435 protein-coding genes and 3 pseudogenes (2 of these 438 cut by a window edge) are annotated in these 459,695 nt (G+C 69.7%); 241 read left to right on the top strand and 197 right to left on the bottom strand.

The window, feature by feature from the left end; genetic code table 11:
* Positions 1-130, top strand: partial view of a PHP domain-containing protein gene (locus tag G361_RS0125930; RefSeq protein WP_019930036.1) — the 3' portion only. 905 nt of this gene lie to the left of the window's left edge; 130 of the gene's 1,035 nt are visible here — the last part of the coding sequence; its start codon lies off the left edge, out of view; it ends in the stop codon at positions 128-130.
* Here the strand turns inward: G361_RS0125930 and G361_RS0125925 are convergent.
* From G361_RS0125925 to G361_RS44920, 7 genes are all read right to left on the bottom strand, one after another.
* Positions 127-576 carry a DUF350 domain-containing protein gene (locus tag G361_RS0125925; RefSeq protein ID WP_026343518.1) on the bottom strand — a complete coding sequence of 150 codons (450 nt, stop codon included), beginning with the start codon at positions 574-576 and terminating at the stop codon, positions 127-129. The two genes, G361_RS0125930 and G361_RS0125925, sit on opposite strands and share 4 nt — an antisense overlap.
* A 56-nt stretch (positions 577-632) precedes the next feature.
* Positions 633-1,808, bottom strand: coding sequence for a glutathionylspermidine synthase family protein (locus tag G361_RS0125920; RefSeq protein WP_026343517.1), 1,176 nt, complete (start codon positions 1,806-1,808; stop codon positions 633-635).
* Positions 1,808-2,836 (bottom strand): hypothetical protein, encoded by a 1,029-nt coding sequence (locus tag G361_RS51180; RefSeq protein ID WP_019930033.1) that lies wholly within the window; start codon positions 2,834-2,836, stop codon positions 1,808-1,810. Before G361_RS51180 ends, G361_RS0125920 begins: the two co-directional genes overlap by 1 nt.
* A gap of 24 nt (positions 2,837-2,860) precedes the next feature.
* Positions 2,861-3,142, bottom strand: a complete 282-nt coding sequence (locus G361_RS0125910) for an acylphosphatase (RefSeq protein ID WP_019930032.1) — start codon at positions 3,140-3,142, stop codon at positions 2,861-2,863.
* A 91-nt stretch (positions 3,143-3,233) separates the two neighbouring features.
* Positions 3,234-3,698 carry an OsmC family protein gene (locus tag G361_RS0125905; protein ID WP_019930031.1) on the bottom strand — a complete coding sequence of 155 codons (465 nt, stop codon included), beginning with the start codon at positions 3,696-3,698 and terminating at the stop codon, positions 3,234-3,236.
* A 147-nt stretch (positions 3,699-3,845) separates the two neighbouring features.
* Entirely contained in the window at positions 3,846-4,562 is a 717-nt protein-coding gene (locus G361_RS0125900) for a response regulator (RefSeq protein WP_019930030.1), read from the bottom strand.
* A complete protein-coding gene (locus G361_RS44920; RefSeq protein ID WP_081635581.1) occupies positions 4,559-7,234 on the bottom strand; it encodes a sensor histidine kinase KdpD in 2,676 nt (891 codons plus the stop codon). Before G361_RS44920 ends, G361_RS0125900 begins: the two co-directional genes overlap by 4 nt.
* A gap of 221 nt (positions 7,235-7,455) precedes the next feature.
* Here G361_RS44920 and G361_RS51505 point away from each other — a divergent pair, with 221 nt between their 5' ends.
* From G361_RS51505 to G361_RS0125870, 5 genes are read left to right on the top strand one after another with little or no spacing between them, the layout of a single operon-like run.
* Complete coding sequence (locus G361_RS51505) at positions 7,456-7,587, top strand: hypothetical protein (protein WP_019930028.1); 132 nt, start codon at positions 7,456-7,458, stop codon at positions 7,585-7,587.
* The gene (gene kdpF / locus G361_RS51500) at positions 7,584-7,670 is read left to right on the top strand and encodes a K(+)-transporting ATPase subunit F (RefSeq protein WP_036495528.1); all 87 of its coding nucleotides are present in this window, start codon (positions 7,584-7,586) and stop codon (positions 7,668-7,670) included. Before G361_RS51505 ends, kdpF begins: the two co-directional genes overlap by 4 nt.
* The gene (gene kdpA / locus G361_RS0125880) at positions 7,671-9,344 is read left to right on the top strand and encodes a potassium-transporting ATPase subunit KdpA (RefSeq protein WP_019930027.1); all 1,674 of its coding nucleotides are present in this window, start codon (positions 7,671-7,673) and stop codon (positions 9,342-9,344) included. It begins immediately after the preceding gene.
* Positions 9,344-11,497: a potassium-transporting ATPase subunit KdpB gene (gene kdpB, locus G361_RS0125875; RefSeq protein ID WP_019930026.1), complete on the top strand. Its 2,154-nt coding sequence runs from the start codon at positions 9,344-9,346 to the stop codon at positions 11,495-11,497. Before kdpA ends, kdpB begins: the two co-directional genes overlap by 1 nt.
* Positions 11,497-12,414 (top strand): potassium-transporting ATPase subunit C, encoded by a 918-nt coding sequence (locus tag G361_RS0125870; RefSeq protein ID WP_019930025.1) that lies wholly within the window; start codon positions 11,497-11,499, stop codon positions 12,412-12,414. Before kdpB ends, G361_RS0125870 begins: the two co-directional genes overlap by 1 nt.
* Before the next feature lie 72 nt (positions 12,415-12,486).
* Here the strand turns inward: G361_RS0125870 and G361_RS47800 are convergent, their stop codons facing one another.
* Positions 12,487-12,633 (bottom strand): DUF1059 domain-containing protein, encoded by a 147-nt coding sequence (locus G361_RS47800; protein ID WP_019930024.1) that lies wholly within the window; start codon positions 12,631-12,633, stop codon positions 12,487-12,489.
* Between the two features lie 90 nt (positions 12,634-12,723).
* The gene (locus tag G361_RS0125860; RefSeq protein ID WP_019930023.1) at positions 12,724-13,161 is read right to left on the bottom strand and encodes a DUF1707 domain-containing protein; all 438 of its coding nucleotides are present in this window, start codon (positions 13,159-13,161) and stop codon (positions 12,724-12,726) included.
* A gap of 171 nt (positions 13,162-13,332) precedes the next feature.
* On the opposite strand from G361_RS0125860, the gene G361_RS0125855 reads away from it, so the two are divergent.
* A complete protein-coding gene (locus G361_RS0125855) occupies positions 13,333-14,562 on the top strand; it encodes an acyl-CoA dehydrogenase family protein (RefSeq protein WP_019930022.1) in 1,230 nt (409 codons plus the stop codon).
* Positions 14,563-15,690: an acyl-CoA dehydrogenase family protein gene (locus G361_RS0125850; protein WP_019930021.1), complete on the top strand. Its 1,128-nt coding sequence runs from the start codon at positions 14,563-14,565 to the stop codon at positions 15,688-15,690.
* A 145-nt stretch (positions 15,691-15,835) separates the two neighbouring features.
* Here the strand turns inward: G361_RS0125850 and thpD are convergent, their stop codons facing one another.
* The 6 genes from thpD to G361_RS0125820 are packed head-to-tail and all read right to left on the bottom strand — an operon-like array spanning position 15,836 to position 20,641.
* On the bottom strand, positions 15,836-16,795 hold the full coding sequence (gene thpD / locus G361_RS0125845) for an ectoine hydroxylase (protein ID WP_019930020.1): 960 nt from the start codon (positions 16,793-16,795) through the stop codon (positions 15,836-15,838).
* Positions 16,796-16,806: 11 nt separating this feature from the next.
* Positions 16,807-17,199, bottom strand: coding sequence for an ectoine synthase (locus G361_RS0125840; RefSeq protein ID WP_019930019.1), 393 nt, complete (start codon positions 17,197-17,199; stop codon positions 16,807-16,809).
* A 1-nt stretch (position 17,200) separates the two neighbouring features.
* Positions 17,201-18,460 (bottom strand): diaminobutyrate--2-oxoglutarate transaminase, encoded by a 1,260-nt coding sequence (ectB, locus tag G361_RS0125835; protein ID WP_019930018.1) that lies wholly within the window; start codon positions 18,458-18,460, stop codon positions 17,201-17,203.
* Positions 18,447-19,001: a diaminobutyrate acetyltransferase gene (gene ectA, locus G361_RS44910; protein WP_019930017.1), complete on the bottom strand. Its 555-nt coding sequence runs from the start codon at positions 18,999-19,001 to the stop codon at positions 18,447-18,449. Before ectA ends, ectB begins: the two co-directional genes overlap by 14 nt.
* Positions 19,002-19,047: 46 nt before the next feature.
* Positions 19,048-19,941: a sensor histidine kinase KdpD gene (locus G361_RS44905; RefSeq protein WP_019930016.1), complete on the bottom strand. Its 894-nt coding sequence runs from the start codon at positions 19,939-19,941 to the stop codon at positions 19,048-19,050.
* Positions 19,928-20,641 (bottom strand): response regulator transcription factor, encoded by a 714-nt coding sequence (locus G361_RS0125820; RefSeq protein WP_026343514.1) that lies wholly within the window; start codon positions 20,639-20,641, stop codon positions 19,928-19,930. Before G361_RS0125820 ends, G361_RS44905 begins: the two co-directional genes overlap by 14 nt.
* A 290-nt stretch (positions 20,642-20,931) precedes the next feature.
* Between G361_RS0125820 and G361_RS0125815 the strand changes: the two genes are divergently transcribed.
* Positions 20,932-22,122 carry an Ig-like domain-containing protein gene (locus tag G361_RS0125815; RefSeq protein WP_019930014.1) on the top strand — a complete coding sequence of 397 codons (1,191 nt, stop codon included), beginning with the start codon at positions 20,932-20,934 and terminating at the stop codon, positions 22,120-22,122.
* A gap of 49 nt (positions 22,123-22,171) precedes the next feature.
* Here the strand turns inward: G361_RS0125815 and G361_RS0125810 are convergent, their stop codons facing one another.
* Positions 22,172-22,489: a DUF4333 domain-containing protein gene (locus G361_RS0125810; protein ID WP_019930013.1), complete on the bottom strand. Its 318-nt coding sequence runs from the start codon at positions 22,487-22,489 to the stop codon at positions 22,172-22,174.
* Positions 22,490-22,628: 139 nt separating this feature from the next.
* Positions 22,629-25,727: a BTAD domain-containing putative transcriptional regulator gene (locus G361_RS44900; protein WP_019930012.1), complete on the bottom strand. Its 3,099-nt coding sequence runs from the start codon at positions 25,725-25,727 to the stop codon at positions 22,629-22,631.
* Between the two features lie 199 nt (positions 25,728-25,926).
* Between G361_RS44900 and G361_RS0125800 the strand changes: the two genes are divergently transcribed.
* The 3 genes from G361_RS0125800 to G361_RS0125790 all read left to right on the top strand — a co-directional run bounded on the left by G361_RS0125800 (position 25,927) and on the right by G361_RS0125790 (position 30,632).
* A complete protein-coding gene (locus G361_RS0125800) occupies positions 25,927-26,373 on the top strand; it encodes a hypothetical protein (RefSeq protein ID WP_196814633.1) in 447 nt (148 codons plus the stop codon).
* A 79-nt stretch (positions 26,374-26,452) separates the two neighbouring features.
* Positions 26,453-30,127 (top strand): chromosome segregation protein SMC, encoded by a 3,675-nt coding sequence (gene smc / locus G361_RS0125795; RefSeq protein ID WP_019930010.1) that lies wholly within the window; start codon positions 26,453-26,455, stop codon positions 30,125-30,127.
* Positions 30,128-30,263: 136 nt separating this feature from the next.
* On the top strand, positions 30,264-30,632 hold the full coding sequence (locus G361_RS0125790) for a TM2 domain-containing protein (RefSeq protein WP_019930009.1): 369 nt from the start codon (positions 30,264-30,266) through the stop codon (positions 30,630-30,632).
* Between the two features lie 23 nt (positions 30,633-30,655).
* Here G361_RS0125790 and G361_RS0125785 read toward each other — a convergent pair whose 3' ends face one another.
* Positions 30,656-31,594, bottom strand: coding sequence for an aldo/keto reductase (locus G361_RS0125785; RefSeq protein WP_019930008.1), 939 nt, complete (start codon positions 31,592-31,594; stop codon positions 30,656-30,658).
* Between the two features lie 107 nt (positions 31,595-31,701).
* Here G361_RS0125785 and G361_RS0125780 point away from each other — a divergent pair, with 107 nt between their 5' ends.
* Positions 31,702-32,256 (top strand): TetR/AcrR family transcriptional regulator, encoded by a 555-nt coding sequence (locus G361_RS0125780; protein ID WP_231387098.1) that lies wholly within the window; start codon positions 31,702-31,704, stop codon positions 32,254-32,256.
* 43 nt (positions 32,257-32,299) lie between these two features.
* On the opposite strand, the gene G361_RS0125775 is transcribed toward G361_RS0125780, so the two are convergent.
* A complete protein-coding gene (locus G361_RS0125775; RefSeq protein WP_155981782.1) occupies positions 32,300-33,199 on the bottom strand; it encodes an NmrA family NAD(P)-binding protein in 900 nt (299 codons plus the stop codon).
* Positions 33,200-33,306: 107 nt separating this feature from the next.
* On the opposite strand from G361_RS0125775, the gene G361_RS0125770 reads away from it, so the two are divergent.
* On the top strand, positions 33,307-34,107 hold the full coding sequence (locus G361_RS0125770; RefSeq protein ID WP_019930005.1) for a TetR/AcrR family transcriptional regulator: 801 nt from the start codon (positions 33,307-33,309) through the stop codon (positions 34,105-34,107).
* Here G361_RS0125770 and G361_RS0125765 read toward each other — a convergent pair.
* From G361_RS0125765 to G361_RS0125755, 3 genes are all read right to left on the bottom strand, one after another.
* Positions 34,090-34,356, bottom strand: coding sequence for a hypothetical protein (locus G361_RS0125765; RefSeq protein ID WP_019930004.1), 267 nt, complete (start codon positions 34,354-34,356; stop codon positions 34,090-34,092). The two genes, G361_RS0125770 and G361_RS0125765, sit on opposite strands and share 18 nt — an antisense overlap.
* Positions 34,357-34,393: 37 nt before the next feature.
* Positions 34,394-34,783 carry a DUF2237 family protein gene (locus G361_RS0125760; RefSeq protein ID WP_019930003.1) on the bottom strand — a complete coding sequence of 130 codons (390 nt, stop codon included), beginning with the start codon at positions 34,781-34,783 and terminating at the stop codon, positions 34,394-34,396.
* Positions 34,784-34,854: 71 nt separating this feature from the next.
* Complete coding sequence (locus tag G361_RS0125755; RefSeq protein WP_026343513.1) at positions 34,855-35,262, bottom strand: RpiB/LacA/LacB family sugar-phosphate isomerase; 408 nt, start codon at positions 35,260-35,262, stop codon at positions 34,855-34,857.
* Positions 35,263-35,364: 102 nt separating this feature from the next.
* Between G361_RS0125755 and ftsY the strand changes: the two genes are divergently transcribed.
* The 6 genes from ftsY (at position 35,365) to ffh (ending at position 43,897) form a co-directional block, all read left to right on the top strand.
* Complete coding sequence (gene ftsY / locus G361_RS0125750; protein ID WP_019930001.1) at positions 35,365-37,131, top strand: signal recognition particle-docking protein FtsY; 1,767 nt, start codon at positions 35,365-35,367, stop codon at positions 37,129-37,131.
* 368 nt (positions 37,132-37,499) lie between these two features.
* The gene (locus G361_RS0125745; protein ID WP_231387148.1) at positions 37,500-38,861 is read left to right on the top strand and encodes an ammonium transporter; all 1,362 of its coding nucleotides are present in this window, start codon (positions 37,500-37,502) and stop codon (positions 38,859-38,861) included.
* 2 nt (positions 38,862-38,863) lie between these two features.
* Entirely contained in the window at positions 38,864-39,202 is a 339-nt protein-coding gene (locus G361_RS0125740) for a P-II family nitrogen regulator (RefSeq protein WP_019929999.1), read from the top strand.
* Between the two features lie 137 nt (positions 39,203-39,339).
* Entirely contained in the window at positions 39,340-41,772 is a 2,433-nt protein-coding gene (locus G361_RS0125735) for a [protein-PII] uridylyltransferase (protein ID WP_019929998.1), read from the top strand.
* Positions 41,773-41,920: 148 nt separating this feature from the next.
* Positions 41,921-42,229, top strand: coding sequence for a hypothetical protein (locus G361_RS0125730; protein ID WP_026343512.1), 309 nt, complete (start codon positions 41,921-41,923; stop codon positions 42,227-42,229).
* Between the two features lie 84 nt (positions 42,230-42,313).
* A complete protein-coding gene (gene ffh, locus G361_RS0125725) occupies positions 42,314-43,897 on the top strand; it encodes a signal recognition particle protein (protein WP_019929996.1) in 1,584 nt (527 codons plus the stop codon).
* Between the two features lie 112 nt (positions 43,898-44,009).
* On the opposite strand, the gene G361_RS0125720 is transcribed toward ffh, so the two are convergent.
* The gene (locus G361_RS0125720) at positions 44,010-44,948 is read right to left on the bottom strand and encodes a hypothetical protein (RefSeq protein ID WP_155981780.1); all 939 of its coding nucleotides are present in this window, start codon (positions 44,946-44,948) and stop codon (positions 44,010-44,012) included.
* Between the two features lie 77 nt (positions 44,949-45,025).
* On the bottom strand, positions 45,026-45,739 hold the full coding sequence (locus G361_RS44895; protein WP_231387097.1) for a GntR family transcriptional regulator: 714 nt from the start codon (positions 45,737-45,739) through the stop codon (positions 45,026-45,028).
* A gap of 115 nt (positions 45,740-45,854) precedes the next feature.
* Between G361_RS44895 and G361_RS51170 the strand changes: the two genes are divergently transcribed.
* From G361_RS51170 to trmD, 11 genes are all read left to right on the top strand, one after another.
* Positions 45,855-47,756, top strand: coding sequence for an ABC transporter ATP-binding protein (locus G361_RS51170; protein ID WP_019929993.1), 1,902 nt, complete (start codon positions 45,855-45,857; stop codon positions 47,754-47,756).
* A 287-nt stretch (positions 47,757-48,043) separates the two neighbouring features.
* Positions 48,044-49,102 carry an ABC transporter permease gene (locus tag G361_RS0125705; RefSeq protein ID WP_019929992.1) on the top strand — a complete coding sequence of 353 codons (1,059 nt, stop codon included), beginning with the start codon at positions 48,044-48,046 and terminating at the stop codon, positions 49,100-49,102.
* Entirely contained in the window at positions 49,099-50,022 is a 924-nt protein-coding gene (locus G361_RS0125700; protein ID WP_019929991.1) for an ABC transporter permease, read from the top strand. Before G361_RS0125705 ends, G361_RS0125700 begins: the two co-directional genes overlap by 4 nt.
* Positions 50,019-50,990, top strand: coding sequence for an ornithine cyclodeaminase family protein (locus G361_RS0125695; protein ID WP_019929990.1), 972 nt, complete (start codon positions 50,019-50,021; stop codon positions 50,988-50,990). The genes G361_RS0125700 and G361_RS0125695 overlap by 4 nt, the downstream gene beginning before the upstream one ends.
* On the top strand, positions 50,987-52,180 hold the full coding sequence (locus tag G361_RS0125690; protein ID WP_019929989.1) for an amidohydrolase: 1,194 nt from the start codon (positions 50,987-50,989) through the stop codon (positions 52,178-52,180). The genes G361_RS0125695 and G361_RS0125690 overlap by 4 nt, the downstream gene beginning before the upstream one ends.
* 76 nt (positions 52,181-52,256) lie before the next feature.
* A complete protein-coding gene (locus tag G361_RS0125685; RefSeq protein ID WP_019929988.1) occupies positions 52,257-53,243 on the top strand; it encodes a BMP family protein in 987 nt (328 codons plus the stop codon).
* 79 nt (positions 53,244-53,322) lie between these two features.
* Positions 53,323-54,423, top strand: a complete 1,101-nt coding sequence (locus G361_RS0125680; protein WP_019929987.1) for an amidohydrolase family protein — start codon at positions 53,323-53,325, stop codon at positions 54,421-54,423.
* A 219-nt stretch (positions 54,424-54,642) separates the two neighbouring features.
* Positions 54,643-55,080 (top strand): 30S ribosomal protein S16, encoded by a 438-nt coding sequence (gene rpsP / locus G361_RS0125675; protein WP_019929986.1) that lies wholly within the window; start codon positions 54,643-54,645, stop codon positions 55,078-55,080.
* Positions 55,080-55,322 carry an RNA-binding protein gene (locus tag G361_RS0125670; protein WP_019929985.1) on the top strand — a complete coding sequence of 81 codons (243 nt, stop codon included), beginning with the start codon at positions 55,080-55,082 and terminating at the stop codon, positions 55,320-55,322. The genes rpsP and G361_RS0125670 overlap by 1 nt, the downstream gene beginning before the upstream one ends.
* Positions 55,322-55,864, top strand: coding sequence for a ribosome maturation factor RimM (rimM, locus tag G361_RS0125665; RefSeq protein ID WP_019929984.1), 543 nt, complete (start codon positions 55,322-55,324; stop codon positions 55,862-55,864). The genes G361_RS0125670 and rimM overlap by 1 nt, the downstream gene beginning before the upstream one ends.
* Before the next feature lie 23 nt (positions 55,865-55,887).
* On the top strand, positions 55,888-56,619 hold the full coding sequence (gene trmD / locus G361_RS0125660; RefSeq protein WP_026343511.1) for a tRNA (guanosine(37)-N1)-methyltransferase TrmD: 732 nt from the start codon (positions 55,888-55,890) through the stop codon (positions 56,617-56,619).
* A gap of 16 nt (positions 56,620-56,635) precedes the next feature.
* Here the strand turns inward: trmD and G361_RS0125655 are convergent, their stop codons facing one another.
* The gene (locus G361_RS0125655) at positions 56,636-57,946 is read right to left on the bottom strand and encodes a M20/M25/M40 family metallo-hydrolase (RefSeq protein WP_019929982.1); all 1,311 of its coding nucleotides are present in this window, start codon (positions 57,944-57,946) and stop codon (positions 56,636-56,638) included.
* A 28-nt stretch (positions 57,947-57,974) separates the two neighbouring features.
* Complete coding sequence (locus G361_RS0125650) at positions 57,975-59,429, bottom strand: MFS transporter (RefSeq protein ID WP_019929981.1); 1,455 nt, start codon at positions 59,427-59,429, stop codon at positions 57,975-57,977.
* Positions 59,430-59,609: 180 nt separating this feature from the next.
* Here G361_RS0125650 and G361_RS44880 point away from each other — a divergent pair, with 180 nt between their 5' ends.
* From G361_RS44880 to G361_RS0125610, 8 genes are all read left to right on the top strand, one after another.
* Positions 59,610-60,680 (top strand): Lrp/AsnC family transcriptional regulator, encoded by a 1,071-nt coding sequence (locus tag G361_RS44880; RefSeq protein ID WP_019929980.1) that lies wholly within the window; start codon positions 59,610-59,612, stop codon positions 60,678-60,680.
* A 215-nt stretch (positions 60,681-60,895) separates the two neighbouring features.
* Entirely contained in the window at positions 60,896-63,235 is a 2,340-nt protein-coding gene (locus G361_RS0125640) for a Tex family protein (protein WP_026343510.1), read from the top strand.
* A gap of 296 nt (positions 63,236-63,531) precedes the next feature.
* Entirely contained in the window at positions 63,532-63,996 is a 465-nt protein-coding gene (locus tag G361_RS0125635; protein ID WP_036495518.1) for a DUF2867 domain-containing protein, read from the top strand.
* 131 nt (positions 63,997-64,127) lie between these two features.
* On the top strand, positions 64,128-65,018 hold the full coding sequence (locus G361_RS0125630) for a hypothetical protein (protein WP_019929977.1): 891 nt from the start codon (positions 64,128-64,130) through the stop codon (positions 65,016-65,018).
* A gap of 156 nt (positions 65,019-65,174) precedes the next feature.
* On the top strand, positions 65,175-65,516 hold the full coding sequence (rplS, locus tag G361_RS0125625) for a 50S ribosomal protein L19 (protein ID WP_019929976.1): 342 nt from the start codon (positions 65,175-65,177) through the stop codon (positions 65,514-65,516).
* A 124-nt stretch (positions 65,517-65,640) separates the two neighbouring features.
* The gene (lepB, locus tag G361_RS0125620; RefSeq protein ID WP_026343509.1) at positions 65,641-66,468 is read left to right on the top strand and encodes a signal peptidase I; all 828 of its coding nucleotides are present in this window, start codon (positions 65,641-65,643) and stop codon (positions 66,466-66,468) included.
* 28 nt (positions 66,469-66,496) lie between these two features.
* Positions 66,497-67,258, top strand: a complete 762-nt coding sequence (locus G361_RS0125615; RefSeq protein ID WP_081635575.1) for a ribonuclease HII — start codon at positions 66,497-66,499, stop codon at positions 67,256-67,258.
* Positions 67,259-67,301: 43 nt separating this feature from the next.
* Complete coding sequence (locus G361_RS0125610) at positions 67,302-67,607, top strand: DUF2469 domain-containing protein (protein ID WP_019929973.1); 306 nt, start codon at positions 67,302-67,304, stop codon at positions 67,605-67,607.
* 30 nt (positions 67,608-67,637) lie between these two features.
* On the opposite strand, the gene G361_RS44875 is transcribed toward G361_RS0125610, so the two are convergent.
* Positions 67,638-67,982 (bottom strand): DUF202 domain-containing protein, encoded by a 345-nt coding sequence (locus tag G361_RS44875; protein ID WP_019929972.1) that lies wholly within the window; start codon positions 67,980-67,982, stop codon positions 67,638-67,640.
* Positions 67,979-68,338, bottom strand: a complete 360-nt coding sequence (locus G361_RS0125600; protein ID WP_052172904.1) for a DUF202 domain-containing protein — start codon at positions 68,336-68,338, stop codon at positions 67,979-67,981. The genes G361_RS44875 and G361_RS0125600 overlap by 4 nt, the downstream gene beginning before the upstream one ends.
* Positions 68,339-68,511: 173 nt before the next feature.
* On the opposite strand from G361_RS0125600, the pseudogene G361_RS48540 reads away from it, so the two are divergent.
* Positions 68,512-69,000, top strand: a pseudogene (locus G361_RS48540) (M23 family metallopeptidase); the annotation flags it as partial.
* A gap of 189 nt (positions 69,001-69,189) precedes the next feature.
* Here the strand turns inward: G361_RS48540 and G361_RS0125595 are convergent.
* A complete protein-coding gene (locus tag G361_RS0125595) occupies positions 69,190-69,966 on the bottom strand; it encodes a siderophore-interacting protein (protein ID WP_019929970.1) in 777 nt (258 codons plus the stop codon).
* 123 nt (positions 69,967-70,089) lie between these two features.
* On the opposite strand from G361_RS0125595, the gene G361_RS0125590 reads away from it, so the two are divergent.
* The 5 genes from G361_RS0125590 to G361_RS0125570 all read left to right on the top strand — a co-directional run bounded on the left by G361_RS0125590 (position 70,090) and on the right by G361_RS0125570 (position 76,257).
* Positions 70,090-70,626 carry a DUF1990 family protein gene (locus G361_RS0125590; protein ID WP_019929969.1) on the top strand — a complete coding sequence of 179 codons (537 nt, stop codon included), beginning with the start codon at positions 70,090-70,092 and terminating at the stop codon, positions 70,624-70,626.
* Between the two features lie 61 nt (positions 70,627-70,687).
* Complete coding sequence (locus G361_RS0125585) at positions 70,688-71,194, top strand: hypothetical protein (protein ID WP_019929968.1); 507 nt, start codon at positions 70,688-70,690, stop codon at positions 71,192-71,194.
* Between the two features lie 226 nt (positions 71,195-71,420).
* Positions 71,421-72,806: a hypothetical protein gene (locus tag G361_RS0125580; protein WP_155981779.1), complete on the top strand. Its 1,386-nt coding sequence runs from the start codon at positions 71,421-71,423 to the stop codon at positions 72,804-72,806.
* Positions 72,803-73,795, top strand: coding sequence for a hypothetical protein (locus G361_RS49715; RefSeq protein ID WP_155981778.1), 993 nt, complete (start codon positions 72,803-72,805; stop codon positions 73,793-73,795). Before G361_RS0125580 ends, G361_RS49715 begins: the two co-directional genes overlap by 4 nt.
* Positions 73,792-76,257, top strand: a complete 2,466-nt coding sequence (locus G361_RS0125570) for an Hsp70 family protein (RefSeq protein ID WP_019929965.1) — start codon at positions 73,792-73,794, stop codon at positions 76,255-76,257. Before G361_RS49715 ends, G361_RS0125570 begins: the two co-directional genes overlap by 4 nt.
* Positions 76,258-76,262: 5 nt before the next feature.
* On the opposite strand, the gene G361_RS0125565 is transcribed toward G361_RS0125570, so the two are convergent.
* From G361_RS0125565 to G361_RS0125550, 4 genes are all read right to left on the bottom strand, one after another.
* Complete coding sequence (locus tag G361_RS0125565; protein WP_019929964.1) at positions 76,263-77,186, bottom strand: tyrosine recombinase XerC; 924 nt, start codon at positions 77,184-77,186, stop codon at positions 76,263-76,265.
* Between the two features lie 303 nt (positions 77,187-77,489).
* Positions 77,490-78,638, bottom strand: a complete 1,149-nt coding sequence (gene dprA, locus G361_RS0125560; RefSeq protein ID WP_019929963.1) for a DNA-processing protein DprA — start codon at positions 78,636-78,638, stop codon at positions 77,490-77,492.
* Complete coding sequence (locus G361_RS0125555; RefSeq protein WP_019929962.1) at positions 78,635-80,143, bottom strand: YifB family Mg chelatase-like AAA ATPase; 1,509 nt, start codon at positions 80,141-80,143, stop codon at positions 78,635-78,637. Before G361_RS0125555 ends, dprA begins: the two co-directional genes overlap by 4 nt.
* A complete protein-coding gene (locus G361_RS0125550) occupies positions 80,143-80,499 on the bottom strand; it encodes a YraN family protein (protein ID WP_019929961.1) in 357 nt (118 codons plus the stop codon). Before G361_RS0125550 ends, G361_RS0125555 begins: the two co-directional genes overlap by 1 nt.
* Before the next feature lie 292 nt (positions 80,500-80,791).
* On the opposite strand from G361_RS0125550, the gene rpsB reads away from it, so the two are divergent.
* Positions 80,792-81,694 carry a 30S ribosomal protein S2 gene (gene rpsB / locus G361_RS0125545; RefSeq protein WP_019929960.1) on the top strand — a complete coding sequence of 301 codons (903 nt, stop codon included), beginning with the start codon at positions 80,792-80,794 and terminating at the stop codon, positions 81,692-81,694.
* Between the two features lie 108 nt (positions 81,695-81,802).
* Positions 81,803-82,627 carry a translation elongation factor Ts gene (gene tsf, locus G361_RS0125540; RefSeq protein WP_019929959.1) on the top strand — a complete coding sequence of 275 codons (825 nt, stop codon included), beginning with the start codon at positions 81,803-81,805 and terminating at the stop codon, positions 82,625-82,627.
* A 74-nt stretch (positions 82,628-82,701) separates the two neighbouring features.
* Here tsf and G361_RS0125535 read toward each other — a convergent pair whose 3' ends face one another.
* On the bottom strand, positions 82,702-84,936 hold the full coding sequence (locus tag G361_RS0125535; RefSeq protein ID WP_019929958.1) for a glycosyltransferase family 39 protein: 2,235 nt from the start codon (positions 84,934-84,936) through the stop codon (positions 82,702-82,704).
* A 255-nt stretch (positions 84,937-85,191) separates the two neighbouring features.
* On the opposite strand from G361_RS0125535, the gene pyrH reads away from it, so the two are divergent.
* From pyrH to G361_RS0125520, 3 genes are all read left to right on the top strand, one after another.
* Positions 85,192-85,920, top strand: a complete 729-nt coding sequence (pyrH, locus tag G361_RS0125530; protein WP_019929957.1) for a UMP kinase — start codon at positions 85,192-85,194, stop codon at positions 85,918-85,920.
* A gap of 86 nt (positions 85,921-86,006) precedes the next feature.
* Complete coding sequence (gene frr / locus G361_RS0125525; RefSeq protein ID WP_026343506.1) at positions 86,007-86,564, top strand: ribosome recycling factor; 558 nt, start codon at positions 86,007-86,009, stop codon at positions 86,562-86,564.
* Positions 86,565-86,613: 49 nt separating this feature from the next.
* The gene (locus G361_RS0125520; protein WP_019929955.1) at positions 86,614-87,543 is read left to right on the top strand and encodes a phosphatidate cytidylyltransferase; all 930 of its coding nucleotides are present in this window, start codon (positions 86,614-86,616) and stop codon (positions 87,541-87,543) included.
* Positions 87,544-87,549: 6 nt separating this feature from the next.
* Here G361_RS0125520 and G361_RS0125515 read toward each other — a convergent pair whose 3' ends face one another.
* Together G361_RS0125515 and G361_RS0125510 are read right to left on the bottom strand one after the other, a co-directional pair.
* On the bottom strand, positions 87,550-87,960 hold the full coding sequence (locus G361_RS0125515; RefSeq protein WP_036495752.1) for a lipopolysaccharide assembly LapA domain-containing protein: 411 nt from the start codon (positions 87,958-87,960) through the stop codon (positions 87,550-87,552).
* 78 nt (positions 87,961-88,038) lie between these two features.
* A complete protein-coding gene (locus G361_RS0125510; protein ID WP_019929953.1) occupies positions 88,039-88,938 on the bottom strand; it encodes an alpha/beta fold hydrolase in 900 nt (299 codons plus the stop codon).
* 82 nt (positions 88,939-89,020) lie between these two features.
* On the opposite strand from G361_RS0125510, the gene rlmN reads away from it, so the two are divergent.
* On the top strand, positions 89,021-90,130 hold the full coding sequence (rlmN, locus tag G361_RS0125505; RefSeq protein WP_026343503.1) for a 23S rRNA (adenine(2503)-C(2))-methyltransferase RlmN: 1,110 nt from the start codon (positions 89,021-89,023) through the stop codon (positions 90,128-90,130).
* A gap of 172 nt (positions 90,131-90,302) precedes the next feature.
* On the opposite strand, the gene G361_RS0125500 is transcribed toward rlmN, so the two are convergent.
* From G361_RS0125500 to G361_RS0125480, 5 genes are all read right to left on the bottom strand, one after another.
* A complete protein-coding gene (locus G361_RS0125500; protein WP_019929951.1) occupies positions 90,303-90,731 on the bottom strand; it encodes a PIN domain nuclease in 429 nt (142 codons plus the stop codon).
* Positions 90,728-90,946 carry a type II toxin-antitoxin system VapB family antitoxin gene (locus tag G361_RS0125495; protein ID WP_231387147.1) on the bottom strand — a complete coding sequence of 73 codons (219 nt, stop codon included), beginning with the start codon at positions 90,944-90,946 and terminating at the stop codon, positions 90,728-90,730. The genes G361_RS0125500 and G361_RS0125495 overlap by 4 nt, the downstream gene beginning before the upstream one ends.
* Before the next feature lie 170 nt (positions 90,947-91,116).
* Positions 91,117-91,320 carry a hypothetical protein gene (locus G361_RS49710; RefSeq protein WP_155981777.1) on the bottom strand — a complete coding sequence of 68 codons (204 nt, stop codon included), beginning with the start codon at positions 91,318-91,320 and terminating at the stop codon, positions 91,117-91,119.
* Positions 91,321-91,522: 202 nt separating this feature from the next.
* Positions 91,523-93,115, bottom strand: a complete 1,593-nt coding sequence (locus G361_RS0125490) for a hypothetical protein (protein ID WP_019929949.1) — start codon at positions 93,113-93,115, stop codon at positions 91,523-91,525.
* Between the two features lie 493 nt (positions 93,116-93,608).
* On the bottom strand, positions 93,609-93,881 hold the full coding sequence (locus G361_RS0125480; protein ID WP_019929947.1) for a GlsB/YeaQ/YmgE family stress response membrane protein: 273 nt from the start codon (positions 93,879-93,881) through the stop codon (positions 93,609-93,611).
* Between the two features lie 228 nt (positions 93,882-94,109).
* Here G361_RS0125480 and G361_RS0125475 point away from each other — a divergent pair, with 228 nt between their 5' ends.
* Positions 94,110-94,562 carry a hypothetical protein gene (locus G361_RS0125475; protein WP_019929946.1) on the top strand — a complete coding sequence of 151 codons (453 nt, stop codon included), beginning with the start codon at positions 94,110-94,112 and terminating at the stop codon, positions 94,560-94,562.
* 4 nt (positions 94,563-94,566) lie between these two features.
* On the opposite strand, the gene G361_RS0125470 is transcribed toward G361_RS0125475, so the two are convergent.
* The 5 genes from G361_RS0125470 to G361_RS0125450 all read right to left on the bottom strand — a co-directional run bounded on the left by G361_RS0125470 (position 94,567) and on the right by G361_RS0125450 (position 99,486).
* Entirely contained in the window at positions 94,567-95,307 is a 741-nt protein-coding gene (locus tag G361_RS0125470) for a hypothetical protein (protein WP_019929945.1), read from the bottom strand.
* Positions 95,308-95,345: 38 nt separating this feature from the next.
* Complete coding sequence (locus G361_RS0125465; protein ID WP_019929944.1) at positions 95,346-97,088, bottom strand: asparagine synthetase B; 1,743 nt, start codon at positions 97,086-97,088, stop codon at positions 95,346-95,348.
* A gap of 8 nt (positions 97,089-97,096) precedes the next feature.
* The gene (locus tag G361_RS0125460; RefSeq protein ID WP_019929943.1) at positions 97,097-97,579 is read right to left on the bottom strand and encodes a hypothetical protein; all 483 of its coding nucleotides are present in this window, start codon (positions 97,577-97,579) and stop codon (positions 97,097-97,099) included.
* Between the two features lie 111 nt (positions 97,580-97,690).
* Positions 97,691-98,500, bottom strand: a complete 810-nt coding sequence (locus G361_RS0125455; protein ID WP_019929942.1) for a hypothetical protein — start codon at positions 98,498-98,500, stop codon at positions 97,691-97,693.
* The gene (locus G361_RS0125450) at positions 98,500-99,486 is read right to left on the bottom strand and encodes a hypothetical protein (protein WP_019929941.1); all 987 of its coding nucleotides are present in this window, start codon (positions 99,484-99,486) and stop codon (positions 98,500-98,502) included. The genes G361_RS0125455 and G361_RS0125450 overlap by 1 nt, the downstream gene beginning before the upstream one ends.
* Before the next feature lie 722 nt (positions 99,487-100,208).
* Between G361_RS0125450 and G361_RS0125445 the strand changes: the two genes are divergently transcribed.
* The 5 genes from G361_RS0125445 to G361_RS0125425 all read left to right on the top strand — a co-directional run bounded on the left by G361_RS0125445 (position 100,209) and on the right by G361_RS0125425 (position 105,314).
* Positions 100,209-101,147, top strand: a complete 939-nt coding sequence (locus G361_RS0125445; protein ID WP_231387096.1) for an NADP-dependent oxidoreductase — start codon at positions 100,209-100,211, stop codon at positions 101,145-101,147.
* A gap of 357 nt (positions 101,148-101,504) precedes the next feature.
* Positions 101,505-102,263 (top strand): ABC transporter ATP-binding protein, encoded by a 759-nt coding sequence (locus G361_RS0125440; RefSeq protein ID WP_026343500.1) that lies wholly within the window; start codon positions 101,505-101,507, stop codon positions 102,261-102,263.
* On the top strand, positions 102,260-103,618 hold the full coding sequence (locus tag G361_RS44865; protein ID WP_019929938.1) for an FtsX-like permease family protein: 1,359 nt from the start codon (positions 102,260-102,262) through the stop codon (positions 103,616-103,618). Before G361_RS0125440 ends, G361_RS44865 begins: the two co-directional genes overlap by 4 nt.
* Positions 103,618-104,679 (top strand): sensor histidine kinase, encoded by a 1,062-nt coding sequence (locus G361_RS0125430; RefSeq protein WP_019929937.1) that lies wholly within the window; start codon positions 103,618-103,620, stop codon positions 104,677-104,679. The genes G361_RS44865 and G361_RS0125430 overlap by 1 nt, the downstream gene beginning before the upstream one ends.
* Positions 104,667-105,314, top strand: a complete 648-nt coding sequence (locus G361_RS0125425; RefSeq protein WP_026343499.1) for a response regulator transcription factor — start codon at positions 104,667-104,669, stop codon at positions 105,312-105,314. The genes G361_RS0125430 and G361_RS0125425 overlap by 13 nt, the downstream gene beginning before the upstream one ends.
* Positions 105,315-105,321: 7 nt before the next feature.
* On the opposite strand, the gene G361_RS0125420 is transcribed toward G361_RS0125425, so the two are convergent.
* Entirely contained in the window at positions 105,322-106,644 is a 1,323-nt protein-coding gene (locus tag G361_RS0125420) for a family 1 glycosylhydrolase (RefSeq protein ID WP_026343498.1), read from the bottom strand.
* A 247-nt stretch (positions 106,645-106,891) separates the two neighbouring features.
* On the opposite strand from G361_RS0125420, the gene G361_RS0125415 reads away from it, so the two are divergent.
* From G361_RS0125415 to G361_RS44855, 5 genes are all read left to right on the top strand, one after another.
* Positions 106,892-107,626: a hypothetical protein gene (locus G361_RS0125415; protein WP_155981776.1), complete on the top strand. Its 735-nt coding sequence runs from the start codon at positions 106,892-106,894 to the stop codon at positions 107,624-107,626.
* Positions 107,627-107,969: 343 nt separating this feature from the next.
* Positions 107,970-109,193 (top strand): DUF1800 family protein, encoded by a 1,224-nt coding sequence (locus tag G361_RS47245; protein WP_019929932.1) that lies wholly within the window; start codon positions 107,970-107,972, stop codon positions 109,191-109,193.
* A gap of 205 nt (positions 109,194-109,398) precedes the next feature.
* A complete protein-coding gene (locus G361_RS0125400) occupies positions 109,399-110,634 on the top strand; it encodes a DUF1501 domain-containing protein (protein WP_019929931.1) in 1,236 nt (411 codons plus the stop codon).
* 5 nt (positions 110,635-110,639) lie between these two features.
* Positions 110,640-111,299 carry a response regulator transcription factor gene (locus G361_RS0125395; RefSeq protein WP_019929930.1) on the top strand — a complete coding sequence of 220 codons (660 nt, stop codon included), beginning with the start codon at positions 110,640-110,642 and terminating at the stop codon, positions 111,297-111,299.
* Complete coding sequence (locus G361_RS44855; RefSeq protein ID WP_019929929.1) at positions 111,296-112,588, top strand: HAMP domain-containing sensor histidine kinase; 1,293 nt, start codon at positions 111,296-111,298, stop codon at positions 112,586-112,588. Before G361_RS0125395 ends, G361_RS44855 begins: the two co-directional genes overlap by 4 nt.
* A 16-nt stretch (positions 112,589-112,604) precedes the next feature.
* Here the strand turns inward: G361_RS44855 and G361_RS0125385 are convergent, their stop codons facing one another.
* Both G361_RS0125385 and G361_RS0125380 read right to left on the bottom strand, forming a co-directional pair.
* The gene (locus G361_RS0125385) at positions 112,605-113,060 is read right to left on the bottom strand and encodes an ABA4-like family protein (RefSeq protein ID WP_019929928.1); all 456 of its coding nucleotides are present in this window, start codon (positions 113,058-113,060) and stop codon (positions 112,605-112,607) included.
* Positions 113,057-114,031: a hypothetical protein gene (locus tag G361_RS0125380; RefSeq protein ID WP_155981775.1), complete on the bottom strand. Its 975-nt coding sequence runs from the start codon at positions 114,029-114,031 to the stop codon at positions 113,057-113,059. The genes G361_RS0125385 and G361_RS0125380 overlap by 4 nt, the downstream gene beginning before the upstream one ends.
* A 112-nt stretch (positions 114,032-114,143) precedes the next feature.
* On the opposite strand from G361_RS0125380, the gene G361_RS0125375 reads away from it, so the two are divergent.
* Positions 114,144-114,764 carry a MerR family transcriptional regulator gene (locus tag G361_RS0125375; RefSeq protein WP_019929926.1) on the top strand — a complete coding sequence of 207 codons (621 nt, stop codon included), beginning with the start codon at positions 114,144-114,146 and terminating at the stop codon, positions 114,762-114,764.
* Positions 114,765-114,772: 8 nt separating this feature from the next.
* Here the strand turns inward: G361_RS0125375 and G361_RS0125370 are convergent, their stop codons facing one another.
* Positions 114,773-117,088 carry a hypothetical protein gene (locus G361_RS0125370; protein ID WP_019929925.1) on the bottom strand — a complete coding sequence of 772 codons (2,316 nt, stop codon included), beginning with the start codon at positions 117,086-117,088 and terminating at the stop codon, positions 114,773-114,775.
* A 274-nt stretch (positions 117,089-117,362) separates the two neighbouring features.
* Between G361_RS0125370 and G361_RS0125365 the strand changes: the two genes are divergently transcribed.
* From G361_RS0125365 to G361_RS0125355, 3 genes are all read left to right on the top strand, one after another.
* Positions 117,363-118,727 (top strand): ABC transporter substrate-binding protein, encoded by a 1,365-nt coding sequence (locus G361_RS0125365; RefSeq protein ID WP_019929924.1) that lies wholly within the window; start codon positions 117,363-117,365, stop codon positions 118,725-118,727.
* 126 nt (positions 118,728-118,853) lie between these two features.
* Positions 118,854-119,336 (top strand): cation:proton antiporter regulatory subunit, encoded by a 483-nt coding sequence (locus tag G361_RS0125360; protein WP_019929923.1) that lies wholly within the window; start codon positions 118,854-118,856, stop codon positions 119,334-119,336.
* Positions 119,337-119,341: 5 nt separating this feature from the next.
* Positions 119,342-120,523, top strand: a complete 1,182-nt coding sequence (locus tag G361_RS0125355) for a cation:proton antiporter (RefSeq protein ID WP_019929922.1) — start codon at positions 119,342-119,344, stop codon at positions 120,521-120,523.
* Positions 120,524-120,644: 121 nt separating this feature from the next.
* Here G361_RS0125355 and G361_RS0125350 read toward each other — a convergent pair whose 3' ends face one another.
* A complete protein-coding gene (locus tag G361_RS0125350; protein WP_019929921.1) occupies positions 120,645-121,541 on the bottom strand; it encodes a LysR family transcriptional regulator in 897 nt (298 codons plus the stop codon).
* 71 nt (positions 121,542-121,612) lie between these two features.
* Between G361_RS0125350 and G361_RS0125345 the strand changes: the two genes are divergently transcribed.
* From G361_RS0125345 to G361_RS0125325, 5 genes are all read left to right on the top strand, one after another.
* A complete protein-coding gene (locus tag G361_RS0125345) occupies positions 121,613-123,388 on the top strand; it encodes a gamma-glutamyltransferase family protein (protein WP_019929920.1) in 1,776 nt (591 codons plus the stop codon).
* Between the two features lie 199 nt (positions 123,389-123,587).
* Positions 123,588-125,213 (top strand): ABC transporter substrate-binding protein, encoded by a 1,626-nt coding sequence (locus G361_RS0125340; RefSeq protein ID WP_231387095.1) that lies wholly within the window; start codon positions 123,588-123,590, stop codon positions 125,211-125,213.
* Between the two features lie 10 nt (positions 125,214-125,223).
* Positions 125,224-126,180: an ABC transporter permease gene (locus G361_RS0125335; RefSeq protein WP_019929918.1), complete on the top strand. Its 957-nt coding sequence runs from the start codon at positions 125,224-125,226 to the stop codon at positions 126,178-126,180.
* Positions 126,177-127,064: an ABC transporter permease gene (locus tag G361_RS0125330; RefSeq protein WP_019929917.1), complete on the top strand. Its 888-nt coding sequence runs from the start codon at positions 126,177-126,179 to the stop codon at positions 127,062-127,064. The genes G361_RS0125335 and G361_RS0125330 overlap by 4 nt, the downstream gene beginning before the upstream one ends.
* Positions 127,061-128,764 carry an ABC transporter ATP-binding protein gene (locus G361_RS0125325; protein ID WP_019929916.1) on the top strand — a complete coding sequence of 568 codons (1,704 nt, stop codon included), beginning with the start codon at positions 127,061-127,063 and terminating at the stop codon, positions 128,762-128,764. The genes G361_RS0125330 and G361_RS0125325 overlap by 4 nt, the downstream gene beginning before the upstream one ends.
* Before the next feature lie 44 nt (positions 128,765-128,808).
* On the opposite strand, the gene G361_RS0125320 is transcribed toward G361_RS0125325, so the two are convergent.
* Positions 128,809-129,204 (bottom strand): hypothetical protein, encoded by a 396-nt coding sequence (locus tag G361_RS0125320; protein ID WP_019929915.1) that lies wholly within the window; start codon positions 129,202-129,204, stop codon positions 128,809-128,811.
* Positions 129,205-129,259: 55 nt separating this feature from the next.
* Here G361_RS0125320 and G361_RS0125315 point away from each other — a divergent pair, with 55 nt between their 5' ends.
* Entirely contained in the window at positions 129,260-130,324 is a 1,065-nt protein-coding gene (locus G361_RS0125315; protein WP_019929914.1) for a hypothetical protein, read from the top strand.
* A 26-nt stretch (positions 130,325-130,350) separates the two neighbouring features.
* On the top strand, positions 130,351-131,070 hold the full coding sequence (locus tag G361_RS0125310; protein WP_036495744.1) for a LysR family substrate-binding domain-containing protein: 720 nt from the start codon (positions 130,351-130,353) through the stop codon (positions 131,068-131,070).
* A gap of 217 nt (positions 131,071-131,287) precedes the next feature.
* On the opposite strand, the gene G361_RS0125300 is transcribed toward G361_RS0125310, so the two are convergent.
* From G361_RS0125300 to dxr, 6 genes are all read right to left on the bottom strand, one after another.
* Complete coding sequence (locus G361_RS0125300) at positions 131,288-133,111, bottom strand: penicillin-binding transpeptidase domain-containing protein (protein ID WP_019929911.1); 1,824 nt, start codon at positions 133,109-133,111, stop codon at positions 131,288-131,290.
* A 93-nt stretch (positions 133,112-133,204) separates the two neighbouring features.
* Positions 133,205-134,068, bottom strand: coding sequence for a GNAT family N-acetyltransferase (locus G361_RS0125295; protein WP_231387094.1), 864 nt, complete (start codon positions 134,066-134,068; stop codon positions 133,205-133,207).
* Positions 134,069-134,116: 48 nt separating this feature from the next.
* Positions 134,117-135,250, bottom strand: a complete 1,134-nt coding sequence (gene ispG, locus G361_RS0125290; protein ID WP_369797931.1) for a flavodoxin-dependent (E)-4-hydroxy-3-methylbut-2-enyl-diphosphate synthase — start codon at positions 135,248-135,250, stop codon at positions 134,117-134,119.
* A gap of 209 nt (positions 135,251-135,459) precedes the next feature.
* On the bottom strand, positions 135,460-135,900 hold the full coding sequence (gene cynS / locus G361_RS0125285) for a cyanase (RefSeq protein ID WP_019929908.1): 441 nt from the start codon (positions 135,898-135,900) through the stop codon (positions 135,460-135,462).
* 84 nt (positions 135,901-135,984) lie between these two features.
* The gene (locus G361_RS0125280) at positions 135,985-137,205 is read right to left on the bottom strand and encodes an RIP metalloprotease (RefSeq protein WP_019929907.1); all 1,221 of its coding nucleotides are present in this window, start codon (positions 137,203-137,205) and stop codon (positions 135,985-135,987) included.
* Positions 137,206-137,238: 33 nt separating this feature from the next.
* Positions 137,239-138,378: a 1-deoxy-D-xylulose-5-phosphate reductoisomerase gene (gene dxr / locus G361_RS0125275; RefSeq protein ID WP_019929906.1), complete on the bottom strand. Its 1,140-nt coding sequence runs from the start codon at positions 138,376-138,378 to the stop codon at positions 137,239-137,241.
* Between the two features lie 144 nt (positions 138,379-138,522).
* On the opposite strand from dxr, the gene G361_RS0125270 reads away from it, so the two are divergent.
* Positions 138,523-138,795 carry a DUF2631 domain-containing protein gene (locus tag G361_RS0125270; protein ID WP_026343491.1) on the top strand — a complete coding sequence of 91 codons (273 nt, stop codon included), beginning with the start codon at positions 138,523-138,525 and terminating at the stop codon, positions 138,793-138,795.
* Between the two features lie 93 nt (positions 138,796-138,888).
* On the opposite strand, the gene G361_RS49705 is transcribed toward G361_RS0125270, so the two are convergent.
* Complete coding sequence (locus G361_RS49705) at positions 138,889-139,044, bottom strand: hypothetical protein (RefSeq protein WP_019929904.1); 156 nt, start codon at positions 139,042-139,044, stop codon at positions 138,889-138,891.
* A gap of 171 nt (positions 139,045-139,215) precedes the next feature.
* On the bottom strand, positions 139,216-139,728 hold the full coding sequence (locus tag G361_RS0125260) for a peroxynitrite isomerase (protein WP_019929903.1): 513 nt from the start codon (positions 139,726-139,728) through the stop codon (positions 139,216-139,218).
* Between the two features lie 172 nt (positions 139,729-139,900).
* Here G361_RS0125260 and G361_RS0125255 point away from each other — a divergent pair, with 172 nt between their 5' ends.
* Together G361_RS0125255 and G361_RS0125250 are read left to right on the top strand one after the other, a co-directional pair.
* Positions 139,901-140,746 carry an ABC transporter permease gene (locus G361_RS0125255; protein ID WP_019929902.1) on the top strand — a complete coding sequence of 282 codons (846 nt, stop codon included), beginning with the start codon at positions 139,901-139,903 and terminating at the stop codon, positions 140,744-140,746.
* Positions 140,743-141,600, top strand: a complete 858-nt coding sequence (locus tag G361_RS0125250; protein ID WP_019929901.1) for an ABC transporter permease — start codon at positions 140,743-140,745, stop codon at positions 141,598-141,600. Before G361_RS0125255 ends, G361_RS0125250 begins: the two co-directional genes overlap by 4 nt.
* Positions 141,601-141,779: 179 nt before the next feature.
* On the opposite strand, the gene G361_RS0125245 is transcribed toward G361_RS0125250, so the two are convergent.
* A complete protein-coding gene (locus G361_RS0125245) occupies positions 141,780-142,223 on the bottom strand; it encodes a DUF4254 domain-containing protein (RefSeq protein ID WP_019929900.1) in 444 nt (147 codons plus the stop codon).
* A 214-nt stretch (positions 142,224-142,437) separates the two neighbouring features.
* On the opposite strand from G361_RS0125245, the gene G361_RS0125240 reads away from it, so the two are divergent.
* Positions 142,438-143,301 carry a helix-turn-helix transcriptional regulator gene (locus tag G361_RS0125240; protein ID WP_026343487.1) on the top strand — a complete coding sequence of 288 codons (864 nt, stop codon included), beginning with the start codon at positions 142,438-142,440 and terminating at the stop codon, positions 143,299-143,301.
* Between the two features lie 69 nt (positions 143,302-143,370).
* On the opposite strand, the gene G361_RS0125235 is transcribed toward G361_RS0125240, so the two are convergent.
* The 4 genes from G361_RS0125235 to G361_RS0125215 form a co-directional block, all read right to left on the bottom strand.
* The gene (locus G361_RS0125235; RefSeq protein ID WP_019929898.1) at positions 143,371-144,189 is read right to left on the bottom strand and encodes an SDR family oxidoreductase; all 819 of its coding nucleotides are present in this window, start codon (positions 144,187-144,189) and stop codon (positions 143,371-143,373) included.
* Entirely contained in the window at positions 144,186-145,823 is a 1,638-nt protein-coding gene (locus G361_RS0125230) for an AMP-binding protein (protein ID WP_019929897.1), read from the bottom strand. Before G361_RS0125230 ends, G361_RS0125235 begins: the two co-directional genes overlap by 4 nt.
* A gap of 259 nt (positions 145,824-146,082) precedes the next feature.
* A complete protein-coding gene (locus G361_RS0125220) occupies positions 146,083-147,669 on the bottom strand; it encodes a succinic semialdehyde dehydrogenase (protein WP_019929895.1) in 1,587 nt (528 codons plus the stop codon).
* 32 nt (positions 147,670-147,701) lie between these two features.
* Positions 147,702-149,237 (bottom strand): cytochrome P450, encoded by a 1,536-nt coding sequence (locus tag G361_RS0125215; protein ID WP_019929894.1) that lies wholly within the window; start codon positions 149,235-149,237, stop codon positions 147,702-147,704.
* Between the two features lie 59 nt (positions 149,238-149,296).
* Here G361_RS0125215 and G361_RS44850 point away from each other — a divergent pair, with 59 nt between their 5' ends.
* The 3 genes from G361_RS44850 to G361_RS0125200 all read left to right on the top strand — a co-directional run bounded on the left by G361_RS44850 (position 149,297) and on the right by G361_RS0125200 (position 151,178).
* Positions 149,297-149,926 (top strand): TetR/AcrR family transcriptional regulator, encoded by a 630-nt coding sequence (locus G361_RS44850; RefSeq protein ID WP_019929893.1) that lies wholly within the window; start codon positions 149,297-149,299, stop codon positions 149,924-149,926.
* A 40-nt stretch (positions 149,927-149,966) separates the two neighbouring features.
* A complete protein-coding gene (locus G361_RS0125205; RefSeq protein ID WP_019929892.1) occupies positions 149,967-150,158 on the top strand; it encodes a ferredoxin in 192 nt (63 codons plus the stop codon).
* A gap of 87 nt (positions 150,159-150,245) precedes the next feature.
* Positions 150,246-151,178, top strand: a complete 933-nt coding sequence (locus G361_RS0125200) for an oxygenase MpaB family protein (protein WP_019929891.1) — start codon at positions 150,246-150,248, stop codon at positions 151,176-151,178.
* Positions 151,179-151,194: 16 nt separating this feature from the next.
* Here the strand turns inward: G361_RS0125200 and G361_RS0125195 are convergent, their stop codons facing one another.
* The 6 genes from G361_RS0125195 to G361_RS0125165 form a co-directional block, all read right to left on the bottom strand.
* Positions 151,195-151,992, bottom strand: a complete 798-nt coding sequence (locus G361_RS0125195; RefSeq protein WP_019929890.1) for an ABC transporter permease — start codon at positions 151,990-151,992, stop codon at positions 151,195-151,197.
* A 2-nt stretch (positions 151,993-151,994) separates the two neighbouring features.
* On the bottom strand, positions 151,995-152,900 hold the full coding sequence (locus G361_RS0125190) for a 2-aminoethylphosphonate ABC transporter permease subunit (RefSeq protein WP_026343484.1): 906 nt from the start codon (positions 152,898-152,900) through the stop codon (positions 151,995-151,997).
* Between the two features lie 382 nt (positions 152,901-153,282).
* Complete coding sequence (locus G361_RS0125180; RefSeq protein WP_019929887.1) at positions 153,283-154,458, bottom strand: ABC transporter ATP-binding protein; 1,176 nt, start codon at positions 154,456-154,458, stop codon at positions 153,283-153,285.
* A 23-nt stretch (positions 154,459-154,481) separates the two neighbouring features.
* Complete coding sequence (locus tag G361_RS0125175; protein ID WP_036495733.1) at positions 154,482-155,537, bottom strand: 2-aminoethylphosphonate ABC transporter substrate-binding protein; 1,056 nt, start codon at positions 155,535-155,537, stop codon at positions 154,482-154,484.
* 71 nt (positions 155,538-155,608) lie between these two features.
* Complete coding sequence (locus tag G361_RS0125170; protein WP_026343483.1) at positions 155,609-156,283, bottom strand: phosphonatase-like hydrolase; 675 nt, start codon at positions 156,281-156,283, stop codon at positions 155,609-155,611.
* Positions 156,284-156,294: 11 nt separating this feature from the next.
* Positions 156,295-157,410, bottom strand: coding sequence for a TIGR03364 family FAD-dependent oxidoreductase (locus G361_RS0125165; protein WP_026343482.1), 1,116 nt, complete (start codon positions 157,408-157,410; stop codon positions 156,295-156,297).
* 98 nt (positions 157,411-157,508) lie between these two features.
* On the opposite strand from G361_RS0125165, the gene G361_RS0125160 reads away from it, so the two are divergent.
* On the top strand, positions 157,509-158,234 hold the full coding sequence (locus G361_RS0125160; protein WP_019929883.1) for a GntR family transcriptional regulator: 726 nt from the start codon (positions 157,509-157,511) through the stop codon (positions 158,232-158,234).
* Position 158,235: 1 nt separating this feature from the next.
* On the opposite strand, the gene G361_RS51650 is transcribed toward G361_RS0125160, so the two are convergent.
* The 3 genes from G361_RS51650 to G361_RS44840 form a co-directional block, all read right to left on the bottom strand.
* Positions 158,236-159,378 carry a BTAD domain-containing putative transcriptional regulator gene (locus G361_RS51650; protein WP_019929882.1) on the bottom strand — a complete coding sequence of 381 codons (1,143 nt, stop codon included), beginning with the start codon at positions 159,376-159,378 and terminating at the stop codon, positions 158,236-158,238.
* 53 nt (positions 159,379-159,431) lie between these two features.
* Positions 159,432-161,153, bottom strand: a complete 1,722-nt coding sequence (locus G361_RS0125150; protein ID WP_019929881.1) for a serine/threonine-protein kinase — start codon at positions 161,151-161,153, stop codon at positions 159,432-159,434.
* Between the two features lie 186 nt (positions 161,154-161,339).
* The gene (locus tag G361_RS44840) at positions 161,340-164,075 is read right to left on the bottom strand and encodes an S-layer family protein (RefSeq protein ID WP_081635572.1); all 2,736 of its coding nucleotides are present in this window, start codon (positions 164,073-164,075) and stop codon (positions 161,340-161,342) included.
* 378 nt (positions 164,076-164,453) lie between these two features.
* Here G361_RS44840 and G361_RS0125140 point away from each other — a divergent pair, with 378 nt between their 5' ends.
* Positions 164,454-165,455, top strand: a complete 1,002-nt coding sequence (locus G361_RS0125140; protein WP_155981773.1) for a hypothetical protein — start codon at positions 164,454-164,456, stop codon at positions 165,453-165,455.
* Positions 165,456-165,488: 33 nt separating this feature from the next.
* On the opposite strand, the gene G361_RS0125135 is transcribed toward G361_RS0125140, so the two are convergent.
* The 3 genes from G361_RS0125135 to G361_RS0125125 form a co-directional block, all read right to left on the bottom strand.
* Positions 165,489-167,255: a serine/threonine-protein kinase gene (locus G361_RS0125135; protein WP_019929878.1), complete on the bottom strand. Its 1,767-nt coding sequence runs from the start codon at positions 167,253-167,255 to the stop codon at positions 165,489-165,491.
* Positions 167,252-167,701 (bottom strand): hypothetical protein, encoded by a 450-nt coding sequence (locus G361_RS44835; RefSeq protein WP_155981772.1) that lies wholly within the window; start codon positions 167,699-167,701, stop codon positions 167,252-167,254. The genes G361_RS0125135 and G361_RS44835 overlap by 4 nt, the downstream gene beginning before the upstream one ends.
* A gap of 99 nt (positions 167,702-167,800) precedes the next feature.
* Positions 167,801-168,808, bottom strand: a complete 1,008-nt coding sequence (locus tag G361_RS0125125; protein ID WP_019929876.1) for an LLM class flavin-dependent oxidoreductase — start codon at positions 168,806-168,808, stop codon at positions 167,801-167,803.
* A 227-nt stretch (positions 168,809-169,035) separates the two neighbouring features.
* On the opposite strand from G361_RS0125125, the gene G361_RS0125120 reads away from it, so the two are divergent.
* Positions 169,036-169,977: a TauD/TfdA family dioxygenase gene (locus G361_RS0125120; protein ID WP_036495512.1), complete on the top strand. Its 942-nt coding sequence runs from the start codon at positions 169,036-169,038 to the stop codon at positions 169,975-169,977.
* A gap of 46 nt (positions 169,978-170,023) precedes the next feature.
* Here the strand turns inward: G361_RS0125120 and G361_RS0125115 are convergent, their stop codons facing one another.
* Both G361_RS0125115 and G361_RS0125110 read right to left on the bottom strand, forming a co-directional pair.
* Positions 170,024-170,236 carry an EF-hand domain-containing protein gene (locus G361_RS0125115; protein ID WP_019929874.1) on the bottom strand — a complete coding sequence of 71 codons (213 nt, stop codon included), beginning with the start codon at positions 170,234-170,236 and terminating at the stop codon, positions 170,024-170,026.
* A 66-nt stretch (positions 170,237-170,302) separates the two neighbouring features.
* Positions 170,303-171,268, bottom strand: a complete 966-nt coding sequence (locus tag G361_RS0125110) for an RNA polymerase sigma-70 factor (RefSeq protein ID WP_081635570.1) — start codon at positions 171,266-171,268, stop codon at positions 170,303-170,305.
* 82 nt (positions 171,269-171,350) lie between these two features.
* On the opposite strand from G361_RS0125110, the gene G361_RS0125105 reads away from it, so the two are divergent.
* Positions 171,351-171,836, top strand: coding sequence for a carboxymuconolactone decarboxylase family protein (locus tag G361_RS0125105; RefSeq protein WP_019929872.1), 486 nt, complete (start codon positions 171,351-171,353; stop codon positions 171,834-171,836).
* Positions 171,837-171,940: 104 nt separating this feature from the next.
* Here G361_RS0125105 and G361_RS0125100 read toward each other — a convergent pair whose 3' ends face one another.
* Both G361_RS0125100 and G361_RS0125095 read right to left on the bottom strand, forming a co-directional pair.
* Positions 171,941-172,267 (bottom strand): DUF3759 domain-containing protein, encoded by a 327-nt coding sequence (locus G361_RS0125100; RefSeq protein WP_019929871.1) that lies wholly within the window; start codon positions 172,265-172,267, stop codon positions 171,941-171,943.
* Between the two features lie 115 nt (positions 172,268-172,382).
* The gene (locus G361_RS0125095) at positions 172,383-173,003 is read right to left on the bottom strand and encodes a DUF4232 domain-containing protein (protein ID WP_019929870.1); all 621 of its coding nucleotides are present in this window, start codon (positions 173,001-173,003) and stop codon (positions 172,383-172,385) included.
* Between the two features lie 268 nt (positions 173,004-173,271).
* Between G361_RS0125095 and G361_RS44830 the strand changes: the two genes are divergently transcribed.
* Positions 173,272-175,059: a DUF1003 domain-containing protein gene (locus G361_RS44830; protein WP_036495510.1), complete on the top strand. Its 1,788-nt coding sequence runs from the start codon at positions 173,272-173,274 to the stop codon at positions 175,057-175,059.
* 4 nt (positions 175,060-175,063) lie between these two features.
* On the opposite strand, the gene G361_RS0125085 is transcribed toward G361_RS44830, so the two are convergent.
* Positions 175,064-176,689, bottom strand: a complete 1,626-nt coding sequence (locus G361_RS0125085) for a thiamine pyrophosphate-binding protein (RefSeq protein ID WP_019929869.1) — start codon at positions 176,687-176,689, stop codon at positions 175,064-175,066.
* Between the two features lie 162 nt (positions 176,690-176,851).
* Here G361_RS0125085 and map point away from each other — a divergent pair, with 162 nt between their 5' ends.
* The 3 genes from map (at position 176,852) to G361_RS0125070 (ending at position 180,214) form a co-directional block, all read left to right on the top strand.
* The gene (gene map / locus G361_RS0125080; RefSeq protein ID WP_019929868.1) at positions 176,852-177,715 is read left to right on the top strand and encodes a type I methionyl aminopeptidase; all 864 of its coding nucleotides are present in this window, start codon (positions 176,852-176,854) and stop codon (positions 177,713-177,715) included.
* Positions 177,716-177,722: 7 nt separating this feature from the next.
* Entirely contained in the window at positions 177,723-179,237 is a 1,515-nt protein-coding gene (locus tag G361_RS0125075) for a cobyric acid synthase (protein ID WP_019929867.1), read from the top strand.
* 413 nt (positions 179,238-179,650) lie between these two features.
* Positions 179,651-180,214 (top strand): hypothetical protein, encoded by a 564-nt coding sequence (locus G361_RS0125070; RefSeq protein WP_019929866.1) that lies wholly within the window; start codon positions 179,651-179,653, stop codon positions 180,212-180,214.
* A 268-nt stretch (positions 180,215-180,482) separates the two neighbouring features.
* Here G361_RS0125070 and G361_RS0125065 read toward each other — a convergent pair whose 3' ends face one another.
* Entirely contained in the window at positions 180,483-181,523 is a 1,041-nt protein-coding gene (locus tag G361_RS0125065; protein ID WP_019929865.1) for an alpha/beta hydrolase, read from the bottom strand.
* 231 nt (positions 181,524-181,754) lie between these two features.
* Between G361_RS0125065 and mqo the strand changes: the two genes are divergently transcribed.
* Positions 181,755-183,272 (top strand): malate dehydrogenase (quinone), encoded by a 1,518-nt coding sequence (mqo, locus tag G361_RS0125060; protein ID WP_026343478.1) that lies wholly within the window; start codon positions 181,755-181,757, stop codon positions 183,270-183,272.
* 23 nt (positions 183,273-183,295) lie between these two features.
* On the top strand, positions 183,296-183,745 hold the full coding sequence (locus G361_RS0125055) for a GNAT family N-acetyltransferase (RefSeq protein ID WP_019929863.1): 450 nt from the start codon (positions 183,296-183,298) through the stop codon (positions 183,743-183,745).
* A 54-nt stretch (positions 183,746-183,799) separates the two neighbouring features.
* Here the strand turns inward: G361_RS0125055 and G361_RS0125050 are convergent, their stop codons facing one another.
* Complete coding sequence (locus G361_RS0125050; RefSeq protein ID WP_019929862.1) at positions 183,800-184,408, bottom strand: NAD(P)-dependent oxidoreductase; 609 nt, start codon at positions 184,406-184,408, stop codon at positions 183,800-183,802.
* Positions 184,409-184,473: 65 nt separating this feature from the next.
* Between G361_RS0125050 and G361_RS0125045 the strand changes: the two genes are divergently transcribed.
* The 3 genes from G361_RS0125045 to G361_RS0125030 all read left to right on the top strand — a co-directional run bounded on the left by G361_RS0125045 (position 184,474) and on the right by G361_RS0125030 (position 188,134).
* Complete coding sequence (locus tag G361_RS0125045; protein ID WP_019929861.1) at positions 184,474-184,830, top strand: helix-turn-helix domain-containing protein; 357 nt, start codon at positions 184,474-184,476, stop codon at positions 184,828-184,830.
* A gap of 427 nt (positions 184,831-185,257) precedes the next feature.
* Entirely contained in the window at positions 185,258-187,369 is a 2,112-nt protein-coding gene (locus G361_RS0125035; protein ID WP_019929859.1) for an ATP-binding protein, read from the top strand.
* Positions 187,370-187,783: 414 nt separating this feature from the next.
* Positions 187,784-188,134: an MmpS family transport accessory protein gene (locus G361_RS0125030; protein ID WP_196814632.1), complete on the top strand. Its 351-nt coding sequence runs from the start codon at positions 187,784-187,786 to the stop codon at positions 188,132-188,134.
* A gap of 22 nt (positions 188,135-188,156) precedes the next feature.
* Here the strand turns inward: G361_RS0125030 and G361_RS0125025 are convergent, their stop codons facing one another.
* A complete protein-coding gene (locus G361_RS0125025; protein WP_019929857.1) occupies positions 188,157-189,065 on the bottom strand; it encodes an NAD-dependent protein deacetylase in 909 nt (302 codons plus the stop codon).
* 93 nt (positions 189,066-189,158) lie between these two features.
* Here G361_RS0125025 and cobO point away from each other — a divergent pair, with 93 nt between their 5' ends.
* From cobO to G361_RS0125010, 3 genes are all read left to right on the top strand, one after another.
* Positions 189,159-189,773, top strand: coding sequence for a cob(I)yrinic acid a,c-diamide adenosyltransferase (cobO, locus tag G361_RS0125020; protein ID WP_019929856.1), 615 nt, complete (start codon positions 189,159-189,161; stop codon positions 189,771-189,773).
* Positions 189,774-189,813: 40 nt separating this feature from the next.
* Positions 189,814-191,304 carry a cobyrinate a,c-diamide synthase gene (locus tag G361_RS0125015; RefSeq protein ID WP_369797929.1) on the top strand — a complete coding sequence of 497 codons (1,491 nt, stop codon included), beginning with the start codon at positions 189,814-189,816 and terminating at the stop codon, positions 191,302-191,304.
* A gap of 122 nt (positions 191,305-191,426) precedes the next feature.
* Positions 191,427-191,828 (top strand): cobalamin biosynthesis protein, encoded by a 402-nt coding sequence (locus G361_RS0125010; protein ID WP_155981770.1) that lies wholly within the window; start codon positions 191,427-191,429, stop codon positions 191,826-191,828.
* Positions 191,829-191,832: 4 nt separating this feature from the next.
* Here G361_RS0125010 and G361_RS0125005 read toward each other — a convergent pair whose 3' ends face one another.
* The 4 genes from G361_RS0125005 to G361_RS0124990 form a co-directional block, all read right to left on the bottom strand.
* Positions 191,833-192,273, bottom strand: a complete 441-nt coding sequence (locus G361_RS0125005; RefSeq protein WP_019929853.1) for an Ig-like domain repeat protein — start codon at positions 192,271-192,273, stop codon at positions 191,833-191,835.
* A gap of 81 nt (positions 192,274-192,354) precedes the next feature.
* Positions 192,355-193,386, bottom strand: coding sequence for a DUF2293 domain-containing protein (locus G361_RS0125000; protein WP_036495509.1), 1,032 nt, complete (start codon positions 193,384-193,386; stop codon positions 192,355-192,357).
* A 55-nt stretch (positions 193,387-193,441) separates the two neighbouring features.
* Positions 193,442-194,545: a hypothetical protein gene (locus tag G361_RS0124995; protein WP_019929851.1), complete on the bottom strand. Its 1,104-nt coding sequence runs from the start codon at positions 194,543-194,545 to the stop codon at positions 193,442-193,444.
* Positions 194,542-195,684 (bottom strand): phosphotransferase family protein, encoded by a 1,143-nt coding sequence (locus G361_RS0124990; protein ID WP_036495716.1) that lies wholly within the window; start codon positions 195,682-195,684, stop codon positions 194,542-194,544. The genes G361_RS0124995 and G361_RS0124990 overlap by 4 nt, the downstream gene beginning before the upstream one ends.
* Positions 195,685-195,993: 309 nt before the next feature.
* On the opposite strand from G361_RS0124990, the gene cobA reads away from it, so the two are divergent.
* The 3 genes and pseudogenes from cobA to G361_RS51155 form a co-directional block, all read left to right on the top strand.
* Positions 195,994-197,262 carry a uroporphyrinogen-III C-methyltransferase gene (gene cobA / locus G361_RS44825; protein ID WP_052172900.1) on the top strand — a complete coding sequence of 423 codons (1,269 nt, stop codon included), beginning with the start codon at positions 195,994-195,996 and terminating at the stop codon, positions 197,260-197,262.
* A gap of 67 nt (positions 197,263-197,329) precedes the next feature.
* Complete coding sequence (locus G361_RS0124980; RefSeq protein WP_019929848.1) at positions 197,330-198,817, top strand: MFS transporter; 1,488 nt, start codon at positions 197,330-197,332, stop codon at positions 198,815-198,817.
* 118 nt (positions 198,818-198,935) lie between these two features.
* Positions 198,936-199,433 (top strand): annotated as a pseudogene (locus G361_RS51155) (Uma2 family endonuclease); the annotation flags it as partial.
* A gap of 77 nt (positions 199,434-199,510) precedes the next feature.
* On the opposite strand, the gene G361_RS0124965 reads toward G361_RS51155, so the two are convergent.
* The 3 genes from G361_RS0124965 to yaaA form a co-directional block, all read right to left on the bottom strand.
* Positions 199,511-199,888: an ankyrin repeat domain-containing protein gene (locus tag G361_RS0124965; RefSeq protein ID WP_019929846.1), complete on the bottom strand. Its 378-nt coding sequence runs from the start codon at positions 199,886-199,888 to the stop codon at positions 199,511-199,513.
* 69 nt (positions 199,889-199,957) lie between these two features.
* Positions 199,958-201,454 carry a three-helix bundle dimerization domain-containing protein gene (locus G361_RS0124960; RefSeq protein WP_019929845.1) on the bottom strand — a complete coding sequence of 499 codons (1,497 nt, stop codon included), beginning with the start codon at positions 201,452-201,454 and terminating at the stop codon, positions 199,958-199,960.
* A gap of 254 nt (positions 201,455-201,708) precedes the next feature.
* A complete protein-coding gene (yaaA, locus tag G361_RS0124955) occupies positions 201,709-202,452 on the bottom strand; it encodes a peroxide stress protein YaaA (protein WP_019929844.1) in 744 nt (247 codons plus the stop codon).
* 58 nt (positions 202,453-202,510) lie between these two features.
* Here yaaA and G361_RS0124950 point away from each other — a divergent pair, with 58 nt between their 5' ends.
* Entirely contained in the window at positions 202,511-204,268 is a 1,758-nt protein-coding gene (locus G361_RS0124950) for a proline--tRNA ligase (protein ID WP_019929843.1), read from the top strand.
* A 693-nt stretch (positions 204,269-204,961) separates the two neighbouring features.
* Here the strand turns inward: G361_RS0124950 and G361_RS0124935 are convergent.
* On the bottom strand, positions 204,962-205,396 hold the full coding sequence (locus G361_RS0124935) for a ferritin-like domain-containing protein (protein ID WP_019929840.1): 435 nt from the start codon (positions 205,394-205,396) through the stop codon (positions 204,962-204,964).
* A gap of 221 nt (positions 205,397-205,617) precedes the next feature.
* A complete protein-coding gene (locus G361_RS0124930; protein ID WP_026343473.1) occupies positions 205,618-206,133 on the bottom strand; it encodes a hypothetical protein in 516 nt (171 codons plus the stop codon).
* Between the two features lie 267 nt (positions 206,134-206,400).
* On the opposite strand from G361_RS0124930, the gene rimP reads away from it, so the two are divergent.
* The 11 genes from rimP to truB all read left to right on the top strand — a co-directional run bounded on the left by rimP (position 206,401) and on the right by truB (position 217,799).
* Positions 206,401-207,033: a ribosome maturation factor RimP gene (rimP, locus tag G361_RS0124925; RefSeq protein WP_026343472.1), complete on the top strand. Its 633-nt coding sequence runs from the start codon at positions 206,401-206,403 to the stop codon at positions 207,031-207,033.
* A complete protein-coding gene (nusA, locus tag G361_RS0124920; protein WP_019929837.1) occupies positions 207,030-208,058 on the top strand; it encodes a transcription termination factor NusA in 1,029 nt (342 codons plus the stop codon). The genes rimP and nusA overlap by 4 nt, the downstream gene beginning before the upstream one ends.
* Before the next feature lie 121 nt (positions 208,059-208,179).
* Positions 208,180-208,482, top strand: coding sequence for a YlxR family protein (locus G361_RS48525; RefSeq protein WP_081635566.1), 303 nt, complete (start codon positions 208,180-208,182; stop codon positions 208,480-208,482).
* Positions 208,483-208,595: 113 nt separating this feature from the next.
* On the top strand, positions 208,596-211,703 hold the full coding sequence (infB, locus tag G361_RS48520) for a translation initiation factor IF-2 (RefSeq protein ID WP_081635565.1): 3,108 nt from the start codon (positions 208,596-208,598) through the stop codon (positions 211,701-211,703).
* 82 nt (positions 211,704-211,785) lie between these two features.
* The gene (locus tag G361_RS0124905) at positions 211,786-212,076 is read left to right on the top strand and encodes a DUF503 domain-containing protein (protein ID WP_026343471.1); all 291 of its coding nucleotides are present in this window, start codon (positions 211,786-211,788) and stop codon (positions 212,074-212,076) included.
* A gap of 15 nt (positions 212,077-212,091) precedes the next feature.
* Complete coding sequence (gene rbfA, locus G361_RS0124900) at positions 212,092-212,541, top strand: 30S ribosome-binding factor RbfA (RefSeq protein WP_019929833.1); 450 nt, start codon at positions 212,092-212,094, stop codon at positions 212,539-212,541.
* Between the two features lie 30 nt (positions 212,542-212,571).
* A complete protein-coding gene (locus G361_RS0124895) occupies positions 212,572-213,597 on the top strand; it encodes a bifunctional oligoribonuclease/PAP phosphatase NrnA (protein WP_026343470.1) in 1,026 nt (341 codons plus the stop codon).
* A 75-nt stretch (positions 213,598-213,672) separates the two neighbouring features.
* The gene (locus G361_RS0124890; RefSeq protein ID WP_019929831.1) at positions 213,673-215,025 is read left to right on the top strand and encodes an MATE family efflux transporter; all 1,353 of its coding nucleotides are present in this window, start codon (positions 213,673-213,675) and stop codon (positions 215,023-215,025) included.
* 101 nt (positions 215,026-215,126) lie between these two features.
* Positions 215,127-216,086, top strand: a complete 960-nt coding sequence (locus G361_RS0124885) for a metallophosphoesterase (RefSeq protein WP_019929830.1) — start codon at positions 215,127-215,129, stop codon at positions 216,084-216,086.
* Between the two features lie 118 nt (positions 216,087-216,204).
* Positions 216,205-216,870 (top strand): 4'-phosphopantetheinyl transferase Npt, encoded by a 666-nt coding sequence (gene npt / locus G361_RS0124880; protein ID WP_026343468.1) that lies wholly within the window; start codon positions 216,205-216,207, stop codon positions 216,868-216,870.
* Positions 216,870-217,799 (top strand): tRNA pseudouridine(55) synthase TruB, encoded by a 930-nt coding sequence (gene truB / locus G361_RS0124875; RefSeq protein WP_019929828.1) that lies wholly within the window; start codon positions 216,870-216,872, stop codon positions 217,797-217,799. Before npt ends, truB begins: the two co-directional genes overlap by 1 nt.
* Positions 217,800-217,859: 60 nt before the next feature.
* On the opposite strand, the gene G361_RS0124870 is transcribed toward truB, so the two are convergent.
* Positions 217,860-218,552, bottom strand: coding sequence for a metal-dependent transcriptional regulator (locus G361_RS0124870; protein WP_196814669.1), 693 nt, complete (start codon positions 218,550-218,552; stop codon positions 217,860-217,862).
* Positions 218,553-218,677: 125 nt separating this feature from the next.
* Here G361_RS0124870 and G361_RS0124865 point away from each other — a divergent pair, with 125 nt between their 5' ends.
* A complete protein-coding gene (locus G361_RS0124865; RefSeq protein ID WP_052172871.1) occupies positions 218,678-219,646 on the top strand; it encodes a bifunctional riboflavin kinase/FAD synthetase in 969 nt (322 codons plus the stop codon).
* Positions 219,647-219,652: 6 nt separating this feature from the next.
* On the opposite strand, the gene G361_RS0124860 is transcribed toward G361_RS0124865, so the two are convergent.
* On the bottom strand, positions 219,653-220,471 hold the full coding sequence (locus G361_RS0124860; RefSeq protein WP_019929825.1) for an alpha/beta fold hydrolase: 819 nt from the start codon (positions 220,469-220,471) through the stop codon (positions 219,653-219,655).
* Between the two features lie 287 nt (positions 220,472-220,758).
* Here G361_RS0124860 and rpsO point away from each other — a divergent pair, with 287 nt between their 5' ends.
* The 3 genes from rpsO (at position 220,759) to G361_RS0124845 (ending at position 225,111) form a co-directional block, all read left to right on the top strand.
* Entirely contained in the window at positions 220,759-221,028 is a 270-nt protein-coding gene (gene rpsO / locus G361_RS0124855; RefSeq protein ID WP_019929824.1) for a 30S ribosomal protein S15, read from the top strand.
* A 398-nt stretch (positions 221,029-221,426) separates the two neighbouring features.
* Positions 221,427-223,724 (top strand): polyribonucleotide nucleotidyltransferase, encoded by a 2,298-nt coding sequence (locus G361_RS0124850; RefSeq protein ID WP_019929823.1) that lies wholly within the window; start codon positions 221,427-221,429, stop codon positions 223,722-223,724.
* A gap of 73 nt (positions 223,725-223,797) precedes the next feature.
* A complete protein-coding gene (locus G361_RS0124845) occupies positions 223,798-225,111 on the top strand; it encodes a pitrilysin family protein (protein WP_026343466.1) in 1,314 nt (437 codons plus the stop codon).
* A 75-nt stretch (positions 225,112-225,186) separates the two neighbouring features.
* Here the strand turns inward: G361_RS0124845 and G361_RS0124840 are convergent, their stop codons facing one another.
* Positions 225,187-225,522: a helix-turn-helix transcriptional regulator gene (locus tag G361_RS0124840; protein WP_026343465.1), complete on the bottom strand. Its 336-nt coding sequence runs from the start codon at positions 225,520-225,522 to the stop codon at positions 225,187-225,189.
* Positions 225,523-225,629: 107 nt separating this feature from the next.
* Here G361_RS0124840 and G361_RS0124835 point away from each other — a divergent pair, with 107 nt between their 5' ends.
* Positions 225,630-226,835 (top strand): MFS transporter, encoded by a 1,206-nt coding sequence (locus G361_RS0124835; RefSeq protein ID WP_019929820.1) that lies wholly within the window; start codon positions 225,630-225,632, stop codon positions 226,833-226,835.
* Positions 226,836-226,988: 153 nt separating this feature from the next.
* Positions 226,989-228,422 carry a pentapeptide repeat-containing protein gene (locus tag G361_RS0124830; RefSeq protein ID WP_019929819.1) on the top strand — a complete coding sequence of 478 codons (1,434 nt, stop codon included), beginning with the start codon at positions 226,989-226,991 and terminating at the stop codon, positions 228,420-228,422.
* A gap of 7 nt (positions 228,423-228,429) precedes the next feature.
* Here G361_RS0124830 and G361_RS0124825 read toward each other — a convergent pair whose 3' ends face one another.
* Positions 228,430-229,077: a class I SAM-dependent methyltransferase gene (locus G361_RS0124825; RefSeq protein ID WP_026343463.1), complete on the bottom strand. Its 648-nt coding sequence runs from the start codon at positions 229,075-229,077 to the stop codon at positions 228,430-228,432.
* Positions 229,078-229,356: 279 nt separating this feature from the next.
* Here G361_RS0124825 and G361_RS0124820 point away from each other — a divergent pair, with 279 nt between their 5' ends.
* From G361_RS0124820 to G361_RS0124810, 3 genes are all read left to right on the top strand, one after another.
* On the top strand, positions 229,357-230,472 hold the full coding sequence (locus G361_RS0124820) for an alcohol dehydrogenase catalytic domain-containing protein (RefSeq protein ID WP_019929817.1): 1,116 nt from the start codon (positions 229,357-229,359) through the stop codon (positions 230,470-230,472).
* A 104-nt stretch (positions 230,473-230,576) separates the two neighbouring features.
* On the top strand, positions 230,577-231,332 hold the full coding sequence (gene dapB / locus G361_RS0124815; RefSeq protein ID WP_369797928.1) for a 4-hydroxy-tetrahydrodipicolinate reductase: 756 nt from the start codon (positions 230,577-230,579) through the stop codon (positions 231,330-231,332).
* 19 nt (positions 231,333-231,351) lie between these two features.
* The gene (locus G361_RS0124810; protein ID WP_019929815.1) at positions 231,352-231,843 is read left to right on the top strand and encodes a hypothetical protein; all 492 of its coding nucleotides are present in this window, start codon (positions 231,352-231,354) and stop codon (positions 231,841-231,843) included.
* A gap of 17 nt (positions 231,844-231,860) precedes the next feature.
* Here the strand turns inward: G361_RS0124810 and puuE are convergent, their stop codons facing one another.
* From puuE to G361_RS0124785, 5 genes are all read right to left on the bottom strand, one after another.
* Positions 231,861-232,766: an allantoinase PuuE gene (puuE, locus tag G361_RS0124805; protein ID WP_026343461.1), complete on the bottom strand. Its 906-nt coding sequence runs from the start codon at positions 232,764-232,766 to the stop codon at positions 231,861-231,863.
* Between the two features lie 50 nt (positions 232,767-232,816).
* The gene (alc, locus tag G361_RS0124800; RefSeq protein ID WP_019929813.1) at positions 232,817-233,848 is read right to left on the bottom strand and encodes an allantoicase; all 1,032 of its coding nucleotides are present in this window, start codon (positions 233,846-233,848) and stop codon (positions 232,817-232,819) included.
* Complete coding sequence (locus G361_RS0124795) at positions 233,845-235,128, bottom strand: DUF6986 family protein (RefSeq protein ID WP_019929812.1); 1,284 nt, start codon at positions 235,126-235,128, stop codon at positions 233,845-233,847. Before G361_RS0124795 ends, alc begins: the two co-directional genes overlap by 4 nt.
* A complete protein-coding gene (locus G361_RS0124790) occupies positions 235,125-235,865 on the bottom strand; it encodes an aspartate/glutamate racemase family protein (RefSeq protein ID WP_026343459.1) in 741 nt (246 codons plus the stop codon). Before G361_RS0124790 ends, G361_RS0124795 begins: the two co-directional genes overlap by 4 nt.
* A gap of 79 nt (positions 235,866-235,944) precedes the next feature.
* Positions 235,945-236,670, bottom strand: coding sequence for a GntR family transcriptional regulator (locus tag G361_RS0124785; protein ID WP_019929810.1), 726 nt, complete (start codon positions 236,668-236,670; stop codon positions 235,945-235,947).
* 64 nt (positions 236,671-236,734) lie between these two features.
* On the opposite strand from G361_RS0124785, the gene G361_RS0124780 reads away from it, so the two are divergent.
* From G361_RS0124780 to G361_RS0124765, 4 genes are read left to right on the top strand one after another with little or no spacing between them, the layout of a single operon-like run.
* Positions 236,735-237,187, top strand: a complete 453-nt coding sequence (locus G361_RS0124780; protein WP_026343458.1) for a flavodoxin family protein — start codon at positions 236,735-236,737, stop codon at positions 237,185-237,187.
* A 60-nt stretch (positions 237,188-237,247) separates the two neighbouring features.
* Complete coding sequence (locus tag G361_RS0124775) at positions 237,248-237,940, top strand: response regulator transcription factor (RefSeq protein WP_019929808.1); 693 nt, start codon at positions 237,248-237,250, stop codon at positions 237,938-237,940.
* Positions 237,937-239,217, top strand: coding sequence for a sensor histidine kinase (locus G361_RS0124770; RefSeq protein WP_019929807.1), 1,281 nt, complete (start codon positions 237,937-237,939; stop codon positions 239,215-239,217). The genes G361_RS0124775 and G361_RS0124770 overlap by 4 nt, the downstream gene beginning before the upstream one ends.
* A complete protein-coding gene (locus G361_RS0124765) occupies positions 239,201-240,235 on the top strand; it encodes a hypothetical protein (protein ID WP_019929806.1) in 1,035 nt (344 codons plus the stop codon). Before G361_RS0124770 ends, G361_RS0124765 begins: the two co-directional genes overlap by 17 nt.
* A 3-nt stretch (positions 240,236-240,238) precedes the next feature.
* Here G361_RS0124765 and G361_RS0124760 read toward each other — a convergent pair whose 3' ends face one another.
* On the bottom strand, positions 240,239-240,697 hold the full coding sequence (locus G361_RS0124760; RefSeq protein ID WP_019929805.1) for a toxin-antitoxin system HicB family antitoxin: 459 nt from the start codon (positions 240,695-240,697) through the stop codon (positions 240,239-240,241).
* A gap of 135 nt (positions 240,698-240,832) precedes the next feature.
* On the opposite strand from G361_RS0124760, the gene dapA reads away from it, so the two are divergent.
* From dapA to G361_RS0124745, 3 genes are all read left to right on the top strand, one after another.
* Positions 240,833-241,741: a 4-hydroxy-tetrahydrodipicolinate synthase gene (gene dapA, locus G361_RS0124755; RefSeq protein ID WP_019929804.1), complete on the top strand. Its 909-nt coding sequence runs from the start codon at positions 240,833-240,835 to the stop codon at positions 241,739-241,741.
* Positions 241,738-243,813 carry a ribonuclease J gene (locus G361_RS0124750; protein ID WP_026343456.1) on the top strand — a complete coding sequence of 692 codons (2,076 nt, stop codon included), beginning with the start codon at positions 241,738-241,740 and terminating at the stop codon, positions 243,811-243,813. The genes dapA and G361_RS0124750 overlap by 4 nt, the downstream gene beginning before the upstream one ends.
* Positions 243,814-243,875: 62 nt before the next feature.
* Positions 243,876-244,505, top strand: coding sequence for a TIGR03085 family metal-binding protein (locus G361_RS0124745; RefSeq protein ID WP_026343455.1), 630 nt, complete (start codon positions 243,876-243,878; stop codon positions 244,503-244,505).
* Between the two features lie 3 nt (positions 244,506-244,508).
* Here G361_RS0124745 and G361_RS0124740 read toward each other — a convergent pair whose 3' ends face one another.
* Positions 244,509-245,303: an SAM-dependent methyltransferase gene (locus G361_RS0124740; RefSeq protein ID WP_019929801.1), complete on the bottom strand. Its 795-nt coding sequence runs from the start codon at positions 245,301-245,303 to the stop codon at positions 244,509-244,511.
* A 195-nt stretch (positions 245,304-245,498) separates the two neighbouring features.
* Between G361_RS0124740 and G361_RS0124735 the strand changes: the two genes are divergently transcribed.
* Positions 245,499-248,153 carry a DNA translocase FtsK gene (locus G361_RS0124735; RefSeq protein ID WP_081635564.1) on the top strand — a complete coding sequence of 885 codons (2,655 nt, stop codon included), beginning with the start codon at positions 245,499-245,501 and terminating at the stop codon, positions 248,151-248,153.
* A 15-nt stretch (positions 248,154-248,168) separates the two neighbouring features.
* On the opposite strand, the gene G361_RS0124730 is transcribed toward G361_RS0124735, so the two are convergent.
* Positions 248,169-248,798, bottom strand: a complete 630-nt coding sequence (locus tag G361_RS0124730) for a TetR/AcrR family transcriptional regulator (RefSeq protein ID WP_019929799.1) — start codon at positions 248,796-248,798, stop codon at positions 248,169-248,171.
* 108 nt (positions 248,799-248,906) lie between these two features.
* Here G361_RS0124730 and G361_RS0124725 point away from each other — a divergent pair, with 108 nt between their 5' ends.
* On the top strand, positions 248,907-249,311 hold the full coding sequence (locus tag G361_RS0124725; protein WP_019929798.1) for a Dabb family protein: 405 nt from the start codon (positions 248,907-248,909) through the stop codon (positions 249,309-249,311).
* A 70-nt stretch (positions 249,312-249,381) separates the two neighbouring features.
* Here G361_RS0124725 and G361_RS0124720 read toward each other — a convergent pair whose 3' ends face one another.
* The 3 genes from G361_RS0124720 to G361_RS0124710 are packed head-to-tail and all read right to left on the bottom strand — an operon-like array spanning position 249,382 to position 250,731.
* Complete coding sequence (locus G361_RS0124720; protein WP_019929797.1) at positions 249,382-249,813, bottom strand: TIGR03668 family PPOX class F420-dependent oxidoreductase; 432 nt, start codon at positions 249,811-249,813, stop codon at positions 249,382-249,384.
* A gap of 31 nt (positions 249,814-249,844) precedes the next feature.
* Positions 249,845-250,129 (bottom strand): YciI family protein, encoded by a 285-nt coding sequence (locus G361_RS0124715; RefSeq protein WP_019929796.1) that lies wholly within the window; start codon positions 250,127-250,129, stop codon positions 249,845-249,847.
* Positions 250,130-250,188: 59 nt separating this feature from the next.
* Positions 250,189-250,731, bottom strand: coding sequence for an amino-acid N-acetyltransferase (locus tag G361_RS0124710; protein ID WP_019929795.1), 543 nt, complete (start codon positions 250,729-250,731; stop codon positions 250,189-250,191).
* A 140-nt stretch (positions 250,732-250,871) separates the two neighbouring features.
* Between G361_RS0124710 and pgsA the strand changes: the two genes are divergently transcribed.
* The 5 genes from pgsA to G361_RS0124685 all read left to right on the top strand — a co-directional run bounded on the left by pgsA (position 250,872) and on the right by G361_RS0124685 (position 254,984).
* Positions 250,872-251,525, top strand: a complete 654-nt coding sequence (gene pgsA / locus G361_RS0124705) for a CDP-diacylglycerol--glycerol-3-phosphate 3-phosphatidyltransferase (protein WP_081635658.1) — start codon at positions 250,872-250,874, stop codon at positions 251,523-251,525.
* Between the two features lie 19 nt (positions 251,526-251,544).
* Positions 251,545-252,087: a CinA family protein gene (locus G361_RS0124700; protein WP_019929793.1), complete on the top strand. Its 543-nt coding sequence runs from the start codon at positions 251,545-251,547 to the stop codon at positions 252,085-252,087.
* Positions 252,088-252,180: 93 nt separating this feature from the next.
* The gene (locus tag G361_RS0124695) at positions 252,181-252,570 is read left to right on the top strand and encodes a helix-turn-helix domain-containing protein (protein ID WP_026343451.1); all 390 of its coding nucleotides are present in this window, start codon (positions 252,181-252,183) and stop codon (positions 252,568-252,570) included.
* A 211-nt stretch (positions 252,571-252,781) separates the two neighbouring features.
* The gene (locus G361_RS0124690) at positions 252,782-253,597 is read left to right on the top strand and encodes a PspA/IM30 family protein (RefSeq protein WP_026343450.1); all 816 of its coding nucleotides are present in this window, start codon (positions 252,782-252,784) and stop codon (positions 253,595-253,597) included.
* A gap of 484 nt (positions 253,598-254,081) precedes the next feature.
* Positions 254,082-254,984 carry a phage shock envelope stress response protein PspM gene (locus G361_RS0124685; RefSeq protein WP_231387092.1) on the top strand — a complete coding sequence of 301 codons (903 nt, stop codon included), beginning with the start codon at positions 254,082-254,084 and terminating at the stop codon, positions 254,982-254,984.
* Between the two features lie 75 nt (positions 254,985-255,059).
* Here the strand turns inward: G361_RS0124685 and G361_RS0124680 are convergent, their stop codons facing one another.
* On the bottom strand, positions 255,060-255,434 hold the full coding sequence (locus G361_RS0124680; protein WP_063711899.1) for a helix-turn-helix domain-containing protein: 375 nt from the start codon (positions 255,432-255,434) through the stop codon (positions 255,060-255,062).
* A gap of 79 nt (positions 255,435-255,513) precedes the next feature.
* Here G361_RS0124680 and G361_RS0124675 point away from each other — a divergent pair, with 79 nt between their 5' ends.
* Positions 255,514-255,963 (top strand): nuclear transport factor 2 family protein, encoded by a 450-nt coding sequence (locus tag G361_RS0124675; protein ID WP_019929788.1) that lies wholly within the window; start codon positions 255,514-255,516, stop codon positions 255,961-255,963.
* On the opposite strand, the gene G361_RS0124670 is transcribed toward G361_RS0124675, so the two are convergent.
* Both G361_RS0124670 and G361_RS0124665 read right to left on the bottom strand, forming a co-directional pair.
* A complete protein-coding gene (locus G361_RS0124670) occupies positions 255,946-256,419 on the bottom strand; it encodes a MarR family winged helix-turn-helix transcriptional regulator (protein WP_196814631.1) in 474 nt (157 codons plus the stop codon). The genes G361_RS0124675 and G361_RS0124670 overlap by 18 nt on opposite strands.
* 26 nt (positions 256,420-256,445) lie before the next feature.
* Positions 256,446-258,044: an MDR family MFS transporter gene (locus tag G361_RS0124665; RefSeq protein WP_019929786.1), complete on the bottom strand. Its 1,599-nt coding sequence runs from the start codon at positions 258,042-258,044 to the stop codon at positions 256,446-256,448.
* Between the two features lie 117 nt (positions 258,045-258,161).
* On the opposite strand from G361_RS0124665, the gene G361_RS0124660 reads away from it, so the two are divergent.
* The 3 genes from G361_RS0124660 to G361_RS50510 all read left to right on the top strand — a co-directional run bounded on the left by G361_RS0124660 (position 258,162) and on the right by G361_RS50510 (position 259,813).
* Positions 258,162-258,620, top strand: a complete 459-nt coding sequence (locus G361_RS0124660; protein WP_019929785.1) for an SRPBCC family protein — start codon at positions 258,162-258,164, stop codon at positions 258,618-258,620.
* 93 nt (positions 258,621-258,713) lie between these two features.
* Positions 258,714-259,493, top strand: coding sequence for a cyclase family protein (locus tag G361_RS0124655; RefSeq protein WP_019929784.1), 780 nt, complete (start codon positions 258,714-258,716; stop codon positions 259,491-259,493).
* 146 nt (positions 259,494-259,639) lie between these two features.
* On the top strand, positions 259,640-259,813 hold the full coding sequence (locus G361_RS50510; protein WP_019929783.1) for a hypothetical protein: 174 nt from the start codon (positions 259,640-259,642) through the stop codon (positions 259,811-259,813).
* Positions 259,814-259,865: 52 nt separating this feature from the next.
* Here the strand turns inward: G361_RS50510 and G361_RS0124645 are convergent, their stop codons facing one another.
* Positions 259,866-260,417 carry an HD domain-containing protein gene (locus G361_RS0124645; protein ID WP_019929782.1) on the bottom strand — a complete coding sequence of 184 codons (552 nt, stop codon included), beginning with the start codon at positions 260,415-260,417 and terminating at the stop codon, positions 259,866-259,868.
* 77 nt (positions 260,418-260,494) lie between these two features.
* Here G361_RS0124645 and G361_RS0124640 point away from each other — a divergent pair, with 77 nt between their 5' ends.
* The 9 genes from G361_RS0124640 (at position 260,495) to G361_RS0124590 (ending at position 270,257) form a co-directional block, all read left to right on the top strand.
* Positions 260,495-261,301, top strand: a complete 807-nt coding sequence (locus G361_RS0124640) for an alpha/beta hydrolase (protein WP_019929781.1) — start codon at positions 260,495-260,497, stop codon at positions 261,299-261,301.
* Positions 261,302-261,484: 183 nt separating this feature from the next.
* Positions 261,485-261,685: a hypothetical protein gene (locus G361_RS0124635; RefSeq protein ID WP_019929780.1), complete on the top strand. Its 201-nt coding sequence runs from the start codon at positions 261,485-261,487 to the stop codon at positions 261,683-261,685.
* A 238-nt stretch (positions 261,686-261,923) separates the two neighbouring features.
* On the top strand, positions 261,924-263,585 hold the full coding sequence (locus G361_RS0124630; protein ID WP_019929779.1) for a CHASE3 domain-containing protein: 1,662 nt from the start codon (positions 261,924-261,926) through the stop codon (positions 263,583-263,585).
* Complete coding sequence (locus tag G361_RS0124625) at positions 263,582-264,043, top strand: response regulator (protein ID WP_019929778.1); 462 nt, start codon at positions 263,582-263,584, stop codon at positions 264,041-264,043. Before G361_RS0124630 ends, G361_RS0124625 begins: the two co-directional genes overlap by 4 nt.
* A 944-nt stretch (positions 264,044-264,987) precedes the next feature.
* A complete protein-coding gene (locus G361_RS47240) occupies positions 264,988-265,797 on the top strand; it encodes a DUF4253 domain-containing protein (RefSeq protein WP_196814630.1) in 810 nt (269 codons plus the stop codon).
* Positions 265,798-265,911: 114 nt separating this feature from the next.
* Positions 265,912-267,060 carry a sensor histidine kinase gene (locus G361_RS0124610; protein WP_019929776.1) on the top strand — a complete coding sequence of 383 codons (1,149 nt, stop codon included), beginning with the start codon at positions 265,912-265,914 and terminating at the stop codon, positions 267,058-267,060.
* Entirely contained in the window at positions 267,057-267,722 is a 666-nt protein-coding gene (locus G361_RS0124605) for a response regulator transcription factor (protein WP_019929775.1), read from the top strand. Before G361_RS0124610 ends, G361_RS0124605 begins: the two co-directional genes overlap by 4 nt.
* A gap of 128 nt (positions 267,723-267,850) precedes the next feature.
* Complete coding sequence (locus G361_RS0124595; RefSeq protein ID WP_196814629.1) at positions 267,851-268,915, top strand: NAD(P)-dependent alcohol dehydrogenase; 1,065 nt, start codon at positions 267,851-267,853, stop codon at positions 268,913-268,915.
* A 136-nt stretch (positions 268,916-269,051) separates the two neighbouring features.
* Complete coding sequence (locus tag G361_RS0124590) at positions 269,052-270,257, top strand: glycoside hydrolase family 76 protein (protein WP_019929773.1); 1,206 nt, start codon at positions 269,052-269,054, stop codon at positions 270,255-270,257.
* Between the two features lie 17 nt (positions 270,258-270,274).
* Here the strand turns inward: G361_RS0124590 and G361_RS0124585 are convergent, their stop codons facing one another.
* Positions 270,275-271,231 carry an NADP-dependent oxidoreductase gene (locus G361_RS0124585; protein ID WP_019929772.1) on the bottom strand — a complete coding sequence of 319 codons (957 nt, stop codon included), beginning with the start codon at positions 271,229-271,231 and terminating at the stop codon, positions 270,275-270,277.
* Between the two features lie 90 nt (positions 271,232-271,321).
* On the opposite strand from G361_RS0124585, the gene G361_RS0124580 reads away from it, so the two are divergent.
* Positions 271,322-271,894, top strand: coding sequence for a TetR/AcrR family transcriptional regulator (locus G361_RS0124580; RefSeq protein ID WP_026343446.1), 573 nt, complete (start codon positions 271,322-271,324; stop codon positions 271,892-271,894).
* Positions 271,895-271,933: 39 nt separating this feature from the next.
* On the opposite strand, the gene G361_RS0124575 is transcribed toward G361_RS0124580, so the two are convergent.
* Complete coding sequence (locus tag G361_RS0124575) at positions 271,934-272,875, bottom strand: LysR family transcriptional regulator (protein ID WP_081635562.1); 942 nt, start codon at positions 272,873-272,875, stop codon at positions 271,934-271,936.
* A 201-nt stretch (positions 272,876-273,076) separates the two neighbouring features.
* Here G361_RS0124575 and G361_RS0124570 point away from each other — a divergent pair, with 201 nt between their 5' ends.
* From G361_RS0124570 to G361_RS51890, 4 genes are read left to right on the top strand one after another with little or no spacing between them, the layout of a single operon-like run.
* Positions 273,077-273,520, top strand: coding sequence for a hypothetical protein (locus G361_RS0124570; RefSeq protein ID WP_019929769.1), 444 nt, complete (start codon positions 273,077-273,079; stop codon positions 273,518-273,520).
* 36 nt (positions 273,521-273,556) lie between these two features.
* Positions 273,557-276,526, top strand: a complete 2,970-nt coding sequence (locus G361_RS47235; RefSeq protein WP_019929768.1) for a tetratricopeptide repeat protein — start codon at positions 273,557-273,559, stop codon at positions 276,524-276,526.
* The gene (locus tag G361_RS0124560; protein ID WP_019929767.1) at positions 276,523-276,894 is read left to right on the top strand and encodes an RNA polymerase sigma factor; all 372 of its coding nucleotides are present in this window, start codon (positions 276,523-276,525) and stop codon (positions 276,892-276,894) included. The genes G361_RS47235 and G361_RS0124560 overlap by 4 nt, the downstream gene beginning before the upstream one ends.
* Complete coding sequence (locus tag G361_RS51890) at positions 276,891-278,255, top strand: sigma-70 family RNA polymerase sigma factor (RefSeq protein WP_026343444.1); 1,365 nt, start codon at positions 276,891-276,893, stop codon at positions 278,253-278,255. Before G361_RS0124560 ends, G361_RS51890 begins: the two co-directional genes overlap by 4 nt.
* A 72-nt stretch (positions 278,256-278,327) precedes the next feature.
* Here G361_RS51890 and G361_RS0124550 read toward each other — a convergent pair whose 3' ends face one another.
* Together G361_RS0124550 and G361_RS0124545 are read right to left on the bottom strand one after the other, a co-directional pair.
* Positions 278,328-278,969, bottom strand: coding sequence for a response regulator transcription factor (locus G361_RS0124550; protein WP_026343443.1), 642 nt, complete (start codon positions 278,967-278,969; stop codon positions 278,328-278,330).
* Positions 278,957-280,120, bottom strand: coding sequence for a histidine kinase (locus tag G361_RS0124545; protein ID WP_019929765.1), 1,164 nt, complete (start codon positions 280,118-280,120; stop codon positions 278,957-278,959). The genes G361_RS0124550 and G361_RS0124545 overlap by 13 nt, the downstream gene beginning before the upstream one ends.
* Before the next feature lie 182 nt (positions 280,121-280,302).
* Between G361_RS0124545 and G361_RS50500 the strand changes: the two genes are divergently transcribed.
* Positions 280,303-280,710 carry a hypothetical protein gene (locus G361_RS50500; RefSeq protein WP_019929764.1) on the top strand — a complete coding sequence of 136 codons (408 nt, stop codon included), beginning with the start codon at positions 280,303-280,305 and terminating at the stop codon, positions 280,708-280,710.
* Between the two features lie 31 nt (positions 280,711-280,741).
* Here the strand turns inward: G361_RS50500 and G361_RS0124535 are convergent, their stop codons facing one another.
* Positions 280,742-281,512: an SDR family oxidoreductase gene (locus tag G361_RS0124535; protein ID WP_019929763.1), complete on the bottom strand. Its 771-nt coding sequence runs from the start codon at positions 281,510-281,512 to the stop codon at positions 280,742-280,744.
* Between the two features lie 209 nt (positions 281,513-281,721).
* Here G361_RS0124535 and G361_RS0124530 point away from each other — a divergent pair, with 209 nt between their 5' ends.
* The 4 genes from G361_RS0124530 (at position 281,722) to G361_RS0124515 (ending at position 285,549) form a co-directional block, all read left to right on the top strand.
* Positions 281,722-282,012 carry a hypothetical protein gene (locus G361_RS0124530; protein ID WP_155981768.1) on the top strand — a complete coding sequence of 97 codons (291 nt, stop codon included), beginning with the start codon at positions 281,722-281,724 and terminating at the stop codon, positions 282,010-282,012.
* Between the two features lie 105 nt (positions 282,013-282,117).
* Positions 282,118-283,752 carry an adenylate/guanylate cyclase domain-containing protein gene (locus tag G361_RS0124525; RefSeq protein WP_155981767.1) on the top strand — a complete coding sequence of 545 codons (1,635 nt, stop codon included), beginning with the start codon at positions 282,118-282,120 and terminating at the stop codon, positions 283,750-283,752.
* Positions 283,749-284,417: a Crp/Fnr family transcriptional regulator gene (locus G361_RS0124520; RefSeq protein ID WP_019929760.1), complete on the top strand. Its 669-nt coding sequence runs from the start codon at positions 283,749-283,751 to the stop codon at positions 284,415-284,417. Before G361_RS0124525 ends, G361_RS0124520 begins: the two co-directional genes overlap by 4 nt.
* A gap of 64 nt (positions 284,418-284,481) precedes the next feature.
* Complete coding sequence (locus G361_RS0124515) at positions 284,482-285,549, top strand: EstA family serine hydrolase (protein WP_026343441.1); 1,068 nt, start codon at positions 284,482-284,484, stop codon at positions 285,547-285,549.
* Positions 285,550-285,592: 43 nt separating this feature from the next.
* On the opposite strand, the gene mscL is transcribed toward G361_RS0124515, so the two are convergent.
* Both mscL and G361_RS44810 read right to left on the bottom strand, forming a co-directional pair.
* Positions 285,593-286,000 (bottom strand): large conductance mechanosensitive channel protein MscL, encoded by a 408-nt coding sequence (gene mscL / locus G361_RS0124510; protein WP_019929758.1) that lies wholly within the window; start codon positions 285,998-286,000, stop codon positions 285,593-285,595.
* A 9-nt stretch (positions 286,001-286,009) separates the two neighbouring features.
* Positions 286,010-286,630 carry a TetR/AcrR family transcriptional regulator gene (locus G361_RS44810; protein WP_019929757.1) on the bottom strand — a complete coding sequence of 207 codons (621 nt, stop codon included), beginning with the start codon at positions 286,628-286,630 and terminating at the stop codon, positions 286,010-286,012.
* Between the two features lie 83 nt (positions 286,631-286,713).
* Between G361_RS44810 and G361_RS0124500 the strand changes: the two genes are divergently transcribed.
* Positions 286,714-287,646, top strand: a complete 933-nt coding sequence (locus tag G361_RS0124500; RefSeq protein WP_019929756.1) for an NADP-dependent oxidoreductase — start codon at positions 286,714-286,716, stop codon at positions 287,644-287,646.
* Positions 287,647-287,734: 88 nt separating this feature from the next.
* The gene (locus G361_RS0124495) at positions 287,735-288,358 is read left to right on the top strand and encodes a histidine phosphatase family protein (RefSeq protein ID WP_019929755.1); all 624 of its coding nucleotides are present in this window, start codon (positions 287,735-287,737) and stop codon (positions 288,356-288,358) included.
* A 266-nt stretch (positions 288,359-288,624) separates the two neighbouring features.
* Here G361_RS0124495 and G361_RS51885 read toward each other — a convergent pair whose 3' ends face one another.
* Positions 288,625-289,974 (bottom strand): WYL domain-containing protein, encoded by a 1,350-nt coding sequence (locus G361_RS51885; RefSeq protein WP_081635561.1) that lies wholly within the window; start codon positions 289,972-289,974, stop codon positions 288,625-288,627.
* Positions 289,975-290,066: 92 nt separating this feature from the next.
* Here G361_RS51885 and G361_RS0124480 point away from each other — a divergent pair, with 92 nt between their 5' ends.
* The gene (locus G361_RS0124480; RefSeq protein WP_019929753.1) at positions 290,067-290,480 is read left to right on the top strand and encodes a VOC family protein; all 414 of its coding nucleotides are present in this window, start codon (positions 290,067-290,069) and stop codon (positions 290,478-290,480) included.
* Positions 290,481-290,535: 55 nt separating this feature from the next.
* Here G361_RS0124480 and G361_RS0124475 read toward each other — a convergent pair whose 3' ends face one another.
* Positions 290,536-291,405, bottom strand: coding sequence for an SCO6745 family protein (locus G361_RS0124475; RefSeq protein ID WP_019929752.1), 870 nt, complete (start codon positions 291,403-291,405; stop codon positions 290,536-290,538).
* An 86-nt stretch (positions 291,406-291,491) separates the two neighbouring features.
* Here G361_RS0124475 and G361_RS0124470 point away from each other — a divergent pair, with 86 nt between their 5' ends.
* Entirely contained in the window at positions 291,492-292,166 is a 675-nt protein-coding gene (locus G361_RS0124470) for a GntR family transcriptional regulator (RefSeq protein WP_019929751.1), read from the top strand.
* A 41-nt stretch (positions 292,167-292,207) separates the two neighbouring features.
* Here the strand turns inward: G361_RS0124470 and G361_RS0124465 are convergent, their stop codons facing one another.
* Positions 292,208-292,609, bottom strand: coding sequence for a hypothetical protein (locus G361_RS0124465; protein ID WP_026343439.1), 402 nt, complete (start codon positions 292,607-292,609; stop codon positions 292,208-292,210).
* A gap of 302 nt (positions 292,610-292,911) precedes the next feature.
* Between G361_RS0124465 and G361_RS0124460 the strand changes: the two genes are divergently transcribed.
* Positions 292,912-293,085, top strand: coding sequence for a CsbD family protein (locus G361_RS0124460; RefSeq protein ID WP_019929749.1), 174 nt, complete (start codon positions 292,912-292,914; stop codon positions 293,083-293,085).
* Positions 293,086-293,402: 317 nt separating this feature from the next.
* On the opposite strand, the gene G361_RS0124450 is transcribed toward G361_RS0124460, so the two are convergent.
* Positions 293,403-293,747: a hypothetical protein gene (locus G361_RS0124450; RefSeq protein WP_019929747.1), complete on the bottom strand. Its 345-nt coding sequence runs from the start codon at positions 293,745-293,747 to the stop codon at positions 293,403-293,405.
* A 207-nt stretch (positions 293,748-293,954) separates the two neighbouring features.
* Between G361_RS0124450 and G361_RS0124445 the strand changes: the two genes are divergently transcribed.
* Positions 293,955-294,452 carry a hypothetical protein gene (locus G361_RS0124445; RefSeq protein WP_155981766.1) on the top strand — a complete coding sequence of 166 codons (498 nt, stop codon included), beginning with the start codon at positions 293,955-293,957 and terminating at the stop codon, positions 294,450-294,452.
* A gap of 38 nt (positions 294,453-294,490) precedes the next feature.
* Complete coding sequence (locus G361_RS0124440) at positions 294,491-295,096, top strand: hypothetical protein (protein ID WP_155981765.1); 606 nt, start codon at positions 294,491-294,493, stop codon at positions 295,094-295,096.
* 7 nt (positions 295,097-295,103) lie between these two features.
* On the opposite strand, the gene G361_RS0124435 is transcribed toward G361_RS0124440, so the two are convergent.
* The 3 genes from G361_RS0124435 to G361_RS0124425 are packed head-to-tail and all read right to left on the bottom strand — an operon-like array spanning position 295,104 to position 300,534.
* Positions 295,104-297,698, bottom strand: a complete 2,595-nt coding sequence (locus tag G361_RS0124435; RefSeq protein WP_019929744.1) for a LuxR C-terminal-related transcriptional regulator — start codon at positions 297,696-297,698, stop codon at positions 295,104-295,106.
* 31 nt (positions 297,699-297,729) lie between these two features.
* Positions 297,730-298,854, bottom strand: coding sequence for a catalase family protein (locus G361_RS0124430; RefSeq protein ID WP_019929743.1), 1,125 nt, complete (start codon positions 298,852-298,854; stop codon positions 297,730-297,732).
* A gap of 15 nt (positions 298,855-298,869) precedes the next feature.
* Positions 298,870-300,534, bottom strand: coding sequence for a peroxidase family protein (locus G361_RS0124425; RefSeq protein ID WP_231387143.1), 1,665 nt, complete (start codon positions 300,532-300,534; stop codon positions 298,870-298,872).
* A gap of 574 nt (positions 300,535-301,108) precedes the next feature.
* Between G361_RS0124425 and G361_RS44800 the strand changes: the two genes are divergently transcribed.
* The gene (locus tag G361_RS44800; protein ID WP_019929741.1) at positions 301,109-301,858 is read left to right on the top strand and encodes a hypothetical protein; all 750 of its coding nucleotides are present in this window, start codon (positions 301,109-301,111) and stop codon (positions 301,856-301,858) included.
* A 17-nt stretch (positions 301,859-301,875) separates the two neighbouring features.
* On the opposite strand, the gene G361_RS0124415 is transcribed toward G361_RS44800, so the two are convergent.
* Entirely contained in the window at positions 301,876-302,685 is an 810-nt protein-coding gene (locus tag G361_RS0124415) for a hypothetical protein (protein ID WP_026343437.1), read from the bottom strand.
* 229 nt (positions 302,686-302,914) lie between these two features.
* Between G361_RS0124415 and G361_RS0124410 the strand changes: the two genes are divergently transcribed.
* The gene (locus tag G361_RS0124410) at positions 302,915-303,613 is read left to right on the top strand and encodes a response regulator transcription factor (protein WP_026343436.1); all 699 of its coding nucleotides are present in this window, start codon (positions 302,915-302,917) and stop codon (positions 303,611-303,613) included.
* Complete coding sequence (locus G361_RS0124405) at positions 303,610-304,977, top strand: sensor histidine kinase KdpD (RefSeq protein ID WP_019929739.1); 1,368 nt, start codon at positions 303,610-303,612, stop codon at positions 304,975-304,977. Before G361_RS0124410 ends, G361_RS0124405 begins: the two co-directional genes overlap by 4 nt.
* Positions 304,978-305,226: 249 nt before the next feature.
* Here the strand turns inward: G361_RS0124405 and G361_RS0124395 are convergent, their stop codons facing one another.
* From G361_RS0124395 to G361_RS0124385, 3 genes are all read right to left on the bottom strand, one after another.
* Entirely contained in the window at positions 305,227-305,721 is a 495-nt protein-coding gene (locus tag G361_RS0124395) for a nucleotidyltransferase domain-containing protein (RefSeq protein ID WP_019929737.1), read from the bottom strand.
* Between the two features lie 35 nt (positions 305,722-305,756).
* A complete protein-coding gene (locus tag G361_RS0124390; protein ID WP_231387091.1) occupies positions 305,757-306,752 on the bottom strand; it encodes an SMP-30/gluconolactonase/LRE family protein in 996 nt (331 codons plus the stop codon).
* A 152-nt stretch (positions 306,753-306,904) separates the two neighbouring features.
* Positions 306,905-307,315 (bottom strand): pyridoxamine 5'-phosphate oxidase family protein, encoded by a 411-nt coding sequence (locus G361_RS0124385; RefSeq protein ID WP_036495681.1) that lies wholly within the window; start codon positions 307,313-307,315, stop codon positions 306,905-306,907.
* A 405-nt stretch (positions 307,316-307,720) separates the two neighbouring features.
* On the opposite strand from G361_RS0124385, the gene G361_RS0124380 reads away from it, so the two are divergent.
* Positions 307,721-309,304 (top strand): protease pro-enzyme activation domain-containing protein, encoded by a 1,584-nt coding sequence (locus G361_RS0124380; RefSeq protein ID WP_155981764.1) that lies wholly within the window; start codon positions 307,721-307,723, stop codon positions 309,302-309,304.
* Positions 309,305-309,537: 233 nt separating this feature from the next.
* Positions 309,538-310,650, top strand: a complete 1,113-nt coding sequence (locus G361_RS0124375; protein WP_019929733.1) for a hypothetical protein — start codon at positions 309,538-309,540, stop codon at positions 310,648-310,650.
* Positions 310,651-310,708: 58 nt separating this feature from the next.
* On the opposite strand, the gene G361_RS47230 is transcribed toward G361_RS0124375, so the two are convergent.
* Together G361_RS47230 and G361_RS0124365 are read right to left on the bottom strand one after the other, a co-directional pair.
* A complete protein-coding gene (locus G361_RS47230) occupies positions 310,709-312,139 on the bottom strand; it encodes a serine/threonine-protein kinase (protein ID WP_081635559.1) in 1,431 nt (476 codons plus the stop codon).
* Between the two features lie 102 nt (positions 312,140-312,241).
* On the bottom strand, positions 312,242-313,417 hold the full coding sequence (locus G361_RS0124365) for an FAD-dependent monooxygenase (protein ID WP_019929732.1): 1,176 nt from the start codon (positions 313,415-313,417) through the stop codon (positions 312,242-312,244).
* A gap of 412 nt (positions 313,418-313,829) precedes the next feature.
* On the opposite strand from G361_RS0124365, the gene G361_RS0124360 reads away from it, so the two are divergent.
* The 3 genes from G361_RS0124360 (at position 313,830) to G361_RS0124350 (ending at position 318,726) form a co-directional block, all read left to right on the top strand.
* Positions 313,830-314,177, top strand: a complete 348-nt coding sequence (locus G361_RS0124360) for a hypothetical protein (protein WP_019929731.1) — start codon at positions 313,830-313,832, stop codon at positions 314,175-314,177.
* Positions 314,178-314,183: 6 nt separating this feature from the next.
* A complete protein-coding gene (locus tag G361_RS0124355) occupies positions 314,184-315,095 on the top strand; it encodes a hypothetical protein (protein ID WP_019929730.1) in 912 nt (303 codons plus the stop codon).
* Positions 315,096-315,216: 121 nt separating this feature from the next.
* The gene (locus G361_RS0124350) at positions 315,217-318,726 is read left to right on the top strand and encodes a CHAT domain-containing protein (protein ID WP_019929729.1); all 3,510 of its coding nucleotides are present in this window, start codon (positions 315,217-315,219) and stop codon (positions 318,724-318,726) included.
* A 96-nt stretch (positions 318,727-318,822) separates the two neighbouring features.
* Here the strand turns inward: G361_RS0124350 and G361_RS0124345 are convergent, their stop codons facing one another.
* From G361_RS0124345 to G361_RS0124335, 3 genes are read right to left on the bottom strand one after another with little or no spacing between them, the layout of a single operon-like run.
* The gene (locus G361_RS0124345) at positions 318,823-319,245 is read right to left on the bottom strand and encodes a VOC family protein (protein ID WP_019929728.1); all 423 of its coding nucleotides are present in this window, start codon (positions 319,243-319,245) and stop codon (positions 318,823-318,825) included.
* 54 nt (positions 319,246-319,299) lie between these two features.
* Entirely contained in the window at positions 319,300-320,031 is a 732-nt protein-coding gene (locus tag G361_RS0124340) for a helix-turn-helix domain-containing protein (RefSeq protein ID WP_019929727.1), read from the bottom strand.
* Positions 320,032-320,091: 60 nt separating this feature from the next.
* Positions 320,092-320,685, bottom strand: coding sequence for a chloramphenicol phosphotransferase CPT family protein (locus tag G361_RS0124335; RefSeq protein WP_019929726.1), 594 nt, complete (start codon positions 320,683-320,685; stop codon positions 320,092-320,094).
* A gap of 272 nt (positions 320,686-320,957) precedes the next feature.
* On the opposite strand from G361_RS0124335, the gene arfB reads away from it, so the two are divergent.
* Positions 320,958-321,386: an alternative ribosome rescue aminoacyl-tRNA hydrolase ArfB gene (gene arfB / locus G361_RS0124330; protein WP_019929725.1), complete on the top strand. Its 429-nt coding sequence runs from the start codon at positions 320,958-320,960 to the stop codon at positions 321,384-321,386.
* A gap of 436 nt (positions 321,387-321,822) precedes the next feature.
* Here arfB and G361_RS48510 read toward each other — a convergent pair whose 3' ends face one another.
* Positions 321,823-323,028, bottom strand: a complete 1,206-nt coding sequence (locus G361_RS48510; RefSeq protein ID WP_196814628.1) for a WD40 repeat domain-containing protein — start codon at positions 323,026-323,028, stop codon at positions 321,823-321,825.
* On the bottom strand, positions 323,021-324,238 hold the full coding sequence (locus G361_RS50485; protein ID WP_196814627.1) for a hypothetical protein: 1,218 nt from the start codon (positions 324,236-324,238) through the stop codon (positions 323,021-323,023). The genes G361_RS48510 and G361_RS50485 overlap by 8 nt, the downstream gene beginning before the upstream one ends.
* Positions 324,239-325,089: 851 nt before the next feature.
* Here G361_RS50485 and G361_RS0124310 point away from each other — a divergent pair.
* Both G361_RS0124310 and G361_RS0124305 read left to right on the top strand, forming a co-directional pair.
* Positions 325,090-325,932, top strand: coding sequence for a helix-turn-helix domain-containing protein (locus G361_RS0124310; RefSeq protein ID WP_019929721.1), 843 nt, complete (start codon positions 325,090-325,092; stop codon positions 325,930-325,932).
* 73 nt (positions 325,933-326,005) lie between these two features.
* Positions 326,006-326,620, top strand: coding sequence for a dihydrofolate reductase family protein (locus tag G361_RS0124305; protein WP_019929720.1), 615 nt, complete (start codon positions 326,006-326,008; stop codon positions 326,618-326,620).
* 184 nt (positions 326,621-326,804) lie between these two features.
* Here G361_RS0124305 and G361_RS0124295 read toward each other — a convergent pair whose 3' ends face one another.
* Complete coding sequence (locus G361_RS0124295; RefSeq protein ID WP_155981763.1) at positions 326,805-327,086, bottom strand: hypothetical protein; 282 nt, start codon at positions 327,084-327,086, stop codon at positions 326,805-326,807.
* A gap of 251 nt (positions 327,087-327,337) precedes the next feature.
* Positions 327,338-327,748: a tRNA (N6-threonylcarbamoyladenosine(37)-N6)-methyltransferase TrmO gene (gene tsaA / locus G361_RS0124290; protein WP_019929717.1), complete on the bottom strand. Its 411-nt coding sequence runs from the start codon at positions 327,746-327,748 to the stop codon at positions 327,338-327,340.
* Positions 327,749-328,514: 766 nt separating this feature from the next.
* Between tsaA and G361_RS0124280 the strand changes: the two genes are divergently transcribed.
* Positions 328,515-328,775: a hypothetical protein gene (locus G361_RS0124280; protein ID WP_019929715.1), complete on the top strand. Its 261-nt coding sequence runs from the start codon at positions 328,515-328,517 to the stop codon at positions 328,773-328,775.
* A gap of 152 nt (positions 328,776-328,927) precedes the next feature.
* Here G361_RS0124280 and G361_RS50480 read toward each other — a convergent pair whose 3' ends face one another.
* From G361_RS50480 to G361_RS0124265, 3 genes are all read right to left on the bottom strand, one after another.
* Entirely contained in the window at positions 328,928-329,092 is a 165-nt protein-coding gene (locus tag G361_RS50480) for a hypothetical protein (RefSeq protein WP_019929714.1), read from the bottom strand.
* Positions 329,089-330,234 (bottom strand): IS701 family transposase, encoded by a 1,146-nt coding sequence (locus G361_RS0124270; RefSeq protein WP_026343433.1) that lies wholly within the window; start codon positions 330,232-330,234, stop codon positions 329,089-329,091. Before G361_RS0124270 ends, G361_RS50480 begins: the two co-directional genes overlap by 4 nt.
* Before the next feature lie 575 nt (positions 330,235-330,809).
* A complete protein-coding gene (locus G361_RS0124265; RefSeq protein ID WP_019929712.1) occupies positions 330,810-331,757 on the bottom strand; it encodes an AraC family transcriptional regulator in 948 nt (315 codons plus the stop codon).
* A gap of 73 nt (positions 331,758-331,830) precedes the next feature.
* Between G361_RS0124265 and G361_RS44785 the strand changes: the two genes are divergently transcribed.
* Positions 331,831-332,538 (top strand): SDR family NAD(P)-dependent oxidoreductase, encoded by a 708-nt coding sequence (locus G361_RS44785; protein ID WP_231387090.1) that lies wholly within the window; start codon positions 331,831-331,833, stop codon positions 332,536-332,538.
* Positions 332,505-332,738, top strand: a complete 234-nt coding sequence (locus tag G361_RS51145; RefSeq protein WP_231387089.1) for a hypothetical protein — start codon at positions 332,505-332,507, stop codon at positions 332,736-332,738. Before G361_RS44785 ends, G361_RS51145 begins: the two co-directional genes overlap by 34 nt.
* Positions 332,739-333,444: 706 nt before the next feature.
* Here the strand turns inward: G361_RS51145 and G361_RS0124255 are convergent.
* On the bottom strand, positions 333,445-333,888 hold the full coding sequence (locus G361_RS0124255; RefSeq protein ID WP_155981762.1) for a hypothetical protein: 444 nt from the start codon (positions 333,886-333,888) through the stop codon (positions 333,445-333,447).
* Between the two features lie 558 nt (positions 333,889-334,446).
* On the bottom strand, positions 334,447-335,601 hold the full coding sequence (locus G361_RS44780) for a tyrosine-type recombinase/integrase (RefSeq protein ID WP_196814625.1): 1,155 nt from the start codon (positions 335,599-335,601) through the stop codon (positions 334,447-334,449).
* Between the two features lie 159 nt (positions 335,602-335,760).
* On the opposite strand from G361_RS44780, the gene G361_RS0124235 reads away from it, so the two are divergent.
* On the top strand, positions 335,761-335,997 hold the full coding sequence (locus G361_RS0124235) for a hypothetical protein (RefSeq protein WP_019929707.1): 237 nt from the start codon (positions 335,761-335,763) through the stop codon (positions 335,995-335,997).
* 238 nt (positions 335,998-336,235) lie between these two features.
* Here the strand turns inward: G361_RS0124235 and G361_RS49695 are convergent, their stop codons facing one another.
* From G361_RS49695 to G361_RS0124220, 3 genes are all read right to left on the bottom strand, one after another.
* Positions 336,236-336,658: a hypothetical protein gene (locus tag G361_RS49695; RefSeq protein ID WP_155981761.1), complete on the bottom strand. Its 423-nt coding sequence runs from the start codon at positions 336,656-336,658 to the stop codon at positions 336,236-336,238.
* A gap of 800 nt (positions 336,659-337,458) precedes the next feature.
* Positions 337,459-338,349 (bottom strand): alpha/beta fold hydrolase, encoded by an 891-nt coding sequence (locus G361_RS0124225; RefSeq protein WP_019929706.1) that lies wholly within the window; start codon positions 338,347-338,349, stop codon positions 337,459-337,461.
* Between the two features lie 321 nt (positions 338,350-338,670).
* Positions 338,671-339,285, bottom strand: coding sequence for a hypothetical protein (locus G361_RS0124220; RefSeq protein WP_196814624.1), 615 nt, complete (start codon positions 339,283-339,285; stop codon positions 338,671-338,673).
* A gap of 267 nt (positions 339,286-339,552) precedes the next feature.
* On the opposite strand from G361_RS0124220, the gene G361_RS0124215 reads away from it, so the two are divergent.
* The 6 genes from G361_RS0124215 to G361_RS0124190 all read left to right on the top strand — a co-directional run bounded on the left by G361_RS0124215 (position 339,553) and on the right by G361_RS0124190 (position 343,032).
* Positions 339,553-340,044: a hypothetical protein gene (locus G361_RS0124215; RefSeq protein ID WP_019929704.1), complete on the top strand. Its 492-nt coding sequence runs from the start codon at positions 339,553-339,555 to the stop codon at positions 340,042-340,044.
* An 89-nt stretch (positions 340,045-340,133) separates the two neighbouring features.
* On the top strand, positions 340,134-340,352 hold the full coding sequence (locus G361_RS0124210) for a hypothetical protein (RefSeq protein WP_155981760.1): 219 nt from the start codon (positions 340,134-340,136) through the stop codon (positions 340,350-340,352).
* 93 nt (positions 340,353-340,445) lie between these two features.
* Entirely contained in the window at positions 340,446-340,838 is a 393-nt protein-coding gene (locus tag G361_RS0124205) for a VOC family protein (RefSeq protein WP_026343429.1), read from the top strand.
* A gap of 112 nt (positions 340,839-340,950) precedes the next feature.
* Positions 340,951-341,424 carry a hypothetical protein gene (locus G361_RS0124200; protein WP_019929701.1) on the top strand — a complete coding sequence of 158 codons (474 nt, stop codon included), beginning with the start codon at positions 340,951-340,953 and terminating at the stop codon, positions 341,422-341,424.
* Positions 341,425-341,506: 82 nt separating this feature from the next.
* On the top strand, positions 341,507-342,556 hold the full coding sequence (locus tag G361_RS0124195) for a MauE/DoxX family redox-associated membrane protein (protein WP_081635556.1): 1,050 nt from the start codon (positions 341,507-341,509) through the stop codon (positions 342,554-342,556).
* A 131-nt stretch (positions 342,557-342,687) separates the two neighbouring features.
* Positions 342,688-343,032: a hypothetical protein gene (locus tag G361_RS0124190; RefSeq protein ID WP_019929699.1), complete on the top strand. Its 345-nt coding sequence runs from the start codon at positions 342,688-342,690 to the stop codon at positions 343,030-343,032.
* 56 nt (positions 343,033-343,088) lie between these two features.
* Here G361_RS0124190 and G361_RS0124185 read toward each other — a convergent pair whose 3' ends face one another.
* Entirely contained in the window at positions 343,089-343,877 is a 789-nt protein-coding gene (locus tag G361_RS0124185; RefSeq protein WP_019929698.1) for an oxidoreductase, read from the bottom strand.
* 84 nt (positions 343,878-343,961) lie between these two features.
* A complete protein-coding gene (locus tag G361_RS0124180) occupies positions 343,962-344,537 on the bottom strand; it encodes a TetR/AcrR family transcriptional regulator (protein ID WP_019929697.1) in 576 nt (191 codons plus the stop codon).
* Positions 344,538-344,881: 344 nt separating this feature from the next.
* Between G361_RS0124180 and G361_RS0124175 the strand changes: the two genes are divergently transcribed.
* Complete coding sequence (locus G361_RS0124175; RefSeq protein WP_196814623.1) at positions 344,882-346,300, top strand: FAD-binding oxidoreductase; 1,419 nt, start codon at positions 344,882-344,884, stop codon at positions 346,298-346,300.
* An 18-nt stretch (positions 346,301-346,318) separates the two neighbouring features.
* Here G361_RS0124175 and G361_RS44775 read toward each other — a convergent pair whose 3' ends face one another.
* Positions 346,319-347,512, bottom strand: coding sequence for an MFS transporter (locus tag G361_RS44775; RefSeq protein WP_063711898.1), 1,194 nt, complete (start codon positions 347,510-347,512; stop codon positions 346,319-346,321).
* A gap of 133 nt (positions 347,513-347,645) precedes the next feature.
* Between G361_RS44775 and G361_RS0124165 the strand changes: the two genes are divergently transcribed.
* Positions 347,646-347,984, top strand: a complete 339-nt coding sequence (locus G361_RS0124165; RefSeq protein WP_019929694.1) for a helix-turn-helix transcriptional regulator — start codon at positions 347,646-347,648, stop codon at positions 347,982-347,984.
* 22 nt (positions 347,985-348,006) lie between these two features.
* On the opposite strand, the gene G361_RS0124160 is transcribed toward G361_RS0124165, so the two are convergent.
* The 5 genes from G361_RS0124160 to G361_RS47225 all read right to left on the bottom strand — a co-directional run bounded on the left by G361_RS0124160 (position 348,007) and on the right by G361_RS47225 (position 356,755).
* On the bottom strand, positions 348,007-348,228 hold the full coding sequence (locus G361_RS0124160) for a hypothetical protein (protein WP_019929693.1): 222 nt from the start codon (positions 348,226-348,228) through the stop codon (positions 348,007-348,009).
* Positions 348,229-348,329: 101 nt separating this feature from the next.
* Complete coding sequence (locus tag G361_RS0124155) at positions 348,330-348,791, bottom strand: hypothetical protein (RefSeq protein ID WP_196814622.1); 462 nt, start codon at positions 348,789-348,791, stop codon at positions 348,330-348,332.
* 98 nt (positions 348,792-348,889) lie between these two features.
* Positions 348,890-355,846 (bottom strand): toxin glutamine deamidase domain-containing protein, encoded by a 6,957-nt coding sequence (locus G361_RS0124150; RefSeq protein WP_026343428.1) that lies wholly within the window; start codon positions 355,844-355,846, stop codon positions 348,890-348,892.
* 85 nt (positions 355,847-355,931) lie between these two features.
* Positions 355,932-356,435 carry a YbaB/EbfC family nucleoid-associated protein gene (locus G361_RS0124145; RefSeq protein ID WP_019929691.1) on the bottom strand — a complete coding sequence of 168 codons (504 nt, stop codon included), beginning with the start codon at positions 356,433-356,435 and terminating at the stop codon, positions 355,932-355,934.
* Entirely contained in the window at positions 356,432-356,755 is a 324-nt protein-coding gene (locus G361_RS47225; protein ID WP_155981757.1) for a hypothetical protein, read from the bottom strand. The genes G361_RS0124145 and G361_RS47225 overlap by 4 nt, the downstream gene beginning before the upstream one ends.
* A 132-nt stretch (positions 356,756-356,887) precedes the next feature.
* On the opposite strand from G361_RS47225, the gene G361_RS0124135 reads away from it, so the two are divergent.
* From G361_RS0124135 to G361_RS0124125, 3 genes are read left to right on the top strand one after another with little or no spacing between them, the layout of a single operon-like run.
* Positions 356,888-358,420, top strand: a complete 1,533-nt coding sequence (locus G361_RS0124135; RefSeq protein ID WP_231387087.1) for a hypothetical protein — start codon at positions 356,888-356,890, stop codon at positions 358,418-358,420.
* A 60-nt stretch (positions 358,421-358,480) separates the two neighbouring features.
* Entirely contained in the window at positions 358,481-358,960 is a 480-nt protein-coding gene (locus tag G361_RS51645) for a hypothetical protein (RefSeq protein WP_019929688.1), read from the top strand.
* Between the two features lie 40 nt (positions 358,961-359,000).
* Positions 359,001-360,020 (top strand): hypothetical protein, encoded by a 1,020-nt coding sequence (locus tag G361_RS0124125; RefSeq protein ID WP_036495668.1) that lies wholly within the window; start codon positions 359,001-359,003, stop codon positions 360,018-360,020.
* Here G361_RS0124125 and G361_RS44765 read toward each other — a convergent pair.
* From G361_RS44765 to G361_RS0124095, 5 genes are all read right to left on the bottom strand, one after another.
* On the bottom strand, positions 359,978-360,643 hold the full coding sequence (locus tag G361_RS44765; RefSeq protein WP_019929686.1) for a bifunctional 4-hydroxy-2-oxoglutarate aldolase/2-dehydro-3-deoxy-phosphogluconate aldolase: 666 nt from the start codon (positions 360,641-360,643) through the stop codon (positions 359,978-359,980). The two genes, G361_RS0124125 and G361_RS44765, sit on opposite strands and share 43 nt — an antisense overlap.
* Positions 360,644-360,682: 39 nt before the next feature.
* Entirely contained in the window at positions 360,683-362,011 is a 1,329-nt protein-coding gene (locus G361_RS0124115) for an alanine racemase (protein ID WP_019929685.1), read from the bottom strand.
* Positions 362,012-362,194: 183 nt separating this feature from the next.
* On the bottom strand, positions 362,195-362,329 hold the full coding sequence (locus tag G361_RS51495) for a hypothetical protein (protein ID WP_019929684.1): 135 nt from the start codon (positions 362,327-362,329) through the stop codon (positions 362,195-362,197).
* 23 nt (positions 362,330-362,352) lie between these two features.
* On the bottom strand, positions 362,353-363,672 hold the full coding sequence (locus G361_RS0124105; protein WP_019929683.1) for a P-loop NTPase fold protein: 1,320 nt from the start codon (positions 363,670-363,672) through the stop codon (positions 362,353-362,355).
* 1,010 nt (positions 363,673-364,682) lie between these two features.
* On the bottom strand, positions 364,683-366,122 hold the full coding sequence (locus tag G361_RS0124095) for a carotenoid oxygenase family protein (protein WP_026343426.1): 1,440 nt from the start codon (positions 366,120-366,122) through the stop codon (positions 364,683-364,685).
* 84 nt (positions 366,123-366,206) lie between these two features.
* Here G361_RS0124095 and G361_RS0124090 point away from each other — a divergent pair, with 84 nt between their 5' ends.
* Positions 366,207-366,755 carry a TetR/AcrR family transcriptional regulator gene (locus G361_RS0124090; RefSeq protein WP_019929680.1) on the top strand — a complete coding sequence of 183 codons (549 nt, stop codon included), beginning with the start codon at positions 366,207-366,209 and terminating at the stop codon, positions 366,753-366,755.
* Positions 366,756-366,781: 26 nt separating this feature from the next.
* Here the strand turns inward: G361_RS0124090 and G361_RS0124085 are convergent, their stop codons facing one another.
* Entirely contained in the window at positions 366,782-367,918 is a 1,137-nt protein-coding gene (locus G361_RS0124085) for an Lrp/AsnC family transcriptional regulator (RefSeq protein ID WP_019929679.1), read from the bottom strand.
* Between the two features lie 46 nt (positions 367,919-367,964).
* Here G361_RS0124085 and G361_RS0124080 point away from each other — a divergent pair, with 46 nt between their 5' ends.
* Genes G361_RS0124080 through G361_RS0124065 form a run of 4 tightly spaced genes read left to right on the top strand, consistent with a single transcriptional unit; the run spans position 367,965 to position 372,086 of the window.
* Positions 367,965-369,410 carry an MmgE/PrpD family protein gene (locus G361_RS0124080; protein WP_369797923.1) on the top strand — a complete coding sequence of 482 codons (1,446 nt, stop codon included), beginning with the start codon at positions 367,965-367,967 and terminating at the stop codon, positions 369,408-369,410.
* Positions 369,407-370,297, top strand: coding sequence for an oxaloacetate decarboxylase (locus tag G361_RS0124075; protein WP_019929677.1), 891 nt, complete (start codon positions 369,407-369,409; stop codon positions 370,295-370,297). Before G361_RS0124080 ends, G361_RS0124075 begins: the two co-directional genes overlap by 4 nt.
* The gene (locus G361_RS0124070) at positions 370,288-371,535 is read left to right on the top strand and encodes an aconitase/3-isopropylmalate dehydratase large subunit family protein (protein ID WP_019929676.1); all 1,248 of its coding nucleotides are present in this window, start codon (positions 370,288-370,290) and stop codon (positions 371,533-371,535) included. Before G361_RS0124075 ends, G361_RS0124070 begins: the two co-directional genes overlap by 10 nt.
* 5 nt (positions 371,536-371,540) lie before the next feature.
* On the top strand, positions 371,541-372,086 hold the full coding sequence (locus G361_RS0124065) for a 3-isopropylmalate dehydratase (RefSeq protein ID WP_196814665.1): 546 nt from the start codon (positions 371,541-371,543) through the stop codon (positions 372,084-372,086).
* 7 nt (positions 372,087-372,093) lie between these two features.
* Here the strand turns inward: G361_RS0124065 and G361_RS0124060 are convergent, their stop codons facing one another.
* The 6 genes from G361_RS0124060 to argC are packed head-to-tail and all read right to left on the bottom strand — an operon-like array spanning position 372,094 to position 378,001.
* Complete coding sequence (locus tag G361_RS0124060; RefSeq protein WP_019929674.1) at positions 372,094-372,591, bottom strand: arginine repressor; 498 nt, start codon at positions 372,589-372,591, stop codon at positions 372,094-372,096.
* Positions 372,588-373,532, bottom strand: a complete 945-nt coding sequence (gene argF / locus G361_RS0124055; RefSeq protein WP_019929673.1) for an ornithine carbamoyltransferase — start codon at positions 373,530-373,532, stop codon at positions 372,588-372,590. The genes G361_RS0124060 and argF overlap by 4 nt, the downstream gene beginning before the upstream one ends.
* Positions 373,529-374,770 (bottom strand): acetylornithine transaminase, encoded by a 1,242-nt coding sequence (locus G361_RS0124050; RefSeq protein WP_019929672.1) that lies wholly within the window; start codon positions 374,768-374,770, stop codon positions 373,529-373,531. Before G361_RS0124050 ends, argF begins: the two co-directional genes overlap by 4 nt.
* Positions 374,767-375,696, bottom strand: a complete 930-nt coding sequence (gene argB / locus G361_RS0124045; RefSeq protein ID WP_019929671.1) for an acetylglutamate kinase — start codon at positions 375,694-375,696, stop codon at positions 374,767-374,769. Before argB ends, G361_RS0124050 begins: the two co-directional genes overlap by 4 nt.
* Entirely contained in the window at positions 375,693-376,910 is a 1,218-nt protein-coding gene (gene argJ, locus G361_RS0124040; protein WP_019929670.1) for a bifunctional glutamate N-acetyltransferase/amino-acid acetyltransferase ArgJ, read from the bottom strand. The genes argB and argJ overlap by 4 nt, the downstream gene beginning before the upstream one ends.
* An 11-nt stretch (positions 376,911-376,921) precedes the next feature.
* Positions 376,922-378,001 (bottom strand): N-acetyl-gamma-glutamyl-phosphate reductase, encoded by a 1,080-nt coding sequence (gene argC / locus G361_RS0124035; RefSeq protein ID WP_019929669.1) that lies wholly within the window; start codon positions 377,999-378,001, stop codon positions 376,922-376,924.
* 50 nt (positions 378,002-378,051) lie between these two features.
* On the opposite strand from argC, the gene G361_RS0124030 reads away from it, so the two are divergent.
* Complete coding sequence (locus tag G361_RS0124030) at positions 378,052-378,396, top strand: hypothetical protein (RefSeq protein WP_019929668.1); 345 nt, start codon at positions 378,052-378,054, stop codon at positions 378,394-378,396.
* A gap of 87 nt (positions 378,397-378,483) precedes the next feature.
* On the opposite strand, the gene G361_RS0124025 is transcribed toward G361_RS0124030, so the two are convergent.
* The 4 genes from G361_RS0124025 to G361_RS44755 form a co-directional block, all read right to left on the bottom strand.
* Positions 378,484-379,248, bottom strand: coding sequence for an SDR family NAD(P)-dependent oxidoreductase (locus G361_RS0124025; RefSeq protein ID WP_019929667.1), 765 nt, complete (start codon positions 379,246-379,248; stop codon positions 378,484-378,486).
* Positions 379,249-379,335: 87 nt separating this feature from the next.
* Positions 379,336-379,917: a TetR/AcrR family transcriptional regulator gene (locus G361_RS0124020; protein ID WP_026343423.1), complete on the bottom strand. Its 582-nt coding sequence runs from the start codon at positions 379,915-379,917 to the stop codon at positions 379,336-379,338.
* A gap of 98 nt (positions 379,918-380,015) precedes the next feature.
* Positions 380,016-381,476, bottom strand: coding sequence for an alpha/beta hydrolase (locus tag G361_RS44760; RefSeq protein ID WP_196814620.1), 1,461 nt, complete (start codon positions 381,474-381,476; stop codon positions 380,016-380,018).
* A gap of 60 nt (positions 381,477-381,536) precedes the next feature.
* Positions 381,537-382,409, bottom strand: coding sequence for an AraC family transcriptional regulator (locus G361_RS44755; protein WP_019929664.1), 873 nt, complete (start codon positions 382,407-382,409; stop codon positions 381,537-381,539).
* Between the two features lie 152 nt (positions 382,410-382,561).
* Here G361_RS44755 and G361_RS0124005 point away from each other — a divergent pair, with 152 nt between their 5' ends.
* Positions 382,562-383,566, top strand: a complete 1,005-nt coding sequence (locus G361_RS0124005) for a trans-acting enoyl reductase family protein (protein WP_019929663.1) — start codon at positions 382,562-382,564, stop codon at positions 383,564-383,566.
* Between the two features lie 70 nt (positions 383,567-383,636).
* On the opposite strand, the gene G361_RS0124000 is transcribed toward G361_RS0124005, so the two are convergent.
* The gene (locus G361_RS0124000) at positions 383,637-384,005 is read right to left on the bottom strand and encodes a MerR family transcriptional regulator (protein ID WP_019929662.1); all 369 of its coding nucleotides are present in this window, start codon (positions 384,003-384,005) and stop codon (positions 383,637-383,639) included.
* A 65-nt stretch (positions 384,006-384,070) separates the two neighbouring features.
* Between G361_RS0124000 and G361_RS0123995 the strand changes: the two genes are divergently transcribed.
* The 4 genes from G361_RS0123995 to G361_RS44750 all read left to right on the top strand — a co-directional run bounded on the left by G361_RS0123995 (position 384,071) and on the right by G361_RS44750 (position 388,491).
* Positions 384,071-384,940, top strand: a complete 870-nt coding sequence (locus G361_RS0123995; RefSeq protein ID WP_019929661.1) for a polysaccharide deacetylase family protein — start codon at positions 384,071-384,073, stop codon at positions 384,938-384,940.
* Positions 384,941-385,090: 150 nt separating this feature from the next.
* Positions 385,091-386,002: an alpha/beta hydrolase gene (locus G361_RS0123990; protein WP_019929660.1), complete on the top strand. Its 912-nt coding sequence runs from the start codon at positions 385,091-385,093 to the stop codon at positions 386,000-386,002.
* 370 nt (positions 386,003-386,372) lie between these two features.
* Positions 386,373-387,896 (top strand): wax ester/triacylglycerol synthase family O-acyltransferase, encoded by a 1,524-nt coding sequence (locus tag G361_RS0123985; protein ID WP_019929659.1) that lies wholly within the window; start codon positions 386,373-386,375, stop codon positions 387,894-387,896.
* A gap of 166 nt (positions 387,897-388,062) precedes the next feature.
* The gene (locus G361_RS44750) at positions 388,063-388,491 is read left to right on the top strand and encodes a hypothetical protein (RefSeq protein WP_019929658.1); all 429 of its coding nucleotides are present in this window, start codon (positions 388,063-388,065) and stop codon (positions 388,489-388,491) included.
* A 45-nt stretch (positions 388,492-388,536) separates the two neighbouring features.
* Here the strand turns inward: G361_RS44750 and G361_RS49690 are convergent, their stop codons facing one another.
* Positions 388,537-388,707, bottom strand: coding sequence for a hypothetical protein (locus tag G361_RS49690; protein WP_019929657.1), 171 nt, complete (start codon positions 388,705-388,707; stop codon positions 388,537-388,539).
* Between the two features lie 513 nt (positions 388,708-389,220).
* Between G361_RS49690 and G361_RS0123970 the strand changes: the two genes are divergently transcribed.
* From G361_RS0123970 to G361_RS0123945, 6 genes are all read left to right on the top strand, one after another.
* Positions 389,221-390,009, top strand: a complete 789-nt coding sequence (locus G361_RS0123970; RefSeq protein WP_019929656.1) for a hypothetical protein — start codon at positions 389,221-389,223, stop codon at positions 390,007-390,009.
* A gap of 262 nt (positions 390,010-390,271) precedes the next feature.
* Positions 390,272-390,997 carry a hypothetical protein gene (locus G361_RS47220; RefSeq protein ID WP_019929655.1) on the top strand — a complete coding sequence of 242 codons (726 nt, stop codon included), beginning with the start codon at positions 390,272-390,274 and terminating at the stop codon, positions 390,995-390,997.
* A gap of 105 nt (positions 390,998-391,102) precedes the next feature.
* Entirely contained in the window at positions 391,103-392,305 is a 1,203-nt protein-coding gene (locus G361_RS0123960; protein ID WP_026343421.1) for an argininosuccinate synthase, read from the top strand.
* A gap of 125 nt (positions 392,306-392,430) precedes the next feature.
* Positions 392,431-393,327 carry a class I SAM-dependent methyltransferase gene (locus G361_RS44740; RefSeq protein ID WP_036495652.1) on the top strand — a complete coding sequence of 299 codons (897 nt, stop codon included), beginning with the start codon at positions 392,431-392,433 and terminating at the stop codon, positions 393,325-393,327.
* A 17-nt stretch (positions 393,328-393,344) separates the two neighbouring features.
* The gene (gene argH, locus G361_RS0123950; protein WP_026343420.1) at positions 393,345-394,766 is read left to right on the top strand and encodes an argininosuccinate lyase; all 1,422 of its coding nucleotides are present in this window, start codon (positions 393,345-393,347) and stop codon (positions 394,764-394,766) included.
* Positions 394,767-394,781: 15 nt separating this feature from the next.
* On the top strand, positions 394,782-395,105 hold the full coding sequence (locus G361_RS0123945) for a multidrug efflux SMR transporter (RefSeq protein WP_019929651.1): 324 nt from the start codon (positions 394,782-394,784) through the stop codon (positions 395,103-395,105).
* Positions 395,106-395,160: 55 nt separating this feature from the next.
* Here G361_RS0123945 and G361_RS44735 read toward each other — a convergent pair whose 3' ends face one another.
* Together G361_RS44735 and ilvA are read right to left on the bottom strand one after the other, a co-directional pair.
* Positions 395,161-398,535, bottom strand: a complete 3,375-nt coding sequence (locus G361_RS44735) for a serine/threonine-protein kinase (protein WP_036495651.1) — start codon at positions 398,533-398,535, stop codon at positions 395,161-395,163.
* 109 nt (positions 398,536-398,644) lie between these two features.
* Complete coding sequence (gene ilvA, locus G361_RS0123935) at positions 398,645-399,865, bottom strand: threonine ammonia-lyase (RefSeq protein WP_019929649.1); 1,221 nt, start codon at positions 399,863-399,865, stop codon at positions 398,645-398,647.
* 262 nt (positions 399,866-400,127) lie between these two features.
* Here ilvA and G361_RS0123930 point away from each other — a divergent pair, with 262 nt between their 5' ends.
* Positions 400,128-401,621 carry an NCS1 family nucleobase:cation symporter-1 gene (locus tag G361_RS0123930; protein WP_019929648.1) on the top strand — a complete coding sequence of 498 codons (1,494 nt, stop codon included), beginning with the start codon at positions 400,128-400,130 and terminating at the stop codon, positions 401,619-401,621.
* A gap of 95 nt (positions 401,622-401,716) precedes the next feature.
* On the opposite strand, the gene idi is transcribed toward G361_RS0123930, so the two are convergent.
* The 5 genes from idi to G361_RS49685 form a co-directional block, all read right to left on the bottom strand.
* A complete protein-coding gene (gene idi, locus G361_RS0123925; RefSeq protein ID WP_019929647.1) occupies positions 401,717-402,307 on the bottom strand; it encodes an isopentenyl-diphosphate Delta-isomerase in 591 nt (196 codons plus the stop codon).
* Entirely contained in the window at positions 402,304-403,176 is an 873-nt protein-coding gene (locus tag G361_RS0123920; RefSeq protein WP_026343418.1) for a geranyl diphosphate 2-C-methyltransferase, read from the bottom strand. The genes idi and G361_RS0123920 overlap by 4 nt, the downstream gene beginning before the upstream one ends.
* Positions 403,177-403,243: 67 nt before the next feature.
* Positions 403,244-404,632, bottom strand: coding sequence for a family 2 encapsulin nanocompartment cargo protein terpene cyclase (locus tag G361_RS0123915; protein WP_019929645.1), 1,389 nt, complete (start codon positions 404,630-404,632; stop codon positions 403,244-403,246).
* A 16-nt stretch (positions 404,633-404,648) separates the two neighbouring features.
* Entirely contained in the window at positions 404,649-406,055 is a 1,407-nt protein-coding gene (locus G361_RS0123910; RefSeq protein WP_019929644.1) for a family 2B encapsulin nanocompartment shell protein, read from the bottom strand.
* A gap of 160 nt (positions 406,056-406,215) precedes the next feature.
* The gene (locus tag G361_RS49685) at positions 406,216-406,389 is read right to left on the bottom strand and encodes a hypothetical protein (protein ID WP_196814619.1); all 174 of its coding nucleotides are present in this window, start codon (positions 406,387-406,389) and stop codon (positions 406,216-406,218) included.
* A gap of 96 nt (positions 406,390-406,485) precedes the next feature.
* Between G361_RS49685 and G361_RS0123905 the strand changes: the two genes are divergently transcribed.
* Together G361_RS0123905 and G361_RS0123900 are read left to right on the top strand one after the other, a co-directional pair.
* Positions 406,486-407,274 carry a DUF4239 domain-containing protein gene (locus G361_RS0123905; RefSeq protein WP_019929642.1) on the top strand — a complete coding sequence of 263 codons (789 nt, stop codon included), beginning with the start codon at positions 406,486-406,488 and terminating at the stop codon, positions 407,272-407,274.
* A 175-nt stretch (positions 407,275-407,449) separates the two neighbouring features.
* Positions 407,450-410,428 (top strand): AMP-binding protein, encoded by a 2,979-nt coding sequence (locus G361_RS0123900; RefSeq protein WP_052172894.1) that lies wholly within the window; start codon positions 407,450-407,452, stop codon positions 410,426-410,428.
* 41 nt (positions 410,429-410,469) lie between these two features.
* Here G361_RS0123900 and rffA read toward each other — a convergent pair whose 3' ends face one another.
* Positions 410,470-411,606, bottom strand: coding sequence for a dTDP-4-amino-4,6-dideoxygalactose transaminase (gene rffA, locus G361_RS0123895; RefSeq protein WP_019929640.1), 1,137 nt, complete (start codon positions 411,604-411,606; stop codon positions 410,470-410,472).
* Complete coding sequence (locus G361_RS0123890; protein WP_019929639.1) at positions 411,596-412,702, bottom strand: glycosyltransferase family 2 protein; 1,107 nt, start codon at positions 412,700-412,702, stop codon at positions 411,596-411,598. Before G361_RS0123890 ends, rffA begins: the two co-directional genes overlap by 11 nt.
* A 295-nt stretch (positions 412,703-412,997) precedes the next feature.
* Between G361_RS0123890 and G361_RS0123885 the strand changes: the two genes are divergently transcribed.
* The 3 genes from G361_RS0123885 (at position 412,998) to G361_RS0123875 (ending at position 416,366) form a co-directional block, all read left to right on the top strand.
* A complete protein-coding gene (locus G361_RS0123885) occupies positions 412,998-415,172 on the top strand; it encodes a membrane protein (protein WP_036495649.1) in 2,175 nt (724 codons plus the stop codon).
* A 350-nt stretch (positions 415,173-415,522) separates the two neighbouring features.
* Positions 415,523-416,134 (top strand): GtrA family protein, encoded by a 612-nt coding sequence (locus G361_RS48505; protein WP_231387086.1) that lies wholly within the window; start codon positions 415,523-415,525, stop codon positions 416,132-416,134.
* 10 nt (positions 416,135-416,144) lie between these two features.
* The gene (locus G361_RS0123875; RefSeq protein ID WP_019929636.1) at positions 416,145-416,366 is read left to right on the top strand and encodes a Trm112 family protein; all 222 of its coding nucleotides are present in this window, start codon (positions 416,145-416,147) and stop codon (positions 416,364-416,366) included.
* A gap of 81 nt (positions 416,367-416,447) precedes the next feature.
* Here G361_RS0123875 and G361_RS0123870 read toward each other — a convergent pair whose 3' ends face one another.
* From G361_RS0123870 to G361_RS0123850, 5 genes are all read right to left on the bottom strand, one after another.
* Entirely contained in the window at positions 416,448-416,945 is a 498-nt protein-coding gene (locus G361_RS0123870) for a hypothetical protein (protein ID WP_019929635.1), read from the bottom strand.
* Between the two features lie 33 nt (positions 416,946-416,978).
* Complete coding sequence (locus tag G361_RS0123865) at positions 416,979-417,617, bottom strand: TetR/AcrR family transcriptional regulator (protein ID WP_019929634.1); 639 nt, start codon at positions 417,615-417,617, stop codon at positions 416,979-416,981.
* Positions 417,614-418,396 carry an ABC transporter permease gene (locus G361_RS0123860; protein WP_019929633.1) on the bottom strand — a complete coding sequence of 261 codons (783 nt, stop codon included), beginning with the start codon at positions 418,394-418,396 and terminating at the stop codon, positions 417,614-417,616. The genes G361_RS0123865 and G361_RS0123860 overlap by 4 nt, the downstream gene beginning before the upstream one ends.
* Positions 418,393-419,130, bottom strand: a complete 738-nt coding sequence (locus tag G361_RS0123855; protein WP_019929632.1) for an ATP-binding cassette domain-containing protein — start codon at positions 419,128-419,130, stop codon at positions 418,393-418,395. Before G361_RS0123855 ends, G361_RS0123860 begins: the two co-directional genes overlap by 4 nt.
* A 74-nt stretch (positions 419,131-419,204) precedes the next feature.
* Positions 419,205-419,891 (bottom strand): hypothetical protein, encoded by a 687-nt coding sequence (locus G361_RS0123850; RefSeq protein WP_155981756.1) that lies wholly within the window; start codon positions 419,889-419,891, stop codon positions 419,205-419,207.
* 132 nt (positions 419,892-420,023) lie between these two features.
* On the opposite strand from G361_RS0123850, the gene G361_RS0123845 reads away from it, so the two are divergent.
* The gene (locus G361_RS0123845) at positions 420,024-420,485 is read left to right on the top strand and encodes a nuclear transport factor 2 family protein (protein WP_026343414.1); all 462 of its coding nucleotides are present in this window, start codon (positions 420,024-420,026) and stop codon (positions 420,483-420,485) included.
* A 51-nt stretch (positions 420,486-420,536) separates the two neighbouring features.
* On the opposite strand, the gene G361_RS0123840 is transcribed toward G361_RS0123845, so the two are convergent.
* A complete protein-coding gene (locus tag G361_RS0123840; protein ID WP_026343413.1) occupies positions 420,537-423,446 on the bottom strand; it encodes a DUF6924 domain-containing protein in 2,910 nt (969 codons plus the stop codon).
* A 167-nt stretch (positions 423,447-423,613) separates the two neighbouring features.
* On the opposite strand from G361_RS0123840, the gene G361_RS0123830 reads away from it, so the two are divergent.
* Positions 423,614-424,681: an oxidoreductase gene (locus tag G361_RS0123830; RefSeq protein ID WP_231387085.1), complete on the top strand. Its 1,068-nt coding sequence runs from the start codon at positions 423,614-423,616 to the stop codon at positions 424,679-424,681.
* Between the two features lie 12 nt (positions 424,682-424,693).
* Here G361_RS0123830 and G361_RS44725 read toward each other — a convergent pair whose 3' ends face one another.
* The gene (locus G361_RS44725) at positions 424,694-426,178 is read right to left on the bottom strand and encodes an MDR family MFS transporter (RefSeq protein WP_052172867.1); all 1,485 of its coding nucleotides are present in this window, start codon (positions 426,176-426,178) and stop codon (positions 424,694-424,696) included.
* 116 nt (positions 426,179-426,294) lie between these two features.
* Between G361_RS44725 and G361_RS0123820 the strand changes: the two genes are divergently transcribed.
* Positions 426,295-426,873: a TetR/AcrR family transcriptional regulator gene (locus tag G361_RS0123820; RefSeq protein WP_019929625.1), complete on the top strand. Its 579-nt coding sequence runs from the start codon at positions 426,295-426,297 to the stop codon at positions 426,871-426,873.
* Between the two features lie 104 nt (positions 426,874-426,977).
* On the opposite strand, the gene G361_RS0123815 is transcribed toward G361_RS0123820, so the two are convergent.
* Complete coding sequence (locus tag G361_RS0123815) at positions 426,978-427,427, bottom strand: OsmC family protein (protein ID WP_019929624.1); 450 nt, start codon at positions 427,425-427,427, stop codon at positions 426,978-426,980.
* Complete coding sequence (locus tag G361_RS47215; RefSeq protein WP_019929623.1) at positions 427,424-428,266, bottom strand: hypothetical protein; 843 nt, start codon at positions 428,264-428,266, stop codon at positions 427,424-427,426. Before G361_RS47215 ends, G361_RS0123815 begins: the two co-directional genes overlap by 4 nt.
* Before the next feature lie 206 nt (positions 428,267-428,472).
* Between G361_RS47215 and G361_RS0123805 the strand changes: the two genes are divergently transcribed.
* The 20 genes from G361_RS0123805 to G361_RS0123710 all read left to right on the top strand — a co-directional run bounded on the left by G361_RS0123805 (position 428,473) and on the right by G361_RS0123710 (position 449,760).
* A complete protein-coding gene (locus G361_RS0123805; RefSeq protein ID WP_019929622.1) occupies positions 428,473-429,675 on the top strand; it encodes a CaiB/BaiF CoA-transferase family protein in 1,203 nt (400 codons plus the stop codon).
* 28 nt (positions 429,676-429,703) lie between these two features.
* Positions 429,704-430,591 (top strand): LLM class F420-dependent oxidoreductase, encoded by an 888-nt coding sequence (locus G361_RS0123800; protein ID WP_019929621.1) that lies wholly within the window; start codon positions 429,704-429,706, stop codon positions 430,589-430,591.
* Positions 430,592-430,604: 13 nt separating this feature from the next.
* Positions 430,605-432,053, top strand: a complete 1,449-nt coding sequence (locus G361_RS0123795; RefSeq protein ID WP_019929620.1) for an aldehyde dehydrogenase — start codon at positions 430,605-430,607, stop codon at positions 432,051-432,053.
* Positions 432,035-433,630, top strand: a complete 1,596-nt coding sequence (locus tag G361_RS0123790; RefSeq protein ID WP_019929619.1) for an AMP-binding protein — start codon at positions 432,035-432,037, stop codon at positions 433,628-433,630. The genes G361_RS0123795 and G361_RS0123790 overlap by 19 nt, the downstream gene beginning before the upstream one ends.
* A gap of 55 nt (positions 433,631-433,685) precedes the next feature.
* The gene (locus G361_RS0123785; protein ID WP_019929618.1) at positions 433,686-434,156 is read left to right on the top strand and encodes a VOC family protein; all 471 of its coding nucleotides are present in this window, start codon (positions 433,686-433,688) and stop codon (positions 434,154-434,156) included.
* A 30-nt stretch (positions 434,157-434,186) separates the two neighbouring features.
* Positions 434,187-434,987, top strand: a complete 801-nt coding sequence (locus G361_RS0123780; protein ID WP_019929617.1) for an IclR family transcriptional regulator — start codon at positions 434,187-434,189, stop codon at positions 434,985-434,987.
* A gap of 113 nt (positions 434,988-435,100) precedes the next feature.
* Complete coding sequence (gene npdG, locus G361_RS0123775) at positions 435,101-435,778, top strand: NADPH-dependent F420 reductase (protein WP_019929616.1); 678 nt, start codon at positions 435,101-435,103, stop codon at positions 435,776-435,778.
* The gene (locus G361_RS0123770) at positions 435,759-436,076 is read left to right on the top strand and encodes an NIPSNAP family protein (protein WP_019929615.1); all 318 of its coding nucleotides are present in this window, start codon (positions 435,759-435,761) and stop codon (positions 436,074-436,076) included. Before npdG ends, G361_RS0123770 begins: the two co-directional genes overlap by 20 nt.
* Positions 436,077-436,157: 81 nt before the next feature.
* Complete coding sequence (locus G361_RS0123765) at positions 436,158-437,222, top strand: LLM class flavin-dependent oxidoreductase (RefSeq protein ID WP_231387084.1); 1,065 nt, start codon at positions 436,158-436,160, stop codon at positions 437,220-437,222.
* The gene (locus G361_RS44705; RefSeq protein ID WP_019929613.1) at positions 437,219-437,917 is read left to right on the top strand and encodes an enoyl-CoA hydratase/isomerase family protein; all 699 of its coding nucleotides are present in this window, start codon (positions 437,219-437,221) and stop codon (positions 437,915-437,917) included. The genes G361_RS0123765 and G361_RS44705 overlap by 4 nt, the downstream gene beginning before the upstream one ends.
* Positions 437,914-439,062, top strand: coding sequence for an acyl-CoA dehydrogenase family protein (locus tag G361_RS0123755; RefSeq protein ID WP_019929612.1), 1,149 nt, complete (start codon positions 437,914-437,916; stop codon positions 439,060-439,062). The genes G361_RS44705 and G361_RS0123755 overlap by 4 nt, the downstream gene beginning before the upstream one ends.
* Complete coding sequence (locus tag G361_RS0123750; RefSeq protein ID WP_019929611.1) at positions 439,059-441,620, top strand: bifunctional FO biosynthesis protein CofGH; 2,562 nt, start codon at positions 439,059-439,061, stop codon at positions 441,618-441,620. Before G361_RS0123755 ends, G361_RS0123750 begins: the two co-directional genes overlap by 4 nt.
* On the top strand, positions 441,617-442,363 hold the full coding sequence (gene cofC, locus G361_RS44700) for a 2-phospho-L-lactate guanylyltransferase (RefSeq protein WP_019929610.1): 747 nt from the start codon (positions 441,617-441,619) through the stop codon (positions 442,361-442,363). Before G361_RS0123750 ends, cofC begins: the two co-directional genes overlap by 4 nt.
* A 45-nt stretch (positions 442,364-442,408) precedes the next feature.
* Positions 442,409-443,140 (top strand): 3-oxoacyl-ACP reductase FabG, encoded by a 732-nt coding sequence (gene fabG, locus G361_RS0123740; protein ID WP_019929609.1) that lies wholly within the window; start codon positions 442,409-442,411, stop codon positions 443,138-443,140.
* A gap of 89 nt (positions 443,141-443,229) precedes the next feature.
* Positions 443,230-443,661: an MFS transporter gene (locus G361_RS0123735; RefSeq protein WP_019929608.1), complete on the top strand. Its 432-nt coding sequence runs from the start codon at positions 443,230-443,232 to the stop codon at positions 443,659-443,661.
* Positions 443,662-443,735: 74 nt separating this feature from the next.
* Positions 443,736-445,139 carry an IS1380 family transposase gene (locus G361_RS0123730; protein ID WP_019925568.1) on the top strand — a complete coding sequence of 468 codons (1,404 nt, stop codon included), beginning with the start codon at positions 443,736-443,738 and terminating at the stop codon, positions 445,137-445,139.
* A 140-nt stretch (positions 445,140-445,279) separates the two neighbouring features.
* The gene (locus G361_RS44695) at positions 445,280-446,155 is read left to right on the top strand and encodes an MFS transporter (RefSeq protein WP_019929607.1); all 876 of its coding nucleotides are present in this window, start codon (positions 445,280-445,282) and stop codon (positions 446,153-446,155) included.
* 10 nt (positions 446,156-446,165) lie between these two features.
* Positions 446,166-447,134, top strand: coding sequence for a 2-phospho-L-lactate transferase (gene cofD, locus G361_RS51135; protein WP_019929606.1), 969 nt, complete (start codon positions 446,166-446,168; stop codon positions 447,132-447,134).
* Positions 447,131-448,474 (top strand): coenzyme F420-0:L-glutamate ligase, encoded by a 1,344-nt coding sequence (locus G361_RS0123715; RefSeq protein WP_019929605.1) that lies wholly within the window; start codon positions 447,131-447,133, stop codon positions 448,472-448,474. Before cofD ends, G361_RS0123715 begins: the two co-directional genes overlap by 4 nt.
* A gap of 272 nt (positions 448,475-448,746) precedes the next feature.
* Positions 448,747-449,760, top strand: a complete 1,014-nt coding sequence (locus G361_RS0123710) for a potassium-tellurite ethidium and proflavin transporter (RefSeq protein ID WP_155981755.1) — start codon at positions 448,747-448,749, stop codon at positions 449,758-449,760.
* A 21-nt stretch (positions 449,761-449,781) separates the two neighbouring features.
* Here G361_RS0123710 and G361_RS0123705 read toward each other — a convergent pair whose 3' ends face one another.
* The 4 genes and pseudogenes from G361_RS0123705 to G361_RS51880 all read right to left on the bottom strand — a co-directional run.
* Positions 449,782-450,630: a S9 family peptidase gene (locus tag G361_RS0123705; protein ID WP_019929603.1), complete on the bottom strand. Its 849-nt coding sequence runs from the start codon at positions 450,628-450,630 to the stop codon at positions 449,782-449,784.
* Between the two features lie 175 nt (positions 450,631-450,805).
* On the bottom strand, positions 450,806-452,314 hold the full coding sequence (locus tag G361_RS0123700; RefSeq protein ID WP_019929602.1) for an AMP-binding protein: 1,509 nt from the start codon (positions 452,312-452,314) through the stop codon (positions 450,806-450,808).
* Positions 452,315-452,562: 248 nt separating this feature from the next.
* Positions 452,563-453,453: a carboxymuconolactone decarboxylase family protein gene (locus G361_RS47210; protein ID WP_019929601.1), complete on the bottom strand. Its 891-nt coding sequence runs from the start codon at positions 453,451-453,453 to the stop codon at positions 452,563-452,565.
* 65 nt (positions 453,454-453,518) lie between these two features.
* A pseudogene (locus G361_RS51880) lies at positions 453,519-453,791 on the bottom strand (NAD(P)-binding domain-containing protein); the annotation flags it as partial.
* Positions 453,792-453,988: 197 nt separating this feature from the next.
* Here G361_RS51880 and G361_RS47205 point away from each other — a divergent pair.
* The 5 genes from G361_RS47205 to araB all read left to right on the top strand — a co-directional run bounded on the left by G361_RS47205 (position 453,989) and on the right by araB (position 459,344).
* Positions 453,989-454,468 (top strand): MarR family winged helix-turn-helix transcriptional regulator, encoded by a 480-nt coding sequence (locus G361_RS47205; RefSeq protein ID WP_019929599.1) that lies wholly within the window; start codon positions 453,989-453,991, stop codon positions 454,466-454,468.
* A 60-nt stretch (positions 454,469-454,528) separates the two neighbouring features.
* Positions 454,529-455,281, top strand: a complete 753-nt coding sequence (locus G361_RS0123680; RefSeq protein ID WP_155981754.1) for an SDR family NAD(P)-dependent oxidoreductase — start codon at positions 454,529-454,531, stop codon at positions 455,279-455,281.
* A gap of 148 nt (positions 455,282-455,429) precedes the next feature.
* Positions 455,430-456,113: an L-ribulose-5-phosphate 4-epimerase gene (locus G361_RS0123675; protein WP_196814616.1), complete on the top strand. Its 684-nt coding sequence runs from the start codon at positions 455,430-455,432 to the stop codon at positions 456,111-456,113.
* A 14-nt stretch (positions 456,114-456,127) separates the two neighbouring features.
* Positions 456,128-457,636, top strand: a complete 1,509-nt coding sequence (araA, locus tag G361_RS0123670) for an L-arabinose isomerase (protein ID WP_026343410.1) — start codon at positions 456,128-456,130, stop codon at positions 457,634-457,636.
* Positions 457,637-457,646: 10 nt separating this feature from the next.
* Complete coding sequence (gene araB, locus G361_RS0123665; RefSeq protein WP_019929595.1) at positions 457,647-459,344, top strand: ribulokinase; 1,698 nt, start codon at positions 457,647-457,649, stop codon at positions 459,342-459,344.
* On the opposite strand, the gene G361_RS47200 is transcribed toward araB, so the two are convergent.
* A protein-coding gene (locus tag G361_RS47200; protein WP_019929594.1) for a TetR/AcrR family transcriptional regulator crosses the window boundary here: on the bottom strand, positions 459,341-459,695 show its 3' portion. Its footprint extends 248 nt past the window's final position; the window shows 355 of its 603 coding nt (coding positions 249-603); its start codon lies off the right edge, out of view; the stop codon is at positions 459,341-459,343. The genes araB and G361_RS47200 overlap by 4 nt on opposite strands.

The following is a 459,695-nucleotide window of genomic DNA, read 5'->3' as shown; positions in this document are numbered from 1 at the left end:
GGGCCAATTGGATTGGCAGGGTTACGGATGCGAGCGAGCCCTGGCCAACGATGTTGCGCCCGAACGGGTCATCGACACCTGGGCCCTGGACGAACTCCTGGCCTTCACCGAGGACAACGCGAGCAACTAGATGATGGCGATGCCGATCACCAGGGCGATGCCCACGTGGGCGGCCGCGACCACGAGCGATTCGGTGACGAATACCGTGGCGTGCAGCAGGTTGCCGATGTGGATACCGGTGGCCCGCTCCAGGATCCGGGCCGACACCACCTGGGCCACGATGCCGACGAGGCCGAAGACCGCCGCCGAGATCAGGCCCTCGGTGAGCTTGCCACCCGAGCTGTAGATCGCGAACACCACGATGATCGCGGTCGCCAGCAGCCCGGCCGCGGCGATGATGTTGGCGTTGGGCTTCCCCGAGCCGACCAGCTTGCGCAGCAGGCCGGGCGTGGTGAAGTCGAGTGCGGCGAAGCCGACCAGCATCAGGACCAGGCCGACGGCCGCGTACGCGGCGATGGCACCGACCCCGTGGCCGAGATTGCCCCAGTACCCGGGTGCGAGAGCGATCGTGGCCATGTTCATTCTCCTGGACGTCGGGCAGGCGCGCGGTCGAGCGCACTCACTCTAGCGCCTCACCCGTGATTCGCTGCGGGTATGCGGTGCGGGACGAAAGTGGCGCCGTCGTCGGTGATCAGGCCGGGGGTCTCCCGGATGCCCAGGCCGGCGGCGTCGTCGCCGACGATCCAGGCGCCGAGCACCGGCCGCATACCGTCGAATTCCGGTAGCGGGTCCAGCAATTGGTAGACGTAACCCTCTTCGCCGTACACGCCGCCGGTCGCGGTCTCCAGGCCGGCGCCGACGATGGTCATGTTGGCGCCCTCGCGGCCGAGCTTCGGCTTCTTGATGTATTCGGTGAGCTCGTGCGGGTCGTCGACGTAGGCGGGCAGCAGATTGGGGTGGCCCGGGTACATCTCCCACAGCACCGCCAGCAGCGCCTTGTTCGACAGCAGGGCCTTCCACAGCGGCTCGATCCACATCGTGTGCGGCAGTTCGGCGATGATCTGCTTGCCGAATTCGTCGTCGAGCGCCCATTCCCACGGGTACAGCTTGAAGATCGAGGTGATCGGCGCCTCCGCGAGATCCACGAAGCGCTTCAGTTCGCGGTCCCAGCCGACGTCCTCGATCGGCAGCGCGATGGTGTCGAAACCGGCCTCCGCGGCGGTCTCCTGCATGTACGCGGTGGTGACGTTGTCCTCACCGCTGGCATCCGCCGACGACCAGGTGAAGTGCAGTTGCGCGCGGGCGAGGTGTGAGCGCAGCCCGTCCCAGCGGGCAACCAGCTTCTCGTGCAGCGAGTTCCACTGATCGTCGCCGGGATAGCGGTCGGTCAGCCAGTGCCACTGCACGATCGCCGCCTCCAGCAGCGCGGTCGGCGTATCGGCGTTGTACTCCAGCAGTTTCGCCGGGCCGCGGCCGTCATAGCGCAGGTCGAAGCGGCCGTAGACGTACGGGTCGCCGCGCTGCCAGGATTGTTTGATCGGTTCCCAACTCCATTGCGGGAGGCCGAAATCGGCGAACCGCTCGGTGAGCACGATCTGCTCGATCGCGTCCAGGCACATCGAATGCAGGACCTCGACCTGCGCCTCCAGCGCCAGGATCTCGTCGAGATCGAATTCGTAGTGCACCGATTCGTCCCAGTACGGCCGGGGCCGGCCGTTCGTGTCACGGCCCGGTGAGCCGTATACCAGGCCCTGCTCGGCAATCGTCTGTTGCCAGCCGGGCCGCGGCGAGCTGTGCACTCGTCGCACTACGATCCTCCACTCTTGCCGCCACCCTTGACGCCCAGCCCGCCGCGCACGACGGTCCCGCTCTTGGTGCTGGTGACCGAATGCGAAGGGGTGGAGAAGCTGCCGCCGGTGGGGTGACTTCCGATAGTCGTATTGCTACCACCGTAGTAATAGCGGTACTGATGCCCGTTGTACAAGAAGATGCCGGGGATGCCGGGGGTGTACGCGCCGTTGTAGTAGCCGCCGCCACCGTAGCTGGTGACGTAGTCCTGGGCCTTCACGCAGTCGTCGTCGGGGACCACGGTCTGCTGGTTGTTGTCGTCGGTGACGCAGTAGGCGGTGACCTCGTTCGGCTTGTTGGCCGCCGAATAGGCCAGGTACCCGGCGCCGACCAGCGTCGCCACGCCCGCGACGGCCGCGCCGCCGATCAGGACGCGTTTGCGGTTGCGCCGCTTGATCGCCAGCCGCTCCTCGGCCAGTCGCTCCGCCGCCGCGGCCCGTTCCCGGCCCTTCTCCCGCGCCCGCGCCTCGCCGAGCGAGGGGTCGCGGGGCACGGTGACGCCCACCTTCTGCCGTTGCACGCTGCCCCGCGGTTTGCGCGGCGGCTCGGCGCCGCGCAGGCCGTGGGCGCCGGACATGGACCGCGGCGGGGACGCCGGACCGGGTTCGGCCGGACCGGATTCGGCGGCGGTGGCGCCGGATCCGGGAGTGGGAGAGCCCGATTCGGGGTCGGCCGTCAGGGCGGCGGGGTCGACCCGGGGGAATACGTCGGGTGCGCCCGGGAGTGGCAGGGCCGGTGTCGGTCCCACCGGGGCGTCGACGAGACCCGTTGTGTCGGAGGGGTATTCGATCTTCGGCGCATGGGCCCACCAGTCGGCGTCGTCCGTGGCCGGCGGCACCGGCCCGGTGGCGCCGGGGGTTCCGGTCCGGTGGTACTTCGTGGTGGGGGTGTCGTCGTCCGCGCGATCCGGGGATGCTCCGGAAGCGCCGGAGGCGGCATCGCGTGGATCGGGGACCTCGGGGGGTGTGCCCGGATATTCAGTTGGCATGTCCGACTCCCTGTTCCCCGCCGACTACCGTTCCTCGAATCCGACCAGTTCACCCTGGGCGGCGACCCAGTCTTCCACAACCACGTCCACCCGACCAGGCGTCTGACCGGAACGCAACAATCCGAGCAGTTGCTCGCAATGTGCGCGCGATCCCTCGGCGATCACGTGGACCCGGCCGTCGCGAGCGTTGCGCGCGAAGCCGGTCAGGTCCAGCTCGAGCGCGCGGGCGCGGGTCCACCAGCGGAACCCGACGCCCTGCACCCGGCCGTGCACCCAGGCACTGAGCCGCACCCGGTCGCCGGTCACCGTCGTACCGCGGCGGGGCTCGTGGGTACGACGGTGGGCCGACCCCTGTGTATCGCGGTGCGGCCGGTCGAGCGCAACGGTGGGACCGCGCTCACGCGTCCACCTGGAAGGTCAGGTTCACCGTGGTCCCGGCCTTCAGGGTGCGGCCGACCGTGCACACCTTGTCGATGGCGCGTTGCACGGTGACCAGCAGGCGTTCGCGGGCGGCGTCGTCGAGTTCGGACAGGTCCAGCTCCAGCACCTCGTCCAGCTGCGCGTACACCTCGTTCTCGCGGTCGGCGGCGCCGGAGACCCGGATGGTCGCGTCGTAGGTGTCACCGAGCCGGTGCGAGAGCGGGAAATCCGAGCTCATGCCCGTGCACGCGGCCAGCGCGATCTTCAGCAGCTCACCCGGTGTGAACACACCCTGGACGCTCTCCGAGCCGATCAGCACCTCGGCGCCGCGCGAGCTGCGGCCGGTGTAGCTGCGGGTACCGGTGCGCTCCACCCACAACGTGGTCGGCGCGGTGGCCGGGGCGTTCGTGGTGGTCTGTGCGGTGTGCGCCTGAGAAGCCATGTCTTCGATCCTGCCATCCGTCGCTGCGCGCCCGCACGACCGCGGGCGTCTGTGCTCTTCGACAACCCGGCCGGACCGCGGGGGAATTCCCGGTGTCGGGGCGGTCACGCGGGCCGCACGCGACCGCCACGGAGCCTCCGCGCGTCGTCAGGCCTGGAAGCGGTAGCCCATACCGGCCTCGGTGAGCAGATGCTTCGGATTCGACGGATCGTCCTCGAGTTTGCGGCGGAGCTGGGCCAGGTAGACCCGCAGATAGTGGGTTTCGGTGGCGTAGGACGGGCCCCACACCTCCCGCAGCAGTTCCCGGCGGCCGACCAGTTTGCCCGGATTGCGGACCAGCATCTCCAGCACTCCCCATTCGGTGGGGGTCAGGTGGACGTCGTGGCCGTGCCGGACGACCTTCTTGCTCGCGAGGTCGACGGTGAACGAGGAGGTCTCCACCACCGGATCCGCGGCGTCGCCGGCGACCGTGGCGGCGCGGCGCACGGCCGCGCGCAACCGGGCGAGCAGCTCGTCCATACCGAACGGTTTGGTGACGTAGTCGTCGGCGCCGGCGTCGAGCGCCGCCACCTTGTCGCCGGAATCGGTGCGCGCGGACAGCACGATCACCGGCGCCTGGCTCCAGCCGCGCAATCCGCCGAGCACCTCGATCCCGTCCATATCGGGCAGCCCGAGGTCCAGCACCACCACCGCGGGATGTTTCTCCGCCGCCGCGCGCAGGGCGGCGGCGCCGGTGGACGCGGTGATCACCTCGTAGCCGCGGACCGACAGGTTGATGCGCAGCGCGCGCAGGATCTGCGGCTCGTCGTCCACCACCAGAACCCGCGTCGGCGCCGCCGGGGCGGATGCGTTCGCTGCTGTCACCGCGTCTCCTGTTCCGCTGCCGCGTCGTCGGCCGGTTTCGCCGGGGTGTCGGCCGTCGCGCGGTCGGCGTCGGCGTCGACGCGCGGTACCCGCACCCGACCGGCACTGCCGCCGCCGGGTTCGGCGGGCAGGTCCAGCATCATGGTCAGACCGCCGCCGGGGGTCTGCTCGGCACGGACGACCCCGCCCATCGCGTCGACGAATCCGCGCACGACCGACAGGCCCAGCCCGACACCGGTGGAATTGTCCCGATCGCCGAGCCGCTGGAACGGTTCGAACAGCTGGTCCTCCAGGCCGGAGGGCACACCCGGACCCTGGTCGACGACGGCCACGGTGACGCGGTTGCCGGCGCGTTCGGCGGTCACGCGCACGGGCGTGTCGCGCGGCGAGTAGCGCAGCGCGTTATCGATCAGATTGGCCAGCACACGTTCCAGTAGACCACCGTCGGCGTGCACGGACACGTTGCCGACCTCAACCTTCACCTGGTCCAGCGCCGCGCGGCGCAGACTGCGGGTCCCCAGGCCGACGCCGAGCACCGACCGGTTCACCGCCTCCTCCAGATAGATGCGGCGAAGTTGCGGCCGCACCACACCGGCCGCCAGGCGCGACGAGTCCAGCAGGTTGCCGACCAGGCCGGTGAGCTGATCGACCGACTCCTCGATGGTTTCCAGCAGTTCGGCGGTGTCCTCGGGCGAGAATTCGACGTCGTCGCTGCGCAGACTGGACACCGCCGCCTTGGCGGCCGCCAGCGGGGTGCGCAGGTCGTGGCTGACCGCGGACAGCAACGCGCGCCGCAGCCGATCCGCCTCGACCACGCCCGCGGCGGCCCGCGCCTCCTCGGCGAGCTGCCGTTGCCGCACCAATCCGGCCGCTTGGTTGGCGACCACGGCGAGTACCGCGCGGTCGCTCGCGGTGAGCGCGCGGCCGGACAGCAACAGCCAGTGCAGGTCGTCGCCGGCCTCGAGCGCGGTGTCGGCCTCGGCGGGCAGCCGCGGCGGATTCTCGCCGACGCAGGCCACCACCTCGACATCGGTGACGAAGGCGACCGCGCGCTGCCCGTAGGTCTCCCGCGCGCGTTCGAGCAGATCGTGCAGATCGGCGCCGTGCAGCACCGCACCCGCGAACAGGGTCAGCAGTTCGGCCTGCCGGGAGGCCTTGCGCGCCTGCAGGGCTCGCTTCTTGGAGACGTCGACCAGCGCGGCGACCGCGATCGCGACCGCCGCCATCACCACGATGGTCAGGAAGTTGTTGACCTCCGCGATGGTGAAACTGTGCCGCGGCGGTACGAAGAACCAGTTCAGCAGCACCCCGCCGAACAGGGCCGACAGCGCCGCGGGGGCGACGCCGCCGAGCAGCGAGACCGCGATGACGCCGAAGAAGTACAGCGAACTCTCGCCCGCGAAGTTCAGGTGCGGGTCCAGCCAGTACGAGCACACGGCTGTGATCAGCGACGGGACCACGAGCGCGGCCAGCCAGCTGGACAGTTTCCGTTCCCGTGGCGTGACGCCGGACCAGCGGAAACCGCGGCGAGCCTCCTCGTGCGTCACCATGTGCACGTCGATCTTGCCGGAGTCGCGGACCACGGTGGATCCGATGCCCTCGTCCAGGATGCGGGCCCAGCGGGAGCGGCGGGAGGTGCCCAGCACGAGCTGGGTGGCGTTGACCTGGCGGGCGAAATCGAGCAGGGCGCCGGGGACGTCGTCGCCGGTGACGGTGTGCAGGCCGGCGCCGAGGCTGTCGGCCAGATCGCGCAGGCGCGCGAGCCGCTGGGTGGACACGCCGGCGAGGCCGTCGCCGCGGACCACATGGACGACGATCAGCTCCGCGGAGGATTTGGCGGCGATGCGGCCGGCCCGGCGGACGATGGTCTCGGACTCCGGGCCGCCGGTCACCGCGACCACCACCCGCTCCCGGGCCTCCCACAGGTCGGTGATCTTGTGCTCGGCGCGGTACTTCGCCAGCGCGGCATCCACCTGATCGGCGAGCCACAGCAGCGCCAATTCCCGTAGCGCCGTGAGGTTTCCGGGCCGGAAGTAGTTGTGCAGCGCGGCGTCGACCTTGTCGGCGGCGTACACGTTGCCGTGGGAGAGCCTGCGGCGCAAAGCTTCCGGTGTGATGTCGACCAGCTCCACCTGGTCGGCGCCGCGAACCACCCTGTCGGGCACCGTTTCCCGCTGCACGACGCCGGTGATCTGCTGGACGACGTCGTTGAGGCTCTCCAGATGTTGCACGTTCACCGTGGAGATCACGTCGATCCCGGCGGCGAGCAGTTCGTGCACGTCCTGCCAGCGCTTCTCGTGTTTCGACCCGGGGACGTTGGTGTGCGCGAGCTCGTCCACCAGGACGACCGCCGGGTGCCGTCGCAGCACGGCCTCGACATCCAGTTCGAGGAGCGTGGCGCCGCGGTAGGTCAGCTGTTTCGGGGGGATGGCCTCGATTCCGTCGAGCAGGGCGGCGGTCCGGTCCCGGCCGTGCGTCTCGACGATCGCGGCCACGATGTCCCCGCCGCGCTCGAGGCGGCGGTGCGCCTCGCCGAGCATGGCATAGGTCTTGCCCACCCCGGGGGCGGCGCCCAGATAGATGCGCAACTGGCCACGTTTCACGCGTTCATCATCGCGCGTGTCGATCGCTGTGCGCGCTGCCGCACTGACGTCTCCTCGAATCGAGCACATTCCGATTCCCCGCCCGTTTCCGGACCGGGCGAGGTCCGTTCTACCGGCGATGACGATCGTGATCGGGCCCTTGACGAATTCTTGACGGCCGGCGCCCCGACCTTGATGCCACGGCTACGGGCCCGCGGGAACGCCCTGTAAACGGCTCGTCAATGCCGGGGCGTGGGGCGCAAAGAAGGCGTCAACGGTCTCGAATCGGACCTGGACGAGCGTTTCACTCGATGGGGCGCATCCTCGGGGTGCGCGGCTGTCTCGAGAGAGGTTTCGACATGTCCGTCGTGGTGTTCACGGTGCTGACGGTGGCGATTTTCGCGCTGCTCGGCCTGATCCAGCGGGGAGTGGAAAAGCTGTGACGCAGAACATCATCGGCTCGGTGCTCGCCGTGGCCGTCGCCGTCTATCTGGTGGCGGCGCTGCTCTTTCCGGAGAGGTTCTGAGTGAATACGACCACTGCGGGGATCGTTTTCGTCGCGGCCCTGATCATCGCGCTCGTCCTCGTGCATCTGCCGCTGGGCGACTACATGTACCGGGTGTATTCCGGCACCCGGCATTCGCGGGCCGAACGGGTGATCTACAAGGCCATCGGGGTGCAGCCGGATGTCGGGCAGCCGTGGGCGGTGTACGCGCGCAGCGCGCTGGCGTTCTCGGCGGTCGGTGTGCTGTTCCTGTTCTTCTTCCAATTGCTGCAGGCGCATCTGCCGTGGCATCTGCCGCATCCGGGGACCACGATGTCCGCGGATCTGGCCTGGAATACCGCGATCAGTTTCGTCACCAACACCAACTGGCAGAGTTACGGCGGCGAGCAGACCATGGGGCATCTCGTGCAGATGGCCGGTCTGACGGTGCAGAACTTCGTATCGGCGGCGGTCGGTATGGCGGTCGCGATCGCGTTGGTGCGCGGATTCGCGCGCAGCCGTACCGAGGATCTCGGCAATTTCTGGGTGGATCTGGTGAGGGGAACCATCCGAATTCTGCTGCCGATCGCGGTCGTGTTCTCGATCGTGCTGATCGCCGGCGGCGTGATCGAGAATTTCCATCTGTTCTCGCAGGTCGCCTCGACGGCCGGGAACGGCGGTTCGCAGACCCTGCCGGGCGGGCCCGTCGCGACCCAGGAGGTCATCAAGGAACTCGGGACCAACGGTGGCGGATTCTTCAACGTGAATTCGGCGCATCCGTTCGAGAATCCGACCGCGTGGACCAACTGGGTGGAGATCTTCCTGCTCGTGGTGATCGGATTCTCGCTGCCGCGCACCTTCGGCCGGATGGTCGGCAATACCAAGCAGGGATATGCGATCGTCGCCGTGATGGGCACGCTGGCCGTGATCAGCGTGACGTTGCAGACCTTCTTCCAGTTGCATCACCACGGAACCGTGCCGACGGCCGTGGGTGCGGCGATGGAAGGGATCGACACCCGGTTCGGGGTGTCGGATTCGGCGACCTTCGCGTCGGCGACCACGTTGACCTCGACCGGCGCGGTGGATTCGGCGCACGATTCCTACACCAGCTTCGGCGGCCTGATGTCGATGTTCAACATGCAGCTCGGCGAGGTGGCGCCCGGCGGCACCGGGACCGGGTTGTACGGGATGCTGATCCTCGCGGTGATCACGGTGTTCGTGGCCGGGCTGATGGTCGGGCGGACGCCGGAATATCTGGGTAAGAAGATCACTCCGCGGGAGATCAAGCTGGCCTCGGCGTATTTCCTCGTCACCCCGCTGATCGTGCTGATCGGCACCGGCGTGGCGATGGCGTTGCCGGGGGAGCGGGCCTCGATGGCGAATTCCGGGCCGCACGGGTTGTCGGAGGTGTTGTACGCCTTCACCTCCGCGGCCAACAACAACGGATCGGCCTTCGCGGGCCTGTCCACCAACACGGTGTGGTGGAACACCGCACTGGGGCTGGCCATGGTGTTCGGCCGGTTCGTGCCGATCGTGTTCGCGCTCGCGCTCGCCGGTTCGCTTGCCGCGCAAGGGCATACGCCCGCCTCCGCGGGCACGTTGCCGACGCACCGGCCGCAGTTCGTGGGCATGGTCGCCGGCGTGACCGTGATCCTGGTCGCCCTCACCTTCCTGCCCGCGTTGGCGCTCGGGCCGATCGCCGAAGGAATCCACTGATGAGCACCCCTGTCCTCGACACCGTGGTGTCGCAACCCGAGAAGCCGGCCCAACCGGGCCGGGTGCGCAGCGGCATGTTCGATCCACAGCTGCTGTGGAAGTCGCTGCCGGACGCGTTGCGGAAACTGGATCCGCGCACGCTGTGGAAGAACCCGGTGATGCTGATCGTGGAGATCGGCGCGGTGTGGTCCACCGTCCTGGCGATCACGACGCCGACCTTCTTCGCCTGGGCGATCGTGGTATGGCTGTGGCTGACCGTGCTTTTCGCGAATCTGGCCGAGGCCGTCGCCGAGGGGCGCGGCAAGGCGCAGGCCGACACCCTGCGCAAGGCCAAGACCGATACCGTCGCCCGCCGGCTGCCCGATTGGCAGCCGGGTACGACACTCCCTGCCGAGGAACGGGTTCCGGCGCCGGATCTGCGGCGCGGCGATCACGTCGTGGTCGAGGCCGGGCAGGTCGTCCCGGGTGACGGCGATGTCGTGGAAGGCATTGCGTCCGTGGACGAGTCGGCCATCACCGGCGAATCCGCGCCGGTGATCCGGGAATCCGGCGGTGACCGGTCCGCGGTGACCGGTGGCACGACGGTGCTGTCCGACCGGATCGTCGTCCGGATCACCCAGGAGCCCGGCGGCTCGTTCATCGACAAGATGATCGCGCTGGTCGAGGGCGCCAAGCGGCAGAAGACGCCGAACGAGATCGCGCTGAACATCCTGCTGGCCGCGCTCACGATCATCTTCGTGTTCGCGGTGGCGACCCTGCAGCCGCTGGCGATCTTCTCGAAGGCGAACAACCCCGGGGTGGCGGACAATCCGGCGCTGGACGTCCACGGCGTCACCGGGATCGTGCTGGTGTCGCTGCTGGTCTGCCTGATCCCCACCACGATCGGGGCGTTGCTGTCCGCGATCGGTATCGCGGGGATGGATCGGCTGGTGCAGCGCAACGTACTCGCCATGTCCGGCCGCGCGGTCGAGGCCGCGGGCGATGTGAACACGCTGCTGCTGGACAAGACCGGCACCATCACCCTAGGCAACCGGCAGGCCTCGGACTTCGTTCCGGCGCCGGATATCTCCGCCGACGAATTGGCCGACGCGGCACAGCTTTCCAGCCTCGCCGACGAAACCCCCGAGGGCCGTTCGATCGTCGTGTACGCGAAGCAGGCGTTCGGTAAGCGGGAACGCACGCCGGGCGAACTGATCGGCGCCACCTGGGTGGAATTCACCGCGCAGACCCGGATGTCGGGGGTGGATCTGGCCGACGGGCATCGGCTGCGCAAGGGTGCGGCCAGTGCCGTCACCGAATGGGTGCGCGCCGCAGGCGGTTCCGTGCCGCCGCAGCTCGGCGAGACCGTCGACGGGATCTCCGCCTCGGGTGGTACCCCACTGGTGGTCGGTGAGATCGCCGGCGGCGCGGCGCGGGTGCTCGGCGTGATCCATCTCAAGGACGTCGTCAAGCAGGGCATGCGCGAGCGGTTCGGCGAGATGCGCAAGATGGGCATCCGGACCGTCATGATCACCGGCGACAATCCGTTGACCGCCGAGGCGATTGCCGACGAGGCCGGGGTGGACGACTTCCTGGCGGAGGCGACGCCGGAGGACAAGCTGGCGCTGATCCGGAAGGAGCAGGCCGGCGGCCGCATGGTCGCCATGACCGGTGACGGCACCAACGACGCGCCGGCCCTGGCCCAGGCCGATGTCGGGGTCGCCATGAACACCGGCACCTCGGCGGCCAAGGAAGCCGGCAACATGGTGGATCTGGATTCGGATCCCACCAAGCTGATCGAGATCGTGGAGATCGGCAAGCAGTTGCTGATCACCCGCGGCGCGCTGACCACGTTCTCCATCGCCAACGACATCGCGAAGTACTTCGCGATCATCCCGGCGATGTTCGTGGGCCTGTTCCCCGGGCTGGACGTGCTCAACATCATGCGGCTGCACAGTCCGCAGTCGGCGATCCTGTCCGCGGTCATCTTCAACGCGATCGTCATCGTGGCGCTGATCCCGCTGGCGTTGCGCGGCGTGAAGTACACGCCGTCGAGCGCGTCGAAGCTGTTGAGCCGCAACCTCCTCGTCTACGGTCTCGGCGGCATCGTCGCCCCCTTCGTCGGTATCAAGCTGATCGACCTCGTGATCCAATTCTTCCCCGGGATGTCCTGATGAGAATGTCGACCTGGATTCGCCAGCACCTCGCGGCGCTGCGCGCGCTGCTGGTGCTCACGGTGATCACCGGAATCGCTTATCCGCTGGTGGTTTTCGCGATCGCGCAACTGCCCGGCCTGCACGACCGGGCCGAGGGTTCGCTGCTGCGGCAGGACGGGAAGGTGGTGGGCTCCAGCCTGATCGGGCAGGCCTACACCGACGGGAAGGGCGCCGCGCTGAACCAGTACTTCCAGACCCGGCCGTCGAATGCGGCGCCGTCGGACGGCAGTATCCCGGACGGCTACGACGCCACCAACTCCAGTTTCGGGAACCAGGGACCGGAGAGCATCGTCGACACGATCGATCCGGACGATCCGAAGAAGGACAAGCAGGCCCTGCTGTCCACGGTCTGTGCGCGCAGCCTGGCGGTGGGGAGTCTCGAGGGGGTGGACGGCGGCCGGCCGTTCTGCACCGCCGGCGGCGTCGGCGCGGTGCTGTCGGTACTCGGGGAGCGCGATGCCAAGGGCACGGTGCCGAATCCGGTCCGGGTGGTCAGCGTGAACGAGGACTGCCGGGTCACCGGGACGCCGTTCCTCGCGTTCTACCGGGGTGTCGCGGTGGACTGCGCGAAGCCGGGCGAGGACTATTCGGCCGGGCAGATCGTGCCGGTCGCGGGCAGTGCGAGCGTCGACACGCCGGTGCCGAGCGACGCCGTGACGGCGTCGGCCTCGGGCCTGGATCCGGATATCTCGCCGGCGTACGCGGCGATCCAGATCCTCCGGATCGCGAAGACCCGCGGTATCGACCAGGACCGGGTGCGGGACCTCGTCGCCGCGCACACCCACGGCCGGGTGCTCGGATTCGCCGGTGAGCCGCGGGTGAACGTGGTGGAGCTCAACCTCGCCCTCGACCGGGAGTATCCGTACCGGGGCTGAGTGCGTACGGCACGGGCCGCCTTCCTCGCGAGGAAGGCGGCCCGTGTGCTGCCCGGAGTGCGAACTTCCGGCTCAGTAGGCCATGAACAGGATCTCGTCGCGCGAGTAATCATGGCCGGGGTGCTTCTCGGAGAGATGCGCCTTGGTCTTCGACACCAGCTCGTCCTCGGTCTCACCGGTGATGTATTCGCCGCAGGGGCAGTTGATCCGTGTCTTCATCGCTGTCCTTCGGTGCGTGTCGTACGGCGTACCGTGCCATCCTTCCGCGTGGCGGCCGGATCGGGCAAGGTCTCGTCCGGTAAAACGCGGCTACCGGCGGCGCGCGCCGCAGCCCGCGCCGGATTCCCAGCCCGTCAGCATCCGGAAGATCAGGGCCGCTCCCCACGGGCCGATCACCCACAGCGGCCACGGATAGGTGAATTCGCCGAGCCCGATGCTGACCAGGGCCCAGATCACGACGCAGAGCAGGCTCACCCCGAGCCAGGCGGACGCCTCGATGCGCTGCCACAGCGGGATGCGGCGCCGCGAACCCGGTTGCGCGGGGGTGGAATTCGCGCGGTCCCGGACCGGCGGCAGGTCGGCCAGTACGCGTTGCAGGTCGTCGCGGGTGGTGGTGGCCCAGACCGCCGCCACCCGCTGGTCGTATTCGGTGAGGTCGATGCGGCCGTCGCTCAGGTGCCGGGCCAGTTGGGTGACGATGTCCTGGCGCTCGGCGTCGGAGGCGCGGGTGCCGGTCGCGATGTCCATGGGACGGTCCTCCAGGATCAATGTTCCTAAGTGGAATGTGTATACCCAGGATCTACCTCTCACTGTGGAATGTCAAGGCGTGCCCAGGAAGGCGGTAAGTTAACCTTCATTTGCGCTACTCTGGCATCGAATGAGAAGGTAGAGCACCACATACCGAACAAGGAGTTCTCCGTGGATCTGGACTGGTCGCCCACCGATCTGGCGTTTCGTGACGAGGTGCGGCGTTTTCTGGACGAGAACCTGACCCCCGACCTGCGCCGCGCCGGGCGCCTGGCCACCAGTGTGTACCCGGACCACGAGGCCAGCATGGCCTGGCAGCACATTCTGCACGCGCGCGGCTGGGCCGCGCCGCTGTGGCCGGTCGAGTTCGGCGGATGTGACTGGAGTGTGGCCCAGCACTACATCTTCGATCGCGAATCGGTGCTGGCCGGGGCGCCCGCACTGTCGCCGATGGGTATCCGGATGGTCGCGCACGCGATCATCGCCTTCGGGACCCCGGAGCAGCGGGACTACTTCCTGCCCGGCATCCTGACCGGCGAGGTGTTCTTCTGCCAGGGCTACTCGGAGCCGGAGGCGGGCAGCGATCTGGCCTCGCTGACCATGGCGGCCGTCGACGACGGTGACGATCTGGTCTGCACCGGCAGCAAGATCTGGACCACCCACGCCACCGAGGCCAACTGGATCTTCGCGCTGGTGCGCACCGCGCGCAAGGAGCGCAAGCAGCAGGGCATCACCTTCGTGCTCATCGATATGAACACCTCGGGCATCCAGGTGCGGCCGCTGGTCATGACCTCCGGCGAACAGGTGCAGAACCAGGTGTTCTTCGATCAGGTGCGGGTGCCGAAGAAGAATGTGCTCGGCCGCATCGACGAGGGCTGGACCGTCGCGAAGTACCTGCTGAACTTCGAGCGCGGCGGGGCGCTGGGCCCGGCCCTGCAGGCGCTGGGGGAGACGCTGGCGCAGCACGCCGCGAACCAGCCCGGCCCGGCCGGCGGCACGCTGCTCGACGATCCGGCGTTCGCGGCGCGGCTGGCCGACGCCCGGATCCGCGCGGATGTGCTGGAGATCCTGGAATACCGGACCATGGCCGCGGTGTCGCGCGGGAAGGATCCCGGCCCGGCGGCGTCCACGCTGAAGATCCTCGGCACCGAGCTGAGCCAGCGGATCACCGAACTGACCCTGGCGGCCGCCGGCCCGCGCGGCCGGATGTACCAGCCGCACGCCGCGATGCCGGGCGGCCCGGTGGTCGACTATCACGCACCCGCGGACGGTTTCCTCGGCGGCGAGCCGTGGCAGGCCGTCGCGCCGCTGCGCTACTTCAACGACCGCGCCGGCTCGATCTACGCCGGCAGCAACGAGATTCAGCGCAACATCATCGCCAAGGCAACCCTGGGACTGTAGATGGACTTCGAATACACCGCCGAACAGCAGCTGCTCCGCGACACGCTCACCGACTACCTCACGGCCCGTTACGGTCTGGCGGAGAGCCGGGCGGCCGCGCGCACGGGCGCCGGATGGCAGCCGAAGATCTGGCACGCCTTCGCCGAGGAGGTCGGCATCCTCGGCGCGAGCCTGCCGGAGGCCGTCGGCGGCTCCGGCGGCGGCCCGGTCGAGACGATGATCATCGCCGAGGCGCTCGGCGCCGCCCTGGTCGTGGAGCCGTACGTCGAGACCGTGGTGGTCGGCGCCGGATTGTTGCAGCGGGCCGGTGGCGAGCTCGCCGGGAATCTGCTGCACGGTCTCGTCGCCGGTGAGGTGATCACCGCACTGGCCGCCCTGGAGGCGGATTCGGGCTACGACCTGCACCGGGTCGGCACCACCGCGCGCCGCGAGGGCGACGGATGGGTGCTCGACGGCGCCAAGGTGGTGGTGATCGCGGCCCCGATCGCGACCCATCTGCTGGTGACCGCGCGCATTCCCGGTACCGAGGGTGTCTCGCTGTTCCTGGCCGACGCCGGCGTCGCGGGGATCACGATGCACTCCTATCGGACCATCGACGAGCGGCAGGCCGCCGACCTCGTGTTCGACGGGGTCCGGCTGCCCGCCGACGCGCTGCTGGGATCCGAAGGGGGAGCGGACGATTCGCTCGACGCCGCCCGGGACGAGGCGATCGCCGCGATCACGGCGGAGGCGGTCGGTGCGATGCGCCGGGTGCTGGCCGAGACCGTCGCGTACGCGAAGCAGCGGCAGCAGTTCGGTGTGCCGATCGCGAGTTTCCAAGCGCTGCAACACCGCATGGTCGACATGCATCTGGAACTCGAGCAGGCGGTGGCCGCGGCGTACCTGGTGACGCTGAAACTCGGTGCGGCTCCGGCGGAACGGGCCCGCGCCGCCGCGGCGGCCAAGGTCACCGTGGCCCGCGCCGCCCGGGTCCTGGGGCAGGAGTCGGTGCAGTTGCACGGCGCGATGGGGATGACCGAGGAACTGGTGATCGGGCACTTCTTCAAGCGGCTGACCGCCGTCCGGTACGAATGGGGCACCGCCGACGGGCACACCGCGCGCTACGCGGCGCTCACCGATCCCCGATAGAGCTTCGGCCGGCCCACGTTCGTGCCCCGGGCCGGCCGGACCGCACTGCGCCGCCCGGGGCGAGAACCCTTCGGGCGGCGCAGTTCTCGGTCAGCGCACCGGCGCCGGCCCGACGCGGGTGCGCGCGCCGGCCCGGCCTCGCGGGTCAGCGCACCGGCACGACACTGCGCGCGGCGATGTATTCCGGACGTGGTGCGGGTGCGGCATACGGTGTGTCCAAGGGGTTCTCGACGCTGTTGAACACCAGGAACAGATTCGAGCGCGGGAACGGCGTGATGTTGTTCGACGAACCGTGCATCAGGTTCGAATCGAACAGCAGCGCCGATCCGCGCGCCCCGGTGAACTGCGCGATCCCGTGCTTGTCCGCCAGATCGGTCAGCGCCCCGCGATCCGGCACCCCGATCTGCTGCTCCCGCAACGATTTCCGGTAGTTCTCCGGCGGCGTCGCACCCTGGCAGGCCACGAAGGTGCGATGCGAGCCGGGCATCACCATCAGGCTGCCGTTGAACGGGTGATTGTCGGTCAGCGCGATCGACAGGCTCACCGCCCGGGGCGCGGGCATACCGTCCTCGGCGTGCCAGGTCTCGAAGTCGGAGTGCCAATAGAATCCGGCGCCGGCGAATCCGGGCATGTAGTTGACCCGGCTCTGATGGATGTACACCTCGGAGCCGAGCACCTGCCGGGCGAGGCCCGAGATGCGTTCCTGCCGTACCAGTTCCGCGATCACGGTACCGATCCGGTGCACCTCGAAGATCGAGCGGACCCCGTTCGAACCCTGCTCCACGATCACCCGCTCGTCGCGGCGCAGCTCCGGATCCTCGGCCAGCCGCTGCACCTCGGCGGCCAGATCGGCCACCTCCGCCGGATGCAGCAGTTCGTCGAAGATCGTGTAGCCGTCGGTGTCGAAGGCCGCCAGCTCCGGTGTCGTCAGATCACCCCACACCGTGGGATCGTCGCGATCGATCGGCGGTACCGCCGCGACGGTGCGGGTGCGGTACCGATCCAGGGGATGAGCGGCCGCGACCGCCCCCGGATCCGGGGGGCCGGCGGGCCAGGTGGGCGGGATCGGCAGTGCCGGTTCCGGTTCCGGTGTCGTCACGGTCATCCGGTCGACTCCTATCCTTCGGCCGCCACCAGCGGGTACACGCCGTTCTCGTCGTGCACCTCGGTCCCGGTGACCGGCGGGTTGAACACACACAGCATCCGCATCCGGGTGCGGCTCTCGACGCGATGGCGTTCGTGCCCGTTCAGCAGGTACATCGTGCCGGGGCCGAGCGGGTACGTCGTGTCGTTGTCGAGGTCGTACAGGGTGCCCTCGCCCTCCACCAGCCAGACCGCCTCGACGTGGTGCCGATAATGGAACTCGTGGACAGTGCCGGGCTCGATGGTGGTCTCGTGGAAGGAGAACCCGACCCCGTCCCCGCCGAGCACGATGCGCTTGCTGCGCCAGCGCTCGGCGGCGACGTCGCGGTCGGTGCCGGTGATCTCCGCGGTGGTGCGCACGATCATCTCAGTGACCTCCCCGCACGGCCTCGACCGATCCGGCGAGCACGCCCAGGCCGTGATCCAGCTCGTCGTCGGTGATCGTCAGCGGCGGAAGCAGTTTCACCACCTCGTCGTCGGCGCCGGAGGTCTCCACCAGCAGACCCTGTTCGAACGCGACGTGGCAGACCTTGCCCGCCTCCGAGGCCTCGTCGAACACCAGGCCCTGCACCAGGCCACGGCCCCGGGTCGAGATGCCCGGATACCGGTCGACCAGTTCGGTGAACGACCTCTGGATCCGATCACCCTTGGCCGCGGTCGATTCCGCGAGGGTGCCGTCGGACCAGAAGTGCTCCAGCGCGGCCGTCGCGGTGACGAAGGCCGGGTTGTTGCCGCGGAAGGTGCCGTTGTGCTCACCGGGGGTCCACTGGTCCAGCTCCGGCCGCATCAGCACCAGCGCCATCGGAAGTCCGTAGCCGCCGATGGATTTCGACAACGTGACGATATCGGGGGTGATCCCCGCGACCTCGAAGGAGAAGAACGGTCCGGTCCGCCCGCAGCCCATCTGCACATCGTCGACTATCAGCAGAATGTCACGCGCGGAACACAATTCGGCCAGGCGGCGCAGCCACTGCGGCCGGGCCACGTTGACCCCGCCCTCACCCTGCACGGTCTCCACGATCACCGCCGCGGGCTTGTCCACGCCCGAGGAGCCGTCGTCGAGCGCACGCTCCATCCAGGACAGCTCGTCGCCGTCCAGATAGCCGTCGAACGGCATCGAATTCACATGGGACAGCGGCACTCCCGCACCGGCGCGCTTGGCGGCGTTACCGGTCACGGCCAGCGCGCCCAGCGTCATGCCGTGGAAGGCGTTGGTGAAGTTCAGCACCGTGGTGCGGCCGGTCACCTTGCGCGCCAGCTTGAGTGCCGCCTCCACGGCGTTCGCGCCGGTCGGGCCGGGGAACTGCACCTTGTGGTCCAGGCCGCGCGGGGTCAGCAGCACCCGGTCGATGGTCTGCAGCAGATCGCGTTTCGCGACCGTGGACATGTCCAGGCCGTGGGTGATCCCGTCGCGCGCGATGTAGTCCAGCAGCGCGGCCTTCAGCACCGGATTGTTGTGCCCGTAGTTCAGCGCCCCCGCACCGGCGAAGAAATCCAGGTAGTCACGGCCCTCGCTGTCGCGCAGCCAGGCACCGGAGGCGGTGTCGAACAGCGTCGGCCAATCCCGGCAGTAGCCGCGGACATTCGATTCCATGGTCTCGAAAACGGTCATCTCAGCGGTGGTCATCGATGATCTCCTCTTCGGTGTGCGCCGCCGTCTGCAGCGCGATCCGGTACAGGTCCTCGGCTTGGTGCCCGTCCGGAAAATCTGGTGGGGTGAACAGCCTTTCCCGCTCGAGGTCGGTGTCGTGCCGGCGCGCCAGCGCGGCGAACATCGCCAGCGACGCCTCGTTGTCCGGCGAGACCGTGGTCTCCAGGGTCGAAATGCCTTGTCCGGCAACGTTACCCACGAGTCGGTCCAACATCGCGGCGGCCAGGCCGCGCCCGCGCCAGCGCTCGTCGACGGCGACCTGCCAGACGAACAGGGTGTCGCGGGCCTGCGGCCGGAGATATCCGGTGACGAAACCGGCCACCTCCGAGTCGATCTCGGCGACCACCGAGGTGGATCGGAAGTCGCGGCACCAGAGCAGGTAGGCGTAGCTGGAATTGGCGTCCAGCACCCGGGAGTCCACGGCGATCCGCCACAGGGGTGCGCCGTCCGCGGTCCGGGGCGCGCGGATGACCGCGGTCTCGGTGGCGGTCCGGCTGAGCGTTCGGGTCTGCGTCACACGGACAGAGTTGCCACTCGATGTTGAGTTTTACCGGACGGAAACTTTACTGTTCTGTGACAATCCCAGGTCGAGTGACATCCGTCACGGCCGGAAGCCGCACCACGAACCGCGCGCCACCCCCGGGCCGGGTGTCACAGCTCACCTGTCCGCCGTGCGCGACGACCGTCTCCGCGACCAGCGCGAGCCCGATACCGGTGCCGCGCCGGCCGCGGCGGCCGGTCTCGAAGCGCTCGAAGATGCGCTCCCGGTCGGCGGCGGGCACGCCGGGACCCGCGTCGTCGATCGTGATCACCGCCCAGGCCCCGGCCGGCGCCAGGGCGAGCCCGACCAGCCCGCCGCCGTGGCGTTCGGCGTTGTCGACCAGATTGCCGAGGGCGCGCTCGAGTTCGGCGGGGCGGGCGGTCACCGTGAGATCGGGGCCCGCGGCGAGCAGCTCCGGCGGCAGTTGCCGCCCGGTCAGCACGTAGGCGAGCAGTTCGCGCAGCGAGATCGGGCGCGACTCGACGGTGTGCACCCCGGCCTCGGCGCGCGCGAGGGCGAGCAGGTCGTCCAGCAGCCGGCGCAGGTGCTCGATCTCGGCGCGGGCCAGCCGCAGCGCGCGGCGCGGCCGGTCCGGGATCTCGGCCTCGTGCCGGCTCAGCACCTCCACGCTGGTGGACAGGGTGGTGACCGGATTGCGCAGTTCGTGGCCGAGATCGCCGATCAGCCGGTCCTCCCGGCCGGCCTGCCGGCGCAGCGAGTCGAGGGTGGCCTGCTGTTCGCGCGCCCAGCGCCGCAGCACCAGCCAGAGGATCGCGCCCAGTCCGCCGCCGCCGAGTACGCACACCGCCGCGGTGGTCCACGGGCCGTCGGCGAGGGCCGCGACGGCCGTCAGTGCCACGACCGCCAGTCCGGCGCCGGCGGCGACCGCGGCGGCCCGGCCGTCAGCGCTGGACATCCAGCCGGTAGCCCAGTCCCCGGACCGTCACCACGATGGCGGGATCCGAGGGGTCCTTCTCGATCTTGGTGCGCAGTCGCCGCACGTGGACGTCGACGATGCGCTCGTCACCGAAGTGCCCGCGATCCCAGACCCGCTCCAGCAGGGTGCTGCGGGACAGCACCCGGCCGGGGGTCTCCGCGAGTTCGCACAGCAACCGGAACTCGGTCACGGTGAGATGGACCTCCTCCGCGCCGCGGCGCACGGTGCCCGCGTCGGGGGACAGCAACAGCGGCGCGTCCGGGTCGGCGTCCAGGGCCAGTTCCGGTGGCGGCGGCGGTTCGGCGGCGGGCTGAGCGCGCCGGCGCAGGGCCCGCATCCGGGCGGTGATCTCCTTGATCTCGAACGGCTTGGTGACGTAGTCGTCGGCGCCGGCCTCGAGCGCCGCCACCACGTCGTGGGTGTCGTCGCGGGCGCTGACCACGATGATCGGGACGTCGTGGTCGCGGCGGATCTCGCGGATACAGGAGAAACCGTCCATCGCGCCGCCGAGCATCAGGTCGACGATCATGACGTCGGGCGGGCCGTCCGTTCGGAGGCGTTCCAGCGCGGCTTCGCCGTGCTCGGCCTCGGTGACCTCGTAGCCCTCGTCCTCCATCGCGAGACGGAGTGCGGCACGAACCCGGTCGTCGTCCTCGACGATCATCAGGTTCGCATTCATGACGACGAGCATCCTACCGGCCGACGATCTTGTTCGAACGGAGTGCATCGTGTTCCATCCGTACTCGCGGGAATGGTTGGTCGCGGGCACAGCCCCGGTGACAGACATACCCCGGCAACCTGTGCGTAAAACCACGGCAACACCTCCGGATGCCGCATCGGCGATCTGCCCCGTAAACTGGCAATTCGAAATCAGTAGGTGATGGTGCGCTGGGGGCCCGGGCCCGCGGTCGCACGGCGAAGCGCAGGAGAAACACCATGTCAGGTCGCCGCTGCCGATTCAGTGTCGCGATGGGCTTGACCCTGGTGACGATGCTGATGGCCGCGTGCTCCTCGTCGACGGGCACGCCGAAACCGGCGACGACCGGGGGCGGCCCCGCCGCCCCGGCGATCGTCGTCACCCCGAACGGCGGCGACGACGTCGATCCGCTGGGCAAGATCGAGGTGTCCGCCACCGACGGCATCCTGACCACGGTGACGATGATCAACGAGCAGGGCAAACCGGTCGACGGCATCCTCACCCCGGACCGGACGGCGTGGAAACCCACCGCCGCGCTCGGGTACGGCCACACCTACACCGTCAGCGCGCAGGGCATCACGCTGACCGGCCCCACCGGCCCGGTCGGCTCGACGTTCACGACGCTCACGCCGGGCAATCAGACCAAGGTGTACCTGACCACCACCTTCGGTCAGCCGCTGGCCGACGGGGGCACCTACGGCGTCGGCACGGTGATCGTCGCGCACTTCGACGAGGCGATCTCGGACAAGGCCGCCGCCGAACGCAAACTGCAGGTCACCGCGGATCCGCCGGTGCAGGGCTCGTGGTACTGGCTCGACGATCGCAACGCGCACTTCCGGCCGCAGCAGTACTGGCCGGCGGGGACCAAGGTCAGCGTGAACGCGAACCTCTACGGCACGCAGGTCGGACCCGGCCTGTACGGCCAGGAGGATTCGAAGACCAACTTCACCATCGGCCCGTCGCACGTGTCGATCGCCGACGACAACACGCATCAGGTGCAGGTGTTCGAGAACGGCCAGCTGATCCGGACCATGCCCACCTCGATGGGCCGCGGCGGCAGCGACACCTTCGCGGGTAAGACGATCTACTTCAACACCCCGGCCGGCACCTACACGGTGATGGACAAGGGCAATCCGGTGATCATGGACTCCTCCACCTACGGCCTGCCGGTCAACGACCGGCTCGGCTACAAGGAGGCCATCAACTGGGCGACGCGGATCAGCGCCGACGGCATCTATCTGCATCAGCTCGACACGACGGTGTGGGCGCAGGGCAGCAGCGACACCTCGCACGGCTGCCTCAACCTCAACGGCGCCAACGCGCAGTGGTTCTACAACTGGGCGATTCCGGGCGACGTGGTCGAGGTCCACAACACCAGCGGTCCCGGGCTGAGCATGTGGAACAACGGCGACTGGACGGTGTCCTGGGACGACTGGGTGAAGGGCAGCGCGCTGGCGAGCTAGGCCCGCCGCGGCGGACCGCCTGCCTGCCCGGCAGACGGTCCGCCGGCGGTCAGTTCTTCGGGCTGTCCGCGACCTGGATGTCGAATTTCGCCTGATCGCCGTCGACGCTGGTCACCGTGACCGTGACGTCGTATTTCGACCCCTGGTCGTCGAGGGTGCAGACCAGTGTGGCGCCGGTGTGCGCCTGGAGATTCTGCGGGCAGGTGACCGAATCGGGCTTCTTGCCGATCTGCTGCTCGAGTTTGTTGCTGATCTGCGTGGCCACCTCGTCCTTGTCGACGGAACGACCGCCCACGGAGACCGAGCACGCGGTCAGCAGGGTGGTGGACACGATGAATGCCGCGGTCAGGCAGCCGGTGATTCTCATGATTGTTCCTGCGGGTTGTCGGTCCCGGGCGCGTCGAGCCACGATCGAGACCTGCTGGTCGACGGTCACAAGTGCCCGAACGTTAGCCGGTGCCGATTGCAGAGGTGTTGGAAGCGAATTGGAACCGGCCGCAACGGGATCAGGCGCCGAGATCGCCCACCCGCCGGGGCAGCGCGGAATCGGCCCGCAGCCGGTGTAGTCGCTGCGAGAGCAGCCGGTTCCAGGCATGTTCGCCGGTCGCGGCCGCGAGCAGTTCGCCGCGGTGCACGAGTTCGCGTGCGGCGTCGACATTTCCGCACGCCGATTCGATATCGGCGAGCAGCGCCAGATACAGCGGGGCGAGCATGGTGGTGCTGCCGCCGTCGGTGACGATCTCGTAGGCCGCGTGCGCGGCGGCCGCGGTGTCCGCCCGGTCCGGGCCGACCGCGAGCGCCCAGTCCCGCATGATCCGGGCACTCGCCGCCAGCTGCGCCATGCCGAGTTCGGCCAGTTCGCGGGCCACGACATCCGCCGAACGCGCTGTGCCCGGGACGATTCCCTGGATCGCGTTCGCCTGCAGGGCGGCCAGCCGCACCATCGCCGTACTGTAGGCATCGCCGGTGGTCACGCCGAGATCGATGCCGGTCCGGGCCGCCTGCCAGGCCCGTTCCTGTTCGCCGCGCAGGCCGAGCACGACCGCGGCGACCGCGTGCAACCGGACGTCGTAGCGGGCGATCGGGACCGGGTCGCCGGGGATCGGGACATTCGCCAGCGCGAATTCGACATTCGCGATACTCGCCTCCAGATCGCCTCGGAGACAATCGATCAGCGCGCGGATGTAGTAGCCCGCGCCGGCCTGCGGATCGACGGTGTCCTCGTACCGCGCGATCAGTCCGTCGGCGATGTCCGCGGCCTCGCGGTACCGGCCCTGGGCGCAGATCATGACGCAGTGCAGGACGACCGCGGAGATCTGCGCGGTGCCGTGCCGGTCGCCGGTGTCGAAGGCGTGCCGGAAGGCGCGGCCGACATCCTCGTGGTTCTGGCCCTTCAGCGCCGTCCACACCAGCGCCAGCCGCAGCCACAGGGCCGATTCGCGCTCGAAGCGGTCCGGTTCGCGCGGCAGCCGGGCACAGATCTGCAGCGAATGTTCGGCCAGGACCGCGATATCGGCGTAGGCCGACCGCGTCGTCGCCGCGGCGAGCGCGAGGTCGGTGATCGCCAGGGCGGTCGCCGCCTCCAGCGCGGCCCCCGCCTGCCAGGCGTGATCGGCGGTCGCGAGTAGCCATTCGTACGACCGGCCCGTGGCGTCCCGCATCCGCACATGCGCGACGAGCGCGTGCAATTCGGCGCGTTCGTCCGAATCCAGTTGCGCGACAACGGCCCTGCGGGTCACGCCGTGGCTGAACGTGAACCAGCCGGGGCGCCCGGCGGTTTCGTCGATCATCGCCGCGCGGCGGGCGTCGCCGAGGCGCTCCCGCACCGTGACGGCGGGCAGGCCGAGCACCTCGGCCACCGCGATCGGCTCGAATTCCGCGCCGATCACCGCGGCCGCACCCAGTACCGCGCGGGTGTCCGGGGCCAGTTCGGACATGCGCCGGCGGACCACGCCGGTGACCGCGTCCGGTACCGGGTCGCCGTCCGGAGTCAGCGTGTGGCCGTCGAAATGCCCTCGGGTGGAGAGGAATCGGACGATCTCGCGGACGAAGAACGGGTTGCCGCCGGAGTGTTGCCGCATCATGGCGACGAAGGCCGGACTCGGCGGGACGCCGGACAACTGCTCCACGAGCGAGCCGATCCCGTCGTCGTCGAGCCCGGCCAGTTCCAGCGCCGAGACGTCGCTGCGGCCGACGAGTCGATCGTATTCGTCGCAGTTCTCGGCCGAGACGACCGCGGACCAGGTCAGGACCACCAGCGCGGGCAGGTGGTGCAGCCGGTCGGCGAGCAGGGCGAGGACGTCGCGGGTGGGCCGGTCCGCGCGATGCACGTCGTCGAGGACGAGCAGCAGCGGACTCGCGGCCGCGAATTCCCGTACCGCCCGGACGATTCCGTCGATGGCCTCGAAGGCGGGGTCGGCCGTCCGGTGCACGACCGGGCCCGCACCCCATTCGGGCCACTCCGGGACGAGGGCGGCCGTCTCGGGCGCCGCCGCGCACACCGCCGCGCGGGTCGCGGCGCCGAGCTGTGCGCCGAGTTCGCGCAGTAGTTGAATCCAGCCCCACAGCAACGGTTTTCGCAGGCCGTCGGGGTGACCGGCCCAGGCCGCCGTCATACCGGCGTGGCGCGCGTATCCGGTGACGGCCGCCGCGAGTGTGGTCTTGCCGATACCGCTCTCGCCGGTGAGTACGGCGAAGCCGCCGTGCCCCCGGCGCGCGGAGTCGGCCATCCGGCCCAGCCAGGCGAGTTCGGCGGATCGGCCGGCCAGGGGCTGCCCGGTCCAGGCCGGTGCGGCGGGGGCCGTCGGCGCGGCCGGTGTGGCGGCGGACAGGACGGCGACGCCGGGCGGCGGGTCGGCGTTGTCGTGGCACAGGTCGTGGAACAAGCGGCGCAGTTCGTCGCCGGGCGTGACGCTCAATTCCTGATCGAGTACGCGGCGTACCCGGTCGTACGCCTGCAGGGCCTCGGCGCGGCGCCCGGACCGGGCCAGCGCCAGCATCAGCTGCGCCCACAGTCGTTCCTGCACCGGGGTCGCGGTGATCGCCGCCTCGATCTCCGGCACCAGATCGGCGTGCCGCCCGAGCAGCAGCGCGGCGTCGAATCGGGCCTCGATCACGCTGCGGCGCAGGCCGGTGAGCCGTTCGATCTCCGGATCGGCGAAGGACCAGCCGCTGAACTCGGCCAGCGGATCCCCGCTCCACACCTGTCCGGCGCGGGTGAGCAGATCGTGTGCGGTCACGGCGTCGCCGCCGGTCAGCGCGCGCCGGCCCGCGGCAGCCAGTTCCTCGAACCGATGGATGTCGACCGGATCATCGCCGAGGTCGAGGTGGTAGCCGACCGACCGCGTGGTCAGGCGCCGGGGCGCGGACGGACCGGCGCCGGCCTGGAACACCCGGCGCAGATTCGCCATATACGACCGCAGCGATGCCAGCGCCTTCTCCGGCGGATGCTGTCCCCACAGCCCGTCGACGAGACGTTCGAAGCGCACGACCGAGCCATCGGCCAGTACCAGGATCGCCAGCACGGCCCGTTGTTTGGGACCACCCAACGACAGGTCCCCGCTATCGGCCCGCACCCGCATCGGACCGAACAGAAAGTATTCCAAATCCTCGTGCCGATCCCTCCGGCGGCGCGATCCCCGATTCCCGCTGCGTCCCTCCGCTAACACCGGGAATTGTAAACCGGCACCCAGGCATTCTGTGAACTGTCCGAGATCCCGATGCCCCCCGTTCCAGGGGCTTCGGTTCCCGACTTTCGGCCAGGGAGTTGCGATCTTGTCCTGGTTGTGGGGAAAGATGTTCTCCATGACCGCATCTCGAGTGACTCGATCCCTGTTGCGCGCCGCGCCGGCGGTGCTGCTCGCCGTGGTGGCCGCCGCGACCTTCACCGCCGTCGGAGGTGTGGCGACCGCGCAGGCTCCCCTGGGCGGTATGCCGCCCGCGCTCGGCATCCCCGGCCCGTCGCACCACCTGCAGATCCTGCCGGGCCAGAACAGCACCGGCGCCAGCGGCAGCGTGATCCCGGGCAAGAACGACGCCTACTCCGTGTCCGCGGCGCCCGGCCAGAGCCTGGCCTTCGACGTCACCTCGTCGAACGGCAGCGCCGTGCTGACGGTGGCGCCGCTGGTCGGCCCGATGGTCGCCCAGGAGGTCCCGCACGCCGATGTCGTCGCCGACGGCCACGACTACCAGATCGCGGTGTCCACGCCCGACGGCGCCTCGGACTACACGCTGACCGTCACCGCATACTGACCGGCCGGACTGCCGGGGGAACGCGATTCCCCCGGCAGCCTCGCGGCAATCGCCCGGATACGCGGTAGATTGGCCAGCTGTGCACCTGAAGAGTCTGACGCTGAAGGGATTCAAGTCCTTCGCGTCCGCGACGACGCTCCGTTTCGAGCCCGGTATCACCTGTGTGGTGGGGCCCAACGGCTCCGGCAAGTCGAACGTCGTCGACGCGCTCACCTGGGTGATGGGTGAACAGGGCGCGAAGGCGCTGCGCGGCGGGAAGATGCAGGACGTCATCTTCGCCGGGACCGCGGGCCGGGCGCCGCTGGGCCGCGCGGAGGTGACCCTCACGATCGACAATTCGGACGGCGCGTTGCCGATCGAATATTCGGAAGTGTCGATCACGCGGCGAATGTTTCGCGACGGCGCCGGCGAATACGAGATCAACGGCAACACCTGCCGCCTCATGGATGTCCAGGAGTTGTTGTCCGACTCCGGTATCGGCCGGGAGATGCACGTCATCGTCGGCCAGGGCCAATTGTCGGCGATTCTCGAGTCCCGCCCGGAGGATCGGCGCGCCTTCATCGAGGAGGCCGCGGGTGTCCTGAAACACCGGCGGCGCAAGGAGAAGGCCGTCCGCAAGCTCGAGGCCATGCAGTCGAATCTGGCCCGGCTCACCGATCTCACCACCGAACTGCGCCGCCAACTCAAGCCGCTGGGGCGGCAGGCCGAGGTGGCGCGCCGCGCCGCGAGTGTGCAATCCGATCTCCGCGACGCCCGATTGCGTTTGGCCGCCGACGATCTCGTGTCGCGCCGGCGCGATCTGGAGAGTCAGCAGAGCAAGGAGGCGTTCGCCCGCGAGCAGCACATCAACGTGCAGGCCGAACTGGACGCCGCCAATGCCGCTCTCGCACAACAGGAATTCGAGCTGTCCCGGCTGAATCCGGCCGCCGACGCCGCCGCACAGACCTGGTTCCAGCTCTCGGCGCTGGTGGAACGGGTCAACGCCACCATCCGCATCGCCCACGACCGGGCCCGCAACCTCGCGATCACGCAGCCCGCCGGCGGCGGCCGCGATCCGGAGCAGCTGGAGGCCGAGGCTGCGCGGGTCGAGGCCGAGGAGGCGGAACTGCTGGCCGCCGTCGAGGTCGCGACCGCGACCCTGGAATCCGCGCGGGATCAGCTGTACGAGCGCGAACAGGCCGCGAAGGCCGCCGAACAGGCCCATCTGGCCGCCGTGCGCGCCATCGCCGACCGCCGCGAGGGCCTGGCCCGGCTGGCCGGTCAGGTGGATACGCTGCGCAGCCGCGCCCAGTCCGCCGACACCGAGATCGCCCGCCTCTCGGCCACCTTGGCCGAGGCCCGGCGGCGCGGCGAGGCGGCCGAGGCCGAATTCGAGTCCGCTCAAACCGAACTCGGCGAGCTGGAGGCGGGCGAGGCGAGTCTGGACTCCGCCTACGAGCACGCCGCCGCGGCGCTGGCCGCCGCCGAGGAGCGGGTCACCGAACTGCGCGAGCGCGATCGGGAGGCGGGGAAGAAGGTCGCCTCGCTGTCGGCGCGGATCGAGGCGCTCACCATGGGCCTGGCCCGCAAGGACGGCGGCGCCTGGCTGCTGGAACAGCACAGCGACGGCCTGCGCGGCCGGGTGTCCGACGTGCTGCGCGCGCAATCCGGTTACGAGGCCGCCGTCGCGGCCGCACTGGGCCCGCTCGCCGACGCGGTCGCCGCGGACGGCCACCACGTCGCGCACGCCGCGATCCAGGCGTTGAAGTCCGCCGACGGCGGCCGGGCAGCGGTCATCTACGCCGGATTCGCGCACGTGGATCCGGCGGCGCCTGCGGATGCGCAACGGCGGGCATCTGCCGCGGCGGGGCCGGAATTCCGTGCCGGCGCGACGAATTCGGCGGCGCCGGCGGGAACGCGGTGGCTGGTGGAGGTGATCGACTGCCCGGCAGAGCTTTCCGGTGCGGTCGCGACGCTCGCGGCCGATACCGTCGTCGCCGACGATCTGACCGTGGTGGCCACGGTGCTGGCCGCGGATCCCGGGCTGCGGGTGGTGACCCGCGACGGTGATCTGGCCGGGTCGGGCTGGTTGCTCGGCGGCTCCGACCGGGCACCCAGCCAGCTCGAGGTGCAGGCCGAGATCGACACGGCGCGAACCGAACTGGAGTCCTGGCAGCGACAGGCCGAACAGCTGGAGGCGGCGCTGTCCGGCGCGCTGGACGAGCAGTCCGACCGCCGGGACGCCGCCGATCAGGCGCTGCTGGCCCTGCACGAATCCGATCAGTCCATGGTCGCCACCTACGATCGGCTCGGCCGGCTCGGCGAGACCGCCCGTGCCGCGAAGACCGACAGCGAACGACTGGTGGTCCAGCGCGACGACGCCGAGGCCGCCCGCGACGAGAACCTGACTCGGCTGGCCGAGCTGGAGGACCGGCTGCGGCATTCGGAATCCGAACAGTCCGAACTGGATTCGCACGCCGACGCCGGCACCGAGACCGCCGGGCAGCAGCGCGAACAGGCCGCCGCCGCACTGGCCGAGGCGCGGTCGATGGAGGTGGAGGCGCGGCTGACCGTCCGCACCTCCGAGGAACGCGCGGAATCCGTACGCGGCAAGGCGGATTCGCTGCGCCGCGCGGCCCGCGCCGAACGCGAGACCCGGGCCCGCGCCGAACGCGCCCAGGCCGCCCGCCGGCGCGCGGCCGAGGTCGCCGCCGCCGTCGCCGAGTGCGCCGAACGGGTTGCGGCGGAACTGGAAACGGTGGTCGGCACGGCCGCCGCGCGCCGCGACGATCTGGTGCGCCGCCGCACCGAGGTCGCCGCCACCGTCGACCGCGTCAAGGAGCGCGCCCGCGCGCTCAACACCCAGCTGTCCCAGCTCACCGATGCCGTACATCGCGACGAGGTGGCCCGCGCCCAGTCCGCGCTGCGCATCGAACAGCTCGAACAGACCATCGCCGAGCAGTTCGGCATCGCGCTGGACGACCTGATCGCCGAATACGGCCCCGAGGTGCCGATGCCGCCGTCGGCGCTGGAGGTGCAGGAGTACGAGCAGGCGAAGGAGCGCGGCGAGGCGGTCAGCCCGCCGCAGCCCATGCCGTACGACCGCGCCACCGAGGAGCGCCGGGTCAAACGCGCCGAAAAGGACCTCGCCACCCTGGGTAAGGTGAATCCCCTTGCGCTGGAAGAGTTCGCGGCCCTGGAGGAGCGCTACAACTTCCTCGCCACCCAACTCGAGGACGTGCGGAAGGCCCGGCAGGACCTGCTCGACGTGGTCGCCGAGGTCGACGCCCGCATCCTGCAGGTCTTCGCCGAGGCCTACGAGGATGTGTCCCGCGAATTCGTCGGCGTGTTCGGCAAACTGTTCCCCGGCGGCGAGGGCCGGCTGCTGCTCACCGATCCGTCCGACATGCTCACCACCGGTGTCGAGGTGGAGGCCCGCCCGCCGGGCAAGAAGGTCAAGCGGCTGTCGCTGCTGTCCGGCGGCGAGAAGTCGCTGACCGCCGTGGCGCTGCTGGTGGCGATCTTCCGGGCCCGCCCGTCCCCCTTCTACGTGATGGACGAGGTCGAGGCGGCGCTCGACGACACCAATCTGCGCCGCCTGATCGGCCTGTTCGAGCAACTGCGGGAGAAGTCGCAGCTGATCGTCATCACCCACCAGAAGCCGACCATGGAGGTCGCCGATGCGTTGTACGGCGTCAGCATGCGCGGCGACGGGATCACCCAGGTCATCTCGCAGCGTCTGCGTGGCGACAATCTGGCGGCCACACCCGCGTGAGCACGGCGTCGGCTCGTAGCGGCCGGTCGCCGGGTTCCAACGGATTCCAATCGAATCGCAATCGCCTCTCCTTATTCTTCGCATGCGAATTTCGGTTCGGGGTCGGACGACCTCGACGAATCAGGAGAGAGAGCACGTGACCGACCCCTATCAGCAGCAGCCCGGTTACCCGACGCAGGGCGTGCCCGGCAGCGGTCCGAATCCCCCCGTCCCGCCGGGCTACAACCCACCCCCGGGTGCGGATCCGCAGGCGCCCTACGGCCGCAACGCGCAGGGCGAGCCCTACTCGGACAAGTCGAAGCTGGTCGCGGGCCTGTTGCAGATCTTCCTGGGTGGATTCGGCGTGGGCCGGTTCTACCTCGGCTACACCGGCATCGGTATCGCGCAGATCGCCGTCACCTGGCTGACCTGCGGTATCGGCGCCCTCTGGCCGCTGATCGACGGCATCATGATCCTGGTCGGCAAGGTGCGCGACCCGCAGGGTCTGCCGCTGCAGGAGAACTGACGGGCGGGGGCCGGTCCCGGCGGCTATCCGGCCGGGACCGGCCCGCCCAGCGCGTCGAGTTCCGCGCGGCTGTCCGGGTCGAGTACGAGCTCACCGGCGGCCAGATTGCCGTCGAGGTGCGCGAGGTCGGCGGTGCCCGGGATGAGCAGGGTGTGGTCGTAGTCGGCCAGCAGCCAGGCCAGGGCGACGCCGGCGGGTGTGGTGCGCAGCCGGTCGGCCACCGCCCGCACCGTCGGGTCGTCGACCACGGTGGTCCAACCGGCGAAGCCCGCGGAGCCGAGCGGGAAGTAGGGCACCCAGGCGATGTCGTGCTCCCGGCACACGTCCAGTACCGGCGCGGTCTCGCGAGTGAGCAGGTTGTAGACGTTCTGGACGCAGGCGATGTCCGCGGGCAGGGCCGCGCGCAGCGTGGCCGCGCCGATATTGCTCAGCCCGATGCCGCCGATCAGGCCCGCCGCCCGCAGGGCGATCAGTTCGGCCAACTGATCCTCGATGCCGACCGCCTGATCTCCGGTCGCGATGATGCCGGGCGGGATGTCCGCGCGGCGCAGGTTCACCACCGGCAGCCGGTCGACCCGCAGTTCGGTGAGATTCGCGTGGATCTGGGCCCGCAACTGCTCGGGTCGCTGCGCGGGGACGAGCCCGCCGGACGCGTCGTTCTCCGCGCCGATCTTGGTGACGATCGTGAGGTGGTCGTCGTAGGGGGCGAGCGCGGTGTGGATCAGCCGGTTGCAGGCGCCCGCGCCGTAGAACTGGGCGGTATCGATGTGGTCGACGCCGCGCTCGATCGCGCGGCGCAGCACCGCGACCGCGGTGTCCGGATCGACCGGCGGTACCCGCCGGTGGACCAGTTGCATCGCCCCGAATCCGATCCGGGCGACCCGCCGGTCGCCGAGGAGTGCGGTGCCCCCGGGTGCGCCGGTCCGGTCGGTGGTGCGCGCTGACTGGGCGTCGGATGTCATATGCGTCTCCTGGTGGCATAGTGGAACGCGACGAACCGGAGGAACCTCCGGATATCTTCACCGTAGCAGAAACGGAGGGACCTCCGCTTGTGGTCCGCGAGCATGCCGTGACCGCCGGGCGCGCCGACGCGCGACGGAACCGGGAACATCTGGTGGAGACGGCGCGCGCCCTGCTGGCCACCGAGACCGGGAAGGTGCCGCTGGAGACGATCGCGCGCGCCGCGGGCGTCGGGATCGGCACCCTGTACCGCCACTTCCCGACGCGCGAGGCGCTCGTGGAGGCGGTCTACCGCGCCGAGGTGGACCGCCTGTGCGCCGGCGCCGCCGAATCGGCCGGCACCGGACCCGGCGATGTGGCGCTGCGGGCCTGGATGGACCGGTTCGGCGACTACATGGCCGCGAAACGGGAGATCGCCGGGGCGCTGCGGGCCCTGGTCGAATCCGGCGCGATCACCAGTTCGCAGACGCGGCAACGGATTTCGGAGGCGGTGCAGATCCTGCTGGATGTGGGTGCCGTCGACGGCACCCTGCGCACCGACGTGCCCGCCGAGGACGTCGTCGTCGGCCTGCTCGGCATCTTCCTCGTCTGCGGCCCCGACCAGCGCGCGCAGGCCGACCGGATGATGGCCCTGCTGATGGACGCGCTGCGGCCGCGTGCCTGAGGGTGGGCTGCGGTTGCCGGTCGGGGCCGCCGGGTGCGCCGGCTCAGGGGGCCAGGACGGCCTTCAGCTGAGCGGCACCCGTTGTGGCGAGCCAGGTTTCGAGGTTCTGCAGGCCAGGGTGGATCGCCCGGATCGCCTCGATATCGGCCTGCCAGCCCTGTCCGGCCTCGGCGAGCCGCCAGGTGTCGCCGACCGAGGCGGTCAGCGCGTCCGCCTCGGCCTCGGTGAGGCGGCGGTAGCCCAGCGGGCGGCCGACCGCGCGGCCGATGATCGCCGCGGCCGCGGGCGGGGTGTGCTCGTCGCCGGCCAGGTCGAGGGCGCGGCCGTGGAAGCGGTCCGGATCCGCGAAGGCGAGGGCGGCGACGGCGGCGATATCGTCGACCGCGATCATCTGGAACGGGCGGTCGGCCCGGAAGATGTGCCGGTGGAAGCCGTCCCGGAAACCGTCCAGCGGCAGTGCGGCCAGGCCGAGGTAGTTCTCCATGAACCGGACCGGGCGCAGCAGGGTGTAGCGCAGCCCGCTCTCGGCCGCGGCCTCCTCGATGCGGCGCTTGCCGCGGTTGCCCCAGCCGATCTCGGTGCCGAAGCCGGCCACGCCGGTGAAGACGAGCTGCTCGACGCCGGCGGTGCGGGCCGCGTCGATCAGCGCGATCCCGCGGTTCGCCTCGAGCTCCGCGTCCCAGCCGTCGGGGCCGAAAGCCGCTGGGGGGACCAGGAATACGCCGCGCACACCCGCGACCGCGGCGGCGAGTGTCGTCGGGTGGTCGAAATCGCCCACGGCCAGCTCGGCACCCAGTCCGGCCAGTTCCCGGGCCGCGGCCGTCTGCGGATCGCGGACCAGGGCACGGACGCGGACGCCGTCGGCCAGCAGGCGCCGGGCGGTCGCGCCGCCCTGCTTGCCGGTGGCGCCGGTGACCAGGACGAGTTCGTTCTGATGGGACATGTTCACCTCGTCTGTTTCGATAGAATCCGGGTCGGGTAACCCGCATCCCGGACGATACGGGCGCGCCCGCGGGATCCACCACGGCCGCTCGAGGGGTGCGTAACGAAATGACTTCCGCCACAGCGGGGATCGCGGATCCGGCGACCCGCGCGGACGCCCGCCGCAACCGCGCGCTGGTCCTGGTCGCGGCGCAACGGGCCTTCGCCGATCGGGGAGTGTCGGTGTCGCTGGCCGAGATCGCCCGGCGGGCCGGGGTGGGGGCGGGCACGGTGTACCGGCACTTCCCGACCAAGGCCGATCTGCTGGAGGCGGTGATGCAGCAGCGCATCGAGCAGCTGACCGCCCGGGTGATCGCGGGCCGGAACGCGCCGGACGTGGGGGCGGCCTTCTTCGAATTCTGTGCGGGCATGGTCGTTTCGACCCCGCGCAACCAGGCGGTGTGCGATGTGATCACCACCGACGACGGCTGGCCCCGCGCGCTGATGCACGGCGCCGGTGAGCGATTCCACACCGCCCTGCGGGAACTGCTGCTCGCGGCCCAGCGCGCGGGTGCGGTGCGGCCGGACATCACCGTCGCCGACCTGCTCGCCATCTTCACCGGATGCGCGGCGATCCAGCGGGTTTCGGGTGCGGGCCCGGAGCTGGCCCGGCCCGCGCGGATCGCCCTCGACGCGTTGCGGCCGCACGCCGTGGTCGTGACGAAAGCCGGCGCGGTGCGTGACGAAACGGGTAACGAAACTCCGGGGACGTACTGCCCGGAATGCGGTGCGGCCGTTCGCCGTCGCGGCACCGGGCGGCCCGCGCGCTATTGTTCCGCGGCCTGCCGGCAGAAGGCGCATCGGCGCCGGCGGTCGAATCCGATTGTGGGCAGCGCGGAAACCGACCGATCGCTAGGCCGGACCGGATGAGGGCAGGCCGGTCTCCGGTCCGATGATCGGGCCGCCGCGCCTGCCGGACGGGTGCGGCGGCATCATCGCCACGCCGGTGTCCAGATCCACGATCGGATCGTCGCCGGAGACCCGGTCGTCGACCTTCGCGATCGCCACCCACTCCTTGCGGTCGTGAATGTGCTTGCGGGACGGGCCGAATATCTCGAGGACATCGGCGCCGAGTGGTCTGCTCTCCGGGCGGGTGCGGGATCGGCGCCACCAGCTCACCGCACCGACCGTACGCCCCGCCCGGGGCGGTTGCGGGCTAGAGCAGGTCGCTGACGTCGTCGGGGACGTCGACCGCGTATTTGCGGAGGGTCTCCATGGGGATGACCTCGAGCGCGTTCTCGTGCGTCGCGGCCAGGATGACGGGTGCGGCGACGCCGTCCTCGTGGGCGTGCAGCCAGCGCACCGCGACCACACACCAGCGGTCCCCCGGTTGCAGGCCCGGGAAGTTGTTGTCGGGCCGTGGAGTGACCAGATCGTTGCCGATCGACTTCTGATGCTCCAGGAATTCCGCCGTCACGACGGTGCACACGGTGTGGCTGCCGAGGTCCTCCGGGCCGGTACTGCAGCATCCATCCCGATAGAAGCCGGTGAGAGGATCGGTGCCACACTCCTCCAGCGGTCCCCCAAGCACATTACGATCGGTCACGAAAGCCGATCCTATTGTCTTGGTGTCGGATTCGCCGAGCCTTCCGGTCCGTGGTGTGATCGGAAATCCGGTCAGCCCAGTTGGCGGTAGTTCGCCGCTTCCGATTCGTCCGGTCCGGTGCCCAGGAACGCGTCCAGCATCTCGTCGGCCACCGGCGGTGCGGTCAGCCGCAAACCGAGAGCGAGGACGTTGGCGTCGTTCCACTTCCGGGCGCCCTCGGCGGTGGCGCGGTCGGTGCACAGCGCCGCGCGGACGCCGGGGACCTTGTTGGCGGCGATGGACACGCCCGTACCGGTCCAGCAGCACACGACGCCGAGATCGGCCCGTCCGTCGGCGACGGCCTCGCCGACGCCGCGGCCGACCTCGGGCCAGGCGATACCCTTGCCGATCACGAGCAGCTCGTGGCCACGCTCGGTCAACCAGGTCTCGAGATGGTCGGTGAGAGAGGTGCACTCGTCGGTGCCGAAGGCGATCCGCACGGGCACCAGGGTAGCGGGACCGGGCGGGAGCGCGCCGGGCGATCAGGCATTTCCGGCGGCGGCCCGCGCGAGGACGGACCGAGGTTCTGACAGGATGGGCCTGTGACTGCGCAAGCCTGGATTCTGATCGCCGCAATCGTCGCCGTCCTGGTGGTGGCGCTCGTCGTCGCCGGATTCGTCCGGTACAAGCGCCGCCGGGTCACCTTGACGCCGGCCGCGCCCGTCGCCGAGGTCACCGACCGGTCGGGTGGGTACACGGCCGCCGGGGGATTCAGCTTCAGTCAGGGTGGCGCGAAGCCGGAACCGGTCGCGGTGCCGGGGGAGCGCACCGACGACGAGGGACAGCCGCACATCGGCGACGACGCCGCCGTGCCGCGCGATTCGGCGCGCCGATCGATCACGGATGTCCGGTTGCCGGAACCCGGCCTTTCGGCCGAGGACGCGGCGAGTATCCAGGAACCGGAACCGGCCGCGCGGGCCGAGCAGGCCGCCGCACTGGCCGCGGTGGCGGGTGCGGAGCAGAAGCACGCTGTAACACCTGAGGCCGATGATGCTGTAACACCTGAGACCGATGATTCGGCCGTCTCCGGCCCGGTGGGCACCGAAACTTCCGGAAACGGCGACGGCAGCGTGACCACCGAGGGGCCTGCCACGGTCGCGGGGGCCGCCGCCGTCGACCGCGCAACCGGCGGGGAGACCGCTGACCGTGCGGCCACCGAGGGCTCTGCCACGGACCGCGCGGCCACCGAGGACTCCGCCGCCGACCGCGTGACCGCCGAGGGCTCCGCTACTGACGCCGCGACCCCGACCGCCCCAGCCACCGACCGCGCGACCGCCGAGGAGGCCGCGGCCGCCGCGGCCGAACAGGTGGCCGCCGCGGCCGCCGCGACGACCGCCCCGGCACCGGCTCCGGTCCCGACGGCTCCGACCGCCCCGCTCGAGGAGATCGAGCCCACCGCGGGCCGCCTCACCCGACTGCGCGGCCGGTTGTCCCGCTCCCAGAACGCCGTCGGCAAGAGCCTGCTGGGCCTGCTCGGCGGCGGCGACCTGGACGAGGACTCCTGGGAGGAGATCGAGGACACGCTCGTGATGGCCGATCTCGGCGCGGCCGTCACCGCCACCATCGTGGACCGGCTCCGCGAACAGATGGCATCGCGCAGTGTCCGGACCACCGACCAGGCCCGCGCGGTCCTGCGCGAGGTGCTCGTCGGCGCCCTGCGGCCGGAACTGGACCGGTCCATCAAGGCCCTCCCGCATGCCGATCACCCGTCGATCCTGCTGGTGGTCGGCGTCAACGGCACCGGCAAGACGACCACCACCGGCAAACTGGCCCGGGTCCTGATCGCCGACGGCCGGCGCGTGCTGCTGGGGGCCGCGGACACCTTCCGGGCCGCCGCGGCCGACCAGCTGCAAACCTGGGGCGAACGCGTCGGCGCGGAGACCGTGCGGGGCCGGGAGGGCGCCGATCCGGCGTCCGTGGCCTTCGACGCGGTCAGCACCGGCATCGCGCAGGGGGTCGACGCCGTGCTCGTCGACACCGCCGGCCGGCTGCACACCAAGACCGGCCTGATGGACGAGCTCGGCAAGGTCAAGCGCGTGGTCGAGAAGAAGGCCGCCGTCGACGAGGTGCTGCTGGTCCTGGACGCCACCGTCGGCCAGAACGGGCTCACCCAGGCCCGCGTGTTCGCGGAGGTCGTCGACATCACCGGCGTGGTGCTGACCAAACTGGACGGTACGGCCAAGGGCGGCATCGTCTTCCAGGTGCAGCACGAACTGGGCGTTCCGGTGAAGCTGGTCGGCCTCGGCGAGGGCGCCGACGACCTCGCCCCGTTCGAGCCCGGCGCGTTCGTCGATGCGTTGCTGGGCTGAGTCCGGACGGCGCTCCGGCGGCGCATTCACCCCGATTTCGGGCTTGTCCGGACAATTTCGGACGGCCGTTCTGTAACCGATCACAACGCGTCGTCGTCCGTGCTGGTGGCGCCGGGTTTCCCGGCCTCACCGCGACGGTTTTCGGCGGGTGAACCGGACGTGCTGTGCGGGTTACGAAACATAGATGCAACACCACCGGCCGATCCGTTCACGCAGGTGAAACGCGTCGGCGGCACAGACGAAACACCGGATGAGCAACCTTCTCGTGTGCAGGCTCGTCGCCGTGAACTTTGGCCGGGCCCGAGATGAGGAGGAACAAGGTGGCGTATCCCCTGACCGGTGTGCCGGACACCGGCGACACCGCATGGATGCTGGCGAGCTCAGCGCTCGTCCTGCTGATGACGCCCGGTCTGGCGTTCTTCTACGGCGGCATGGTCCGCTCGAAGAACGTCCTGAACATGATCATGATGAGCATCAGTGCGATGGGCATCGTGGGCGTGATCTGGGCGATATTCGGATATTCCGAAGCGTTCGGCAACAACAAGTTCGGCGTGATCGGTGATCCCGGCCAGTTCTTCGGGCTGAAGGGACTCATCGGTGGCAACAGCGTGAAGGCCGTGCCGGCGGCCGCCGGTACCACGGCCGTGCCGGAAACGGACATTCCGCTGGCCGGCACTATTCCGATGACGGTCTTCGTGGCCTTCCAGTTGATGTTCGCGATCATCACCGTCGCCCTCATCTCGGGTGCCGTGGCCGACCGCCTGAAGTTCCGCGCGTGGCTGGTCTTCGCCACGATCTGGGCGATCGTGGTCTACTTCCCGGTCGCGCACTGGGTCTTCGACTTCAACGTCTCCGACTCCTCGGGCACCGTGGTGCACGCCGGTGGCTGGATCGCCAACAAGCTGCAGGCCATCGACTTCGCCGGTGGAACCGCGGTGCACATCAACGCCGGTGCGGCGGGCCTGGCGCTGGCCCTGGTGCTCGGCAAGCGCAAGGGCTGGCCGACGACTCCGGCCCGGCCGCACAACATTCCGTTCGTCATGCTCGGCGCCGGTCTGCTGTGGTTCGGCTGGTTCGGCTTCAACGCCGGTTCCGCGGTGACCTCCAACGGCCTGGCCGGTTCGACCTTCCTCGCCACCACGTTCGCCACCTGCTCGGCGATGCTCGGCTGGCTGCTGGTCGAGAAGATCCGCGACGGCAAGCCCACCACCCTCGGCGCGGCCTCCGGCATCGTCGCGGGCCTGGTCGCCATCACCCCGTCCTGTTCCTCGGTGAACGTCCTGGGCGCCCTGGTGATCGGCCTGGTCGCGGGCATCCTCTGCGCGCTGGCGGTCGGCCTGAAGTTCAAGCTGGGCTTCGACGATTCGCTCGACGTGGTCGGCGTCCACATGATCGGTGGTCTGGTCGGCACCCTGATGATCGGTCTGTTCCTCGCGCCGGAGTCGGGTGCCTCGGGCGCCCTCAGCGGTGCCAAGGGCCTGTTCTACGGCGGCGGATTCTCGCAGCTCGGCAAGCAGGCGGTGGGTGCGTTCAGCGTGCTGGCCTACTCCTTCATCGCCTCGCTGATCATCGCGTTCATCGTCAAGTTCACGGTCGGCCTGCGCGCCACGGAGGAAGAGGAGTTCAACGGCTTGGACGACTCGGAGCATGCTGAAACTGCGTACGATTTCGCTGCTGTGGGTGGCACGGCACGCACCGCCGTCAAGGAAGCCGTCAAGGAAGAGGCATGACAATGAAACTTGTTACCGCGATCGTCAAGCCGTTCACGCTCGAGGATGTGAAGTCCGGGCTGGAGCAGGCGGGTGTGCTGGGCATGACCGTCAGCGAGGTGCAGGGCTACGGCCGCCAGAAGGGCCACACCGAGGTCTACCGCGGTGCAGAGTACTCGGTGGACTTCGTGCCGAAGGTCCGGGTCGAGGTCGTCGTCGACGAGAGTCAGGTCGAGCGGGTCGTCGAGGTCATCACCGAGGCCGCGCGTACCGGCAAGATCGGTGACGGCAAGGTGTGGATCACCCCGGTGGACGCGGTGATCCGCGTCCGTACCGGCGAACGCGGCGCCGACGCTCTGTAGGACCGGCCGGCGCGCCGGCGCCGGAATCCGGAGATATTCGAATCCAGCGGCGGCCCCGCTCCACCCGGTGCGACCGGTAGGGGCGGGGCCGCTCGTGTGAGACGGGTGGTGGGACGGTAGTGGGCGGCAACCAGCGAATGCAGGACGAATTGTCGGGCGGCGCAACGGATCTGGTGCGGGCGCGAAATCAACTGCTGGACGGTGGCGACAACCGCCGTCCGCGTCTGGACGCGGAATCGCTGCGGCAGGCGCTGGTCGATCTGTACGACCTGTGGCTGACCACCAAGGGCGGTGAACTCGGCATCATCCGCGACAGCGGCCTGGCGGTGGTCGCGGTCGGCGGGCTCGGGCGCAGGGAGATGCTGCCGTACTCGGATCTGGATCTGGTACTGCTGCACGACGATGTGGATCCGCAACGGGTGGCCGAGGTCGCCGATCGGCTCTGGTACCCGTTGTGGGACGCCCACATCAAACTGGATCACAGTGTGCGGACCGTACCGCAGGCGCTGCGGGTGGCCGCCGACGATCTCACCGCCGGGCTCGGCCTCCTGGAGGCCAGGCACATCGTCGGTGACGCCGAACTGAGCAACCTGCTCATCGGCGGGGTGCGCCGGGAATGGCGCACCGGAATCCGTTCGCGGTTCACGGATCTGGTCCAGCAGGCGCAGGCCCGCTGGAATCGCAACGGCGAGATCGCCCATCGCGCCGAGCCGGATCTGAAGAACGGCCGCGGCGGCCTGCGGGACATCCAACTGCTGGACGCACTGGCGATCGCCCAGCTGACCGACGCCATGCCGGGGCTCGGTCCGGACGTCCCCGGCGGCGGGCTGAAGCAGGCGCAGCGACGTTTGCTGGATGTTCGCACGGAACTGCATCGGGTGGCCGGCCGGGCCCGCGATCAGCTCCGCGCCCAGGACGCCGACGAGATCGGCGCCGCGCTGCGCATCGGTGACCGGTTCGATCTGGCCCGCACGCTCAGCGACGCCGCCCGCACCGTCAACTACTCGGTCGACGTCGGGCTGCGCACGGCCGGAAATGCGCTGCCGCGCCGTGGATTGGCCCGTCTGCGCCGGGTACCGGTACGCCGACCACTCGATGAGGGGGTGGTCGAGCACTCCGGCGAGGTGGTGCTGGCCCGGGACGCGCGCCCGGCGAAGGATCCCGGGCTGATCCTGCGGGTCGCCGCGGCGTCGGCGCAGACCGGCCTGCCGATGTCCGCGACCACGCTCAACCGGCTGTCCGAGGACGCCCCGGAGCTGCGCGAGCCGTGGCCGCGGGAGGCGCTCAACGACCTGCTGGTACTGCTGGGCGCCGGTCGCGGCACCATCGACGCGGTCGAGGCGCTGGACCGGACGGGCCTGTGGGGCCGGCTGTTCCCGGAGTGGGGGGCGGTGCGCGATCTGCCGCCGCGCGATGCCATCCACACCTGGACCGTCGACCGCCACCTGATGGAGACCGTCGCCTACGCCGGCGCGCTCACCACCCAGGTCGCCCGCCCCGACCTGCTGCTGCTCGGCGCCCTGCTGCACGACATCGGCAAGGGCCGCACCGAGGACCACAGCATCGTCGGCGCCGAGCTCGCCACCCAGATCGGCCGCCGGCTCGGACTGTGGCCCTCGGACGTGCACACCCTCAGCGCCGTCGTGCGCTATCACCTGCTGCTGCCGGATACCGCGACCCGCCGCGACCTCGCCGATCCGGAGACCGTCCGGATGGTCGTCGCCGCGCTCGACGGCGACGCGCAGGTGCTGGACCTGCTGCTCGCCCTGGCCGAGGCCGATTCGCTGGCCACCGGACCCGGTGTGTGGGGTGATTGGAAGGCGTCGCTGATCCGCGAGCTGGTGCGGCGCTGCCGGTTGGCGATGGCGGGGGAGAGCCAGCCGACGCCGGATCCGATCCCCGAGGAACTGCGGGCCCTGGCGACCGCGGGCGGCGTGCACGTGGAGCTGCGGGCCGGCGACGGCCGCTACACCCATGTCGTCACCGTGATCGCGCCCGACACGCCCGGCCTGCTGTCGGAGGCGGCCGGCGTGCTGGCCCTGCATTCGCTGCGGGTGCTGTCGGCCTCGCTGGGCAGTGCGCCCATCGACGGCGGCGGCCGGTCGGCGATCGACACCTTCGTGGTGACACCGAAATTCGGCGATCCGCCGGATGCCGGGCTGCTGCGGCAGGAGCTGATCCGCGCGCTGAACGGCGATCTCGACGTGCCCGCGATGCTGGCGAAGAAGGAACGCGAGGCGGCGCTGCGGCCGAGCCCGTACGCGCAGGCCGAACCGCGGGTGATCTGGACCGAGACCCCGAATCCCGGCGAGGTGCTGCTGGAACTGCGCGCCGAGGACCGCATCGGCCTGCTCAGCCGGCTGGCCGACGCGCTGGCCGGCGCGGGCGTGGACGTGCGCTGGGCGAAGGTGGTCACCCTCGGCGCCGCGGTGGTGGACGCGTTCTGCCTGCATCTCGGCGACGCCGACGGCCCGGAACGACGCGCGGAACTGGCGGCGGCCCTGCTGGCCGTGGTCCCGCGCCCGGAGCCGCGCAAACCGGAGAGCACGCCCGAGACGTCCGGCGAATGACCGATTCGACTGTTTAATGCAATTGTTGCCAACGATTTGCTGACGTCGCGATCCGGTATGGCAGCGCACACCTACGATCGGATCAGCTTTCGGCTGTCGCGCTACTTGTTCGTGCTGTCGGCTGTTCGAGCATGAGGGGAGCGATTCGGTGGCAATTGAAGTCGTGTCCGCGTCGATGATGACCAGCGACACCACTCGGCACATCGCGCGCTGTGTCGGAGGTGATCGCTGGGTCGTCTCGTGGCTGCCCGGCCGTACCCTGACCGGCCAGCAGGCGGTGACGGCGATGAAGATCGCGTCCCGGCCCGGCGGGAACGAGCCCACCACCGCCGAATGGGCCGTCCTCGACACCATGGCGCTGGAGCTCGGACTGACCGGCCGCGAGGCGGTGTTCATGGTCGCGGCCGAGGATCACGACATCCGCCAGGCCCCGCGCGCACGCCGCCGGACACCGTAATCCACCAGGGGGGATCCGGTCGGTCCGATCCTCGCACTACCCTGGTATCCCGAGTGACCACCCTCGAGATCAGGAGCGCGATCGGTGTTCGAATCCCTGTCCGACCGGTTGGCCGGTGCCCTCAAGGACCTCCGTGGCAAGGGGCGCCTGTCACCGGCCGATATCGACGCGACCGCCCGGGAGATCCGGCTGGCACTGCTCGAGGCCGACGTCGCGTTGCCGGTGGTCCGTCAGTTCATCAACCGGATCAAGGAGCGCGCCAAGGGGGCCGAGGTCTCCGGGGCGCTGAATCCGGCGCAGCAGGTCGTCAAGATCGTCAACGAGGAACTCGTCGCGATCCTCGGCGGCGAGACCCGGCGACTGCGGCTGGCGAAGAATCCACCCACGGTGATCATGCTGGCCGGTCTGCAAGGCGCCGGTAAGACCACCCTCGCGGGCAAGCTCGCGAAATGGCTCAAGGGCCAGGGGCACACGCCGCTGCTGGTGGCCTGTGACCTCCAGCGCCCCGGCGCGGTCACCCAGCTCCAGGTGGTCGGCGAGCGGGCCGGGGTGTCGGTGTTCGCACCGCATCCGGGTACCACGGTGTCCACGGGCGACAATCCGATCGTCACCGCGGCCGATCCGATCGACGTCGCGAAGGCCGGCGTCGAGGAGGCCCGGCAGAAGCATTTCGACGTGGTCGTCGTCGACACCGCCGGCCGCCTCGGCATCGACGAGGAGTTGATGCGGCAGGCCGCGGGCATCCGCGACGCCGTGCAGCCGGACGAGACGCTGTTCGTCCTCGACGCCATGATCGGCCAGGACGCCGTCACCACCGCGGAGGCGTTCCGCGACGGCGTCGGCTTCACCGGCGTGGTGCTGACCAAACTCGACGGCGACGCCCGCGGTGGCGCGGCGCTGAGCGTGCGCGAGATCACCGGCCAGCCGATCCTGTTCGCGTCCACCGGCGAGAAGCTGGAGGACTTCGACGTCTTCCATCCCGACCGCATGTCCAGCCGGATCCTCGGCATGGGCGACCTGCTCACCCTCATCGAGCAGGCCGAGCAGGTCTACGACGCGCAGCAGGCCGAGGAGGCCGCGCGCAAGATCGGTTCCGGCGAGCTCACCCTCGAGGACTTCCTCGAGCAGATGCTCGCCATCCGCAAGATGGGCCCGATCGGCAACCTGCTGGGCATGCTGCCCGGTGCCGGCCAGATGAAGGACGCGCTGTCCCAGGTCGACGACAAGCAACTGGACCGGGTGCAGGCCATCATCCGCGGCATGACCCCGGGCGAGCGGGCCAACCCGAAGATCATCAACGCCTCCCGCCGGCTGCGCATCGCCAACGGCTCCGGCGTCGCGGTCTCCGACGTCAACCAGCTCGTCGACCGCTTCTTCGAGGCGCGGAAGATGATGAGCGCCATGAGCCGCCAGTTCGGCATGCCGGGCGCGCGCGGCGGCACCAAGAAGAAGGGTGGCAAGAAGGGTAAGAAGGGCGGCCGCGGCCCGACCCCGCCGAAGGTGCGCGGTGGGTTCCCGGGGATGCCGGGCATGCCCGCCGGGATGCCCGGTATGCCGGGGATGCCCGCGGGTTTCCCGGACCTGTCGAACATGCCCGCCGGTCTGGACGAACTGCCCCCGGGGCTCGAGGGAATCGACCTGTCCCAGTTGAAGTTCCCGAAGAAGTAACCCGATTCGCCCGGGGCGGACGCGATCTCGCGTCCGCCCCGGGCATTTCCGGCCACGTCGGCGGCGGATGCGGAAGTCTGCCGAATTCCGTATCGACCGTGGTGATCTCGGCTCAGCCGGTTCCTTTCCACCACCGCTTGTGCGGCGATGTGCCGCTTCGTCGCTGTGGCCGATCGAAGGGCAACCGGAGATCGGGTCGCACCAGATAGATCAATCGCACGAACAGCGACGGCTTGCCGATCGGGCGCAGCTGCGCGAGGTCGATGGGTTCGCGGACAACGGCATTCTGTGCCCGTTCGTCGGCGCCTGCGGAGATCAGTGCGCGCGTTATCTCGGGCCGGCGGTCCTGGCGGGCGATTGCCAACGGTGACGATGCGCGTCGCGTACAGAAAGAGGTGTGCACGCCCGCCGGTTCGGCGCCGATATCGGGATTCGTGCCGAGCGCGAGTTGTTCGCGCACGGCGGCGAGATCCCCGTCCTGGGTGGCCCGGATCAGGCATGCCTCCGATGACGCAGCCGGTTCGGCGCGGTACCCGAGGGGGTATTCGCGTTCGACCTGTTGAGCGAGGTCGTACCAGTCGCCGCCGTAGGTCATGACCGCCGCGTCCCCCGGTTGGTGCGAATCCCCGTATCCGACGGGCGCAGGCGGGCGATCCGGGTAGCGAAAGTAGTCCTGGCGGTGGAATTTGTCCCAGGCGTACAGCAACTGGCCGTTGCGGAACGGACCCCACGGCAGCGATGCCCAGCGCTCCGGATCGAGTACCGCACGCAGGCGCAGGAATTGGTAGTACTCGGTGTCGTAGACGTAGAGGTTGGTCGGCGTCATCCCACCCGTCTCGCCGAGTGCGACGATCTCGCCGTCCAGCGCGATCGCCACCGTATCGGGAGCCACCGATCCGCTCGTGTGATGGCCGTGACGGCCGTCCTCCACGCTCGGAAAGGTGATCTCCTGCCAATCGTCGAAGGTCCACTCCTCGTCGTCCGGGTCCCGGAACACCTCGCCCACCAGCGTGCGTCCCCACTCGGCCGGAAAATCCCCGTCCGATCTCACGGTTCGAGGCTAGCGGCCGAGAAGGCAACTCCGCGAGCGCATTCCGGTCGATCGGCATCCCGGTCGCGGCGGTGGGGTCAGGCGCTGTCGGCGACCGGGCGGCGTCGGCGGCGGCCGCGGGCGACCAGTTCGGCGTCGAATTCGGGGGTGGACCATTCGGCGGCGAGGGTGATGCTGGGGCCGCGGCCCGCGGCGATGTGGGCGAAGGCGCTCGCCGCGGCCGCTTCGGTGGCGCCGGCCGCGATCAGGCTGAACAGGGCCTCGTGTTCGGTGCACTGTTCGGCGGCGTCCCGGGCCGCGGTGAGGCGGAACAGCCATTCGGTGCGGGCGGCCAGCGGGCGCATCAGGGTGTTGAGCAGGGGGTTACCGGCCAGATCGATGATTCCGGCGTGGAAGGCGGCGTTGGCGCCGGCGATCCGCTGGGCGTCGCCGGCGGCGGTGGCGGCCCGGGCCTGCACCAGCAGGGCCGACAGCGGCTCGATCGAGGACGGTGTGGCGTTGCTCGCGGCCAGCCGGGCGGCCAGTGATTCCAGCGACTCCCGGACATCGAACAGATCGCGGACGTCGGCGGGGGTGAACGGGGCCACCAGCGCACCCTTGCCCGGAACCAGCAGAACGAGGCCCTCGGCGGCCAGCACGCGCAGCGCCTCGCGCAGCGGGATACGGGAAACCTGCAGCTCGGCGGCCAGATCGCGCTCGACCAGCCGCTGTCCCGGCCGCAGCTCGACGCCGATGATGCGTTGCTTGATCGACTCGTAGGCGTGGTCGCGCAAGGATCCTGGTGCTGTCACGACATTCCACACTATCGCTGCCCCGGAGCGGTTTTCCCGCCCGAAACACAGCCGGAACGCGGCCGCCACACCGATCGTCGAAAGTTAGCGGTATACCACTAACTGGAGGTCGGTCGTGGACACTGCCCTGGAACTAGCCGGTGTCGGCAAGCGGTTCGGTGCGGTGCGGGCGCTGTCGGATGTGGACATCACGGTCCGCCGCGGCGAGGTGCACTGCGTACTCGGTGAGAACGGCGCCGGGAAGTCGACACTGTGCAATCTCGTCTACGGTTCGGCGAGTCCGGACGAGGGCCGGATGCGGCTGTTCGGCGAGCCGTACCGGCCGCGCCGGCCCGCCGACGCCCTGCGCCGCGGAATCGCCATGGTGCACCAGCATTTCAGCCTGGTGCCGACCCTGACGGTCGCGGAGAACCTACTGCTGGGCCCCGCCGCGCGACTGCGGTTGCGCCGCGCGGACCTGACCACCGGATTGGCCACGGTCGCCGACGAATTCGGCCTGCGCGTCGATCCCACCGCGCGGGTCGAGGCACTGTCGGTGGGGGAACGCCAGACCGTCGAGATCGTGAAATGCCTTCTGGCCGAACCAAATCTGATACTCCTGGACGAACCCACCGCGGTACTGGGCCCGGCGGAGGTGAGCTCCCTGCTCGGCACCTGCCGCCGCATCGCCGCCGCCGGTCGCGCGGTCGTACTCATCACCCACAAACTGGGCGAGATCGAACGCGTCGCCGACACCGCCACGGTCCTGCGCGCGGGCCGCGTCGTCGGCTCCGGCCCACTGTCCGAGTTCACCCGCGACGACCTGGTCGGCCTGATGGTCGGCCGCCGCCTGGCAGACCTGGATCCGCTTCTGGTCCTGGGTGATTCGGGTGTGGCTGCCGCGACCACCGCCGACCGTCCAGCCGCGGCGGTCGCCGGGCAGACCGCTGCCGATTCGGGCGGTGCCGACGAAATCGTCACTGGTGCAGAGATTTCCGTGGGATTGACTGCGCAGCCGGGCACTGCTGAGGTACTCGGTGCTGGCAGTTCTGACAGTTCTGCACCTGCCGCTGGTGAGGATGCCGTCGGTGCTGCGAGCGCTGTCAATGCGGTGGGTGTAGCCGCCGCTATCGGTGCGACCGGTGCTGGTGACGTATCGATTGTCGGAACGAGCCTTGCCGGTGGAGTAGTTGCCGATGCAGGCGCTGTCGGTGCGATGGGTACCGAGGTCAGTGTTGCCCAGGGCGCTGCGGGTGTGCCGGGCGGTGCCGGTGAGAGCGTAGTTTCGCCGCCGGTGTTGCGGGTTGCCGGGTTGCGGTTGGCGCGGGGGGATGGGGCGCCGCTGCTGGACGGTCTGGATCTGGAGTTGCGGGCGGGGGAGATCACCGGGATCGCCGGGGTGGAGGGGAACGGCCAGAGCGAGTTGGTCGCGGTGCTCAGTGGCGCGCGGCGGCCGGATGGCGGCCGGATCGAATTCGCCGGGCGGGATATGACGAGGGCGACGGTGGCCGCCCGCACGGCGGCGGGGCTCGGCGTCATTCCGGAGGATCGGCATCACGAGGGCTGTATTCCGGCCATGAGTGTCGCGGAGAACCTCTGCCTGGGCCGGTTGTCCCGGTTCCGCCGGCGCGGACTGCTGAACCGGCGAGCCGTGTACGACACCGCGGCCGCCGCGATCGCCGCGCACGGCATCCGGGCCGCCTCGCCGGCCGCGCCGATGCACACGTTGTCCGGCGGCAATCAGCAGAAGGTCGTGGTGGCAAGGGAATTGGCGTTGGATCCACTGCGCTGCCTGGTCGCGGCACAACCGACCCGCGGGCTGGACCTCGCGGCGGTGGACGCCGTGCTGACCCAGCTGCGCGGCGCCGCCGCGGCGGGTGCGGCGGTGCTGCTGGTCTCCCACGAACTGCCCGAACTGCTCACCCTCTGCGACCGTGTCTTCGTCGCCTACCGTGGCCGCCTGCTCGGCCCGGTCCACCCGGCCACCGGGCACGCGGCCGACACCATCGCCCGGCTGATGCTGGGGGCCGCGGCATGAGCGGTCAAGCGTCGGGGGCGGCGGAACATGATCATGGGGGCGCGTCGCTCGCGCCTGACCTACTCGGGATGAGCGGTCCGGCGCTGGAGGTGGCAGCGGAGGATAGCCACGGTGGCGCGCTGCCCGCGTCTGAGCGAGACGATACGACCGGTCCGGCATCGGTGGCGTCGGCGGAACGTGACCTGGGGGCATCTGATCGACACGGTGCGAGGGGCCCGGCGTCGGTGGCGGCAGCGGAGCGTGATCGTGGGGGTGCGTGGCTGACGAGAAGATCACGCGGCCAGGGGATGTCGCGGGATGTGTGGGTGTACGGCACCGCGGTGGCGGCGGCTGCTGTCGTCGGGGTGTTGCTGGCGTCCGGTAGTGGCGCGACTCCGTCGGCGGCGGGTAATGCGTTGTGGGACGGCATGTTCGGGTCGCCGTACAGTTTCGGGAGCGCGCTGAACACGGCGGCGGTGCTGGCGTTGATCGCCACCGGTTTCACCGTCGCGCACCGGGCGGGGCTGGTGAACGTCGGGGCGGAAGGGCAACTGGCGCTGGGGGGTATCGCCGCGACGGCGGTCGGGGTGCATCTGCCCGACTCCGTGCCGCCGGTGGTGGCGGTTCCGGTGGTTCTGCTGGCCGGGTTCGCCGCGGGCGCGCTGTGGGCCGGTATCGCGGCGTGGTTGCGGGTGTGGCGCGGTACCAGTGAGGTGATCACCACGCTGCTGCTGAACTTCGTCGGGCTGGGTCTGGTGTCGCTGGCGGTGCACGAGACCGCGTTGCTGCGGCAGTCGGTCACCTCGGTGGAGACGCTGCCGCAGTCGAAGCCGCTGGCCGTGGGGGCGCGATTGCCGCTGCTGGGGCTGGCGCAGTCTCCGGCGACGATCGCCGTGGTGGTCGCGCTCGTCGCGCTGGTGATCGCCGCGATCGTGGTGCGGCGCACGGCCGTCGGTGTCCGGCTGGCCGCGGTCGGTCATTCCGAGGCGGCCTCCGCGCGGCTCGGGCTGCCGGTCACCCGGCTGCGGGTGGCGGCGCTGGCCACCGCGGGCGGGCTGGCCGGGGTGGCCGGGGCGGGGCTGGTGGCGACCGTGCCGTTCGTGCTGGCCGAGAACTTCACCTCCGGTTACGGTTTCGCGGGTCTGGTGGTGGGACTGCTGGCACGCGGGAGTCTGCTCGCGGTCGGCGGGGTCGCGCTCGGCTTCGGCCTGCTCACCGCCGGTGGCATCAATCTGCAAGTGGCGGCGTCGGTTCCGGCGTCCTCGGTGCAGATCGTGCAGAGCGTACTGATCCTGTGCGTGGCCGCGGCCGTGGTGTTCCGGCAACGCCGGCCCCGTCGCGCTCCGAAGTCGGAGGCGGTGGCATGAGCGCGACCGGAGAACTGCTGGACGGCGGTGTGCGGCTGGCGATTCCGCTGCTGCTGGCCTCCGCGGGCGAACTGGTGAGCGAGCGCGCGGGTGTGCTCAATCTCAGTGTCGAGGGCATGATGCTGGCGGGGGCGTTCGCGGGTGCGGTCGGCGCTCGGGCGAGCGGCAGCCCGGCGGCCGGGGTGCTGTGCGCGCTGCTGGCGGCCGTGCTGACGGCCGCGGTGCAGGCCCTGCTCAGCGTCACGTTGCGATCCGATCAGATCGTCACCGGTATCGCGATCAACGCGCTGGCCCTCGGCGCCACCACCTACGGCGCCCGGCTGTATTTCACTGCGGGACGGTCGGTTCCGGGTTTCGACCGGGTGCCGATTCCGGGGTTGCGCGATATCCCGCTGCTCGGCCGGGCACTGTTCGACCTGACGCCGCTCGGATATCTCGCGCTCGCCCTCGTCGCGCTGCTCGCGGTGCTGTTCTCGCATCGCACCGGGTGGGGTCTCGCGATCACCGCGATCGGCGCGGACGCGGTCACCGCCGATCGCAGCGGCCTGCCGGTCGCCGCGTGGCGGTGGATCGCGGTGCTGCTGGTGGGCGCGACCTCGGGTCTGGCCGGTGCGCATCTGGCGCTGGCCGATGTGCACGCGTTCACCGACAACCTCACCGGCGGCGCGGGTTACCTCGCGGTGGTCGCCGTCATCGCCGGTCGCTGGCGGGCCGGGCCGACGGTGCTGGCCTGCGTGTTCTTCGGACTCGCGGAGGCCCTGCAATTCGCCGCGCCCGCACTCGGCCTGCACCTGCCCACCGCGGTGCTGGTGATGTCCCCGTATCTGCTGGCGGTCCTGGCGGTCAGCGGGCTGGTCGGCGCGAGCCGATCCCCGGCCGCCCTCACCCGTCCCTTCGTCCGAGAGGCCCGGTCCCGATGACCCTCGTCCTGACCAGATCCGATGTGCTGGCGCTGATCAGCCTCCCCGAGGTGATCGCCGCCGTACAGCAGGCGCACGCCGATCTCGCCCGCGGTACCGCGGTGCAGCCCGCACCGACCGCCATGCGGCTGCCCGATTCGGATCCGGCCTTTCTCGTGATGCCCGCGCTCTCCGGTCCCGCCGGGCTGGCCACGGTGAAACTGCTGGCCGACATCCCGGGCAACGGCGATCGTGGCCTGCCGGTGCAGCGTTCGGCGATCCTGGCCCTGTCCGCGGCCGACGGGTCCTGTGCGGCGCTGCTCGACGGCGGCACGGTCACCCGGTTCCGCACCGCGGCCGCGTCCGCGGTGGCGACCGCGGTCCTGGCCCGGCCGGACAGCCGGGTGCTGGGCCTGGTCGGCGCCGGCGGGCTGGCCCACACCCATGTCGCGGCGCTGCGCGCGGTACTGCCGTTCGAGCGGATCGTGGTGTGGAGTCGCACCGCCGCCACCGCGCGCGCGTTCGCGGCCGAAACCGGCGCGGAGCCGGTCGATTCCGCGGAGGAGGTGGTGCGCGCGGCCGATGTGCTGTGCACGCTCACCCCGGCGCGCGAGCCGGTGGTGCGCGGCGCCTGGTTCCCCCCGGGCCTGCACGTCAATGCCGTCGGCGCGCCGCCGCGTCCCGATCATCGCGAGATCGACAGTGACGGAATGCGATTCGCGCGGGTCGTGGTCGACAGCCGGGCCACCGCGCTGACCGAATCCGGCGATGTGCTGATCCCGTTGCGGGAGGGCGCCTTCGGCCCGGAGCACGTCGGCGACGAACTGGGCGAGGTGCTGGTCGGCGCGAAACCCGGTCGCAGCGAGGCGGATCAGGTCACGCTCTACAACTCGCTGGGTGTCGGACTCCAGGATCTGGCCGCCGCCCGGCTGCTCATCGACGCCGCCCGCGACCGCGGGATCGGTACCGAGATCGACCTGATCGGATGACGATGCCACTGCTGCTGCGCAATGCGATCCCGTGGGGTGCGGCCGGACCGGCCGATGTGACGGTCGACTCGGGCCGGATCGCGGCGATCGGCGGACCCGCCCCCGCGGACGCGGAGATCATCGACCTCGCCGGATGTGTGCTGCTGCCCGGCCTCGTCGACGCGCACTGTCATCTCGACAAGACCCTGTGGGGCGGCCCGTGGGTGCCCAACACCGCCGGTCCCCGGCTGACGGACAAGATCGCCTACACCCGGGCCGGTCGCGCCGCGCACGGTGTCCCGTCGGCGGACCGGATCACCGCCCTGTTGCAGCGGATGGCCGCCGCGGGCACCACCCGGGTGCGCACCCACACCGACGTGTCCCCGGAGTTCGGCCTCGACGGCCTGTACGCCGTCCGGGAGGCCGCCGAGCGCACGGCGGATCGGATCACGGTGCAGCAGGTGGCCTTTCCGCAATACGGCCTGCTGATCAACACCGGCACCGCGGAACTGATGGAACGCGCGCTGAGAACCGGTGCGGCACAGGTGGTCGGCGGTATCGACCCGGCCGGTGTCGATCGCGATCCGGTGCGGCACCTGGACACCGTGTTCGGGCTGGCGACCACCTACGACGTGCCGATCGATCTGCACCTGCATGATCGGGGCACGCTGGGCGCCTGGGAATTCGAGCTGATCATCGAGCGCACGCTGACCACCGGCATGCGGCACCGGGTGACGATCGGGCACGGATTCGCCCTCGGCGACGTCGCCGCGGACCGGCAGGACGATCTGATCGCCGGACTGGCCGAGGCCGGGATCGCGCTGGCAACCTGTGCGGCGCACAACGATCCGCTGCTCCCGCTGGACCGGCTGCGCGCCGCGGGCGTCACCGTGGCCGCCGGTAACGACGGTATCCGCGACCTCTGGTCACCCTACGGGGACGGCGACATGCTGCGCCGGGCGCACCGGCTGGCCGAGCGGATGTCCTACTGCTCCGACGCCGAAATCGAAACAGCCCTGACCGCAGCGACTTTCGGTGGCGCGCGGGCACTGCGACTCGACGACTACGGACTGCATCCCGGGGCCGTCGCCGACCTCGTCGCGGTCCCCGCCCGTACCGCCGCCGAGGCCGTCGTGAGCTGCGCGCCGCGGCGAAAGGTGTTGCACGCCGGGCGGATCACCGACGAGGACGCATCCGTCGCCACCCGGTGACATCGCCGAAACGACCCGGAAATCGGGATCCGTCAACTTAATGGCATACCGTTAACTCCTACCGGAAAGCACGATCATGAAGAAACTCGCCGCCGCCGTCCTGACCCTCGCACTCGGCACCACGGTCGCCGCCTGCAGCAGCAACTCCGCCCCGACCGGCGCCGGGGGCGCGTTGAAGGTCGGGGTGATGTTCCCCGGATCGCTGTCCGACGACGGATTCATGCAGTCCGGCTACCAGGGCTACCAGCGCATCGAGCGCACGCTCGCCGGCAAGGTCGCCCTGACGAAGGCCGAACAGGTCGCCACCGCCGACTACCAGCAGACCCTGACCAGGCTGGCCGCCACCTCGCAGCTGGTGGTGTCCTTCGGCGGCCAGACCGACTCGGTGCTGCGGCAGGTCGCACCGGGCTTCCCACAGGTGAAATTCGTCGAGATCGGCGGACCCTCCGACGCGCAGCCGCTGCCCAACCTCGCCTACTACGACCCGGCGCAGGCCGACGGCGGTTACCTCGCCGGCGCCTACGCGGCCCTCACCAGCAAGTCCGGCAAGGTCGCGTTCGTCGGCGGCCAGGAGTTGCCCGCGATCGTCAAGACCGCCAAGGCCTTCGAGGCCGGCGCCAAGCGCGTGAAGCCCGGCGTGACGGTCCTGCCCCCGCAGTACGTCGGCGACTTCAACGACGTCGCCAAGTCGAAGCAGGCCGGGCAGGCCGATGTCGGCGCCGGCGCGGACGCCTTCGGTCAGCAGCTGAACCTCGGCAAACAGGGTCTGGCCCAGGCGGCGAAGGAGGGGAACGCGACCGTGGTGGGCGGGCCGCTGGTCAAGGACTGCGGCTCCGAGCCCGGCATCGGCGGATATGTGAAGGAGGACACCGGCGCCGAACTCGAGTACGCGGTGAACGCCGTGCTCGGCGGCACCTTCACGGCCGCGCAGGTGCCCTTCGGCGTCGCCTCGCCGACCGGCGCGACCGACATCACGGTGTGCACTACGGACCCGCAGATCGTCGCGGTCATCGATCAGGTGAAGAAGGATCTGGCCGCCGGCACCGTGAACCTGGGCGGCTGACCGGGCCGTCCTGTGCGGCGCTCGGCCGGGCCCGCGGCGTAGGTTGAGTGGGTCGCGGGCGGATCGGCCAGGAGGTGGTATGCGGTGGCATCTGCGGGGTGTGGTGCTCCCCGGCGAGGACGTGCGTGACCTCTGGGTACACGACGGACTGATCTCGTTCGAGCCGATCACCGGCGCCGACACGCTGTGCACCGCCGGCTGGATCGTGCCGGGCCTGGTCGACGCGCACTGCCACGTCGGCATCCGCTACGGGGGAGGGCACGAGGACCCCGACGGCGCGGTCGAACAGGCCGAGATCGAACGGGACGCGGGCGCGCTGCTGCTGCGCGACGCCGGATCGCCGATCGACACCCGGTTCATCGACGAGCGCGCGGACCTGCCGCGGATCATCCGCGCCGGGCGGCACATCGCGCGGCCCAGGCGCTACATCCGCGAGCTGGGTATCGAGCTCGACGACGAGCGGGATCTGCCGGCCATCGTCGCCGAGCAGGCGCGCCGCGGCGACGGCTGGGTGAAGATCGTCGGCGACTGGATCGACCGGTCGGCAGGCGATCTCGCGCCGCTGTGGAGCGACGCGATCCTGAAGGAGGCCATCGACGCCGCACACGCCGAGGGTGCCCGGGTCACCGCGCACGTCTTCGGCGAGGACGCGCTGCCGGGCCTGATCACGGCCGGGATCGACTGCCTGGAACACGGCACCGGCCTCACCGACGAGACCGTCGAGCTGATGGTGCGGCACGGCACCGCGCTGGTCCCGACGCTGATCAATATCGAGACCTTCCCGGAGATCGCGGACGGAGCGGGGAAGTTCCCGGTCTACGCCGCGCACATGCGGGATCTGCACCGCCGGGTCCGGGACACGATCGCGAACGCGCACGCGGCCGGGGTGCCGATCTACGCGGGCACCGACGCCGGCGGCGGTATCCGGCACGGCCGGGTCGCCGACGAGATCGAGGCGCTGGCGCATGCGGGCCTGTCGCGCACCGAGGCGCTCGGCGCGGCCTCCTGGCGGGCCCGGGAGTGGCTGGGCCGGCCCGGCGTCGAGCCCGGCGCCCCCGCCGACCTGGTGGTCTACCTCGAGGATCCGCGCCTGGGCCGGGAGGTGCTCGCCGCCCCGGCGTGGGTGATCCTGCGGGGCCGGGTGTACGACCGGCGCGATCCGGTCACCGCGCATCGCTGAACATCCGGTGACCGCGGGGTGATTTCCGGACGCGGGCACCGGTCTGGCAAGATGGACCACCGTCCTCATCGAGGACAGTGTCAGCCCGTCTCCGGTTACGTACCGCGCGGCGGTCACACACTACGCAAAACCGGGCCCGCCCTCGTACGGGTCGCTGAATTGCGCCGTGACCACACCGGCCGTCCTCGCGACGGCCGTCCACCCGAAAGGTTTCAGCTCATGGCTGTCCGCATCAAGCTCACCCGCCTCGGCAAGATCCGCAACCCCCAGTACCGCATCGTGGTCGCCGACGCGCGCACCCGCCGCGACGGCCGGGCCATCGAGTCGGTCGGCAAGTACCACCCGAAGGAGGAGCCCTCGCTGATCGAGGTCGACTCCGAGCGCGTGCAGTACTGGCTGGGCGTCGGCGCGCAGCCGACCGAGCCGGTGAAGCGGCTGCTGGAGATCACCGGCGACTGGCAGAAGTTCAAGGGCCTGCCGGGCGCCGAGGGCACCCTGAAGGTCAAGCCGGCGAAGCCGTCCAAGCTGGACCTGTTCAACGCCGCGCTGGCCGCCGCCGACAACGAGCCGGTCGCCGAGGCCGTGACGCCGAAGAAGAAGGCCGCCAAGAAGGAAGATACCGAGGCGGCGGCCGACGCGACCGGGGCTGCCGAGTAATGAGTGCGGTCGTCGCCGATGCCGTCGAACACCTGGTGCGCGGCATCGTCGCCAATCCCGAGGAAGTCCGCGTCGAGCTGATCACCAGCCGGCGCGGCCGCACGGTCGAGGTGCACGTGCACCCGGACGATCTGGGCAAGGTGATCGGTCGCGGTGGCCGCACCGCGACCGCGTTGCGCACCCTCGTCGCCGGTATCGGCGGGCGGGGTATCCGGGTCGACGTGGTCGACACGGACCAATAGTGGAACTGGTCGTCGGGCGGGTCGCCAAATCGCACGGTGTGCGTGGCGAACTCGTCGTCGAGGTACGCACCGACGAACCCGAGCAGCGCTTCACGCCCGGCACCGTCCTGCGGGGACGGTTGCCGCGCGCGAAAGCCTTGCAGCCCTTCACGATCGAGTCGGCCCGGGAACATTCGGGCCGGCTCCTCGTGTGCCTGCGCGGTATCTCGGATCGGACCGCCGCGGATGCGTTGCGCGGCACGCTGTTCGTGGTCGACTCCGCCGATCTGCCGCCCTCGGCGGATCCGGAGGAGTACTACGACCACGAACTCGAGGGCCTGACCGTGCGCCTCGGCGACGACACGATCGTCGGCACGGTGACCGAGGTCCTGCATTCGGCTGCGGGCGAACTGCTCTCGGTACGCGCGGCCGACGACGGCCGGGAGATCCTGATCCCGTTCGTCACCGCCATCGTGCCGACGGTCTCGATCGCGGACCGGCTGATCGTCATCGATCCACCCACGGGCCTGCTCGACCCGGAAGGCCTGCCGGACAAGGAGTGAGGATGCGCGACGGGGCGCCGGCGCTGCGCATCGACGTGGTGACCATCTTCCCCGAGTACCTCGAGCCGTTGCGAACGGCCTTGCTGGGCAAGGCGATCGACAAGGGCATCGTGGAACTCGGGGTGCACGATCTGCGCCGCTGGACCCACGACGTGCATCAGGCGGTCGACGATTCGCCGTACGGCGGCGGGCCCGGCATGGTCATGAAGCCCACCGTCTGGGGCGACGCGCTGGACGAGGTGTGCCCCGACGACGCCCTGCTGGTCGTGCCCACCCCCGCGGGTGTCCCGTTCACCCAGGTCACCGCGCGGCGCTGGGCCGGTGAGCGGCATCTGGTCTTCGCCTGCGGCCGGTACGAGGGTATCGACCAGCGCGTCTTCGACGACGCCGCGCGCCGGGTGCGGGTCGAGGAGGTCAGCATCGGCGACTACGTGCTCATCGGCGGCGAGGCCGCGGTCCTGGTCATCTCGGAGGCGGTGGTCCGGCTGATTCCGGGGGTGCTCGGCAATCAGCAGTCGCATCGGGAGGATTCGTTCTCGGTCCCGGTGGATTCGGCTGCGGCGCAACCGGATTCGGTGCCCGACGCACTCGGCCTGCTGGAAGGCCCCAGTTACACCCGACCGGTCAGCTGGCGCGGATTGGACGTGCCCGAGATCCTGCTGTCCGGTAATCACGCCAAGGTCGCCGCCTGGCGGCACGAGCAGTCCGTGGCCCGCACCCGCGACCGGCGCCCGGATCTGCTACCGCCGCAATGATTTCCGGTGCGGACCGTCAACAGCGGTCGAAGAACGTGTGCAGCACCCGGGCGCCGAAGCGCACGGCGTCCACCGGCACCCGTTCGTCGACACCGTGGAAGGCGGCCGGGAAGTCGAAATCGTCGGGCAGCCGCAGCGGCGCGAATCCGTAGCAGGCCATGCCGAGCCGGCTGAACTGTTTCGCGTCGGTGCCCGCGGGCAGCAGATAGGGGATCACCCCGCAGCCGGGATCCTCGACGGCGAGGCTCGCCGCCATCGCGGCCGTCAGCGGCGCCGGGAACGGGGTCTCGACGGCGGGCAGCCGGAACACCACCTCACAACGGATATCCGGTCCGACCAGGGCCCGGAATTCGGCCTCGAATTGTTCCTCCAGGCCGGGTACGAAACGGCAGTCGATTTCCGCGGTGGCCTCGCTCGGTATCACATTCGTCTTGTATCCCGCGTCGAGTCTGGTCGGTGAGGCGATATCGCGCAGGGTCGCGCCGACCATTCGTTCCAGCGGAGCGACGGTTTTCAGCAATGGCGCCGGATCGGCCGGATCGAATGTCTCCCCGAGTTCCGCCGCGAGCGCCTCGAAAAACATTCGAGTGGTCGGGGTGAGGCGGATCGGGAATCGGTGCCGGCCGATCCGCCGCACCGCGTCGGCCAATTCGGTGACGCTGTTGCGCGGATTCAACATGGAGCCGTGCCCGGCGACGCCGGTGGCGGTGAGGCGGAACCAGAGCACCCCTTTCTCCGCGGTTTCCACCACGTACAGTCGGCGGCCGCTCGGCAGCTGCGCGGAATATCCACCCACCTCGCCGATCGCCTCGGTGCAGCCGTCGAACAGGTCCGGGCGGTTGTCGACCAGCCAGCGCGCGCCGAGGTGGCCGCCGCCCTCCTCGTCCGCGAGGAAGGCCAGCACGACATCGCGGGCCGGCGGCAGCCCGGCCCGGATCCGGGCCCGGACCACCGCCAGCATCTGGGCCGCGAAGTACTTCATGTCCACCGCGCCCCGGCCCCAGAGGTAGCCGTCGGCGATCTCGCCACCGAACGGGTGGTACCGCCAGACCGCTGCTTCGGCGGGCACCACGTCGGTGTGGGCGTGCACGAGCAGCGCGGTCCGGTCCGGCGCGGTCCCCTCCCACCGCGCCACGACCGAGGTCCGGCCCCGGCGCGGCTCGAACAGCTCGGTGCCGAGGCCGACCTCGGCGAGCCGTTCGGCGATGTACTCGGCGGCCCGCCGTTCCCCGGGCCCGCTGTCGTCGCCGTGGTTCGTGGTATCGATGCGCATCAGATCGCGGCAGAAGACGACGGCCTCGTCGGCGGCCGTATCGATTCCGGTCATGATGAAACCCTCTCGGCGCGCGGGGAATTCAGTGGCCTTCCGGGGCCGGGGCGGCCGTCCGCAGCGGTTCGGCGGCCTCGGGCCGCTCGGCGGCGGCCGTCCCCGGCCCGGCCGGTGCGACGGCCTCCAGCGCGACCCCGGTCGTGCGCGGTCCCAGCGCGAGTACGTCGACGATCAGCACCCCCAGCGCCACCGCGACGATGCCGAATACGAATCCGGGACCGTGCGCGGACAACGCCGGGATCAGGATGTAGGGCAGGGCCGCGGTGGTCAGCCGGCTGAGCGAATACGCGGCGCCGGCGCCGGTCGCGCGCACGGCGGTCGGGTACAGCTCGCCGAGGTAGGTGTGGTAGCCGTTCGAGTAGATGTTGCCGATCACGGTGAACGCGAACCCCCAGCCCACGATCGCGGCCGGCGACCCGGCGAAACCGAACAGCAGTCCGGTCACCGCCATTCCGGTGGCGGTGACCGCGATCAGCACCTTCCGCTCGACCCGCTCCACGATCGGCAGCGAGAGCAGGGAACCGACCGGATAGCCGATATAGGTCAGCGCCAGGAAGGTCAGCGAACTCACGATCGAATAGCCCTTGGCCGCCAGCACCAGGGTCGCGATGGTGCCGAAACCGTAGTAGCCGAACGCCGATCCGACGTTCATCACCCAGGCCATCGCCGTGCGGCGGGCATAACCGGTGGCGAACAGCACGCGCAACGGCAGGCGTTGCGGATCGGCCACGGACTCGCGCGCCGGTTCCGGCAGGCGGTGGCCCGTGCGACGCGCGGTGTCCTCCCAACGGGACACGATCGCCTCCGCCTCGGCGTCCCGGCCGGTCGCCGCCAGCCAGCGCGGCGATTCGGGCAGGATCCGCCGCAGGACCCAGACGCCCAGCGCACCGAGCGCGCCGAGGAAGAACATCCACCGCCAGCCGTGGACGCCGAACGGCGCCAGCGGGACCAGCCAGCGGGCCAGGAATCCCGCGGCGGGCACGCCGAGCAGCCCGATCGTGTAGGCGACCGCGATGTACCGGCCGCGCACCCGGGCGGGCAGCAGATCGGAGAGATAGGTGTCGGCGAGGGCGAGTTCGGCGCCGAGCCCCATCCCGGCCAGAAAGCGCGCCACCACCAACAGTTCGACATTCGGCGACAGGCCGCCGATCAGCGAGAACACCGAGTAGGCGCCGAGGTTGAGCAGGAATGCCCGGCGCCGGCCCAGCCGATCGGCGACCCGGCCGAGCAGGATCGCACCCAGGAACTGCCCGACGAACGCGCTGGCGAGCACCGCCTTCAGTGCGTCCGCGCCGAGGTGGAACTCGTTCTTCAATACCGTCGACAGGGTGCCGGCCAGGAAGACCTCGTAGGTGTCGAAGAACAGCCCCAGCCCGACGCACACCACCGCCACGCGGTGCAGGCGGGTGATCGGCATGCGGTCCATCCGGGCGGCGATCGACGGCGGGTGACCGCCGGTGGCGGAACGGGTGTCCGGCATTCGGGTCCACCTTTCGTGACCGGTGAATCCGATTCACCGGATGTCGGTTCTGTAAATTCTGTCGAAATATCCGCCGGTCGCCGGATGCCCGGATGACCGCGAATGGTCCCGGATAGATGATGAGGGCAGGAAGGCGAATCACCGCGAAATCGAAGAATTGCGCCGCGCACGGGGGTCGTGATGGACGAAAGTGATCAGCTCGACGAAATCGAGTACGCCTTGCTCAATGCGCTGCAGATCGCGCCGCGGGCCTCGTGGAAACTGATCGGCGAGGTCATCGGCGTCAGCCCCGTGACCGCGGCGCGGCGCTGGGAACGGCTGCTGCGGCAGGGGCACGCGTGGGTGACCGCGTACTGCGCGTCTCCGCTGATGCGGACCATGCCCTATGCCCTGGTCACCGTCACCTGTACGGCGGGCGGGGTGGCGCAGGCCGCCGAGGCGTTGCTCGACGATCCGCACGCGGTCACCGTCTCGCACACCGTCGGCGTCGCCGATCTGGTGGTGGCCGTGTGGGTTTCGGATCCGAACATGCTGTCGCGCTACCTGATGGCCCGGCTGAACCGGATACCCGGCGTGCTGACCAGCCGGGTGTCGGTCGCCACCGAGATGTTCGCGGAGGGCGGCCACTGGCGGCTGCGGGCACTGGACCGCACCCAGCAGCGGGCCCTGACCGCGCGGCGCGGCCCGCACCGGCCGCCGCGGTCCGCCCCGGCGGCGCTGTCACCGGCCGATCGTGAACTGGTGCTGGCGCTCGGCGCGGACGGCCGCGCCTCCTACGACGAGATCGCCGCGCGCGCCCGGATCAGCACGACCACCGTGCGCCGGCGGCTGCATCGGCAACTGAGCGACGGCACGCTCACGGTCCGCTGTGAACTGTCGCACGCCGCGGCCGGTCATCCGGTCCAGGCGCTGCTGTGGATCGATGTGCCACCCGCCGAACTCGATTCCGTGGCAAGGGAATTGGCGGCGTTACCGCAGACCAGGATGTGCGCCTCGGTGATCGGCGCCAGTAATCTGGTGCTGACGGTCTGGCTCGGTGCGGTGGCCGAACTGCATCCGCTGGAGGTGCGGCTGACCGAGCGGATGCCGGTCATCCGCATTGCCCAGCGCCTGCTGACCCTGCGGCATCTGAAGTTGATGGGCCGGGTACTCGACGAGCGCGGCCGCGCCGAACGCGCGGTGCCGATGGACATCTGGGGTGATCCGGAATCGTTCGGCGCCCCGGCCGCCGCGCCGCGGATCGCGTGGTGACGACCGGGCGGCCGGTACGCGGCCGGATTGTGGCTGTTCACATACCATATTTCGCGCGCACCCCCGGAAAAGGGTGCGGCTGTGCCGATTCGGCGCGGGGCTGTGGCCGGTTGTCGGGCGGCGGCGGTAGTGTCTGCGGCGTGACGACAGCACCCGAATCCGTCAGCACAGAGACCGCCCCCACCGGCGCCCCCACCGCCGCGCCGCTCGCCCCGGTGCGCCTAGCCAGCGTCGGCCGTCGCATCGCCGACGAGCTGAACGTGCGTGAGGAGCAGGTGCGCGCCGCGGTGGAGTTGCTCGACGGCGGGTCGACCGTGCCGTTCATCGCCCGATACCGCAAGGAGGTCACCGGCGCCCTCGACGACGCCCAGCTGCGCCTGCTGGAGGAGCGCCTGAACTACCTGCGCGAGCTCGACGAGCGCCGCAACTCGATCCTCGAGTCCATCCGCGGCCAGGGCAAGCTGGACGAGGCACTGCAGCAGCAGATCATGCTCGCCGAGACCAAGGCCCGGCTCGAGGACATCTACCTGCCGTACAAGCCGAAGCGGCGCACCAAGGCGCAGATCGCCCGCGAGGCCGGTCACGAGCCGGTCGCCGACGCGTTGCTGAGCGATCCGGCCACCGATCCGGCCGGTTACACCGCCGAGCAGCTCGACGGCGCCCGCGCCATCCTGGTCGAGCGCTTCGCCGAGGACGCCGATCTGGTCGGCGAGCTGCGCGAGCTCATGTGGAACAAGGGGCAGATCACCTCCCGGGTGCGCCCGGGCAAGGAGGAGGCCGGCGCCAAGTTCGCCGACTACTTCGAGTTCGGTGAGCCGTTCACCAAGCTGCCCTCGCACCGCATCCTGGCGCTGCTGCGCGGTGAGAAGGAGGAGGCGCTCACCCTGCACCTCGAGGCCGACACAGAGGAGCCGCAGGAGGGCGAGCGCACGATCTACGAGGGCCGCATCGCGCTGAAGTTCGACATCGCCGACCGCGGCCGCGCCGCCGACACCTGGCTGCTCGACACCGTGCGCTGGGCCTGGCGGACCAAGCTCCAGGTCAGCCTCGGCATCGATGTGCGCATGCGGCTGCGGCAGTCCGCCGAGAAGGACGCCGTCGACGTGTTCGCCACCAACCTGCGCGACCTGCTCCTGGCCGCGCCGGCCGGCACCCGCGCCACGATGGGCCTGGACCCGGGCTACCGCACCGGCGTCAAGGTGGCCGTGGTCGACGGCACCGGCAAGGTCGTCGCCACCGACACCATCTACCCGCACAAGCCGCACGGCCAGACCGAGAAGTCGCTGGCGGTGCTCGGCGCGCTGGTCGCCCGGTTCGGCGTCGAGCTGATCGCCATCGGCAACGGCACCGCCTCCCGCGAGACCGACGCGCTGGCCACGGAACTCATCTCGCGCATCCCGGACAAGAAGCCCACCAAGGTCGTGGTCTCCGAGGCCGGGGCCTCGGTGTACTCGGCCTCCGCCTACGCCTCCGCCGAACTGCCCGAGCTGGACGTGTCGCTGCGTGGCGCGGTGTCGATCGCCCGCCGCCTGCAGGACCCGTTGGCGGAGCTGGTGAAGATCGAGCCGAAATCCATCGGCGTCGGCCAGTATCAGCACGATGTGTCGGAGTCGCTGCTGGCCCGTTCGCTGGGCGCGGTCGTCGAGGACGCGGTGAACGCCGTCGGCGTCGACGTGAACACCGCTTCGGTGCCACTGCTGTCCCGGGTGTCGGGTGTGTCCTCGTCGGTCGCGGAAAGCATTGTGACGCACCGTGATCAGAACGGCCCGTTCCGCAGCCGCGACGGCCTGAAGCAGGTGCCGCGGCTCGGCCCCAAGGCGTTCGAGCAGTGTGCCGGCTTCCTCCGCATCCGCGGCGGCGACGACCCGCTGGACAGCTCCGCGGTGCACCCGGAGGCGTATCCGGTGGTCCGCCGCATCCTCGACGGCACCGGCAGCGGTGTGGCCGAGCTCATCGGCAACACCACCGTGCTGCGGGCGCTGCGCCCGGCCGAATTCACCGACGACAAGTTCGGTGTCCCCACGGTCACCGACATCATCGCCGAATTGGAGAAGCCCGGCCGCGACCCGCGTCCCGAGTTCAAGACCGCCGAATTCGCCGCCGGTATCGAGAAGGTCGGCGACCTGAAGCCCGGCATGGTGCTGGAGGGCGTGGTCACCAACGTCGCGGCCTTCGGCGCCTTCGTCGACATCGGCGTCCACCAGGACGGTCTGGTGCACGTCTCCGCGATGTCGCACAACTTCGTCCGCGATCCCCGCGAGGTCGTGAAGTCCGGCGACGTGGTGAAGGTCAAGGTCCTCGAGGTCGACGTGGCCCGCCAGCGCATCGGCCTGACCCTGCGTCTCGACGACGATCCGGCCGCAGGTAAGCCGGAGAAGGGCGACGGCCGCGGCGCCGGTCAGCGCGGCGGCGGCAACCGCCAGGGCGGCGGCCAGAACCGCGGCAATCAGAACCGCGGCGGCAACCAGAGCCGCAACAACTCCCAGCGCCGCAACGCCCCCGAACCCACCGGCTCGATGGCGGATGCCTTGCGCCGTGCGGGTTTCGGGAAGTAGACCGGGCTCGGTAGCTCGGTAGCTCGGTAGCTCGGTAGCTCGGTAGCTCGGTAGCTCGGTAGCTCGGTAGCTCGCCGAGGCCGCGACGTGGGTCTATCGGCTCGCGTCCGGCCTCGGCTGCGCGCCGCGTCGTGTTCGGCTTCGGCCGCGCCTCGGTCGTGTCCTGCTTGGCCGCGTGTCCGGCTGGGCCACGCACTCCAGCGTGTGGGTACCGCCCAGAGTGGTCGATACATCGGGTCCGCCCGGCATTTTGGTACTACTGTTGGTAGTAGTTTGTCCGGGAGGGGTGTGATCGAATGTCTGCCCAGCGGGTTCGGCGGGTGTCGCCGTCATCCACGGCGGTCGGCGACGGAACACCGTCCGCCGACTACGTTTCGGCTTTCGAGCTCGACCCGCACGGCACCCGGAGAACCGCCGAGCATTGGGCGCGTTCGGTATTCGAGCACGCGCCGGCCGTGATGCGGATCCTGCTCGTGCTCGGGTGGCGCCTGGTGCTCGGATTGCGCCTGGGCCCCCGTCCGGCGACCGGGTTCGTCCTCGGCTGGCACATCGCGAGCGCCGAGCCGGAAATCCTTGTGCTCGAATCACATTCGCCGTTCCTCACGGCCCGCAACATCGTGGCGGCGAGTGACTCCACCGTCACCTGGACCACGCTGGTGCGGTTCGATCGCCGGATCGCTCGTCCCGTCTGGAATATCGTGCGGCCCGTCCACGAACTAGCGATCCCGTATCTGCTCCGCCGCGCCGCCGGACGGGCGTGACCACTGCGACGTGCGCGAATTGGGGCGGGGTTGGGGTAGGTGTTACGAAGGAGAGGGACAATCGGCGGGGGAGAGGTTCGGGCACGGGGAACTCGACGGTGAGTCCGTGCTGATCGGGAGACTGTGGGGTTATGGCAGGGTTGCGGCGGTGGCTCGACGAGTCCGTGATCGCGGACGGACGCCTGCCGTTGCTGTGCTTCCTGCTGGGATTCATCGGGGCGTTCCTGCTGATCCGGCTCAGCGTCCGGTTGATCCGGAAACGGGTGCGGTGGTGGCCCGGCAATGTGCGGGCCGGAGACGTGCACGTCCACCACATGGTGTTCGGGGTGGTGCTGGTGCTGGTGTCCGGCATCGGGCTGGTGACGCTGTACCAGAGCACCGTGGGGACGGTCAGCGCGCTGGCGGCGATGTTCGGGCTGGGTGCGGCCCTGGTGCTGGACGAGTTCGCCCTCATCTACTACCTGCGCGACGTCTACTGGGAGGAGCAGGGCCGGACCTCGGTGGACGCGGTGTTCGTGGCGCTCGCGGTCACCGGGCTGCTGTTGCTCGGCTTCCATCCGCTGTGGTTGCTGGATCTCGGTGACATCCGGCACGACGGAAGTGCCGCCGGCCGGGTCTTCCTCGCCATCTTCTCGTTCGTGAACCTGGCGCTGGCGGCGATCGTCATCGCCAAGGGCAAGATCTGGACCGGACTGTTCGGCATGTTCTTCCTGCCGCTGCTGGTCGTGGGCGCGCTGCGGCTGGCCCGGCCGGGCTCGCCGTGGGCCCGCTGGCGCTACGCCGGCCGGCCGAAGCTCATGCAGCGCGCGGTCCGGCGCGAGCGCCGATACCGGCGGCCGGTCATCCGGGTGAAGATCTTCGTGCAGGATCTGATCGCGGGGAAACCGGACGTCGCACATGTGCGGCGGGCCACGGAGGAGGAGTTGGCCCGGACGGTACTGCCCGCCCCGCCGGCCCCGCACGACGGCGGCCTGTTCCATCGGCGCGAACCAGACCCCGTCTCCGGCCGGTCGGGCGGCTGAGCAGCCCCGATTTTTCCGGCCGCGGACGCGTCTGGCACAATACTCGGGTTGCCCTGGGTGGAGTATGCCCAGCGCACCGCCCATGTCCGGAGCATGAACCGGCCGAGCAGTTGCCGCCAGGTTCCTCTGTTCACGCGAACTTTCCAAAGGACGGAAATGAACACCCTCGACTTCGTCGACGAATCGTCGCTGCGCAGCGACATCCCGGAATTCCGCCCGGGTGACACGGTCAACGTGCATGTGAAGGTCATCGAAGGCAACAAGGAGCGCATCCAGGTCTTCAAGGGCGTCGTCATCCGGCGTCAGGGTGGCGGCATCCGCGAGACCTTCTCGGTCCGCAAGGTGTCCTTCGGTGTCGGTGTCGAGCGCACCTTCCCCGTGCACAGCCCGAACATCGACCACATCGATGTCGTGACCCGCGGCGATGTGCGCCGCGCCAAGCTGTACTACCTGCGCGATCTGCGCGGCAAGGCCGCCAAGATCAAGGAAAAGCGCTGACCCGAAAGTCGGCGCGGCGGCCTCGGCCGCGGCGAACCCCCGGTCCATCGGACCGGGGGTTTTTGTTTTCCGCCCCTGTGAGCCGGGGCGGCGGCGCTCAGGTAAGCGGGATAACCTGTTCGGCGTGGCAGACGAAAGCGGGTCGGTGACGGTGTCCGGAGCGGATGGCGAACGTGGGAGAAATGCCGGACCGCGGCGGGCACGGGCGAAGAAGGTGAAGAAGCAGCGCCCGTTCTGGCAGGAGTTGCCGATTCTGATCGTCATCGCCGCGGTGATCGCGGCGCTGGTGGTGACCTTCATCGGCCGCCCGTATGTGATTCCCTCGCAGTCGATGGAACCCACGCTGCACGGTTGTGCCGGCTGTACCGGCGACCGCATCTACGTCGAGAAGATCAGCTACGACTTCGGCGATCCGAAGCCCGGCGATGTGGTGGTTTTCGTCGGCCCGAGCAATTCCTGGAACAAGGCGTATCGCTCCAACCGGTCGAGCAATGTCGCGGTGCGGGGTATCCAGAACTTCTTCTCCTTCTTCGGCCTGGTGCCACCGGACGAGAACGACCTGGTCAAGCGCGTGATCGCGGTCGGTGGTCAGACCGTGCAGTGCTGCGATGCGCAGGGCCGCGTCCTCGTCGACGGCAAACCGCTCGACGAGCCGTACGCACGCTACCTCTACCCGTATCAGCCGGGTCTGGCATACGGCGTCAAGTCGGCCGCCGCCAGCGGTGTGCTGATCAATCCGGCCGGCCGGGAATTCGGGCCCATCAAGGTGCCCGACGGCAATATCTGGGTGATGGGCGACAACCGCAACGAATCGGCCGATTCGCGGGCCCACATCGACGACGAATTCTCGGGTACGGTGCCGGTCAAGGACATTCGCGGCAAGGCCGTGTTCAAGATCTGGCCGCCGGGGCGGATCGGCCCGGTGCGGTCGCAGAATCCCCAGTCGCACTGACCGCGAACGGTCGCGGGATAATCGAACGATGGCAGTGGGGCGGAGCCGGCCCGCGGCGCGTGCGGTACGAGGCGCAACCGGCAAGAGCGACACCATATTTCGCAGTGGCGATTGGCCGCCACGGGTGGTCATGCGGCGTGCCGGTGGTCTGCGCACGCTGGAGGCCGCCCTGATCCGCAGCGGCCTCGGACCGGTCGCCGGGGTCGACGAGGCCGGCCGCGGCTGCTGCGCCGGACCGCTGGTGGTGGCGGCCTGTCTGCTCGCGCCGAAGGCGTACGACTCGCTGGCCGGGCTCGACGATTCGAAGAAGCTCACCGAAGCGGTGCGCGAGGAACTGTTCCCGATCATCCAGCGGCGCGCGCTGGCCTGGAGTGTGGTGGTGGTGCCGGCATGGGAGGTCGATGCGATCGGCATCCACGTCGCCAACATCGAGGGCATGCGGCGGGCGGTCGCGGCACTCGACCACACGCCGGGATACGTTCTGACCGACGGCTTCCGGGTGCCGGGCATTCCGGTGCCGTCGCTGCCGGTCATCGGCGGGGACGCCTCGGCGGCGTGTATCGCCGCCGCGAGCATTCTCGCGAAGGTCACCCGGGACCGGATCATGGTCGGTGTCGATCAGCGACTCCCCGGCTACGGGTTCGCCGCCCACAAGGGGTACAACACCCCGGAACACATTGCCGCGCTCGCCCGGCTCGGTCCCAGCGACGAGCATCGGCGTTCGTGGCGCAACGTGCCGGACATGCCCGAATCGAGGCGACTGGCTACCGATACCGCCCATGCGCGATGATGTCAGGACACGCATCGCGGCGAGAAGGAGGACGTCCCACCCGATGAGCGCCGAGGACCTCGAGAAGTACGAAACCGAGATGGAGCTCTCGCTGTATCGCGAGTACAAGGACATCGTCGGTCAATTCTCGTACGTGGTGGAAACCGAGCGCCGCTTCTACCTCGCCAATTCCGTCGAGTTGCGGCCGCAGAACGCCGACGGCGAGGTGTATTTCGAGGTACGCATGTCGGATGCGTGGGTATGGGATATGTACCGCCCGGCCCGGTTCGTCAAACACGTGCGGGTGATCACGTTCAAGGACGTGAACATCGAGGAGCTGGAGAAGACGGACCTGCGCCTGCCGGAGTAGTCCGGCCTCGAAAGGGCCGGTGCGCCCGGCCTATTCGATCCACGAACAGACGGCCAGCGCCGCGACGGTGCAGGCCACGAAGGCGACGGCGACGGTGATCGCGAGGTTCGCCCGCGCGTCCTGCGGTCCACCGTCCGGATGCCGGCTCAGGGTCTGGCCGCGTCGCACGCACACCAGTGCGGCGACCGTCAGCGCGACCACCGCCGCCAGCGGTGCCAATGTCGCAGGGCGCCTGCCACTGTCGAGGGCGGCGTGCAGTAACAGCACCGCGTTGGCCATCACCGCCACGGCGGTCCGCCGCCACGCCAGCACGGTCCGCTGCGCCTGCAGGCCGGGATCGGCAGCGTCGGCGGCCGCCGTACTGGCCGCGGTCACGACAGCAGCACCCCCAGACAGGCGAGTGCGGCGACGACGGCGATGCCGATCGCCAGGATCGGCACCATGAGGGTGCGCGGCAGTCTGGTGCCCTCGCGCATCACGCGCTCGACGTGCCGCCAGCGGCCGTACGCGCCGATCGCGACGACGACCGCCAGCACGATGCAGCTGAGCGCGATCGCGGTGCGGACTCCGTACCGCCGGAACGGTTGCACGAGTTCGTGCACCGCGACGCCGCCGGCCAGCAGTCCCAGCGCGGTGCGCATCCAGGCGAGGAAGGTGCGCTCGTTGGCGAGGGTGAACCGGTAGTCCACCTCGGGTTCGCTGCTGTCGGTGTCCGCACCCATCACCCGCATCCTCTCCACCCGGTGATCCCGGTCGATCGGTCCCCCCGCGCATCCTTCCACCATGCCGTCACGCGACGATAACCGACCGATCGGTGCGCGGGATGTTGTCCACAGCCGGAAAGTTGTCCACACTCGCCGAGGAGCGCCTTCCGCGACACGGCCGGGCCCGGCACGGTGGACGCATGTGCCGGATTCTCACGATCGTGCTCGGGTGGCTGCTGCTGACGGTGGTGCTGCCCGCACCCGAGGCCGGGGCGGCGACGGGCGGTTTCGGCTGGCCGCTGCGGCCCCGGCCCGTGGTGCTGCGGCGTTTCGACCGGCCCGCGCACGACTGGCTGCCCGGACATCGGGGCGTGGATCTGGGCGGCGCCGCGGGGCAGCCGGTGCTGGCCGCCGCCGACGGAGTGGTGGTCTTCGCTGGATCGGTGGCGACCAAACCAGTGGTTTCGGTGGAGCACCGGGATTCCGGTTTGCGCACCACCTATGAACCGGTACTGGCGTCGGTTGCCGTGGGGCACAGGGTGTTCCGGGGCGAGCAGATCGGTGTGCTGGTGGCCGGCCATGCCGGCTGCGAGGTGTGCCTGCACTGGGGTGTGCGGCGGGGGCAGGAATACCTGGACCCGCTGGGTCTCGTGCACGCGGCGCCATTGCGGCTACGGCCGCTGGCCTCGGCGCATACCGTGCGTGGGCCTCGGGCGCCGCCCGGGTGGGCCGGAGTCATCGGCACCGGCCGCCGGATGGGGTCGCGAGTGTGTCGCGAAACTTGTTGCCTTGGTGATGAATTCGGATGGCAGCCGTGTGGGCGCGCCGGGCGGGAATCGAGGGCGGGCCCGGCGGATGATCCGGCCGGGCCCGGCGGGTCAGGAGCGGCCGCGTCCGCCGACCGGCGCGCTCTCCTGGTCGGCGAGTTCGCGCTTCCAGGAGCGGAAGCCCTCCTCGGTACGGCCGAGGCGCCAGTACCCGGAGATGGATGCCAGGTCGGCGGGCACGCCGCGTTCCTTACGGATGTAGGGGCGCAGACCGTGCATCACGGCCTCTGCCTCGCCGTGGATGAAGACCTGCACCCGGCCCTCGGGCCAGGGCTCGGCGCGCACGGCCGCCACCAGGTTCTCGCCCGGGGCCGCGTCGCCGCGGTGCACCCAGGTCAGCACGACCCCGGCGGGGCGCTCGAAATCGACCTCGTCGGCGGGCGAGCCCACCTCGACGAACACCCGCCCGGCGGCGTCGGCGGGCAGGGCGGCGCACGCGGCGGCGATCGCGGGCAGGGCCGAGTCGTCGCCCGCGAGCAGATGCCGGTCGGCCTCCGGACGCGGCGAGTACGCGCCGCCGGGGCCGACCATGATCAACGGGTCGCCCGGCTGTGCGGCGGCGGCCCAGGGGCCCGCGATGCCCTCGTCGCCGTGGTACACGAAGTCGATGGCGATCTCCCGGGCCGCCGGATCGATCGAGCGCACGGTATAGGTGCGCACGCTGTCGCCGTCGGGGCCGGGGAACTGCAGTTTGACGTAGGCGTCGGTGAAGCCGTTCGGCTGGAATGTGTCGAATCCGGGCCCGCCGAGATGAACGCGGATCAGGTGGTCGGTCAGTCGTTGCGTGCGCTGCACGATGAAGTTGTGCGGGACACGTGGTCGGGGCATGTGGGAACCTCCATAATTAGGTTTACCTAAAAGACCGTAGCACGGAATATCGCCGATAGCTCGGAATAAATCTGTGACGAGGATCGTGTGTCCCGGGTGCCGTCCCGGCGTCAGGATGGGTGCATGTCGAGGTCGCCGGAACAGCCCCCGTTCACCTATGCCGAGGTCGGCGCGACCCGCGGTGAGTTCCCGCCGGGCTACCACGGATTCCGGATCCGCCGCCGCCTCGGCACGGGCCGCGAGCTGTTCGAACGGGTCGCGACGGAGATCCTCACATATCGGATGCAGCGCGGCACAGGCATTTTCGAGTCGGCCGACACACCCGAGGCCGCCCCGGGCACCCGGCTGACCGTCCGGCTCGGGATCGGGCCGCTGGCGCTCACCGCTCCCTGCCGGGTCGTCTACGTACTCGACGAACCCGACCGGCGCGGCTTCGCCTACGGCACCCTGCCCGGTCATCCGGAGGTCGGCGAGGAGCTGTTCGCGGTCGAATACGATCCGGCCGACGACACCGTCCACGGCGTGGTGTCGGCCTTCTCCCGGGCGGGTTCCTGGTACACCCGCCTGGGCGGCCCGGTGGCGCGGCTGGTCCAGCACTGGATGGCCCGGCGCTACCTCGCCGCCGTCCGGCCCGGGGGCAGCGGAACCCGGAGTCGATGAATCCGGCGGTACCGCACCGTCCACCCTGTGACGACAACCACGGGATCGGAAGGTGCGTGCCATGACGACAGCGGAGACATCGGACGCCGGGGACGGCCCGCACGACATCCCTGCCGCGCGGAACCCGGCGCTGGATCGCCTCGACACCCTGGTGGGCCGATGGCGGGTGGTGGCGACCTTCCCGGCGGGCTTCTTCGCCGCGGACGATCCTCCGGTCACCCGGGGCGGGGGCGCCACCACCTTCGAGTGGCTCGACGGGCGGCATTTCCTCCTGCAACGGTTCACGACCGGCGATGCGGGGCCGCCGAGCGGGATCGCCGTCATCGGCCTCGATCCCGACGGGCTGTTCCGGCAGCACTACTACGACTCCCGAGGCGTCGCTCGCGTTTATCACATGAGCGTCGCGGACGATGTGTGGCGGTTGTGGCGACTGGAACCCGGTTTCTCCCAGCGCTTCACGGGCCGGCTCGCCGCCGGCGGCGCCCGGATCGACGGACTGTGGGAGCGGTCGGCCGACGGCGAATCCTGGGACACCGACTTCGAACTCTCCTACGAGTGCGAACCCTGACCACGCGCCGGGTCGTTGCTCCCCGGCCGGGCGCGCACCCGTCGGGTCCGTACATCTCCGTGTGCACGGTATGCGTACAGCCGTACGAGAATTCGCGCGATCGGTCGAGCGTTTTCCCTTCCGCGCTCGTATAGTGACGAGCAACCTGCCGGTAAGGGGGCTGCTCGTGCTGTCCCCACGATGGTTCGAGCGAAGATGCGGGACGGGGGTGGGCGAGGTGGTCGACGTGACCGCAGCACGTCTGCGTGAACTCGCGGGCCCGGACCCCTATCGGGACAACGCATTCCGGGTGGTGAACGTCGCGACCGACGCCGATCGGCGAACGTTGCGGGATCGTCGCCGAGTTGTGCTCGCCGCCTTGGCCGCCGGTGCCGACACCGATCTCGACCATACGCTCCACGTCGACACCGACCGTGCCCGAGCCGCTTTCGACCTCCTGCTCGGCGACCCGCGGCGCCGGATCGCCGACGAGGTGTTGTGGACGTGGGGTACCCCGCCGGGGCGCTGCGGCTGCGCTCCGGATGCGCACGCCGCCCACGACGCGGCGATCTCCGCACACCGCTTCGCCCTGGCCGAACACGCCACACCCGGCGCGAGTACCACGGTGCACTGGCGGGAGGCGGCCAGATCCTGGGACGCGGCACTGCGCAGCGCCGGTTTCACCGAGCACATCCGGAGCCGGATAGCAGATCTGGACGACCCGCGGCTCGGCGAATCGGTGCTCACCGTCCTGATCGACGAACTACCCCTCGTACTGGTGAAACCGGTACTGGGACTGGCGGTTTCGCACCCGGAGTGGCAACGGGACCTCTACGACGTGGTACGCGAGTGGCCGATGCCCGATCCGGTCCGCGACCGGCTGATGGAACAACTCGCGACCCCCATCCGCGACAGCACGATCACCGCACTGGACGCCGCCTACGAGATGTTCGAACTGGGCGACTTCCGCACCGCCGCGCAGCGCGTCGAGAACACGATCGCCCCCGCCACTCGGGAACTGGAAGCCCTGCTCCCGGCCGCCCGCCACCCCCGGACCGCGGTGATCCGCGACCGCGCCGCCACGCTGCTCGGCAAATGCGCGCATCGCCTGGTCTCACGCTCCCCGCACCCGCGACAGGTCGCAGGCCTGTCCCAGCGCCGGGACAATCTCGGCCACGCCGCCGACTGGCTGCGCATCGCGCTGGAACTCGTCGCCGAACCCGACGCCGCCGAGCGGTTGCGCACCCAATTGGCCGATGTGGAAGCCGAACTCGCGGAAACCGGCCGCACCCTGGACCGACTCGCCATGCCCGCGAAGCCCCTACCCCTGACACCGGATCCGGCGCGCCGGCCGGCCACCCTGCCACCGGTCGGCCGCCAACGCCTACCGGTGATGACGACGGCCAGGCGCCTCCCCAGCCTGACCAACCTACGGCCACCGTTCCGCCCCAGCCTTCTCATCGTCGGAGTGACCGTGATTCTCGGCTTCTCGATCCTGGTACTCGCCCGCTGCTCCTCCCCGCAGCCCGACCACCGCTCCCTCCCCACCCCCATCGGATCGGTGACCCGAATCCCCGCCCCGCCCACCACAACCAGCGCCTACCGCATCGCCCCCCAGGGCCGTGCCTCATGAGCCTCCTGACCCGCGCCCGAGCAGTACTACGTGCCGCCGCCGTCGCCGCCATAGCACCACTGGACCCACCCGCCCCGGTGGCGGTGCCGCAACAGGCTGTGGCGCCTGAGGCGACGATCACGCCCGAGGCGACGATCACGCCCGAGGCGACGATCACGCCCGAGGCGACGACAGCATCCGCGCAGCGCGCGGATGCGTCGTCGGCCGAAGCTGTGTCGGCCGAAGCTGTGTCGGCCGAAGCTGTGTCGGCCGAAGCTGTGTCGGCCGAAGCTGTGTCGGCCGAAGCTGTGTCGGCCGAAGCTGTGTCGGCCGAAGCTGTGTCGGCCGAAGCTGTGTCGGCCGAAGCTGTGTCGGCCGAAGCTGTGTCGGCCGAAGCTGTGTCGGCCGAAGCTGTGTCGGCCGAAGCTGTGTCGGCCGAAGCTGTGTCGGCCGAAGCTGTGTCGGGCGAAGCTGTGTCGGGCGAAGCTGTGTCGGGCGAAGCTGTGTCGGGCGAAGCTGTGTCGGGCGAAGCTGTGTCGGGCGAAGCTGTGTCGGGCGAAGCGAAGGTGGTCGAAAAGGGCTCGGGGGCAGCGGGTTCGGAGGTGACTTCGGGTCGGTGTGGGTCGGGTTCGTCGGGGGAACGGGTGGACGAGCGGGCGCTGGCGGAGGCAGCGACCAATCTGTGGCGGGCCGAGCGGAAGCTGCGGGCGGCGGAGCAGTCGAATACCGTGCGGCAGGTCGGGCGCTATCTGACGCGGTCCCGGAACGCCTTCGCGGCGGCCGCGCTCGAGATCCAGGACTACGACGGTGAGCGCTTCCATCCCGGCCGCGACCTCGAGGTGCTCGACTATCAGGAAGACCCGGAAGTCGGTGCGGAAACTGTGATCTCGACAGTGCGGCCTACGATCTATTTCCGCGACAGGCATATTCAGCGAGGGCAGGTGATCGTCGGTATCCCGCCGGGCGACCGGACCGGCGGTGCCGAACCGGAGGGAGGCCGGAATCCGTGAGCGACACCATCGACGTCGGAATTGATCTGGGCACCACCAACAGTGCGGTGGCCGTCGCCGCCGGTGGCCGGGTCACAGTCGTCAAGAACAACGACAATGCCGACACCACACCGTCGGCGGTCTGGCTGCCCCGGGCCGATACGGTCTACGTCGGGCAGCGGGCACGTAAACGTGCCGAGACCGATCCGGACAACACCGCCACCGAGTTCAAGCAGTTGATGGGTTACGAGGGCACGGCGATGCGGTTCGTCCGCGCCGAGGTCGAACTCAATCCGGAGCAGCTCTCGGCCGAGGTGCTGAAGTCGTTGCGGCACAACGTGGCGAGCGCGCTCGGTGAACCGCCCGACGCGGCCGTCATCACCGTGCCGGCCGCGTTCGCGCTGAATCAGCGCAACGCCACCCTGCGCGCGGCGGAACTGGCCGGGCTCGGCAAGGGCTGTCCGTTGGTGCAGGAGCCGGTCGCGGCGGCGTTCGCGTTCGGCTTGCGGGAGCAGGCCGGCCGCGGTCGCTGGCTGGTGTTCGACTTCGGCGGCGGCACATTCGACGCCGCCGTGCTGTATCGCGACGACGAGGAACTCCAGGTACTGCACCACGCCGGTGATCGCAGCCTGGGCGGCAAGCTGATCGACTGGGCACTGGTGGACCGGGTGCTGGCCCCGGCCGTCGCCCAGGAACTGGGACTGAAGGATTTCACCCGATCCGTCCGCCGCTGGCGGGGCAACTTCGCCCGGCTGAAGGCGGCCGCGGAACAGGCGAAGATCGACCTCTCGCAGAACGAATCGGCCGAACTCATCATCGAATTGGTGGTGGACGGGCAGGAGGAGACCTTCGAGGTCACGCTGCCGCGCGAGGCCCTCGACGTCGTCGCCGAGCCGTTCTATGTGCGCGCGATCGAGCTGGCCAAGTCGGCGCTGGCGGAATCCGATCTGCAGACCGAACATCTGGACCGGGTGCTGCTGGTCGGCGGCACGACACTGGCCCCGGGACTGCGGGAACGGCTGGCGGATCCGGTGATCGGCCTCGGCGCGCCACTGGATTTCAGCGCCGACCCGACCACCGTGGTCGCACACGGCGCCGCGCTGTTCGCGAGCACCGTCCGGCGCCCGCGCCGCTCCGCCCCGGCCCGCAGGCCCGGTGGTTTCGCACTGGAGATGACCCACGAGCCGACCGTGACCGTGACCGATCCGGTGGTGGCCGGCCGCGTGCACGGCGATCCGGTCGGTCCCTGGGCGAAATACGCGGTGGAACTGGGCAATCCGGACGCTCGCCCGCCGTTCCGCTCGGGTCGGATCGCGCTGAACGCCAACGGCGCCTTCACTTGTGAGGTCGACATCGATCCGCGGCAGACCTCCCGATTCCGGGTCGCACTGTTCGACGGATCCGGCACCGAATGTTCGCTGGAACCCGGCACTTTCACCATCACCCACCGCGCCGGCCCGGAGTTCGAGGGTGTCCGTCTCGCCGATTCGCTCGGCGTGCAGCATGCCGACGGGGGATTCTCGGTGGTCGTGCGCAAGGGGGTGACGCTGCCCGCGCTCGGGCACCGGACCTTCAAGACCTCCGGGGCGCTGCGCCGCACCGAACTGGATGCGGTGCTGCGTATTCCGGTCGCGGAGGGGGAGCGCAGCCGGGGCGAGCGCAATCGGCAGGTGGGCATGCTGGAGGTGCGCTCGGCCGATATCACCGTCGATCTGCCGATGGGCAGTGACGTGGAGGTCACCTTCGAGATCGACGTCTCCGGGATGGTCTCGGTGGTCGCCGACGTACCCGCCGTCGAGATCCAGACGGATGCGGTGATCAATCTCGACGGTGTCGCGGCCCCGACCCCGCCGCAACTGCGGGAACAACTGCGCGAGATCGAGCAGCGGCTGTTCCTGCTCCGCAACTCCGCGCATCTGGCGCCGCAGGCCGAACAACTGCTGCAGACCTTCGACCGCCAGGGCACGCTGACCACGGCCCACGAACAGGTCGCCGCCTCCGACACCAGCCCCGACGCGGCCGTCGCCGCCGAGGACCGCCTGCGCGACGCGCACGCCGAACTGGACGACGTCGCCGATGCGCTGGCGGTGCCGGAACTGGTTCGCGACCTCGACGAGCGACTCGGTTACGTCGAGATGCGGGTCCACCAGATCGGTACCGAACGGGATCGGCATCGGCTCACCGACCTGCGGGCCCGAGCCGAGGACGCCATCGAGACGCGCAACTCCAAAGCGCTGCGCAAACAGCTCGACGAGGCCTCGGAGTACCACGTCGATCTGGTCCGCCGTTCGCCGGATTTCCCGGTGGTGCTGTTCCACAGCCTGGAGGACGCGCTGCGATCGACGCCGGAGGCGGCCGGTCTGCTGCGCGAGGGCGGCCGCGTCATCGCCGCCGGGGAACATTGGCAACTGACCCTGATCAACCACCGGTTGTTGTTGCTGCTGCCCCCGAACCTGCGTGACCCGGCGATCGGCATCCTCTGATCGGTTCAGGCGCGCGGATGCGCCTGGTCGTGCACCTTCTTGAGCCGCTCGATGGACACATGGGTGTAGAGCTGGGTGGTGGCCATGCTGGCATGCCCGAGCACCTCCTGCACGATCCGCAGGTCGGCGCCGCCCTCCAGCAGATGCGTGGCGGCGGTGTGCCGTAGACCGTGCGGCCCCATATCGGGCGCGCCCGGTATCGCGGCCACCACCTCGTGCACGACGGTCCGCGCCTGCCGCTGATCGAGCCGGCCGCCGCGCCGCCCCAGCAGCAACGCCGGGCCGGATCGCGCGCCGGCGAGGATCGGCCGGCCGTGCCGCAGCCAGGCGACCAGGGCGTCCTCGGCCGGCACCCCGAACGGCACCATCCGTTGTTTGCCACCCTTGCCCAGCACCCGCACCAGCCGCCGTTCCCGATCGACGTCGTCGAGGTCGAGGCCGCACAGCTCGCTGACCCGAATCCCCGTCGCGTACAACATCTCCACGATCAGCCGATCCCGCAGTGCCATCGGATCCTGCTGCGCCGCACCGGATTCCGCGGCCGACATGGCCTCCCTGGCCTGCTCCCGGCCCAGCACCGCCGGCAGTGTCCGGTGCGGTCGCGCCGCCGCCAGCCGTGGCCCCGGATCCACCGCGACGCGCCCGGTGCGATGCAGCCACGCGGTGAACGTGCGCGCCGACGACGCCCGGCGCGCCATCGTGGCGCGCGCTGCTCCGCCCTTCGAGAGCACCGCCAGCCACGACCGCAATCCCGCGAGGTCGATCTGCGCCACCTCGAAATCGTCGCGCTCCGTTCGCAATTGCAGCAACAACGACCGTGCGTCCCCCAGATAGGCCCGCACCGTGTGGTCCGACCGGTTCCGCCCCAGCAGCAGATGCTGCCCGTACTCCTCGAGCAACGACTCCAGTTCGCCGGGCAACTCCTCCATCCGACCACCGTCCCCCGCCGTTGCCGGACCCGCAAGTCTCCGCGCCGAAAGCCTGTCGCCCCTGGCCTGCACCGGCCGCCGCGATGCGTGGTCCGGGTCGCCGCCCGAGACCGAGCCCTCGTGACCGCAGGGTAGCGGCGAGCCCGACCCACTCGTGCCGCCCTGCGACACAGGCCATTTGCCCGAGACCGTCGCCGCCCCGGCCGGGCAGCGTCGTGCACGGTCGCTCGAACAGCCCGGAGGTGACCTGCTCCGCACCGGTTCGGCCGACCGGAGGTGTGTGGTGTTGGCGATGTACTCGGATCATCGGACGAGCCTTTCGGTGCGGGTGAGACGGAACCAGCCGGAGGGGTCGGAGCCCACGAGGCCCGCCAATTCGAGGGCCGGGAGGGCGGCGCGAACCGTGGCCAGCGGCAGTCCCGAATCGGCGGCCAGATGGGCCGGCAGCCGGGAGCCGACCTGAGGGAGGGCGGCGTAGACCAGACCTTCGTCACCGTCGGGGGTTTCGTCGGCGGCCACGGCTCGGTCGGGCACCGCCAGGCGCAGGGGCCCGGTCTCGTCGACGACCTCCTCCGCGCGGGTGACGAGCAGGGCCTCGCCCTCCCGGATCATGCGGTGACAGCCCACAGACGCGGCGGAGGTGACCGGACCCGGCACCGCCAGGGCCGGACGGCCCAGGCGGCGAGCCCATTTCACGGTGTTGCGGGCGCCGCTGCGCATACCGGCCTCGACCACCAGAACCCCGTCCGACAGGGCGGCGATCAGCCGGTTGCGAGCCAGGAAATGATGTTTGTGCGCGGTGGTGCCGGGCGGATATTCGCTGACCACCAGCCCGTACTCGGCGATCTCGGCGAGCAGTCGCTCGTGCTGCGCCGGATACGGCCGGTCCACACCGCAGCCGAGCACCGCGACGGTCGTGCCGCCGGCGGCGAGGGCGGCGCGGTGGGCGGTGCCGTCGATGCCGAAGGCCGCGCCGGACACGATGGTCCAGCCCTGGCCGGCCAGATCGCCCGCGATATCGGCGGCCACCTGTTCGCCGTAGCCGCTGCTGCATCGGGCACCCACCACCGCGAGCGCCTGCTCGGTGGCATCCGGCAGCGACAGCGGCCCGCGGACCCACAGCACCAGCGGGACGGCGGCGCTCCGGTCCCGGGTCGCGTCCAGCTGACCGAGCGCCAGCATCCGCCAGCTCGGCCACTCCACATCGTCCGGGGTGAGCGCCCGGCCGCCGAGCCGGGCGACGAGATCCAGATCCCGTTCCGCGCAATCGGTTCCGCGCCGCAGTTCGGTGGCGCTCCGCAACGACTCCGGCAGATCGCACTCGCGTACCGCGCGAGCGGCCTCCGTCACGCCGATGCGGTCGATCAGCGCGGACAGCGCCGGGCACGGGCCCTCGACCACGCGCGACAGGTACACCCACGCCAGCCGCCGGGCGTCGGCATCATCGGTCATGCCACACCCCGCTGCCGGAAGTTCAACGCCTGCAGCACATCCTGAACGGCCGGCACCTCGCCGCCGCGCAGATCGCACATGGTCCAGGCGACCCGGATCGCCCGGTCGGCGCCGCGGGCCGACATCCGGCCGTGCCGCAGCGCGTTCTCCACCGGTGCGAGCGATTCGCGGGGCAGCCGGAACCGCTGGCGCAGAACATGTCCCGGCACCTCGGCATTGGTGGACCAGCCGTACTCGCGCCAGCGCGCCACGGCCGCGGCGCGGGCCGCCGCGACCCGCTCCCGCACCACCTCGCTGCTCTCGGCCTCCTGTGCGGCGAAGGCCCCGGCGGCCTGACCGTACATCTGCACCCAGATGTCGATGCGATCCATCAGCGGACCGGACAGCTTGCCGAGATACCGGCGGCGGGCGAGCGGAGCGCAGATGCAGTCGACGTCGCGGGCCGGGGCGCACGGGCACGGATTCGCGGCCAGGATCAGCTGGAACCGGGCCGGATAGCGAGCGACGCCGTCGCGGCGCGCGATGCGGATCTCGCCCTCCTCCAACGGGGTTCGCAACGCCTCCAGCACCTTCGTGCTGATCTCCGCGCACTCGTCGAGGAACAGCACCCCCCGATGCGCCCGGCTGACCGCCCCCGGCCGCGCCGAACCGGTTCCGCCGCCGACCATGGCGCTGACCGAGGTCGAATGATGCGGGGCGACGAACGGCGGCGCGGTGATCAACGGATGCTCACCGGAGAGCGTGCCGGCCACCGAATGGATCGCGGTGACCTCCAGCGACTCGGTCTCCGTCAGTGGCGGGAGCAGACTCGGAAGGCGTTGTGCCAGCATGGTTTTGCCGATACCGGGCGGTCCGGTGAGCAGCAGGTGGTGGCCACCGGCCGCGGCCACTTCCAGTGCCCAGCGCGCCTCGTTCTGGCCCACCACCTCGCTGAGGTCGCCACCGGTCCGCTCGGCCGGTGGCAGCAACCCTTCCGGCCGGTGCAATTCGCCGTCACCGCGGAGCCAGTCGATCAGCTCGCGCAGGGTGGCCGCGCCCAGTACGGCGATGCCGTCGACCAGACCGGCCTCCATCAGCGCGCATTCCGGCACCACCGCGGTGGTGCGGCCCGCTTTACGGGCGGCGAGCACCGCGGGCAGGACGCCGCGTACCCGGCGCACCCGGCCGTCGAGCGCCAATTCGCCGAGCAGTACGGTCCCCGACAGTCGTTTCGCCGGGACCGAATCGCCGGCGTCGAGTACCGCGGCGGCGAGGGCCAGGTCGTACACGCTGCCGACCTTCGGCAGGGTGGCCGGGGACAACGCGAGGATGACCCGGCCGTCGGGCCACTTCTCCCCGGAATTCGCCACCGCCGCGCGGACGCGGTCGCGCGACTCCTGCAACGTGGTGTCCGGCAGCCCGACCAGATGTATCGAGGGCAGGCCCTGCCCCACGTCGGCCTCGATCTCCACCAGCTGGCCGTCCACCCCGGTGACCGCGACCGAATGCGCCCGGCCCAGCGCCATCAGAACACCGCCCGCAGGTGGTCGACGGTCGGCTCGCCCCGCGGCGGCACGAGGACCGAGACCACGTCGAAGCGGATGCGCAGCCACGGTCCGTCCTGTTCGTTCAACCACAGCAGGGCCAGCCTGCGGATGCGCTGCTGTTTCGTGAACGTGACCGCCTCCGCCGGCACCCCGAACCCCAGCCCGGTCCGGGTCTTCACCTCCACGAAGGCGGTGACCTCGCCGTCGCGCGCGATCACATCCAGTTCGCCGTACCGGCACCGCCAGTTGCGCGCGATGATCTCCATCCCGGCCTCGCGCAGAAATCGCGCCGCCAGCTCTTCCCCGTGTGCGCCGAGCGCCAGATTGTGTGCCACCCGCCCAGGCTGCGCGTCCGGCCGTCGCGCACCGAGTACGCGACCTGGGCGAACGGTTACCCTGTGGAGTATTGCCGGCTTGTGGATAAAGCGGCTCCGACCACCCCGTTTATGCCGTCGTACCGGGTCTGCGTACACTGATCCCGCGGTCCGCTCGGCGGGCCGACTTCGCGCGTCCGGCGCACAGTGCCGTCGGCTGGTCCCGTCCCCACGGGTCCGGCGGCCGCGGACGCCAGGGCAGAGGTCGTAGTGATCCCTGCATCAACCGGCAACGAAAGGCGGGAACGCAGCAATGGCTGTCGTGACCATGAAGCAGCTGCTCGACAGCGGCGCACACTTCGGGCACCAGACTCGTCGGTGGAACCCGAAGATGAAGCGGTTCATCATCACCGACCGCAACGGCATCTACATCATCGACCTGCAGCAGACGCTGACCTACATCGACAAGGCGTACGAGTTCGTCAAGGAAACCGTCGCCCACGGTGGGACCGTGCTGTTCGTCGGCACCAAGAAGCAGGCGCAGGAGTCCATCGCCGCCGAGGCGACCCGCGTCGGCATGCCCTATGTGAACCAGCGCTGGCTGGGCGGCATGCTCACCAACTTCTCGACCGTCCACAAGCGGCTGCAGCGCCTGAAGGAACTCGAGGCGATGGAGCAGACCGGTGGTTTCGAGGGCCGCACCAAGAAGGAAATCCTCATGCTCACGCGTGAGAAGACCAAGCTGGAGCGTACCCTCGGCGGTATCCGCGACATGCAGAAGGTGCCCTCGGCCATCTGGGTCGTCGACACCAACAAGGAGCACATCGCGGTCGGCGAGGCTCGCAAGCTGAACATCCCGGTCATCGCGATCCTGGATACCAACTGCGACCCCGACCTGGTCGATTACCCGATCCCGGGTAACGACGACGCGATCCGCTCGGCCGCGCTGCTGACCAAGGTCGTCGCCTCCGCGGTCGCCGAGGGTGTGCAGGCCCGCGCCGCGCGCGCCTCCGGCGATACCAAGCCGGAAGCCGGCGCCGCCGGTGAGCCGCTCGCCGAGTGGGAGCAGGAACTGCTGGCTCAGGCCACCCCGGCTCCCGAGGCCGCTGCGGCTCCCGAGGCTGCTCCGGCTCCCGAGGCCACCGCGGCTCCCGAGGCTGCTCCGGCTGCGGAAGCCGCTCCGGCCGCCGAAGAGCCGGCCTCGGCCGCCGAGTAAGCGGCAGTCGCCACCGCGACTTTGTTCACCGTGCCGGCCCTTCCTGTTAGGAAGTGGTCGGCATGGTGTTGTTCGAAGGACCCGAAACCTACAAGGAGGCTCGCCAGGATGGCGAACTACACCGCCGCCGATGTGAAGCGGCTCCGTGAGCTGACCGGCTCCGGCATGATGGACTGCAAGAAGGCGCTGGAGGAGACCGACGGCGATTTCGAGAAGGCCGTCGAGGTGCTCCGCATCAAGGGCGCCAAGGACGTGGGCAAGCGCGCCGAGCGCGCCACCGCCGAGGGCCTGGTCGCCGCGCAGAACGGCGTGATGATCGAGCTCAACTCCGAGACCGACTTCGTCGCGAAGAACGACGAGTTCCAGAACGTCGCCGGCGATATCGTCGACGCCGCTTCCAAGGTCCACCCCACGGACCTCGACGCGCTGAAGGCCGTCGACGTCAACGGCAGGACCGCCGACCAGGTCGTGCAGGAACTCGCCGCGAAGATCGGCGAGAAGCTGGAACTGCGTCGTGTCGTCTCGTTCGACGGCCCGGTCGCGACCTACCTGCACAAGCGTTCCTCGGACCTGCCGCCGGCCGTCGGCGTGCTGGTCGAGTACCAGGGCTCCGGCGATGCGGCCGGTGAGGCCGCGCGTGCCGCCGCCATGCAGATCGCCGCGCTGAAGGCCAAGTACGTGACGCGCGACGAGGTGCCCGCCGACGTGGTCGAGAAGGAGCGCAGCATCGCCGAGGCGACCGCTCGCGAGGAGGGCAAGCCGGAAGGTGCGCTCCCGAAGATCGTCGAGGGCCGCGTCAACGGCTTCTACAAGGACGTCGTCCTGCTGGAGCAGGCGTCGGTCACCGACAGCAAGAAGACCGTGAAGCAGCTGCTGGACGAGGCCGGTGTCACCGTGACCCGCTTCGCGCGGTTCGAGGTCGGCCAGGCCTGATCCGGCCTGCTCCTGGAAGCCGAAAGGCCCCCGGTGCAACGACTTTCGTTGCGCCGGGGGCCTTTTTCGCAGTACTACCCGGTGTGGCCGGACAGGTTGTAGACCGTCGCGTTGCCGACCTGCTGCGGGGTGAAGGTGGCCGTCACCCAGTCGCTGATGTCGGTGTGCTGGTTGCGGCCGAACCCGCCACCACCGTTCCCCGGGGTGCCGTTGCCCGGCATACCGTTGCCGGTCCGGCTGTTGCCCGCGGTGCCGTTGCCCGCTCCGGCGTTACCCGGCGTGACGTTGTTGCCGGGCGTGCTGTTGCCGGTCCGGCCGTTGCCTGCGGTGCCGTTGCCCGCCGTCCCGTTGCCGGTTCCGGCGTTACCGGTGGTCCCGTTCCGGTCCCGGCCCGCACCACCGTTGCCGGTTCCGTTGTCACCCGGAGTCGTGCCCCGGGTGTCCGGCACACCGCCGCCGTTCCCGCCACGCGCGCCCTGGTTGGAGACGATGTAGTAGGTCACCTTCCCCGCCTGCACATCGGCCTGGAACTGCGCCAGCGTCGGCGTCGGATCGCTGCCGGAGAAGCCGCCGATCGCCATCACCGACTTACCGCTCTCGATCTCCAGGCCCGCCGCCGCGGAGGATCCGTTGATCGCCGCCGCCCAGGTGGAGTTCGTCGCCCCGAGCAGCGCGGACAACTGCGGATTCGACTGCGACTGCCCGAACCCGCCGAAGCCGTCGCGACCACCCGCACGGGCCGGGCCCACGGTCGGCCCGCCGCCGGAGTGCGCTGTCCCGATGGTGGCCAGCGAATAGGCCCCCTGACCCGCGAGGCTGCCCAACAGGCCCAGCGCGAGCGCCGCGGTGGCGATCCGCCGCGATCCGCCGCGCTCCCAGGGCATCGCGAGCAGCGCCGCGGCGAACAGCGTGACCAGCAGGATCACCCACCGCAGTTCCGGATACCAGCCGGCATTGCGGTGCAGCAACACGAAGCTCCAGACGCCCGTGAGCGCGATCAGCGCGGCGAGACCGAGCCGCCCGAACACGGTGTGCCGGTTGATCCACATCTCGTGAACGCCGATCGCGAACATCCCGGCGACCGCGGGCGCGATGGACAGCGTGTAGTACGGATGGGCCAGATTCTTCATGTAGCTGAGCACGAGACCGTCCACGAGCACCCAGCCGCCGAAGACGATCGCCCCCGCCCGGACCAGATCGGTGCGCGGTGCGCGCCGCCGGGCGATCAGCACCAGCACCAGGGCCAGCACCGCCGCGGGCAGCAGCCAGCCGATCTCGAAGCCGAATTCACCGGTGAACAGTCGCTCCACGCCGCGAACCTGATTGCCGCCGAAGCCCCCGCCACCCCGTCCGGCCGGCGCGGGAACCGCCGTCGCGGCCGGACCGGCCGCACCCGGCACCTGCGTCGTGGTCGCGGGCGGCGTCGCACCCCGTCCGCCGCCACCGCGGTTGCGGCCCAGGATCCGGGCGAACCCGTTGTAGCCGAGCACCAGATTCATGAAGTTGTTGTCGGTCGAGCCCGCGAGATAGGGACGGCTCGAGGCGGGCCACAGCAGCGTCAGCACCACGTACCATCCCGCGGACGCGAGCATCGCGATCAGCGCGGCGCCGAGTTGCAGGAGCCGGGTGCGGATCGGATTGGGTGCGGCGACCAGATAGGCCAGCCCCAGGGCGGGCAGCACCATCACGCCTTCCAGCATCTTGGCCAGGAACGCGAAGCCCAGGGCCACCCCGGCCAGGACGAGCCACAGCGTCGACGCGCGTTGCAGCGCCCGCACGGTGGCGTAGGCGCCGGCCGTCATCAGCAGCACCATCGCGGCGTCGGGATTGTTGAACCGGAACATCAGCGCCGCGACCGGGATCAGCGCCAGCGCGGCCCCGGCGAGCAGGCCGGTGTAGTGACTGCCGGTGATCCGCCGGATCGCGCCGTACACCAGCGCCACCGCGGCCACTGCCATCAGCGCCTGCGGTATCAGCATGGAGGCGCTGGAGAAGCCGAAGATCCGCCCGGACAGGCCCATCACCCATTGCGACACCGGTGGCTTGTCGACCGTGATGAAGTTCCCGGCGTCCAGCGAGCCGAACAGCAGGGCCTCCCAGTTCCGGGATCCGGCCCAGGCGGCGCCGGCGTAGAACTGGTTGCCCATCCCGTTGATGGTGATGTTCCAGAGGTACATCACCGCCGTTGCGATCAGCAGAGCGGCGAGGCCGGCGCGTTCGACAGTTTTGCCGCTCCGGCCGGGAGCGCGGGGGGCCGCGGGTTGCGGCGGCACCGTCGAGGTGTCCAGTGAGGCGATCACGGTCTCCATTCAGCCCGGCGCAGCGGTGAGGTCCCTGTGAGCGACCGGTGAGCTTGCCCGGGATCGGCTTCGAGCCGACCGGACGGTTCGGTTCGGGAATTCCCGCCGTCGCGCTCTCCCGCACGGGTGCGGCAGTTGTGGGCCGATTCACGCTTCCGCCCCCGCGTAGGGCAGGATGGGTGGAGCTTTGCCGCCGTCCAGGGCCTGCGCGATATCGGATGGTGTATTCGCGTGTACACACCCCTGCCGAGGAGAAGGAGACCGATGTCCGAGCCGGAGCCGGCCCGTAAGGGCTATCGCCGAGTACTCCTCAAACTGGGCGGCGAAATGTTCGGTGGCGGCCGGGTGGGTCTCGATCCGGACGTGGTGCAGACGGTCGCCGAACAGATCGCCGAGGTGGTCTCCGGTGGCGTGCAGGTCGCGGTCGTGATCGGCGGCGGCAATTTCTTCCGCGGCGCCGAATTGGAGGAGCGCGGCATGGAACGCGCCCGCTCCGACTACATGGGCATGCTCGGCACCGTGATGAACAGCCTTGCGCTGCAAGACTTTCTGCAGCAGCAGGGCGTCGACACCCGGGTGCAGACGGCGATCACCATGGGCCAGGTCGCCGAGCCCTACATTCCGCTGCGGGCCAAGCGGCATCTGGAGAAGGGCCGGGTGGTGATCTTCGGTGCGGGCATGGGTATGCCGTACTTCTCCACGGACACCACCGCGGCGCAACGAGCCCTCGAGATCGGCGCCGAAGTGGTGCTGATGGCGAAGGCGGTCGACGGCGTCTACACCGACGATCCGAAGACCAATCCGAATGCGGAGATGTTTTCCGAGGTCACCCACAAAGAAGTCATCGAGCGGGGCCTGAAGGTCGCAGATGCCACCGCGTTCAGTCTCTGTATGGACAACCAGATGCCCATGCTGGTGTTCAATCTCTTGACGAAGGGCAACATCGCCCGCGCGGTGGCCGGTGAGAAGATCGGCACACTGGTTCGGTCCTGAGTCCGTGCCGGGCTCGCCCGGGAATTGTGCGCCGGGCGCGCCCGATACCCGGGATCGACACGACGAACGCTGTGGAGGAAACGGTCGTGATTGAAGAAGCACTCTTCGACGCCGAGGAGAAGATGGAGAAGGCCGTCTCGGTGGCGAAGGACGACCTCGGTTCCATCCGGACCGGTCGCGCGAATCCGGGCATGTTCTCCAGGGTCGTCGTCGACTACTACGGATCCCCGACGCCGGTCACGCAGATGTCCAGCATCACGGTGCCGGAACCGCGGATGGTCGTCATCAAGCCGTACGAGCAGGGCCAGTTGCGCGCGATCGAGACCGCGATCCGCAACTCGGACCTCGGCGTCAACCCCACCAACGACGGTCAGATCATCCGCGTGCTCGTCCCGCAGCTGACCGAGGAGCGGCGCCGCGAGCTGGTGAAGCAGGCCAAGGGCAAGGGCGAGGACGCGAAGATCGCCATCCGCAACGTCCGCCGCAAGGCGATGGACGAACTCGGCCGCATCCAGAAGGACGGCGAGGCCGGCGAGGACGAGGTCGGTCGCGCCGAGAAGGAACTCGACAAAACCACCGCCAAGTACGTCGCGAGTATCGACGACCTGGTGAAGCACAAGGAATCTGAACTGCTCGAGGTCTGACCGGTAATACCGGTCGACCGGGGGGATTGCGGGACGAAATGGACGACAGGTGAGCGACGGGACAATCGTGGCCGATGAAGCCGCGGCCGGTCAGCCGGCAGCCGAGACGACCGGAGACGACACCGTAGTGGACGCGACGGCCGCGCCCTCCGGGCAGCCGACCTCGCGCGCCGGCCGGAACTTACCCGCCGCGCTGTCGGTGGGCATGTTCCTGGGCCTGTCGCTGATCGCGATCCTGCTGTGGGCGCCCCGGGTGCTGGTCGGCGTGATCGCGGTGGCGATCGCCGTCGCCACCTGGGAGGTCGCGAAACGCCTGCGCGAGGCCGACGTGCTGGTGCCGCGCATCCCGTTACTGGTCGGCGGTCAGGCGATCGTGTGGCTGGCCTGGCCGTACGGCACCCAGGGCGTGGCCGGGGCCTTCGGGGCCACGGCACTGGTGTGCATGGCGTGGCGGCTGTTCGATCACGGTCTGGCCGCCACTCCGCGAAACTTCCTGCGCGACACCGCGATCGCGATCTTCGTGGTGTCCTGGATCCCGCTGCTGGCGTCGTTCGCGGTGCTGCTGCTGTCCGAGCCGCGCGGCAACCTGCGGGTGCTGACGTTCATGATCCTCGTGGTCTGCTCCGATGTCGGCGGCTACGCGGCGGGGGTGCTGTTCGGCCGGCACCCGATGGTCCCGGCGATCAGCCCGAAGAAGTCCTGGGAGGGCTTCGGCGGTTCGCTGGTGTTCTGCGTGATCGGCGGCCTGCTGACCGTCACCCTGCTGATCCAGGCCAACTCCTGGGTCGGCGTGGTGCTGGGCGCGGGCCTGGTCTTCGTCGCCACCTGCGGTGACCTGATCGAATCGCAGATCAAGCGGGAACTGGGCATCAAGGACATGGGCACGCTGCTGCCGGGGCACGGCGGCATCATGGATCGGCTCGATTCGATGCTGCCCTCGGCCTTCGTGGCCTGGCTGGTGTTCACCGCGCTGCTCTGAACGCGATCAGCCCTTCTTGACGACCCGGCGCAACTGCAGGATCCGCCACCCGCCCACGAGCCCCATGAGCAGCGCCCCGGCGATGCCGGACAGCAGGATCGTGACCCCGAGCGGCAGCGTCAGGGTCCAGAAGAACAGCGCGATCCGGGTCTTGTCCGGATTCTGCAGGATGAAGATCAACAGCAGCACGCCGAGCACGGCGGCGGCCACCAGGGCGGTCCAGGTGAAACCGGTCCGGGTGGCGAGATTCGGAGTGGGCGCAGCGGTCTCGGGTGCCACCGGAGCGGTCTCCGGCGCGGTGACGGGCTGCGGCGTGGCGGATGTCCCGGAATCGGGGACGGTGTCGGGGGAGGTTTCGGCAGGTGCGTCGCCCGGGGCCCGTTCCGGTCCCGGCGCGGGTGCGGCGTTGCTGGTCATATCCGACGATTTACCGCTGGCCGCGGTTCCATGCACGCGACGGCCCACCGATCCGGAGATCGGTGGGCCGTGCCGGGTTCAGCTGGTGAGGAAATCGTCGATCAGCGCCGCCAGTTCGACCGGCCGATCGCCCTGGACCGAATGCCCGGCCTCCGCGACGACCACGACCCGGGCCTCGGGCTGCCGTCGCAGCAACTCCGCCACATCATCGTCGTCGACGACCGGTGACCGGCCGCCGCGCACCAGCAGCAGGGGAGCCCGCACCGCGGAGACGTCCTCCCACAGCGGCCCGAAATTCATCGTGCCGTCCGCGGTGGGCCGCAGCCGGTCGTAGCGCCACACCCAGCGCCCGTCCGCGCGGGGCCGCGCGTTGTGCAGCACGCCCCGCCGCAGCGACCGCACGGAACGCCCGGGATTGTGGGTCACCGTCCGGTCCAGGATCTCGTCGAAGGAGGCGAAGTCCGCGGGCCCGCCGACGAACGCGGCGATGGCCGCGGTCTTCCCGGGATGGTCCCCGGTGCCCGGCGTCACGTCCACGAGGACCAACCGGCGCACCAGTTCCGGATGCTGTGCCGTCAGCCGCAACGAGGTCAGACCGCCCAGCGACATGCCGACCACCGCCTCGGCCTGCGGCGCCATCGTCTCGATGACGACGGCCACCGCCGCCGCCAGCAGGTCCGGCGTGTACAGGTGATCGTCCCACCAGTCGGAGTGACCGTGTCCCGGCAGATCCACCGCGACCAGCGGCCGATTCAGCGCCAGCGCGACGGTGTCCCAGGTGTGCGCGTTCTGCGCCCCGCCGTGCAGCAGCACCAGTTCGGGCTCCCCGTCACCCCAGCGCAGCCCGCTGACCCGCCGCCCGCCACCGATATCCACGGAGAACCGCCGCACCCGCGGTGGCCCGGCCAACTCCAGCCCGGCCTCCTCCGCATTCTCGGTGAACAATCCGAATTCGTCGTAGTCCGAATAGTCCGACATTCTCGCGAGTATGCCGTGCCCCCGCCCGCCCGCGCATCCCGGTCGCCGCCATCACATGCCCGGGTGGGACACTGGAACGGTTATGACCACCCCCTTGCCGCTCGTCTTCGATGCCCCGCGCCGTGGCATGCCCCCGAGGCATCTCGCCGACCTCGATTCCGACGAGCGACGCAAGGCCGTCGAAGAACTCGGCCTCCCGAAATTCCGCGCCGACCAGATCGCCCGCCAGTACTACGGCCGCCTCCAGTCCGATCCGGCGGCGATGACCGACCTGCCCGCCCCGATCCGCGCGAAAATCGGCGAGTCCCTCTTCCCGCCGCTCCTGACCGAGGTCCGCCACGTGGTCTGCGACGCCGGCACCACCCGCAAGACCCTGTGGCGCGCCGGCGACGGCACCCTGCTCGAATCGGTCCTGATGCGCTACCCCGACCGCAACACCCTCTGCATCTCCAGCCAGGCCGGCTGCGGCATGGCCTGCCCGTTCTGCGCCACCGGCCAGGGCGGCCTGAACCGCAACCTCTCCACCGCGGAGATCGTCGACCAGGTCCGCGCCGCCGCCGCGGCCCTGCGCGACGGCGAAGTCGCCGGCGGCCCCGGCCGCCTGTCCAACATCGTCTTCATGGGCATGGGGGAGCCGCTCGCGAACTACAAGCGCGTGGTGAACGCAGTCCGCCGCATTACCTCCCCGGCCCCCGACGGCCTCGGCATCTCCCAGCGCAACGTGGTCGTCTCCACGGTCGGTCTGGCCCCCGCGATCCGCAAACTCGCCGACGAGGGCCTGTCGGTGACTCTGGCTGTCTCCCTGCACACTCCGGACGACGAGCTGCGAGACACGTTGGTACCGGTCAACAATCGCTGGTCGGTTTCCGAAGTCCTCGATGCCGCAAAGTATTACGCGGACCGGACCGGTCGCCGCATCTCGGTCGAATACGCCCTGATCCGCGATATCAACGACCAGCCTTGGCGCGCGGACATGCTGGGGCAAAAGTTGCACAAGGCGCTGGGCTCCCGCGTCCATGTGAACCTGATCCCGTTGAATCCGACTCCGGGTAGCGAGTGGGACGCGTCGCCGAAACCTGTTGAGCGGGAGTTTGTTCGGCGGGTGGAGGCCCAGGGCGTCCCGTGCACGGTCCGCGACACCCGCGGCCAGGAGATCGCCGCCGCCTGTGGGCAGCTCGCCGCCGACGGGTAGCTCGAGCGGGCATAGGTGGAAACCGTCCACAACCGGTTTCGGCGAGGGCCGCTGACGGCGAAATGCCAACGACTGCACGGTAATATTCACTCAGGCACCGGTCGGGATCTGTATGCGGTGGCCGGGCGGTCTACGAACCGCTCCACGCCCCATCCGGCCTTGGGAACAGGCTTCAGGTCGGATGGTGCATCGGTGGATCGGTCACCATGCGCACAGGCTGTTCGGTCGTTCGGGCAATGGTTCGGTAATCGTTGTCGTCGGCGAGCACGATCAAGCCTTCACGCTCGGCTGTGGCGGCGATAAGGAGGTCGATGGGGCCCGCCGAGCGGTGCTGCCCAGTGGCGGTCAGCATTTCTTGCACTTCCGCTGCGCGTTCGTGAGCTCGCTCGCTCATCGGTACCCATCCGAACAGGGTCCGGAGCAGTCGAAGCTTTTCGATACGGTCTGCCGCAGAGCGCGCCGAGTAGAGGAATTCGAGTTCCACGATCGGGCAGACGGCAATCACACCCGCGGTAATTTCTTCCGACCAAGCGGTGCGGACCTTGTCTTGCAGGATGCGGAACAGGCCCGACGTGTCGATCAGATACAGGGCTGGTGTCACCTGCGGTAGGCCGCCTTGTTGTCGAGGAACTCGGTGAAGTCGCCTGCGTCGGCCATCTCGCCGAGCCGGGCCAACGCGCGCAACCGCTCGAGGCGCTTGCCGACCTCCCGCAGGGCAGCGTTTACTGTGTCCTTCTTGGTCTTCGTCCCGAGCACCTCGGCTGCCGTAGCCAACGCTTGCTCGTCGATCTCGATCGGCGTCTTCACCATGGCCATCGTAACCACCTCCTCGGTGAGGATATCATGGACATCCAACCAAGATATCTGCGATATCCAGACTGTGGTCGTCTCCACGGTCGGCCTGGCCCTCACGATCCGCAGACTGCAGGTCAGGTCGGCGGCGACCGTGGACCGGGACTCCGGGGCGATCAGGTCGATGTCTTCGCTCAGTCGTCCGTCCGGGAGATGTGTTCGGGCCAAGGCGGTTCCGCCGAAAGAAGCGACGGCGTCGGCGTAGTGGGCCTGAGGTGGGCGAGTAGCAACGAGATCAGGTGGTCGCGCTCGACCTGATCCTTCCCGTTGCCGGAGTACACGACCTCGCGTGCGGATTTGCCTGCCAGTGGTAGGTACTCCCATGCCTCCTCGTTCATGATGCGAGCATGGCAGAGGGGTCCGACAAGAAGTCTTCTGCTCGATTGATCCCATGGATGTGCGGGGTGCCGTGCGGGGCACGCGGCCAGGAGATTGCCGCCGCCTGCGGGCAGCTCGCGGCCGAGGGGCGACGTTCAGTGGACAGGTTCGAACCGAGGCCGGCGGTTCGTGATCGGCCGGCCTCGGCTCGGGTGCGGCGGGTTATCCGAAAACCGCCTTGATCGTGATCGAACTTCCGTAGGAAGCCGAGCCGCCGTAGTAGGCGGTCGATGTCGTGCCGGGGGGTGAGGACGGGTCGATTGTTGTTCCCTGCCAATAGGTGTTGGGGGTTTTCGCCGCATCCTGTTTGGTCCAGACCGCGCGGATCTGGGGGAGTACGGTGTCGGGGACGGCGGTGTTGTAGTTGAACTGGTATCCGAGCACCCAGACGGTGTTGCTGGTGTCCACGGCCGTGGTCAGCTGGACGACCTGGTAGCCCGGTTGGGCGTAGGCGTCGACGGTTCCGCTCGCGGGGCCGAGCAGTTTGAATTGCCCGTCCTTGATCTGCGTCGTCCACGACACCGAGGCTTCGGATGTGGCCCACACGAGCGCGAAATCGGCGTTGGTCGCGATCGGATTCGTGAGGGACTCGTCACTCAAGGCGAGGATGATCTGGCCCGAGCGCGACTGCTGGCCGTAGGGCGGCTGATTGCTGCTCTTGACGCCGGTGATGGCGAAGAGGATATCGGTGCCGCCTTTCCACGTGTAGTTCGCGGACAAAGTCAGGACCAGGCGCAGATCGCCGTTGGGGCCCGTATTCGTCGAGAAGGTCCATCCCCCGTAGGAGATGTTCATCGCGGCGACATCGTCGTTGGTGAAATAGGACGGCATGCTGAAGGTCATGGCCGCTCCGGAGCTCAGCGGGATGTCGTCGCCGGTATTGTGCAGTGTCACTTCCAGAGTGGCGGTTTCCTGCACGGCGATGGTCGCGATTCCGGTCGCCTTGTTCACGACGTCCAAGGTCGCTCGTCTGGTTCTGTCCCAGGCCTTCTGGCCGGCGGCGAAGAGGGCGATCAACGCATCCTTGCCCTTGTCCGGCCGATACGGGAATCCGATCCCGAACGGCAATTGTACCGATACGCCGCTGAATTCGAATTCCGTCGCACCCTGCGGCCGCTGGTTGATGTACATGAAACGGATGAACACCACCAGTGCGAATTCCGGGTTCGGAATGTACAGGTCCAGCAGCCATCCGGCGATCGCTCCCGAGACGGGCTTCTCGAACCAGAAACTCAGTTCGAGGCCCGCGCTGGCCGACAGGCCGCCCTTCACGGAGCCGCCCGCCCACGTCCGGGGATGCACCTGGGTGCGGTCCTCGAAATCGAAGACGAGATCGGCGCCGGCGAGCAGGCCGACCACGGCGCTCACCCCGACCGAGACGCCGATGCCGAACCCGCGCAACCCCTGTGGCTGCGATACGGCCAGATCGAATTCACCGCGGTGGAGTATCTGCGCCGCGATCTCGTCGCTGAGCGGGTTGGGTTCCGGACTCTCGAACGACCCTTCCAGCGCCTTCGCGTACGCGACGCCGTCCGGGGAGGCGAGGAATTTCACGGCGTCGTCCACGGCGCGATCCAGCACCGCGCGATGTTTGTGATAGAAATCCGCGCACGCCTCGACGAGTTCGACATTGGTCGGTGTACGGCCGGGGAACAATTCGTCGTTCCCGGCCGGATACCGGCCTTGTTCGTCCAGATCGACGGCCCTCGACAAAGCATCCTCGAATGCCGCGCCGAGATGGGTGGAGTGCGACATGTTTCCTCCCGAAAAGAGACAATGACGCAGACGCCTCGTCGTGTGCAGCGGGTCGTCCGCGTCTGGGTTATGGGCGCTCTCCCGTTCGGGCAGAGCACAATTCGGAATCGCTCCGGCCCCCCGACCGTCCCCAGCTCTCCCGCATTCAGAGTACTACCGCACGATCCGCCGCACGTTCGAATGCGGCGGAGTCACCGAGCATTCACCCGCGCGTTGCTCTCGGCATCCGTCGCTTCACCGTGGACGGGAAAATGGATACCGGTCGGATTCCGGAACTGTTCACCGACTTGGATTTCGGAAACGACGAACACTCGCGCGGGGCCCGCACCGAACCCCGATACCGCGCCCCGGCTCCGGACACGCACACCGAAAAGGGCGCCGCGATGATCGCAGCGCCCTCGAAGGTGATCCGAGCACCGGTCCCGACGCGACCGGTGGCGGCATCGGATGCCGGTGCCGCCACCAGGGTCGGATATGGGTGCCCGCGGGCCGGTCAGCGCACTGCGCGACGACCCGTGACGAGGTTGACCAGGAACAACAGGATGACGGCGCCACCCAGACAGGTCAGGAAGCTGAAGATCAGCCCACCGCCTTCGACGTCGACCCCGAACAGCTTCAGCAGGAAGCCGCCGATCAGGCCGCCGACGACGCCGACGACGATGTTCAAGAAGATGCCCTGCTGCGCATCCGTTTTCATGATCTTGCTGGCGATCCATCCGGCCAAGCCGCCGATGATGATCCAGCCGATGATTCCGAGCCCGAGCACGATATCCTCCTGTCGTCGTGTCCTACCGGCCCTACCGGTACAGCACAGCGATAACCCGTCACGGCGGTGTTAATCGCGCCAATTTCTTTTGCCGCGAACTCCGCCGGACGCCGTGGAAGCTCTCTGGGTCCGATGGTACGCCGGGCCCGGTCCCGGCAACCTCACAGCAGCTCGGGCTCGTGGTCGCCCCGGTGGCCCCCGCCGCCTCGCGGTGGTATGTCTCGGCACATGACACTCCAGCTGTGGCTGATTGCCGTCGTGGCGATCGTCGGCAACCTCACCACCGTCGTCAGCGGGCTGCTCAGCGGCCGGCACACCATGCGGCTGGCGTTACGCATCCGCGACATCGATCGGCGCGACGCCCGGCAGGGCAGATACGAGGACGCCTGTGTGCAGTTCCTGTCCGCCGCGCGGGTACTGCGCTCGCCGCAGGACGGCGAGTCCGTGTCCCAGGAGACGGCGCTGGCGGAACTGCGGCGGGCCGCGACGCGGATCGAACTGTACGGCCCGAAGGCGTCCAGCACGGCGGTGCTCACGGCGCTGGACCGGATCGAGCGGCTGCAGCAATTGCGGGACGGTCAGCCGAGCGGTAAGGAGGTGGCGGAGGCGCAGAGCCGGTGCGACGGGGCACTGGACGCCGCGCGCTCGGTGCTGGCCGTGGATCTCGGCGACGCGAAGTAGCCGATCACGCGTCCGGCAACGTTGCCAGGCAGCTGGCGGCGGGCGGCAGGGTATCGGCCAGGAAGACCGTCTGCGCCATCATCCGATAGCCGGACATCCGTTCGCGGAACACCTCGATCGACTCCTCCGGATGGACGGAGTCGATCACCGCGTGCGGGCCGACGGCGTTGAACTGATGGCTGGTGCCGCGCGGGATCTGCATATCGACGAACGAGCACGGCGGCACGATCAGGTTGTGGCGGATCCGGTGGACGCCGGGCGGGGTGTCGGGCAGGTCGTCGGCGAACACCTCGGGCCGGAACGGGGTCACGCCCTCGACGTGGGTGATCTCGAAGGGGGACAGGCTGCCGACCCGGATCCGGGTGTCCGGTCCGGTCATCATGCGGACGAAGCGCAGCCCGGTGTGCAGATGCATGCGCGAGCAGATGTCGCGCTCGGCGACGTCGTAGAAATCCATCAGATAGCGGTCGGCGACATAGCCGTCGAAGGGCTTCTCGATCATGTAGACGTCGCCCTCCTCGAAGGTCTGGGAGCGCACCACACCGTCCGCGTCGGGGGTGGTCGCGACGTGAGAGGTCTTGGCGCGCTGCACGATCGCCGCGAACGCCTGCACCACGGCCAGTGCCACCCCGGCCGGGAACCGCACCACCGGGGTCACGACGCAGCGGCCCGCGTCGGCGAAACCGCCGACGTCGTGGACCTCGTTCTCGTCGTCGGCCGTGTGCTTGATGCGTGGCTGCGGCATGCGGCGAACTCCTCGCGTCTGGATCGGTGCCGGCCCGATCAGGGGCCGACCTCGAAGGAACGCAACCACAGCTCCAGCGACAGCACCAGCCAGAGCTTGCCGCCCTGCCTGGGCAGCAGTGTGCCGCGGCCCTCCAGCCAGGCGCGGATGGTGTCCTCCCGGAACAGGCCCCGGGCCCGCGCCGATCGCCCCAGCAACAGATCGCGGCCGAGTTCGCGCAACGGTCCGGCGAGCCACTGCTGCACCGGAACTCGCATCCCGCTCTTCGGGCGATCGATGATGGTGGCCGGAAGCAGGTCGCGCACGGCCTGTTTCAGGATCCACTTCTCGCTCGTCCCGGCGAGCTTGTAGCGCGGCGGCACCCGGAAGGAGTAGTCGATCACCGCGCGGTCGAACAGCGGCGACCGGCCCTGCACGCCCGCCGCGGTGGTGATGCGCTCCACCTTCGACAGGATGTGGTGCGCCCCCTTGGTGCGCAGATTCGCGTGCAGCAACTGGTTGAGCAGGCCGCGCATCTGCCCCTGCCGCAGATACGGCGTGAAGACGTCGGTGAGCGGCGGCGCGTCGGCCAGTGCGGCCCGGACCTCCGGACTCAGCAGCACCGGCAGGTCGGCATGACATTTCCGGTAACTGTCCAGATAGGCCTGCGCGCGGGCGCGCGGATCCGGATCGTCCCGGGCCAGTTCGAAGATCAGCATCGGCAGGTTCTTGGGGCCGCCGAACACCGGGTCGCCGCCCTCCCCGTTGAGCACCACCCGGGCGCCGTCGGCGGAAACCGCCTCGGCCAGCATCAGATTCGGCACGGTGAGCGGATCGCCGACCGGGCAGTCCAGCAACCCCATGGTCTCCGCGAGCCGGGCCGCCACCGCCTCGCCGGAGACGGTGAGCACCCGGTGCCGGGTATGACAATGAGCCGCAACGAGTCCCGAGTAGGCGAGTTCGTTCGGCATGGTGTCGCCGAAGCTGATCGAGTAGGTGCGCACCGGATGGTCGTGCAGTTTGGCCGCCAGCGCGGTCACCAGACTCGAGTCGACGCCGCCGGACAACAGCACCCCGACCGGTTCCCCGGCGGGCAGCCGCCGGGCCGTGGCGTCCTCCAGCAATTCCCGCAACCCACGGGCGAATCCGCCGGCCGGTCCGTCCTCCTCGAATTCGCGCGGCTCCCAATAGATCTCCTCCGACGAGGAGCCGTCGGGCCGCAGCCGGACACAGCGGCCCGGCAGCACCTCGTACACGTCGCGCAGCAGGGTGTCCCGGCCCGGCAGATAGGCGAAGCTCAGGAACGATTGCACCGCGGGCAGATTCAGGCCGGTGCGCAGATCCGGCCAGCGGGTGAGCGCGCGCAGCGAGGTCGACGCCGCCCAGGCGCCGCCGGACCGGGCGTGGAAGAGGGTCCGGCCGCCGACATGGTCGCGCACCAGCAGCAGATCCTCGCCGTCGGCGATGGCGAGCGCGAAAATGCCGTCCGCCGCGGCGATTCCGTCGAGTCCGAGGTGGGCGTAGCAGTGCAGCAGCAGTTCGCCGTCGCCGCAATCACGCGGCGGGGCGGCGGCGCCGAGCCGGGTCCGCAACCGGTCGGCGTTGTACAGCGTCACCTCGCCGATCGCCACCAGATCGGCTGCACGGGACGGGTTCCGGGCCCGGAACAGTTCCGCGTGGGCGCCGGCGCCGGGGACCGTGCCCAGCGCGTACCGGCCGGTCACCGCGACCGGCTCACCACCGAGCGCTCGGATCCGGCCGGCCGGATCGTCCGTACCGAGAATCGCACACCAGCGAGACATCCTGCCCCTCAGCCGAAATCGCCGCTGTCGTCGCCGGAGTCGTCGCCCCAGCCGCTGTCGTCGGAACCGCCGTCGGAACTCGACTGCTGACCCGCCGCCTGCCGGCGCAGTTCCTCCTCCTGCTCCGCGGTGAGGACATCCGGCGGCATCGCCATCGCGGTCAGCAGCGCGCCACCGGCCACCGCCGCGAGGATGATGCCGACCCGGCCGCCGAACGAGGACCGGTTGACGGTGAGAACCCCACCGCTCCACAGGGTCCGGCCGTAGCCACCCTCCCGTCCGTACACCACCCGGCCGTCCCGGAAGGTGCGCTTCACCAGCGCCTTGCCCAGCGGCTCGTCGACACCGGCATTGCCCTGACTGTCCTGCCACGACACCGTTCCCGCCGGGGTCCGGTTGCGCCACTCCTCACGGCCGTCGGAGTAGCGCCGGTGCGCGGTGCCGTCGGCGAGCAGTTCATCGGTATAGGTGATCTGCCGGTGCACCGGCATCGTCGGCCCCTCTCCTCCAAGATCTGTCGGCACCGCTCATGCTGTGTCGATCGGGCACGAGTGGGGGGCCTGCGTGGTGACGCTCCGCTGCCGCCTCCGCCCCCTGACCGCTCATGCCGCGGGCCAGGTCAGGAAGCCGCTTTCGCGGGCTCGGCGCCACTCGCCGACCACGGTCCGCGGCGGGCGGCGGATGTCGCGCACGAGCCGGTGCACCGTGCGCAGCAGTGCGGCCGGGCGGACCGCCTCCACCTCGACGAACCGGCCACGCGCCAGCCAGGCGCGCTCCCAGGGATCGAGTTCCGCTGCCACCGGCCGTGATTCGCCACGCCGATGGAAGGCGTGCAGGCGGGCGGCCTGATTCGCGCGCAGGCCCAGCGGCACCAGCCGTACGCCTTCCGGGATATCCGTGAGTTCGGCGACGCGCGCGGGAAAGTCGTGGCCCTCGGCGCCGGCATCGTGCAGCACGTACACCGCGGACCGCTCGACGCGGCCCAGCATGGCCGTCATCCGCGGATCCAGCGGCAGTTCCGCCGCGCTCACCACGGGGCACGCCGATTCCATCGGAACGGCGTTGGCGCGCAACATCTGTGCGACCGAATCGGATTGGCAGACCAGCAGCCGCGGCAGGCCGTAGTCGAACAGATCCGGTTCCGGGGTGTGCCGGCCCGCCGGGCCGGTGCGCGGCGGTTGCGGCGCGAGCAGTCCCGGTACCGCGCCGTACCGCTCCAGCGCCCGGCGAAACACCTCGTAGCGCAACGGAACCGGGAAGGTACGGGTGATCCGGTGCGGCAGCCGGTGTACCGGCAGCGCCACCCGGCATGCCTGGTAGTACAACTGACGTTCGGTGAACCACAACCCGTTCGGCGCACCGGCACGCTCGATCGCGATGCGCAGCAGCCGATCCGGTACCCGGTCCCGCATCACGCCGGCCAGCTGAGGAAGCCGACCGCGCGAGCCCGGCGCCGATCGGGATCGGTCGCCTGCTCGATACGATCGACGGCCTTGTCCACCAACGCCAGCAGCCGGGCCGGCGGCAGCGCCGCGATCGGCGACCAGCAGCCGGCGGCCAGCCAGTCGAACTCCTCCTGCGACAACACGTTTCGCGGCGCCGCGGCCAGTTCCTCCGGTGCCGGCGGCTTGGTCCGCAGGCGCAGCAGGCCGCCCTTGGCGAGTACCGTTCGCGGCGACATCTGGTTCAGCACCGGACGTGGCGCCAGTTGTGCCCGGACCTGGTCGGCGAATCGCAGGGCGGGCAGGCTCGCATCGTGCAACACGATGACCGGAATCGCGGGCGGTACCTGGTCGATTCGCTGTGCCAGCGCCAGATCGTGCCGCTGGGTCGCGTGATTGGCGGCGAGGCAGGTGAGCACGCTGCGCTCCGGGCAGAGCACCGCGAAGCGCGGCCGCGGCACCGGCGGCGGCAGTGCCAGGGATTCGTCCACCGAGCCCGGCGGCGGAAATCTGTAGACACCGGCCCAGCGCTGCGCCACCTCACGCTGAAAAGTCTTGAAGTCCACCGGAATCCGGATCTGCACCGAATCCATGATGCGCTGTCGCCGCACCGAGATCACGATCTGGACCGCCACCACCAGCACCACGACCGCGAGGATGCCGACCGCGGGCGGTACCAGCCGCGAGATCATGGCGAAGAAACCGAGGATCACGATCGGCACGGAAACGCCGAATCGGATACCGGTCACTCGCGATCGGGGATCCGGCAGCTTCTTGCGCCCGGCCGCGTACCAGAGCTGGGTGATCGTATAGGCCAGCCCGCGGCCGTCCCCGAGTTGCTCGGCCAGTTTGTGCAGCCGCACATCGTGCATCCCGAGCGGGCTCTCCTTGGGCTCGAGCGCGAACACCTTCCGGCATTTCGAGCAGCGCCGCCCGGTCCGTTCCTTGCGCAACACATTCTGATGGCAGTGCGGACATATCATGATCCACCCACCCCCGCACCCGCGCCGGGTGTCACATCGATCCGCACCACACCGGCATACCCGATTCGCCGCCGTCGCGCGACCGCTACCGCCGAACTGTCGATGTCGGCCCGGACAACTCTGCGCAACCGGACCGGGCCATGGCATTGTTCTCGTCGGCTGGCGCCGAGACCGGACCGGGTCACGGTACTGCTCGCGTCGGACGGGCGCCGAGACCGGGCCGGTCGCGGCACTGCTCCCGTCGACGGGTGCCGACACCGGGCCGGGTCACGGAACTGCTCGTGTCGGCTGGGCGCCGACACCCGGCCGGTCGCGGCACTGCTCTCGTCAGCTGACGCCGATACCGGGCCGGTCGCGGCACTGCTCTCCTCGGCTGGCGCCGACACCGGGCCGGGTCACGGAACTGCTCGCGTCGGCTGCGGCCCAAACCGGACCGGGTCGCGGTAGTGCTCGTGTCGGACGGCACCGACACCGGACGGCGTAACGGCACTGCCTTCGCAGGCCGGAGACGACGAGGACGATGCCGGTCGGACGCCTCGATCGCCTCGCGACCGGCGTCCGAACCCCGTTGTGCGGCCGAGGTTCCGATATCCGTCGTCCGTGGCCGCCATGGGACCCGTTCCTACGCCCGGGTGTGGTACGCACCTCGAGGTGCCTACTTCCCGATGGAGAGCAACTCTCCCTACGTTGGTGACATGACCGGAACGGAAACCATGCGAGCAGTGATCGCCCGCGGCTACGGCGGCCCCGAGGTGCTGGAGGTGATCGAGGTACCCGTGCCGCGGCCGGGTCCCGGCCAGGTCCTGATCCGGGTGCGGGCTGCGACCGTCAATCCCGTCGACCTCGTCACCCGGTCCGGTGCGCTGGCCGCGGCAGGTCTGATGGCGCCGCGCGCCGTCACCGGCATCGGCTGGGACGTCGCGGGCACGATCGCTGCGACCGGACCGGGCGTGAGCGCATTCTCGGTGGGCGACACCGTGATCGGGCTGCGGGACCTGCTGGACCGCGACCTCGGCTGCTACGCCGACTACGTCGTCCTCGACGCGACCGCGATCGCCGCCTCCGATCTGCCGCCGGTCGATGCGGCCACCCTGCCCCTGAACGGCCTCACCGCACACCAGGCCCTGGACCTGGCGGCCCTCGCCCCGGGCGACACCGTGCTGATCACCGGCGCCGCCGGCGCGGTCGGCGGATTCGCCGTCGAATTCGCGGTCCGCCGCCGCCTGCGGGTCGTGGCCTCGGCATCGACCTCCGACGAGTCGCTGTTGCGCGATCGGGGCGCGACCTGGTTCGTCGACCGCGACATCACGGACCCGGCAACGGAAGTCCGCCGCCTGATCCCCGGCGGTGTGGACGGCGCCGTGGACACCGCGGGCCTCGGCGTGCGCGCGCTGGCCGCGGTCCGCACCCGCGGCTCGTTCGTCACGGTGGTGGGTGGTTCGGCCCCGATCCCGTTGCGCGGCATCCGGGTTCACGAACAATGGATCAGCGCCGACGGCCCGGCACTGACCGCCCTGATCCGCGAGCACCCCACACTCCGGGTCGCGGGCACCCTGCCCCTGGAGCGGGCCCGGGAAGCGCACGAACGCATGTCGGCCGGCGGCCTGCGCGGCCGCCTGGTCCTCGTGCCCTGACTGCGGCCGCGAAACCCCTTGCCGCACAGCGCGGAGCCGTATACCCCGGCGGCGGTCCCGGGGCGAAGCCCTGCCGCGCGGTGTGAAGCCTGTGCCCTGGCGGCGTCTGGAGCGGAACCCTACCGCGCAGTGTCTGGCGGCGGTCCGGCGACGGAACCCTGCCGCGCAGCGCGCGGCCGAGGCCGTGCGTCCCGGCGGCATCCGGGAGCGAAACCCCTCCCACGACTACCCCCTTCGTGGCCGCACGGGGTAGAGCCGGCTCTACCCCGGAACGGATACTGGCGTGATGTCGATGTCCGCTCGCGGCTTCTAGCGTCGAATTCATCGAATTTCTACGAGAAATGGGTGGTTCGGGCGATGACGGGTCGAGCTGAGGCATTGCGTCTGGTGTCGGTATCGAAGCGATACGGCGAGGCGAATCCGGTGGAGGCATTGCGGAATATCTCCCTGGTGTTGAGATCCGGGAGTTTCACCTCGGTGATGGGGCCGTCGGGTTCCGGTAAGAGCACACTGCTCCAGTGCGCGGCCGGACTCGACGAACCGTCCGAGGGGCGGGTCTACGTCGGCGGTGTGGAACTGCCGCGCGGTAACGAGAACGCGGTCACCGAATTCCGCCGGGAGCACATCGGTTTCGTGTTCCAGCAGTACAACCTGATCCCGTATCTGACGGTCACCCAGAATGTGTTGCTGCCGTTGATGTTCGCCGGACGGAAGACCGATCGGAGCGCCTGTGCGGATCTGCTCGATCGTCTCGGGCTGACCGAGACGGCCGATCGCCTGCCGCAGGAGTTGTCCGGCGGGCAGCAGCAGCGGGTCGCCATCGCGCGCGCCCTGCTGGCCCGCCCGGCGGTGTTGTTCGCGGACGAGCCCACGGGCGCACTGGATACCACCAGCGGACGCCGGGTGCTGCTGATGCTGCGCCAGGCCGTCGACACCTTCGAGCAGACCGTGGTCATGGTGACGCACGATCCGGTGGCCGCCGCCTGCGCGGATACCGTCGTATTCCTCGCCGACGGCGCGATCGTCGACACCATGACCCGCCCGACCGCCGAGACGATCGCCGCGCGGATGACCCACCTCGGCGACGCCGCCGCCCGGACGGGAGCTCGCGCATGAACGCCGTCGCACTCGCCTCGCTGCGAAATCGCCTGGGCGCCTTCGCCGCCGCATTCCTCTCGGTATTCCTCGGCGCCGCCATCGTGATGGCCTTCGCCGCCATGCTCGACACCGCGGCGCAGCCCGGGGTGCCGTCGGAGAGCCGGACCACCCTGATCATCGTCGCGAGTGTGGTGGGCGGCTGGGGCACGATCATCGTGGCGGCCGCGGTCGCCGCCGCCCTGGCCGTCACGACGCGGCAGCGCGCCGCCGAACTGGCGTTGCTGCGCAGCGTCGGCGCCACCCCGCGCCAGGTCGTCAAGCTGATCATGCGCGAGAGTTGGCTCGTGGTCGCCGCGGCCGCGGTGGCGGCGCTGCCGATCGGATGCGGCGGCGGATTCGCGCTGCTGGCGATGCTGCGCCACACCCACCAGGTGTCGGCCGAGGTCGGATACCGCTTCGGGCCGGCGGCGATCGGCATCGGAGTCGGTATCGCGATCGTCGCGTCGATGACGGCCACCCGGCTGACCGCGGGCCGCGCCGCGAAACGTGTGGTGCGCGAGGCGCTGTTCGCCGCGACCGCCGGCCCTCGGCGGATGGGCCGGATCCAACTGTGGGCCGGGCTGATCGGGCTCGTCGGGGGACTGTCGTGCGCCGTGGTGACGGCGACCGTCCTCGATGCCGGTGACGCCGAGGCGATGCAATCCGTTGCCGCGGAAGGATGCATCCTCGCCGGAATCGGATTCGCGCTGCTCGCACCGCTACTCGTCGGCGCGGCCGTCACGGTCCTCGCGCCCGCGGTGCGGTTGCTCGGCGGGCAGTCCGGCGCGATCGTCCTCGCCTCGATCCGGCAACGACTACAGCGCGCGGCGACCCCGATGATGCCGGTCGTGGTCGCCACCAGCGTCGCGACCGGTACCCTGTATATGCAGTTGATCACCAATTCGGTTCACACTGCGACGAATCCCGGTGACCGGAGCGTCGAGACCCTGAATTATGTAATGGTGGGTGTGATTTCCATGTTCGCGGCGGTGATGCTGGTCAACCTCGTCGTCGTCACCCTCGCCGATCGGCGCCGGGAGTTCGCGCAGCAGCGGCTGATCGGCGCCACCCCGCGCCGGCTGCTCGGCCTCGTGTGCACGGAATACGGCCTCGTGCTCGGCGTCGGACTGCTGTTCGGCACCATCGGCGCACTGGTCACCATCGTGCCGTTCGGCGCCCGGATCACCCATCGCGCGGTCCCGCCCGTATCGATCGGCGTCTATCTCGCGGTCGTCGCGGTCGTCGCCACGCTGACCATGGTCACCGCGGTGCTGGTGACCCGGCGCGGCAACCGCATTGATCCGATCACGGTCCTGCACGCGCAGGTGGCCTGATGAGCGGGCCCGGCGAGCCGGTCACCGCGCACGGTACCGAGGTGCGTCGGCGGCCGTCCCGCTGGGCCGTGGCGCTGACCGCGCTCACGACTCTGGCGGTGGCGGACGGGATCTTCCAGCTGTGGTTGTGGTATGCCGGTGGCGCCAGGTACTTCTGGCCGCGCTGGGTCTGGTTCGGCTGGGCCATCCTGATTTCGGTGGTGCTCGCGGTGCGCGACGTGGTGCGCGCACCGGCCGGCCGGCGCCGATTCTGGATCGTGCACCGGGATGTGTTCCTGCTGGTGAACGGCATCCAGATCGGCGCGTGGGCCCTGGTCGGCGACGGATTCTTCTGGCCCGCATGGCCGTTGCCGATCATGACCGCATTGCTCGCCGCGCACTGGCGGGTGCTGCGCCGGCTGCCGCCGAGCCGCGAGCAGGAATTGGCCGAGCGGGTCGACGTGCTGACCCGGACCCGCCGCGACGCGCTGGACGTGCGGGCGGCGGAGCTGGAACGCATCGAACGGGATCTGCACGACGGCGCCCAGGCCCGCCTGGTGTCGGTGGCGATGACACTCGGCCTGACCGAGCGCCTGGTCGCGCGCGATCCCGCGGCGGCCGGGGACCTCGTCGCGGAGGCGCGGGCCGGCGCCCTCGCGGCCCTCGAGGACCTGCGCACCGTCATGCGCGGCATCCACCCGCCGGTACTCGGCGACCGCGGCCTGGTCGGAGCCCTCGAGGCGCTGGCCGTGGACCTGTCGGTCGCCACCACCGTGACCGCGGTGCTCCCCGCCCGGCCGCCGGCGCCGCTCGAGTCGGCCCTGTATTTCGCCGTCTCCGAATGCCTCGCCAACGTGGTCAAGCACAGCCGGGCCGACCGCGCCACCGTCACGATCGGTTACGGCGACGGTCTGCTGTCGGTGGTCGTCGGCGACAACGGTGTCGGCGGGGCCCGCTTCGATCGCGGCACCGGACTGCGCGGCGTGGTCCGCCGCCTGGAGGTGTTCGACGGCACCCTCGAATTGCGCAGTCCGCCGGGCGGTCCCACCGATGTGATCATGGAGCTGCCGTGCGCGTTGTGATCGCCGAGGATTCGGTGCTGCTCCGCGACGGCCTGACCAGACTGCTCACCGCGCACGACATCGAGGTCGCGGCCGGGCTGGACGACGCCGCGGGTCTGCCCGAGGCCGTCGAGCGGGAACGCCCCGACCTGGTGATCCTCGATGTCCGGATGCCGCCCACCTTCACCAACGAGGGTCTGGTCGCCGCGATCGAGGCGCGCCGGCGCCGGCCCGGCCTGCCGGTCCTGGTACTCAGCCAATACGTCGAACAGCTCTACGCCCGCGAACTGATGCGTTCCGGTGACGGCGCGCTCGGCTACCTGCTCAAGGACCGGGTCGCGCACATCGACATGTTCCTGGACGCCATCCACCGGGTGGCCGCGGGCGGCACCGTTCTCGACCCGAAGGTCGTCGCCGCGATGGTCGCCCATCGGCACAGCGGACTCGCCCGCCTCACCGACCGCGAACGAGAAGTGTTGTCGCTCATGGCCGAAGGCCGCAACAACGGCGGAATCGCCGCGACCCTGGTACTCAGCCAGCAGGCCGTCAGCAAGCACATCAACAACATCTTCGCGAAACTGGACCTCCCCGCCGACACCGACGGCAACCGCCGCGTCCTGGCCGTACTGGAATACCTTCAGCACGACCAGGATTGACCGCCGGTCAGCGGGAGGGCCCGGTCACCGGTTGCAAGCAGCTGAACGGCGGGTCGACCGCCGAGCAGGGGGTGGTCGGATGGGACAGGACGTAGTCGCCCGGGACGCCGCCCGCGGCGATCAGGTCCCGGTAGGCGGGGACCGCGTCGGTGGGGTGGCGGGTCAGTGCCGGATCGGTGGTGACGTCGACCGTGTAGAGCCCGAAACGCGGTGCGTAACTGCCCCATTCGTAGTTGTCGGTGAGACTCCAGTAGTTGTAGCCGATGACGTTCAGGCCGTCGGCGCGGGCGCGTTGCAGCCAGTAGACCGTGTCGCGCAGATCGTCGGCGCGGGTCCAGCCGTCCTGCCGGGGTTTGCCGTCCAGGGTGGCCATGCCGTTCTCGACGACGAACAGTGGCTTGCCGGGGAATTGGCGGGCGTAGTGCCGCAGCGCGTAGTAGATGCCCTCGGGCTGTAGGGGATCCAGCCACGGCGGATTGTTCAGCGCGGCGGAGCCGGGCGGTTCGCCGTAGTAGTAGTCGATTCCGACGTAGTCGAGCTTGGCGGCGATCCGATCCTCGAAGGCCAGCGCGGTCAGCGTCTCCACCAGTGGGAGATACGACACGTTGCTGGTCACCATCGCGTCCGGCTGCCGGGCGTGGATGTAGTCGTAGATCGAATTGTGCACGGCGATCAGGCGGTCGTACATCGCGGGGATCTGATCCTGGCGCAACTGGCCCTGGCTCACCATCAGCCGCGGGTAGTCGAACGGTTCGTTGATCGTGACCCACAGCGGATCGTCGCCGGCGTAACGGTCCACGACCCGCCGGGCCGAGGCGAGCCAGTCGTCCACCATGCCGGGCTGGGCCCAGCCGCCGCGGTCGGCCTCCCAGCCGGGATACACCCAGTGGTCGAGGGTGATCATCGGCCGCATCCCGGCCGCCCGGATCGCGCCGATCACGTTGTCGTAGAAGGTGAAACCGTCCTCGTCCCACACACCCGGCTGCGGCTGGATGCGCGCCCATTCGACGCTGACCCGGTACACCTTCACGCCGAGATCCTTTGCCAGCGCGATGTCCTCGCGATAGTGGTGGTAGAAGTCCACCGAATCGCGGTAGGCGTCGGGCGCCGTCGCGCCGGCGTGCCGGCGCCAGTTGCTGTCCGGTGCGTAGCCCTCGCTCTGGAAGCCGGAAGAGGCCACGCCCCAGAGGAAGTCACCGCCGAGTGGGGCCGGTGGTGGCGGATCGGCCGAGCCGGTGGCCGGTGCGGCGGCGCACAGCGCCACGATCGAAACCGCCAGTGCCGCAAGCCTGATCCGCGAGCCGTGTCGTCGTCTGTTGCGAGAGTTCATCTTCGATCCCATCCGTCGACTGCCGGTGCGTGTCCGCGTTCCGCGAAAGCGCGTCGGCCGTTGCGATGGTAACGCGCGGTTCTGCCCGGCGAATCGGAACAGATCGGCCGATTCCCGCGTGCGACACGCCGTGGGTTTAGCGGCGACCCGCGCTCGACCGCCACCGTCGCCGTCCGAGCGGACTCGCCAGCGTTTGATACGTCCCATTTACCAGTGAGATCTAGATCACAGTTCTACGATCGGATCCATGCCAGGCCTGCGGAACGGATCAATGATGATCGAGGGCCGGATCGGGCGCGACGCCTCGGCCGGTGCCGGCGTGTGGACGCTCGCTTTTCGGCGCGGACCGGACGACCCGGTCGCCGTCGCCGGCCGCGCTCCGGACGCGGGCCGTTCGCGGCTGGGCGCGCTGTTCGGCCGGGGGCGCACCCCCGGCCCGCGGCACCGGCTCACCTACACCGACGGTTCGGTGGTGCTGGTGGAGCCGCGCGGCGGCGACGCGACCGTGCTGCGCCGCGGCGACGGCGCCGCGATCGGCACCATCCTGCACGGCATCAGCTCCACCGCGGCCGCCGCCACCGGCGGCACCCTCTGCCACTTCGTCCCCCACCCCGCCGAACCCCGCACACCCGACCTGTTCCACCTGCTGGTACTCGACCAGTCGGGCAACGAGTTCGGCCGGGTCCAGGTGATCCGCACGGTCGCCGGCTGGGCGCCCCACCACATCGATCAACTGTGGGACACCCATCTCTGGTGGGATCGCGGCGGCGCGGCCCTACCGGTGCCGATCCTCGGCACCAGGCTGGTGGTCGAACGCCGGGTGGACCGCGACGAACTCGACGCCCTGCTCGGCGCCTGCGTGGACATGGCCCTCGGCCTGCGCCCGTACATCACCGCGATGCGTGGCGAGGATCCGGACCCGGGCCCGGCACCACCGCGAACCCCCCTCGCCTGCACCCACTTACAACCCGGCGCGGACTGAGATACCGCCGCCATCACCGACGTCACCGGCGATGCGACCATCTCGCTGCCGCTGCCGCTGCCGGGTACGGATGTCACACTCCGACCGCGGATTCCGTCCACTACGCAGAACCACCGCGTCCGCGGCGGTTCTGCCGGGAGCCGGAAGGTTCCGGCTCCCTCGAGAGCGGAGAGCGCAATGTCGGTCGCGCCCCGCGCCTACGGCCACGTGGGATTCCCGCTGCTGTATCTGATCCCGGTCGTGATCGCCGCCGCCCTCGGCGCCGCCGCCTGAATCCCGCGGGCGGCACGGACCGCCCGCACCTTCACGAATTCCTCACCCGCCCCCTGGCATCGTCGCGGGCATGGAGGAACGCGCGAACATCGCACATATCTTGCGGCGCACCACCTTCGGGCCGTTACCCGGGGCCGTCGAGTCGAGGCTCGGGCAGGATGCGGATCGGGTGGTGGGGACCGTTCTGGCCGCACCGCCGGTGACGCCCGGGTTGCCGCGGTTCGACGAGGAGTCCGACGACGATACCGCCGGGCCGCTGGCGATCTGGTTGCAGGCGATGCGGCATCCGGCCGCGGGGGTGCACGAGAAGCTGGTCTGGTTCTGGCACGCGCATCTCACCTCCAGTCACGAGAAGGTCGATTCCTGGCAGTTGATGTGGGATCAGCATCTGCTGTTGCGGCGGCACGCGCTGGGCAACTTCCGGACCCTGCTCGACGCGGTCACCGTCGATCCGGCGATGTTGCGCTATCTCGACGGTGACGGCTCGGATGCCAAGGCGCCCAACGAGAATTACGGCCGGGAGCTGATGGAGCTGTTCGCGCTCGGCCACGGCAACTATTCGCAGGCGGAGGTGCGCGCGGCGGCGACCGCGCTGGCGGGCTGGAGCGTCGGTGAGAATCTGGAGGTCCGGTTCGATCGCCAGTCCGCGGCCGTTCTCCCGGGAATGATGTTCGGGCGCTTGGTGTCCGGCGCGCGCGATGTGGTCGACGCGGTATGTGACCATCCGGCCTGCGCGCGGTTCGTGGCCGCGGCGCTGCACCGGTTCTTCCTCGGCACCGATCCGTCGCCGGAGCGGCTCGACGATCTGGCCGCGGTGTTCCGGACCGCGAATCTCGAGATCGCGCCGCTGGTTTCGGCGATCCTGCACGACGATTCGTTCCCGGCGGCCCGTGAGACCCGGCCGCGGTATCCGATCGAATGGGTGGTGGCCGCGCTGTCTGCCTGCGGAATCGACGATGCGGCAACGGCTTACGACACGCTCACCGCTCTCGGGCAGGTGCCGTTCGCGCCGCCCAGTGTCGCGGGGTGGCCGACCGGTCCGCAGTGGCTCGCGCCGAGTTGTGCGGTGGCCCGGTCCGCGCTCGCGGTGCGGGCTCCGGCGCTACCCGAGATCGCCGGCGCCGCGGATCCCGTGGCCGCCGCCTTCGCCCGCGCCGGTCTCTACCGGCCCTCCGCGACAACGACTTCCGCCGCACGTGAACTGCACGTGCGGTTGCGCGATCGGGAGCCGCTGCAGCGGTCCGCGGTCCTGCTCGCGCTGATCCTGGCTTCTCCGGAATTCGCGCTCGCATGAGCGACCGGCGGTCCTACCCGCGTGCTCGGCTGTGCCCCGGGGCCGAGCACGGACCGTCGCCGCTTCTGCCCGATATGTGATGCGCGACCACCAGACGGCCGATCCCTCGACGGCCGGGCGGGCACCGGATTCCGGCGGTGCCCGCCACCCCTCCCCCGGGAGGCGATCCGGACGACACGACAAGCGAAAGGCAGGAACGGCGACCATGAATCGGACGACGGTGCAGCGCCGGAAGGTGCTGCAGGCCGGAGTGCTCGGCGCCACCGGCGTATTCGGCGCGTGTGCGCGCAAGGGCTGGCGGCGGCCGATCCTGCGCCCCGGGCCGGTGGGGCAACGGCGGCTGGTCGTGATCGAAATGGCCGGTGGCTGTGACGGTTTGTCGATGGTGGCGCCGATCGGGGACTCCGATTACCGGCGGCTGCGCCCGAACACCGCGATCCCGGCGGGGCAGCTGCACGCCATCGACCGGAACTGGGGCTACCATCCCGCGCTCACCCGGGTGGCGCAGCAGGGCGCCACGGTGGTCGCGGGCGTCGGCGTCGCCGCGCCGGACCTGTCGCACTTCGAGATGATGAACCGCTGGCAGACCGGGGATCCCGACGGCCGGGTGCGGCCGGACACCGGATTCCTCGGCCGACTCTGCGACGTGCTCGGCGATCCGGGCGCACCCGCCGTCGGCGTCTCGCTGGGGCTCGGCGCGACCCCGGCGCTGGCCTGCAGGCGGGTGACCACCCTGTCGGTGGATCCCGGAAACAACGGCAGATTCCCGGCTTTCGACGAGGACGACGCGCTGACCGAGGTGTGGCTGGCCGCGCACCGGGCCGCCGCGCGCCCGGACGCCGCGGACGGTCCGCTGCTGGCCGCGGCCCGCACCGGCACGGCCACCGCGATGCGTTTCTCGGACGCGGTGGCCGAACTGCCCTCGGAGCAGCAGGGCTATCCCGAATCCGCTCTCGGGGCCCAATTGCAACTGGCCGCACAGCTGTTGGCCGACGAACGGCTCGGACTGCGGATCGTGCACGTCCCGATGGAGGCCGACTTCGACACGCACACCGGACATCCCGATCGGTTCGACGCGCTCATGACCGAATTCGATGCCGCCGTGGGCACATTCCGCGACGACCTGGCCCGCCGCGGTCTCGCCGACCGGGTGCTGATCGCCGCGCACAGCGAATTCGGCCGCCGGGTACCGGAGAACGACGGCTACGGTCTCGATCACGGCGCCGCCGGGACCGCCCTGCTGATGGGCCCCACCGTCGCGGGCCTGGCCGGTGAGCCGCCGTCGCTGCGCCGCCTCGATGCCGACGACAACGTGATCGCCACCGTGCCGATGGCCGAATTCCATGCCACGCTTGCCCAGACGTGGCTCGGTGTGCCGGCGTCGGAGGTGTTGTCCGGTTCGCCACGGCCGATTCCCGGTGTGCTGCCTGTGCTGAAATGAGTGGGATGCGAATTCTGGTGTGCGAGGACGATCCCGAGCTGCGCGCCGAGGTGGTGGCCGGACTGCGCGGCGCGGGCCTCGCGGTCGACGCGGCCGGTGATCTGGCCGACGCCGACCTGAAGACGAGCGTGAACGACTACGACTGTCTCGTGGTCGACCGCGGTCTGCCCGACGGCGACGGGCTCGAGCTGATCCGCGCGCACCGGGAGGCCGGCGGCCGCACGCCGGTACTGATCCTCACCGCGCGCGACACCCTGGCCGACCGGCTCGACGGATTCGCCGACGGCGCAGACGATTACCTCGTCAAACCGTTCGCGCTGGACGAGCTGACCGCGCGGGTGCGGGCACTGTGCCGGCGCCGCGACCGTCCCGCGGCCGCGCACGTCCGGGTGCACGATCTCGCCGTGGACCGGTCCCGGCGGCGCGTCCAGCGCGCCGGGATCCTGCTGACGTTGACCCCCAAGGAATTCGGGGTGCTGGAACTGCTGGTGGATCGGGCGGGTGCGGTGGTGACCCGTACCGAACTGATCGAATGTTGCTGGGACGAAATGGCCGAACCGGCCTCGAACGTGGTCGATGCGGTGATCGTGCAGTTGCGCCGCAAACTCGGCGCGCCGCCGCTGATCGAGACCGTGCGCGGCGTCGGTTTCACGATCACGCCGTGAGCCGGTCCCGCCCCGATCGGCGGCCCGCCGTCGCCCGGCTGCGCCGCGCCCGGTGGGTGCAGACCGCGCTGTTCACCGCGATCACGGCGATCTGCCTGATCGCGCTGGGCGCCTTCGCCGTCACCGTCGACGGGCATTCCCGCCACCGCGCGCTCGACGACCGCCTCGACCGGTACGCCGGCGGCCTGGCCCGCGAGGTGAACTGGGGTGACGACGGCGCCGTCGACCTGGAGGCCGTGCACGACGACGATCTGGTGCAGGACACGGTCACGATCGTGATCCTGGCCCGCGACCACAACGGGCCCTGGCGTGAGGTTTTCACGCACCGCCGGGCCGGATCGCCGCCGCCGGAGGCGCTGCGGGCCGTCGCCGATCGGATCGCCGCCGACGAGGATTCCGACACCGAGACCGGCGCCGACAGCACCGGCCGCACGGTCCGCCTGGCAGGCGTGCCGGTGTGGACCGACGATTCCGTGATCGGCGCGGTGGTGATCGCCGCGGACGATCCCGGCCCGTCCGCGCACGAACACCGGAACCTGGTGCTGGCCACCGAGTTCGGTGGAATCGCGCTGGTGCTGCTGGCCGCCGTCGCCGGGCATCTGCTGTCCGGGGTCAGCATGCGGTCCGCGCTGCGCCTGCTCGACGAGCAGGAGCGTTTCCTCGGCGACGCCGCCCACGAACTGCGCACCCCGCTCGCGGCGCTGCGCCTGCGCACCGACGCGGGCCTGCGCGATTCCGGTAACGAACGCATCGCCCTCACCGACGTCCGCCGCTTCACCGACCGCATGACCCGCCTGGTCGCGGGCCTGCTGGCCCGCGCTCGCACGGAAACCGGTGTGGCGGAACCGGAACGGCTGCCCCTGCGCCTGGACCAGTTGGTGGAGGGCGTGATCGCCGATTTCCCGGTCGCCGGCATCGACCTCACCGCGGAATCGGTGGTGGTGCAGGCGGATCCGGAACTGCTGGCGCTGGCGGTCCGCAATCTCGTCGACAACGCCCTGGTCCACGGCGACGGCGCGGTGGGGGTGTCGGTGACGGCGGACGGCAGGCCGGACCCGGCGGCGCCGGTCACCGCCGGCCGGGTCACGGTCCGCGACCACGGACCGGGACTCGATCCGGCACTGCCGGATCCGTTCGATCGCGGCGCCACCGCCTCGCGCACCGGTCACGGCATCGGTCTGTCGATCGTCCGCTGGGTGGCCGGAATACACGGCGGCACCGCGACTCTGGCGCCGGCGCCGGGCGGCGGCACGATCGCGACCCTCACCGTCGGGCCACCGCCCGCGTGACCGGGTCCGGGCGCAATCAGCCGGTCACCGGCGCCGCAGCGACCTCCGGTGCGACGGGTGGCCGATACGCGGTACGCAGCAGCACGTAGACCAGCACACCGATCGCGGAGAAGAAGATCGTCGCGAAGAGGATGGGCGACACCAGGATCGGGGATATCCCGCGCTGCCGGCTGTCCAGGTACATCCATCGGCCGAGCAGCAGATCGAATCCGACCAGATGCGCCCAGATCGCCGCGGCGCCCGGGGCCGTCGCGAGCAGGGCCTGCAACGCCGCCAGATCCGGCCGGGTCATCACCGGGAAGAACTGTGCGAGACGGGGTGTCATCAGGATCAGGTAGATCAGCAACGGCGGCACGCAGATCAGCGGCGACGAGACCAGCCATCCGGTGCGCCGCCACGTCGGCGCGAGGATCATCACCGCCCAGAACGGCGCGGCGAACCAGAACGAGGCGGTGAACAGCGTCTGTGTCATGCCGGGAACCCCACCGCCGCAGCCGGATCGGCCGCCGACCGGGGTGCGCGCAGCGCCCGCACCACGCCCGCGACGACCAGCACCAGGATCACCGCGGCCGCCGACCAGGTCCACCCGTCGGGCCGCACGATCGGCTGCCCCCGCAGGGCCTGCCAGGTCAGCAGCGCGAGCATCACCGCGTAGCCCGCCCCCGCCACCGTGACCAGCCGGATGCGCACTGTGGCCGCCCGCAGCGCCGGAATGCGCGCGGCGAGCAGTTCGGCCGCCGCCAGGATCAGCGGAATCGCTTGCAGCGCATGGATTCCGACGAAGTGCGGGATGCGCAGATCGCCGTGCGCGGTGCTCCAGCCGAGGAACGGCAGCCCCGGCCCGCCGTCGGGTGCGCCGACGGTGTGCGCGCCGGAGATCGAGGGCGGCCGCGGCACCCCGCGCGCGGGCAGGAACATCAGGAATGCCAGCGCCATTCCGATCAGCGACAGCGTGGTACCCCAGCGCACCGCGGCCGCGCGCGCCCGATCGGCGGCCGGATCGGCCGCCACCGCGATCGAGGCGACCAGCGTGGCCAGCCAGACGACGACGATCGATGCGCCCATGACGTCGAACATGATTCCGTCGAACGCGGTGGTGCCGTTGAAGTGGCTCGTGGTGCCCCGCACGATCTGGCCCACGATGATGACCATCTCGATCGCCAGCCCCGCCGCGGCGACGGTGGCCGCCCACCACGCGAGCCGGTGCCGGCGCCGGGTGCCGGCCAGCAGCCACGCCCAGGTGACGGCGTAGATCGCCACGGACAGTGCGAATTTCACGGATTTGTCCCAGATCGGCAGCCCGGTCAGCGTGCGATGGTCGGTGACCGTCCCGATCAGGGAGACGGCCACCAGCGCGGCCATCGCCGCCGCGAGCCACATCAAGGGGGTATGCCCGCGCCACCAGGGCGAGCGGTCGGGGAAGGGGAGAGCGGAATCGTTCATGGTGCACCTGCTTCCGAGGCAAGGTGGAAACGTGACTATCGATAGTAGAACTATCGATAGTTGAGTGTCGTAGACTCGATCCCACCTGTCAACCACCGTCCGGGAGGTCTGTTTGCGCATCGCGGAACTCAGTCGCACCACGGGGGTGTCGGCCGCGACGATCAAGTACTACGTGCGCGCGGGCCTGCTACCGCCGGGCGAACGCACGCACGCGAACCAGGTCGACTACGGCCCCGCCCATGCCCGCCGGCTGCGCCTGGTCCGCGCGCTCATCGAGATCGGCGGCCTGTCGATCACCGATGCGGCGCGGGTGCTCGAAATCCTGGACGGGGGAGACCATTCCACCTGGGAGTCGGTCGGCAAGGCGCAGTACGCGCTCGATCACCGCCGCGACCCCGGGCCCGGCGACGACCCGATCGCGCAGGCCGCCGTCGACGACCTGCTGGCCCGGCGCGGCTGGGAGGTGTTCGAGGACAACCCCGCCCGCGCCACCCTGGTCGAGGTGTGCACCACCCTGCGGCAACTCGGTCACGACGACTTCGTCGAGGCGCTGGACGACTACGCCGAGGCGGTGGAACGCATCGCGGCGGTCGATGTGGGCGTGGTCGCCCGGCAGCCGTCGGTGGAGCAGACCGTCGAATCCGTCATCGTCGGCACGGTACTCGGCGACACCGTACTCGCCGCGCTGCGCCGGCTCGCCCAGGAACATCTGTCTCGCAACGCCTTCGGCTGATCCCGGCACTACCGGAGGTCCCCGTCCGCGCCGACGAGAAGGTCCCCGTCGGCACCGACGAGTTGCTCCCCGGTCCGAGCCGGCAGCGTGACCCGCAGCGACGGAACGGGATCCGGCCCCGGGGCCGCGACCGCGACGGCCGGGGCCGGGGCCGCGACCCGGCGCCGCCGCCGGTGGAACCACTGCAACGCCCCGAGCCCGGCCAGGCCGGTCAGCGCGGCGCCGATACCCGCCTGCCAGCCCGGCGGCCGCCAGCTCAGCACCAGTTCGGCGTTGCGGGTGCCGGCCGGGATGTCCACGGCGACGAAGGTTTTCGCGACCGGCCGGATGGGCAGTTCGCGGTCGCCGAGTACGGCGCGGTATCCGGGCCAGGCCAAGCGGGAGAACACGATCCGGCCGCCGTGTACCGAGGTCACCTGCAGGCGGCTGGTGACGCTGTCGCGGTCGATCACCGCGGCGGTGACGTTGTGGGCGTCCGCGACGAATCCGTTTCTGGCCGAGACGGGCCCGCCGTCGCGTTCCAGCACCCAGATGTAGCGATCGTGGCCCGGATAGTCGACCCAGCGCCAGCCGCGCGGCGCAGGATGATCCGCGGCGGCGGGGTATTGGGCCCGTTGCAGCACCACCCGGTCGACCTTCATCAGGTCCACGACCGCGCGCCCGGTGCTCGGTTCGATGTCGAACGCCCGCCGATAGGCGTCCGGGCAGGTGCTGCCGTCCCAGCCCATGCACAGCAGCGCGCTGAACGCGGCGTGCCCGATCGGGGTGTAGGCGTTGACGTAGTCCAGGCCCATGTTCTTCGCGTAGTTGCCGAAAGCCAGTGAGGCCCAGGCCTTGTCACCACCCTGATCCGCGGGCGGGACCAGCGCGCGGTCGCCGAGTTGCAGGGTCACGCCCTCGAACGGCGGGAAGGCGGCGGTCATCTCGGATCGACGGCCCGGGAAGTGGTACGACATCGGCGTCGGCCCCTGGTCACGCACCTGCTCGTAGGCGATCGGGAACATCACCGTGATCGCCAGCGCGCACGCGGCCGGTACGCCGCGCCGGCGCACCAGCCACACCGTCACCGCCACCAGCACCCCGACCAGCATCGAGGCCATCAGGTGCCGCAGCACCAATTGGGGTGCGGCCGAGGTGGATCGGACGAACATCAGCGCGATCAGCAGACCGGCGGCGAGGTAGCGGCGGCGCGGATCGGTGAAGGCGCCGCAGCGGCTCAGCAGGACGCACACCAGCACCAGCACCGATACCGCGAGCATCGGCAGCACCCGGCCGGGCCAGCGCAGCGGCCCGATGTACCCGGGCCCGGCCGTCCACATCAGTACCGCCGCACCGAACAACAGCGCGCCGGTCAGCTCGCGGGCCACCGCGCGGGCCGCCCGCCAGTCCACGAACGCCAGCAGCGGCACGACGAACCACGCGATGTACACCATCGGCATCGGCTGCACATAACCCCACCAGCCGTCGAAGGCCGGCATCGTGCTCGGCAGGCTGGCGTTCAGCGATTCCGACCAGGGCACGTCGAGGAATGTGTCGTTGACGATCCGCTCGTTGCCGCGCCAGGTCGCGGGCGAGGACAGCATGCCCGGCAGATAGGTCTCCAGCCCGGCGAGCCCGGCGCACCCGGCCACCAGCACCAGCCGCAGCGACGGCCACCGGTCGCGCAGGTGCACCACCTCGCCGACCGCGACCGCGACGACCATCAGGCCCGCCTCGGCCGCCGGGAATACGTACTGCACCGAAATGGCCAGGTAGAGGTAGACGAAGACGCTCACCGGGCCGCCGCGTCCGCGGGTGTACCGCACCGCCGAGGCCCAGGCGTGCAGCATCCACGCGGTGCCGGTCAGCGAGGTCATCCAGCTGGCCTCGTCGAAGAACAGGAACCAGCCCGACAGCGGGAACGCCACCGCGGCCACCGCCGACCAGGGCGCCCGCGCGCCGTAGGCCAGGCAGATCCGGAACACGCCGAGCGCGGCGACGATCGAGAAGATCAGCTTGACCACCGTCGCGTACAGCGCCAGATCGTCCACCGACGGCGCGATCAGATCGACGAGTAGTTGCGGGGGGTTGTAGAGTCCGGCCTCCTCCATCGAATAGTTGCCCGACATCCATTCCCACGGCACCAGCACGGGGAAGCGACCCTCCCGCAACTGCCGCCCGAGCATCACCCACATCGGCCCGTACTGGGCCTCGGTGTCGTCGGTGTAGAAATGGCGCGGATTCGCGAGGAGGACGGACAGGTAGCCGACGGCCACGCCGACGGCGGTCACCCAACCCCACACGTGCACGTCGTTGCGCGGCTTCGGCGCGGCACCTGCGACCACGAGTTCGGAAGACTACCGTACGAAACCGCAGTTCCCCGCCTTTCCCGCCGATTTCCGGAGATTCCGGGCGGATCGAATACCGGCCCGCCCGGGTCGAATCGACCGGAGTGCCTGATTCCATTCCGCAGGTTCGATCCGCACGATTTCTCCAGGGTTGCGAATGTGCCCGGACATCCTATTTCCGTCTGCGCCTAAATGAGTTTCCTGATTTCGAGAACTGAAGTTCCGGTATGTGACACCATCGCTCTCCAAGTGGCCTCGAACAAGGAGAAACATGGTGAGACCGAGGCGAATTCTGATTGCGCTGCTCGCGCTGGCGCTGCTCGCGGCGGGCTGCAGCCGCGGAGGCGGTGGGGAGACCACCGTGGCCGGGGGCGGCGGGGGCGGATCGGGTGACTTCGGCGATCTGAAGGGCATCTGCAACTCCGCGAAGGCGTCCGGCGCCCCGGCGCAGGGGGTGACCGCGAGCGAGATCAAACTCGGTGTCTTCAGTGATATCGGCTTCACCAAGAACCCCGAATTCGTCGATGCCGCCAAGGTTTTCACCTCCTGGTGCAACGACAACGGCGGTGTCGCCGGGCGCAAGCTGAGCTACACCGTGCACGACGCCAAACTGCTGGAGGTCCGCCAGCGCATGGTCGAGGCGTGCCGGGACGATTTCGCGCTGGTCGGCGGCGGCGCGGCCTTCGACGGACTGGGTGTGAAGGACCGGTTGAACTGCCTGCTGCCGGAATTCCCGGCCCAGGTGGTCTCGGCCGCCAACGCCGGTTCGGATCTCCAGGTCGGCGGCGGCGGTACCGCCTCGCAGACGGATATCTACACCGGTTCGCACAGCTGGCTGTTCAAGGAGGCGTATCCGGATTCGGCGGCGGCGATCGGAGTGATCACCGGCGACATCCCGGCCACCAAGTCGATGCTGTCCGGATATCAGGAATCGTTGCCGGCCGAGGGTGCCACCCTCGTCTACGGCGATCTGTATCCGGCTGCGGGCGTGACGGATTGGACGCCCTACGCGCAAGCCATCAAGAGCAAGGGCGTGAAGGGCCTGATCTTCCTCGGCAACTATGTTGACCTGCCGAAGCTGGAGGACGTGCTGACCGGCATGGACTACCACCTGGACTGGATCGATGCCAACAGCAACGCCTACAACGCCGGATTCCTGAAACTGCTCGGCAATTCCGCCACCGCGCAGCACAACTACGCCGACATCTCCGGCACCGCCCCGCTGGAATCGGATCTGCCGGCGATCAAGCAGCTGAAGCAGCTGTACGCGAAGTACGCCCCCGGTTCCGAACCCACCTATCCGGCGGTGCGCGCCTTCGCCGCGTGGGCGCTGTTCGCCAAGTCGGCGGCGAGCTGTGGTGACGCGCTGACCCGCAAATGCCTCTACGACGCCGCGACCAAGGAATCCGCGTGGACCGGCGGCGGCCTGGTGGCGCCGCAGGACTACACCACGAAGGCGGCCGTGCAGAAGTGCTTCAACGTGGAGATGGTGACCCCGCAGGGCTGGCAGCCCGCGCCCTTCAAACCGGACAACGGCCCGTACCGCTGTGATATGACGCCGTATGTGTACAAGCAGGATCTCGGCAAACCGCTGACCCTGGCCGACGTCGGCAAGTCCCTGAACGACGTCAAATAGCCCGGTCCCGGCCCGGTTCACCGCGGCCCGGCCCCGCCCGTTCCCCGGGTGGCGCCGGGCCGCGGTCGTGCGTCCGGGTCCGCATCGGCCTGGCGAATGTCTGATTTGTCCGGTAAACGTGGGGGTGTGGATGTCGAGGTGACGCCCCTGCCGGGGATCGGAGTACGGAAGGATTTCCCGCTGGGCGGGTCGGGCCGGCGGGTGGGGGTGGTGGATCGCAAGGACGGCACGGTCGACCTGATCCTGAGCCGGCCGGGCAATCCGGACGAGTGCGAACAGGTCGCGATGACGGTCACCGAGGCCGCGACGCTGGCCGGACTGCTCGGCGCCCCGCAACTGGTCGGGCAACTGGTCGCGGAGCAACGCGATCTGGAGGGTGTGAACACCCGGCAACTGTCCCTCCGCACCGGATCTCCGTACGCCGGGCGGCCGCTGGGCGACACCCGGATGCGCACCCGCACCACGGCCTCGATCGTCGCGGTGGTGCGCGGCGGGCAGACGATTCCCTCACCGGGCCCGGACTTTCCGATGGCCGCCGGTGATCAGCTCATCGTGGTCGGGACCGGTGCCGGGCTCGACGCGGCCGCGGCGATTCTGGTGGACGGCTGAATCGAGTGGTCGCCGACGAAACTGCACTGGGTCTCATCCAGCTGGGGGCGGTGTTCTTCGGGCTGGGACTGCTCGGCCGGCTCGCGGCCCGAATCGGCCTGTCGCCCATCCCGTTGTATCTGATCGGCGGTCTGGTGTTCGGCACCGGCGGTCTGGTGGAACTGCATCACGTCGACCAATTCATCCATCTCGCCAGCGAAATCGGCGTGGTGCTGCTGTTGCTGCTGCTCGGGCTCGAGTACACCGCCGACGAACTGGTCACCAGCATGCGGCGGTCCTGGACCGCGGGCGTGGTGGACCTGCTGGCCAATGCCACACCGGGTGTCGTGATCGCGCTGTTGCTGGGCTGGGGCCTCACCGGCGCGGTCGCGATGGCCGGGGTCACGGTGATCTCGTCCTCGGGCATCGTCGCGAAGATCCTGAACGACTTCGGCCGCTTGGGAAATCGGGAGACGCCGGCCATCCTGTCGATCCTGGTGTTCGAGGATCTGGCCATGGCGGCGTATCTGCCGTTGCTGACCGCGGTGCTGGCCGGCGTCGGATTCCTCACGGGCGCAACGTCGGTCGCGATCGCGTTGATCGCGGTCAGCGTGGTGCTGGTGATCGCGCTGCGCTACGGCCGATACGTGTCGATGCTGATCGACAGCCACGACCGCGAGATCTTCCTGCTGACCCTGCTGGGTTCGGCGCTGCTGGTCGCCGGAATGGCCACGGTGCTCCAGGTTTCCGCGGCCGTCGGCGCGTTCCTGCTCGGCATCGCGATCTCCGGCACCACCGCCGAGAGCGCCCGCACCATGCTGGAGCCGCTGCGAGATCTGTTCGCCGCCTTGTTCTTCGTGCTGTTCGGGCTGTCCACCGACCCGAAGAGTATTCCGCCGGTACTGGGCTGGGCCTGCGTGCTCGTCGTGGTCACGGTGGTGACCAAGGTGGGCACCGGCTGGTGGGCGGCGGCGCGCGCGGGCGCCTCGCGCTACGGCCGGCTGCGCGCGGGCACCTCCCTCGTCGCGCACGGCGAATTCTCCATCGTGATCGCCGGACTGGCGGTGTCGGCGGGTGCGGTACCCGCCGAATTCGCCGCCATGGCAGGCACATACGTACTCCTGATGGCCGTCCTCGGCCCGATCGCGGCCCGCTTCGCCGAACCGGTGGTGCGCCGCCTGGACCGGCTGCGGGCCCCGGCCACCTGACCGCTGATCACACACCGGGACAACGCTTTCCGGCGATCGGAATGCGGCAGCGGTCGCGCGCCACGCGGACCGGTGCCGTAGAGCGCCGCGCAGACGGCCCGGAATGCGCCGTGCCCCAGCACTATTCGGCGGCGTCCCGCGCCCGGCTCAGGGTGGTGTCGATGAACGCGCGCGCGGCGGCGGTGATCGGCCCGGTGCGGTGGATCAGCCACTGCGGGATGCGTTCCGGCGGATCGAAGCGGTAGACCGAGGCGCCGGAGCGGCGGGCCAGATAGTCCCAGCCGTCGGGCATCAGCGCGGCGCCGACCCCGCGCAGCACCATCGGCAGCACCACGCTGCGGTCGCCGACCTCCGCGGCGATGGTCAGCTCACCGACCTCGGCGGCCAGCCGGTCGAACCGGGCCCGCACCGCGGTGGCGGCGTGCGGGACGACGAAATGCATACCGCGCAGATCGCTCGCCGTGATCGTCCCGTCGCCCGCGCCGACCGTCGTGCCCGGCGGCATCACCAGCAGGAACTGCTCGTCGCGGAGGTGGTGCGAGATCAGGCCCTGCCCCGCCGGCCGCTCCGCGCTGGCGCACACCCCGGCCTCGCACCGGCCGCGCAGCACCAGCGCGACCACCTCGGTGGCCGACAGCGCCGAGGAGGTGCTCACCGTCACACCCGGATGGTGTGCACGCAGTTCGGCGATGATGCTGATCACAGGTTCCAGCGCCGAGGAGGAGGTCGCGGCCACGTCGACCCGGCCGACCGCACCCTCGCCGACCGTCTGGGCGGCGGCGCGCAGCGCGTCCAGATCGCGCAACACCTGCCGGGCCCGTTCGGCCATCAGCTCACCGGCGCTGCTCAGCACCGCGTTGCGCCCGACCCGGTGGAACAGCGCCACCCCGAGTTCCTCCTCGAGTTTCGCGATCGCCCGCGACAGCGACGGCTGCGCCACCTGCAGGGCGCGCGCGGCGTGCGTGAAACCACCGTGCTCCACGATGGCGACGAAATACTCGAGTTGCCTGCGTTCCATACACCCACGCTATTGGAACGGTGTCACAGATGTCTTGGACGTACATCCGATCGTCGGGTGATACTCGGCGTGTGTTCACCACACGTCCCACGTTGCAGGGCAGCTTCGGCATGGTGTCGACCACCCACTGGCTGGCCTCCGCGGTCGCCATGGCGGTCCTGGAGGCCGACGGCAACGCCTTCGACGCCGCGGTCGCGGCGGCGTTCACGCTGCACGTCGCCGAACCGCATCTGAACGGGCCCGCCGGTGAGGTGCCGATCCTGCTGGCGCCGGTCGGCGGGCCGCCGCGGGTGCTGTGCGGGCAGGGCCCGGCGCCGGCCGGGGCGAGTATCGAGCACTACACCTCGCTCGGGCTGGAACTGGTGCCCGGCACCGGTCCGCTGGCCGCCGCGGTACCGGGCGCCTTCGACGCCTGGCTGGTGCTGCTGCGCGATCACGGTACGAAACGCCTGGCCGAGGTGCTGTCCTACGCCATCGGCTACGCCGAGCGTGGCGTCCCGGCGGTGGAACGGATCGGCGCCACCGTCGCGGCGGTGCAGCGGCTGTTCGAGACCGAGTGGACCAGTTCGGCCGCGGTGTATCTGCGCGACGGAAAGCCGCCTGCCCCAGGGCAATTGCTGGCCAATCCGGCGTTGGCCGGCACCTGGCGGCGGCTGATCACCGAGGCCGAGGCGGCGGGCGCCGATCGCGAGGCGCAGATCGAGGCGGCCCGGCGGGTATGGCGCGAGGGATTCATCGGCGAGGCGCTGGCCGCCACCGCCGCGCGACCGGCCCTGGACACCTCCGGCGCGCGGCACGCCGGTACCCTCACCGGCGACGATCTCGCGAATTACGCTGCCACGTACGAGGATCCGGTCACCCACGACTGGAACGGCTGGACCGTCGCGAAGGCCGGGCCGTGGAGCCAGGGCCCGGTGTTCCTGCAACAGCTGGCCCTGCTGCCGGAGCGGCCGGCCTACGGGACGCCCGAGTACTTCCACACCCTCGTCGAGGGGTCGAAGCTGGCGTTCGCGGATCGCGAGGCCTGGTACGGCGACGGCACCACCGTCTCGATGCAGACGCTGCTGTCGTCGTACTACAACACCGGGCGCCGCAGCCTGATCGGGGCGTGCGCCTCGCTCGAACTGCGGCCCGGCAGCCCCGACGGGCAGCGGCCGGTCGTCACCCGGTACGCGGGAGACCGTGCGGCACAGGAGGTTCCGTCCGGGGCGGGCGAGCCCACGGTGGCCGCCACCGGCGAAACCCGCGGCGACACCTGCCATCTGGATGTGGTGGACCGCTGGGGCAACATGATCTCCGCCACACCCAGCGGCGGCTGGCTGCAATCCAATCCCGTGGTACCGGAACTCGGCTTCCCGCTCGGCACCCGCTTGCAGATGACCTGGCTGGAACCGGGTCTGGCGAGTTCGCTGACCCCCGGCCGGCGTCCGCGCAGCACGCTCAGCCCCACCCTGGCGTTGCGCGACGGGCGGGCCGTACTGGCGTTCGGCACACCCGGTGGCGACCAGCAGGACCAGTGGAGCCTGCACTTCTTCCTCGCGGTCGCGCTCGGCGAACGGGTGCGCGGCGGATGGGATCTGCAGGGCGCGATCGACGCGCCGAACTGGCATCAGGAGAGCTTCCCCGGCTCGTTCTATCCGCGCACCATCAGCCCGGGTGCGGTGATCGTGGAATCGCGCATCGGGGCCGGCGTGATCACCGAACTGCGTCGCCGCGGCCACCTGGTCACGGTGGGCGGTCCGTGGTCGGAGGGCCGGATGTGCGCGGTGGCACGGGATCCCGAGACCGGGGTGCTGTCCGCCGGCGCGAACCCACGCGGGATGCAGGGCTACGCCGCCGGTCGCTGATCGATTGCCGCTAGTGCGACACGATTGCCACTTTGCGCCGCTTCCCCGGTTTGCGGGCCGCGCTGGTGTGATGTAAGAAACAGCGGCACAGCAACTTTCGCACACTCCGAAAGGCGTCAGAACCGGACCGATCGGCGGATAGCTGTCCGGAAAGCGAAGTATCGCGAAGCGAAGTATGTTGTACGGCATGCTCCCCCGAATGGCACGGAAGGTGGCAGTCGGCTTGGCCGTGGCACTACTCGGTGTGCCGGCCGTCACCGCATGTTCACCCGCGCAACATTCCGTCGGAACCGCCGCGCACGCGGACGATTTCGGCACTCCGATCGGCAGTCGGCAGGTCCGCGAGGGCGGCAACCTGGTGATGGGCCTGTCCTCCGAACCGGATCGCCTGGACCCCACCACGTCCAGCTCGCTCTACACCCGCGTCGTGATGAGCTCGATCTGCGAGAAGCTCTACGACAACGATTCCGCCGGCCATCTGGTACCCCAGCTGGCCGCGGCCCTGCCCGACATCTCCCCGGACGGCCTGACCGTCACCGTCGCGCTGCGCACCGGCGTGAAGTTCGCCGACGGCACCGCCTTCGACGCCGCGGCGGTGCAGACCAGCCTGCAACGGCACCTCACCTTCAAGACCTCCCAGCGCACCAGCGAGATGGGGCCGATCGCGAGCATCGACACCACCGACGCGGGACATGTCGTGCTGCACTTCAAATCACCGTTCGCGCCGATCACCGCCGCGCTGGCCGACCGGGCCGGGATGATCATGTCCCCGGCCGCGCTGACCGCAGCCGGGGACTCCTTCGGTGATCACCCGGTGTGCGTCGGCCCGTTCACATTCGTTGCGCGCGTGCCGCAGACGTCGATCACCGTGACCAAGGACCCGCTGTACTACGACGCGGCGCACGTGCATCTGGACGGCATCACCTATCGGATCATCGGCGACGACAACATCCGGGCCGCCAACCTGCGCTCCGGCGATGTCCAGGTCGCCGACACCATCGCCCCGAACGACGCCGCCGCCCTCGCCGGTGACCCGAAACTGCGCCTGCTGCAATCGAGTTCGCTCGGATACCAGGGCCTCACGATCAACATCGGCAATGTCGACGGCGTCGGCAAGCCCGTGCACCAGATCGACACCCCGCTGGCCAAGGACACCCGCGTCCGGCAGGCCCTGTCGCTGAGCATCGATCGGCCGCAACTGGTCGGGGCGGTGTTCGACAACTGGTTCGATCCCGCCTGCACGCCGATCGTGCCGAACTCGACGTTCGCCTCCGCGGCCGGAACCGCTTGTCCCGCATACGATCCGCAACGCGCCAAGCAGTTGCTCACCGAGGCCGGGGTGCCGATGCCGTTCCCGGTGACGTTGCAGGTCTCCAACCGCCAGGCCGATCTGCGCTACGCGCAGGCGCTGCAATCCTCGGTCGCCGCGGGCGGATTCGATCTGCGGATCGTCCCGGTCGAGTACTCGACCCTGCTGGACGTGCAGAAGCGCGGCACCTTCGAGGCGCTGTTCCTGGGCTGGTCCGGCCGGATCGACCCGGACGCCAACACCGCCCGGTTCCTGTCCACCGGATCGCCCGGCAACTACGGCGGTTACTCCTCGCCCGCGATGGACGATCTGCTGGCACGGGCCGGCCGGGTCGCCGATCCGGCCCAGCGCGCCGACCTCTACGGCCGGGCGGTGGGGCTCATCGAGCAGGACAACCCCTACCTGTACACCTATCGCATCCGCGTGCTCACCGGTCAGTCGACGGGCGTCGCCGGCGTGGAGGTGTACCCGGACGGGGTGGTGCGGCTGGGCAGGGCCGCCTTCGTGGCCGGCTGAGGCGCCGGCCGTGTTGCGGTTCGTCCTGCACCGGTTGTGGCAGTCGGCGCTGACCCTGGTGCTGGCCTCGATGGTGATCTTCCTGGGGGTGCGCGCGCTGCCCGGCGATCCGGCCGTCACCACGGCCGGTGAACAGGCCGACCCGCAGACCGTCGCCGCGGTGCGTGCGCACCTCGGCCTGGATCGGCCGCTGTGGGAGCAGTACTGGGAGTTCCTGTGGCACAGCGCATCCGGAGACTTCGGCCGGTCCATCCGGACCGGTGCGCCGGTGCGCGGCATGATCGCCGCCACCTTCCCGGTGACCCTGCAACTGGCCGGATACGCGATGGTGATCGCGGTCCTGATCGGCGTGTCCGGCGGGGTGCTGGCCGCGGTGTACCGGGGGCGCTGGCCGGAATGGCTCGCGAACGGGGTTTCGCTGGTGGCGATGTCGGTGCCCACGTTCTGGCTGGGACTGCTCGGGGTGCTGTACCTGTCGGTGCGGCTGCACTGGTTCCCGGCCTCGGGATATGTATCGCCACTGCACGATCCGGCGCGCGCGCTGTACCACCTGACCCTGCCCGCCCTGGTGCTCGGCCTCACCCACGCGGCGATGCTGCAACGACAGACCCGCTCGTCCATGGTCGAGACGCTGACCGCCGATTTCGTGCGCACCGCCCGCGCGAAGGGGCTCGGGCCGGTGACGGTCACGCTCCGCTACGGCCTGCGCAACAGCCTGATCGTGGTCACCACGGTGATCGGCCTGCAACTGGGCCTGCTCATCGCCGGCACGGTGGTCACCGAGCGCATCTTCGCGCTGCCCGGGATCGGCAAACTGACCCTGGATTCGCTGTTCAGCCGCGACTATCCGGTGATCGAGGCCGTCGTCCTGGTGATCGTCGCGTCCTACATCCTGATCAACCTGCTGGTGGACGGGCTGTACACGATGATCGACCCGCGGGTGCGCGTGGCCGGGAGGACCCGATGACCGTCACGATTCCGAAGCGGGAGAACACGATCGGCGCACCACCGGCGGCCGCGCGCACCGGTCCGTGGCGCCGGCTGCGCCGCGACCCCAAGGGGATCATCGGCGCGGCACTGCTGCTGCTCACCGTCCTGGCCGGTCTATGCGCGCCGCTGCTGGCGCCCTACGGGCCAGCGGAGGTGCACTTCGCGGCGCCGTTCCAGCATCCCGGCACGGTCGGATTCGCCCTCGGCACCGACGATCTCGGCCGTGACGTGCTCTCCCGGGTGCTCTACGGCACCCGCGCCTCATTGGAGGTCGGCGCGCTGTCGGTGTCGTGCGCGGTGCTGTTCGGCGGCACGCTCGGGCTGGTGGCCGGGTACTGGCGCCGTCCGGACGCGGTGCTGTCGCGGATCGGCGACGTGGTGCTGTCCTTCCCCTATTTCGTGCTCGGCGTCGGACTGGCCGCGATCAACGGGGGCGGTCTGGTGGATGCCGCTGTCGCGCTGGGCATCTCGCAGGTGCCGGTGATGATGCGGGTGGTGCGCGCGGAGACGCTGCGGCTGAAGGAATCCGACTTCGTCCTGGCCGCGCGTGTGATGCACGTGCGGCCGTGGCGCATCCTCGCCGAGCACATCCTGCCCAACGCCGCCGCGGCGGCGATCGTCCAGGCGACCCTGATCATGCCGATCGCCGTGCTGGGGGAGGCGGTGCTGTCCTTCCTCGGACTCGGCATCCGGCCACCGGCCCCCAGCCTCGGCATCATGCTGTCCGACGCCCAGCAGTACCTGTCCCGCAGCATCTGGCCCGGCATCTTCCCCGGCATCGCCCTGGCACTGATCTGCCTGGGCTTCAACCTCTTCGGCGACGCCCTGCGCGACGCCCTCGATCCGAAGACCGCGCGATGACGGAGGACGCCGTGCCCGGTCCGCTGCTCGAGATCGACGATCTGCGGGTCTCCTTCGGCGACGTACCGGCGGTGCGCGGCGTCGACCTGACCCTCGCGCCGGGGGAGCGGGTCGCGGTGGTCGGCGCCTCCGGATCCGGCAAATCCACCCTGGCACATGCCGTCCTGGGCCTGCTGCCCGGATCCGGCCGGGTCACCGGCGGCCGGATCGCCTGGCGCGGAACGGAGATCACGCACGTCCCGGAACGGCACCTGCGAACTCTGCGCGGCAAGGAGATCGGTCTGGTCCCGCAGGATCCGATGTCGAACCTCAACCCCGTCACCCGAATCGGCACCCAGGTATCGGAAACCCTGGTGGCCCATCGCATCTGCGGACACCGCGAGGCCCGCCGCCGCACCGTGGAACTCCTCGGCCGCGCGGGCCTCCCCGACCCCCGCCGCCGCGCCCGCCAATACCCGCACGAACTGTCCGGCGGCATGCGCCAGCGCGTCCTGATCGCCATCGCCCTGGCCTGCCGCCCACACCTGCTCATCGCCGACGAACCGACCTCGGCCCTCGACGTCACCGTGCAACGCCGAATCCTCGACAGCCTCACCGAACTCACCCGCGACCTGGGCACCGCCCTGCTCCTGGTGACCCACGACCTCGGCCTGGCCGCCGAACGCGCCGACCGCGTGATCGTGATGTCCGAAGGCCGCATCGTCGAAACCGGCCCGGCCCGAACGGTTCTCACCACCCCCCACCACCCCTACACCCGCCGCCTGATCGCCGCCGCCCCCGCCGCGCTCGCCGACACGGCCGCCCGATCGGCGACCGCCACGACCAACGGCCTTGCCACTGTGGTGTCGGGCGTCACCGGCACAGCGCAACGCGCGAACGGTGCGGCCGAAAGGGCACCCGGCGCGGCGGCCGAAACCGGAGTGCCGCTGCTGGAGGTGTGTGGTGTGCGCAAGGAGTACCGTCTGCGTGGCCGTGGCGGCCTGCTGACGGCCGTGGACGACGTGTCGTTCACCGTCGGCCGTGGTCGCACCACGGCCATCGTCGGCGAATCCGGTTCGGGCAAAACCACTGTCGCGCGCATGGTGCTCGGGCTGGTCACCCCCACCGCGGGCAGTATCCACCTGGACGGCGCGGATCTACAGGGCCGCACCGGTGATCGGTTGCGCGCGGCCCGGCGGGCCATGCAGCCGGTGTTCCAGGATCCGTATGCCTCCCTGGACCCGATGTGGACGGTCGCTCGCCTGATCGCGGAACCGTTGCGCGCCTTCGGAATCGGTGGCCGCGCGGCCCGCCGCGAACGGGTCGCGGAACTACTCGACCAGGTCGCCCTCCCGGCGGCGGTCGCGCGGCGCCACCCGAACGAACTGTCCGGCGGCCAGCGCCAGCGGGTCGCCGTCGCCCGCGCGCTCGCCGCCGAACCCCCGCTGGTGGTCTGCGACGAACCGGTGTCGGCCCTGGATGTGCTGGTACAGGACCAGATCCTCACCCTGCTGTCCGATCTGCAACAACATCTCGGCGTCAGCTACCTGTTCATCTCGCACGATCTGGCCGTCGTCCGCGCGCTCGCCCACGAGGTCCTGGTGATGCGCGGCGGCCGCGTGGTGGAGGCGGGTCCGGCGGACGAAATCCTCAGCACGCCAACCGATCCCTACACCCGTGGACTACTCGACGCGATCCCCGGCGCGGCCCTGCCGATCTGACATCCGCCGCAGCCGATCGCGGCAAATGCTGCCGGAGTGCCGGGTCAGGCCGAACGCCGCCGCCGGTCGTAGGCCAGCAGCCACCGCCACCGCGGCAGCCCGGCCACGACCGCGGCCACCACGAGCAACAGCACCACCACACCGATCGCCGGCCACCAGATGAACCACACCGAAATCGCCGCGGCCGCGAACTCCACGACCATCATCGTGATGGTCACCGCCCCCGGCACCGCAACCGGCGACGGCCGGTCACCCGGCGTGCCGATCACCGCGGGCAGGCCGATCAGCACGATCACCGACACCGCGGACAACACGATCGACGCGGAGGCCAGTGCCCACGGCGTCGCCACCCACCCGATGAGCTCGGTCAGAAACCGCAGCACACCCGCGGCCCGATTGTCCGGCGATTCTCCGCCCACGCTGCGGCGCACCTTACTCATGAATCCATATTTCCACGGTTCCCTCCGGCCGGTGGCGACCGCATAGCATTGCGGGATGCGGGAATTCGTGCGGAGACGGTTCGCGGGGGCGGTGGGGCGGTGGCGAAGCTGGTCGCGACTGCGGCGGGTCTCGCTCAGCGTGATCCTGGTGGTGTGCCTGGCGCTGCTGCTGCCGCTGACGGCCCTGCTCACCCTGTGGACCGCCGACCACGGCCGTCCCGCCGCCGATGCCCGCACCCGCGGCCACGACGCGTTCTGGCTGGGCCACGCCTGGGTCGACGGCCGCAAGACCGAGGCCGATGTGGCGGAACTGGGCCGGCGGCTGGCCGGCAGCGGTATCACCGATCTGTACGTGCACACCGGTCCGCTGTCCGACGACGGCAGTCTCGACCCGCAGCTGTCGCCGTTGGCGGGCTGGTTCGTCACCACCGCGCATCGGCTGCTGCCCGGCATCCGGGTGCAGTCCTGGCTCGGCGATTTCGTGGCGCCCGAGCACGACGCGCTGCACCTGGAGGACCCGGCGACCCGGGATCGGCTGCTGGACTCCGTGACTCACGTGCTGGACCTCGGATTCGACGGCGTCCATTACGATCTGGAGCCGGTCCGCTCCGGATCCCCGGACTACCTGACCGTGCTGGACCGTACCCGCGCGCTCACCACCGCCCGGCACGCCCGACTGTCGGTGTCGGCACCGCAGATCGACCCGCTGCCGGGCCTGCACCACCTCTACGTGACCCTGGCCGGTCACGGAAAGTTCTGGGCCCAATCGTATTTCGCGGAGGTCGCGCGCCGGGTCGACCAGATCGCGGTGATGTCCTACGACACCTGGATGCCGACCGAATCCCTCTACGGCGGTTACCTCGCCGAACAGACGAAACTCGCGTTGCAGGTCACCCCTCAGCAGACCCTGTTGCTGATGGGCGTGCCGGTCTTCTGGGCCGAGGACTACGGCCATCACGGCGACGCCGAGACGGTGGCCGGCGCCGTCCGGGGAGCCCGGCTGGGCCTCAGTCGCACCGCGCCGGGCCGGGAATCCTTCGGCGTGGCGCTCTACGTCGACTTCACCGCCACCCCCGACGACCTCGCCGCCTATCGCAGCGACTGGTGCCGACCGGACTGATCCGCAGCTCACGTACCCTGACCCGCATGGACGAGTTGGCAGCGGGGGCGTTGCGGATCGGATACGTACCGGGCGTGACCGTCGCGAAGTGGGCGGGCCGCTGGGCCGACCGCTTCCCGGACACCCCGCTGGAACTGGTCCAGGTTCCGCAGGCCGAACAGGGGACCGCGCTCCGGGAGGGCCGCGTCGACATGTGCTTCGTCCGCGAACCGATCGAGCGCGCGGATCTGCACCTCATCCCGCTCTACCGGGAACGACCGGTCGTGGTGGTCCCGAAGGATCACCCGATCTCGCTGTTCGACGAGGTGAGCACCGCCGACCTGGCCGACGAGCGCATGCAGGACGCCTCCGACCTCGACGCCCTCGCGGCGACGGTGGAACTGGTCGCCGCGGTCGGCGGCGCCGCCGTCATGCCGCACTCCCTGGCCCGCCTGCACCACCGCCGCGATCTGGTGAACCGCGTGATCACCGACGCCCCCGACACCGAGATCGGCCTCGCCTGGCCCCGCACCCTCGACACCGACGCGATCCAGGAATTCATCGGCATCGTCCGCGGCCGCACCGAACGCAGCTCCCGCTCGACCACCCCGGAAAACGGTGCGGCACAGGAGAAAACGGACCGCAAAGCCACCCCCCGCGCCGCCGCGTCCCCCAACCCAACCGCGAGCCGCAACCGCCCCCGAACCCCCTCCGGCCGCAAACCCGCAGCGGCACAACGGAAACCACCCCGCCGCCGCGGCCGCTGAACCTCCGACCCCGGCCGCACCGACCCCGGCCGCACCGTCACCCGGCCGAGCCGTCACCCGGCCGAGCCGACCTCCGGCTGAGCAGTCACTCGGCCGAGCCGGACCCTGCCGAGCCGGACCCTGCCGAGCCGGACCCTGCCGAGCCGGACCCTGCCGAGGCGGACCCTGGCCGAGCCGTCACCGCCCACGCCGACCCCGGTCACCGCGAACCACGCAACTACGCCGTACCCGGCGGCAACGCGGCCAGCATGTCGCGCGTCACCGCCACCGCGTGATCCGAACTCCCGCCCCGCACCAGCAATGTCGCGAACGCCAGATCCCCGCGATAACCCACGAACCACGAGTGCGACCCCCCGTCCACCTCCGCCTCACCGGTCTTCCCGAACACCTCACCCATATCGGCGATCCGCCCCGCGGTACCGCCGGTGACCACCTTGCGCATCATCGTCCGCAGCCCGGCCAGCACCTCCTCGGACAAAGCGGGCACCTCGGGTGCGTCCGGTTTGGCCCCGATCTTGGTCTCGTGCCCCGAGATCAGATACGGCACCGGCACGGAACCCCGCGCCACCGTGGCGGCCAGCAGCGCCATCCCGAACGGGCTGACCAGCACCCGCCCCTGCCCGATACCGTCCTCGGTGCGCTGGATCAGGTCGTCGGCGCGCGGTACCGATCCCGAGACCGTCGTCATCCCCGCGACCGTGTAGTCCGGGCCGATGCCGAACGCGGCGGCGGTGGAAGTCAGTGCGTCCGCGGGCAATTCGCTGGCCAGCTTGGCGAAGGTGGTGTTGCAGGAGCGTTCGTAGGCGTCCGACATCGGCGCGTCGCCGATGGTGAACTCGTTGTAGTTGGGGATGGTCCGGTCGCCGATGATCACGTTGCGCGGGCAGGGCAGCACGGTGTCCGGGGTGGCCATCCCGCGATCCATCGCCGCCACCGCGGTCACCGTCTTGAACGTCGAACCCGGCGGGTACAGGCCGATCATGGCGACCGGCCCGTCGGTATCCGCGGCCCGGTTCTGCGCCACCGCCAGGATCGCCCCGGTGGACGGCTGCATCACCACCATCATCGCCGGATCGGTGGGCCGGTCGACCGCCTGCTGCGCGGCGTTCTGCACGAAACGGTCCACGCTCAGCGAGAACGACGGCGCCGGTTGGGGTTCCGATTCGGTGAGCACGTCGGTGTCCACCCCGTTCGCGTTGACGGTGACCACACTCCACCCCGCCTTGCCGTCCACCTCGTCGATGACGGTCTTGCGCACCTCGGCCAGCAGATCGGGGGCGAAACCGCGGTCGGTGGGCAGCAGATCCCACTGCCGGTCGACGCCGACGCCGGGTATTCCGGCCAATTGCCCACTCACCTGGTCGAATTCGCCGTCGTTCAGCAGCGCGACCCCGACCGCGCCCGCGAACCGGCGGCGGGTGGCCGCCAGGATCGAGTCGGTGGTCACGGCGGGATCGACCGGCGCCAGCGCGGCGGCCAGCGCCCCGGCCGCGGCCGCGGGTTCCGGCGTCCCGGACGCGGTGAACGAGATGGTGTGCACCACACCGGGAATCAGCACATCGCTGCCGGCCCGTTCGTTGACCCGGGCGCGCGGGGCGGGCAGCGCGCGCAGCTCCAGCCGTTGCGTGTCACCCAGTTTCGGATGGATGTCCGAGGCCGACCAGCGCACCTGCCAGCGGCCCTCGCTGCGGCCCATCTGCAGTACCCCGCCGTAGGTCCACACGCGCCGCTTGGGCAGCCGCCACTGATAGGTGTAGTCGACGGTCGCGGTGTCGCCCGTGATGCGGGCGGCGCCGACGTGCGCGCTCAGCTGTTCGGCCTGTAGGTCGTCCCAGGCCGCGGCCAGGGCGTCGGCGGCATGGTCGGGGTGGTTGGTGAGCGTCGCCGCGGCGGTGGTGTCGTGACGGGCGAACGCCGAGACGAATTCGTCGGCCGCGGCGGCGGGACCGTGCCGTCCGGCGGCACACCCCCCGGCGGCGGTGACGAGGACCGCGGCCGACGCGGCGGCGGTAACGCAACGCAGCAGCACCTGTGTCGACATCGGTGCGTAATCGTAGACAGCCGCCCCCGCGCCGGCCGTCCGACACGCGAATGTGCCGCCGCCGCTGTGAAAGTGGTGTTCCGGAGATACTGTTCAGTCGACCAGGACGGTCGAGAAGGTGGCGACCTGATCGAAACCGATCTTCGCGTACGAGCGCCGCGCGACCTCGTTGAAGTTGTTCACGTACAGGCTCGCGGTGCGGCCGGTGGCGACCACGGCGTTCGCCAGCGCCGCCGTGCCCGAGGTGCCGATACCGCGTCCGCGCCACTCCGGATGCACCCAGACGCCCTGGATCTGGCCGGTCCGGCGGGACATCGCGCCCACCTCGGCCTTGTACACGACCTCGCCGTCCTCGAACCGGGCCCAGGCCCGGCCGGACTGGATCAGGTTCGCGACCCGGCGGCGATAGCTGCGGCCGCCGTCCCCCGCGCGCGGATCGACCCCGATCTCCTCGGTGAACATCGCCACCGCGGCGACCAGGTACCGATCCAGTTCGTCCAGCCGCACCCGGCGTACCAGCGGATCCGCGACGATCCGCGCGGGCCCGTCCAGCGCCAGCAACGGCTGGTCGGGGCGCAGTTCCCGGGCCGGTCCCCAGCGATCGGCCAGCAGCTCCCACAACGGCAGCGCCAGCTCCTTGCGGCCGACCACCGACGAGCACACCCGCGGCCAGCGGGCCGCCCGTTCGGCGAAGGCCCGCAGATCGTCCCGATCGCCACGCAACGGCATCAGATTGGCGCCGGAGAAGCACAGCGAGTCGACCGGGTTGCTGCGGGTCCACAGCTCACCATGGCCGCCGGCACGGGTGTCCACACCGCATTCCTGCAACCGAGCGGCCACCATGCAGCACGCCACCGGATCACTGTCAAGCACCCGGAGCACCTGCGCCACGTCGCGATTGGACAGTTGGCGAACGCCGGTGCTGCGTGACCGTCTCGGATCCAGCACACTCCGCACCTTCACAGCCTGCCACGAACTGTGCGGATGCGCTGGTGTTTCGTATGTCTAACCGACGTCGACGACCGGTCCGCCGCCGCCCTCGCTGCCTTCCATCTGCTCGGCCAGCCGCAGGGCCTCCTCGATGAGGGTCTCCACGATCAGGTGCTCGGGCACGGTCTTGATGACCTCGCCCTTGACGAAGATCTGCCCCTTGCCGTTACCGGAGGCCACCCCGAGATCGGCCTCGCGCGCCTCACCCGGGCCGTTGACGACACAGCCCATGACGGCGACCCGCAACGGGACCTCCATACCCTCGAGACCGGCGGTGACCTGGTCGGCGAGGGTGTACACGTCGACCTGGGCACGGCCACAGGACGGGCAGGAGACGATCTCGAGCTTGCGCGGCCGCAGGTTCAGCGACTGCAGGATCTGCGAACCGACCTTGATCTCCTCGGCCGGCGGCGCCGACAGCGAGACCCGGATGGTGTCGCCGATACCCTCGCTGAGCAGCGCGCCGAACGCCACCGCCGATTTGATCGTGCCCTGGAAGGCCGGTCCGGCCTCGGTCACGCCCAGATGCAGCGGATAGTCGCAGGCCGCGGCCAGTTGCCGGTACGCCTCGACCATGATCACCGGATCGTTGTGCTTCACCGAGATCTTGATGTCGCCGAAGCCGTGGTCCTCGAACAGCGAGGCCTCCCACAGCGCCGACTCGACCAGCGCCTCCGGGGTGGCCTTGCCGTACTTCTCGAGCATGCGCTTGTCGAGCGAACCGGCGTTGACGCCGATGCGGATCGGGATGCCCGCCGCGGCCGCGGCCTTGGCGACCTCGCCGACGCGGCCGTCGAATTCCTTGATGTTGCCCGGATTCACCCGCACCGCAGCACATCCCGCGTCGATCGCGGCGAAGATGTAGCGCGGCTGGAAATGGATGTCGGCGATGACGGGGATCTGCGATTTGCGCGCGATCGCCGCCAGCGCGTCGGCATCCTCCTGCCGGGGGCAGGCGACGCGGACGATATCGCAGCCGCTCGCGGTCAACTCCGCGATCTGCTGCAACGTCGCGTTGACGTCGTGGGTCTTGGTGGTGGTCATCGACTGGACGGAGATCGGGTGGTCACTGCCCACTCCGACGCTGCCCACTCGCAATTGGCGGGTCTGACGGCGCGGCGCGAGGACCGCCGCTGGCGCGGCTGGCATTCCCAATGCGACGGCTGTACTCACCTTCGGCTGCCTACTTTCGTCTGCGTGCTCCACGTTCGCCGCCCGAGTCTAGTGCCGGAGAGTGACGGGGGTGCTGTGAGGACACCGACATCCCCCTGCGGAAGCCACACCTCTGGGGATCCGCCATCAGTGATTCGGCGCCGGACGCCCGCCGGATGCCCGCGTATCCGGACACGAAACCCCCCTTACCACTGATAAGGGAGGAATTTCCCGTCCAGCGTCACGACCACCCGATCCCCGGCCGGATCGGCTTCGCGCCGCACATCGAGCCGGAAGTTGATCGCGCTCATGATCCCGTCGCCGAACTCCTCGTGGATGAGTTCCTTGATCGCGGGCCCGTAGACCTGCAGCACCTCGTAGAAGCGGTAGATCGTGGGATCGGTGGGCACCGGCGACTCCAGCGAGCCGCGCGTCGGCTGGGCCTGCAACGCCCACCGCACGTCGTCGTCGAGTTCCAGCACCTGGACGACGATCCTCGCCTCCGCCTCGGGCACCGGATGTTGCCCGAGCAGCGCCGCCACCGTCCACGCGGGCGGACGGCCGATCGCCTCGGCCAGTTGCGCCCAGCCGATCCCCAGCCGCTGCTTCGCCGCCAGGACGGCCTCGCCCGCCGCCTTCTTCGTCATCGCCGCATCCCTTCGCCGGTTCCGTGCGGACCCGACGCTAACCGAATCATGTTTCGACCAGGTTGATTCCGGGCCGGCCCACGATCAGGGGAACAGTTTGATCGGGTTCACGATGTCGGCGACGACGGTGAGGATCATGTAGGCGCCGCCGATCACGACCACCACGTAGGTGGCGGGCAGCAGCTTCAGATAGTCGACGGGTGCGCCGGGCGCCAGGCCGCGGCGGCCGCGCAGCGAGTTGCGCAACTTCTCGTAGAGGACGACCGCGATGTGACCGCCGTCCAGCGGCAGCAGCGGCAGCAGGTTGAAGGCGCCCAGGAAGAAGTTCAGGCTTGCCAGGACCAGGACGAACGCGCCCCACATGCCGTGCTCGGCGGTCTCGCCGCCGATCTTGCTGGCGCCGTACACGCTGACCGGGGTGTCCGGGTCGCGCACGCCGCCGGTGACCGCGTGCCACAGGTTGACGACCTTGGTGGGCATCTGGGCCAGCGATTCGAAGGTCTTGCCGAACATGTCGCCGGTGAACGAGGCCGAGGCCGGCAGCGCGGCGAGCACGTTGTACTTCTGCGGGTCGTAGTAGTCCTGCCCGACGCCGACCTTGCCGACCAGGACCGGCGTGGTGCTGCGGACCTTGGTGTCCGGATTCACCGGATAGGTGGCGACCCGCTCGGGCACCACCCGGATGTCCAGGCTCTGCCCGTCGCGGCGGACGGTGTAGGTGAGTGGGCCGGTCGCGGCCTCGGTGCGGGCCTTGAACTGGTCCCAGGTCTTGATCGGGGTGCCGTCGACCGCGGTCACCAGGTCGCCGCGCTTCAGGCCCGCGATCTGCGCGGGACCGTCGCCGGTACAGGGCGCCGCGCTGCCGTCGGGATTCTGGGCGGCCACGCAGCCCGCCGGGACGATCTGGGTGGCCGGCGGGCTGTCCAGCCGCGGCAGCCCCCACGCGACGGCCAGCAGCACGATCAGCAGGAAGCCGAGCAGGAAGTTCATCAGGATGCCGCCGATCATGACCAGCAGCCGCTTCCAGGTGGCCTGCCGGTACATGGCCCGGTCGAGCTCCTCGGGCTCCAGTTCGTCCAGCGCGGTCATCCCGGCGATATCGCAGAAGCCGCCCAGTGGCAGCGCCTTGACGCCGTACTCGGTCTCACCCCGGCGGAACGACCAGACCTTCGGCCCGAAGCCGACGAAATACCGCCGGACCTTCATGCCGGTGGCCTGGGCCGTCCACATGTGACCGCACTCGTGCAGCGCGACCGACACCGTGATGCCGATTGCGAACAGCACGAATCCGAACGCGAATCCCATCCGGTACCGACCCTTCCTGCTATGCGCGTTACGTCAATTGTCCACGAGGGAGCGCGCCAGTCCCCGCGCCCACGCATCGGCGGCGAGCACCTCGTCCAAGGTAGCCGGTTCCGGGGTCCACATGTCGGCCGACTCGACCACGCGGGTCACCGTGTCGACGATCTGCGGGAATCGGATGCGCCCGGCGAGGAAGGCCGCGACGGCGACCTCGTTGGCCGCGTTGTAGGTCGCCGTCACGCTGCCCCCGGCCTGTCCGGCCCGGCGCGCGAGTTCGACGGCCGGGAAGACCTCGTCGTCGACCGGGGCGAATTCCCAGGTGAACGCCTGCGTGAAATCCAGCGGGGCCAGGGTCCCCGGCACCCGATCGGGCCAGCCCAGCGCGAGCGCGATCGGCAGCCGCATATCCGGCGGGCTGGCCTGGGCGATGGTCGAGCCGTCGGTGAAGGTCGCCATCGAATGCACGATCGACTGCGGATGCACGGTCACATCGATGTGGTCGTACGGCACCCCGAACAACATGTGCGCCTCGATCAGCTCGAGCCCCTTGTTCACCAGGGTGGCCGAATTCAGCGTGTTCATCGGGCCCATCGACCAGGTCGGGTGGGTCTTGGCCTCGGCCGGATTCACCGATTCCAGCATCGCCCGGCTCCACCCCCGGAACGGCCCGCCGGAGGCGGTGAGCACCAGCCGATCGACCTCGGCCGCCCGCCCCGAGCGCAGGCACTGCGCCATCGCCGAATGTTCGGAGTCGACCGGGACGATCTGCCCCGGGGCCGCCGCGCGGGTCACCAGCGATCCGCCGGCCACCAGCGACTCCTTGTTGGCGAGCGCGAGCCGCCGCCCGGATTCCAGCGTGGCCAGCGTGGGTTCCAGTCCGAGCGAGCCGACCAGCGCGTTGAGCACCACGTCGGCGTCGGTGCGGCGCACGAGTTCGGTGACCGCGCCCGGACCGCTCAGTGCCACACCGAGTTCCGCCGCGGCGGCCGGATCGGCCACCGCGACCTCGGTGGCGCCGGTGACCCGGATCTGTTCGGCGAGTAGGCCGGTGTTGCCGCCGCGGGCGGCGAGCCCGGCGACCCGGAACCGATCCGGATCGGCGGCGATCACCTCCAGCGCCTGGGTGCCAATGGAACCGGTGCTGCCCAGCAGCAGGACTCTCACGACGTCGGACACGCACCCATTGTCACCCGCCGCGATTCCCCGAAGACCCCGGACCGGTGAACCCGTTGCGGCGGCGACACCGGCAGTGGCCCAACTGGCTACGACACTCGGTCGTATGCGACGATGGCAGGCGGTAATGCACCATTACCCGAACCGATGGGAGCGAACGTGTCCACGGAACTGGAACCGGCAAAGAGCGCCGTCGTCACGAAGGTCGACCCCGCCGAGGTTCCGTCCGCCGCCTGGGGCTGGAGCGGCGAGTCGCGCAAGACCTTCCGCCGCGCGGGCTGGGTTGTCGTGGTGATCCTGCTGTGCATGCTCATCGGCAACCACAAGGGTCACGTCGAGGACATCTACCTGATCGGTTTCGCCGCCGCCCTCGCCGGCGTCCTCATCCGCGACTCCTTCCTCCAGGGCAAGCCCAGGTAGGGCTCTCTCTACACAGCCTCTACACAGCGTGAACCGGATGCGCTCTGCAGGGGCGCATCCGGTTCACGTGGTCGCTTCGTGCTCGTGGGATCGTTACGGCGATTGCACCTCCGTTCCGTGAGCGTTGATCGTGGCGGCGAGGTCGCCGGGCGACGTCGCCCCCGCGGAGGCGTCGCCCAGCAGCTCGACGGCGCCTGTCCCGGCCAGGATCATGCCTGCGGTGATGAGGGTCAGCGTCGAACGCTTCATATTCCTTCTCCCTTATCGGTCTGAGTCGGGAAGAGTTCGAACCATCTGTTTGCCAACTAATAGCTGACATGGACACGGTAGAACGGGAAACTCCCGTCCGACAAGCCCACCGCATCCGGAGGTGCAGCCCAATATTGGCTATGCCGCAGGTCACGCCCTAGATTTCCGATATTAACCGGTTCGCCGCAAACTGGCGGCAAGGTGATGGCGTGTCGGTTGCCCGACCGCCGCCATCCGCAGCGTGTAGTCGATGGTGTCGTCGGTCAGCACCAGCGAGCGGCCCAGTGCCGTCACGAGCTTCGCGGAGGTGCTCACCCCGATGTGCGTGGAGTCGAGATCCAGTTGCAGTCCGTCGTCGGTGACCTTCACACTGCCCTCGCAGATTTCGGTGACCCCGGTCGGATGGGCCAGGATCAGTTCCACGCGATCGGGTCCCGCGCTGCGCAGATATCCGGTCTCCGCGTGCAGGGAGCGACCGTCGCCCGCGTGCCGGGTGCGCTGCCGGTAGGTCAGGAACGGGCGGCCGACGTGACCGAACCGGATCTCCTCGTGATAGTCGAACGCTTCGATCGTCGGATACTCACCGTGACCCGAGCCGCGCCAGGTCCCCAGCAGCGGGGCGAGGTGGGCGATGTCCGGATGGGGCGCGACGGCTGACTGGGGTTCGAACACGGCGGACAGCATAATGCGCCGACGCCCGGCCGGTGGCGTGGCGGCGCCGGATTCGTGCCGACGGGGGTTGACAGCACGAGACCTGCCGATACCGCTGCGGATGCGCCGCCGGTTGCGATGACTCTGGTGAGATGAAACCCGATCCGGCAGTGGGGGACCGGTTGTCGAACGAGAGCGGGAGACGATGAGCGTCGAGGTGATCGACACGGTGACAGCGGGATACCGCGGGGTGCCCGCACCGCCGCGGCCGTCCGCGGTCCGCCAGTGCTGGGTGCTGTCGCTGCGGCTGATCCGGCCGTCGGTGCGCAACGGCGAGGTGCTGATGGCGGTGCTCGCGCCGACGGTGTTCACGGTCGGCTTCTACATCCCGCTGAATCGGGTGATGAGCTTCGTCGGGCACGGATCCGGCTCGTACGCGCAGTTCCTGATGCCGATGATCGTGATGCAGGCGGTGGCGTTCTGCGCGACCACCGCGGCGTTCCGGTCGGCCAGCGACGCCCGCGACGGCCTGGACACCCGGTTCGCCACCATGCCGATGCCGCTGATCGCGCCGTTGGTCGCGCGCACGGCGGCGGTGCTCTACCGTACGGCGATCTCGCTGGCCGCGGCGATGGTGTGCGGCTACGTGATCGGCTTCCGGTTCTACGGAAGCTGTTGGCAGACCGCGGCTTTCGTGGTCTTCGCGTTGTCGCTCGGGGTATTGCTCGGCGCGCTGGGCGATCTGGCGGGCGGGCTGTCGGGCAGTCCGGAGGCGGCCACGCAGATGCTGGTGCTGCCGCAGCTGATCCTCGGCATGGTGTCCACCGGATTCGTCCCGGCCTTCCAATTCCCAGCCTGGATGCGGGGTTTCGCGCGCAATCAGCCGGTCTCGCAGTTCGTCGGCGTGATGCGAGCGCTCGCGGGTGACCGGCCGGGGCATCCGCCGCCGGTGACCTGGTCACTGCTCGGGCCCGGCGTACTGTGGACCGTCGCCGGCCTCGGCGTCGGTGGCGGCGCCGTGATCCTGCTGGCCGTGCGGAGGCAGCGATGATCCCCGTGGGTACCCGTCCGGCCCCGGCCCGGACGGCGGCGGTCGCGGAGCGGGCCCCGATGCCGATCGCGCCGGCCCGGACCGAGACCTGGTCCCGGCTGGTGCCCCAGACCGCGATCCAGACCCGGCGGCTGTTGTTGCGCTGGCGCCGGGATCCGGTGACGATGACGCAGGCGCTGCTGTTCCCGACGCTGTTGCTGATCATCCTGAATTCCGTACTGGGCGGGCAGATCTCGACCTTCTCCGGGATCAACGCGCTGTACGGCACGGTGCCGATGACCACCCTGGTGTCGGTGATGTCCGGCTCGCTCGCCGGTGCGGTGACGCTGGGCCGCGAGCGCGATGCCGGGTTGCTGGCGCGGTTCTGGGTGCTGCCGGTGCATCGGGCCTCCGGCGTGCTGGCCCGGATCTGCGCCGAGGGTGTGCGGATCCTGCTCTGCACCGCGGTGCTGTTCGGCGTCGGCTCGATCCTCGGTTTCCGGTTCCGGCAGGGCCTGCCGGCGGCGCTGGCGCTGGTGAGCGTGCCCCTGATCTACGGCCTGGCCTTCGCCACGGCGGTCACCACGGCGGCGGTGTACACAGCGAAAGGGACTCTGGTGGAGGCGATTTCGCTGGGCTCGTCGATGCTGATGTTCTTCTGCACCGGATTCGTGCCGCTGACCGCGTACCCGGACTGGGTGAAACCGTTCGTCGCGCATCAGCCGATGAGCTGTGCGGTCGACGCCATGCGCGGACTGGCGGTGGGCGGTCCGGTACGGGGGCCGCTGCTGGCGACCGTGGTGTGGTCGGTGGCGGCGATGGCGTTGTTCGCGGTACCGGCGGCGGTCGGCTACCGGCGGGCGAGCCGGGCCTGAGCGATGCGGCCGAGGGCGGGCGTGCCGCGCCAGTCGACTACGCGGCACGCCGGGCGGGGCGCCTCGTTGCGCCCGCCGTACCTGGCGGGCAACGTCCCGGACCGGGGCCGCGCACGGCCGCTCGGTGACGTTACCGCTGGCAGGGAATGACCGTGTGCGTCAACGCGTTCGGTGGTGATTCACTGCTCGGGCAACCGACGCCGGCCACCGGCCACGTCGATCACGAGATCAGTGTAACCGTCCACCAGTTCGGCCAGGTGGTACCAGTGTTTATGGGTATTGTCACTGCGCGGTCCGTCGCGATCGATCGCCAGGTTGGCGTCGACCCAGCTGCGGGCCATGCGATCGACCACCGCACCCAGGCTCTCGGTGTGCAGCGAGGCGCCGTTACGATGCTGTGGCAGCTCCTGCTCCACCCAGTCGTTGATGTCCTCGACGAGTTCACTACGGCGGCAATCGATCTCGGTGACCATCAAGGGGTCGTGGATCTCCGTCCGCCGCGTGTGCAACTCGGCCAGCGCGCGTGCCGACCGCAACAGGACCCGGTCCTGGAAGCGGCGCCCCTGGAACGCGCACAGCAGTTGCGGTGCGGTCGGCAGCACCCCGGCAATCGACATCGTCATCGCGGCGCCCCCTGCACAGCCAGATGTATCACTAATCGCACCAACATGATTGGTCTCCGGATTCAGCTATACCGGTCATGGGATCGGTGTTTCAGAACTAGGCTTGACATGCATGATGCTACTTGCAGATGCAAGAACACAAGGGCTGGAACGCAAAAATGCGTTCTAGGAAATGCATCGGGTAGCTGAGGTACGGCTGGAGGTCAGTGTATCGATGGCAGGGAAACGCACCGTGCTCACCGTGCAGTTGCGGCGGCTGGCCGTGCTGCTGACGGAGCTGCGGGAGCTGGCCGGCGTCAGTAAAGAGGAGGTCAGCGCCCGGAGCGGCATCAACGTGACGACGTTGTACCGCATCGAGACCGCGCAGGCGCGGCCGCAGCGGCGCACGCTGATGGCGATGCTCGACCTGTACGAGGTCGACGACGAGCGCCGCGCGGATGCCCTGCAGTTGCTGCAGGAGGCGCAGAAGCCGGGCATGTCGCGGCCGTTCGAGGCGGCCGTCTCGGATGTCTACGCGGCCTTCATCAACTTCGAGAATGCGGCATTGTCGGCGCGGCTGTTCGAAATGTCCTTTATCCCCGGACTTCTGCAGACCGAGAGGTATGCGTGGGCGGTTCTGGACACCACCATGCCGAAGGCGGAGAGTTCCGTGATCGAGCAGCGCCTGCGGGCCCGGTTCGAGCGGGCCAAGGTGCTGACCCGGCAGGACCGGCCGCTGGAGTTGTGGGTGGTGCTGGACGAGGCCGCGATCCGGCGGGTGGTCGGCGGCCCGGACGTGATGCGTGAGCAGCTGCTGCGCCTGATCGACGAGTCCGAGAAGCGGAACGTGATCCTGCAGGTGCTGCCGTTCGAGGCGGGCGCGCATCCGGCGATGATCGGTTCGTTCGTGGTGCTCGACTTCCAGGATCCGGCGGATCCGGAACTGGTCTACATCGAGGGCGCCGCGGGCGACGACATCGTGGAGGGCCGCGACGGCGTGCGCCGCTTCGGCGTCATGTTCGACCAGTTGCGCGCGATGGCGCTGAGCCCGCGCGATTCGGTCACCCTCGTCACCGAGGCCGCGGATCAGTTGAAGTGATCCGTCCGCGGCGACCCCGTCCGGCGCGTATGAGCGGTCCGGGGCGGGGTCACCGCGGTAGCGGTGCGTTCACTCGCCCGCGATGCGGGCGTCGTAGGCGGCGCGGGTCCCGTCGCTGTGCAGGAAGGCGTCCTCGAATCCGGCGATGCGGCGCAGGAATCGGCTCACCGGTCGCGGCAGCATCGCCCACATCGCGGCGCTGGGCGCGAGGCTGCCCGGAATCACCGCCTGGCGACGGCCGTGCGCGAGTACCGAGACCACCGCGGCCGCGATCTGTTCGGGTGCCACCGGTTTGCTGAGCCGGTTGACCGTGATCCCGCTGATGAGTTCGGTGGCGGTGAACGACGGCAGGACCGCCGACACCCGGATGTCCTGATCCGCCAGTTCGGCGTCGAGCGCCTCGCTGAAGCCGACCACCGCGAACTTCGTGGCGTTGTAGAGCGCCATACCCGGCGCCGGGATACGCCCGGCGATCGAGGCGATGTTCACGATGCGGCCGCCGCGGCCGGTCATCGCGCGGGCGGCTGCCCGGCTGCCGTTGATCACGCCGTGCACGTTGATGTCCACGGTGCGGCGGACCAGCGCGTCGGACTGCTCCAGCACCCGGCCGATCGGCATGATGCCCGCGTTGTTGATCCAGAGGTCGACCGGGCCGAGTTCGCGCTGCACCAGTTCGAGGAAGGCCGCGACCGAGGCGGGATCGGTGACATCCATGGTGTCGCCCAGGATGCCGAGGTCGCCGGCGGTGGTCTTCACCGTCACGGTGTCGATGTCGCCGATGGCGACGTGCGCGCCCTGGGCCAGCAGCGCGGCGGCGATCGCACGGCCGATGCCGCGGGCGCCGCCGGTGACGACGGCCACCTTCCCGGCGATGACGAAGCGGGTCACGGATGACTCCTCTCGAGTTCTTCCAGCGTGCGGCGCAACACTTTTCCGGAGGCGCCACGGGGTAGTTCGGCCACCACGATGATGTCGCGTGGCATCCGGGAGCGCGGCAGTTCCACGCTCAGTCGGGCCCGGACCTCGGCGATGTCGAGATCGCCTGTGCCCGTGCCGTTGTCGGCCGCGACCAGATAGGCGCGCAGCCGCTGCCCGAAGTCGGCGTCGGCGACCGGTACCACGACGGCGTCCGCGACGCGCGGATGTCGTTGCAGGACCAGCTCGACCTCCTCCGGGAAGACGTTCTCGCCGCCGGAGACGATCATGCCGTCCGAGCGGCCGGTCACGTAGAGGCGGCCGCGCTCGTCCAGATGACCGCGGTCGCCCGTGTCCAGGAAGCCGTCGATCATCGCCCGGCTGCTGCCGTCGGTGTACTCGGTGACCTGACCGGATGTGCGAACCAGGATGCGACCGTTGGTGTTCGACGGCAGCGGGCGGCCGTCCTCGGCGGCGATGCGGACCGAGATCCCGAGCGCGGGCCGGCCCGCGCAGTCGGGGGCGTGCAGCAGATCGGCCGGGGTCGCGATGCTGATGTAGGACGCCTCGGTGGACCCGTACAGGTTGTGCAGCACCGGCCCGAACGCCTCGAAGACCTGCCGGACCACCTCCTGATCCAGCCGGGCCCCGCCGCTGCCGACGATGCGCAGCGCGCTCAGATCCGCTGCGGCGAGCCGATCCCCGAGCGCGAGCACCCGGCGCACCATCGTCGGCACCGCGACGAAGACGGTGCACCGCCGCGCCGTCAGTTCGTCCAGCGCGCGCCCGGCGTCGAAGCGCCGCTGCAACACCACCTCCGCGCCGAGCAGCAGCGCGATCGTGGTGATGATCAGCCCCCAGCCGTGGAAGACCGGCGCCGACAACAGGATTCGATCGCCGCGCCGCAGCGGGATGCGCGACAGCAGTCCCGCGGGCAGCAGCAGCGGGTTGGGTGATTCCCGCGGCGCACCCTTCGGGGTACCGCTGGAACCGCTGGTGAGGATCACCACGATGCCCGGCCGCCGCGGGCTCGGCAGCGGCCCGGCCGGGAAGGCGGCCGCCGCCCGGCCCAGCGCATTGTCCGGCTCCGGCCCGGAATGCCAGGCGCACCAGGTGATTCCGTCGAATCCGGCCAGCGCGGACTGGAAGTCGTCATCGTACACGATGGCGTCGAGGCCCTCCCGCGCCGCCACCTCGTCGATCTGGCGGCGGCCGAAATCGGAGTTCAGCAGCACCACCCGCGCCCCGACGGCCCCCGCCGCGCACAGCGCGACCACCGCGTCGGCGTGGTTGCGGCACAGGATCCCGATGCCCGGCCGGTCACCGGAGCGCGCGGGCACGGTGGCGAACAGCCGCGCGAAACGTTCGGTGCGACGGCCGAATTCGCGATAGGTCAGCGTCCCGCGATCGTCGCGGAACGCCACCCGATCGCCGAACGCCGCGGCGGTGCCGGTGGGCAGCCCACCCAGCGGGCCCGACCGGCGCACGGATTTCGCACTGACCAGTGCCGCTCTCGGCGGCAGCGACAGCATGCCCGAGCGCAACAGCACACCGAACGCGGCCGCGTCGGTGCGCACCCGCGCGAGCGCCGTGGAGGTGGAGGTCATCGGTTGTCCTTCCGGGCACCGCGCCGGTCGATTGCCGAATCCGGTTGCGGTGCATCGTGTTCACGGTGGCGACGGTTGGGCTCGAGTGCGGCCCGAGCGCGGTGGGAGGCCGAGTTCCGGCGGCTCACGATCGTGGCCCGAGTGCGTCCGGTGGCCGGGCTCGGATCGTTCACGCTCGTGGTCGGTGCGTGGTCGGTGGCCGGGTTCGGTCGGTTCGTGCTCGTGGCCGGAGGGCGTTCGGTGGCCGGGCTCGGGTGGTTCACGGTTTCGGGCGGAGGGTGGCGAGTAGGCGCTGGGCTCGGGCGTAGCCGCCGAAGAAGGTGTCGCGCAGGGTGTCCGGGGTCGGGGTGGGGATGCGCTGGGCGGCGACGGTCTGGGGTTCGGTGTAGCGGATGATGCCCTCGCGGCCGTGGCGGCGGCCCAGGCCGCTGGTGCGCATGCCGCCCATGGGCGCGTCCACCGACGCGATCGCCGCCAGGTATCCGTCGTTCACGTTCACCGCGCCGGCGACCACGCGGCGGGCGAGCTCGGTGCCGCGGGCCACATCCCGGGTCCACACGCTGGCGGACAGGCCGTATTCGCCGGTGTTGGCGGCGGCGATCGCCTCGTCCTCGGAGGCGACCGGGTACACCGAGACGACCGGGCCGAAGGTCTCCTCGGCGCACACCCGCATCTCGGCGGTGACGCCGGTCAGGACCGTGGGCTCGTGGAAGTAGGGGCCGAGATCCGGGCGGGCCCGGCCGCCGGCGGCGACGGCGGCCCCGCGGTCGACGGCGTCGCGGATGTGCGCGACGGTGGTGTCGAGTTGGGCCGCGGTGGTCAGCGAGCCCATGTCGACGTCCCAGCCGTAGCCGGCGCCGAGCCGCATCCGGCGGGTGCGCTCGGCCAGTTCGCGCACGAATCGGTCGAAGACCTTCTCGTGCACGTAGATTCGCTCGATCCCGATACACATCTGCCCGGCGCTGGCGAAGCACGCCTGCACCGCGCCGCGGGCCGCGGCCGTGAGATCGGCGTCGGCGCAGACGATCATCGCGTTCTTGCCGCCGAGTTCCAGGGAGGCGCCGATCAGCCGATCGGCGCAGCGGCGGGCGATATCGCGGCCGGTGGCGGTGGAGCCGGTGAAGCACAGGTAGTCGACCGCCTCGATCAGCGCCGGGCCGATCGCGCTGCCGGGTCCGGCGACGATCCGCCAGAGATCCTGCGGCACACCGGCTCTCGCGGCCAGTTCGCGTGCGGCCAGCAGGGTCCAGGGCGCCTGGGAATCGGCCTTGCTGAGCACCGCGTTGCCGGCCAGCAGGGCGGGGATCACATCGCCGACGGCCAGGAACAGCGGATAGTTCCAGGGCGCGATCACCCCCACCACACCCTTGGGCCGATAGCCGACCCGGGTGGTCACCACGCCGGGCAGCACACTGCGCGCACGTCGTTCGGCGAGGTGGTGGTGGGCTCGGTAGCCGTAGTAGCGGGCCACCGACACCACGCCCTGCGCCTCGACGGCGGCGTGGACGCGGGCCTTACCGGTCTCCCATTGCATGAGATCGCAGAGCAGATCCCGGTGGGCCAGCAGTTCGGCGGCGAAGCGGAGCACGACGCGCTCGCGCTCGCGCACCGATCGGGCCGCCCATTCCGGTTGCGCGGCACGGGCCGCGGCGACGGTATCGGCCAGCCCGGCCGCGGTGGTCCGGGGCAGCGCGGGCAGGGTATCGCCGGTGAACGGCGCGGTGGCGCTGCGCGATTCGTCCGACGGCGGGAGGTGCTCCCGCAGCCGGCGCAGCAGGTCGGGGGTGATCGAGTCCGGCGGGGTGGCGGCGTTGGCGGCCTCGACCGGGACGGAGGTACTGGTCATGATGTCTCCCACTGGTTTCCGGTCTCGGCGGATCAGCCGACCTGCAGCCCGGCGGGGGCGGGCAGGCGTTCCAGGCGCACCGGCAGGCCGTCGGCGGGGGCCGGGCCGGTGGCGATCTCCAGCGGCACCTCGTACCCGTCGGGCACGCTCCACCGGTAGCGCAGCAACATCTGGTGCAGAACGGATTTCACCGTCATCCCGCCGAAGTACAGGCCGATGCACTTGTGCGCGCCGCCGCCGAAGGGGGCCCAGGCGAACCGATGTCGCGATGCGGCGTCGGCCTCGAATCGGCTCGGATCCCAGCGGTCGGGGTCCGGCCAGGGGCCGGAGCGGCGCATCATCGGATACGAGGAGGCCGCCACCAGCGTGCCGGCGGGCACATGGTGACCGTTGATCTCGGTGTCGCGCAACGCCTCCCGCATCTGCTGGCTCACCGGCGAGTACATCCGCAGGGTTTCCTTGAACGCCAGGTCCAGGCCCGGCAACCGGTCCAGATCCGGATAGCCGAGGTGTTCGGTACCCAGCGCCTGCGATTCGGCGCGCAACCGGTCCTGCCACTGCGGATCCCGGGCCAGGTGATAGGCCAGCATGGACAGCGCGATAGTGCTGGTGTCGTGCGCGGCCATCAGCACGAAGATCATGTGGTCGACGATGTCCGCGTCGGTGAAGGTGTGCCCCTCGACGCTGGCGCTGTGGCACAGCACGCTGAACAGGTCGGCGCCGTCGCCGGACCGCTTGCGCGGCAACTGGTCCCGGAAGAACTCCTGGAGAACCCGGCGGCCGCGCAGCCCGCGGGCCCAGATCCCGCCGGGCAGCGGCGCGCGGACCAGCGCCTGACCGCCGCGCACGGCGTCGATGAAGGCGCGCTCGAGCCGGTCGGCCTGTCCCGGAGCGAGATCCGCGCCGACGAACACCTCGGTGGCGGTCTCCAGCAGCATCTTCTTCGTGGCGTCGAACAGCCGGAAGTCGTCGCCCGGCCGCCAGGTCGAGAGTCGTTGCGTCACCGCGGGATTGATGATGTCCAGATAACCGATCAGCCGCGGCCGGGTGAAGGCCTGCTGCATGATCCGGCGGTGGTGCAGATGTTCCTCGAAGTCGCGCAACAGGATTCCGCCGTCGAAGAAGGCGCCGATCAGGAAGTCCCAGCCGCCCTTCGCGGAGAAGACCTTCTCGCGGTCGAGCAGCACCTGCTCCATCCCGGCCGGATCGCCGACCACCACGACCTCGCGGCCCAGCGCCCGGCACCAGAACAGCGGCCCGTAGCGGCGTTCGCGACCGCGGAAGAACCGCAGCGGATCGTCGAGCAGTTGCAGGCTGGCGCCCAGATAGGGGACGCCGCCGTCGCCGGGAACCGGGAGCAGTCCGCTGCCGGCCGGCGGCTCGGCCAGCGGGCGCGGCGCGGAGGGGTAGCGGCTGGTCAGTGCGGCGGCGCCGCTGCGAGCGATCCGGGCGGCATGTTTCCAGGTCGAGGCGTTCACGGCCGGGCCTCCTGATTCGTGGTCGGCCGGCGCGGCCGTCCGAATACCCCAGGGATGCAGCCGACACCGATGCGCGTGGTCACCGTCCATCTGACAGTGACCTCTGTCGAAAAAGTAGATCTGACAGGATTGTCTGTCAAGATGGGATCATGGCACGAGCGACACGGAACTACGGTGGCCTGAGCGCCGAGCAGCGCCGGACCGAGCGGCGTGCGCGGATTCTGGACGCCGGACTGGACGTCATCGGCCGCGACGGCATGTCCGCGATGACCATGACGGCGGTGTGCGGGGCGGCCGGGCTCACCGAGCGGTATTTCTACGAGAGTTTCGCCAACCTCGACGAATTGCGTCGCGCCGTCGTGGACGAACTGCTCGTCGAGGTCACGGGCGTGATCATGACCGCGCTGACCATCGAACCGCCGGAGCTGCGCTTGCGCTGCAAGGCCGCGGCGACGGCGATGTTCGACGTACTGGCCGCCGACGCGCGCAAGGCGCGGACCTTCCGCGAGGCCGGATCGCGCGAGGACCTGCAACAACTGCGCGACACGGTGCTGCAGGGCTTCGCCGCGGTACTGGCCGACCAGATGGTGGAGCTGGCCGGGCTCGACGATCCGGCGCTGCGGCCGTACCTGGTCGCGGCCACCAGCATGCTGGTCGGCGGCCTGGCCGAGAACGTCTCCGCCTACCTCGGCGGCAGCCTGGCGGTATCGCCCGAGGTGCTGCTCGACACCGCCGCCCAGCTGTGCGTCGACGCCGCGGCCGGGATCGGGCAGCGCTGACCCCGGCCGAATTCCGATACATCACCGACGAGGAGAAGTCATGCGGCTGATCGCCGATCACGAGGTGTGCGAAGGCCACGCGATGTGCCTGTCGCTGATTCCGGACCTGGTCACCCTGGACGCCGACGGGCGCGCGACGGTGACCGGCGAGGTGCCCGCGACGGCCGCGGCCGACGCGCGACTCGCCGTGGACAGTTGCCCCGTGCAGGCGTTGCGCTGGGCCGACGTGTGACCGCGCGCACTCGACTTGCGCCCCGGAACGGGTCGCTGTAACACTGATAGAAAGTTGGTTACATTCTTCCATCGAGGGGTGCTGGGCATGGCGGTATTCGACGCGACCGGGTTCGATGCCGGAATTCGGGAGGCCGTGCCGATGCCGGTCGACGACGAGTCACCCGCCGGTGAGTCGCCGCTGGGGCCGCGGACGCTGGTGTGGAAGTTCTACGGAGATGTGCGCGGCACCTTGGGTTTTCAGCGCGTCGCCGGTACCGAGAACTGCATCGAACAGCTCGGCAAGGCCGTCGAGGACCACTCCGTGGTGTTCACCGACACCCTCGGCCGCGCCCGCCGCAGCGCCAAGGCGATCATGCAGACGGTGTACTCCGAGACGCCGTACGACTGGGGCCGGAAGGTGCGCGACTTCCACCGCGATATCAAGGGCACCGTCGACAGTGACGGATCGCGCTACCACGCCCTGAATCCGGAGCTGTTCTATTGGGGCCACGCCACTTTCGTGGATCAGGTCATCTACACCACGGATACGTTCATCCGCCGGCTGTCCTACGCCGAGAAGGTGCAGATCTTCGAGGAGGGCAAGGCCTGGTATCGGCTCTACGGCGTCAGCAACCGCGGTGAGCCGCAGACCTACGAGGAATTCCTCGCCTACTGGGACGCGATGCTGGACCGCTTCGTGCCGACCCGGTCGGTCCGCTACGGCACCGGCTATCTGCGCCGGGGCCTGCCGCGGCCGCGGCAGATCCCGCAGCCGGTCTGGACCGTATTGTCCGCGCCGCTGAACGCCTTCCTGCGGCTCGTCATCGTCGGCACGCTGCCGCCGCAGATGCGCGCGGTATGCGATCTGGACTGGGACGACAAGCGGGAGAAGCGTTTCCAGCGGTTCGCTGCCGGGATGCGGGCTCTGAACCCGGTGTTCAACCGGCTGCCGGTGAACGTGCTGTACGTGAAGTGGGCGGCCGCGGCGTGGCAGCGCGCCGGAGTGGACCCGCGGCGAGAGTTCAACCGCGCGCAGTGAATCGGGGCGGGCTCGCTCAGCGCAGGGCCGCGCGGCCGCGGATCCGGCCGAGTACCAGCAACGTCACCAGCGTGACGGCCACCAGTACCGTGGTGTCGGCGGCGGCGTCGAACACGTCGCCGCGGTCGGTCGCGGCGAAGATGGTGACCGGCAACGTCTTCCAGGTGGCCGGGTACACCATCACGGTGGCGCCGAGCTCACCCATCGACAGCGCGATCGCCAGGCCCGCCGCCGCGCCCAGCGCGGGCAGCAGCAGCGGCAACGTGATCCGGGTCAGCACCCGGACCGGGCCCGCGCCCAGCGATTCGGCGGCCTGCCGATACGCCGGATCCAGCCGGTCCAGCGCCGCCGACACCCCGCTGTAGGAATAGGCGAGCACCAGCACGGTGTGCGCCACGATCACGATCCATTTGGTGCCGCCCAACAGGATCGGCTGCCGATTGAACACGATCAGCACACCGAGGCCGATCGCCACCGACGGCACCGCCACCGGCAGATGGAACACCGCGTCGGTGGTGCGCCGCAACCACTCCGGGGTCTCGCGCGCGGAGAGTGCGGCCCAGGTACCCAGCACCAGCGCCACCGCCCCGGCGAGCAACGCGGTCTGCAGGCTCACCGAGAGGCTCGCGGCCTCCTCACCCGACAGCGCGTGGCGAAAGTTGCCCAGCCCCAACTGCGACGGCAGCGGCCCGGTCCACCGGCCCGCGAGCGCGGCGGCCACCACGGTGGCGATCGGCGCCGCGAACACCACCAGGACGACCAGCGCGAACACCGCGAGGATCACCGCCCGGCCACGTCCGGTCCACACCAGCATGTTCAGACCTCCTGTGCCCGGCGGGTTCCGGTGAACCACGCGAACAGGAATCGGTATCCGACATAGAGCGTCAGCGACAGCAGTACCTGTACCGAGGCCAGGACCGCCGCGCCGGGCAGGTCGAAGGTGACGATGCCGCGGGTGTAGATCAGCGCGGGCAGCGTGATGACCCCTTTGGCGCCGGTGAACAGCACGATGCCGAACTCGTTGAGCGTCAACAGCAATACCAGGCTGCCGCCGGCGGCCAGCGCGGGCCACGCCTCCGGCAGCACCACCTGCCGCAGCACCCGCCACGGCGACCCGCCCAGGCTCGCGGCCACTTCCAGCTGCTCGCGCGGCAACTGCGCGAACGCCGCCAGCAGTGGACGCACCACGAACGGCGTGAAGTAGGTGACCTCGGCGAGTACCACACCCGTCGGAGTCGTCAGGAAATGTACTGCGGGGGAGTGGTTTCCGCCGAATTTCGCGAGCAGCGCGTTCAGCGCGCCGGCGGTGCCGTAGAGGAAGGTGAACGCCAGTGTGATCAGGAACGACGGCAGCGTGAGCACGGTATCGATCAACCGCCCCACCAGCGCCGAACCGGGAAACGGCACGAACGCCAGCACGACCGCCAGGAACGTACCCAGCACCAGGCACCCCGCCGTCGCGCAGGCCGCGATGGATACCGTGTGCCACAACGCGTCCCGGAACGAATGCGAGGCCAGCACCTGCGACCACACCGCCGTCCCGCGCCCGTCCGGGGTCACGGTCGATTCGGTGAGCACCCGCACGATCGGATAGACCGCGATCACGAGCACCACGATCAGCGGCGGCAGTGCCCACAGCACGGCCCGCCGGCTACCCCGCCGCGCAGAATCGCCCGTATCCCCCTCGCCGACTGCGGGTTCCAGCGAAGTCGACACGCTCATCGCCACCCCCGCAGACTGCTCGGGACCGCTCGGCCGACCACCGGACGCGACCCCGCGCCGCCCGTACGGCCGATGCCGACGACTGCCGCACGGCGGATGTCCGCAACCGCTGCATGGCCGACGCCCGCGCCCGCCGTACGGCCGATGTCCGCGACCGTCGCATGGTCGATGTCCGCGACCGCTGCACGGCCGATGTCCGCGACCGGTACCCGGCCCCCCTCATGGGCCGGGTACGCGGCCGCGGAGCAGGTGGCGCCGGGCGGCACCACCGGGTCCGGACTCGGCGAGTACCGGCCGCGAGGGGACCGCGGCCGGGTCGGGAGCGGACCGCGCGGGGCGAAAAAGCCCTCGTGGCAACGGGTCTCACCGCCGGGATCGGAACTCATGCCGCGTTCCCCACGGCGGCGGGGATGAGGACACCCGCCGGGTCGGGCAGTCGTACGCCGACCACGGTGCCGGGGGCGGTGTCGATCTGTCCGGGCAGGTCGGTGGTGAGGTCGACGGGCAGACCGTCGACGTCGAGCAGCAGCCGGGTGGTGGCGCCGCGCCAGACGCCGGAGATCACGGTGGCGCGCAACGCCTCCTGCTCACCGAGCGGGCACAGGCGTACCGTGTGCGGCCGGACGCACAGCATGCCGTCGTCGTCGGGTTTCCATTCCAGCTGGCCGACACCGGGTTTCGGCGCCTCGGCGCGTAGCGTGAGTTCGCCGACGGCGACGAAGGCCGCGGTGCCGGAGACGTGTTTCACCAGGCCCGGCAGCAGATTCGCGCCGCCGAGGAAGGCCGCGGTGAACGAACTGGGCGGGCGGCGCCACAGGTTCTCGGCGGTATCGACGTCGACCAGGCGGGAGTCGCGCATCACCGCGATCCGGTCGGCCAGCGCCAGCGCCTCGGCCTGATCGTGGGTGACGTACAGCATCGCGGTGTCCGGCAACGCCTTTCGCAACTGTTGCAATTCGGTGAGCATGCTCTGCCGCAGCTGGGCGTCCAGCGCGGCCAGCGGCTCGTCCAGCAGCAGCACCTTGGGGCGGATGGCCAGGGCGCGGGCGATCGCGACCCGCTGCTGTTGCCCGCCGGACAGTTCCCGCGGCAGCCGCCGCGCGTACTCGGTCATGCCGACCATCGCCAGCGCCTCGGTGACCCGCGCGCCGATCTCCTTGCGCGGCACCCGATGTGAGCGAAGGCCGAAGGCGACGTTGTCGTGCACCCGCATGTGCGGGAACAGCGCGTAGGACTGCACCACCACCCCGATGCCGCGTTCGGCGGGGGACCGGTCGGTGACGTCCCGCCCGGCCAGCCGGACCCGGCCGGTGGTGGGGCGGACGAATCCGGCGAGCGCCCGCAACGCGGTCGACTTGCCGGATCCGCTGGGGCCCAGGAGCGCAACCGTTTCCCCGGCCGCGACGCGAAGGGAGAACTCGGCCAGTGCGACGGTGACCTTGCGGCCCCGGCCGTAACTGACACCGACCCGATCGAACACGATCGCGGGGGTGTCGGTGGAATCGGCCGCCGCGGTGGCGGAGCCGGTCGCGGCGGTGACTGCCCTGGGCGTGGACATGGTTGCGCTCCTGTGTCTTCCGATCAGCTACCGGTGGCCTTCTGATACGCGGCGACGTCGCCGTCGAGATCGGTGAGGACCTTGGTCCAGTCCGGGTTGATCACCGTGACGTCCTTCACATAGCCCGCGGGGGAGATGGTGCCCGCCGGCGCCGGGGCGTCCTTCAGATCCTTGCGGACCGGCACCGCGACGGCGTCCGGGCCGAGGGTCTTCTGCACGTCGGCCGAGAGCAGGTACTCCATCAGCTTCTTCGCCGCGTCCTTGTGCGGTGCGCCCTTGGCCATACCCATCACGTAGGGCACCGCCACGGTGGAGTGCTTGCCGTCGGCGGTGGCCGGGAAGAACACGTTGAACTTCGCGCCCTTGTCCTTGATCTGCTGCAGGTTCATCTGCACATCGCCGTTGGCGATCAGCAGTTCGCCGTTGTCGACCTTGGGCTGCAACTTGCCGGTCGAGGAGGACGGGCCGACGTTGTTGGGCTGCAATTTGGCCAGATAGTCCAGCGCGCCCTGCTTGCCGTACAGCTGCTGCAGCAGCACCAGCACCGCGGTGCCGTCACCGGCCTGGCCGGGGGTCGAGTACTGCACCTTGCCCTTGTAGTCGGGCTTCAGCAGATCGTCCCAGGTCAGCTTGTCGGAGTTGGCGACTCGCGGGTTGGCGATGAAGCAGAGATAGTTCCCGGCCAGGGTCACGTACTTGCCGCCCGGATCCTTGTCGGCATCGGCGACGACGCCGGTGTCCACGCCACTGTCCTGCAGCAGGCCGGATTTCGCGGCCTTCTGGATGAACGGCGGGAGGGTGACGACGATATCGGCCTGCGGGTTGGACTGTTCCTTGTCCACCCGGTTGACCACCTCGCCGGAGCCGGCCTCCACCTCGTTCACCGAAATGCCGGTCTGGTCCTTGAATTTCGCGAACTGGGTCTTGTACCAGTCGCCCAGGCCGTCGGCCGAGTAGACGGTGACGGTCTTGTCGCCGCCGGAGCTCGAGCCGGTGCCGCCGCAGGCGGCCGCGGCGACCGCGACCGCCGTCGCCGAGGCCAGGACCAGTGCGGTGCGTACCAGTCGTTGAGTCGAAATGCGCACGATGACTGCAACTTTCGTATCGTTCGGAACGTGAGTGGGAGGGACGGGGGACATCGGGAGCGGGTTCAGGCGAGCACCAGCTCGGCGAATTCGGCGACCGAGGGCACCACATGGGTCGCGCCGGCCGCCCGCAACTGCTGCTCGGTGTGCGCGCCGGTGCGGGCGCCGGCGACGATCCGGGCGCCGGCGGCCAGGCCGGTGCCGATATCGCTGGCGGTATCGCCCAGTACGGCAACCCGATCCACCGCATCGATGCGCAACCGCAGCACCGCGGTCAGCACCAGGTCGGGGTGGGGGCGGCCGCGGCCGGCGTCGGCGGGGGACAGCGTCAGATCGGCCAGTTCGCGCCAGCCCACCGCGTCCAGCAGCCGGTCCCGGGTGCGCGGGCTGAACCCGGTGGTGAGCGCCACCTTCACCCCGGCGGTGCGCAGTCGCGTGATCGCCTCCGCCGCACCGGGAATCGGCCGCGCGGCGGCGGCGAACTCCTCGTAGGCGGTCTCGAACGCCAGGTTGGCCCGCTGTGCCCGATCGTCGTCGCCGAGCAGCGCGCGGAACACGCTGATCTTGGACTGCCCCATGGTCTCGGTCACGTACCGGTCGGCGGCTTCGCGCTCGGGCCCGGTGGCGGGGATGCCCGCGGCGTCGGCGGCGGCCGCGAAGGCCCGCAGCACCAAGCCGTCGTCGGCGATCGTGGTGCCTGCCATGTCCAGCACCGCGAGCTGGATCCGATTCTCGGACAACGGTTCTCCCTTCACAGTCCGAGCAGGTCGGCGGTTTCCTCGCCGAGTGCGGGGCCGAGGGTCATCCCGCGGCCGCCGGGGCCGGTGATCACCCAGGTGTGGTCGTCGGCGCGAGCGCGGGTGACCAGGGCGGCGGGGTCGATGCTCTGGCTGTAGACGCCGGCCCAGCGCCGCACCACCTGTGGCAGCTTGCGGCCCAGCAGTTCCTCCGCGACCGCGGTGAGATGTTCGTACGGCGCCTCGTCCACGTCGAAGGCGAACGGCTCGTCGTATTCGTGGGTGTCGCCGAGGGTGAGCCCGCCGTGCAGCCGTTGGACGCAGAGCAGCTGCATCCGGTGCCGGGCCGCGGTGAACGGTTGCGCCTCTTCGCGATTCAGCCGGTCCAGGTCCGGGCCGGCGAAGGCGGGGTAGTAGCGGAAGCTGTCGCCGTCCGCGACGGCGGTGGGCAGCGGCTCGCCCAGCGGCGCGGTCTGCATCATCTGCAACCGCACCCGGCGCACCGGGAGGTCGCCGACCAGTTCTCGGGTCAGCCCGCCGTGCGCCGCACCCGGGCAGACCAGCACCAGATCCGCGTCGAAGCGGCGGCCGCGGTCGTCGGTGACGGTGCCGCCGCCGACCCCGCGCGCCTCCGCGCCGGCGTGGAAGGTGTAGCGGCCCGTGGCCGTCAGATAGGCGCGCAGCGCGGGCAGGGCCTGACGGGACTCGACCGCGGCGTCGGCCGAACAGTACAGTCCGGCAAGGTATTTGCCGCGCAGTGCGGGATTGTGTGTGCGCACCCGGTCGGGGTCGAGCAGTTCGAAGCCGCGGGCGGCGGCATCCGGTGCGGCGGCGGCCGCCTCGGCCACGGCGAGTTCGGCATCGGTGCGTACCAGCGTGATCGAGCCGCTCGGGCGGAATCCGACGCCGGGCACCTGTCCGCCGATCTCCTCCCACAGCTGCCGGGAGCGGAGGGTGAGCTCCAGTTCGGCGGCGCTGCGGCCGGACACCCAGACCAGGCCGAAGTTGCGGACCGTGGCGCCCCGGGCCTCGACCTCGCGCTCGAGCTGGACGACCTCGTGGCCGCGGCGGATCGCGGCCAGGGCGTGCGCGGTGCCGAGAATGCCACCTCCGATGACTACCAAACGCATGCCCAGAATCATGGGCAATGGTCTAGACCGTTGAGTGTGGCCCGTGGAAACGCCGGGTAAATAATTGGTATAGACCAATAATTGGTAGGCTGTCCGCCATGGACGCGATGCAGGTGGCCGACACCGGACACCGGGTGCCCAAGACGTACCGGGTGCGTACCGAGATCGAGGCCATCCTCGGCGAACTGGCCGAGGGCGATCCGGTGCCGTCGGAGCGCGACCTCGCCGCCCGCTTCGAGGTGGCCCGCGAGACGGTCCGGCAGGCGCTGCGAGAACTGTTGGTGGCGGGCCGGATTCGCCGGCAGGGCCGGGGCACCGTGGTCTCGCGGCCGAAGATGCTGCAACCCCTGTCGCTGCGCTCCTACACCGAGGCCGCGCTCGGTCACGGCCGGATTCCGGGCCGCCTGCTGGTGTCCTGGGACGACGTCCCCGCCGACGCCGACACCGGCGCCGCGCTCGGCCTCGCCCCCGGCAGTCCCGTCATGCATCTGGAGCGGATCCTGCTCGCCGACGGGGAGCGGATCGGCCTGGAGAGCACCTTCCTGCGCCTCGACCGATTCGGCGGTCTGCGCACCGACTACGACCCCACGACCTCCCTGTACGCCGCCATGCACGCCGCCGGCGTGACCTTCGCCGCCGCCACCGAACGCCTCGAGACGGTGCTCGCCACCCCGCGCGAGGCCGCCCTGCTGGAATGCACCACCGCCCTGCCGATGTTGTTGCTGCACCGGCACACCACCGACAGCGCCGGCGCCCCCCTCGAGCGGGTCCGCTCCCTCTACCGCGGCGACCGCATCGCCTTCGAGGCGGTCCTGCGCGAATAGGTCACTGCCGCTGCGGGATCGGCGAATCCAGCTCGAAAACGAAAGTGGCGCCGCATATCTCGATCTCGTCGCCGTGGTCGAGCAGTTCCGTCGCGCCGCGCGGCAGATCGGCGCCGCGCACCCGGGTCAGGTTGAGCGAGCCGCGATCCCGGATCACCGGCCCGACCCGGGAGAACAGGATCTCCGCGTGATACCGGCTGACGTCCTCGCTGCCCAGCACCAGATCGTTGTCGGGGGCCCGCCCGATCCGCAGCCCCCGCGGCCCGACCGGGAAGACCGCCCCGTCCGGTAGCCGCCGCATCCGCCCGCGGCGCGCTCCCGCGGGCGCCGTCCCGATCGTGGTGCGCAACCCCGGCACCGCCGCCGGCCCGGCCGTCCCCGCCCGCACCCGCCGCTCCAGTTCGACGACCGCGGCCCCCGGCTCGACCCCCAGTTCCGCCGCGAACATCTCGCGCATGCGCCGGCAGCTCTCCAGCGCCGCCGCGGTCCGCCCGCTCGCCGCCTGTGCGAGAATCAGTCGCGACCAATGCTGTTCGGCATACGGATCCTCCCGCAACAGCACCTGGAGATCGGCCACCACCTCCGCGCACCGCCCGGTGGCCAGCCGCGAATCGACCAGCGCCGACCGAGTCTCGTTGCGCGAGTCCCCCAGCACCCGCGCGAGCCCGTCGAAATAACCGATCCCCCGCACGCTCGCGAACGCCTCTCCCCGCCACTGCGCCAGCGCGGCAGCGAACGCCTCCGCCGCCCGCTCGTGCGCCGCACCCGCCGCCGCATCCTGCCCCGTCCGGCGCAGCGCGTCGAAACGACCGATGTCACAACCGTTCTCGGCCACCGCGAGCACATATCCGGGCGGCACGGTCCGCAACACCTCACCCCGATCCGCCCCCGCCGCACCCAGTGCCCGCCGTAACTTCGACACCAGCACATGCAGATTCGCGTTGCCCGCATCGGGCGGAGCGCCGTCCCAGACGGCATCGGCGAGCGCGTCCGCCGCCACCACCGCGCGCCGATCCACGAGCAACCGCGCGATCACCGCCTGCCGTCGCGGCCCGCCGACCGCGACCGCCGTTCCCCCGACCGACACCCCCACCGGCCCCAACACCGAAACATCCACCACCGGCATCGGCCGCTCGACACCCATACCATCAGAATGCCACCGCCGAACGCCGAATCATCCGCGGGTGCCGCACCGGATCAGAGTGGGGCGGGAGTCCACCACTGGTCGGCGATATCGGTGCCCGGGTGCGAACCCCACTGGAGGTCGATGACCACCCAGGCGCGTGCGGGATCGTCGAATTCGATGGTGGCCCAGCCGAGGTTGCCGCCGGAGTAGTACCCGGTCCGGATCCGGCCGGTCCCCGACGGGCGTGACCACGGTTGTTCCACGACGGACGCGTCGTGCAGGTTGGTCTGGAAGGTGCTGTCGCGCCGGGGATCTCCGCGGCGGAACGACCACACGGTCCATTCCAGTCCGTTGTCCTGCTTGCACTCGACGGCCGGCGCGCTTCCGTTGTTCAGCACGTCGGTGTCGCTGCACTGTGCCCCCTGATAGCCCGGCAGATCCGGTGCGGTGGGCAGCAATCCGGGGAACAGGGCCACCAGATCGTTGTCCCGCCCCCAGGCGGTCACTGCCGGGCGGGTGCTCGTGGCCGGAGCGGTCGTCGTGGTGACGGCGGGGGACGGCGTGGGCGTGGGGGTGGTGGTGGCGATCGGGTGTTCCGTCCGGCCGGGGAGCAGGGTCGCGGTCGCGATCGCCGCGGCGACCACCACGACGATCGCCGCCGCACCGGCTACCCAGAGGTTCCGGCGGGCGGCTGGGCGCTCGGGGATGGGGCCGGATGGTGACCGAAACGGTTCGACGGGCATTGATCCGCCGGGTGGCGGCCACCCTCGGCCGGGTGTGCTCGGTGCCGGCGGCCGGTGCGGAAACGATGTGCCCGCAACGGGTCCCGGCGGTACGGGAGTATCGATCCGCGAGGGAACGGCGGTGGCGCCGTAGGGTGGAATTACGTTCTGCCCGTACGGGTTCGGGCCCGTGGGTGGTCGGGCCGGGATCGTGTCCAGCGCCTGCCGGGCCGCCGATGCGAGGGCGGCGCAGGTGTCGTAGCGGTCGGCGGGATCCTTGGCCAGGGCGGTCGCGATCACCGTGTCGAATGCCTCGGGTAATCCGGGACGGGTCCGGGACGGTTGCGGCGGTGGGTCGTTGAGGTGGGCGCGTACCGTGTCCGCCGCCGACGCTCGCGCGAACGGGACGGTGCCGGTGAGCATCTCGTAGAAGGTGCAGCCCAGTGAATAGATGTCGGCCCGATGGTCGACCGCATCGCCGAGCAGTTGTTCCGGGGCCGCGTACGCCAGTGTGGCGACCAGGGTTCCGGACGCGGTGAGCGAGGTGAGGTCGCCGGAGCGGGCGATCCCGAAATCGGTGACCACGAGATGGTCGGCGCCGCCGTCGGAACCGACCAGCAGATTGGCGGGCTTCACATCCCGATGGACCAGGCCGTGGCGATGCGCCGCGTCGAGTCCGGCCGCGGCGCCGGCCAGGAGCGCCACGGCCCGCGGCGGCGGCAGGGGGCCCTGCGCGACGAGCCGTGCCACATCCGGGCCCGCGACGTATCGCAGTGCGATCCACGGTGTCCCGTCGGCCTCACCCCGGTCGTAGATCTCGATGACGTTCGGATGGTCGATCCGGGCCGCCAGGTCGGCCTCGCGCTCGAAGCGCTCGCGGAATCCGGAGTCCGCGCGGTGCAACACCTTCAGGGCGACCGAGCGCGGCAATCGGGGATGCCGCGCCAGATAGACCGTCCCGCTGCCGCCCGCGCCGAGCACCCGCTCGATCCGATATCCGGCGACCACCCGGCCCGAGGTGGGTTCCGGTGCCCCGGAACCCGCTCGCTGCGTGGCATTCTGGTCATTCACGTCCGGCGACTCCCTCGGCATACCCACCGATTCTCGCGCGGAACGCGGGCGGGCGTCGAGTCACCACCCGAATCGGCTGTGCCGGACCGCGGATCAGAACGCGGAGCCGGTGGGTGGCAGCTGTGGCCGGGTGCCGGGCCGCCGGCGGGCGTGGTGCCCACCGGCGGCCCGGCCGTGCCGCGCGGATCAGGCGTAGGTGAACACGATCCCGTCGACGGTTCCGCCCGGGGTGGTGACGGTGACCAGCGCCGGGCCGACGGCCCCGACGGGGGTGACCGCCGTGATCTGGGTCGCGGAATTCACGGTGAACGAGGCCGCCGGTGCGGCACCGAAATTCACCGCGGTCGCGCCGGTCAGGCCGGTCCCGGTCAGTGTGACCGTGGTCCCCCCGGCCGCCGGCCCCGTGCTGGGCGTGATCGAGGTCAGCGTGGGAATCGCGACGTAGGTGAACGCGACTCCGTTGCTGGTGCCACCCCCGGTGGTGACCGTGACCAACACCGTTCCGGCCGCTCCGGCGGGAGCGATCGCCGTGATCAGGGTGGGCGAGTCGACCGCGAACGAAGCCGCCGGTGTGGCACCGAAATTCACCGCCGTGGCGCCGGTCAGGCCGGTTCCGGTCAGCACGACGACCGTCCCGCCGGTCACCGGTCCCACATTCGGGACCGCCGTGATCAGGGTGGGTACCGCGGCATAGGTGAAGGCGACGCCGTTACCGGTACCACCCACCGTGGTGACGGTGACCAGAACCGTGCCCGCGACCCCGGCGGGGGTGACCGCCGTGATCTGGGTCGCCGAGTCGACGGTGAACGAAGCCGCCGGTGTGGCACCGAAACTCACTGCGGTCGCGCCGGTCAGGGCCGTCCCGGTCAGTACCACCGTCGTTCCGCCCGAGACCGGGCCGGTGGACGGGCTGATCGCGGTCAGGGTGGGAATCGCGGTGTAGGTGAACGGGACTCCGTTGCTGGTGCCACCCCCGGTGGTGACCGTGACCGATACCGTCCCGGCGGCCCCGGCGGGTGCGATCGCGGTGATCTGGGTCGCCGAGTCCACCAGGAACGAGGTCGCCGGTGTGGCACCGAAATTCACCGAGGTGGCCCCGGTCAGACCCGTCCCGGTCAGGGTCACCGTGGTTCCGCCGATCACCGGTCCCGCGGTGGGGGTGACGGTGGTCAGGGTGGGGACCACCACGTAGGTGAAGACGACACTGTTGCTGGTGCCGCCCGCGGTGGTGACCGTGACCGGTACCGTGCCCGCCGCGCCCGCCGGGGTGACGGCGGTGATCTGGGTGGCCGAGTTCACGGTGAACGAGGCCGCGGGTGTGGCTCCGAACGTGACCGCGGTGGCGCCGGTGAGGCCGGTTCCGGTGAGGACCACGGTGGTTCCGCCGGTGACCGGTCCCGCGGGGGGTGCGACGGTGACGAGGGTGGGAATCGCGGCGTAGGTGAACGGGATCCCGTTGCTCGTGCCGCCCGCGGTGGTGACGGTGACCGGTACCGTACCGGCGATCCCGGCGGCTGTGACCGCCGTGATCTGGGTCGCGGAATTCACGGTGAAGGAGGCCGCGGGTGTGGCTCCGAAGGCGACCGCGGTGGCGCCGGTGAGGCCGGTTCCGGTGAGGACCACCGTGGTTCCGCCGGTGACCGGTCCCGAGTTGGGCGCGACTGCGGTCAGGGTGGGAACCGCGATGTAGGTGAACGGGACTCCGTTACTGGTGCCACCGGCGGTGGTGACGGTGACCGACACCGTTCCCGCCGCGCCCGCGGGTGCGACGGCGGTGATCTGGGTAGGGGAGTCGACGGTGAACGACGTCGCGGGCGTGCCACCGAAACTCACCGCGGTCGCGCCGGTCAGGGCCGTCCCGGTCAGGACGACGGTGGTTCCGCCGGTGACCGGTCCCGTCTGCGGCGCGATGGCGATCAGCGTGGGAATCGCGGTGTAGGTGAACGGGACTCCGTTGCTCGTGCCCCCCGGCGTGGTGACGGTGACCAGGACGGTCCCGACCGACCCCGCGGGTGCGACGGCGGTGATCTGGGTGGGGGAGTCGACGGTGAACGAAGCCGCCGGTGCGGCACCGAAATTCACCGCGGTCGCGCCGGTCAGGGCAGTGCCGGTCAGGGTGACCGTGATGCCGCCCGCCAGCGGCCCCGCGGCGGGGGTGACGGCGGTGAGGGTGGGAACCGCGAAGTAGGTGAACGGAATTCCGTTGCTGGTGCCACCGGCGGTGGTGACGGTGACCGGCACCGAACCGGCCACTCCGGCCGGGGATACGGCGGTGATCCGGGTGGGGGAGTTGACCGTGAACGAGGCCGCCGGTGTCGCACCGAAATTCACCGCCGTCGCACCCGTCAACGCTGTCCCGGTGAGGATTACGGTCGTGCCACCGGTCACGGGCCCGTCGTTCGGGACCACGGTCGTCAGGGTCGGCACCGCGACGAAGGTGTAGCCGACGGGATTGCTGGTGCCGCCGGGAGTGGTGACGGTGACCGGCACGGTGCCCGCCGTACCGGCGGGCGTCACGGCCGTGATCTGCGTCGCGGAGTTGACCGTGAACGAAGTTGCCGGTGTCCCACCGAAATTCACCGCGGTCGCACCCGTCAGGGCCGTCCCGGTGAGCACGACCGTCGTACCGCCGGTCACGGGCCCGGAACGGGGAGCGATCCGGGTCAGGACGGGAGCCGCGACGTAGGTGTAGGGAACGCTGTTGCTGATCCCCGTGAGGCCGATGACGGTGACCTGCACGGTACCCGGCAGGCCCGGCGGGGCGATGGCCGTGATCTGCGTGGCGGAATTGACGATGGAAATCGCCGGGAGAATACCGAACTGCACCGAGAGAGTTCCGATGAACCCGGTACCGGTGATCGTGACACCGGTACCTCCCGCCGCGGGCCCGGAGGTCGGTGAGAGAGATGTGATGGTAGGCATTGGTGCTGGCTCCTCGTGCTGATGTGACAGTGATTACGTGCTGCCGGTCGTCCGGCGTGTCAGCGGGCCCGCTGCTTCCAGTAACGCTCCGAGATCGGTGGCCCGGCAATATGTCTGCCGGTTCGCTTTCGTTCGTTTTCGACTTCGCTGTTCGGCGGTACGCTCGATCGGCCCGGCGGTAATGTGAAAACGAACGAAAACGGATCGGGGACACGTTGCCCCGTAAAAGGTGTGCAGGGGTTAATGGATCGATCGGGACACCGGTCGGCCGGGCGACCGGCCGAGGCAGGGGAAATCATCGGTGGCTCGTCCGGGCTGTGGTCTGTCGGTCCGGTCGCGTCGCCGTGGCGGTGGGTGGCGGGATAAGGAGGTCTTTCGATGGCTACCGTGCTGAGGATGCTGCTGGCGGAACGGCATCTCACGAACCATTCGGATTTTCTGGCTGCCTACGACAGATGCGCCGCGCAACTCGACCCGCCGGTACCGCCCGGGTACGGTCCGGCCAAGACGCAGTTCTACCAGTGGTTTTCGGGCCGGATGGTGGGACTGCCCCGCGACTACCACTGCCGGGTACTGGTCAGGATGTTTCCCGGCTGGACGGTCGAGCGATTGTTTCAGACGGCAGATGCCGCGACGATTACCGCACGGGTGCGTGCGTCGGGTGTGCCCGCGCCGGACATCGAGCTCGGGGAATTTCTCGGGGCCGAAGTGATCACCAGCGGGATTACGCTCGTGTACCCGACCGTCGAGCTACCGCTCGAGTCCGCGCACACATTCAGGGCGGCCGAGTCATCGCATCGGTGGGGGTTCTCGCGGAAGTCGCGCGCATTCGCGGCCGATCGCCACTCGGATGTGCTGACGGCCCTGCCGGAGCCGGAAACTCGCGGATTGTTCGACGTGTTCACCGCGTTTCAGCGCTGCACCGGAATTCCGATCGATATTCGCAGCGACCGGTATGTCGCCGCGCACAGCGATCGCCCTTATCTCAGCTTCGGGCTGCTGGGCAACGACTGCGCACAAAGGTATGTCGAAGATGCCGATCGTCCACTGTTCGCGGTCAACGTCGGCGCCGAGGGCAGTTCCCGTTCCGCGGAGGTGGAATTGGCGGACGGTAGCCGGTACACCGCGAACGGCGACCACGATATCGGCGTCATCGCGCGGGTGCGACCGAGCCCGGATCTGCACCCCGACCGGTACTGGATGTTCTGTGCGGGCCTGGGGCCCCGCGGTACCGCCGGGACGAGCCGGTATCTGGCCGGCTCCTGGGCTCCGCTCCAGCAGCGGGTCGGCGATCGCGAGTTCGTCGCGGTGGTCGGGGTCGGCACAGGCTCCGATGATACGGTCCACTTGGAATACCTGTTGACCGAATCGGAATCTTGAACGCGGCCTTCGGATGTGCCGCGGCGGCCCGGACTACAGCGGTGCGGCCCGCCACCAGTTGTCGTACACGTCCTGGCCGCCGGTGCCGCCGGAGGCGCCGACGATGCAGAAGTTGCGGCCCGGATCGTCGAAAGCGACGTAGAGCAGGCCGTATCCGGCGGTCGAATCGCTGGTCCAGCGCACCGAACCGGTGCCCGACGGCCGGGTCCAGCGTTCCTCGTGAATATTGCCGACGCCGTAGGTATCCGGCGAATAGGTGATCGGCCGCTTGCCGGGATCGCAGTGGATGTTCACGTAGAAGCCGCTCGACGACGGCGGCTGGCACTGCAACCAGGTGCCCCGGTCGTCGTTCAACGCGCACCGGATGCCCTGGTATCCGCTGCCTTCCGGATCTGCGGGCAGCAGACCCGGCAGCGCGCCGACGATATACGCGGCCGCACCCCACGCCGCGGCCGCCGAGGTCGTCGTCGCGGCCGAGGACACCGGCGCCGCGGTGCCGGAGGTGGCCGGTTCCACAGTGGTCGTGATCGCCACGGGCCGACCGGGTTCCGAGCCGCCGGATCGGGTCACCACCACCGCCGTGACCGCCGCGACGACCAGCGCCGCCGCGCCGATCGCCCAATACCGCAGCGCGCGAGCGGAACTCGGCTGCGGTCCGGCCACAACCGGTGTGCCGCCGGTCCATCGGCCCCCGGGCGGATAGGCGTCTCCCGCTGTGCCACCGGGCATTCCGACAGGTGCGCGGCCCGGGCCGGTCGACGGCGGCGGGCCCGGTCCGAAGGCCGGTGCGCCGGGCCGTGTCTCCCGAGGCGGCGCGGAACCGGCCGCCGGGTCACCGGCCATCCCGGGCACTTCGTTCCCCGGCTGCGCCGGTGCCGACCCGGCCTCGAACGCCGCCGTCGCCGCGGCCGCCAGCGACCCGCAGTCGGCGTAGCGGTCACCGGGCTGTTTGGCCAGCGCGCGGATCAGCACCGCGTCGAGTTGCCGTGGCAGAGCCGGATTCGCCGCCGATGCGGCGGGCGGCGGCTCGGTCAGATGTGCGGCCATCGCCGCGATCGGCGAGCGCCGGACGAAAGGTGGTGCGCCGGTGAGCATCTCGAACAGCGAGCAGCCCAGTGAGTACACGTCGGTGCGGGCGTCGAGTGCGTTGCCGCTCAACTGCTCCGGTGAGGCATAGGCGAAGGTGGCCAGCACCGAACCGGTACTGGTCACGGTGTTCGCGTCGACGGACCGGGCGATGCCGAAATCGGTGATGCGGACCGTATCCGTACCGTCCGCGTCGGTCGCGACGAGGATGTTGGCGGGCTTCACATCCCGATGCAGCAGGCCCGCCCGATGCGCGGCGTCGAGTCCCCGCGCCGCCTCGGTCACGATGTGCAGCGCGCGGCGCGGTGGCAGCGCCGCCGGGCCGCGGCGCACCAGTTCGGCCGCGTCGACGCCGTCGACGTAGCGCATCGCGATCCACAGCAGATCGCCCTCGGCGCCGCGGTCGTAGATCGAGACCACATTCGAATGGTCCACGCGCGCGGCGAGTTCCGCCTCGCGCAGGAATCGGGAGCGGAATTCCCGGTCCCGGCCGAGCACCGGGTCGAGGACCTTCACCGCGTCCCGGCGCGGCAGCCGCGGATGTTCGGCCAGATAGACCACGCCCATGCCGCCGGCCCCGATCCGGCGCACGACGCGATATCCGGCGAACAGTTCACCGGGCCGCAACTCCGACGGATCCGCCGCGGCGGCCCGCCCGCCGGTGGACGAGGATCCGGTCTGCTGCGGATCCGGTTGCGGCCCGGCGGAATTCACTGGAGTTCGAACTCGTTCTGGGACAGTCGCAGGAAGTGGTCGCCCGCACTGCAATACATGTAGTCGGTGGTGCTGTAGCACTCGACCGCGCCGACGCCGGTGGTGGTGCCGTACGGCAGCACCGGCAGGTTCGGATCCAGCGCGGTGTCACCGGCACAGCTGAATCGCGCTGCGGCCGTGACCGACATCGTCACCGCGTGCCCGTACCCGCTGACCCCGCAGCCACCGGCCGGTCGCGGCGGCAGCGTGAACCGATAGTCGCGGATGTCGCAGCGCACAGAGGTCCCGTCGCTGATCTGGCAGGCGATATTGCCCGACGGCGCCTGGAACCAGTCGTAGGAGTACTGCGGCCCACCGGGATGCGCGTCCGCTGTCCCGGCGAACCCGATCGCCGCCGTCACCATCGCCGCGGCAGCTGCCGCCAGTGCCGTGAACTTCCCCGTCATGATCATGCCTTTCCCTCGGTTGCGCACATCATGTCGCGCAACCCTTTCCGGGAACTTACCGGCGACTTGCCGAGCGGGGTCGGGAATCGCGTTGCGACGTCACCGCAGCAGCGGCGCCACCTTGCTGCCGAGCAGGTCGATCGTGTGCAGCACCTTGTCGTGCGGCAGCGTGCCGACGCTGGGATGCAGCATGAACCGGTCCAGGCCGAGCGTGTCGCGGATGTCCGCGATCTTCTCGGCGACCTGGTCGGGATTGCCGAGGAACAGCGATCCGCCGGGCCCGCGCATCCCGTCGAACTGCGCGGGCGTCATCGGACTCCACCCCCGTTCCCGGCCCAGCCCGCTCATCGCCGCCGCATACGGTGCGTAGAAGTCGGCGACCGCCTGTTCCTCGGTGTCGGCGACGTATCCGTGCGCGTGGACCGCGATCGGCTGCGGCCCGTGCCCGCCCTGCTCGAGGGCGCGGTGGTACAGATCCACCAACGGCCGGAACCGGGCCGGCTGCCCACCGATGATCGCGATCGCCAGCGGCAGGCCCAGCAGGCCCGCGCGCGCCACGGACTCCGGACTGCCGCCGACGGCGATCCAGACGGGCAGCGGCCGGTCGGTGCGCGGGTAGACGACCGCGTCCTGCAGGGGCGCCCGGAACTGCCCGGACCAGGTCACCGGCTCGTCCGCGCGCAACCGCAGCAGCAGCGCCAGTTTCTCGTCGAACAGCGCGTCGTAGTCGCCGAGGTCGAAACCGAACAACGGGAACGACTCGACGAACGACCCGCGCCCGGCCATGAGCTCGGCGCGGCCGCTGGACAGCAGGTCCAGGGTGGCGAACTGCTGATACAACCGGACCGGGTCGTCGGAGCTCAGCACGCTGACCGCGCTGGTCAGCTGGATGCGTTCGGTGCGCCCGGCGATCGTCGCGAGCACCATCGCGGGCGCCGAGGCCGCGAAATCCGCCCGATGATGTTCGCCGACGCCGTAGACGTCGAGTCCGGCCTGTTCGGCCGCGACCGCCTCGGCCACCACCTCGCGCAACCGTTCGCCCGCATTCGGCGCGGGCCGATCACCGACGGCATGCCGTTCGGCGAAGGTGGTCAGTCCCAGTTCCATGTGCTCGCCTCGATCCGATCGTGAACCAGCTCGTATCGTCCCACAAAACGGACCGCGGTCCGAATTTGTTCCGCCCGCTCGGAGAGGCGCCGAGTACCGTCACGCGGGTCGTTCAGCTCGGCTTCACCGACAGCGCAGCCGATCTGACCGATCGCAACCCTCGAACCGGGGCTCGCCCGGACCTACCCTGACCGGGAACCCCCGAACCGGAAATCAGGTGAAGTGATATGACAACCGTTGTGAGCCAAGAGGTTTCGTCGGACACGGCGATCACGGTGCTCCCGCAGGCCGGATACATCGGTGCGGAGATCGCCGGTGTCGATCTGTCCGCGGAACTCTCCGATGCCGTCGTGGCGGAGATCCGGCAGGCCCTGCTCACCTGGAAGGTGGTCTTCTTCCGCGACCAGATCATCGGCCACGCCGAGCAGATCGCCTTCGCGCGCCGATTCGGCAAGGTCACCCCGGCGCATCCGTACGAGGAGAACCCGCCGGCGGGGTTCCCGGAGATCCTGCCGATCGACAGCCGCCGCTACGACGTGCAGTACGGCCGCAAGCGCACCTCGTACGACAGCAGCTGGCACACCGATGTCACCGCGCTGGTGAATCCGCCCGCCTTCTCCATCCTGCGGGCCGACATCCTGCCCACCCACGGCGGTGACACCGCGTGGACCAATCTGGTTGCGGCGTACGAGAATCTGCCCGAGCCGGTCCGGGCCTTCGTGGACGGGCTCGATGCCGAGCACACCTTCGAAAGCCGTGCGGCGCAGGGCAGTTCGCGTGCCGAGACGATCGCGCGCAAGCCGCTGCGCACCTTCCACCCGGTGGTGCGGGTGCATCCGGAGACCGGTGAGCGGGCACTGTACGTCAGCCCGGGATTCACTCGCTCCGCCAAGAACATTCGCGGCCTCGGCCCGCGCCTGAGCGGACACGTGCTCGACGCGCTGTGGGAGGAGGCCACCCGCACCGAGTACACGGTCCGATTCCGCTGGCAGCCGGGCAGTGTCGCGTTCTGGGACAACCGGGCCACCTCGCACCTCGCGATCCCGGACGCCGGGCATCTCGGCCAGGACCGCGTGCTCTACCGGGTCACGATCGAGGGCGATGTGCCGCGGGGCGTCGACGGCCGTTCGTCGGAATCGGTTCAGGGCGACGCGTTCCACGGTTCCTGAGGGCAGCGACGGGGCCGGCCCCGCGACGGACCGGCCCCGGCGGTCGTCATTCGCCCGCGATCGTCCGGAACTCGTCGAAGGCGAGCGTGCCGTCCTCGTCCTTATCGGCGCCGACGAAATCCGAGAAGACTGCGTCCAGGTCGTCGGCGGTCAGCGCGCGGCCCAGAACCGTACCCTTCCAGGCGGTGTACTCCTTGATATCGATTCGGCCGTCGCCGTCCCGGTCCGCCGCACTGAACTGTTCTTCGAGGTTGCCCACGAATCTCTCCCTCACTCAGATGATCTCGGTCGAGGCGACCGACTTCACCCTAGCGATCCGGAGCGGTCAGCGGCGCAGACTCGTCTCCCGATGGAGATGGGAGAACTTGTCCGGGTTGCGCACCGAGTAGAGGCCGGTGACGAGGCCGTCGTCGAGTCGCAGCGCGAGGACGGTGTCGATCCGGCCGTCGAGGCGCAGGATGAGCGCGGGGTGGCCGTTGACCTGCGCCGACTCGAGCGAGCGGGTGGCCAGGTTGCCGAGGGTGGCGGCCAGCAGCGCGGCGACCGCATCCGCGCCGACGACGGGTACGGGCGCGGCCTGCGCGACACCGCCCCCGTCACCCAGGAAGACGACATCGGGGGCGAGGAGTTCGAGCAGCCCGCCCAGATCGCCGGTGTCCACGGCCTGCCGGAACGCCGACAGCGCGCCCCGGGTATCGGCAGCCGAGACGGTCCCGCGCGGGCGGCGGGCGGCGATATGCGAGCGCGCCCGATAGGCGAGCTGGCGGACCGCGGCCGGGGTTCGGCCGACGGCGTCGGCGATCTCCTCGTAGTCCAGGTCGAACACCTCGCGCAGGACGAAGACCGCCCGCTCGATCGGGGTCAGGGTCTCCAATACCAGCAGCATCGCCATCGAGACGTGTTCGGCGAGTTCGACATCGTCGGCGACGTCCGGCGCGGTGAGCAGCGGTTCGGGCAGCCACGGGCCGACGTAGGACTCCTTGCGGCGGCGCAGCGTCCGCAGGCGGTCGAGCGCGCAGCGCGTGGTGATCCGGACCAGATACGCCCGATGTTCCTGCACGGTGCCGAGATCGACGCGGGTCCAGCGCAGCCAGGTCTCCTGGAGCACGTCCTCGGCGTCGGCGGCCGACCCGAGCATCTCGTAGGCGGCGGTGAACAGCAGATTGCGGTGCGCCACGAAGATTTCGGTGGCGAGATCCGGGGTCACGGGTTCCTGCTCTCTCTCGACGGCAACTGTGCACTGGACGCTCCCGGCGGAGGTTTCGTAACACGGAATCACCGTGGCCCACATCACAGTTGCCGCGGCGTTACGGGAGGGCGGTGGCCGCCGTCCTGTGGTCGTCCGAATCGGAACTGCAAGTGAGGATCACATCATGGAACCCCGTTTCGACCTGAACGCCAACGAACTCGGCGCGCGGATCGGCAAGCGCTTCGCGAACACCAGCCTGGCGATCATGCAATCGCCGCTGCCGAAATCCCTGGTGGAACTGGTCGAGTTGCGCGCCAGCCAGATCAACGGCTGCGGCTACTGCGTCGACGCGCACGCCAAGGAACTCGCGGCCGCCGGTGAACCGGCCGTGCGGATCAATCTGGTTGCCGCATGGCGCGAATCGACGGTCTTCACCGAGGCCGAGCAGGCCGCGCTGGCCCTGGCGGAGGAGGGCACCCGGCTGGCCGACGCCGCGACCGGTGTCTCCGACGAGACCTGGGCGCTGGTGCGCGAACACTACGGCGACGACGAGATCGCCGCCCTGCTCTATCTGGTCGCGATGATCAACGCCGCCAACCGCCTGCTGGTCATCACACGGACCAAGGGTGGCTCCTACCGGGCCGGGACGTTCGACACCGTGGCGAACTGACCGTCGCGGCGGAAGAGTTGCCGCCGTGCGTTCCGGCGCGGGCCGGAGCCGGGCCGCGGCAGGCGGGGGCACACATCCCCGCCTGCCGCGGTGCTACCGGAGGCTCAGCCCTGCTTCTGGTCGTACAGCGCGTACGCCTGTTCCTTCGCATGCTCCTTCGCGCGCTCGCGGTCGAGCCAGTCCAGGCCCTTGCTCTCGAACAGCTTGTCCACCTCGGCCGCCGCGAAACCGGCCAGCAGTTCCTTCACCAGTTCGTGGTGAACCGGCTTGCCCTCGCGCTCCTCGTGCTTCTCGAACGCCCGCATCGCCTCGAAACCGGCTGCGCCGGCGATCAATTCGTGGGTCCAACTGGATTCGTGCGCTTCCCCCGCGTACACCTGGCTGTGGGCGTCGCGCGCACCACCGTGATCGAAGAGACCGAACAGACTCATAACAGCAAACCTTCCCGTGTCCGCGGTCCGGACAACGCGATTCACCACTGTAGTCGGGTATCGGCCGCTGCCGGGAAGCGAACGAAAACTGTTGCCGCCGTGGTATTTCGAACGGTCAGGCGCCGGGCAGGACCGGCCCGACGTACGTACCCGGATGGGTCGCCTCGTCCTGCAGCAGCACGGTGACGTTCCAGGCGATCTTCGCGTGCTCGGTGTCGTCGGGCGCGGTGACGAGGATGTCGTGCACGGACAGCCCGCGGGCCATGGTCTTCGGGTCCGCGCCCGGATCCCCGGGCAGGTAGGTCAGGACGAAATGCGCCGTGGCCTGCGGGGCGAGCGTGACGGGTGCGTAGTCGGCGGTCTGACGGCTCAGGGACCATTGATGATTCGGGTCCGCGGCGCGGACGGTGACGCTGCCGTCCGGCGCGATGTCCAGCTCGGTGGTGGCGCCGAGCAGGTCCACGCCCGGGAAGCCCGCCACGATGCACGATCGCGTTCCGGTGTAGGTGAGATCGATCTTCTGCCGGATCTGACCGCCGCCCGCATCGTGCTGATCGGCGAGAGTGATCCGCAGGTCCGTCGACTGACACCGATTGCCGGGGGCGGCTTCCTGCGGCGCCGACAGCGCCGCGGTGGCCGGCCGGGTGGCGCCGTCACCGGCATGCGAACAACCGGCGGCCAGCAGCGCCGACGAGGTCAGCAGGTACACCGCTGTGGTGACACGACCACCGGGCATCGCGAATTCCTCTCGTGCGCGGACGGATTCGCACTACGGAGGCCAGCCTACTCGAGCGTGACGCCGTCTTCGAGTTCCGCGGCCGGGGGGATACGAGGTGACCGGCAAGGGCCCGGTTGCGCAGGTACGCCGCCGAACTCCCGATTGCCCTGCCGCGCGAGCGATTGCGAACCGCCGGGCCGGTTATCCCTTGCTGAGGAGCGGGGCCGGAATACGCCGGAGCCCCGGGGTGCCGTGTGGCGTTCGTGATCGGTGTGCAAGGAAGACAGTGGAATTGAACAGTGTGTGCGACCCGGAGGTGCAGCGACCGCCGGCCCCGGCGGTGACCGAGCGGGTCGGGATGAACGACGCCATCGCGGCGACCTTGACGCAGCGGGTGGGTTCGATGCCCGCCCTGTACGTGGCCCTGACGATCTTCGGCGGGTGGACGGTGCTGGCGGTCTGGGGACCGCTGCACCGGGTGGATCCCTATCCGTTCCCGTTCCTGTTGTTCCTCGACAACATCGTGCAATTGGTGTTGTGCCTGGTGATCCTCGTCGGCCAGCGGGTGCTGAGCGTGTCCGCCGACCGGCGGGCGGTGCAGACCTACGAGAACACCGAGGCGATCTTCGCCGAGGTGGCGCGGATGCAGGAACATCTGGACCGGCACGATCGGATGCTCAGCCGCGGGGTGAGCCTGCTCGAGTCGAGTCCGCATCCGTGGATCGAGCGGCACCGCGTGCAACCGCCGCCGCAGGCCCGTGATCACGCGATCGGGCTCAACGACCGGATCGCGGCCTGGCTGACCCAGCGGCTGGGCAGTGTATGGGGGTTCTATCTGGCGGCCGGCACCCAGACGGTGTGGATGGTGCTGGCGGAACTGGGAATTCAGCGTTTCGATCCGTATCCGTTCGCGTTCATGACGTTCCTGTCCACGCTGGCCCAGCTGATCTTCATGATCGTGATCATGGTCGGCCAGGACGTGCTGAACCGGACCGGCGACCGCCGCGCCGAGCAGACCTATCTCGACGCCGAGGCGGTCCTGTACGAATGCCGGCGCATGCAGGCCCGCCTCACCGCACAGGACCGCGTCCTCGACAGCGTCACCGGCTACATGACCACCCAGGTGACCGAACAATTGGCGCGCGCGGTGCACGCCACCGAGGAACGGGTCGAACATCAGGCCCGCGCGCACGCCTCGATGGCCACCGGCCGGGTGCCCGTCGAGGCGGGCACGCTGCGCGACTGGGACGACCTGCCCGAGGAGCGCAAGCGTTCCTACCGTGTTCAGGCCCGCCGCCTCGGCGAGAACCTGACCGTGGTCGGCTGCGTGATGATGCCCGCCGCCGACACCGCGCCCGATACCGAACTGGACGACGACGAGGTGCGGGTGCTGGCCCGGCTCGAATACGAACGCCGGATGGCCGCCAAGACCATGGCGCGGGCACGCTACTCGCCCGGCCGCCGCGACCGCGACGACGCGTATCCGCTGCCCTGGGACGACCTGCCCGATCCGGCCCGGATCAGATATCTGCAGGCGGCCCGCCTGATCCCGGAGATGTTGGCGCGCGCCGGTTTCCAGGTGGTCCGCCGCGACCACGACGGGCTCACCGAGGCCGATTTCACCACCGAACAGTGGGCGACGCTGCATCGCGCGCTGATGGCGGCGGGCATCGTGGTGGCGCTGGGCGAGGACGGCGCGGACTACGCGGAGATCACCGCGCTGATCAACACCGTGCGGCAGGTCAGCCTCACCCACCCCAGCCGGTTCCTGCGCGAACTGACCGCCACCTCGGTCTTCGACACCACGCTGCGCGCCGACACCCACTACGGCGAATACGAGGGTCCGGCGCTGGAGGCGATCCGCGCCGCGACCGCCATCGTCGCGGTCGCCGCGCCGGACGAACTCACCGAATTCCGTGCCCTGCTGATCGAGATCGCGGAAACCGTCGCGGTCGCCGGAACCGAGGACAATCTGTTCGGCGCCGAGGTCCGCCACGAAGCCGGTGGCGAGACGCTCGCCCTCACCGCGGTCCGGCAGGCGGCCGGGGTGGAGGGGGCGACGGCCGAACCGTGACCGCTCAGTGCCCGAAAGCCTCTGCCAGCCACCATGATCCGGTGTCGCGGACGACCTTGGCGTCGAGCACCAGCGGCCGGCGCGGGTCGCCGTCGAGCCAGGGCCGCAACCCGGCCAGGTCGGCGCGGGAGCGGACGGTCAGCGCGTCACAGCCGAAACCCCTTGCGACAGCGGCGATATCGGTCTCCGGGAAGGTGACGATGGCGAGATCCTCGCCGCCGGTGAAGTGGTGCACCTCCGCGCCGTACATCGCGTCGTCGTAGACGACGACCAGTAGCGGCAGCCCCAGGCGCACCGCGGTGTCGAGTTCGGCGATGCCCATCATGAATCCGCCGTCGCCGCAACCGGCCACGGGCAGCCGGGCGGGCTGGGCCAGGGCCGCGCCGATCGCGGTCGCGAGGCCGAGCCCGATCGACTGGAACGCCTGGGTGAAGCAGAACGCGAATTCGTCCGGCACGTCGAGATACATGCTCGGATAGCCCATGAAGTTGCCGGAATCCACCGAGACCACCCGCTCGCGCGGCAGCATCCGATCCAGTTCCGCCGACAGCACCCGCGGATCGATCCGGTCCGCGGTACTCGTGTCCTCGAAAGGCACGTCGTTCCAGCGCTTCTCGGCGCGGATCCGCGCGGCGACATCGGCGGTCCGATATCCGGTCCGCGCGCCGAGGAGGCGCGCGGTCGCGTCCGCGGTCTCGGTGACCCCGCCCCAGAGGCCGAGGTGGATCGGGCGGGTGCGGCCGAGCGCCTCCGGATCTGTATCCACCTGAACGACTTTCGTCTGCGGCGCGATCAGTTTGCCGTGCCGCATCGTCCACATGTTCAGCGCGCAACCCCAGCCGACGATGAGGTCGGCGCCGGTGATCAACTCGGCGGTCAGCGGGGTGGCGAAACCGCCGGACACGTCGATGTCCCACTCGTGGCCGCGGAACATGCCGCGCGAGACCGCCGAGGTGGCCAGCAGCGCGCCGGACAGTTCGGCGAGCCGCGCGATCGCCTGCTTACCGCCCGCCGCGCGGGCGCCACGCCCGGCCACGAAGACCGGCCGGCGGGCCGCCGCGAGCAGATCGGCGAATCGCTCGAGGTCGGCCGCGGCGGGCTGCGGCAGCGCGGCGATCGGCTCGGGGGCGGCGGTCTCCGGGTCGTCGGGCAGGAGCTCGTCCTGGACATCGAGGGGCACCTCGAGCACCACCGTGCGGCCCTGCGCGCACCGCCGGAACGCGCGGGTGACGTCCGCGACGGCGGTGCGCGGCGAGCGCACCCGCGCCGGTTCCGCACCCAGGCCGCGCGCGATACCCGCCTGATCGATGAAGAAGTTCGAGGTCGGCGCGGTGGCCGCCGCGGTGACCACCAGCAGCGGGGTGCGGGATTTGGCTGCCTCCGTGACGCCGGTCAGCGCATTGGTGTAACCACAGCCCTGGTGCAGCGACAGCACCGCGACCTCGCCGCTGCACCGGGCGTACCCGTCGGCCATACTCGCCGCGCCGCCCTCGTGCCGGGTCGCGACGAAGCGGCCGCCGGCCGCGGTGAACGCGTTCGTGAAGTGGAAGTTCCCGCTGCCCACGACGCCGAAGGCGACCCGCGCGCCCAGGTCGAAGAGGGTCTGCCCGATGGCGTCGCGTACGTACATCAGTGTCCTTTCCGGTGCGGGGGCGCGGTTCGCCGATGCGCCGTCCACCGATATCCTGCCGCCGCACGGCCCCTCGGACCACGACCCGGCCGCCGAGGGTCGCGGGTGGCCCGTCCCCGGCACAGCGAGAATCGCCGAACGGGTGCGGATATTCTGGATGCCATGTCTGTCCGCACCCGCAAGCCGCTCGCTCCCGGAACCCTCTCGCCGACCCGTGAGGTGCCGCGCGCGATCGAGCGGCCCGAGTACGCGTGGAAGAAGACCGCCGACGAGGGCCGTGAGCCGTGGGTGCAGACCGCGGAGACCATCGACAAGATGCGCATCGCGAGCCGCATCGCGGCGCAGGCGCTGCAGGAGGCGGGCAAGGCGGTCGCGCCCGGCGTCACCACCGACGAACTGGACCGGATCGCGCACGAGTACATGTGCGATCACGGCGCCTATCCGTCGACGTTGGGCTACAAGGGTTTTCCGAAGTCCTGCTGCACCTCGCTGAACGAGGTGATCTGCCACGGCATCCCCGACTCGACCGTGATCGAGGACGGCGACATCGTCAACATCGACGTCACCGCCTACATCCACGGCGTGCACGGCGACACCAACGCCACCTTCCTCGCCGGCGACGTCGACGAGGAGGCGCGGCTGCTGGTGGAGCGCACCCACGAGGCGACCATGCGGGCGATCAAGGCCGTACGGCCGGGCCGGGCGCTGAACGTGATCGGCCGGGTCATCGAGGCCTACGCCAACCGGTTCGGATACGGCGTGGTCCGCGACTTCACCGGCCACGGCGTCGGCCCCACCTTCCACAGCGGGCTGGTCATCCTGCACTACGACCAGCCGGCCGTGGAATCGGTCATCGAACCGGGCATGACCTTCACCATCGAGCCGATGATCAACCTCGGCGGCATCGACTACGAGATCTGGAACGACGGCTGGACCGTGGTCACCAAGGACCGCAAGTGGACCGCGCAGTTCGAGCACACCCTGGTGGTCACCGACGAGGGTGCCGAGATCCTGACGCTGCCGTGAGCCGGCGGTGAAGGGCGCGCTGCTGGTCGCCGGAACCACCTCCGACGCCGGGAAGAGCGTCGTCGTGGCGGGCGTCTGCCGGATGCTGGCCCGGCAGGGGATCCGGGTGGCGCCGTTCAAGGCGCAGAACATGTCGAACAACTCCGTGGTGACCCTCGACGGTGGTGAGATCGGGCGCGCGCAGGCGTTGCAGGCACAGGCGTGCGGGCTCGAGCCGAGCGTGCGCTTCAACCCTGTGCTGCTGAAGCCGGGCAGCGATCGGCGATCGCAGTTGGTGGTGCGCGGCACGGCGATCGATACCGTCGGCGCCCGGGACTATTTCCGGCACCGCACCCGGCTACGGCAGCTGGTCGCCGACGAATTGGCTGCGCTGCGCGCCGAATTCGACGTGGTGATCTGCGAGGGCGCGGGCTCGCCGGCCGAGATCAACCTGCGGGACACGGATCTGGCGAACATGGGCCTGGCGCAGGCGGGACGGCTGCCGGTGCTGCTGGTCGGCGACATCGATCGCGGCGGAGTGCTGGCCCACCTGTTCGGCACCGTCGCGATCCTGGAACCCGAAGACCAGCAACTGATCTCGGGCTTCCTGATCAACAAGTTCCGCGGCGACGTGGACCTGCTGACCCCCGGACTGGACCGGCTCACCGAACTCACCGGCCGCCCGACCCTCGGCGTGCTGCCGTACACCGACGAATTGTGGATCGACGCCGAGGATTCGCTCGGCACCGTGGCCGACGCGCCCGTCGGCCGCCCCCGCCCGCCGCTGGGTACGCAGTGGCTGACCGTCGCGGCGATCCGGTTGCCGCGCATCTCCAATTCCACCGATGTGGAGGCGCTGGCCTGCGAACCGGGTGTCGCGGTGCGCTGGGTGACCGATCCGTCCCGGCTGGCGGACGCGGACCTGGTGGTGCTGCCCGGCTCCAAGTCGACGGTGAGCGATCTGGAGTGGTTGCGCCGCACCGGAATCGCGGCCGCCGTCGCCGCCCGCGCCGCTGCCGGCCGGCCGATCCTGGGTATCTGCGGCGGGTATCAGATGCTCGGCCGGCGCATCGTCGACCGGGTGGAATCGGCCGCGGGAGACGTCGCCGGACTGGGCCTGCTGGATCTGGACATCGAATTCGCGCTCGCGAAGACGTTGTGCCACAGCGCCGGTGCGGCCGCCGGGATCGCGTTGTCGGGCTACGAGATCCATCACGGCCGGGTGCTGCGCAACGGTGATCCGAGCTGGCTGAGCCTGGAGTCCGGACCCGAAGGCAGTGTGCGCGAAGCGATCTGGGGCACCCATCTGCACGGACTGCTGGAGTCCGACGACTTCCGCCGCACCTGGTTGCGGCAGGTCGCGGCCGCCGCCGGACGCACGGGATTCGTTGCCGCCGAGGATGTCTCGGTGGCCGCCGTGCGTTCGGCGCAGCTGGATCTGCTCGCCGACCTGATCGAGAAACATGTCGACCCGGACGGATTGGCGCGGCTGATCGAATCCGGAGCGCCTGCGGGACTACCGGTCCTCACGGTCGGACGCTGACGAGTAACCCCGGCCGGGTGGAGCACCCTCACAGGCTCCCGGCGGTGTCACCGGCTTCTGACAATGTCACCGGCTCCCGGCGAGGTCACTGGCTTCTGGCGGTGTCACCGGCTCCCGGCGAGGCCACCGGACCCCGGCCACCGGACCCCGGCCACCGGACCCCGGCGAGCGGCTCCCGGCGAGGTCACCGGACCCGGTGAGCGGCTCCCGGCGAGGTCACCGGGCCGGCCCGGATCCACTGCGAATCGCTGCGTGCGCGGGCCTTCTACCGCACGAAAAGGGTGTGTTCGGCCACGCTCCGTGGAATGTGATCGCGCCTGCTGTCGAGGTCGTTCGGCGGGAGTGGTGCGGGCACTGTGGCAGTCGACTCCTCCGGGCACCCGGGGGGACCCTCCCGTGTACCGTGGGGCGGCATGGAAACTCGGCAGATCTCGGTCGGTGACCGGAGCTGGACGGTGCGCATCGACGGCCCGGAATCCCGGCACACCGTGGTGTTACTGCCGGATCCGAGCGATCCGGAGGACGCCTTCGATCGGGTGATCACCCGGCTGCACAATTCCGATCTGCGGACCGTCACCTTCGAGACCGTCGCAGGGCTCGACGCCAAGACCGGGTACGCGCTGCTCGACCAGCTGGACGCCCCCTGGGCCGTGCTGGTCGGCAACGGCGCCGGCGCCGATCTGGCCTGGCAACTCGCCGCCCGCGGCTACGGCCGGTTCATCGGCATGGTCGCCATCGGCCGCGGCCACCCCGCCCTCGCCGACGCGAGCGGCACGGTTCCCGACGCCGGCTGTCCGGCCGTCGAGATCTCGACCACCGTCGTCGCCACCAAACGGCTGCCGCGAACCCTCGCCGACGGCTGCATGCGCTACGTCTACGGCGAATTCCGCATCGCCGAACTCGACACCGCCGACCCGTTGGCCGAGGCCGACCACGAACTGGCCACCGAGATCGTGCTGCGCACCGGCCGCTGGTAGGTACACGCTCGTCACGCGGCGACCGAGCGTCCGGACCGGGCCGAGGTGCGCCACTGTGGTTGGGGCAAGTGGCGCCCGGGCCTCCGAACTGGGCCGAGGCGGCCGGCCGCGGTGATTGGGCAAGTGGCGGCCGGGTCTTCGGGCCGGGCTGAGGTGCCTGCCGGTGTGGTTGGGCAAGTGGCAGCCGGGCCTCCGAACAGGGCCGAGGCGGCCTGCCGGTGTGGGGTTGGGCAAGCGACGGCCGACCAAGTTGCGGCAAACCCGCCGCCTAGCTCGGCGCGACCCCGCCCTCCCCGGTGCCGTGGCCGTGCAGCCAGTCCAGCCAGGCGTCCATCTCCGCGAACGCCTGCTTGCGCACGGGTGCGGAGGACAGGAAGACGTCGTGGCGGGCGCCCTCGACCGGGACGATCGTCGTGCGCTGCCCGAGGCAGCCGGACCAGCGCTGGATCTGCCGCACGTCCAGGACCGTGTCCGAGACGTCGGCGGCCGGACCGTAGCGGCGCATGAAGGTGGTCAGCTTGGACCGCAGGATCAGCGCCGGCACCCCGACGTCGAGCCCGCGGTGCAGCCGGGCGTGTCCCTGCCGGATGGCGCGCAGCCAGCCGAAGCGCACCGGGTACCCGGCCAGCGGCTTCCAATCGAGGTCGTAGTCCCATTCGCCCGATGCGCTGGTGTGCAGGCTGGAACCGTAGGTGTTGACGCCCCCGCCGGGCAGCCGCGACTTCGCCCGCACCCGGCCGAGCCCGTTGATCAGCGCCGTGCCGACGGTCCGGTAGTACGGCGGGCCCTGCAGATCGAACCACGGACTGTTCAGCACGAGCCCGCTGATCCCTTGTGCCGCAACACCTTCGGTGCGCTGGAGCCGATCCAGCCACAGTGGCAGCACCAGGCCGCCGGTGGAGTGCGCGTTCAGCAGCACCGGCAGACCGGTCTCTTCGCGGACGATGCGCACCGCGCGGCTCAACTCCTCGTCGTACCGGACGAGGTCGCTCACGTAGTGCGGCGTCTGGCCCGGCCGCTGCGAACGACCGCACTTGCGCAGATCCAGCGCGTAGAACCGGTAGCCGCGGCCGGCGAAATGCTCGGCCAGATGCTTCTGGAAGAAGTAGTCGGTGAAGCCGTGGACGTACAGCACCGCGCTCGTGGCGTCCGGAACCGGCGCGGTGTACCGCACCAGCGTGGCTACGACGGTGCCCTCACCGTCCGGATCGGCGCCGAGGGGGATGGTCCGTTGCTCGTATCCCTCGCCCAGTACGTCCGGCTGCCAGGTGTCCTCGGTGGCGGCGGCGATCGGCGTCTCGTTCGTCACAGGGTTCAGCGTATTCGACCCGCTCAACGACGTCGCGGCGGTGCTGATTCGGTCACATCCGGTACATCCGTTTTCGAAATCAGGCATCCCAAGGGGCACAATTGGGTTGAAGTGAACGGCGGGTAACCTCATTCCCGCCAGTCGCCGTCGGCGGTCGGTGACGCACTACACCACCCCCAGTTGGTGCGCCTCTCGGGGCGAACCGCGCAGGACAAGGAAGTCGAAGTACCCGTGCCGAACGCTGCGAAGACCGAAAAGACCGATGTCGTCCTCATCGGTGCCGGCATCATGAGTGCCACTCTGGGCGCGCTGCTGCGGCAGGTGCAGCCGGACTGGTCGATCACCGTGTTCGAGCGGATCGACGCACCCGCCCCGGAGAGCAGTGATCCCTGGAACAACGCCGGCACCGGCCACTCGGCGCTGTGTGAGCTGAACTACACCCCGCAGAACGCCGACGGCTCGGTCGACATCAGCAAGGCCGTCGACATCAACGAGCGGTTCCAGGTGTCGCGGCAGTTCTGGGCCTACTCGGTGGAGAACGGCGTGCTCGGCGACCCGAGCCAGTTCATCAATCCGATCCCGCACGTGAGCTTCTGCCACGGCGCCGACGGGGTGGACTACCTGCGCAAGCGCTACGACGCGCTGTCCGCGCACCCGCTGTTCGAGGGTATGCAGTACATCGGCGACCGCGACGAGTTCACCCGGCGGCTGCCGCTGATGGCGAAGGGCCGTGACTTCTCCGACCCGGTCGCGCTGAACTGGACCGACAAGGGCACCGATATCGACTTCGGCTCGCTGACCCGGCAACTGCTGGCCTACCTGGGCCGCTCCGGCGTCGACATCGCCTTCGGCACCGAGGTCCGCAACCTGGACAAGCAGTCCGACGGCAGCTGGAACGTCAAGGTGCGCAACACCCGCACCGGCGGAACCCGCACGGTGAACGCGAGATTCGTATTCGTCGGCGCCGGCGGTTACGCGCTGCCGCTGCTGCAGAAGGCCGGCATCAAGGAGATGAGCGGCATCGGCGGCTTCCCGGTCAGCGGTCTGTTCCTCCGCTGCACCGACCCCACGCTGGTCGCGCGCCACGAGGCGAAGGTGTACGGGAAGGCCGCCGTCGGCGCGCCGCCGATGTCGGTGCCGCACCTGGACACCCGCGTCATCCGCGGCAACCGCGGCCTGCTGTTCGGCCCCTACGCGGGCTGGACCCCGAAATTCCTCAAGGACGGCAAGTACTCCGACCTGTTCCGGTCGGTCAAGCCGAACAACCTGTTCTCCATGCTCGGCGTGGGTGTCACCGAGTTGAGCCTCACCAAGTACCTGGTCTCCGAACTGTTGCAGTCCCCGGCGGGCCGCGTCGACTCCCTGCAGGAGTTCGTGCCGCGCGCGGACGGGCACGACTGGGAGCTGATCACCGCGGGACAGCGGGTGCAGGTCATCCGGCGCAAGGGTGCCGGTGGCGTGCTGGAATTCGGCACCGCCGTGATCACCGCCGACGACGGTTCCATCGCGGGCCTGCTCGGCGCCTCCCCGGGCGCGTCGACCTGTGTCAGCGCGATGCTGGACGTCCTGCAGCGCTGCTTCCCGAAGCAGTACGCCGAATGGACCCCCACGCTGAAGACCATCGTCCCCTCACTGGGCACCAAACTGTCGGACAATCAGCCGCTGTACCACGAGGTGTGGGACTGGACCGAGAAGTCGCTGCGGCTCACCGACAAAACGCCGAAGCTCGCAGAAGCCGCGCAGCACTGACCGATATGTGATAGCAAGACTCGATGATGTCAACGGTTGCGCTCAGACGGTCGTGGGCGGCGGATCTCGACACCGCCACGCTGTACAAGCTGTTGAAGGTCCGGGTCGAGGTCTTCGTGGTCGAGCAGAAATGCGCCTATCCGGAACTGGACGGGCGGGATCTACTGGCAGAGACCCGGCACTTCTGGCTCGACGACGAGGGTGAGATCATCGGCACCTTGCGTCTGCTCGAGGAGCACGACAACGGCGTGAAGTCGTTCCGCATCGGCCGGCTGTGCACCACGCCGTCGGCCCGCGGGCACGGCTACACCACCCGGCTGCTGCAGGCGGCGCTGGCCGAAACCGGTTCGGCCACAGTCCGATTGAACGCGCAGACCTACCTCGTCGAGATGTACACCAAGCACGGCTTCGCGCCCGACGGTGACGAGTACGAAGAGGACGGCATCCCGCACCTGCCCATGCGGCGCGGCTGACAGACGGCGGTCCCGCAACCGAATCCGGTTGCGGGACCGTATCTTCCGGGGAGGTCAGGCGGCGGTGACGCCGAGGTACCGGCGACCGGGCCCGGGGCGTTCGATCTCGTCCAGCGCCGCGCGGGCGAAGTCCCGATACGTGATCCGCAGGGCGGCATCGGCGTTCGTGACGCGATAGCCGCCGACCGGTGTACCCGCGTGGTCGAAATCCCCGGCGGGCGCCAGCACGGTCCAGTCGACCGTGGCATCCCGCAGCCGGTCGGTGCCGGCCGCGTGGCCGAGGTAGAAGTCGCGATATTCGTTCGGATAGTCCGGGGTGTCGCGCAGCAGGGTGCCGTCCGCGGTCGGGAGATTCGAGGCGAGGCCGACCGCGATCAGGCGGGACACACCGGCCGCCGGCAGCGCGGTCGTCAGCGCGTCCGCCGCCTTCGCGAAGAAATCCGGATCCGTGAGATCGACGGCGGCGTGGACCGCCACGTCGTGACCGGCGGCGAGCGCCGCGACGGCCGCGGCGTCGGTCACGTCGCCGGTGACCACGTCGAGATCGCGGTGCCGACCCGGATCGCGTACCACGCCGGTGACGTTGTGCCCGCGCGCCGTGGCGGTCGCGGCGATGGTGCGTCCGGCCCGGCCGCCCGCTCCGAAAACGATGATCTTTGCCATGGCCGCGACGCTAACGACGCCGGTGGTATCCCCGCGGATACCTCGAGCGCCGCTACGCTGACAGGATGCGCCCGCTCGACCCGCAGATGTTCGACGACCTGTGCCCGTCGACGTTGTCGCCCGTCCGGATCGGCGACAAATGGGGCGCGCTGCTCGTCCGGTGCCTGGCGGACGGTCCGCGCCGCTACTCCGAACTGCGAATCCCGTTGGCGCGCATCACTCCCAAGGCGATGACCCACTCGCTGCGCACACTGGAACGACTCGGCCTGGTCGCCCGGGACATCGACGGACGCCGCGTCACCTACGCGCTCACGCCACTGGGCCGCAGCCTGCTCACGCCGCTGAACGCGATGTGCGCGTGGTCCGATGAGCATTGGACGGAATTGGTGGACGCCTACGATCCGGAGGCGCTCGGCGCGTGAAGGGGGCACCATCGCGCCCCGATGGTCATTCGCTGACGGACCGGAGGCCGGGGGCCGGTGGCGCACCGGGATGTTGGGGCGCGCTGGGACGCTGGCGGTGCGTCGGAATGTCCAGGGGGCGCACCGGGACGCTGGCGTGCACCGGGACGCCGGGGCGTTGAGGGCGCACCGGGATGCGGGGGCGCTGGGGGCGAACCGGGACGCCGGGGCGCTGGGGGCGAACGGGAAGTCGGGGCGCTGGGGGTGCACCGGGATGTAGGGGCCGCACCCGGACGCCGGGGGCGGATCCGGCGCGATGACGTGGACGGACCCGCCGCGACCGGTGGATGTGGTCTCGCGCGCGGCCTCGGCGGGTCCGGCCGGAGGGTGAAGTGGGTCCGCACGGGGCGACGCGGGCCGTGGTGATCGCCGCGCATACAGTGGGGGCGTGTCCGATCCCCGAAACGACGCCACCCAGCACCCTTCGGCCGACGGCGAGGCGGGTTTCCCGTTCTCGGCGGTGGTCGGGCAGGAACAGTTGCAGCTCGCGCTGATCCTGTGTGCGGTGCATCCGGGTATCGGTGGTGTGCTGGTGCGCGGGGAGAAGGGGACCGCGAAGTCGACGGTGGTGCGCGCGCTGGCGCGGCTGCTGCCACCGGTCACCGACGAATCCGGCGCTCGCCCGGCGCGACTGGTCGAACTGCCGGTCGGCGCCACCGAGGATCGCGTGGTCGGATCGCTGGATCTGGAGCGGGTGCTGCGCGACGGCGAGCAGGCGTTCCGGCCGGGTCTGCTGGCCGCCGCCCATCACGGCGTGCTGTACGTGGACGAGGTGAACCTGCTGCACGACCATCTGGTGGACGTGCTGCTCGATGCCGCCGCGATGGGGCGGGTGCACATCGAGCGTGACGGGGTGTCGCATTCGCATCCGGCGCGGTTCGTGCTCGTCGGCACCATGAATCCGGAGGAGGGCGAGCTCCGCCCCCAGTTGCTGGACCGCTTCGGCCTGACCGTCGACGTCATCGCCTCGCGTGAGGTGGAGACCCGGATGGAGGTCGTGCGCCGCCGCCTGGCCTACGAGGCCGACCCGGCCGCCTTCGCCGCTCGTTACGCGGCCGCCGACCACGCGACCGCCGAACGCATCCTTGGCGCTCGCGACCGCATCGATACCGTCGAGCTCGATGAGAGCGAACTGCGCCGCATCGCCGCCCTCTGCGCCTCCTTCGATGTCGACGGTATGCGCGCCGATCTGGTGGTGGCCCGCACCGCGACCGCGCACGCGGCGTGGCGCAACGCCGACCGGGTCACCGCCGACGACGTGCGGGTGGCCGCCGAACTGGCCTTGCCGCATCGCCGTCGCCGCGACCCCTTCGACGAGCCCGGCATCAGCTCCGAACAACTCGACGACGCGATGCGCAAGGCCGACGACGAGGTCGAGAAGGCCAGGGACGCAAGCGAACCGGAGCCGCCGGGTGAATCCGGTGACGGGTCCGACAGTGGCGCCGACGATCGTTCCGGCTCGGAACATGCTGCCTCGCAGTCGGATTCGGCTGCCGAACACCCGGAACCCGGCTCCGATCGCTCCGATCCCGGCTCCGATCCTACGGATTCCGGGCCCGAGCGCCCCGATTCCGGTTCCCCGGCCGGGCCGGACGCCGTCGATCAGGGTCCGGCCGGTTCCGGCGCGCCGGGCGATCCCGACGACGACCCCGATGGTGGCCCCGGCGGCGGGGCTCGCCCCGGTACTGCCGGGGTGCCGGTCAATTCCATTGTCCGGCCGCCACATTGGGAGATCCCGGGCATCGGCGAGGGTGCCCCGGGCCGCCGCTCCCGCGCTCATACCCGGCACGGCCGCGTGGTGCGCTCGGTCACCGAAACCACCGGCGGGCTGCATCTGCTCGGCACGGTTTTCGCCGCCGCACCCCACCAGCACGGTCGTGGCCGCACCGCCGGCCCGCTGGCCCTGGAGTCCGCCGACCTGCGCGGCGCGTATCGCGAAGGGCGCGAAGGCAATCTGGTGGTCTTCACCGTCGACGCCTCCGGCTCGATGGCCTCCCGCGACCGGCTGTCCGCGGTGACCGGGGCCGTCGTGACCCTGCTGCGTGACGCCTATCAGCGTCGCGACAAGGTCGCGGTGATCACCGTCCGCGGCAGCGACGCCGAACTCGTCCTGCCCCCCACCTCCTCGGTGGACATCGCCGTCCGCCGCCTGGCGGGCTTGCGCACCGGCGGTAAATCCCCACTGGCACAAGGACTTCTGAAGTCCCGCGAGATCATCCGGCGGGAACGGGTCCGCGATCCGCACCGCCGCCCCATGCTGGTCCTGCTGACCGACGGCCGCGCCACCGGCGGCCTCGAGCCGATCCCGCGGGCCCACACCGCCGCCGCCGTCCTAGCCCGCGAGGCGGTCACGTCCGTCGTCGTCGACTGCGAACGCGGCATGATCCGCCTCGGCCACGCCGCCGACCTCGCCCGCACCCTCCGCGCCACCTACCTGCGCCTCGACCAGCTCACCGGCGATTCGGTGGCGGGTGTCGTCCGCGGCGTACGCGCCGCCTGAGCCCAACGCCGCCGCACTGACCGGTGCGGCATCCTCTCCGATGCCCGATGCCCGATGCCCGATGCCCGATGCCCTCCGGACCTACCGCTAGGTCACGATCGGCTGCAATAGCGTGCCTGGTGCTGGCGCTCTCCGGACCGACCGCTTGATGGCGAGCGGTTGCAATAGCCGTCTTCGGCGCCCTCCGGACCGACCGCTGGATGGCGAGCGGTTGCAATAGCCGTCCCCGGCACCCTCCGGACCGACCGCTGGGCGGCGAGAGGCTGTAACGGCATCCCCGCGTCCGGTGCCTTTCAGACCGACCGCTGGGTGGTGCGCGGCTGTAACGGCGTCTCCGAGTCCCTCGATATGACGCCGGGCGGCGGCGAATCAGGCTGTCGCTCAATCTGTTCGATCGGCGAGGAGAACGAGACGATGCGTGCTGTGGGGGTTCCGGCGGTGCTGGCGGCCGTGGTGATCGGGGCTTTCGGGGCCGGACCGGCTCATGCCGCGGAGAAACACCATGTGGTGTACGAGGTCTGGGGCAACGGCGGGTCGGCGTCGCTCGTCTACTTCGACGGCAGCAATACGCTGAAGGACTCGGCCGAGGTGCGGATGCCCGCGAAGGTGGAGGTGGACAACGATTCCGCCGATCCGAGCTACGAGATCACCGCGCAGACCAACGGCAAAGGTGAGATCTCCTGCCGCATCACCGTCGACGGTGTGGTGAAGGACACGCAGACCGCCGGCGGTGACGCCACCGTGGTGAGTTGCAGCGCCGTCTGAGTGATGGTGTGCCCGAACGGGTTCAGCGGCCGGACCCGGCTGCGTCGACCGGGTCGAAGTGGTCGGCGAGGGCCGTGAGGGTGGGGGAGCACCCGGTGTCGAGGACCAGGTGGGCGAGGTCGTGGCCGCGCGTGCGGCCCCGGTTCACGATGACGACCGGGCGGCCGGTCCGGGCGGCGTGGCGGACGAAGCGCAGGCCCGACATCACCGTCAGCGAGGAGCCCGCGACCAGCAGGATGTCAGCGGTGTCGACCAGGCCGTAGGCGGCGGCGACGCGATCCTTGGGGACGTTCTCGCCGAAGTAGACGATGTCGGGTTTGAGCATGCCACCGCAGTGGTGACAGTCGACCATGCGGAAACTCGCGGTGTCGGCGACCACCGCGTCGGCGTCGGGGGCGACCTCGAGCCCGTCGGCGAGCGCGGCCTCGGCGAAGCCCGGGTTGGCGTCCTCCAGCCGGTCGGCCAGCGTCATCCGGGAGGTGAGCGATTCGCAGGACAGGCAGCGCACCCGCGCGTAGGTGCCGTGCAGGTCGATCACCGTGCGGCTGCCCGCCTTGGTGTGCAGCAGATCCACGTTCTGCGTGATCACGCCCGAGACGACACCGGCGCGCTCGAGGCGGGCCAGCGCGCGATGCCCGGGATTGGGTCGCGCGGCGTCCATCCGGCGCCAGCCGACGTGGTTGCGGGCCCAATACCGTTGCCGGAACACCGGATCGCCGACGAACTGCTGATACGTCATGGGATTGCGCGGGGGCGAATCGGGACCGCGGTAGTCCGGGATCCCGCTGTCGGTGGACAGGCCGGCGCCGGTGAGCACCGTCACCCGCCGGCCGTCGATCAATCGGACCAGACGATCGACCTCGGACCCGGACGCCGGGTCGTTCGCTCCGGTCGCTCGGAGACCGGCACTCAGATACCCGGCGTTCGGCATGCCACCAGCGTACGACCACCGATCCGCCGCCGGTCCCGCCCGGCCGGTATGGCAACGTGGACCGGACACCGCAGTGAAAAGGAGCACACGCCGATGCCGAAGGGAATCCCCGAGACGGTCCCCGACGATGGTCTGACCACGCGGCAGCGGCGTAACCAGCCCGTACTGGCCGTGCACACCGGGCCCGGCAAGGGCAAGTCGACCGCGGCCTTCGGTATGGCGTTGCGGGCGTGGAACCAGGGCTTCGACGTCGCGGTCTTCCAGTTCGTGAAGAGCGCCAAGTGGAAGGTCGGCGAGGAGGCCGCGTTCCGGACCCTCGGCCGCCTGCACGACGAGACCGGCACGGGCGGTGCGGTCGAATGGCACAAGATGGGCGAGGGCTGGTCGTGGACCCGCAAATCGGGATCCGAGGAGGATCACGCGGCGGCGGCCCTGTCGGGCTGGCAGGAGATCGCCCGGCGCCTCGATGCCGAACAGCACCGGTTCTATGTTCTCGATGAATTCACCTACCCACTGAAATGGGGCTGGGTCGACGTGCGGGAGGTGGTCGACACGCTGCAGCGCCGCCCCGGCAACCAGCACGTGGTGATCACCGGCCGCGACGCCCCGGCGGATCTGCTCGACGTTGCCGACCTGGTCACCGAGATGACGAAGGTCAAGCATCCGATGGACGCCGGTCGCAAGGGCCAGCGCGGCATCGAATGGTGACCCGTTCGGCCACGGGCCCCGGATCGCCGTGGAGTCTGTCGTGAGCGTCCCCGCGATCGTGATCGCCGCTCCCGCCTCCGGTAGCGGAAAGACCACGCTGGCAACGGGTTTGATCGGCGCGCTGCGCCGCGCGGGACACGAGGTCGCGCCGTTCAAGGTGGGCCCGGACTACATCGATCCCGGCTATCACGGCCTGGCCGCGGGCCGTCCCGGCCGCAACCTGGACCCGGTACTCGTCGGCGCCGAGCGGGTGGCCCCGCTGTATCGGTACGGTAGCCGCGGCTGCGATATCGCCGTGGTCGAGGGCGTGATGGGCCTGTTCGACGGCCGTATCGACGCGGACTTCCCCGGACCGGTCGCCGAGGGTTCGACCGCCCAGATCGCCGCGACCCTGGGTGCTCCGGTACTGCTGGTCGTCGACGCCCGCGGGCACAGTCAGAGCCTGGCGGCGCTGCTGCACGGCTTCGCCACCTTCTCCAGCGAGATCCGGCTCGGCGGCGTGATCCTGAACCGGGTCGGCAGCGCTCGGCACGAGGAGGTGCTGCGGGCCGCCTGCGACCGGGTCGGCCTGCCGGTACTCGGCGCACTACCCCGCATGGCCGAATTGGCCGTCCCCTCACGGCATCTGGGCCTGATCCCGGCCGTCGAACACGGCACTGCCGCCCGGTCGGCGGTGGACGCGATGACGGAACTGGTTGCCGCACACATCGATCTGCCCGCGGTCGTGGCGCTGGCCGCCTCCCGGGTTCCGGGCCCGGCGTGGGATCCGGCCGCGGAGACCCGATCGGGAACCCCGCTCGCCGCCGACGGCGAAACTGTTGCCGGACAGTCGAATCGAGCCGACTCGGCGACGCACGCCGGAGACCGGAACGTCCCGGTCGCGGCCGCCGCCGGCCCGCATCGGCCCCCGGTGATCGCGGTCGCCGGTGGCGCCGCCTTCACCTTCGGATACGCCGAACATCGTGAACTCCTGTCCGCGGCCGGTGCGGAGGTCGTGGTCTTCGATCCGTTGCGCGACGAGTTGCCCACCGGCACAGCCGGTCTGGTACTGCCCGGTGGCTTCCCGGAGGAGCATGCCGCCGCGCTGGCCGCCAACGAGCCGCTGCTCACGGCCGTCGCGGCGGCCGCGCGGCGCGGCCTGCCCGTCCACGCCGAATGCGCGGGCCTCCTGTATCTCACCCGATCCCTGGACGGTCACCGGATGGCCGGTGTGGTGGATGCCACCGCCGAATTCGGCCCGCGACTGACCCTCGGTTACCGGGACGCCGTCGCGCTGTCCGATTCGGTGCTCTGGGCCGCCGGATCGCGGGTGCGCGGTCACGAATTCCACCGCACCCGGTTGGTGGACATCGCCCCCGGAACCCCGGCCTGGGGCTGGCGCACCCCGGACGGCAGCGCGGCCCGGGAGGGCTCGTTGGTTCACCGTGTGCATGCCTCGTATCTGCACACCCACCCGGCGGGCAATCCCGCCGCGATCGGCCGATTCGTCAGCGTCGCGACCGAATTCGCATCGAATGCGGTCGATGCCTGATATTTCTTGGAGCCGCCGACACCGCGTCCGGCCCGGATATCCGGTGCCGGTCCGGTGCCCGGTGATCGATCGGCGATCACGGTACGGGCCGGCGGGAGCGTCAGCTGTGGCAGGAGGATTCGATGACCGGGCGAGAACTGGCGAACCGTGCTCCGGATGTGGGTGGCGCGCACGGGCCGCTGTCCGTCGGGGTGGGGTTACGGCCGGGTGCCGACGGACCCTCGATCCTCGCCGCGCTGCGGGAATGCCTGGGGGACAGTGAGATCGGATGTCTGGCGACCATCGACCGGCGGGGCAGCGAACCGGGGCTGATCGCGGTGGCCGAGGAACTCCGGGTGCCGATCGTGGTGTTCCCGGCGGCGGAGCTGGCGAAAGTGCCGGTACCGGCCTCGTCGTCGCGGGTGGCCGAGGCCGTCGGCACCGCGAGCGTCGCCGAGGCCGCGGCGCTGCTCGCCGCGGCCGACGGAACGTTGATCGTGCCGAAGCGGGTCGTGGGCGACGTCACGGTGGCCGCCGCCCACTGACGCGCTACAGGCAGGCGCCGCCGAGGTTCACGGCGTTGATCGTGATCGAACCGGCGACCGGCTGGTAGTCCGGGCCGCCGTCGTGGTACATCGCGCTGATCACATGGGTGCCGGGGGCATCCGGAACCCAGGAGATCTCGGCCGCGCCGTTGCTGACCGGCACGGTGCCGACCACATTGCCGGCCTGGCCGTTGAGATGGCTGAAGAAGTCGACGCTGCCCCCGGATACCGGACTGCCGTCGGGATTGTGCAGTGTCGCGTGCGCGACCTGCCGACAGCCGACCGACGCCGTATTGGCGACGCCGAGCACCGAACCCGTCATCGCCACCTGCAGTATCGGGGTGACCGCCGCGTGGGCCGCCGAGGCGGACCCCAGCGGCGCCGCCAGCGCCGCCGCCGTGAGCACGACACCGGCCGTGTTGCGTGACATCTCGAAAACGCGCATACCGCCCTGCCTTCCGCTGTGCCAGTTACCCGGCCCGATCGAGACCGGGAGTGAGTCGGGTTGGCAGGCTACCAGCTCCGTTCAGCCCCGCCAGGATTCCAGTACCCGATCGAGATCGGGTCGGATCGCCGCCCGCGCGTCCATGCGCGCCACGCCGTCCATCAGCATCCGGTCGTAATCGGTGTCGCGATGCCGGACGGACGCGATGACGGCCAGGGTGACCGCCTCGGCGTCGAACACCTTCGCCGCGGCGCTGCGGCCCACCCGGCCGCTGCCGCGCACCGCCGCGTGGTCGGCGATCTCGCCGGCCCGATCGGCGGGGCAGCCGGGGAACAGCCGCCGGATCTCCGCGGCGAAGCGGGCCTGGAACTCGACATCCTGGGCGTCGCGGCGCACCCGGTCACGATCGCGGCGCCGCTCCCGGGCCTCCTCGTCGGCCAGGCATTGCTGCTCGGCGCGGGCCAGGGCCTGCTCCTCGATGAGAATTCCCTTGCGCTCGTAGCGTTTTCGCCGCGGATTGAGCCGCACCACGATTGCGGCGAGGGTGCTCTCCTTCTTGGCGCGGCGGCTCAGGGCCGCGTCACCGGCGGGCAGAAATTCCAGATGGTCCAGATCGGCGCAGGTCAGGCACAGGGGACCGGTGGCCGACATGATCAGATACGAACCGGTGTCGGCACATTCGACGCAGGTGAACGGCTGCTCGGCGGCGACCACCACCAGATCCGGCGCCTTGTTCTGCCGCCGCACCAACTGCTCGCGCCGGGCCGGGGTGAGATCCGCGGACAGCCAATGGATCCGGAAGATCGGATCGTCACCCTGGGCGACGAAGGCCAGTGGTTCCTGGTCGCGCGCGCTGGACAGGTAGGCGGTCTCGCTGGAGTCGAGACCGCGCTGCTGGGCCCACTCCCGCAACAACTCCGCCGCCTCGCGCAGGCGCGCGCCGTCGACGGCGGCCAGGCGTTCGAGCGTGGCGGCCCGGCCCTGCCGCCACTGGTCCACCTGGGTGGAACGCAGCCAGCCGAGCCGGGTGTACACGTCGACCGCCGACGCGTACTTGCGCTGGGTCAGCGCCGCCTCGGCGGCCTGGTGCACTCGACTCCGTAACGAGGCCATGACCCGGGACCATAGCCGACGGGACCGACAGCTCCCGCGGGCCGGGTGCGACCGCTCAGGGCGCCACCGACATCCAGTCCGCGAAGCCGGTGGGGTCGTGGCGGCCGACGCTGGCGTGTTCGAAAAGCCCCCAGCCCTCGGCGTCGCCGCACCGGGCCTGGGCCACATGGTCGATCACGCCCCACGGCACCCGGCCCGCGACGGCCGGATCGGTGAGGTCGTACGTGCTGCTCAGCGACCAGTCCCGGCCCTTCCACTGACCGTGTGTCCAGTCCGGGTCGCCGCCGTAACCGCAGCCGATGTGCAACGCGGTGAAGGTGTGCGGGCGGATCTCCAGTTCCAGCGGCTTGCCGTCGGCCGCGGTCAGATCGAGCCGCGCCGCCACCGGAATCCTGGTGCCGGAACGGTATTCGATGTGCACACGCGGCCAGCCCAGCTGCTCGATCCGGCCGTCCGGCCAGATCCGCACCGCATCGTTGAGGGTGCGGAAACCGTCCGGATTCTCCTGCACGATCACCACGATCGCGAAATCCTCGAATCGCAGCGGCACGTACAGCCACCAGAAGCCGCCGGCCGGTTCGTCCGCCGCCCGTCCCGGCGGTTCGGCCTCGCCGACCGGGCGGATACCCCACGAGCGGTCGCGGCTGCCGAGCCACAGATCCGGGGTGACGGTCAGGTCGGTGCCGCCCACCGCCAGGGTGCCGGACCAGGTGCCCAGCTGCGCGAACCGGCTGGCCTCGATGATCGGCCGACTGCCGTTGAGGATCAGGTGCGGCTGTTCCTGGACCGCCGGGAACGATCCGGTCCAGGTCAGGTCGAAGCCGAGATCCTCGTGCTCGCAGACGATCCGGATGCGTTGCAGCGGTTCCAGCACCTCGATGCGGTAGCCGCCGACGCGCTGGTCCAGATCGCGCGTGGTGAGCGCGTCGGAGAACCGGACCGCGTGCTGGGTGTCGCCGCGGCGGACCGCCGCGTAGGCGTCCCGCACACCGAGATTCGGATAGATGCCGAAGCCGGTGATGAGCATGGTGCCGCCGGCGCGGTCGTGGGCGTTGAAATAGCAGCGGTCGTAGAAGTTCCGGTCGCTGCTCGCGACGCGGCCCAGCGACAGCGGGGTCTGGTGGATGGGGTATTCGTCCAGGGGGACAGGGAAGTTCATGGTCGATCCCATTCGTAGGTGCCGTCGAGCAGCGCCTCGAGCGCGGCCCGGTGCATGATGTAGTCGTCACGGTCGGCGGTGTCGGTGTCCTCGCCGAAATGGATCATCCGGCGCTTGATCCTGGCCATCACGACGCCGTGCCGCAGCGCCGCGTAGACCAGATGGAAGTCCATGTCCCGCAGGTGATATCCGGTGATCTCCGCATAGTCGCCGACCACGTCCGCGCGACGCAGGAAGTCGGCCAGACCGGGCTGATCGAAACCGGTGGCGATATCCTGGAAGAACCGGTGGATGAAGATCAGCCACGCCACATCCAGTTCGCGGGGCCCGATCGCCGCCATCTCCCAGTCCAGGACCGCGATCGGATCCCAGCCGTCGAAGATGATGTTGCCGGGCCGGGAATCGCCCCAGCTGAGCACGTCCGGTCCGGGCTCGGCCGGCCAGTGCTGCTCCAGCCAGTCGAAGGCCCTCTCCAGCAACGGAATTCGATAACCGTCCGCAGCCAGGGCCCAGTCGTACCAGGCACGGGTGGCGTCGACGTGCGCGCGCAGCCCGCTACCGCCGGCGCGCAGCGCGGGGAAGGCCGACTCCGGATCGGGGATGGCGTGCAGGCGGGCGATGATGTCGATGGTGTTGTGCGCCAGTCGTGCCCGCTCGTCGGTGGTGGCGTCGAACAGCCAGCCGATGAACACGTAGGGCGGATTGTCCTCGGGGATACGCCCGTCCACCCGGCCCATCACGAAAAACGGTGTGCCGAGCACGGATTCGTCGGTCTCCAGCCAGCACAGCGGCGGGACCGGCACATCGGAGCGCTGCCCGACCGCGGCCATCACCGAGTACTGGGCGGCCAGGTCGTAGTGCCGGAACACCGGGAACGATCCGGCCTCCGGGGCGAGCCGCGCGACGTACGAACCCGATTCGGTGCGGCCCTCGCGCTGCCACGACGCCCGGAACAGTACCGAGGTGCTCGACAGGCCGCTGGACTGCGGCCGGCTGACCTCCGTGATCACGGGCGCGGAGTCGGCGGGGATCCGGTCCGCCAGCCAGTCGGTGAGCCGCGCGGCGAGATCGTCGAGATCGCGTTCGCTGGTGGTCAACTGCCGCCGTGTTTCGAATTCTGGATCGGATTCGGCCGCCATATTGTCCTCCTCGACGCCGGGAACGCTCGGCACGCCGTACTGCGCGGCATGCGCCGCGGCCTCGGGCGGATGTCGACGGCCCGGGCGACGCGGTGGAAGGAATGTAACGTGTTTCAACGTGGTGGCGCGGTGAAATCGGCCGCCGATCCGGCCGTTGTCCGGTGATCGGACCCCGCGGCACATTTGCGGCATCTGCAACGTGTTCTTGTGGTATTCGACGGGGTGGTCCGGATCGCCGGGCCCGGGGGTGCGGTGCAGACCGCACGGTGCGTGCGGCCGGTGCCGCGGCACGCCGTAATCTCGCTGTTCGTGCCGAACACACCAGACGACCAGCATGCAGGAGACCCGAATTACCTGGTCGGGATAGATCTCGCCGGGCGCCGGGTCATCGTCGTGGGTGGCGGTAGCGTTGCCCAGCGCCGGCTGCCGTTGCTCATCGCCGCCGGTGCGGATGTGCACGTGATCAGCCGGGCGGTCACCCCGGCCGTCGAGGGGATGGCCGCGGCCGGGCAGATCACCGTCGACCAGCGCGACTACGCCGACGGCGATCTCGACGGCGCCTGGTATGCGATCGCCTGCACCGACGAACCGGAGACCAACGCCGCCATCGTCGGCGAGGCCACCGCGCGCCGTATCTTCTGCGTGCGCGCCGACATCGCCCGCCTCGGTACCGCCGTGACTCCCGCCACGGCCCGCTACGACGGTATGACCCTCGGCGTACTCGCCGGTGGCCGTCATCGCCGGTCGGCCGCCGTGCGCACGGCAGTGCTCGAGGCCTTGCAATCCGGTGTGGTGACCGGTGATTCGGATCCGGTCGCACCCGGCGTCGCCCTGGTCGGCGGCGGCCCCGGCGATCCGGACCTGATCACCGTCCGCGGCCGCCGGTTGCTGGCCCGCGCCGACCTGGTCGTCGCCGACCGTCTCGCGCCGCCGGAACTGCTCGCCGAACTCGGCCCCGACGTCGAGGTGGTCGACGCGGCCAAGATCCCCTACGGCCGCGCGATGGCCCAGGAGGCCATCAACGCCACCCTCGTCGAGGGCGCCAAGGCCGGGAAGTTCGTGGTGCGGCTCAAGGGCGGCGATCCGTACGTGTTCGGCCGCGGCTACGAGGAATTGGAGGCGTGTGTCGCGGCGGGCGTCCCGGTGACGGTGGTGCCCGGCGTGACCAGCGCCATCTCGGTTCCCGCCCTGGCCGGCATCCCGGTCACCCACCGCGGCGTCACCCACGAATTCGTGGTGGTGTCCGGCCATGTCGCGCCCGATCATCCGGATTCCCTGGTCGACTGGCCCGCGCTGGCCCGGCTGCGCGGCACGATCGTGCTGCTGATGGCGGTGGAACGGATCGAGCAGTTCGCCGCGGCCCTGATCTCCGGCGGACGTCCCGCCGGCACCCCGGTGACGGTGGTCCAGGAGGGCAGTCTGCGGACCGAGCGGGTGTTGCGCGCGGAACTCGCCACGGTTGCCGAACGAGTCCGCGCGGAGGGTATCCGGCCCCCCGCGATCGTGGTCATCGGCCCGACCGCCGGGTTCACGGCCGGGGCCGCGCGGCCCGAGCCGTCGACCTCGGGAGCCCGGTAATAGCCGGAGGGTACCGGGCCGCGCGGTCGTGCCGGCCCCTCATCGGCATCGGTTACAGTGACTCACTGTGCTGGACAACCCCGCGGCAACGACGACGCAGTACCCGGTGACGAACCGCGCCTTCGGACTGCCCATCCTGGTGCTCAGCGGTCTGCAGTTGATGGTGATCCTCGACGGCACCGTCGTCATCTTCGCGATTCCGCGACTGCAGGAGCAGCTGGGCCTGTCCAGCTCGGCGAGCGCCTGGACGGTGACGGCCTACGGTCTCCCGTACGCCGGGCTGATGCTGCTGGGCGGGCGGCTCGGTGACTCCTTCGGCCGCAAACGCATGCTGATCATAGGTGTCGGGCTGTTCACGATCGCGTCCGCGCTGTGCGGGACCGCCCAGGCGGACTGGATGCTGATCGGGGCCCGCGCGCTCCAGGGCGCGGGCGCGGCGATCGCGGCGCCGACCGCCATGGCGCTGGTGGCGAGCACCTTCGAACCGGGGCCGGTGCGCAACAAGGCGATCGCGATCTTCGGCTCGATGGCGGGAATCGGCTCGATCGGCGGTCTGGTCGTCGGTGGTGCGCTCACCCAGTTCAGCTGGCGCTGGATCTTCTGGATCAATGTGCCGATCGGCCTGCTGATCGCGCTCGGCGCCGTCCTCTACCTGCGCGACACCGAACACCATCGGCTCGCCCTGGACGCGCGCGGCGCCGTACTCGGCACCCTGGGCTGTGTCGGCATCGTCTTCGGCGCCACCGAGGGACCGGATCTGGGCTGGCACAATCCGATCATCGTCGGTTCCGCGTCGGTGGGCCTGCTGCTGCTGATCGTGTTCATCCTCTCCGAGCGCTACGCGGGCAATCCGCTGCTGCCGTGGTCGCTGTTCGGCAGCCGGGACCGGGTGGCGACGCTGCTCGCGCTGCTGCTCGCCGGTGGCGGTATGGGCGCGATGACCTTCTACGTCGCGCAATTCCTGCAGAACGTGCTCGGCTACAGCCCGCTGATCGCCGGCGTGGCGGCCATTCCGTTCACGCTGGGGGTCGGTATCGGCAGCGCGATCGCCACGAAACTCGCCTTGATGTTCCGGCCGCGCTGGTTGCTGTCCGCCGCCGGCGTGGTGCTCGCGGCGGGTCTGCTGTTCGGCTCCACGCTCGACCAGTACGTCGACTACTCGCCGACGCTGGTGTCGCTGCTCATGGTGATCGGTTTCGGCGTCGGCGTGATGATCGTGCTGATCCCGCTGTGCCTGCTGGTCGGCGTGCCCCCGAGCAATGTCGGCCCGCTGACCGCCATCGGCCAGATGGCGCTGAGTCTGGGCGGCCCGATCGCGGTCGGCATGTTCAGCCCGATCGCGCTGTCGCGCACGCTGTCCCTGGGCGGCCGCAGGAGTACCACCGGAACCCTGACCACCTCCGAGATCTCGGCGCTGAGCAGCGGTTACACCCTGGTGCTGTTCATCTGCGCGGTGCTGTCGGTGGTCTTCATCCTCATCGTGCTCACCATTCGCTACACCCCCGGTCAGCTCGCCGAGGCCCAGCACGCGCAGGAAGAAGCGCAGCAGTCCTGAGCCGGTAAGGGGTGCGGCTGCCGGCCGAGGTGTGCGGCTGTCGCTCGGTTGCTGCGCGGGGCGCGCACGCGAGTTAGCGTGGCGGTAGCAGAAATCGAGCGATCGAGGGGGTGTCGCGATGATCCATCGGCCGCAGTTGCCGCCGCGGGGCTGGCGCTATCGAGAGTTACGGGATCGGCCGCTACCGTTCGACTGGGATCTGACCGACGGGATGCTCGTGGTCCGCGATCGGGAGGACCACTGGCGCCGCCGGGTCCGGGATGCGCTGCTCGCGGCGCTGGGCTCGGTGCGGCGGGCGCCGTACGCGGTGCTCGCCGATCAGTGCGTCGGCATCGACGACCGCAATCCGGTCCGTCCCGATCTGCTGGTCGTCGACCAGACCATGGCGGATCTCTATGTGGCCGAACCGATTCCGCCTGCGGCCGTGGCGCTGGTGGTCGAGATCGCGCCGGGCCGCGGCGGCACCGATGTCTGGTATCGCAAACCCGCGCTGTACGCCGCCGCGGGTATCGGTCACTACTGGCGGGTCGAGCGTGGTCACGACGAGCGGCCGCTGGTCCACGAATTCTGGCTCGATCACGAGTCGGGGGAGTACCGGCCGTCGCCGGCCACCGTGCACACCGGGACACTGTCGACCGCGGTGCCGTATCCGGTGCGCACCACCCTCACCGATCCGGACGGCGTCGCGCCGGATCAGTTGCCGAACAGTTGCAGGTATTCGGTCTTACCGAAGATCATGGCCGCGTCCCGCGCCGAGGGCGAACCGGCGGACGGATCCGCGCCCGCGGCCAGCAGGGCCCGCAGGATCGCGTCCTCACCCTTGAACACCGCACCGGCGGCGGGGGTCTGGCCGTGATCGTTGCCCAGGTTGGGATCGGCGCCGCGGTCCAGCAGCGTCTGCACCGCATCCGTGTGGCCGTGGTAGGCGGCCAGCATCAGCAGGGTGTCACCCCGGTCGTTGGTCAGGTTCACCGGCACACCGGCGTCCACGTACTCGGCGAGCGCCGCCGCGTCACCGGCCCGGGCCAGGCCGAACACCTTCGACGCCAGCTCGACCAGTTCCGGATCCATACCTTCGGTCTCCACCAGGCCACTACTACCATGTGGCCGCACCGGATGCGCGCCGGTGCGGCCGGGTGGTCAGTTGTAGGACTTCGCGACGCCGTCGAGCAGGTGTTCCAGCGTGTCGTACGCCGGCGGATCGACCACATTCGCGATATCGGTGGCCACGGGGATCGCGTGATCGGTGGCGATCTTCGTGAACTGGGTCGAACTGTCGGTGCGATACCCGTGTTCGGCCGCCAGCTGCTGGAGTTCCGGATCGGTGGACAGCAGCCGGCCGATGCGGTCGCCGGCCGGCGTCAGCGGCACCACGGTGTGGCGCGAGAGCACGGTCGGACCGGGGTACAGCAGCTGCATATCGGGCTTCAGCTTGCCCTGCACACCCGCCTCGACGAACTGGGCCTCGTAGATCCACACCATCGGGGCCGGGCCGATACCGGCCTGCAGGTATTCCGCGAACGGGCCCTCGCTGGTGTTCTCGGTGTAGCCCTGTTTGGTGAACAACCGCGCCACCTTGCCGAGCACGAAATCCTCGGCGGTCTGACCGCGCACGATCGAGTTGTCGTTCGCCACATATCCGGCGACGGCCAGATACATCGCCGCGGAATTCGAGGTACGCGGATCGGTGGTGCCGATCAACAGGCTCTTGTTCACCGGATATTCGGTGTTGCCCGGCAACTGGTCCCATTGGGTGCCGTGCTGGGTCAGGTCGAGGTACCGGTTCATGTCGAAGGTCGGCACCGGTCCGGGCTTCACCACACCGGCCCGGGTCAGCAGATCGACGATCGGGGCGAACGTGGCGATCGCCATCGGCGACGAGAACGGCGTGTACTTCGTGGTGATATTCCGTTGCCGCAGAATGCGTTCGGCGGCCGGAGTGCTCGACGGGAAGGCGAAATCGTACTTGTCCAGATCCACCGAGGTGGCGATCTGACGCGAGCCGGCGGCATCGGCCTGGATGCGTATCCCGTTGCGGGCCAACGCATCCTTGACACGCGGGTCGTCGAAGAAGCCCATCTTCTCCGATCCGACGATGCCGTGCACGAGCACCTGATCGGCGGCCGCGGCCGGAGCGGTGGTGCCGCCACCGCCGCCACCGCCGATGCTCGCCGCCACCGCGATGACGATCACGATCAGCGCGGCGACCGGGATCGCGAGCTTGCCGACGGTCCACGGCGGCGATACCAGCGTGCGCAACCGGTCGATCGGCGAGGGTGCGGGCGCCTCCGGAACCGGCTGGGCGGCAGCGGTTTCCGCGTCCGGATCGTCGGGGCTGCCGTCCAGCTCGCGGCGCACGATCCGCTCCACCAGGATGGGCACGAAGTCGCGCACGACATGGCCGTCGAATCGCCGCCGCGCGGCGCCGACCGCACTCTCCACGCGCTCCGCGGAGTAGGTCTCGGTGTAGGTCTGGACCAGGCGCCCGGTCAGCTCCTTGATCGCTTTCTCTTCACGGGCAGCCTTCTCGGCAACGGCTGTGGCAGTGCGCGATTCGGCCGTCACGACCGTCGCGACCGAGCCGCTGCCGGTCCCCTCGGCACCGGCTCCGTGGTCTCCCGTGGCTTCGACACCCACGCCAAGCTCCTCGACAATCATCGACGACGATCACACATTGGGATGCGCCGCAATTACACCGCGCCGCGCCAACATTACGGGACACCCGCGGGTGTTCCCAGGAACTGCAATATATCCCGAACAGACCACGCATCAATAACGCTGTGGCTACGGCCTTTTCGAGATCATCGACAACGCTTTTCGACGCCGAGCGGTCGTGCGGAATTCGATAACGATTATCGCCGAGGGCACCGGGAATTCACCTCGGCACCGACTCAGGTGAACACCAACAGCTCGGTGGGAGAGATGATCTCGCTACGCAGCCCGGCTTTTTCGGCCACCCGGGCCACCGCGGCGATATCTGCGGGCTCACTGCGCGAGCACACCAGAGCGCGGGCCAGCAGGCCCTTGTGGTGCTTGTTGAAATGGCTCACCACACTGCGTTTGCCGTCGGGCCGTTCGGTGACGACGGTCGCGGTGACCGCGCCCGGCACCCGGCCCAGCTGCTGATAGGTGCCCGAGCGCAGGTCCACCACCAGCTCGCCGGTGGTCTCCTCGCGTAATGCCTGCGCCAGCACCGGTTTCCACAGCGCGGCGAGGGTCGGCAGGCCGGGCAGCTTCGAGCCGCCCGACAGCCGGTAGGCCGGGATCGGGTCGGCGGCCCGCACCACGCCGAACAGCGCCGAGCCGATCGCCAGCCGGGCATGTGCCTTCGCGCGCTGCGCCCGGGTGAGCGAGCCGACGTCGAGCGCGTCGTAGAGCACGCCCGTGTACCGCTCCAGTGCGGGCCGGGTCGCCGAACTTCGCAGTGCCGCGTTGCGGGCCAGCTCGGCGTCAGCCCCCTTACCCAGTCCCAGCGCGCGGGCGGCGGTGTCCGGGCGGCCGGCCAGTTGTTCCAGCTCCGCGACCAGCCGGGCGCGCACCTCGTTGAGCTGCGGCAACGACAGGGTCGCCAGGTCCAGGGGACCCAGCGCTCCGCCGTCGGACTTGGTTTCGGAAGGAGGCAGCAGCACCAGCACGAGGCGATACGGTAATGCCTTGTGGATATCGCCGGGGCACGGGCTACTCTGTGCATCCGTGATCACCCGCCTGTCCCACTTGTTCCTGCGCACGCTGCGTGACGACCCCGCAGATGCCGAGGTGCCCAGCCACAAACTTCTCGTCCGCGCCGGTTACGTCCGCCGCATCGCGCCGGGGGTCTACTCGTGGCTGCCGCTGGGTTTGCGGGTGCTGCGCCGGGTCGAGAACGTGGTCCGGGAGGAAATGGACGCCATCGGCGCCCAGGAGATCTCGCTGCCCTCGCTGTTGCCGCGCGAACCGTACGAGACCACCAACCGGTGGACCGAATACGGTGACGGCCTGTTCCGGTTGAAGGACCGCAAGGGACAGGATTATCTGCTCGGCCCCACCCACGAGGAGCTGTTCGCGCTCACCGTGAAGGGCGAATACAACTCGTACAAGGATCTGCCGGTCACGCTCTACCAGATCCAGACCAAATATCGCGACGAGGGCCGGCCGCGGGCGGGCATCCTGCGCGGCCGCGAGTTCATCATGAAGGATTCGTACTCCTTCGATCTGGACGAGGACGGCCTCAAGACCAGCTACAACGCGCATCGCGAGGCGTATCAGCGGATCTTCGATCGCCTCGGGGTCAGCTACGTCATCGTCGCGGCCACCTCGGGCGCGATGGGCGGCAGCGCCTCCGAGGAGTTCCTCGCCGACAGCCCGGTCGGCGAGGACACCTATGTGATCTGCCGCGAATCGGGCTACGCCGCGAACGTCGAGGCCGTGGTGACCGCCGCGCCGCCCGCGATCCCGATCGAGGGTCAGGCGGCCGCGCAGGTGCACGACACCCCCGACGCCCCGACGATCGCGACCCTGGTGGACTGGGCCAACGCGGCCGGGATCGATCAGGTGCTGGGCCGCCCGGTGACCGCGGCCGACACCCTCAAGAACGTCATGGTGAAGCTGCGCTACCCGGACGGTAAGACCGAGATCCTCGGCATCGGCGTCCCCGGCGATCGCGAGGTCGACGACAAGCGTCTCGGTGTGGCGGTCGAACCCGCCGAGGTCGAACTGCTGACCGAGGCGGACTTCAAGGCCAACCCCTTCCTGGTGAAGGGCTATATCGGCCCGAAGGGGCTGCTGGACAACGGCATTCGCTACCTGGTCGACCCGCGCGTGGCCTCCGGCAGCGCCTGGATCACCGGCGCCGACGCCCCCGGCAAGCATGTGGTGGGCCTGGTCGCCGGCCGTGACTTCACCGCCGATGGCACCATCGAGGCGGCCGAGGTGCGCGACGGCGATCCGTCACCGGACGGCCGCGGCACCCTCTCGGCCGCCCGCGGCATCGAGATCGGCCACATCTTCCAGCTCGGCTACAAGTACACCGACGCCTTCGAGGTCGACGTGCTCGGCGAGAACGGCAAGCCGATCCGCCTGGTCATGGGCTCCTACGGTGTCGGCGTGTCCCGCATGGTGGCGGTGCTCGCCGAGCAGATGCACGACGAGAAGGGCCTGCGCTGGCCCCGGTCGGTGGCCCCCTACGACGTCCATGTCGTCATCGCCAACAAGGACGCCGCCGCCCGCGCCGGCGCCGAACAGGTCGCCGCCGACCTGAACGCCGCCGGACTCGAGGTCCTGCTCGACGACCGCACCGCCTCCCCGGGGGTCAAGTTCAAGGACGCCGAACTGCTCGGCATGCCGCTGATCGTCATCGTCGGCCGCGGCTGGGCCGACGGCAAGGTCGAACTCCGCGACCGTTTCGCCGGCACCAACGACGAGGTTCCGGCCACCGATGCCGTCACCGCCGTCCTCGCCAAGGCCCGCGCCTGACCCTCCACCCTCGCCGACCGTAGGCAGCGACCCCACCGCCTGCCTCACCGATGCCGACGTCATCGGTGAGGCAGGCGGGCCGGAATCAGCAACCGCCGCGGTACAGCCCGGTCGGTGGCTGACGCTGTTCGTAGGGGAGTGCTGACGTGGACAGACCACTCCCGGGTGCGTCGGGTGACGGATCGCCGGTCGCGGACCTCGGCCGCCTCGATGGTGCCGTCGTCGGTGAAGTCACGGTCGGCGACCAGGCCCCGTACACGGCCCAGCTCGTGTCCTGATCAGCCCACACCACCCGGGATTGCCTGAACGCGGCGAATCCGAATCCTGCGATCGGTCCGACCGATCATGCCGACGGTCATACCGAAATATGCGCATTCAGTGATGGATTCGCAGCGCGCCCTCGCGCGCCGACTGCGCACGATGACCTCAAAGCGCATGGAGGATGCGGCCGTCGGGCCGCGACGCTTCGATAATCCAGCGGGTCGACTCGGTTCCGACGCTGATCTCCGCCGCTTGATCGACGCAGGTCTCCGCCGCTCGATCGACGCGTGTCAGCGCGGCGACTACGCCGACACCTCGCGGACTGGGAGACCGACCGCTGATGCAGGTTTGCGGCGGTTACCGCCTTCCGCTCGCGGTGTCTTGTCTGTGCCGGGCACGCGGACGCTCGGAGGCAGCGGGCGGCTGCCTCGCTCAGGGCTGGCCCGGGAAGGAGACGGTCGGCGGGTTCACGCCGAGGATCGCCTGCCAGGTGGCCTGGCGGATCGCGCATTCGGTGAGGGCGGCCAATGCCGTGCGACGGGTGTCGGTATCGCTGGTGCGCTCCACGACCGAGCGCCAGGCGATCGCCGTATCGGATTCGACGGTGTTCGCCAGTTGGGCGGCCGGAATCGGATCGTTGACCGGGAACGGTGTCGTGTAGGCGGCGGCCGGGCTCGGCACGGCGGCGCCGGAACCCTTCAGGGCGTCGATGGTGGCGTCCCGCCGGGCCCGGTGGGCGGCGGTGTATTCGCCGACGATCTTGACGCGCTCGGGTGAGGCGTAGGCGGCGATGACGCCGTAGGCGTAGACCGCCGCGTATTCGGCGTTCAGGGCGTCGATGAGCGCCTGCTGATCGGTCGTGGTCATGGCGTCCCCTTCCGGGAGGTACGGGCGTGCGGTTCGCCGCGGTCGCGCTCGGCGGCGGGAATCCTGTGCGTGGGGGGCCGCGATCCGCGATCGACGGACGGGTGCGGTCCGCGTCGCGCCGGGCGGCCGAGGTGGATGCGGGAGGTCTGCTGGGTGGCGTGATTCGGGTGCTGCGGGGCGATCGCGGGGGCACAGCGCGCCCGGGCGTGGGCGGCGCGCGCTCATCCCAGCAGCACCGCCACGTGGGTGGCGCAGGACGCGCTGATGGAGGCGAGCAGGCCGGAGCGGAAGCCGGACAACGACACCGCGAGATCCGCGGCCGAGCGCTGCGATCGGGTGAGCTGGTCGTGCAGCGCGGCCAGCGACGGCGGGGTCGGCGGGCCCGGAACGTCGGTGGGCGGTGGGGTGCGGGTGCTCGGCCGGGTGCCGTCGTGGTAGACGCCCGCCGCGCGGTCGATCTCGGTGCGCAGGGCGTCGGCGTGGTCGCCGCGCTGAGTGGCGATCAGCGTGAGGGCGGCGGTGCGGTCGGGGGCGAGGGTGGCGGCGGCCTTCGCCCACAGGACGTCGGTCCGTGCCGAGAGTTCTTGTGCCAGTAACGGATCCGGGGCCGGCGGCGGCTGCTGCCGGAAGCAGCCGGCGGTGCTCGCGGCGGTGGCGGCGACGGCCGCGCTACCGGCCAGCCGCAGGGCGGCACGGCGATCCAGGGCGCTGCGGACGGGAGGAACGGGGATCGGCACGCGTATATCGTGCCAGTGTTCGTGACCACCGGGCGGCCGAGGTCCGTCCGACACGCGTGCGCCGCCACGCCGGATCCGGCGATGCCGCAGGTGAACCCGCACGACCGGTGCGGAAACTCGTGATCTGCGGCTGGTCCTTTACACTCTTGCAGCGCGTTACGCTAGATCTTCGGCGGAGTAATTCTCCGTCGAGCGCGCCTACCGAGCTCGACCAGGACCGATACCGACAACTCAACCTCGTCACAACTGAACCAGGAGTCGCCCCACATGCCGATGCCGACCGAGGAAAGGGTGAGCCAGCTCGTTGCTGGACCCGTCGAACGCCGAGGCCTCGACCTCGAGGGCGTGACGATAGTGGCCGCCGGGCCGGCCCGGGTGCAGGTGACCGTCGACAGCGACGAAGGTGTGGACCTGGATTCGATCGCCGAGCTCAGCTCGGACATCTCCACGGCTCTCGACGACGCCGGGGATTTCGGTGAGACCCCGTATCTGCTCGAGGTCACCACACCGGGTGTCGACCGCCCGCTGACCGCGCCCCGGCACTGGCGGCGCGCCCGCGGCCGCAAGGTGCGTGTCGCGCTGCGCTCCGGCGCGCCGTCGCCCGCCGGAGCCGACGCGCGATTCGAGGCCCGGGTGGGCCCGGTCGGCGAGACCGAGGTGGCGCTGGTCCCGTCGGGCAGACGAAAATTACAGCTGGTCACCGTGCCGCTGGCCGATATCGACCGGGCCGTGGTGCAGGTGGAGTTCGCACCGCCGAGCCCGGCCGAACTGGCACTGACCGGCGTCGCGGCCGGTCGGCCGGAACCCGGCGCCGGTGCGGTGGACCTCGACGACGGGGCATCGGCCCCGCAATCGGATGACGCAGAAGCAGCAGAGCCGACCGAAGGGATCGTGGAATGAACATCGAAATCGAAGCCCTCCGGGCGATCGTCGCCGACAAGGGAATCTCGATGGAGACCGTGATCTCCGCGATCGAGTCGGCCCTGCTGACCGCCTATCGGCACACCGAGGGGCATCAACCGACCGCCCGCATCGACATCAACCAGAAGTCGGGCGTGGTCCGGGTGATGGCGCGCGAGGTGGACGCCGACGGCAACGTGATCTCCGAATGGGACGACACCCCGGAGGGATTCGGCCGGATCGCGGCGACCACCGCCCGGCAGGTGGTCCTGCAGCGGCTGCGCGACGCGGAGAACGAGAAGTCCTTCGGCGAGTACGCCACCCACGAGGGTGACATCGTCGGCGGCGTCGTCCAGCGCGACGCCCGGATGAACGCCCGCGGCACCGTGGTGGTGCGCATCGGCAGCGAGGTGAACGGCACCGAGGGCCTGATCCCGCCGGCGGAGCAGGTGCCGGGCGAGAGCTACGAGCACGGTGACCGGATCAAGTGCTACGTCGTCGGGGTCTCCCGCGGCCCGCGCGGCCCGCAGATCACCCTGTCGCGCACCCATCCGAATCTGGTGCGGCGGTTGTTCGCGCTGGAGGTCCCGGAGATCGCCGACGGTTCGGTGGAGATCGTGGCCGTGGCCCGGGAGGCCGGGCATCGCTCCAAGATCGCGGTCCGGTCCAATGTGCAGGGCGTGAACGCCAAGGGCGCCTGTATCGGCCCGATGGGCCAGCGGGTGCGCAACGTGATGAGCGAGCTGGCCGGCGAGAAGATCGACATCATCGATCACTCCGACGATCCGGCGACCTTCGTCGGGAATGCGCTCAGTCCGTCGAAGGTTGTCTCCGTCACGATCGTCGACCCGGAGGCACGGGCCGCACGGGTCGTGGTGCCCGATTTCCAGCTCTCGCTGGCGATCGGCAAGGAGGGACAGAATGCGCGGCTGGCGGCTCGGCTGACCGGCTGGCGCATCGATATCCGCAGCGACGCGGCCCCCGATGTGAACGGTCCGGCCCGTTCGGAAGTGCAGCGCAGCTAGCCGGGAACGACAGGTCGGCAACTCTCAGAGGGCTGGATGCGGAGATCGGGACATGGCAGCGGTACAGTGGACGCAGGCTCAGCGCGAGCCTTCGGTTTCTTCGCACTCGGCGCGGGTCGGGATGGAGTCGCTTCGGCGGCCCGGACCGGTTCGGACCTGTGTGGGATGCCGGAGGCGAGAGCTGGCCGCCGATCTGTTGCGGGTCGTGGCGTGGTCTTCCCCGGAGTCCTTCGGGGACAGCGTCACGGTTGTTCCCGATCCGCAGCGCAGACTTCCCGGCAGGGGTGCGTGGTTGCACCCCTCATCGGTCTGTCTGAGCACGGCAGAGCGGCGCCGAGCGTTCGGCAGAGCGCTACGAGTGTCCGGACAACTGGATATCTCAGCCCTGGAGCACTACCTCGAGAACAGGCACGAGCACTCATGAGCACACCGTGAAGTACCAACGATGATCGGCCATCGAAGATAATCGGAGGTCGTGCGGGCTTTTCGTCCCCTGCCGGGACAAGCGCCACGCTCGACCTCTCAGTGAGGAGAGCAGTGGCAGGCAAGGCCCGCGTGCACGAGTTGGCAAAAGAACTCGGTGTCACGAGTAAAGAACTACTCGCAACGCTCAAGGAGCAGGGCGAGTTTGTGAAATCGGCGTCGTCGACGGTGGAAGCACCCGTCGCGCGCCGGTTGCGGGAGTCGTTCGCGTCGAAGTCCAACGGCTCCGCCAAGTCCTCCGGCAAGCCCGGTCAGAATCAGGGTCGCCCGGCGGGTAAGCCCGGGTCCGGGCCCACGCCCGGCCCGCGTCCCGGTCCGCGGCCGCCCGCGCCGAATCAGAACCAGAACCAGGCGAAGCCGGCGGCTGCGTCCGTGCCCGGCGCGGCCGCGGCTGCCGCTCCCGTGGCACCGGCGGCCCGGGTCGAGACGCCGCGTCTCGACGGTGCCCGGCCCGGCCCGGCGGCCCGCCCGGCTCCGGCTCCGGCGCCGACCCAGGCGCCCGTGACCCCGGTCGCGCAGCAGCAGGCGCCGGTGGCGCCCCAGCAGCAGTCCGCTCCGCAGCAGTCGGGCGCGCGGCCGACCACGCCCGGTCCGCGCCCCGGTCAGCAGCAGCAGCGTCCGGGTGCCCCGCAGGGCGGCGGCGCGCGTCCGGGTGGCGCCGGTCCGAAGCCCGGTCCGAAGCCCCCGCGCGTCGGTAACAACCCCTTCACCTCCGCGCCCGAGCGGCCGGAACGGTCCGAGCGGCCCGCGCCGCGTCCGGGCGGTCCCCGTCCGGGTCCGGCTCAGGGCGGTCCGCGTCCGGGTCCGGCCCAGGGTGGCCCGCGTCCGGGTCCGGCCCAGGGCGGTCCGCGTCCGGGTCCGGCCCAGGGTGGCCCGCGTCCCGGCCCGTCGCAGGGTGGTCCCCGTCCGGGTCCCGGTGGCCCGCAGGGCGGTCCGCGTCCCGGTGGCCCGCGTCCGAGCCCCGGCTCGATGCCGCCGCGCCCGAATCCGGGTGCGATGCCGTCCCGCACGGCCCGTCCCGGGCCGTCGGGGGCCGGTCGTCCGGCTCGTCCGGGCGGTGGTCCCGGTGGCGCTCCGCGTCCCGGTGGCGGCGGCGGTGGCGGCTACCGCGGTGGCGGTGGCGGCGGCCAGGGTGCGCCCGCGGCCGGCGCCGGTGCGGGTGCCGGTGGCGGCGGTGGTTTCCGCGGCCGTCCCGGTGGCGGTGGCGGCGGTGGTGGCCGTCCGGGTAGCGGTGGCGGTCGCGGCGGTGCCGCGGGTGCCTTCGGCCGTCCCGGTGGCGCGCCCCGCAAGGGCCGCAAGTCGAAGCGCCAGAAGCGCCAGGAATACGACTCGATGCAGGCGCCCGCCGTCGGTGGCGTGCGGCTGCCGCGCGGCAACGGCGAGATCATCCGGCTCGCCCGCGGCGCGTCGCTGTCCGACTTCGCCGAGAAGATCAACGCCAACCCGGCCGCGCTGGTGCAGGCGCTGTTCAACCTCGGTGAGATGGTCACCGCGACCCAGTCGGTGAACGACGAGACCCTCGAGCTGCTCGGCGGCGAGATGAACTACGTCGTGCACGTGGTCTCGCCCGAGGACGAGGACCGCGAGCTGCTGGAGAGCTTCGACCTCACCTACGGCGAGGACGAGGGCGACGAGGACGACCTGCAGATCCGTCCGCCGGTCGTGACCGTCATGGGCCACGTCGACCACGGTAAGACCCGACTGCTGGACACCATCCGCAAGTCCAACGTCCGTGAGGCGGAGGCCGGCGGTATCACCCAGCACATCGGCGCCTACCAGGTGAAGGCCGATGTGGGTGGCTCCGAGCGGCTGATCACCTTCATCGACACCCCGGGTCACGAGGCGTTCACCGCCATGCGTGCCCGCGGTGCGAAGGCGACCGACATCGCGATCGTGGTGGTCGCCGCCGACGACGGTGTCATGCCGCAGACGGTGGAGGCCATCAACCACGCGCAGGCCGCGGACGTGCCGATCGTGGTGGCGGTGAACAAGATCGACAAGGAGGGCGCGAACCCGGACAAGATCCGGCAGCAGCTCACCGAGTACGGCCTGGTCACCGAGGAGTACGGCGGCGACACCATGTTCGTCGACATCTCCGCGAAGCAGGGCACGAATATCGACGCGCTGCTCGAGGCCGTGGTGCTGACCGCGGACGCGGCGCTGGATCTGCGGGCCAACCCGGACCAGGACGCGCAGGGTGTCGCCATCGAGGCGCACCTCGACCGCGGCCGCGGCCCGGTGGCCACCGTGCTGGTGCAGCGCGGCACGTTGCGGGTCGGCGACTCGATCGTCGCCGGCGACGCCTACGGCCGCGTCCGTCGCATGGTCGACGAGCACGGCGCCGATGTCACCGAGGCGTTGCCGTCGCGTCCGGTCCAGGTCATCGGCTTCACGTCGGTGCCCGGCGCCGGTGACAACCTGCTCGTCGTCGAGGAAGATCGCATCGCCCGGCAGATCGCCGACCGCCGCAATGCGCGCAAGCGCAACGCACTGGCCGCGCGCAGCCGCAAGCGGATCAGCCTCGAGGACCTGGATGCCGCGCTGAAGGAGACCAGCGAGCTCAACCTGATCCTCAAGGGCGACAACTCGGGTACGGTCGAGGCCCTCGAGCAGGCGCTGCTGGACATCGAGGTGGGCGACGAGGTGCGGCTGCGGGTCATCGACCGCGGTGTCGGTGGTGTCACCGAGACCAACGTCAACCTGGCGTCCGCGTCGAACGCGATCATCATCGGGTTCAACGTGCGGGCCGAGGGCAAGGCGACCGAGCTGGCCAACCGCGAGGGTGTGGAGATCCGGTACTACTCCGTGATCTACCAGGCCATCGACGATGTCGAGAAGGCCCTCAAGGGCATGCTCAAGCCGATCTACGAGGAGCACGAACTGGGCCGGGCGCAGATCCGGGCCATCTTCCGCTCGTCGAAGTTCGGCAACATCGCGGGCTGCATGATCACCTCGGGTTCGGTCAAGCGCAACGCGAAGGCCCGGCTGCTCCGCGACAACCTGGTGGTCGCCGAGACCACCATCCAGTCGCTGCGCCGGGAGAAGGACGACGTCACCGAGGTCCGAGATGGGTACGAGTGCGGTATCACGCTCTCCTACAACGACATCAAGGAAGGCGACGTCATCGAGGCCTACGAGCTCCGAGAGAAGCCGCGGGACTGAGTTCACACCGATCCGCCGTCCCGGCGCCCGCCGGGACGGCGGATCGGGTGTGCCGAAGCCGAACCACGAAGAAGGTGAGCCGTTGTTCGTGGGAGCGCTGGAATTCGACCTCCTGCTCGGCGATGTGCATTCGCTGAAGGAGAAGCGCTCCGTGATCCGGCCGATCATCGCCGAATTGCAACGATTCGGTGTGTGTGCGGCCGAGGGCGGGGAACACGACAAATACCGCCGCGCATTGCTGGGCGTCGCGATGGTCAGTGCCGAGATGGGACATCTCACGGAGGTGCTCGACCGCTGTGAACGCCACGTTGCGGCGCGTCCGGAGTTACAGTTGCTGGCAGTGCGCCGCCGTATCTTCGGGCCCGAAGATTAGAAGAGGAGATGCGCCATGGTGGATCAGGCCAGGGCACGCCGACTCGCGAAGCGGATCGTGACGATCGTCGGTACGGCGATCGAATACGAGATCAAGGATCCGCGGTTGCGTTTCGTCACCATCACCGATGCCAAGGTGACCGGTGACCTGCGGGAAGCCACTGTTTATTACACGGTGATGGGTGAGACCATCGACGCCGAGCCGGATTACCAGGGCGCCGCGGAGGGCCTGAAGAAGGCCACCGGCGTCCTGCGTTCCACGGTGGGTGCGGCGACCGGCATCAAATTCACCCCGACGCTGGCGTTCTTGTTGGACACCGTGCCCGACGCGGCACGGCAGATGGAGGAACTGCTCGCGCGCGCCCGCGCGGCCGACGAGCAGGTGGCCCGCGTCGCAGCGGGCGCCACGCACGCCGGTGACGCGGACCCCTACCGGTCCGACGACGAACAGGATGATGACGACTGACCGCCGCGGACGGCGGCTGACGGGCGAGCGATGACCGCAGAATCATCGGCCGAGGCACCGGCCGCAGACGTGTCCGTCGCCGTTTCGGCGTTGACGGCCGCTCGGTCGGTGACCGTGTTGTGTCATGTCCAGCCGGATGCAGACACCCTCGGCAGCGGCCTGGCGCTCGCCCAGGTACTGCATCGCCGGGGGGTGCCCGTGTGGGTGTCGTTCGCCGAACCGGCCGAGCTGCCCGCGTCGATGCGTTCGCTGCCGGGTGTGGAACACGTGGTTCCGGCGGGTGCGGTGCCCGCCGAGGTGGATCTGCTGGTCACCGTCGATTGCGGCAGCCGTGGCCGGCTGGGCGCGCTGGCCGACCGGCTGGCGGGCGCCGGAACCGTGCTGGTGCTGGATCATCACCGGTCGAACACCCGATTCGGCACGGCCAACGTCATCGATGAGAATGCCGCGTCCACGACCTCGCTGGTGGCGCGGATCCTCGACGCCTGGGGCGAGTCGATCGACCGCGATGTGGCGCACTGCCTCTACGCCGGGCTGGTCACCGACACCGGATCCTTCCGCTGGGGTGGTTCCGGTTCGCACGCCCTCGCCGAGCGATTGCTCGCGACCGGGATCGACGGCGGCGGGATCACCCGATTCCTGATGGATTCGCATCCGTTCGGCTGGCTGCCGATGCTGTCGCGGGTGCTCGGTTCGGCCCGGCTGCTGCCGGAGATCGGCGGCGCGGGCCTGGTGTACGTGTTCGTGCGCCGCGAAGATGTCGGTGGTCTCCGTTCGGAGGAGGTCGAGAGCGTCATCGATATCGTCCGCACGACGGCCGAGGCCGGGGTCGCCGCCGTGTTCAAGCAGTCCCGCAGCTCCCCGGACACCTGGACGGTGTCGCTGCGGTCCCGCGATACCGGAATCGGTACCGATGACGGGGTCGATGTCGCGCGGGTGGCCGGTCTCCTCGGCGGCGGCGGTCACCGCTACGCCGCCGGGTACACGACCACCGGTACCCCCGACGACCTGGTCGCCGCCCTGGTCCGCGCGCTGGATCCGGTCGCCGCGTCGTAGATCTCGTACCGATGTCCGAGCGGTTTCGTACGCTGACGTCGATGGTGGTTTCTGGCAGGAAGCGGGAAGTTCGGCGTGGTCGACTCTGAATACGAGGTCGCGGCCGGGGTGCCCGTCGGGCCGCGGCGCATTCTCGGGATCGCGGTGCCGACGCTGGGAGTACTGGTCGCGGAGCCGGTGTATCTGCTCTGGGATATGGCCGTGGTGGGGCGGCTGGGTGCGCTGGCGCTGGCCGGGCTGGCGGTCGGGGGATTGGTGCTCGGGCAGGTCGGATCGCAGTTGACGTTCCTGACCTACGGGACCACCGCGCGGTCGGCGCGGCGGTTCGGGGCGGGGGATCGGCGCGGCGCGATCGAGGAAGGGGTGCAGGCGAGCTGGGCCGCGATCGCCATCGGACTGCTGATTCTCGTTGTGCTGGAAGCGGTTTCGGGGCCGTTGACCCGGGTGATCGCGGGCGGGGCGGATATCGCGGACGAGTCCTCGCACTGGTTGCGGATCGCCCTGTTCGGGGTGCCGTTGATCCTGCTGACCATGTCCGGCAACGGCTGGTTGCGCGGGGTGCAGCAGACCCGGCGGCCGCTGGCGTACGTGGTGGCGGGCCTGGTCGTATCCGGCGTGCTGTGCCCGGTGCTGGTGCACGGGCTGGCCGGGGCGCCGCGCCTGGGCCTGACCGGGTCGGCGGTGGCGAATCTGGCCGGGCAGGTGGTGGCGGCGGGACTGTTCCTGGGCGCACTGGTCCGGGAACGGGTGCCGCTGGCGCCGCAGCCGCGGATCATGCGGGCCCAGGTGGTGCTCGGGCGGGATCTGCTGGTGCGCAGCCTGGCCTTCCAGGCCTGTTTCGTCTCGGCCGGTGCGGTGGCGTCGCGATTCGGCGCGGCCTCGGTCGCGGCCCATCAACTCGTGCTGCAACTGTGGAATCTGCTGGCGATGGTGCTGGATTCGCTGGCCATCGCGGCCCAGACCCTGATCGGCGCCGCGCTGGGAGCCGGCGACGCACCCGGTGCGCGGGGATTGGCGCGGCGGGTCACGGCCTGGTCGACGGTTTTCGCGGTGGTGCTGGCAGTGGTGTTCCTGGCCGGTTGGGCGGTGATCCCGCAACTGTTCACCGCCGACGCCGCGGTGCTGGATCGGGTGCACGTGATCTGGTGGTTCTTCGTCGCGCTGATCCCGTTGGCCGGGGTGGTGTTCGCGCTGGACGGCGTGCTGCTCGGCGCGGGCGACGCCGCCTATCTGCGCAACACCACCATGGCCGCCGCGCTGGTGGGTTTCCTGCCCGTGATCTGGCTGGCGCTGGCCTGCCGCTGGGGGATCGCCGGGATCTGGTCCGGATTGTCGGCCTTCATCGTGCTGCGGCTGATCGCGGTCACGATCCGGGCGGTGTCGGGCCGCTGGACCCACCTCGGGTCGGAGGTACCGCGCGCGGCGTGAGCCGGGCGATTGGCCGGGTATCCGGGCGGCGTGGGAATCTTGAGATCGGCGCCGCGGTCGCCGAACGCAGGCCGTGGCAACGAACAGAGAGGTGGGACCGGGTGAGTCCGAAGTTGTGGGCGGTGAGCGACATCCATGTCGGTCACCAGGGCAACAAGCCGGTCGTCGAGGGGATCCGGGCGGAATCACCGGAGGACTGGCTGATCGTCGCGGGCGATGTCGGGGAGAAGACCGACGACATCCGGTGGGCGTTGCAGACCCTGCGTGGCCGGTTCGCGAAGGTGATCTGGGTGCCGGGCAACCACGAGCTGTGGACCACCGCGAAGGATCCGGTGCAGATGCACGGCGCGCCCCGCTACGACTACCTGGTCTCGATGTGCCGGGACCTGGACGTGCTGACCCCGGAGGATCCGTTCCCCGAGTGGGTCGGCGGCGGCGCCGAGGAATTCGGCCGGCCGGTCACGCTGGCCCCGCTGTTCGTGCTCTACGACTATTCCTGGCGGCCCGAGGGCACCACCACCAATGCCGAGGCGCTGGCGGTGGCCCGCGAACGCAACGTGGTCGCCACCGACGAGTTCCTGCTCTCGCCGCAGCCGTACCTGACCCGCGACGCCTGGTGCCACGCCCGCGTGCAGTACACCCGGCGGCGGCTGGACGCGATCGCGCCGGACACCCCGCTGGTGCTGATCAACCACTTCCCGCTCGTGCGGGAGCCCACCCGCACCCTGTTCTATCCGGAGTTCGCGCTGTGGTGCGGCACCGACCTGACCGCCGACTGGCACACCCGCTACAACGTGACCTGCGCGGTGTACGGGCATCTGCACATTCCGCGGACCACCTGGTACGACGACGTGCGGTTCGAGGAGGTGTCGCTGGGCTATCCGCGCGAGTGGCAGCGTCGCGGACTGCCGGACAAGCTGTTGCGGCAGATCCTGCCCACCCCCGAGTACGGCCCGGACGATCTCAACGAATGGGGCGGTCATTTCACACTGACCCAGGAGATGCGCGAGGCCGCGGCGAAGATGCGGGAGGCGGCCCAGCGCCGCCGCGGGCTGAATTGAGCCGCGTGCGCGGGGGAACGGGCCGCATCGGCGGCTCGGTAGGCTTTCGATCGGTACGGACGGTTCGAATCAGGAGGCGGTCATCGAGGAGCGGGCGAGCACGGTGGGGTCGGCGCGGCTGATCGGGCAGATCCTGCCGGCCGGAGTGGCATCCGCCGAGCTGCTGGACTATCCGGAAGGGCTGCAGCCGTTTCCGGCGGAGGAACATCTGATCGCGAAGGCGGTGGAGAAGCGTCGCCGCGACTTCATCGGCGCCCGGCACTGTGCCCGCCAGGCGCTCGCGCAACTGGGTGAGCCGCAGGTGGCGATCGGGAAGGGTGAGCGCGGGATGCCGTTGTTCCCCCGGGGCATCGTCGGCAGCCTCACCCATTGCGACGGGTATCGGGCGGCGGCGCTCGCGCATCGGCTGCGCTGGCGCTCGATCGGCATCGATGCCGAACCGCACGACACCCTGCCCGACGGGGTCCTGGATTCGGTGAGCCTGCCCGCCGAACGGGACTGGCTGCGCGGCGCGATCCCGGACACCGGCCTGCATCTGGACCGATTGTTGTTCTGCGCCAAGGAGGCCACCTACAAGGCGTGGTTCCCGTTGACGCTGCGCTGGCTGGGTTTCGAGGACGCGCACATCACCTTCACGGTCGACACCGCGGGCAGCGCCGGTACCTTCCACAGCGAACTGCTGATACCGGGTCAGGTCGTCGACGGCGGTACGCCGCTGACCTCGTTCGACGGCCGCTGGTCGATCACCGAGGGGCTGATCCTGACCGCGATCGAGGTCGGCTGATGGCCGAGGCGACCCGCACTCCGCTGGTCGATGCGCTCGGCGGCCTGCTGATCGTCGACAAGGACGGCGGCATGACCAGCCACGACGTGGTGTCCCGGGCACGAAAGGTGTTGCGCACCCGCAAGATCGGTCATGCCGGCACCCTCGACCCGATGGCGACCGGCGTGCTGGTGCTCGGGGTCGAGCGCGCCACCAAGATGCTGGGCCTGCTCACCCTCACCACCAAGACGTACACGGCGACGATCCGGCTCGGCAGCGCCACGGTCACCGACGACGCCGAGGGCGAGGTACTGCGCACCACCTCCGCCGCGCATGTCACCGATGCCGGGATCGCTTCCGGCGCAGCCGAATTGACCGGCGATATCCTGCAGGTGCCGGCCACGGTCAGCGCGATCAAGGTGAACGGCGAACGCGCCTACGCCCGGGCCCGCGCCGGCGAGGAGGTGCGGCTGGCCGCCCGCCCGGTCACCGTGTCCCGCTTCGACATTCTCGCGCGCCGCGACATCGACACCGGTGCAAACCGATTCGTCGATCTGGATGTCGCGGTGGACTGCTCGTCGGGGACCTACGTCCGGGCCCTGGCCCGCGATCTCGGCGAGAAGCTCGGTGTCGGTGGGCATCTCACCGCACTGCGCCGCACCCGCGTCGGTCCGTTCACCCTGGAACACGCCCGCACCCTGGCGCGGCTGGCCGACGATCCGACCCTGAATCTCGACATCGACGCCGCCGCGCGCCTGGCCTTCCCGCACCGCGCGATCAGCGATACCGAGGCGCACGCCCTGCGTGACGGCCGCTGGCTCGATCCGGCCGGGATCGCGGGCGTCTACGCGGCGCTGACCGCCGACGGCCGGGCCATCGCGCTGCTGGAGGAGAAGGGTAAGCGGGCCGCGCCGGTTCTGGTGGTCCGGCCGCGCGGTCTGCTCGACTGAGCACACCCGCCGCCGGGCTCGAATGCCGTTGTCCGCGAGCCGGATTAAGTGCGTGAGGATTCAGTGCGTGAGCCAGATGGCCTCGGCGGCCGGGCTGCCGAGGTCCAGCGGCCGGTCCTCGATGCGGATGGCGATGGTGCCCGCGAAGTCGCGGCGCTCCACCACGGTGATGGGCGTGTCGAGGGCGATGCCGACGGTGTCGAAATAGCGCAGCATGGCCGGGTCGGAGTCGGAGATGCGGGCCACGCGGCCGGTCTCGCCGGCCTGGAACCGGCTGAGCTGCCGCGCCGGGGGCGTGGGGACCGCGCCGTCCACCGAGGGGATCGGGTCGCCGTGCGGGTCGCGGTCGGGGTGGCCGAGTTTCGCGGCGATGCGGTCGACCAGGGTCTCCGATACCGCGTGCTCCAGCACCTCGGCCTCGTCGTGCACCTCGTCCCAGCTGTAGCCCAGTTCGTTCATGAGGAAGGTCTCGATCAGCCGGTGCCGGCGGACCATCGCGATGGCGGCGCGGCGGCCGTTCTCGGTGAGCGTGATCGCACCGTAGCGAGCGTGCTCGACCAGGCCCTGATCGGCGAGTTTGCGGACCGCCTCGGACACCGTGGACGCGGAGACGCCGATCCGTTCGGCCAGCAGCTTCGTGGACACCTTCTCCTGCGACCACTCCTGGACGCTCCAGATCACCTTCAGGTAATCCTGTGCGACCGAGGAGAGTTCCGGCGCGAGGGCGGCCGTGCCCGCGGATCGAGGCTGCAGTGAGCTATCGGCCAGCTCGCGGCGCGTGGCGATGTCTCGTTTTCCGGGCACAATCCAACCTTAGGCAAACCTGCGTCCGTTTCCCACTTCGGCGCGTGTGAGAGCGGTTGCGTAGGCTGCGGTGTGTGCAGAGATGGCGAAGCCTCGACGACGTACCGGCCGATTGGGGCCGGTGTGTGCTGACGATCGGAGTTTTCGACGGCGTGCACCGCGGGCACGCCCAGTTGATCAGTCGCGCTGTGAAATCCGCCGCCGTCCGCGGTGTGCCCTCGGTGCTCATGACCTTCGATCCGCACCCCATGGAGGTGATCCGGCCGGGATCGCATCCCGCCCAGCTCACCACGCTGACCCGCCGCGCCGAACTGGTGGAGGAACTCGGCGTCGACGTCTTCGTGGTGATGCCGTTCACCCAGGAGTTCATGAAGCTCACCCCCGCCGAATACGCGCACGACCTGCTGGTCGAGAAGTTGCACGTACTCGAGGTGGTGGTGGGGGACAACTTCACCTTCGGCCGCCGCGCCGCCGGCACCATCGAGTCCATGCGCGATCTCGGCACCCGGTTCGGTTACGAGGTGGACGGGGTGCGGCTGATCGGCGAACATACCGTCACCTTCTCCTCCACCTACATCCGCGCCTGCGTCGACGCCGGTGACATGGCGGCCGCCGCGGAGGCGCTGGGCCGGCCGCACCGGGTCGAAGGCGTGGTGGTGCACGGCGACGGCCGCGGCCGGCAGCTGGGTTTCCCCACCGCGAACGTGGCCCCGCCCAACCATGCCGCGATTCCCGCCGACGGCGTGTACGCGGCGTGGTTCACCGTGCTCACGCCCGAACGCGGCGGCATCATGCTCGCGGGCGAGCGCCGGATGGCGGCGGTGTCGGTGGGCACCAACCCCACCTTCTCCGGCCGCACCCGCACGGTCGAGGCGTTCGTGCTGGACGCCGATCTGGATCTGTACGGCCAGCACGTGGCGGTGGATTTCGTGGAACATCTGCGCACGATGGACAGGTTCGAATCCATCGAGGCGCTGGTCGCGGAGATCGACCGCGACGTGGTCCGCACCCGCGAGGTGCTCGCCGCCCATCGCGACGACTGACCCGGCTCAGCCCGCGATGAAGGCCAGCAGGTCCGCGTCGAGCTGTTCCGCGTGCGTGACGTACAGCCCGTGACCGGCGGTCGGATACTCCAGGTAGGTGGCGTGCGGGATCAGCTTCGCGGTCCGGTGGCCGGTGACGGTGATCACCGCGGACTGGTCGGCGGCGCCGTGCACGATCAGCGTGGGGATCGTGATACCGGTCAGGTCGGGGCGGAAGTCGGTCTCGAAGGTCGATCGCCAGACCGCGGTCGTCGCGTACGGCGAGGCGGACAGACAACGGCGAATCTCGTTGTCCACCAACGCCGGTGACACATCGTTGCCGAGATGGGTGGCGAAGTAGCCCTGGGCCCGGTCGGCGAACCACTTCGGCCGGTCCCGCCGCCACTGGGCCACCGACGCCTCGCTCAGCTCGGCCGGGATCCCCGCCGGATTGTCCTCGGTGAGCTTCAGGAACGGCAGCGTCGCGGCGAGGAATGCGACCCGCGCGACCCGGTCCTCGCCGTGCCGGCTCAGGTAGCGCGCGGCCTCGCCGCCACCGGCCGAATGCGCGATCAGCGTGACCTCGCGCAGGTCCAGATGCGCCAGCAGCGCGGCCACGTCGTCGGCGCGGGTGTCGGCGTCGTAGCCGGTGGCGGGCCGGTCCGAGCGGCCGTGGCCGCGGCGGTCCGGCAGTACGCAGCGGTAGCCGCGGTCCAGGAAGTACGGCACCTGGTATTCCCACATGTCGGCATTGAGCACCCAGCTGGACAGGAACACGATCGGGGCGCCGGTCCCGTAGTCCTCGTACGCCAGGCGGGTGCCGTCGGTGGTCTCGAAGTACGGCATGGTCTCGTCCTCTCGGCGGGATCCGCTCGATGCGGATCGTGGAATGTGGCGTGCTGGAACCACATTCGCACCGGCGGCGGCGCAAGGCGATTACCTGCCGGGTAACGGCGGCGCCTCCGCGGCGGCCCGTCGCGGCGACGATCCGCGTGGTCCGGAGGTCCGGAGTTCGGCCACGCGATCGGCGTCCGGTAATGTTGCCCGTCGGGTTTGCTGCGGTCCGCGGTGGCGCCCGGCCGGGATGCGTCCCGGAACCTCGAGCGCGGACTGGAACACACAGGAGATCATCCGTGGCATTGACCACCGAGCAGAAGAAGGCGATCCTCACCGAGTACGGTGTGCACGAGAAGGACACCGGTTCGCCGGAGGCCCAGATCGCGATGCTGTCCAAGCGTATCGCCGACATCACCGAGCACCTCAAGAAGCACAAGCACGACCACCACACCCGCCACGGTCTGATGGCGTTGATCGGTCGTCGCAAGCGGCTCTCGAAGTACCTGCAGGAGAAGGACATCGAGCGTTACCGTTCGCTGATCGAGCGGCTCGGGCTCCGTCGCTGAGTTCGGGGATCCCGACGGGAACTCGCGCGAGCGACACGATCTGTACCGGACAGTTCGCAAGGCAGCCGGCGAGGAGGCATACAATCTCCTCGTCGGCCAGTCGTGTGTGGGCACCCGCCCGCATGTGACGAGGACGACACATACGGCCGTACACACCCGATCGCGTGGCGTCGGTCTTCGGTAGTGGCTTTTCGGCAGGGTGATTCCACCGGAGGGCTTCGATCGATGACCGCCTCCGCGTCGCCGCCTCCAAGGGGAGGCGGCCGGGTGTACGCGCGTGGCACACAAGAGGTTGATTTTCGCCGCCGCGCGTCCGTACCGGGTACGGCCGACGGACACCGGATCGCGCTCACGAGCAGCGCTGGATCCGGTGCAGACGAGAGGTTGAGAAAAGAAACATGACAGAAACCGTGACCAGTTCCGCGATCGAGGTCGAGCCCGGTGTGTTCGAGTCGGTCGCTCTGATCGACAACGGCTCCTTCGGTACCCGCACCGTGCGCTTCGAGACCGGCCGGCTGGCCAAGCAGGCCGCCGGCGCCGTCGTCGCCTACCTGGACGACGAGACCATGCTGCTGTCGGCCACCACCGCGGGCAAGTCGCCGAAGGACCAGTTCGATTTCTTCCCGCTGACCGTCGACGTCGAGGAGCGGATGTACGCCGCGGGTCGTATCCCCGGCTCGTTCTTCCGTCGCGAGGGCCGTCCGTCCACCGACGCGATCCTGACCTGCCGCCTGATCGACCGTCCGCTGCGCCCGTCGTTCGTCGACGGCCTGCGCAACGAGATCCAGGTCGTCGTGACGGTGATGAGCCTGGATCCGAAGGATCTGTACGACGTGGTCGCCATCAACGCGGCCTCGGCGTCCACCCAGATCGCGGGCCTGCCGTTCTCCGGCCCGGTCGGCGGCGTGCGCGTCGCGCTCATCGGCAGCGGCGAAGGCGCCCAGTGGGTCGCCTTCCCGACCACCGAGCAGCTGGACGAGGCCGTGTTCGACATGGTCGTCGCCGGTCGCGTGGTCGAGTCCGGCGATGTGGCCATCATGATGGTCGAGGCCGAGGCCACCGACAACGTCCTCGCCCTGATCGACGGTGGCGCACCGGCGCCGACGGAGACCGTGGTCGCCGAGGGCCTCGAGGCGGCGAAGCCGTTCATCGCGCGGCTGTGCCGGGCGCAGCAGGACCTCGCCGCGCTGGCCTCCAAGCCGACCGAGGAGTTCCCGCTGTTCCCGCCGTACGGCCCGGACGTGTTCCAGGTGGTGGAGAACACCGCCAAGACCCCGCTCGGCCAGGCGCTGTCCATCGCGGGCAAGCAGGAGCGCGAGGAGCGGATCGACGAGATCAAGCTCGACGTGTTGTCCACTCTCGCTCCGGATTTCGAGGGCCGGGAGAAGGAGATCGGCGCGGCGTTCCGCTCGGTCACCAAGAAGCTGGTGCGTCAGCGCATCCTGGCCGACGGCTTCCGCATCGACGGCCGCGGCCTGGCCGACATCCGGGCGCTGTCCGCCGAGGTGGCCGTGGTGCCGCGCGCGCACGGTTCGGCGCTGTTCGAGCGCGGCGAGACCCAGATCCTGGGTGTCACCACCCTCGACATGGTGAAGATGGCGCAGCAGGTCGACTCGCTCGGCCCGGAGACCTCCAAGCGCTACATGCACCACTACAACTTCCCGCCGTTCTCCACCGGTGAGACCGGCCGCGTCGGCTCCCCGAAGCGGCGTGAGATCGGTCACGGCGCGCTCGCCGAGCGGGCCCTGCAGCCGGTGCTGCCGCCGCAGGAGGAGTTCCCCTACGCGATCCGGCAGGTGTCGGAGGCGTTGAGCTCCAACGGTTCCACCTCGATGGGTTCGGTGTGTGCCTCCACGCTGTCGCTGCTGAACGCCGGTGTGCCGCTGAAGGCGCCGGTCGCCGGCATCGCGATGGGCCTGGTGTCCGACGTGGTGAAGAACGACTCGGGTGAGGAGGAGGTCCGCTACGTCGCGCTGACCGACATCCTCGGCGCCGAGGACGCCTTCGGCGATATGGACTTCAAGGTCGCGGGCACCCCGGAGTTCGTCACCGCGCTGCAGCTGGACACCAAGCTCGACGGCATCCCCTCCAAGGTGCTGGCCGGCGCGCTGAACCAGGCCCGCGACGCGCGCCTGACCATCCTGGACGTGATGGCCGAGGCCATCGCCACCCCGGACGAGATGAGCCCGTACGCGCCGCGCGTCACCGCGATCAAGATCCCGGTGGACAAGATCGGCGAGGTGATCGGCCCGAAGGGCAAGGTCATCAACCAGATCACCGAGGACACCGGCGCCAACATCTCCATCGAGGACGACGGCACCGTCTTCGTCGGCGCGACCGACGGCCCGTCGGCGCAGGCCGCGATCGACGCGATCAACGCCATCGCCAACCCGCAGCTGCCGAAGGTCGGCGAGCGTTTCCTGGGCACGGTCGTGAAGACCACCGCCTTCGGCGCGTTCGTCTCGCTGCTGCCGGGCCGCGACGGTCTGGTGCACATCTCCAAGCTGGGCAACGGCAAGCGGGTCGCGAAGGTCGAGGACGTGGTCAACGTCGGCGACAAGATCCGGGTGGAGATCGCCGATATCGACAATCGCGGCAAGATCTCGCTGGTGCCGGTGGAAGAAGAAGATTCCGCGGACGCTTCCGTTGCCTCCGCTTCCGACAACACAGCTGCGGCCGAGGCCGGTGCCGAGTAAACATTTCGGTGTGACGAAGAAGAAGTACAGTTCCCCCCTGCTCGACGCCGGGCAGGGGGGTTCTTCTCTCGGAATTGACGCGACGGACACCGTGAACGCGGACGGTGGTGTGCGGCGGGCGGTGCTGCCCGGCGGCCTGCGGGTCGTCACCGAGCACGTGCCCGGGGTGCGGTCGGCCTCCATCGGCGTCTGGGTCGGGGTCGGTTCGCGCGACGAGGGCCCGACCGTGGCCGGCGCCGCGCACTTCCTCGAACATCTGCTGTTCAAGGCCACACCCAGCCGGTCGGCGCTGGATATCGCGCAGGCGATGGATGCCGTCGGCGGTGAGCTGAACGCGTTCACCGCCAAGGAGCAGACCTGCTACTACGCGCACGTACTGGACGAGGATCTGCCGCTGGCGGTGGACATGGTCTCCGACGTCGTGCTGAACGGGCTGTGCCGGGCCGAGGATGTGGCGGTGGAGCGGCAGGTCGTGCTCGAGGAGATCTCGATGCGCGACGACGACCCGGAGGATATGGTCGGCGACGCGTTCCTGACCGCGCTGTTCGGCGACCATCCGGTGGGCCGCCCGGTGATCGGGACCATCGAATCGATCGAGTCGATGAGCGCGGGCCAACTGCGGAGCTTCCATTTGCGCCGGTACACGCCGGACCGGATGGTGATCGCGGTGGCCGGCAACATCGACCACGAGCACACCGTGGAGTTGGTGTACCGCGCCTTCGCCGGTCATCTGGACCAGGCGCGGGAGCCCGCGCCGCGGCGCGAGGGCCGGTTCCGGATGCGCACCCAGCCGGAGTTGCTGCGGCTGTACCGCGACAGCGAGCAGGCGCATCTCGTGTTCGGTGTGCGGGCCTTCGGCCGGCACGAGGGCTCGCGGCGCTGGCCGTTGTCGGTCCTCAACACGGTGCTCGGCGGCGGGCTGAGTTCCCGTCTGTTCCAACGGATCCGGGAGGAGCGCGGTCTCGCGTACTCGGTGTACTCGAGCCTCGACACCTTCTCCGACACCGGCGCCTTCTCGGTGTACATCGGCTGCCAGCCCGAAAACCTCGGCCAGGTCGCGAGTTTGGCGAAGGGTGTGCTGGAAGAGGTTGTCGCCGACGGCATCACGGACGCCGAATGCGCACGGGCGAAGGGTTCGCTGCGCGGCGGTCTGGTGCTGGGACTGGAGGATTCCGGTTCCCGGATGAACCGGATCGGCCGCAGCGAACTGTCCTACGGCAACCATCGCAGCGTCTCGGAGACGCTGACCCGCATCGACCAGGTCACCACCGAGGAGGTGACGGCGGTGGCGCGGCTGCTGCTGGCCCGGCCCGTCGGGGTCGCGGTCGCCGGGCCGTACCGGCGTACCCGGGACCTGCCTGCGGCGGTGCGGCGGCTGGTGGACTGAGATTAGCCGGAAACCGTTGCGGCGCCGTGATTTCGGCGCCGCGACGGTTTTCTCGTGCCGGACGGTGTGTGGTGGTCAGGCGTCCGGGGTGTCGTGCGCGAGGTTGGCCGCGCGCACGACCGACGCGATCAGGCCGGGCAGCGCGGCGTCGACCTCGTCGGTGCGCAGCCGGGCGTAAGTGTGGCCGTTCTCGGTGATGCGCTCGGTCAGCCCGGCCTCGCGCAGCGTCTTGAGGTGATGGGTGGCGGTCGACTTGTTGATCGTCTCGTAGAGCAGTCCGCACTGCATCGCCGTACCGGCGTTGGCGAGCCGGCGCACCATCTCGAGGCGCACCGGATCCTGCAACGCGGCCAGCACCGTCTGCACCGGGCCGACCGGGTGGGCCTCCACGGCCGGCTTCGTCTCCGTCATGATCACCGTCACAGTGTGCCGTGGTTTGATGGGAATCAAACCGGAATGGGTGGTGTTGGGTTCGATGGTAATCGAACCACCTCGGCCACCTCGATGGAGATGAAACGATGACGGCACTCGTCACCGCGCCCGCCGCCGAGCGCAGCACCCAGAGTTGGGCGTACGCGCTGATCCTCGCCGCCACCGGCGTCGCCCTGGGAGTTTCCGGGGTTCCGGCGCCGCTGTACGGCATCTACCAGAAACAATGGCATTTCTCGCCGCTGACCACGACCGTCGTGTTCGCGGTGTACGCCGTCGCCGCGCTGGCGGCGGTACTCGTATCCGGGCGCATCTCGGATGCGGTCGGCCGGAAGCCGGTACTGCTGGCCGCGGTCGCGACCATGATCGTCGGCCTGGTGGTGTTCCTGTTCGCCGACAATGTGGCGATGCTGCTGGTGGCCCGTGCCCTGCACGGCCTGGCGGTCGGATCCACGGTGGTGGCCGGCGCCGCCGCACTGCTGGACCTGCGGCCGCAGCACGGCGCGCGGACCGGGCAGCTGTCCGGTGTGGCGTTCAACGTGGGGATGGCGGTGGCGATCCTCGGCTCCTCGATCCTCGCGCAGTACGTGCCGTATCCGCTGCGCACGCCGTATGTGACCATCACGATCCTGTGCCTGCTGATCGGCGTCGGGGTGGTGGCGATGGAGGAGACCCACACCGCGCGCGTGGCCGGACCCATCCGGGTGTCGAAACCGGCTGTGCCGCAGGAGATCCGCAGCGACTTCTGGTTCTCCGCACTGGGTGTGATGGCGTCCTGGTCGGTCCTCGGGGTGCTGCTGTCGCTGTACCCGTCGCTGGCCGCGCAGCAGACCGGCGTGCACAACCTGGTGTTCGGCGGAGCGGTGGTCGCGGCGACCGCGACATCCGGTGCGCTGGTGCAACTGGTCGCCGCGCGGGTGCCCGCCCGCCGGGCCGCGATCATCGGCGACACCGGGATGGCGATCGCGCTGGTGCTCACCGTCCCGGCGCTGGACACCCACGACTGGCCGGTGGTCCTGCTGGCCGGGGTCCTGCTCGGCGGCACCTTCGGCCTCGGCTTCGGCGGCTCGCTGCGGCATCTGTCCAACGTCGTGCCCCCGAAGAAGCGCGGCGAGACCATGTCGGCCTACTATCTGCTCGCCTACACCGCGATGGCGCTGCCGACCGTGCTGGCCGGCTGGGCGGCGAGCGCTTGGGGGATCAGCCGGATCTTCCCGTGGTTTGTCGCGGTCGTGGCCGTGGAGTGCCTGGTGGCGGCCGGAATCGGCGTCCGGGGCGACCGCGCGACCCGATAGCGGCTTGCGCCGATCGGCCGGCGTGCACCGCGCAGCAGCGCGGCACGCCGGCCGACGGCTGTGCCGGTGGGGTGATGTGGTGGCGCAATCGGGCCGGTCGGTCGGTCGCCGATCGTGCTGCGGCGACGCGAGTTTCGTGGTTACGATGCCGCAATGTGGCAACAGGGAACACGTGGTGACCGGCTGAGCCGGCGGTTGCGGCGATCGTCGCTGCTGACCGCGATCGTGGTGGCCGTGATCCTCGGGGTGGCCGTCACGGCGGCGGCCTGGTGGCTGTTGCGGCAGGTTCTCGGCGTGGCCGCCGAGCCGCCGAGCAAGGCGGATCTGACGCGGTTCGCGTTCTCGGTGACCGTCGGGATCGGCGGCGTGGTCGGGCTGGTGGTCGCGTATCGGCGGCAGCGCGACTCCGAGCGGGGCCGGTTCGCGGAGTTGTTCGGTGCGGCCGCAAGGCAACTCGGCGACGTGGACGCCGCGGTGCGGATGGCCGGCGTGTACGCCATGGCCGGTGTCGCCGACGACTTCGCCGCGCCGGGACGGCGGCAGCAGTGCATCGACGTGCTGTGCGGCTATCTGCGCCTGCCGTACGAACCGGAGGTGGGTGCCAGCCATCTGGCCGCGCGTACCGAGACCAGCGCCACCGACGGCACCACCACCGAGCTGAAATACCAACTGCGCGCGAACGATCGGGAGGTGCGCCGGGCCGTCGTCGAGGTGATCGCGGCCCATCTGCGGCCATCCGCCGAGATCTCCTGGTCCGACCGGGATTTCGACTTCGCGGACGCGGTGCTGGAGGACTGCGATTTCCGCTACACGGTATTCGCCGGGGAACGAACGTATTTCGCGCGGACGGTGTTCACCGGCAGCCGGGCGACGACCTTCGAATCCGCGCGGTTCGTCGGCCACTACGTGAATTTCCGCAACGCGGAGTTCCGGGGCGCGCTGACCCTGTTCCGCGACACCGAATTCGCGCCGCGCGAGCCGCGCCGGTCCGAACAGCGCGGCAGCGGTGTGGTGTTCAGCGGCGTGCGATTCGGCTCGCCGGTCTCGTTCCAGCGGGCCGTGTTCCGCGGCAGTCGAACCTCGTTCCCGAACGCCGGATTCCTCGGCCCGCACACCACCTTCACCGAGGTCCGGTTCCTCGCCGAGCAGACCGATTTCACCTCGGTCACCTTCGGCGGCGACGAAACCCTCTTCGACAAAACCGAATTCGCCGGTGAGCGGATCACCTTCGCCGGAACCCAGTTCTTCGCCGACCGCACCACCTTCGAGGGTGCGCGACTGGGCGTGAAATCCCGGTGGCGGCGGCCCGGGACCACCGAGATCGACTTCACTCGCGTCGAATACCACGGCACGGTCTCGTTCGCCGACGCCGTCCTCGAGGGCCGGGCCGTGAATTTCACCCGCGGCGACTTCTTCGGCGAGATCTCCTTCCGCGGCACGAAATTCGCGGCCCGCGAGGTCGATTTCGACAAACCGAAATCCTGGGTCGGGGTGATCGCCGACTGGGACGACGACCCGTCCCGCAAACCGGACAACATCGCACCCGCGCTGTGGCCGCCGATCCCGCCGGGGGCCACGCCGGTGTGACCGCGCGTCAGCGCCTGCGGCCCAGCGTGATCACGTCCGGGATCAGCCGATTCGGCAGCGGCCGATGCACCTTCCGCTGATCCAGTACATCGAATCCCGCGTCCCGCAACAGTTCCCGGGTCTCGCCGGGGGCGGGGGCGTGCGCCGGGGCGAAACTGTTGCGGGTGACCTGCTGGATCCCGCGCGCCAGCGGACCGCTGTAGTGCATCGTGGCGATGACCACCAGACCGCCCGCGCCCAGTACCCGGGCGAATTCGGTCACGGCGGCCCGCTGATCGAAGAAGTGGAACGCCGTGGTCGTGACGATCGCGTCGAGCGCGCCGTCGTCGAAGGGCAGACTCTCCGCCGTCGAGTGCAGCCAGGTGACCAGCGGATTCCGCGCGCGGGCCTGCTCCAGCATCCCCGGCGACGCGTCCACCCCGAACACCTGGTCCGGTTGCAGCTCCCGCTGGATCCGCGCGGCGAGAATGCCGGTGCCACAACCGATATCGGCGATCCGGCGGGACCGGTTGCGGCGCAGCTCGGCGATCGTCTCGTCCTGCGGCGGCCGATAGAACACCTGCTGCACGAGCGCGGTGTCGTAGACCCGCGCGAGACGGTCGAAGGAGCCGGTGATCACTTCGTTGAAGCCACGGGTCGGTGCGGTGCTGTTCATAGGCTGGTCCCAGTCTGCGATGCGCACGACCCGCGGAGGTCCGCCGAGCCGTCGGATGATCGAGTCGAACGGATTATCCGCCGCCGCGGTCGCGGACCGCGCGCCGGGCACCGCGCCGCCGTGCGCCGGGCCGGCCGCGGCGGCCCGGCTGCCGCGATGCGAGCCCTGCCGAGCGTCCCCTGCCGGAGCACTTCGAGCCCCGCCGAGCATCCCGGGCCGGAGCCGGGGTGTCCGCGCCCGCCGCGCACTGGTGTCGGGGGTCGGCGGTAGCGTCGGGGCATGAGGATTCGCGGAGCCGTACTGGAACAGATCGGGGCGCCGGCGCCCTATGCGGACTCGAAACCCATCGTCGTCTCGGAGCTGGATCTCGCCGAGCCCGGTCCCGGTGAGCTGCTGATCCGGATCGAGGCGGCCGGCCTGTGCCATTCGGACCTGTCGGTGGTGGACGGCAACCGGGTGCGTCCGCTGCCGATGCTGCTCGGGCACGAGGCCGCCGGCCGGATCGAGCAGATCGGCGGCGACGAGAGCGATCTGTCGGTCGGGCAGCGGGTGGTGATGACCTTCCTGCCGCGCTGCGGCCGGTGCGAGGGGTGCGCCACCAACGGCCGCACCCCCTGCATTCCCGGCAGTATGTCGAACAACGCCGGTGAGCTGCTCGCGGGCGGCCGCCGGTTGCTGCGGCACGGCGAGCCGGTCAACCATCACCTCGGGGTGTCCGGCTTCGCCACCCACGCGGTGGTCGACCGGCACTCGGTGGTTCCCGTCGACGACGACGTGCCGCCCGAGATCGCGGCGGTGCTGGGCTGCGCGGTGCTGACCGGCGGTGGCGCACTGTTCAATTCGGCGAAACCGGGCCGCGGCGACCGGGTCATGGTGGTCGGCCTCGGCGGCGTGGGCATGGCGGCCGTCCTGGCCGCGGCCTCGCTGCGCGCGGAACTCGGCACCGAGGTCATCGCGGTCGACACGCTGCCGGAGAAGCTGGCGCTGGCCACCGAACTCGGCGCCACCCGCGTGTTCAGCCCGGCGGAACTGGCCGAACAGCATGTCCAGGCCGAGATCGTGGTCGAGGCCGCGGGCAACGTCCGGGCCTTCGAGACCGCCGTCGCCGCGACCGCGCCGGGTGGTGTCACCGTCACCGTCGGTCTGCCGAATCCCGAAGCGCGAGCGAGCATTTCGCCACTCGGCCTGGTCGCCCAGGGCCGGTCCATCGTCGGCAGCTATCTCGGTTCGGCGGTGCCGTCCCGCGACATCCCGGAGTACGTGCGCATGTGGCGCGCGGGCCGCCTGCCGGTGGAGCGGCTGATCTCGACCCGGATCGGCCTGGACGAGGTCAACCACGCGATGGACGAACTGGCCGCGGGCCACGGCCTGCGTCAGGTCATCATGTTCGACTGATCGCCGCCCGCGGCCGCGTGACCGGCGTGCCGATCACCGATCCGCGGACCGATAGGCTCTCGATCGGAACGACTTCGATCCGCAGGTATGTGAGGAGTGGGCAGGTGACGACGAACCGGATCCGGGTGGGTGTGCTCGGCGCGCAGGGCAGGGTCGGGCAGGCGATCTGCGCGGCCGTCGAGGCGGCCGCCGATCTGGAACTGGTGGCCCGGGTCGACAAGGACGACGCGCTGGACGCGTTCACCGCGGCCGGTACCCAGGTCGTCGTCGACTTCACCCACCCGGACGTGGTGATGCCGAATCTGAAGTGGCTGATCGACCACGGCATCCACGCCGTCGTCGGCACCACCGGCTTCGACGACACGCGCCTGGCCGAGGTGCGGGAGCGGCTGGCCGGGAACCCCGAGGTCGGTGTCCTGATCGCCCCCAACTTCGCGATCGGCGCGGTCCTCACCATGCGGTTCGCCGAACAGGCCGCGCGCTGGTTCGAGTCCGTCGAGGTCATCGAGCTGCACCACCCGAACAAGGCCGACGCGCCGTCGGGCACCGCCTACCGCACCGCGGGCCTCATCGCGGCCGCCCGGCGGGCCGCCGGCGTCGGCCGCAGCCCCGACGCCACCAGCACCGCCCTCGACGGCGCGCGCGGCGCCGACGTCGACGACGTCCGGGTCCACTCGATCCGCCTGGCCGGCCTGGTCGCCCATCAGGAGGTGCTGTTCGGCACCCAGGGCGAGACCCTCACCATCCGGCACGACTCGATCGACCGCGCCTCCTTCGTCCCGGGCGTACTGCTCGGCGTCCGGCGTATCGCCGACCGCCCCGGCCTCACCGTCGGCATCGACCCGTTGCTGGACCTGTGAGCGCGTACGGGCCGGCGCGATGAGCGCGCCGGATCGGGGCGCCGGTGGCCGGGTGATCCGGGTCGTCGGCGTGATCGCCTTCCTCGTGCTCGCGCTGGCGTTCTACTTCGCCTTCCTCGGCCGGATCGCGCTCGATCTGCTCGGCACCGGCAAACCGGCCGCGATCGGCATCGGCGTCGGCGTGCTGATCCTGCCGATCATCGGCCTCTGGGTGGTGGTGAGCAGTATCCGCGCCGCCCTGGCCCATCAGCGCCTGGCCCGTCGCATGCACGACGAGGGCCTGGAACTGGACGCCTCCGAACTGCCCCGCCGACCGTCCGGCCGGATCGAGAAACCCGCCGCCGACGTCCTGTTCGAGCGCGTCAAACAGGAGTGGGAGGCCGACCCGGACAACTGGCGCACCAACTACCGGGTCGCCCGCGCCTACGACTACGCGGGCGACCGCGGCCGGGCCCGCGAGATCATGCGCCGCGCGGTCGATCTGGAGCGCGCCGAGCGCGAGGGCGGATAGCCGCGGATATCCGCCGTTCAGCGCGGTGGATGCACCCGCTGCCAGTGCTCGGCGATATCGATGCGCCGCGCGATCCACACCTTCTCGTGCCCCTGGACATGATCGAGGAATCGGTGCAGCGCCGCCGCGCGGGCCGGTTTGCCGACGATGCGACAGTGCAGCCCCACCGACAGCATCTTCGGGGCGCCCGCCGCGCCCTCGGCGTACAGCACGTCGAAGGCATCCCGGAGATAGCCGAAGAACTCGTCGCCGTTGGCGAAGCCGGCGGGGGAGGCGAAGCGCATATCGTTGGCCTCCAACGTGTACGGCAGCACCAGATGGTCGCGATCGCGCACCCGCACCCAGTACGGCAGATCGTCGGCATAGGAGTCCGAGTCGTAGGTGAAGCCGCCGTGCTCGACCACCAGTTCCCGGGTCTGCGGTGAGTCGCGGCCGGTGTACCAGCCGCGCGGTGGCTCGCCGAACAACTTCGTGACGATGCGGACCGCCTCCGCCAGATGTTCGCGCTCGGTCTCCCGATCGGTCAGCTGATACGAGATCCAGCGCAGCCCGTGGCAGGCGATCTCGTAGTCCAGGCGCCGGAACGCGGCCACCGCCTCCGGATTGCGTTCCAGCGCACGGGCGATCCCGAAGACGGTCAGTGGCAGGCCGCGACTCTCGAAGGCGCGCAACACCCGCCACAACCCGGCCCGCGAACCGTATTCGTAGAGCGTCTCCATACTCAGATGCCGATTCGGGAACGCCTGCGCCGGAACGATATCCGAGAGGAACGTCTCCGATCCGGCATCACCGTCGAGGACGTTGTTCTCGCCGCCCTCCTCGTAGTTGAGTACGAAGCTGACCGCGATATTCGCCTCGCCGGGCCAGTGCGGGTGTGGCGGGTGCTCGCCGTAGCCGACCATGTCCCGCGGGTAGTCGCCCATGTCGTAGATCCCTTCTCCGTGCGGATCGGCAGCGCCGCAGCGGTTGCCGGTCACCGCAGTCCGGCGCGCAGCCGGTCGCGCGCCGCCTCGGTCAGCGTGCCGAGCACCCGCAGCCGGGCGACCCCGCCGTCGGGGTACACGTCCAGCCGCACCTCGGTGACGGGTTCGGCCGTCGCGATCGGGAACCGGTGCCGGGTATCGGGTTGCAGCGTCGTGCGCGGCAGCAGTTCGATCTCGGTGCCGTCGGCCCGGATCCCGGTCAGCGTGGCCGCGCCGGGACTGTTGAACAGGTAGTAGGAGGTGTCGATCTCGACCAGCCGCGCGATGCCCTCGCCGGCCAGTCGCACCCGCACCCAGTCGTTGCCGTGGTCGCGCCGCCGCGCGGTCTCCCAGCCCTCGCCCATCACCCGGGATCGGTCCGGCAGCAACAGGTTCAGCGGTTGCGAGTAGAAACGGTTGGAACAATCGGTGACCAGGCCGCCGGACTCCAGTGCCGCGAGATCGATCGGTCCCGAATCCACCTGTCGCAGATCGGGTTTCGGCTCGCCGTGGATCCGCAGCCGGGCCACGCCGCCGTCCGGGTGGATCCGCAGCCGGACATGGGTGAACCGCTGCTCGCACTCGACCGGGAACAGGTTGACGCTGTCGCCCGCCACCTTGCTGCGCGCGACCAGCGGCGTCCAGCCGGTGCGCGCGGCGATCTCCGCGGCGGCCGGATAACCGTCGACGACCAGGCCGTCCACCGAGATCTCCGGCGGATAGTTGCCGGTGAACCACGCGGTGTCCACCACCACGCCGCGCACCACGCCCGGCACGCCGAGCCGCACGATCGCCGCGTCGCAGTCGTCGGCGGCCGGGGCCGCGCCGCCGGGGCCACGCCGGCGGCGGGTCTCCCAGCCGTCGTACACCTGGCCCTTGTGACCGAAGGTCGCGGGCCGGAACCCGGCCGCCTCCGGCCGGATGAGATTCTCCTTCTCCGCGAAGGATTCGTCCTCGGCCCAGATCACGGCCCCGCCGAGGGGGCGGACCGCCAGATCGGGCAACAGCAGGAAATCGGGTGCCGCATCGGTTGTGCCACTCACGGTTTCGGCAGGATCCTTTCGCGCAGGGCGGTGAGCACGTCGACGGTGAGGGCCGGGGCCATCGCCTCGATGTCGTCGGGGCCGAACGCCCCGCAGTCCAGTCCGCGCAGCACCACGGTCGCCAGCGCCTGCGCGGTGGCGGGCTCGTCGACGATGCCGCCGCGGGCGGTGTGCCGCTGCAGGTAGGCGTCGAGCCGGGGGACCGCGATCCGCTTCGCGGTCCGGAAGAACGCGTAGGTCGCCAGCCAGCGCGTCACCAGATGGCCGGGATGCATATCCCAGCCCTGGTAGTAGCCGCGTTGCAGCGAGCGGGTCACCAGCCGGTAGTGCCGGGTCACCGCGGCGGCCATCTGATCCTCGTCGCCGACCGGCAGCACCTGCGTGGATCCGTCGCACACCCATACCCCGGTCTGTGCGGCCGCGGCCTGCATCACCGATTTGGCGTGGTCGGCCGCCGGATGATCCAGCGCCTGGAACTGCGGGGAGATACCGCACGCAGCACTGTAATCGTAAGTGCCGTAATGCAATCCGGAACAACGACCGGCGCTGCGGTGGATCGCGCGGGCCACGGTGGCGGTGCCGTCGGTGGCGATCACCGCCTGCGGGCTCTCGATCTGCAACTCGAAACGCAAGGTGCCCGGGGTCAATCCGTGCGCGGACTCCAGCGCGGTGCACAACTGCACGGCGATGTCGACCTGGTCGGCCGCGCGGAACTTGGGGACGGTGAACACGAATCCGGTCGGGACCCCGCCCGCCCCGTCGAGCACCAGCTCCAGGGTGCGCAGCGCCCGCCGCCATTCGCCGCCGGTCAGGCCCTTGAGCCGGATGCCCCGGCCCGCCACCGTCGCGGGCAGCGCGTTCAGAATCTGCCCCGCCCGCACCGCATCCCGGTCCTCCGCGGTATCGCCGCGGGTGCCGTAACCGTCCTCGAAGTCCAGCCGCAGATCCTGGATCGGCCGGTGCTGCAACACATCCCGGACCCGGGCCAGCACATCGGTGTCGGCCAGCTCGGCGAGCAGATCGATATGGTCGTCGGTGAGTTCCATCGCGGCCGCGCTCCACTCGTGCGGCAATTCCTTGCTCGCGTCGGCGGCGCAGACGTAGGCGGTGTGGATCGGCTGTCCGGGCCGGTCGCCGGGATAGTTGCGGGCCAGTTCGGCGTCCACGGCCCGCACCCGGTCCGCGACCGCGTCGAGGAACTGCGGTGACAGCGCGGGCCGCGAAACCGCCACGCCGGCACCGTATCCGATGCCGGCTCCGTCATGGATGTCCTCGCTCATGGCATCGCTCCCTTGCTCCCGAAGGTGGACAGCATCCCGGTATACGGTTTGGGCGGCGGCGCGGCGAACTCACCACGCCCGGACTTGCGCAGTCCCATCGTGATCAGGCCCTGCACGGTGAGGGTGGCGGCGGCCACGCCGTCGACCACCGGCACCCCGATCTCCGCGGTCAGGTATTCGCACAGCCCGGCCATCCCGGCACAGCCGAGTACGACCGCATCGGAACCGTCGGCGGCCACGGCGTCCCGGCAGGCCTCGGCGATCACGGTCCGGACCAGCGGATCGTCGAGTTCGAGCACCGGGATGTCGGTGGCGTGCACGCCGCGGCAGAACCGCCGCATGCCGTAGCGCTCGGCCAGATCCTCGGCCTGCCCGACGGTCCGGGCCAGGGTGGTGACCACACTGAAACCCCGGCCGAGGTGCGCCGCCGCCTGCATTCCGGCCTCGGCGATGCCGATCACCGGCCCGCGGGCGGACTCGCGCGCGGCGTACAGTCCCGGGTCGCCGAAACAGGCGATGACATATCCGTCGACACCCTCGGCCTCCCCGCGCGCGATCTCGGCCAGCAGGCCCGGGAGTGCGAGCGCTTCGTCGTAATGACTCTCGATCGAGACCGGACCGGTGCGGGAGGTGGCCGACTCGATGACGACGTCCGGCCCGGCGACGGCGCGGGCGCAACGTGCGGCGAGTTCGGTCATGGCCGCTGTGGTGTTGGGATTGACGACGCGAATTCTCATGATCGCCATGGATTCGACGGTATCGGGCCGGTATTGCCGATATGTTGCAACCACCGTATATCTTACGGGGCCCGGTCTTCTAGGGGCTATCGGGTTCCGCGAACAACCCGATATCGGTGGGCAGCTCGGCCACCACCCGATTCAGCCGGTCGTGATGCTGTTCGGTTGCCGCGAGCAGGGCCTCGGCGTCCCCGGCCAGGAAGGCCGCCAGTTGCCGATGGTGATCGGCCTGTAACCGGGCGCGTTCGGCGGCGCTGATGTGCACCATCGGCTGCACCGGTTCGGTGATGTTCCAGGCGTATTCGAGCATGTGCACCAAGCGGGCCATGCCGGAGGGCCGGGTCAGCGCGAGGTGGAAGTTGCGGGTCTCGCGGTGGTAACCGGCGGGATCGTCGGCCTGCACCGCCTGTTCCATCCGCCGCAGCGCCTCCACCGCCGCCCGGTGGTCCTCGCCACCGGCCCGCTGGGCCGCGGCCGCCAGCGCCGCCGATTCCAGCCGTTCCCGCACCAGGTACAACTCCCGCAGTTCGGCGGTGGTCAGCCGGGTGACGGTGTAACCGAAATGCGGCCGATGCTCCACCAGACCCTCGCCGATGAGCGTCTGTAACGATTCGCGCACGGGAATCGCGCTGACGCCGAACAGTTTCGCGAATTCCCGCAGCGGCAGTCCGGTGCCCGGCGGCAGGCTCCCGCTCAGGACGAGCCGCCGCAGCGCGGCGAGGATCTCGGACTGGGTGTAGCCGCGATGCGGATCCTCCGGCGGCGGTACATCGGGTAACTGCGGCAGGCGGGGTCGAGAGGGCACCCTCGGTACGGTAACCGACCCCGGGGTACGCCGGGTGGCGTCGCGGGGTCGCTACGCTGGCGGCGTGACCCGGCTGCTGATCGTTCACCACACGCCGTCGCCGTTCCTGCAGGAGATGTTCGAGGCGGTGCTGGCGGGCGCGACCGACCCGGAGATCACCGGCGTCGACGTGGTCCGCCGGGCGGCGCTGACGGTCTCACCGGTCGACATGCTCGAGGCCGACGGTTACATCCTGGGCACCCCGGCCAACCTCGGCTATATGAGCGGCGCGCTCAAACACGCGTTCGACGTCTGCTACTACCCGTGCCTGGATTCCACCCGCGGCCGGCCCTACGGCCTGTACGTGCACGGCAATCAGGGCACCGAGGGCGCCGAGCGCAGCGTGGAGACCGTCACCACCGGGCTGGGCTGGGTGAAATCCGCTGCGCCGGTGGTGGTGTCGGCGAAGCCGGGCAAGGACGAACTCGAGCGCTGCCGGGAGCTCGGCGCTACCGTGGCGGCCCAGCTCATGCAGTGAATTCGTCCCCCGAATTCTGGTGTCTCACCGGATACCGCCGGTCCCGGGCATACTCGACCCGTGGAGGCGACAGCGGAAGATACGGTCGAACGGTCTGCGTCGGCGCCGCGCCGCATCGGCCTGGTGGAGGACCACGAGTCGGTGGCGATCGGGCTGGCGGCGATGCTGGCCGGCGAACCCGATCTGCAATTGGTGACCACCGCCGGTAACGTGCGCGAATTGCTCTCGGCGGCACCGGAATTGGATCTGGTGGTCCTGGATCTGCGGCTGGCCGACGGTTCCACGCCGGAACAGAACGTGCGGCAGTTGCGCGAGCGCGGGGTGGAGGTGCTGGTGTTCACCGGCGCCGACAATCCGTATCTGGTCCGCTCCGCGGCCCGGGCCGGGGTGCTCGGCGTCGTGCGCAAATCCGAGGATCTGCGGACCGTCGTGCAGGCGGTGCGGGCCGCCGCGTCCGGGCAGCAGGTGGTGACCACCGACTGGGCCGCCGCCATCGACGGCGATCCGCAGCTGTCCGATGTGGGCCTGAGCCCCCGCCAGCAGGAGGTGCTCACCCTGTACGCCTCGGGGGAGAAGGCCTCGCGGGTGGCCCGCATGACCGGCCTGTCCGAGCAGACCGTCAACGACTATCTCGGCCGGATCCGGCAGAAGTACGCCGACGCCGGCCGGCCCGCTCCCACCAAGACCGACCTCTACAAACGTGCCGTCGAGGACGGATGGCTGCCGGTACCCGAGCGCAATCAGCGCACATGACCACCGCGGGAGCCGTGGCGGCCCCCGTCCTGCGACCACGGTTCTGCCGCCGGGCCGGGGCGTGGTGGCGCGGCCGGGCGGGTATCGGATCGGATACCGCCGTCGTCGCCTTCGACCGGATCGTCCGGCGGCTGGGCCTGTCGGTCGGGCTCGCCGGGGTGATCATGGGCTCGGTCGAGGTCCCGGAGATCGCGGCACAGAATCGGGCGGCGGCGTTCTGGTGGGGGCCGACCGCGGCCGTGCTGGCCTTCGGCCTGCTGCCGATCCTGGCGCTGATCTCGCTGGGCGCCACGCCGCGCACGATCCGCTCGTTCGCCGGGATCGCCGCGCTGTGCTACCTGGCGGCGCTGGCGACCATGCCGTTCGCGCTGCACGCGCACGCGCTGGACGCCTCGGTGGTGTGGCTGTACCGGATGTCGCCGCTCGGTGTGCTGGCCGCGGGCCTGGCCTGGCGGTTGTCGATCTCGACCGGATATCTGGTCCTCGTCTCCGTGGCGGTCGCGCTGGCCGGTTACTACACCGTCGATCCGTTCACCGTGGCGGAGGTGACGACCACCGTGATGCGGGCCTTCGGCCTGTCGGCGCTGTTCCTGTGGGCGATCACGGCCGCGCTGGGTGCGGCGGCGCGGGTCGACCGGGAATCGGCCCTCGCCGGTCGGCGCGCGGCGGTGGCCGCCGCCGCGGCCGCCCGCGACCACGAGCACGCCCGGTTCGCCGCCCTCATCCACGACGCGGTGCTGTCGACGCTGCTGGACGCCTCGCGCGACGCCGAGCCCTCGGTGGTGCTGCGCCGCCAGGCCGAACACACCCTGACCCAGCTGGACGAGATCCGCGTCGACGTCCGCGAGCCCGACGTCCTGGACGCGCGCTCCGCGGTGATCTTCCTGCGCTCGGCGGTGCAGGAGGTGAATCCGAGCGTCCGCTTCGCCACCCGCACCTGGCCCGGTTTCGACGATCTGCGGATGCCGCTGCACACGGCGGCGACGGTGGCCGCGGCGCTCGGCGAGGCGGTCCGCAACAGCCTGCGGCACGCCGCGGTGCCGGGCCGCAGCGTGTATCGCACGGTCACCTGCACGATCAGCGCCGGCAGTATCCGGCTGGTGTTCGCCGACGACGGCGCGGGATTCGACGTCGCCCGGATCCCGGCGGACCGGCTCGGCGTCTCGGTGAGCATTCTCGGCCGCATGCGGCAACTGCCCGGTGGCGCGGCCTTCGTCGAATCGCAGCCCGGGGAGGGGACGACGGTGACCCTGGTGTGGGGTGGCGGTGGGCTCTGACGACGCCGAGGTCCGGTTCGGGCTGCGGGATCTGCTCGGGATGCGCGGCGGCGGGGCGTGGCTGTTCCTGCTGATGCTGGAGCTGACCATGGTGCTGTACATGGTCCGCAATCTGGCCGCCGCCTCCGTGGTGGCGGTGCTGGCCGGCACCGCGGTGATCGTGGTGGCCGGTGCGATGGTGCTGGTGATCCCGGTCGATCCGCTGCCCCTGCCGGTGACGGTGTTCGTCGCCGCGGCGGCGCCGGTCGCGACGCTGCTCACCGTCGGCAATCTGACCTCCGACGTCGCGCACCACATGATGTGGACCACCTACGCCTCGTCGTATCTGATGTCGGTCCTGGTGTTGCGCGGCCGGGTGCTGTCGGCGTGGCTCGGCATGGCCGGGGTGGCGGCGGTGATCGTCGCGGAGGCGGTGCGGGCCGATATGCGCGTCGGCGACGTGGTGGGTTCGGTGGTGCCGATCGGCACGCTCATCGCGCTGTCGGTGTTCGCGCTGATCATGCGGCCGACCCAGCGCTCGCTGCGAATCCTGCGGGAGGAGGCCACGATTCGCGCCGCCGCGGAGGCGACGATGGCCGCCGCCGACGGGGAGCGGCAGCGGCAGCTGAACCGGCTGGACCGGGTGGCCCGGCCCATCCTGGAACGGATCGCCGAGGGCGCCGAACTGACCCCCGCCGAACGGGAGGAATGCCGGCTGCTCGAGGCCGAACTGCGCGACGGCCTGCGGGCCCCGCAACTGGTCACCGACGAGCTCAGCGGCGCGGCCCGCGGCGCCCGATCCCGCGGCGTCGAGGTGATCCTGCTCGACGACGGCGGTTTCGCGGGCGTCCCGCAATGGGTGCGGCAGCGGGTGATCGACTCCGCGGTGCGGGAATTGGATGCGGCGAACACCGGCTCGGTCACGGTCCGGGTGCTGCCGCTGGGCCGCCGCGTGCTGGCGACCGTCCTCGCGCACTCGCCGCGGCACGATCGCCGCACCGAGATCGATACCGACGGTAACGTGACGGTATCGACCTGACGGCTATTCCTCTTCCGCCGGACGCCAGCCGCCGTAGCCCTGCCAGCGGCGCTGTTCGCGCAGGGCGCCCTGGACGGCGCTGGAGACCCAGGAGTTCAGGGACTGCCCGCTCTGGGAGGCGGCCTCCTCGGCGCGGGACTTCAGATTCTCCACCAGCCGGAGGGTGACCCGGCTGATGTCGCCGGTCATCTCCTCGAAGGTCTGGTGCGTCTCCTCGGCCCGGTCGCGGCGGATGTTGACGCGGGCTTCGGTGCCGTCCAACGTGATGTGCACGGTGCGGCCATCGAGTTCGGCGCTGATCTCGGCGGCGAGATCGGACAGCGCCGACAGCAGGGTGAGCCGGGCGGAGTTCTCGGTGGCGGCGGCCAGGGCGGCCGCGGTGGCCTGCGCTTTCTCGTCGCCGAGTGCGGCCGCGACGATCAGATCTTCGCGCAGGCGGGTGGTGTACTTCTCGAGGTCCATGACACCAGAATGACGCCATATCTGACGCCGCGCAAGAAACTTGTGACGTCGCGTAGTGTCATCCGCGCTGCCGTGTCGCCGATGATGCCGACAACGGTGCAGAGTCGTTTCCGGGACCGGGTAGCCTTTCTGACCATGACGAACGGTGTATCGACGCAAGCGGAGCTGCGCGCTTCCGGCACGGTCGGTGTCGCGATGGTGAGCCCCTTCACCCCGGAGGGGAAGCTCGATGTCGATACCGGGGTCGCCCTGGCGGCCCGCCTGGTCGATCGGGGGGTCGACCTGCTCATCGTCTCCGGTACCACCGGCGAGTCGCCGACCACGACCGAGTCGGAGAAGTTCGATCTGCTGCAGGCCGTGCTCGACGCGGTGGGCGACCGGGCCACCGTGGTGGCCGGCGCCGGCACCTACGACACCGCGCACAGTATCGAATTGGCCCGTGGCGCAGAGCGTGCCGGGGCGCACGGCCTGCTCGTGGTCACCCCGTACTACTCCCGGCCCTCCCAGGACGGGCTGGTCGCGCATTTCACCGCGATCGCCGACGCCACGGGCCTGCCGGTGACGCTCTACGACATTCCACCCCGCTCGGTGGTACCGATCATGCCGGACACGATCCGGCGGCTCGCGGAACATCCGCGGATCGTCGCGGTCAAGGACGCCAAGGGGGATCTGGCCGCCGGCGCCGAGTTGATCGCCGAGACTGGTCTGGCCTGGTACTCCGGTGACGACGTGCTGAATCTGCCGTGGCTGGCGGTCGGTGCGGTCGGATTCATCAGTGTCGTCGGACATCTGGTGCCGGAGCGGCTGGTGCAGTTGCGCGACGCCTATGCCGCCGGTGAGGTCGTACGCGCGCGGGAGATCAACGCCGGCATGCTGCCGTTGTCGCGCGCGATGACCCGTGTCGGTGGGGTCGCGCTGAGCAAGGCCGGTCTGCGCCTGATGGGTGTCGAGGTGGGTGAGCCGCGGCTGCCGCAACTGATGCCGAATCCCGAGCAGACCGCGGTGATCGCGGACGACCTGCGGCAGGCGGGGGTGCTTGCATGACCGATCCAGTGCGTCGCCCTCGTAGAACCGCCAGCCGCGCCGCCGGCGCCCCCGAACCCGCGCCGGAACCGCAGCAGCGGCAACCGGTCGCGCCGGAACCGGTCGCCGAACCCGCACCCGCCGCCGAGGTCGAGCAGCCCGCTCGCCGGCGCGCCGCCCGGACCGCCGCGCCCGCCGAATCCGGCGCCACGGCCGCGTCCGCCGCACGTACATCGGCACCCGCCGAACGCAATTCGTCCGCCGAACGCAATTCGGCACCGGCCGAACGTAATTCGGCCTCGGAACGCAATTCCGCGGCGTCCGAACGCACTTCGTCGTCCCGGCGTCCCGGCCGGGGCCGGCAGTCCGGTCGCGGCCGCTCGGAACAGGTTGTGCCGCAGGAGATCACACCCGACCCGCATCAGCGTGGCCTGCCCCCGAAGCTGCCCGCGCAGGGCCTGCGGGTGTTCGCACTCGGCGGTATCGGCGAGATCGGCCGCAACATGACCGTTTTCGAGTACGGCGGCAAACTGCTGATCATCGACTGCGGCGTGCTGTTCCCCGAGGACCAGCAGCCCGGCGTCGATCTGATCCTGCCCGACTTCCGGCCGATCGAGGACCGGATCGGCGATGTCGCCGCGGTGGTCCTCACCCACGGCCACGAGGACCACATCGGCGCGGTGCCGTTCCTGCTGCGCCTGCGGCCCGACATCCCCGTCGTGGGTTCCCGGTTCACCCTCGCGCTGGTGGCCGCGAAATGCCGGGAGCACCGGTTGCAGCCGAAGCTGGTCGAGGTCACCGAAGGGGAGCACACCACGCACGGCCCGTTCGGCTGTGAGTACTTCGCGGTGAACCACTCGATCCCGGACGCCATCGCGGTCGCGATCCGCACCCCGGCCGGGCTGGCCCTGCACACCGGCGACATCAAACTCGACCAGTTGCCGCTGGACGGCCGCCTCACCGACCTGGCCGGTTTCTCCCGGCTCGGCGACCAGGGCGTGGACCTGTTCCTGGTCGACTCCACCAATGCCGAGGTGCCGGGCTTCGTCACCCCCGAACGCGAGATCGGGCCGGTGCTCGACAACGTGATCGGCAAGGCCCGCGGCCGGGTCATCGTGGCCTCCTTCGCCAGTCATGTGCACCGCATCCAGCAGGTCGTGGACGTCGCGCAGCGCTACGACCGCCGGGTCTGCTTCGTCGGCCGGTCCATGGTCCGCAATATGCAGATCGCCCAGGACCTGGGCTATCTGGAGATCCCGAGCGGACTGGTCGTCGATCTGGATCAGGCGGCCACGCTGCCCGGACACAAACTGGTGCTGATCTCCACCGGATCCCAGGGCGAGCCGCTGTCGGCGCTGTCGCGGATGGCGCGCGGCGACCACCGCCAGATCAACATCCGCCCCGACGATCTGGTGGTGCTGGCCTCCTCGCTCATCCCGGGTAACGAGAACGCGGTGTTCGCGGTGGTCAACGGGCTGGCCCGGCTGGGCGCCTCGGTGGTCACCCAGCAGAACGCGAAGGTGCACGTCTCCGGTCACGCCTCCGCCGGCGAACTGCTGTACCTGTACAACGCGGTGCGGCCGACCAACGCGATGCCGGTGCACGGCGAGTGGCGGCATCTGCGCGCCAACGCGGCGCTGGCCGTCGCGACCGGCGTGCCGGAGGAGCGGGTGATGCTGGCCGAGGACGGCGTGGTGGTCGACCTGGTCGACGGCATCGCCTCGATCGTGGGCCGGTATCCGGTCGGCCAGGTGTACGTGGACGGCCTGTCGGTCGGCGACGTCGGCGAATCCACCCTGTCGGACCGGCTGGTCCTCGGCGAGGGTGGCTTCATCTCGATCACGGTGGCCGTCGACGAGACCACCGGTAAGGCGGTCAGCGACGCGGAGGTCTCCGGGCGCGGCTTCTCCGACGATCCGGAGGCGCTGGCCGGCGCGCTGGAACTGGTCGAGGTCGAACTGTTGCGGATGGCCACCGAGGGCATCACCGATACGCATCGCATCGCGCAGGGTGTGCGGCGTGCGGTGGGTCGCTGGGTGGCCGAGAAGTACCGGCGCAGGCCCATGATCGTGCCGACCGTGATCGGGGTCTGACCGCACCGGGACCGATCGGCAGGGGCTCGCGCCGGGGCCCGGCGTGGACTATGGTCGGGCGCATGAGTCTGGCGCAGCGGGAACGCCGAGCACTGGTCGACACCATGACGGCGGCGGGCCCGGAGGCCCCCACCCTGTGCGCCGGCTGGACCGTCCGGGATCTGGCCGCACATCTGGTGGTCCGGGAGCGCCGGCTCGACGCCGCTCCCGGCATCATGCTGAAACCCTTTGCCGGATACCTGGATTCGGTGCAGGGCAAGGCGGCGAAGCGGCCGTTCACCGATCTGCTCGAGCAGATCCGCACCGGCCCGCCGTGGTGGTCGCCGATGCGTCCGCTCGACTCGCTGGTCAACAGCACCGAGATGTTCGTCCACCACGAGGACGTCCGCCGCGGTGAATCCGGTTGGGAGCCGCGGGAACTGGACGACGCCGACGAGGCCGAGCTGTGGAAGACGTTGCAGCGCATGGGCCGGCTGGCCTACCGGAAGGCGCCGGTGGGCTTGGTGCTCGCCACGCCGGACGGCCGGCGGGTGGTCGCGCGCAAACCGGACGAGGGCACGGAACCGGTGGTGCTCACCGGCCGTCCCTCCGAACTGCTGCTGCACGCGTTCGGCCGCAGCGCCGTTCGGGTCGACGCCGACGGACCCGAGGCCGCGGTGCAGGCCGTACACGACTGCGACCGCAGCCTCTGAGCGTCAGTTCTTGCGCGCCAGCCCGGAGACGATCAGGCGCTCCCAGTCGGTGGGCTCCGGCCCGGTAGCGCCGTCCGGCCGCCACTGCACGCACGGGATCACCCCGGGCCCGGCCAGTTCCAGGCCCTCGAACATCGCCGCGATGGTCTCGCCGCTGCGCCAGCCGCCGCGGCCGAGCACCTTGCGCACCTGCTCCTGCACCAGCGCGGTCCGCCGATCGTCGCCGGACCGGAAACATGACACGTAGACGAAGCTGCCGGGGGCGATCACCTCGGTCCAGTACCGCACGAGGCCGACCGGATCGTCGTCCTCCTCGATGAATCCGAGTACCGCGCTCAACAGCACGCCGACCGGGCGGTCGAAGGTGATCAGCCGTTCGACCTCGGGATGTTTGCGGATCGCCGCCGGTTCGCGGACATCGGCCTGGAAGACCGCGACATCGTCGTCGACGGCCAGCATGGCCTGGCCGTGCGAGATCACGATCGGATCGTTGTCCACGTAGACGACCCGCGTCTCGGGTAGGTGCTGCCGGGCGATCTGGTGCACGTTCTCCTTGGCCGGCAGGCCGCAGCCGAGATCGATGATCTGATCCACTCCGGCGTGGGCGAGGGCTCGCACGGCGCGCTCGAGCGCGCGGCGATTGGATACGGCGATCTGTTCCGACCCCGCCAGGACCTGCTCGAAGTATCTGCCGAACTCTTCATCGATGACGTAGTGGTCACGACCGCCGAGCAGATAATCGTACGTTCTCGCGATGCTCGGCCGGGCCTGACCTGCTCGGACATCGTTGTCGTTCATATGTCCCATCAGGTGCAAGAGAATCTGTCGATTGAATATGCAAATTCTACGCGTGCGGTCCCGGCTGTCTCCGGGTTCCGAAACCTTGTCCGATTCGTCACGGCCCGGCGTGTGGCCCGGTGCGTCGCCGATGAGATATGTGGTGAGGGTGTTGCGGATGGTCTGGATGGGGCCGTTGCGGCTAGCCTGAGGGACATGGCAGGTAAGCCCCGCAGCAGCACGACCTCTCGCACCCGGGCGAGAGCCGGGCGGGAAGGGGCCACGGCGGCGGGGGCTGCCGGCTCGGCTCGCGGCCGTGGCAACGGCCGATCCCGCACCGCCACGCCACGTACCGCCACCCCGCGTACCCCCACCCCACGCACATCCGCGGCGCCGCGCCGCGCTCCGGCCCGCCGCCCGGCGCGGCGGAAAGCGTCGAATACCGCGCCACTGGCCGTATTCGGCAACGGCTGGAACATGATGGCCCGCGGGCTCGGCGCCACCACGCGCGCGCTGGGCCGCGGTGGTGAGATCGAACACGGTCACCGGCGCGACGGAATGGCCTTGGCGCTCATCGCCTTCAGCATCGTCATCGCGGCCGCGGTATGGCTGGGCGCGGGCGGCCCGGTCGGTCGCTGCGTCGACACGGCGGTGCGCTGGGTCGCCGGATCCGGTTCCGCCACGGTGCCTTTCGTCGCCGTCGTGATCGCCGTGATGCTCATGCGTACCGAGCCGCGCCCGGAGATCCGCCCCCGGCTGGTCCTGGGCAGTCTGCTCGTGGGCCTGCCGGTACTGGGTATCTGGCACATCCTCGCCGGCGCGCCGGCCGAGGAAGAGGGCCGCGAACATGCCGGTGGTTTCGTCGGATACGTGGCCGGCGGCCCGCTGCGCGAGGGGCTCACCTCCTGGCTGGCGGTGCCACTGTTGTTGCTGGCCATGGCCTTCGGTGTGCTGCTGCTCACCGGCACCACGGTCCGTGAGGTGCCGGAGCGGTTGCGGCGGTTGTGGTTCGGCGACTTCGGCGGCGCCGGTGACGATTACGACCCGTACGATCCGGAGAACCTCGACGCCGACGGCTTCCCGGTGCACGGAACGCCGACCCGCCGCCGCGGCCGTTCCCCGGCGGAGAACTATCCGGCCGACGAATTCGGCGACTCCGATTCGGCCACCGAGATTCTGGGCGAGCCGCCGCTGCGCGACGCGAAGGAGATCGGCGCCGAGACCACGCCGGCGGACCCTCCGCCGGAGGCGCCGGCCGAGGCGGCGGAGAAGCCCCGGTCCCGCGCCAAGCGGGCGCCGAAGGTGGTCGACCAGACCCCGCCACCGCCGGAACCGCAGCAGATGGAATTCGTCACCGAGCGCGAGGTCGACGGCGACTACCATCTCCCGCCGCTCACATTGCTGGTCGACGGCGATCCGCCCAAGAAGCGCAGTGCCGCCAACGAATCGATGATCGAGGCGATCACCGAGGTGCTGGTGCAGTTCAAGATCGACGCCGCGGTCACCGGATTCGTGCGCGGGCCGACGGTCACCCGCTACGAGGTCGAACTCGGGCCCGGCGTCAAGGTGGAGAAGATCACCGCGCTGGCCCGCAACATCGCGTATGCCGTTGCCACGGACAATGTCCGGCTGCTCGCGCCGATCCCGGGCAAGTCGGCGGTCGGTATCGAGGTGCCCAACGCCGACCGGGAACTGGTCCGTCTCGCCGATGTGCTCAAGGCTCCCTCCACCCGGAAGGACCAGCACCCCTTGATCATCGGCCTCGGCAAGAACATCGAGGGCGAATTCGTCTCCGCCAATCTGGCGAAGATGCCGCATCTGCTGGTGGCCGGTTCCACCGGTTCCGGTAAGTCGAGTTTCGTGAACTCGATGCTGGTGTCGCTGCTGCAGCGCGCGACGCCGGAAGAGGTGCGGATGATCCTCATCGACCCCAAGATGGTGGAACTCACACCGTACGAAGGCATTCCGCACCTGATCACCCCCATCATCACCCAGCCGAAGAAGGCCGCCGCGGCGCTGGCCTGGCTGGTGGAGGAGATGGAGCAGCGCTATCAGGACATGCAGGCCAGCAAGGTCCGGCACATCGACGATTTCAACCGGAAGGTGAAGTCGGGGGAGATCACCACCCCGCTCGGCAGCGAGCGCGTCTACCGCCCGTACCCCTATATCCTCGCCATCGTCGACGAGCTGGCCGATCTGATGATGACCGCGCCACGCGATGTCGAGGACGCGATCGTGCGCATCACCCAGAAGGCCCGCGCCGCCGGTATCCATCTGGTGCTGGCCACCCAGCGGCCGTCGGTCGACGTGGTCACCGGCCTGATCAAGACCAATGTGCCGTCCCGGCTGGCCTTCGCCACCTCGTCGCTGACCGACTCCCGCGTCATCCTCGACCAGCCCGGCGCCGAGAAACTGATCGGCATGGGCGACGCTCTGTTCCTGCCGATGGGCGCCTCCAAACCGACCCGGTTGCAGGGCGCGTTCATCTCCGACGAGGAGATCCACGGCGTCGTCGAGTTCACCAAGAACCAGGCGCAGCCGGACTATCAGGAGGGTGTCACCTCCGCGAAGGCCAGCGAGCAGAAGGAGATCGACCCGGACATCGGCGACGATCTCGATCTGTTCGTGCAGGCGGTCGAGCTGGTGGTGAGCTCGCAATTCGGCTCCACCTCCATGTTGCAGCGCAAACTGCGGGTGGGTTTCGCCAAGGCGGGCCGCTTGATGGACCTCATGGAGACCCGCGGAGTGGTCGGCCCCAGCGAGGGTTCCAAGGCGCGCGACGTGCTGGTCAAACCCGACGAACTGGACGGGTTGCTGTACTCGATCCGCGGGGGCGGTCCCGTCTCGGCGGATTCGGACGCGGACCACTAGGGTCGCGGTGTCGGTTCAGCGCGCCGCGTAGGCGCTGAGGAAGGTGTCGGCTGCCGCGTCGGCGATCGTTTTCAGCTCGGTGACCGGCACTTTCCGGGTGCCCAGGCGCGAGCGCGCCTCGAGCGGGCCGGTCAGCAGGGCGAGGAACTGCTCCGCGGCCAGCACCGGATCGCAGGCCCGCAGCCGTCCGGCCACCACCAGCCGCGCGAACCGGTCGGCCAGCGCCTCGGCGATCCGGCGCGAGGTGCGGTCCTGCACTGTATCGGCGAGATCCGGGAAGGTGGCCAGCTGCGCGTAGGTCAGGGCACGCAGCGACCGCGCTCGTTCGCTGTTGCAGATCCGCAGCATCCGGTGTGCCGAATCACGTAGTGCTGCTTCCGGATTCGGTCCGTGCTCGGATATCCGACCGACCGCGTCCAGACATTCCGCGCTGATCACGTCGGCCACCGCCGCCACGGCCTCGCGCAACAGGGTCTCCTTGTCGGTGAGGTGGTTGTAGACGGTGGGTTTGGCGACACCCGCCTGGTCGGCGATGTCCTGGACGCAGGCCTGCGCATAGCCCCGGCGCGCGAACACCGTGAAGGCCGCGTCGAGGATGGCGCGGCGCTTGTCTATCCGGCCCCGGCCGGTCGCAGCTCCCGTCACCCTCGAATGGTATCGCGGGTCAACTTACTTGAACTTACCGGTTCACTCTTGCGGATGGACCGATCAGAGCATTATTTTGAACTGGCAAGTTCAATCAAGGAGGTCGGCATGATCTTTCACCAGCTACGATTCAAATTCCGGGACGAAACGACCGAGGAGCAGCAGGAGGCCGTGCTGGCCCGGTTGCGGCGCACGGCGGCGGTGGAATCCGTCAGTTTCGCCACGGTCGGCCGCCGCATCGGCGAGAGTACGGACGGCCTCACCCACGGCTACTACGTCGGCATCGCGGATCTGGCGGCGCTGGAGCGGTACATGTACGACCCGGTGCACCTCGAGGGCGATCCGCACATCGTCCCGCACTTCGACACGCTGGTCATCGGCCCGGATGTCACCGACGACCCGGACCCGGACCTGGCCACGAAGATCATGGAGATCAATCAGCGCAAGCTGGAGAAGTTTCCGGAGTGGGCGGAGCTGATGGCGAGCGTCCCGGAGGTCCGCATCGCCCTGTGAGGCGGCCCAACGGTGCCGGAGGCGAGCGGCGCAAACGGTGCCGGAGCAGCGATAGGAACGGTGCCGGAGCTCAGCCGGTGTAGGACCAGCCGGTGATCACGTCCGCCTCGATCCGGATCACCGGTCCCTGCGGGGTATTGCCTTGGTACTGGGCATATTTGGTGACCAGCCAGTCGATCGGCGCGGCGCGGCCGGCCGGGTCGGTCAGCACGCCGGCTCGGCCGTCGAGCCGCACCCACCACAGCTGTGTCCAGTCCTCGTCGTACTCGTCGGCGAGGATCGAGGCCCGTCCGGTGGCCGCGATGTTCCGCAGCCGCCGCAGATTCGTGGTGGTCTTCGGCTTGTGATCCACCGCGATCACCACCGCCGGCGGCTCGGACGGCGGCGACACCGCGAAGGTCACCGGCACCACATGCGGTGCGCCGTCGGCGCCGACCGTGGCCAGCCGGGCCACCCGCGCCGCACGGAACCGGCGCCACGCTTCGGATTCGTCCAGCCGCACCGGTTCACGGTACCGCCGCGATACCCGGATCTCAGTCGGCGAACGCGCCGAACACCGGCTGCCACTGGGCGAACCGCACCGCGTCGATCACGCCCGCCCGGGAGAACGGATCCTGGGCCAGCACCTTCTCCAGCGCCTCGGCATCGTCGGCGCGGAACAGCAGCAGCGCGCCCGAGCCGTCGGTGTACGGCCCGGTGCTGAGGACCACGCCCGCGTCGACCCGACCGGACAACCAGTCCCGGTGCGCCGGGCGATGCTCGTCGCGGCCCGCGGCGGTGGCGTCGGTATAGGTGTAGTGGACGGCGAAGATCGGCACGGGAACTCCTCGGTGCTGGTAGCGGAATCGGGAACGAGAGCTGCGCGGGCGCAACCGGATCAGAGCGTCAGCAGCATCCGGGTATTCCCCAGTGTGTTGGGCTTCACATAACTGAGGTCGAGGAATTCCGCGACGCCGGTGTCGTAGGACCGGCACATCTCCGCGAACACCTCCGCGGTCACCGGGGTGCCGTCGATCTCGGCGAAGCCGTGCCGGGTGAAGAAGTCCACCTCGAAGGTGAGGACGAACAACCGTTGCAGCTGCAATTCCCGCGCGGTGTCGACCAGTTGCCGCACCACGAGATGTCCGACCCCGCGACCCTGCGCGTCCGGGTGCACCGCGACCGTGCGCACCTCACCCAGGTCGGCCCACAGCACGTGCAATGCGCCACAACCGACCACCCGGTCGTCCAGTTCGGCAACCCAGAATTCCTGTACCGACTCGTACAGTGTGACCAGATTCTTCTCCAGCAGGATCCGGCCCGCGTACAGGTCGATCAGGCCCTTGATCGCCGGAATGTCGGAGGCACGGGCACGTCGGACGACCGGGCGTCGAGTATCAACGTCACCGATCGAATCGCTGTGCGGTACCCGTGTTGTCATGGGGTGCACAGTAGTCGGCGGGCTTACCGATAGTCTGGTGGAGTGCCGTACATCTCGCCCTGCCGCTCGACCCCTGCTGTCAGGGTGCGCGGCCGGGCCGGGCCTGGTCGGGGGTGCCGGTGACGGTGCAGAGCGACGATATGGATCGCGTCTGGCTGGACGAGGCCACCCGGGCGCGCGCGAACGTGGTGCCCGTGACCGGTGAACCCGTCCGGGCGGTCGAACCGGCGGCGGTCCCGCTGCTGAACATCGCCAACATTCTCACCGTGCTGCGGATCGCGATCGTGCCGCTGTTCCTGGTGGCCCTGTTCGCCGGGGGCGGGCACGCGCCGATGTGGCGGATCGTCGCAACCGTGTTGTTCGGGGTGGCGGCGATCACCGATCGAATCGACGGGCAACTGGCCCGCAAATACGGCTTGGTGACCGATTTCGGCAAACTCGCCGACCCGATCGCGGACAAGGCGCTGATCGGCTCCGCGCTGATCGGCCTGTCCCTGCTCGGCGACCTCTCCTGGTGGCTGACCATCGTGATCTGCGCGCGGGAGGTCGGCATCACGCTGCTGCGCCTGGCGGTGGTCCGGCGCGGGGTGATCCCGGCCGGTCGGGGCGGGAAGTTGAAGACGCTGGTCCAGTCACTGGCGATCGGCGTACTGCTGCTGCCGCTGGCCGGCGCCTGGGCCACCGCGGGCCTGGTCCTCATGCTGGTCGCGGTGGTGCTGACGGTCGTCACCGGCCTGGACTACGTCGTTCAGGCGATCCGGCTGTGGTCCGCGCCGGTCCGGCCGCGGTCCTGACCGGATCCGCGGAGTCCTCGTGTCGTCACCAGGAATCGGCGGTGGCTCCGCCGGCGGCCCGGACCCGCTGACCGCCGCGGCGCCGGCCGCCGAGCTGGTCCGGGCGTTGCGGGAAGCGGGGTCGACCGTGGCGACGGCCGAATCGCTCACCGCGGGCCTGCTGGCGGCCACGATCGCCGGGGTCCCGGGCGCCAGCAACGTCCTGCGCGGCGGGCTCGTCGTCTACGCCACGGATCTGAAACACACCCTGGCCGGTGTGACGCCGCAGACGCTCGCCACCGACGGTCCGGTCGCCCCGGCGACCGCCGAGCAACTCGCCGTCGGCGCGCGCAATCTCTGCGGCGCCGACTGGGGCGTGGGCCTCACCGGGGTCGCCGGGCCCGATCCGCAGGACGGTCACGCGGTCGGCACGGTCTATCTGGGATTCGCCGGGCCGGAGGGTACCGAGGTGATCCGGTTGAAACTGTCGGGCGACCGGTGGACCATCAGAATGGAAACGGTTCGTGCGGCTGTCACCGAGTTGATCCGCACGCTCGGTTCGCGCTCACCCGAAGACGTGTGAATCAGCACCGGATGCGCGGGAACCAAGCGGGCGGCATGTGACGTTGTCACAGCAGAAGCTCGGTCCGGCGACAGAGAACGTGAGGAGAGCGACATGACGCTGCTGCGAGAGGCCATCGGGGATAGTTTGCGGCGCGCTCGGGTCGCCCAGGGACGGACTCTGCGAGAGGTGTCGACCGCCGCGCGGGTCAGCCTCGGATATCTGTCGGAGGTGGAGCGCGGCCGCAAGGAGGCCTCCAGCGAACTGCTGGCCGCCATCTGCCAGGCGCTGGACCTGCCGCTGTCGGAGGTGTTGTCCGACGTCAGCGCCAGTATGGCCGGGGCCGATGCGATCGACCGGGAGGCGGCCGCCGTACCGGTACCCGCCACCGACGCGGTGCCCGCCGAAGCCGCCACCGCCGCCGTGGGACACCTGGCCGCCGACACCCGGATCGTCATCCCGGCCCCCAAGGCGGAGCGGCTGGTCCTGGTGCAGGCCAAGTGACAACCAGCCGAATGCGACGTGATCGGTATCGACAAACCTGGGCGTGATCGCAGGAAGCAGTTAGATTTCTCTGTAAGCGTCGGTGACGGTCGGGTTTCTCCGCATCGGGCCCCGCGTGGTGGAGGATAGGGACATATACGGGTGCGTGATGGTCGCGCACTACAGTCGCGCGGGAAACGTGCGGCGCGTCAGATGGAGGCGGGATCAACCGATGGCTAATCCGTTCGTCAAGGCCTGGAAGTACCTCATGGCCCTCTTCGATTCGAAGATCGAGGAGCACGCGGATCCGAAGGTCCAGATTCAGCAGGCGATCGAGGAAGCTCAGCGTCAGCATCAGCTCCTGTCGCAGCAGGCGGCCTCGGTGATCGGCAACCAGCGGCAGCTGGAGATGAAGCTGAACCGCCAGCTCGACGAGGTCGAGAAGCTCAACGCCAACGCGCGCCAGGCCGTGCTGCTCGCCGACCAGGCCACCACCGCCGGCGACAGCGACAAGGCGATCCAGTACACCAACGCCGCCGAGGCGTTCGCCGCGCAGCTGGTCACCGCCGAGCAGGCCGTGGAGGATCTGAAGGTTCTGCACGACCAGTCGCTGCAGGCCGCCGCGCAGGCGAAGAAGGCCGTCGAGCAGAACGCCATGCTGTTGCAGCAGAAGGTCGCCGAGCGCACCAAGCTGCTGTCCCAGCTGGAGCAGGCGAAGATGCAGGAGCAGGTCTCGGCCTCGCTGCAGCGGATGGACTCCACCCTGTCCGCGCCGGGCACCACCCCGAGCCTGGACGCCGTGCGCGAGAAGATCGAGCGCCGCTACGCCAACGCGCTCGGCGCCGCCGAACTGGCACAGAACACGGTGCAGGGCCGCATGATGGAGGTGCAGCAGGCCAGCGTGCAGATGGCCGGCCACTCCCGCCTCGAGCAGATCCGCGCCTCCATGCGCGGCGACCAGCTGCCGGCCGGCGGAACCGCTGCCCCGCAGCCCATCCCGAACCCGGCCGCCGCACAGCTCGACAAGGGCCAGGCCGCCCAGCAGTAAACAGCTTGCTCGGAAGGACCATGTGATGGGGAGGCCGCCGGATCGAGGCGCCCGCTCGCCCGCCCGCCCGGGCAGGTGGACCTTCGGCGCCGCGCCGCCTCCCCCCACTGCCGCGAACGATCCCGCCGATCGCACCGCGGACAGGCCCGCACAATCCGCGGGCCGCGCTGCGTCCGGGCCGTTCGCGGATCGCGGAGGTACCGATCCCGGCCGTGCTACCGGTCGTGCCCACGCCGAGCCCGGAACAAGCCGCACTGCCGGAGCGACGCCCAAGGGTCGTGACGACGTGTCCGACGGCCACATCGGAGCGCGCGGGCCGGTACCGCCGGGTGCGCGTGCCGAGGCGGGCGACCCGATGCGCGGTGGTGCGCATCCGACCCCGCCGCGCTCGGCCGGTGCGCGGACTCGGACGAATTCGGCAGGTGGACGGGCAGATTCGACGGGCCGGCGGCCGAATGTCGGTGGTCCGGCCGATAATGCCGGAATGGCTGGAGCGAGTGGTGCCCGCGCCGGAGCCGGACGCGGTGCGGCCCGAGGACAGACGATGCCGGGTGTGGTGCGAGAGTTGTTGTCGCAGTCGGGGATCGAGGTGGAACGGGTCGAACGGGCCCGGCAGGCGTCCGAAACGGTCCGCGAGGTCGGCGAGCAGGCATTGCACGCCGTGCGTAAATGGGCCGACCCGCGCGAGCGGGAACTCCGGCGCCGCCGCCGTTTCCGGCGCCGCACCCTGCGCCTCGGTGCGGCCTCCGGCATCACCGCCCTCGGCACCGCCGGACTGGTGATCCTCTCGGCCCCGGCCTGGGCCGTCGTGGTGGTCGCGGGTGGCGCCGCCGCACTGGTCACCGGCGCGGCCGTCAGCACCCGCCGCTATCTGGCGTTGAAGCGAAACCCGTTGCCGCAGGCCGCCTTCGTGCCCGCGAAACTACCGCCGGTCCGATCCGCCGCACGCGCACCCATCTCCCGCCTGATCCGGGCCGAACGAGCCCTGCACACCCTCGGCACCCAGATCGCCCGGCACGGCCGCCTGCCCGCCGACGATCTGACCGACACCCTGGAGACCGCCGGTTCCGGCGCCGCCGCCCTGCACGCGCTCGCCGCCGACGTCACCGCCATGGAACAGGCGATCGGCCTTGTCGGACAGTCATATTCGACCCCCGACCTGACCACGCGAGTAGCGGTCGTGGTGGCCCGCCTCGACTCCGGCGTCGACGAATACGAACTCCTGGTAGCCGCCGCCGGCCGAATCCTGGCCGCCCCCCACGACCCCGCGATCCCCGACCACCTCGGCTGGGCCCTCACCGACCTCCGCGACGCCGCCGACCGCCTCGACGGCTGGGCCCACGCCCTCGCCGAACTCGCCGACCGGAACCGCCCGCCGATCCGCTGAGCCGACCCCCGGCATCCGCTGCCGGGCGAACGTGCCCGTCCCCGCCACGGTCCACCGCCCGGTTGCGGGTACCCGCTAGCGGTTGGCGTCGTAGGCCGTCCGGGCGGCCGCGACCGAATCGCGGTGGCGCACAGCCCAGCCCTTGAGGGTTTGCAAGGTCTCGTGCAGTTCCAGAGCCATATCGGTGAGGGTGTACTCCACTCGCGGTGGGACGGTCGGGTACACGGTGCGGATCAGCAGGCCGTCGCGTTCGAGTTGCCGCAGCTTCAGGGTGAGCATCCGGCGGCTGATCCCGGTGAGCGCGCGTTCCAGTTCCGCGAACCGGACCGGGCGCTGTGCGGCCGCCGCGATGATGCCGATGCTCCACTTCCCGGACACGTGGTCGAGGACCTCCGAGACCGGGCACGCCTGCCCTGCCAGGACTGCTACATCGATGTGACCGGGTGACACGAAAGTGCCTCCTTCCGTTGCGAGGACGCCGACACCACCATGATCCCGACAGCACATCGCCGCCGCACCGGAGGAACCCATGACCACGCCGACCGATCCCGCCGACCGGCTCGCGATCATCGATACCGTCGTCGCCTACGCCACCGCCGTGGACACCCGCGACTGGGAATCGTTCGCGCGCTTGTACACCGACGACGCGGTGTGGGAGTACCGGGCCGGTGGGGAGCGCCGGATCGGTCCCGAGGCCATCGTCGCGCGCGTGCGCAGCGTCGAGAAGTTCGATGCCACACAGCATTACGTCACCAACCACGTGGTGGGTGTCGCCGGTGACGAGGCGACCCACACCTGTTACTACCAGGCCCGGCACCTCAGCGGGGACAGGCAGTTCGTCTCCGGCGGCCGGTACCGGGATCGGCTGCGCCGCAACGGTTCCGGGTGGCTCATCGCGGAGCGGGTCCTGATCGGCGTGTGGTCGGAGGGTGACGTCTCGATCATGTCGGCGCCGGCCGCCTCACCGGCCGGGGAGTGACTGTTCGGTGTCGTCGTTGTTCAGCCGGATCAGCAGCCCGGCGAGGACGGTGAGGTCGTCCTCGGACCATCCCGAGAGTCGTTCGCGCAGCGTGCGATGCCGGTCGGCGCGGCAGGCGGACAGGCGGCGGCGGCCGTCGGGGGTGAGGTCCAGCAGATGGGCGCGGCCGTCCTCCGGATCCGGTTGGCGGGTCACCAGGCCCAGTTGTTCGAGGGCGGCGAGCTGGCGGCCCGCGGTGGCCTTGCCGATGTGGAAGTAGGCGGCCAGATCGCTGGGCCGACTGGGGCCGATCGCGTCCAGGCGCACCAGGAACGCGTAGGCGGCGGCCTCCAGGCCCGGATGCACCTTCTCCGCGGCCTCCCGCGCGACCCGGCGGACGCGGCGCAGCGCCACCAGCAACTGCTGCTCGATCTCGTCCACCGTGTCGCTCATCGCGTCCACATCCCGTGTCGTCATGATGCGTGGCCCTCCGGCGTCGCCCGTCAGGACGAGGCGATCGTATCCGCCGCGAGCGGCGCGGTGGGGGCGGATGCCGCGTGGGCCGAGGAACGCAGCGGCACCTCCTTGATGAGCAGCACCGCGATCAGCGTGATCAGGGCCAGCGGCGCGTCGATCAGGAAGATGTCGGCGATGCCGTGCCCGTAGGCGGCCTCCACGACCGCCCGGATCGGGCCCGGTAGGTCGGCGAGCTTCGGCAGGGTGTGCGAGGAGGCGGTGGCATGCGTGCCGAGGGCGGCCAGGCCGTTGTCGACGTATCCGGAGATCCGGGTCGCGAGGATGGCGCCGAGCGCGGCGACGCCGACCGCGCCGCCGAGTGAGCGCATGACCGAGACCAGGGCGCTCGCCGCGCCCATATCCTGGATCCGCACCTGATTCTGCACGGCGAGCACCAGATTCTGCATGGTCATACCGACCCCGGCCCCGAGCAGCACCATGTACAGCGCGAGCAGCCAATAGGGGGTGTCGCTGCGCGCGGTGCCCAGCAGCCCGACGCCGGCCAGGGTGGCGAGGCTGCCCACCACCAGGATCGGCTTCCACCGGCCGGTGCCGGTGATGATCCGGCCGCCGACGATCGCCATCAGCGCCAGGCCCAGCACCATCGGCAGGGTCTCCAGCCCGGCCGTGGTCGGCGACGCGCCCCGGGCGAGCTGGAAGTACTGGCTCAGGAAGGTGGTGCCGAGGTACATCGCGATGCCGACCAGCAGCGAGGCGACGACGGCGAGGGCGACCGTGCGGCTGCGCAGCAGGCGTACCGGCAGCACCGGCTCGCTCGCCCTGGACTCGACCACCACGAGCGCCGCCGTGAGTACCAGTGTCCCGCCGACCATCACGACGGTCTGCCAGGACAGCCACGCGTACTTGTCACCCGCGAACGAGACCCAGACCAGCAGCAGCGAGGTCGCGGCGGTCACCAGCGCGGTGCCGAACCAGTCGATCGTCACCGGCCGCTTCACGGTCGGCAGATGCATGGTCCGTTGCAGGACGACCATCGCGACCGCGGCGACCGGGATGCCGATGAAGAAGCACCAGCGCCAGCCCAGCCAGGAGGTGTCCACGATGGCGCCGCCGACGAGCGGGCCCACCACGGTGCCCAGCGCGTACACGCCGCCGTTGTAGCCGGAGTAGCGGCCGCGTTCGCGCGGCGACACCATCACCGCGAGCACGGTCTGGGTCAGGGCGGAGATACCGCCCGCGCCGATGCCCTGGATCGCCCGCGCGGCGATCAATTGCCCGACGCCGACGGACAATCCGGCGATCAGCGAGCCCACCATGAAGATCACCAGGCTGAGCTGGACCAGCAGTTTCTTGTCGACGAGGTCGGACAGTTTGCCCCAGATCGGCGTGGTGATCGTCATCGCCAGCAGCGTCGAGGTGATCACCCAGCTGTAGGCGGTCTGCCCGGCGTGCAGGTCGGCGATGATGCGCGGCAACGCGTTCGCGACGATCGTGGAGGACAGGATGGCGACGAACATGCCGGTCAGCAGGCCGGTGAGGGTCTCCATGATCTGGCGATGAGTCATCGGCGGCTGTGCGGGTGTCGTCCCGCCCTGCTCGCGATCGGTTTCCGACAGCTGGGTCACCGTATCCTCGCTTTCCGGCAGTTAGTTGCTCAGAGCTACTATATCAATCTAGTTGTGTAAGGCAACTAAATGCCCCGGTGCCGCCGGATCCGCCGGACCGTGTGCTGTGATCGAGTCATGAACGCGAACAGCGACATTCCCCGGGTCGTCACCGCCACCCGGGAGATCGCCGCCCCGGCGGCTCGCATCTTCGAACTCATCGCCGACCCGGCGCGGCAGCCCGAGTGGGACGGCAACGACAACCTGGCCCACGCGGCCGCCGGGCAGCGGGTGCGCGCCGCGGGCGCGGTCTTCGAGACCAGCCTCACGCAGGGATCCGTCCGCGAGAATCACGTGGTCGAATTCGAGGAGACCCGCCGGATCGCCTGGCGCCCTTCGGAACCGGGGCAGCGGCCGCCCGGCCATCTGTGGCGCTGGGAACTCGACCCGCAGGACGCCGGCCGGACCCGCGTGACCCACACCTACGACTGGACCGAACTGACCGACGAGAACCGGTTCGCCACCGCGCGCGCGACCACCGCCGAACGTCTGCACGCCTCCCTGGACCGCCTCGCGGACCTCGCCGAACAGGGCTGAGCGCCGGGGTGATTCGCCCGGATCCGGCGGTGCGGCCGCGATACGCTCGCACGTAACCGTCCCGCCGTCCGGGTCCACCCGCGCAGAGAGAGTGTGTTCGTGAGCGTTATCCCCGCCCTGGTCGAGGCCCTGTCCACCGGCCGCCTCGACATCCTCGACCTCACCGCCCCGCTGAGCCCCGAGACCCCGGTGCTGCAACTGCCGGAGCCGTTCGCCAACACGATCCCGCTGGCGTTGGAGAAGGTCAGCGATTTCGACGCGGCCGGTCCGTTCTGGAGCTGGAACAACATCCACACCGGCGAGCACACCGGCACCCACCTGGACGCGCCGGTGCACTGGGCGTCCGGGCGCGAGGGGCTCAGCGTGGACCGGATTCCGCCCGCCCGGCTGATCGGCCCGGCGGTGGTCGCGGACTTCACCGCACAGGCCGCCGCGGATGCCGACTTCCTGCTGGAACCGGCCCATCTGGACGCCTGGGTGGCCGAACACGGTCCGTTGCCCGCGGGCTGCTGGCTGCTGTTCCGCACCGGCTGGGGCAGCCGTTCGGCGGATCCGGTCGCCTTCGCGAACGCCGACGGGAACGGCCCGCACACCCCCGGCGTGTCCGCGGCCGGGGCGCAGTGGCTGGCCGCCTCGCCGATCACCGGTTTCGGCGTGGAGACCGTCGGCATCGATGCGGGACAGGCCGGCGGCCTCGAACCGCCGTTCCCGGTCCACTACCACCTGCTCGGCGCGGACAAGTACGGCCTGACCCAGTTGCAGAACCTGGATCGGCTGCCGGTCACCGGTGCGGTGCTGGTGGTGGCCCCGCTGCCGATCGTGGGCGGCACCGGCAGCCCCGCGCGCGTCTACGCACTCGTCGAGCGGGACTGACTCGCGGGATCAGGGTTCTCCCTGATTTCCCCGTGCACGGACCCGGAATTCGGCCCGCGACCGGTGCTTTTCCGGAATCCGCATGCCACTGTGGAGAGGTCGGGTCGTACGAAAGGCGATCTGCGAAACCTTCGGGAGGAAGTGTCATGTTCTGGAAGATCCTCGGCATCGTCGCACTGGTGTGGGTGGCGATGATCGTGATCGGCGCGCTGATCAAGGCGCTGTTCCCGATCCTCATGATCAGCGCGATCGTGTTCGGCCTGTACCTGCTCTACAAGGCGGTCTCGGGCTCGAACAAGGCGCCGGTCGACAAGCTCTGAGCCTCCGTCGGGCCGTCCGGGCCGGGTCCGGGCGGCCTGTTCGCGCGTCTGCTCAGTGCCGACCCGCGACCCGCGTCACGGTCGCGCGCCAGCTCTCGAGCGGGGCGACCGCGAGCCCGACCACCTTGCCCGCGTCGTCGGCGCGGCGCAGCGCGATCGCGGCCGCGAACTCCGGATCCGCCGCGAACGCGGCCCGTTCCGCCGCGCTCATCGCCCCACCCTGGGCGATCAGCGTCCGCCGGCTGGCGGGGGAGAGGTCGTGCCCCGGATCCGCGGCGGCCAGATACCGTTTGGCCGGGATGTGCAGTTCGACCAGCCGCGCGACCCGCGGGCCCAGCAACTGCCGCACCGCCTCGGCACCGTGCCGCCCGTGCCCGGCGTCGTCGCCCGGGACCAGCCGATGCCCGATATCGTGCACCAGCCCCGCGACCTGCAACTGCTCGTCGCCGGGATGGGCACGGCGCAGCAGTTCGGCGCACTGCCGGTCGTGATCGAGCAGATCCACCGGATCACCGCTGCGATCGGGCATATCCCAGGCGTCGGCGCAGTCGGCCAGCAGCCCCAGCAAGGCGTCCACGGAACGCAGCGGCACAACGATCGGCACGGCCGGCAGCCTAGTCCGCGAGACGAATCTGTGACGTCCCGCCCGCAGCGGATCCGAGGACGGGTATCAATGACGGTATGCGCCATCCCGCCCGCCCGATCATGAATGCGCTGACCTTCCAGCCGCAGCGGCGGATCACGCTGACCCCCGCACGCTACGGCCTGCCCCACGAGGATCTGACCCTCACCACCGGCGACGGCGCGCGCCTGCACGCCTGGTTCGTCCGCGCGACCACCGATACCCCGATCGGCCACATCCTCTACGCCCACGGCAACGGCGGCAACATCGGCGACCGGTCGCCGATCCTGGCCCTGCTGTCCGCCGCCGGTTTCGACGTGCTGACCTTCGACTACCGCGGTTACGGCCGCAGCACCGGCAGCCCCGGCGAACACGGCCTGTACCGCGACGCCCGCGCGGCCCGCGCCGCCCTGCTCGCCTACCCGCACCTCGACCCGGAACGGGTTCTGTACCTGGGCAAGTCGCTCGGCGGCGCGGTGGCCGTCGAACTCGCCACCGAATTCCCGCCCGCCGCAATGATTCTCATGTCGACCTTCACGACACTGCGCGAGGCCGCCCGGTCGATTTATCCCTTCCTGCCGAAGTCGTTGATCCCCAACGCCTTCCCGAGCCTCCAGCGGATCCGCGACATCCACGTGCCGACCCTGGTGATGCACGGCGACGCCGACGAACTGCTGCCGATCCGGATGGGCCGGGCCCTGTACGAGGCCGCGCCCGGCCCGAAGCAGTGGCGCGCCTACCCCGGCGGCCACCACAACGACCTGGTCCTGGACCCGTCCTGGGCCCCGACCGTGGCGGACTGGGCCCGCGCCACCCTGACCCCCGCCGACCGGTCCGCCCCGGCCCGCACCGACCGCACGCGGTAAATCCCTTTCGCCGCAGCCCGAATGGCAGCGATACAGGTCTCGGGTACCGGATGTTGCGAGTTCGAGTCCGCCGGGGGAACGCACCGCCGCTTCGGGCGAGTAACCCGCCGCCGTCCGGGTAGCACGTCAGTGTGGCGCACACACCGCGTCGCGATGTGCAGGATCGATCGAAGGAGGTTCGACATGGCCGATCCGAAGAATCCTGGTCAGTTCGGCAACCGGAGCGATACCGCGGAGCAGGCCCGCCGCGGGGGCCGGGCCAGCACGGGAAGTTTCGGTGGGCCGAATTCCGCCGATCCCCGTGAGGCCGGCCGCAAGGGCGCGGCTGCCCAGCCCACCGAAGCCAAGGCACGCGGCGGGCAGCGCAGCCACGGCGGCCGCTGAGCCACCGGCCACGCGCTCCGCGTGGTGATTCGAAGGGGCGGGCGAATTATCGCCCGGCCCTTCGTCATGTCGTACCGGACCGCGCATCGGGAAACTTCCGGCGGCTGGAAGGTTGCGTGAGGGAGGCGCGGTCGCGGTGTAAGGGCCGGATAGGGTTGCGGCAGCGTTCGCACCGGCCGGGGTCGTGCCGGGTGGCGTAGTGTCCATAGGTCGGCTCGGCAGTGGAGAAGCACAACTGATGCATAGCGATATCCAGTCGCCGCCGCGCGGGTGGCGGCGAATCACGGTGCAGGGCTGGTTTGTGCTGGTGGTGGGGTTGATGGCGTTACTGGTCATCATCGGTACCGGGGTGGGTGCGGGGTTGCTCGCGCATACCGCGAAGGTGTCGGATCAGCTGGTGCAGCAGATCCAACCGGCGCGGACCGAGTCGTACCGGATGCAGGCGGCGCTGATCGATCAGGAGACCGGGGTGCGCGGTTACACGATGGTCGCCGACCGGCAGTTCCTGGAACCGTACGAGCAGGGCCGGCGGGACGAGGCCGCGGCGGCGGCGCGCCTGCGGCGGCTGCTGGCAGGCCGGTCGGAGCTGGTCACCGATCTGGATGTCGCGCAGTCCGCCGCGGCGGCCTGGCAGCGCGACTACGCCGAGCCGGTGGTCGCCGGCGTCACGCCGGGTACACCCCGTGGCCTGAACCGGGCCAACACCGATACCGGCAAGGTCGCGTTCGACCGGCTGCGCGCGACCTGGTCGGCCCTCGACGACGACCTCGCCGGGGCGGCCGCGCGCGGGCACAGCGAACTGTCGCGGGTGCGGATGGTGCGCGATGTGGTGCTGAGCGCGCTGGTGGGGGTGTTCCTGTTGGCCGGGCTGGCGCTGGTGATTCTGGTGCGGGTGCTGGTGACCCGGCCGATGTCGGGGCTGCAGGCCGCCTCGCGGCGCGTGGCCGACGGTGATTACGAGTACGAGATTCCCGTGCGCGGGCCCGCGGATCTGTCCGCGGTCGCGCAGGACGTGGAGAACATGCGGCGGCGGATCGTTGCGGCACTGGAGGATTCGCGGCGGCAGGGCGAGGAGCTGGCCCGTCAGGCCCGGGAGCTCGACGCCCGCACGATCGAATTGCAGCGGTCCAACAACGAACTCGAACAGTTCGCCTACGTCGCGTCCCACGATCTGCAGGAGCCGCTGCGCAAGGTCGCCTCGTTCTGCCAGATGCTGGAGAAACGCTACAGCGAGGTGATCGACGACCGCGGCCGCCAATACATCCACTACGCGGTCGACGGCGCCAAACGTATGCAGACCCTCATCAACGACCTGCTCGCGTTCTCCCGGGTCGGTCGCGTCCACGACGCCCGCGAGCCCGTCGCGTTGTCACCGGTGCTCGATGCGGCCGTGGGCAATCTCGCCGCCGCGATCGAGGAGTCCGGCGCCCGCATCGACCATCCCGCGGATCTGCCGCAGGTGATCGGGGATCGCGTACTGCTGGGCATGCTGTGGCAGAACCTGCTGGGCAACGCGATCAAATTCCACCGCCCCGATCTCGCCCCGGTGGTCACCGTCACCGCCGCCCGGATCTCCGCCGCGGAACCGGACCGGCCCGAGATGTGGCGATTCGAGGTCACCGACAACGGGATCGGCATCGCCCCCGAATTCGCGGAGAAGGTCTTCGTGATCTTCCAGCGCCTGCACACCCGCGACACCTATACGGGTACCGGTGTCGGACTTGCCCTGTGCCGCAAGATCGTCGAACAACACGGTGGCGAGATCCACGTCGACACCGGCTACACCGGCGACGGTACCCGTATCGTATTCACCCTGCCGGCCACGGAAATCGGCGAAACCGGCGATCCTGCCACCGATTCCGGCGAACCCGCCGCGGCCCCCGAAGGAGCAGTCCAGTGACCGATCCCGCCACCGCCATCACGATCCTGCTGGTGGAGGACGACCCCGCGGACGTACTCATCACCCGGGAAGCGTTCGAGGACAACAAGATCCAGAACCGATTATATGTGGCCCGGGACGGCGCCGAGGCGCTGGACTTCCTCTATCGGCGCGGCGCCCACATCACCGTTCCCACCCCGGACCTGATCCTGCTGGATCTGAACCTGCCCAAATACGACGGCCGGGAAGTGTTGCAGCGCATCAAATCCGATCCGGAACTCGCCTCGATCCCCATCGTGGTGCTCACCACCTCGGCGCTCGAGGAGGACATCCTCCGCTCGTATCAGCTGCGTGCCAACGCCTACGTCACCAAGCCCGTCGACCTGACCCAGTTCCTCGCCGCCGTCCGGCAGATCGACAATTTCTTCCTGCGCATCGTGCGCCTGCCACCGTCCCCGGTGGCCCACGTCAACCCCTGACGGGCCGGTGCCGAGCCCGAGCGTGGCGACACGCCGGGTACCGGCGACTCGCGACTATTCGGGAGTCGTGGCCTCGGTGAAATGCGCTGTGACGTGCGGCTTTCGGTAGAGCGGCAACCGCCCGCCACGGAAGTTCCGTGGCGGGCGGTCGGCCGGGTCTACCATGAGCAACGACTCTCGGGATGGCTCGAATGAGGGTCGTTATCCGGTCGGTGGCCTGCTGACGGGCCGCCGGCCGGGCTCATTTCCCCGGCCCATGGCGCTTACAGCCCGATCAGCGCGAGCAGCGTCGCCAGCAGCGTGCCGAGGAATCCGAGGATCATTGTCTTCACCCCCTCCCGCATTCGATGGAGATCTCACAGTGACATCGATGACGCTATGTCGCTGCAAATCAATAAAACAATAGTTACCCGCGCCGCGTCACAGAATTCTGGATATTTACTGACAAATTGCTGTACGCTCCTTTGGGTGGGGTGGAAACCAAACTGGACATTCAGGGAATTCGGACGGATCAGTCCGGTGGGTACGACACGCCGACCCGTTTCTGTAAAGCCATTTCACCTGCTCTGGAACAGTGCTGCATACAAGGGGTGGGCAGGTGCGGAGGCGGCAGCACGAGTAACCATCGGGGGCCGGTCCAAACGTCCCGTGCGAATATTTGCCACCTTCTTTTTCGGGCCACCGAATTTCCGTCCGACCGTTCGGTGGTGACCGTCTCCGCGTTCTCGTCCGCGAGCCGGGGAATGGTCGTCGAACGTTCACCGCGCGTTCTCGTACGGCGCGTCGGAGTCGGCGTCTGCCGCCGTTGCCGGCGAATTGTGCCGCCGGAGTCCGCGCCGCCGCCGCGGCGGCGGTCGTACGCCCGCGGGTCCGAATCCGAGCGGCGACGATCCCACTCGACCCGGGATGTGTCCGTGTCGGTGGTCACTGATTGAATGCCGGACATGTTCGAGGACCTGCCCGCGCCCCCGTTTCGCCCGGATCGCCCGTCGGCAACCGCGGAAGTGCCCGTACCCGAGGGCGATCCGGCCCAGGTGTTCGGCGCGCTGGGCGTGCCGCTGCCCGCTATGCGGGTGATCGGGAGAACCGTGGCGGGGCAGCCCATCTGGTCCGGCGAGGTGGAACCGGGCTATCCGGCCGCCGACCTGTGGACCGCCGCGCGCGACTGGTTCCCGGGGACCGGGTGGTGGCCGGTGCTCACCGAGCCGCGCACCTTCGACGGCCTGGAAGAGGCCGTGCGCACCGCCGGACCGGCGATCGGGCCCGGGGAATGGGACGGGGTGCGCTGGCTGGACCGCGCCTATACGGCCGCCACGCGGGACGGCGCCGACTTCCCGCGCTCACCCCGGCCGCTGACCAGTGACGACCTCGACCACGCCGGATTCGGCTGGGCCGATGCCTGGGCGGTCGTCGGCGACGAGTTCGCCGCCCTCACCCTGGTCCCCGCGCCGGCCCCCTGGCTGGTGCCGTACCTGCTGAACTGGTGGGGCGCGTGCAACTACGACCTCGGTGGGGCGGACCACGCGGCGATGCTGCACCGCTGGGCCGGGCACTGGCGGGCCGAACTGCTCGCCCTCGGGCTCGACACCATCACGCTGCGGGTGGACGCCCCGCCCCGCACCGACCCCGACGCGCTCACCGTCGCCCTGGAACATCATCTGTACTGCCCGGACTCGGTCTACCAAGGGGTGGAAACCCTGGACAACCTCAAACCGCAGACCGCGGCCCCGCTGTGGCAGTTGTGGTGGGACTGAGCGGCGATCCCTACTGTGCGGTGAACCCGGCGGACCGCGCGGTGATCCCGTCGGCGCCGCGGCCCGCGACCGGCACCGGTTCCGCCGGCGGACGTTGCGGGCCATCATGGGGGTGTGCGTGGTCTGTTCCGGTCGATATGGTTCGAGCCCGCCGCGCCGGATGTGCCGGCGCGGTCGTGGCGCGACCGGTTGCTGGTGCTGGTCCTCGTGGCGGTGGCGATCGTCGAAGGCACTGTGCGGCACAATGTTCCGTACCGGGCGATCTGGCTGCCGGTCGTCGTCGGCATGATGCTGACGCTGTTGTGGCGGCGTAGCCGGCCGCTGCCGATGATCACCCTCGCATTCGGCGGCTCGGCCGCGGCGACGGTACTGCTCGGCGGCGCGCAATCGAACATCGCTGTCGAGGGAGCGGTCCTGCTGCTGCCGTACGCGTTGTACCGGTGGGGGTCCGGGCGCGCGATCGTGCTGGGTTCGGTCGTGGTGGTGGCCGGCCCGGGGATCGGGATCGTCGCGGCGGATCTGCGCGGCGCCGACGCCGCCGCCGGATTGTTCGTGCTGGTCTCGACCGTGGCGCTGGGCGCGGCGTTCCGCTATCGGGCTCGGGCGAAGGTGCGTGAACTCGATCAGATCAAGCTGGTCGAGCGGGAACGGCTGGCCCGCGACCTGCACGACACCGTCGCACATCACGTGTCGGCGATCGCGATCCGCGCGCAGGCCGGGCTCGCGACCGCGGAGTCCACCTCCGGCGCCGCCGGCGACGCGCTGCGGCTGATCGAGACCGAGGCCGCGCGCACGCTGACGGAGATGCGCTCGATCGTGCGCGCGCTGCGCCGGGACCGGCCGGACGACGACGAAAACTGTTTTCCCACTCCGGGTCTCGCCGATCTGCAACGACTCGCCGGACTTGCCGGTAGCGGTCCCGCCGTGGCGGTCGAGATCGGCGACGGGATCGGCGATCTGCCCGCGACCGTCGGCACCGCGCTGTACCGCATGGCCCAGGAAGCGGTCACCAACGCGATGCGCCACGCGCGCAACGCGACTCGCGTCGAGGTGCGGATCGACGCCGACGAGACGGTGGTGCGACTGCGCGTCCGCGACGACGGTGATCCCGGCCGCGCGTTCGTGACCGGATCCCCCGGATACGGGCTGATCGGCATGGCCGAACGAGCCGTCCTGCTCGGCGGTACCTGTGAGGCCGGACCGGATCCGGGCCGCGGATGGACCGTGACCGCCGTACTGCCCCGCGAGGGGGCGGCGCGATGAACGCTCCCGCGCTGCGGGTGCTGGTCGCCGACGACCAGGAGATCGTCCGCACCGGACTGGCGATGATCCTCGACGCGCAGCCCGGTATCGAGGTGATCGGCGCGGCGGCGGACGGCGAACAGGCCGTCCGGCTCGCCCTGGAACGACGGCCCGACGTGTGCCTGTTCGATATTCGCATGCCCGGCCTGGACGGTATCGAGGCCACCCGCCGGCTCGCCGGTCCGGCGGTCGCGGATCCGCTTGCGGTGGTGGTGATCACCACCTTCGATCTCGACGAGTACGTCTACGCCGCGCTGCGGGCGGGGGCGCGCGGATTCCTGCTGAAGGAGGCCGGACCCGTGCTGCTCGCCCAGGCCGTGCACGCCGCCGCGCGCGGTGACGCGCTGATCGCCCCGAGTGTCACCGCACGCCTGCTGGCCGCCTTCGTCGGCTCCGAACCGGCTGCGGCCCAACACCGATCGGCCGGCACACTGACCGAACGGGAGGAGCACGTGCTGGCCGCTGTGGCCCGCGGCCGCACCAACAGCGAGATCGCCACGGAACTGCACATCAGCCTGAGCACCGTGAAGACCCACATCGCGAGCCTGATGGCCAAACTCGGCGTGCGCAATCGGGTCGAACTCGTCATCTGGGCCTACGAGACCGACCGGGTCCGGCGCTGAGCGACGCCGATCGGCCGAAAGTACCACCGCCGCATCGGCGTATCGGCCGATCGGGATCGGGCCGCTCGCCCGATGTGCGCACCGGCGCGGATCGCCACGATGGTGAGGAACCATCGAAGGAGGAAATCGTGTCGGAATCGACGAAAGCCCTCGGCAGCGCCCGCGACACCGCGATGACCGCGATCGTCCAGAACCGTTACGGCGCACCGGAACAGGTACTGGCCCCGGCCGAGATCGCCCGGCCCGTACCCGGCGACGACGAGGTCCTGGTGCGGATGCGGGCCACCAGCGTGAACACCCCGGATTGGCTTGCGGTGCAGGGTGTTCCCTATCTCCTGCGGCTGCAGTCCGGGCTGCGGCGCCCGGCGGCGCCGGTGCGCGGCAGCGATATCGCGGGCGTCGTCGCCGCGACGGGAAAGAATGTGACCGACCTCCGCATCGGCGACGAGGTGTTCGGTTCCCAATGGGGCACGAAATCGCGGCCCGGCACCTTCGCGGAATTCGCGCTCGCGTCGGCCGATCGGCTGATCGCCAAACCCGCCGAACTCACCTTCGAGGAGGCCGGCGCCGCGGTGATGTCGGGAATCACGGCGCTGCTCGCGGTGCGCGACGTGAGCCGGGCCGGGCCCGGGAAGCGGATCCTGATCAACGGCGCCTCCGGCGGCGTCGGCACATTCGCGATCCAGATCGCCAAGACCCTCGGCGCGCACGTCACCGGCGTGTGCAGCACCCGCAACGTCGAATTCGTGCGGTCGCTGGGCGCCGACGAGGTCGTCGACTACACCCGCGACGACTACACCCGCGGCGCACAGCGATACGACGCGATCCTGGACAACGTGCTGAACCACTCGCCCGCCGCGAACGCCGCCCTGCTGACGCCCACCGGAACGTTCATCCCCAACAGCATCGGGAATGCCGCCGGCCTCTTCGGCGGCCTGCCGAGAATCGGCCGGGCCCACCTGATGGGCCTCGGCTCGGCCGATGTCCGCAGCGTCACCTGCGTCCCCGATCGCGGCAACCTGCGCGATCTCGCCGCACTCCTGGCGTCCGGCGATGTCAAGGTGATCATCGAACGGACCTATCCGCTCGCCGAGGCCGCCGCCGCGATCACGCACATGCTCGGGCACCGGGCCAGGGGGCAGATCGCCGTCACCATCCGGCCCGGCGGCGATTCCGGCGGCGAGATCGACTGAGCGACAGCTTGTTTCAACGTACAACCGAAGTCCGCGGCGACCGTCGCAGTGGTGATCCTCTCAGCACTGTGACGCCGGTCGCACGATAGAATGTCCTCCACGGGTTCCGTGTTGCGCAGTGGAGGAGTCCGAGCGGATGGGTCTGCACGACCAGCGGATCAGCAGACGCAGTGTGCTGTGGGCGGCCGGGGCGGCGGTCGCGCTCACCACGGTCGCCCAGCCCACGCAGGCGGCGGCCATCACGCCGATCGCGTCGGCCGGGCCGGAGGAGCCCGTGAAGCGGGCGGAACTGGCCGAGCAGGCGATCGCCGAACGTCATGTCCGCACCCTCTGGGGTCGATCGTCGGCGCAACTCGGCACCCTCACCTGGCCCGCGGCCCTGCTCGACCAGTCGTTCCTGAAATGGTGTTACTGGTGGCAGGCCCATCTCCTCGACTGTGCGGTGGACGCCGCGCGCCGCGCACCCACCGGCGAGCGGATCCATCGGGTCACCGCCATGGCCAACGGCATCCGGACCCGCAACATCACCGGCTGGACCAACCGGTACTACGACGATATGGCCTGGCTGGCACTGGCCCTCGAACGCGCCGAACGGCTGCTCGGCCTGCGCTACACCGGTCCGCTCGCGGAGTTGCGGACCGCCCTGCTCGCCGGCTGGAATCCGGCCGTCGGTGCGGTGCCGTGGCGGCACGGCGACCATTTCTACAACACCCCCGCGATCGGCCCGACCGCCACCGCGCTGGCCCGCCTCGGTGAACTGCCCCGCGCCGAACAACTCGCCGATTTCCTGCACACCCGATTGCGCGACCCCGACACCGGCCTGACCCTCGACGGCGTCCGCGAACCCGAGAACCGCGTGGACCGGACCATCCACACCTACTGTCAGGGCGTGGCCATCGGCTTGGAAACCGAATTGGCCGTGCGCACGGGTGATCCGGCCCATCACGACCGCGCTGCCGACCTCGTCGCCGCCACCGAGGCCCACCTGACGAACGCCGGGGTGATCGCCGGCGCCTCGGCCGACGACTCCGGCCTGTTCATGGGCATTCTCGCCCGCTATCTGGCCGAAACGGCGCTGGCCCTGGGCAACACCACCGCCGCCCGCATCGTGCACGCCTCCGCCCGGGCCGCCTGGGACCACCGCGCCGAGGTGGACGGCCTGCCGCTGTTCGGGATGGACTGGTCCCGCCCGGTCCCCGCCCCGGACCACCCCCGCGCCTTCCCCGAGCTCACCCATGCCCCCGCCGCGGCCTCGTCGAATCTGAGCCGCGACCTGTCGGTCCAGCTCAGCGGCTGGATGCTGCTGGAAGTGGATCATCAGCTCACCGCCGCCGGACTCTGAGCCGCGACGGCCCCGGGTCAGAGGTCGATGACGAGCTTGCCGTGGACGTGCCGGTCGGCCTGGACGCGGGCCGCGTGGCGGATCTGCTCGACCGGGAAGCTCGCCGCGACCGGCACCCGGAGCCGGCCCGCCGCGACCAGGCGGGCGATCTCGGGCAGCGCGCCGGGCGCGGCATTCGCGCCGTTGGCCGCGGGCACGCCGTCGACCTGTGCGGCGACGGTGCAGATGCGGCCGTCCACGACGCCGAGTTCCCTTGCGGCGTATACGGTCTCGACCCCGTGCAGGTCGACGGCGGCGGTGACGCCGCCGGGGGCGAGGGCGGCGACCCGGTCGGCCAGGCCGTCGCCGTAGGCGACCGGTTCGGCGCCGAGCTCACGCAGGAAATCCGCCGAGGCCGCCGACCCCGTGCCGATCACCCGCGCTCCCGCGATCCGGGCCAGCTGGACGGCGAACACCCCGACCCCGCCCGCCGCGCCGCCGATCAGCACGGTGTCGTCCGGGCCGGGCTCGAGCACGGCGAGGGCGGCCGATGCCGTCCGGCCGGCGATCGCGAGGGTGGCGGCGGTGCGATCGTCGACGCCGTCGGGGGTGTGATGGACCTCGTTGGCCGCGACCTCCCCGGCCGCGTCGACCACCACGAAGTCGGCGACCGCTCGGGACAGGGCGCTCCCGAACACCCGGTCGCCGGGTGCGAAGCCGGTCACCCCGGCGCCGACCAGGTCGACCACGCCCGCGTAGTCGGTCCCGAATCCGGCCGGCAGGCTCAGGCCGAACCGCGCGGCGGTGTCCGCGTCGGCGGTCATGATCCAGTCCATCGGATTGAGACCGGCCGCGGTGACCCGCACCCGGACCTGTCCCGGACCGGCCTGCGGCGCGGGAATCTCCCGGATGTCCAGCACCTCGGGGCCGCCGAAGGATTCGAGCCGGACCGCCCTGCTGCTGTCCGCGGGCCGTCGATCGCGCTGTTCCTGCATGGACGCCTGTCTCCTCGGTCTGGGCACCTCGAAACGGACTATGCTCCGTTTACATGGACGACGGTAACACAAAACGGAGCATGATCCGTTTTGGCTGAGGTGGAGATGCGCGCGCCCCGTGCGGACGCGACCCGTAACCGCGATCAGTTGCTCGCGGTGGCGACCCGCGTATTCGCGTCGGCGGACGCCGAGCCGTCGATGCGGGCGATCGCCCGCGAGGCCGGGGTGGGCATCGCCACGCTCTACCGGCACTTTCCCACCCGCGAGTCGCTGGTCGACGCGGTCTACCGGGACCAGGTCGTGCGGCTGACCGCCGGCGCTCGCGAACTGCTCGGCGAACTGCCCCCGGCCGCGGCGATGCGGCGCTGGATGGACCTGTTCGGGGACTGGATCGCGACCAAGAACGGCATGCTCGACACGCTGCTCACGATGATCGAGGCGGGCGAGATCGCCCATGCGCGGACCCGGACCGAGCTGCTGGCGGCCATCACCACGATCCTCGACGCCGGCGCGGTCACCGGCGACCTCCGCTCCGACGTCACCGCCGACGACATCGCCTCCGCCCTCATCGGCCTCTTCACCGTGGCCCCCCGGCCCGAGCACGCCGCCAAGGCCGCCCGCCTGCTGAACCTCTTGATGGACGGCCTCCGGCCCGCCGCCTGAGCCCGAATCGTGCTCGCGGACCGAACAATTCGGGTCGATTCAGCGGTCGGCCGCGGAAAGGTGATCGAAGCCCGGCCGTTCGTGCGCGGACGGCAGTTCGGTGGCGATCCGGTGCGCGAAATCGCAGAAGGTGGCCGGCATCATGCGAGTGTCGTCGCGCCGGCGCACCACGTAGGTCGTGCAGGTCGGGCCACCGCGCAGCTCGACGACCCGGAATCGCGACACGGCCAGCCCGTGTCCCAGGGTGGCCGGTCCGGCGATCACGACCTTGTTCAATCCGGCCGACAGGGTGATTTCCGCATTGGTGGCGGCAGGGTCGCCGACGAATCGCGGTGCGGCGCCGTTGCGTTCGCCCGAGAGCTGCCAGTGCAACCGGGCCCGCCGGGAGATCCGCGGCGAATAGTTCACCAACGGCTGCTCGAGAAAGTCCGCGACATCGACGCTGTCCACATCCCAGAACGGATGGCCGTGCGGGGTCGCGATCACGCACGGCTCGTCGCCGACGATCGGTTGCCCGACGACCCGATCGAAATCCAGCGGTGAGCGCAGGAAGGCCACATCGACATCGCCCGCGAGCAGCGGTTGTTCGTATTCGGGGATGACGAGTTCCCGGCATCGAATCCGGACCTGCGGGAAGGCCGCGGTGAACGAGCTGATGACCGGGAAATGGATCGAATCGGGCAGCGGCCCGGCGACACCTATGCGCAATTCCGACAGATGTGGTGCGGCGCGGCGGGTATCGGCGACCGCGCTGTCCACCTCGCCCAGAATCCGTTGCGCGCGTTCGTAGAAGACCGATCCCGCCACCGTCAGCCGGGCCCCGTCCGGCTGCCGATCGAACAACTGCACACCGAGTTCCCGCTCCAGACCGCGGATCTGCTGGCTCAACGTCGGCTGGGACACGTACAACCGCGCCGCGGCCCCGGTGAAGCTCATACACTCGGCGACCGCTACGAAGTAGCGAAAGTGACGTAACTCCATGATTTTTCGATTCCCCTCGTGGCGATGTGCCCCGCTCGGCCCAGTATCCCCTACACCGGATTCCGGCGACAGTCGGCGTTTTCCGGGTCCGCGGTCGATCGGTTGTGCCTATACCGGCATAGGCACGCCGACTTCGACACCGCCGCGGATCGACCCGACACTGGTCGTGGTGCCGGGGCTGGGACAGGTCAGGAGCTGAAGATGTTGTCTATCAAAGGATTCGGTCCGGTCGGTCGGCGGCTGCGGGCGGGGTCCGCGCGCACCGCGCTGGTCGTGGCGGCGATCGTGGCGTTGAGTGCGCCGGGCGTGGCCGGGGCCGCGACGACCACGGTGACGCTGTCCGGGCGGGCATCGACCGCCTGCCCCGCGACGGTGACGGCGACCGTGACCGGCGTCGACCTCGCCGCGAACGGCGGCTCCCCGGGCGCGGTGTTGTTCGGGGACGGCACGACCACACTGGGCATCGTCCTCGCCACGGTGCAGACCACCACCCCGACCGGCGCGACCGTCGTCGCCGCGTTCGAATGGCATCCGGCCACGACCGGGACTCATGTCCTGACCGCCACCTACACCGGTGACGGCTCCGCCGACCACACCACCGTCGATGTCGGTACCGGCATCAACCTCGGCTCGGTGTGCCTGTAGCGGAGCGAGGGTCATGGCCGGTCTGCACCTCTGACCGTGGAAACGTCTCGTAGTACGGCCGGCCGCACCGCGCCGGCGGTACATCTCGCGAAGGATCACGCGAACCAGGTCGACATCGGCGGAGATGTTCACGGTGGGGTGAACATCTCCTGGCGGGAGGCACCGCGGCCGCCACGGGAGCCGGTCATCACCAATCTGCCGGGCGGGCCACGCGTCCTCGTGGGCCGGGACCGGGAGCTCCGGGAGATTCTCGACGTGACCGGGCCGCCGCGGCGGGTGCCGATCTGCGCGATCGACGGTATGCCGGGGGTCGGGAAGACCGCCTTGGCGGTCCGCGCAGCGCATGCGCTGGCCGAGCGGTTTCCCGACGGGCAGTACTTCATCGATCTGCACGGTCACACCCCGGGCCGGCGGCCGGCGGATCCGGCGGAGGTACTGGCGGAGATGCTGGCCGCGCTGGGGGTGGACGCTGCCGATATTCCGCCGACCCCGACCGGCCGCCGCAGCCTGTGGCGGAATCTGTTGTCCGGGACCAGAACCCTGCTGGTGCTGGACGACGCGGCGAACCGCGGTCAGGTGGAACCGTTGCTGCCGAGCGGGGACGGCTGCCTGACCGTGGTCACCAGCCGCCGCCGGCTGTTGCTGCCGGATATGTGGCCGATATCCCTGGCCGTCCTCGGGCCGCAAGCCGCCGAGGCGCTGTTCTGTACCGTCGCCGGTCGTGATCCGGACGGTATCCGCGAGATCGTCGCGCGCACCGCCGGATTGTGCGGATATCTGCCGCTGGCAGTCGGATTGGTGGCCGGCCGGGTGGCCCACCATCCGCACTGGACGGTCGAGGATCTCGAAGATCTGGCCGCGGAACTCGCGGCGGAAACGGATCGGCTGTCCGTGGTGGACAGCCCCGACGAACCGGCCGTGCGGGCCGCCTTCGATCTCTCGTACCGGGATCTACCGCCCGAGCGGCGACTGTTGTTCTGCCGCTCGGGACTTCACCCCGGCCCCGATCTGGAACCGGACGCGGTCGCCGCGCTGGCCGGAGTGGACCGGCGGACAGCGCGGCGTGAACTCGATGCCCTCTACACCGATCACCTGCTCCAGGAGACCGGTCGCGGCCGGTACCGGCTGCACGATCTGCTCCGCGGGTACGCGCGCACACTCGCCGAATCGAATGCCAACGCCGACAACGTGATTGCCGTCGACCGGCTGCTGGATCACTATCAGCGGACCGCCGCCGACGCCGATCGGTGGTTGTCCGGCCGGACTCGTCCCACCGGGACGCCGGTGACCGGTGGCGACACCGTATTCGCCGACGATGCGGCGGCGCTGCGGTGGCTGCGCCGCGAACGCGCGAATCTGCTCGCCTGTCTGGAGTATTGCGCCACAACGGATTCCGCTCGCACGGTCGCACTCACCGAGCATCTGGCCGAACTGCTGATACTCGACGGACCGTGGCAGCAGGCCCGCTCCCTGCACGAGCGCGCGGCCGAGGCGGCCGTTCGGCTCGGCGACGAGGTCGGCGCGGCCCACGCTCGGACGAATCTCGGCCGGGTACACAACCTGCTCGGCGACCACCTCCCGGCGCGCGATGCGTTCCGGATGGCGCTCGCGGTCTTCCGGCGGCGCGGCGATCGGCTGCACGAGGCCGCCGTGCACAGCGATCTGGGATTGATGAGCGAGAACGTCGGCGACTATGCGGCAGCGGCGGATTCGCAGCAGTGTGCCCGCGCCCGCTACCGGGAACTGGGCAATCGGTTGGGTGAGGCCCACACTGTGCGGCGGCTCGGTGGCGTCCATCAGGCGGCCGGGGAGTACCGCCGGGCCGCGGACCTGCTGGCCGAGGCCGGGGAGATCTACCGGGAGATCGGTGATCGGCTCGGCGAGGCCCATACGCTCGCCGCGCTCGGCACGCTGCGCCAGTCGACCGGAGACCACCGCGATGCGATCGACCTGCTCCGGCAAGCGGCGAACAGCTACCGGACCCTGGAAAACCCACTCGGCGAGGCGAATACGCTGCGCGATCTGGGTCTGCTGCTCCACATCGAGGGCCGCCGCGACGATGCCACAGCGTTGCACCAGCAGGCCGCGGATATTTACCGCCGACTCGGTAACCGCCTCGCCGAGGCCGACGCGCTCACCGCATACGGGATGGCGCAGTGGCGAACCGGTGACTTCGTCGAGGCGGTTCACCGGCATCAGCACGCGTCGGCGATCTTCCGGGAATCCGGAAATCGGCTGGGCGAGGCCGAAACTCTGCTCAACCTCGGTCTGGTCTACGAGAGCATCGGACAGCACGACCGGGCCGGCGAGCTGCATCAGCGGGCACTGACGATATTCGAGGAGATCGGCAACCGGCTCGGTGTGGCCGATGCGCTCGGCAACCTCGGCGCCGTGCGAATGACGCAGGGGCACAATGGGGTAGCCGAACAGCTGCATCGGCAGGCGCTCGAGATCTTCCGGGAGCTCGGCAGCCGGTTGGGCGAGGCGAAAGCCCTGACCGGCCTCGGCCTGGTGTGTGAGGGCGACGAGGATTTCGGCACACGGGCCGCGCGACTGCACCGGGACGCCCTGGACCTCTTCCGGGAACTCGGCCATCGCCGCGGCGAGGCCGAAACCCTCGCCGCGCTGGCCCGCGTGCACCGCAACGCCGGGAATTACGACGACGCGACCGAACTGCTGACGCAGGCGCGGGATCTGTACCGCCGGATCGGCAATCGAGTCGGCGACGTCGAAACGCTCAACGGGATCGGCTGGCTGCTGCTCGAGGCGGGCCGGCGATCCGAAGCACTGCGGACGTTCACCGATGCGCTCGCGGCGGCCGACCACATCCACCACCGACTCGAACGGGCGCACGCGCTCGAAGGATCCGCTCGCTGCCGGACCATCGGCGGCGATCGCACCACCGCGGCCCGCCACTTGGCGGAGGCCGTCACCATCTACCGCGGCCTCGGCTCACCCGAAGCCGACCGCGCCGCACGGTATCTCGCCAGGAGCAGTAATCCATGACCGACGTATCGTCGCCACCGCAGCCGGATCATGAACTCGTGCAACGGCTTCGTGCCGGTGATCTCGACGGACTGCGCGACCTCCACACCGAATACGCCCCCGCACTGCACGCTTACTGCGTGAGCCGGCTCGGCGAATACGACGAAGCCGACGACGTGGTGCACCATACGATGCTGACCGCGTGGTCCCGGATGGTTCACCTCCGTGAGCCCGAGGCGTTGCGCGCCTGGCTGTTCGCGATCGCCCGCAACGAATGCCGTCGCCGGCTCGGCACCGGAACCGGTGCTGATTCCCTGCCGAACAACCTCGCCCGCACCGAGAGTGACGAACCGGGGCGCCAAATATCCGGTGCGGGGGAGGCTGGGTGACCGGCGATGCCCGGCCGCACGAGGCGGGAACCATCGCATCGGTCCGACAAGCACTGGACCATCTCGCACCGGATGAGCGGGACGCACTGGAACTCGTTCACCAGCATCGACTTTCGATCGCCGAAGTCGCTGACGTATTCCGTATCCCCGAGGGCCGGGCAGGGCGACTGCTGATGCGCGCTCAGGAGAATCTCGTGGCCGGTGCCTCCGCCGTGATGATCGCAGGGGAGGGCACCGGCGAATGCGCCGACCTGGCCGGTGTGGTCGACACGGCCGATGATGAGTTCACCGTTCTCACCCGGCGCGTGAACCGGCACGTCCGTCAGTGCTCGGTCTGTGCGGCCGGTGAGGCCCGCCGTGTGCGTCCGGCCGAGCTGATCGCCGTTGTCCCCCTGCTCATTCCGGCCGGACGGGCGCGTGCGGACGACGCGGTCCGCTTGGTCGCCGAGACCCGTCCGGCCGGTGGGCCGTCCCCCGAATCGGAGCGTGCCGGGCCCTACGACCGATTCGGATTTCCCCGCCCACCGGACCGCCGCAGGCGCTTGCGCATCGCCTTCGTGGTCTTCGCCGCCGCCGCGCTGCTCGCGACCGCCGCCGTCGCGGCCTCCGCACTCGCGCTGTCGGGTCACGCTCCGCAGACACCACCTGCCGCGGTCGAACCCGCCGCTCCCACCCCGGGTCTCGCGCCGACACCGACCCGACCGCCGACATCCGGCGCGGTCCCACCGCCGACTTCCCGTGTGGCTGCACCGCCCGCCTCGGGTGTCGGGGCACCGCCGCCACCCTCGGTGATGCCGGGCGCTCCGCAGCCGAATCAGTCCCCAGGGGAACAGGATTCACCACCGGTGCCGAATCCGGCACCGCCCGCGGCCGGTCCGCAACCGGTACCGGAACCCCCTGCCGCTCCGCCGAATCCGCAGCCCGTTCCGAATCCGCAGCCCGCCCCGAATCCACCTGCGCCCGTCCCGAATCAGCCGCAACCCGCACCCGTCCCGAATCAGCCGCCGCCCGCGCCGGGCCCGAATCAGCCGCCGCCGGGACCGAACCCGAATCAGCCGCCACCGGCGAAGAATCTGAATCAACCGCCGCCGGGACCGGATCCGCAACCCCCGGCGCACCAGCCCGACCGGAAACAATCTCCGCCCCAACCGAATCCGCAACCCCCGGTACACCAGCCCGACCGGAAACAACCTCCGCCCCAACCGGATCCGCAACCCGAACCGAATCGTCCCGCACCTCAGCCGAACCCGAACCCGAACCCGAACCCCGCGCCGAATCCGCAACCGGCGACCCCGCAGTCCTGCACCGTGGACCAGTATTGGGATCCCGTCACCAAGACCTGCAAATTGGCGCCCGGATAGCGGGCGGCCGTCCATCGGTCGCGGCGCCGACGGCAGGATCGAACCGGGCCCGACAGAGCCGCACCGACTACCTCACCCGTTCAGATACGCCAGGACCGCCAGCACCCGCCGGTGTCCACTATCCGTCGGTGGGAGGCCGAGTTTCAGGAAGATGTTGCCGATGTGCTTGCTCACCGCGCGCTCGGTGACGAAGAGGGTCGCGGCGATGGTGGTGTTGTCGTGGCCCTCGGCCATCAGCTTCAGGACCTCACGTTCCCGGGGAGTGAGCGAATCCACGGGGGAGTCGCGGCGGCGAGTGAGCAACTCGCTCACCACCTCCGGATCCAGGGCGGTGCCGCCGGCCGCGACTCGGCCCAGGGCGTCGAGGAATTCGTCGACGCGGCCGATCCGGTCCTTGAGCAGATAGCCGATACCGCCGGTCCCGTCGCCGAGAAGCTCTGCGGCATAGGACTGTTCGACATACTGGGACAACACCAGGATCGGCAGGCCGGGCAGCTGCCGCCGGGCGTCCAGCGCGGCGCGCAGGCCCTCGTCCCGGAAGCCGGGCGGCATCCGCACGTCGAGTACCGCCACGTCGGGACGATGCGCGAGCAGGGCGGGCAGGATCTCCGGGCCGGTGCCGGCGACCGCCGCCACCTCGTGCCCGGCCGAGGTCAGCAACAGGACCAGGCCCTCGCGCAACAGGGCATTGTCCTCGGCGATCACCACACGCACGGCAACTCCGCTTCGATACAGGTCGGTCCCCCTACGGGGCTGGTCAGCGTGAACGTCCCGTCGAGGGCCGCGACGCGGCGGCGAATCCCCAGCAGGCCCGAGCCGGTCTCACCCGCGTCGGGGAGATGGGCCCCGCCGTCGCCCTCGTCGCGGACCAGTACCCGCACGCCGGTACGGGTACGGGTCAGGCGGACCTCGGCGCGTTCGCCGCCACTGTATTTGGCCGCGTTCGTGAGTGCCTCGGCCACAACGTAATACGCTGCCGCCTCCACGGCCGCCGGGGCCCGGGGCGGATCGTCGAGTTCGTCGGCGTCCACGGTGACCGTCAGCCCGCTACCGGCCGCGAGGGCCCGGACCGCGCCGGACAGGCCGCGGTCGGTGAGGATCGGCGGATGGATGCCGCGCACGACGTGCCGCAGTTCCACCAGCGCCTGCTCGGCCTGGGACTGCGCGTCGTCGAGGAGGGTGCGCGCGGCCTGCGGATCGGTGTCGAATGCGCGGCGCGCCAAGCCGATTCGCATCGACAGGGCCACCAGCCGCGCCTGGGTGCCGTCGTGCAGATCCCGTTCGATCCGGCGCAACTCGGCCCCGTGCGCGGCGACGGCCCCGGCCCGTGTGGCAGTGAGCTCCTGAACCCGTTCGGCCAGAAGCGCTTTCGGCGGCGGCCGCAGCAGTGCCACCGACCAGCGGGTGTCCAGCTCGGCGAGCCGATCGATCAGGGGGAGTACCAGCGCGGTCCGGCCCAGCAGCCCGCACCACACCCCGTCGACCACGAGGCCGATCGGCCAGAGCGGGACGGCGGCCAGGCCGAGAAAACCGTAGAGGTAGTGGGCGAGCAGCCAGCGCAGATCGCCGTAGGTGCACGGATCGCGGCGGATCGCGCGCAGGCTGTCGCGCAGTGGCGGGTCGATCGGCAGATACGCCTCGGGCAGGGCCCGGCCGGTGCGGGCCTGCACCCAGCGGCGTTTGGTGCCGGCGATCCGGCGGATCAGCAGCACCGTCTCCGGCAGGAGCCCGAGGCCGACGACGGTGACGGCTCCCACGACGGTCAGCAGCAGTACCGTCACGAACAGCACGCATCCGAACGCCAGCGCCAGGGCCCGGACCAGATACGCCGAGGCCCGCGCTGCTTGCCGGACGGTTGCTCGCATGATGTCACCTTAAATCGCCGGTCGGCCGCGCGCGGTCGTGCCGAATCCACTGCGGGGGTGTAGCCGGCTACACCCCCGGTCCGGGTTCGCACCCCCTCGTGGCGGCGCGGCCGCGACGGCATCGTCGAAGACACCATGCGGCATCCGCTCCGGGATGGCGCCGACCACGAGGAATTCCCGCCATGCGCAACACTGCCGACATCATCGAGACAGCCCCGGCCGCCCCGACGGCGCGGTCCGGCGTCCGCACGATCGGGCTGCGGATCCTGTTCGGCGCCGGGGTCGCCGCCTGCCTCGGATCCGGATTCGTACTCCCGGACCCGTATCAGCACATCGCCACCTATGCCGGGACGGCGGTATCGCTGGTGACCGGTCCGCTGGTGATGCGCGAGGAACCGCTGCGCTCCTGGCTGGCGGCCCGCCCGACGCTGTGGTTCCTGTTCCTGTTCAACCTGGTTGTCGCCGTGTGCGCCGGAATCTTCCTGCACGGTCCGGAAGGCATCGCCGCGGCCGCCGGCATGGGCGTCGTCTCGCTCGGCGCGGGCATCGGACTGCTGCGGTCGCGACCGGCCGCCGTCCCCGCGCAGTGATCCGGTCGCGATCGGGTGAGGTTTCGGCCGCCTACACCATCCGATCGGTGAGCCGATGCGGTGCGTGCCGCAGCACGGTATCGATGACCCGCCAGCGGAACCCGGGCAGCGCTGCACGGGCCGGTTCGCGTTCGATGGCCGTGACCATGGCGGAAACTCCCTGGTCCAGCGAGGCGGTGAGCGCACGGCTCGCACCCGCCGCGGCGGACAGCTCGGTGGCGATATAACCGGGTACCAGGGTCGTGACGGCGATCGCGCTGCCGCGCAGTTCGGTGGCCAGCGCCTCGCCCAGGGCGGAGACGGCCGCCTTGCTGGCGGAGTAGGCGGCGGCCTTGCCCGGCAGTCCGCGATCGGCGCTGATGCTGGATACCAGCACGAGATGTCCGTACGTCTGCCGCCGGAAGATCGACAGCGCCGCCTCGGCCTGCGACAGGGTGCCCAGCACATTCGTGCGGGCGGTGTCCAGATTGACCTGCGACCGGCCGGTGCCGATGGCCGCGCCCTTGCCGATCCCGGCGTTGGCGATCACCCGGTCCAGCCCGCCGTGGGCCGCGGCGGCGGCCTCGAAGGTCGTGCCCACCGCCGCGTCGTCGGTGACGTCGAGCGGGTGGACGGTGACCGTGATCGCCGGATTCGCGGCCAGCAGTTCGGCGCGCAGGGCGTCCAGCAGGTCGGCGCGCCGGGCGCACAGGGCCAGGTCGCGGCCGCCGGCGGCGTATCGGCGCGCCAGCTCCGCGCCGAGGCCGGAACTGGCGCCGGTGATCAGGATCCGTTTCCGGGGCGGGTGGGGGGTACGTGTCATATCGCCGTCGTCTCCGGTCGAAGAAGGAACTGACTCTCGGGTAACAACGGACCCTATCGGCGCCACCGGATCCGGACAAGCCGCCTTGTGTATGCGCGGATACACACCGAGTGTCGTTCCGGTGGCAGAACTTCCGGCCCGCCGCACGCAGTATTGGTGACGTACCGGACGCCGGCCGCACGGGCCGGCGAAAAGACTTGGAGGACAACATGACCGATGTGTTCCGCCGGATCGGGATCACCCTGGCCGCCCTCACCGTGATCGGTGGCGCGGGGGCCGGGATCGCCGGTGCCGCAACGCCGGACGCCGCCATGCCGGCCAAGACCGTCGTGCAGCTCGGTGAGCACACCTGGTTCGATCCCTTCTGCGAATGGCGCGAGGGGTTCGACTGGCACTACTACAACTACTGCGACAGCAACTTCTGGCACGGCAGCCACTTCCGCGACTGGGAGTGGTTCGATCGCCACAACCACGGCTACGACTACAACTGGCGTCGCTGACCCAACCTCGTCCCGCCTCGGCACCCCGGCAGCATCCGCTGCCGGGGTGCGGGCGTTTCCGGGGACGCGTGCCCGCCCGGGCCCCGGGCTGGGTAGGGTTCAACGGTGTCGAAAGTGGGCGTGCTCACCTGGGCCGCCGCCATCATCCTGCCGGCGGCGGGACTGTGGCTGCTGCTGTCGCATCCGAAACTCGACGCCCACTACGAACACCATCCGCAGCATTTCTGGCTGGTGCTGGCCGCGGCGGTGCTGGCGATGCTGCTGGGTGTGGTCCTGTTCCGCGCCGCGCGCACCCGCCACGATGTACGGCTGATCCTCGTCTCGCTGATGTTCCAGTTCGCGGCCGGTTTCCTGGGATTGCACGCGATCGCGACGCCGGGTGTCATCCTCGCGATGCCCAACGCCGGCTTCGTCTACGCGGTACCGGTCGGGCTGACCCTCGGCGGATTCGCGGCCCTGGCCTCCGCGATCGAGTACGGGCCCGCCGCGGCGGCCCGGCTCAACAACATGATGTGGCTGTTGTCGGCGCTGCCGGCGGTGGCGCTCGTGGTGTGGGCGGCCTTCTCGCTCACCGGATTACCGCCGTTCGACGGGATGCCCAGTCCCACCGAGACTTCCGGTCCGCTGGTGGTCCTGGCGTATGTGGGCTCACTGTCCTATGTGGGCGCGGCGATCGCCTACGCCCGGCAATTCCTCCGCCGCCGCGGCCTGTTGCTGCTGAGCGTGCTCACCGCGTTCGTCCTGCTGATCGAGGCGCTGCTGGCGGTCGGCTACGGACGTAGCTGGCAGGCGTCCTGGTGGGAATGGCATGTGCTGATGGTGCTGGCCTTCGCGCTGATCGCGCTGAGCAGCCACACCCAGTTCCGGCGCGAGGGCTCGTCGCTGGGCCTGTTCGACAGCGTCACGCTGAACCAGACGATGGCCGTCCTGGAGCGCGACTACACCCGGGCCCTGGCCGAACTCGTGGAGGTGCTGCGCCAGCGGCAGGCCGCCGGGCTGCCGATCGATCAGCCGCTCGGCTCGCTCGGGGTCGATCTGTCGAAACGGTTCGGGCTCACCGAACGTCAGCTCGCCGTGCTGACCCAGAACGCCAGGCTGTACCGGCAGCTCGACGAGCTGTTCCGCTCCTACATGTCCCCGCAGGTGGCGACCGCGCTGCTGGCGAATCCGGCGGAGGCCGACCTGGGCGGCCGGATCGCCGAGGTCAGCGTGCTGATGGCGGATCTGAGCGGGTTCACCCCGTTCGCCGAGCGCACCGACCCGGCGCTGGTTGTGCAGATGCTGAACACCTACTACGGCGCCATCGTGCCGGTCATCCTCGGCGAGGGCGGCGTGGTGGTGCAGTTCGTCGGTGATGCGGTGATGGCGGTGTTCAATGCGCCTGCGCCGCAACCGGATCACGCGTTGCGGGCCGCCCGCGCCGGGCTGGCGCTGCAACGGTCCGTCGCGCACATCGCGGCGGGCCGGCCGGACTGGCCCCGATTCCGGGTGGGCATCAACACCGGGCCCGCGCTGGTCGGCAATATCGGTGCGGCACAGATGCGTAACTACACCGCGATCGGCGACACCACCAATACCGCGGCCCGGCTGGAGGGCGTGGCCCAGCCCGGCGACGTGGTGATCGGCCCGCTCACCCGGGACCAGCTCGGGCCGTACGCGATCGTGCAACCGCTGCACGCGATCTCGGTGAAGGGCCGGCGAGAACCGGTGACCTGCTTCGTTCTCCGGGGCCTGCGATGACCACCGAATTCGCCCTGCTGCGCAGCCTGGAGCCGGAGGAGCGCCGCCAGGTGCTGGCCTCCTGTGTGCCGCGGCGCTTCAAACGACGCGAAATCCTGTGCCACGAGGGCGATCCCGGCGACACGCTGCATCTGGTCCGGTCCGGGCTGTTGCTGATCCGGGTGGCGACCCCGCTCGGCTACACCGCCACCCTGACCATGATCGGCCCCGGTGATTCGTTCGGGGAACTCGCACTGCTCAGCGACGACGCGCGGCGGACGGCGACCGTGGAGGCGGCCGAGAACGCCGAAACCCTCACCCTGAGCCGGGCGCAACTCGCGGTGCTGCGCGAGGCGCATCCGACCATCGATCGGATGATCACCGCAACCCTGGTGGAACAGGTGCGGCGACTGTCGGCGAATGTGCTGGAGGCACTGTATCTTCCGGTCGAGGCGCGGGTGGTGCGCCGGCTGGCCAATCTCGCGCGGGTCTACGGCGGGCCCGCCCCGGTCGCCGAGATCCGGCTCACCCAGGACGATCTCGCGTCGATGGCGGGCACCACCCGGGTCACCGCCAACCGGGTGCTGCGCGATCTGGAGCAGCGCGGCATCCTGGTCCTGCGGCGCGGCCGGATCATCGTCACCGATCGCGCCGGACTGGTCGCCGCCGCCGGCGCCACCTCCTGACCCGGCTTGCCGGGCAGGGAAATTCGGTCGCGCGGCCGCACGCACGGTGGCTACATTGACGGCCATGGCAGAGTTGCACGGGCAGGTCGACGATCGATTCGCGCCGGTGGCGCAGGCGTTGTCGGCAGCGCTGGACGCCGTCGACGTGGGCGCCTCGGCCGCGGTGTATCTCGACGGTGAGCCCGTGGCCGACCTGTGGGGTGGCTACGCCGACGCCGCGCGCACCGTCGCGTGGGACCGGGACACCATCGTCAACGTCTTCTCCACGACCAAGCCGATGGTCGCCCTGTGCGCGTTGATCCTCGCCGATCGCGGCGAACTCGATCTGGACGCGCCGGTCGCCCGGTACTGGCCGGAGTTCGCCGCCGCCGGGAAACACGATGTGCTGGTGCGACATCTGCTGGGACATACTGCGGGACTTCAGGATTGGGATACGCCGGTCAGCGTCGCCGACCTGTGCGACGGTCCGGCGGTGACCGCGCGGCTGGCGGCGCAGGCGCCGCGGTGGGAGCCCGGCGCGGCGGGCGGCTACCACTCGCTCACCTTCGGATTCCTGGTGGGCGAGGTGATCGCGCGGGTCAGCGGCCGCAGCGTCGGCACCTTCTTCGCGGAGGAGGTCGCCGGGCCGCTCGGCGCCGATTTCCACATCGGCCTCGCACCCGAACACGACCACCGCGTCGCCGCGCTGATCGCCGCGCCGGGCGGGGACAAGCCGGAGGGGTTCGCGGTCGGCGCGTCCGACGCCAATACGCCGCAGTGGCGGCGCGCGGAGATTCCCGCGGTCAACGGGCACGGCAACGCGCGCTCGGTCGCCGCGGTGCAATCGGTCCTCGCGTCCGGGGGAGTGGGCGGCAACGGCGTGCGCCTGCTGTCCCCGGCCGGTTGTGAGCGGGTACTCGAGGAACAGTTCCGCGGGACCGACCGCGTCCTGCAGTCCCCGATCACCTGGGGCCTGGGGTATCGGCTCGAGAACCGGACCTGCTCGTGGGGCGGCTGGGGTGGTTCGCTGGTGCTCAACGACCTCGATCGCCGCCTGACCGTGGCCTATGTGATGAACCAGGTCCTGTGGGAGGACGACTACCTCCGCGGCCTGTCCATCGTGATGGCCGCCTACGAGGCGCTGGACGCCTGAGCGCCGGCGGCCCGCACCGATGCGGCGGGCCGCCCGCTCGGCCTCAGACCGGGACGAGTTCGCTCGTGCAGAACGCGCAGCGCTTCGCCTCGACCGGGACCGAACTGAGGCATTCCGGGCAATCGCGCTTCGGTGTGATCGCCTCGGTCTTCGGGCTGAAGCGCGAGGTCAGCGCGTTGACCGGGAGTACCACGAGGTAATAGACGAACAGGGCCACCAGGACGAACGTGACGATCGCGGTGAGAAACGCGCCGACCGGGAACTCCACCTTCCCGACCTTGAATCCCTGATCACTGAAATCTCCGGTCGCGCCGACCGCCAGACCGACCAGCGGGGTCAGGAACGCGCGCACGAAACCGTTGACGACGGAGGTGAATGCCGCACCCACCACGATGCCGACCGCCAGATCCACGACGTTGCCGCGCAGCAGGAACGTCCGAAAGCCCTTCATATCTCTCCTTCAGCCTTGCTCTGTCCCCGGCAAGCCTAGGTGGGGACCGGCGTTCGCACCTCCGGGAACCGCATTCGGGGTCAGGACGGCCAGCAGGTCCGCGGCGCTGTCCGACAGCAGTCGCGCGTGGTCGGCGTGCTCGTCGGCCATCCAGCGCTGACCGGCGTGCCGGAAGATCGCCATGCCCGCATCGGTGGCCAGCCGCGCGGCCCGGGGATCGTGACCGCGCCGCGCCAGGGCGGCGACCAGCGCCTCCGACAACGAGGCGACCTTGATCAGTTCCCGCTCGTGCAGCGGCGGATTCGCGGCGATCACCGCGGACCGTTCCCGCAGGAATTCGCGGGGCCGGATCACCTCGGGGGCGGTGGCGAAGGCGGCCATCAGCATGGCCAGCGGATCCGCTCCCGCCGGCGCGGCCTCGATCGCGGCCACGAAGCGCTCCTGGAGTTCCTCCCCGCCGCCGAAGAGCACCTCGCGCTTGTCCGGGAACCAGCGATAGAAGGACCGCTCGGTGAGATTCGCGCGCTTGGCGATCTGGGCGACCGTCGTGCGGTCGTAGCCCTGTTCGGTGAACAGATCCAGCGCCGCCCGCTCGAGGCGACCGCGCGTATTGCCTTCCCATCGTGCCATGGGTTCAGTGTAGTGACAGCAGATGCTGTCGTCAGCTAGCCTGGTGACGACAGCATCTGCTGTCACTAACCGATGGAGGCAGCATGCGCACCCTTCGCTTTCACGAGTACGGCTCCCCGCTCGAGGTCGTGCGGCTCGACGACGCGGAGATCCCGGAGCCCGGCCCGGGTCGCGTCCGGATCGTCGTCGAGGCGTGCGGGCTGAATCCCGCGGACTGGGCGCTGTGCACCGGCCTGTTCGCCGGTGATCTGCCGCGCGGCATCGGCCTCGAGGTATCCGGCATCGTCGACGCGATCGGCCCCGGCGTCACCGGTGTCGAGATCGGGGACGCGGTGCTGGGTCCGGCCCCCTTCCGGGGACCGACGGCCGGCGCCTCCGACCGCGCCGTGCTGGAGCGCTGGTTCCCGCGGCCGCCCGGCCTCGAACCCGTTGCGGCCGCGGCACTTCCGATGGCGGTCGAAACGGCGCACCACGCCCTGGCCGGTCTCGGCGTCCCCGCGCGTGCGGACGGCAGTACCGTGCTCGTGCACGGCGCGGGCACCACCGTCGGATATGCCGCCGTGCAGATGGTGCTCCGGCGTGGCGCCCGGGTCGTCGCGACCGCGGGCAAGACCTACACCGACGCGTTGCGCGCGATGGGCGCCCTGGTCACCGAGTACGGCGACGGGATGGCCGAACGGGTCCGCGAGCTGGCGGGCGGAGATGTCGACCTCGCCCTCGACACCGCACCGCCCGGTACCGCCCTGCCCGAGGTGGTGCGCACGGTCGCCGAACCCCGGAACGTGTTGACCATCACCGATTTCGCCGCGGCCCGCGAGTTGGGTGTCCGCCTCCAATTCGACGAGAACGCGCCGCAGGACGGCAACCACGTACTGGGCGAGTACGCCCGCCTGGCGGCCGCGGGCGAATTCGAGGTCCCGATCGCCCGGGTGTTCCCGCTGGCGGACTGGCGCGCGGCCGCCGAACTCGGCCTGTCCGGTCATGCCCGCGGCAAGCTGGTTCTGCGACTGGCGTGAGCCGCCGTGGCCGCCCCGGCCGATAGGCTGACGGCACGCCGGATCGTCACCCGCCGCGATCCGCCGAGGGGACGGGATACCGAAAAGTATGACCACGAAACGGGTTTGGCTGATCCGGCACGGTGAGAGCGAGGGGAATATCGGCCTCCCCACGAAGAACGGCACCACCCCGCTCACCGGCATCGGCCACGAACAGGCCCGCCGGGTGGCCGCGGCCTTCGACACCGCGCCGAGCCTGATCGTCGTCTCACCCATGCGACGTGCGCAGCAGACCGCCCAGCCGACCGCCGACCGGTATCCCGGCAGTCCCCGGCAAGAGTGGCCGGTACAGGAATTCCACCATCTGCCCGGCTTCGCGGATCAAGTGGTCACCGCGGACTTCCTCGCCCCGCACCTGCACGCCTACTGGGAACGCGCCGACCCGCAGGAACGGCACCCCGGCAAGGAGTCGTTCACCGACCTCCTCGACCGGGCCGAAGAACTGCTGAAACGCCTTGCCGCCCAACCGAACGGCCTGATCGCGGTCTTCAGCCACGGCACCTTCCTGCGCGCCGTGCTGTACGTCGTGCAGGCCCGTCACGAACGCACCCCGGACGGCATGCGCGCGTTCCACGCCTATCACGAGGCGAATCCGCTGCCGAACGGCGTCATCGTCGAACTCGGCTATCCGGGTCCGAACATCCTGCGCACCGAGGTATCCCACCTGGGGTGAGTGGGAACGTCCGGCGTGGCCGGAAACGCCCGGTGTCAGCGGGTGGCCTGTGTAGCGATGCCGAGATCACGAAAACTGGCTACCGGGGCCCGATCACGCTCCGCCTGCCCAGATCGCCTGTGCCGACCGCGGTTTCCGGATCGTCACCGAACTCCGTTCGCGATCGTCACCGAACTCCCTTCGTGCGGGTATCGTTTCACCGCTGCCGCTGCCGCTGCCGCTGCCGCTGCCGCTGCCGCTGCCGCTGCCGCTGCCGCTGCCGCCGCTCAGCTGCCAGTGCGCCGACCGGCCCACTGCCGCCCGCCGGGTCGAGCCGCACCACCTCGTGACCGGCGGTGACGAAGAGTGTCAGCCGCGCGCAGCGGCAGCGTGCCGATGAGCGAGATGTGCTGAGGCTGCACGTAATTCGGAGGGCCGACGATCTCGAAATCCGCGTCGAATCTGCCGATGTCGGCGGCCAGCGCGATCCAGGACCAGGAACCGGCGATCAGCCGGCAGCGATCGGCGCCCAGGGATTCGACGATGCCGTCGGGGACGAATGGGGACACCGCGGCGGCGGGGAGATGCAGAATCACCTCGCCACGGCAGGGCCAGTCGGGTGTGTCCGAGCCGCGGAACCTGCCGGTGACGAACGCCGCGACGTCCTCGCCCGGCACGTCGCGTGGGGTGAAGCGAGGACCGTTCGGTGTGCGGAGGCCGATCCGATCGGCGCGGAAGATTCGCCAATCGCCGCGGTCCAGATCCCAGCCGATCAGATACCAGCGGCCGCCGCGGGTCACGAGGTGGTGCGGCTCGACCCGGCGTGCGGCGGCGGGCCGATCGGCGCCCGCGAGCTGGTTGGTGTGCGCGGGTCGGTCAATGCCATTGGGCTGGTTGGTCTTCGAGGTCTGGTCGGTATCCATGGGTCGGTCGATGTCCGTGGGCTGGTTGGTGTCTGCGGGTCGAGCGGTGTCTGCGAGTTGGTTGGTGTGCGCGGGTCGGTCAATGTCCTTGGGCCGGTTGGTGTTCGAGGTCTGGTTGGTGTCCGTGGGTCGGTCGATGTCCGCGGGCTGGTCGATGTCCGCGGGCTGGTTGGTGTTTGCGGGCTGGTTGGTGTTTGCGGGTCGAGCGGTGTCTGTGAGCCGGTCGGTGTCCGCGGGCCGGTCGTAGTCGAAGCGCAGAACCTCGCGGGCGTGCACGGCGGCGGCGACCGCCACGAGCACCTCCGGATCGGACGGCGGCGCCGCCGGATCGCCGACGACGGTGATCCGCATCGTGTCCACCCGGTGCCGCAGGCGCGCGGGCATCACCCGACGGATCGTGTGCAGCGCGCGCACCGCGCCTTCCTCGATCCCGGCGCCGGCAGTGCCCGCGATGCGCAGGGCGACGGTGACCGCGACGGCCTGATCGTCGTCGAACAGCAGCGGCGGCAGGTCGGCGCCCGCGCCGAGCCGATACCCCCCGTCCGGACCCTTGACGGCGGCGATCGGGTAGCCGAGCTCCCGGAGCCGGTCGATGTCCCGGCGGACGGTGCGCGGACTGACCGCCAGACGCTCGGCCAGCAGCATCCCGGGCCAGTCCCGGCGGGCCTGCAGCAGCGACAGCAGCGCCAGTAGTCGGGCGGAGGTCTTCGGCATATTTCCGATTCTGCCCGAGGTAGCGGACACATCCTGGCCGCTACCTCCGCGATCGTGGCCGTATCAGACTGCAGTCGAACTCAGGAGTGCACATGTCCGTCACGACCACCACCCATCTGAACTTCCGCGGTGAGGCCCGCGCGGCCCTGGAGTTCTACCGATCCGTCTTCGGCGGCGAACTCGCCGTCGTCACCTACGCCGACGCCGGGAACGTCGCAGCGGAATCCGAAGCCGGACAGGTGATGTGGGGCCAGGTGCAGGCCGGCGGGTTCCGGGTCATGGCGTACGACGTGCCCGGGTGGATGGGTCACGAACGAGGCGAGAATTCGTTCTTCGTCTCCGTGCGCGGTGAGACCGTCGAGGAGGTCGCGGGCATCTGGGACGGGCTGGCGGACGCGGCGACGATCGTCGTTCCGCTCGGCCCCGCGGCGTGGGCCGCGACGTACGGAATGCTGCGGGACCGGTTCGGCATCGTCTGGGTCGTCGACGTCCTGAGCCGCGGCTGATCGGAACTTCCGGCCGCCGTGCGAAAACCGTTCACGGCGGCCGGGATTCGCGGTCTCACCGCAATTGCGCGAAAGTGCCTGCGGCGGTGAAGGCGTCGGCGATCGGTGCGATGAGCGCCACGAGACGGCGGGCACCCGTGGCGCCGATCGGCGCCCAGAGATCGGCACAGTGCTCATCGGTCTCGACCTCGATCCGTTCGCGGGCCGCGATCCCCGCGTCGGTCGGGGTGCCGTCCGGGTGCAGCCAGCCGCGTGCCGCCAATTCCGCTGTGGCTGCGGCCCATTCCGCGTCGTTCCAATCGCGGGTCGCGCGCAGGACGGCGGCCGGGAGCCGGCCGGTCGCGGCATGCAGGACGTTGCACGCGCACGGCCCGAGGCGATTGTCCGCGAGCACGACGAGGTGCGCGTCGCCGCGCCATTCGCGCAACACCGTGATCTGCTGCCACAGCGCGACCAGCGGATCCGCGGGCAGGGTGACCGCCGCGTTCGCGGCGGCCAGCGGTTTACCCGCGTAGTCGGCGGCCGCGACGACCGGGTCGATCAGTGCCCGTGCCGCGGCGATGTGCTCGGCCGTGAGCGACACACCGACGCGGCGCATCGCGCGACCCACGGCGGTGAAGCGGGCCGCCTGCCATTGTGTGGGGGTGGCCGCATCCCACGCTCCGGCCACGGTCCGCACGACCCGCGGGCTGAAGTTGTAGAAGGTCGCGAGGACGACCTGCCACGGGACGGCACCCAGCGGGGCCGCGCGGAAGCCGAAATACCGTGGGGCGCGGTCGGTTACGCCGAACCCCGCGGCTTCCTCCGCGATCTCGGGAATCAGATATACGAACAGGTGGGCCGCGGTGACGGCGAGGGCGGCCTCGCGCACCGCGTCGAGATCCAGCTCCGGACGGGTGGTGTCGGGTAGGGCGATATGCGGCATCGTGCTCGGGTCTCCTGAGGAAGCGTCGATGTGATCGATGATAGGCAAGATAATCGATTATCTAGAGGTCTGTCTATGATGACCACATGGCACAGGCAGTCGGCTCGCGGGCGCCGTCGGAGAAGCAGATGCTGTCGGAGCAGATCTACGCCCGGTTACGGGAGGCGATCATGCGCGGCGACCACGCCCCCGGTACGGCCCTCAAACCGCAGGACCTGTCCCGCGAATTCGGGGTCAGCCTGGCGGTCGTGCGGGAGGCGCTGGTCCGGCTCGTCGGCGACGGCCTGGCCGATCGGCTGCACAACCGGGGATTCGCGGTGCCGGACTTCTCCGATTCGCGCTGGCAGCAGATCGCCGAGGCCCGCCGCACGATCGAGCCCGTCGTGCTGCGGATGTCGGTCGAACGCGGCGACCTCGACTGGGAGGGCCGGGTGCGGGCCGCCCATCACCGGCTCGCCCGCACCCCGCCGTATGCCGGGGAGGGCCGGTACTACAGCGAGGAATGGTCCGAGGCGCATCGGATCTTCCATCGGACGCTGCTGGACGGCTGCGGCAATCCGGTGCTGATGGAGACCTTCGACCGGATGTGGACGGCCGCCGAATTGGCCCGGCGCTGGTCGAGTTACCGCAATCCGGACCGGGACGCGATCGGCGAGCACCGCCGGCTGGAGGAGACGGCGCTGGCCCGGGACGCGGATGCCGCCGTCGAGGCGCTGACCCGCCACCTCACACTGACCGCGGCCGGACTCGCGGATCGGTAACGCCGCGAGGCGGATTCGGGACCGCGGGCCGTAGGCGGCCCTCAGGAACGGCGGATGTCGCGACCGGCCTGGATCGTGATGTTGCGGTCGCCGGTCACGGTCGCGGTCTGGGTGACCGTCGTGGTCGCGTTCGCGCGGGCCAGCAGCGGGGTCAGTTCCTCGGTCAGCAGCCGCCGGAGTTCCACGGCCAGTTCGGGATTCGAGGCGATCAGGCGACGCAGCCGGACGCGCCACTCGCCGGTCAGCGCCTCGCGGGTGGCCTCGTCGCCGGCGGCCTCGACGACCTCGTCGTGCAGGCGATCCAGGTCGGTGCCGACCTGTTCGGCCGACTCGGGATGATGGCGATGCCACCAGCCGGTCACGACATCCTTGGCGCCGGACCACATATCGGTGGCCATCAATTTCACCAGCGCCGTACCCGCTTCCACCACAACAGGATCCACGATTGCACCCCCGCGCTCGACGCGTTCCGACCGCGTCATCCTATCCGGCGGAGCGCGACGCGCGGAGCGGTGTCCCGGTCGATGGTGTGGCGGGACGTGTGCGGCGTTTGCTACCCGTTTTCCACGATGTCGACAATTCACCGGCGGGATCGTTACGAGGGCGTGTCCGACAATCGGTGTGTGAGCGGTCACGGAAATCTGCTGCGGCGGGTGTGCGGCGTTTCGGTGTGGTCGGCCGGGGTAGACGGGGAAAAGGGACAGTGCGAGTCCCTCCCATTCGAGCAGGAATTGGAAGGAGCACTATGAGCGCCATCGACAAGGCGAAGAACAAGGTCGAGGAATTGGCCGGTAAGGCCAAGGAGAAGTCCGGTCAGGTGACCGGCGATCGGCGCCAGGAGAACGAAGGCAAAGCCGATCAGGCGAAGTCGAATCTGAAGGACGCGGGCGAGAAGGTCAAGGATGCGTTCCGCGACTGATTCACCGTGCCGGAACGCCGGGGTGCCCGTTGGTACCCCGGCGTTCGGCTTCTCCGCACTTTGCCGGTGAGCAGGCCCGATCATGACCGTGTTCGTCGGTGCCCGGGGTGGCAGTACGCCGATCGGCGCGGCATATTCTACGCGCCGGATGTCGCACAGCGGCCGTGGCCGGAATTCTGTGCACGATCGTTTTCCACCGTCGGCCGCAACGCGAGTTCGACGCCGTCCGCCAACCGATTTCCGGAGATTTGCGGGCCGCCGTCGAACCGCGGCACGGCAGCTGGTGGACCCAGGAGGTACGGGCCGTCCGGGCGGCGTCAGTCGGTTCCGGCCGCTGATTGCGGTTCGCAGCGGCGAGCCAGTTCGGCGGTGCGTGTGCGGTATTCGGCCGCGCTGATCCGGCCGCTCAGCCGCGCGGCGAGCAAGATGTTCGCCGCCCGGAGCGCGGGCCAGATCTGCGCGGGATCGGCCCATTCCAGGGTGGGCTGATCCGCGACGGCGGGAGTGGCGGCGATCGGCGGTGGCGGGTCGGTGACGGCCGGCGCGGGTGAACGTGACCGTTTCGGCTTCACCCGCGAGCCGGTGCTGTTGCCGGAGAGGAGCCAGCAGGTCGTCGTCAGTATCGCCGTGCAAGCGATCGACACGAAGATGTCCAGAACCATCGGCGTCTCCTTCCGCGCGCTGTAGACGGCATACCCGTGGACGCCGATTCCATCCCAGCCGTGGCGGGAGACCGCCGGGGCGATATGAGCGATATCCGTGATTCGGGTAGTCCGCTACCCGTGTGCCGACCGGGCCCGACCGTTTCGATCGAAGGTGCAATCATCGAGCACGGTGGCGCAGTCGTCGCCGATCCCGCGGAGGACACGATGGCTGGTTACGCGGCCTGCAGTTTCGCCATGGCCGACACCGGCGGCGGCGAGCACCACGCCGAAACCGATTCCGCTGCCGCACAATTCGATTCGACCCGGCGCGGTCGGGGGCCCGGCGGACGGTGCCCGCTGGCCCGGTCCGGCCGCCGGACATCGGATGGGGCGGACCATGTTCCGCCGCCGGACCGGCGGCGCGCGGAACGCCCCTCGGAACCGAGTCTCGAACCACTGGCCGAACCCGCCCTCGGCATCGGGGTGGTGATGCTGCTCGTCGTACTCGTCTGCGCGCCGCGGATACCGGCCTGGGCCGACGACTACGGCATCGTCCTGGTGTACCTGGCGCTGTTCATCCACCTGGCGCTGGCCGTCGGCGCGCTGCGCTGGGGGCTGCGGATCCGGCGCGAGCACCGGATCGTGCCGAAGGCCCCGCGCTCCGGCGCGGCGGCCCCGGAGAGCGACGCCGAGCCGGAACGCCGTGATTCGAGTATCGAATGACCCATACCGGGCGGCGGCCGCCGGATTATGATGCGGTGATGGGGATCACGAGGCGCGGTCGCGCGAATATCCGGATGCGGACGGCGCTGGTGTGCGGCGCGCTCGCCCTCGCGTCGTGCGCCGTCTCGGCCGAACCCGCGAAGACCGGCGCGAATCCCGTTGCCGCGAACCCGGTCACGCTGCCGGACCTGCTGTCCGCGCCGGTGCCGGGCCTGTGCCGCCACGATCCGGGGACGCTGGTCGACGGGAAGCTGCCGGTATCGGACCCCGGCACGGGATTCGTGACCGTCGCCACGAAGACCTGGGGCGGTACGGATTACGAGGTCGCGTTCGGCGACGTCACGGGCGACGGCGTCGACGACGGGGTGCTGGTGACCGATTGCAGCGCGGGCGGTGTCGCCTGGCCCGCGACCGTACAGGTCTACACGGCGGGCCCGAAACGACTGGGCGGCGTGGATCTCGGCGACGTGACCCACGGCCGCGAGGTGGTCACCGGTCTCGAGATCTCCGGTGGCGCCGTGCGGATCCACTGGCTGACCAACGGCCCGACCGAGCCCGCCTGCTGCCCGACGGTGAAGATGGCCGCCGAGCTGACCTGGAACGGCGATTCGACGGTGCTGTCCAACGTGCGGCACGAGGACTGAACACCGCTCACTGGATCGGGTTGTGCCAGATCAGTTCCGCCAGCTGGTCCCGGTCGGTCGCGTCCAATTTGGTGCAGGCCCGGTAGATGTGGCCCTCCACCGTGCGGATGGAGACGCCGAGGCGTTCGGCGATATCGCGATTGGAGCGGCCGCGGGCGACGTGCGCGCTGATCTCCCGCTCCCGCGCGGTCAGCGGCAGCGGGCGTGAGGTGGCCATCAGCGCCGGGGTCGCGGCGCCGTCGCAGCGGGAGGCCAGCCGCAGGGCCCGCGCGGACGCCTGGGCGCTGTGGCGGCGCTGCCCGGCCCGGTCGTGCAGCGGAATCGCCTGCGCGGCAGCGTCGGCCGCCGACAACAGCAGCCCGACCTGTTCGAATTCGACACTGACGGCATCCAGGGCCTCGGTATCGGATTCGGCGATCGCGGCGGCGTGCCGCGCGTACATCGTCACCACCGGCCCCTGCACCCGCCCGGCCAGGGTCGCCAGCCGCGCCGCGTGGGTGCGGTCACCGAAGCGGGTGGCATGGTGCAGCGCCTCGGCCTCGAGCGCGTATTGCCCGGCGCCACCGGCGATCGCGGCGGCCTTGCGGGCGAATTCGACGGCGGCGTGGCGGCCGGCGGTGGCCGCGGCCAGCCAGGCGCGAGCGATCAGCCGCTGCGGTTCGTGCAGGGCCAGATGCGGTCCGGAATGTTCGTCGGCGGCGGCGAGCACCCGCTCGGCCGACGACACGTCACCGAGCGCCGCGTAGGCCCGCACCAGCAACAGCCGCGCGGGCAGCTGCCACGGCAGCGAGGTTTCGGCGTGCAGTGCGGCCAGCGCCTGTTCGAAGGTGGTGACCGCCTCCCGGAACCGGCCGCGATGGGTGGCCACCACCCCGACCGCGATCTTCGCGATGGCCCAACCGAGAAATTGTGCGGTGGAGGAGAATTCGCTGTACTCGGTGGCGCGCTGCTCGGCGCGGTCGAGTTCGCCGACGGTGGTCAGCGCCAGCACGTCGCAGTAGCGCACCATCACCCGGATCATGCCGTCGGTGGGCTGCTTCTCGGTGCGGCTGCGGGCCGCGATCGGCTCGAAGTCGGCGCCGCGACCGGCGACCGGCATCGCCAATCCCGCGGCGAACGCGGCGAAGTCGATCGCCTGCCGGGGCGCGTCGGGTGCGGCGAGCACCTTCTCCGCCGCCGCGATGCCCTCCGCGATCCGGTTCTCGTGCACCGTCATCGCCGCCGCCGCGGCATCGCCGACCAGCCGCAGCGGCGGGTACTCCACCCGAGTGTCCATGAGCCGCATCAGTTCCCGGCCGCGCTCGACATCGCCGAGCGACCAGAACTGCAGGCTCGCCCGCGGCAGCACCCACTGCACCAGCTCCAGCTGGTCCAGGGTGTCCGGGTCGTAGCCGTCGAGGATGGCGTCCGCCGCACCGGGCCGGCCCTGCCACAACAGCGCCCGCGCCAGCAGCTCACCCTCGCGCAGGCCCCCGTCGCGCTCCCACGCCGCGCGGGCCAGTTCCTCGCCCAGCGACAGATTGGACAGGAAGATGGCGTCCTTCGCGGCACTGGTCAGCAGCGCGGTGTCGGCGGTCTGATCGCTGTCGAGATACAAGCGCGCCAACCGGATCCGGTCCGCCGCGGTCTCGGGCTCGCGCAGCGCCGCGACGATGCGGCCGCGTCGCCGCCGCGCCGACGCGGTGCCGATGCGGCCGTGCACCACCTCGCCGAGTAGAGGGTGGCTGAAGCGGGCGACGTCCTGCCGGCCGTCGCGGCTGATCCGGATCAGGCCCGCGATCTCCGCGGCGTCGACGGCCTCCTCACCGACCAGGCCGGTGAGGATGTCGAGATCCAGTGGCTCGCACAGCGCCAGCATCTGCAGCGCGTCGAGCACGGATTCGCCTGCGCGAACCAGTCGTTCGTCGAGCAGCGCCGCGAGCCCGGACGGCACCGCCGTCGGGCCGCGCAGCTGCCAGACACCGTTGACCTCGGTGAGGGTGCGGGCCTCGAGCGCGCCCTCGACCATCGTGCGCAGGAACAGCGGGTTGCCGCCGGAGGATTCCCACATCACGTCGGCGCTGAGCCCCTCCAGGGCACCCTGCAGGACGGACTCGACCAGGCCGACGCACTGCTGTTTCGTCAGCGCCGTCAGCTCGACCCGCTCGAGATAGCCGTCCTTCCACAGCGAGGTGACCGCGTCGGGCACCGGTTCGCCGTTGCGGACCGTCGCCACGATCCGGGCGCTGCGGTCGACGGCCAGCTGGTGCAGCAGGGTCGCCGAGAGCTGGTCCAGCAGATGCGCGTCGTCGACACCGAGCACCGAGTTGGGCTGCGCGAGAATGTTTTCCCGCGCGGAGCCGAGCAGCGCGAGCGGGTCGCGCGATGCCGAGGGGGCGATCCACGGAGCGAACACGCCCAGCGGAATCGCCTGCGACGAATGGGTACACGCCGCCCAGCGCACGGGCCGGCTCAGCGTTCCGGTGACCATGCGCGCCAAGGTGGTCTTGCCGACGCCGGCGGCCCCGACGAGTACCACCCCGCCGGAGTCGCCACCGGTCAAAGCCCTGTGGACCACCTCGAATTCGCTGGGGCGATCGAGCAGCTGCCAGCGCTCATCCATGAGGTGGAAGTGTAGAGCCTGTCTCGCTGTGTCACTGCGGGAGCTGGGAGATGTCGGTCGGTTCGACGCGGGCGGCGTTGTTCACATCGTGGCGATAATTGCTGGATGCCTCGTACACCCGCTTCTTCAACCGGTTGATCGAACCCAGCGGCCGGTGCGCGTCGAGGCCGCGCCACGAATTGAACGACAGCACTTCGTCACCGAAGGCCCGCCGCTCCGGCGTGTACGGATCCTGGCGATCGAAGCGGATGGTCGCCACGGTCCGGTGCGGCGACACCGATTCCGGCCACGGCACGGTCGCGTCCTCGATCGGCATCACCCGCGGATCGGTGCACAACTGCACGCGCAGTTCGTATTCGGCGCTGTGCGTGGCGAAGAAGTCCACCACCAGGTCCTGCAATGCGTTGACACCGGCGGCGTTCATCGGGCGATCCTGCAGCGCAACGACTTCCGGCGACGACGGGGCGTACAGCAGCTTGGCGACGTGGTCGCCCCAGCGCAGCGGCGCCGACGAGTAGAAGGTGTCGCCGAGGATGTGGGTGGTGGGCCGCACGAATACGCCCAGGGTCGGCGGCAGCGGCCGGTGGATGCGGCGCAGCACCTTCTCGTCCAGTGCCGCCAAAGCATTCGACGCGAACTGCATGACCGGATCGGACAACCGCGCCAGCGCCCACGCGGTCGGCATGCCCTGGGTCAGGTAGGCGTGCGCGTCGGCGAACAGGAATTCCCGGTGGGTCACCATGATGAAGTCCTGGGTGGTGGCGTCGTCATCGGGCAGCGCGCGCGGGCCCTGCGCTCCGAGCACCTTGATACCCAGTCCGCGCACCCCGCGCAGCTGATCGCTGCGGATCACCCCGGAGGTGCTCGACAGCCGCGCGATGACGGGATAGCTGCCCGCGGTGGCGAACAGGCCCTGCGCCAACTCCTTCGGCAGCCCGTCCGGCACGACCAGTTCGCCGCGCAGGATGCCGTGACTCTTCGCGTGCGCGTCGCGGACGCCGCGCTTGTAGGTGCGGTAGGCCCGTTCGTTGTTGCGGCGCAACACCGCGATGATCTTGTCGATGATCTCTTCCTCGTCCGGCCGCGGCCGTTCGAGGTCGTCGCGATAGCGCAGGTAGGTGTCGCCGGTGGTGTCGGGTGTGGCCAGATCGGTCATGACAGTCGGATTTCCTTATCGGGCCGGTGCGGTGGTCGTCCACGGGGCGAACGGATTGGCGACCCCGTCGAGAGCGGGTGCGAGCGTGGGGAAGTGGCGCAACAGCACGCTGCGCATCGTGTTGTCGCGGACCCAGGACATCCCGGCCTCGGTGTACACCTCGGGCCGGAAGTCGCTGGTGAAGAACCGATCCGCGGACAACCGGCGGGAGGCCATCAGCACGAAGATCCGGAAGGCGGTGTCGCTGAAGCCGAATCCCGCCGGCTTCGGCTCGGCGTACAGCCCGACCATGAGATCCACGTGCTCGACATCGCCGTAGACGTCCCGCAGTTCGCGTGCCCAGGCCGGATCGGCGGTCAGCTCCTCGAACGAGGTGACCGGCGCCAGGCGCAGCGCGCGGCGGAAATCGTTGTAGCGCGGCACCCCCCGCTCCCGGTTGCGCAGGATGTCCACCGTGGCCAGGTCGGTGAGCGGATGTCCGGGCCGGGTGAGGTTCTGCAAGTGCCGCGGATAGTTGTGCAGCGTCAGCGCTCCGGGATGCGCGCGGCCGAACGAGTAGAGCAGGTCGGCCATCGGGGTCTCGGCCAGCCGCGAACGCACCTGGGCCACTTGCAGATCCGGGAACTCGTGCGCGGTGACCACCTCGTCGTCGGCGAGCCGGCGCACCTGCACCTCGTCCGGCAGCAGGGGATGCATCCGGTACACGGCGACGAATTCCTCGGTGAGCGAGTACGGCACTCCGGCGTCGTCGGTGGGGGAACCCGGTATGCCGCTGAGCACCTCGTTGTCCGAGATCCGGCCGAACCGGCGCTGCACCTGCTCGCCGAGGATCCCGAACCAGTTGCCGCGCATGGCCGCGACGGTGGTGGGGTGCGCGATGATCGCCGGAGTCCAGTCCAGCGTGTGGATCTTGGCGATCAGCGCCGAATTCACCAGGCGCGCCGTGTCGTACAGCTGCTGATCCGACATCTGCGGATACCGCCGCGACAGCCGGTCGCAGATCGCGTTGTGCTCCCGCATGAACAGCGAATGCAACAGCGCCAGGCCCACCCAGAAATTGCCGGCGGGCCCGTTGACGTCCACCAGCGCCTCGACATCCACCGGTGGCAGCCCGAGATGGTCGAGGCGCAGCCGGCCGCCCTCACCCGCACGCAGCGCCTGCGCGAACGCCGGTGTGCTGCCGTAGATCTGGGAGGCGTCCCACCAGTGCGTATCACCGGTGGCGTAGGTCGGGGGCGCAGCGGGATCGAGGTCCGGCGCCTGCGCGGTCCGGAGGATCGTCATGGGCCGCTGCGGCCAGGGATCGTCGTCGGCCAGCGGGACCGTCCACGGCGGGGCGCCGGAGTCGGGGTGGCTGAGCCAGTCGTGCACCTCGAACTGGATCCAGGCCGCCGCCAGCAGGTTGAGGCTGGTGGCGGGCCGGAACTCGTCGCGCGCCAGCAGGGTTCGGCTGATCAGCCGCGGATCCGGATGCAACATCCGGGCCGGATCCTCCGGGCGGGTCTGCTCCGGTGCCACATTGCGCCCGAATCGGCAGCCGATCGAGCCCACCCGCGGGTCGTCGAGCCGGTTGTAGGTGCCGTCCACGGTCCGGGCGCGACCGTGCTCGCTGTCCTCGGTGTCGGCGGGCAGCGGACCGGCCGGATGCGGGCCGGTGTCGAACAGATTCTCCCGGCGCATCCGGCCGCGCAGGCCGACCAGCACGGCCAGCCCGAGCGGTGTCGGCAATCGCGACCAGCCGACGGTGCCGTCCAGCCGGCCCGCCGCCCATTCCAGCAAACGGGTGGCGCGAGAAGGATTGTGGGGGCGCGGCAGCGGTCGCGCCGCGGTGGCCGATGGATCTACCAACGGCTCTGTCCCGACCATTCGAGGACCTCCAGAAGAGACGCGCGAGCGGCGCTCGCCGGGGATGGTACCGGATGCACAGTGTTGCTGCCGGGCTGCGGGTGCGGCACGAGTAGTGCACTACCTCAAAGCGATCCGGCGCGCCCGTCCGCCGCCGGGGCGGACGCGCCGGTGGCCGGGGCCGCGGCGGCGACGCGCCGGACCCGGGTGTGCCCGGCAGGTATCCGGTGCGACCGGCGGTAGCCGGTCGGCTGCGAATCGCGCCCGGCGCCACGGACGGAATACGTTCGGGCGCAATCGGGTAGTGCCGTACGCGTGCCCGGAGGCAGCGTCTCCGGCGACGCTGTCCCCGATGGTGTCGCCGGACCGCGGCCACCGACTCGGGCCGATAGCGGAAAGGGACTCGCGCGTGATCACCCCGATCGAGATCAAGGTCAACGTGGGCGGGAACGTCGCCGACGCGCTGGCCCGGCTGCGCGGGACGGACAGCCCGGCGATCGAGCGCCGAATCTGGTTCGCGGAGGCCAGGGTCGGCGGCAACGGCAAGCCGCTGGGCCTGCTGTCCAGTCGCATCATCATCCGGTTGCGCAGCGGCGACCGCGACGATCTGACCGTGAAACTGCGCCCGTGCCAGCGCACTCAGCTGGCCGGCCTGTGGGCCGCGCCGTTCACCGAGGGCACGCTGGCCTATCGGCTCGTCGGCGACTGGAGCGGCCGGCACCGGATGTTGTCGGCCTCGGTCGTCAGCCGCCGCACACCCGGATCACTGTCGGCCGCAACGACTCCCGGCGCCGATATCGCCGCCGCGCTGGATTCCGCGCAGCGCCGGTTCCTGGTGAGTTGCACACCGCCCGGCGCGGCGATCGATCATCTGGTGGCCCTCGGCCCGATCGAGTCGGTCAAGTGGCCCAAGCTACGCCTCGGCGACATCCAGGTCGAGGCGGAGCGCTGGCGGGTCGACCCGTTCGACCTGCTCGAGGTGTGTGCCCGCATCGACCCGCGCGAGGGCGAATCGCTCGCCTCGGTGGAAACCCGCGCCGCCGCACTGCAATCCCGGCTGGAGACCGCGCTGCGACGCCAGGGCCTGCGAATCGATAACGGGCACACCAAGACCCATCAGGTCATCACCGCCCTCGCGTCCCGCGTCCCGCAGCCCTGACCGAATCCGGCCGGGAGTCAGCAGCGCTCCGACCACCGGCACCACGGCCGGTCCCGGACCGGCCGCCGGATCTCGATGTCGATGCGGATATCGGTGCGGCGGAGCGTATCCGCCGGTGGTCCGGCGGATTCCACGGGCGGGGCGACCGGGGCCGCGGAGACGGCCGCGGCGAGCGTGCCGGTGTCGTCCGAATCACGTTGCCGGGCGATGCAATCCGGCAGGATGCCGGCCGCCGCCTGCCACGCGGCGGTTTCGGCGGTGGCCAGCAGGGGCAGATAGGCCCGGTCGGGGGCCGGCAATGCCGTTGCCGCGGTGGTGATCTGCGCGTCGATCGGGGCGGCGGCCGCCGCGTGGTCGACCGTGGGCACGAGCCGGGCCACGCCCTCGGCCAGGAGCTGCTCGTTGACGCTCGGGCCCGGGGGTACCGCGTCATCCGGCGAATCCGCCGGGCGCACATGGACGAAGGCCGACACCGTGTCCCGCCGCTGCGGCGGCGTGGCCGAACGGACCAGCACCACCGGCGTTCCGACGGGTAGCGCACGCGCCAATGCCGCCGACAGGGCCGCGCCGTCCCCGGGCCCGCAGTCGCCGGCCGTCACCTCGGCGAGGGTCACGGTCACCGGCCGGACCGCGCCGATGTCCACCGCGACATCGCTGGTCCCGTCGGCGGACACCACACCCGGCAGCACCGAACTGTCCGGAACCCGCAAGGTGGTGTCGGGCAGGGCATACGGACCCTCGGGCGCGCAACCGGCCGCACCGCACAGCACGGCCGCGAGTACGGCACGGCGCAGCACGGCCGCCGGATACCTCTCGGTCGTGTACAACGACTGACCACCTCCCGCGCCGGCTGCCCGAAGAGTACGGTCCCGGCCCGGGGCGCTCAACCGCGCTCACCGATTCCTCACCGGTTCCTCATCGGATCTTCAGGAACGCGGGCCTGCATTGCCCCGAGACTGGGGACTGTCGACTGCGGTTGTGCGGTACCGATTGCGGGACGCGGGCAGTCGGCCCAGTGGTGGAAGGCCGGGAGCGACAGTGGGTGTGGAAATCGAGATGCCGGGACAGCGCCGGGTTCTGATCGTCGACGACGATCCCGACGTCCGAGAGTCGTTGCAGCGTGGGCTCGTGCTGTGCGGATTCGACGTGGTGACCGCCGGGGACGGCGCGACCGCGATCACCGCGCACCATCGGCACAATCCGGATGCGATCGTGCTGGACCTGCAGATGCCGCGGCTGGACGGGCTCGGCGTCATCACCGCGTTGCGCGCGTACGGCAGTGACGTGCCGATCTGCGTACTCAGCGCGCGCAGCGCCGCGGACGACCGGATCGAGGGACTCGAGGCCGGCGCGGACGACTACCTGATCAAGCCGTTCGTCTTCGACGAACTCACCGCCCGGCTGCGGGCCCTGTTGCGCCGCAGCCGCAACGACCGCGCCGACGGGCGCGAGGCGGTCACCGTCGGCTCGCTGCACATCGACGTGTCCGGTCGCCGCGTGTACCGCGCCGACGCCGAGATCGAGCTGACCCGAAGGGAATACGAACTGCTCACCACGCTGTCCGAACATCCGGGCGTGGTCCTGACCCGGGAGCAGTTGCTGGAACGGGTGTGGGGCTACGACTTCGCCACCGACACCAATGTGGTGGACGTATTCGTCAGCTACCTGCGCCGCAAACTCGAATCCGGCGGCGAGCCGCGGCTGATCCACACCGTCCGCGGCGTCGGATACGTACTGCGCCAGGATCACCGGTGAACCGGCGGGCCCTGTCGCTGCGCACCCGGGTCGCGCTGTCCACCGCACTGGGGGCGCTGATCGTGGTGGCGGGGCTGGCCGCGGCGATCTCGTGGGGTATCGCCAGCAACAACGTCGATCACCTCGATCGCGAACTCGACACTGCGGCAAAGCTTCTCGTACTGAACGCGGACAGCGCCGAACCCGTCCTGGGCCGCCTCGGCGATGTCGGGGCGTTCGCGGTGTCGATGCGGATCGGGGACCGTCCGGCGGTCGCCACCTCCACACACATTCCGGCGCTGCCGGACGGTTTCCACACCGTCGACATCGATCACGTCCGGTACCGGGTGGACACCGTCACGACGGTGCGGGAGGGGGAACGGCTGGCCGTGTCCGTGGCCGCGCCGACCCTGGAGGCGCAGACCATCACCCGCAAGCAGCAGCGCCGCGTGCTGTTGCTGGGTGCGGCGGCGGTGCTGGTCGCCTCCGGATTGGGCTGGCTGTTCGGCGGTCTCGCGGTGCGGCCGCTGGTGGAACTGGCCCGCCGGATCGGCCAGGGCGCACCGCTTCCGGCGGCCTCCGGCCCGATCCGGGAGGCCAACCAGGTCACCGCGGAGGTCGCCGACATGCTGGCCCGCATCCGCGACGCGCACGCCCGGACGGATTCGGCGCTGGCCTCCGCGCGCACCTTCGCCGCCTCGGCGGCGCACGAACTGCGGACGCCGCTGACCGCGATGCGCACCGACCTCGAGGTGATGCGCGGCCTCGATCTGCCCCGGGAACAGCGCACCGAGATCCTCGGCGATGTGCTGCGCAAGCAGAACCGGGTCGAATCCACGCTCACCGCACTGGAATTGCTCGCCTCGGGGGAGCTGGCCCACACCGATCGCCGGACCGCCACGGATGTGGTGGAGGTGGCCGACGAGGCCGTCCACGACGCCGCGCGCCGCTATCCGGAGGCCGATATCCGAGTGCTCAGCGAACCGCCGCTGGTGGCCGAGATATTCGCCACCGGATTGCGTCTGGCCCTGGACAACGCGGTGGCCAACGCGATCCGGCACGGCCGGGCCACCCGGGTCGAGATCGCCGCGGAGCCGACCGGCGACCGGCTGCGCGTCACGATCGACGACGACGGCCGCGGTATCCCGGCCGACGAGCGCGAGGCGGTGTTCGCCCGCTTCCATCGTGGCCGTGGCGCGGCCCGCGACGGATCCGGCCTGGGCCTGGCCCTCGTCGCGCAGCAGGCCCAATTACACGGTGGCCGTGCGTATTTCACCGACAGTCCGCTCGGCGGGGTCCGGCTCGTGCTGGATCTGGCCGCCGCCCGGCCGAATCCGGCCGCGAACCTTAACCATGCTCTCAGAGAACGGTTTCCGGTCCGCTAACGATCCGTCCATACCGTCGGTTCCGGGTGATCCGTTCCCGGACACCACCGGCCGTGAGGGCCGCAACGATGATTCGGAAAGTGAGCTGACCATGGTTTTCGAGGGCCCCTTCTTCGATCTGCTGCACCCCTTCTTCAACCTGCTGCACCCGTTCCTGCCGAAGACGGGCTCGGGCACCGGCTCCGTGCTGTAGGACACACCGCGTGCGGCCGGACCCAACGGCCGCACGCGACCTGTCCGGCGCGCCGATCATTCGCGATAGGCGGCCGGCAGGTCGAATCCGTACCGGTCGCCGAGAGCCCGGACGTCCCGGACATCCTTGTGCGCCGGGGGATACGCGGTCTTGAACTGGAAAATCCGCTCCGGGCTGATACACGGCACCTCTTCGCCGTCGATCATGCCGACACCGGTGAAAGCGTCGCTGGGATAGGCGATCCCGTAGACGTGATTGCCGTCCTCATCGAATTCGAAGACGTGGACATCGACCGAGCCGCCGTCGGATTTCCTGGCGAGCACGAAATTCCAGTCGGTGCTGGACTCGTCACCGGTGTAGGTGTAGCCGATCTCCGCCAGGCGCTCGAGCAGCGTGCCGACATCGTTGCGGTGCACGGCGATATCGAGATCCTCGTGCTCCCGGGTCTGCGTGCCGAGCAGCGCGTCGACACACCAGCCGCCGTCGATCCAGCTCTCCACACCCACCGATCGGAGCGCCTGCCGGATCTCCAGCACCTGTGCCGCGTCCATCCCACCTCCAGTATCGCGATGACCGGCCGGTGCATTCACTCCGGCAACCGGGTGACGGCGATCGCCGCCTCGCTGAGACTACCGAGATACAGCGTGCCGTCGCGTTCGGCGACACCCGTCACCTGCGCGTAATCGCCGCCCTCGCACTGGAGATCGTGGACGAGGGCGCCGTCGAAGTCGAACGCCTGGACCCAGACGGTGCGCGCCGGCCCGGGTTGCAACGCGGGCGGAATCGCCCAGATCAGTTTCCGAATCCAGCCCGGACGCGGAAGAAGATTGTCCAGCAACGGATTTCGCGGCGTCACCAGTGCCACCCAGATCAGCCCGTCGCTGCCCAGGCCGAGATTGTCCGGGAATCCCGGCAGATTGTCGGCCAGCAGATCGTGGCGCCCCGCGTCCGGCCCGGTGAGCCGGTACCGGGACAGCCGATACCCCGCGGTCTCCGCGACCACCACGCAGGACCCGTCCGGCGCGACCACCAGCCCGTTGGCGAATTGCAGTCCGTCGAGCAGGGTTTCGACGCCACCGTCGGGATGCCGGCGGAACAGCCGCCCCGTTCCGGAATGCTCGTAGAAATCGCCCATGTACCGCGAGAGCGGATAGCGCCGGCTCGATTCGGTGAAATAGATGCTGCCGTCCGGCCCTTCGACGACATTGCTGGCGAACCGCAACGGTTCACCGTCGACCGCGTCCACGAGCACTTCCAGCCCCTTGTAGACCGGATCCAGCCGCAACAGTCCGCGTTCCGCATCGCAGATCAGTACGCTTCCGTCGGCCCCGGCATGCAACCCGAGGGCCCGCCCGCCGGTGAACGCGATCTGCTCCAACCGCCCGTCCTGCGGATCCACCGCCAGCACCGGCCCACCCTCGATCCCGGTGAGCAGCCGCCCATCCGCACCGATCACCACATCCTCCGGCCCACGCCCAGGAATCGGCAGCAGGCGCGGGGCCGGCATGGGCGGAGTGCTGTGTGGCAGGCGGGCCCGCGGCGGCGCGGGTGGCGGAGTCCAGCGTTGGGGCTGTAACGGCATGCGAAACACCGTACTCGGGGCCGCGGAACGAATGTTCGCAAATCGAACCGTGTTTCATCACCCGAATCGGTACTCGTACCTTCTCGAACAGGTAATTCCGCTCGAAGCGGTGTTCCGGCTGCCGCCGCGCACGGATCGAACCGATCCGACGGTCAGCGTATGGCGGAATCGTGATCGGCTGCCGCTGCTCCCAGCGGAACCGGACGGCAGTCGCTACCGCAGTCGTCCCCGGTCGGCGCAACCGGATCCGCAGGGGCACGGTGCAGTACCGCATGGGTGATCGCGATCTCGACACCGGCGTCGGTCACCGTGGCGGTGCCGTCCACGAGCAGCGTGTAACCGGTCGGCTCCGGCGGCGGCCACAAGAGCGTGACCGTACTCCGCTCGGCGGCATTGCGCCGAGTCCGGGCCCCCATGGCCGCCACCACGATTCGATCGGCGTCGAGCCGAGGACGGACCTGGACCGCATGCGGCCGGGCATCGTCACCGACGGTGATCAGATAGGCGATGTTGTATCCGGCGAGGGTCCCCGCGAGATCCTCCGCTGCCACCACGACGCTCATCGTGCCAGCGTACCGAGTGTCCACCGGAGGCATCGTCGCGTCTCCGGCCGGCCGTTTCGAACGTGCGCCGATATTCGAGACGACCGGTACGACGGTTCGCGTCCACGGCAAGAACTCGATGCCGCCGTGTACCGAGTGGCGGGCTGCGGGAGGGTCGCTACCGGCCGGACGTCCGGACATGCGGCGGAGGGCCACCGCCGCAACGGGGGACGGGTCGCCCCGATGTCCTCGGCGAATTTCGGTGATACGGGCGAGAACCGACTGTTCACCTGTAGGTGACCGGAGCGTTGCCACGACCGCGCTCACATTGCAGCGGCACCGCCCGGCGGATACACTCGTGCGGACTTGTTCGGGGTGGAGATCGTAGGCGCCCCTTGGTGTTTCACTATGGGAGGGGCGGAGCCGATGAACGGTACGGATCTCGTGGCACTGGCCGGTAGCGAGCGCGGCGTGCTCCACCACGTGGAGCAACTGGGACCGGTCGATCCCGCGGCATCGGTGGAATTCACCGTGGTGTTGCGCCGCCGGGCCGAACTACCCGCCGAGCTGGTGACCGGTACCGCGACGATCACAGCGGACGAACTGGCCGCCCGCTACGGCGCCGACCCGATCGACCTCGAGCTGGTGGTGTCCTCACTCGAGAATGCCGGCGCCCGGGTACACGAGCAGCACGCCGGTTCGCGGCGGGTGTCCGCGAGCGCGCCGGTCGCGGTGGCGCAGCGGTTGTTCGGGGTCGAGCTGTCCGCGGTACGCGACATCGATCCCGTCGGTGGCGAGCCGGCGGCGTACCGCATGCGCAGCGGGCTGCTGTACGTCCCGGCCGCCTGGGCGGGTGTCGTCACCGCGGTCCTCGGCCTGGACGACCGCCCGCAGGTGCGTCCGAATTTCCGGCTGCCCGACGATGCCCAGGCCGCCCGCGCCACCGCATACACCCCACCGCAACTGGCGGCGATCTACGACTTCCCGCCGGCCACCGGGGCGGGTCAGACCGTCGCGATCCTGGAGTTCGGCGGCGGATTCGATCAGCAGGATATCGACGACTATTTCGCCGAACTCCGGATCCCGGCACCGAAGATCACCTCGGTCGGTATCGACGGCCAGAAGAACAGCAACAGCGCCGACGACGACGTCTCCGGCGAGGTCACCCTCGACATCCAGGTGCTGGGTGCGGCGGCGCCCGGCGCGGCGCAGGTCGTGTACTTCGCACCGTGGTCGGACCGCGGTTTCCTCGACGCCATCGCGACGGCCGCGCACGCGAATCCCGCACCGGTGGCGATGAGCATCAGCTGGGGCCTGTCCGAGGAGCGCTGGACCACCCAGGCCATGAAATCCATCGACGCCGCCTTCGCCGACGCGGCCGCGCTCGGCGTCACCGTCTGTGTCTCGTCCGGCGACGACGGCAGCCGCTCCCGCGACGACAGCCCCGGCCCGCACCAGGCTTTCCCGGCCTCGAGCCCGCACGTGCTCGCCGTCGGCGGCACCACCCTGTCGGCCCGGCCCGACACCCACGCCGTCGACTCCGAAACCGTCTGGGGCGGAGCCGGTGCCGACAATGCCACCGGCGGCGGAGTGAGTTCGGTCTTCCCCGTTCCCGATTGGCAGTCCGCGGTAGGAGTCCCGTCGCGCAACGGCCGCCCGGGCCGCGGAGTACCGGACGTCGCCGCCGACGCCGACCCCGCCACCGGATACATCGTCCGCTGGCGAGGCAGCGACCAGAGCATCGGCGGCACCAGCGCGTCCGCCCCCCTGTGGGCCGCGCTGATCAGCCGCATCACCGAAACCGTGCAACGGCCGATCGGCCTGGCCCAGCCGGTGTTCTACCAGGGTGTCGCCGCCGGCAAACCGGCCCCCGGCTTCCGCGACATCACCCAGGGCAGCAACGGAGCCTACCGAGCCGGCGCGGGCTGGGACCCTTGCACCGGCCTCGGCGTCCCCCGCGGCAACGACCTGCTGGAGATCGTCCGCCGGCACCTGACCACCCGCACCTGATCCACCCGATCGCATCACTACCGGTCGGTTCCGCATCGGCGCCATGATCTTGACAGTTGTTCTGCCCCAAGCAAATTGAGCGTGCCACACTTGAGCGGGGCACGCCGCACGGCACCGGTCGTCCCATCCGGGGTGGCCGGTACGGGTTCGCCAGGACATCGGTACGGATGCGCGGTAGGCCGACCTGGTCGGAGAACTCGCTCGGGCCATGGTGATTCGAGGTGGGTCGACGCATGCTCAAATGGACGAGGGCGAACCTGGACACTCCCGGAGTGGGAAATATCGGGCCATCGAACACCCAATACGAACAACTCCTGACAGCCCTGGACCTCTACGCAGACGCCGGCAAGACCGATCCGGACGATCAGAGCCTGGTGCCGGTGCTACGCCAGGTGCGGGACCGAGCCGAGCAACAACTCACCCAGCACCCGACCGAGGAGCGGAACGCCGCCGTGGCCCGGGTGCGCGACGACGCACACACCGAAACCGGTCGAGTACTGCTGGCGACCGTGCATCGAGCCGACCGAGCCATGACCGCCGATCCGAACTTCCGGCACGCGGACGCAGTCCTCCTCGCCACCGACGCCTACCTACGAGAATTCGCGAAGACCGACGACGCGACCATCGTCGCGGAGATCCGTGACCGGATCATGTACCACAAGATGACCCACGCCATGCTCTTGAACACCGGGAGCACGGCGGAATGCAACCTGGTCGCCGACAAGTGGTACTACACCAAACCGAGGATGGCCGTCCCGGCCGACATCAACTGCGGCCTGTGCACCGCAGCCGCCGTGATCACCGCGGTCACCGGCAGTTTCGTGACCACATCCGACGTGGTCCGAATGCTATCCCCGAACCCCCAACTGGTCGACGCGGCAAAGACGGGACTCGCGGGCCGCGACTACGCCACGGTCTACCAGCACCCGGAATCGTTCGTGAGGTTCGACCGCACCCTCCAGGGTGGCAACAGCATGGCCGACCTCGCGAAAACCGCCGAGGTGAACGTCAAAGCGGCCGCGGGCATCAAGAAAGTGGCGCAGATGTTCGGCGTGGCCGAACAGGGCACCCAATCCGACGCGCTGCCGTTCGCGGAAGCAGTACAAGCAATGCTGCAACCGACGTACGAAGGCTGCGTCTTCGCGGTCCTCATCGCGTCGGCCGGACACTGGAACTTGGCGCGCCGCACCCCCGACGGCCTGGTCTTCGTCGATTATCAGACGGACCGACCCGACAGACAGGGCCCGCAGATCGGCACCACCCCGCAAATGGGCGTGAAACCCATTGCCGCCGAACGAGATCTGGGCACCAAGCAGAACGTCAGCTTCCTGGCCTTCAGCCGATAGCCGCCCCGAGGGCAATGCGCAGTGCTCGGTGAGCCGCCCGTTTTCCAGGTCGAAGCAGCTAGCGCGAGGGATGACGCGGGCTGAGGCTCGCGAGGGCTGCCTTCGCCGGGGCATAACCGGCCTGGGCGGACTTGTGATACACGCGCTTGGCGGCATCCGTACGCCCCGAGGACTTCCATCGGTCGCCCAAGGCTTTCAGGGCGACCATGTCACCGTCCCGCTCCACCTCACGGTAGAGCTGTTCGGCCAGATCGTCCTCACCCCAGGCCTCGTGAACCGTTGCCAGATGGACTTTTCCGAGGATATGGCCGTGGTCGACATAACGCCGATACCAGTAGGCGGCCTGACTCAGGTCACCCGACTTCATACACATATGGCCCAGAGTGAGCATCGACAACGTTTCACCACTTTCAGCGGCCTGCCGATACCAATGCTCGGCCTCGGTGCGAGAACCCCGGTTTTCGAGAAGCCGCGCGAGGAAGGACATGGAGAGCGCGTCGTTCATCGCAGCCGCCTGGCGAAGTAATCGTTCGGCTTCACCGATATCGCCACGCTTCTGATGATCGCGGGCCCGCGCCAGTAACTGACCGACCTCCCCACGCCGACGACCCACTCCCGGTAATCGTGAATTCTCCGCGGGCCCAGCCGATTTCGGAGCGAGAACCGCCGGCGTCCGGGCCGTGAGCAAAGTCAGCGCCTGAGAAATGGAAGGACGCAACTCCGGCTCTTTGTCCATCAACCGAGTGATGAGCCGGCCGAGTTGCCCGGCCCGCGCGGGCGGGGGAGCCGCACCGAACATCACCGCCTTCATCGTTCCGTGAATGGTGTCGCGGCGAAACGGCGAAACTCCCTCCACCGCGTGATAGAGCGTGACACCGAGGGAATACAGATCACCCGCCGGCGTACCCTCGCCGTCGATACGTTCCGGCGCCATGTACTCGAACGACCCGATGATCGTCTCCTTGGCGGTCAGCGTGTGATCGGAATGATGGCGAGCGGTCCCGAAATCGGTGAGCAGCACCTCACCACCGCCGGCGAGCAGAATATTGCCAGGCTTGACATCCCGGTGAACCACACCCGCATCATGAGCGGCCCGCAGCGCCTGCAACAACGCGCCGGCGACGGCGGTGGCCTCCGCGACGTCCACCGGCCCATCACCATCGAGCCGCTCCTTCAACGATCGGCCGGACACCAACCGCATCACGATCCAAGGCGTCACACCGTCGGTGACCACATCGAGAACACCGACGATATTCGGATGATCACGCAGCCGGGCGGCATTGCGGGCCTCACGTTCGGCCCGCGCAACCCGCTCGGCATGCTCCGTACTCGATTCGGCCTGCGGGAGCAGCACTTCCTTCACCGCGACATCGACCCGCAACCGCTGATCACGCGCTTTCCATACGGTCCCGAATCCCCCACTGCCCAGCTTCTCGATCAACAGATAGCGATCGGCGAGCACCCAGCCTGGCCGTCCCAGCCCCGACATGAAGACCCCCAGCGGTTCTGTGCCCCAGCAGCATTCGGGAACCAGTCAACTTTACTCGAACACGAGCATCACCGCCGCGCTCCGAGCGGACCCGATAACCGGTCAGCGGGGGGTGTCGTAGAGGTAGAGACGGCGGCCGGAGAGTACCGACTGAATCCACGCGCTGAAATCGTCCGGGCTCATGGACATCCAGGGCGGCGTACCGGTCACCTGCGCTTCGCCGATGCGGCGGCCGAGGTCGACGAGTGCGGTACCCGCCGGGCGGCGCGCCGCGTCGTATTCGGCGAGAACCGTTGCCCAGTCGCCGTGTTCGCGGCGCAGGCGGCCCAGCGCCAAAGCATCCTGCACGGCTTTGACCGCACCGCTACCGGTATGCGGCCGCGCCAGCGTGGCCGCGTCGCCGAGCAGCGCGATCCGCTGCGCGGTGTAGCTGGAGGTCTGGATGTCGAGCACCGGATGAACGACCGTGGCGTCGCGCGGCGTCCGGCCGACCACATCGGCCCAATACGGCGGAAAGTGCTGCGACAGCAGCGCATCCAGACCGGGAAGATCCGCGGCCGACAGATGGTCGACGTCGGACGGCAACGGCTCGGCCGGTTGATGATAGACGCCCCAGTAGATCCGCGAACCGCCCTCACCCGGAGTGATCATCACCAAGGCATGCCCGCCCGGGAAGGCAATCGTCACGGTCTGCTGATGCAGCACATCGGGTACCGGCTGAGGGAGTTCGGCGACCGGATATCCGCCGCGCCACAGCACATAGCCCGCGGAGGTGGGTTCCGCAACCGGATCCACCGCGGCCCGGACCGACGACCGGTAACCGTCGGCGCCGACGACGAGATCGAAATGCTCTGCCGCAGCGCCGTCCATGTGCACGGTGACCCCGTCGTCGGCAGGCTCGATACCGGAAACTCGAACACCGTCGCGGTAATCGGTGCCCGGAACCCGATCCCGCAGATTCGCCCACAGCATGCCCCAGTTGTGCACGATCCCGGAAAACGGCTGCTGCCACAGCAATCGGCCGAGCGGCGTATCCCCGTCGCGAGCGAACCACGACCGCTCGGTGATCGGCCACGCGGGCAGGTCGGCATCGATCAGATCCTCGTCCACCAACTCGGCGCGGGCTTCGCCGGAAAGGCTCACCCCGTGGCCGCGATCGCGCAACACCCCCGCGCTGCGCTCGAATACCGTGACCTCACAACCCGCCCGCCGCAGTACCGTGGCGGCCGCGCACCCGGCGATGCTGCCCCCGATGATCCCGACTCGATTCCCGTCCACCCGATCGCCTCCCGATCGCTCGACCGCAACCCCCTCCACGGTAACCCCGAAGGAAGCGAAACAACCACCGCGGCAACCGAAACCGCCACGATCGGCCGGCACCCCAACGGACCCGGTCGGCGGCCGACCGGCTCACGGCGATGGCTGTGAGCGCATACCCAGCAGCGCAATGGATTTCGAGCGGCCGGCGGCGACGGGTCATGGGCCGCTGTGGATCAGCGATGCCCATGGGTGCGGCCGCTTCGGGTATCGGGTGCGCAGGTCGCGGCCACCCGCTGCCGCATCTGTGTCGGCATGTGGTGCATGCTGTTGTTCCCGGGCACTCGTCGGTGGGATCATCGCGATGATGTGACATGAGTTACGGCACAGCGTAGCGGTGGCGGGAATTCTCGTGTGAGACAAGGGGAATCGGGTGGAGGACGCCGAGCGCGCCGTGCTGACGGTGCTGTGTGAAGGGCTCGAGGCACTACGGGCGGAGTGTGCACGGTGGCCCGAAGCCCGCCGGGAGTTGCTGACGCGGATCGAGGATGAGGCCCGGGCCCGCAGACCTGTTCTGGCGTTGGTCGCGGAATTGTTGGACGCGAGCCCGGACGAGACTCGGCGGATGATCGCCAGTGGACCGCCGGGGCTCGGGCCGGGTCGTGCGGACGAGGAATCCTTCGGTTGCCCGGACGGCGCTTGCGATCTGGTGACCACGCCGCTGCCGGCCGGGCCGCTGCCGAACTGTGTGCTCACCGGCGCTCACATGCGGCGACGGTAGACACCGTTGAGTACCTTCTTCCAGGAACTGGCCAAGAAACTCGCCGAACGATGGGTCACCCTGCTGGTCATCCCGGGCGCGCTGTATGTGGCGATCACCGGAGTCGGTGTCCGGCTGCGGCATCCGCATGCCCTGGACTACACCCGTCTGCGGGCGATCCTCACCGATGCCTCGGGCTGGATAGGGCGGCAGCCCAGCGGAAGTCAGGCCATGGTGGCGGTGGTGGTGCTGCTGGCCGCGGCAGGAGTCGGGCTGCTGGTGCAGGCGGCGGCCGTGGTGACACGGACGGTGTGGCTGGGTCTGTGGCCTCGGCTGCTGACGCCGCTGCAACGTTGGCGGACCGAGAGCCGGCAGCGCCGTTGGCTTGCGCGGGTCGGACAGCGGCGAACCCTGGAGCACGCCTACCCGGTGGCGAACCGCACTCCGGAGCAGCAACGCCGAATCGATACTGCCGCAGCGCGAGTCAATCAATTCGCGCTCGCCGAGCCGGGACGGCCCACCTGGATGGGGGACCGCATCCATGCTCTGGAAGCCGTTGCGATGAATCGTTACGGACTCGATCTGGAATTCGCCTGGCCCCGACTGTGGTTGGTGCTGCCGGAAACCACTCGTACCGAGATCACTGCTGCCAATGCGGCTTTCGCCGCTGCGACCGCTACCGGCACGTGGGCTTGGCCCTGCCTGCTGCTCGGGACCATATGGTGGCCGGCGCTGTTGGTCGGTATCGGTATCGGCATCACCGGATGGATTCAGGCTCGCGCCGCGGTCGCGGATCTGACCGGCGTTTCCGAAGCCGCTCTGGACCTGTACGGTCGCAGTCTCGCAACGGCTCTCGGCGTCGCCGAGGCCGACCGGGTCGGCCCGCTCACCCTCGACGAGGGCCGCCAACTCACCACTCTCCTCCGCAAAGGACGCTGAACCGGTCGAGCCCGTCCTGGAGTCGTGGTTCCTCGAATCAGTTTTCCGGCAATGTTTTCCGGATGTTGCCAGCGGAGACGCAGCCGCCGGCGTACGGTCGGACGGAATGGGGGATTCGCGAATGTCGTTCGAGCCGTTGCTGAATCAGGTTACTCAGCGGGTGGTCGACTTCGACCGCTACGGTCGCGCCGAGATCGTGCTGGACGACTCGGCGCCGGCCGAGGCCGCGGCCCTGTGGGAAGCGGCGCGTCCGCTCGATCCCGCTCGGCCCACACGCGACGACATGCGACGCTTGCTGATGGCCCGTCGTGCGCTGGGATGGCTGTACGCCCAGCGCTTCACCGTCGTGTCCGGTGACGCCGGGCTGTCGGATCTGGCTCGGGCGGTCATATATCTGGCGGCATCGGCCGACGATCCGACGGCGATACCCAAGTCTTTGCGCGCGGTTCTGGGTGCTTTCGCGCAAGCCCGCGATCAGATCACCCTCGCGACGAAGTTGTTGCGGCGCGCCGAGGTCAGCTCCGATCACGTGGTACTGCTCCGGGCCGGCGTCATCCTGTTCCATGCTGCACTCGCTACACTGCCGGGCGATCATCCGCACCGAGCCGCGTACCTGTCGAACCTGGGCATCGCCCACATGCGACTGTTCGAGCGCACCGGTGCGCCCGTCGATGCGGACCGGGCGATCGAGACCCTGGAGCAATCGATCGCCATCACACCCGCAGATCACCCGAATCGAACGGCATATCTGCTGAATCTCGGCGCTGCCTCTCTGTGTCGGTTCGATGCGGGCGGGCCGATGGCCGATGCGGACCGAGCGATCGAGTTGAGCCGGCAGGCGCTCGACGCCACTCCCGTCGACCATTCCGACCGGGCGCCGGCCCTGGCGAACTTGGCCGGCGCCTACCGCGCGAGGTTTCAACGCAGCGGCGCGACAGCGGATCTGAACGGGATGATCGAGGCGGACGAGCAGGTGGTGGCGGCCATGCCTCTCGACCACCCCGATCGAGCGGCGTATCTGTCGAACCTCGGCGGTGAATACGGTGAGCGGTTCGACCGGGACGCAGTGGCCGCCGATTTGGACCGGGCCGTCGATGCTCTCGAACAGGTGGCGACGACGCCCGCCGGCCACCCCGGTTACTCGACATTTCTGTCGAACCTCGGGAACGCCTGTCGGAGACGATTCGAGCACATGGGAGAGCCGGCCGATCTGGACCGGGCGATCGAGGTCGGCCGCCAGGCAGTAGCGGCCATGTCACCCAGCCACTCCGAAAGGACAAGGTTCCTGTCGAACCTTGCAGATGCCTACCTGACGCGGTACGAGCAATTCGGGTCGGTGGCGGACCTGGACGAGACGATCAGCCTGTCGAGGAGATCGACGGACGCGTTTCCCCTGGACCACCCCGGTCGAGTCGGCAGTCTTTCGAATCTCGGCAACTACTATCGGATGCGGTTCGAGCAGACCGGCGTGGCGGCGGATCTGGACCGTGCGATCGAGATCGGCGAACAGGTGTTGACCGAGGCGCCTCCCGACGCCTCCGGTCTGGCCGGATCCCGGTCGAACCTCGGAGCCGCCTACATGCGGCGGTTCGAGCGATTTCGCCTGGAGGCCGACCTGAATCGGGCGATCGAACTGGGTCGGCAGGCGGTGGACGCCGCGCCCGCCGGCCACTCGAGCCGCGCCGTATTTCTGTCGAATCTGGGTATGGCCTATCAGTCGCAGTTCGAGCGGTCCGGGGTGGCAGCCGATCTGGACGAGGCCATCGGCACTATGAAGCAGGCGATGGATGCCGCGTCCCCCGAACACCCCAATCGTCCGGAGCTCCTGTCCAACCTGGGCAATGCCTACCGTGAGCGCTTCGAGCGGGGTGGGTCGGTGGAGGATTCGGATGCGGCTGTCGATGTGCTGGAGCAGGCACTTGCCGCGGCGCCCCCCAGTCATCTCAACCATGCGATGTTCCTGTCGAATCTCGCACTCGCGTATTACGCGCGCCTCGAGGCCACGGGACAGCGCATCGATCGGCACGTCCTCCACAGCTTGGCCGGAGGTCTGGCGGTGGCGGTGCCTTCTCCGGTGGTTTTCCGGGCGCGGGCAGGGCGGATGCTGGGAATACTGGCGAACGCGCTGAACGAGCCGTCGCTCGCGGTGGAATTGCTGGATGCGGCGGTGGCACAGTGGCCGGCGGTTGTCCCACGCGAGTCGGGATGGGAAGACCAGGAATACCGGCTCGGCCGAGATCTCGGTCTGGTGGAGGAGACGGTCGCCGCGCATTGCGCTGTCGACGACCCCGGGGGTGCGGTGGAGAACGCGGAGTGGGGGAGGGGTGTGCTGTTCGCAGCCCATGTGGACGCCCGGACCGATCTCGTCGAACTCGAACGCGTACTTCCCGAGCTGGCCGGACAGTTGCGAGCGGTGCGCGAATCGCTGCGCCTTCTGCCCGCCGACGACCGCATCGCGGGCGAGATACGTGGCGCGGCAACCGAACTCGTCGACGACCGCAGACGGTGGTGGAGCGAACACGACCGGCTGCTCGCCGAGATCCGCGGGCATCCTCGCTTCGAACGGTTCCTCCGGCCTCCTCGCCTGACCGATCTGCGACCCGCCCTCGCCGCGGGTGCCGTCGTCGTGGTCAATGCCGCACGGCACCGCAGTGACGCGATCATCCTCGACGGAGATGCCGATCCCGTCGGTGTCCGGTTGCCGGATCTGGTTCGCACCGACGTTGTCTCCCGAGCCATGACGCTGCTGCGCGGCAGTGCCGACAACAGCCTGGCCGGCGTCCTGCGGTGGCAGCGCGAGCTCCCCGAGATTCTTGCGTGGCTGTGGGACACGATCGTGGAGCCGATCCTGCACACCGCGCCGGCGCTGCGTGGCGCCCGACAGTCGCTGCCGCGGGTGTGGTGGATGCCGACCGGCACCCTCGGCCTGTTTCCGCTGCACGCCGCCGGCCATCTCGGCCGGCCCGGTGCCCTCGACGCGATGATCAGCTCCTATACCCCGACCCTGCGCGCGTTGGCGCACGCGCGCACCCGTCCGCCGGCTGTCGAGCGCCGCCAACTGACCGTGGCCCTCCAGCGCACCCCTGGCCAGCCGGACCTGCCCGGCACCGTCGCCGAGGCTACCCATCTGCACGCCGACCACCCGGACACAGTGCTCCTCGTCGACGACACCGCGACCGTCGATCGTGTCCTGGCCGCCCTCCCGGAGGCGACGTGGGCACACTTCGCCTGCCACGCCGGCGTCGATCTCGTCGCCCCCTCCCGAAGCGGGCTGCGCCTGCACAACGGGAATCTGTCGTTACCGCAGATCAGCCGACTTCAACTCGCCCACGCCGAGCTGGCCTACTTGTCGGCCTGCTCGACCGCACACGCCGCAGTCCTGCATTCCGACGAGTTCCTGCATCCTGCTTCCGCATTCCAGTCGGCGGGATTTCGGCATGTCGTCGGCAGCCTCTGGCCGCTGTCCGACCTCGCGGCCCCGGCCGCTGCCACCGCTTTCTACCGGCAGCTGCCGTCATCGCCAACGGCCGATCAGGCCGCGACCGCGCTACATCGCGTCATTCGAACCCTGCGAGCCGAGCATCCGACACGCCCTGATCTGTGGGCCGGGCTCATCCACAGTGGCCCATGAAGGTTTCCGGGGTTCGTTGTGGCAGGCGCACCGACATCGTCGGCCCGCGCTCGGTCACCCCGCCTGCACCTGGGACGATCCGACCCGCCGGCGATATCAGCCCTGGCCGGTCGTGGTGTCGTCGCCCAGGGCATCCGGGTTGTAGGCCAGCAGTTCCCAGCAGTGGCCGTCCGGGTCGTCGACCGCCCGGTTGTACAACCAGCCCATGTCCTGGGCCTCCCGTGGTTCGGTGGCCCCCGCGGCCAGCGCCGCGTCGGCGAGGCGGTCCACTTCTGCACGCGATCCGGCAGCCAGCGCGTTGATCACCTCGAGCGGACCGTCCGCGGTGTCTCGCTTGGTGAAGGTCGCGAACATCTCGCGCGTCATCAGTTGCACCACGATCGCGTCGGCGAAGACCAGCTGAGCGGAGGTGTCCCCGGTGAAGTCCGGGTTGATCGTGGCGCCCATCGCCGTGTACACCTTCTTGCTCGCCTCCAGGTCTGTGACCGGCAGGTTGACGTAGATCTGCGTGAATGCCACGACGTGCCTCCAAGGATTTCCGGTGGGCCGGGTGTTCCCGGCGACACCACGAACCTAGGGACGCACCTCGACCTCGGTCTTGTACAGGAGCGACAGCATCTCGTCGCCGTCGGCGCGCCGCAGCTGGGAGGCCGTCCGGCCGGTGAACCGGGTCAGCGAACGCGCGAGGTGCGGCTGGTCGTGGTACCCCGTCCGCTGCGCGACCTCGATCGCCGGCATCCCTTGCTGCAACAGCAGCACAGCCTGTCTGGCCCGCTCGATCTGCCGGATCGCGCCCTGCGTGAGCCCGGTCGCCGCGGCCACCCGCCGCTGCACCGACCGTGGCGTGACCAGAGTGGTCACGTCACCGCGGAGCACATCGGTGACCAGCGGATCACGCATCAGCAGTCCGGCGCGGACCAGACGGTCGACGAAAACGTCGGCGTTGTCGTAGGCCGGGATTTCCCACTCCTCGCCCTGCAGCACGAACGAGCGGGCCGTGGTGTGCGGACTCGATACCGAGCTGTCGACCAGCGTCGATACCGGCAGCGGCGCCAGAAACGCACCGTGCCGGAAGATGATCCCGAGTGTTTCACCCGTACCCGGCCCCAGATCCACCACCGTAGGACCGGTCTCCGGGCCGCGAACCGACACATGGGTCTTCCCACGGTCGCGCCACACGACGAGTTCCCAGTTCGAATTCGCCACGGACCGCATCCGCGCCGGCACCACCCCGCCGGCGACCGACCCAGCCCGATAGACCCGCTCGACATACGGGGAATCGGACGGGCGCTGCTCGAGGCTCACAGCCGAGAAACTAACACCCGCGGCCGTCCCGCCGCTCCCGTCGTCTATCGGATGAGGTTCCTACCGGGCGAGTTGCCTGCGGAGTACGGCTCCGGCCAGTGTTTCCGGCGTTGCTTCGGTGCTGTCGACGGTCATGTCGTAGGTGGCGCCGTGATCGTGAACCATGCGGAAATGTCCTCGTGCGAGCCCGATCGGGTTGCGGCGGCCGCGTTCGCGCTGTTCGGCAACCGCGAGCGGGCATGTGACGCACACCAATAGCACCTCCAGGCCGGACAACGCGTCCATCCACTTCTCCAGCAGATCCGGGGTCAGCAGCATCTCGTCGATGACCAGGTCGTCGCCTCCGTGCGCGAATGCGGCGGCCGCGATTCGGGCGGACCGCAGCATCCGACGTCCGACGTCGCCGTACCGGATGACCACCGATGGGTGCCCATCGGCGCCGCCCGTACGGTCGTACCAGAAACCGTCGCGGCTGAGCGGACCGTCGCGTCCCCCACCCCAGTTCGGCGGCACCAGGCCGAACAGCGTGTCGATACCCCAATAGACGATCGGGGTATCGCTTTCGTCCTGGATGGCTCGGGCGAGGGTGGTCTTGCCCGCACTCGATGTCCCGTTGAGGAAGATCACCCGGCCCGGGCGGCCATCGGTCCGCATCCGGTGACGGTATCCGCTCCCCGATCTCCCGCGAACGACGGCTCATCGACTGTGAGCCGCCGGCGATCGTACGACGCTCTGCCCGTTGATCTTCCGAGGTGCCGCGCCGGCTGTTCCGATCAGCGCGGTCAGCGGCAACAGCGCGCTCGGCAGGTCTGCTCGTTACACGGCGCCGAGGTCGTCGCTATCGTGAACGACAAGGTCACCATTCAGTCGCCACCGGACCGACACGGCCCGGTCGGCTCGCGGATCGGAAAGAGCGGCGTCGGATCATGGCAGAGGACCTGACCGTGACCGGGGTGCTGGTGATCCCTGCGTCCGAGTTACGCGAGCGGTTCTCACGGTCGTCCGGTCCGGGAGGGCAGCACGTCAACACCACCGACAGCCGAGTGGAGCTGTCCTTCGACCTGGCCAACTCGCCGTCCGTGCCGGAGTCGCTGCGCACCCGGATGCTCGACCGCCTGGCCACCCGCCTGGTCAACGGCGTGCTCACGATCGTCGCATCGGAGCAACGCGCACAACTGCAGAACCGCGCCGCCGCCCGCGACCGCCTGGCCTCGTTACTGCGTGACGCCGCTGCCGCCCCGCCACCCGTCCGCCGCGCCACCAAGCCCTCGCGCGGAGCGAAGGAACGTCGCATCGCCGCGAAGAAGCGGCGCGGCGTCACCAAACGCAACCGCCGCGCCTCCCCCGACGACTAGCCGACGGACAGCGCCACAGGTCGGGATATCGGCGGCACAGTCGTCGCCGAACCAGCCGGTGCTCCCGAGCCTCGTCTGCGCCGTCTCGCACGGCAGCCTGAGCAGGTACACCGATACACGCTGTCCGGCCGGCCCAGGCCCAAACCGCCCGAAATGCGGCATTGTGGGATATTCGAACTGGCCCTCAGCGATGATCGAGAGTGTTCTGCCCGTCGGGCGTGGTCGGCCATCCGGTGACCTGTGCCGAGATCATCTGGTCATGTGTGCTGTTGCGAACTCACCGGCGAGCATCGGCTTGTCGCCGCAATGGGGCTGCTGTACGGGGCAGGTCAGGTCACACTGTCACCCGAACGCACAGCAGCCCCGATCTCGATCAAGCGACCCGACTCCGTAGAAGCAGGGAACCTCAGTTCTTTCGCGATCCCAACCCCGCACATCAGGGCAACTGATGTCCTGTAGTCGGCGCTCGGTTCGGTGGGACCAATACGGCGTGCGGTAGATCGGAGCGTGCTCGGTCGCCAAGCGACACTGGAACTCTTTGGTCACGGACCTCCCACAACTGCGCTGTCGGGTCGTTTCCGCGAGTGGCCAGCAGCCGGCCATCCGGACTGAATGTTGCCGAATACATCCAGTCGGGAGTACTGATGTCGCCGACTATCTCCCAGGTTGTCGGATCCCACAACCGCGCCGTCGCGGCGCGCCAGGTCAGCACACGACCATCCGGGCTGAACACCACATGTTGGTCACTGGCGAGTATGTCATCGACCATTTGCCCAGTCGTCAGATCCCAAAGCGTGATTTCGACCCCGGTGTCACCGGCAACTGCCAGCAGACGACCGTCTGGACTGAATGCCACCTGCCCGGCACTCCAGCCGGTGTGTCCGTCGAGCGGGCCGCCCTCTGGCCGCCCGGTGGCCGGATCCCACAACCTCGCAGTCCCGTCGTCGCTACCGGTGGCCAGCAGACGACCATCCGGACTGAACGCCACCGACACCACCCACTTGGTGTGGCCGATGAGCGGGTCGCCCGTCGGCCGTCGGGTGGTCGGATCCCACAACCTCGCAGTCCCGTCACGGTGGCCTGTGGCCAACAGGTGACCATCGGGGCTGAACGCCACCGACCGCGACCCCACCTTGTCGGTTCCGATGAGCGGGTGGCCGACCATCCTCGTCGCCTGGTCCCACAACCGCACCGTGCCATCGCGGCCCGTGGTGGCAAGCAGACCGCCATCCGGGCTGAACGTCCCGAGCCATCTGGTGGCCAGGTTGTCGACCATCCGTCGGTCGGCCGGATCCCATAGCGTTATCCCGTCGTGGCTGCTGGTAGCCAGCAGGCGGCTATCCGGACTGAACGCTACTGACACAAAGTCGGTATGGGTGACATCGAGCGGATCGCACGTCGGTTGCCCAGTGGCTGGATCCCACAACCTCGTCGTTCCGTCGCGGCTGCCGGTGGCCAACAGACGACCATCCGGACTGAACGCCACCGACACCACCGACTTGGTGTGGCCTATGAGCTGATGTCGGCTGCTCACCACAGGTAGGTCTCCAGCTCCGTTCATGGCGAACTCACGCATCTGCTGCCACCGGTTGTCGCGTTTGAGTCCGGACGACGCACTCCGCGCTACTATCCCCTTATTCATCGCTGCCTCCGCCACAGTCGCCGCCAGCGGTCGGGACCGGTGTGTAGGACAGGTCGGTGTCCGGCAGCTCCGGGCCATCATCGGTGTCGGGGGCGGACTGGACCAGCGATTGGAGCTCACATTCCAACACATAGATCCTGTCCGCCTCTGCCTTGATTTCCATCAGGATTCTGTCGGCCTCTCGCCGCATTCCGTAATACGCTGCCTCTGGTGCGTTCAAGCCGATAGACACAGCATCGCGCTCTAGCGCGCTCAGTCGATTCTCCAGCCGTTTCAACGCATCCTCATACTCGTCCAAACGATTCGCCAGCTCCGCCTCTGTGAGGGGTTTTTTATGCTTATCTGCGCCGACGTTGTAGTGATACTTGATTGTAAACGCTTCCATCAGCGTGTAATCGCATGACCTCAACAGATCCAATGCGATATAGAAATCGGATGAGTCGGAGTGAGGTAAATCGGGATGGACATATCCGAAAACGATGCTCTTGAAATTTCGGCGGATCCGATCCTTCGTAGCCTTGTCGAGGTCATAATCGTCGAACCCGAAGCTTCCTATAGTCGTATCGCCTAGAGCGCGTACCGATACACCGCCAATTAGGGCCGTGTAAACGAGATCCGACGATTCGAGCACGGCTGCGACTTCTTTCTCGACCCCGTCCGCATCCAGGCCTCCGTTGTGTACCTTGAGTTGGATATCCCTGTATCCGGCCTCGAGACGCTCACGTTGGCCTCTACGCAGTTCCAGATCGCTTCTTCTGCGTAGGATCTGCTCATCGAAGGCTTTCTCGAACTTCTGCACCTGCTCTGCGCGGTCGCGGTATATGGACAGCACAGAGACCACCGCGCTTCGAGCATCCGCGATTTTTCTTACAACATCCGCGAGAGTATGTAAAGGCAGTGAGTTGTCGTCCATACGTGACGATCGAGCGTGGCGATCAGCATCCTCGCGGCGGTTCAACCACCAGCGCAGGCTCTTCTCCAGCTGATCAGGCGGAATGTCGGGATGAATGTACCGCAGGCAGACTGCGACGAGATCCCGGGTGATTTCCCTTGTCGGCAAGCGATGGTTCTGCCCAATCGCTTTGCTAACAGTGGACCCGTCGACATGGGCCTCACGGGCCAGCGCCTCTGCTTTGCCTGCGCCTGCTGCCTTCGCTTGGTCGACCAGATCCCGTAGCTGCCGCTTGAATTCGGCAACCTTGTTGGTCATCGCTGAGCTCCAGGCCTTGGTCGAAGGATCAGCTCGGCGACCTCACCTGCCGTCAGTACCGCAGCGACAAGGATCTCTACCACCGCGCGAGGTGCAACTCCTAGCCCGATCAGCGTCGTCATCGATGCGACAACGATAATGAGGATGACCACCCTTGCCTGCAGTTGCCGCGGATCCCAGGGGTAAGGTCGACGGAGAACATCGAGCATTGTCGATACCAGTCTTTCTCGTGGTGCAGCTGAAGCTTTGATGGTGACCAGCGTTCCACCGTCGCCGCGCACCGCGCCAGTCCTGGCCGGTTTCCAGAAATTTCGCCTTCGGTCCCGCGAACCCGTAGCCGGCAGCCGCATATGTCTGCGCTTCTTGCTTCGTGACACTTGGGCGGGACCTCGCCGCTCATTCCCCTGATGAAACCTCAACACCGCACCGTGTTTGCCGAAAGATTCCAACCGGTCGCCTTATCTGCGAGGCAGGCTACCTCCTGAGTGCAACCGCCGGTAGACCGGCAACCTGTCGACGACCCTGCCCGCAGAATCGCTCTGGGCCAGTTTGCCGCCGGGACAGACCTCTCTCGTGAGACCTTTCCGAACATCCGGTAATCGGCATGAGCGGATACCCCTGTGGCGCAACAGGAGCAGCCCGAAATTCGGTATGAGCGGATTGCGAACGGGCACAGGCACTTCGCGCGACCAGCGGCAGACGAGTGCGTTCGGCGACGGTTAGGGGATGGCGCGGTCCGCCGGCGAGGGAGGCTCCGTCGGCGGTCCCAACCCGCGCCGGAGACCGTACTGGATCGCGTCGGCTGTGCCGGTGTTTCCTGACGTTGCTACCGGGATGCGAGACACTGGAGTATGCGCTACACAGGCCGGGTTCCCGGCCCACCGCTCGATCGGTTCATCGACGACATCTATTGTCTGTCCGGGGTGCCACGTTATCGCCGCGTGCTCGTTCCTCCGATGCCTTCGGCGCATTTGTTCATCAATCTCGGCGCCCCGGTCCAGCTGTCTGTGCCCGACCCCGCGGTGCCGTCCGCGACTCTGGTCGACGGGTGGTTCATGGGGTTGTGGACCGAGCGTTTTCTGTTGGAGTATCCGGCCCGTGTGCGACTGGTAGGAGTGCATTTCAAGCCCTGGGGACTTTCGGCGTTCACCGGCATTCCGGCGCTCGAACTGCGGGATCGCTATGTGCCCGTCGACGCGGTGTGGCAGCGCGCGCTGGAGCGAATCCGCGGTCGCCTCGGCGAGCTCGGCGATGCCGCCGACGCGCTCGACCTCGTCGAGCAGGAGTTGCGGTCGCGTCTCGTGGAAACCCGATCAGACACTCTCGACCTGGTCACGCAGGTGGGGACACGGTTGGAGAGGTCCTACGGTTCGGTCTCGGTCGCGGCGCTCGGCGACGCCGCCGGGGTGAGTGGCAATTATCTGACCACACAATTCAAATCTCATGTCGGCGTCACACCCAAACGCGTGGCCCGCATCTATCGTTTTGCCCGCCTGATCCTGTCCGTCGACGCGCGCGGTCCGGTCTATTGGACCGAATTCGCGCACTCCGCAGGGTATTTCGATCAGGCGCACGCCAGCAAGGAGTTCAAGGACTTCACCGGCCACACCCCCACCGACTACCTTGCGCTGCGGCGCAGATTTCCGGCCCAGGACCGATTCCCGCCGGATGCCGGGCCGATGCCGATCGAGTGATTTTTTACAAGCGTGCGTACCCGGCGGTGCCACAGAATCGGAATCCACGCCCTATCGATCCGGAGGAGACCCTGTGAGCACGGTGATCATGCACAACGTGGTGTCGGTGGACGGCTTCATCGCCGACAAGAACGACGACGTCGGCCCCCTGCACGAGTGGTATTTCAGCGGTGACACCCCGATCACAGAACCCGCCGGCGAGCAGGACTTCGATCATTCCGGCATCGGAGCCGGATTCAAGGTCGCGCGTGCCTCGGCGGACTACGTCCGCGCCACGTGGGCGTCGATCGGGACGATCGTCATGGGCCGCAACCTGTTCGACCTGGTGAACGGTTGGGAGGGGCAGCCACCCGCGGGTGAGCACGTGGTCGTGGTCTCGCATCGCCCCAAGCCGCACGGTTGGCACCCGGAGGCCTCCTACCACTTCGTCGACAACATCCACGCCGCTGTCGCCACCGCACGAGAACTTGCCGGCGACCGCACCATCGCCGTCAACGCCGGACAGGTCGGCGGCCAGTTCCTCGCGGCCGGGCTGATCGACGAGGTCGCGATGGACGTGGTCCCCGTGGTGTTCGGATCCGGAAAACGCTTCTTCGGCGACATCGACGGCCAGCACCTACTGGAAGACCCGCACGTGGTCATTCAGGGCGAGCGAGTGCTGCACCTGAGGTTCGGAGTCAGGAAATGACTTTGTCGCCGATGTAGCGGACGAGTGCGGGTCGGCGGAGCACGAGATCGTCGTCGGCGAAGGTGACATCGAGATCAGAGGTGGGAGCCATCTCTCGACCAGCGGTATTACCGGATGTTCGCCGGAGTGAGCTCCACGGTCTGACGATGCTCATCGAGGAGGGGTCGGCCGAGTGGAGAGCTTGCTACGGGTCGATAGCCTCGAGCCGATCCAGTGCGGTTTGCACGCGTGCGGTGGCTGCCAATATCTCAGGGGTGTCGTCCAACGCGTCCAAGGCATCCGAGTGGACTTCGAGCGCGGCGTGCATGTTCTGTCGCATGCCGGCGGCTGTGTTCTGCGCCAGCTGAGCTTGGGTGATCGGATTGGCTGTTGTTCCGAGGACAGTGTCTGCCGCCAAGTTTGCTGCGGCGACGACGACATCCGCATTCTGGTTGGCGTTGGCGGGATGAGCCACGACAATCTCCATTGTTCGATCCGTGACCCTCAGTATGGGTGGGCACGAGGGGATCAGCGCCGTTACCTGGGTATCGTCGCTCGACACGCCGAACGACACGCTCGGGACTGCGTTCGACATCCTCCGGTCTGTATTCGGCATGAGCGGATACCGAACGGGCACAACCGCTTCGCTCGCTCAGCGGCATGAGCGGATGTTCGCCGGGTTCGGACGTCGTACACACGCGGAGTGCGCCGGGCCTCGATATGTTGCCTGTACGACTGTCAGCGCTGGTCAACCGGGCCGAGCACCGGCTTGATGTCCAGGATCGGCGTACCGTTCAAGGCCTCCAAGCCACGGACTCGCAGCCGGGTGCCTTCAGCGGCCAGGACGGTCACGGTGTGTAAACCGATCGGATTGGGACGGTCCGGTGAGCGGGTCGCGAAGACACCGGTCGGCGGTCGGGTGCGGTCGCCACGTGGATGCACCACCAGGGCGTCGCGGTCCGCACGGTCCAGCCAGGTGAGCACGACGACCCGATCTCCGACGGCGAGATCGGCGACGGCGGGCATCAGGCCCTCCTCGAGCACCAGATCGCAATCCGGCGCTCCCTCGTCACCCTGGCGCGGCGCTGCCGCCAGGTCGGTGAGTTCGGACTCGACTCGGCCGACCGGCCGCAATAGAAATTCGGTCATCTTCCAGGATTCTCCACGTCGAGTCGTTCCAGCTGGTCGTGGTCGGCCATCAGGTCGGTGGAGACGATCGTGCCATCTTCGATGGTGGAGCCGAACACCACCATTTTGCTTCCGATCGATCGACCATACCCGCTCCCGCAAGGCCTTTGGGATGGACTGTGTTTTCGCCGACCAGCCATAAGTAGGGGAGCCATGAGCGGATGTTCTGCGGCACAACAGATTTCAGGTTAAAGGTGGCAATACGGGACATTCTTGGGCGAGCCGAACTACTTCGGTAGTGAGGTAGCACAGCCGGAGCTCATTGATTCGGCGTGCCCGGATTGCTCACGGCGGTGCAACTCTGTTGCATTGCCCGCAATCAGGCCGCTGGTCGGCGGCCTCGGCTTCGATCGGCCCGTGACCGATCGTCTTCACGGCCCGAAGGTGCTCCGCACCGCGCGACTCATCCTTCCCGGTTGCCACCAAAAGGCGTGTCAGGTCACGGGGGACCGCGCGTCGGAATCGAGTGAGCATCCAATGGTCGAGAACCACGCCCGGAAGAACGCCGCGAAGGCTTACTCCCGCATCACCTGAGTCCGCTATCGTCACCGTCCTGCGCTCGGGGAGAATCGAGCCATGCCCGGCGTGTGACGGCACCGGATTGAAAGGCGGCCTCGCGAGCGAATTCCACCCACACGACCTCCGCCGCAGCCGACTTGTTCTCATCCCCGCCGCCTGTACCACCTGCCGGGGCTGCGGCCATGCCACGCACCACGAGTGTCCGCTGTTGCACGCCGGTGACACCTTCGCAGAGCTGGCCGGAGGCGCGGACGGTGATCGTGAGCCACGCTGCCGAACGTGTTACGACCGCCTGCACTATTTCGAGTGGGGAATCGGTGCGACGGAGTTGATTCCGGATACTCCGGATATCGCCGCGTACAAGGCTGCGCGTCGTGCCGGCGGCGAATCCGACGACTCGCGACTGCCCCAGGGCTACAGCCTGAACGTGCCCAACGGCTTGGAATACTTCCGCTACCCGTGTGATTGAGTCCCGGACAGCAGCGCCCAAGTGGTGCTCGACCCATCGGGTCTCCGCCGAGATCGGGCGACGCGGTAAGTCGCTTCCGCTGTGGTGCGTGGTGCGTGCGCGCCCAACAATAAGTCGGATGCTCACCACGCCCATTAGTACTGCAACGCCACTCAGGTGAGTGGGTGGCCGCGGCGTCGGTAGTGCGATAACCGGGCCTGGTGCTGTCGGCGGCGTCGCCAGTGCGACCATGCCCAGATGTGGTCGGCGTGATGGTGGCGGGTGAGCACGAACGCCACCAGCAGGCGGCGAATCTCCGGTAGCGTGAGCGCGATCATATCCTCGGCGCGGGAGTCGTTTCCCCTTTTGAGGCAATGGTTTTCGATGCCGCGAGCCAGGCCAGGGCGAGCATCGAGAGCGTGATGTGGGCGTACCAGGCCCGCCAGGAACGCACCTGGTAGTGGTCGAGCCCGGCCTCGTTCTTGGCCTGCTGGAAACATTCTTCGACATGCCAGCGCGAGCCGGCGGTCCAGGCCAGATCCACCAGGCGCGCTCGGGCCGGGCCGTAACACACGTAATAGGCGATCTCGAGTTCGCCTTTGCTGTTCGGGGTCAGTGCCCGCCGCGCCAGCAACCAGTGTCCTCGCCCAGCAGCCCAGCGTCCGTCGATCGGCTTTCTGGCCCAGTCGTATTCGCGGGGGCCGTGGGAACCGGCGCCGACCGACAGCCGCTGCCACGCACGAACCGGCAGTCCCGCGATCAGCGCGTCGGCGCGGCCGGTCCGCTCGGCGCGGGTGGCGAACCGGTCGTCGCGCCGGGTCGCCATCACATGAAACACATCATGGTCTTCGAGCCATTCCCGTAGATATCCGGCCTGACCGTAGGCTTCATCCGCGGTGAACCAGGCGAACGGCACGTTCGCGGCCAACGTCCGTTCCAGCATCGCGATCACCTGCCGCGGCTTGGTAGCGAATTCGACCTCGTCGGGGATGTCCGCGGCGCGGCAGCGATCCCGGTCGGTGGTCCACGACTCGGGCAGATACAGCTCCCGATCGATCAGGGCATGCCCACGCGGGGAGGCATACGCCAGGAACACCCCGATCTGACAGTTCTCCGTCCGTCCCGCAGTGCCGGAGTACTGGCGTTGCACCCCAGCGGATTTCACGCCTTTCTTCAAGAACCCTGTCTCGTCGGCGATGAGCACACCCTCCCGATCGCCGAGGTGCTCGACCACGTACGCACGGACCTCGTCGCGGACACCACCGATGTCCCAGTCGGCCTTGCGAAGCAACCGCTGCATCCCGTTCGGGCACACCTCACCAGCACGCTCGGCCAAAGTCCAGCCGTTCTTGCGTTCCAGGCCCGCGACCAGCCCGGCCACGTACTCCCGCGCCCTCGCACGCGGTTCGGACCGGCAAAACCGGTCCCCGATCCGTGCCATCAACGAATCCAGCTCGACCACCAGCCGATCCAACATCACCCGACAGGTCTACCAGCAGCGATCCACACGAGTGACGTTGCAGTATTAGTAGCTCGACCCTGCGATGGCTGAGCCGGCCTGGCCTGGGCCTATCGAGGTCACGGTGTCTTATGTCGTACCGTCAGCGGCAATCGCTCTCGTGTGACCAGGGACTGCGTACTACGCGCCGAGCGAGATGCCCGCATATCTGCAGTTCCAGATGCCCTGTGGCCTAGTACATCTGGTGGTCGGCGCGCTCGGCGGCATTATCGCGCACTCTCGTGTGCCAGCACCGAATGCCGGGCGCCCCACACCGTGCCACGCACGGCCTCCATCCACTCTGCCCGGGACGTCTCGGGAGTGGACATGAGACCGCTCGGGATGACAAAGCCCGTCGCCTGACAATCGGGGCGAAGATGACCACCCCACTCGGGTCGACGTTCGCGATCCAGGCGGAACTCACCGAGGCGGGGCCGGGTGGTCGGCAACGGTGACCACGATGAAGGATCCCAGCTGCGCTGATTGCCCCAGTGCGTCGGGTCCGGCGGCACACACCGGGCGAACGAACCGCCTGGGTGGGACGACGGGCATGGTGCTCATGAGGTCCATGCCGGACCGTTCTCCGCGGTTGGTCGTTCTCGGCGTATACGGCTGCGGTAGCGCAGCGGGGACTCGCCCACCTCTCGTTTGAACGCTGTGCTGAAGGCGCTCTCCGAGGTGTACCCGAGGTTCGCGGCGAGGAAGCCGATACGGGTGTCGTCTTCTCGGAGTGCGCGTTGGGCCAGGACCATGCGCCAGCTGTTCAGGTAGGCGAGCGGTGGTACGCCTGCTACGGCTCGGAAGCGTTCGGCGAATGTGGTTCGCGACATCGACGATACGCGGGCGAGGTCGTCGAGGAGCCATTGCTTGCCGGGTTCGGAGTGCATGCGGGTGACGGCGGGGCGTAGGCGCTCGTCGGTCAGTAGGCGCAGTTGTCCTGGGGGCAGGGCGGTGTGCTCGAGGTAGGCCCGGAGGACCTCGAGGATCAGCAGTTGTGAGTATTGGCGGACGGCGAAGTCCGAGCCCAGTTGCCTGCCGGTCAGTTCGTCGACGAGTTGGTCGGTGATGGCGCGCAGCCGCGCGGAACCGGGGGCCGCTCCTCGGACGTGACCGACCGGTGGCAGGGCCTGCAGTAGAAGTGCCTGGCCCGCCGCGTTGAGCAGGATCCGGCCGCCGATCACGAGATCGCCGTCGCTGCCGGCGGCGTCCAGAGCGCCTGCCAGGTCGATGACCTCGGGCTCGATCTCCAGCGGGGGGCCGCCGCCCGCTCCGCCTTCGAGTTCCAGGTGGGAACGGCCGTTCAGGATCGCGACGTCGCCCGGCTCCAGCTGGAGAGGTGTGTCGAGGCCGTCGGCGGACAGGCGCGCCCGACCGCGCACCATTACCGTCAGCTTGAGCAGGCTGCTGCCATGTGCACGCGCCACCCACGGGCCCCGCGCAGCGAATAGGCCCGTGACCTGCCCTCGTGCCTCCACGATGTCGAAAACCTCGGACAGCTCATCCATGGCCGGACTATCGCAAAGAAAAGGCGGATCGTCAAGCATTGTCCGTACGGACGAGGAGGGGCAGGGTGAAGGCATGACCACTGAACAGCAGCACCTGATCGGCACCCCGTTCACCGCCGCGTCGACGGCCGACGACGTGCTGGCGGGAATCGATCTGACAGGCCGGAACGTCGTCGTCACCGGCGGCGCGGGTGGCCTCGGGCTCGAGGCCACGCGGGCGATGAGCAAGGCAGGCGCCACGGTCGTGGTCGCCGCGCGCAACCCCGAACAGGCTGCGGCGAAGCTCGCGGGCGTCGAGCGCGTCGAGATCAGCAGGCTGGACCTGCTCGACCCGGCGTCGATCGACGCGTTCGCCGCACGCTACCTCGAGTCCGGACGGCCCCTGCATGCCCTGATCAACGGCGCGGGCAACACCTACGGCACGCTCGTCCTGGACGCCCGCGGCTACGAGAGGTCCTTCGCCGCGTTCCACCTCGGCCACTTCCAACTGACTCTCGCCCTGCACCCCGCACTGCGGGCCGCACACGGTGCCCGTGTCGTCAACGTGTCGTCCGGTGCCCACCGCACCAGCGACATCCGGTGGGACGACTTGCACTTCGCCCGGGCTACGACGGAAACCTCGCGTACGGGCAGACCAAGACCGCCGGTGTCCTCTTCGCCGTCGAGTTGGACCGTCGCTGGGCGGCCGAGGAGATCCGCGCCTTCTCGGTTCACCCCGGCATCTCCATCGCCTCGAACCTGGCCCACATGGAGCAGGGCACCTTCACCATGGACCAGCTAAAGGCCATGGAACTCGTCGACGACCACGGACAGCCGATCATCGACCCCGCGCACGAGAAGAAGACACCTGAGCAGGCCGCCGCGACGATCGTGTTCGGCGCCACCAGCCCGCTGCTCCACGGCATCGGCGGGGTCTACCTCAAAAACAACGACGTCGCCCCCCCTCGACCCCACCCCCTGGGGCCCCACCCCGGTCGGTGAGAAGCCGATCATCATCTCCGACGCCGCCCCCCCACGCTCTCGACCCGAAGTCCGCCCAGCGACTCTGGGATCTGAGCGAAGAGTTGCTCGAGGGCTGACCACCGCACAGGCGCGCCGCGCCGCGACGGTTGGTTGCAGATCCATCGCCGGCTCAACTCGCGCGGGAATGAAGATCGACGGTGTTTGCGATCGAACAAAGCTCGAGTCAGCGGCCCCTGGTGACGCGACCATCTGATCCGGCCCCTGGAGGGGAGACCACCCATGTAAGAGTTGAGGCCGACTGACCGTCAGATAGCGTCCCGTGGAGTGGTGGACTTCGGACCAGCAGCGTGAATGCAACAAAACCCCGAACCCACACAGCGGGTTCGGGGTTCGATTTCCTGATCGTGCATCAATCCGGCTGGCGACGGCCGAATCCGCTTCGCTCGTCAACGTTCCCCACGAAACCCGCTGGTCGGAAGCGACAAGTGTAGCGGTTTCGATCTGATTGCGATTTGCGAGCACAGCCAGAGTCGTTGCCGTCATGGCATCCTATAGCCGGGACACACCCCACTCGGACAACAACATCCGGTAATCGGCATCAGCGGATGTCCGTACAGTGCAACGGGATTCACTCGACCAGCGGCATGAGCGGATGACTCGAGAACCTCGCGACTGCGGGCCCGTCTTCGCTGTTGCCAATCAAGTCGTGAACGACTCGGGAGTATTAGTCATCCGGCCGGCCCGGTCCACCGGAGGTCAGCTGATCGACGTGGAAGGCGGTGAATCTGACCAGCGGGATCAATGCCACCGCTCTGCTCAGAATGAAGAAGCAGCCGAAGACGATAACTGCCATGACCCAGGAGAGCCATGCTGGCGTGGTATCGAACATGAGCGCGACCAGCGACAGCGTCTCGCCGAGAAGAAAGACTGTCCCGAGATTCAGGAAACGGCGCTGCCACCGTTCGAACTCCTTCGACGCGTCCGCCGACGCCTGCGCCGCGGCCTGTCGTGTCTGCCCTAGCAGGCGCCGGACCGTGAAGGAGCGTTCGAACGGGCGCAACTGACGCCTCGTCGCGAGGTTCGTGAGGTAGCCGAACTCGATGACCAAGGCTATGAGCAATGCGGGCAGCACCTGCGCCGTCGTGCCGAAGAAGGAGCCGCTCACCACGATGTCGAGCCTAGCGCCGATGCGTCGTCCAGAGGTCCTTTCCTACCTGCTTGCTCGACCTGCCGTCGAGACAAGACTGAACACTGTCGGGGAACCGATCCCATGGCCGTGGCGGATAGACGCTGTAGTCGGCAGATGGGCGTGTTCTGCGTGATCTGTTGCCTGGCCGAATGTCTACACTCGACAGCGTGAGCGTGCGCGGACGCGAGGTTGGTGTGTGAAGGATCCGTTGTGGGAGCGGCTGTCCGCTGATCTTCGAGTTCGGGTCGATGAGCTGATCATCCAAGACCGCAAGGTGTTGGCCGTCAAGGAGATTCGGGACATCCTCGGTGATCCTCGACCGGGTATCAACGAATGCCTGGATCTGCTCGCCGAGCGGTGTACCGAGCTCGGGCAGCCGTGGATCAGACCGACTCCGCCTCTGAATCACGAGGATCTGGCCGACAAGGTAGCGGAACTGCCCGAATGTCCCGACGCGATCGAAGCGGTCTGGGACGGCGACACTTTCGGCTGGGCAGTCTGCCTGGTCGCCGTCATGCGGAGCCCTCGCGCCGAATATCATCTCGCACAGATCCGGCACGGCGGCGACATCCGGATTTTCAACGGCGAAGTGCCTCCGTATCCGGAGGCGCGAGAGGCCACCTCCGTCGGCCTCGCTCTCGCCGAAACCCTGGGTGTGCCGTTCCATTTCGCCAGTCCGGACAGGCCGGAACTAGATCTCCCGCGGTGGTTGGACAACCGAGAGTAGGCGGATCGCTGGTCGGCGGTCATTGTTCCCGTCCGCTCATCGGCATGCAGGTTTCTCGATTTGTCATGTGCCGGAGGCCATGTAGGCGACGAGGATGTAGTTGGGGTGGCGGTCGAGGTTCGTGCGGGCGCGGTCGTAGCGCATCGTCGTGCGTGGGTCGGCGTGGCGGGCCGCGATCTGAACATCGCGCAGTCGCCGGCATCGAGCATGGTGGTGACGAAGGTGTGCCGCAGCATGTGCGGGTGCATCCACGGCAAACGCACCACCGCCACCCGTGCCAGCAGCCGTAGGCAGCAGGTGGCGCAGTGCCGGTCCATCCGCCGACCGCGGGTGTTGAGCAGGATCGGATCGTGGACCCGGTCCCCGCAGGCCCGGTCGATCGCGCGGCCGACCGCCGGCGGTAAAGGCACCAGCACGACCTTGCCGCCTTTGCCGGCCACGCGTAGTACCCGGTGGCCGTGTTCCTCACCGACGTCGGCGATATCGGTTTGGCAGGCTTCGAAGATGCGTAGTCCGAGCATGGTGACCAGCGCGAAGTCGCTGGGGTGGAGCGAGTCTCGGGCGGCGGTGAGCAGCGCTTCGAACTGTAGATGTGAAAGTCCGAGTGTGGGTGACTCGTTACCGACTCTTGGTCGGCGAATGTATTCCGCCGGTGAGTGTTCGAGGACTCCGTCGATGACGCAGGTGCGGTAGAGGCCGGTGACCACGGCGGTGCGGCGGGCCACGGTGGCGGGCTTGTACCGGCGGACCTCCTGCATCCACCGCACATATCGCTCCACGTCCGCCCGTACGACGGTCAATGGTGTGAGTTGCCGTTCGGTGCGGCAGCAGATGTAGATGCGCAGGTCCGAGGTGCAGTGGATGCGGGACTGTCCGGTGTAGCGGGCGAGATTGGCCGCGCAGGCCAGCCGCAGTACGAGATCATCACCAGCGAAGGCGACAGCGACGTCGATCGAGGTATCCATGAACCACGATGCCCGCAAGCACGCCAACCGGACACACCAATCGCGGCATTGCCGCTCACTTGTGCTGACTATTGTCAGCTGTCGTGGGACTGCCCGATACCGTAGTATCGGGCCTGGTTACCCCGGTGTGGCCGAGTGAGCGAACGGCGGAGGCGAAGTATGACCGACGAGGAGATCGTCGTCTCGTTCGCCCTGATCAGACTGGATGACTCGAACCGCGACCTCGATCTGGAAGACGTTGCCGCCCTGGTAGTGCGCCGGCTAACTCCCGATCAGGTGCTCGACCTCGCCACCCGCAATCTGGCTGCGCGAAATGAGCTACGGGGAGCGTTGTTCGAATCGGCGGTCGAGCACGTGCTCAGGACCGTCCTGACCGCCCGAGGGCCCGTCGACTGACGGATCGACGCAACAACAGCGGGCGCCGATGGTAACCCTATTCGCGGGTGGACACCGACGGCCGAAGTACGCTCATCGGCCTGAGCAGATGTTCTGCGGCACAACAGATTTCGTTCGGAATGCGGCATGAGCGTCGGTGGTGTTCGGCCCGGACCGTGCTGTCGTGGACGCCGTCCGCAGCCGGGTCACCGCCCCTTGGGCGAGGGCTGGAGCGTGATGGTCGGTCTCGGTTGCGCTGCTACTCCCGTCGCGGACCAGGAATCACGATCGGCAGCCGTGCGCCGGCGTCCTGCGCGGCGAGGGCACCGAAATAGCACAGCACCGCCGTGGTGACGAGTGCGAGGAACACCCCGGCCGACGGGCCGGGAGACGCGAGCTGCGGGACGCCCATACCGGTGGGGCGGCTGATCGTATCGATCAGCGAAATCAGCGTCAGCACAAATGACGCGAACCCGCCGCCTGCCAGCAGCAACAGAGTCTTCGGTTGCGCAGCAACAGCTTTGACGATCACCAAGGCGTAGACGATGCCGACCGCGACCGCTATCAGTGGCCCGATCCACCAGAATCGATGCCAGGCGCTCGCCGATGCGGACACCGTGTACCCCATCGACGTGGCGGAATCGGTCCACCACGGCAGAAGGCTGGCGATCAATGTCGACACGGCAGCGCCCAGCGCACCCCATTGGGCGATCGAGCCGTTTCGCAGCGCCGCTTCGATCTGGCCGGTCGCCGGTCGCCGGACCGATTGCGTGGCATCGACTGTTGCGTCGGTCGGATCCTCCAGCCACAGTTGCCACCCCGGTGGTGGGGGCGGCCAGCTCGGGTCGGGTGACCATGATGCATCGGGTTCCCAGCCCGGTGGCGGGGCCGGCCAGGTCGGCGGTGGATTGAACCTCACGGTAGCTCCTGATCTGTTGTTGCCCGCGCACCGAAATGCCGGCAGGGCGTGAATGGCGCACCGTCGGTGAGAAATCCCTCCGAACTCGTCGGGAAGTCGTTGCCGCGCACCGCACCTGCTCACGTCCGGCCGCTGGCCGGCGATCCGTGACCGGCTTGCCGGCCGCATCGTCGGGCATCGGTCCTGTCCACCGAGACCCTCGACAATCAGGTGTGCCCCGAGCAACCCCTGCCGGTCGAGCCCACCGTACACACATCCACACCCCCGTGCCGGAGCATTCGCGACAACCGGACACGCCACCGCGCGAGGATCGCAGCCCGCAATATGCAGTGTGAAACATACTGGACTGCAACGGGATTCGAGTCGATCGATCGACCGACCAGTCCGTGGCGTGGTCCGCTGCGGGTCAAGGATCTGGTCTTCATCGACCGATTTCGAACGCACGGTAGTCGGCATGAGCGGATGTCCGTACAGTGCAACGGGATTCACTCGACCATCGGCATTGCAGCGCATCATTGCCGAGGTGACGAATGCGTCGCCGCAACCGATCCGGTTGCGGCGTCTTACTCTGTGCGCGTCAAAAAGCTCAGAATCGCTTCTGTCGCCGCCTGTGGCTGATCCTGCACTAGGAAGTGCTTCGCCCCGGCGATCGTCTGCCGCTCGACAAGGTCGGCGACCTGCGCGATCGAGGCGTGGGAGAAGTCACCGAACCCCTGTTCGGCGGCGAGCGAGAGTACCGGGAGGGCAAGCCTTTTCACGGCGAGCTTGTCGCGATTGACTTTCGCGTCGTCGAGCAGTGTCCGGTAATAGTTGAAGCTCGCCACGAGGCCGCCTGCCGCATAGCTGCGCGCATATTCATCGATGTCGGCCGGCGTCAGCGCGTCCGGGTGCAGCGTGCCGCGGCGGTAGAAATACTCGATGAACGGCCGCTCGCGTCCGGCGACCAGCACCTCGTTGATCCCCTGGGCCATGTTGAAACCCATGTGCCAGCTGCCGCCGTGGGCTACATCCATCGCCGCTTCGAGGCCGAACCCCGGAACAGCGCTCTCGATGAAGATGAAGTCGCGCACATCCGCCGGAAAGCTTGCCGCATAAGCGAAGCCCACAGGCCCGCCCAGGTCCTGGACGACGAGGTGAATGCGGCCGAATCCGAGCGTTCGCATCAGTTCGTGCAGGTCGGTTGCGACCGTTACTTTGTCGTAGCCGACGGCGGGGCGCTCGGAATCACCGTAGCCGCGCATATCGGGCGCAATCACGGTGAACCGGTCTGCCAGTGCCGGAATGACCTTGCGCCATGCATACCAGGTCTCGGGCCAACCATGAAGCAGGAGAACCGGATCGCCGCTGCCGGCGATCACGTAATGGAGCCGTACGCCGTTGACTGTCGCATAGCGTGATTCCGCTCCATCCGGCACCGGCGCGCGCAATGCCGGCCGGCCGTCACCGGGCTGCATGAGCGCGCCGGGGCACCGTCGAGATCGCCATCATGTCCGCTGCATATATGCGACGCGATACCGGCATGTCAGTACCGCCTCCTCGGAAACGTCGAGCGTCAACTGATCGTCGCCGAGCATAGCGGCTCCACGACGCACGTGTCATGGACACGTTCGCGATCATGCACGACCGGTCGCCCGATGACAACATCCGGAACGCACGCGACTCGGCATGAGCGGATACCGTGCTGCGCAACGGGATTCGCGCGAGCAGTGGCAATCGAGGATGTTCGGCAGCCGAGTTGACGAGTGCGGAGGTGGGCCGATCGGTGGAAGCATCCGCTACCGGAGCCGAGGATCGGCGAAGGTCGAGTTGTCGATGATGACGTCCATGAAAGGCAACGGTTCCACTTCGGCGAGGTAGATCTGTTCGGCCGGTAGGTACCGGTCGCGGTGGATCGTCTCGTCGTTGTCCCGCTCGGCGCCGCGGCTGACCGAAATCTCGGGGGACACTTCCAGCCAGATGCGGAAGTCCCAGTATTCGTTGATCTCCGGGCGGAACGCGAAGACGCCGTCCACGATCAGTACCGCATCGTCGTCGGCCGCGGTCAGTACCGAGGCATGATCGATCTGGGTCAGAGGGTCGATCGCGCACAGCGCGCACTCGCCGGAACCGTTGGGGCCGAACGGTTCGAACAGCAGTGCCCGAACGCGCGGGTAGTCGAAGGCGTTGCGATAGTAGCCTTCTCCGGACTCGCGATCGTAGCGGTGCCGATCACGCCAGGGATTCTTGAAATCGTCCAGACTTGCCCGCAGCACGGGCCGTCCGGCTCGGGCGATTCGTTCGGCGAGTTCGTGGCCGAAACTGGTCTTACCCGAGGCGGTCAATCCGTCGATGCCCACTGTCAGCCGATGGTGACCCAGTGCCAAAACACGTTCGGCGACTTGATCGATCAATGCGGCACGCTCGGGTGAAGCAGGCAGGGGAACAGGTTGTTGCCAGGTCGAGACCGAACGATGAATATGCCCCCTTGCCCCCTTGCCCCCTTGCCCTCATGCCCTGAGCCTAGCCGGTTCGCCGGAACCGGTGTCGGCAAGTGAGCGCTCCGGACCGAACCTGTTACGCCAGCGCCTCGTGATCACTCGCTCATCGGCATGAGCGCGTGTTGAGAAGTGTTGTCGGCCGGTAGGTTCGGACATTCGAAGAAGGATAGGGTTCCGGCCGTGGGACATTCGATTACTGCGCTCATCGTTCCGGGATCGGTCGATGCCGATGCGGCGATCCGATGGGACCTGGTGCCGATCCCGCTACACCACGGCCTGAGTCTGCTCCACCTGACGCACTACTACACCATGTATTGGCAAGCGGCACTCGGTATTACCGAACATATCGAACCGTCTCCCGAGGTCCCCATACTCTTCCCGACAGAAGGCGTCGTGCGGGTCATCGCAGCCGATCTCTCGGCTCGGCCCGATCCCAGCTTCGCCGTGGTGTACACGGATTACCACGCGGGCGTCGGCGATCAGTGGGCAGCCACCTGTACCGCTGGTGGCACGATCCGCTCGGCCTCCGATATCAACGCCGCGCTGCGCATGCTCGGCATCACCGGCGCACCGGGGTTGGACGAATTCGACACCGTCGGGCTCGGTGCCCACCGATCGACACCCGAATACCTCGACCGCTACATCGGCCTCTGCGACGAGATGGGTCTGTGATCCGGCCCCGCGCCGACACCTCGGCGACCAGCCACATGCCGAGCGCTTTCCTGACCAGCGTTGTCCGACAGAGTATTACCCTGATCTCTGTGTCCGGGTTCAGGAAAGGCGAGAGACTCGCGGTGTTCGGGGGCGGCGCCGTCTTCGGTGGATTGATGCTCGTCGTCGCACCCGTCTGGCTGGGCTGGGAGTTCGGCGGCCGATTCGGGCTCGTGTGTGGAATCGGCGTGGGGATCGTGGGGTTGCTCGCATTGCTCGTCGGGGGAGGTCTGTTGTGGGCGATGTCCCATGACAGCGATGGCAGCTGAACGTGTTTCCGTTCGTCCTCGATGTCGATGGCAGCGCGGCATTCTCGGTGCTGGCTCGCGGCAGCTGTGGCCTGCGCGCAATACGGTGGCATCGTGCATGTGGAATTGGTGACGATCGTGGTTGCGGAGTACGACCCCGCCATCGACTTCTTCGTCGGATGCCTCGGTTTCGATCTGATCGAGGATTCGCCGTCGCTCACGAATGACGGGCGACCGAAACGGTGGGTGGTTGTTCGGCCACCTGCCGGTTCGACCGGAATCCTCCTGGCCCGAGCCGATGGGGACCTGCAACTCCCGGCGATCGGCAACCAGGTGGCCGGCCGCGTCGGGTTCTTCCTCCGTGTCGAAGACTTCTCCGGGGCGTACCACCGAATGCTGTCTGCGGGAGTGCGATTCGTGACCGAACCCCGAGACGAGCCTTACGGACGGGTCGCCGTCTTCCTCGACATATCCGGCAACCGGTGGGATCTCCTCGGCCCGTCCTAGCCCACGACGGCGTGACCCGGCACGAACCTGGGATCGGTAGGGCGGGAACGGTTCCTACCGTCTTCGCATCGGCCCGCTGTGCCGAACCGGGACTCGACACGGAGGAAACATCATGAGAATCAGCCACATCGCGGCGGTACTGGTGTCGATGGCGGCCGCGACCGGAGTCGCGGCGGCGACGGCGAACGCGGAAACGGTTGTCGCGCCGCCCTCCTCGGTCGCGGCGGCGCGCCCCGTCGATGCCATGGACGACTACGAGAGCGCCATCGCCGACGAACAGAATCAGGAGAATGCGGCGGCCGCGAGTGCGGGACTGGCCGGGGCCGCGATCGGTGTCGTGCCGGGTTGTGTGTTCGGAGCGCTCACCGGTGTGGCCCTGCCGCCGATCGAGCTCGTGACCATTCCCGTCGGATGCCTGTCCGGGGCGCTGGTGGGGGCGGGGATCGCCGCCGGTATCGCGACGTCGAATATCGAGTCGGCCGACGAGCCCGGGATCTGGCAGAAGTGCCTCGACGCGATGCCCGTGTGGGCCTGCCAGATCCAGCAACAGCAGCGGGAACAAGCGCACGACAACGACGACGACTGATCCGAGCGCGGGGGAATTTCGACGGTCGTGCCGGCAGCGGACGGGATCGGTCGGCTGGGCCTGTGCTGTTTCGCCTCCGGGAATGCTCTTCTCGTGGGATGGTGCCGGGATGCTGATCGAATGCGGAGTATGGGTCTCTAGGTTAGCTGTGGCCGGGGTATTCGGACTTTCTGCGGTCGGGAAGTTGGCCGATCGGACCGCGACGGCCGAGGCGGCGCGCGAGTTCGGGGTGCCGATCCGGTGGGCCGCGGCTGTGGCGGTGGGGCTGCCCGTGGTCGAGGGGGTGATCGCGGTGGGGGTGCTTCCGGGGCGGACCGCGGTCGCGGCGGCCGGTGGTGCGGTCGCGCTGCTGGTGGTGTTGACCGCGGCGGTGGTGCGGTTGCTGGTGCGGGGATCGCGGCCTGCGTGTGCGTGTTTCGGGGCGGCCAGTGCCGAGCCGATCGGGGCGGTCACGGTGTTTCGGAACGTGATGCTGGTGGTGGTGGCCGGTGTCGCGGCGGTCGGTTCCGCGCTGAATCCCGGCGTGCCGGGGGTGCTGTCCGTGGCGCAGTGGGGTGGGTCGGCGGTGATCGCGGGCCTGATCGCCTGGCAGGTGTGGACCCAGGGGCGGGTTACGGCGTTGCGCCGGCAGGTGGATCGGCTCGCGCTCGCGGATCTCGGCAGGGAGGGACTGCCGGTGGGTTCGGCGGCGCCGGAGTTCGAGTTGGCCGATACCTGTGGCGGTCGCGTCGGCCTGACCGAGCTTGTGGCAGAAGGGCGTTGGCTGCTGCTGGTGTTCGTGCACCCGGAGTGTGAGATCTGTGCCGCGCTGGCGCGGGAGTTGCCGCGGTGGCAGGCGCGGCGGGGCGGCACGCTGACGATCGTGGTGGTGGGCAACGGTGATGTCGAGCGGTACGCGGCGTGGGGACGTGAGCTCGGCCTCGGTGAGCTGGCGATTCTCGTGCAGCAGGGTAACGAGGCGGCGTTGCGCTATCGGGTGCGGGGAACGCCCTCGGCGGTGCTGGTCGGCCCGGACGGCCGGATCGCGGCGCCGGTGGGCCGGGGGCCGATGGCGATTCGTGAACTGATCGTATCCGCGAACGGTGCGGTGGCGCAGCGTGGTTCGGGATTGGAGCGTAGCGGCATGCCTTGACGGCTGCCCGGTCCGCGACACGCCGATACGGAGTTCAAGTGGCGCAATGTTTTCCGCGTGTCGGTGGATGCTGTGCGGTTACTCTTGGATTGCTACTCAGTCACTGTCCGGCTTGTTCGAGGGAGAAAATCATGACCGATTTCGCCTTCACCGATTACTCCGGCAAGGAGTTCATCATCCGGCTGACCAATGAGCAACGTATCGAGGAGGCGCGGCGCATCCTGTCCGGCAGGGAACAGATGTCCGTGCACGTCATGGGCCGCATCCGCAAACGGCAGGCCGAGTACAACCCGGGATGGACCTTCCACCTCGATCCCGACACCATCTCGTTCTTCACGGTCGCCATCGAGGTCTGCGATTCGAGTATCGAATACACCGAGGACCATCTCGACGAGGCGTGCGGCGCATTCCTGCCGGGCTGTTTCTGGTGTCCGTGGTCGTCCAAGCTGACCAGAGAACTCCCGGCCGCCGCGTAGGCGGCCGTCCCGGATCCGGGCGGGGTGGCGTCGGCGGGCGGCGCCACCCCGATTCCCTAGACGGTCTTCACCGTGCCGCCGTCGATGATGTGATCGGCGCCGACGATATTGCCCGCCCGATCGGAGACCAGGAAGGCGATCAGCGCGGCGACCTCCTCCGGTTCGCTGATCCGGCCCGAGGCGACACCGAACCGCGTCGCCATCGAGGCGATCAGGTCCTCGTGCGCAATACCTTGTGCAGCAGCCACTTTCGCGCCGAAACCGCCGGGGGCGAGCCACAGCGGCGTGCCGACCGGGCCCGGCGAGACCGTGTTCACCCGTACACCTCGCGGGCCGAACTCCTCGCTGAGTCGTTTGCCGAGATTGGTGAGCGCGGCCTTCGCCTCGCTGTAGCCGACCGGTCCGCCGGCCGGCAGGTGCGCGTTGATCGACGACACGTTGACGATCGCCCCGCGCCGCTCCAGCAGGCTGGGCAGCGCCGCCCGGGTGGTCCGGACCGCGCTGAACAGGTTGAGGTCGAACAGCTTTCGCCACTGCACGTCATCGATGTCGAGGAATCCGCCCAGGCGCAGTTCGTCGGCGTCACCGCCGCCGACGTTGTTGACCAGGATGTCGATCCCGCCGAGTTCGGCCAGTGCGGCGCCGATCACCGCGGTGGCGCCTTCGGCGGTCGACAGGTCCGCGGAAACGGTTGCCGCGCTGACCTTTTCCAGCTCCGGGGAGATGGTCCGGGCCGCGCCGAGTACCCGCACGCCCTCGGCCGCCAATGCCTGTGCGACGGCCAGTCCGATGCCGCGGCTCGCGCCGGTGACGACGGCGGTGCGACCTTCGAGTCCGAGATCCATGGAAATGTCCTCTCCTGTCCGAAGTATTTGACTTCGGAGTCAATAATTAGGGTGCAGAAAAGGCCGCCGGTCGGCGGCCGGTGTTCAGAGGGTGGTCAGTGCGGTGTCGACGATGCGGTGCAGGACCGGTGCGTCGTAGACCCGCGCCATCACCCGCAGGCCCACGAGGGTGTTCATCAGGAATTCGGCGGCGGCCCGCGGATCGGTCTGCGGATCGAGGTCGTCCTCGCGGGCGGCCCGCTCGAGCCGTTCGGTCAGCGCCGTGACCACATGCTCCTGCATCTCGCGTACGGCGCGGTTGATGTCGGGATCGTGGCCGGCCAGTTCGGTCGCGGTGTTCACCGCGAGGCATCCGCGCCGAATCGGTTGTGCCACATCGGTATCGGCGAGGTCGTAGAGGAAGGCGCGGATCACCTCGCGCACCGGCCCGGGGCGGTCGAGGAAGTGCAGGGCGTTCTCCCGGCCGAGCCGGTCGTAGCGGGCGACCGCCTGTTCGAACAGCTGCCGCTTACTGCCGTACGCGTGGTAGAGGCTGCCCTTGCCGATACCGGTCGCCTCGGCGAGCCGGGCCGGCGAGCTGCCGGCGTACCCGTACGTCCAGAACACCTCCATGGCCCGCTGGACCACCGCGTCCGGTTCGAAGTTGCGCGGCCTGCCCATGGCGGCCACAGTAATGATTGTCGACTCGCGGGTCAACAACTGGCCGCGGACGCCGGACGGCTTGTCCGGGTTGGTGATCGAGCAGGCGAGCGAATCCCGAAGGGCGAGGCCGGCCTTCGGGAACTTCTCAGCACAGGGGACCGGTTCGACAACCGTTTCGTGGAAAGTCCGGCCTGGCAGCGCGGATGACCCCGCCGCCGTGCCGGGACGTTCTGACCGAACAGCCTGCCGGGAACTCCTTTCGGCAACTAATCTGGAACAGAGGTAAATACGACGGGAGAACAGGAGGGGTCGAGATCGACACCACCTACACCGCCTTCCCGCGCAGCATGTTTCTGCGGGGAATGCTCGGGATCGCAGTCGCGGGAGGTGCATCGGCCGCCGGATTCCCTCTGGCGCACGCGGATCCGAGCCCGTCGACGTCGGCGGCGGCCGCCAACGCGAATTGGGCCGCGTTGCAGCGGCGGGTCCAGGGCAGGGTCGTCCTCGCGCGCGACGAGGACTACGCGGCGGCCAAGCAGATCTTCAACACCTATTACGATGCCGAGACCCCGGCGGCGGTCGTGCAGGTCGCGAACACCCAGGATGTCTCCGCCGCAATGGCTTTCGCGGCCGAGAACAACCTGCGGGTGGCGGCCCGCTCGGGTGGGCACTCGTATCTGGGCGTCTCCGCGGCGACCGGTGTGATGATCATCGACCTGCGGCGGATGCGCGACGTCAGTTATCTCGACGGCGCGGCGGTGGTGGAGCCCGGACTCACCCTCTACGACGTGTACGGCGCGCTGGATCGGTTCGGGCAGATGATCCCGACCGGCATGTGCCCGATGGTCGGCATCGCCGGGCTGACCCTCGGTGGCGGACTGGGTTTCGAGTCGCGGCGCTACGGTATGACCTGTGATCGGCTCACCGCGGCGACGGTGGTGCTGCCCGACGGCCGGGTGGCGGAGGTGTCGAAGACCTCGCATCCGGATCTGCTGTGGGCGCTGCGCGGGGGCGGCCACTTCCTCGGCGTGGTCACCTCCTTCACCTACGCGACCTGTCCGGCGGCCGCGAAAGACCTTGTGCAGGTGACCTTTCCCGGTAATCTGGCGGCGCGGGCGATCGCCGGGTGGTCGTCGTGGGTGACCACGGCCGATCGCAGTCAGTGGGCCGACATCAGCGTGGACGCCGACGGTGAGGGCGGACTGCGCTGCTGGCTGCAACTGGTGGTACCCGCCGGTACCGGCGCCGCGGCCACCGCCGCGCTGGCGGAGGCGGTGGGCACCGCACCGCTGACGGTCGAGAGCCGCACGCTGTCGCATATGGAGACCGTCACCTTTCTCGCCGGTGGCGGCGGTACCGAACCGCGATCCGGCTTCGCCAACGGTTCCGACGTGGTCCGCGAACTCACCCCGGAGGTGATCATGGTGATCGTCGAGGCGATCACGATGTTCTCCCGGTCCGGCCACACCGGCTGGGTGCAGATCAACTCCCTCGACGGGGCGGTGCGCGACACCACACCCGACCAGGCCGCCTTCCCGTGGCGGCATCACGCGGCCTTGGTGGAATGGGGTGCCTACGAACCGAATCCGCCGGAGGAGTCCCGGGCCTGGATCTCCGACGCGCACAAGCTGATTCGGCCCGCCTCCGCCGGTGCGTACGTCAACTATCTGGAGCCCGGCGATCGCGTCGAGCGCTACTTCGGCCGTAATTACCAGCGCTACCACGATATTCGGGGCCGCGTCGATCCGGACCGCCGCATGCACAGCCCGCTCATCGGCTGATCGCGTCGCGCCGCCGGATCAGGCGGCGCCGGACTCGATCTCGGCGGCGGTCGCGCGCCGGCGGATCAGCGCCGCGAGCACGATCAGGCACAGCACCGCCACCGCGATCGCGAAAACCTGTACCGCGGTGAACAATCCGGACGCGGTGGCGAGGAAGCCGACACCCACCGCCGGCACCCCGGTGCCGAGGTACAGCACCACCAGGAAGGTCGACGCCACCTCCGCGTGCCGCCCGGCGGGCGCCGCGTGGTTGACCGCGGTGAGCCCGCCGAGGAACACCAGGCCGTGACCCACCCCCGCGGTGACGGTCGCGACGAGCAGCAGCGGCAGCGACGAGACGCTGCCGGCCACGGCCAGCAGGACGAGCCCCGCCGCCACCAGCGGCAGGCCCGAGAGTTGCAGCGCCCGAGCGGATCTCCCGTACCCGGCGACCTGGGCGACGGCCGAGCAGGCCAGCACCGACGCCACCGCGGCGCCGCCGAGCAGCAGATTCCGGCTGCCGGACAGGGTGGCCACATAGGTCGGGATGAGCGTGAGCGACAACCCCACCACCGCGAACGCCAGGAATCCGGCCGTGCCGCTGGTGGCGAAGATGTCCCGCATCGCGGCCGGAATCTGTGGCCGCCGCGGCCGCCATCGGGTGGTCGTGGTGGTGGCGGGCAGCCGCGCGATCGTCACCGCGGCCGGGATCAGCAGCACGATCTCCAGCACGAACGGGGTCACCCGCGGCGCCGGAAAGTATTGGGCCAGAAGGCCGGCCAGCACCGGCCCGGTGCCCAGCCCGCCCACCGACGCCACGGTCGACACCAGCGACGCCCGGCGCCGGTCACCGTGCGGTTCCAGCTCGGTGAGGGCGGCGGTCAGCGGCCCCGAGGCGGCCCCGAGCGCGGCGCCCTGCACGATCCGGGCCGCGAACAACCAGACGACGTTCTGGGCCAGCGCGAACGCCAGCGCACCCAGCATCGCGAGCGCGACCGCCGGCAACAGCACCCGCCGCCGCCCGACCGCATCCGACAACGGCCCCGCGATCAGCAGCGACGGGATCAGCACCGCCACATAGACGGCGAAGATCAGCGTCACCGTCAGCGGCGAGAATCCGAACTTCTGCTGATAGCCGTGATACAGCGGCGTCGGCAGATTGGTCCCGGTGAGCAACACCAGCAGGGTGTATCCGGTGGCCCAGAACCTGAGTCCCCCAACAGTTTTCGACACTCCCGCCCCGTGTACACGGGACGGGGACGGGGCGCGGGTGTGCGCCATGATGCCTCCCGGCGATATATGTTCGAGTTATCCGAACATAACACGCATGTTCGGAAAATGTGAACATAAAAGCTATGCTGTCCCCATGGCGAGCCGCACCTCCACCGACCTGGTCCACCCCGACGTGACCGACCTCGACTTCACGACCGTCCTGGCCGCACTCGGCGACCCGGTCCGCCTCGCCATCGTCGCCCGCCTCGGCGACGCCGGCACCGAACTCGCCTGCACCACCTTCGCCCTCCCGGTCAGCAAATCCACCCAGAGCGGCCACTTCCGCGTCCTCCGCGAGGCCGGCGTCATCCGCCAGCGCGACGAGGGCACCCGCCGCTTCAACAGCCTCCGCCGCACCGACCTCGACACCCGCTTCCCCGGCCTCCTCGACCTCGCGATCCCGCAGGGGCGCAAGGTGTTCGAGGGTTGGTGAGGGGAGTGACCCGACCGCCCGGCTACCCGTCGTCCCCGGGCTCCCTGGTGAGCGGGAACGGATTCAGGTCGTCGTCGAATCCGGGCACGTCACGCATCCGCTCGCGGAGGCTCTCCGGTGCGTGGTCGCCGGATTCGTCGAGACTGTCGAGATGATCCCACCGGTACTGCGCCAACCGCGCGCGCTCCTCCGGTGACTGTGCCGCCTGCTCCGCCTCGGACTCCGCCCGGATGCGCGCGAACACCTCCGGATCCCAGCCCGCCGGGGTTCCTTCCGAAGTGTCGATCGTGTTGTCCTCTCCGCGTGGTTCCGATGCCGCTGTGCTGTTCGGAAGGCGGCCGCCGATCAGCTCTGCTGCCGCAGGAATTCGTCCGCCGCTCGTTTGAGATGATCCGGCGCGGGCTCCCAGGTGGGCGACTGTACGAATTCCGCCAGTTTCGCGCGCCGTTGTTCCACGGTGGCACCCGGGCCGACGCCGAGGTCACCGAAAAGCTCGTCCAAAGTTTGGGCGGGGAGCGACCATGCGACGGTGCGCAGCCAATTCTCGTTACGCCCCACGGTCTTTCGGGCGCGTTCGTTTCGTTCTTCGAAGAGGCGCTGTTCGACCACCGTGCCACCCACCGCGGATATCGCGTGTTCCATTTCGACTCGCCACTGCGACAACTGCTCGTCGGTGAACGCATGGTCTTCCGTGGCATCGACGGTCAGCGACCAGGTCTCCCTGCCCCGCCACAATTCCATCGTGGGCGGCTCGGAGCCGCGCCGCAGATCGCGATAGCCGAAATGTTCGTCCTCTGAATCGGTCAACCGACCGATCGCGGTCAGGTGGAGGTCCGAACGTATCCGTTCCAGCGCGGTCCGCGTCATATCGCAACGAAAAATCAGCATGAGTCGCGGGCGAGATGTCATCGAGCTGCTCCTTCATGTTTCGTGTCGAGTGTAGCCGAGCCGTGTCCGCCCAAGACGACGAACTCGTCCTGCCAGAGGCAGCCGATCCCCGTTCGCGGCATGGCAACTATCTGCTCCCGGGGGAATCGGGCCGCGAGAATGACGCCGGGAGCATCCAAGCCGAGCAGCCAGTCGGCCGAGATCCTTCGATTGCTCGACCAGGACGACAACGGTCGTTGCAATGGCATCTCGAGTCGTGCTCCCGCCGGATTCCGTGACCAGCCCGGCCCTCCTTCCGGCCAGGCATAGGCGCGGTAGAGGATGAGATTGTTGACGCCCAGCCTGCTCAATTCCTGCTGGGTGTGGTCGTACTGGATGCGCAACAGCTCGCGGTGCACATCCGCGTGCCGGCCGACTTCTCGTTGCACTTCCGCGCGAAGTTGTTCGGTCATCTCCCAATCGCTGACACGGTCCAGCCGGAATTCGACGATCGCGGCCTCCTGGATGGCCAGTGACCGCACATTTGTGCCGTTGGAATCGTGCGCCCAGGCCATGACGAGCTCGCTGATGGCCATTTCCCGCAGCACTCGATCCGCCTGCGGCGAGTCCAAATTCAACAGATTCGATTCACTGTGCCGAGGGTTATCCTCCTGTAATTCGGAACGATGCAGCAGTCGACCGCCCATCGACGGATATTCCGAATTCTTCAGTGCGATCACCCGATTCGGATCGCCCAGGTGCCGCGCCGCGTCGTGTGGGACATGGTTTTCCGCGGCGGCGGCCAGCAGCCGGTCGGTGGGCGCGAGCATACTGTCGGTGATCGTCCGGATGACGGTCGTCTTCGCCTCTTCCGATCGGAGCACGGCACCGTGGTCGCTGACGATGTCCCGGCCGAATTCCTGCGACCAGCGGCGTTCTCCCGCGGTATCGGGATCGAGTGCGGCACCGTGCTCTCTGGCGATGGTCGTGTCACGGTTCGACGGAGGCCGGTCCGCCGTGCCGGTGTCCGGTCTGTGCACTATCCAATCGGAATCCCGGAAATGCACGAAGTAGCCGAGTTCCGACACATCCTTCGGTCCGCTGCCGTCGAAGACCGCGAACGACATGTCCCGACCGGTGCGTGCGGTCCATTCCTTCGCCCAGGTGGTCAAGTGCGGGAATTCGCGGCTCACCAGTTTCTTGTTCAGATACCCGTGATCCCTCGTCAACGGCTCGGCGTAATCGGCCGGATCCCAACCCTGTTGCGCGCGCTCGAACATGTGACCAGAGGAGAGATTGAGGTCATAGTCGCTGGGCTCGTCCAGACCGAGCTTGTGCATCGAGTCGAACGGCCTGGCGACCGGTTGGTCCGGATCGTCACCCAGCCATGCGCGACGTCTGGCCAGAGCCTCGGGGTCGTGCGCCAACTCCGCCTCGGTGGGGGTCTTCTTGTGGACGGCCGAGTAGAAGTCCGCGCCGGAACCTCGTAGCCGGACATCCACCTGATCCAGCGGGACGCCGTCGCGAACCAGCGCCTCCAGCAATGACATTCGCCAGCCGCGGTAGAGATCCGGGGTCATACCGAGCGGAGCTTCGCGATGCATCCACCAGCCGACCTCCTCCGGATCGCGGCCGATGAAGTCGAGGTCGCGCTGCCGGATCGGATGGCCGGTCACCGGATCACTGGGCCACGGATGGTGCTGGTTCGCCGGCAGCTCCGAATAACGGTGAGCCTCGGCGAACGGTGACGGCACCGGTCCGTGCTGCGGTTCCGTGGTGGCCGACGGTTCCGCTCCGGCCTCGTGTGCTACTCCTCGAACGTCCCCTGGCTCGGCCACTCCCCGGTCTGCTCGCGTCTCCAGTCCAGCCACGAGGTCGTCAGTGCCGCCGCGGGGCCGGTCGGGTGATGGTTCAGCGTGTCCTTGTCGATGTCCAGCCGGAATTCCGTCGGCGCTTCGGGCGATCCGCTCAGCGCTTCGATCTGGACGAGATAGCCGATCGTCGCCGAATCCTCGTGGATCCGCTGCACGCTCGTCCGGGTGAGTGCCGGGTAGATCTGGGCGCCCTGCACCGGCCTGCCGGTCGAGATCGCCCGGTCGTACATCTCGCCGATCGTTTCCGGGTGCAGGCTCGGGTGCACGGTCACCACGCCCGTCTCCCGATTCACCACGTAGTTGGTCAGGCCCAGGTCCTGTCCCCGGGCGATCTCCTCCGGGGTGAGTTCCGGGCGGCAGATCCATCCGTGCCGGCTCGGGACGATCGCCCCGAACCGCTGGTTCGGAAAGGCGTGGGTGAGATATTGCCGGACTTGTTCCATGGTGTGCAGCTGCGGTGCCACCGGGTGATCCTCCGCTCGGGTCGACGGTCATGAAACGCACTGCCGCCGAACCATTTACCAGATGGGCGGGTGGCCGATCGGAAATGATCGCCGGTTTCGGCTGGGCGTCCACCCACAACGGGCCGTTGCCCTCGTGGGGATAGACGATCGCGGTGGCATGCGAGGCCGCGACGACCGGGCTGCCGTCCGGGTGGTACAGCCGTTGTCCGGTGACGGGATCCGTGGCATGCCAATAGTTGTGGACGTAGGCCGACGAGCCGGGGCCGAGTTGCGCGATCCAGTCGTGCAGGGCCCGGAACTGATCCGGGACAGATCTGCCCGCACTGTCGAAGTTCTGCCATGTCCCGCCGATCCACTGCTCGGCACGTTGCAACGCGGCGCGTTCCCCGCTCCGCAGATCCAGTGTGCCGTCGGCCAACCGGTCCGGCCATCGCGGCGCGGCCACCACGGGGCGGCCGTTGTGCGTGGAGAGCACGGCGAGGGCGACCTCGCTGCAATCGTTTCCGCGTCCGAGCCGGGCGGGGCCGCCGTCGTTGACGAGGTCCGCGTAGCGGTGCGGATCGGCACCGACGCGGAACGAGTTGTGTTGTCGTACCGAGTCTTCGACGACGTGCTGATACGCCGGGTCTTCCACGTGCTGCAGGTTGCCGCGCCCGAACACGCGACCCTCGGCCAGGCCGGGGCGCGTGACAGGGGTATTGGCTGCGGCGATGGCGTTGCTGAGCGTGCGGATATCGTCGGGACTCGGTCCACGGCCGAGTGTTTCGGCGGCGTCGGGCAGGCCGAGTTGCCGGCGCAGTTGCGCGGCGAGGTCTGCCGCCGGGCTGTCCGGATGCCACGGGCCGGGCGCGTCGGTGACATGGACGCGCAGGTGCGCGCGTGCCGGGTCCGCGGTGTGCACGAGGTCGACCAGCAGCCGGTCTCCGGACAGCAACTGCCGGGCGTGGTTCAGGCGAACGTCCACTGCCGACTGCGCTCGCTCCCACAAGCGCGCGACGCGGTCCGGAGTGACCGTGTGGTCGTAGGTCACGTGCGCCTCGATCCGCACGACCGCGACCGGGCCGCCGGGCCCGTGCGGATAGCGCCGGACCACATAGGCGGGCGGACCGTCCTCGAGTCGTACCGGAGTCCGATCGTCGGTCGGCTGTCCGCGGTACCACTCTCGCGCCTGCCGGGACTGCTCCGCCTGGCTGTTCTCGGGCGGCGCCGGTGGGCTCGGATCGTCCGGCCGTGGCTGGTGCCCGCCGGAATCATGGTGCGGTGCGGCGCTTTCCCCCTCGCGGGTCCGCAGCAGTGCGGCGTGATTGTCGGCCAGATATCGTGCGAGTTCGCTGTCGTGGGCCGCCAGCCGCCGCCACGCCGGGTCGGCTGTTCTCGGATCGAGCAGTCCGGCTTCGTCGAGCAGACGTGCGTAATCCCGTCGCAGTTCGGGCAACCGGTGAGCCTGGACCGGATCTCGTGACGCTTGCGCGAGTTCGGTGACGACGCTCCGCATCCGCGGGGTGACTTCTTCCGGTGGTCGGGGTACTCGCGCCGGATCGGGCGCGTCGACCCGTGTCGGCGGGGCCTCGGCCGAATGTTGCTGTGGTTCCGCGACTTCGGACGGATCGCGCGCCGTGGCCGGTCGCGAATCCGGGAGGTCGAGGGAGAAGCCCTTGTCGAGCTCGACGGCGACGTCGCCGGGAAAGGGAACATCCGGCTCGTCGAGTGGCCGTGGGGCGGATGTCGTGTCCCGGTCGCCCGGCGACTGCGCTGTCTCGGTGATCTCCTCCCAGGTGACGTGCATCGTTCCGTCGGAGTCCATCTCCCTGTCCAGGACCCGGAACTGCCTGCCGTCGGGAATGAGAACCTCGGCCTCGCCGCGCATCCCGGGTGGCCGCAGATAGGAGATGTCCTTGCCGGTGGCGGATATGATGGTCAGCTTGACATTCGGGTTCCATTTGAACTTGGTCTTCGAGGTCGACACGAACCCGGGGTCCTCGACGACGTTGCCACGTCGGTTCTCGTACCAGAACCTCTCCAACTCTGCCGGTCCGAGCATGATCGAACGTTTGACCGGGCCGACATGATTCGGGAGCCGGTCCAGGCCGCTGCGGATCAGATCGATGGTCTCCGGTGGCACCGTGACGAGGTCCTCACCGAAACGCAGGTGGCGGTTGATCTCGTTGTAGGCGTCGCCGACATAGTCCGCGATCGCCTCACGTTCGGCGAGGGGCATCCGGTCGCAGGCATCCTGGGCTACTCGCTCCTGCGGTGTCGGTGGACGCTCGGTCGGTTCCGGGCGATCACCGGGCTCGCCGTGCGGATCGGCATTGCCGATGCGGGACAACGGTCGTTCGCCGGCCGGACGAGTGCCGCCGCCGGATTCGAGGGGATGCAGCGGATTTCCCCGTGGGTCGTACAGAATGCCGTGCGTCGAGCGGACATTCGTGTCGTCCGGGGGGTAGGGCCGGGTGGTTCCGTCCTCGTGGATCACGATCCGGCCGTTGTCGTTGTGCAGGACGTAGGCGTGTGCGCCGATTCCTTCTTCGCCGCTCGCGCCGTGGAATTCGTCGATCACCAGGGCGGTCGCGCCGTCGCCGAGCCGGATGAGATGGTCGGCGATCTCGTCGTGGGACAGATATTCCCGCATCTCGCCGCCGGCGGCGTCCTCGAGCTCGTGTGCGGTCATGCCGTGGTCGGCGATATGGTCGCCGTCGGGCACGTGGACGTCGTCGGCGCCGGTCAACTCCCGCACGGCCCGAAGAGCCTCGGGGCCGCAGTCGTTTCGGGCCGGGTCCGGCGAGCTGTCCGGCTCCGGTTCGGTGGCGTGGTGCTCGGTGGTGGCGTCGACGTGTTCGTGCGGTGCGGCGGGGAGTGTGTCGTCGGTGGGAGGACGTCGGCGCACGGGGTCGTGCGTCGGCGTCTCGGATGTCCGAAGGTCGGGACCGGGGCTCGCGGGCCTCGGCCGCTCGTTCTCGGCGCCGATTCGCGACGCGGGCCGATTCGCCTCGGTGACCGGCACCGCGACGGGAATTGCTGCGGGCGCGGCAGTTCCGGGCTCGGGAGCATCACCGGCGACGGGGTGGACGACCTTCTCGGTACCGATCTGCTGCGCGCGGGGGGCGGCGGGGGTGACATCCGCGCCGGTGTGCCGTGCCTGTAGCGGAGCGGGCTCCACACGATCGGCCGCCCCGGATCGGAGCTCCGTGGGCAGCGACGAACGCGCGTCGGCGGCCGCCCGAGCGGACCCGGCTGTCGCAACGTCGGAGCTGGGGCGTGGTGCGACCTGCGCACTGTCCGCAGGTTTCGCGACCGGGGGGATGTCGTTGCGGGCCGGAGCGGGCGAGTTCGACACCGGATCGGCTTGGGCGAGTGGGGATCCCGCACCGGTGGCGGCCGGCGTGCCGGCGCGTGGGGAGGCCGCTGCCGGCTGGGCCGACACCTCCTGCTCGGTGAATGTTGCCCCGCCGCGGTGATTTTCGCCGGCGCCGGGGCTGTTCTCCGCGAACTGCGCTCGTCGCGGGCTCTGCTCGACGTTGCCCCCCTTCGGTTCCGCCTCGTGTGCGGGCGCCGGGGTATCGCTGTGTGGCTTGGCCGGCGAGTCGTCCGGCGGATGTCCTCGGGATTCCTGATCCGTACCCGGGCGGCTCGCGGGCCGATCGGTGCTGCCGTCGGGTGAAATGCTGTGCTGCCGGGACGATTCGGAATGCTCGGCGAGCCGGGCCGGGTCGCCGGGATGCGCGGCGGCGGCGTCGACGGCGTGATCGCGGTAGGCGACTGCACCGTGCCGCAGGCCCGCGGTGGCGCCCTGGGCAGCGCCGCCGGTGACCGTGCGCCAATCGAATTCGCCGCCGGTGGCCACGGCGGCGAGGCCTCCGGCTCCGCCCGCGACCGTTCCACCCACCATGCCACCGGCGGCATGCGAGGCATAGGCGCCGATCCGGTTGCCGAGCGCCCGCGACGCGGGAACGGCGATCGCCGCTCCGATTCGGGTGCCGATGGGCCCGCCGATGGCGCCGGCGGCGCCCACGGTCAGTGCCGTCATGCCGAGCTGCCCGAAGTCGAACGTGTCGCGCGTTCCCTCGAACATCTGGCCGGCCTGGATCCCGGCGTCGGTGATACCGCCGAGGAAGGTGTTCAGCGCGATGTGCCGCACGGTGTACCGGACCACGGCCGCCGTCGCGGTCTCGGCAGCCCGCTCGGCCGCTTCCGTCAGCAGCCGCCTGGTCAGGAATCGCACCGCCACCCGAGCGGCGCCGACCGCGGCCGCCTCGGCCTCGCCCATGAGTGGGCCGGTCAGCGGAGCCGCGGCCAGGTCGATGGCCAGTGTGACCAGCGTGGCGTAGAACATGAGCTTGGTGTACTCGATCTCGGTGCCCATGCCGTGGGCACTGTCGCCCACCCGCTGCATCCAGTCGGCGAGTTCCTCGATCGAGCCGTCGCCCGTGCGCATCTTGTCCAGCTCGGCAACCATCGCCCGGCCGCCGTCACCGAACGGATACGCCACCTGTGCAGCCGCTTTCGCGACATCGATGTGATCCCCGACGGCGCGCAGCCGATCCGCGTGGGTGTGCCAGTCCTGGGCCATGTCCCACAACGAATCCTCGTCGCCGTCGGGCCATTTCATACCCGCCAGCCAGCCCAGCCAGCCCGCGCCCGGCGGGCGCGGAATCATCGCCCACCTCCGTCCGCGGGCGCGGCTTTACCGTGTGTCATTGTCATACAATCGAATTCGAGGTCGCGTGCTACGCCGCGACGTGCTACCAGTTCGTGTCGTCGACGGTGCCGCGCGGCCGCGGATCGAGGTACTCCACGTCGCTGAACGGTTGTTCCTCGACGTTGTGCCGCAGGCGTTCCCGGGCGGCGGGCGGCGCGGTGGAGATCGGCTGCGGTGCGGGGACCATGTCCTCGACGTCCGGCAGCCCGACGATCAGATCGGACAACTTCGGTACCCGAGCGCGGCTGTCGTGCAACGGAGCCATGATTTCGCTGTTCTTGCGGGCCATTTCGGCGGCGGCGGCCTGTGCGGCCTCGGTGACGGCTCGTGCGATGTCGGACGGTTCGAGCTCGAGGATGTCCGCGCTGAACTTGGTTTCGACGACGACGCCGTCGGCGTTGACGGTCACCGTCACCCGCCTGCCCCCGCCGGTACCGTCGGCCAGCAGTTCGGCCCGCTTGCGATGGATGTCGGCGATCGCGTGCATCTGCACCCGGAATTCGTCGAGCAGACCGGCCAGCTCACCTTTGCCCTGCTCGTTGGTCATCGGCCAGCGCCGAAGGAATCGGCATTGCCGTCTTCGGTGCCGAGCAGCGTCGTGACGGCCACGCCCTGTGCGGTCGCGAACCCGTCGAAGGTCGCCGCAACGGTGGCGATCCCCCCGGTCTGATTACGGGACTGGGCCAGGTAGCCGTTCTCCCCCTCCGCGAACCGTTGCCCGTATTCGTCGTTCCCCCACGGAGTTCCTTTGGCGGACAACGCGTTCTGCAACGATGTGAAAATGTCGTGAACTCGGTCGTGCACCTCGGCCGTTCTCCCGGCGGCGGCGCGCAGTGCATCCGGATTCACTTCGACTCTGTCGCTCATGCTGATCGACTCCCTCCCGAAGCTCCCCCTCCGACGCTGCCACAGCCGTACCGCACATTCAACCCGAATGTCCGATGCGGCCGCGGTATCGGATGTGTAGGGTCGCATCCGATACCGGAGGGGAGCGCGAATGTGTCTGGGCAGGTGGCCGATTCCGCCGGTGAGCAGTCGGACAACTCGCTCACGGGTTCCACCGAGGAGGCCGATGTCGCGTTCGCGCTCGCCCATCACGACCCACCGGTCCCGACCGACCCACGACAACTCGCACTGCGGACTCGGGAACTGACCCACACGATCGCCCGGGAACTGGCCGCCGCGGCCCCGGCCGGATGGGAACGCCTCGACGCGGTGTTCGTGTGGACCGTCGCCGCGCAGTCGTGGCGTATCGCCGTCACCGAGGGGGACCGTCCAGCCCGGATGGAGCCGTCCATCCGGGTGCTCGCGGCGGTTCGCGAGCAGCGTGAGGCGGCCGCGCGCATGGCCGCGGGGCCGTGGTGGCGAATGCTGATCCGGCTCACCGCCGCGGGCGGGCTCGACACGGACTACGACTACGGTGACGAACCGTTTCCGGATGAGGATCTGCTGGCGCCGGACGCGTATCTTGCCGACCTGCAAGCTTATCCACGCGCTCGGTTGCCGGTGTGGCTGGCCGCGTATGTGGGACACCGAGATCGGCAACTCCGCTCACCGCGCGCTGCGGCCGAGCAGGCTCGCCGCCACCGGGACACCGGGACACATCCGCTGCCGTCGACCGGCGACTTCCCCGATCTGCCTCGGCTGTGGGCCCGGTGGGCAACACTCGCGGCGGTCTACGCCGCCGTCGGGTCGTCGGGCGGACCACGGATCCTGCCATCGCTGGCGTGGTTCGAAGGCATGGGACGCAGTGGCAGCAGCCTCTACCTGCTGGCCCACGACCGGGCGGTGATCTCGGGCGGCGTCTGGAACGCCTCGAACCTGGATGCCGCGTACAACGGGAAAGATTCGCTGCCGGATCTGTATGCCGGTGCGCCGGAATGGATCACCGACGCGGTGCTCAATCCGCGGGCCGCGGCCGGGACACTGTCGTTCTGCTATTGGTGGGACGACGGCCGATGGTATCGCGGCGAGTCACCGGCCGGCCCGGATCTCGCCCCGGCGGTGCCGGGACTGTGGACCGCCGAGTCCACCGCCGGCGTCGCGGGCAGGGTACTCGCCGCCGTCGGCCGGCGTATCGATGCGGACGTCGAAACTGCTGCGGCGCAGTTGATCTCCGCAGCCGAGTCCGGCACCGTGACCCGATCGCTGCTCGCCGGCCTGCTCGACAGCGACACCTCCGACATCGATGCCGCGCACAACCAGCTCACCTTGGCCGGTCTCACCTCCGCGATCGCCGAATCGCCGCTGCCGCAGCAGGAAGCGGTGGCCCGGGTCCGCGCTCATATTCTCGAACAGGGGCACGAGACCACGGCCTATCCGCTGGACAGGCTCAAAGCCGAACGGGTCCAACATGGTTGGATGGTCTATGTGCCCACGGCGCCCGGTCAGGTCATGCTCGGGCGGGCCGTCTACTACATCGCCGACGACGCCGTCGTCGAGAAGTCCTCGTCGTCCGTGCCGCCGCAGCGCTATCTGATCGGTTTCGGCCACCGCTACCGTGACCGCGCGCGAGCCGCCCGATCGTCGTAGCGGGCCGCCGGAAGGTCACGAGTCGGGCCGGGCTGCCGGTCGTGTCAGTAGCCTGGACTCATGTCGGATATCAGTGATGTGACGGCGGTAGTGGCGGGGTTGTCGGATGACGATCTGCTGGCCGTGGTGCTGGGGGCGACCACCGGGCGGCCTCGGTTGGATCGGCTGCATCTGGTGGCGGCCGATCTGGTGGGGCAGGGGGGTCATGCGGAGGCGGGGGTGGCTGTGAGTTCTGCCACCGAGTTGCCGGAGATCGTGGTGGAGCCGATCGTGGAGGAGCCGTTCGGGCAGGTCGGGGGTGTGGCCGGGATTCCCGGGGCGGCGGTGCCGGGTGGGCTGGGGGCGTACGGGCCCGGTGGCGTACCTACTTGGGAGTCAGTTCGGGATAAGGTCGAGCAGCGGATCGGTACCGCGCAGGGGATGGGGGAACTGTCCTCGCAGGCGCCGACCGGCCGCACCGTGGAAGAACAGTGGGACGCGCGCGAGAAGGCCGCACGCGAGCGCCTGGATCGGATCCGCAAGTCGATGCGCGACGAGTGACCGGCCCTCCGGCGGCCCGGAGAGGATGAGGGTGGGTTCGATGACCGAGCCGCGGGAGATCGCCGGACGACTGCTGGACGCGCAGGTCGACTTCCTGCTGGCGGAGGTGACCGGTGACCGCCTCGCGGAGGTGGTCGCGCGGGATGTCGCCGATGCGCTCACGGTCGCCGACACCGTCGTTTTCCGTGATGTGGTGGGGGTCGAGCAGGCCAAGGCCACTGTGCGCAGGATCGTGGACCGTTCGGACAGTCCGCTGTTGCGGGATCTGACCGGGGTGCTGTCGGATGCGTTGTACGACCACATCGTCGGCAACGAGGAGCACACGCTCGGCGATGTGGTGGATCGTGATCCGGTCGAGGCGCTGGTGGAGAAGCTGCTGGGGCTGCACGATGCGCAGGAACGGTTGCTGGATCGCCTGGGGGAGGCGCCGTTGGCGGCGCCGGTCGCGTCCAAATTCGTCGACATGCTCGTGGACGACATCCTCGAGGCGAACAAGAAGGTCGTCGGCAAGGTGCCGGGGATGACCTCGCTGATGTCGCTCGGGCAGTCCGCGGTCAAGAGTGCGAAGAAGGCCGCGGAGGGCAGTTTCGTCGGTGATATGGCCAATCGGGGGACGCTCTACGCGCTGCGGCGGGTCACCAACGCCATTCGGGAGACCCTGCGTGAGGCGCCGGTGCACGGGGCGGCCATGCAGTTCTGGGATCTGCACGCGGGTGAGCCGGTCAGTGGGTTGCGGCAGTATCTGACTCAGCACGACCTGCGCGAACTCGTGCTGATCGGGCATCGGATCGCCACCGGCACCCGCAACAAGGAGTACGTCGGGTTGCTGCTCGACGAGGCGGTGGAGGTTTTCTTCACCAAGTACGGTGATCACACCCTCGCGGCGCTGCTGCCGGAGCTCGGGCTGACCGCCGACGACATCACCGGGGAGATTCTGCGGTACGGGCCCGCCGTGATCGAGGCGGCGAAGCGGGACGGCGTGCTGGCCACGTTGATCCGGGCTCGGCTGGAGCCGTTCTATACCTCGGATGTGGTGCTGGAGATTCTCGGCGCAGCCTGATTCGGGCCCAGGGCGCGGACGAAATCTGCTGCGCGCTCGGCGATTTCGGTCCATCGGCCCGCGGCGACGGCGGCGGGTGGGACGACTCCGGTGCCCGCGGATACGGCGATCGCGCCGTGCTCGAGGAATTCGGCGGCGTTGGTGGTGTTCACTCCGCCGGATGGGATCAGGGCGACATCAGGGAAGGGGCCGCGCAGATCGGTGAGGTATCCCGGGCCGAACAGCCGGGCGGGGAAGATCTTCACCGCGGTGGCGCCGAGATCCAGGGCTCGGAGGACCTCGCTCGGGGTGAGTGCGCCCATCACCACCGGGATATCGTGGCGGGCAGCGGCTTTCGCGACCTCGGGTCGTAGGCCGGGTGTGACCAGGAATCGTGCGCCGGCTGCGATGGCTTGTTCGGCCTGTTCGGCGGTGATCACCGTACCGGCGCCGAGCATCGCTGTCCCGGACGTGGCCGCGGCTCGTAGCGCCTCGACCACGCCGGGGGTGGTGAAAGTGAGTTCCACGGCACGGATTCCGGCGCTCGCGAGGGTGTCGGCGAGTGCGCGCGGATCGGGAATGTGCGGGGCGCGTACGACCGTCAGTGCCCGGTCGGAGCGGATCACCTCCACAGCCGTCGTCATGGCCTGTGACTCTCCTTCTCGCGCAAACAGATTCGTCGATCAGAAAAACGTGTGGAGGAAGTCGACGACACGGGGGCGTTCGGCGCCGGCGTCATCGATCACGGGGATCAGCCGCCATTTGTCGAAGGCGGTGCAGGGGTGTGACAGTCCGAGTCGCACGACGCTGCCGATGGGGACATCGCCACCGCCGGGCAGCCGGAGAAAGGTGTGCTGGTCGTTGAGTTTCGACACGTGGGCATTCGGAATGTGGTGCGGCACCGGCATTTCCCCCGGCACCTCACCGAATCGCGAAACGAGTTGCGGCACAGGCATTCCCTCGTCGTAGGGAAAATCCCGCTTGCCTGCGTCGAGTAGTGCGAGCTCCGGTTCCGGCCGGGAGACCGTGCGTGCCCAGCCGTGCATCGCCGACCGCAGGGGCCGATCGGTGCGTCCGGCGATCAGCGGCGACAGTCCGGCATAGAAACCGTCGTCGTGGATCAGGTAGGCGCCGGATCGCAGCACCACGGTGGTGGGTACTTCGGCGTCGGCGGCCGTGGCGGCCAGCCGTTCCGCCGCGAGATCCGGGAAGGCGCTGCCGCCCGCCGTGACGATCGCCCGGCGCGGGTACCGACCACGCAATTCCCCGTGCAGCCGGGCCAATTCGTCGAGATATCCGCGTACGGCCGCGAGCCCGGCGGGGGAGCGGTCGCGGGCGAACGGGCCCTCGTAACCGCCGACACCGGCCAGCTCCAGATGGTCGGATCGCTCGATCGCCCCGGCGACCTCCAGTGCCGCCGCGACACTGCGTGCGCCGGTACGGCCGCGCGGCCCGCCGAGTTCGACGAGCACCGACACCCGCACCCCGGCCGGAGCGCCGGCCAGATGCCGGTCCATCGCCTCGACGGTGACCACGTCGTCGGCCCAGCAGAGCAGATCGAATTCCGGATCGTCCGCGAGTTCGGCGGCGGCCCAGCGCAATCCGGCCGGATCCACCAGCGTGTTCGCGATCAGGATCCGCCGCACCCCGAACCGCCGCGCTACCTGCGCCTGCCAGCCGGTGGCCAGCGTGATGCCCCAGGCTCCGGCGGCGAGTTGCTCGGCCCACAACTGCGGGGACATCGTGGTCTTACCGTGCGGAGCCAGCCGCACCCCGGCGGCGGACACCCAGTCGGCCATCACCGCGAGATTGTTGTCCAGCGCGGCGCGGTCGATGGTGAGCACCGGCGTCTGCAACTCGTCGAGATACGGCCCGGTGGCGAGATACTCACGAACCGTCCGGCCCCACGCCGCCGGCGGCAGCGCCTTGTGCTCGGGCCCGATCACCCGGTCGTGCAGGGCCGCCACCGCGTCCGCCCGGATCGCGGGAACGGTACCGGTGTCGCCGATCACGATGGGCTCCTTCGAGTCTCGTCCCCGCCGGGAAGTCGCTGCGTGCCGGGCAATGGCCGCCGGTGTTCCGGCAACTGCCGTCATTCTCGTGACCGGCCGCGATGTGCACAAGTCCACCGGGCACTGTGCCGGGGCCGATCCGCGTCGGCCGACTGCCGCGCGTGACCGGCTCGTGTCGCGTCGTCACAGGTCGTAGCGGCGGTGCCGCATGGGCATCCGATATCGCAGCTGCGCCGAGCGGCATGCGGTGAGCGGCCGTTCGATCCGGGTGGCGACGTCGGCGAGAGCAGCCGGAAACGTCTTCTTCAGGGCCCGCATGTGACTTTCTCCGGAACGCGGTCTCACCCGGTTGTTCTCGTGAGGGGCAGTTTGTGAATTCCCCGGACCGGCCGATGGGGCACGCGAATATGCCAGGCGCGGCAGATCGTGGTGACTGCTGTCAGCGCCGATGAGGCTTCGCCGGCTCGCGCGGCCGCGAGCGCGTCGAACGACCCGACGAACTCGGCTTCGGTTGCTCGAGCCAGTTGCTGCTGTGACAGTCCGTCGGTGAATATCTGTCGTAGTGTGACGTGGAAAACCTGGTGGACGGGCCCGGTCAGACCGCGCTCGAGCTCCCGGTCGATCAGATAGGTGGTTGCGTCGGAAAGAGTGCAGGGTTGGTTCTGGCTCGCATGTATCGTTGTGGCGCGCGCGATGCGGAGTAACTCGCGAGGCAAACCGCCGGACAGGCAATGGAACAGCGCTATGAAGGGTTCCGGGACTCCGATCACGCGCTGATCGATCAGCTGCTTCGCTTCGAGATACCTCAATGGTTTCACACGGACGACTTCGTCTATCGCGCTGTCGAATTCGTCTCTGCGGCCGGGTTGTGCCAGATCGGCTCGGTGGAGTGCTTCGTCGGAGGCCGACAGCACGAAGAGGCAGTTGGGTACGTCGAAGACGGCCTTGATCTCATTGAGGAATTCGCGCGCCCGGTCGATGGGTTCGATCCGATCCAATTCATCGATTCCGATTACGAGGCGCTGCCGAACTTTTTGGCCCAGCAGGGTTCCGAGGAAGCTGAGATACCGTCGCAGCTCGTCGACGATCTCGGGATAGGTGAGTGGTTGCCGCGCCTTGCCGGAACCGTGCTTCCGCCCGAGGTTCATTCCCCGCCAGCCGATTCCGGCCGTAGTCTCCGCCGAATATGTTTGCAGATATCGTATCGACATCAGTTTTTTCTCGGCCTGTCGCGGTTCCAGGCCCTGATCGATCGCGAACTCGCAGACTCTGGCGAACAGATGGAGCATGAATTCGCGACGGTCGAAGATCACCGGCACATTCACCACGAACCCGGCCTGGTCAGGGCTTCGGGGGCAGATCTGGTGGAGCAGTTCGGACTTGCCGACCCCTCGTGGGCCGGACAGTGCGATGCTGCCGCCGCTGATACCGCGCGCCGCGGCACGCAACTGGCGATCGGCGGAGGTTTGTACGTAGCTGGTCTGGCTGCGGACATTCCGAAGTCCCACCGCGCCGGTGGTCAGTTCCAGCGTGGTGCTGTAGGGGCGGTTCACATGGTTGCCGATCCGCTGCCGGAGGAACGCCAGGATCGCGTCGAAGAGCTCGTTCTCCCACAACACGAAATGGCTCTCGAGCGGAGACAGCGAGACCGTGCTCTCCACCTGTTTGCGTATGAGCCACCAGGCCGCAGGAACGACGGTGACGATGACGGATCAGGGGCTCGACGTAATCCTTCACCTTGTCGCTGATGAACAGCACTATCGATCCGAGGACGAACGAAGGTATCCACACGGTCAACCGTGCCGCCAGATGGACCGCGCCGAATTCGTGGCGCCGGACCGAAGGCCAAAGATACGTTGTGTACCGGATCAACCCACCGAACATGAAAATTCCCACGAATAGAAAGAAGGTGATGACGAAGGAAAAGCCCAAGGAGTCGGAGAGGCTGAATTGTTCATCGGGCGTCCCGTCGACGAACGGCGATGGGTCGAGCTTGTTGGGCGGCCAGCCGAGAAACACCATCGACATCATGACGACCAGATAGGTGAGAGCGCCACTCGCGATCCCTGTCCACCCGGGCCTGCGCACCCGCGCGCTCATCGACGCGGCTCGCGCGGCAGCCGAGAGAAAGACCGCCTCTGCGGTCCCGGCCTGTTCCCTGATACTGTCGCGATGAGCGTCGTTGACCTGCCTGAGTTCGGCGATCGAAGGTGCGCCCATCTGTCGCGTCGCTGCACTTATCTCTTCGGTGTCCAGTGCCTTTGCCAACAGGTCGTCGAATATCCGAATCGGGTCTGGGGATGTAGGGACCTGGCGCGGGCGAAGCAATCGGACGAATTCGGTGAAATCCGACCGCCACTCTTCGATGTGCTCGCGGCGATCCGGACCGGTCAACTCGAACCACGCGCGCGCGATCGCCGCACGCCACCGGCTCGGGTGCCGCGCTGGCGTCCGTGGCACTCCGCCGGCATTGTCCGGTGTCATCGCTGCCGCCCGGCTCGGTGTGCGTGCCGTCTGAGCCGTGCCGTCGGATTTCGGAACCCGACGCGGCCATCGAGTATGCATTCTTGCCGTGACAGTGCCACCAGCAGAATGTATCTCGAGAAGATCGGTACTTCCGATGGTTCACGTCACCGAGACGAATGCGAGCCCTCGTCGGTGTCGGCCGTCCTCAGCCCCGCGCCGGAACGAACGCCCCGTGGAAGGTCATCGGGACGTGGTGGCGGAGGGGGATCGTGGCGATCGGGCCGCGGTCGGGTCGGTCTGCCGGAAGTACCAGGACGCGAGTGCGTTTCGTGGTGGGCTGGTGCTCGAAGGTCAGGAGCCAGCCGTCGCCCTCGGTGCCGCCCTCGGCGGGGGCGAACAGGGGTTCGCAGACGGTGTCGCCGGGGGAGGTGGTGTAGGTGTGGTTGCGGCCGGTGCTGTGATCGATGGTGGTGATGGAGTCCGGGTCGCCGCCGGGGGTCGAGGCGGCGGCTACGTAGCTGTAGCGGTGGGGGCGGGTGGCGTGGCGCGGGTCGAGTTGGGGGAACTCACAGCCGTTGTCGTGCAGTACTTCTCGGGTGACCCGGGTGGTGCGGCGGTCGATCGTGAGGCGGGTCAGCTGCCCGCCGAAGGCGGGGCCGGGGTCGGTTCGGTAGCGGCGTAGGTGACCGTTCCAGCCGGACCAGCCGCGGTCGGGGTCGTGGGTCACCAGTTCGACGGTGGTGGCCGTGTCGGTTTCGTAGGCGTTGGTGACGTGGAAGTGGAACAGGGCGTCGGTCTCGACGGTGATCGGGGTGCCGCCGGCGCGGGGCACGAGGACGATGGTGGTGCCCAGGTGCGGTTCGTACGACATCGCGCGGTCGATGGAGCTCAGGCCGAGGGCCGCCGAGATCGGGCGGGTGACCACGATCGGGTCGATCACGAAGACCAGGTGGCGTTCGGTGAGGGCGAAGTCGTGTACGAAGCCGAGTTGCCGGATCGGCACGGACGCAATGTTTTCCAGGCGGCCGCCGGTGAGCCGGTAGCAGCGGATCATCGGTCTCGGGAAGAAGTCGAGGCCGAAGTTGTAGATCTCGCCGGTGACGGGGTCGCGCTTCGGGTGCGCGGAGAAGGCGCCCATGCGTTTCAGCGCGCCGCCGAAACTCTCCGCGCCGTGCGTCCCCAGGGTGTGCGGGTCCAGGCGGTAGGGGCGGCCGCCCTCCCACAACGAGTACAGGTTGTCGTCGTGGACGAGCACGTTGGTGTTCGACATGTTCGCCGGTGGTCGGAAGGCGTTGGCGAGGATGCCGCCGGCGCGCTGGGTGCCGAATCCCCGGCCGAGTGCGCCGCCGGCGGCGGTCCGGCGGTACTCGCGGGTGCGGACGTACCGGTTGCGGAAATGCACCCCGTTCTCGTCGATGGCGAGGCGCGAGACCATCCCGTCGCCGTCGAAGATGTGCGCGACCGGATGCGCTCCGACGTCGAATCGACCGGGGCCGATGCGGTACAGATCGCCGCGCAGGCCCTCGGGTAGCCGCCCTTCGACCTCGTCGATCCGGTAGCCGAACTCCTGCGGTTGCGAGTCCCACGGGGACCGGCCGCCGAGGGTCGTCACGGACGTGTCACGGGGAGGATTCGAAACGGGCATGCCGAAGAGTGTCGCAAGAATGAGACATAGATGGCAATAGATGTCTCAATATGGCCGCTCTTGCGGGAGCTCTATACTCGGCCGGTGTCGAACGAGGATGTGACCGCGGCGGCGCGTGCCGTCGTGCGCCGGGTGGGTATCACCGCGCTGACCCTGGCCGCGGTCGCCAAGGAGGCCGGGATCAGCCGGGCCACGATGTATCGGCGCTTCGCCTCCCGGGACACCCTGATCGCGGCCGTGATCAATGCCGAACTCGATGCGCTGGAGGCGCTGGTGCTGGCCCGGCTGCGGTTCGCCGATCAGCCGCGCGAGACCACCCACATGCTCGTCCGGGAGGTTCTCGACTATCTGACCAATCATGCTGCGCTGCAAGCGGCCATCCACATCGACGGCTCGGCGTTGCTGCCCTGGCTGATCAAACGGGACGGCAAGCCGACGCTGGTCGATATCGTCACCGACCGGGCCCTCACCCATATCGAGGGGTCCGAACTCGCCGTGCACCTGCGGCCGAATACCGCTGCGGCCGTGGAGTTCATGGTCGGCGCGGTCTACACGCAGTTGGTTTCGCCGAGCCGGTATCTCACCCACGCGAACATCGCCACGTTCGTGACCGACGCCATCGTCGTGCCCTGAGGTCCGCGGAACCCTTGGGCCGGTGACTATTTCGCCCACGGATCCACCGGGACCAGGCCGATCGCCCGGCCCTCCGGATCCAGCAGCCGGCCCCAGGATTTGACCGCGCGCAGGATCAGGCGCTGCTCGGCCACCGTCGTATCGGCGTCGATCGTGCGGATCAGGTCCAGTACCGCGCCGATGTCGGTGGGCCGGTGCACCTGGGCCATCACCATCAGGTTGGCGGTGCCGACCGCGGACAGGCAGATGCGGGTCTGGGGGCGGCCGCCGATCGCGGTGCCGATCTCGGTGAGGCGGTGGTGCGGGGCCGCGAGCCACAGTACGAATTCGGTCGGCCAGCCGCCCTCGCCGCGCGCGAAGTCGGTGCGGAAGCCGAGCATGCCCTGGCGGACGAGGGTGTCGACGCGGCGGCGGATCAGATGTTCCGAGGTGTCGAGCGTGCGGGCCAGCTCGCGGTAGCGGGCACGGCCGTCGTGCTGGAGGGCCAGGAACAACGCGCGGTCGTCCGGATCGAACAGCCGGGTGCGGGCGGCCCGGGGGTCCTCGGGTGCGTCGCCCGCGACCGCCCGCTGCTGATCGGGATCCATCGCGCCCAGCTGCCAGCGGACACCGCTGTGCCAGGCCAGGCCGGTATGGGAGCGAATCCGGGCGACGCCGGGCAGGGCGGGCAGCCGGTCGAGCAGCAGCGCGCTCAGCGCGGGCATGTCGGCAGCGATCACCAGGGTGTGCAGGTCGAATTCCCCGTCGGTGGCGTACACGCTGATGACCTGCGGGATCGCGGCGAGCGCCGCTGCGGTCGCGGCGAGACTGCCCGGCTGGGTGCGCACGTCGACGACCGCGGCGACCAGCGCCAGCCGAGGGCCCGGGACCGAGGAGATCCAGGCCCGGCCGCTGTCGGCCAGGCGCTGCCAGCGGCGGGCCGCGGTGACCGGCGAGATGCCCAGGACCGGGCCGAGCCGCTCGAAACTGGCCCGCGGATTGGCGTGCAGCGCGTCGAGCAGTTGGACGTCGACCTCGTCGAGGTCGTGGCGCGGCCGGGCCGGATCGGCGTCGCGGGCACAGCGGTCGTCCGGGTCGTGCCGGGAACGGCCCTGGTCCGGTTCGTGTCGCGAACCGTCGTCGATCGGCGTTGCCGTGTCGTTTTCCCTCCGCGTCACCGCCATCGATCCTACTGACCGTCGGATGCCGGGATCCGCGCCGGAGGTGCCGTTGACTGTCCGCATGAGCGAAGCGACGAGCACCGGGGTCACGGTGCCGCTGGCCCGCTGGGTCGAGGGGCTGACCGCGGCGGCGATACCGGAACGGGTGCGGAGCCGCGCCGCGCACCTGCTGCTGGACGGGGTCGCCTGCGGGCTGGTGGGGGCCCAGCTGCCCTGGTCGCGGGTCGCCACCCGGTCGGTGCTGGATCTGGAGGGCGCGGGGGAGGCCGCGGTGATCGGGACCGGTCTCACCACCTCCGGCCCGGCCGCGGTGCTGCTGAACAGCACCTACATCCAGGGCTTCGAACTCGACGACTTCCATCCGCTGGCCCCGCTGCACAGCACCGCGCTGATCCTGCCCGTCCTGCTGGCCACGGCCGGGCATCGCGGCGGCGTCTCGGGTGCGGCCGCACTGACCGCCGCGGTCGCCGGATTCGAGGTGGGACCGCGGGTCGGGCTGGCGCTGCACGGCGCCCAGATGCTCTCGCGCGGTTGGCATTCCGGGCCGGTGTTCGGCACCCACACCGCGGCGGCGACCGCGGGGAAGCTGCGCGGGCTCGACGCCGGTCGGCTGGAGGACGCGTTCGGGATGGCCGGAACCCAATCGGCCGGGCTGATGGCCGCCCAGTACGAGGCGATGTCCAAGCGGATGCAGCACGGATTCGCCGCGCGCAACGGCTACTACGCCGCGGGGCTGGCCGCCGGCGGGTACAGCGGGATCAAACAGGTCTTCGACCGGCCCTACGGCGGATATCTTGCGGTGTTCGGCGAGGGCCACGATCCGGACGCGTCGCAGATCGTCGCGGGGCTCGGCGAAGGCTGGCACACCGAGCTGATCATGGTGAAAACCCATGCGGCGCAAGGCGGTCTGCACGGCACGATCCAGGCCGTGCTGGAACTGCGCGCTGCGTACGACATCGACCCGGACACGGTGTCGCGGCTGGAGATCCGGGTCGGGCACACCGTCTACCGGCACGGCTGGTGGCCGCCGCAGCGGCCGCTGACCTCGGTGGGCGCGCAGATGAATCTCGGCTACGCGGCGGCGGTGGCGCTGCTCGACGGGCAGGTGCTGCCACCGCAGTTCACCGCGGCCCGACTCGACGCCGACGACGTCTGGCGGCTGCTCGGCACGGTGGCGGTGAAGCTGGACGAGGAGATCCAGAACGGCCCGCCGGCACAGCGTTTCGCCACCGAGGTGACCATCACCACGACCGACGGCACCGTGCGGCACCGGCGGATCGAGCAGCCCCACGGCGGCCCGGCGGATCCGGTGACCGACGACGAGATCGTCGCCAAATACCGTGCGCTGGTGGGCCCCCTGCTGCCCGCCGCGCGGCTGGACGCGATCCAGGCGGCGGTGCTCGGACTCGACCGGCTCGCCGACCTGCGCGAGCTCACCGCACTGCTGGCCCCGCCGGTCGGTGGCGCACTGGATCCGGCGGAGGTCCCGTCGTGACCGCGGCCGAGCGCCGCAGCGGCCTGCGCGGCCTGCTCGGTACCGGTGAATTGATCACCGCCCCCGGCGTTTTCGACGGCCTGTCGGCCTCGCTGGTGCGCCGCGTCGGATTTCCCGCGGCCTACCTCACCGGCGCCGGGGTGGCCGCCGCCGGATTCGGGCTGCCCGATATCGGCCTGGTCACCGCGACCGAGATGGCCGAGCGGGCCCGGATGCTGACCGGGGTGCTCGGGACGGTGCCGCTGATCGCCGACGCCGACACCGGATACGGCGCGCCGCTCAACGTGATTCGCACCGTCCGGGAGTACGAGGCGGCGGGGGTCGCGGCGATCCAGTTGGAGGATCAGGCCTTTCCGAAGAAGTGCGGGCACCTGCCGGACAAGGAACTCGTGCGACCGGAGCAGTTCCTCGCCAAACTCGGTGCGGCACTGGACGCCCGCCGCGATCCGGATCTGCTGGTGATCGCCCGCACCGACGCCCGCGGCCCGCTGGGCCTGGACGCGGCGATCGAACGCGCCAACGCCTACGCCGCGGCCGGGGCCGACGTGATCTTCGTGGAGGCCCCGCAGGACGCGGCCGAGATCGAGCGGATCGCGCGGGAAGTGTCCGCGCCCAAGCTGATCAACCTGGTGATCGGCGGGCTGACCCCGCTCGAATCCGCGGACCGGCTGCGCGAACTCGGCTATGCGATCGCCATCCACCCGTCGGCCGCGCTGGGTGCGGCCGCGTACGGCATGCTGACCGCGCTCGCCGGTCTGGCCGGCCGCGATCCCGCCCTGCTGGCCCCGTCCGGGCCGGCGGAATTCTTCGAACTGGTCGGGCTGGCCGAATGGTCCGCGCTCGGCGAGCGGCACCCCACGGAAGGAATCACCCAGCCATGGCCATGACCATGATCGAGAATCTGCTGGCCCGCAAGGCCGGTGTGCCACTGGTACGGCCGGGCGATACGGTGATCGTCGAGGTCGACATGTGTGTCCTGATCGACCTGCAGTTCGCCACCTCCTGGATCCAGCCCGCCCGCATCCACGATCCGGCGAAGGTCGCGGTGGTCATGGACCACGCGGTCCCGGCGCCCACCGCGAAGGATGCCGCCGGTGGCCCGAAGGCCCGGAAGTTCGTGGCGGACTTCGGGATCGAGAACTTCTACGATGTCGGGCGGCACGGCATCTGCCATCAGGTGATCGCCGAGAACGGACTGGCCCGGCCCGGCGAGGTGCTCACCTGCACCGATTCCCACACCTGCGCCGGCGGCGCCTACAACACCGCCGCCCGCGGACTCGGTCCCGCCGAGGTGTTCTCGATCCTGTGCACCGGGCACACCTGGTTCCAGGTCGCGCCCACCATCCGGTACGAGCTGGAAGGTGAACTGCCCCAGGGGATCAACGGCAAGGACGTCTTCCTGTACCTGGCCGCGCGGTACGGCGACGCCACCAACTCCAATCTGGAGTTCGGCGGGCCGGGGCTGGCGAGCGTGCCGATCGAGGACCGGCGCACCATCGCGACCCAGGCCGCCGAGATCTCCGCGGATTTCGCCACCTTCGGCGTCGACGATCGGTTGCGGGAACACCTGTCCGAGCGCGGCATCGACGACTACGCCGCGGCGGCGGCCGATCCCGGCGCCGCATACCTCGACGTGCGCACCCTGGACCTGTCGGCCCTGGAGCCGTACGTCGCGCGGCCGGGCACGGTGAGCCGCAACGGCGTACCGGTCTCGCAGATCGAATCCCGGCGCATCGACCAGGCTTTCATCGGATCCTGCGCCAACGGCCAGTTGTCGGATCTGCGGGTCGCCGCGCAGATCCTGCGCGGGCGGACCGTGGCGCCCGGGGTGCGGCTGCTGGTCACGCCGGCCTCGCAGCAGGTGTATCGGGAGGCGATGCGACTGGGTTATCTGCAGATTCTCGCCGATGCCGGTGCGGTGGTGACGAATTCGACCTGCGGCGCCTGCTTCGGTTACCACATGGGTGTCGTCGGTCCGGGCGAGGTGTGCCTGACGTCGAGCACCCGCAACTTCACCGGCCGGATGGGCAGTCCCGACGCCGACATCTACCTCGCCTCCCCGGCGACCGTCGCCGCCTCCGCCGTCACCGGCCGCATCACCGACCCGAGGAGTGTGACCGCATGACCGTGATCACCGGCCGGACCTGGGTTTTCGGCGACGCGCTGAACACCGACGCGATGTACCCGGCACATGCGATGAAACTGGAGATCCCCGAGGCCGCGCGGTATGTCTTCCACGAGATCCGGCCCGGCTGGACCGATCTCGTCGAACCCGGCGATATCGTGGTGGCGGGCAGGAACTTCGGCGTCGGCTCCTCGCGTCCGGTGGCCGCGCTGCTGCTGCAACTGGGGGTGGGCGCACTGCTCGCGGAGGAGTTCAATTCGCTGTTCTTCCGCAACGCGATCAACGCCGGACTGCCCGCGCTCACGGTCCCGGACGTCACCGGGATGTTCCGCGACGGCGACCTGGCCGCGATCGACCCGGCCGTCGGCGTCTGCCGCAACGAGACCACCGGGGCCGTCGCGCACACCGCGCCGCTGCCGCCCCTGATCCGTGAAATCCTCACCAGCGGTGGGCTGCTCGCGCGGCTGGCCGACCAGGGCTACCTGCCGGCGCATCTGGCGCCGGCCCTGCGCAGCCCGGCGGCGCGGGCGGCCACCGGATCGGGCGACTGACCCGTGCTCAGGCCAGCTGTTCGATCTTCGCGGCCAGTTCGGCGCCGGTCATCGGCTCGCGGGCGATGACCGCGACGGTGTCGTCGCCCGCGATGGTGCCGACCACCTCGGCCAGCGCCGCCCGGTCCAGCGCGCTGGCCAGATAGTGGGCGGCGCCGGGCGGGGTGCGCAGCACGGCGATGTTACCGCTGTGATCGGTGGAGACCAGCAGGTCGCCGAGCAGTTTCGACAGCCGGTCGGTGCCGCCGATGACGCCGCGGACCGGACTGCCGTCCTCCGGCACCACGTAGATGCCGGCGCCGCCGTCGGCCGCGCGCAACTTCACCGCGCCCAGTTCGTCCAGATCACGCGACAGCGTGGCCTGGGTGGTCTCGATACCCTCCGCGGACAGCAGCGATGCCAGCTCGGTCTGACTGCGGACCGCGTGTGCGGTCAGCAGTTCGACGATGCGCTGCTGGCGGCCGGCACGGGTGCGAGCGATGACCGGGCCGGCCTTGTCCGTCACCGGTGCTCCTCCTCCGAGCGTCGCTCCAGCAACCAGGCCAGCAGCGCCTTCTGCGCGTGCAGCCGGTTCTCCGCCTCGTCCCAGACCGCACTGTGCGGACCGTCCAGCACCGCGTCGGTGATCTCCTCGTTGCGGTGGGCCGGAAGGCAGTGCAGCACAACGGCATCCGGCTTCGCCAGGGCGAGCAGCTCCTCGTTCAGCTGGAAGCGCCGGAACGGCCCCACCCGGTCGAGCCCGTCGCCCTCCTGATTCATCGACGTCCACGCGTCGGTGACCAGGGCGTCGGCGCCGGCCGCGGCGGCGATCGGGTCGTCGGTGACGGTGACGGTCGCGCCGGTCTCGGCGGCCCGCTTCTGCGCGTCCTCGCGGATCCAATCGGCCGGCTCGAAACCCGATGGGGCGGCGATGGTCACGTGCAACCCGGCGGTCACGCCGCCGAGCAGCAGCGAATGCGCCATATTGTTGGCGCCGTCGCCGAGGTAGGTGAGCCGGCGGCCGGCCAGCTCACCCTTGCGCTCCTTCAGGGTCAGCAGATCGGCCAGCACCTGGCAGGGATGGAATTCGTCGGACAGCGCGTTGATCACCGGAACCGTTGCCGCCGAGGCCATCTCGTCCAGTCGCTGCTGTTCGAAGGTGCGCCACACGATCGCGTCGACATAGCGGGACAGCACGCGGCCGGTGTCGGCGAGGGTCTCCTCGCGGCCCAGCTGGGTCACGCGGCCGTCGACGACCACCGCGTGCCCGCCCAGTTGCGCGATGCCCATCTCGAACGAGAACCGGGTGCGGGTGGAGTTCTTCTCGAAGATGACGCCCACGCCGCGCGGGCCCTCGAGCGGGCGCCGGGAGAACGGTGCGGCCTTCAAAGTCGTTGCCAGCGTGAGTACCTCGGCCTGTTCGGCAGGTGTGAGGTCGTCGTCGCGCAGGAAATGCCGGATGGTCACTTCGATCCCTTCGCCTCGGCGGCAGCGTCCAGTATTGCGGGCAGGTCGGTGAGGAATGCGTGCGCCTGATCCTCGGTCAGCACCAGCGGCGGCGCCAGCCGGACCACATCGGGTTTGGCCGGATTCACCAGATAGCCCGCGGCCCGGGCGAATTGCTCGACCTGCGCCGAAAGCGGTTCGGCCAGGCGGATTCCGATCAGCAGTCCGGCGCCGCGCACGTGATCGACCAGCGGATGGTCCAGCTCGGCGATGCCGTCGACGATCGTCTTGCCGACCGTCTCGACATGGGCCAGCAGGCCGGTCTCGTCGATGGTGCGCAGTACCGCCAGCGCGGCCGCCGCGCACACCGGATTGCCGCCGAACGTGGTGCCGTGCAGGCCGGGGGTGAGCAGATCGGCGGCGCGGCCCTGGGCCAGGACCGCGCCGATCGGCAGCCCGCCGCCGAGACCCTTGGCCAGGGTGATCACGTCCGGCACGATGCCGGCCGCCTGATGGGCGTAGAAGTGGCCGGTGCGGCCGATCCCGGTCTGCACCTCGTCGAGGATCAGCAGCGCGCCGCGGTCGGCGGTGATCGCGCGCGCGGTGGCCAGATAGTCCGGCGGCGGCACCACCACGCCGCTCTCGCCGAGGATCGGTTCCAGGAACACCGCCGCGGTGTCGTCGTCGACGGCGGCGGCCAGCGCCGCCGCGTCGCCGTACGGAATGTGTTGCACGCCGGGGGGCATCGGTTCGAAGGGGGCGCGCTTGGCGGCCTGTCCGGTCAGCGCCAGCGCACCCATGGTGCGGCCGTGGAAGGCCTCCTCGCACGCGATGATCCGGTGCCGTCCGGTCAGTCGCGCGATCTTGAACGCGGCCTCGTTGGCCTCGGTGCCGGAGTTGCAGAAGAAGGCCCGCCCGTGCCCGTCGCCGAAGCGCGCCACCAGCTGTTCGGCGAGCCGGATCGCCGGTTCGCTCGCGTACAGATTGGAGACGTGGCCCAGCGTGCCGAGCTGTTCGGTGACCGCCGCCAGGATCGCCGGATGTCCGTGGCCCAGGCTGTTGACCGCGATACCACCCAGGAAGTCCAGGTAACGCTTGCCGTCGGCGTCCTCGACCACCGCGCCCTCGCCGCGCACCAGCGCGATCTGCGGGGTGCCGTAGTTGTTCATCAGGACCGACGACCAGCGGCGCCGGAGATCCTGCGTGGCCGTACCCGGTGTGGTCCCGTTCTGTTCGGTCGTGGCTTCGCGTTCGGTCATGGCACCGCCGTTTCCGTCGTGGTTTCCGCTGCCGCCGCGGTGGGGGTCACCATCGTGCCGATCCCCTCCCCGGTGAACAGTTCCAGCAGGACCGCGTGGGGGACGCGGCCGTCGATCACGTGCGCGCTCGGCACGCCGCCGAGTACCGCGCGCAGGCAGGCCTCCATCTTGGGCACCATGCCCGCGTCGAGGCTCGGCAGCAACGCCGCCAGATCCGCGGTGGCGATGTGGGTGGTCAGCGACGATCGATCCGGCCAATTCGTGTACAGGCCTTCGACATCCGTGAGCACCACCAGCTTCTCCGCGCCGATGCCCTCGGCCAGTGCCGCGGCGGCGGTGTCGGCATTGATGTTGTGTACCACGCCGTCCGCGTCCGGCGCGATCGTCGACACCACCGGAATGCGCCCGGCCCGAACGAGATCCAGCACCGCGTCGGGATTCACCGAGGTGACGTCGCCGACCAGGCCGATATCGGTGGCGACGCCGTCCACGTCGACCGTGCGGCGGGTGGCGGTGAACAGCCGCGCGTCCTCACCGGAGATGCCGACCGCGTACGGGCCGTGCTGGTTGATCAGTCCGACCAGTTCGCGGCCGACCTGACCGAACAGCACCATCCGCACCACATCCATCACCTCGGGGGTGGTGACCCGGAAACCGCCCCGGAATTCGCCCCGCAGACCGAGTTTCGCGAGCATGGCGTTGATCTGCGGCCCGCCGCCGTGCACCACCACCGGGTGCACGCCGACCGTCCGCAGGAAGGCCATATCGGCGGCGAACGCCTGCTTCAGCTGTTCGTCGATCATGGCGTTGCCGCCGTACTTGACCACCACGATCTTGTCGCGGAACTTCTGCAGCCACGGCAGCGCGCCCGCCAGGACGTGCGCCTTGTCCAGCGCCGACAGCGCCGGCGTGACGGTCGCGGTCATGAGCTGTAGGCCGAATTCTCTTCGACGTAGCCGTAGGAGAGATCGGTGGTGCGGACGGTGGCGGTGCCCTGGCCCAGGCCCAGTTCGACCTCGACGTGGATATCCGGCCCGGACAGGTCCACCTCGCGGGCGCCGGGCGCGCCGGTGCTGTCCACGCACACCGGATTTCCGTTGAACGACACCTGGATCCGATCCGGATCCAGGGTGATCGGCGCGATGCCGACCGCGGCGAGCACTCGGCCCCAGTTCGGGTCGGAGCCGAAGAAGGCGCACTTGACCAGCGAGTCGCGGGCGATCGCGCGGGCGGCGGTGAGCGCCTCCTCCTCGCTGATCGCACCGGCGACGGTGACGCGCACCCGCTTGGTGACACCCTCGGCGTCGGCCATCAGCTGCGCGGCGAGGTCGTCGCACAGCGCCAGCACCGCCGCGTCGAGCTCCTCCTGCGACGGCGTGACCGCGCTCGCGCCGTTGGCCAGCAGCAGCACGGTGTCGTTGGTGGAGCAGGAGCCGTCGACGTCGAGCCGGTCGAAGGTCAGCCGGGTCGCGTTGCGCAGCGCCCGATCCAGCTGCTGCGGGGTCGCCACGGCATCGGTGGTGAGCACCACCAGCATGGTCGCCAGCGCCGGCGCCAGCATGCCCGCGCCCTTGGCCATACCGCCCACGTTCCACTTGGCCGGATGGTGGAAGGCGGCCTGCTTCGGGACGGTGTCGGTGGTCATGATCGCCTGTGCCGCTTCGGCTCCGCCGGACAGGCCGCCGCCCATCTCGCGGACGATCTCGGTGCACGCGGGCAGCAGTTTGTCCATCGGCAGCCGGTCGCCGATCAGACCGGTCGAGCAGACCGCGATCTCGCCCGCGCCGGTGTCGGTTCCCCAGTTGCTCAACGCCTTCGCGAGCTCCTCGGCGGTGGCGTGGGTGTCCTGGAAGCCGCCCGGACCGGTACAGGCGTTGGCGCCACCGGAATTCAGGATCACCGCGCGCAACCGGCCCCCGGTGAGCACCTGCTGCGACCACCGCACCGGCGCGGCCTTCACCTGGTTGCTGGTGAACACGCCCGCCGCCGCGTATTCCGGGCCCTCGCTGAAAACCAGTGCCAGATCGGGCTTTCCGCTCTTCTTGATGCCCGCGGCGAGTCCGGCGGCGCGGAAGCCGAGCGGAGCCGTGACGCCCTGGGTGCGCAGCAGGGTGCCGCCGGCGATCTCGGCGGCGCTCACGGGTGTATCGGTCACGGGGCCACTCCTACGGTGGTCAGTCCGGCGGTCTCGTCGAAACCGAGCGCCAGATTCATGGACTGCACCGCGGCGCCCGCGGTGCCCTTGGTCAGATTGTCGACAGCGCCGATCACCACCAGCTGCCCGGCGTCGGCGTCGACGGCCACCTGCAGCGTGATCGCGTTGGAGCCGAGCACCGAACCGGTCTGCGGCAGTACGCCTTCCGGTAGGAGATGGATGAAAGGCTCATCGGCATAGGCTTTTTCGTATACGGCACGCGCCTGCGCGGCGTCCACCCCCGGGCGCAGCGCCGCGGTGCAGGTGGCGAGGATGCCGCGCGGCATCGGCGCCAGCACCGGGGTGAACGAGACGGCGATATCGGTCTCGGCCCCGCCGCTGGCCGCGGCCAGCTTCAGATTCTGTGCGATCTCCGGCGTGTGCCGGTGCGCGCCCGCGATGCTGTAGGCGCGGGCCGAACCCATGACCTCCGAGCCGAGCAGCCCCACGTCGAGCTTGCGCCCGGCCCCCGAGGTGCCGCTGACCGCGACCACGGTCACCGCCGGCTCGACGAGGCCCGCCGCCACGGCCGGCGCCAGCGCCAGGCTCGAGACGGTCGGATAGCACCCCGGCACCGCGATCCGGGTGGCGCCGCGCAGCCGATCCCGCCCGCCCGGCAGCTCCGGCAACCCGTACGGCCAACTGCCCGCATGTTCGGATTTGTAGTACTTCTCCCAGGCCGCGGCGTCGGTGAGCCGGAAATCGGCGCCGCAGTCGATGATCACCGTCGACTCGGGCAACAGCCGCGCGACCGCCGCCGACTGCCCGTGCGGCAACCCCAGGAACACCACATCGTGGCCCGCCAGCACCTCCGGCGTGGTCTCGGCCAGCACCCGATCCGCCAGCGGGAGCAGATGCGGCTGCAACGCCCCGAGCGTGCTGCCGGCATTCGACCCCGCGGTCAGCGCCCCGATCTCGAGGCGCCCCGCTCGGTACGCTGGATGTCCGAGGAGCAGGCGCAGCACTTCGCCGCCCGCATAACCGCTCGCACCGGCCACCGCGACCCGCAACACGGGCCCACCCGAGGTATCCGCCATGTGATGATTATGCACGACTGTGCAAGCTCATTCACGATGGGGGTGCGCGCATGGTCGGTATCGTCGAGAGCGTGCCGCCACCCCTGCTCATCCGTCCCCTCGCCGAGGTACACGAACAGCTGTCGCAGATCGTCGGCGAATTCCGGGCCGAAGGCGCCGCCGCGCCACCGGTCGTCTTCGGCGCGCACCACGAGGCCGAGGCCGTACTGCTGTCCTACCGGGCCTATCGCGAGGGTGCGGAAGCGTTGCAGGCGCTTCGCCGGGAGTGCGACGAGTTGCGGGAACAGCTGTCCCGATGCCGGGCCGACGCCACCGCCGCGGCCTCGGGTGCGGGCCGAAGGGCCCGAACCGTCCCCGGATCTCGTCGCCCCGGGCGAACGCCTCGTCACCGGTGAGCTCACGGTGGACGAGGCCTACGCGGAGGCCCTCCGGCGCTACCGCCGGCCGCCGGTCGAATAGCTTGTGCCACAGAGGGTTCCGGGTCAGGCGGAGGTGCCGCCGTCGATGACGAGGTCGTGGCCGACTATGTAGCTCGCGTCGTCGGAGGCGAGCCAGAGGATGGCGGCGGCCACCTCGGCGGGGGTGCCGATGCGGCCGGCGGGGGTGGCGGCGGCGATGCGGGCGTCGCGGTCGGCGGGGGTTTCGCCGGGGGCCATGGACATCGGGGTGTCGGTGGCGCCGGGACTCACGGCGGTGATGCGGATGCCGTCGGCGATGTGGTCGAGGGCGGCGGCGCGGGTCAGGGCGCTGACGGCGGCCTTCGCGGCGGTGTAGGCGGCGGTGCCGCGCAGGCGGCGATGGGCGCCGATGTTGGAGGAGATGTTCACGATGGTGCCGCCGCCGTGCTCGCGCATATGGGCGATCTCGTGTTTCATCGACAGGAAGACGCCGGTCAGGTTGACGTCCAGCGTGGTGTGCCAGAGCTTTTCGTCGAGATCGGCGAGGGGGCTGAAGGGGGCGAAGATGCCCGCGTTGTTCACGGCCACGTGCAGGCCGCTGTGGCGGCGGACCACCTCGGCGACCGCGGCCGCGAGTTGGGTGCTGTCGGTGACATCGGCGGTGAGCCAATCTGTTTCGGCGTTGCCCGGGGTGTGGACGGCGGCCGCGGCGGTGGCCAGGGCGTCGGGGTCGCGGCCGGCCAGTACGACGGTGGCGCCCCGGTCGGTGAAAGCCCGGGCGGTGGCGGCGGCGATGGCTCCGGCGCCGCCGGTGATCAGGACGACCTTGCCGTCGAAACGGGTGCTCACTGGATCTCTCTTTCTGGAACGAGTGGTCTTGATTCGGATGTGGCGATGCGGCGGGGGATGGCCGGTGCGCTCGGGCCGGTCCGGGAGTCAGGCCAGGATGGTGAGGGCGATCCGGGCCGCGTCGTGCAGGCGGGCGGCGGCTTCGGGGGTCCGTTCCAGGACCCGCACGCCCTGGAGGAAGACCAGCAGGAAGCGAGCGAGAGCGCGGGCGTCGGCCTCGGGGGGTAGTTCGCCCTGGGCTCGTGCGCGCAGGAGTGCCGAGGTCAGGGTCGTTTCGAGATGGGACCAACTGGATTCGACCAGGCGGGTGACCTCGCGGTCGCGGCCCGCGAATTCGACCGCGCTGTTGACCACCATGCAGCCGCGGCGGGGCGCGTCCTCGGCGGCCTCGCTGACGAATCGGTTCACCAGGGCCCGCACCGCGGGCAGTACCGGGCCGGGCTGGGACAACTGGGCCATGATCAGCGGATCGGTGCGGTCGAGATAGCGTTGCAGCGCCCTGGCGAAGAATTCCTGTTTACCGCCGAAGGTGGCGTAGATGCTCGCCTTCGCGATGCCGAGGTGCGCGACCAGGTCCGACAGGGAGGTCGCCTCGTATCCGCGCTCCCAGAACAGCTCCACCGCGCGTTCCAGCACGGTGGCCGGGTCGAACTCCTTGGTTCTCGGCATGCCGGTCACCCTAGCCGTATCTGGACCGTTCGGTCAAAATATCGGGTGGTTGCCCCGGCCGGGGCGGGCACCGCGGGCAGGGCGGGCCCGCCGCCGGATCACGCTGCGGGACAATGGGTCCCGGGGGCGGGCAGTACGAGGTCGAGCAGGTAGTGGTCGCCGGCGGCGGTGGTGCAGGGGGTGCGGCCGTAGCTGCCGTGGCCCCAGCCGTCGTAGGTGAGCAGTGTCGCGCCGGGGGTGTGCGCGGTGACCGAGGTGGCCCATTCGTACGGGGTGGCGGGGTCGTGCAGGCCGTTCATCACCAGGATCGGCGGCGTGCCGGTGAGGCGGGGGAGGTGCGCCGGATTCGGGGGCGGGGTGGGCCAGCCGGAGCAGATCGCGGCGGCGCCCCAGGCGAAGTGCGCGTGCAGCGGCCCGGCCTCGCGGTTCTGCTCGGCCCACAGGCGCTGCCAGGTGGCCTGATCCGGAATGTCGAAGGTCCAGTCCGCACACACCGCGTACTCGGGCATCGGCGCCGCCGTGTCGCTCGGAATCGGTTGCGGGACAGCCGATATCGGTGGTGCGTCGGACAGGGCCCGCAGATCCTCGGCCAGGGCGGGCCGGTCGGGCTGGTAGAGGCGGGCGGTCACGGCCCGGCTGAACATCAGCGGGTCGTACGCGCGGCCCGGTGCGGACGGGTCGGGCAGGTCGCCGCGTTCGGCGCGCCGGAACAGGGTGTCGTAGCGGGCCGCGACGTCGGTGCCGTGCAGGGCACAGCCGGGAGTCCGGTCGCACCAGGACACGAATCCGGCGAACGCGTCGCGTCCGGCGCGGGCCTCGGACGCGAGGAATTCGGCACCGCTCAGCGAATGGTCGTCGACGCTGTCGAGTACCAGTGCGCGCACGTGGTTTCCGAACTGCTCGGCATAGGACTGGCCGATCATGGTGCCGTAGGAGCGGCCGTAGAGGCTGATCCGCTGCTCGCCGAGCGCATCTCGCAGGGCGTCGATGTCGGCGGCGACGGTGGCGCTGTCGAGACGGTCGGCGACCGGGCCGGTGTAGCGGCGGCAGCTGTCGGCGAGTCGCTTTGCGTAGGAATGGATCTCGTCGATCGATCCGCCGGTGTCGGGCACGAGGTTCGGCCACGCGGCGAGGCCGGCGTCGCAGCGCAGCGGGGCGGTGCGCCGCACACCGCGCGGATCGAAGCCGACGATGTCGAAACGGTCGTGCAGTGCGGGGGAGAAGCGGTCACCGTGCACGAGCGCGTCGACGCCCGAATTTCCCGGACCGCCGGGTAATTCGATCAGGGTGCCGATCCGATCGCCCCGGGCCCGGATGCGGGCCACCGCCACGGCGACCGATCCGTCGGCGGGATGCGACCGGTCGATCGGCACGGTGACGGTGGCGCAGTCGACCCCGGCGTTCTCCGGGCACGGCCGCCACGCGATCGGATCGGCCGCCGCCGTGGCGCCGGCGACGGCGATCACGCCGATCCCGAGGCACAGCGCCAGCATCATGCGGCAGAGGGCGGTGCGGCGGAACCGCGCGATCGGTGGTGTGGTGGCGGATGTGCGTCGCATGCGGCTCATCGTGGCGGGTCGCGGCCGCGCGGCTCATCACCCCCGAGGGTGATTCCGGGATCACTCCGCGGTACTACCCGTGGCGAGATAGCCGGGGGCCGCGGCCGTGGCGGTGTGCCGGTAACGTCCGGGGGCGACGCCGAATTCGCGCTTGAACGCCTTGGCGAACGCGTATTCCGAGGTGTAGCCGACACTTTCGGCGATCACCCGCAGCGTGTCGTCGGTATCGCGTAACCGCCGCGCCGCCACCGTCATCCGCCAGCGGGTGAGGTAGGTCTGCGGCGCCACGCCGAGGGTCTCGGTGAACCGCTGCGCGAACGACGAGCGCGACATGTGGGCACGGTCGCCCAGGGACTGCACGGTCCAGGGGTGGGCCGGGTCGCGGTGGATCGCGCGCAGCGCCGTGCCCAGGTCCGGATCGCGCAGCGCCGCACCCCAGCCGGTGTCCCGGTCCCGGCCGTCGTACCAGGCGCGCAGCATGAACAGCAGCAGGATCTCCAGCAGCGGCCCGACGGCGCCGGAATCGGGATCGGTGTCGAGTTCGCGGGTCAGCAGGTCCAGCGCGGTGTCCAAGGCGGCGGGCCGCCGGGGCCCGGCGGCCAGATGCAGCACCTCGGGTAGTTCGGTCAGCAGCGGATGCCGCCGGGAACGGTCGAAACGGTAAGCGCCACAGAGCAGGACGGTGGGTGCGCCGACGGTGTGGTCGCCGATCGAATGCGCGGCCCCGCGCGGCAGCAGCACCACATCGCCCGCGCCGAGCCGCAGCGGCGGCTGCCCGGCCGCGGTCAACCGGCACCCGCCGCGCAGCACCAGATGGAATCCCACCGCCGCGGTCGGCGGGAACCGGTCGTCCCACGGCGCGCGGCGCTCGGTCCGGGACGAATGCGGCGCGCCGATCCGCAACTCGGCCACGACATCGCTGAGAACATCCACCCCACAACCCTATTGCGCCGCGGGCGGGTCCCGGACGATCGGATATCCGCGGCGGTAGTTCGGACATCCTCCGCGCGACCGCGCGTTCCTAGCGTGGATCGGGAGCCGGCGACCGCCGGTTCCCGACCTCCGACCGACGGAGTACCAGACTCATGAAGATCGCCGTATACGGCGCGAGCGGATTCACCGGCCGCCTGGTGGCGGCCGAACTGATCCGCCGCGAACTGCAACCGGTCCTGGTGGGCCGCAACGAGATACGACTGCGCGCCGTCGCCGACGCCGAGATCCGGGTGGCGGATCTGGACGACATCCCGGCGCTGGCGCGGGCATTCGGCGACTGCGCGGCGGTCGTCAACTGCGCGGGACCGTTCACCCGCTGGGGTGAGCCGGTGATCCGCGCGGCCCTCGCGGCCGGCTGTCACTACGTCGACACCACCGGCGAACTGCACTATCTGCACGAGGTGCTGCGGACCGTGGGCCCGGCCGCCGAGGCGGCCGGGGTGACCGTGGTACCCGGGATGGCCGACGACGGCGGGCCCGGTGACCTGATCGCGCACCTGACCGCGGCCCGGCTGCCGGAGGTGGCCGATCTGCTGATCGCCGATCTGCGCCGCGACGGTGGCGCGTCGCGCGGCACCGCGCGATCCATGGTGGCGGTGGCCGAACGGGAGCCGCTCGAATACGCCGACGGGCAGTGGCGCGCGGCGCCCCTGGCCCCGGTCGCGCCGATCACGGCCCCCGGTGAGCCGGAACCGGTTGCGGTGCAGTCGTTCCCGCTGCCCGGCGTGGCCACGATTCCCCGCCACGTCACTGCGGGGCGGGTGCGCTCGGCGATCCGGGCCGAGACCGCGGCGCTGTTCGCGGGCCTGACCGCCGACGTCGTGGAATCGGTGCCGGAGGTGGTCGACGCGCAGCAGCGCGCGGCCGGTCGCTGGCTGATGCTCGCGGCGGCGACCGCGGGTGACGGCGCCACGGCCCGGGGATGGGTGACCGGCCCGGACGCCTACGGGCTCACCGCGGTGATCGCGGTCGAGGGTGCGCGCCGGCTCGCGGCGGGTGGTGTGCCCGCCGGCGCGCTACCGCCCGCCCTGGCCTTCGACCCCGCCGACTTCCTCGATTTCCTCACCGGGCACGGGGTCACCTGGAAGGTCGAGTGACTGTGAATCCGGCACGGGCGCGAGCGGATTCACGGGGAGCGCGACACCACCCGGGCGTCGCGGTCGCGGCTCAGACGCCGGTGCAGGTGCGCAGCGAGGCGACATAGGCCGTCATCGCGTCACGGTTGCGGGTGAGCAGTTCGATGCGCTGGGTGAGGCGGTCGCGCTGTTGTTCCAGGGTGGCGATGATCTCCGGTGAGGCATCGGCGAAATGGATGTCGGCGGGATCCTCGAGGCAGGGCAGGATCTGCTTGATCAGCCGGGTGGGCAGCCCCGCGTCCAGCAGGCCGCGGATGTGGATCACCTGGTCGGCGAGCCGCTCGTCGTAGTCGCGATAGCCGTTGGGGGAGCGGCCGACTCGGATCAGGCCCTGCTCCTCGTAGTAGCGCAGCAGCCGGGCCGGGGTACCGGTGCGCTCCGCCAGCTCGCTGATGCGCATATGTCCTACCTCACAGGAATTCTCGGTTGACCTTCACATCTGTGTGATGGTTCGAGGATAGCCGCATGAGCACCGACCTCACCCTCTTCGACTACAGTCCCATCACCGAGCGGGAGCCGATCCACTGGCCCGGTGACAAGCGCGTCGCGTTCTACCTCGGCCTGAACATCGAGCACTTCTACGCCGATCTGCCCGGCACCGCGACCTACGAGGGCACCACGGCGCTGACCCCGGACCCGCTGAACTACGGCTGGCGCGACTACGGCCCCCGGGTCGGCTTCTGGCGGGTACTCGAACTGCTCGACAAGTACGGCATCCGGGCCAGCGCACTGCTGAATTCCGATGTCGCCGAACGATATCCGCAGATCATCACGGCCGGGAAGCAGCGCGACTGGACCTGGCTGGCACACGGCAGCAGCAACAGCCATCTGCACAGCGGTTATTCGCGTGACGAGGAGCGAAACCTGCTGCGCGACATCGTCGATACGATCGAGCGGGCCACCGGCGCCCGCCCACGCGGCTGGATGGGACCCGGGCTGACCGAGACCTTCCACACCGCGGAACTGCTGGCCGAACTGGGCCTGAGCTACACCCTGGACTGGACCAACGACGACCGGCCCTACCACCTGAACGTGCCCGGCGTGCTGAGCCTGCCGTATTCGGTGGAGCTCAACGACATCGGCGTCTTCGTCAGCAAGGGGCTGACCGGTCCCGATTTCGTCCGGATGGTGCGCGATCAGCTGGATCAGTTGTACGCCGACTCCGCCGACAGCGGCCGAGTGATGGCGCTGGCCCTGCATCCGTTCGTCATCGGGCAGGCGTTCCGGCGGCGCTACCTGGACGAGGCGCTGGACTACGTCGCGAACCATCCGGGGGTGTGGCTGACCACCAGCGACGAGATCGCCGCCCACTACCTGAGCGGCGCCGGAGCCTAGCCGTCGACCGGCCCGAGCGCGGCGCGGTGGGTGGTGGCGACGGTCCGGCTCGCGGCGTGGACGGACGTGCCGGATCCGCCGCCGCCGGTCGCCGATACTGGGCGTATGGGACTCCACCGACGAGGGCGCGACCCGCTGACCTCAGAGGATGTGTCGTTCGACAGCGCGGGGTGCCGGTTGGCGGGCACCTTCGCGCCCGTCCCGGATCCGGTCGCGGCCGCGCTGCTGCTGCCCGGATCCGGACGGGTGGATCGTGATTCGAATCTGCGCTGGCTGCGGCTGGATCTCACCCGGTTGCTCGCCGAGACGCTGGCGCCGCTGGGGGTCGCGACCCTGCGGTACGACAAGCGCGGCGTCGGCGGCAGCGGCGGCGACTATCTGTCCACCGGCTTCGACCGGCGCCGGGACGACGCGCACGCGGCACTGGACTGGCTGGCGCGCCGGCTGCCGGAGGTGCCGTTGCTGATCGTCGGGCACAGCGAGGGCGGGATGCACGCGATCGAACTGGCCGGGCGGGGAGCGGTGTCCGGCGCGGTGCTGCTGAGCGCGGCGGCCCGGCCCGGCGAACAACTGCTGGAATGGCAGGGTGACGCGCTGCTGTCCACGCTGCCCGGCTGGCTGACGGCGTCGCTGCGGTTCGCTCGCATCGATCCGATCGTCTCGCAACGCAAGCGGCTGCACCGGATCCGGAAATCGACCGCGGCGGTGATGCGCCTGCAGGGCGTCCGGGTGAACGCCCGCTGGTTGCGCGAATTCGCCGGTTACGATCCGGCTCCCGCGCTGAGCCGCATCACCGTACCGGTGCTGGCGATCACCGGCGGCCACGATCTGCAGGTGCCGCCGGAGGATGTCGACGCCATGGGCCGGCTCGTCCGCGGGCCCTTCGACGGCCGGGTGGTCGGTGATCTCGGTCACCTGTTGCGGCCGGATCCGGAGCGGCTGGGTATGCGTGGCTACCGCCGGACGGTGCGCCGCCCGATCGATTCCGCGGTGCTGGATTCGATCGGGGAGTGGGTCGCCGGGCGGTGGCCGCACACCGACGGCCGGGCCGCGGGCGACTGAGCCCGGACGTCACCGCCTCCCACCGGAACTCCCATGATCGATTGTTGGACGTCCTCGGAGTGGGTACGTCCAAGTCTGTGACGGTTCCGGCAGGCCGTTCGGATGCGTGGTGATACCACATTGATCCGGCCAGACCGCCACGAAACGGGTGGATCGCCCACTAGACTCGCTGGCAGCCAAGGCCTCGAGGATCGGCGCTTCCCGTGCAGCGTTGCCGGAGCCGACCGTTCCGCGTTCGTGCCGCGATGCACGACAACCGCCAATGATGCCGCCCGCGGCGCGGCCGTCGATGGCGCCGGGCACAGCCTGCCTGTCGGAAGTCGCCGGTCGTCGCTCGTGACGGGTGGCGAAATGCGTCCGGAGACAACTCATGACCCGTTCCCAGCACCGTCCCGCCGACAGCTCGTCGAATCCCATCGAAATCGTGAAAAGTCAACTGTGGCAGTACATTCGGCCGGACACCGCCCGGGATGTATCGCCGCCCCCGCCGACGGACGATGCGGTGCACCGGGTTACGGCCGCACGGTCGACCGCCGCAGCGCGCCAGCTGACTTCGCTCGATCATCACCTGCTCGATGCCGACCTCGATACGACCCCGCTGCACATCGGCGTTCTGGCCCTGCTGGATTCGGCCACCGCGCCCGCGCCGCTGACCGCGGCGGCGGTGCGGCGCCTGTTCGCCGAGCGGCTGCATCTGGTTCCGGCGCTGCGCTGGCGGCTGCGGACCGTGCCGTTCGGCGTGGACCGGCCGTACTGGGAGGACTGTGCCACCGTGGATCTCGGCCGGCACGTGCGGGAGGTCCGGCTCGGCGACGACGCCGGCGACGAGGAACTCGGCGAGCTCATCTCGCGGTTGCACGAACCGCCGCTGGATCGCGATCTGCCGCTGTGGGAGTGCTATCTGGTCTCGGGGCTGACCGGCGGCCGGCAGGCGCTGTACGCCAAGGTGCACCACGCCGTCATCGACGGGGTGTCGGCGGCGGAGATCTTCGCGGCCGTGTTCGACGTCTCACCCGAGCCGGTGCCGCCGCCGCTGCCCGTGGACGGGGTGCGGTTGCACCACACGCCGGGTGCGGTCGAGATGATCGCGCGCAGTGTCGGCACGGTCGTCGGGCGGCAGGCGGAGCGGGTGCGCACCCCCGCGCGGGTCGCGCCCACGCTGCTGCGCGCGCTGGCGGATCTGCGCAAGAAGCATCCCGATGTTCCGTTCAACGCCACCAACACCGCTCGCCGCAGTATCGCCTACACCTCGCTGCCGCTGGCGCCGATCAAGGAGATCAAGCGCAGCGTCGACGGCACCGTCAACGATGTGGTGATGGCGTTGTGCACCACGGCATTACGGCGCTGGCTGATCGATCACGACGTCGCGGTCGACGCTCCGCTGCTGGCCGCCGTGCCGATCTCGGTGCGCACCGCCGAACAGGCCGGTACGGCCGGCAATCAGTTCTCGGTCATGTTGTGCGAGTTGCCGATCGGCGAGGCGGATCCGCATCATCGGCTGAAGTTGCTGCACGCCGGGCTGCTGGAGTCGAAGCAGAAGTTCCGGGCCGGGACGCCGACGGTCCTGCACCAGGCCGCGGGGCTGATGCCGTCGTTCGCGCACGGCGCCGCCACCCGGGCGCTGCTGCGGGCCGCCGCGCCCGCGCTGCCGCTGACCAATCTGATCATCTCCAACGTCCCGGGTCCGCAGTTGCCGCTGTACGCCGGGGGCATTCCGGTGCTGGCCGGTTATCCGGTGTCGGTGCTGACGGATCTGTCCGGCGGACTGAACATCACGGCCATCTCGTTCGACGGCCATCTCGATGTCGGTATCGTGGCGTGTCCCGACAGTGTGCCCGACGTCTGGGATCTGGCCCGATATCTGCACCACGCCCTCGCGGAGCTGCGGGACTGAACCGCCACCGTGGCCGAACGGCAATCATCTGGCAATTGCAGGCAATGTGGTCGCAACAGGGGAGCAACGGATCGGAAATCGATTCCTGGTTCGATGGTGCGGGTCCGGACCGCCGCGCCGCTCGGAGGGAGCGCCGATGTTCGAATCCTGTTGCACACCATATGATGTGACGCACCTGTTGCGTTTCCGTTTCGGACTTCCGGTGCGGCTGGTGGCCGGTCGGCCGGCCGTGGTGTGTGGCGGTGTGATCGGCGCGATCGGTATGCCCGCCGGGGTGGGTTCCCGGGTCCTGCAGCTACTCAGCAACCATTGCGGACCGGTGGTCACGGATCCACGGGACACGATGTGGACGTTCCTGGTGGCGGGAAGGCGGCCCGGTGCGGCCGAACCCGCCGACGCCCCGGACCGGTTCGGCGACCACGCGGTGACCGTGCACCCGGCCGGCAGATCGGTGCTACTGCCCATGTCCGACACGGGATTCGGCTGGCGGTGGGCCCGGGAACCGCAGCCGGGCCGGTTGCGGTTACCGCCGCCGGCGGCCGTGCTGGACGCGCTGGGTGTGGCGCTGGAATCCGAGCGCGCCGCCGTGGACTGACGTGTGCCCGGCCCGGCGACCCGGGCCGGGCACACGCACCGCCGGTCACGCCAGTGGATACTGACCGGGCGGAAAGCCGCCGTAGCCGCCGCCGTAACCGCCGTAGCCGTAGCCGCCCTGATTCGCGAGATCGCCGATGAGGGTGAAGATCGATTGCCCCAGGGACAGTACGTCCGAACCGATGGTGCTGAAGATACCCGCAAACGTCGACAACATTCGCCACGTCCTTCTGCCTACCGAGGGATGGTCCGTCCCAGCGTGACATATCCCGCGCCACCGTTCCCGGCGAATTCGTTGAATGCCAGTAACTTTGGGGCAATTGTCCACTTGTGTGCCCGAATCGAACCGATGTCCGTGTCCGTCCGCAGATGCCGGGTACCTCCTCGCGCGAATGACATCGGATGAATTCCGCGCGGCAAATGTTCAGATTCACACGAGAACAATCTTTGCCATTCGGCAATCCTTTGGTTACTTTGTCTGCGCAAATTGTTACAGACACCTTCGGGACCACGAAGATCGGAAACTCGCGCGCGTTCACCGGCGCCGTTCCGGATCCCGGGGTGTTCCTCTGCCCGGCTCGCGCCCCTCTCGGCGCGAGCCTGCCGGCGGGTGGTGACAAGGCAGGTGAGGAGCCCGGATACCGGCTCTCGACGAAGTGATACTCCGCACTCGTATGCGCGTCGGAGACAACGCGATACGAATGACGGACCAGGAACGGAAAGACAGTAGATGAGGAAGCTCACGGTCTCGCTCGCGCTCGTGATCAGCGCGGTGACCATCGCCGGTGGCGTGGCAAATGCCGATCCGGCGCCCGCACAGCAACTCGCCCAGCCGATCGTCACCGACACCCAGGACGTGGATGCGAACGGCGTGCACTACACGGTCGGCCGCGACGGCGACACCGTCGTCCTGACGGCCGACAACGGCAGCTTCCGGGCCGTCGACGGCAGCCTGGTCGTCGACGACGAGAGCGGCGCGGCCGTCGACTCGCTGCCGCTGTCCTACCGCAAGGACAACGTGGCCTTCCCGATCGACGCCCGGGTCGACGGCGGCACCGTGCGGCTGACCCCGGCCACCACCGGCGGCGCCCCGGTCGACAACCCGATCACCGCGCAGGACATCGCCCGGGCGCAGCACGCCGCCGAATCGTTCACCCCGCGTGACCAGCAGGAGCTCTCGGCGTTCTCCTCCCGCGTCACCATCGCCAACGTCACCGGCGCGGTGATCGGCGCGATCGTCGGCGGCGGGCTCGGCTGCATCGCCGGCGCGATCGTCGGCTCGGTGTCCACCGCGATCGCCACCCTGCTCGCCGGCGTGCTGCCCGGCGGCGTCGTCGGCTGCATCGCGGGCGCCGCGACCGTCGGCGCGGTCGGCACCCTCGCCGGCGCGGCCCTGGTGGCGGGCCCGATCGTGCTGTGGTCGGCCTACCAGTACTTCAGCACCATCCTGTCGCCGTGCGGCGGGCCCGGCGCGTACTGCGTCGACCCGGCCGCGCCGAAGCCGGCCGACGCGAAGTAGCCGCCGCGCGCAATCGGGCGTGCCGCCGAATTCGGTGGCACGCCCGATTCTTTCGTGCCCGGTCCCCATCGGGCCGAATCCTCCACTCTAGGGCAATTTTTCGGTAATCATGGCCGATCGGAATTGTTCGGCGAATCCGCCCGGGGCCGGTGCGCCCGGCCCTACTCTTGGTGCGCTCGTGCCGAACAAGTTGCCCCGGTCCTCGGAAGTGCTTCGGTAGCACGGCCTTCCGCGGTCCGGATCGAGGGAAGGTGCGCAGACCATGAAACCGGGTGTCTCGTTCGCGATCGCCGTGACCGTCGTCCTGCTCACCGGTGGCGTGGCCGCCGCCGATCCGCCACCCGCGCCGGGACGGTCCGTCACGATCGACGGCAGGTGGTACGAAATCGCCCGCGACGGCGATTCGGTACTGCTCACCACCGCCGACGCCGACTTCGACCCGGACGGCGACAGCCTGCTCGTCCGCGACGGCGACACCGTGGTCGACTCGCTGCCGCTGTCCTACCGCAAGGACGACGTGGCCTTCCCGATCGACGCCGAGATCGACGGCGACACCGTGCGGCTGACTCCGGTGACCAGCGCGGGAGTTCCGGACCCGGTCGTGCCGCGGGCCCGGCCCGTCGAATCGTTCACCCCGCGCGATCAGCAGGAACTGACGGCCTTCTCGCAGCGGGCCACCATCGCCGGGGTGGTGGGCGCGGTGGTCGGGGCGATCGTCGGCGGCGGGCTCGGCTGCCTGGCCGGTGCGATCGTCGGCTCGGTGACCGCGGCGGTGACCACGCTGCTGACCGGCATGCTGCCGGGTGGGATCATCGGCTGCATCGCCGGTATCGCGCTGATCGGCGCGGTCGGCACGATCACCGGCGCGGCGCTGGTGGCCGGTCCGATCCTGTTGTGGTCGGCGTTCCAGTACTTCACGACGATCCTGTCGCCGTGTACCGGGCCCGGCAACTACTGTGTCGATCCGGCGGCGCCGAAGGACAGCTGAACCGACTGCCACCCCCGGTTGTGAATGGGCTTGCATCATCGTGCATAATCATTTGCAGGTGGAGCGGGCTGCCCATTCGTACAAAATTCTGAGGAGCGCATGAACATGGCCGATCGCGTCGTACTCGCCTACTCCGGCGGGTTGGACACCTCCGTCGCCATCAGCTGGATCGGCAAGGAGACCGGGGCCGAGGTCGTCGCGGTCGCCATCGATCTGGGGCAGGGCGGCGAGGACATGAACGTCGTGCGACAGCGCGCGATCGACTGCGGCGCGGTCGAGGCGGTCGTGGTCGACGCGCGCGACGAGTTCGCCGACGACTACTGCCTGCCCACCATCCAGGCCAATGCGCTCTATCAGGGTCAGTACCCGCTGGTCTCGGCGATCAGCCGCCCGCTGATCGTCAAGCACCTGGTCGAGGCCGCCAAATTCCACAACGCCGGTACCGTCGCGCACGGCTGCACCGGTAAGGGCAACGACCAGGTGCGGTTCGAGGTCGGCATCGGCGCGCTGGCCCCCGACCTGACCGTCATCGCCCCGGTCCGCGATTACGCCTGGACCCGGGAGAAGGCCATCGCCTTCGCGGAGGAGAACGACCTCCCGATCAACGTCACCAAGAAGTCGCCGTTCTCCATCGACCAGAACGTGTGGGGCCGCGCGGTCGAGACCGGGTTCCTCGAGGACCTGTGGAACGCGCCCACCAAGGACGTCTACGACTACACCGTCGACCCGACCGTCAACTTCGAGGCGCCCGACGAGCTGATCATCACCTTCGACAAGGGTGTGCCGGTCGCGATCGACGGCCGTCCGGTCAGCGTGCTGGAGGCGATCGTCGAGCTGAACCGCCGCGCCGGCCGTCAGGGCGTGGGCCGCCTGGACATGGTCGAGGACCGGCTCGTCGGCATCAAGAGCCGCGAGATCTACGAGGCGCCCGGCGCGATCACCCTGATCGCCGCGCACCAGGCGCTGGAGAACGTCACCCTCGAGCGCGAACTGGGCCGCTACAAGCGGCAGATCGAGCAGCGCTGGGGCGAGCTGGCCTACGACGGCCTCTGGTACTCGCCGCTGAAGCGGGCCCTGGACGCCTTCGTCCGCGACACCCAGGAGCACGTCTCCGGCGATATCCGGATGGTGCTGCACGGCGGCAACGCCGTGGTCAACGGCCGCCGCAGCGAGCAGTCGCTGTACGACTTCAACCTGGCCACCTACGACGAGGGTGACACCTTCGACCAGTCGCTGGCGAAGGGTTTCGTGCAGATCCACGGCCTGTCCTCGAAGGTCGCCGCCCGCCGGGACCTGAACAAGAAGTAGCGGTCCGCCGCGCCGGTCGGCCGCCGCGCGCCGCCGCGGCGGCCCAGGCGTACCGTCGGATGGCGTTCGCCCGCCGCAAGCCGGTGGTCGCGACGTATATCCGAGGGAGTCCGACAGGAGGCGTGGTGCGAACCGACGACGACAGCTGGGAGATCACCGAGAGCGTCGGCGCGACCGCGCTCGGCGTGGCGGCCATGCGCGCCGCGGAGACCCGCCGCGACGACGCCCTGTTCCACGACCCCTACGCGGAGCGGCTGGTGCGTGCCACCGGTAGCTCCGGCTGGACGCGGCTGCTCGACGGCGACTTCGCGCGGCGGCGGCAGGAGCTCGGCCGCGCGGGTGCGGGCAACGGCGCCTTCCTGGTCGGCCGCACGGTCTACTTCGACGAGTACTTCGCCGCCGCGACCGCCGCCGGGCTGCGGCAGGTGGTGATCCTGGCCGCCGGCCTGGACGCACGGGCCTACCGGCTCGAATGGCCTTCCGGCACCGTGCTTTTCGAGCTCGATCAGCCGAAGGTGCTGGCGTTCAAGGCCGAAGCGCTGACCGGAGTGGCGCCGGCCGTCGATCGCCGTGAGGTGGCCGTCGACCTCCGGCACGATTGGCCGAAGGCATTGCGGGACAACGGCTTCGACACTTCGGCCCCGACCGCCTGGCTGGCCGAGGGGCTGTTGCGGTACCTGCCCGCCGACGCCCTGGATCGCCTGTTCGACAACATCGACGGGCTCGCCGCCCCCGGCAGCCGGATCGCCCTGAACACCGGGCAGGTCCGGTCGCGGCGCTCGGAGCACGAGCGGGCGGCCCGCACGAAGCTGCTGGCCGACATCGGCATCGAGCTCGACATGGACAACCTCTGGTACGACGAGGACAACCGCAGCGATCCGGCGGATTGGTTCGCCGGGCACGGCTGGACGGTATCGACCACCAGCCTGGCCGAGGTCCTGGCCGCACACGGCCGTACGGGTACGGCGGACGAGACCGCCGACATCGACCGACACACACTGTTGACCGCGATCCGCGGGTGAGGAGAGACGACGCAGCGATGAGCCAGGGTGGCAGCACCAACGAAGGGGCGTTGTGGGGCGGCCGGTTCGCCGCCGGCCCGGCGGAAGCGATGGCGGCGCTGAGCAAGTCGACCCATTTCGACTGGGCGTTGGCGCCCTACGATATTCGCGCCTCCAAGGCCCACGCCCGGGTCCTGCACAAGGCCGGGCTGTTGTCGGACACCGAGCTGGCCGGTATGCAGGACGGCCTGGACCGGCTCGCCGCCGATGTCGCCTCGGGGGCCTTCACCGCCGCGGAATCCGACGAGGATGTGCACGGCGCGCTGGAACGCGGCCTGATCGACCGGGTCGGCCCCGAACTCGGCGGCCGGCTGCGCGCGGGCCGCTCCCGCAACGACCAGGTGGCCACGCTGTTCCGGATGTGGCTGCGCGACGCCGCCCGCCGCATCGGCGCCGGCCTCCTGGCGGTGGTCGACGCCCTGGTGGCGCAGGCCGCCGCGCATCCGGACGTGGTGATGGCCGGTAAGACCCACCTGCAGTCCGCACAGCCGGTGCTGCTGGCGCATCAGCTGCTCGCGCACGCTCATCCGCTGCTGCGCGACCTCGACCGGCTGGCCGATTTCGACAAGCGCGCGGCGATCTCGCCCTACGGCAGCGGTGCGCTGGCCGGCTCCTCGCTCGGCCTCGATCCGGAGGCGATCGCCGCGGATCTGGGATTCGATGCGGCGGCGGCCAATTCGATCGACGCCACCTCCGCGCGCGATTTCGCCGCCGAGGCCGCGTTCGTGCTCGCCATGATCGCCGTCGACCTCTCCCGGCTCGCCGAAGAGGTGATCATCTGGAGCACACCGGAATTCGGCTACGTGACGCTGGCGGACGCCTGGTCCACCGGCTCCTCGATCATGCCGCAGAAGAAGAATCCGGATGTCGCCGAGCTGACCCGCGGCAAGTCCGGCCGCCTGATCGGCAACCTCACCGGCCTGCTGGCCACGCTGAAGGCCCAGCCGCTGGCCTACAACCGGGATCTGCAGGAGGACAAGGAACCGGTCTTCGATTCGGTCGCCCAGCTCGAACTGCTGCTGCCCGCGCTGGCCGGCCTGGTCGCCACCCTGACCTTCCACCCGCGGCGGATGGCCGAATTGGCCCCCGCCGGTTACACACTCGCCACCGATATCGCCGAATGGCTCGTCCGCCGGGGAGTTCCGTTCCGTGACGCGCACGAGGCGGCGGGAGCCTGTGTGCGACTGGCGGAATCACGCGGGGTGGGGCTGGCCGAGCTGACCGACGGCGAGTTCGCCGCCATCGACGCGGCGCTGTCGGGGGAGGTGCGCGAGGTCCTCACCGTCGAGGGTTCCATCGCCTCCCGCAACGCTCGCGGCGGCACCGCCGGGGTCCAGGTCGCGAAGCAGCTCGACGAGGTCCGGCAGACGGCGACCGAGGCCCGTGCCCGGCTGCGCTGACCGTATCGTGCGGACATGATGTTCGTGCTGTTGGCGCTGGCCATCGCGTCCGAGGTGTCGGCGACGATATCGCTGAAACTGTCCGAGGGTTTCACCAGGCCGGGGCCGGCCGTGGTGGTCGTGATCGGCTACCTGGCGGCGTTCTTCTTCCTGTCACAGGCGCTGAAGCGCGGCATGGCGGTCGGCGTCGCCTACGGCGTGTGGTCGGCGGTGGGTGTGGTGGCGGTGGCGATCATCGGCGCGCTGTTCCTCGGCGAACGGCTCACCGCGGTGCAGATCGGCGGGATCGGCCTGCTCATCCTGGGGGTGCTGGCCCTGGAACTCGGTGGGGCGCACTGATTTTCGATACCGCGCCGAATCGGTTGCGGCGCAATGGGACTACCGGCAGTCGGCCCTACTCGCCGGGAGCCGTCGCCGGGATCAGGGTGGCGACGATATCGGGAATTCCGGTGCCCGCGTCCGCGATCGGCCGGGGCAGCCCGCGCTCGGTGCACAGCAGCACCGCCGGCCGGGCCGCGGTCCTGGCCTCCGCGGGCCGGCCGGCGGCCCACAGGCAGCAGGCGTGCAGCAGTTGCGCGTCCACGAGCGCCTCGGCGCGATGCTGCGGCTGGATCTCCCGCACCAGCTGTGCGGCGCGTTCGCAGGCCTGCGTCACGGCCGCGGCCGAGCCCTGGGCCAGCAGCAACCGGATCGCCGAATCCTGATCCAGTTCGGCGGTCGCGGCCAGCACCCGGGTCGGCTGCTGCCGGTACACCGGCAGCCGGCCGAGCCGCTCGCGCACCTCGTCGGCGATCGGCAGCCCGAGCCGCACCCGCTCGTTGGTGATGCGGGCGGCCACCCGGGGCATCGAGAGTTCGGTGGCGAACCGGTCGCCGGTGGCCAGCAGATGCGCGGCGCGCTCGGTGTCGCCGCGCGCGGCCGCGAGCCGCGCACCGGTCCCGTACGCGCAGATCAGGAAATCGCCGGTACCGGGGTGCCGGTGCTCGGTCGCCGCGGCGGTCAGCAGGGTGTCGGCCTCGGCGAGCCGGCCCTGCTGGTAGCGCAGTCCGCCGAGCAGCGCACCGGCCAGCACGGCGGCGCGGCCGCGCAGCTCCGAGCTGCCGGCCATCGCCCCCGCTGCGGCGGCGAAATGCTCCTCGGCGGCCTCGATGTCGAGTTGTTCCGCGGCGGCCAGGCCCCGGATGCAGTGCGGATGCATCATCGCGAACGGCGGCATGTTCCGGGCCAGATGCATCGCGGTCCGATACCAGTGGTCCATCGCGGCCGTGTCGAACCGGTTGAACGCGTCGATCGCCGCGAGATCGGCCGCCGCCAGGGCCATTCCCGCCTCGGGCAGGATGTCGAGGTTCGAGGTCACCGAATCCGGCACCGGTTCGAAGCGATCGGAGATATAGCTCTCGACACCCGCGATCAGGTCCGCCTCGGCCCGGCGCGCGACCTGCTCCGGCACCGGCGGCGGATTCGTCGTCAGCGCGGTGCGGGCCCGGGCCAGCGCGGCGCGAACCCGCGCACTGCGGCCGAGGCCGGCGTTCGCCCAGCCGACGCACAGTTGCAGGCGCGGCCGGTCGTCGGTCAGCGGGCTCGGCAGTTTGGCCATCAGCCCGAGGAAGGTGGCCATCTGCGACGCCTCGACCAGCCGCATGGCACGGGATTCGACCAGATCCACCGCCCGCTCCTCGTCGCCCGCGGCCAGTGCGTGATCGACCGCCTCGGTGAGCAGCTCGTGGTCGGCGAACCAGGCCGAGGCCCGCCGGTGCAGGACCGGCACCTGGTCGGGATCCAGATAGCCGAGCCGGCGCTGCAGGTGGTCGCTGAACAGCCGGTGATAGCGGAACCAGTCGTCGTTGTCGTCCTGCCGTTGCAGGAACAGGTTGCGATCGGCGATCTGCTCCAGCAGGGCCCGGCTGTCGGCGCGGCCGGACAGCGCGCCGGCCAGGCCGGCGCAGATCCGGGAGGTCACGGTGGTGGCCATCAGGAAGTCGAGCAGTTCCGGATCCAGCGATTCCAGCACGTTCTCGGTCAGATATTCGCCGATGGCGTGGTGGCGGCCGCTCAGGTTGTCGATGAAGCCGGCCGGATCCGCGCGGCCGGACAGCGACAACTGGGCCAGTCGCAGCCCGGCGGGCCAGCCCTCGGTGGACTCCCGGACCCGGCCGACCTCCTTCGGATCCAGCTCCAGCCCGGAGGCCCGGATCAGGAAGTCGCCGGTCTCGGCCGGGTCGAAACGCAGTGCGGTGGTGTCGATCTCGACCAGTTCGTCGTCCACCATGAGTCGGCTCAGCGGCAGCCCCGAGCGATCCCGGCCCACCAGCACGATCCGCAGATGATGACAGCCGTGTTCGAGCAGATAGGCCATCGCGGCCCGGGTGCTGACGCTGTGCACCCGCTGCCAGTCGTCGACGACCAGCACGACCGCCTGTCCGCTCTCGTGGATCTCGTCGATCAGGGTCGACAGCACCGAACGGGTGGCGTCGGTGGATCGCTCCTGCAGCACCGCCACCAGCTCCCGGGCGATCTCGGGCCGCACCCCGCGGATCGCCTCGACCAGATGGGTGAGGAACCAGACCACGTTGTCGTCGTCCGGATCGGCGGTCAGCCACGCCACCGGCACGCCCTCGGAGCGCAACTGCCGGGCCCACTGCGCGGCCAGCGTCGTCTTGCCGAAACCGGCCGGGCCGAGGATGACCACCAGCCGCCGCTGCTCGCCGCCGCGCAGCACGTCCAGCAGCCGGGGCCGGTCGATCGCGGTCCGGGTGGCCGCGGGCGGGCGGAACTTCGTCGCCGCGAACGGCGGCGGGGGCTGGGTCGGGGGACCCGCGATCGGCGCCGCGGGCGCCGTGTCGGCGTCGCCGGGGGCCGCGGGGACGGCCATCACGTCGATCGGCTGACCGGTGACGCGCTGTGCCTCGCGCAACCGCTCACCGAATTCGATCGCCGAGGCCGGGCGATCGCCCGGGGCGACGGCCAGCGCGTTCTCCAGCACCGTCGCGACCGCGTCGGGAACGCCGTGCTCGCGCAGATCCGGCGGCCCGCCCGCGGCGATGCGGGCCAGTTCGGCGGCCGAGATGTCGTGCCGCGGGCCGGTGCCGTGCGACTGCGCCGGAGAATGGCCGCTGAGCAGGCAGAACAGGGTGGCTGCCAGCCCGTAGACATCGGCGGCCACGGTCGGCGTGGCGCCGTGCAGCACCTCCGGCGCGGTGAAGGCGGGTGTGCCGTGGACCAGCGCCGAGGTGATCGTGGCGTCGTCGCCGAACCGGGCGATGCCGAAATCCGACAGCTGCGGTTCGCCGTAGTCGGTCAGCAGGATGTTGCCGGGTTTCACGTCGCGATGCACCATCCCGCGGGCGTGCGCGGCGGCGAGCGCGCCGGCGATCTTCACCCCGATCGATACCGCGTCCGGCCAGCGCAGCGGCCCGTTCGCGCGCAGCAGCCGGTCCAGCGAACCCCGCGCGCAGAACGGCATGACCAGATAGGGGCGGCCGGTCGCGGTGATGTCGACGTGCAGGATCTGGACGATGTTCGGATGCCCGGACAACCGGCCCAGCGCTCGCTGCTCCCGCAGGAATCGGATGCGCTCGTCGCCGCCGACCTCGGAGGTGAGTACCTTGACCGCGACCGATCGTTCGAGGGCGGATTCGCGGCAGCGGTAGACGATGCCGAAGCCGCCGCGGCCGACCTCCTCCGGACCATCGAAACCAGCCGCCACCAGTTCTGCGGCGACCCCGGTGAACATGCCCCGCTGCGTCGCGGCCTCGTTCGATTCGGCCATCAGTTGCTCATCGTTCCACGGGTGGGTCATGGCTGACCCCGACCTGTTGCCCAACGATAGCCCCGATCGATGCCGAACGGTAGCCGCGTGGCGTGTCGCCGCAGGTGGGTCAGTCCTGTACCCGGACGGTGTAGCCGGAGTCGCGCAGGGCCTGCAGCACCTCGTCGCGATGGGTCCGGCCGCGGGTCTCCACGGTGATCGCGACCTCGGCCTCGTCGATCGCCAGCCAGGCGCCGGTGCGGGAGTGCGCGATCTCGAACACGCTCGCCCCGACCCGGCCGATCTCGGCCAGCATCCGGCCCAGACTGCCCGGCCGGTCCGGGATGGTGATGCGCATGGCCAGATAGCGGCCGCCCGCGGCGAGGCCGTGCCCGATCATCCGGGTCAGCAGCAGCGGATCGACATTGCCGCCGGAGACGACCGCGCACACCGGCCCGGTGACGCCGAGCCCCTCCGGCCCGTGGGCGAGCAGCGCCGCGACCGCGGCGGCGCCGGCGGGCTCGACCACCAGTTTCGCGCGTTCCATGCACAACAGCAGCGCACCGGACAGCGCGTCCTCGTCGACGGTGACGACGTCGGCGGCGTACTTCGCGACGTGCTCGAACGGCACGGCACCGGGCATACCCACCGCGATACCGTCGGCCATCGTCGACATCCATTGCAGCGCAACGGGTTTACCGACATCCAGGGATTCCGGCCAGGCCGCCGCGGCATCCGCCTGGACGCCGATCACCCGCACGTGCGGCGCGCGGTGGTGCAGGACCGTGGCGATGCCCGCGAGCAGTCCGCCGCCGCCCAGCGGCACCAGCACGGTCTGCACGTCGGGCATCTGCTCGAGCAGTTCCAGGCCGACCGTCGCCTGACCGGCGACCACATCCGCGTGGTCGAACGGGTGGATCATGGTGGCGCCGGTGCGATCCGCGAATTCCCGCGCCGCCGCGAGCGCCTGGTCCACGGTGTCGCCGACCTGGTGCACGGTGGCCCCGTAGGCCCGGGTCGCGGACAGTTTCGGCAGCGACGCGCCGATCGGCATGAACACCGTGGCCGGGATACCGAGCGCGGTCGCCGCCCAGGCGACGCCCTGCGCGTGGTTGCCGGCGCTGGCCGCGACCACCCCGCGGGCTCGGTCGGCCGCGGGCAGATTCGCGATCCGGTTGTAGGCGCCGCGCGGCTTGAACGATCCGGTGCGCTGCAGGTTCTCGCACTTCAGCAACACCTGGAAGCCGGTGTGTTCGGACAGGACCCGCGACGCGACCAGCGGGGTGCGGCGGATCACCGGTTCCAGCAACCGGGCGGCCGCCGCCACATCCTTCCACTCGATCAGCGTCATGGCCGTCATGCTGCCAGACCGTGGCGAATCGTGACCGCCGTCGCGCGTAGCAATCTCATAGCAAGTACAGCGATGTTGCGCGATCGTCATCTCGCGGACGGCCGTTCCCGGCCGCCGCCTATGCTGAACACCGGCATCCACCGCACCCGCCGCCGGACGATATATCTTTCGCGCAATGACCGGGAAATGGCGGAGCAACGGGCGGGCAATGGTGCGCTTCTACGGTCGGTGAGTCAGTTTCGACTTCGGATCGGATTGCACCATGACCGAGACCATCAACCCTGCCGCGCCGGCGCCCGCCGCCGCGGTCGTCGGCGTACCGGACGGGTACGACCCCCGCCTGACCAACGAAGATCTGGCGCCGCTGCGCTCCCAGTCCTGGGGCACCTACAACATCTTCGCGTTCTGGATGTCCGACGTGCACAGCGTCGGCGGCTACGTCACCGCCGGCAGCCTGTTCGCCCTGGGCCTGGCCAGCTGGCAGGTGCTGCTCGCGCTGCTGATCGGCATCACCATCGTGTACGGGCTGTGCAATCTGGTCGCCGCGCCGAGCCAGCGGGCCGGGGTGCCGTATCCGGTGGTGTGCCGCAGTGCCTTCGGGGTGCTCGGCGCCAATATCCCGGCGATCATCCGCGGGCTGATGGCGGTCGCCTGGTACGGCATCCAGACGTATCTGGCCTCGGCGGCGCTGATCGTGGTGGCGATCAAACTGTGGCCGGGCCTGGCGCCGTACGCGAAGGTCGGCGACTACGGATTCCTCGGGCTGTCGCTGCTGGGCTGGGGCGCCTACCTGCTGCTGTGGGTGATCCAGGCGTGCGTGTTCTGGCGCGGTATGGAGGCGATCCGCCGCTTCGTCGACTTCTGCGGTCCCGCCGTCTATCTGGTGATGTTCGCGCTGTGCGGCTACCTGGTGTACAAGGCCGGCTGGGGTGCGGTGAACCTGAGCCTCGGCGATGTGAAATACCATGGCCTGGACGCGGTTCCGGTGATGCTCGGGGCAATCGCCCTGGTGGTCTCGTACTTCTGCGGCCCGATGCTGAATTTCGGTGACTTCGCCCGGTATTCGAAGTCGCTGAACGCGGTACGGCGCGGCAACCTGCTGGGCCTGCCGATCAACTTCCTGGCCTTCTCGATCATCGTCGTGATGACCGCCTCGCTGACCATCCCGGTGTACGGCAAGCTGATCACCGACCCGGTGGAAACGGTGGCGCGGATCGACTCCACCTTCGCGATCGTGCTGGGCGCCTTGACCTTCACGATCGCCACCATCGGGATCAACATCGTCGCGAACTTCATCTCGCCGGCCTTCGACTTCTCCAACGTCAGCCCGCAGCGGATCAGCTGGCGCGCGGGCGGCATGATCGCGGCGGCCGGTTCGGTGGTGATCACGCCGTGGAATCTCTACAACAACCCGGACGTGATCCACTACACCCTGGAGGTGCTGGGCGCCTTCATCGGCCCGCTGTTCGGCGTGCTGATCTGCGACTACTACCTGATCCGCAAGCGGCACATCGTGGTCGACGATCTGTTCACCATGTCGAGTGCCGGAAGTTATTGGTACCGCAAGGGTTACAACCCGGCGGCGGTCGCCGCCACCGTGATCGGCGCGGTCTTCGCGGTGTTCCCGGTGCTGTTCACCCATCTGACCGGGATGTACACCGCCGCCCAGTACAGCTGGTTCATCGGCTGCGGGGTCGCACTGGTGGTGTACCGGCTGGTCGCCCCGCGATTCGTGACACTGCCCGCCGGCGTCTGAATTGTGCGGTGCCGGAACCGGATTCGGTTCCGGCACCGGAACGCGTACGGACCCGGGCCGATCGGCCCGGGTCCGTACGCGTGCCGTACCGCCGATCAGTCGGCGCCGGACGAAATCCGGTGCGGCCCGGCCTCGTCGGCCGCGAGCGCCACCCCGAGCACCCCGCCCAGCCACGGCGTGTACTTCTCCGGATCCGCCGCGAGCGCCGCGGCGAGCTGGTCGGGCGCCACCCAGGCCCAGTCGCCGATCTCCGCCGGATCCGGTCGCGGTGGCGCGCCGGCGAACCGGCCGACCACGACATGGTCCCACTCCCGCTCGATCCGGCCGGTCGCCGGATCGAGGGCGTCGTAGCGGTGCACCCCGACCTCGCTCAGGCCGGTGCGGACGCCGAGCTCCTCGTCCAGCCGCCGCGCCGCGGCGACCGGCACCGGTTCACCGGGCTCGGGATGGCCGCAACAGGCATTCGACCAGCGCGACGGGAAGCGGGTCTTGACCGCGGCGCGCTGCTGCAGCAGCACCCGCCCGGCGGCGTCGAACAGCAGCACCGAGAACGCCCGGTGCAACTGTCCCGGCGCGGTGTGCGCCGCCAGGACCGAGCACGACCCGACGGGCCGGCCCCGCTCGTCCACCAGCTCGACCGGGAGGGTCTCCCGGTCGACCGGTGTCGCCGCCTGGTTGCTCGTCACCTACCCACCTTATCGGCGGCGATGAGCAGGTACTGGAAGCTCCCCTCCTTGTACGAGGTGAGGAAGGGTTTCTCCACGCCGGTCGCCAGCTCGGAATGGGTGCGCAGTTCCCAGTAGGGGATCGTCGCGGCGGTCAGGTCGACCACGTTCACCGGGACCAGGTTGTTGGCCGCCATCGCCCGGAAGTACTCGCTGCGCGGGTGGATCATGCAGCCGTAGTGCGCGTCGATCCAGCTCACCGAGGAGGATTTGCCGCCGATGACGTCGTTGGAGCAGCCGGTGATGCACACGTAGCGGCCACCGGGCTCGAGCAGCCGCGAGAACTCCGCGAACAGCTCGTTCAGGTCGACGTACATCGTGGTCTCGTTGGTCCAGATGCCGCGCTTGCTGCCGGTCTCGAATCCGGTCTCGAGCATGTTGCGGAAGTGGAAGCGCACCTTGTCGGCCACGCCGCGCTCGCGGGCCTGCTCGTTGGCGAACCCCACCTGGTATTCGGAGATGGTGACCCCGTCCACCCGGCAGCCGAAGCGCTGATTGGCCATGAAACTGGTGCCGCCGCGGCCGGATCCGCCGTCCATCAGGCTGTCGCCGGGGCGCACGTCGCCCAGGTGATCCAGCAGCAGTTCGGCCTGGGCCGTCTCCAGCCGGTGCAGATCGCGGACGATCCGGTCCTGCCGGGTGCGGTCGGGGCCCTCCAGCACCGACCAGTCCGGCTCACCGATCCCGTAGTGGTGGTGGTAGAGGCCGTCCACCTCACCCAGCTTGGTGTTCACCCGATCGTCGTTCGGATTGTTGTTCCAGTACTCGGCGACCGACCGCTGATAGGTGGTGCGCAGGACCGACTGGGATTGGGGGTCGAGCATGGTCATGACGATCATCCTCTCGATCTGTGAAATACCGCTGGGTGATGCGGGAAATGCCGGGGTACAACGAAATTCAGTGATCGTGATACCGGCGGCTCTGCGCGTGCCACGCGCGGTTGCCACCCATCCACGACCACAGTCCGACGAGGAACCGGTGCAGTTCGGGGGAACCGCCGGCGGCCGCGGCGGCCGCCTCCCGCTCGAACCGGTGCATCAGTTCGTCGTGGACGTCCGCGGTGCGCCGGACGGCGTCGGCGCGGGAGCAGCGCTCCTCCGCGGCCAGTACCGTCGGCAGGTTGAATTCCCTTCCGCCGGAAAGGTCTTCGCGTGCCATCGAGTACAGGTCGTTCACCATCTGCGCGGCCAGCGCCGCGGTGGTGACCACCCGCCGAACCCGCGGGTCGCAGTATTCGGCGTCGCCGAGTTCGTAGCCGCCGACCACGTCGATCGGCGCCATACACGGCAGGAAGCTGTGCGGCTGCCGGTTGGTGAGGTACTCCCACACCGGTGGCATCCGCCCGGCGTTCCGCCAGCCGGCCTCCGCGCCGAGCGCGATGAACCAGCCGCCGATCTCGGTGCGCAGCCGCGCCGACTGGGCCGGCGTGGCGTAGTGCGCGAGATGTTCGAACGAGGTGCGGAACGCGCGCAGGATCGGGTCGGCGCTCAGGGCCTGTTCGAGCCGGGCCACGTACTTCGCCGGCAGGTGGGCCGGATCCATGGTGGCCATGGCCAGTTCCAGCCGGGGCCCGAGTTCGGCCTCGGGGGTGGACATGGTGCCGTCGGGTGCGTGCGGGTCGGCGTCCTCCTCGCAGTAGTAGTCGTCGACCGACCATTCGGAGACAGCGCATTTCGCCACCGACAGCAGCAGATCCGCGTTGTCGCAATCGGGATGGGCCAGCATGATCAGGCGGCCGAAGTCGGCCTTGCGCAGATCGTCGAGCCGGCCCTCGTACAGCCCGATCGCCTCGGCCCACGCGATGATGCCGACGTTGACCGCCTCGGCCAGCGCCGGATCGTCGCGCACCGGGGGCGGGCAGTACAGCGGCGGAATCGATTCGGGCCCACCGGCTGTCGAGCTCTCGGCGGCCGGTGGCGCGACGGTGCCGCCGCCGGGTGACAGCGTGGTGGCGCCGAGTCCGGTGGGGCCCGCGGGGATGCGGGGCCGGGTCCGGATCGGGTCGCTCGCCGCGACATCCGGTGTCGCGGCGACCGCCGAATCGGGCGGTGCGAGCAGCAGTCCGGCGGCGCCGAGTCCGGCCGGGCCGAGCAGCCGCCGCGGGACCGTACTCGCGGTCATCGCCGCCAGGGGACTCGAAGGTGGTTGGGGGGATACGACATTCGCGAATCCCGGCAGGACGAGGAGCGCCGGTGGCGCGGACCCGAGATCGCTCAGCAGTGCCGCGACCGCCGCGGCCACCTCGTCGGTGGCCGGCGGCGCCGCGGCACGGGACAGTACCGACATGGTCCCGTCACTCCCGTCAGTCCGACTGGCGTGCCACGAGGACGTTGTCGAGAATGCCGAGCGCGTCGGGTACCAGCACCGCCGCCGAGTAGTAGCAGCTCACCAGGTACGAGATGATCGACTGGTCGTCGATGCCCTTGAACCGGACGTTGAGGCCCGGCTCGTACTCGTCGGGAATCCCGGTCTGGTGCAACGCGATCACGCCCTGATCCTTCTCGCCGGTGCGCAGCGCGAGGATCGAGGTGGTGTGGCCGCCGCTGATCGGGATCTTGCCGCACGGCAGGATCGGCACGCCGCGCCAGCCGGGCACCCGATGGCCGTCGAGATCCACCGGATCCGGATAGATCCCGCGCCGGGTGCATTCCCGGCCGAATGCCGCGATCGCCTTCGGATGCGCCAGGAAGAATTTCGTACTGCGCCGCATGCTGAGCAATTCGTCCATATCGTCCGGCGTCGGCGGGCCCGATTCCGTGTAGATGCGCTGTTTCAGATCGCAATTGTTGAGCAATCCGTAGTCCGGATTGTTCACCAGATCGTTCTCGCGGCGCTCGTAGAGGGCCTCGATCGTCAGTCGCAACTGCTGTTCGATCTGATTGTGCGGCTCGTTGAACAGATCGGCCACACGGGTGTGCACCCGCAGCACGCTCTGCGCGAGGCTCAATTCGTATTCCCGCGGCGAGGCGTCGTAGTCGACGAAGGTGCCGGACAGCGTCGGTTCCCCGGAATGGCCGGAGGAGACCTCGATATCGGCCTCGCCGTGCTTGTTCTGCGCCATGGCCGGCGCCTCGGCCACCGCGGCCAGATGCGCTGCCAGCGCCGGAATGTCAGCGACGAGCCGGTCGACCGCGCTGCGCGGCAGCGACAGCAGCGTGGTGCGGGTGACGGTCTTCACCGTCACCGGCCAGATGGCGGCCGGGTCGATGAGGGTGGCATCGCCGAAATACTCACCGCCGCCGAGCAATCCGAGCCGGGTGGGCTCGCCGAAGTCGCCGGTGCCGAGCTTGCTCAGCTTGCCGTGCACGATCAGCAGGACCTGGTCCATCGGGTTGCCGAATTCGGCCACCACCGTGCCGGGTTCGAGCTCGCGCTGCTCGAAGCGCTGCGCGACCGCCCGCAGCACCTCCTCGTCGTCGAATTCCCGCAGCTGCGGCAGCTCCTGCAGCTCGAGCGGGATGACCCGGGCCTGCGCGCCGTCGACGACGAATTCCACCTCGCCGTTGCCGACGGTGTGGGTGAGTCGCCGATTCACCCGGTAGACACCGCCGCGGACCTCGACCCACGGCAGGGCGCGCGACAGCCACCGGGAGCTGATGCCCTGCATCTGGGGCTCGGATTTGGTGGTGTGCGCCAGCGGGCGGGCGGCGGTGGTGGAGAGGCTCTTCTGAGCGTGATTGTCGGTCTGGAGGGGGAGTTCAAGGGTCATGCTGGGTCCTCACCTCGTGACGACCATTGCGCGACGACGCAATGGGTGCAACGGAGATCGGCGGCAGGTTCGATTCCGGCGGCCGAGAAACATCGGATCGCGATCCGAATGTGAGAATGTGAATTGACAAGTGCGGCAGTGCGTTCCAGCGTCCTCGATCTTACGTGCCGATCGGGCCGCTGGGAACATCTATCGGAAAATCGATCGGAAAGTTGTCGGCGTGGCTCGAAAAGCGCTGCAAGTCCGGCGATTCGAGACGTCCGGCAAACTCGTTTGCGACATTCGGGACCATGCGGTTATCGGTGGCAAATCGGTCGGCGTTCGGAATATCCACCACCCGTACGGCTTCCGGCTCCTACCGTGTATCCGGGGATCATTCCTCCGATTCTCGTCCACTTCGTGCCACGCACCCTGTTCGAGGGGTTTCCGCATGTTCACCTGGATGTACTACCTGCCGACCTGGGCCGGTTTCCTCATCATCACCGGCGTCTCGGTGCTGCTGGTGGCGGCCGGCATCCTGCTGGCCCGGCCGCTGGTGCACAAGCTCTTCGGGCCCGAGCCGGGCCGCAACGAGCAGGTCACCATGGTGCTGACCGTCGGCGGCGTCTTCTACGGCCTGCTGCTGGGCCTGGTCGCCGCGGCCACCTACCAGTCGTTCGACACCGCGCAGAACCTGGTCGCCGACGAGGCCGCCGCGATGGGCACCCTGTACCGCGAGGTGTCGTCGTATCCGGAACCGCAGCGCGGCGTGCTGCAACAGGATCTCGTCGACTACACCGACAACCTGCTCACCGTGGCCTTCCCGGCGCTGCGCGACGGGCAGGATCCGCCCGGCGGCACGGCCCTGGTCACCCGCTTCCAAGGGGATCTGCTGGCCTTCCAGCCGCAGACCCGGTCCCAGGAGATCGTGCACCAGGCCGCGATCGAACAGTTCGCCCAGTTCGACGAGCAGCGCCGACATCGCATCAACGCCTCGGCCGGCGGGCTGCCGAATGTGCTCTGGTACGTGATCGTGCTCGGCGCGGTGGTCAACCTCGTACTGGTATGCCTGTTCAGCCTGTCCGGCCGGGGTGCGCACCTGCTGCTCGGTGGTCTGTTCGCCTTCTTCCTCGGCACGATGATCTTCCTGATCGCGGCGATGGACTATCCGTTCCGCGGCGACCTGAGCGTGAGCCCGGACCCGGTGGTGACGATGTATCACAACGTCATGGGCCGGTGAGCGCCGTGGCCCGGATCGGGTAGCGGCGAGTTGCCGCCGGACTGTTGCCGCAGCAGGCGAGGGTTGTGGCAAGCTCGACAGGGCGGGTCTCCGGAGTGCCACGCGCCGGGTGTGAGGGCTGGGAGCAATCGTGAAGTTCGGTACGAGGTCGGTGGTCGAGTCGGCGCGGCGGTTGATGTCGACCGCGCGCAACGGACTCGAGGTGATCCGATTCGGCGGGCTGGCGCACGATATGCAGTCCTCCCCGTACGAGGTCGCCGAGCGCAAGCGCATGTACCGGCTGCGGCACTACTTCCCCGGCGAGGGTGCGGCGGGTGACCGCGGCTCGAGCGACGCGCCCGGAGGCGGCAGCGCGCGTAACCCCGAAGGGCGCCGGGAGGGCCGCAATGGCGACCGCCCGGTCGCGCTGTTCGTGCCGCCGCTGATGGTGTCCGCCGACGTCTACGACGTGAACGCCGAGGGCGGCGCGGTCGGTATCCTGCATCGCGCCGGAATCGATTGCTGGGTACTGGATTTCGGCTCCCCGGCGACCGAGGAGGGCGGCTGGCAGCGGGATCTGTCCGATCACGTGCTGGCGCTGTCGGCGGCCATCGACACCGTCGTGGAGACCACCGGGCGCAATGTGCACCTGATGGGCTACTCGCAGGGCGGCATGTTCGCCTATCAGGCCGCTGCCTACCGGCACGGCCGCGGCGTCGCGAGCATCGTCACCTTCGGCAGCCCGGTCGACATCGTCGCGGGTATGCCGTTCGGCCTGCCCTACGGCCTGGTCTCGGAGGTGACCGACTTCATCGCCGACCACGTGCTCAACCGGCTGCCGATCACCGACTCGATGGTCCGCGTCGCCTTCCAGCTGCTGGACCCGGTCAAGACCGCCAAGGCCCGCTTCGACTTCCTGCGCCAGCTGCACGATCGCGACGCGCTGTTGCCGAAGGAACGGCAGCGGCGATTCCTGGAACAGGACGGCTGGGTCGGATACGCCGGGCCCGCCGCCGCCGATCTGCTCAAGCAGTTCGTCACGCACAACCGGATGATGCTGGGCGGCTTCGTGATCGGCGATCAGCCGGTCTCACTGGCCGAACTGAAATGCCCCATCCTGGCCTTCGTCGGCGAGATCGACGATATCGGCCAGCCCGCCGCCGTGCGCGGGATCGTGCGGGCCGCACCGAACGCCGACGTGTACGAGGCCGATCTGGCCGCCGGTCATTTCGGCCTGGTCGCCGGGAGTACCGCCACCGTCAGCACCTGGCCCGTCGTGCGGGACTGGGTGTTCTGGCAGGAGGGCGCCGACGGGCCGCCGGTGGGGGTCGAGCCGATGCCCGAACATGTCGAGGGTGGCGGGCCCGTCTCCACGATGACCCGGGTGGTGGATACCGTCACCGGTATCGCCGAGGCCGGTGCGGGTATCGGCCGGACCCTGGAAACCCTGGCGGGCAAGGCCTTACGCGGTTCGGTGGAACTCACCGGGGAGGCGGCCCGCGCGCTGCCGCGGCTCACCCGGCTCGGCATGATCGAACCGCACACCCGGGTGTCGCTGGGCCGGTTGCTCGCCGAACAGGCCCGGCGGGCCCCGCAGCGGGAGTATCTGCTGTTCGACGATCGGGCCCACACCCATGCCGCCGTCAATACCCGCATCGACAATGTGGTGCGCGGCCTGATCTCGGTCGGCGTGCGGCCCGCCACCCGCATCGGCGTGGTCATGGAGACCCGGCCCAGCGCGCTGGTCGCCGTCGCGGCGCTGTCGCGGATCGGCGCGGTCGCCGTGCTGCTGGCCCCGGGCCGCGATCTGCCGCACGCTCTCGAACTGACCGGCGCGCACACCGTCGTCACCGATCCGGAGAATCTGCGGGACGCGGCCGCCACCGGCGCGCGGGTGCTCGTCCTCGGCGGCGGTGAGGCGCGCGGCCTGGACCGGCCGGCCGCCGGTGACATCACCGATCTCGAGCAGATCGACCCCGCCGAGGTGGCGCTGCCGGGCTGGTTCCGCCCGGATCCGGGACTGGCCCGCGAACTCGCCTTCATCCTGGTGACCGGGACCGGCCCGGGGATGGAGGCGAAGTACGTCACCAACCATCGCTGGGCGTTGTCCGCCTTCGGTACCGCCACCGCGGCCGATCTGGACCGCGGCGACACCGTGTACTGCCTTGCGCCGCTGCATCATTCGTCCGGTCTGCTGGTGAGCCTGGGTGGCGCGGTGGCCGGCGGCAGCCGGATCGCTCTGGCCCGCTCGCTGGATCCGGCCCGCTTCGGTGAGGAGGTGTACCGCTACGGCGTCACCGTCGTCACCTACACCTGGACGATGATGCGCGACATCCTCGACGCCGACGTCTTCCCGGGCGGTCACCAGCATCCCATCCGGTTGTTCATCGGCTCCGGCATGCCCGCCGGGCTGTGGCGCCGCACCACCGAGAGATTCGCGCCCGCAAGGGTTCTGGAGTTCTACGCCTCGGTCTCCGGAGATGTGGTGCTGGCCAACGTCGCCGGGCTGAAGATCGGCAGCAAGGGGCGGCCGGTGCCGGGGACGGCCCGCGTCGAACTCGTCGCCTACGATCCGGCGACCGACGAGATCATCACCGACGCACAGGGTTTCGCGCGCCGGGCGGCGGACAACGAGGTGGGCCTGCTGATCGGCCGGGCCACCGATGCCACCGATCTGTCCGGTGGGGTGCTGCGCGGCCTGTTCGCCGCCGGCGACGCGTGGCTGCCGACGGAGAACCTGTTCCGCCGCGACGGCGACGGTGACTGCTGGCTGATGGACCGCCGCGACACGGTGATCGGCACCGCGCGCGGCCCGGTGTACACCGAGCCGATCGTGGACACCGTCAACGACATCACCGCCGTCGACACCGAGGTGGCCTTCGCGTTGCCGATCGGCGGGAAGACGCTGGCCGCCGTGGCCGTGAGCGTGCGCGACGGCCACCGCCTGGATCCGAAGGATGTCACCGAGGCGATGCGGGCACTGGACCGGGCCCAGCGTCCCGATCTGGTCTTCGTCGTCGACGACATCCCCCGCAGTACCACCTTCCGGCCCTCCGCCGCGGCGGTCCGGGCCACCATCGAGCCGGTGCCGGGCCCGGGTACCTGGTTCTACGACCGCGCGACGGAGACGTACGAGATCCTCACCACCGAATCCGTGGTGCCGACCCTGGGCTGAGGCGCCGAGCTGCCGTCTTCGCCCGAGGCGTGGGCCGGCGCTCAGACCATGAAGTCGGTGACCGCGTCGACGACCCGGGCGACCTGCGCGTCGGTGAGGTCCGGCCACAGCGGCAGCCGGATCAGGGTGCCCGAGAACTCTGCGGTGCGCACGCACGGGGTCGGGGTGCGGCCCAGCTTCAGGCCCGCCGGGCTCGAGTCCAGCGGCACGTAGTGGAACGGCGCCGAAATGCCTTGTCCCCGAAGATGATCGATCAGGTCGTCGCGGCGCTGCTCGGTGGGGGTGCGCAGGTAGTACAGGTGCGCGGTGTGCTCGCGGTCGGCCGGTACCTGCATCAGGCGGACGTCGTTGCGGGCGGCCCAGTCCGGCAGGGCCGCGGCGTACGAGTTCCAGACCCGGAAGCGGCCCGCCTGGATCGCCTCGAATTCGGCGAGCTGCGCGTCGAGCACCGCGGCGTTGAGTTCACTGGGCAGATAACTGGATCCGATGTCCTGCCAGGAGTACTTGTCCACCGCGCCGCGCAGGAAGCGGGCCCGGTCGGTGCCCTTCTCCCGCATGATCTCCGCGCGCGCCATCAGGATGTCGTCGGTGAGCAGCAGCGCGCCGCCCTCACCGCAGTGCACGTTCTTGGTGTCGTGGAAGCTCAGCGCGCCGACCGCGCCGATGGTGCCCAGCGGGCGACCCCGCCAGCTGCCGCCCAGCCCGTGCGCGTTGTCCTCGACGATCGCGATACCGCGCGATTCGGCCAGCGCCAGCAGCCGGTCCATCTCGGCCGCCACCCCGCCGTAGTGGATCACCATGATCGCCTTGGTGCGCTCGGTGATCGCGGCGGCGACCGAATCCGCGTCGATGTTGCCGCGGTCGTCGATATCGGCGAACACCACGGTGGCCCCGCGCAGCGCCATCGCGGTGGCGGTGGAGGTGAAGCCGAAGCTCGGCACGATCACCTCGTCGTCCGGACCCAGCTCCAGCAGCAGTCCGGCCATCTCCAGCGCGTGCGTGCACGAGGTGGTCAGCAGGACGTGCGGCGCGGTGGTGATCCGCCGCAGCTTCTCGGTGGCGGCCGCGGTGAACGGGCCGTCGCCGTGACTGTGATCCGAGGACAGCACCGCTTCCAGATTGGCCAGCTCACCGGCGGCCCGGCGGGGCCGCGAGAAGATGATGCGGTCAGTGCTCACCCGGGTCGCTCCCTGCGCTCGTCGTGATCAATTCCGGCTCGGGCAGCTCCAGCGGGAGCGCGTCCGGCCGCGGTGTCGGCGAATCTACCGTCAGATACAGCGGTTTGCCCACCAGGACGTGCAGCGCCACCCCGAGGTACTCGGCGATCAGGCCCAGTGAGAAAAGGATCGCCCCCGATACGAGCAGCAGGACGACGATCGTCGAGGCCCAGCCCTCGGGGTTGCTGCCCTCGCCGAAGATCTTCTGCCAGGTGATCACCGCCGCGAAGACCAGCCCGGCCAGGGCCAGCGTCACGCCGAGCATGCTCACCAGCCGCAGGCCGCGAGTGCCGCTGCACAGCACCATCTTCCAGAACAGCGAGAACAGCCGGCGATAGTTGTAGCCGGACTCCTCGCGACCCTCGGCCCGCAGCACCACCGGCGCCTGCGCGGCCTCGCCGACCACCCAGGTCAGCGCGACGTCGAGATACACCCCGTTGGAGGCCACCCCGGCCAGCTGCCGGCCGATATCGCCGCGGATCAGCCGGTAGCTCTCGAACCGGGTGGAATCCGGGAAGGCGAACAGCGTCGCCAGCACCAGCTTCGCGCCACGGGAGGTGAGGTTGCGCAGGAAACCGTGCGGCCGGGTGTTGCTCGGCTTGGAGTAGACCAGATCGGCCCGCTGGGCCAGCGCGGTATCGATGAAGGTCCCGATGAACGCCGGATCGTGCTGGCCGTCCTCGTCCATGGTGACGATCCACTCGCCGCGGGCCGCGGACATGCCGGCGATGGTCGCGGCGTCCTGGCCGAAGTTGCGGCTCAGCCAGACCACGCGCACCTGGTCGTACTCGCGGTCCAGCCGCTCCAGCACGACATCGGAACGGTCGGGACCGTGGTCGTGCACCAGCACGATCTCCTCGACCACGAAGGTGGCGCCGCAGGGGGTGGTGGTCGGCCGCGCGAGTTCGTGGAGTTCGGCGACCAGATCGGCGATCGTCTCCTCGCCGCGATAGACCGGCACGACCACGGAGACGCCGTGGGCGCGGCCCTGGTGACCGTTGCTCCGGGCGTGGACGACCGGGATGCGGTGGTGCGAACGTGCGGAGGGTATCGGCATCAGCTGGTTCGACTTTCGATGACGGTGCGCGCCGGAACCCCTCGCATGGTATGGCAGGGCCCGAATGTGGGGTGAACTCTAACACGGTCACAGGTGGCCGGGCGGCCCCACACACCCCGGTCGGACCACGGCGGCTGCCGAGCCCGGCGCGGCCCTGTAGGGTCTGACAATCGTGGTGGATAGTGCCCTGTCGACGGCCCTCGCCGAGCCGTCCCCGATCGCATCGGACGTGCCCGTCGAGGAGCAGCCGCGCGGTCGTGGCGGCCCCCGGCGCAGCGAGGCGTTCCGGTGGGCGATGATCACCGTCTTCGGTGTCGTCGCCGGATATGCCGCTGTCCTGCTCGCCAATCCGCGGCACTTCTACACCGACGACAGCGAATCCCAGTACACCCCGCTGTGGATCATGTTCGGCCGCGCGCTGCGGTCCGGGCATCTGCCGATCCTCGTCCCCGAGCAGTGGATGACCGGCAACTACAGCCAGGAGGAGGCGGGCCTGTTCAACCCGCCGCAGCTGCTGATCGATCTGATCGCGCCGTCGGTGAACAACCTGGCCCTGCTGGACACCGTCGTCAAGCTGATCTTCTCGATCATCGCGGCGCTCGGCGTGTACCGGGTCTGCCTGGCCTACCGGTCGCGCGCCCCCTGGGCGGCCGTGGCGGGTATCGCCTTCCCGCTCACCGGCTGGTTCCTGTTCTTCGACGAGGCCAGCTGGGTCACCTCGCTGACCGGCACGGCGTGGATGATCAACGCCTGGGCCTCGGCGGTCCGCTATTCCCGCGGCAAATCGGGCCCGATCCCGGTGTTCGTCTTCCTGTACCTGGCGATTTCGGTCGAATACGTCTTCCCCGCAGTCGAATCCGCGCTGATGCTGATCGCGGTGGCGGTCGGCGAACTGGTGTATCGGCGCAAATGGGAACCGGTGGCGCGGCTGACCGCGGTGGCGTTGTGCGCGGGCCTGGCCGGGCTGATGACCTATCTGCCGAGCATGTTGTCGGCGAAGGTCAGCTGGCGCGGCAACTCCCAGATCAACAACGACATGTTCCTGACCGTGCCGTGGTCGGAATCGCTGAATGCCAGTTTGCCGTCCACACTTCCGGCGTTCACCTCCTGGTGGGGCTATATTCAACCGCTGCCGATGACCTACATCGCCTGGTTCCTGATCCCGGTGCTGGCGTTCGTGGACTGGCGGAAGGCGCGCGACGCCTGGCAGGAATTCACGGCCGCCGCGCTGTTCGCGATCATGTTCCTGATGTGGGCGGCCGGTCCGGGCACGGTCGGGCCGCTGCGCTGGCCCGCGCGCGTGCTGCCGATGGTGGCGCTGGGCCTGCTGATCCTGGTCTGCGTGCTGGTCGGCCGGTTCGGCACGGTGCGCGGTTGGCGCAACCGGTGCATCGCGGCCGCGGTGCTGATCCTGGCGCTGTGGGTGCGCACCTTCAGCGCCGACCCGCACGATGTGGCGTGGCATCTGCTGTCGGCGGTCGTGGTGGCGGCGCTCGGCGCGGCGGCGGTGTGGCTGGGCCGCACCCGCGGTACCGCCGCGGCGGCGGCGCTGACCATCGTCGCGATGTTCCCGATCGCGTACGCGCAGGTGTGGAGCGTGCAGCCGACGCCGATGTCGTGGAATCTGCCCGCCTATCGCTCCGACGCCAAGGCGGCGTTCCCGCACTTCACCGGCACCACCATCCAGCTCGGTGACCGCGGGCTGTTGCAGCCGAACGACAAGTCGATCGAGGGCGCGTACGGCTCGCTGGTGTTCGGCAACTACGCCCGCGACCTCGAGCTGAGCTATGTCAACGGCTACACCCCCAACGGGCACTACTGGTTCGGCGACATGCTGTGCATGCGCTGGGACGCCAGCGTCTGCCCCGACGCCTACCGCCGCCTGTTCACCCCCGAGCCGACCACCGGCCGCACCCTGGTCGATCTGCTGAAGCTGGACCGGGTGGTGTTGCAGAAGGCGATGTTCCCCGACGTCGGCGAGCAGCCGGCGCCGGACGGCTGGAAGTGGGCCGACTATCCGGGCCACGACCGCTACATCTGGGTGCTCGAGCGCGAGGACGGGCTGATCTCCACGGTGAACGGCCGCGTCGCCGACGCTCACGACGTCACCGCCACCTCGCTGTCGGAGTCCGACACCACCAGCCGCGTGCGGGTGTCCTCGGCCGAGGGCGGCCGCGTGGTGTTCGCCCGGCTCGGCTGGCCCGGCTACCGCGCGACCCTGAACGGGCATGCGCTGCCGATCACCACGGTGTCGAAATCGATTCTGGCGGTGGACATTCCGGCGGGCACCTCGAACGCCGACCTGGAGGTGTCGTGGCGGCCGCCGGGCTGGAAGATCTGCATCGGCACCGCGGTCGTCGGCCTGGCCGGACTGGGTGTCCTGCAATGGGCCTATCTCCGGACCCGCCGCCGCGACGGCGACGATCCGGAGGCCGTCGCGGAACGCGAACCGGCGGAAGTGGTTTCGTGACCACCCTGCCGGACTGCCCGCCGGATCCGGGCGCCGCCGCCGTTCCCGCGCGGCGGGGGACCGGCACGTCCGAGCCGGACACCGGCAGCGTCGCAGCCGGACCGCTGACAGCCGGATCGGGTAACCACTTGATGCCGGACGAAGTCGGCAGCCGCTCTGTTGTCCGACCACAGGCCGAAGGTGCCGAGCAGGCAGCGGAGCCGCCGGCGCTCACCCCGGGTGCAAGTGCCGGGGCGTTCGGGCCGGCCTCCGCCGGAGGTGCCGGGCAGGCGGTGGAGCAGCTCGCGCCGGCAACGGATCGAGGTGCGGAGCCATTCGGGCTCGCCCAGAGCGGAGGTGCCGGGCGGGCGGTGGAGTACCTCGCGCCGGGCTCGGGTGGGGGTGCCGAGTTGCTCGCGCCCGTACCGGGTGGTGGCGTCGGGGCGGATGGGCCGTCGCCGGACAGCGCCGGCGAACTGATCGAACCTTCGTGCGGGGATACGACTGCCGTGCCGGGGGCGACAGCAGCCGAGGCAGGTGGCGAGGAGCAGGCGCCGGGGCTGTTGCTGCGGTTGTTGCGGCGGCAGGAGATCGCGTTCGCGGCCGTGGGGGCGGGCAACACGTTGCTCGGCATGGCGCTGACGGTGTTCTGGCTGAAGGTGCTCGGATCCGATTGGCCGCCCGCGGTTTCGGTGGTGCTGGCCTACTGTCTCAGCATCCTGGCCGCGTTCGTGGCGCACCGGACGCTGGTGTTCCGGGTGCGGGGTCATCTGTGGCGCGACTTCGGCCGCTTCATCGTGGTGAATTCCGGTGGGCTGCTGCTGAATACGGTCGGTGTCCAGCTGGCGGTCGGGACCTTCGACCTGCCGGCGACCCCAGCCACGGTGGTGGTGATGGGTCTGGTCGCGGTCGCCAGCTATTTCGGTCACCGGTACTTCTCGTTCCGGCGGGCACCGGAACCTGCCGCCGAGGGGGACCGGTAGGTTGTCGGTCATGCCGGAACACACCTTGGATCCCACCCTGTTGAGTCTGCTGGCCTGCCCGCAGGACAAGGGCCCGCTGTCGCTGGTCCGGACCGAGGGCGGCGACAGTGTGCTCTACAACCCGCGGCTGCGCCGCGCCTACCCGATCGACGACGGCATTCCCGTGCTGCTGATCGATGAGGCGCGCGAGGTGTCCGAGGCCGAGCACGAGGCGTTCACCGCCCAGGGCTGAAGACGCCGTACTCCGGCGGCGCCGGTGGCCTGCGCCTGGCGGCCCGAGGCGGCGGGCCGCGGCGGCGCGACAGCCATCGGGTCAGTGGCTGGGCAACCGCTCGGTGGACCCGGCCGCGAGTGCCTCTTCCAGATGTTCGATGCCCAGCCGGACCGTGCTGCCGTAGCCGTCGTCGGCGAGGATGCCGACCCGGTCCCGCGCGGCGTCCAGGTGCCGCCGCGCGGCGGGGAACGAGCCCAGGCGCCGGAAGTTGTCGGCGAGGTTGAGGTGCAGCGACGGATAGAATCCGGCGACGCTCAGCCCCGCGTCGTGCTGCTGCGCGCGTTCGTCGGTGAGCGCGTCGGCCGCGTCCAGCGCGCGGATGTCCCACACCAGGGCCTCCGCCGGATCGTCGCACAGATCGGCGAGATAGTGCCCGATCGTGCAGCGGTGCAACGGATCACCGGTGACCCCGACGCGTTCCCAGAGCGCGGTGAGATCCGCGTGGGCACGCGCCGGGTCGCCCCGGTGGCCGGCGGTGACGGCCTCGCCGATGGCCGCCATCGTCTCGTCCGGCGCGGATGTGGTGTCTGTCGTCATGGTCGCCGACCCTAGCCGCAGGCACCGACATCGTCACCCGGGCAGGTCGAGATCGCCGGTGAGATAGCGCTGCAGCGTGGGCCCGACCAGCCGGACCAGCTCCTCGACCGGCATCGAGGCCAGCGGCTCGACACCGATGATCTTGCGCGCGACCAGGACGCCGACCATCTGCGACACCGCCAGCGAGGCGCGGGTGGTCCCGCTGCCCGGCGGCGAATCCACCCGGGTCCGAACCTCTTTCAGGACCACCTCGAGCAGGAAGGCCCGCGCGAGCGAGACCTCCCCGCCGCCGATGAGGCTGCGGATCGCGACCACCGCCTGCACGCCGGCGGGGGAGTCCCACAGGCCCACGACGGCCCGGACGATGGTCTCGCCCAGCCGATCCAGCGGCACCGCTCGGATCCGGCCGAGCACCACCTCCGGATCGATCGGGATATCCATTGCGGCGGTGAGCAATTCCTGCTTCGTGCCGAAATAGTGGTGCACGAGAGCGGGATCCACACCCGCGGCGGTGGCGATGGACCGGATCGAGGCCTTGTCGAATCCGACCTCGGCGAATCGGGTCCGCGCGGCGGCGAGGATCGCGTCCCGGGTGCCCGAGTGCCCGGGACGCCGGCCGGTGCGGCCGTTGCCGCCGTCGTCCGATTCCGTCGCCCCGCCGCCGGAACTCACGCGGTCCGCCGCCGCAGCGTCGCCGCCCCCAGCGCCAGCGCGACCGCGGCGAAGGCCGCCACGACCCCCAGATCCCGCCACATGTCCGCGGTCGTGCCCGTGTGCCGCGACACCTGCTGCAACGCGTCGACCGCATAACTGAGCGGCAGCACATCGCTGACGATCTGCAACCAGCGCGGCAATTCACCGCGCGGCACCAGCAGCCCGCACAGGAAGAACTGCGGTCCCACGATCACCGGCATGAACTGCACCGCCTGAAATTCGGTGCGCGCGAACGCACTCGCCAGCAGTCCCAGCGCGACGCCGAGGACGGCATCGAGGACCGCGATCAGCAGGACCAGCCACACGCTGCCGGCCGCCGTCATGCCGAACAACCAGAACGACACCAGGCACGCCAGCCCCGCCTGCGCGGCGGCCGCGGCCGAGAACGCGGTGCCGTATCCGGCGAGCAGATCGAGTTTGGACAGCGGCGTGGTCATCAGCCGTTCGAGCGTGCCCGAGGTCCGCTCGCGCTGCATCGCGATCGCCGTGATCAGGAACATCACGATGAACGGCAGGATCCCGAGCATGCTGATCCCGACCCGGTCGAACATCCGCGGGATCCCCGGCGGCGAGGCGGTGTCCTGGTACACGAAATACAACAATGCCAGCAGCAGGGTCGGCACCAGCAGCAACATCGCGACGGTGCGCGGATCGCCCCGCAGCTGCCGCAGGATCCGGATCGTGGTGGCGAGGTAGCAGCGCACCGATGCCACCGGGGACGCGGAAGTGGTTGTCATCGCGACTCTCCCATCGTGATCAACGCGAGAAACGCGTTCTCCAAACTGGTTTCACCGGTCTCGGCCCGCAATTCGTCCGGGGTGAGCTGTGCGAGCAGATCCCCGTCGCGCATGAGCAGCAACCGATCACAGTGTTCGGCCTCGTCCATCACATGGCTGGACACCAGCAGGGTCCGGCCCTGCGCGGCGAGTGCGTGGAACTGCTTCCACAGCTCCGCGCGCAGTACCGGATCCAGTCCCACCGTCGGCTCGTCGAGCAGCAGCAGTTCCGGATCGGCGACCAGCGCGCACGCCAGCGAGACCCGGGTCCGCTGCCCGCCCGAGAGTTGATTCCCCCGCTGCCCGGCGTGGTCGCCCAGTCCCACCGAGTCGATCGCCGCGGAGGCATCGGCCGCGGACCGCCCGTACAGCGCCGCGAAATACGACACGTTGTCGGTCACGGTGAGATCGTCGTAGATGCTCGGCGCCTGCGTCACATATCCCACCCGCGCGCGCAATCCGGCCGATCCGGCCGGCCGGCCGAGTACCCGCACATCCCCGGACGCGATCAGCTGGGTCCCGACGATGCTGCGGATGAGCGTCGTCTTCCCGCACCCCGACGGTCCCAGCAGTCCGGTGATGGAGCCCTGCGGCACCGAGAGCGAGACATCGTGCAACACCTCGTGGCCCCCCCGCCGGACCCGCAGGTGATCGATCTCGATCGCAGGGGGAGAGCTCGCAGCCGTCATGATCATCTCAATTCATCGAGCGTTGAATTCACTGTATGATGAATTGTGCGCCCCGCAACGCCTCCGCGCAAGACCGCACCTCACCGCACCCGGCTACCGCCACCGGGATCGTGTTCGCCGACGATGGTCCGGACTACCGCTGTGCCCAGATCGCATTGCCGGACAACGGTTTCCGCCGTGCCGCTCACCTTCGGCACCTGTTGCGTGACGTTGACGAGCAACGGTTCGGCCGCCCCCGTGTCGGCGACGACCATGCACGCCGTCTTGGTCAGCCCGCTGTCGAGTCCGGCGGTCCATTGACTACCGGCCCGTATCGCGTAGTACCGGTCGTCGACGAGGAACCGCTCGAACATCTGGGCCGCGTCCTTGTCGACGATGGTCGCGGTGAGCCCGTTGCCGTCGTCGTCCGGCCAGGCGCGTCGCCAGAACTCCCCGAACCGGGTGGCGGTGGTCAGAACACTCACGATGTTGCCGCCGTCCGCCTCGGCCCAGCACCCGTGCCCGGGTTCCATCGGCCCGGGTTCGACGCCGGGGGAGAGGTGAACGGCTGCGCGCAGGGCCGGGGTGAAGGCGTGACATTCGGTGCCGGGGGCCAGGACGGGTGGCCGGTTGTCGCGGAATCCGATGCCGGGATTGCCGACATCCGCCGCCGCCAGCGGCTCGCCGCCGCGCGCCGCGGGGCCGTCGTGACCGCATCCGGCGATCAGCACCGCCGCGAGCACGGCCGGCACGGCACCGCGGGAACCGGGTGATCGTGGTCTGCGCATGAGACATCAACCTCTCTGTGGCCGGGAACTCCGCGGCCGTCTTCGGACTACTGTTCCGGCGCGGTGCCACGCTCACGGGTTATGGTCGATTTCCGTAACGGGCACGAAAATTCGCGTTGAAGAAGGATGCACATGGTCACATTCGATCCGGAGCAGGCCGTTTCGGTCGTCGCCATCCAGCAACTCGTCAGTGAGTGGGCCCACGAGTTGGACGTGAACAACGGGATCGTCGGCATGGGTGAGCTGCTGACCGAGGACGTCGCCTACAACGTCGGCGGCAGCCTGCGCGGTAACCGTGACGAGGTGCTGCAGTTCTACAAGGATCGCTACGCCCGGCTGGAAGCGAGCGAGGAGGGTGTGCCGTTCCATCGCCACACCCTGCACAACCTCCGCGTCGATTTCACCGGAAGGGATACGGCCACCATCGAATTCGGCCTGGCGTACTTCACCACCGCGGGTGTGCCCGCCAAACAGGACCACGCCGATCCGGCCCTGCTGTCCGACGTGTTCATGTCGGTTCGTCGCGGCGAGGACGGGCACTGGCGCATCTCGCGATTCGACAGTGCCATGACCTTCCACCGCGTCAACGGATAGCCCGGCGGCACAACGCATCCGCCTGCCGGGCGGCGCCGGTCCGCCGGGTGTTCACGCGAAACGTTCGTGCACCCCGTCACCGGCGAAGTCTTCGAAGTCCATGTTGCCGAGGTCCAGATTCGTGCTGATCTCCACCGCCGCATCGGGCAGCAGGCGGAACTGGGTGACGAATCCGTCCTCGTCGTCCTCGAAGGGCCGGCCGTCCCATTCGGTGGTGACGGCCAGCAGCGGATGACCCGGCTCCCGCATGGTGATGCCGTCGGCGATGAACACCGCCCCCGGCGTCCCCTGCGGGGACCGTGCCCCGCGCACCTCGCGCAGCACCTGTTCGGCCGGGGCGCCGGTCAGGCGGGGATCGGAGATCAGGTAGGGCTCCTCCGGATCGTCGCCGACCCACGGCAGCCGCAGCTCCCGGATCACCCGATCCCATGCGTCCGGATCGGTGAAGTCGGTGCGGACCACCAGCGCGCTCATGGATTGCCAGCCGTCCAGCACCAGCGGCGATTCGGCCGGAGTTTCGGGTTCGGGCGCGGGCGCCGGTTCGGGTGCCAGGACCCCGCCGAGCAGTTCACCACCCAGCCGGCCGGCGTCGGGCACGACACCGGCCGTGCGGAACAGCAGGGTGTGAATGTGCAACGGGTGCACGAGTTCTGCCAGTGCGGCGGCGACCTCCGGCACCTTGGTTCCCTTGTGGCGCGAGGGGTACTGCCGGATCTCGCTCACGAGTGTGCCGTCCCGATGGAGGCTGAACGTGGGGAAGGCGGACCCCTCCGGCTGCTGTACGGCCGCCACCCACGGTGCCAGCGTCGCGACGGGCAGATCGGGATCGTCGGACACCAGCAGCACATCCGCACCGACGGCGATCGCCGCCACCACGGTCCCGCCCGCCGGATGCGTGCCGTCCCGGAGCCGCCGCAGCTCGTGCCAGGTCCCCGCCACCGGCGTGACACCGATCCGTGCCAGAACCTCTTGCGGGCCGGTGTCCCGCGCCACCGCCACGCGGTGACCACGTCCGGTGAGCCCGGCGAACCAGACGACCAGGCTGTCGTCCTGCGCCAGCAGCGGTTCCCGGACCGGACCCGGCCGCGGCGACCGAGTGGAGGTCCAGACGACGGCCCCGGCCTCGTCGCGCAGTTCGGCCGCGCCGCGCTCGACCACGAGTTCGGCGCCGGGACCGGAGATCTCTTCCAGCACAGTGCCGTTCAGAGCGCGTAGTCGCAGGTATCCGTCCTCGTCGAGGGACAGCTCGTTCTCGACATCAGGGAATCGGTCCCATTGCGAGGTGAGTCCGTGCACGATGATCAGCGCTACCCGCCCGTCGTGACACAGCACGGTCGACCCGTCCGCGCTGGTCAGGCTCTGGCCGTACAAGCTCTCGCCCCGGCGCAGGATGGACCCCCGCGGCACCGGCCGGGGACCGTCCCCCGCCGGCAGCCCGGGAATCCCCGAACTCCACACCACCGCACCGTCCGCGCCGATCAACGCCACCTCACCGCTGTCACGCACCTCCAGCCGCCGCACACCCAGCCATGCGGTACCGGTGTTCCACAACCGATTCCCGCGATGGTCCCAGGCCACCAGATCCCCGTCGGGCCCCAGGCACACCCGGTGCGAACCCGGCGCATCGCTGATCCACACCCGATCACGAGTGAGGTTGTCCCGCAATGCGAAACACGGCGCATACGGCCCGTGCAACAACGTGAACCGGCCCGACGGGGAGGTCAGCGACTGCATCGACAAACTCCCACCCAACGGCAGCCACGAGCCCCCCGCCTGCGGCTCCGGCCCGGCGTCCGCCCGCTCCACCCCGTTGCCCACACGCTCCACCTCGGCGTCCGCGCGCTCCGGCCCGGCCTCCGCCTGTTGCGGCCTGTCATCCGCCCGGCTCGGCTCGGTGTCCGCTTCCTCCGGCCTCTCGTCTGTTCGTTCCGGTGCCGAGAGAGCGCGGTTCACGGCCACGATCGGTCGGAATTCGGCGGCGACCATCGGGCTCAGCTCCTGCGTCCGCACCGAGAACGGCGCGGACAGCTCGTTCGGTTGCGGGATCGCCGGTGTGACGACGGTGCCCCGCAACGGCAGTGGCGCCTCACCCGTGCGTCGCCGGTAGCCCGTGAAACCGCTGGTGACCAGGAATCGCACGGTCTCCAGTTGTAGGTCCGGCGAGCCGTGGTTGCCGGTGATGTCCAGCCGATATCGCGACCAGGATCCCGGCTCCGCGACCGTGAACGTATGGGCCAGGTGCCGTTCCTCGAACGACCGGCCGGACCGGGTATCGAGCGTTCGCCATCGGTGACCGTCGACCGAACCGCGCAGCGTCCACGCCGATGGGTCGCGGTCCGGGTAGTCGTCGGCGGAGGTCAGCTCGTACTGGTCGACCGAAATCGGTGCGGCGAAACGGAATTCGAGGGTCGCGCGATTGCGCGGGGCGAACCATTTGCGGGTGGTCCCGCGCAGCAGATTGGCGGCCACCTCGCCCGCGTGCGGATGTTCCGCGCTGGCCCAGACCTCCTGGACGAGGCCGCTCGCATCCTCCGTGAGCAGTGCGACGGACAGGGCATCGCCCGCGGTACCCGACCATTCCGCCGAGCACATGCCCACCTCGTCGCCGTCGTCGACCAGGATCCGTAGCCGGCCGGCCGGACTCCAGCTCTCGGCAACCGTTGTCTCGGTAGCGAATTCGTATCCGCGCGCCGGGTCCGCCGCCGATCGCTCGTCGAGCTCGCCCCGCAACTCCTGCACGACCCCACCCGCTCGGCGATGCCCGTAACAACTCGCCATATCCGGTGCGAAGCCGAGCGCGGACGGCACGCCCTCCCACGTGGTCCAGGAGATCTGTGCGGGCGCCGCGAGAGCGTCGTCACTCACGTGCAACACCACCGGCGGCGCAGGTTCCCACTGCGCGGCCCCCCGGTTCCGCCGCCACATCCGGTACGCGAACACCTCACCCGGCACCGCTCGCACGATTCCTCCTCATCGGCTGTGCAGCACTGCGAGCGGCGCCCGCAGCGGTACAACGTCGTATCCGAACATGAACAGACAACGGCCCGCGACAGCGGTAACCACGAAAGTGATTGCGGTGAGCCAGATCTCGGCATCCATCTGGCGGCCCCGCGCGATCCGATGTCCGTGTGAGCCCGAGCATAGAGGCCCGCACCGACATGTTCACGCCGGGCGAATATCCGCTGCCGGACGGGCCGATATCGTCGCGATCGTGCCGGAACGTCCGCGCGCACGCGGCGGCGGTGACGGTGCTGTCGGCCGAAACCACTACGGCGGAGAGCTGTTCGCCGGCACTCGGTCCGCCCGGAGGGGGTGAGGTCGTCACCGCGCAGTCCATCGGCGAGGCTGGTGGCATGACGACTGAGAATTCTGCGCGGGCCGCGGGTCACGCGCAGCTGGGTTCGTTCCGGGTGAACCGGATGGGTTTCGGCACCATGAAGTTGACCGGATGGCCGCAGGGTAAGCAGCCCACCCGCGACACGGCGATCGCGCTGCTGCGGCGTGCGGTGGAACTCGGGGTGAACCACATCGATACGTCCCAGTTCTACGACCGCGACGGGATGAACGCGAACGAGCTGATCCGCGAGGCGTTGCACCCCTATCCGGAGGATCTGGTCCTGGTCACCAAGTTCGCGGCCATCGAGCCGGGACTGACCGCCGACGGCCTGCGCAAGAACGTCGAGGTGAATCTGCGGACGCTCGGCCTCGACCGGCTGCACGTCGTCAACCTGCGGGTCGGCGCGGCCATCGCGCCGGTCGAGGAGTCGCTCGAAGCGCCGCTGACCGCCCTGGCCGCACTTCAAGCGGAGGGTGCGATCGAGCATCTGGGCATCTCGAATGTCACCAGGGCGCAGTTCGATCAGGCCCGCGACCTCGCACCGTTCGTCTGCGTGCAGAACGCCTACAACGTCGCGATGCGCGGCGACGATCCGTTGATCGACGCCTGCGAGGCCGCGGGGATCGCCTACGTTCCCTTCTTCCCCGTCGGGGGATTCCAGCCGGTGCTGACCGAACATCTCGGTACCGTCGCCGAACGCCACGGCGTATCGACACCGCAGGTGGCGCTGGCCTGGCTGCTGGCCCGCTCACCCTCGATCCTGCTGATTCCGGGCACCTCGGATCCGCGGCATCTGGAGGAGAACATCGCCGCCGGAGGTCTGCGACTCACCGAGGAGGATCTCGCCCTGATCGGTTAGCCCCGAGGCCGCTCAGTTCGGGGCGGGTGGCTTGTCACCGTGGGTGGTGAGTGGAACGGGCCGGTGATGCGGAACAGCGGAGCTGCCGACACCACGCGATCGACCGGGGAGCAGCAGTGCCGGGAGGATGCCGACGGCGGTGAGGGCAGCGGACCAGGCGAAGGTGTGGCCGTATGCTGCCGCGATGCCGACCGTCGGGTCACCGAGCAGGTGTTGCAGGACCACCGCGAGCACCGCGGCCCCGAAGGCCCCGCCGACCTGCTGCGCGATCCGGGTGGTGCTGCTGGCGTGTGGGATCTGATCCGGCCGCAGATCCCGGTTCGCGCCGACCATGACGGCGATATTCACCGCCGAGAGGCCGATGCCGCGCACCACCAGGGCCGTCCCGAGCAGGACGGCATTGGTGTGCCGGTCGGCGACGACGAATGGCAGTGTGCCGAGCACAGTCGATCCGATGCCCGCCAGTATCACCGGACGCGGTCCGATCCGGTCGGTGAGACTGCCTGCGCCGCGGGCGATCAGGCTGCCGATGCCCTGAGGCGCCAGCATGAGACCGGCGGTCAGCGCGGTGGCGCCGCGCAGCCCTTGATAGAACAGCGGCAGTAACAGCATCGACCCGAAGGTCATGAAGCCGGTGAGAAATAGCAGCGCCATCGAGGCGCTGAACGACCGGATGCCGAACAGGCGCAGATCGATGATCGGCTCGGCCTGTCGCCGACTCAACGCGTAACCGGTGAACACCGCAAGCAGTGCGACGCCGATGGTGATCGGCAGCAACACGCTGAGATGGCCGAACCCGCCGGTGGTGCCGACTTCGGAAAGGCCGTAGACGAGTGCGGCCAGACCCGGCGAGACCAGCAGTAGTCCGGTCAGGTCCAGCCGGGAGCGGGGTTGGCGTTCGCTGTCGGGCAATTTCCGGACCGCCATGGTGATCGCGAGCGCGCAGACCGGGACGTTGACGTAGAACAGCCAGCGCCAGCCCAGGTTGTCGGCGATGAGGCCGCCGAGCGTCGGGCCGAGAATCGGGCCCACCAGCGCGGGCAGCGTAATCAATGCCATGAGGCGGCCGATGCGTTCGCGACCTGCGGCCTGAAAGAGCAGTGTCTGCAGGATGGGCATCATCAGTCCGGCGCCCGCGCCTTGCAGCACCCGGAATCCGATGAGCGACTGGATGTTCCATGCCGCGCCCGACGATATCGAGCCCAGCAGGAACAGTACGAGAGCCGTGATCCACATGGTCTTGGCGCCGAATCGCCGCACCGACCATGCCGCGATCGGCACGGCCATCGCCAGCGCGAGCAGGTACCCGGTACTGACCCACTGCACCGTGGCGAGCGGGGCGTGCAGGTCGCGGCCGAGCGTCCGGAAGGCGACATTCACGATGGTGCTGTCCAGCAACGGGGCCATCATGCCCGCGATCAGCACCCAGGCCAGCGCGAGTACTGCCGGGTCCAACCGGTTCGTTCGGGTTGCTGTGGTCGTTTCGGGGGTCGTCATCACATCCCCCTTTCTCTTCGTCCGTCGACAACAGGGCTTTTTAAGAGACGATGCGTCTCCATTGCTGAAGGCTAGACTACCGATATAAGGAACGCAACGTCTCCAGTTGAGGTGGTATGACGAGCCTGAATCGAGTCACCCGTCGGCGCGGCGAGGAACTGGAAGCCACCATCTTGGCGGCGGCCTGGGACGAGTTGAGTGAGGTCGGCTATACCAAGCTGACGATGGAGGGTGTGGCGGCCCGTGCGAAGACCGGTAAGCAGGTGCTCTATCGGCGCTGGCCGAACCGGGCGGCGCTGGTCATCGCGGCGGTGCGACACCGGACGGGGTCGATCGTCGACCACGTCCCGGATACCGGAGATCTGCGGCAGGACGTACTCGCGGTGCTGCGCCACACCGCATCCCGGCAGCATGATTTTCCCCCGGATGTGATCCACGGCTTGCTTGCCGAGGTGCCGGATCAGAATCCCGAGTTCATGGCCACCGCGCACGAGGTGATGTCGATCGTGCTGCGCCACGCCGCCGAGCGCGGCGAAGTGCGGATGGAACGGCTGACTCCGCGGATGATCACCCTGCCGACCGATTTGGTGCGGCACGACCTGCTGGCGACCCGGAACCCGGTGGACGAGCGTGCGCTGCTGGAGATCGTCGACAGCATTTTCCTGCCGCTGGTCCGGGCGACCACCGCACACTGAGCGAACATCGCGCATCAGCGCCGCACGCGGCCGAGTGCGGCGCCGGTCACAGGGCCTGCGGTTCTCGATGACCTCGGCGGTTACCGCGCGAAGGTGTTGCGGCGCTATCGGTCCGCGGTCGCCGACACGGACACCGTTTCGCGGACGGCCGCCGCGGCATCGACCAGGGCCTGTCCCGGCCGGCGGCGCGCCAGTTCGGGCAGTGCCGCGCGCAACCGCTCGGCGTCGGCGGCGGTCGGTACCCGCCAATCCAGTTCGATCAGTTCGATGACCGCGGCGTCGTCGGCTCCCATCACGTGATCGACGTTCAGGCGCGCGGCGACGGTGAGGGTCGCGGACTCGGCGATCGTGGTCTCGCCGAGCAGCCGCAGCACCACCAGGGAGGCGGCGGCGAGTCCGGCGAGCAGGTGCTCGACCGGATTCGCCCCGAGATCGTGACCGCCGTATCGCGGGGCCTCGTCGATCGTCAGTTCGTGGTCGCGCGCGGTGATCGTGGTGCCGTGGTCGCCGAACCGGGCGTGGACGGTGAGGTGTTCCCGTCGTGGTGAGGTCATCGGATCGCCTCGTAGAAGTCGGTGGCGGCGTCGGTGCCGGTGCCCAGCGCGGCGGCCAGCCAGTCGAGTGCGTCCGCGCCGGCGGTCCGGACGTCCTCGGGGGTGGGCCCGTACTGCGGCGACAGGTAGTCCGCCAGGAAATGGTGTGCGTCCGGCCGACCGGCGTCGTGCAGCAGCGAGGTCACGGCGTCCAGGGCCACGGGATCGCGCTCGCCGATCGCCGTGAGCGCCGCGGTCTGCGCGGCGACGATCTTCCGTACCGCCGGGTCGTCCAGGCTCATTCGCGCGCTGTCCACCGCGAGGCCCGCGGTGGGGAACCGCAGGGTGGCGCCGAAGAACAGCGAATCGGTGAGCCCGAGCCGGACCACGGCGCTGGGTGCGAACGCGGAACCGATCACCGCCGCGTCGGCGGCCCCGGAGGTCAACGCCTCGAGCCGGCGGCGATCGCCGAGACTTCCGCCGGGATAGCGTAGCGTCTCGGGCGATTCGGCTGCCGCCCAATGATTTTCCAGCATCTTCCGCGTGAGGGCGTCGACGATCGACCCGGCCGGAAAGCCGGCGAGGACGGTCGGCCCCGCCGAGCGGAAGTCCGACCTCCGGGTCCAGATCCAGAACAACGGGTGCAGCGTGTGCACCAGCGCGACCTTCCAACGGCGTTGTCCCCGTAGCGTTTCGATCAGCGAGCCACCGAGCCCGGCGGACAGTGCGGCGTCGGGATGGTCGGCGCCGGGCACCGCGCGGACCTCGACGCCCAGCCGGTCGTAGTAGCCCGCGCGGTCGGCGATCTCGTGGCACAGCAGTTCGTGGACGTTGTGATCGCGATAGCCCAGAAGAATCATGTCCGTCCTTTGTGGCGGATTCCGCCCGTTTCCCGATGGTTCATCATTATGAACTCGATACCGTATATGGAACACGAAGGTAACGACCTGCGGCGAAGCCTGTCAAGCATCGAGATCCGACCCCTTGACAGCGGACGGGAAGCGCTCGTAACGTCCATGGAGTTCCAGATAATGATTTCAGTTCATCATAATGAACGGAGCGAGTGATGGGGTTCTCCCACCGAACCGAGGCGCTGACCGGCATCCGGGTGATCGACGCCGCGACGATGGTTGCCGGGCCGCTGGGTGCGTCGCTGCTCGCGGACTTCGGCGCCGACGTCATCAAGGTCGAACCGATCGACGGCGACGAATCGCGGACGTTCGGCCCGGGGCGCGACGGGATGAGCGGGGTCTATTCCGGGGTGAACCGGAACAAGCGGGCCCTCGCGCTCGACCTGCGCACGGCGGCGGGCCGCGAGCTGTTCCACGAGCTCTGCGCGACGGCCGACGTGCTCATCGAGAACATGCTGCCGGCCGTCCGTGAGCGCTTCGGGCTCACCGCCGAGCAGCTCCGGGAACGGCACCCGCACCTGATCTGCCTCAATGTCAGCGGATACGGCGACAGCGGGCCCCTCGCGGGCCGCCCGGCGATGGATCCGGTGGCCCAGGCGCTCACCGGATTCATGGAGGCGACCGGTGTCCCCGGCGGGATGCCGGTGAAGGCCGGACCGCCGGTGGCCGACAGCGCGGCGGGCTATCTGGTCGCGCTCGCGGCCCTGGTGGCGCTGTTCGCGAAACAGCGCACGGGCGAGGGACAGAGCGGCTCGGTCTCCCTGGTCGGCGCGCTGTTCCATCTGCAGACGCCGTGGCTCGGGCAGTACCTGCTCGCGGACTACGTCCAGGCCAAGGCGGGTAACGGCAGCAATTTCTACGCCCCCTACAACGCCTACGCGACCCGCGACGGCGGCGCGGTGCACGTCGTCGCCTTCAACGACCGCCACTTCGGCAAGCTGGCCCGCGCGATCGGCGCCGGGGAACTGCTCGACGATCCGCGCTTCGCCGCGGCCGCGGACCGGCTGGCGAACCGCGAGGCCCTGGACACCGCGCTCGCGCCCTGGTTCGCCGAGCACGACCGGGACGACGTGGTCGCGCTGCTCTGCGCGCACGACATCATCTGTGCCCCGATCCTCGACTACCGCGAGGCCGTGGACCACCCGCAGATCCGGGCCCTGGACCTGGTCGTCGACATCACCCACGACGAACTCGGGCCGCTGCGGGTACCGGGTCTCCCGGTCAAGCTCTCCGGAACCCCGGGACGCGTGCACCGCCCACCGACCTCGCTGGGCGAGCACACCACCGAGATCCTCGGCGATCTCGGCTGTCGGAACGACCGGATCGAGGCCCTCCGGGCCGACGGGGTCGTCCGATGACGACAGAACATATCGAAAGGAAGCGTCAATGAAGGTCGGAATCAGGATCCCCGGAGCGGGACCGTGGGCGGGGCCCGAAGCGATCACGGAGGTGTCGCGGTTCGCGGAGAAGGTCGGCTTCGACTCGCTGTGGATGACCGACCACGTCGCCCTGCCGACCCGCGTCGAGACGGCCTATCCGTACACCGCCGACGGCAAGTTCCTGTGGGAGCCCGCCACGCCGTATCTGGACTGCCTCACCTCGCTGACCTGGGCCGCGGCCGCCACCGAGCGGATGGAACTCGGCACGTCCTGCCTGATCCTGCCGTGGCGTCCGCTGGTCCAGACCAGTAAGCAGCTGGTGAGCATCGACGTGCTGTCGCGCGGCCGGTTGTCGGTCGCCATCGGCGTGGGCTGGATGAAGGAACAGTTCGACGTGCTGGGCGCGCCTTTCAAGGATCGCGGCAAGCGCGTCACCGAGATGGTGAACGCGATGCGGCACATGTGGTCGGCGGACGAGGTCGACTTCGACGGCGACTTCTACCACCTGCACGACTTCAAGATGTATCCGAAGCCGGTGCGCGGCCGGATCCCGGTCTGGTTCGCCGGGTACAGCACCGCGTCGCTGCGCCGCATCGCCGCCATCGGCGACGGCTGGCACCCGCTGGCGATCGGGCCGGAGGAGTACGCCGGCTACCTGGCCACCCTCCGGCAGTACGCCGAGGAGGCGGGCCGCGACATGGCCGAGATCACCCTCACCGCGCGGCCGCTGCGCAAGGCGCCGTACAACGCCGAGACGATCGAGGCCTACGGCGAACTCGGCGTCACGCACTTCGTCTGCGACACCTCGTTCGAGCACGACACGCTCGAGGCCACCATGGACGAGCTCGCCGAGCTGGCCGAGGCCGTCCTGCCCACCGCTCACAAACTGGCCTGAGAAAGGAAGCACCGTGCAGGCACTCACCACTTCGGTTCCCCTCGTCATCGGCGATCAACCGGGTCCGTCCTCGACCGGGGCGACCTTCGATTCGATCGATCCGGCCGACGGGTCGCACCTGGCGACCGTCGCCGAGGCCACGGCCGACGACGTCGCCCGTGCCGTCGAGGCGGCCGCGGCCGCGGCCCGGGTCTGGCAGCGTATGCGGCCGGCCCAGCGCACCCGGCTGCTGTTCGGCTATGCCGCGCTCCTCGAGGAACACAAGGTCGAACTGGCCGAGTTGCAGAGCCGGGACATGGGTAAGCCGATCCGCGAATCGCTCGGGGTCGACCTGCCGATCATGATCGAGACCCTCGAGTACTTCGCGGGTCTGGTCACCAAGATCGAGGGTCGCACCACACCCGCGCCGGGCCGATTCCTCAACTACACCGTGCGCGAGCCGATCGGGGTGGTGGGTGCCATCACGCCGTGGAATTTCCCTGCGGTGCAAGCGATCTGGAAGATCGCCCCGGCGCTCGCGACGGGTAACGCGATCGTGCTGAAGCCCGCGCAACTCGCGCCGCTGGTGCCGGTCGCGCTCGGTGAGCTGGCGCTGGCGGCCGGGCTGCCGCCGGGGCTGGTGAACGTCCTGCCCGGTCGCGGTTCGGTGGCGGGCAACGCGCTGGTGCGGCATCCGGGGGTCGGCAAGGTGACCTTCACCGGTTCGACCGAGATCGGTAAGCAGATCGGGGGCCTGGCGGCCGACCGGCTCATCACCGCCTCGCTCGAACTCGGCGGCAAGTCTGCGCTCGTGGCCTTCGGCGACTCGTCCCCGAAAGCCGTTGCGGCCGTGGTCTTCCAGGCGATGTACAGCAACCAGGGCCAGACCTGCACGGCGGCCAGCCGGCTGCTCGTCGAACGGCCCATCTACGACGAGGTGATCGAACTCCTCCGCGCGCGGGTCGAGTCCGCCCGGGTCGGCGACCCGCTCGACCGGGAGACCGAGATCGGCCCGTTGATCAGCGCCGAACAGCGCGCGTCGGTGCACTCGTACGTCGTGTCGGGGGCCGAGCAGGGCGCCACGCTGGTCAGCGGCGGCGATCCGGCGCCAGATACGGATCCGGGCTTCTACTACCGGCCGACGCTGTTCACCGACGTCACCGCGGATATGCGGATCGCGCGGGAGGAGATCTTCGGGCCCGTGCTGTCGGTACTGCCGTTCGAGGGCGAGGAGCAGGCGATCACCCTCGCCAACGACACCGTATTCGGTTTGGCCGCAGGCATTTTCACCCGCGACGTGGGCCGCGCGCTGCGGTTCGCGCAGACCCTCGACGCGGGCAACGTGTGGATCAACAGCTGGGGTGTGCTCAATCCCGCGTCCCCGTACCGGGGCTTCGGGCAGAGCGGCTACGGCAGCGACCTGGGTCAGGCCGCCGTCGAGAGCTTCACCAAGGAGAAGAGCGTATGGGCACGCCTGGACTGACCTCCGCGCGCACCGTCCGCCGATTGCTCCAGGCCCGTCACCGCGCGGACTGGGTGCCCGCCGCGGACTACACGATCACCGAGGATGCCCTGTTCGCGCAGAATCCCGACGCCGTGGCCGTGCTGCGCGACGGGACCCACCTGCCCGAAACGGTGACGTTCGGCCGGATCCAGCGGGCCGCGGTGCGGATCGCCGCGGTCCTCCGGGGCCGCGGGATCGGGCCCGGGGACCGGGTGCTGCTGTACCTCGATCCGTCGGTGGAGGCCGCCGAGGTCGTGTTCGGCGTGCTGACCGCGGGGGCGGTACTCGTGCCGGTCCCGCGGCTGCTCACCGGTGCCTCGGTGACGCACCGGCTCGTCGATTCCGGCGCGACCGTGGTGGTCACCGACGGTCCCGGCGTCGACCGGCTCGAATCGACCGGATGTTCCCTGCGCGACGTCGACGTGCTCACCGTGGACAGCGCCGGCGGCCCGGGACTCGGGGATCTGATCCGCCGGGTCGACCCGCTCGATCCGGTCCCGCGGCGGGCCGACGATCCGGCGCTGCTGATCTACACCTCGGGTACCAGCGGCGCGCCGAAGGGCATCGTGCACGGACATCGGGCCCTGCTCGGACATGCCGGCGTCGATTACGCCTTCGAGCTGTTCCGGCCCGGAGACATCTATTTCGGCACCGCGGACTGGGGCTGGATCGGCGGCCTGATGCTCGGCTTGCTGGTGCCGTGGTCGCTCGGCGTGCCCGTGGTGGCGCACCGGCCCCGGCGCTTCGATCCCGGCGCGACCCTGGACACGATGAGCCGCCTCGGCGTGACGACGGCCTTCCTGCCGGCGTCGGTGCTGCGGATGTTCGCCGAACACGGGAAACCGGCCCAAGCCCGCCTGCGCGCGGTGGTCACCGGCGGCGAACCGGCCGGTGTGGCCGAATTGGGCTGGGCGCGACGCAATCTCAGCGACGCGGTCAACAAGGCCTACGGCCAGACCGAGGCCAATGCCCTCATCGGCGATTCCGGCGTACTCGGATCCGTCGACGACGACACCATGGGAGCGCCCTATCCCGGCCACCGGATCGCGCTGCTGGACGAACAGGGTGCCCGGGTCGCGCGCGGCGAGGTCGGCGAGATCGCCCTCGAACTGCCCGATCCGGTTGCGCTGCTGGGTTATTGGGACGCCGCGTCGGCGCGCCCGGTGCCGCCCGCCGACAGTTGGCACCGCACCGGCGATCTCGCGCGGATCGCGTACGGCCGCCGGCTCGAATACGTCGGCCGCGCCGACGATGTGATCAAGAGCCGCGGCTACCGCATCGGCCCGGCGGAGATCGAGGCGGTACTCGGCCGGCATCCGCGGGTCCTGGCCGCGGCGGCGGTCGGGCTGCCCGACCCGGAGACCGGCCAGCGGATCAAGGCCTTCGTGCAGTTGACCTCCGGCGAGCTCACCGACGAGATGCGCACGGAACTGCGCGAACTCGTCGCCAATGCGGTCGGACCACATGCCCGCCCCCGCGAGATCGAGGCGGTCGCCGAACTGCCGCGCACGGAAACCGGCAAGATCCGGCGCCGCGCGCTGGTGCATCCGGCGTGAACACCGTGCCCTCCCGACGACATCCGCGACCGCGGACACACAGAAAGACGAGACAATGCGAAAGTTCTGGCACGTCGGCATCAATGTGACCGATATGGACGCCTCGATCGCCTTCTATCGGCGCATCGGATTCGAGGTCATGCAGGACCAGGAGGTGGACGACGCCAACCTCGCGCGCGCGTTCATGGTCGAGGGCGCGAGCCGGCTGCGCTTCGCGCACATGCGCCTGAACGATTCCCCGGACGAGGCCATGCTGGACCTGATCGAATGGCGGGACGCGCATTCCGAGGGCCGGGCACAGAGCGACCTCGTGCACCCGGGCCTGTGCCGGTTCTCCATCCTGACCGACGATATCGACGCCGAATACACGCGGCTGTCCGCCGAGGGCGTCGAATTCCTGCACACGCCACAGTCCGTCATCGGGGCGGACGGGGTCGGCGGCTGGCGGCTGCTGTTCGCCCGCGACCCCGACGGCACCCTCTTCCACTTCGTCGAACTGGTCGGCCGGGCCGCTACGGTCAGCTGACAAGCATCGGCACGACGAAGGTAGGAACTCGTGACCAAGGCAGAAGGCCTGGGAAGCAACGCAACCGACGAATCGGGTGAACAGCTGGTGCCGGCCATCACGCGCGCCGCCCGGGTGCTCGAGGCGCTGGTTCAGCAGTCCGCCGGGGCCACGCTCACCGAGCTGGCCAAGCGCTGCGGGCTGGCCAAGAGCACCGCGTCGGTCCTGCTGCGGACCATGCTGGTCGAGGGCCTCGTCGTGTACGACCAGGAGACCCGCCGGTACAACCTCGGGCCGCTGCTGGTGGAGTTCGGGGTGGCCGCGATCGCGCGGACCTCGGCGGTCGCCGCCTCCCGCACCTATATGGAGTGGCTGGCCGAACGGACCGAGCTGGCCTGCCTGGCCATTCAGCCGATGCCGGACGGGCACTTCACGGCGATCGCGAAGATCGAGAGCCGCAAACCCGTCAAGGTCACCATCGAGGTCGGCGCGCGGTTCGACCGGGACACGCCGCTGATCAGCCGCCTCGCGGCGGCGTGGCCGAGCCGGGGCCGGGCCGAGCAGGTCAGCTACCCCGCCGCGGAGCTCGCCGAGCTCCGGGCGCAGGGCTACGGCGCGGTCTACGGCGAATACCGGCCCGAGCTCAACGTCGTCGGGGTCCCGGTGTTCGACCGGGACGGTGCGCCCTGCCTGTTCCTCTCCCTGCTCGGCATCGGCGACGACCTCACCGTCGAGGGGGTGGCCGGCATCGCCGACTACCTCGTCACGGCATCCCGCGAGATCAGCTCGCACATCGGCGGACGCATCCCCGCGGACTACCCGGCATCCAACCGGACAGCGGGCCTCGACTGACCGATTCGCTTCGAGCGGTGGCCCTTCCGGGGCACACCGTCCCGGCCGACCCGCCAGGGCCGACCACTCACCTCGGGCTCACCGCCGGAGGTGTCCCAGCACAGGAGTTATGGATGACGAAGAAGATCGCCGTCGTCGGCGGCACCGGACCCCAGGGAAAGGGGCTGGCCTATCGGTTCGCGGTGGCCGGTCGGCCCGTGGTCATCGGATCACGGTCCGTGGCACGCGCGGAGCAGGCGGCCGCGGAGGTGCGCGCGCACGCCGGCGACGGTGCGCAGGTCGGCGCCGCCGACAACGCGTCGGCCGCCGCCGAATGTCCCGTCGTCGTACTGGTCGTGCCGTACGACGGCCACCGGGAACTGGTCACGGAACTGGCACCCGTCCTCGCGGGCAAACTCGTCGTGAGCTGCGTGAACCCGCTCGGCTTCGACAAGGCCGGGGCCTACGGCCTGGACGTCGCGGAGGGCAGCGCCGCCGAGCAGCTGCGCGACCTCGCGCCGCAGGCCACCGTGGTCGCCGCCTTCCATCACCTCTCGGCGATCAACCTCTGGGGGCACGAGGGTTATCTGCCCGAGGACGTGCTCGTCTGCGGCGACGACCGCGCCGCCAAGGACGAGGTGGCCCGGCTGGCGGTCGCGATCACCGGCCGGCCGGGCATCGACGGCGGGACGCTGCGGGTGGCCCGGCAACTGGAACCGCTGACCGCCGTACTCATCAACGTCAACCGGCGCTACAAGACGCGCTCGGGACTCGCCGTGAACGGAGTGGTCCATGATCCACGAGCTGCGTGAGTACACCGCGCTGCCGGGCCGCTCGGAGGCCCTGCACCGCCGCTTCGCCGACGACACGCTGGCCCTGTTCGCCGAACTCGGACTCCGGGTCGAGGGCTTCTGGCACGAGATCGGCAACCGTTCCCGGATCGTCTACCTGCTGGCCTTCCCCGACGCCGAGACCGCGGCCGCGCACTGGGCCCGGTTCCGGGCCGACCCCCGGTGGCTCGCGCTGAAGGCGCGGACCGAGCGCGACGGGCCGCTCATCGCCGAGATCCGGAGCACGGTGCTGGTCACGCCGGACTACGCCAGACCCTGACCGACACCCCCTGGGCCCGCAATTCACCGTCGCCGTGGTCTGTCCACAATCTGTTCAACATAATGATTCGAGTTCAATATCATGAAAAGAAGTGCGATGCTCAAGGGCATCCAGCTCCACGGCTGGGCCGGCGGGCCGGAGATGGTGGAAGTGGCCGAGATCGCGGCCCGCAGATTCGAAACCGTATGGCTCAGTGACCAACTCCAGTCCCGCGGGGTCGCCGCGCTGCTCGGCGCGATCGCCGCGCGCACCGGCGTCGGGGTCGGCACGGCGGTGACCTTCCCGTTCGGTCGCAACCCGCTCGAACTGGCGTCGAGCATGGCCACGCTGGCGGAGTTCATGCCCGAGGGCCGCCGGGTCAGCATGGGAGTCGGCACCGGCGGCGGGCTGGTCCGCGCGCTCATGTCGCCGGAGAAACCGGTCGAACGGGTGGCGGAGTTCATCACGATGTGCCGGCGGCTGTGGCGGGGCGAGGCGGTCACGATGGGTGACTATCCGCAGACCTGCGCGGCCCTGGGCCTGCGGGCCGACGGCCGGGCATCGTTCTCCTGGACCCGCGCGGCCGACGTGCGCGTGGTGGTCGCCGGCACCGGGCCCAAGGTGCTGGAGATGGCCGGTGAGCTGGCGGACGGCGTCATCTGCGCCAGCAATTTCCCCGGTCACAGCCTCGCCGCCTTCCGCAGCGGCCGGTTCGACGCCGTGAGCAACCTCGACGCGCTCGACCGGGGCCGGCAGCGCAGCGAGCGGGCGGAATTCACCCGGATCTACGGCGTGAACCTGTCGGTGTCGGCCGACCGGGACCGGGCCCGCGCGGCCGCCCGGCGGCAGGCGACCCTGATCGTCACCCAGCAGCCCACGCAGAATCTGCACGACGCCGGATTCGAACCGTCCGACTACGCGGCCACGCGCGCGGCGGTCCAGGCCGGTGACGGGGTGGACGCGGCCGCCGAACTGCTTCCGCAGGAGGTCGCGGATCAGCTCATCGTCTCGGGTACGCCCGGGGACTGCATCGATGCGCTGGCCGAATTGCTCGAGTACGCGGCGAACGCCGGATTCACCGAGGCCTATATCGGCGCGCCGGTGGGCCCCGATCCCCGCGAGGCGGTCGGCCTGCTGACGGCCCAGGTCCTGGCGGAACTCGGATGAGCGCCGGCACCCCACGGCAGCTGTGCCCGGCCGAGCGGCTCGGCAACCTGGTCGTGCTGACCCTCGATCGTCCCGAGGCCCGCAACGCGCTCGACATCCCGCTGCTCGAGGCCTTCGTCGCCGGACTCGCCGAGGGCAGTCGCGCGGGTGCCGGTGTCGTACTCGTGCGCGCGACGGGCCCGGTGTTCTGCGCGGGCGCCGACGTGCGCTCCGACGACGGGACCGCGACCGGGCGGCCGGGCCTGCGGCGTCGCCTGATCGAACAGAGCCTGGACCTGCTCGGCGACTTTCCGGCGGTGGTGGCGGCGGTCCAGGGCGCCGCGGTCGGCGCCGGCTGGGCCGTCGCCGCGGCGGCGGACATCACCCTCGCCGCACCCGCCGCGTGGTTCCGGTTTCCCGAACTCCCGCTGGGGTTTCCGCCACCGGACAGCACCGTGCGGAGGCTCGGGGCCGCCGTCGGTCCGGCGCGAGCGTTGCGGTTGCTCGCCCTCGACGAACGTTTCACCGCCGACGATCTGGCCGGGCTGGGCCTGGTGGAGGTCGTTCCGGCGGCCGCGCTCGACGGGAGGGCCCGCGAGACGGCCGCCCGGCTCGCGGCGCTTCCGGTCGCGCTGTTGCGCGATCTCAAAACGGGCCTCTCCGCCGGGAAGCGGGCCCCCGCGATCGACCGACCACCCTCGAAAGGGCAGCCATGAGCACCATCCGAACCGACGAGCACGACGACCTGCGCACCACCGTGCGAGCGTTCCTGGCCCGCTACGCGCCGGCCCACGACGTGCGGATCTGGGACGAGTCGGGGACCTACCCCGAGAACCTGTTCCGCGAGATCGCCCGCCTCGGCTGGTACGACGTCGTCACCGGCGACGACACCGCCGACGAGACCGCGGGCCTGCTGATCACCCTCTGCGAGGAGATCGGCCGGGCCAGTTCCGATCTCGTGGCCCTGTTCAACCTGAATCTCAGCGGGCTGCGCGACCTCCACCGCTGGGGCACGCCGGAGCAGCGCGAAACCTATGCGGCGCCGGTGCTCGCGGGTGCCGCGCGCCTGTCGATCGCCGTCAGCGAACCCGATGTGGGCTCCGACGCGGCGAGCGTGACGACCCGCGCGGAGCGGTCCGCCGACGGATGGATCGTCAACGGCCAGAAGACCTATTGCGAAGGGGCGGGACTGCCCGGCGCGGTGATGGAACTGGTCGCCCGGGTCGGCGGGGGCGGCCGCAAACGCGACCAGCTCGCCGTCTTCCTGGTCCCGGTCGATCATCCGGGTGTCGAGGTCCGGCGGATGCCCGCGCTCGGCCGCAACATCAGCGGCATCTACGAGGTCTTCCTGCGCGATGTCGCGCTGCCGGCCACCGCGCTGCTGGGTGCGCCCGGTCAGGGCTGGCAGATCCTCAAGGAACGCCTGGTCCTCGAACGCATCATGATCAGCTCCGGCTTCCTCGGCAGCGTGGCGGCGGTGATCGACCTGACCGTCCACTACGCCAACGAGCGCGAGCAGTTCGGCAAGGCGCTGTCCGCCTATCAGGGCGTCACCCTGCCGCTGGCCGAGATGTTCGTCCGGCTCGACGCGGCCCGGTGCGCGGTCCGCCGGTCGGCCGACCGGTTCGATGCGGGCCTGCCGTGCGAGGTGGAGAGCACGATGGCGAAATACCTCTCCGGCCAGCTGTACGCGGAATCCTCGGCGCTGGCGATGCAGATCCAGGGCGCCTACGGCTACGTGCGCGACCACGCCCTGCCGATGCATCACTCCGACGGGATCATCGCGCGCGTCGTGGCGGGACCGCCCTCGGTCCAACTCGACTTCATCGCGCGGTCCATGGGCCTGGGAGCGAGCAGATGACCGGGCTGCGACGCGCGCTCGCGCGGGCCGGCGCGGCGAAGACCATCGACGCCGGAGAGGCCGAACTCCTGCTCGGCGCCCGGGGCGCCGACCTCGACCGGCTGTGCGAGATCGCCGCGGGTATCCGCTCGGCCGGACTGTTCGACGCCGGTCGTCCCGGAGTGGTCACCTACAGCCGGAAGGTTTTCGTCCCGCTCACCCGGCTGTGCCGCGACCGCTGCCACTACTGCACCTTCGCCACGACCCCCGGCCGGGTCGACGAGCCGTTCCTGTCCCCGGACGAGGTCCTCGAGATCGCCCGCGCGGGTGCCCGGCTCGGCTGCAAGGAAGCGCTGTTCACCCTCGGCGACCGGCCCGAGGACCGATGGGCGGCCGCCCGCGACTGGCTGGAATCGCGCGGCTACGCGGACACGCTGTCGTATGTGCGGGCCATGGCCGTGCGGGTGCTCGAGGAGACCGGTCTGGTGCCGCACCTGAATCCCGGCGTCATGACGTGGGACGAACTCCAGCGCCTCAAGCCGGTCGCCGGATCCATGGGCCTGATGCTGGAGACGACCGCGCGCTCGCTGTGGGCCGAACCCGGGGGCTGCCACTACGGTTCCCCCGACAAGGATCCGGCCGTCCGGCTGGCCTGCATCGAGGACGCGTCCCGCTCGAACATCCCGTTCACGACCGGAATCCTGGTCGGGATCGGCGAGTCGCACGCCGACCGGGTCGAATCCCTGCTCCGGATCCGCCGGATCGCCCGGCAGTACGGCGCCGTCCAGGAGGTGATCGTCCAGAACTTCCGGGCCAAGCCGGACACCGCGATGCGGTCGGCCGCCGACGCCGATTTCGACGAGTACCTCGCCACGATCGCCGTCGCCCGAATCCTGCTCGGCCCCTCGATGCGCGTACAGGCCCCGCCGAACCTCTCCGAACCCGGGCAACTGGGCCGCCTGCTCGCCGCCGGCGTCGACGACTGGGGTGGCGTCTCACCGCTGACCCCCGACCACGTCAACCCCGAGCGGCCCTGGCCGCAGCTCGCGCGCCTGCGCGAACTGAGCGCCGCCGCCGGATTCGAACTGCGGGAACGCCTGGCCGTGCAGCCGCAGTACGTGCTCGCCGGCGAACGATGGGTCGACGCTCGGGTCCGGCCGCACCTGCTGGCGCTGGCCGACCCCGCGACCGGACTGGCCGCCGACGTGATCCCCGCGGGCCGGCCGTGGCAGGACGTCGTCGTGCCCGATCGGTCCAGTGGCAGAACCGATCTGCACCTGGAGATCGATACCGAGGGCCGCCGCACCGAGACCCGCGGTGACTTCGCCGATGCCTTCGGCGACTGGGCGGTGCTCGGCGAGGAGATGTCCGCGCGGGCCGCCACCGGCGCTCCCGTCCGCCTGGACGGCGAGGTGCGCGCCGCGCTGCGCGCCGCCGAACGGGACCCCGCCGGTCTGAGCGACGCCGAGGCCCTGGCGCTCGTGCACGCCGACGGCGCGGATCTGGAAGCCTTGTGCGCCTTGGCGGATCGGGTCCGGCAGTCGACGGTGGGCGACACGGTCACCTATGTGGTCAACCGGAATCTGAACTTCAGCAACGTCTGCTACACCGGATGCCGGTTCTGCGCGTTCGCGCAGCGCGCGAGCGATGCCGACGCCTACCGGCTGTCGGTCGCCGAGGTGGGGGAGCGGGTCGCCCAGGCGTGGGCGGTCGGCGCCACCGAGATCTGTATGCAGGGCGGTATCGATCCCGGCCTGCCCAGCACCATCCATCTCGACCTGGCCGCGGAGACCAAACGCCGCAGCCCGGATATCCACCTGCACGCGTTCTCACCCATGGAGATCGTGAGTGGCGCTGCGCGCATGGGCATTTCGGTGGCCGAATGGCTGACCGAGGCCCGCCGGGCCGGACTGGACTCCGTGCCGGGCACCGCCGCCGAGATCCTGGACGACGAGATCCGGTGGGTGCTCACCAAGGGCAAACTGCCTGCGGCCGAATGGATCCGGGTGATCGAGACGGCGCACCGGCTCGGGATCCGCACCACCGCGACGATGATGTACGGACATGTGGACCAGCCTCGGCACTGGGTCGGCCACCTCCGGGTGCTGCTCGATATCCAAAGGGAGACGGGCGGTTTCACCGAATTCGTGCCGCTGCCGTTCGTGCACCGGAGCTCGCCGATCTATCTCGCCGGCCTGGCGCGGCCGGGACCGACCCGGCGCGACAACCGCGCGGTGCACGCGCTGGCGCGGCTGATGTTGCACGGCCACATCGACAACATCCAGTGCTCCTGGGTCAAACTCGGGCCGGACGAATGCGTGGAACTGCTGCGCGGCGGGGTCAACGACCTCGGCGGAACCCTGATGGAGGAGACCATCAGCCGCATGGCCGGTTCGACCAACGGGTCGATGAAGACCGTCGCCGACATCACCGCGATGGGTGCGGCCGCGGGCCGGCCGGTCCGGCAGCGCACCACCACCTACGGCGAGATTGATGCCGAACGTGCCGCTGCGGCACGGCAATTCGACGACCGGGTGCGTTCCGTGCTGCCGCTCGTGGTCGGGACGGCCGACCGATGAACGCGGAATCGGCAACGGGGACCGGCGAATTCCCGCCCGGAACCTGGGTGGCCGTCGTGCCCCAGCGCGACATCACCTCCGCGAAATCGCGGCTGCTGCTTCGGCCGCACACCCGGCAGGCGGTCGTACGTGCCATGTTCCGGGATACGGTCGCGGCGATCCGGGCGGCGTCGCAGGTCCGGGCGGTCGTGGTCGTCGTGGACCGAGTCCAGGACGCGGTCGAGGTATCGGCCCCGGATGTCGTGGACCGGTTCCGGGACGCGGCCGAGGTGCTGGCCCCTGACGTTGTGCCCCTACTCGTGCCCGACGCCCGCGGCCTGAACGAGGCCGTGCGCGCGGGGGCCCGGCGCGCCCGCGAGTTGTGGCCGGACAGTCCGCTGGCGGTTCTGCCTGCCGACCTCCCGTTCCTGCGCGGTGTGGATCTGGACCGAGCACTCTCGGCGGCCGCGCGGCACGAGCGCGCCTTCGTCGCGGACCGTCACCGCGTGGGGACGACCCTGCTGACCGCGATCGGGGGCGCGGATCCGGATCCACGTTTCGGCGAGCGTTCCCGCCGCGCGCACCTGAACTCCGGCGCGGTCGAGATCGACTGCCCCGGTATCGAATCCCTGCGGCGAGACGTGGACGACCTCGCCGATCTGCTGGACGTCGCCACGACACGGCCGGGCCCGGCCCTGCGCGCAACCCTGCGCACGCTGCGCCGGTCTCGCTCCGGCACACCCGTCCTCGCCCGGCAACCGTGACCCGCGATCACCCGTGGCACGAATCGAACGACGAAGGAAATCTCAATGGCGTTGCTGAAAGACAAGGTCGCGGTGGTGACCGGTGGTGCCCAGGGCCTCGGCCTGGCCGTCGCCGAGCGGTTCGTGGCCGAGGGCGCGCATGTCGTCCTCGGCGATGTGGACCTGGACCGGGCCCGGGCCGCGGCCGCCGAACTGGGTGCCGCGCAAGCGATCCGGTGCGACGTCACGTCCGAGGACGAGGTGACCGCACTCGTCGCGGCCGCGGTCACCGCCTACGGCGGCCTCGACATCATGGTCAACAACGCGGGCGTCCTGCGCGACGCCACCATGCGGACGATGTCGCTCGACGACTTCCGGCTGGTGATCGACACCCATGTCCAGGGCACGTGGCTCGGCGTGCGGGCCGCGTCCGCGCACATGCGCGAGCACGGCGGCGGGTCGATCGTGAACATGTCCTCGATCTCGGGCAAGGTCGGCAACGTCGGCCAGACCAACTACAGTGCCGCGAAGGCCGCCATCGTGGGCCTGACCAAGGCCGCCGCCAAAGAGGTTGCGCACCTTGGTGTCCGGATCAACGCGATCCAGCCCGGACTGATCCGCACCCCGATGACCGAGACGATGCGCGCGGAGATCTGGCAGCAGCGACTGGCCGAGATCCCGATGCGGCGCTTCGGCGAACCCGCCGAGGTGGCGGCGGTGGCGTGTTTCCTCGCCTCCGACCTCGCCGGCTATATGACGGGCACGGTGCTCGAGGTCACCGGCGGCCGTCACATGTAAGGCGTCGAAATATCGCTAGCTGTTTTCCGGAATCCCACCGGCAGCCCCTCCCGAAATACTTTCGGCTTCTCTTCGTTTCGAGGACCCCTGTGCACAATCGTTTTCGCCTGCCCACCTATCTGGGTATCGCCCTCCTCGCCTTCCTCGCGGTGGCCGCCGACGGCTACGACCTCGCCGTATTCGGCGCCGCGACACCGAAATTGCTCCACTACGCCGATTGGGGTCTGACCACCGCGCGCGTCGGCGTGATCGCCAGCGCGGCGATTCTGGGCATGGCCATCGGATCCGTGGTCACCGGCGTACTCGCCGACCGATACGGTGCCCGGCGATTGTTCCTGCTCTCGATCACCTGGTTTTCCGTCGGCATGATCCTGTGCGCGGTGGCACCCACCGCCGCACTGCTGGGTATCGCGCGGTTCGCGGCCGGCCTCGGACTCGGCGGTGTCGTACCGACCGCGGTCGCGCTGGCCATGAGCCTGAATCCACCGATGAATTCGGTGTATTTGGGTGTGTCGAAATGAAGAAAGTGCCTTCTGACCTGGGATGATTGGAGTTACCACACAACAACCAAGACAAGTTCCGAAAGACACTTTCAGTGCGATTGTTCCACAGGTTCGCCGAGTCCTCGGCGAGGTTCGATGATGATGGCCTCGTGTCGGTGGCGGGGTTGGTTCCGGTGATGACCCTGGCCGAGCAGACGGGTCTGACCAGGCTGTTGACCGAGAAAATTGCCATCGACGCGCCACGAGTCAAGTCCGGGTCGGTGAACCCGGCACCGAAACTGGCCACGTTGATCGCCGGGATGTGTGCGGGTGCGGACAGCATCGACGATATCGGTCTGCTGCGCAGCGGCGGGTGCAAGACGCTGTTCAGTGGCGTGTATGCGCCCTCGACGGTCGGGACTCTGTTGCGGGAGTTCACATTCGGTCACGCCAAGCAGTTGGAGTCGGTGATGCGCGAGCATCTGCTGGCCTTGACCGCGCGCGCGGATCTGTTGCCCGGTGCGGCTGTGCGGACCTTCGTCGATATCGATTCGCTGCTGCGCCCGGTCTATGGCCACCAGAAGCAGGGCGCGTCGTACGGGCACACGAAGATTGCTGGGAAAAAGGTTCTCCGCAAAGGACTTTCACCCCTGGCAACCACGATCAGCACCGACCTGGCGGCACCGGTGATCGCCGGGATACGGCTACGCGCAGGTAAGACCGGCTCGGGCAAAGGTGCCGCATCGATGGTTACCGCCGCGATCGGCACCGCTCGTGCCGCCCGCGCCACCGGCATCGTGCTGGTGCGTGGGGACTCCGCATACGGCACCCGCAAAGTCGTGTGCGCCGCGTTGCGCGCCGGGGCACAGTTCTCGCTGGTACTGACCAAGAATTCGGCGGTCAACGCCGCGATCACCGCGATCGGCGAAGACCAATGGACTCCGGTGCGGTATCCCGGTGCCGTGCGTGATCCCGATACCGGTGAGTGGATCTCCGACGCCGAGGTCGCCGAAATCTCTTATACCGCTTTCGCTTCCACGAAAGACCGGACCACCGCGAGGCTGATCGTGCGCCGGGTGAAAGACGCCCGATACCCCGATGCCCTGTTCCCGGTCTGGCGGTATCACCCGTTCTTCACCAACTCCACCGAGCCCGTCGCCGATGCCGACATCACCCACCGCAAACACGCCATCATCGAAACCGTGTTCGCCGACCTGATCGACGGGCCACTGGCTCACATTCCGTCCGGGAAATTCGGCGCCAACTTCGCCTGGGTCCTGTGCGCCGCGATCGCCCACAACCTGCTGCGCACCGCCGGAATACTGGCCGGTGGCCGACTCGGCCGGGCCCGCGGATCGACCCTGCGCCGCAAAATCATCACCATCCCCGCCCGGCTCGCTCGCCCTCAACGGCGTCCCATCCTGCACCTGCCCCGCTGCTGGCCCTGGGCGGACGCATGGCTCACGTTGTGGCACAACACAATCGGTTACACACCACCACAACCCGACAGCATCTGACCATCCCCGCCCGACGGGCCCGAACCGAGGACTCACGTGGAAAAGCTGGCCAGGCCAGCGGCTACCCCACGCCCGAAACCCGCTGGTCCGCGCGCCGCAGGCGCGCGGACCAGCACGAAACCCCCGTCAGTGGATTCAGGATGAGCGTCGCGCCCGCGCAGCGGAAGAATTTCGTCAACGGCGCGGTCCTGGCCGGTCTCCCGCTCGGTGGCGTCGTCGCCGCACTCACGGCGCTGGCCTTCCTGAACGCGCTGAACTGGCGTGGCGTCTTCTTCCTCGGCGGCATCGTTCCCCTGCTGACCGTGGTTCCGGTCGCCGCGGTGCGACTCGGCCGCTGGGTGCCCACCACGGACGGCGCGCAACCGGCCGGCCCCGCCCCCCGAACGGCCCTGCGTGCCGCCGTATCTGGTCTCGGCCGCACCGGCGGACGGGCCCTCGCGGTGGTCACCTTCGTGAGTTTCTGCAGCCAGATCCAGTGGTACGGGCTGCTGACCTGGCTGCCGCAGGTCATGAAGGCCGACGGTCACTCGCTCGGATCGTCCCTGGTCTTCCTGCTCATCTTCAGCACCGGAGCCGCGGCGGGGGCGTCCGGCGGATCCTGGATCGCCGACCGGATCGGAAGTCGCCGCGCGGTCGTGGCCGCGATCGCGATCGGCGCGGTCGCGGTCTTCGCCCTCGCGATCCACATGCCGGTGGCCCTGCTGTACGTCTTCCTGTTCCTCGCCGGAGCCGGGACCGGCGGCACGCAGCCGATCGTGCTCGGCTTCGTCGCCACGTACTTCCCCGCCGAAATCCGTTCCAGCGTACTCGGATTCGTCTCGGGACTGGGCCGGATCGGCGGTGTGTGCGGGCCGATCCTCGGCGGTGTGCTCGCGGGCCGGCCACCGGTCGTCATCTTCTGCGTGCTCGCGGGCATCGGGGCCGTGGCCACCCTGCTGTGGTCCCTGGGACTGCTGACCGGCCGCGGCGCCGTATCCGCCGCGAGCGGAACCACCGAACATTCCGGCGGACAGTGATGGACCGATCGTGGACGTGACCGTACTGACCGGCGGCGTGGGCGGCGCCCGCTTCCTGCTCGGCGTGCGCCGGCTGCTCGGCGCGAACCGGCCGGAAGCCGTTGCCGCGCACCACATCACCGCCGTGGTCAATGTCGGCGACGACGCGTGGATGCACGGCCTGCGGATCTGCCCCGACCTCGACACCTGCATGTACACCCTCGGCGGTGGCGTCGACAAGGCTCGCGGCTGGGGCCGGTCCGGCGAAACCTGGAATGCCACAGCGGAACTGACCGCCTACGGCAGGCAACCCGATTGGTTCGGACTCGGTGATCGGGACCTCGCCACCGCCCTGATCCGCACCCGGATGCTGCGCGCCGGCCACCCGTTGTCGGAGATCACCGAAACCCTGTGCGGCCGTTGGCAACCGGGCGTGCAGCTGGTCCCGGCCACCGACGACCGGAGCGAAACCCACGTCGTGATCACCGATCCCGGCGACGGGCAGCGGCGCACGATCCACTTCCAGGAGTGGTGGGTCCGCTACCGCGCGCAGGTGCCGACCCACGGCTTCACGCGCGTCGGCGCCGAGCGGCCGACACCGGCGCCGGGAGTGGCCGAGGCGATCGAGGGCGCCGATGTCGTGCTGCTGGCGCCGTCGAATCCCGTCGCCAGTATCGGCGCGATCCTGGCGGTGCCCGGCATCCGTGCCGCGGTGCGCGGCACCACCGCGGCGGTGGTCGGCATCTCGCCGATCATCGGCGGAAAACCGTTGCGCGGCATGGCCGATCGATGTCTGGACATTCTCGGCGTGGGGACCACCGCCGAGGCGGTCGGCCGCTGGTACGGGCCCGGGATCCTCGACGGCTGGCTCGTCCACGAGACCGACACCGCCGACATCCCCGGCGTCGAGGTGCGCGGCGTCCCCCTGATCATGACCGGCCCCGACACCACCGCGGACCTGGTCCGCACCGCCATCGACCTGATCGGAGCCCCGCGGTGACCGACGATCACGCCCCCGGCGGCTCGATCGAGATCCGGCCGGTGCCGGGCCTGCCCGAATTCCGGCCCGGCGACGACCTGGCCGCGGCGATCGTCGCCGCGGCGCCGTGGCTCGCGGACGACGACGTCCTGGTGGTCACCAGCAAGGTGATCTCCAAGGTGGAGGGCCGGATCGTGACCGTCCCCGCCGATCCCGCCGCCCGTGAGGCCGCCCGGCGCGACCTCGTCACCCGGGAAGCCGTCCGGGTGGTGGCGCGCCGGGGCCGCATCGTCGTCACCGAGAACCACCTCGGAATCGTGCAGGCCGCCTCCGGGATCGACGGATCGAACGTCGCCGCCACCGAACTCGTTGTGCTGCCGTCGAATCCCGATGCGAGCGCACGGGCCCTCCGCGAAGCCGTCGAGGCTGCGCTCGGTGTGCGGGTCGCGGTGGTGGTCACCGACACGCTCGGCCGGGCCTGGCGCGTCGGCCAGACCGACGCCGCGATCGGCGCAGCCGGTCTGGCCGTCCTGCACGCCTACGCCGGTGCGCGCGACGCGCACGGCAACGAACTGTCCGTCACCGAGGTGGCGACGGCCGACGAGATCGCTGCGGCGGCCGATCTCGTGAAAGGCAAACTCGGCGGCGTGCCCGTCGCCGTGGTCCGCGGCCTGCGGCCGAAGGACGACGGCTCGACCGCACGAGACCTCGTCCGCCGCCCGGATCAGGACCTGTTCCGGCTCGGCACCGACGAGGCCGTCACACGCGGCCGCGCGGACGCGCTCCGATTGCGGCGCTCGATCCGTCACTTCTCCGACGACCCGGTCGATCCCGCCGCGATCCGGACGGCGATCGCGGAGGCGCTCACCGCCCCGGCACCGCATCACACCCGTCCCGTGCGATTCGTCTGGATCCGCACGAACAAGGTTCGCCGCGCTCTGCTCACCGGTCTGCGGGACCGCTGGCGCGCCGATCTCACCGGCGACGGCCACGACCGCGATACCGCCGAGAAACGAATGGCCAAGGGCAACATCCTCTTCCGGGCCCGCGAACTGATCGTTCCGATCTGCGTTCCGGAGGGCGCTCACGCCTATCCGGACGAACGCCGGACGGCGGCCGAGTCCACCATGTTCACCGTCGCCGCGGGCGCGGCGGTCCAGGGCCTGCTGATGTCGTTGGCCGTCAAGGGAATCGGGAGCTGCTGGATCGGCTCGACGATCTTCGCCGCCGACGCCACCCGCGACGTTCTCGGCCTCCCGGACGACTGGCGACCCCTCGGCGCGATCGCCGTCGGCCACCCACTCGAACCCCTGACCCCGCGCGCCTTCGCAGACCCCGGCGACGCCCTGATCGAACGATGATCCGCGTGAAGTGTGTCGAATTGTCCTGTCGTACAACAATATTCACCGTACGAACAGCGGAAAACAGACTGTCGGTGACGAATCGGCCGTCGACCGGATCGTGCCCAGCCCCGCCTCGCCCCCGCAGTCGCGCGAGCTGTCGCCGAAGCGACGTAGTTCACGTCGCCGGCGTCTGTACCCGATTCCGCGGGAGCAGTATTGTACCCAGAGGTCAACAATTGGCCGTTCATACCCGCCGGGGCCGTTCCGCCCCTCGCCAGGAAGACATTTCCGTGTCCGGTCGAACGCTCTCCGCGCATGCCGCAGGTGTGCCCACCCGTATTCCGTTGAGCACGCTGGCCATTCCGATGGGCTTGGTCGGCCTCGCTCAGGTCTGGTCGGTAGCGACCACCGCGCTCGGCGTGACGGACCTGCCGGGGCAGTCGCTCTGGCTGATCGCGGCGATCGGCCTGCTCGTGACGGTCGCGCTGCACGCGCATCGCGGCACCCGCGCGGATCAGCCACTCTCGGAGCAGCTCACGCACGTCGCGCACGGACCGCTCGCGGCCCTGCTGCCGATCGCCGCCATGCTGCTCGGCGCGGGCCTGCACCGCACGATTCCGCTCGCCGGAACCCTGCTGACCCTGATCGCCGTCGCCGCGGGCGCCGCGTTCGGCGCCTGGATGCTCAGCTTCTGGATGCGCGGGGAACTCGCGCTGGAAGCCGTGCACGGCGGCTACTACCTGCCGATCAGCGCGGCCGGCCTGGTCGGTGCGCTCGCCGCCGCCGAGACCGGGCTGAAGTGGCTGGCCGTCGGCACCTTCGCGGTCGGGATCTTCTTCTGGCTGGTGATCTCGGCGTTCTTCTTCCTCCGGCTCGCGCTGCGCCCGACCCTGCCGGAACCGCTGATCCCGACGCTGGCGATCCTGGTCGCCCCGCCCGCCGTCGCGGCGGCGGCATGGCTGTCCATCTCCGGCGGCCGCCCCGACGACGTATTCGGTGGCCTGACCGCGCTGACGGCGTTCATGGTCCTGATCCAGGTGGCGTTGCTACCGCGCTATCGCGCGCTGCCGTTCTCGCTGAGCTTCTGGTCGTTCACCTTCCCCGCGGGCAGCGTGGCCGCCCTGACCATCACCTGGCTGCGACTGCTCCACCCCTTCGGCTGGCAGGCCGCGACGGTCGGATTGCTCGCCGCGGTGACCGCCTTCATCGCGGTCATCGCGGGCAAGTCGATCGCCCAGCTCCGCGCGGCGCTCCGCACGGCCCGGCGAAACCACGCGGCCAAGGGCAGACACGCGATCGGCTGACGATCCTCGCGTCGTGGGGTCTCATTCGATGTTGCGACGCCGCACCGTCCACCCCGGTGTCGTGCACAGTCCGCACGCCGGCCCGGTGAAGGTCCGCCCGGCATCGGGATCGCCCGCGATACGCCAGCGAATCCAGTTCCCGAGCAGCGCGGCGTAGGCGCCGCCGCCGGGCTGGAAGTACGTCCCGAAATGGCCGGTATCGGACGAACCCAGGAAGGCGGGCAGGTCCGGCGGCAGCTGTCCGAAGTCGCGCACCCCGTTCTCGTAGGCGATATCGGTGGGTCCGCCGAGCAGATACAACACCGGCACGCGCAGCCGATCGAGCTGGGACTGATCGACGGCGATCTGACCGCTGTTCAAAATACCGACGGTCGCGATCTCCGGCCGGCTCACGGCCAGTTCGTAGGATTGCAGTCCGCCGCAGGACCATCCGGCGACGGCGATGTGCCCGGCGTCGAGGCGGCCGGAGTACGGGCCGTCCGGTCGGCCGTTCTCGGCGACGGCCCAGTCCACGGACGCGTTCATCGCCGTCTGATCGAGCGGTGCGATGCCGTCCGGATCGGAGTTGTCGATGACCACGATGCCGCGCGCCGCGACCGTCGACAGGAAGTCGACGTACAGCGAATTCCTTGCGACACAACCACCTTCGCCCCAGATGAGTACCGGGGTGTGCTCGGTGGGCTCGGCGGGGAGGTAGATCGTGTGGCCGGGTAGCCGCGGATCGGTCACCACCCGGACCGAGGGCGCTCCGGCGGTGGCCGGCGTCGCCGACCCGGCCCAGAACAGTGGTAGCAGCGCGCACACCGCGAGCGCCGCGATCCGGCGCCACAGCGCCCGTGATATCAGGTTTCCTGCGAAAACTCGTCGCATGATCGTCCCCAAGCTTCCTGACGGATTGTCGGTGGACCGAACCTAATGGTTGCCCGGACGAACCAGGGCACGGATCCACCGGCTTGGTACCGACTCACAGACCGGGCCCGATCACCTGTCGCAACTGCACAACCGGCGCGCCCCCGCCACCGTGCGCGCCGGAACCCGCTGCCGCTCAGCCCTGCCCGTAGGTATCCCGGAGTTTGAACTTCTGGATCTTCCCGGTCGCGGTGCGCGGCAACGATTCCACGAATTCCACCCGCTTGGGACATTTGTAGCCCGCCAGATACTTTCGGCAATGGGTGACGATCTCGTCGGCGGTCACCGCGGGATCGTCGGTCACCACGAGCGCGGTGACCAGCTCACCCCATTGCTGATCCGGAATGCCGATGACCGCGGCCTCCCGGACCGCCGGATGCGAATTGAGGGCGTCCTCGACCTCGATGGAGGAGACGTTCTCGCCGCCGGTGATGATCACATCCTTCTTGCGATCGGTGATGGTGAGATAACCGTCGCTGACCGAACCACCGTCACCGGTATGGAACCAGTTGCCCTCCTGGGCCCGTGCGGTCTCCTCCGGATTCTGCCAATAGCCGTCCAGATTGTGATTGGACCGGGCGAGAACCTCACCGTCGGTATCGACCGAGACCCGCACACCCAAGGCCGGCGCGCCGGCGCGACCGAGCAGCCGCGCCTGTTCGTGCGAGTCGAATTCCGCCCATTCCGCACGCATTCGGTTGATGGTCAGCAGCGGCGCGGTTTCGGTGAGGCCGTAGATCTGGATGAATTCCCACCCGAGCTCGTCCCGCACCCGCTCGATCGTGCGGGTCGGCGGCGGAGCGCCCGCGACGACGATACGAACCCGGTCCCGCCCCGGGATCACCCCGTCCCAGGTCTTCGCCGCGTCGAGCGCCGCGGTCACGACGGCCGGTGCCGCGCACAACAGAGTGACGCCGTATTCGGCGATGCGCCGCAGGATCTCGGTCCCGTCCACCTTGCGCAACACGATGTGCCGCCCCCCGAGCCCGGTCACGGTATAGGGCATCCCCCACCCGTTGGCATGGAACATCGGCAGCGTGTGCAGCAGGACATCGTCGTCGGTCACCGCGGTGTGCAGACCGAACACCGCCGCATTGAGCCACAGATTGCGATGCGTGAGCTGCACCCCCTTGGGTCGGGCAGTCGTTCCCGAGGTGTAATTGATTGTGGCCGTGGCAGATTCGTCACCACCCCACGGCACGGGCTCGGCGGTGGAACCGAACACGACATCGTCGCTGTCCCCGAGCACGAAGGTGTGTTTCGCGGAAACCGTCTCCAGCAGACCTTCGAGCTCGGGATCCACGAGCAGCACCTCGGCCCCGGAATGCTCCACGATGTAGCCCACCTCGGCCGGAGACAACCGGAAATTGACCGGCACCAGCACCCGCCCCCAGGCCGAGACCCCGAAGAACGAGGTCAGCAGCCGCGCCGAATTGTGCGACACGACGGCCACCCGCCCGCCGACCGGCACCCCGAGCGCATCCAACCCGGCCGCCTGCCCCCGCGCCCGCCGCGCGAGATCCCGATAGGTCACCGAACCCCACGACGCCGCAGGCTGATCCGGCTCGTCGACCACACCGACCCGATCCGGATAGACCAGTTCGGCCCGATCGAGAAAATCGCGGACACCCAAATCGAAGAACATCGCAAACCCTTCCCACGGCCAGGCTCCATCGTGACCCCCGTCATACCCACCGCACCACCCCCGGATCGGAGACACGTCCGATCGGCCGCCGCTGCCCATCGCGCCATCCGGAAACCGCTCACACATCGACCCGGCCGGAGGTTGCCGTAGATCAGGCGGCCGTGACGTAATCGGTTGGTAGAGAAAGGATTCAGCGAGGCAGCCGTAGGTCGGGCAGACTTGCTGTAATCGGTTGGTAGAGAATGGGTTCAGCTCTGGCCGACTCGGGCGTCGGGCAGCGAGCGTGCCGTAGTGGTGTGGTCGTCGGTCGGCCGGGTGGCGGGTCCGGTCGCGGCGCGAATCGCTGTGTTGATGGCCGTGCCGGTGCCGACACCGGCGTAATAGCTGACCATGAGGGGGATTTCGTCCAGTTGGGCAGGGGTGAATTCGTGGTTGGCCAGTGCGCCGTGGAGTTGGACGTCCAGTAGGTCGGCGCGGCCGAGGGTGGCGGTGATGCCGAGGACGAGCAGGCGCCGGTCGCGGACGGTGAGGTGGGACCGGCCCCAGATGTCGGCGAACAGGTGGTGCACGATGTCGTCGGTCAGTGGATTGTTGCCGGAAGTGGGGATCCGGGCGCCGAAGCCGGGCCCGTAGACACGATCCATCATCGCCCGGCCGCGCACATCGGGGTCCGCGGACAGCGGCACGGCGACCGTACCGGCACAGACCTCGTCCGTACTCGTCGCCGCGATATCGGTGATCGGGACCTCGATGCCGAGATCACCGGCGTAGTCCTGCACCGCGGCCAGCTCGGCACGGGCCCGGCCGACCGCCTCGGGCCGGTCGCACTCCGGTCCCGCCATCACGATCCCGGTGAGGTCGATCGGATCGCTACCGGGACGAGCCATCGCCCGGATCAGGTGCTCGTCCGCGATACCCGCGGCCGTGGTCAGGGCTCGGGCTTCGTGAACGGCGGCCCGGGTGGCGTGGCCGATCATGGCGGCGGCCAGGCGCAGAACCGTCGCGGCACCGACCGGGCCACAGTGCGTGACCGAGCCGACGTCATCGAGCGCCGCCTGCACTCGCTGCACCACCTCATCGGGCCCGCCGACGGCCATCGCGAGCCCGCCGCCGCCGCCGGTGATGTGGGTGTCGAGCAAACCGCGTCGTGCTGCGCGCACAGCGCGGCCAGCGCATGAACGTCCCGGACCGGTACGGGCGTCAGCAGCACGATCACCAGTCCCGCCCGGTCCGCGGCGAGCAGCCCGTCACCGCCGGTGATCACCGCACGAACCTGCTGCGGGTCGTCCACCGCCACGATCACCGTCTCGCAAGCCGCCGCAACCCGGCACGGCGACGACACCACGTCGGCACCCGCTGCCGACACGGTGTCGGCGCCCGATACGGCCACCTTTCCGGCACCCGCCACCGACTCTCCCACCGGATACGGATCGCAGACCAGCGGCGCCCGACCTCCTCGGGCGAGCCCGCCGACCACGCCTGCTCCGTACCCACCGAGCCCGACGACTCCGACAACGGACCGCTGATCCCCACCGAGGGCCGCGGCAGTGGGACCGGCGGTGACTGAGGTGTTCACGACGGGTCTCCTTAAGGAAGACGGGATATGCAGAGTGCATATCGCCTATCATATGCATGGTACATGCATCTCGGTGCGCAGTGAGAGGTTGATCGGGCGTGAACGAAACACCACCGGAGGCCGGGGGACCGGCGGGTCTGCGCCTGGCCGAGGCGTTGAGCCGGTTGCAGCAGCATCGCCGGTTCCAGGAACAGGACGCCGTCCTGGGTTCGGCGGATATGCGGCTGATGTGGCTGTTGTCCGACGGCACCCCGCGCACGCAGCGGGAGATCGCCGACACGTTCGGGCTGGAACAGTCGACGGTGTCCCGGCAGGTCAACGCGGCGCTCGCCGCGGGCCTGCTGCGCCGCTACCGGGAGCCCGGCGCCACCTCGCACGTGATGGAAGCCACCCCGGACGGCCGCGACGCACTCGCGCGCGCGTCGCGGCAGATGCTCGATTCCTACGAGACCGCCCTGGCCGCGCTCGGCGACACCGACCGGCAGCGGCTGCTGGACCTGTTCGACCGATTCGTCGACACCTACGGGCAGACCGTCCACGACACCACCGCCGCGGATCCCGCAACCGGGGACCGGTAACACCATCGACCGGCGGGCCGCCCTCGCCGCAGCGAACCTCCAGGAAAGGCAATGCAGCACATGACCGATCGACAGGGAACGACCGCCGTGATCACCGGCGGTGGCCGCGGATTCGGCGCGGCCTTCGGCGCCGCGCTCGCCGAGCAGGGCGCGCACGTCGTGCTCGTCGACATCGACGAGACCGCCGCGCACGAGGCCGCGGCCGCGATCCGCGATGCCGGTGGCTCGGCGGACGGTCTGACCGGCGACGTCACCGACGAGACCCGCATGGGCGAGGTGATGACCCGCGCGGCCGGCACGCACGGCGGGCTCGACCTGCTGATCAACAACGCCGGACTGCACAGCGACGCCTACAGCCGGCCCATCACCGAAATGGGAGCGGCCAAGGTACGACGCCTGTTCGACGTCAACGTCCACGGCGTCATCGCGACGACCCTCGCCGCGGTCCCGTACCTCCGGGACCGGCCCGGCGCGAACATCGTCAACATCTCCTCCGCCGCGGCCTACCTCGGCGGCACCGCCTACGGCACCTCGAAACTCGCCGTCGTCGGCCTGACCGTCACCTTCGCCCGCGAACTCGGCCCCCTGGGCATCCGGGTCAACGCCATCGCCCCCGGCATGATCCTCACCGAGACCATCGCCACCGAACTGTCCCCGGAAACCAGAGCCGGGGTGAAGCGGATGCAGTTCCTCGACACCGACGGCGGCGAAGCGGACATCGTCGACGCCGTCCTGTTCCTCTCCGGCGCCGGCGCCCGGTTCGTCACCGGCGAAACACTGCGCGTGACCGGCGGGATGGCAGCCGGGGTGTAACCGGGACACCGACCGGTCGCCGGCGAAGTGATCTTTCCCGAAAGCTACCACTAGACTATATTCCGTTGGTAGGAAACTTCGTCGGCCCGGTGACCTGCCGGTTACCGCATTCGGGCAGCGATGCCGGAGGAATCGGAAGGAGTGAGCGGTGGAACGTCGCGGACCAGCTGCACCGGGTGCGCCCGGTGCGGACGCCGTGCGGGAGGAACTGGCCCGCCTGCACGCGGTGCTGATCGATTCCGGCCTGGTCGCCTGGACCAGCGGCAACATCTCGGCACGGGTGGCCGGTGACCGGTTCCTGATCAAGCCCAGTGGCGTGCCGTACGACCGCTTGACCCCGGAATCCATGGTGCTGTGCGACCTGGATGGGCATCCGGTCGCCGACGACACCCTGAAGCCGTCCAGCGACGTGTTCGCGCACGCCTACATCTACCGGCAGCGCGCCGACGTCGGCGCGGTGGTGCACACCCATTCCGCCTACGCCACCGCATGGGCCGCGCGCGGCGAGCCGATCCCCTGCGTGCTGACGGCGATGGCCGACGAGTTCGGTGGCGAGATCCCGGTGGGACCGTTCGCCCTGATCGGCGGCGACGATATCGGCCGGGCCGTGGTCCGGACGCTGGCGGGCCACCGCAGCCCCGCGGTGCTGCTGCGCAACCACGGCGTGTTCACGATCGGGGCCGGCGCGCGCGACGCGGTGAAAGCGGCGGTGATGTGCGAGGACGTCGCCCGTACCGTGCATCTGTCCCGGCAGCTCGGTGAGCCGGTGCCGTTGCCGGCCGCCGATGTCGAGCACCTGTACGACCGCTACCACAACGCCTACGGCCAGTGACCGAGGAGAACGATATGCCGACGACCGACCGGGAACCGGTGCGGGAGGTCTGGTTCGCGACCGGCAGCCAGGGCCTGTACGGACCCGAGGTCCTGCAGCAGGTGGGGGAGCAGTCCCTGCAGATCGCCGATCGGCTCACCGGTGTGCTGCCGGTGACCGTGCGCTGGCTGCCGGTGCTGACCAGCGCGGCCGCGATCCGCCGAATCTGCTTGGACGCCAACGCCGATGACACCTGTCTCGGGGTGATCGCCTGGATGCACACCTTCTCCCCGGCGAAGATGTGGATCACCGGTCTGGACGCGCTGGACAAGCCCCTGCTGCACCTGCACACCCAGTCCAACGTCGAATTGCCCTGGGCGACCATCGATATGGACTTCATGAACCTCAACCAGGCCGCCCACGGCGACCGGGAGTTCGGGTTCGTCGCCACCCGGCTGGGGATTTCCCGCACGATCGTCGCCGGCCACGTGAGCGATCCGGCCGTCACCGACCGGGTCGCCGGGTGGGCACGGGCCGCGGCCGGTCGGGCGGATCTGCGTACCCTGCGGCTGGCCCGGTTCGGGGACAACATGCGCGATGTCGCGGTCACCGAGGGCGACAAGGTCGAGGCGCAGCGGCGATTCGGTGTCAGCGTCAACACCTACGGCGTCAACGACCTGGTCGCCGTGGTCGACGAGATCGCCGACGCCGAGATCACCACACTGGTCACCGAATACCAGGACCGCTACGACGTCGCCGCGGACCTGCGTACCGGCGGGGACCGGCACGACTCGCTGCGATACGGCGCGCGTCTCGAGCTCGGGCTGCGCACCTTCCTCACCGAGGGCGGATTCGGGGCGTTCACCACGAATTTCGAGGATCTCGGCGGACTCCGCCAGCTACCCGGGCTGGCGGTGCAGCGCCTGATGGCCGACGGCTACGGATTCGGCGGCGAAGGCGACTGGAAGACCGCCGCGCTGCTGCGCGCCCTGAAGACGATGGGGGCGGGCCTGCCGGGCGGCACCTCGTTCATGGAGGACTACACCTACCATCTCGCGCCGGGCCACGAGCTGATCCTCGGGGCGCACATGCTCGAGGTCTGCCCGTCGATCACCGCGAACCGGCCGTCCCTCGAGATCCACCCGCTGTCGATCGGCGCCCGCGAGGACCCGGTCCGGCTGGTGTTCGACGCCGAACCCGGACCGGCCCTCGTCGCCGGCCTGATCGACCTCGGTGAGCGATTCCGCTTGGTCGCCAACGAGATCGACGTCGTGGACCCGCCGGCCCCGCTGCCGCAGCTGCCCGTGGCCCGTGCCGTGTGGCGGCCGCGACCGGATCTGCGAACCTCCGCGGAGGCGTGGCTGGCCGCCGGCGGCCCGCACCACACCGTGCTCACCCGCGCGGTCGGGATCGAGACGCTCACCGACTTCGCGGAGATGACCGGAGTCGAACTACTGACCATCGACGCCGACACCACCGGTCGCCGGTTCATCCGGGAGATCCGCTGGAACCAAGCGTATTACCGCCTGGCACAAGGCTTCTGAGGAGAACACGGTGGAAACCGGCTACTGCACCGTCGGCGTCGACTTCGGCACCCTGTCCGGCCGGGCGGTGGTGGTCCGCGTCGCCGACGGCACCGAAATCGCCTCCGCCACACACGAATACCGCCACGGTGTGCTCGAACGGACGCTGCCCGACGGCACCCCGCTCGGGGACGGCTGGGCGCTGCAGGCGCCGGGTGACTGGATCGATGTCCTCCGCACCGCGGTGCCCGAGGCGGTGGCTGCCGCGGGCGTGCCCGCCGACCGGATCGTCGGCATCGGCGCCGATTTCACCTCCTGCACGATCCTGCCCGCCACCGCCGACGGCACCCCGCTGGCGGATCTGCTGCCCGGCCGGCCGCACGCCTGGCCGAAGTTGTGGAAACACCATGCGGCACAACGGCAAGCCGATCGGATCACCGACCTGGCCGCCGAGCGGGGCGAGAAGTGGCTGTCCCGCTACGGCGGCCGGATCTCCGCGGAATGGGCGGTTGCCAAGGCGCTGCAGATCCTCGAGGAGGATCCCGCGCTCTACGCGGCCGCCGACCGGTGGATCGAGGCGGCCGACTGGATCGTCTGGCAGTTGACCGGCGTCGAGACCCGCAACGTCGCCACCGCCGGATACAAGGCGATCCGGCAGGACGGCGACTACCCGTCCCGCGACTATCTCGCCGCCCTGCATCCCGGATTCGCCGATCTCACCGGCAAACTCGGCCCGCAGGTGTCCGCGCTCGGCAGCCGCGCCGGATCGCTGACCGCGCGCGCCGCCGCCTGGACCGGGCTGCGCGCGGGTACCGCGGTCGCCGTCGGCAATATCGACGCCCACGTCACTGCGGCCGCCGCCGACGCCGTGGCGCCGGGCCGGATGGTCGCGATCATGGGCACCTCCACCTGTCACGTCATGCCCTCGGATCGGCTCGCCGACGTTCCCGGCATGTGCGGGGTCGTCGCCGACGGCATCGTCGCGGGCCTGTGGGGATACGAAGCGGGCCAGTCGGGTGTCGGTGACATCTTCGCCTGGTTCACCGAGAACTGCGTGCCCGCCGCCGATCACGCCGCCGCGGCGGAGCGCGGGCTCGGCATCCACGAGTACCTGACCGAGCGCGCCGCCGCACAACCGGTGGGTGGGCACGGGCTGATCGCGCTGGACTGGAACAACGGCAACCGCTCGATCCTCGTCGACCACGACCTGTCCGGGCTGCTGATCGGCCAGACGCTGGCCACCCGGCCCGAGGACATCTACCGCGCGCTGATCGAGGCCACCGCCTTCGGAGCCCGGCTGATCGTCGAAACCTTCGATGCCGCAGGCGTTCCCGTCGAGGAGTTCATCGTCGCCGGGGGACTGACCCGCAACACCTTCCTGATGCGGACCTACGCCGACATCCTCGGCCGGCCCCTGTCGGTCATCGCCTCCGGCCAGGGACCGGCGCTCGGCTCGGCCATCCACGCCGCCGTCGCCGCGGGACACCACCCCGACATTCCCACCGCCGCCGCGGCCATGGGCCGCCGTCACCGGGACGCATACCGGCCCGACCCCGCGCGGGCCCGCGCGTACGACGACCTCTACCGGCTGTATCGCGAGCTGCACGACCGCTTCGCCGACGGCCGGTTGATGCACCGACTTCGCGATATCCGCGTCGCGGCCGCCCGCGGCGCCGGTGGATCGGGTCCGGATCGAGTGCCACCCCTCGATCCCGGACCGATCGGCTAGTGCTCGCTCAGCGAATCCAGCGCCGCGCGCAACGCGGTGTGCAATCGGCCGGTGTCGGGCGACGAGGTACCGGCCGCCTCCCGCATACCGATGCCGAGCGAGAGCGCGAAGATCAGCCAGGTGACGGTGTCGGGATCGGAAGCGTCGGCGACCGCCTCCCGGATCCAGGCATGCCGCTCCCGGTGGATCTCCTCGAGCCCCGCGGCGATGTCCGGATCGTGCCGGGCGGCGGCGGCCGCGTCGACGTCCAGCAGCCGGATGTCCCGGCCCGCGCGGTCGTACATCAGATCCAGCCCGCGCTCCGGATCGGCCAGTGCCGCAACGAAGTCCGGCTCCTGTTCCCGCTCGCTG

This window comes from Nocardia sp. BMG111209, from assembly GCF_000381925.1.
In the GTDB taxonomy this organism is placed as follows: Bacteria; Actinomycetota; Actinomycetes; order Mycobacteriales; family Mycobacteriaceae; genus Nocardia.
The sequence above is the reverse complement of the archived record's forward strand: the minus strand, read 5'-3'. Positions and strand labels throughout refer to the sequence as shown.

Excerpts from the sequence above, each read along its gene's own strand:
- G361_RS0124125 (WP_036495668.1), top strand. The coding sequence starts at position 359,001 with ATGACCGAGCCGCGGGAGATCGCCGGACGACTGCTGGACGCGCAGGTC.
- G361_RS0125440 (WP_026343500.1), top strand. The coding sequence starts at position 101,505 with ATGACGGGTCGAGCTGAGGCATTGCGTCTGGTGTCGGTATCGAAGCGA.
- G361_RS51495 (WP_019929684.1), bottom strand. The coding sequence starts at position 362,329 with ATGCGGGCCCTGAAGAAGACGTTTCCGGCTGCTCTCGCCGACGTCGCC.
- G361_RS0125315 (WP_019929914.1), top strand. The coding sequence starts at position 129,260 with ATGCGGGAATTCGTGCGGAGACGGTTCGCGGGGGCGGTGGGGCGGTGG.
- G361_RS47225 (WP_155981757.1), bottom strand. The coding sequence starts at position 356,755 with ATGAGCGACAGAGTCGAAGTGAATCCGGATGCACTGCGCGCCGCCGCC.
- G361_RS0124460 (WP_019929749.1), top strand. The coding sequence starts at position 292,912 with ATGAGCGCCATCGACAAGGCGAAGAACAAGGTCGAGGAATTGGCCGGT.
- G361_RS0125255 (WP_019929902.1), top strand. The coding sequence starts at position 139,901 with ATGAGCGTCGAGGTGATCGACACGGTGACAGCGGGATACCGCGGGGTG.
- G361_RS0124150 (WP_026343428.1), bottom strand. The coding sequence starts at position 355,846 with ATGATTCCGCGCCCGCCGGGCGCGGGCTGGCTGGGCTGGCTGGCGGGT.
- G361_RS0125515 (WP_036495752.1), bottom strand. The coding sequence starts at position 87,960 with ATGACCAGCAACGCCGCACCCGCGCCGGGACCGGAACGGGCCCCGGGC.
- G361_RS0125775 (WP_155981782.1), bottom strand. The coding sequence starts at position 33,199 with ATGTCCCATCAGAACGAACTCGTCCTGGTCACCGGCGCCACCGGCAAG.
- G361_RS0125125 (WP_019929876.1), bottom strand. The coding sequence starts at position 168,808 with ATGGAACTGGGACTGACCACCTTCGCCGAACGGCATGCCGTCGGTGAT.
- G361_RS0124585 (WP_019929772.1), bottom strand. The coding sequence starts at position 271,231 with ATGCAGGAACAGCGCGATCGACGGCCCGCGGACAGCAGCAGGGCGGTC.
- G361_RS44735 (WP_036495651.1), bottom strand. The coding sequence starts at position 398,535 with ATGGCCGAATCGAACGAGGCCGCGACGCAGCGGGGCATGTTCACCGGG.
- araA (WP_026343410.1), top strand. The coding sequence starts at position 456,128 with ATGCCGACGACCGACCGGGAACCGGTGCGGGAGGTCTGGTTCGCGACC.
- G361_RS44765 (WP_019929686.1), bottom strand. The coding sequence starts at position 360,643 with ATGACGACGGCTGTGGAGGTGATCCGCTCCGACCGGGCACTGACGGTC.
- G361_RS0125610 (WP_019929973.1), top strand. The coding sequence starts at position 67,302 with ATGAGCGCCGAGGACCTCGAGAAGTACGAAACCGAGATGGAGCTCTCG.
- G361_RS0124380 (WP_155981764.1), top strand. The coding sequence starts at position 307,721 with ATGAACGGTACGGATCTCGTGGCACTGGCCGGTAGCGAGCGCGGCGTG.
- G361_RS0125045 (WP_019929861.1), top strand. The coding sequence starts at position 184,474 with ATGCGCCCGCTCGACCCGCAGATGTTCGACGACCTGTGCCCGTCGACG.
- G361_RS44810 (WP_019929757.1), bottom strand. The coding sequence starts at position 286,630 with ATGGCACGATGGGAAGGCAATACGCGCGGTCGCCTCGAGCGGGCGGCG.
- G361_RS0125495 (WP_231387147.1), bottom strand. The coding sequence starts at position 90,946 with ATGGCCATGGTGAAGACGCCGATCGAGATCGACGAGCAAGCGTTGGCT.
- G361_RS0124190 (WP_019929699.1), top strand. The coding sequence starts at position 342,688 with ATGACCGATTTCGCCTTCACCGATTACTCCGGCAAGGAGTTCATCATC.
- G361_RS0123860 (WP_019929633.1), bottom strand. The coding sequence starts at position 418,396 with ATGACAACCACTTCCGCGTCCCCGGTGGCATCGGTGCGCTGCTACCTC.
- G361_RS0124635 (WP_019929780.1), top strand. The coding sequence starts at position 261,485 with ATGGCCGATCCGAAGAATCCTGGTCAGTTCGGCAACCGGAGCGATACC.
- G361_RS0123970 (WP_019929656.1), top strand. The coding sequence starts at position 389,221 with ATGAGGAAGCTCACGGTCTCGCTCGCGCTCGTGATCAGCGCGGTGACC.
- G361_RS0125690 (WP_019929989.1), top strand. The coding sequence starts at position 50,987 with ATGACGATGCCACTGCTGCTGCGCAATGCGATCCCGTGGGGTGCGGCC.
- G361_RS0125085 (WP_019929869.1), bottom strand. The coding sequence starts at position 176,689 with ATGTACGTACGCGACGCCATCGGGCAGACCCTCTTCGACCTGGGCGCG.
- G361_RS0124475 (WP_019929752.1), bottom strand. The coding sequence starts at position 291,405 with ATGCCGCATATCGCCCTACCCGACACCACCCGTCCGGAGCTGGATCTC.
- G361_RS0124410 (WP_026343436.1), top strand. The coding sequence starts at position 302,915 with ATGCCGGGACAGCGCCGGGTTCTGATCGTCGACGACGATCCCGACGTC.
- G361_RS0125585 (WP_019929968.1), top strand. The coding sequence starts at position 70,688 with ATGACGACAGCGGAGACATCGGACGCCGGGGACGGCCCGCACGACATC.
- G361_RS0124495 (WP_019929755.1), top strand. The coding sequence starts at position 287,735 with ATGACCACGAAACGGGTTTGGCTGATCCGGCACGGTGAGAGCGAGGGG.
- G361_RS0125000 (WP_036495509.1), bottom strand. The coding sequence starts at position 193,386 with ATGGCCTCGTTACGGAGTCGAGTGCACCAGGCCGCCGAGGCGGCGCTG.
- G361_RS0123800 (WP_019929621.1), top strand. The coding sequence starts at position 429,704 with ATGAAGGTCGGAATCAGGATCCCCGGAGCGGGACCGTGGGCGGGGCCC.
- ilvA (WP_019929649.1), bottom strand. The coding sequence starts at position 399,865 with ATGACGCTGATCGAGTGGAAGGATGTGGCGGCGGCCGCCCGGTTGCTG.
- G361_RS0125555 (WP_019929962.1), bottom strand. The coding sequence starts at position 80,143 with ATGGCGCTGGGCCGGGCGCATTCGGTCGCGGTCACCGGGGTGGACGGC.
- G361_RS0124030 (WP_019929668.1), top strand. The coding sequence starts at position 378,052 with ATGGTCGGTATCGTCGAGAGCGTGCCGCCACCCCTGCTCATCCGTCCC.
- fabG (WP_019929609.1), top strand. The coding sequence starts at position 442,409 with ATGGCGTTGCTGAAAGACAAGGTCGCGGTGGTGACCGGTGGTGCCCAG.
- G361_RS0124050 (WP_019929672.1), bottom strand. The coding sequence starts at position 374,770 with ATGACCGAACGCGAAGCCACGACCGAACAGAACGGGACCACACCGGGT.
- G361_RS0123765 (WP_231387084.1), top strand. The coding sequence starts at position 436,158 with ATGAAAAGAAGTGCGATGCTCAAGGGCATCCAGCTCCACGGCTGGGCC.
- G361_RS51505 (WP_019930028.1), top strand. The coding sequence starts at position 7,456 with ATGGGGCGCATCCTCGGGGTGCGCGGCTGTCTCGAGAGAGGTTTCGAC.
- G361_RS0124760 (WP_019929805.1), bottom strand. The coding sequence starts at position 240,697 with ATGGACCTCGAGAAGTACACCACCCGCCTGCGCGAAGATCTGATCGTC.
- G361_RS0124095 (WP_026343426.1), bottom strand. The coding sequence starts at position 366,122 with ATGCCCGTTTCGAATCCTCCCCGTGACACGTCCGTGACGACCCTCGGC.
- G361_RS0124810 (WP_019929815.1), top strand. The coding sequence starts at position 231,352 with ATGAGCGCGCCGGATCGGGGCGCCGGTGGCCGGGTGATCCGGGTCGTC.
- G361_RS0124175 (WP_196814623.1), top strand. The coding sequence starts at position 344,882 with ATGCTCGGGATCGCAGTCGCGGGAGGTGCATCGGCCGCCGGATTCCCT.
- G361_RS0125260 (WP_019929903.1), bottom strand. The coding sequence starts at position 139,728 with ATGCTGTCCGCCGTGTTCGAACCCCAGTCAGCCGTCGCGCCCCATCCG.
- G361_RS0124180 (WP_019929697.1), bottom strand. The coding sequence starts at position 344,537 with ATGGGCAGGCCGCGCAACTTCGAACCGGACGCGGTGGTCCAGCGGGCC.
- G361_RS0124990 (WP_036495716.1), bottom strand. The coding sequence starts at position 195,684 with ATGGCGGCCGAATCCGATCCAGAATTCGAAACACGGCGGCAGTTGACC.
- G361_RS0125010 (WP_155981770.1), top strand. The coding sequence starts at position 191,427 with ATGACCGGGCGAGAACTGGCGAACCGTGCTCCGGATGTGGGTGGCGCG.
- G361_RS0124630 (WP_019929779.1), top strand. The coding sequence starts at position 261,924 with ATGCATAGCGATATCCAGTCGCCGCCGCGCGGGTGGCGGCGAATCACG.
- G361_RS0125120 (WP_036495512.1), top strand. The coding sequence starts at position 169,036 with ATGACAACCGTTGTGAGCCAAGAGGTTTCGTCGGACACGGCGATCACG.
- G361_RS0124675 (WP_019929788.1), top strand. The coding sequence starts at position 255,514 with ATGACCACGCCGACCGATCCCGCCGACCGGCTCGCGATCATCGATACC.
- G361_RS0125240 (WP_026343487.1), top strand. The coding sequence starts at position 142,438 with ATGGCAGGGAAACGCACCGTGCTCACCGTGCAGTTGCGGCGGCTGGCC.
- G361_RS0124850 (WP_019929823.1), top strand. The coding sequence starts at position 221,427 with ATGACAGAAACCGTGACCAGTTCCGCGATCGAGGTCGAGCCCGGTGTG.
- G361_RS0125320 (WP_019929915.1), bottom strand. The coding sequence starts at position 129,204 with ATGAGTAAGGTGCGCCGCAGCGTGGGCGGAGAATCGCCGGACAATCGG.
- G361_RS0123705 (WP_019929603.1), bottom strand. The coding sequence starts at position 450,630 with ATGCGACGAGTTTTCGCAGGAAACCTGATATCACGGGCGCTGTGGCGC.
- G361_RS0124710 (WP_019929795.1), bottom strand. The coding sequence starts at position 250,731 with ATGACAACACGGGTACCGCACAGCGATTCGATCGGTGACGTTGATACT.
- G361_RS0124560 (WP_019929767.1), top strand. The coding sequence starts at position 276,523 with ATGACCGACGTATCGTCGCCACCGCAGCCGGATCATGAACTCGTGCAA.
- G361_RS0125850 (WP_019930021.1), top strand. The coding sequence starts at position 14,563 with ATGGACTTCGAATACACCGCCGAACAGCAGCTGCTCCGCGACACGCTC.
- G361_RS51645 (WP_019929688.1), top strand. The coding sequence starts at position 358,481 with ATGTCGGATATCAGTGATGTGACGGCGGTAGTGGCGGGGTTGTCGGAT.
- puuE (WP_026343461.1), bottom strand. The coding sequence starts at position 232,766 with ATGGGCGACTACCCGCGGGACATGGTCGGCTACGGCGAGCACCCGCCA.
- G361_RS0125055 (WP_019929863.1), top strand. The coding sequence starts at position 183,296 with ATGATGTCAACGGTTGCGCTCAGACGGTCGTGGGCGGCGGATCTCGAC.
- G361_RS44905 (WP_019930016.1), bottom strand. The coding sequence starts at position 19,941 with ATGTCCAGCGCTGACGGCCGGGCCGCCGCGGTCGCCGCCGGCGCCGGA.
- G361_RS0125070 (WP_019929866.1), top strand. The coding sequence starts at position 179,651 with ATGGAAACTCGGCAGATCTCGGTCGGTGACCGGAGCTGGACGGTGCGC.
- ectB (WP_019930018.1), bottom strand. The coding sequence starts at position 18,460 with ATGACCACCGCTGAGATGACCGTTTTCGAGACCATGGAATCGAATGTC.
- G361_RS44865 (WP_019929938.1), top strand. The coding sequence starts at position 102,260 with ATGAACGCCGTCGCACTCGCCTCGCTGCGAAATCGCCTGGGCGCCTTC.
- G361_RS0123915 (WP_019929645.1), bottom strand. The coding sequence starts at position 404,632 with ATGTCGGTACTGTCCCGTGCCGCGGCGCCGCCGGCCACCGACGAGGTG.
- G361_RS0125800 (WP_196814633.1), top strand. The coding sequence starts at position 25,927 with ATGACCGCATCTCGAGTGACTCGATCCCTGTTGCGCGCCGCGCCGGCG.
- G361_RS0124745 (WP_026343455.1), top strand. The coding sequence starts at position 243,876 with ATGAGTCTGGCGCAGCGGGAACGCCGAGCACTGGTCGACACCATGACG.
- G361_RS0124445 (WP_155981766.1), top strand. The coding sequence starts at position 293,955 with ATGGCTGGTTACGCGGCCTGCAGTTTCGCCATGGCCGACACCGGCGGC.
- G361_RS50510 (WP_019929783.1), top strand. The coding sequence starts at position 259,640 with ATGTTCTGGAAGATCCTCGGCATCGTCGCACTGGTGTGGGTGGCGATG.
- G361_RS0123945 (WP_019929651.1), top strand. The coding sequence starts at position 394,782 with ATGATGTTCGTGCTGTTGGCGCTGGCCATCGCGTCCGAGGTGTCGGCG.
- G361_RS0125770 (WP_019930005.1), top strand. The coding sequence starts at position 33,307 with ATGACTTCCGCCACAGCGGGGATCGCGGATCCGGCGACCCGCGCGGAC.
- G361_RS0125460 (WP_019929943.1), bottom strand. The coding sequence starts at position 97,579 with ATGCCGGTGCACCGGCAGATCACCTATACCGATGAACTGCTCGCCGAC.
- G361_RS0125925 (WP_026343518.1), bottom strand. The coding sequence starts at position 576 with ATGGCCACGATCGCTCTCGCACCCGGGTACTGGGGCAATCTCGGCCAC.
- G361_RS0123870 (WP_019929635.1), bottom strand. The coding sequence starts at position 416,945 with ATGACGACAGACACCACATCCGCGCCGGACGAGACGATGGCGGCCATC.
- G361_RS0124005 (WP_019929663.1), top strand. The coding sequence starts at position 382,562 with ATGAAGATCGCCGTATACGGCGCGAGCGGATTCACCGGCCGCCTGGTG.
- nusA (WP_019929837.1), top strand. The coding sequence starts at position 207,030 with ATGAACATCGAAATCGAAGCCCTCCGGGCGATCGTCGCCGACAAGGGA.
- rplS (WP_019929976.1), top strand. The coding sequence starts at position 65,175 with ATGAACACCCTCGACTTCGTCGACGAATCGTCGCTGCGCAGCGACATC.
- G361_RS0125340 (WP_231387095.1), top strand. The coding sequence starts at position 123,588 with ATGGCACGGAAGGTGGCAGTCGGCTTGGCCGTGGCACTACTCGGTGTG.
- G361_RS49705 (WP_019929904.1), bottom strand. The coding sequence starts at position 139,044 with ATGAAGCGTTCGACGCTGACCCTCATCACCGCAGGCATGATCCTGGCC.
- G361_RS0124965 (WP_019929846.1), bottom strand. The coding sequence starts at position 199,888 with ATGGATCCGGAACTGGTCGAGCTGGCGTCGAAGGTGTTCGGCCTGGCC.
- G361_RS0123910 (WP_019929644.1), bottom strand. The coding sequence starts at position 406,055 with ATGACCCTTGAACTCCCCCTCCAGACCGACAATCACGCTCAGAAGAGC.
- G361_RS44725 (WP_052172867.1), bottom strand. The coding sequence starts at position 426,178 with ATGACGACCCCCGAAACGACCACAGCAACCCGAACGAACCGGTTGGAC.
- G361_RS0125670 (WP_019929985.1), top strand. The coding sequence starts at position 55,080 with ATGAGTGCGGTCGTCGCCGATGCCGTCGAACACCTGGTGCGCGGCATC.
- G361_RS0125280 (WP_019929907.1), bottom strand. The coding sequence starts at position 137,205 with ATGGGATTCGCGTTCGGATTCGTGCTGTTCGCAATCGGCATCACGGTG.
- G361_RS0124375 (WP_019929733.1), top strand. The coding sequence starts at position 309,538 with ATGCTCAAATGGACGAGGGCGAACCTGGACACTCCCGGAGTGGGAAAT.
- G361_RS0124830 (WP_019929819.1), top strand. The coding sequence starts at position 226,989 with ATGTGGCAACAGGGAACACGTGGTGACCGGCTGAGCCGGCGGTTGCGG.
- G361_RS0123790 (WP_019929619.1), top strand. The coding sequence starts at position 432,035 with ATGGGCACGCCTGGACTGACCTCCGCGCGCACCGTCCGCCGATTGCTC.
- G361_RS0125535 (WP_019929958.1), bottom strand. The coding sequence starts at position 84,936 with ATGGAGACCGTGATCGCCTCACTGGACACCTCGACGGTGCCGCCGCAA.
- G361_RS47800 (WP_019930024.1), bottom strand. The coding sequence starts at position 12,633 with ATGAAGACACGGATCAACTGCCCCTGCGGCGAATACATCACCGGTGAG.
- G361_RS0123700 (WP_019929602.1), bottom strand. The coding sequence starts at position 452,314 with ATGTTCTTCGATTTGGGTGTCCGCGATTTTCTCGATCGGGCCGAACTG.
- G361_RS0125655 (WP_019929982.1), bottom strand. The coding sequence starts at position 57,946 with ATGACCGGAATCGATACGGCCGCCGACGAGGCCGTCGTCTTCTGCCGC.
- truB (WP_019929828.1), top strand. The coding sequence starts at position 216,870 with ATGGCCGAGGCGACCCGCACTCCGCTGGTCGATGCGCTCGGCGGCCTG.
- G361_RS0124350 (WP_019929729.1), top strand. The coding sequence starts at position 315,217 with ATGTCGTTCGAGCCGTTGCTGAATCAGGTTACTCAGCGGGTGGTCGAC.
- G361_RS0125140 (WP_155981773.1), top strand. The coding sequence starts at position 164,454 with ATGGCTACCGTGCTGAGGATGCTGCTGGCGGAACGGCATCTCACGAAC.
- G361_RS0124440 (WP_155981765.1), top strand. The coding sequence starts at position 294,491 with ATGGGGATCACGAGGCGCGGTCGCGCGAATATCCGGATGCGGACGGCG.
- G361_RS0125430 (WP_019929937.1), top strand. The coding sequence starts at position 103,618 with ATGAGCGGGCCCGGCGAGCCGGTCACCGCGCACGGTACCGAGGTGCGT.
- G361_RS0125250 (WP_019929901.1), top strand. The coding sequence starts at position 140,743 with ATGATCCCCGTGGGTACCCGTCCGGCCCCGGCCCGGACGGCGGCGGTC.
- G361_RS0124195 (WP_081635556.1), top strand. The coding sequence starts at position 341,507 with ATGCTCTTCTCGTGGGATGGTGCCGGGATGCTGATCGAATGCGGAGTA.
- G361_RS0125565 (WP_019929964.1), bottom strand. The coding sequence starts at position 77,186 with ATGGAGGAGTTGCCCGGCGAACTGGAGTCGTTGCTCGAGGAGTACGGG.
- G361_RS0124295 (WP_155981763.1), bottom strand. The coding sequence starts at position 327,086 with ATGGAGATTGTCGTGGCTCATCCCGCCAACGCCAACCAGAATGCGGAT.
- map (WP_019929868.1), top strand. The coding sequence starts at position 176,852 with ATGTCTGTCCGCACCCGCAAGCCGCTCGCTCCCGGAACCCTCTCGCCG.
- G361_RS0125630 (WP_019929977.1), top strand. The coding sequence starts at position 64,128 with ATGGCAGGGTTGCGGCGGTGGCTCGACGAGTCCGTGATCGCGGACGGA.
- G361_RS44835 (WP_155981772.1), bottom strand. The coding sequence starts at position 167,701 with ATGACGGGGAAGTTCACGGCACTGGCGGCAGCTGCCGCGGCGATGGTG.
- G361_RS0125165 (WP_026343482.1), bottom strand. The coding sequence starts at position 157,410 with ATGCGTTTGGTAGTCATCGGAGGTGGCATTCTCGGCACCGCGCACGCC.
- G361_RS0125160 (WP_019929883.1), top strand. The coding sequence starts at position 157,509 with ATGGACGCGATGCAGGTGGCCGACACCGGACACCGGGTGCCCAAGACG.
- G361_RS0125860 (WP_019930023.1), bottom strand. The coding sequence starts at position 13,161 with ATGGACATCGCGACCGGCACCCGCGCCTCCGACGCCGAGCGCCAGGAC.
- G361_RS0125700 (WP_019929991.1), top strand. The coding sequence starts at position 49,099 with ATGAGCGCGACCGGAGAACTGCTGGACGGCGGTGTGCGGCTGGCGATT.
- rbfA (WP_019929833.1), top strand. The coding sequence starts at position 212,092 with ATGGTGGATCAGGCCAGGGCACGCCGACTCGCGAAGCGGATCGTGACG.
- G361_RS0124235 (WP_019929707.1), top strand. The coding sequence starts at position 335,761 with ATGACCGACGAGGAGATCGTCGTCTCGTTCGCCCTGATCAGACTGGAT.
- G361_RS0124085 (WP_019929679.1), bottom strand. The coding sequence starts at position 367,918 with ATGGCGGTGACGCGGAGGGAAAACGACACGGCAACGCCGATCGACGAC.
- G361_RS0125870 (WP_019930025.1), top strand. The coding sequence starts at position 11,497 with ATGAGAATGTCGACCTGGATTCGCCAGCACCTCGCGGCGCTGCGCGCG.
- G361_RS0124145 (WP_019929691.1), bottom strand. The coding sequence starts at position 356,435 with ATGACCAACGAGCAGGGCAAAGGTGAGCTGGCCGGTCTGCTCGACGAA.
- G361_RS0125595 (WP_019929970.1), bottom strand. The coding sequence starts at position 69,966 with ATGCCCCGACCACGTGTCCCGCACAACTTCATCGTGCAGCGCACGCAA.
- G361_RS0124860 (WP_019929825.1), bottom strand. The coding sequence starts at position 220,471 with ATGCCGTACTTCGAGACCACCGACGGCACCCGCCTGGCGTACGAGGAC.
- G361_RS0123850 (WP_155981756.1), bottom strand. The coding sequence starts at position 419,891 with ATGCGCAGACCACGATCACCCGGTTCCCGCGGTGCCGTGCCGGCCGTG.
- G361_RS0124735 (WP_081635564.1), top strand. The coding sequence starts at position 245,499 with ATGGCAGGTAAGCCCCGCAGCAGCACGACCTCTCGCACCCGGGCGAGA.
- G361_RS0123680 (WP_155981754.1), top strand. The coding sequence starts at position 454,529 with ATGACCGATCGACAGGGAACGACCGCCGTGATCACCGGCGGTGGCCGC.
- G361_RS0125095 (WP_019929870.1), bottom strand. The coding sequence starts at position 173,003 with ATGCCCGGTGGTCGTGTCACCACAGCGGTGTACCTGCTGACCTCGTCG.
- G361_RS0125470 (WP_019929945.1), bottom strand. The coding sequence starts at position 95,307 with ATGCCGCAGCCACGCATCAAGCACACGGCCGACGACGAGAACGAGGTC.
- G361_RS0124570 (WP_019929769.1), top strand. The coding sequence starts at position 273,077 with ATGTTGTCTATCAAAGGATTCGGTCCGGTCGGTCGGCGGCTGCGGGCG.
- G361_RS0123805 (WP_019929622.1), top strand. The coding sequence starts at position 428,473 with ATGGGGTTCTCCCACCGAACCGAGGCGCTGACCGGCATCCGGGTGATC.
- G361_RS0123820 (WP_019929625.1), top strand. The coding sequence starts at position 426,295 with ATGACGAGCCTGAATCGAGTCACCCGTCGGCGCGGCGAGGAACTGGAA.
- G361_RS0125615 (WP_081635575.1), top strand. The coding sequence starts at position 66,497 with ATGGCAGTGGGGCGGAGCCGGCCCGCGGCGCGTGCGGTACGAGGCGCA.
- G361_RS0124480 (WP_019929753.1), top strand. The coding sequence starts at position 290,067 with ATGTCCGTCACGACCACCACCCATCTGAACTTCCGCGGTGAGGCCCGC.
- cobO (WP_019929856.1), top strand. The coding sequence starts at position 189,159 with ATGCCGAAGGGAATCCCCGAGACGGTCCCCGACGATGGTCTGACCACG.
- G361_RS0124200 (WP_019929701.1), top strand. The coding sequence starts at position 340,951 with ATGAGAATCAGCCACATCGCGGCGGTACTGGTGTCGATGGCGGCCGCG.
- G361_RS0125745 (WP_231387148.1), top strand. The coding sequence starts at position 37,500 with ATGCTGGCGAGCTCAGCGCTCGTCCTGCTGATGACGCCCGGTCTGGCG.
- G361_RS0125635 (WP_036495518.1), top strand. The coding sequence starts at position 63,532 with ATGTCTGCCCAGCGGGTTCGGCGGGTGTCGCCGTCATCCACGGCGGTC.
- cofC (WP_019929610.1), top strand. The coding sequence starts at position 441,617 with ATGAACGCGGAATCGGCAACGGGGACCGGCGAATTCCCGCCCGGAACC.
- G361_RS0123855 (WP_019929632.1), bottom strand. The coding sequence starts at position 419,130 with ATGATCATGACGGCTGCGAGCTCTCCCCCTGCGATCGAGATCGATCAC.
- argB (WP_019929671.1), bottom strand. The coding sequence starts at position 375,696 with ATGACCGCGACCGTCACGCCGGCGCTGTCGGCGCTGGACAAGGCGCAC.
- G361_RS0125050 (WP_019929862.1), bottom strand. The coding sequence starts at position 184,408 with ATGGCAAAGATCATCGTTTTCGGAGCGGGCGGCCGGGCCGGACGCACC.
- G361_RS44880 (WP_019929980.1), top strand. The coding sequence starts at position 59,610 with ATGGACGAAAGTGATCAGCTCGACGAAATCGAGTACGCCTTGCTCAAT.
- G361_RS47215 (WP_019929623.1), bottom strand. The coding sequence starts at position 428,266 with ATGATTCTTCTGGGCTATCGCGATCACAACGTCCACGAACTGCTGTGC.
- G361_RS0125245 (WP_019929900.1), bottom strand. The coding sequence starts at position 142,223 with ATGACGATGTCGATTGCCGGGGTGCTGCCGACCGCACCGCAACTGCTG.
- G361_RS47230 (WP_081635559.1), bottom strand. The coding sequence starts at position 312,139 with ATGTCGGGGCTGGGACGGCCAGGCTGGGTGCTCGCCGATCGCTATCTG.
- G361_RS0124530 (WP_155981768.1), top strand. The coding sequence starts at position 281,722 with ATGACCGATGTGTTCCGCCGGATCGGGATCACCCTGGCCGCCCTCACC.
- G361_RS0124660 (WP_019929785.1), top strand. The coding sequence starts at position 258,162 with ATGAACGCGAACAGCGACATTCCCCGGGTCGTCACCGCCACCCGGGAG.
- G361_RS0125590 (WP_019929969.1), top strand. The coding sequence starts at position 70,090 with ATGTCGAGGTCGCCGGAACAGCCCCCGTTCACCTATGCCGAGGTCGGC.
- G361_RS0124310 (WP_019929721.1), top strand. The coding sequence starts at position 325,090 with ATGCGCTACACAGGCCGGGTTCCCGGCCCACCGCTCGATCGGTTCATC.
- cynS (WP_019929908.1), bottom strand. The coding sequence starts at position 135,900 with ATGACGAAGAAGGCGGCGGGCGAGGCCGTCCTGGCGGCGAAGCAGCGG.
- arfB (WP_019929725.1), top strand. The coding sequence starts at position 320,958 with ATGGCAGAGGACCTGACCGTGACCGGGGTGCTGGTGATCCCTGCGTCC.
- pyrH (WP_019929957.1), top strand. The coding sequence starts at position 85,192 with ATGTCCGAGCCGGAGCCGGCCCGTAAGGGCTATCGCCGAGTACTCCTC.
- G361_RS48510 (WP_196814628.1), bottom strand. The coding sequence starts at position 323,028 with ATGAATAAGGGGATAGTAGCGCGGAGTGCGTCGTCCGGACTCAAACGC.
- G361_RS0124435 (WP_019929744.1), bottom strand. The coding sequence starts at position 297,698 with ATGGATGAGCGCTGGCAGCTGCTCGATCGCCCCAGCGAATTCGAGGTG.
- G361_RS50500 (WP_019929764.1), top strand. The coding sequence starts at position 280,303 with ATGCGCAACACTGCCGACATCATCGAGACAGCCCCGGCCGCCCCGACG.
- G361_RS0123750 (WP_019929611.1), top strand. The coding sequence starts at position 439,059 with ATGACCGGGCTGCGACGCGCGCTCGCGCGGGCCGGCGCGGCGAAGACC.
- G361_RS0124790 (WP_026343459.1), bottom strand. The coding sequence starts at position 235,865 with ATGAGAATTCGCGTCGTCAATCCCAACACCACAGCGGCCATGACCGAA.
- G361_RS0124185 (WP_019929698.1), bottom strand. The coding sequence starts at position 343,877 with ATGGATCTCGGACTCGAAGGTCGCACCGCCGTCGTCACCGGCGCGAGC.
- G361_RS44920 (WP_081635581.1), bottom strand. The coding sequence starts at position 7,234 with ATGTGCTCGATTCGAGGAGACGTCAGTGCGGCAGCGCGCACAGCGATC.
- G361_RS0123885 (WP_036495649.1), top strand. The coding sequence starts at position 412,998 with ATGATCACCGTCTTCGGTGTCGTCGCCGGATATGCCGCTGTCCTGCTC.
- mscL (WP_019929758.1), bottom strand. The coding sequence starts at position 286,000 with ATGAAGGGCTTTCGGACGTTCCTGCTGCGCGGCAACGTCGTGGATCTG.
- rpsP (WP_019929986.1), top strand. The coding sequence starts at position 54,643 with ATGGCTGTCCGCATCAAGCTCACCCGCCTCGGCAAGATCCGCAACCCC.
- G361_RS0124825 (WP_026343463.1), bottom strand. The coding sequence starts at position 229,077 with ATGAACAGCACCGCACCGACCCGTGGCTTCAACGAAGTGATCACCGGC.
- G361_RS0125820 (WP_026343514.1), bottom strand. The coding sequence starts at position 20,641 with ATGAATGCGAACCTGATGATCGTCGAGGACGACGACCGGGTTCGTGCC.
- G361_RS0125100 (WP_019929871.1), bottom strand. The coding sequence starts at position 172,267 with ATGAGTCTGTTCGGTCTCTTCGATCACGGTGGTGCGCGCGACGCCCAC.
- G361_RS0125695 (WP_019929990.1), top strand. The coding sequence starts at position 50,019 with ATGACCCTCGTCCTGACCAGATCCGATGTGCTGGCGCTGATCAGCCTC.
- G361_RS0125785 (WP_019930008.1), bottom strand. The coding sequence starts at position 31,594 with ATGACATCCGACGCCCAGTCAGCGCGCACCACCGACCGGACCGGCGCA.
- G361_RS0125180 (WP_019929887.1), bottom strand. The coding sequence starts at position 154,458 with ATGTCCACGCCCAGGGCAGTCACCGCCGCGACCGGCTCCGCCACCGCG.
- G361_RS44705 (WP_019929613.1), top strand. The coding sequence starts at position 437,219 with ATGAGCGCCGGCACCCCACGGCAGCTGTGCCCGGCCGAGCGGCTCGGC.
- G361_RS0124840 (WP_026343465.1), bottom strand. The coding sequence starts at position 225,522 with ATGACGGAGACGAAGCCGGCCGTGGAGGCCCACCCGGTCGGCCCGGTG.
- argH (WP_026343420.1), top strand. The coding sequence starts at position 393,345 with ATGAGCCAGGGTGGCAGCACCAACGAAGGGGCGTTGTGGGGCGGCCGG.
- G361_RS0125420 (WP_026343498.1), bottom strand. The coding sequence starts at position 106,644 with ATGAACTCTCGCAACAGACGACGACACGGCTCGCGGATCAGGCTTGCG.
- G361_RS0124670 (WP_196814631.1), bottom strand. The coding sequence starts at position 256,419 with ATGACGACACGGGATGTGGACGCGATGAGCGACACGGTGGACGAGATC.
- pgsA (WP_081635658.1), top strand. The coding sequence starts at position 250,872 with ATGGATCGCGTCTGGCTGGACGAGGCCACCCGGGCGCGCGCGAACGTG.
- G361_RS0125230 (WP_019929897.1), bottom strand. The coding sequence starts at position 145,823 with ATGACCTCCACCTCCACGGCGCTCGCGCGGGTGCGCACCGACGCGGCC.
- G361_RS0125815 (WP_019930014.1), top strand. The coding sequence starts at position 20,932 with ATGGGCTTGACCCTGGTGACGATGCTGATGGCCGCGTGCTCCTCGTCG.
- G361_RS0125840 (WP_019930019.1), bottom strand. The coding sequence starts at position 17,199 with ATGATCGTGCGCACCACCGCGGAGATCACCGGCACCGACCGCGACGTC.
- G361_RS0125200 (WP_019929891.1), top strand. The coding sequence starts at position 150,246 with ATGGCGGTATTCGACGCGACCGGGTTCGATGCCGGAATTCGGGAGGCC.
- G361_RS0124500 (WP_019929756.1), top strand. The coding sequence starts at position 286,714 with ATGCGCACCCTTCGCTTTCACGAGTACGGCTCCCCGCTCGAGGTCGTG.
- G361_RS0124690 (WP_026343450.1), top strand. The coding sequence starts at position 252,782 with ATGGCTAATCCGTTCGTCAAGGCCTGGAAGTACCTCATGGCCCTCTTC.
- G361_RS0125600 (WP_052172904.1), bottom strand. The coding sequence starts at position 68,338 with ATGCGGGTGATGGGTGCGGACACCGACAGCAGCGAACCCGAGGTGGAC.
- G361_RS0124795 (WP_019929812.1), bottom strand. The coding sequence starts at position 235,128 with ATGAGCGAGGACATCCATGACGGAGCCGGCATCGGATACGGTGCCGGC.
- G361_RS0123845 (WP_026343414.1), top strand. The coding sequence starts at position 420,024 with ATGGTCACATTCGATCCGGAGCAGGCCGTTTCGGTCGTCGCCATCCAG.
- G361_RS0125330 (WP_019929917.1), top strand. The coding sequence starts at position 126,177 with ATGACCGTCACGATTCCGAAGCGGGAGAACACGATCGGCGCACCACCG.
- G361_RS0125300 (WP_019929911.1), bottom strand. The coding sequence starts at position 133,111 with ATGTCGACACAGGTGCTGCTGCGTTGCGTTACCGCCGCCGCGTCGGCC.
- G361_RS0125325 (WP_019929916.1), top strand. The coding sequence starts at position 127,061 with ATGACGGAGGACGCCGTGCCCGGTCCGCTGCTCGAGATCGACGATCTG.
- argC (WP_019929669.1), bottom strand. The coding sequence starts at position 378,001 with ATGGCGGATACCTCGGGTGGGCCCGTGTTGCGGGTCGCGGTGGCCGGT.
- G361_RS0124695 (WP_026343451.1), top strand. The coding sequence starts at position 252,181 with ATGACGCTGCTGCGAGAGGCCATCGGGGATAGTTTGCGGCGCGCTCGG.
- G361_RS49715 (WP_155981778.1), top strand. The coding sequence starts at position 72,803 with ATGAGCCTCCTGACCCGCGCCCGAGCAGTACTACGTGCCGCCGCCGTC.
- G361_RS44785 (WP_231387090.1), top strand. The coding sequence starts at position 331,831 with ATGACCACTGAACAGCAGCACCTGATCGGCACCCCGTTCACCGCCGCG.
- G361_RS0125105 (WP_019929872.1), top strand. The coding sequence starts at position 171,351 with ATGGAACCCCGTTTCGACCTGAACGCCAACGAACTCGGCGCGCGGATC.
- G361_RS0124265 (WP_019929712.1), bottom strand. The coding sequence starts at position 331,757 with ATGGATGAGCTGTCCGAGGTTTTCGACATCGTGGAGGCACGAGGGCAG.
- G361_RS0125510 (WP_019929953.1), bottom strand. The coding sequence starts at position 88,938 with ATGTCGGACTATTCGGACTACGACGAATTCGGATTGTTCACCGAGAAT.
- G361_RS0125445 (WP_231387096.1), top strand. The coding sequence starts at position 100,209 with ATGACCGGAACGGAAACCATGCGAGCAGTGATCGCCCGCGGCTACGGC.
- G361_RS0124835 (WP_019929820.1), top strand. The coding sequence starts at position 225,630 with ATGACGGCACTCGTCACCGCGCCCGCCGCCGAGCGCAGCACCCAGAGT.
- rlmN (WP_026343503.1), top strand. The coding sequence starts at position 89,021 with ATGACCACCCCCTTGCCGCTCGTCTTCGATGCCCCGCGCCGTGGCATG.
- G361_RS0125650 (WP_019929981.1), bottom strand. The coding sequence starts at position 59,429 with ATGCCGGACACCCGTTCCGCCACCGGCGGTCACCCGCCGTCGATCGCC.
- G361_RS0125005 (WP_019929853.1), bottom strand. The coding sequence starts at position 192,273 with ATGCGCGTTTTCGAGATGTCACGCAACACGGCCGGTGTCGTGCTCACG.
- thpD (WP_019930020.1), bottom strand. The coding sequence starts at position 16,795 with ATGACCGTGACGACACCGGAACCGGAACCGGCACTGCCGATCCCGCCC.
- G361_RS0124385 (WP_036495681.1), bottom strand. The coding sequence starts at position 307,315 with ATGAGCGTCGTGGTGGCAGCGGAGGATCTCGCGGGGACCCTCGCCGGA.
- G361_RS0123770 (WP_019929615.1), top strand. The coding sequence starts at position 435,759 with ATGATCCACGAGCTGCGTGAGTACACCGCGCTGCCGGGCCGCTCGGAG.
- tsf (WP_019929959.1), top strand. The coding sequence starts at position 81,803 with ATGGCGAACTACACCGCCGCCGATGTGAAGCGGCTCCGTGAGCTGACC.
- G361_RS0123890 (WP_019929639.1), bottom strand. The coding sequence starts at position 412,702 with ATGCCGATACCCTCCGCACGTTCGCACCACCGCATCCCGGTCGTCCAC.
- G361_RS0124020 (WP_026343423.1), bottom strand. The coding sequence starts at position 379,917 with ATGCCGAGAACCAAGGAGTTCGACCCGGCCACCGTGCTGGAACGCGCG.
- G361_RS0124895 (WP_026343470.1), top strand. The coding sequence starts at position 212,572 with ATGACCGCAGAATCATCGGCCGAGGCACCGGCCGCAGACGTGTCCGTC.
- G361_RS0125705 (WP_019929992.1), top strand. The coding sequence starts at position 48,044 with ATGTCGCGGGATGTGTGGGTGTACGGCACCGCGGTGGCGGCGGCTGCT.
- G361_RS0123995 (WP_019929661.1), top strand. The coding sequence starts at position 384,071 with ATGAGCACCGACCTCACCCTCTTCGACTACAGTCCCATCACCGAGCGG.
- G361_RS47220 (WP_019929655.1), top strand. The coding sequence starts at position 390,272 with ATGAAACCGGGTGTCTCGTTCGCGATCGCCGTGACCGTCGTCCTGCTC.
- G361_RS0125350 (WP_019929921.1), bottom strand. The coding sequence starts at position 121,541 with ATGGAACGCAGGCAACTCGAGTATTTCGTCGCCATCGTGGAGCACGGT.
- G361_RS44850 (WP_019929893.1), top strand. The coding sequence starts at position 149,297 with ATGGCACGAGCGACACGGAACTACGGTGGCCTGAGCGCCGAGCAGCGC.
- G361_RS0124725 (WP_019929798.1), top strand. The coding sequence starts at position 248,907 with ATGATCTTTCACCAGCTACGATTCAAATTCCGGGACGAAACGACCGAG.
- G361_RS0124430 (WP_019929743.1), bottom strand. The coding sequence starts at position 298,854 with ATGACCGATCTGGCCACACCCGACACCACCGGCGACACCTACCTGCGC.
- G361_RS0124335 (WP_019929726.1), bottom strand. The coding sequence starts at position 320,685 with ATGCGGACCGATGGCCGCCCGGGCCGGGTGATCTTCCTCAACGGGACA.
- G361_RS0125270 (WP_026343491.1), top strand. The coding sequence starts at position 138,523 with ATGGGAGCGAACGTGTCCACGGAACTGGAACCGGCAAAGAGCGCCGTC.
- G361_RS0124590 (WP_019929773.1), top strand. The coding sequence starts at position 269,052 with ATGGGTCTGCACGACCAGCGGATCAGCAGACGCAGTGTGCTGTGGGCG.
- G361_RS51145 (WP_231387089.1), top strand. The coding sequence starts at position 332,505 with ATGGAGCAGGGCACCTTCACCATGGACCAGCTAAAGGCCATGGAACTC.
- G361_RS0124000 (WP_019929662.1), bottom strand. The coding sequence starts at position 384,005 with ATGCGCATCAGCGAGCTGGCGGAGCGCACCGGTACCCCGGCCCGGCTG.
- G361_RS0123875 (WP_019929636.1), top strand. The coding sequence starts at position 416,145 with ATGCCGGAACACACCTTGGATCCCACCCTGTTGAGTCTGCTGGCCTGC.
- G361_RS0124820 (WP_019929817.1), top strand. The coding sequence starts at position 229,357 with ATGAGGATTCGCGGAGCCGTACTGGAACAGATCGGGGCGCCGGCGCCC.
- G361_RS49710 (WP_155981777.1), bottom strand. The coding sequence starts at position 91,320 with ATGAACGAGGAGGCATGGGAGTACCTACCACTGGCAGGCAAATCCGCA.
- G361_RS47245 (WP_019929932.1), top strand. The coding sequence starts at position 107,970 with ATGGAGGAACGCGCGAACATCGCACATATCTTGCGGCGCACCACCTTC.
- G361_RS0125400 (WP_019929931.1), top strand. The coding sequence starts at position 109,399 with ATGAATCGGACGACGGTGCAGCGCCGGAAGGTGCTGCAGGCCGGAGTG.
- G361_RS0123755 (WP_019929612.1), top strand. The coding sequence starts at position 437,914 with ATGAGCACCATCCGAACCGACGAGCACGACGACCTGCGCACCACCGTG.
- G361_RS0125205 (WP_019929892.1), top strand. The coding sequence starts at position 149,967 with ATGCGGCTGATCGCCGATCACGAGGTGTGCGAAGGCCACGCGATGTGC.
- G361_RS0125490 (WP_019929949.1), bottom strand. The coding sequence starts at position 93,115 with ATGTCGCACTCCACCCATCTCGGCGCGGCATTCGAGGATGCTTTGTCG.
- G361_RS50480 (WP_019929714.1), bottom strand. The coding sequence starts at position 329,092 with ATGATCGCGCTCACGCTACCGGAGATTCGCCGCCTGCTGGTGGCGTTC.
- G361_RS0125380 (WP_155981775.1), bottom strand. The coding sequence starts at position 114,031 with ATGAACGATTCCGCTCTCCCCTTCCCCGACCGCTCGCCCTGGTGGCGC.
- rpsB (WP_019929960.1), top strand. The coding sequence starts at position 80,792 with ATGGCTGTCGTGACCATGAAGCAGCTGCTCGACAGCGGCGCACACTTC.
- G361_RS0123905 (WP_019929642.1), top strand. The coding sequence starts at position 406,486 with ATGTTCACCTGGATGTACTACCTGCCGACCTGGGCCGGTTTCCTCATC.
- G361_RS0123930 (WP_019929648.1), top strand. The coding sequence starts at position 400,128 with ATGACCGAGACCATCAACCCTGCCGCGCCGGCGCCCGCCGCCGCGGTC.
- rimP (WP_026343472.1), top strand. The coding sequence starts at position 206,401 with ATGCCGATGCCGACCGAGGAAAGGGTGAGCCAGCTCGTTGCTGGACCC.
- G361_RS0124750 (WP_026343456.1), top strand. The coding sequence starts at position 241,738 with ATGACCGATCCAGTGCGTCGCCCTCGTAGAACCGCCAGCCGCGCCGCC.
- G361_RS47240 (WP_196814630.1), top strand. The coding sequence starts at position 264,988 with ATGTTCGAGGACCTGCCCGCGCCCCCGTTTCGCCCGGATCGCCCGTCG.
- G361_RS0124685 (WP_231387092.1), top strand. The coding sequence starts at position 254,082 with ATGGCTGGAGCGAGTGGTGCCCGCGCCGGAGCCGGACGCGGTGCGGCC.
- G361_RS0124425 (WP_231387143.1), bottom strand. The coding sequence starts at position 300,534 with ATGCGCCGGGAGAATCTGTTCGACACCGGCCCGCATCCGGCCGGTCCG.
- G361_RS0123900 (WP_052172894.1), top strand. The coding sequence starts at position 407,450 with ATGTCGACCGCGCGCAACGGACTCGAGGTGATCCGATTCGGCGGGCTG.
- G361_RS0125190 (WP_026343484.1), bottom strand. The coding sequence starts at position 152,900 with ATGAGCGTGTCGACTTCGCTGGAACCCGCAGTCGGCGAGGGGGATACG.
- G361_RS0125365 (WP_019929924.1), top strand. The coding sequence starts at position 117,363 with ATGGTGAGACCGAGGCGAATTCTGATTGCGCTGCTCGCGCTGGCGCTG.
- G361_RS0125195 (WP_019929890.1), bottom strand. The coding sequence starts at position 151,992 with ATGCTGGTGTGGACCGGACGTGGCCGGGCGGTGATCCTCGCGGTGTTC.
- G361_RS0124225 (WP_019929706.1), bottom strand. The coding sequence starts at position 338,349 with ATGCAGCCCGGTGACGGCCGGCCGGCATTGCGCGCGCCGGTGCCGGAT.
- dprA (WP_019929963.1), bottom strand. The coding sequence starts at position 78,638 with ATGACCGATGATGCCGACGCCCGGCGGCTGGCGTGGGTGTACCTGTCG.
- G361_RS0124535 (WP_019929763.1), bottom strand. The coding sequence starts at position 281,512 with ATGACACGTACCCCCCACCCGCCCCGGAAACGGATCCTGATCACCGGC.
- G361_RS44840 (WP_081635572.1), bottom strand. The coding sequence starts at position 164,075 with ATGCCTACCATCACATCTCTCTCACCGACCTCCGGGCCCGCGGCGGGA.
- G361_RS44760 (WP_196814620.1), bottom strand. The coding sequence starts at position 381,476 with ATGCGACGCACATCCGCCACCACACCACCGATCGCGCGGTTCCGCCGC.
- G361_RS0125385 (WP_019929928.1), bottom strand. The coding sequence starts at position 113,060 with ATGACACAGACGCTGTTCACCGCCTCGTTCTGGTTCGCCGCGCCGTTC.
- G361_RS0125740 (WP_019929999.1), top strand. The coding sequence starts at position 38,864 with ATGAAACTTGTTACCGCGATCGTCAAGCCGTTCACGCTCGAGGATGTG.
- G361_RS0124165 (WP_019929694.1), top strand. The coding sequence starts at position 347,646 with ATGGCGAGCCGCACCTCCACCGACCTGGTCCACCCCGACGTGACCGAC.
- G361_RS51885 (WP_081635561.1), bottom strand. The coding sequence starts at position 289,974 with ATGCCGAAGACCTCCGCCCGACTACTGGCGCTGCTGTCGCTGCTGCAG.
- G361_RS51650 (WP_019929882.1), bottom strand. The coding sequence starts at position 159,378 with ATGGGTGTCGAGCGGCCGATGCCGGTGGTGGATGTTTCGGTGTTGGGG.
- G361_RS44780 (WP_196814625.1), bottom strand. The coding sequence starts at position 335,601 with ATGGATACCTCGATCGACGTCGCTGTCGCCTTCGCTGGTGATGATCTC.
- G361_RS0123920 (WP_026343418.1), bottom strand. The coding sequence starts at position 403,176 with ATGACCATGCTCGACCCCCAATCCCAGTCGGTCCTGCGCACCACCTAT.
- G361_RS0125030 (WP_196814632.1), top strand. The coding sequence starts at position 187,784 with ATGCGTGCTGTGGGGGTTCCGGCGGTGCTGGCGGCCGTGGTGATCGGG.
- G361_RS0125310 (WP_036495744.1), top strand. The coding sequence starts at position 130,351 with ATGGACGAGTTGGCAGCGGGGGCGTTGCGGATCGGATACGTACCGGGC.
- G361_RS0124390 (WP_231387091.1), bottom strand. The coding sequence starts at position 306,752 with ATGCCGTTACAGCCCCAACGCTGGACTCCGCCACCCGCGCCGCCGCGG.
- G361_RS0125110 (WP_081635570.1), bottom strand. The coding sequence starts at position 171,268 with ATGTGGGCCACGGTGATTCCGTGTTACGAAACCTCCGCCGGGAGCGTC.
- G361_RS0125810 (WP_019930013.1), bottom strand. The coding sequence starts at position 22,489 with ATGAGAATCACCGGCTGCCTGACCGCGGCATTCATCGTGTCCACCACC.
- G361_RS0124995 (WP_019929851.1), bottom strand. The coding sequence starts at position 194,545 with ATGAACTTCCCTGTCCCCCTGGACGAATACCCCATCCACCAGACCCCG.
- tsaA (WP_019929717.1), bottom strand. The coding sequence starts at position 327,748 with ATGACCGAATTTCTATTGCGGCCGGTCGGCCGAGTCGAGTCCGAACTC.
- G361_RS0125465 (WP_019929944.1), bottom strand. The coding sequence starts at position 97,088 with ATGTCTCGCTGGTGTGCGATTCTCGGTACGGACGATCCGGCCGGCCGG.
- G361_RS0124515 (WP_026343441.1), top strand. The coding sequence starts at position 284,482 with ATGGCAGAGTTGCACGGGCAGGTCGACGATCGATTCGCGCCGGTGGCG.
- dapA (WP_019929804.1), top strand. The coding sequence starts at position 240,833 with ATGACGAACGGTGTATCGACGCAAGCGGAGCTGCGCGCTTCCGGCACG.
- G361_RS0125680 (WP_019929987.1), top strand. The coding sequence starts at position 53,323 with ATGCGGTGGCATCTGCGGGGTGTGGTGCTCCCCGGCGAGGACGTGCGT.
- G361_RS0123815 (WP_019929624.1), bottom strand. The coding sequence starts at position 427,427 with ATGACCTCACCACGACGGGAACACCTCACCGTCCACGCCCGGTTCGGC.
- G361_RS0125735 (WP_019929998.1), top strand. The coding sequence starts at position 39,340 with ATGCAGGACGAATTGTCGGGCGGCGCAACGGATCTGGTGCGGGCGCGA.
- G361_RS0125905 (WP_019930031.1), bottom strand. The coding sequence starts at position 3,698 with ATGGCTTCTCAGGCGCACACCGCACAGACCACCACGAACGCCCCGGCC.
- kdpB (WP_019930026.1), top strand. The coding sequence starts at position 9,344 with ATGAGCACCCCTGTCCTCGACACCGTGGTGTCGCAACCCGAGAAGCCG.
- G361_RS0124740 (WP_019929801.1), bottom strand. The coding sequence starts at position 245,303 with ATGAACGACAACGATGTCCGAGCAGGTCAGGCCCGGCCGAGCATCGCG.
- G361_RS0123785 (WP_019929618.1), top strand. The coding sequence starts at position 433,686 with ATGCGAAAGTTCTGGCACGTCGGCATCAATGTGACCGATATGGACGCC.
- G361_RS0124545 (WP_019929765.1), bottom strand. The coding sequence starts at position 280,120 with ATGCGAGCAACCGTCCGGCAAGCAGCGCGGGCCTCGGCGTATCTGGTC.
- G361_RS0125475 (WP_019929946.1), top strand. The coding sequence starts at position 94,110 with ATGACACTCCAGCTGTGGCTGATTGCCGTCGTGGCGATCGTCGGCAAC.
- G361_RS49690 (WP_019929657.1), bottom strand. The coding sequence starts at position 388,707 with ATGTTGTCGACGTTTGCGGGTATCTTCAGCACCATCGGTTCGGACGTA.
- G361_RS44695 (WP_019929607.1), top strand. The coding sequence starts at position 445,280 with ATGAGCGTCGCGCCCGCGCAGCGGAAGAATTTCGTCAACGGCGCGGTC.
- G361_RS0124935 (WP_019929840.1), bottom strand. The coding sequence starts at position 205,396 with ATGACCACGACCGATCAGCAGGCGCTCATCGACGCCCTGAACGCCGAA.
- G361_RS48525 (WP_081635566.1), top strand. The coding sequence starts at position 208,180 with ATGGAGTCGCTTCGGCGGCCCGGACCGGTTCGGACCTGTGTGGGATGC.
- G361_RS0124070 (WP_019929676.1), top strand. The coding sequence starts at position 370,288 with ATGGCCATGACCATGATCGAGAATCTGCTGGCCCGCAAGGCCGGTGTG.
- G361_RS0124470 (WP_019929751.1), top strand. The coding sequence starts at position 291,492 with ATGGCACAGGCAGTCGGCTCGCGGGCGCCGTCGGAGAAGCAGATGCTG.
- npdG (WP_019929616.1), top strand. The coding sequence starts at position 435,101 with ATGACGAAGAAGATCGCCGTCGTCGGCGGCACCGGACCCCAGGGAAAG.
- ispG (WP_369797931.1), bottom strand. The coding sequence starts at position 135,250 with ATGCCAGCCGCGCCAGCGGCGGTCCTCGCGCCGCGCCGTCAGACCCGC.
- G361_RS0124450 (WP_019929747.1), bottom strand. The coding sequence starts at position 293,747 with ATGGTTCTGGACATCTTCGTGTCGATCGCTTGCACGGCGATACTGACG.
- G361_RS0123960 (WP_026343421.1), top strand. The coding sequence starts at position 391,103 with ATGGCCGATCGCGTCGTACTCGCCTACTCCGGCGGGTTGGACACCTCC.
- G361_RS0125455 (WP_019929942.1), bottom strand. The coding sequence starts at position 98,500 with ATGCGGGACCGGGTACCGGATCGGCTGCTGCGCATCGCGATCGAGCGT.
- G361_RS0125220 (WP_019929895.1), bottom strand. The coding sequence starts at position 147,669 with ATGACCAGTACCTCCGTCCCGGTCGAGGCCGCCAACGCCGCCACCCCG.
- G361_RS0125415 (WP_155981776.1), top strand. The coding sequence starts at position 106,892 with ATGCCAGGCCTGCGGAACGGATCAATGATGATCGAGGGCCGGATCGGG.
- G361_RS0124520 (WP_019929760.1), top strand. The coding sequence starts at position 283,749 with ATGACCACCGAATTCGCCCTGCTGCGCAGCCTGGAGCCGGAGGAGCGC.
- G361_RS0125025 (WP_019929857.1), bottom strand. The coding sequence starts at position 189,065 with ATGCCGAACGCCGGGTATCTGAGTGCCGGTCTCCGAGCGACCGGAGCG.
- G361_RS0124605 (WP_019929775.1), top strand. The coding sequence starts at position 267,057 with ATGAACGCTCCCGCGCTGCGGGTGCTGGTCGCCGACGACCAGGAGATC.
- G361_RS0125215 (WP_019929894.1), bottom strand. The coding sequence starts at position 149,237 with ATGGACGGTGACCACGCGCATCGGTGTCGGCTGCATCCCTGGGGTATT.
- G361_RS0124770 (WP_019929807.1), top strand. The coding sequence starts at position 237,937 with ATGACCACCGCGGGAGCCGTGGCGGCCCCCGTCCTGCGACCACGGTTC.
- G361_RS0124575 (WP_081635562.1), bottom strand. The coding sequence starts at position 272,875 with ATGGAGTTACGTCACTTTCGCTACTTCGTAGCGGTCGCCGAGTGTATG.
- G361_RS0125395 (WP_019929930.1), top strand. The coding sequence starts at position 110,640 with ATGCGAATTCTGGTGTGCGAGGACGATCCCGAGCTGCGCGCCGAGGTG.
- G361_RS0123985 (WP_019929659.1), top strand. The coding sequence starts at position 386,373 with ATGACCCGTTCCCAGCACCGTCCCGCCGACAGCTCGTCGAATCCCATC.
- G361_RS50485 (WP_196814627.1), bottom strand. The coding sequence starts at position 324,238 with ATGACCAACAAGGTTGCCGAATTCAAGCGGCAGCTACGGGATCTGGTC.
- G361_RS0125685 (WP_019929988.1), top strand. The coding sequence starts at position 52,257 with ATGAAGAAACTCGCCGCCGCCGTCCTGACCCTCGCACTCGGCACCACG.
- G361_RS51180 (WP_019930033.1), bottom strand. The coding sequence starts at position 2,836 with ATGCCAACTGAATATCCGGGCACACCCCCCGAGGTCCCCGATCCACGC.
- G361_RS0124640 (WP_019929781.1), top strand. The coding sequence starts at position 260,495 with ATGCGCCATCCCGCCCGCCCGATCATGAATGCGCTGACCTTCCAGCCG.
- G361_RS0124395 (WP_019929737.1), bottom strand. The coding sequence starts at position 305,721 with ATGGACGCGGCACAGGTGCTGGAGATCCGGCAGGCGCTCCGATCGGTG.